This window comes from Pseudorhodoplanes sp., from assembly GCA_032027085.1.
Lineage (GTDB): Bacteria > Pseudomonadota > Alphaproteobacteria > Rhizobiales > Xanthobacteraceae > Pseudorhodoplanes.
On record JAVSMS010000001.1, the window covers coordinates 2,442,501 to 2,900,276 of the forward strand.

Here is a 457,776-nt window from a genome sequence, read left to right on the forward strand (position 1 = left end):
TCGTGAAATGCAGGTCGGCCGCCTATAGTTTTGCCTACGCGCCCGGCGGCATGATGCTGACCATCTGTTCCGGGATTTCAGCGTGCCGCTCGTCGCGCGTCATAGGGGCAGGACGTAAAGCGTTGCGTCGGTCGGCCCGCAGCTACACGAATTTCCCGTTGTTGCTGAAGCGCAGATGGCGCAGCCGCCCTCGGCTCCGTATTCGGGTCAGGCGGCTTGAGTGTGCCGGTCGCAGGACCGAACAGGAACTGATTGACAACGTCGGCCCCGAGGCTTGGCAAGAACGCGCGACGGTCGGTCAAGAACCCGGCGCTTGTGGATTTCACCCTTGTCCAAAAAATTTTTTTTGGCTGCAAAATCTCGCCTCTCAAAAGAAAGCGTCCGACAGCGTTTTCGCTGCTGCAGCACGCTCGTATGGAAAGCACTGTAGTGCTTTCTTCTGCCTTTGTTTTTTCAATTCTCCACGTTTTTCATTCGAGCCAAAATGTTTGCGACGCAACATAACTTTGCGGCACAGTCCGTATTGTTTGTCGAATCCATTATTATGAATAATTGCACTTCCGTTTTCCGCTGGACCTGTTCTAGGCTTGCCCACCCTCGGGGGTGCAGGCGTCTAATCACCGCGTTGAAGATGTCGGGCAAGTCGCGTTCAGTCGCAAAGTCGGCTCAAGACCGGCACGGACCTAATGACTCAAGGGAGAAACGCTTATGAAGCGATCATTACTGAATTTCGGATTTGGCGCGGCAGGCTTGGTCGGGGCTGCTGCTTGCGCCCTCGCACCGGTCTCCGCGCAGGCTGCCTGGGAGCCGACCCGGCCGGTTGAATTCATTATTCCAGCGGGTACCGGTGGCGGCGCTGACCAGATGGCTCGCGCCATTCAGGGCATCGTCACCAAGCACAATCTGATGAAGCAGCCGATGGTGGTCATCAACAAGGCGGGTGGCGCCGGCGGTGAAGGCTTCCTCGATGTCAAGGCGTCGCGCGGCAATCCGCACAAGATCATCATCACCTTGTCCAATCTGTTCACCACACCGCTCGCCACCGGCATCCCGTTCAACTGGAAGGATCTGACACCGGTCGCGATGCTGGCGCTCGACGAGTTCGTGCTCTGGGTCAATGCCGAGAAGCCCTACAAATCCGTCAAGGAATATGTCGATGCAGTGAAGAAGGCGCCTCCCGGCTCGATGAAGATGGGCGGCACCGGATCCAAGCAGGAAGACCAGATCATCACCGTCGCGCTTGAAAAGGCGACGGGTACCAAGTTCACCTACATCCCGTATCGCGGCGGCGGCGAAGTCGCGGTGCAGCTCGTCGGTGGACACGTCGATTCCACGGTCAACAATCCGATCGAAGGCGTCGCCCAGTGGCGCGGCGGCAAGGTGCGCCCGCTCTGCGTGTTCGATGGCAAGCCGCTCGCGTACAAGGACGCGATCGCGGACGGAAAGACCTGGGCCGACATTCCGACCTGCAAGTCGCAGGGCATCGACATGGAATACCTGATGTTGCGCGGCATCTTCACCGTGCCGGGCGCGACCAAGGATCAGGTGCAATACTATGTCGACCTGTTGAAGAAGGTGCGTGAGACGCCGGAGTGGAAAGATCTCATGAAGAACGGCGCCTTCAACACGACCTTCATGTCGGGCGATGACTATGCCAAGTGGGTCGCGAAAGAAGAAGCGCGTCACCAGCAACTGATGAAAGAAGCCGGCTTCCTGGCCGGTCAATAATCAGACAAAGGCTCTGTGAGCCGGCGGACTCGTCCGCCGGCTCACAGCCTGCGCTTCTAGAGGGAAGATATGTCCAACGCACAAGGTCAATCCGGGGGTCCGGCACACGATTATGTCGAAATCGGCGTTGCCATCGCGACGGCGCTCTTCGGCATCATCGTCATTATCGGCAGCATGCAGGTGGGAATCGGCTGGGGCCTGGAAGGTCCGAAAGCGGGATTTCTTCCCTTCTATTTCGGCCTCCTCATTGTCGCGAGCAGCCTGATCAATCTTTGGAACTCCTATCGGGAGGCCGACTACAAGGCGGTGTTTGCCACCTGGGGCCAGCTTTACAGCGTGATGTCCGTCGTGGTGCCGACGGCCTTCTACGTTGTGGCGGTGCCCTATATCGGCATCTATGTCGCATCGATCCTGCTCATCGCGTTCTTCATGCGCTGGATCGGAAAATACGGCTGGGGAATGGTCGCCGCCCTCTCCATCGGCGTGCCGCTCGTTTGCTTCATCGTCTTCGAACGCTATTTCCTCGTGTCGCTGCCGAAAGGACCGATCGAGGAATGGCTCGGCTTCTGATTTGAAACAAGCGCGTCACCGGTCTGGGTTCTGAGGATTCTCAAATGGACGAGTTAGTCAGCCTTTTTCACGGGTTTGCGACTGTCGCGCAGCCTTTCAACATTCTGGTGATGATCGTCGGCATCATGCTCGGCATCGTCATCGGCGTGCTCCCCGGCCTTGGCGGCGCGAATGGCGTGGCCATTCTGCTGCCGTTGACCTTCAGCATGTCGCCGACCTCGGCGATCATCATGCTGACCTGTATCTATTGGGGCGCGCTGTTCGGCGGCGCCATCACCTCGATCCTGTTCAACATTCCAGGCGAGCCATGGTCGGTGGCGACGACGTTCGACGGCCATCCGATGGCGCAGAAAGGTCAAGCCGGCGAGGCGCTGACCGCGGCATTCACCTCGTCCTTCGTGGGCGCGCTTTTCGCCGTCATCATGATCACGCTGGTGGCGCCGCTGGTCGCGAGATTCGCCCTGCAATTCGGGCCAGCCGAGAAATTCGCCGTCTACTTCCTGGCTTTCGCCAGTTTCGTGGGCCTGAGCAAGGAGCCGCCGTTCAAGACCGTGGTGTCGATGATGATCGGTTTTGCGCTCGCCGCAGTGGGACTCGATGCCGTCACCGGCCAGTTGCGGCTGACCTTCGGCATGACCGAATTGCTCAACGGGTTCGATTTCCTGATCGCCGTGATCGGACTCTTCGGCATCGGCGAGATCCTCCTCACGATGGAGGAAGGACTAAACTTCCGCGGCAATGCGGCCAAGATCAACCTCAAGGTCGTGATCCAGACCTGGAAGGAACTGCCGAAATACTGGTGGACGTCGCTGCGCTCCTGCGTCATCGGCTGCTGGATGGGCGTCACGCCGGCCGGCGCCACCCCGGCGTCCTTCATGAGCTATGGCATTGCCAAGCGCATGTCGAAGAAGGGCAAGAATTTCGGCAATGGTGAAATCGAAGGTGTCGTCGCACCGGAAACCGCGGCTCACGCCGCCGGCACTTCCGCGCTGCTGCCGATGCTGTCGCTCGGCGTGCCGGGATCGCCGACCGCCGCGGTCCTGTTGGGCGGCCTCCTGATCTGGGGCCTGCAGCCCGGTCCGATGCTGTTTGTCGAGCAGAAGGAATTCGTCTGGGGCCTGATCGCTTCGATGTATCTCGGCAATCTCGTCGGCCTTGTCATCGTGCTGACCTGCGTGCCGGTGCTGGCGGCCATTCTGCGGATTCCGTTCAGCATCATCGCGCCGGTGATCCTGGTGCTCTGCGCGATCGGCGCCTACACGGTGAACAACAACCCGTTCGATATCGTGATGATGCTGGTCTTCGGCGTCATCGGATATCTGCTGAAGAAGTGCAATTACCCACTGGCCCCGCTGGTCCTCGCCCTCGTCCTCGGGAAGATGGCCGAGGAAGCCTTCCGGCAGGCGCTCCTGTCCTCGCAGGGCAATCTGGGCGTGTTCTTCTCCAACGGCCTCGTCAGTTCGATCATGGTTCTGGGCCTTATTGCCCTGTTCTGGTCGGTGATTCAGAACAGCTTCAGCCGCCTGATGGCGAAACCAGCCTGAGGCCGGGAAAAATGGGGTCCGCCGGGTATGACCTGGCGGACTCCGACATTTTCAGAGAGCCAAGATTTGCAGTGGCGTGAAGTCTGGAATATTGTATGCCAGATACCGTAATGGTGCTTCCATGAGCCAGAACGAAACCACACCTCCGAACGTAGCCTCACGGCGCAAGCCCGCCGCGGTCAGTGACGACGCACCGCGTCTGGCGATCCAGCCGATCGACACCTCGTTCAGCTTCAAGAACAAGGCGTATGCGGCGCTGAAAAACGTCATCGTCTCGATGGATATCTATCGCAGCCGCAACGACATCCGGCTCGACGAGCGCCAACTGGCGCAGGACTTCGGCGTCAGCCGCACCCCGGTGCGCGAGGCGATGGCGCAGCTCGAGCGCGAGGGCTTCGTCCGCTCGATCCCGCGCCGCGGCGTCTATGTCGTGCGCAAGACCAAGGAAGAGGTCATCGAACTGATCACCGCCTGGGCGGCGCTGGAAAGCATGGCCGCCCGCCTCATCACCGAGAACGCCAAGGACGAGGATATCGCCTCGTTGCGCAAGATGTTCGCGACCTTCGAGGGCGGACAGTTGCGGGCGCATCTCGACGAGTATTCCGAGGTCAATATTGAATTCCATCAGACCATTGTTCGCATGAGTGGCAATCAGGTGCTGATCGATCTGGCGGAAAATCTGTTCACGCATATGCGGATGATCCGCCGCAAGACGATCACCGAAAAGAATCGCGCCGACAAGTCGATCCGCGACCACATGAACATCATCGAAGCGCTGGAAGCGCGCGACACCGCGCGCGCCGAAACGCTGGTGCGCGATCATGCGCTCGGCCTGGCCGACCATGTGGCGCGCTACGCCGATTATCTCGATTAACGACAGGTTGGTTAGGGAGGAGTCCCATGTCTGGTGCTGCAGTAAAAACAAAGCCGGAAACGGCGGAGGACACGCAGCAGGAATTGACCGATGGCTTTCATCTCGTCATCGACGCACTGAAGCTCAACGGCCTCAACACGATCTATGACGTGCCGGGAATTCCGATTTCGGATTTCCTCCGCATGGCGCAGGCGGAAGGGCTGCGCGTGATCTCGTTCCGGCACGAGCAGAACGCCGGCAATGCCGCCGCGATCGCCGGCTTCCTCAACAAGAAGCCGGGCGTCTGCTTGACGGTGTCCGCTCCGGGCTTCCTGAATGGGCTGACGGCGCTGGCCAATGCCACGACCAATTGCTGGCCGATGATCTTGATCTCTGGCTCGTCCGAGCGCGAGATCGTCGACCTGCAGCAGGGCGACTATGAAGAGATGGACCAACTGGCCATCGCCAAGCCGCTCTGCAAGGCCGCTTTCCGCATCCTTCACGCGCAGGACATCGGCATCGGCGTGGCGCGCGCGATCCGCGCCGCAGTCTCCGGGCGTCCGGGCGGCGTCTATCTCGATCTGCCGGCCAAGCTATTCTCTCAGGTCATGAATGCGGAAGCCGGGAAAAAGTCGCTGGTGAAGGTGATCGATCCTGCGCCGGCGCAGATCCCGGCGCCGGCCGCGGTCAAGCGCGCGCTCGATGTGCTGAAGAGCGCCAACCGTCCACTGATCATTCTCGGCAAGGGCGCAGCTTATGCTCAGGCCGATGACGCGATCCGCACTCTGGTCGAAAAGAGCGGCATTCCGTTCCTGCCGATGAGCATGGCCAAGGGCCTTCTGCCCGACACGCATCCGCAATGCGCCGGTGCAGCGCGCTCGACCGTGCTGAAGGAGAGCGATGTCGTGATGCTGATCGGCGCGCGTCTCAACTGGCTCTTGTCGCACGGCAAGGGGAAGACCTGGGGCGAGGCCCCGAAGAAGTTCATCCAGATCGACATCGAGCCCAGGGAAATGGACTCAAATGTCGAGATCGCCGCTCCGGTGGTTGGCGATATCGGTTCCTGCGTCGAGGCCCTCCTGAATGGGATGGGCGGGGCCTGGCCAACGCCGCCGGCCGACTGGATCAATGCCGTCAAGACGAAGAAGGAAGACAACATCGCCAAGATGGCGCCGCGGCTGATGAACAACAATTCGCCGATGGATTTCTACGGCGCCCTCGGTGCTCTGCGCAACGTCATCAAGGAAAGGCCGAACGCCATTCTCGTCAACGAGGGCGCCAACACGCTCGATCTCGCGCGCGGCGCCATCGACATGTATCAGCCGCGCAAGCGTCTCGATGTCGGCACCTGGGGCGTCATGGGCATCGGAATGGGCTTTGCGATCGCCGCCGCAGTGGAGACCGGCAAGCCGGTGCTCGCGCTTGAAGGCGATTCGGCATTCGGGTTCTCCGGAATGGAGGTGGAGACGATCTGCCGCTACAAGCTGCCGGTCTGCGTTGTCGTCTTCAACAATAACGGCATCTATCGCGGCACCGACGTCAATCCCACGGGTGGCGCGGACGCGGCGCCGATGGTTTTCGTCAAGGACGCGCGCTACGACAAGCTGATGGAAGCTTTCGGCGGCGTCGGCGTCCATGTGACGACCCCCGATGAGCTCTACCGCGCTGTCAGCGAGGCTATGGATTCCGGCAAGCCGACACTCGTCAACGCGGTGATCGATCCGGCGGCCGGAAGCGAAAGCGGCCGCATCGGCAACCTCAATCCGCAAAGCGTGCTGAAGAAGAAATGAACTGGCGCGAATTGCGCTGGGTCCGGTACGACACTGAGATTTAGGAGAATTCGGAATGGCCAAGAAGGTCGCGAAGAAGTCCAAGGCAGGTAAATCGGCGAAATCCCGTGCAAAGCCTGCTGCGAAGAAGGCGGTCGCGAAGCGCTCGTCGAAGGTGGTCAAGCTGAAGACCGCAAAGAACGGAAAGACCGCCAAGTCGGCGATGCCGGCGCCCTCCAAGAAACCGTTCGGTCAGGCGGGCAAGGCGCTGGATGGCGTGCGCATTCTGGACTTCACCCATGTTCAGTCGGGACCGACCTGCACGCAGTTGCTCGCCTGGTTCGGCGCCGATGTGATCAAGATCGAGCGCCCGGGCGTGGGCGACATCACCCGCGGCCAGCTTGTGGATGTAAAGGGCGCCGATTCGCTCTACTTCACCATGCTCAATCACAACAAGCGCTCGATCACGATCGACTCCAAGCATCCGGAAGGAAAGCGGGTGCTGAACGAGCTCATCAAGAAGTGTGACGTGCTGGTTGAGAATTTCGCGCCGGGCGCGCTCGACCGCATGGGCCTGACCTGGGAGCACATCCACAAGCTCAACCCGCGCATGATCGTCGCGTCGGTCAAAGGCTTCGGCCCCGGCCGCTACGAGGACTGCAAGGTCTACGAGAACGTCGCGCAATGCGCCGGCGGCTCGGCCTCGACCACCGGCTTCCGCGACGGCCCGCCGCTTGTCACCGGCGCGCAGATCGGCGATAGCGGCACCGGCCTGCATCTTGCGCTCGGCATCGTCGCCGCGCTTTATCAGCGCAACCGCACCGGCCGCGGGCAGAAGGTGCTCGCCGCCATGCAGGACGGCGTGCTCAACCTCTGCCGCGTCAAGCTGCGCGACCAGCAGCGCCTGAAAGCCGGCCCGCTCACCGAATACAGCCAGTACGGCGAGGGCGTGCCGTTCGGCGATGCGGTGCCGCGCGCCGGCAATGACTCGGGTGGCGGCCAGCCGGGCTGGATTTTGAAGTGCAAAGGTTGGGAGACCGATCCGAACGCCTACATCTATTTCATCACGCAGGCGCCGGTCTGGGGCGCCATCTGCGATCTGATCGGCGAGCCGACCTGGAAGACGGATCCGGAATATGCAACGCCGAAGGCGCGGCTGCCGAAGCTGAAGCAGATCTTCGCGCGCATCGAAGAGTGGACGATGACCAAGACCAAGTTCGAGGTCATGGAAGCTTGCAATGCCGTCGACATCCCGGTCGGACCGATTCTGTCGATGAAGGAAATCGCCGAGGACGAGTCGCTGCGCAAGACCGGCACCATCGTCGAGGTTGATCATCCGACGCGCGGCAAGTATCTGACCGTCGGCAATCCGATCAAACTGTCGGACTCGATTTCGGAAGTGAAGCGCTCGCCGCTGCTCGGCGAACACACCGACGAAATCCTGACCAAGGTGCTGGGCTTCGACAAGAAGGAAGTCGCCAAGATCAAGAATTCCGGCGCGCTGTCGGCGCCCGCGAAGGAAGACAAGGCGGCGTAGTTCATTTTCCCTCTCCCCGCTTGCGGGGAGAGGGTGCCGAGCGCCGCCAGGCGCGAGGCGGGTGAGGGGGCGTCACCCATCGCATGACGATGACGCCCCCTCACCCGACTTCCTCGCTGACGCTCGGAAGTTGATCTCTCCCCGCGAGCGGGGAGAAGTGAAAAAGAGAAGACGCGGGAGAGACCAGAAATATGCGTATTGTCGTTCACGGTCAGCAGGCCTTCGGCAAGGCGGTGCTGGAAGCGCTGCTCAAGCGCGGTGACAATGTCATTGCCGTTTACGTCGCGCCGGAAAAGCCGGGGCAGAAGGCCGATCCGCTGAAGGATGCCGCCATTGCGGCCGGATTGCCGGTTTACCAGCCGGATTCCTACAAGAAGCCGGAAGTGTGGGAGCAATTCAAGTCGCTGAAACCCGACCTGCAGGTGATGGCTTTCGTCACCCTGTTCGTACCGGAGGAATTCCTCAACATCCCGACGCATGGGTCGATCCAGTATCATCCCTCGCTGCTGCCGGCCTATCGCGGCGCCAGCGCCATCAACTGGCCGATCATCAAGGGCGAGAAGGAGACCGGGCTGTCGATCTTCTGGCCGGATAACGGCCTCGATACCGGCGACATCCTGATCCAGAAGAAGACGCCGATCAGCGACAAGGACACGCTCGGCACCGTCTATTTCGACCGTCTGTTCCCGATGGGCGTCGAGGCCATGCTGGAATCGGTCGATCTGGTGAAGGCCGGCAAGGCCCCGCGCATCAAACAGGATGAATCGAAGGCGACTTATGAAGGTCTGTGCCGCGCAGACAATGCGCATATCGACTGGGGCAAACCCTGGGAGCAGATCGACCGCCTGATCCGCGGCTGCAACCCCGCGCCCGGCGCCTGGACCACGCTCAACGGCGCCAAACTGAAAATCTTCGACGCCACGCCGCTGCCGGCGCGCGATCCGAAAGGCATCGGCGGCAAGCTCGGTGAAGTCGTCGTGGTGGACGCCGATAGCTTCACTGTCGTCTGCGCCGACGGCCGCTTCAAGGTCACGCGCGTGCAGGCCGACGGGCCGAAGGTCGGCGCCGGCGAATGGGCCGCGGCCGCCAAGCTCGAAAAGGGCGCGCGGTTCTCCTGACCCGTTTTCCTGATCATGAATTCACAACATCTCACTTCGGAAACGCTCCATGCCTGCCTCACAGCACCAGTCGCCCAAATCCGATATTGAAATCTCTCAGGCCGCAAAAATGCGGCTCATCGTCGATGTCGCCAAGGACAGGCTGGGCATCGACGCCAAGAACCTCGAGCCCTATGGCCATTACAAGGCCAAGGTATCGATGGATTACATTAAATCGCTGGGCGACAAGAAGGACGGCAAGCTCATTCTGGTGTCGGCGATCTCGCCGACCCCGGCCGGCGAGGGCAAGACGACGACGACGGTCGGGCTCACCGACGCGCTGAATCATATCGGCAAGAAGGCCATGTGCGCGCTTCGCGAGCCTTCGCTCGGACCGTCTTTCGGCATGAAGGGCGGAGCGGCCGGCGGCGGCTACGCGCAGGTCGTGCCAATGGAGGATATCAATCTTCACTTCACCGGCGATTTCCACGCGATCACTGCCGCGCACAATCTGCTGGCGGCGCTGATCGACAACCATATCTACTGGGGCAACGCGCTCGGCATCGACAGCCGCCGTGTGACCTGGCGACGCGTCATGGACATGAACGACCGTGCGCTGCGCGAGATCGTATGCTCGCTCGGCGGTGTCGCCAATGGATATCCGCGCGAGGCCGGCTTTGACATCACGGTCGCCTCGGAAGTGATGGCGATCTTCTGCCTCGCCAAGGACCTCGACGACCTGAAGGCCCGGCTCGGCAATATCATTGTCGCCTATACACGCGACCGCAAGCCGATCCGCGCCAAGGACCTGAACGCGCACGGCGCCATGACCGCTCTGCTGAAGGAAGCAATTGCGCCGAACCTGGTACAGACGCTGGAAGGCACGCCCGCCTTCATTCATGGTGGTCCGTTCGCCAATATCGCGCATGGCTGCAACTCGGTCGTGGCGACAACCACGGCGCTGAAACTCGCCGATTATGTGGTGACCGAGGCCGGCTTCGGCGCCGATCTCGGCGGCGAAAAGTTCCTCGACATCAAGTGCCGCAAGGCCGGGCTGAAACCGGATTGCGTGGTCATCGTCGCCACCATCCGCGCGCTCAAGATGCATGGCGGGGTGAAGAAGGAAGATCTCAAGAAAGAGAATCTGAAGGCGCTGGAAGCGGGCATGGCCAATCTCGAGCGCCACATTGAAAACGTCAAAAAATTCGGCCTGCCGGCGGTGGTCTCGATCAACCGGTTTTCGGCCGATACCGACGCCGAAATCATGGTGGTCAAGAACAAGTGCAAGGCACTCGGCGTCGAGGCGCTGATGGCCGATCACTGGGCCATGGGCGGCGAAGGCGCGGCTGATGTGGCACGGGCCGTCGTGAAAGTTTGTGAGGGCAAGGCCAATCTCAAGCTGCTCTATCCGGACGACATGCCCCTGTTCGAAAAGATCCGCACGATCGCCAAGGAAATCTACCGCGCCGACGATGCCACCGCCGATAAATCGGTGAAGGATCAGCTGAAACAGTGGGAAGAGATGGGTTTCGGCAATCTGCCGGTCTGCATCGCCAAGACGCAGTATTCCTTCTCGACCAATCCAGACTCCAAGGGCGCGCCGACCGGCTTCAACATCCCGGTGCGCGAGGTGCGCCTCGCAGCCGGCGCGGAATTCATCGTAGCGATCTGCGGTGAGATCATGACCATGCCGGGCCTGCCCAAGGTGCCATCGGCGGACTCAATCGACGTCAAGGACGGCAAGATCGTCGGGCTGTTCTGACGAACCAACTTTTCCTGCAGGCCCTCTCCGTTCGCGCGGAGAGGGCTTTTTTATCAGGCTTTGTTCATCGCTGCCGCAACGCGGCGCGCCTCGGCGACCAGCGCTGCGGTCTGTGGCGTCATCGGCTCACGCATCGGCACAACCAGCCCGATGGTGTGCACGGCTTCAGGTCCCACGATGGGAATGGCGCGGATCGTGTCGGTGAGGCCAAGCGTTTCGGCCAGCTTCGCCGGCATCACGCTGGCCCAGCGCCCAGTCCGGATATGGGCGAACAGCACGATGACGGAATTCGATTCCAGCGTCGGCTGCGGGTCTCCGCCGGCATTGCGCAGCAGGTTTTCGATGATGCGCCGGTTTTGCATGTCCGGCGTCAAAAGGCAGAGAGGCACCTGCGCAACCTCGGCCCAGGTGACGCTGTCGCGATCGCCAAGCGGTGCGTCAGGCGCAGTAAGAAGCTGGTAGCGCTCCTGATAAAGCGGCACCGTATTCACGCGCCCGAGCGGTTCGTTGTCGAGATATGTGATGCCAGCGTCGATCTCCAGATTTTCCAGAAGCGTCAGGATCTGGATGGAGGTCTGCGAGAGAATGGTGAAGCGCACGTCGGGATGCTTGGCGCGATAGGGCGTCGTGATGGCGGCGACCATTGCAAGCGTCGTCGGAATGGCGGCGATTTTCAGCCTGCCGGTCAGACCATGGCGGAGCGCGGAGATTTCCTGCCGCATGGCGCGGCTGTCGCCGACAATGCGACGCGCCCAGTCGAGCGTGCGTTCGCCTTCCGGGGTGAACCCGATGAAGCGCGATCCGCGTTGGACCAGCAGCACGCCGAGCATTTCCTCGAGCTGTTTGATGCCGGCGGAGAGCGTGGGCTGAGTTACGCCGGAAGCCTCTGCGGCGCGACCAAAGTGCCGCTCGCGGGCCAGCGCCATGAGATATTCGAGCTGTTGGATCAATGACTTAGTTCCTTTATTCCACCATAGGCCCTTCGATAGATTTTTTCAATCGTCGCATTGAGACTTGGGGATTGTTCTAAACTGACTGTGCCGCGATGCTGGTATTATGAATACACACGTCACGCCACCTCACTCGAAGGCGGCTCTGAACGGAGGGGGTGGTCGCAGACGCGCCCGCCAGACTCCCAAGGGTCGTCAGGTCGATCTGCAGGCGCTTGAGGAAATCCAGGCCCTGCTGACGGACCGTCCGCGCCGCCGCGATCTCCTGATCGAGCATCTGCATCTGATCCAGGACAGATACGGCCATCTCTCTGCCGCGCATCTGAATGCGCTCGCCGCTGAGATGAAGATGGCGCAGGCGGAAGTGTACGAGGTTGCGACCTTCTACGCGCATTTCGATGTCGTGAAGGAAGGCGAAACGCCGCCGCCGGCCATCACCGTGCGGGTGTGCGATTCTCTTTCCTGCGCCATGGCGGGCGCGGAGCGACTGCTCGAAAAGCTGCCGGCGATTCTCGGCAAGGATGTGTGCGTCGTGCGCGCCCCTTGCATGGGCGCCTGCGAGCGTGCGCCCGTTGCTGCCGTCGGTCATGTGCAGACCTTCAACGCCACGACCGAAAGCGTTGCAAATGCTGTGAAGGGCGACACGCACGCGCATGCCGCAAAGCCCGAAGTGTCGTTCGAGCAATATCGCGCCAGCGGTGGTTACACGCTGCTGAGCGGATGCCTTGCAGGCAAACGCACGCGCGAGGATACCATCAAGGCAGTTGATGATGCAGGCCTGCGCGGTCTTGGCGGCGCCGGTTTTCCTACCGGCCGCAAGTGGACTTTGGTGCGGGCAGAGCCAGCGCCGCGCCTGATGGCGGTGAACGGCGACGAAGGCGAGCCCGGCACCTTCAAGGATCGCTATTATCTCGCGCGCGATCCGCATCGCTTCATCGAAGGCATGCTGCTCGCTGCCTGGGTCGTCGAAGCGGCGCACGTCTATTTTTATCTGCGCGACGAATATCCCGAATTACGGCTGATGCTGATCGAGGAGATCGCCAAGGCGGAAGCGGCTGGTCTCTCGCCGCACACCAAGTTGCATCTGCGGCGCGGCGCCGGCGCTTACATCTGCGGCGAAGAATCGGCGATGATCGAATCGATCGAAGGCAAACGCGGCCTGCCACGGCACCGTCCGCCCTATGTGGCGCAAGTCGGCATTTTCGGCCGACCGACGCTGGTTCAGAATGTCGAGACGCTTTACTGGGTGCGTGACATCGTTGAGCGCGGAGCAGAGTGGTTCACATCGCAGGGGCGCAACGAGCGCAAGGGCTTCCGCTCGTTCTCGGTTTCCGGCCGCGTGAAAAATCCGGGTGTGAAGGTCGCGCCCGCCGGGATCACGATGCAAGAATTGATCGACGAATATTGCGGCGGCATGGCAGATGGTCACACATTCAAGGCCTATCTTCCGGGCGGCGCGTCCGGCGGTATCTTGCCGGCATCGATGGCCGATATCCCGCTCGATTTTGGAACCCTGGAAATGCACGGCTGCTTCGTCGGGTCGCACGCGGTTGTGGTGCTCTCCGACAAGGACGATATGAAGGCCGTCGCGCTCAACCTGATGAAATTCTTCGAGGATGAGAGCTGCGGCCAATGCACGCCCTGCCGCGTTGGCACCGAGAAGGCGGTCAAGCTCATGCAGCAGGGGCCCTGGAACGAAGCGCTGCTGGAAGAGCTTTCCAATGCGATGCGCGATGCGTCGATCTGCGGCCTCGGCCAGGCCGCGCCGAACCCGCTGGTAAGCGTGCTGAAGCGTTTTCCGGACGATCTGAAAAAGCCGCTGCAGAACTGGTGACGCGATGAATGAACAGAAAATGCCGGTCGGCTATGGTCACGACAAGAAGGGCGCCGCCGGTGGCAATACCCGAAATGACGGCCGCGTGCATGTCGTTCACGCGACGCCCGAGCACGAGGAAAAATGCTTGACCTTCAAGTTGGATGGTCGCGAAGTTCACGCGCGCGAGGGCGAGACCATCTGGCAGGTTGCCAAGCGCGAAGGCATCGATATCCCGCATTTGTGCTATTCGCCGGAGCCCGGCTACCGTGCCGACGGTAATTGTCGCGCCTGCATGGTCGAGATCGAGGGAGAGCGCGTGCTGGCGGCGAGCTGCATCCGCAAGCCGAGCCAAGGCATGAAGGTGAATGTCTCGAACCATCGTGCCGAGCGCGCGCGCAAGATGGTGTTCGATCTGCTGGTGTCCGATCAGCCCAAGCGCGAAGAGGCGCATGATCCAGACTCCAAGTTCTGGTCCTGGGCCGACAAGATGGGTATCGAGACCGGCCGTTTTCCTGAGCGGGAGAAGCCGGAAACCGACCGCAGCCATCCGGCGATGGCGGTCAATCTCGACGCCTGCATCCACTGCAATCTCTGCGTCCGCGCTTGTCGCGAAGTGCAGGTCAACGACGTGATCGGGATGGCCGGGCGCGGCCACAGCGAGAAGATCGTCTTCGACTTCGATGATCCGATGGGCAATTCAACCTGCGTCGGCTGCGGCGAGTGCGTGCAGGCTTGCCCGACCGGCGCCCTGATGCCGGCGACCATGGTGGACGCGAACAACGTCTACAAGGGCAAGCCCGACCGCACCGTGGATTCGGTCTGCCCCTATTGCGGCGTCGGCTGCCAGATCACCTATCAGATCAAGGACGACAAAATCGTCGCCGTCACCGGCCGCAACGGTCCGGCCAACGAAAACCGGCTCTGCGTGAAAGGTCGCTTCGGTTTCGACTATGTCCACAACAAGCAGCGCCTCTTGAAGCCGTTGATCCGCAAGGACGGCGCGCCGAAAGTGCCGCACGAATTCATTGACCCGTCGAATCCGTATACGCATTTCCGCGAGGCGACCTGGGACGAGGCGCTGGACCGCGCCGCCAGCGGTCTTGTGAAGATCCGCGACCGCGACGGGCCGCAGGCGCTGGCTGGTTTCGGCTCCGCCAAAGGTTCGAACGAAGAGGCCTATCTGTTTCAGAAGCTGGTGCGTACCGGCTTCGGCACCAATAACGTCGATCACTGCACGAGGCTTTGCCACGCCTCGTCGGTCGCGGCGCTTCTGGAAGGCGTCGGCTCCGCGGCGGTGACCGCGACTTTCAACGAGTGCAGGAACTCCGAAGTCATCATTGTCATCGGCGCCAACCCGACGGAGAACCATCCCGTTGCGGCTACCTTCTTCAAGCAGGCGGCCAAACGCGGCACCAAGCTGGTCATCATGGACCCGCGCGGCACGGCGATGAAGCGTCACGCCTGGAAGATGATGCAGTTCAAGAACGGCACCGACGTCGCGATGCTCAACGCGATGCTGAACGTGATCGTGGAGGAAAAGCTCTACGACCAACAATATATCCAGACCTATGTCGAGGGCTTTGAGGCCTGGAAAGAGAATATCAAGGACTTCACGCCGGAGGAGATGGAGCCGATCTGCGGCATCCCGGCGGAGACCTTGCGCGACGTCGCGCGCGCGTATGCGCGCGCCGAAAGCTCGATCATCTTCTGGGGCATGGGCGTCTCGCAGCACACCCACGGCACCGACAATGCGCGCTGCCTGATCGCGCTCGCGCTGATTACCGGGCAGATCGGACGCCCCGGCACCGGCCTGCATCCTTTGCGTGGCCAGAACAACGTGCAGGGCGCCTCCGACGCCGGCCTCATTCCGATGTTCTTCCCCGATTACAGGTCGGTGGAGAATCCGGAGATCCGCGCGCAGTATGAGAAGGCCTGGGGCGTGAAGCTCGATCCCAAGCGCGGCAAGACCGTGGTCGAGATTATGGACGCGATCCACGCAAACGAGATCAAGGGCATGTATATCGAGGGCGAAAACCCGGCGATGTCCGACCCCGATCTCAACCACGCGCGCGAGGCTTTGGCGCATCTCGAACATCTCGTGGTGCAGGATCTCTTCCTCACCGAGACCGCGGTTTATGCCGACGTGATTCTGCCGGCGTCAGGCTGGCCGGAGAAGGACGGCACCGTCACCAACACGAACCGTCAGGTGCAGGTGGGCCGGCAGGCCATCCCGCTGCCGGGCGAGGTGCGGCAGGACCTCTGGATCATTCAGGACATCGCCAAGCGCATGGGTCTGAATTGGAACTACAAGAGCGTGAGCGAGGTCTATACCGAGATGGCCTCGATGATGCCGGCGCTCGACAACATCTCCTGGGAACGCCTGATGCGCGAGGATGCGGTCACCTATCCGTCCGACGCGCCGGACAAGCCGGGCCGCGACGTCGTGTTCGACAAGGGCTTCCCGCGTCCGGGCGGCTTCGCCAAGCTCGTCGCCGCGAAGCTGACACCGCCGGACGAAACGCCGGACCACGAATATCCCTACATCCTCTCGACCGGCCGCCAGCTCGAACACTGGCACACCGGGTCGATGACACGCCGCGCCGAAGTGCTTGATGCAATAGAGCCGAATGCCATCGCGCAGGTCTCGCGCGGCACCATCGCCAGGCTCGGCATCCAGCCGGGCGACATGATCCGCGTCACCACGCGCCGCGGCGCGGTCGAGTTGCAGTCGCGGCAGGATGATGCGGTGCCGGACGGCGTCGTGTTCATCCCCTTCGCCTATGTCGAAGCGGCAGCGAACCTCTTGACCAACCCGGCGCTCGACCCGTTCGGGAAGATCCCCGAGTTCAAGTATTGCGCGGCAAAGGTGGAAGCCGTGCCGGTCCGGGAAGCGGCGGAGTAATGCGCTTCACGTCTTCCGAGAGTACTGCGAGCCGTCAGGCTGGTTATCCAGCCTGACGCAACTTCTCAAGCTCCGCTTCCAGTTCGGCGATCTTTCTATCGCGCTCGGTCAGCGCTGCCGCCACATCGGCTGCATCGAAGCGCTGCGGAATGTGTTGCGGGCAATTCGTATCCCAGGCTGAGATTGTGAACAGGATCGCCTGCTCCGGCCTTGCCCTGTAGTCCGGTGGCATCAGCCGCGCCACGAGGGCGGCGTCATTCTCCACTACGCGTGCGCGGCCCCAGATCTTGATGCGCTGCCGGTGCGCGTAGTCGATCAGAAACAAATAGGCTTTGGGATTGTCGGCGAGATTGCCCGCGGTGATATATTGCCGGTTGCCGGAAAAATCTGCGAAGCCCAGTGTTGCCTCATCGAGCACGTGCAAAAAGCCGGCCGGACCGCCGCGATGCTGGATGTAGGGTTGTCCTTCGGCATTTGCGGTCGCCAGGAAAATGCTGGTCTGCGATTCAATGAACGCTTTCAACTCGGACGTAATGAGACTCTGCCATCCGCCCCGCTCTTCCATGCGCGCATAAGAGTGGCGCGATCCCTTTCGGTTCTGGATCGCCTTCACGGTCGGAGTGAAGGCGACATCGCTGGACGGGCGTTTGAGCGTCGTCATGTGACGTTGCCGCTGCTATTTCCAATCAACACTATCAGCCGGTTGCGATGCAGCCGGGCGGTGTCGATGGTGGGAGAGGTCGGGAGGCGGGACATGGGAATCTCCTGGCGCTTGGTCTTGTGCCACCGCGCAGGGATTTATGCCCTTTCACAATATGGATATAGTACGCTTTTCCAGTAATCATCCTCTCGTTTTTTGGAAATATAATGGATCGCCTGGACGCAATGGAGATGGTGCTGGCCGTGGTCGAGGCCGGAAGCCTGTCCGGGGCCGCGCGGCGCACCGGCACGCCGCTTGCTACCGTCAGCCGCAAGATTTCCGAGCTTGAGGCGCATCTGAAGACGCGGCTATTCAACCGCAGCAGTCGCCGCATCGTACTGACTGACGCCGGACGGACGTATGTCGCGGCTTGCGAGCGAATTCTCGAGGACGTCGGCGAGGCGGAGCGCGCGGCGGCCGGAGAATACAGTGTGCCGCGCGGCGATCTGGTGATCACGGCGCCGATTGTTTTCGGACGGCTGCACGTCCTCCCGGTGGTTGCGGAGTTTCTCGCCGCCTATCCCGAGATCGACATACGCCTGGCGTTGTCTGATCGCGTCGCGGCGCTGCTGGACGATCACATCGATGTCGGTCTTCGGATTGGCGCCTTGCCGGACAGCAGCCTCATTGCGCTCCGGATCGGAATGATCCGGCAGATCGTCTGCGGCAGCCCCGACTATTTTTCCGCGCATGGCGTGCCTCGCAAACCTGAAGCTCTCGCCGCGCACCGCTGCATCGCGTTTGAAGGATTGACCCCGGGCGGCGCCTGGATATTCCGCAACGGCGGCGCGCTGACGTCCATTCCGGTGCGGGCGCGTCTCTCGGTCAATACGGCAGAGGCCGCGATCGACGCCGCGTTGTCGGGACTTGGAATGACGCGCGTGCTCTCTTATCAAGTTGCAGGCGCGCTGAAGGCCGGTTCGCTTCGAGCCGTGCTGACGCGCTATGAACCGGAGCCATGGCCCGTCAGTCTCGTCTATCTGGGACAAGGCCGTCTGCCGCTCAAGCTGCGGGCTTTTCTCGATTTCGCGGCGCCACGGCTGAAGCGCAGGCTGACGCGGATGTGAATCAATCCGCCTTGGCGGGGACGGCGAAATCACCCCGCCTTCTTATCCTTCAAGTAGGGCTCCACCGGTCCCTTCAGCTTAATGGTCAGCGGATTGCCGAACCGGTCCTTGGCGTTGCCCGCCGCAACGCGAATCCAGCCCTCGCTGACGCAATATTCCTCGACATTGGTCTTTTCCTTGCCCGCGAAGCGGATGCCGATATCCCGCTTCAGAAGCTCTTCATTGTAGTAGGGGCTGTTCGGATCGACCGAGAGGCGGTCGGGAAGCGTGTCGCTCATGGCATCCAATTCCGGGTGAACGATTCGACGTGGAAACGTTACGGACGCAAGGGGTCGCAGACAACTGCGACCCTCGTGAGGCGGCGCGAAAATAGAAAAGGCTCCCGCACATTCATGCGGGAGCCTTGGCTGAAAAATCAGCGATTAAGCGCGGCGCTTCTTGACCTTGTAGCCAACATACTTGCCGTTCACGCAGCCTGACGGCTGGCTGTAGAACGGGCTGAACAGCGCGCGAAAACCCTTGCACGGCTGCGTCGCAGCGTCGATCAGCACAACCGTGCCCACGCCCGCGACAAAGCCGGTGGTGGCGGCACCGGCGGCCGAAGCCGGCAGGCTCGCCGCGAACGAACCGCTGAACCAGCTGTTGTACAGGCCGACGCCGACGACGGTGCCGACAGCAGCGCCTGCAAGCCACGGATAGGCCGGCGCATGCTTGGTCTTGGCGGACGCCGGCGTCGTCATAGCGAGCGCCGCAACGGCGGAAAGGATCATTACAATTTTACGCATTTCTATCGTTTCTCCAGATAACGCATCGCCCCCATGGCCGAACGGCCACAGGGGCGCAGGCCCGCTTGAAATCAGAAATGATCCTGTCGCGCCAGCCGCTGCAAAGGTTAACCATCGGGCATCGTTAATCGCGCTTCGTCGCACGATCGCGAAAGGCGCAATTCGCAGCAGGAAAAAGGCCCCGCGTGGCGCGAGGCCTTTACCTTGTTGCATCTTGGCGTGCGAGCTCAGTAGCGCCGACGTGGCGCCGGTCGCTCAACGACGCGCGTGCGGTCGCCGCGATAGCCCACATACTGGCCATTCACACAGCCGGACTGGCCGGGTGCATAAGCGAACGGACTGAGCAATGCGCGGAAACCGGCGCAGGGCTGGGTGGCCGCGTCAATCAACACGACTGTGCCGACGCCTGCGACACCGCCGACTGCTGCGGCGCCTGCAGCGGAGGCCGGCAAGCTCGCAGCCAGTGAACCGCTGAACCAGCCTTCCGCGAGACCCAGGCCGACGACGGTGCCGGCGGCGGCGCCCGCAACCCACGGCCAACCCGGATAATATCCCGTGCGGTCGTAGGCCGGTTGTGCCGAAGCCGGAGCGGCAAACGCGATCACGGACAGTGCGGACAATGCAAATAAAGTTTTACGCATGCGAGGACTCCTTTTTGTTCTGCTCCTCCGACCCACGCGTATGAACGCGAGCGGTCGCCATGCGTTCCGCAGGGCGCCCATTTCTGCCCGCCCGATCAGTGGCTTCATCGTGGCAAGGACTTGGCGAGACGGTGGAACGGACCGCTGGTCTGCGGCCGAGGTGATCAGCCCAGCGTGAACGCCTCATGCACGGCGCTCTGGAAAGCGCCGCCCATGACCGGACCGCCGCCGGCGACATGAATGAAATCGCCGATCACCGCAGCACCCAGTCCGTGTCTTGGTGTTTTCATGGGCTCGTAGGATTCCCACGAATCGGCCGCGGGATCATAGGCCTCGTTTTGACCATAGACGCGGTTGGTGCCTTCGCCGCCCATCACGAAAATCTTGCCGCGATAGAAGACTGCGCCGTGACCGGAGCGCGCGGTCGGCAGCGGTGCACGCGGCGACCATTTGTCTTCCTTCGCGTCATAGACGTGATGCAGGTTGGAATTGGTATGGAAGGAATCCACCCGCCCGCCGATCACATGAATCAAGCCGTTCACCGCCAGCGCTCCGGTATGGTCGCGCCCCGTCGGCATCGGCGCCCGCGCGCTCCATTGATCGATGCGTGGATCGTACACGAGATGCCAATCGACCGATTTCTTGGTCGCGAAGGTGTCGCCGACAGCGCCGCCGATCGCATGCAGCATGCCGTTCAGCTCAACGCAGGCAATGGCCGCGAACGGCTTCGGCAGCGGTGCGATGGGACGCCAGCTTTCTCCGTCCAGCACATAGCAGAGACCGTCCGGCTTGCGGTTCTGCTCGACGAAGCCGCCGATGGCGAACAGCTTGCCGCCGACGACGGCGACGCCGACGTGATTGGCGCCGCGCGGCAATTGCGGCGCGTCGAACCATTTGTCGGCGGCGGGGTCGTAGACATGATGGTAGGGACGGTCGACCCGCTGCTCGCCATAGCCGCCGACCAGATGCAGCCGGTTGTTCAGCACCGTGGCCCAGGCCATCTCGCTGCGCGGGATCGGCAGCGGCGCCTTGTCGACCCACATGCCTTGCTGTCGTGCGGGCGGGGCGGGCGAATCGAACACATGCTGTGTCTTCATCACTTCTTGCGGCGCAGTCTTGATCTTCGGGTCGCTGAGATTGGAATAGACTGGATCATGACCCGCGTGCTGCGCCAGAGCAGGGGAGGCAAGGCTGGCGCCCAGACTGGCGACGAAGGTCCGGCGTGAAATCATCCTAACGCTCCTTGCGGCGGTCCCCGATTTACCAACCATGCCGTCAGCGGCTTATTCCAGGCGGTCAGGCCGGCTCAGCTTGGCAGCGTCGCCGCTCTATGACATGAAGCGGAGACAAGGTTGAGAGGTATCCGCGATGACCATCGGAACAGCCGAAAATGGCCGTTTTTCGAGCGCCAAGCTGGCCGGCGCCCTGCGCCATGACTGGACGCGCGCCGAGGTGCGGGGGCTCTTCGACCTGCCATTTCCGGATCTGATCTATCAGGCGCAGACGGTGCACCGTGCCTATTTCGACCCGACCGAGATCCAGGTCTCCACGCTGTTGTCGATCAAGACCGGCGGCTGCCCCGAGGATTGCGCCTATTGTCCGCAGAGCGCGAAATTCGACACCGGCGTGAAAGCCGAGAAGCTGATGGACGTCGACGCGGTGCTCAGCGAAGCGCGCGCGGCGAAGGAGGCCGGCGCCAGTCGCTTCTGCATGGGCGCCGCCTGGCGTTCGCCCAAGGACCGCGACCTCGACAAGGTCTGCGCCATGATCGAAGGCGTGCGGGCGATGGGGCTGGAGACCTGCGTCACGCTCGGCATGCTGACGGGCCCGCAGGCGAAGCGTCTGAAGGAATCCGGCCTCGATTACTACAACCACAACCTCGACACCTCGCCGGAATATTACGGCAACATCATCACCACGCGCACCTATCAGGATCGACTCGACACGCTCGAGCATGTGCGTGACGCCGGCATTCATGTCTGCTGCGGCGGCATTGTCGGCATGGGCGAGAGCACCGACGATCGCGTCGGCATGATCGCGACGCTGGCGAGCCTTCCGGTGCATCCGGAGAGCGTGCCGATCAACATGCTGGTGCAGGTGGAGGGCACGCCGCTCTCGACCGGAGAAAAGTTCGACGCCATCGAATTCGTGCGCACCATTGCCGCGGCGCGCATTACCATGCCGCGCTCGCTGGTGCGGCTCTCGGCCGGGCGCGAGGACATGAGCGACGAGATGCAGGCGCTCTGCTTTCTCGCCGGCGCCAATTCAATCTTTTACGGCCCGAAACTGCTGACGACGCCCAATCCCGCCGCCGACCTCGACAAACAGCTGATGAATCGCCTCGGCCTGCGGCCGATGGAGTAGGCCTCTGTGCCTGACTGGTACGAGACCGGTCTGCCGCACGTCTGGCTGCCTTACGCGCAGATGAAGACGGCGCCGGCGCCCTTGCCGGTGAAACGCACTCAGGGCACACGCATCTTTCTTAAAGACGGTCGCGAGCTGGTCGACGGCATCGCGTCCTGGTGGACGGCTTGCCACGGCTACAATCATCCGCATATCCGCGAAGCGGTGCAGCGGCAGCTTGCGATCATGCCGCATGTGATGTTCGGCGGCCTGGTGCATGAGCAGGCGCTGACGCTGGCGAAGCGCCTTTCCGGCATGCTGCCAGGCGATCTGGAACGGGTCTTCTTCACCGAGTCGGGTTCGGTGTCGGTCGAAGTCGCGCTGAAAATCGCGACGCAATACTGGCTCAACCGCGGGCAACGCCGACGCCGGCAATTCGTGCATTTCCGGCATGGCTATCACGGCGACACATTCGGCACGATGGCAGTCACCGATCCCGACGAGGGAATGCACGAGATTTTCCGGGGTTTGCTGATCGGGCATGTCATTGGGGATTTGCCGCGTAGCGACGCAAGCGAAACCGCGCTGGTCCGGCTGCTGGAGCGGCATGCCGAAGATCTGGCCGGAATTATCATCGAGCCGCTCATGCAGGGCGCGGGCGGCATGCGCTTTCATGAGCCTGAGGTGCTTTTGCGCCTGCGTGCGCTCGCCGATCGCTACGATCTGCTGCTGATCTTCGACGAAATCTTCACCGGCTTCGGGCGCACGGGCGCGATGTTCGCGTGCGAAAGCGCGGGCGTTGCGCCGGATATCATCACCCTGTCGAAAGCATTGACCGGCGGAACTTTGCCGCTGGCCGCGACAATTGCGTCTCGCAAGGTGTTCGATGCCTTCTGGTCGAACGACCCGCGGCAGGCGTTGATGCATGGGCCGACCTACATGGCCAATGCGCTGGCTTGCGCGGCAGCGAACGCCTCGCTCGATCTGTTTGCGGATGGAGCGCGATTGCAGAATGTCGAAAAAATCGAGGCAGGGCTGAAGGCGGGGCTCGAGGTGTGTCGCGATCTGCGGGGGGTGCTGGATGTGCGAGTGAGCGGCGCGGTGGGTGTGGTCGAGCTCGATCGGATTGATGATTTGAACGGCTTGCGCCGCGCTTTTGTGGAAAAGGGCGCGTTCATCCGGCCGATCGGAAATGTGATTTATCTCACGCCGGCGTTGTCGATGGAGGCGGATGACGTGGCGTTCCTGACGCGGACGGTTGTCGAGGTGTTGCGAAGTCGCGGCTGATCTTGTTGGTATTATCGCCCGCGAAGGGGCTATGCGGTACACACACCTCGCGCCGTGCTTACTGGATGCCCAGCTTACGCGGGGCATGACAACGGAAAGGTTGGCCTAAAGCAACCCGCAGCTATCTGCGATAAAGCCAAACGCCGCGTCCGCATCGGCGGCGCTCATTTTCCGCGGCAGCGCCACGATTCCGACATCACGGGCGAAGCGCGAGATTGTACCCGCGGTCTCGTCGAGATTGACGCTCGAACCCTCAGTCTCGCTGACCACGATCATCGCCAGCTTGCAGCCATGCTGTCGCAGCACGGCGGCGGCGCTCAATGTGTGACTGATGCTGCCAAGGTAGCTGCCGGCGACGAGCAGGACCGGAAGGTCAATGGCCTTCATCCAGTCGAGCACCGTGTGGCTGCGGTCAAGCGGCACCATGATCCCGCCGGCGCCTTCGATGATCGTCGCATCATTTGCTGCGGTGAGCGCGGATCGCGAAAAATCGACCAGTGCGTCGAAATCGATCGCCCTGTTTTCCCTCGCCGCCGCCATGTCGGGAGAGAGCGGCTCGGCAAAGCGCCAGGGCGAAATGCGTTCGACCTGCGCTTCGTTTGCCGGCAGGCCGAGCGCCGCCAGCAAAATGCCGGTGTCGCTCTGGTCCACATGTGCCGGATCGAAGCCGCTGATCACCGGCTTGAACGCTTCCACCGTGCGGCCTTCGGCGCGCAGGTAGCGGATCAGGCCGGCCGAAACAAAAGTCTTGCCGATGCCGGTGCCGGTGGAGGTGACAAAGAGACCGGCCATGGGTCAGGTCAGAACCCGCTCGCGCACGACCGAAGCGAGGCGCTCGATATCGCGGTCCTCGTGTGCCGCACTGAAGGTGAAGCGCAGCCGCGCGGTGCCCGCAGGAACGGTCGGCGGCCGAATGCCGACGACTAGAAAGCCTTGGTCTTCCAGCAGCCTCGCCGAGGCCATCGTCCGCTCCTCGTCGCCGATCAGAAGCGGCACGATTGGGCTTGTCGCCTGCGGCAGATTGGTGAGCGCGGTGAAGCTTTTCGCCTTTTGCAGCGGCAACGCCGCATAACCGGGATCGTTTTCGATCAAATCGAGCGCGGCGATCGAGGCGGCGACGGCGGCCGGCGGGAGCCCGGTCGAGTAGATCAATGTCCGGGCGCGGTTCTGCATCAGGTCGATGACCGGCTGCGACGCGCACAGGTAGCCGCCGTAGCTGCCGATCGCCTTGGACAGCGTGCCCATCTGGAGGGGGACATGCGGCGGCTCCGCATGCGCGAATGTGCTGCCGCGCCCGTGTCCGAGCACGCCGATGCCATGTGCATCGTCGGTCATCAGCCAGGCGTCATATTGCTGGGCCAGCCTGGCAAGCTCGTGCAGCGGCGCGAGATCGCCGTCCATCGAGAAGACGCCTTCGGTGGCCAGCAAGGCATGCTGATGCGATTTGCGGTGTGCGGCCAGCAAGGCTCGTGCGTGATCGACATTGTTGTGGCGGAACAGTCGGATCTCCGCGCCCGACAGCGAGGCGCCGGTGCGGATGCAGGAATGCGCCAGCTCGTCGACGACGATCAGATCGCCCTTGCCGAGCAAGGCGGGAATGATTCCAGTATTGGCAAGATAGCCGGAGCCGAAGACGCAGGCGGCTTCCGTGCCCTTCAGGCGGGCCAGCCGCGCTTCCAGTTTGGCGTAGAGCGGATGGCTGCCGGTGATGAGGCGCGAGGCGCCTGCGCCTGCACCGTAGCGGTCGATGGCGTCCTTGGCGGCCTGTTTGATCGCCGGATGCTGCGTGAAATTGAGGTAGTCGTTGCTGCAGAAGGAGAGGAGCCGGCGGCCGCCGCGCGTCACCCACACACCATCGTCGGGCTCGGTTTCCGCAATGGCACGGCGCAAATTCTGCGCGGCGCGCTGCTGCAGCCGGTCTTGAGCGAACTGGTCGAGAGAACGCATCCCAAATCCATAATCCCAATGCGGCGGCACCATAGCGTCCGGCCGGGCAAAGTCACCCCTTCTGCAGCATCCGACAGGTCTTTGACCGATGGACTGTTTCCGGTCTATCCCGGACCACCGTGGATGCGGGGGAGGCGATGGGCTATCTGCTGGTTTTTCTGGGCGGCGGGCTTGGCGCCGCATTACGGCATGGGGTGAATCTGGCCTCCGCTGGCCTCCTGGGCACCCGGTTTCCCTACGCGACGTTGTTCGCCAATGTCTCCGGCTCGTTCGTCATGGGGCTGATCGCCGGTTATTTCGCCTTCAAGGATGGCGGCAGCCAGCACTGGAAGCTGTTCCTGACCACCGGCGTGTTGGGCGGCTACACCACGTTCTCGACCTTCTCGCTGGAGGCGGCGGTCCTCTATGAGCGCGGCGAGATCGGACTGGCTGCACTCTATGTCATTGCGTCCGTCGTTCTCGCTATTGGCGGTCTGTTCGCAGGCTTGCTTCTCGTGCGGCATTTCTCCTGATCGTCGTCAGGTTCCGCTCCCAAGATGGGCGACACATACGCTCGACCGCCTTGAACCGGCCTCTCTCCTGGGGCACATCTGCGCGTCATGGCGGTTGCAGATCCACTCTTGCTGCTGGCGACGGTTCCGGTCATTCCGGTTCTTACCATCGACTCTGCCGAACAGGCCGTCCCGTTGGCGCGGGCCCTGTGCGATGGCGGCCTGCCCGCGATCGAGGTGACGTTGCGCACGCCTGCTGCGCTTGAGGCGATCAAGGCTATTGCGGCCAAGGTGCCGGACGCCGTTGTCGGCGCGGGCACCTTGAGAGAGGAAACGGATATCGCCGCATCGATCAAGGCAGGCGCCCGTTTTCTCGTGACGCCCGGCACGACCGGTTTGCTGGCCGCGGCACTCGCTGATGCGCAGGTGCCGGCCTTGCCAGGCTGCGCGACGGTATCCGAGGCGCTGGCGCTGTCGGCGCTCGGGTTCAAGGCGCTGAAATTCTTTCCCGCCGAAGCGTGTGGCGGTGCGGCCTGGTTGAAATCGGTCGCTGCGCCGTTGCCGGATATTCGATTCTGCCCGACCGGCGGCATCGACATGAGCAACGCCGCCGATTACCTCGCTTTGCCGAATGTATTCGCGGTTGGCGGTTCCTGGGTCGCGCCGCGCGATGTGATTGCCCAGGGCGACTTTCCCCGTATTGCGGCGCTGGCGCGCAACGCGGTCGACCTGCTTTCGTGAACGACGAGACCGCCGAACCGCCGCAATCGCGACGCACGACCTTCGACTGGTCGGCGGCGGTGATCCTTCTGATCATCAGCGCAGCCGCGGCCTATGTTTATCTGCGCGATGGTCGTGATCGCTTCTACGACGTGGCGTGGCACGATCTCGGTCTCTTCGGCAGCATGCTGCCGAAGGTTTTGGCGGGATGCCTGATCGCAACGTTCCTCACCGTCCTTTTGCCGCGGGAGGTGATCAGCCGCTGGGTTGGCACCGAATCCGGCCTCAAGGGAATTCTGATCGCGACTTTTGCCGGCATCATTCTTCCCGGAGGGCCGTTCGCCATCTTTCCGATTGCCGGCGCCTTCATCGCGGTCGGCGCGGATGTCAGCGCTGCTGTCACGCTGATCACAAGCTGGACGCTTCTCGGTATCAATCGCGCCGTGGTGTGGGAAATGCCATTTTTCGGCATTGAGTTTGTCGGCTGGCGCATGCTGGCGGCTTTGCCGCTGCCCGTCATTGTCGGGCTGTCCGTGCGCTTCATCGTGCAGGCAATTTCGAAAGACCGGCAGGCATGATGGACTTCGCGATCACGATGGCGCTTTGGTTGATTGTGGCGGCGCTGGCGATTGCAGCGTCAAGGCGCCACGGCCTGTTGGTGCGCGGCGCCGCGCGGCAGGGTGGCGCCGAATTCCTGCGTCTGTTGCCGCGGATCATGATCGGCGTGATGGGCTCGGGCTATATCGCTGCGGCCTTGCCGCAGGATGTCGTCGGGCAATGGCTTGGCGATTCGTCCGGGTTGTTGGGCATCGCCATCGCCGCCATTGCCGGCGCGCTGACGCCCGGCGGGCCCGTCGTCGGTTTCGCGCTTGGCGCCGCAGCTTTGAAAGGCGGAGCGGGGGCGCCGCAGGTGATCGCCTATTCGACCGCCTGGGCCCTGTTCGCGTTTCCGCGCCTGTTCATGTACGAATTGCCGATCCTGCCTGCGCGCGTGGTCTGGTTGCGCGTCGTGGCGTCGCTCCCGGTTCCCTTTGTTGCGGCGTTCGCCGCAATGCTGATCGGGAAGCCTTAGTCAAGAAATGAAATGATGAATCAATGCACGGCTTGCGGCGCGCGCGGCATGATGGCGCCGCGATGCTTGATTTTTTCCGCGGCCAGCCGATGCCCGGCAATCGCAGCCTCGCGCGGTTTTTCTCCGGCGAGCCGTGCGGCGATATAACCGGCATTGAAACCGTCTCCGGCCGCCGTCGTGTCAGTCGGCACGACCACATCCGGAACTGGCACGAAGTCCTGGTCGCCGCCTGACGACACCACCGCGCTGTTCGGGCCGTTTTTCACCACCACTTCGGCGATGCCGAAAGCCTGCAACCTGCCGATGGTCGCCTCCGGCGAGGCATCGCCCCAGAGCAGCGCCTCGTCGTCGAAGGTCGGCAGCGCGATATCGACGCGCTTGAGTGCTTCCATAAACACGGTGCGCGTGCGCTGGATGTCGCCCTTCCATCCGCGCGGCCGATAATTGCCGTCGAAGGCGACCTTGGCGCCATTTTGCCGCGCCATTTCCAGAATAGCGAGGAAGCGGCCGAGCGCCGCATTGGAATAGATCGACAGCGTGATGCCGGAGAAATAGATCAGCCGCGCATTCAGGAGGCTCTCGGCGATCCTGTTCCATTCCGGAAATTCGAACAGCTCGCGCGCCGGCGAGGACTCGCGCCAATAATGGAAGCTGCGTTCGCCCGCCGCGTCGGTCTCGATCATGTAGAGGCCGGGGAGGCGGTTCGGGATGCGCAGGATCAGATCGGTCGCCACGCCTTCGGCGGCGGCGAGCGCCGCGATGGCGTCGGAATAGCGGTCGTCGCCGAGGGCGGTGGCGTAAGCGACCTCATGGCCCTGCCTGGCCAGATAGACCGCGGTGTTGAAGGTGTCGCCGCCGCAGCCCTGGCTGAAACGGCCGTCGCTGCCGCGTGCCATCTCGATCATGACCTCGCCGACCGAGACGATGCGGGTGCGGGGCTGGCTCATGCAATGGACCCGGAAGCTGGAGGGCGGGAGCCGGTCTGGCGGGGCGCAAGATGGCCGTGTCCGCGAGACTTGGCAATGAATCGCGGCCACGATGGGGCTTTTCGAGCGGAAAGTCTGCCTGATTTGCGGGATTTCTCCGGCCGGTAGGCAAGAACGGCTCTTGGCAGCGGGCTTTGTTATACTATAACAGAACAAGCTCTTCCGACGATCAGAACCATGGCTGCACACCATCATCACCACGCCCCGGGACATGCTCATCCGCCGGCCGTTCTCTCGCCCTCGATGCTGCGCCTGTCGGCGTTTCATCGTCTGGCCGGCGCGGCGATCCTGGTGGCGCTGATCTGGGCCGCGGTCATTTGGGCGATGACATGACCGTGCGATGACCGCTCAGCTCCGCTTCAACAACGTCACGCTTGGCTACGACCGACACCCGGCCGTGCATCATCTTGACGGCGAGGTGACGCCCGGCGCGCTGATCGCTGTCGTCGGTCCGAACGGGGCCGGCAAGTCAACGCTGTTCAAGGGCATTGTCGGCGCGATCAGACCGCTGTCCGGCCGTATCGAGCGCAACGGTCTGCCCGATAACGACATCGCCTATCTCCCACAGGCGGCTGAGATCGACCGCAGCTTCCCGATCACGGTTTTCGATCTGGTGGCGATGGGGCTGTGGCAGAAGAAGGGGGCGTTCGGCGGCATCGGCGCTGGCGACCGCGAGCGCATCGAAGCCGCGATCCGCACGGTTGGGCTGACCGGTTTTGAGCAGCGCGCGATCGGCACGCTGTCCGGCGGGCAGATGCAGCGCATGCTGTTCGCGCGGCTGCTCTTGCAGGATGCGCGCGTCGTCGTGCTGGACGAGCCGTTCACCGCCATCGACGCCAGGACCAGCGCCGACCTGCTCGCGCTGGTGAAGCATTGGCATGGTGAAGGCCGCACCGTGCTCGCCGCTCTGCATGATATCGATCTGGTGAAGGCGAATTTCCCGGAAACGCTGTTGCTCGCGCGCGAGAAGGTGGCGTGGGGCACGACGCCGGAGGTGCTGACCGCGGACAACCTCCTGAAAGCGCGGCGCATGTGCGAGGCCTTCGACGAGGAGGCGCACGAATGCGCGGCGTAGATGGATTGAGAATGAGCTGCCACGTACTTCGTTCATTTCCGCGCAAGCGGGAATCCAGGGGGTCTTGCGCCGGGTCCCCGCTTTGGCGGGGACGCGCGGATTAAGCCTATGCTCCAAGACCTCTTCATCTCCCCATTTACCGAATTCGAGTTCATGCGCCGCGCCTTGGTTGGCGCCTGTACGCTGGCGGTGGGTGCCGCGCCGATTGGTGTCTTCCTGATGCTGCGGCGCATGTCGCTGGTCGGAGACGCCATGGCGCACGCCATCCTGCCGGGTGCGGCGGTCGGTTTCCTGCTGTCGGGGTTGAATATCTTCGCCATGACGGCCGGCGGGCTGATTGCTGGTTTTGTCGTCGCGGTGCTGGCAGGACTTGTCGCACGCAGCACCGAATTGAAGGAGGACGCCTCACTTGCGGTGTTCTTCCTGATCTCGCTCGCGATCGGCGTCACCATCGTCTCCATGCGCGGCACCAATGTCGATCTCCTTCATTTCCTGTTCGGCTCGGTTCTGGCGCTCGACAATCCGACGATGATGCTCATCGCCATCAACACGACAGTCACTTTGTTTGCGCTGGCGATAGTGTTCCGGCCGCTGGTGATCGAATGCGTGGATCCCAATTATCTGCGCTCGGTAAGCGGCATCGGCGCCGCCGTGCATCTCGTTTTTCTGGCGCTTGTGGTGATCAATCTGGTGTCAGGCTTTCACGCACTCGGCACGCTGCTCGCGGTCGGCATCATGATGTTGCCCGCCGCCATCGGCCGCTTCTGGGCGCGCGACATCACCCTGATGATCGCGGTCGCCGTGCTGAGCGGACTGATCGCAAGCTATGCCGGATTGCTGCTGTCCTTCCATAGCGGCGTGCCGGCGGGACCTGCGGTGATCCTTGTTGCAGCCTCCCTTTATGTGCTGTCGGTTTTGTTCGGGCGGGTCGGCGGAGTGGTACGGCAAATGATGCCGCGCCGTCATCTTGAGGCCTGAACATGCTGGTTCGACGCATCGTTGTTGCTGTAACGCTCCTGACAAGTCTTGCTGCGCCTGCGCTTGCGCAGGAGCGATTGAAAACTGTCGCCACCTTCTCGATCCTCGCCGACTTCGTGAAGAAGGTCGGCGGCGACAAGGTTGATGTTGTTAGCCTGGTGGCGCCGGACGGTGACGCGCATGTCTATGCGCCGACGCCGGCGGACGCGAAGAAGCTCGCCGATGCGCAGATCGTTTTCACCAATGGCCTCGGCTTTGAGGGCTGGATCACGCGGCTGGTCAAATCCTCCGCCACGAAAGCCGACATAGTGGTCGCAACCAGGGGCCTCAAGCCGCTGAAAGCCGCGGGAGGGCATGGCCACGACCATGATGGCGACCCGCATGCCTGGCAGTCGGTGGCCAATGCCAAAACCTACGTCGCCAATATCCGCGATGCGCTTGTCGCGAAGGATCCGGCGAACAAGGCCGTGTATGAGGCGAATGCCGCCGCCTATCTCGGCAAGCTCGACCAGCTCGACACGGACGTGCGGGAGGCCATCGCCCGCATCCCGGCCGAGCGGCGCCGCATCATCACGACGCATGACGCCTTCGGCTATTTCCGCGCCGCCTATGGCGTCGACTTCGTCGCTCCGCAGGGTGTCTCGACTGATTCGGAGGCCTCAGCCAGGGACGTCGCCAAGATCATCACCCAGATTAAGAAGCAGAAAATCCCGGCGGTCTTTCTGGAGAATGTCAGCGATCCGCGGCTGCTGAAGCGGATCGCCGATGAGACCGGGGCCAGGCTGGGGGGCACCCTCTATTCCGACGCCCTGACCGGCGAAAAGGGCCCGGCCCCCACTTACATCGATATGATCAGGCACAATATAAGGACGCTCAGCGCGGCTTTGATGTCATAGCTGCCAATCCGCCCCCTCGAAGGATGGGGCGGCCCCCAATAGTCTCGGCCTCATCCCTCGAGACGGCCTTCGGCCGCTCCTCCAAGATGAGGTCTCAGGTTGGAGCGTCCATGTCCGAAGCCAAGTCCGAAAAAACCCCAGTCACCGTCCTCACCGGCTATCTCGGCGCCGGTAAAACCACCTTGCTCAACCGCATTCTGTCGGAACCGCATGGCAAGAAATTCGCCGTGATCGTCAACGAATTCGGCGAAATCGGCATCGATAACGACCTCGTGGTCAATGCCGATGAGGAAGTGTTCGAGATGAACAACGGCTGCGTCTGCTGCACGGTGCGCGGTGACCTGATCCGCATCATCGAAGGCTTGATGCGACGCAAGGGCAAGTTCGACGCCATCATCGTCGAGACCACCGGTCTCGCCGATCCCGCGCCGGTGGCGCAGACCTTCTTCGTCGACGAAGAGGTCGGCAAGAAGACCCGGCTCGACGCGGTGGTGACGGTTGCCGACGCTAAATGGCTGAAGGATCGTCTCAAGGATGCGCCGGAAGCCAAGAACCAGATCGCCTTCGCCGACGTGATCCTGCTCAACAAGACCGACTTGGTGAGCAAGGAAGACCTGGAAGAGGTCGAGGCGCGCATCCGCGGCATCAATCCCTATGCAAAGCTGCATCGTACCGAGCGCGCGAAGATTGCGCTGGACGAAGTGCTCGGCCGCAACGCCTTCGATCTCGACCGCATCCTCGATATCGAGCCGGATTTCCTGCGCGGCGACGACGGACATCATCATGATCACGACGATCATCATCACCATCATGATCACGCGCATGACGGCCATCATCATCACGACCTGAAGCATTATCACGACGAGGAGATGCAGTCGCTCGCGCTGCGGACCGACCGGCCGCTCGATCCGGAGAAGTTCTTCCCCTGGATTCAGAATCTGGTGGCGACCGACGGCCCGGCGATCCTGCGCTCCAAGGGCATTCTAGCCTTCAACGATGATCCCGACCGTTTCGTCTTTCAGGGTGTGCACATGATCCTCGACGGCGATCACCAGCGCCCCTGGCAGGACGGCGAGAAGCGCGAAAGCCGCATCATCTTCATCGGCAAGAACCTGCCCGAGCAGAAAATCCGCGAGGGGTTTGAGAGCTGCGTGAAATAGGTCTCGGTCGTCCCGGCCGAACACGCAAGCTTGACTGCGTGCGAGAGCCGGGGCCCATAACCCCGATGTCTGTTATCTTGCCCAAACTTTGAATTTTGGTGGTTATGGGTCCCGGATAGCCTTCGCTTCGCTCAGGTTTTTGGGACGACCGGAGAAATAACGTTGACAGAGTCCCGATCCGACATCCCCTCCATCACCGATAAAACCCCACCCCTGAAAGCCGGCGAGTCCGTTGTCGGTGTGCATTTCCTCGGGGACCGCGCCGTGTTCGTCACCGGCGAAGAAGCGCTGCTGTTTGTCGCGCCGGATGGCGGCGAACAGCGTGTTGCCATGCATGCCGGCGGCATCCTCGCCTCGGCCGGCAACGGCGAGCGTGTCGTCACCGGCGGTGATGATGGCAAGGTCATTGCGACCAACGCCGCCGGCGAAACGCGCATCATCGCGTCAGACGAAAAGAAGCGCTGGATCGATCACGTCGCCCTTGGCCCCGACGGGGCCGTCGCCTGGTCGGTCGGCAAAACCGCCTTCGTGCAAAACAGGAAGGGCGAGGGGCGCAGCCTCGACCTAGCCTCAACCGCCGGCGGTCTCGCGTTCATGCCCAAAGGCTTCCGCCTCGCCATCGCGCATTACAATGGCGCGACACTCTGGTTTCCGAATGTGCAGGGCAAGCCCGAGACGCTGGACTGGAAAGGCTCGCATCTTGGCATCACCGTCAGTCCGGACGGCAAGTTCATCATCACCCCGATGCAGGAGCCGATGCTGCATGGCTGGCGGCTGATGGACGGCAAGCACATGCGCATGTCGGGCTACGCCGCGCGCGTGCGCTCGATGGAATGGACGGCGGGCGGCGATTTTCTTGCCACCGGCGGCGCCGACCAGCTCATCCTCTGGCCGTTCCAGACCAAGGACGGCCCGATGGGCAAGCAGCCCACCCTGTACGCGCCGCATTCGGCGCGGCTCAACATCGTCGCCTGTCATCCGAAGCAGCCGGTGGTTGCGTGCGGTTATGCCGATGGCCTGGTGCTGCTGGTGCGCGTCGCCGACGGCGCCGAAATATTGGCGAAGCGGCCCGGCGACGCGCCGATCTCCGCGCTCGGCTGGAGCAATGCCGGAACACGACTGGCGTTTGGGTGTGAAGACGGCGAGGCGGGTATCGTCGATTTGACGTGAAATCGGCGGGAATTCGTAGGGCGGGTTACGCGCCGAGGCAAGTTGGCGGATTACGCTTCGCTAAATCAGCCCTACGAACTCCGCCGAAAGCAAAACGGGCGGCCGTGTGGCCGCCCGTTCCAGGTCTGCGCTTCCCGCGCTCAGATCACATATTGCCGCAGCGGCGGAAAGCCGTTGAAGCCGACCGATGAATACATTGTCGTGTAGGCCCCGGTGGCTTCGATCAGCACCTTGTCGCCGATGGCGAGTGACACCGGCAGCGGGTAGGGGTTCTTCTCGTAGAGCACATCGACCGAATCGCAGGTGGGTCCCGCCAGCACACAAGGGGCCATCTCGTCGCGGTCACGCTTGGTCCGGATCGGATAGCGGATCGATTCGTCGATGGTCTCGGCGAGACCGTGGAACTTGCCGATGTCGAGATAGACCCAGCGCACCTCATCCTCTGGCGAGCGCTTGGCGATCAGCACCACTTCCGCTTCGATCATGCCGGCATTGCCGACGAGGCCGCGGCCCGGCTCGATAATGGTTTCCGGGATGCGGTTGCCGAAATGGCGCCGCAGCGCGCGGAAGATGGCGCGACCATAGGATTCGAGCTTCGGCGTCTTGCGCAGATATTTCGCCGGGAAGCCGCCGCCGAGATTGACCAGCGACAGGTTGATGCCACGCTCGGAGCAGGTGCGGAACACCGCCGCGGCCGAGGCGAGCGCAGCGTCCCAGGCCTGCACATTCTGCTGCTGCGAGCCGACATGGAAGGAAATGCCGTAGGCGACGAGGCCCTGCCGGTGCGCCAGCTCCAGAATGTCGGCGGCGAATTCCGGCTCGCAGCCGAATTTGCGCGACAGCGGCCATTCGGCACCGGTGCCGTCGCAACGGATGCGGCAGATCACCTTGCTGCCGGGCGCCGCGCGCGCGACCTTCCCCACCTCCGCCTCGCAATCGATCGCGAAGAGGGTGATGCCGAGCTGGAAGGCCGCCGCGATCTCGCTCTCCTTCTTGATCGGGTTGCCGTAGGAGATGCGGTCGGGCGTTGCGCCGGCGGCCAGCACGTCGCGCGTCTCCTGGATCGAGGCGACGTCAAAGGAGGAGCCGAGCTCGACCAGAAGCCTGAGCACTTCCGGTGCCGGATTGGCCTTCACTGCATAGAACACCTTGGTGTCGGGCAGGGCGTTGGCGAAGGCGAGATAGTTCTCGCGCACGATGTCGGTGTCGAGGACGAGACATGGTCCGTCCTCACGGCGGTTCTTCAGAAATTCGCGGATGCGTGCGGTCATCGACCGGTTCCCCTCAACCAGCATGCGCGGCGAGAGCCGCTGCAAATGGACCTTTGATGATGCGTGCCGGCGGCCGCTGGAACGGCGTCCTTCAACATCACCGCGATAACTCTGCCTTGGTCCGGATGGGGAGATCCCGCTCCGCACGGCCGGCAATGACTGACAAGCCTTTTTAGTGCTCCGGCATTTGCGCCAGCGTTCCAAAAAAGCCCGCTCCGTCGTTGCTTTAAGACGCGTCCCCCGTTGAGAGCGGGGTGGGCCGGTTTCGCCTCCGGCTGCCGGTCACTCGTGCAAGGAGGAAGCGTTGCTATCTCCTTGGCGGCTGTCCGGCCTCTTGTCCGGATACCTACCGACCGACACACGTCCACAGGCACGTGCGAATTTGGGCAGGCGAAAAATAAATCGAATCGACTCGTGCAGCAAGTTTTTTTGACTCACCGAACGAGAAGGCGAGCGTCGCTCGCGCGGCGCTCGCCTTCTTCCGGTCACGATCTCTTAACGCATCTTAACGATTGCTTGCTGCCGCGATGCGCGCGATACGCCGGCCCTGGGGTAACGCATTCCCCGCGGCTTGGCTCGCATCGTCGGCCAATTGTCCCGCAGCACACCGAACAGCCAGGCGATCCCATCATCCATCATCGCTGCTTTCGAGGCGACGGCCTGCAGCGGGTCACCACCGAGAGGAATCGGCGGCTCGGTCACAGTCAGGTCGAACCGCTTCGCATGAAGCGACACAAAGTGTCTCGGGATTGCCATGATGAGGTCCGTCTCCGCGATCACCGCAAGTGCCAGCATGAAGTTCGGAACGGTCAAGGCGATGCGCCGGCTGAATCCACGCTCGGCAAGCAGCCCGTCCACGAAACCGTAGCTGTCGCCGCTTTGGGATACGAGCAGATGCTGCGCGGCGCAGAATGTCTCCAGGCTGGGCGACCTTGCGAAAGGATGACGGGGGCGCGAGGCGATAACGAAGTCCTCGTCATACAGCGTATGCGAGACGAAGCGCGCCGGAATCCCGGAGAACGGCGCGATGGCGATATCGAGCGCGCGCGCGTCCAGTTCGGTAAAGGCATTCATCCAGACATGGCCCCGCGTCGGGCTGCCGGCTGACGGTAAGAGCTGGCGCAACCTGATATCGATATTGGGAGCCATCCGGCGCAGCACCGGCAACAGCTGCGGCAGGACGACAGCATCCGGAGCGCCGATCGTGAAGGTGCGGCGCGATCTGGCAGGATCGAAGGGCTCCACGGTCGCAACGATCCGACTTACGCGTGTCAGGATATCGGCGATCGGCGCGGCGAGCTGTGTCGCGCGCTCGGTGGGCACGACGCCCTTTGGCGCGCGCAGAAACAGCGGGTCTTTGAACATCTGGCGGAGTCGCCCGAGACCGTGACTAACGGCCGACGGCGTGAGGTTCAGCCGCCGTGCGGCGCGGCCGACATGCGCCTCCTCCATGACTGCCTGGAACAACACCAGCAGGTTGAGGTCATTCCGCGAGATGTTAATTTCGTTCAGCATTATACTGAAATCATATCATTGGATTCATCATGGTCCAGCGCCCATTTTCGCGCATGCAGCGGTTCGCGCGGTGCGGCCGCCACAACCATGTTGGAGATTCGAAGAATGTTGCGATTGTTCAACAAAGACGCAGGCACAGATGCTGCGACGCGCGAAAGCTTCGCGGAACTCAACTCTTTCGATGCCGGCGGTGGACTGCGGCAGCGGGCGCAACGAACGCCCCTGCTGTCGTTGTCGGAGGCGGCGGCAGTGATCCGGTTCTGGATCGAGGCCGGACGCGAGGAGTGGTTCGGTCAGCGCCCGGAATTTGACCAGAGGTTCCGCGAGCGGTTCTTGTCCCTGCATGAGCGGGTCGCGCGTGCGGACACTGCAAGCCCGGATTCGGCCGACGAGTCGCTTGCGCTGTTGCTGCTGCTCGATCAATTTCCCCGAAACGCATTTCGCGGCACCCCGCGCATGTACGCGACCGATGCGCTCGCCTGCCGTATCGCGGACGCAGCGCTGCGCGCGGGGCATGATCAGAATTTCGAGACCGATCTCAGGCCATTCTTCTATCTGCCGTTCGCCCATTCCGAAATCCTGGCGGATCAGGAACGCTCGGTCGCGCTCGCGGCATCGCTGCCGGAGCCGGTCCCGTCCCATGCCCGGCGGCATCGCGACATCATCCGCCGCTTCGGCCGCTTCCCGCATCGCAATCCGATCCTCGGTCGGGCGATGCGGTCGGAGGAGCAGCAATTTCTCGATGAAGGCGGCTTCGCCGGGTGACGTGCGCGTAGAAACAGCCATGGCCGGGCGCGACCCGGCCATGGCTCCAATATGGAGAACGCGTTGCCGGGCCACGCCGCTCGCGGCCAGCAATGACGTCGTGCTATCGCACCAGCACGTTCCGGAATTGCCACGGGTCGCTCTCGTCGATGTCTTCCGGAAAGAGTCCGGGACGATCGGTGAGCGGCGTCCAGTCGGTGTAAACGCCGACCACGGGGCCGAGATAGGGCCGCTGCACCTCGAGGCAGCGGCGGAAATCCATCTCGTCGGCCTCGATGATGCCGGCATTCGGATTTTCCAGCGCCCAGACCATGCCCGTCATCACCGCCGAGGTCACCTGCAGGCCGGTTGCGTTCTGATACGGCGCCAGTTCCCGCGTCTCGTCGATCGAGAGCTGCGAGCCGTACCAATAGGCGTTCTTCTTGTGGCCGTAGACCAGCACGCCGAGCTCGTCGATGCCATCCACGATCTCGTTTTCGTCGAGAATGTGGAACGTATCCTGCCGCTTGCCGGCCTGGCCGAACATCTCGTGCAGCGACAGCACCGCGTCGTTGCAGGGATGATAGGCGTAGTGGCAGGTCGGCCGGTACACGACCTTGCCGCCCTCACGCAGCGTGAAATAGTCCGCAATCGAAATTGACTCGTTGTGGGTGACCAGGAACGCGCGCTGCGCCTGCGCCGTCGGCGTCCAGGAGCGCACGCGCGTGTCGGCGCCCGGCTGCAGCAGATAGATCGCCGAGCCGCAGCCGCTCTTGTGATGATGGCCGTTCGCCGGCATCCATTTTTCATGCGTGCCGAAGCCGAGCTCGGACGGCTGCAGGCCTTCGCCGGTAAAGCCCTCCACCGACCAGGTGTTGACGAAGACATTCTGCGGCTTCGGCTTCTTGGCGCGCTGGGTGTCGCGCTCGGCGATATGGATGCCTTTCACGCCGAGCTGCTGTGCCAGCCGGCCCCATTCCTCGCGGCTCGCCGGCTCCTTCACCTTCAGGCCGGTGTCGCGGGCGATGTCGAGCAGCGCCTGCTTCACGAACCAGGACACCATGCCGGGATTGGCGCCGCAGCAGGACACGGCGGTGGTGCCGCCCGGCTTCTTGCGGCGCGCCTCGAGAATGGTCTCGCGCAGGGCATAGTTGGAGCGCGCTTCCGGCCCCTTCTGCGGATCGAAATAGAAGCCGGCCCAGGGCTCGACCACGGTGTCGATGTAGAGCGCGCCGATCTCCCGGCACAGCTCCATGATATCGAGCGAGGAGGTATCGACTGAAACGTTGACGCAGAAGCCCTGGCCGCCGCCCTTGGTCAGAAGGGGCGTGAGCAGCTCGCGGTAATTGTTTTTGGTCACTGCCTCGTGGACGAAGCGGATGCCGCGCTGGTCGAGCAGGCTTCGATCCTTGTCCTCGGGGTCGATGACCACGAAGCGCGCCTTGTCGAAGGCAAAATGCCGCTCGATCAGCGGCAGCAAGCCTTTGCCGATCGAACCAAATCCGATCATGACGACGGGGCCATCGATCTTGGCGTGCACAGGCCAGGTGGTCATCTTTCTTTGCTCCCAGGACTCTTCAGGCGTGTTCGGGATGGGCGAAAGGCGGGGCCATCGCGGAAGACGCTCCGCGATAGCCCCAAAGTGAAGGGCTGGCAAACTCAGGCTGCGCGCGGTGTGCGCCTGTTGACAGCCTTCCGCTCCGCCGCGATGTCGGGCTTCGCTGCCGGACGACCGGTCGCGCCGATCAGGCCGCGGGCGCCGGCAAGGGCGCCGGCCGTCAGCTCGAGGCCGAGCAGCCGGTGCTGCTCATACGCACCTGGCATCCGCAGCGATCCGGTCTTCTCCGCCGAGAAGCCGAAGCGGCCATAGTAAGGCGCGTCGCCGACAAGCAGGATCGCGTCATGGCCGCGCATGCGCGCCGCACTGATCGCGTGTTTCATCAGCCTGGCGCCAAGGCCCTTGCCCTGGTGCGCCGGATCGACCGCCAGCGGGCCGAGCAGCAATGCCCGCTGTCCGGGTCCGGCCGACACATTCCAGAGGCGAACGGTGCCGACGATCGTGTCGCGCTCGGTCGCGACGAAGGACAGGCCGTCCGCCGGCAGTCGGCCCTCGCGCAGGCGCGCCGAGGTCTTGGTGAAGCGCGCGGATCCGTAGGCGCGGTCGAGCAATGCTTCGCGCGCGGCAATATCGGAGACGCGTTCCTTGCGGATGGCGATCATCGGTCCACTCCGTCCTGGACCGTCACCTGAGGCGCGCACGCAGCGCGCCTCGAAGGGTGACAGCCAGGTCCTTGACGTTTTGGCCGTCGCCCTTCGAGGGCCTCGCCGCGCGAGGCCCGCAGGATGACGGATGAATGCCGTTAAGAGAAAAGGGGAGCCGGCTTCGGCCGGCTCCCGGCGATGTCAGATGTGATACGTCTTCAGCGGCGGGAAGCCGTTGAAGGCGACCGATGAGTAGGTGGCCGTATAGGCGCCGGTGCCCTCGATCAGCAGCTTGTCGCCGATCTCCAGGCTCACCGGCAGCAGATACGGCTGCTTCTCGTAGAGCACGTCCGCCGAGTCGCAGGTCGGGCCGGCGAGGATGCACGGCGACATCTCCGCATCGTCGCGTGGCGTCCTGATCGGATAGCGGATCGACTCGTCCATCGTCTCGGCGAGGCCGCCGAACTTGCCGATGTCGAGATAGACCCAACGCACCTCGTCCTCCTCGCTCTTCTTGGAGACGAGGACGACTTCGGTCTCGATCACGCCGGCATTGCCGACCATGCCGCGGCCCGGCTCGATGATGGTCTCCGGGATGCGGTTGCCGAAATGCTTGCGCAGCGCGCGGAAGATCGCCGAGCCGTAGGTCTTCACCGTCGGCACGTTCTTCAGGTACCTGGTCGGGAAGCCGCCGCCAAGATTGACCATCGACAGGTTGATGCCGCGCTCGCCGCACTCCTTGAACACGGCGGCCGCCTGCGCCAGCGCACGGTCCCAGGCATGCTGGTTGCGCTGCTGCGAACCGACATGGAAGGAAATGCCGTAGGCGGCAAGGCCCAGCCGGTGCGCGTGCTCCAGCACGTCCGCGGCCATGGCCGGCTCGCAGCCGAACTTGCGCGACAGCGGCCATTCCGCGCCGGCGCCGTCGCACAGGATGCGGCAGAACACCTTCGCCTCAGGCGCCGCGCGGGCGACCTTCTCGACCTCGGCCTTGCAGTCGACCGCGAACAGGCGCACGCCGAGCGCAAAGGCGCGCGCGATATCGCGCTCCTTCTTGATGGTGTTGCCATAGGAGATGCGGTCGGCCGTCGCGCCGGCCGCGAGCACCATCTCGATCTCGGCGACCGAGGCGGTGTCGAAGCACGAGCCCATCGAGGCCAGCAAGGACAGCACTTCCGGCGCCGGGTTCGCCTTCACGGCGTAGAACACGCGGCTGTCCGGCAGCGCCTTGGCGAAGGCGTTGTAATTGTCGCGCACGACGTCGAGGTCGACGACAAGGCACGGCCCGTCATCCCGGCGCTGGCGCAGGAACTCGCGAATGCGGTCGGTCATCTCGCTCTCCAAAACGGCACAAGGGGACGGCTGCGCCGTCCGCGATGAGCGCCGGTCCGCGATGGACGCCGCCGCGCGATGGAAGCGCGACAAGCGCCGGGCTCGCGACCCGACTGGCTGCCTTGGATTGGAAAGGGAGGATCCCGTTCCGCACACCTGGCAATGAAGGACAAGCCTCTTCGGCTACAGGTCCGGCTTTTGGACAGCCGGGAGTTACCTAGAAGCCCGCTCCGTCGTTGCTTTAAGACGCGTCCCCCGTTGAGAGCGGGGATCGCCGGTTTCGCCTCCGGCTGCCGGTCGCTGATGCAAGGAAGGCAGGTCCCTTCCTTAGGCGGCTATCCGGCCTCTTGTCCGGACGCCCACCGACCGACACACGTCCACAGGCACGTGCGAATTTGGGCGAGGTGCAGATAAGAAAAGTGCACTTCGAATGCAAGCATTGATTTGCCTGCACACAGAAAATCTCTCGCCGGACGTAAACGTTTGGAAAGAATTGCAGCGCCGCTCACCCGGTGAACGGCTCGACCTTCTTGGCGTTGCGCACGAACTGCACCATGACGAACAGCCCGATCAGGAAGAAGATGCCCTGCAGCGCGCGCGCGACATACTCGCCAAGCTGGAACAGGTTGGAGATCGCCCAGCCGGCGGCAAAGGCGACGCCGAACACCTCGGCGGCGATCAGGATCGCCGCGCTGATCACGGTCAGCACGTTCAGCCAGTGGATGCGGCGGCTTCGAGCCATGGGGTTCTCCTTCAAGCGGGCGGCAATGTCGTCGAAAGGGCGGGTCTGATCAAGTCTGGATTTATGGGGCCGAAAGTCCCATTTCAGGCTCAATTCACCCTCCTCCTGCATGGAATCCCCGCATGACACAGGCGCCCGACACCAATCCGCTGCTCAAGCCATGGCCGGGGCCGGACGGCGTGCCGCCCTTTGCGGCGATTCGGCCGGAGCATTTTGTCCCTGCCTTCGAGCAGGCGATGGCACAGCACCGGGCCGAGATCGACGCCATTGCCGGCCAGAGCGCCGCGCCGGACTTCGACAACACCATACGGGTATTGGAAGACAGCGGCCGGATGCTGGATCGTGTCTCCGCCGTCTTCTTCAATCTGGCGGGCGCCCATACCAGCGACGCCATCATGCAGATCGAGCGCGAGATGGCGCCGAAGCTCGCCGCGCATCACAACGCCATCAACCTCAACGAGGCGCTGTTTCGCCGGGTCGAGGCGGTGTGGACCAAGCGCGCCGGCTTGACGCTCACGCCGGAGCAGGCGCGCGTGCTGGAACGCCACCGCACCGCTTTCCGTCGGGCCGGCGCGCATCTGGAGCCGGCAACAAAGAAACGCCTCGCGCAGATCGGCGAGCGGCTCGCGGAACTCGCCACCGCCTTCGGCCAGAATGTGCTGGCCGACGAGCAGGATTACCGGCTGGTGCTGGAGGCGCCGGACGACCTTGCAGGCCTGCCCGATTTTGTGGCCGCGGCGGCGCGCGAAGCGGCAGAGGAAAGAGGCCTGCCCGACAAGCACGTGATCACGCTTTCGCGCTCCAGCGTCGAGCCATTCCTGCAGTTCTCCGCGCGCCGCGATTTGCGGGAGAAGCTGTTCAAGGACTGGACCGCGCGCGGCGACAAGGGCGGCGCGACCGACAACAAGGCGATCATCGCAGAGATGGTAAAGCTGCGGGCCGAACGCGCGAAGTTGCTCGGCTATCCGACCTTCGCGCATTACCGGCTCGACGACTGCATGGCGAAGATGCCGGCGGCCGTGCGCGACCTGCTCGGCGAGGTCTGGCCGCGCGCCCGCGCCCGTGCGCTGGCGGATCGCGACGCCATGCAGCAGCTCGCTCAGGAGGAGGGCGGCAATTTCCGTCTCGCGCCCTGGGACTGGCGCTACTACGCTGAGAAGCTGCGCAAGAAGCTGCATGACGTCGATGAGGCGACGATCAAGTCCTACCTGCAGCTCGACAGGATCATCGAAGCCGCCTTTGACACCGCGCATCGCCTGTTCGGTCTGAATTTCAAGGAGCGCCGCGACGTGCCGGTCTGGCACCCCGACGTGCGCGTGTGGGATGTCACCGCGGCCGATGGCCGTGCGGTCGGTCTGTTCTTCGGCGATTATTTCGCGCGTCCCTCGAAACATTCCGGCGCCTGGATGACGACGTTGCGCGACCAGGAGAAGCTGAACGGCGACGTGCGGCCGCTAGTGGTCAATGTAATGAATTTCAACAAGGCGGCGGACGGCGAGCCGACGCTCCTTTCCTTCGACGATGCGCGTACGCTGTTCCATGAATTCGGGCATGGCCTGCACGGTCTGCTCTCGGATGTGACTTATCCGAGTGTGTCCGGCACCAGCGTGCTGCGCGATTTCGTCGAACTGCCCTCGCAGCTTTACGAGCACTGGCTGGAGCGGCCGGAGGTGCTGCGGCGCTTCGCCGTGCATCACAAGACCGGCGAGCCGATCCCGGAGGCGCTGCTGCAGAAGGTGCTCGATGCGCGCGCCTTCGATCAGGGCTGCGCGACGGTGGAGTATGTCTCCTCGGCAATCGTCGATCTCGATTTCCATTCTCTGGAAAGCGGCGACGTGCCCGATGTTGTTGCCTTCGAGAAGGCCGCGCTGGATCGCATCGGCATGCCCGACGAGATCGTGATGCGGCACCGGCCGTCGCATTTTCAGCACGTGTTCTCGGGCGACGGCTATTCCTCGGCCTACTACTGCTACATGTGGGCGGAGGTGCTGGACGCCGACGCCTTCCGCGCCTTCGAGGAAGCGGGCGACATCTTCGACCCGGAAACCGCGAAGCGGCTGCGCGACAATATCTATGCCGCCGGCGGCGCCCGCGATCCGGAGGCCGCCTATATCGCCTTCCGCGGAAAGATGCCGACGCCGGACGCCTTGCTGCAGCGGCGCGGGCTGCTCGATGCGGTGCCGGCAGGGGAGGCTTAGCCTCGTTCGTCATGGCCGGGCTTGTCCCGAGCATCCACGTCTTTTATCCATGGCGCTCCCGTAAAGACGTGGATGCCCGCGACAAGCGCGGGCATAACGGAAACACATAATGCCTCTCCACTCCGCCGGATTTCGCCGCGGCGTTTGCGCCGCGCCCCATCATGCCGCCGCCGAAGCGGGCCGCCATGTGCTGGCGGAGGGCGGCAATGCGCTCGAGGCGATGGTGGCGATGGCGGCGACCATCGCGGCGGTCTATCCGCACATGAATCATGTCGGCGGCGACGGCTTCTGGCTCCTTCGCGAGCCGTCGGGGCGCGTGCGCGCGCTGATGGCGCCGGGGCCGGCGGGCGCGAAGGCGACGCCGGCCTTCTATCGCGAGCGCGGGCATGACACGATCCCGCCGCGCGGGCCGCTCGCAGCCCTCACCGTGCCGGGCGCGATCGGCGGCTGGATGATCGCGCTCGAAGCGGCCGCCGCGCGGGGTGGCAAGATGCCGCTCGACGTGCTGCTCGCGAACGCAATCGGTCATGCGCGCAATGGCTACACCGTCACGCGCAGCCAGGCGGCGCTCACCAGCGAGAAGCTTTCCGAGCTGAAAGACGTGCCCGGCTTCGCCGACGCGTTCCTGGTCGACGGCAAGCCGCCGGAGCAGGGCACGACCATGAAGCAGCCGGCCTTCGCGGCCATGCTCGATCATCTGGCGAATGCCGGGCTCGACGATTTCTATCGCGGCGACGTCGGACGCGAGATCGCCGCCGACCTGGAGCGCATCGGCTCGCCGGTGACGCGCGCCGATCTCGAGCGCTACAAGGCCTATGTCGCGGAGCCGCTGTCGGTTACGCTGAAGGCCGCCACGCTCTACAATGCGCCGCCGCCGACGCAAGGGCTGGCCTCGTTGATCATTTTGGCACTGTTGGAGCGGCTGCGCGTTACCGAAGCCGAGAGCTTCGATTTTGTGCATGGCCTCGTCGAATCCACCAAGCGCGCGTTCCGCGTCCGCGACCGCGTGATCACCGATCCGAGCAAACTGAAAGAGCCGCTGGAAAAATATCTGGAGGAGATGTTTCTCGACCGGGAAGCACAGCGAATAGATCGCAAGAAGGCCGCGCCCTGGCCCGCTCCTGCGGACAAGGGCGACACCATCTGGATGGGCACCGCCGATTCATCCGGCCTTGTCGTCTCCTATATCCAGTCGATCTACTGGGAATTCGGCTCCGGCTGCGTGCTGCCGGCGACCGGCGTCTTGTTGCAGAATCGCGGCGCCAGCTTCAGCCTCGACAAGAACGCCGCAAATCCGCTTGAACCCGGCCGCTTGCCGTTCCACACGCTCAATCCGGCGCTTGCCGTGCTCAAGGATGGCCGCGTCATGGCCTATGGCACCATGGGCGGCGACGGCCAGCCGCAGACGCAAGCCATGCTGTTCGCCCGTCACGCGCTGTTCCGCCAGCCGCTCGATCAGGCCATCGACGCGCCGCGCTGGCTGCTCGGCCGCACCTGGGGCTCGGCGCATACCAATCTGCGCTTGGAGCAGCGCTTCGACGGCAATCTGATCGACCGCCTGCTGTCAGCCGGCCATGACGTTGAGGTCATGAACGATGCCTATTCCGACACGATGGGCCATGCCGGGGCGGTGGTCCTGCATCCCAATGGCACGCTGGAGGGTGGGCACGATCCGCGTGCCGACGCCGGCGTTGCCGGAATTTGATGTCATAAAGGACGTTCGGCCTCTATTCCGCCGCACTCCGTGATATCGTCCGCCTCATCCGAATTTCACCGGCAGCTTTTATGACCCGTGTGCTGAAAGCCCTGTTTGCTGCGGCTTTGACGCTCGCTTGCGGCGCGACCGCGGCGAACGCGCATCCGCATGTCTTCGTCACCGTCAGGAGCGAGATCGTGCATGACAGCGAGGGCAAGGTGACCGGAATCCGTCACGCCTGGACCTTCGACGACATGTTCTCGACCTATGCGACGCAGGGACTGGAGCAGAAGCAAAAGGGTGTCTTTACCCGCGAGGAACTGGCGCCGCTCGCGGAGGTGAATGTCACCTCGATGAAGGAGTTCGATTTCTTCACCGAAGGCAAGCTCAACGGCCAGAAGATCGAGTTCGCCGACCCGAAGGATTACTGGCTCGATTACACCAACCAGGAGCTGACGCTGAACTTCACCTTGCCGCTGAAGACGCCGGTCGCGGTCAAGGATCTCAATCTCGATATCTACGATCCGGTCTATTTCGTCTCATTCGAACTCGCCGAGAAAGATCCGATCACCCTCGTCGCCGCGCCGGCGGGCTGCAAGCTGAATGTCGCCAAGCCGAACGACACTGGCGGCGCCAAGAATCTCGGCGAGAGTTTTTTCAACAACATGGATCCGAAGAATCCATTCGGCACGCAATTCGCCAACAAGATTTCCGTGAAATGCCAGTGACGCCGGTGCGGAAGCGATTTGGGTTGCTGCTCGCTGTGTCGGCGGCGATCGTCGTCGGTGGTGCGGCCCTTGTCGATGCGGCGCTGGCGCAATCGGCTCCCTTCGGCGTGCCGCGGCCGCAGACACCGGCAGCGGCGCCGGACGGGATTGTCGGCTGGCTGCTGGCCAAGCAGGCGGAGTTCTATCGCGCGCTGTCGGGCATGATCCGCGCGGCCAAGGCGGACGGCAGCGCGGTGTGGGGATTGTTCGGGCTGTCTTTTCTCTACGGCATCTTCCATGCCGCCGGTCCCGGTCACGGCAAGGCGGTGATCTCGTCCTACGTCGTCGCCAACGACGAGACCTGGCGGCGCGGCGTCATTCTGTCCTTTGCCTCGGCTTTCCTGCAGGCGCTGGTGGCGGTGGCGTTGGTCGGGGTGGCCGCGATCCTGCTTGGCGCGACGGCGCGCGTGATGAGCGATGTGGTCCGCTATATCGAAATCATCAGCTATTCCCTGATCACGCTGCTGGGCCTGCGACTGCTCTGGGTCAAGGGCCGCGCCGCCATTGCGTCATTCCGCGAACTGCAGGCCGAGCACGAGCATTTCCAGCATGCACATGCACATGCACATGAACATGGACATGGACATGGACATGGACATGGACATTCTCACCATCATCATGGCCATGCCCATCACGCGCACGACCATGAGCACGACGCGCATTGTGGTCACGCGCACGGCCCGGAGCCGAAGGATCTCGCCGGTCCGGGCGGCTGGCAGCGCGGGTTAACAGCGATCGTCGCGGTGGGCCTGCGGCCCTGCTCGGGCGCAATATTGGTGCTGGTCTTTGCGCTAGCGCAAGGTCTCTTCTGGGCCGGCGTCGGCGCGACCTTCATGATGGGGCTCGGCACTGCCATCACCGTCGCCGCCATCGCCACCATTGCCGTCGGCGCACAGGGCTGGGCGCGCCATCTGGCCTCCTCGCAGCCCGGCAGCGGCACATTGGCGATGCGCGGCCTGGAAGTGGCAGCGGCCCTGTTCGTATTCCTCTTCGGCCTGGCGCTGCTGACCGGCTATATGGTCAACGAGCGAATGTTCCCGGCGTAAATTTATTATTGTCACGCCTCACCCGATCTCGGATTTATCCGAGATCGGTATATTCAGCAAAGTCGGGTAAACCCGACTTTGCGTAGCGGGGCATCCAATAATCACTGAAAGCGAGATGTTTACTGGATTGCCCGGCGAAGCTTGTCATCCGGCCGCGCTTCGCGCGGACCGGGTGGCGGGCGATGACAGATGCAAAGCCTGAGGGGGCAGTATGAAAGCCGACAAACTTTTCGATCTCACGGGGGAAGTAGCGCTCGTCACCGGCGCGTCCAGCGGGCTTGGCCTGCGCTTCGCCGAAGTGCTTGCGGCCAATGGCGCCAGGGTGGTGCTGGTGGCGCGGCGTGCCGAGCGCCTTGCCGACGTGAAAGAGAAGATCGAGAAGGCCGGCGGCAAGGCCATCGCGGTGGAAGCCGACGTGCTCGATCGCGGCGGCATGAAAAAAGCCTTCGACGCCGCCGAGAAAGCTTTCGGCACCGTCACTATTCTTCTCAACAATGCCGGCATTGCGCATACCGACCGCGCCATCGATCTGTCGGAAGACACCTGGAAGCAGGTCCTGGCCATCGATCTCGACGCGGTCTTTTTCTGGTCGCAGGAAGCGGCCCGCCGCATGATCGCAGCGAGCAAGAAGGGCTCGATTGTCAACATTGCTTCGGTGGTCGGCTTCAACGTGTCGAAAGGCATCGTCGCCTATGCGGTCGCCAAGGCCGGTGTTGTGCAGGTCACCAAGGCGCTCGGTTTGGAGTGGGCCGGCAAAGGCATTCGCATCAACGGCATTGCGCCCGGCTGGTTCACCACCGACATCAACCGGGAGTTCCTCGCCAGCGAGCGCGGGCAGGCGATCCGCCGGGAAATTCCCATGGAGCGGTTCGGCGAAGACGGCGATCTCGACGGGGCGTTGCTGCTGCTGGTATCGCAGGCGGGCCGTTTCATGACCGGCGAAACCATCCTTGTGGATGGTGGGCAGTCGGTTGCCTTGCGCGGCTAATCAGTGTGCAATGCGCCAAATTTCGTGCCGCGGCGTGCTGCTGCAATTTCCTTCTGCGCAAGCGGACCCACACGAAATTGACTTGGGCGCGAGAAGTGTCAGCATTGCTGACACATAGACAGCAGACTACATAAATTATATGGGCCGGCCCAGAGTTTCAGCCGTCGGAATTTTCGTTCCTGCGTTGTCCTGGGCCGAGGAGAGGCAAGGAAATGACCCTGCGGCAGGTCAGCCTGGATGATAAATATGATTTGAGCCGGCGGCAGATCTTCGTCACCGGCTATCAGGCAATCATTCGTCTCTGCCTGATGCAGAAGGAGCGCGACCGGCGTGTCGGCCTCAATACGGCAGGTTATATCACCGGCTATCGCGGCTCGCCGCTCGGCGGCCTCGACCTGCAGTTCATCCGCGCGCAGAAATTCCTCGCGCCCAATGACATCAAGTTTCAGGCCGGCCTGAACGAGGACCTCGCGGCCACCGCCCTGTGGGGCACGCAGCAGGCGGAACTGCGCGGCGAGGGCAGGTGCGATGGCGTGTTCGGAATGTGGTACGGCAAGGGACCGGGCGTCGACCGCACCGGTGACGCGTTCCGCCATGCCAACCTCGCCGGCACTTCCAAACATGGCGGTGTACTCGCGCTGATGGGCGACGATCACACGGCCGAATCCTCCACGACGGCGCATCAGTCGGAATTCCATTTCGTCGACGTGATGATTCCCATCCTCAGTCCGGCGGGCGTCCAGGAATTCCTCGACTACGGTCTCTATGGCTGGGCGATGTCGCGTTTCTGCGGCACCTGGGTCGCGCTCAAATGCATGCATGAGACCGTCGAATCGACGGCGGTGGTCGACGGCAGCCTCGACCGCATCAACATCGTCATGCCGACCGATTTTGTGCCGCCTGAAGGCGGCCTGAACATCCGCCTGCGCGACACATTCCTCGGCCAGGAAGCACGGCTGCACGACTACAAACGCGATGCCATGCTGGCCTTCGTGCGCGCGAACAAGCTGAACAAGATCATCACCTCGGGCGGGCCGAACGCCAGGATCGGCATCATCACCACCGGCAAATCCTATCTCGACGTGCGGCAAGCCTTCGACGAGCTCGGCATCGATGAAGTGGCTTGCAACAATCTTGGCATTCGGCTGTTCAAGATCGCCTGTCCTTGGCCTATCCCGAAAGACGAATTGGTCGAGTTTGCGAAAGGTCTCGATCTCATCATTGTCGTCGAAGAGAAACGCTCGCTCATCGAAGTGCAGGTGCGCGAGGAGCTTTACGGCACCGCCAACCAGCCGACCTGCATTGGCAAGAAGGATGAACGCGGCAACTGGCTGTTCCCAGTCAAAGGTGCGCTTGATCCGAACGAGGTCGCAATCTGCATCGGCGAACGTCTGCTCGCCTACGGTCCCAATGACGCGATTGCGACGCGCGTCTCGCGCCTGAAACAGGCGCAGCATGCGCTGGCGGAAATCCAGGAGGTCGCGGCGCGGACGCCGTATTTCTGCTCCGGCTGCCCGCACAACACCTCGACGGTGGTGCCGGACGGCATGCGCGCCTATGCCGGCATCGGCTGCCATTTCATGGCGCAGTGGATGGACCGCTCGACGCTCGGCTTCACCCAGATGGGCGGCGAGGGCGCCAACTGGATCGGCGAAGCGCCCTTCTCCAAGCGCGATCACGTCTTCCAGAATCTCGGCGACGGCACCTACAACCATTCCGGCTATCTTGCGATACGCGCCGCCATCGCCTCCGGCGTGAACATCACCTACAAGATTCTTTACAACGACGCGGTCGCCATGACCGGCGGTCAGGCGAATGAAGGCGGCCTCAACGTGCCGCAAATCGCGCAGCAGGTCGCGGCCGAAGGCGTCAAGCGCATTGCCGTCGTTAGCGACGAACCACAGAAATATCCGAGCGGCATCGACTGGCCGCGCGGCGTTACCTTCCATCACCGCGACGACCTGAACGAGGTGCAGAAGGAGCTCGCCGCGATTCCCGGCACCACCATTCTGATCTACGACCAAACCTGCGCCGCCGAGAAGCGACGCCGGCGGAAACGCGGCACCTTTCCCGATCCTGACAAGCGCATCCTGATCAACGAACTGGTCTGCGAAGGCTGCGGCGATTGCGGGTTGAAATCGAACTGCGTGTCGGTGCAGCCGCTGGAAACCGAGTGGGGCCGCAAGCGCACCATCGACCAGTCGAGCTGCAACAAGGATTATTCCTGCATCAAGGGTTTCTGCCCGTCCTTCGTGACGGTGCATGGGGCCAAGCTGAAGCGCGGCGAGGCAGTGGCCGAAGGCGACCATCTGCCCGCTCTGCCGGAGCCTGGATTGCCGCAGATCGGCACACCCTATGGCATTATTGTCACTGGCGTTGGCGGCACTGGCATCGTGACCATCGGTGGTGTGCTCGGCATGGCCGCGCATCTCGAAGGCAAGGGCGTCGGCATCATCGACATGGCCGGTCTCGCGCAGAAGGGCGGTGCGGTCTACAGCCACATCCGCATCTCGAACAAGCCCGATGAAATCCACGCCATCCGCATGGCGGCGGGCGGCGCCGACCTGGTACTGGGTGGCGACATCGTCGTTGCCGGCAACAAGAAGGTGCTGGCTGCCGTCAAGCACGGGTCCACCAGGATCGTCGCCAATCTCGCCGAATTCCTGCCGGGCGATTTCACCCGCAATGCCGACTTCTCGCTGCCTATGGAACGGCTGAAGCGCGCCATTCAGGCGGCGGCGGGCCGTGAGAATGTGTCATTCGTCGATGCCGGACGCCTTGCGACGGCTTTGCTCGGCAATTCGATCGCGGCCAATATTTTCCTCGTCGGCTATGCCTATCAGCTCGGCGCGTTGCCGCTCTCGGCGGAAGCGATCGAGAAGGCGATCGAGATGAATGGCGAAGCGGTGGCGATGAACCAGGCCGCTTTCCGCTGGGGCCGCCGTGCCGCGCTTGATCTCGCCGCCGTCGAGAAACTGGCGCCGCTCGCCGCGGCGCAGGATGACAACCGCCGCCTGTCGCAATCCTTCGAGGAGACCGTGCAGCGCCGTGTTGCCTTCCTCACCGATTATCAGAACGCGGCTTATGCCGGGCGCTACCGCAAGCGGGTGGAGCAGGTGCGGGCCGCCGAGCAATCGAAAACGCCGGGCAAGCAGGGGCTGGCCGAGGCCGTTGCGCATTATCTGTTCAAGCTGATGGCCTACAAGGACGAGTACGAGGTCGCGCGTCTCTATACCGACGGCACTTTCCTGAAGCAGGTCGACCAGACATTCGCTGGCGACAATCTGCGCTTTGAATTCCATCTGGCGCCGCCGCTCCTCGCCAAGATCGACAAAACCACCGGCGAGCCGAGGAAGATGAGCTTCGGCCCCTGGGTGCTAAAGGCGTTTGGCGTGCTCAAGCGCTTCAAGTTCCTGCGCGGCACGCCGCTTGATATCTTCGGCTATAGCGAAGAGCGCCGCACCGAGCGCAAGCTGATCGCCGATTACGAGGCGATGCTTGATGAAATTCTGCAAAAGCTGACGCCGGAGAATCATCCCCTCGGAGTCGGACTTGCCGCGATCCCTGAAAAGATCCGCGGCTTTGGCCATGTCAAGGCGCGGCATCTGAAGGCTGCGAAGGCCGATGAGGCCGCCTTGCTCGACCAGTTCCGCGCAACCTCCTCGCCGATGCTCAAGGCTGCGGAATGACGCAGGCTGTGTCGAGCGGGCGGGCTGCGTGATTTCGGCTGAACATCTTCGGCAGGTGGCGTTCTGGTCGCACGACCTGAACGCAGACGAGATTGAACGCGCCCGCAAGGGCATCATCGAGAAATCCTACGCCGCTGGCGCCTATATCTGTCATCGTGGAGACCGGCTGGATTCATGGACCGGCGTCGCGCGCGGTCTCATCAAGCTGAGCACGGTGTCAAAGACCGGCAAGGCCGTGACGCTCGCCGGCTTGCGCGAAGGCGGATGGTTCGGCGAGGGCACGCTACTCAAGAACGAGCCGCGGCAATATGATCTCGTCGCTTTGCGTGACACCACCATGGCGATCATGAACAACGCCACGTTCTTCTGGCTGTTCGAGCATTCCGCCGCCTTCAACCGCTTTCTGGTGCGGCAATTCAACGAGCGTCTCGGTCAGTTCATCGCGCTGGTGGAATACGACCGGATGCTCGATGCCACCGCCCGCGTCGCTCGCAACATCGCCTGGCTGTTCAATCCGGTCCTGTACCACAGCCCGGGATTGCATCTGAACATCTCGCAGGAGGAGATCGGCTCCCTGTCCGGCGTCTCGCGGCAGGCGGCGAATCAAAGCCTGAAAACCCTGGAAGGGGAGGGCCTGCTCAAGCTCGAGCATGGCGGGATTACCATCCTCAATCTCGAGGGGTTGAGCCATTACGGTGAATGAAATGCGGTCAAAGAGGCCCTGCGGCGAAACGCCGTTAGGAGCCAGACCCGCTCAAATATTCGTGCGAAACGGGACGGCCGCCATCTGTACCCAACAATCCCGGGTCTTGTCTGTCAAGACGCCACTTGCGGAAAGATAGTTTCGTAGCAAACTAGCTTGGACAGGCAGTCGCGCCGCAAGGCGACGGCCGCTCAAGAAGCGCGGCTAACGCGCAGGGGAAACCGGGAGGAGACTGCGCCGTGGCGATTGAGGCCGCTGCTGCCGAAGCGGACACATTTCCGAAGCTCCTGATTCACAATGCGCGCGTGCGCGGCGCCCGCCCCGCCTTGCGCCACAAGGATCTCGGCATCTGGCAGACCTGGACCTGGATGCAGGTCCTGGACGAGGTGCGCGCCTTGTCCGTGGGCTTGCGCGAATTGGGGCTCAAGCGCGGTGACAAGCTCGCCATCGTCGGAGCGAATCGGCCGCGGCTGTATTGGGCGATGTGCGCGGCGCAGGCGCTCGGCGCCATCCCGGTTCCGCTCTATGCCGATTCGGTTGCCGAGGAGATGGCCTATGTCCTTGATCACGCCGAAGTCACGATCGCGGTGGTTCAGGACCAGGAGCAGGTCGACAAGCTGCTCTCGATTTCCGATCGCGTTCCGAAGCTGTCGCACATTATCTATGACGAAACCCGCGGCCTGCGCGATTATGACCATTCCCGCCTGACCTCGATCGACGAGGTGCAGAAAAAGGGACGCAAGGAGCTGGTCGAGCTCTGGGCGCAGAAGCAGTGGGACGAGGGGGTGGCGCAGGGCCGCGGCAGCGATCTCGCCATTATTCTTTATACGTCAGGCACGACCGGCCGCCCGAAAGGCGTGATGCTGACACACGACAACGTCCTGATCTCGGCGCGCAACGGCAACCTCTACGATCAGCTCGACGAGAACGAAGAGGTGATCGCCTATCTGCCACTGGCCTGGGTTGGCGATCACATCTTCTCTTATGCGCAGTCCTATGTCGCGGGCTTCTGCGTCAATTGCCCGGAAGCCGGCGAGACCGTGGTGGAAGACCGCCGCGAGATCGGCACCACCTACGCCTTCGCGCCGCCGCGCATCTACGAAAATCTCCTGACGTTGACCATGGTGCGCATGGAAGACGCCGGCAAGCTGAAGCGGCGCATGTTCCACTATTTCATCGATTTCGCCCGCAAATGGGGCGAGAAGATTCTGAACAGGGAGCGCGTGCCGCTGCATGTGCGGTTGATTTATTGGCTCGGCGAGTTTCTGGTCTATGGGCCGCTGAAGAACCGCTACGGATTGTCGCGCATCCGCGTCGCTTACACGGCCGGCGAGGCGATCGGTCCGGAAATATTCCGCTTCTACCGGTCGCTCGGCATCAACCTGAAACAGCTTTACGGATCAACCGAAGCGTCGGTCTATATCACCGCGCAGCCGGACGGTGAGATTTATGCCGACACCGTCGGCAAGCCGAATATCGATGTCGAAATCAAGATCGCAGAGAACGGCGAGGTGATGTTCAAGTCGCCGGGCGTATTCCAAGGCTATTACAAGGATCCGGAAAAGACCGCCGAGACCAAGACCCCGGATGGCTGGGTGCACACGGGCGATGCCGGTTTTATTGATCCCAAGAGCGGGCATCTGAAGATCATCGATCGCGCCAAGGATGTCGGCCGGCTGAAGGACGGTACGCTGTTCGCGCCGAAATACATCGAGAACAAGCTCAAATTCTATCCCAACATCAAGGAAGCGGTAGCTTACGGCGACCAGCGCGACATGGTCTGCGTGATGATCAACATTGATCTCGTCGCGGTCGGAAGCTGGGCCGAGCGCAACAACGTGGTCTACGGCTCCTATCAGGAATTGGCCGGTCATCCGCGCGTCTACGAGATGATCGAGAAGCATGTCGCCGAGGTGAACCGGTCGCTCGCGGAAGAGGGTGCGATGGCTGGCGCGCAAATCCGCCGCTTCCTCATCCTGCACAAGGAGCTTGATGCCGACGACGGTGAACTGACCCGCACGCAGAAGGTGCGGCGCGGCTTCATCGCGGAGCGCTACGCGCCGCTGGTGACGGCCTTGTATGACGGGTCGAAGGAAGCCGACATCAGAACGGAAGTCACCTTCGAGGACGGCCGCAAGGGCGTCATCGCCGCGCGGGTGAAAATCCGCGACATGCAGACCGTACCTGCGATGGAGAAGGCGGCATGACCCTGATTCCGTCATTGCGGAACGCGAGCGGCTCGTTCGCTTACCTCCCCCTGAAAGGGGGAGGTCCGTCGGCGTACCCGACCGGGAAACGCCTGGGGCTCCGTGCATGAGAGCTCCGAGCGAAAAGGACGTGGCGGCCGGCGATGTGCTCCTCGCCATCGACAACGTGTCGCTGTCGTTCGGCGGCATCAAGGCGATCCGCGACGTTTCCTTCGACATCCGCAAGGGAGAAATCCGCGCCATCATCGGCCCGAACGGTGCCGGCAAGACCTCGATGCTGAATGTGATCAACGGCTTCTACACGCCGCAGCAGGGTCGCATCCGCTTCAAGGGCAAGACGCGATCCAAGATGCGCCCCTATGACGCCGCGCGCGGCGGTATCGCGCGCACTTTCCAGAATGTCGCGTTGTTCCGTGGCATGACCGCGCTCGACAACATCATGGCCGGCCGCACCCTGAAGATGCATCGCGGCCTGTTCTGGCAGATGTTGCGTTTCGGACCTGCCCTGCGTGAAGAGGTCGAACATCGCCGCGTGGTCGAGGAGATCATCGACTTTCTGCATATCGAGCATATCCGCAAGGTGCCGGTCGGCCGGCTGCCTTACGGCCTGCAGAAGCGGGTCGAACTCGGTCGCGCGCTGGCAATGGAACCGGACCTGCTTCTCCTCGACGAGCCGATGGCCGGCATGAATCTCGAGGAGAAGGAAGACATGTCACGCTTTATTCTCGACGTGAACCAGCATTTTGGCACCACCATAGCGCTGATCGAACATGACATGGGCGTGGTGATGGACCTGTCTGACCGCGTCATTGTGCTCGACTACGGGCGCAAGATCGCCGACGGCACGCCGGACGCGGTGAAAAAGGATCAGGGCGTGATCGACGCCTATCTCGGCGTGGCGCATTGATCATGGTCAGGACATCTCACACACGCGCGCTTTCCTGGCCTCCCCCTTGTGGGCAGGGTCGCTCGCCAAGCAATGCGAGGCGAGCGGGGTCCCGCATTGGATTGCGGCGATTACCCCACTCCCTAACCCTCCCTCACAAGGGGGGAGGGAACAGTCACAATGTGTGGAGGCGCCGCCGCTGATGGACATCCTCTACAACATCTTCGTCGATCCTTTCATGCAGATGGGGAAGGCGCCCGACCTCCTGATCCAGACCTTGTGGGAAGGTCTCGTTGCCGGCGTGCTTTATGCGCTGATCGCGCTCGGCTTTGTGCTGATCTTCAAGGCCTCCGGCGTGTTCAACTTCGCGCAGGGCATCATGATGGTGTTCGCTGCACTCACGCTGGTCGGTCTTCACGAAAAGGGCGTGCCGGCTTTCATCGCGCTGGCGCTAACAATCGTCGTGATGTTCGTGCTCGCCGTCGGTATCGAACGGCTTGTGTTACGGCCGCTGGTGAACCAGCCCGACATCATCCTGTTCATGGCAACGTTCGGGCTGACTTACTTCCTGATCGGGCTTGGCGAGATCATATTCGGCGGCGAGCCGAAGGTGATGATCACCAACGAGCTTCTTCTGCCGAAGGGCTCCTATGAATGGAAGGTGTTCGGCGGCTTCGTCTCGTTCCAGAAGATCGATATCGCCGCGGCCGTCATCGCCTCGTTGATGGTTGCGGTACTTGCCGTCTTCTTCCAGAAGACGCGCATCGGACGCGCGCTGCGGGCGGTGGCTGACAGCCACAAGGCGGCGCTCTCCGTTGGCATCTCGCTGGAACAGATCTGGGTGATCGTCTGGTTCACCGCCGGCATCGTAGCGCTTGCCACCGGCATCATGTGGGGTGCGCGTTCGGACGTCTCCTTCGCGCTGCAGATCCTGGCGCTGAAGGCCTTGCCGGTGCTGATTCTCGGCGGTTTCACATCCATTCCAGGTGCCATTGTCGGCGGCGTCATCATTGGCGTCGGCGAGAAGATCGGCGAATTCTACTGGGGACCGCTGCTTGGCTCCGGCATTGAAAGCTGGCTCGCTTACGCCATCGCGCTCGTCTTCCTGCTGTTCCGTCCGCAAGGACTGTTCGGCGAGCGGATCATTGAGAGAATTTGAGGATGAGCCGCGTTAACACCTCCTCCGTCATGGCCGGGCTTGTCCCGACCATCCCGATGCGAGGCGCACATTGCCTGCGAAAGCGGGATGCCCGCGACAAGCGCGGGCATGACGACTGAAAGTGTGGTGACGAAATGTTTTACCGCGAAGCCGGCCAGTACAAGACCAACTACGCCGCCGACATGGCACTGTTTCCGATCCGGCAGGACCGGATTGGCATCGCGCTCATTCTGCTGATCGCCTTCGTGGTCATCCCGCTCACCACGTCCAGCTTCACGCTCTCGGCGGTGATGATCCCGATGCTGATCTTCTCGCTGGCGGCGATCGGGCTCAATCTGCTCACCGGCTATACCGGTCTGATCTCGCTCGGCACCGCCGGCTTCATGGGTGTGGGCGCTTACGCATGCTACAAGCTCGCCACCTGGTTCCCGGACGTGAACATCATCCTGCTCATTCTTCTGTCCGGTCTTGCCGCCGCGGCGGTCGGCGCCGTGTTCGGGCTGCCGTCCTTGCGCATCAAGGGCTTTTATCTCGCGGTGGCGACGCTGGCCGCGCAATTCTTCCTGTCCTGGTGCTTTGTCCGCCTGCCGTGGCTGGTTAATTACAACGTCTCGAACGCCATTGAAGTGCCCACCCGCTACGTGTTCGACACAGCGGTGACTGGGCCGAACGCAACGCCGGTGGTGCGGTATCTGGTCGTGCTGACCATTGTCGTGGCCATGACATGGATCGCCTCCAACATCCTCCGCGGGCGCATCGGGCGAAGCTGGATGGCGGTGCGGGATATGGACATCGCCGCCGAATTGATCGGCATCCGCCTTTATCGCACCAAGCTGCTCGCCTTCGCGATCTCGTCCTATTATTGCGGGGTGGCCGGCGCGCTGATGGTGTTTCTCTGGCTCGGCGCGGCGGAAGCCGACTCCTTCAACATCAACCAGTCCTTCATCATCCTGTTCATGGTGATCATCGGCGGGCTGGGCAGCCTGATCGGCTCCTTCTTCGGCGCCGCCCTGATCTGGGTGCTGCCGATCATCCTGCGCGCCGCACCCGCGGCGCTCGGCATCTCGATCCACGCCGCGACCGTCGAGCATCTGCAATTCATGATCGTCGGCGCGCTGATCATCTTCTTCCTGGTCGTCGAGCCGCATGGTCTCGCCCGGCTCTGGCAGATCGGAAAACAGAAATTGCGAGTGTGGCCTTTCCCGTATTGAGGGTGCACACTCGACCTCAATTTCCCGGCCCGGGTATTACCTGGCCGGGGAGGCCCCCGGAGGGGCGACAAGAAATGCCGGCGATATAGCGCCGGCGACAAAGGGAGAAACGCAATGCGCCTGAAATATCTCGTTCTTGGCGCGGCCTTGGGAAGTCTTGTGGGTGTTTCCGCCTTGACTTCAAAGGCCGAAGCGCAGGACAGCATCTATGTGCCGCTGATGACCTACCGCACCGGGCCGTTTGCCGGTTCCGGCATCCCGATCGCCAACGGCATGCATGACTATCTCGCCATGCTCAACGAACGTGATGGCGGCATTGGCGGTGTCAAGCTCACGATCGAGGAATGCGAAACCGGCTACGACACCAAGAAGGGTGTCGAATGCTACGAGCAAGTGAAAGCCAAGAAGCCGGTCATGGTGAATCCGTATTCCACCGGCATCACGCTGCAGCTTATCCCGAAGGCCGCGGTCGACAAGATTCCGGTGCTGTCGATGGCCTACGGCCTGTCGGCGTCGGCGGTCGGCAACGAGTTCCCGTGGATATTCAATCCGCCGGCGACCTACTGGGACGGCCTCTCGATGATGTTCCGCTATATCGGCGGCAAGGAAGGCGGGCTCGACAAGCTCAAGGGCAAGACCATCGGCTACATCTTCTTCGACGGCGGTTATGGCCGCGAGCCGATCCCGCTGCTTGAGCAGTTCGCGAAGGATTACGGCTTCACCGTGAAGCTCTATCCGGTGCCGGCGACGGAAATGCAGAACCAGTCGGCGCAATGGCTGAATGTGCGGCGCGACCGTCCGAATTGGATGATCATGTGGGGCTGGGGCGCCATGAACCCAACGGCTGTGCGCGAGGCCACCCGCATCAACTATCCGATGGACAAGTTCATCGGCATCTGGTGGTCGGGCGGCGAAGATGACGCGCGCGGCGGCGGCGCTGAAGCCAAGGGCTATCTGACCCTGAACTTCAATGGTGTCGGTGCGAATTATCCTGCGCTTCAGGACATCAAGAAGCTGGTCGTCGACAAGGGCAGGAGCCAGGTGACCGCCGACAAGTTCGCGGAGAATTTGTATAACCGCGGCGTCTATAATTCGGTGCTCATCGCGGAAGCGATCCGCAACGCGCAGAAGGTCACCGGCAAGAAGGCCGTGACCGGCGAAGATGTGCGGCGCGGACTGGAATCGCTGAAGATCTCGGCGGCGCGCTGGAAGGAGCTCGGGCTTCCCGAATTCGGTGCGCCGATCGACGGAGTGACCTGCACCGACCATAACGGCCATCATGCCGCCTACATGCAGCAATGGGACGGCACCAAGTGGGTGAAGGTCTCGGACTGGATTCTGCCCATGAAGGAAAAGGTGCGTCCGCTGCTGGAAGCGGCTGCGAAGGACTATGTGTCCAAGAACCAGCCCTGGCCGAAACGCACCGAGCCCTGCGACAAGTCGTCGTGAGGTTCTGACCCTCCCCTTTTGTGGGGAGGGTCGCCCGCTTGAGCGAAGCGGGCGGGGTGGGGTCGACGATCCACGACAACCCACCCCAGCTCGCTTCGCTCCGCAGCCGATGCTCCGCATCGGCATTCTGGACTTAAGAACGGCGGCTGGAGGCCGCCTCTGCCCTCCCCACAATGGGGAGGGTGAAAGGAAGTGCCCATGTCCACCGCCGCGCAGACAACGCCACAACCCGCCGCCGCCCCGGCCACCATCCTCTCCGTCAACAACGTCGAGGTTATCTACGACCACGTGATCCTGGTCTTGAAGGGCGTCTCTCTCGAAGTGCCGAAAGGCGGCATCGTGGCGCTGCTCGGCGCCAATGGCGCCGGCAAGACCACGACCCTGAAAGCGATCTCCAATCTTCTGCATTCCGAGCGCGGCGAAGTGACCAAGGGCTCGATCGTGTTCGACGGCGAGGAGGTGCAGGATTTGTCGCCGAACCAGCTCGTGAGGCGCGGCTGCGTACAGGTTATGGAAGGCCGCCATTGCTTCGGCCATCTCACCGTCGAGGAAAACCTCCTCACCGGCGCCTTCACGCGCCGCGACGGCAATGCCGCGATCCGCGCCGATCTGGAGCGCATCTATCAGTATTTCCCGCGCCTGCAGGAACGCCGCGACGCCATGGCCGGCTACACCTCCGGCGGCGAGCAGCAGATGTGCGCCATCGGCCGCGCCATGATGGCGCGCCCGAAGATGATCCTGCTCGACGAGCCCTCGATGGGGCTGGCGCCGCAGATCGTGGAGGAGATTTTCGAGATCGTGCAGAGCCTGAACGAAAAGGAAGGCGTGTCCTTCCTGCTCGCCGAGCAGAATACCTTCATGGCGCTGAAATTCGCGCGCTACGGCTACATTCTGGAAAACGGCCGTGTGGTGATGGACGGGGATGCAAAGTCGCTCGCCGAGAACGAGGACGTCAAGGAGTTCTATCTCGGCATCGCCGAGGGCAAGCGCAAATCCTTCCGCGAGGGCAAGCATTACAAGCGGCGCAAGCGGTGGCTGGCGTGAGCGTGCGTGCAATGTCATGAGCGAGCATTACGACTCCCTCGAAACCCGCGATCCGGCGCAGCGCGAGCAGGATGACTTCACCAACCTGCCGAACGCGCTCACGCGCGCGCTCCGCGCCAAGGGATGGAAGCAGCAACTTGGAGGAGTCGATGCGAAGTCGGTCGCGTCCCGCGCCGCGCTCGCCAAGCTTCCCATCCTGCGCAAATCCGATCTCGTCGCCCTGCACAGGCAGACCCCGCCCTTCGGCGGCTTCAACGTCACCGAGCCCGGCAGGCTCGTGCATTTGATGATGTCGCCCGGCCCGATCTTCGAGCCGGAAGGCCATGAAGACGATTACGCGGGCGTCGCGCGCGCGATGTTCGCCGCCGGATTTCGATCCGGCCACATCGTGCATAACTGCTTTTCGTATCACCTGACACCAGGCGCCTGGATGTTCGAATCCGGCTGCCGCGCGCTCGGCTGCGCCGTCATTCCTGGCGGCACCGGCAATACCGAGCAGCAGGTCGAGGCGATCGCGCATCTGAAGCCGGACGGCTATGTCGGCACGCCGGACTTCCTGAAGGTCCTGCTCGACGCTGCGCAGGCGTCCGGCAAGAACGCCTCCTCGCTCAAGCGCGGTCTGGTCTCCGGCGCCGCCTTTCCCGCCTCGCTGCGGCAGGAATTGTCGGACCGCGGCGTCGAGGTGCTGCAATGCTACGCCATCGCCGAGACCGGGGTGATCGCCTACGAGACGCCCGCGCGCGAGGGTCTGGTGGTGAACGAGAACCTGATCGTGGAGATCGTGCGCCCCGGCACCGGCGATCCGGTGCCGGAAGGCGAGGTCGGCGAAGTGGTCGTCACCTCCTTCGATCCGCATTACCCGATGATCCGTCTCGCCACCGGCGATCTGTCCGCCGTCATGCCCGGCCGCTCGCCCTGCGGGCGCACCAATATGCGGATCAAGGGCTGGATGGGCCGCGCCGACCAGACGACCAAGGTGAAGGGCATGTTCGTGCGCCCGGAGCAGATCGCCGAAGTGGCGAAGCGCCATCCCGAACTCGGGCGGCTGCGGCTTGTGGTCTCGCGCCAGGGCGAGCAGGACAGCATGACCCTGCAGGCGGAATGCGCGGCGCCCGCGGGCGGCCTCTCCGACGCTGTCGCCGCCAGCCTGCAATCAGTTACCAAGCTCAAGGGCGCGGTGGCACTGGTAGCGCCCGGCAGCCTCGCTAATGACGGCAAGGTCATTGCGGATGAGCGGCCGATCGGCTGAACTCCGCATATGCCGGATGTGTTGAAAGCGCGCGACGCCAAAGACGTCGAGGAAACCGTTGCCTGGGCTCTGGCCGAGGGCAAGCGGCTGGACGTCATCGGACAGGGGTCCAAGCGCGACATTGGCCGCCCCGGCCAGACCGACACAACGCTCGATGTCTCCGCACTTTCCGGCGTGACGCTTTACGAGCCCGAGGAACTGGTGCTGTCGGCGCGTGCCGGCACCCCGATCGCCGAGATCGAAAAGCTGGTCGCGTCGAAGGGCCAGGAACTGGCCTTCGAGCCGCTCGATTTCGGATACACCCTGGGGCTGCCGCAAGGCCTGGGCACGATCGGCGGCGTCCTCGCCGCCAATCTCTCAGGCCCCCGCCGCATCAAGGTCGGCGCCGCCCGCGATCATTTTCTCGGCTTTACGGCGGTGTCGGGCCGTGGCGAGACGTTCAAATCGGGCGGCCGGGTAGTGAAGAACGTTACCGGCTACGATCTTTGCAAATTGCTGGCTGGGTCCTTCGGCACATTGGCGGTGATGACCGATGTCACCATCAAGACGCTGCCACGCGCCGAGGCGGAAACCACGGTCATGGTACTCGGCCTGGGCGACCAGCGCGCCTGCCAGGTGATGGCGGAGGCGATGGGCTCCTCCTGCGAGGTGTCGGGCGCAGCGCATCTGCCATCGCACATCTCGTCGCATTTTGATGGCCTGCATGCGCTGACGCAGCCCGCCACCGTCTTCCGCCTTGAAGGCGTCGGCCCCTCCATCGCGCATCGCAAGGATGTACTGGCGGCGATGATCGGGTCTCACGGGCCGGTCGAAATGCTCGATGAGGTGGCTTCGCACGCGCTCTGGCGCTGCATCCGTGATGCCGCGCCTTTTGGTCATGGCTTGGAAGCCGATCGCGTGCTCTGGCGCGTATCCGTACCGCCCGCCCGCGGTTTTGAGCTGGCGGAGATGGTCTCCACCGGTGCCCAGATGTTCTACGACTGGGCCGGCGGGCTGGTATGGATCGGCATGCCGCATGCGGAGGATGCCGGCGCGCTGCAATTGCGCGATGCCGTGGCGATCCTGGGCGGGCACGCGACGCTGATCCGTGCGCCGGCGGCGGTACGGGCCGCGCTGGACGTCTTCGAGCCGCAGGACTCCAGCGTCGCCGCCTTAACCAAAAGAGTAAAGGACAGCTTCGACCCAAAGGGTATTCTCAATCCGGGACGGATGTGGGCGGGGGTGTGATGCAAACAGTCTTGACCATGCCAGGCGCGCTAGCCGCTGCGTACCTCTCCCTCAAAGGGGGAGGCCGAAGTCGGAAACATCCGACTTCGACAGGGAGCGAATGCAGAGTCAGTGCGCGGCTTCGATAGATGCAAACCAATTTCTCGCTCGCCCAGCTCGCCGATGCGCATATCGCCGAATCCAACAAGATCCTGCGCTCCTGCGTGCATTGCGGCTTCTGCACGGCGACCTGTCCGACCTATGTGCTCCTGGGCGATGAACTCGATTCCCCGCGCGGGCGCATCTATCTGATCAAGGACATGCTGGAGCAGGACCGACCGGCGAGCGCCGATGTGGTCAAGCATATCGACCGTTGCCTGTCGTGCCTGTCCTGCATGACCACCTGTCCGTCGGGCGTGCATTACATGCATCTTGTCGACCACGCCCGTGTCCATATCGAGAAGACGTACAAGCGCCCGCTGCGCGAGCGCCTGCTGCGCGCGCTTCTGGCCCGGGTGCTGCCAAATCCCTCCCTGTTCCGTCCGGCATTGCTGCTCGGCTGGCTGGCGCGGCCGCTGGCGCCGTTGTTCGAAGCCGCCGGTCTGGCGCCGTTCGCGGCCATGCTGCGGCTCGCCCGGCCCCCGCGCCTTTCCGGTCTGGGGCGCGGTCGGATCTTTGCAGCGGCAGGCCCGCGCAAGGGCCGCGTCGCCCTGTTGTCCGGCTGCGCCAATGACACGCTCGATCCGACGATCAACGCGGCGACTGTGCGCATTCTCAACCGGCATGGGATCGAGGTCGTCATTCCGCGGGGCGAGGGTTGCTGCGGTTCGCTGGTTCATCATATGGGGCGGGAGGAGGAAGCTCTGGGGCGCGCGCGCGCCAATGTCGACGCCTGGGTGTCCGAAATCGAAGGCGAGGGGCTTGATGCAATCATCATCAATGCCTCCGGGTGCGGAACCACCGTGAAAGACTATGGCTTCATGCTGCGGACCGACGAGGTCTATGCCACCAAGGCCGCACGGGTCTCTGCACTTGCGCGCGATATCTGCGAATATCTGGCGACGATTCCGCTATCCCGGCCTGTGCATCACGGCCTGGTCGTCGCCTATCATGCCGCCTGTTCACTGCAGCACGGCCAAAGAATCGTTCGTCAGCCCAAGGATTTGCTTTCCAAACTGGGCTTCGTGGTCAAAGATGTGCCGGAGGGACATTTGTGCTGCGGATCGGCAGGCACTTACAATATCGTTCACGCCGACATTGCACGGAGACTTCGGGATCGTAAGATCGCACGGATCGAACAACTGAGGCCGGACGTGATTGCGGCGGGCAATATCGGGTGCATGACGCAAATCGCGACGGGCACGGCGATACCGGTGGTTCATCCTGTCGAATTGCTGGATTGGTCGACAGGAGGGCCGAAGCCCGTGAAGCTGAGGGAGCTTGATCGCGGCGAACGTGATCAAAATGCGGCGGCTGACGAGCGGTCGACGAAGTCGGAGCCGGCCGTTTTGCAGTCGTGATGAATAGGGGTCTCATTTCGGAGGTTGGTCATGGCAAAGAAAGCGAAGAAGGCGAAGAAAGCGAAACGAGCGAAGGGCCGGAAGAAGGCGAGGGCAATGGTCGCCGCCCGCAGGAAAAAATCCGCGTCAAGAAAGAGCGCGAAAAAGGCGAAGAAAAAGGTTGCCAGGAAAGCGGCCAGGAAGACGGCCAAATCCGCTGCAAAAAAAACGGCGAAAAAGAAAGCCGCAAAGAAATCTGCAAAGAAATCTGCAAGGAAAACGAGCAAGCCGAAAGCAGCGGCACCGAAGCCCGCTCCGGCGCCGGAGCCCGCACCCGCTTCCTCTGAGCCAGACACCGGCGGTTCGTCGGGATTCGGCTCGGGCGGTTTCGGATCGTCGTTCGGGAGCGGCTACCGGCCTTTCGGGTCGGGCAGCGGCGGAAGCGATAACGAATGACAGCAACGGGAAACGACAAGTAGTGGCAAGAAAGCCAGTTGCGCGACGCGCCAAAGCTGGCCGGAAAACGCGAGCCCGGACGGCAAGGCGCCGGGCTAAGGTTGCAACACCCGGCCGCTCCGCCAAGACGTCCAGGTCCAAATCTGCGAAGCGCAGGGCCGTGCCGAAAGGCACGGTTCGCGCGTCCGGGCGCGCCAAAGGGCGGGTGAAGGCGCGCGCAACGGTGCGTCGACGGAAACCGGCAGGTTTGCTCGGTAGGCTGAAACGCGCTGCTGCTCGCAAGATCGTGGGTGGCGCGCCCAGGACGCCGTCGGGCGTGCGCGGCGTCAGGATCAAGGGCGAGATGAAGCCCCGCTATGATGAGATCCTGACTCCGCCTGCGCTGGCATTCCTCGCCGACCTGCACCGCAATTTCGAAGCGCGGCGGCAGATATTGATGCGGGCGCGCGCCGAGCAGCAGAAGCGTTTCGATGCCGGCGAGTTGCCGGACTTCCTGCCGGAAACCAAATGGGTCCGCGACAGCGCCTGGAGGATCGCTTCGATCCCGGCTGATCTTCTGGACCGGCGTGTGGAAATCACCGGCCCGGTCGACCGCAAGATGGTGATCAACGCGCTCAATTCCGGCGCCAATGTCTATCTCGCCGATTTCGAGGACGCCAATTCGCCGACCTGGGACAACAATCTCGAAGGCCAGCTCAACCTGAAGGACCGCTGGGACGGCAAGCTCGATTTCGTCGATCCGGAAACGGGCAAGGCCTATGAACTCGGCACGAAGCTCGCCGTGATGGTGCCGCGTCCGCGCGGCTGGCATCTGCTTGAAGCGCACCTGACCGTCGACGGCAAGCCGATCGCCGGTGCGCTGTTCGATTTCGGCCTGTATCTCTTCCACAACCATGCGGCGTTGCGTGCGGCGGGTACCGGGCCATATTTCTATCTCCCGAAGCTCGAGACACACCAGGAAGCGCGGCTGTGGAATGACGTCTTCGTCTTTGCGCAGCAGAGGCTCGGCATTCCGAACGGCACCATTAAGGCGACGGTGCTGATCGAGACGTTGCCGGCGGCCTTCGAGATGGACGAAATCCTCTGGGAGATGCGCGATCACATCACTGGCCTTAACGCCGGGCGCTGGGATTACATCTTCTCCTTCGTGAAGAAATTCGCCAAGAACAAGAATTACATCCTGCCCGACCGCAGCCAGGTGGTGATGGGCAAAGCCTTCCTCGGCAATTATGCGACGCTTCTGGTGCAGACTTGCCATCGTCGCGGCGCCTTCGCCATGGGTGGCATGGCGGCGCAGATTCCGGTCAAGAACGATGAGAAGGCCAATCAGGAAGCGTTCGCGAAAGTGAAAGCCGACAAGGAGCGCGAGGTGCGCGAAGGCCATGACGGCACCTGGGTCGCGCATCCTGCGCTGGTGCCGGTGGCAAAAGAAGTGTTCGATCGGCTGATGCCGCAGCCGAACCAACTCAACAAGATCCCGGATGCGCCGATCACGCGCGATATGCTGCTGCAAGTGCATGAAGGCACGAAGACCGAGGCGGGGTTTCGCCTCAACATTCGCGTCGGCGTGCAGTACATCGCGGCGTGGCTCGGCGGGCGCGGCGCGGCGCCGATCTACAATCTCATGGAAGATGCGGCGACCGCCGAGATTTCGCGCGCGCAGATCTGGCAGTGGCTGCGCTATGGCGCGACGCTCGACACCGGCCAGAAAGTCACGTCGGCTTTCTTCAAAAAGGCGCTGAAAGAGGAAATGCAGCGGGTGAAGAAGGAGATCGGCGCCAAGGCCTATGCGTCGGCACGTTTTCCGGAGGCGATCAAGCTGTTCAGCGAATTGTCGCTATCAAAGAAGTTCGCCGAGTTCCTGACCATGCCGGCCTATGAGAAGATCAAATAGCCGCTCGATCGCTGTTGAATCGTGATCGCCGGGCTTGTTGCCCAAGTCGAGCATACGCGACTTGGGCGACAGTAAGTCCGCAACTCAGGTGAACCGAAGTTGCGTATGCCATCTGCATCTCGACCCTACGAAGGCTTGTCGGCAGTCCTCACCCAAACCTCACCCTCGCCCGCTCTTTCGCCTTTTCCGCCTCCGCAACGCGGTCGCGCACGGGCGCCGTCGTGTGCAGCGACGTCAGCAGTCGACGTGCCGCGCCAGCGACCTCCTCGACGGCGCGATCGAAGGCCGCGGCGTTTGCCTGCGACGGCTTGTTGAAGCCGGAGAGCTTGCGCACGAATTGCAGCGCCGAAGCACGGATTTCCTCTTCGGTGGCGGGGGGCTCGAAGTTGAAGAGCGTCTTGATGTTGCGACACATCGCTTGTCTCCCGTATTACGCCGCGCTCGACGTCGCCGGCACCGCCTGATCGAACGTGTTGCTCAGCGCGCCGATGCCGTCGATGGCGATCTCGATCACATTGTGCGCCTCGCGCATCGTGCCGGCGCCGAGCGAGGTACCGCAGGCGATGACGTCGCCCGGCACCAGCGTCATGTCGCGCGAGATCGCCGCCACGAGCTTGTGCGGCGGGAAGAACATGTCGGCGACCGGATAATTCTGCCGCTCCTGGCCGTTCAGGATGGTGCGCACATGCAATTGCATCGGATCGAGTCCGGTCGCGATCACCGGCCCGAACACGCCGAAGGTGTCGAAGCTTTTGCAACGCGTCCATTGCTCGAACGAGGAATCCTTGCGCAAGAGATCGACCGCAGTGACGTCGTTCACGCAGGTATAGCCGAAGATGTATTGGCCGGCGTCCGCCTCGCCGATGTTGAAGCATCTCTTGCCGATGACGACGCCCAGCTCGCCTTCATAGATGATCTTGCCGTCATAGGTCGGCGGGCGGCGGATGGGCTGATGCGCGGGCCAATAGCTGCTGGGGGCCTTCAGGAAATACAGCGGCTCCTCCGGCCGTGTGAAGCTGTTCTTGGCGGCGAGTGCGTGAAAGTTGTTCCACAGGCAAATCATTTTGCTGGGATCGCAGGGCGTCCGCAGCGTCACATCCGCCAGTCTGACCGTCTCGCCCGTCGGTGTTGCCCCTGCGAACATGTCCCCGGCATGGACGGAGATGACCCCCTCCGCCAAGATTCCGAACCCCGTGCGGCCGTTGTGCTCAAATCTGAGCCACTTGGACATTGCGATCTCCCGGATGGCCCTTGGTTTCTTGATTTTCGGCGCTGCCGTCTGGAGCCGCCGCTACGACGTATGTTCACAAGGCGATTTTTCCACTGTCTTGGGGAAATAGACGTGACTTCCGCGCAACACATGAAGGGATTGTGACGGTTGAATCGGGATAACGTCGCTTTTGGACCAGAATCGCTCAAAAAGGCAGCAGGTGCCGCTTTTTTCGCGTTGTCCGCAAATTCTGCGCTGGGTGTGATGGCGCACTGCAACGAAGCAGTGGGTGGCGGTTCGGAGTTTTGGCAAGTCTCGAATACAGGCCGAACTCCTCACCGAAGGGTCAAGAAGGGGCTAGCTATGAAGAAGTTTGCACTGCCGGCGATGTTCGCTCTTGCCGTGTCGGCCGGTCCGGCGCTTGCCGCCGATATCGTCAAGCCGGTTTACAAGGCGGCGCCGCCGGTGGTCGTCACGCCATGGGACGTCGCTTTTGGCGGCGTGATCATGTCCGACTACAATTTCCGCGGTATTTCGCAATCAAATAACGGCGCGTCGGTCGGCGCCTATATCGAAGGCCAGTATAATACCGGCTCCTACGGCACCTGGTATGTCGCTGTGTCCGGCTATTCAATCGACTGGCCGAGCAGCCCGGCTTACGGCTTCACCGATCCGTCGGCGGAGATCGATTTCTACGGCGGCTGGCGCAACGCCTGGGGACCGCTCTCCCTCGATCTCGGCGCCTGGTATTATTACTATCCGAAAGAGCTGTTCAACGGCTTCACCAACAACAGCGATTTCTGGGAAATCTACGCGAAGGTTGGTTACGCCATCACTCCCGACCTCGGCGTGGGCGTCAACCTGTTCTATACACCCGACCTGTTGAACTACAGCGAGACCTTCAACACGCTCGCCAATCTCGGCCTTGGCGCGCCGGGCGATGCCGAAGCCTTCTATCTGTCGGGTACCTTCAAGTGGGTGACGCCGTGGAAGTACGGCGATCTCGGCCTCTATTTCTCCGGCGAACTCGGTCATTGGTTCATCGACGATGCACCGTTCAAGGCAGCTGGCTATGTCGATCCAAGCTACACCTACTACAACATCGGTGCGGCCTTCACCTACAAGGCCCTGACGCTTGATCTGCGCTATCACGGCACCGACCAGGACGCTCTGGATTGCGCCTCATTCCTGGTTTCGGCTGTGGGCAATCCGTCGAACAAGTGGTGCGGTGACCGGTTCATCGTGTCGGGCAAGTTCGACACGACACTGAATGCGCTGAAGTAAGCTTGAGTTGAACCTCCCGGAGGCGGGCGGCAGTCGCAAGGCTGCCGCCCGTTTCTTTTGCGCGACTGCCGGGCCTGGCATTACCATTGCAGAGCAGTTGCGAGGAGGTCTGCAATGGCAAGGCATCGTCCGGAGACGTTGGACCGCAAATCCTTGATCATGATCGCGGCCGGTGCCGTCGGCGGCGGGGTCGCCATTGCGATCATGGAATTACTGTCGGCCCAGCTCACCTATCCGCTGGCGTCTATTCCCTTCGCTACATCCATCGTGCTGGTCATGGGTTCGCCGGAGGCCAAGCCCGCACAGCCGCGCGCTCTGGTCGGCGGCCATCTGCTGTCCGCGCTCGCAGGCCTGATGGTCGTGAAAGCGGTGGGCCCGGGGCCCTTTGCGGCGGCCTCTGCGGTCTGTCTGGCGATGGCCGCGATGCATCTGAGCCGGACTTTTCATCCGCCCGCCGGCATCAACCCGCTGCTGATCGCGCTCGGCGATTTGCCTTGGACGTTTTTGCTGGTGCCGGTGGCGGCCGGTGCGCTGCTGCTTCTCGCCTTCGCCTATGTCTGGCACAACGGCACGCGCCGCGGTTCCTGGCCGCAGGAGACCTGGTCGGAGGCGTTCATGGCGTCGCCACTTCCGCCTCCCGCAGCCGGTGCCGCGATTCGTCGGGTGCCAGCTTCAGGTGCCGCTGATGGAACGCCGACAATGTCGAACGATGGCCGATCGAAATGATTGCCGTGTTTGCGAGCTCCTTCTGCAGCAGCTTGTAAAGCGCTGCTTCCGACGCTTCGTCGAGCGAAGCGGTAGCCTCGTCGAGGAACAGGAAATCTGGTTTTTGCAGCAAGGCGCGGGCGATGCCGAGTCGCTGCTGCTCGCCCAGCGACAGCAGCCGGTTCCAGTGTGCATCCTCGTGCAGCCGCACGATCAAAGCCGGCAGGCCGACGGCGCGCAATGCGTCCGCCAGCTGCGCGTCAGTGAAAGCCTCTGGCGCGGCCGGATACGCGATCGCAGAGGCGAGCGGGCCGACCGGAAAATACGGGCGTTGCGGCAGGATCATGACCCGCGCGTTGTCGGGTATGCGGATGTCGCCGCGACCGAACGGCCACAGGCCGGCGATGGCGCGGAAGAGTGTCGATTTTCCGGAACCTGACGGGCCGGTGACCAATGTATGCTTGCCTTCAAAGCGCGCAGCGTCGGCGGAAACCAGCGGCTTTCCATTCGGCAGGTCAAGATGAAGATCATCAAGCGCGATGCCGTCCTTGCCGCGTCCCGCTTTCATGGCGAGGGTGGACGCTGCCACCACCTTTTGGGTCTGATCGATCGAACGGTCAAAGCCCGCCAGGCGTTCGACCACTGCCGCCCATTCGGCGAGCTGCCGGTAGACATCGATGAAAACCGACAGCGAGGTCTGCACGCTGCTGAATGCATTTGCCGTCTGCATCAGGCCGCCAAGCTGCATCGCGCCGGAAAAATAAGCCGGACTCACGACGACATAAGGAAAGATGATGGAGATCTGCGAATAGCCGGCGGTCAGGAAGGTCAGCTTCTTCAGCCGCGACATGATCTGCATCCAGTTGGTCACGACGCGGCCGAAGCGGTCTAGCAGGCGGTCGGTTTCCGTGTCTTCGCCGCGCAGCAGCGCGATCTGTTCGGAATTTTCCCGCACCCGCACCAGATTGAAGCGAAAGTCGGCCTCATAACGCTGCTGCTGGAAATTGAGTCCGGCCAGCGGCCAGCCGATCCAGTGCGTCAACGCCGTTCCGACAAAGGCATAGATGAGCGCCGCCCAGACCAGATAGCCCGGAATGGCCCAAACCGCGCCGCCGATGGTCAGCGGCGCTGTTTCCGACAGCGACCACAGAATGGCGATGAACGAGAGCAGAGTGACAACGGCGCCGAGCACCTTGATGACGATATACAGCGTGCGTTCGATGAAGAGGTTGACGTCCTCGGCGATGCGCTGATCGGGATTGTCGGCCGGATCGCCGAGCAGTTGCATCCGGTAATGGGTGGAGTTGGCGAGCCAGCGATCGAGATAATCCTTGGTCATCCAGCGGCGCCAGCGGATCTGAAGCCACTGGTTGAGATAGAGCTGGTAGACCGCAAGCACGATATAAATTGCGGCCAGGGCGCAAAAGAACAGAAGCTCGCTGACGAAGGTGTCCCAGTTGCGATCCTGCAGCGCGTTGTAGAAACGGGCGTTCCACTGGTTGATCAACACATTGATCGCGACAATGGCCAGTTCGATGCCGATGACCATCGCCAGCAGCAGCCGGCCGGTCCAGCGGTCCTCGGACCGGAAATAGGGGAGCGCGAGCCGCCAGATGGCCGCGAGCAACGTGGTTAACCCGGTCACGGCTGTCTCCTTGCGCTATTAGACGAAAGACGGGTCAGACGGCCCACGCAGCATCCAGCGAAGATGAAACCCGCGACCTGGGGACCCCTGCCCATCGCCCAATACCGGATGGCCTCAAATTTAGTCCGAAAAATCTTTGGCCATTGCTGGCATGCGACGTTGCGAGGCTTGTGGAATTTCGGCAACCCGTCCAAACTATTGGATGGGACCGCTGGAATACGGTATACGCCCGGCGGTTAATAACGAAAAGTGCACTCAAGTGCCGTTGGAAAAACTGGTCGCTAGGGAGGACCTCATGACCGAGAAGTCTGAAAAGGCAAAGACAAACCGTCGTAAATTTTTGGTGGCGGCCGGCGCCGCCGGTGCAGCGACCATTGCAATGCCGCAGGTCTCGCGCGCGCAGACCGTGACGCTCAGAATGCAGACCTCTTGGCCGGCGACCGACATCTTCACCGACATGGCCAACCAATACATCACCCGCGTCAACGAGATGGCGGGCGGCCGACTGAAGGTCGACCTGCTGCACGGCGGCGCGGTGGTCCATCCATTCCAGGTGCTCGACGGCGTGCACGGCGGCCAGATCGACGCGGCCCACACGGTGACCGTGTACTGGTACGGCAAGCACAAAGCCGCCTCGCTGTTTGGCACCGGCCCGGTGTTCGGCTTCAACGCCAACGAAGGTCTCGGCTGGATCCACAACGGCGGCGGCAAGGAACTCTTCGAGGAGCTGCAAACCAAGATCATGAAGCTCAACGTCAAGAGCTTCTTCTCCATGCCGATGCCGACCCAGCCGCTCGGCTGGTTCAAGAAGCCGGTCACCAGCGCCAACGACCTGAAGGGCCTCAAGTACCGCACCGTCGGTCTTGCGGCCGATTTGAACCAGGCCATGGGACTCGCGGTCGCCCAGCTTCCCGGCGGCGAAATCGTGCCGGCCATGGAGCGCGGCGTGATCGACGCCTTCGAGTTCAACAACCCGACCTCGGACCGCCGCTTCGGCGCGCAGAACGTGGCGAAGAACTACATGCTCGGCAGCCACCATCAGGCGACCGAATACTTCGAGATCATGTTCAACCGCACCAAGTTCAACGGCCTGCCCAAGGAACACCAGGCGATTCTGCAATACGCTGCAGAAGCCGCGTCCTCAGCCAGCGAGTGGATGGCGATGCGCCAGTACTCGGACGACCTGCAGGAACTGATCAACAAGGACAAGGTCAACGTGCTGCGCACGCCGCAAAGCGTGTTCGACGCGCAGATCAAGGCCTGGGACGGCCTGATCGCAACGTTGGGCAAGGACGAGTTCATGAAGCGTGTCATGGACTCGCAGAAGGCCTGGGTGCGCAAGGTCGTGTTCTACAACATGATGAATGCGACCGACTACAAGGGCGCCTTCAACCATCACTTCCCGGGCGTGCTGAAGCTCTAGGCCGAAACGGCGCTTGCGAGTCATTTGCGCTCGCGATAATGGGGAGGGCGGCGTGAAATGCGCCGCCCTACCTTCTTGGGGAAGTGTGGCGGCTTGGGCGAATGCGCCAGGCCGACCGGCTTGGGGGGACAGCGGCTTGCGTATGGGCGCCAGGCCGCGCGGGGCAAATTATGCAGCGTTATTGTCTTTTCATCGACTCGCTCAGCATGTGGATCGGTAAGGCGTTCGGCTGGCTGATCCTGGTTTTGACCTTGGGTGTCAGCTACGAAGTGTTCGTGCGCTACGTGCTGCGCGCGCCGACCACCTGGGCATTCGACTTCAGCTACATCACCTATGGCGCTATGTTCCTGATGGCGGGCGCCTACACGCTGTCGCGCAACGGCCACGTGCGCGCCGACGTCATGTACCGGTTCTGGAAGCCGCGCACGCAGGCTTCCATGGACCTGCTACTTTATATCATTTTCTTCATGCCGGCCGTGTTGGCATTCATCTATTCCGGCTGGAACTACGCCGAGATGTCGGTGCGGTTTCGCGAGGTCAGCATTTTCAGTCCGGCCGGCATACCCGTGTTTCCGCTCAAGGCGCTCACCCCGATCACCGGCGTGCTGCTGTTGCTGCAAGGTAGCGCCGAGATCATCCGCTGCATCACCTGCATCCGGGAGGGGGCGTGGCCGCAGCGTCTGCATGACGTCGAGGAGACCGAAAGCATCATCATGCAGGAGCAGCGGCTTCACGCAGAGCAAGACGGCGGCCAGTCGCCGGCGGGTCAGAAAGGGGCTTGAGTATGACTGACCCGCAAGTTGGCATGTTGATGCTGGGACTTTTCATCTTCATCATCATGCTGGGATTTCCCATCGCCTTTACGCTGATGGCGATGGGCGTGGGCTTTGGCTATTACGCCTACTTCACGCCCGGCCAGGACTTTTTCCAGAACCGCATCTTCACCCTGCTGGTGCAGAAAGCATTCGAGGTGATGTCGAGCGACGTGCTCACCGCGGTCCCGTTATTTCTCTTCATGGGATACGTGGTCGAGCGCGCCAACATTCTCGACCGCCTGTTTCATTCACTGCAAGTCTCGATGAAGAACGTTCCCGGCGCGCTGGCCGTGGCCACGCTGCTGACCTGCGCCATGTTCGCGACCGCGACCGGCATCGTCGGCGCGGTGGTAACGCTCATGGGTCTGCTGGCGTTTCCAGCCATGCTGCGCGCGGGCTACGACGTGAAGCTCTCGGCTGGCGTGGTCTGCGCCGGCGGCTGTCTCGGCATCCTGATCCCGCCTTCAATCCTGCTCATCGTCTATGCGGCGACCGCCGGCGTGTCCGCAGTCAAGCTCTATGCCGCGGCATTCATTCCCGGCTTCCTGCTGGCCGGTTTCTATGTCCTCTACGTGATCGTCCGCGCCACGATCAATCCGGCGCTGGCGCCAAAGTTGCCCAAGGAACAGACCGATATCCCCACCCGCGAGGTCATGTGGGCGCTGGCGACGTCGTTTCTCCCCCTTGCGCTCCTGATCGTATCGGTGCTCGGCGCCATCTTGTTCGGTTTGGCGACGCCTTCGGAAGCGGCCGGTGCCGGCGCGCTCGCGAGTCTCGTTCTCGCGGGCGCATATGGCGCGCTCAATTTCACGATGCTTCGGGATTCGGTCTATCTCACCGCCCGGGCCACGGCGATGGTCTGCTACCTGTTCATCGGCTCGTGGACATTCTCCGCGGTGTTCGCGGTGCTCGGTGGCCAGCAGGTCGTGGAGAATTTCTTTCTGTCGCTCAATTTGTCGCAGACCGGCTTCCTGATGCTGACGCAGTTCCTGATCTTCCTGCTCGGCTGGCCGCTCGAATGGACCGAAATCATCATCATTTTCGTGCCGATCTTCCTGCCGCTGTTGCCCAAATTCGGCGTCGATCCGATCTTCTTCGGCATCCTGGTGGCGCTGAACACCCAGACCGCGTTCAACACGCCACCGGTCGCCATGGCCGCCTTCTATCTCAAGGGCGTGGCGCCGGCATGGGTGAAACTGGCCGACATTTTCGCCGGCGCGCTGCCGTTCGTGTTCATGGTTTTCATGGTGATGGTCCTGGTCTACGTCTTCCCGGGGCTTGCGCTGTGGCTGCCGGAATACCTCTACGCTCCATGATGAGTTGCAACTGGAGACACATCGAGAGGCGCCGCAGATGAGCCTATGCGCACTCGGCTTGAGCGAGGCGGCAACCGAGATCCGCGAAGGGCGCATCAGCTCGGTCGAGCTGGTGACGGCGTGCCTCGACCGCATCGCCGAAGTCGAACCCGACGTGCAGGCCTGGGCGTTTCTGGATCGCGACCATGCGCTGCAACAGGCCAAGGCGCTCGACGAGCGTCGCGCGCTCGGACAGGCGGTCGGTCCGCTGCACGGCGTGCCGATCGGCGTCAAGGACATCTTCGATACCGGCGATATGCCGACGGAGCTGGGCTCGCCACTGTGGGCCGGCCGGACGCCTCGCGACGACGCCGTCGCGGTCTCGCGCCTTCGCTCGGCCGGCGCAGTGATCATGGGCAAGACCGTCACGACGGAATATGCCTATTTTCATCCCGGCAAGACGCGCAATCCCCACGACAAGGAGCGCACCCCCGGCGGCTCGTCGAGCGGCTCGGCGGCCGCGGTCGCGGCGCTGATGGTGCCGGGCGCCATCGGTTCGCAGACCAACGGCTCGGTGATCCGTCCTGCCGCCTATTGCGGGGTGATTGGCTTCAAGCCTACCCACGGGGTCATTCCGCGAACCGGCGCGCTGCTGCTCTCCCGCGCGCTCGATCACGTCGGGGTTTTTGCGCGCTCGGTCGAGGACGCCGCGCTGCTGGCCGAGTTGATGGCCGGGTTTGACGACGAGGATCCGGACACCCGGCCGATTGCACGCCCACCACTGGCCTCCGTCGCGGTATCGGAGCCGCCGTTGCCGCCGCGCTTCGCCTTTGTACGCTCCGCGGTGTGGGATCGGGCCGAACCGGCCACCCATGAGGCGTTCGCCGAGTTGGTTGACGTACTTGGTGATGCCGTGGTGGAGGTCGATCTCGGGGAACGCTTCGGCCGGGCGATCGGCTGGCAGAAGACAGTGATGGAAGTCGAGATGGCGCACAACTTCCATCGCGACTACGAAACCGGCAGGGACCGGCTGAGTGATCCGTTGCGCCAGTTGATTGAGCGCGGGCGCAAATATCCGGCGATTGAATACACCGCCGGGCTCGCCGGCAGCGCGGCGCTCAATGCCGCGCTGGATTCCGTGTTCGACGAATATGATGCGATCCTCACGCCGGCGACGCTGGGCGAGGCGCCGCGCGGCGACGCCACTGGCGATCCGATCTTCTGTACCACCTGGAGCTATCTGGGAACGCCGGCCGTGTCCTTGCCGTTGCTACGCGGCGAGGCCGGCCTGCCGCTAGGCGTGCAACTGGTCGGCCGCCGCGGCAACGATGCAAGACTCTTGCGCACAGCACACTGGCTGGTCAAAACTCTCGCTCGGCAGCTGAAGGATGAAACCTCATGACGAACCTCATCACCGGCATCATCGGCATCGTCATGGTGATGACGTTTCTCGGGATTCTCCTGGTGTGGGTCCCCGCGCCACCGCTGATCATCATCTGCGTCGGCGTCATGGCCCTCCTGGTCCATGACTTCATCAGGACGATTCGGGGGGGCTATTTCGGCTGACGGGTTGAGTCCGGCGGAAAAGTCGGAACCTCCGAAAATAACGGCTCGGTGCTTTCTGCCCGGCCGCCACGACAAGGGAGCGGTTCGAGCGAACTGCTCCCTCTGCATTTGGGGAATCTTTGTACCGCGCTCATCCGGCCGGCGGCGCGCCGAGGTGCTCCTTGAAGAACGCAATTGTCCGATCCCACGCCAGATCAGCCGCCTGCTTGTTGTAGCGCGCCGCGCCGGTATCGTTGTTGAAGGCGTGCTGCGTGCCGGGATAGCGGTGGGTCTCGAACGTCTTGCCGTTGGCCTTGAGCGCGGCCTCAAAGGCCGCGATGCCGGCATTCACCCCCTCGTCGTGCTCGGCATAATGCAGCAGCAGCGGCGCCTTGACCTTGGCGACCAGTTCGGCCGGAATCTGCCGCCCGTAATAGGCGACGCCGGCGTCGAGCTGCGGGCTCGCCGCCGCCAGCCGGTTCACCATGCCCCCTCCGAAGCAGAAACCGACCGCGCCGACCCGTCCGCGCGATTCCGGATGCGTCTTGAGGAACGGCAGTGCCGCGACCAGAGCGGCGACGGCGTCATCAGGATTCATCCTGGCGTGCAGCGCGCGCGCCTCGTCCTCGCTCGGCGGCGTGCCGCCGACCAGCGAGAGGAGATCGACCACGAAGGCGAGAAACCCTTCCAGCGCGAGGCGGCGGGCGATGTCCTTCAGATGCGGATTAAGTCCGCGATTTTCATGGATCACCAGCACCGCGGGCCGCTGCGCTTTGCTTTTCATGCGCGCGAGGTAGCCGTTGATCGTGCCCTTCGGCGATTCATAGCTGACACGGTTGATCGCGAGGCGGCTGTCGTCCGGCGCCACGATGGCAGCGCTGGCATAATCATTCTGCAGAAGCGGAATGAGGGCCGCGGCCGCGGTTGCCGATCCGGCGAGTTCCTTGAGAGCGTCAAGAAAATCGCGGCGGGTCACCTCGCCATGCGTGAAGCGGTCATAGAGATTGATGATGCGCTGATCCATGTGACTCGTCCGCATTTTCGCGACGCGAAAACACCGCAGGCGCAACATTATTCCCGCAGGCAAAGGACGCACGCAACCGCCGCGACGCATTGCAGAGTTGGATTGCTTCTGCCTAAGATATCGGCACTTCCCTCAAGTGGGTGGGGGGAGACAGTCGACATAGCCGCATCTGGCGGACCAGCAATGCTGGCCCGTTCCTTGCTTTGAAATGGCGCTTCAACTGTTCAGCGGGAGAGTGTCATGCGACGTCGCGACTTCACAAAACTGGCAATGGGCGGAGCGGCTGCGACAGTGGCCGCCCCTGCAGTGGTCCGCGCCCAAACCACCTTCAACTGGAAAATGACGAGCTTCTACGGGCCGAATGCCTTCTTCTATTCGACCGGCCCGGGCAGCGCGAAGGATCTCTGCAAGCGCATCGAGGACATGTCGGGCGGGCGCATCAAGATCCAGTTCTACGGCGCCGGCGAATTGATTCCGGCCGCGGAAGGCTTCGATGCCGTGTCGTCCGGCACGGTCGAGATGAACTACGCCAATTCCTATTTCTGGACCGGCAAGAGTTTCGCCGCGCAGTACTTCACGGCGGTGCCGTTTGGACTGAACTTCCAGGGCTTCAACGGCTGGATGTTCGACGGCGGCGGGCTCCAGCTCTGGCGCGAGGTCTATGATCGCTTCAATCTGGTGCCCTTCGTCTGCGGCAATACCGGCGTGCAGATGACAGGATGGTTCCGAAAACCGATCGAGAAACCCGAGGACCTTAACGGTCTCAAGATGCGCATTCCCGGCCTTGCCGCGCGCGTCTACAAGGAAGTCGGCGTCGATGCGCGGCTGATCGCGCCCGGCGAGATATTTCCTGCGCTCGAACGCGGCGTGATCGATGCCGCCGAATTCGTCGGGCCCTATCTCGACCGGCAACTCGGCCTGCACAAGGTCGCGAAATATTACTACACGACCGGCTGGCACGAGATGGCCACCGCCAGCGAACTCACCGTCAACAAGGCAAAATGGAATTCGTTGCCGCCCGATCTCAAGGCGGTCGTCGAGAATGCGTGCCTCGCCTGCAACACGGTCAGCGAAGCGTGGTGCCAGAAGAACAACGCCGAGGCGATGGAAGATCTTGTCAAGAACGAGGGTGTGATCGCGCAGCCGCTGCCGGATTCGGTGGTCAAGGCGTTACGTGCGGCCACCGACAAGATCCTCGACGAGGCGGTGAAACGCGATCCGGTCACCAAGAAGGTCCACGAATCCTACATGGCCTATAAAGCCAAATACGACGCCTGGGCTGACCTGAGCGAGACCGTCTATCACACCAAGATCCGGAAGGCGTGACTTGAACGCCGCGGAAAAGCTGGCCGGCGGAATCGATGTATTGGTCGATTTCGTCGGTCGCCTCACCTCATGGGTGACGTTTTTTCTCGCGCTCGTGATGGGCGCGAATGTCCTGCTGCGCTACGGCTTCTCCATCGGCTTCATCTGGTCGCAGGAGCTCGAATGGCATCTGTTCGTGCCGATTTGCCTGTTCGGAATGTCCTACGCGCTGCTGCACGGCGAACATGTGCGCGTCGACATCGTCTACGCCGGGCTGCGGCCGCGCACCAAGCTTGTGATCGACGTTATCGCCCACTCGTTGTCGATCGTTTTTTGCGTCGTGGTGATCTGGCTCTCGATCCCTTACGTCCAGCAATCCTGGAGTATCGGTGAAGGGACGGCCAATCCGGGCGGCATCGACTATCGCTATATCGTCAAGGCGATCATCCCGATCGGCTTTGCACTTCTGCTGCTGCAGTCGCTCTCGCAAGCGATCAGAAGCACGATCGCTCTGCGGAGGCCATGATGCCGTACGTCGAGATCCTCGCGATCGTGATGCTGGTGACGTTCTTTCTGATGCTCGTCGCCGGCATCCCGGTCGGCATCACCTTGGCGATTTCCGGTCTGGTCTTCGGCTATCTTGGCTTCGGCAGCCTGCTGTTCAACCTCCTGCCTAGTCGCATTTTCGGGGCGGTGACCAACTCGACGCTGCTGGCGATCCCGCTCTTCGTCTTCATGGGCATGATGCTCGAGCGTTCCAAGCTCGCCGAGGAACTGATGGACGTGATCGGCCACATGGCCGGTGCGCTGCGCGGCGGACTCGGGATCGGCATCATCCTGGTCGGCGTTCTGCTCGGCGCGACCACCGGCATTGTCGGCGCTACCGTGGTGACGCTCGGGCTGCTGACTCTGCCGGGCATGCTGAAGCGCGGCTACGACAAGGGCCTTGCCTGCGGGGTGATCTGTGCGTCTGGAACGCTCGGTCAGATCATTCCGCCGAGCCTTATTCTCATCCTGCTCGCCGATATTCTCAACCAGTCGGTCGGTACGCTGTTTGCGGCTGCCATGATTCCCGGCCTGATGCTGTCGGGTATCTATGTCCTCTACATCCTCGCGCTCGGCATCGTCCGGCCGGACATGGTTCCGGCCCTGTCGGCGGAGGAACGCGCGTCGGTTTCCCGCAAGGAGTTGATGGCGAAACTGTTCCGGGTGGTGGCGCCGCCGGTCGGGCTGGTTGCGGCCGTGCTCGGCTCCATCATCGCCGGCATCGCCGCGCCGTCCGAGGCCGCCTCCATGGGCGCGCTCGGTTCGATCGTGGTCGCCGCGATCGCCCGCAAGCTGTCATGGCGTGTCCTGCGCGAGACCGCTCAGGCCACCACCAAGATCACCGCCATGGTGATGTTCATCCTGATCTGTGCGCAGGCCTTTGCGCTCGCGTTTCGGGGGCTGCATGGCGAGAAGCTGGTCGAGGACATGTTCGCGTTCCTTCCCGGCGGCATCAACGCCGACATCTGGTTCCTGATGCTGATTATCTTTGTGCTCGGCTTCTTCATCGAATGGATCGAGATTTCCTACATTGCCGTGCCGTTGTTCCTGCCGGTTTTTCTGCAGGCCAACGTCGATCTGGTGTGGCTTGCGACCCTGATCTGCGTGAACCTGCAGACCTCGTTCCTGACGCCGCCTTTCGGCTGGTCGCTGTTCTTCCTGCGCGGCGTGGCGCCGCCGGAGGTGACGACGATGGACATCTATCGCGGCGTCGTCCCCTTCATTCTCATGCAGGCCGCGGCGGTGGCGCTGGTGTTCTTTTTCCCGGGGATCGCAACCTGGTTGCCGAAGGCGATTGGGTGGTGAGGTCGCTGTGGATGATAGGTTGGCGGTCATTCCAGCCACATAGGCTGAGCTTGCCGCTGAATTCCGGGTTCGTGAGCGTTGCGCCTGCCCCGGATTGACGCCAAAATTGCATTTTCCGGGAATCGAATGCCCCACATCACCCGCCGCGATTTCCTCAACGGTGTTGCCCTGACGGTCGCATCCGGCCTGACGCCGGCGGCGCAACTGGCTGCGGTGCCTCTGCGCTATCCGCCGGCGCTGACCGGCCTGCGCGGGCACCACGACGGCTCGTTTGAGGCCGCGCACAGGATGCGCGACGGCGAGACGCCGCCGCTCGACGATCTCGCCATTGAAGAGCGGTACGATCTGGTTGTTGTCGGGGCCGGTATCAGCGGGCTGTCGGCGGCGTGGTTCTATCGAAAAAGGAATCCGCAAGCACGCATCCTCATCCTCGACAATCACGATGATTTCGGCGGCCACGCCAAGCGCAACGAATTCACCATCGATCGCCGGCTGCTGCTGAGCTACGGCGGCAGCGAGTCGCTGCAGTCGCCGAAGGCGCTTTACAGCGGCGTGGCGAAGGGATTGCTCAAGGATCTTGGCGTCGACATTGCCCGCTTCGAGACGGCCTTCGAGCGCAAGCTCTATCCCTCGCTCGGCCTGTCGCGTGGCGTCTTCTTTAGCAGGGAAGCCTTTGGTCGCGACGTGCTGGTGACCGGCGATCCCGCCAGCATGGTCGCTGACGACCTGACGCCCGATCTGCTGAATGCCAAGCCGCTGAAGGACTTCATCGCCGGCTTTCCGCTGTCGGACGCGGACAAGGCGAAGCTTCTGTCATTGTATGACACCAGGCTTGACCCGCTTCCCGGCAAGAGCGCGGAGGAGAAGATCGCAATCTTGGACAAGACCAGCTATCGCGACTATTTGGTCAAGGTCTGCGGCTGCAGCGAGCGGATCGCCAATTGCTGGCATGGCCGCTCTCTCGACTTCACCGCGCTGGCGAGTGACCTGATCCCGGCCTCGTTCGCGCGTGAAATGGGATTTCCCGGTTTCGCCGGGCTTGGTCTGCCGGAAGAATCAAGCCCGGAACGCGACGAGCCCTATATCTATCATTTCCCTGACGGCAACGCGTCGCTGGCGCGGCTTCTGGTGCGCGCGCTGATCCCGGGAGTGGCAAGTGGCAAGACCATGGAAGACATCGTGCTGGCGCGCTTCAGCTATGATCGTCTCGATCGCGCAGACCAGAAAGTCCGTGTTCGCCTCGACAGCACCTGCGTCAATGTGAAGAACATGGGAGACGCGGTCAGCCTCGTTTATCTGCGCGACGGCAAGGCGCATCGCGTGCAGGCGCGGCACGCCGTGCTCGCGTGCTTCAACATGGCGATCCCCTATATGATGCCCGAACTGCCGGAAGCTCAGCGCAACGCGCTGTTGCGCAATGTCAAGGCGCCGCTGGTCTATACCAAAGTGCTCATTCGCGACTGGCAGGCCTTCGCGAAACTCGGCGTGCACGAGATCTCCGCGCCGATGTCGTTCCACTGCCGCATCAAGCTCGATTATCCGGTCAGCCTTGGCGGCTACAAGCATCCGCGCAAGCCGTCAGAGCCGATGTGTCTGCACATGGTGCATGTGCCGAACGAATCCAATCCCGGCATGGAGGCGCGCGACATGTTCCGGATCGGACGCATGAAGCTACTCGACATGACCTTCGCCGATTTCGAGAAACACATTCGCGACGACCTCGAGCGCATACTCGGGCCGGGCGGGTTTTCCAGCCGCCGCGACATCGCCGCCATCACCGTGAACCGCTGGTCGCATGGCTATTCCTATGGCGCCAATTCGCTGTTCGACGAGGACGACCATGAGGCGACGGTAAGGAAGGCGCGCAAGCCCTTCGGGCGGGTCGCCATCGCCAATTCCGATTCGGATTGGCACGCCTACGCGCATACGGCGATCGATCAGGCCGAACGGGCGGTAAGGGAAGTGATGGAGCCGCGGGTCACCTCCCCCTGAGGAGGTATTCGAGTTTACCAAATTCTCTCTACTTCTCACCGTGCGCCGTCACCAGGGCATGCACGTTGGCGTCGAACAGCGCGATGTAATCATCGGTGTTCGGCAGCATGCCGACCGAGCCGGCAAGTTCCACCACCTTGGCGCCGGTTTGCCTGGCGATGCGGTTGACATGGCGCTCCGGCTGTCCCGCCTCGCTGATGATCAGCTTGATCTTCTTTTCCTTCATCAGCTTGGTCACATCGCGCATGTGCCAGCGCTTGGGATGCGCGCGGTCGCGCAGCACGATGAAGTCGACGATGTTCAGTCCGAACCGGTCGGCGAAAAAGCCCCAGTCATCCCAGAAGGCCACGATCGGCTCGCCGCGCAGCGGCGCAAGCCGGCTGGTCCATTCGCTGAGTTTTGAGTTCAGCCGGTCGAGAAAGGCGCGGCGGTTGTTTTCGTAATATTGCCTGTTGGCGGGATCGAGCGTCGAGAATGTCTTCAGGATCTCGGCGGTGATCGTGTCGGCGGTCTTCGGGTCGAGCCAGTAATGCAGGTTGGGGCTGCCGCGGGAAGCGCGGCGCGTCTGCGCGAAGCCGGCCGATATGCCGAGCGGATCATTGGCAATGGCGATCGACGCATCGATATGGCCGCCTTCGCCGCGCTCGATTCCGGTGCGGCCGTTCTTCTTCGCGGCCCGCGCCAGCAGCTTGTCGAACCACGGATCGATGCCGGACCCGGCCCGCACCACGGCGCGGGCGCCTTTCAGAATGGCGATGTCCTGCAGGCGCGGCTGATAATCCTCGACGCGCTCGCCGGGCGGCACCAGGCTCGAGACGATGACACGCTCGGCGCCGACCGCTTTCACCAGGCTGCGCAGATCGGCGGATGTTGTCACCACCCGCAGGCGGTCCTGCGCCCAGCTTGCCGAGGCAAATCCGCAGAGAAAAATGAAGAGAAATGCAAGTCTTTTCATGATCCCACCCCGCAGGCCAGTATACGGGCCCGCCGCCCATTGATCCACCGTCAACGCCGCACGATGCGCCCGTCCTGAGGGAACTGCCGAATATGTCCTGCCGCCGTCACACCACTGCAAAGCTTTCCATTTTTTGTCTCGGTCTGACTGCGCTGATGTTCATGGCCCCCGTCACATCCACGCCGGCCGCGGCGCAGGCGCGGTCCTTTCCTTTCGATCATGAGCTGCGCTTCGACGCCGATCCCGTGCGTGGCTCCAGGCGCGTGCCGGGTCTGCTGATATCCTCGAACGGCGAGGTGGAGATCGACCTGTGGTGCGTGAGCGGCACGGGACGGGTCGTCATCGCCGACAGCAACATTACCATTGTGCCGACCGGCATGCGTGACAATCAATGTCCGCCCGATCGCCTGCTAATGGACAAGCAACTTCTCGATCAGCTCATGCAAGTGACGAGCTGGCGCTGGGAGGGGCAATTGCTGGTGCTCGTCGGCCCGCAGTCACTGCGCTACCGGCCGACGTCGAATTGAGATTTACCAGTCGCGATCGCGGTCGACGGAAGAACAATCTCCAAGTATCAGTCAATATATCGCCGCCCAAAACAAAAAGCCCCGGACGAGCCGGGGCCTTTCGCGGTCTGAATTTTTAAGCGGCTTAGAAGCCCATACCGCCCATTCCACCCATGCCGCCGCCGCCCGGCATTGCCGGCGCCGGCTCCTTCGGCAGTTCGGCGACCATCGCTTCGGTGGTGATCAGCAGGCCGGCGACGGAGGCTGCGTCCTGCAGCGCGCAGCGCACGACCTTGGCCGGATCGATGATGCCCTTCTGCACCAGATCGACATAAACGTCGTTCTGGGCATCGAAACCGTAGGTCTCGGACTTTTCATCCAGGATCTTGCCGACCACGATCGAGCCTTCCATGCCGGCATTCTCGGCGATCTGCCGCACCGGCGCTTCCAGCGCCTTCAGCACGATGTTGATGCCGGCCTGGATGTCGGAATTCTCGTTGTGGATGCGGCCGATCGCCTTCTTGGCGCGCAGCAGGGCCGTGCCGCCGCCCGGCACAATGCCTTCCTCCACGGCGGCGCGGGTGGCGTTGAGCGCATCCTCGACGCGGTCCTTCTTCTCCTTCACCTCGATCTCGGTGGCGCCGCCCACGCGGATCACCGCGACGCCGCCGGCGAGCTTGGCCAGGCGCTCCTGCAGCTTTTCCTTGTCATAGTCGGACGTCGTTTCCTCGACCTGCGCCTTAATCTGGTTGACGCGGTCTTCGATGTCCTTCTTCTTGCCCGCGCCGTTCACGATCGTGGTCTTTTCTTTTTCGATCAAGACCTTCTTGGCGCGGCCCAGCATGTTGAGCGTCACGTTTTCCAGCTTCATGCCGAGATCGTCGGAGATGAGCTGCCCGCCGGTCAGGATCGCGATGTCCTCCAGCATGGCCTTGCGGCGGTCGCCGAAGCCCGGCGCCTTGACGGCGGCGACCTTCAGGCCGCCACGCAGGCGGTTCACCACCAGCGCCGCCAGCGCCTCGCCCTCAACGTCCTCGGCGATGATCACCAGCGGCTTGCCCGACTGCACCACGGCCTCAAGCAGCGGCAACATAGCCTGCAGGCCGGAGAGCTTCTTCTCGTGCAGGAGGATGTAGGCATCCTCCATCTCGGCGACCATCTTCTCGGCATTGGTGATGAAATAGGGTGAGAGGTAGCCACGGTCGAACTGCATGCCCTCGACGATATCGACCTCGGTGTCGAGCGCCTTGGCTTCCTCGACGGTGATGACGCCTTCGTTGCCAACCTTCTGCATCGCCTGGGCGATCATCTTGCCGATGGTCTGGTCGCCATTCGCCGAAATTGTACCAACCTGAGCAACTTCAGAAGAAGAAGCGACCGGCTTGGCGCGCTTCTCGATGTCCTTGACGACCGCGGTGACAGCGAGATCGACGCCGCGCTTGAGATCCATCGGGTTCATGCCGGCGGCAACCGCCTTGGCGCCCTCGCGGACGATGGCCTGGGCCAGCACGGTCGCGGTGGTGGTGCCATCGCCGGCGCGCTCATTGGTCTTCGAGGCGACCTCGCGCACCATCTGCGCGCCCATATTCTCGAACTTGTCCTCGAGTTCGATGTCCTTGGCGACCGTCACACCGTCCTTGGTGATGCGCGGCGCGCCGAACGACTTGTCGAGCACGACATTGCGGCCCTTGGGGCCGAGCGTGACTTTTACCGCATTGGCGAGAATATCGACGCCGCGCAGCATCTTCTCGCGCGCCTCGCCGGAAAACTTGACGTCCTTGGCAGCCATGTAAATTGCTCCGTTTTCTTGATCCTCACCTTGACGAGCCCACGCAGCGGGCGAAGGTTGAGGCCGATGAATGTCAGCGCCTCATCCTTCGAGACGCGACCTAAAGGCCGCTCCTCAGGATGAGGAGCGAGGCTTCAGCCAATCACGCCCATGATGTCGGACTCCTTCATGATCAGGAGTTCTTCGCCGTTCAGCTTCACTTCCGTGCCCGACCATTTGCCGAACAGCACGCGGTTGCCGGGCTTCACGTCGAGCGGAATGAGCTTGCCGGTCTCGTCGCGGCCGCCCGGGCCGACGGCGACGATTTCGCCTTCCTGCGGCTTTTCCTTGGCGGTATCGGGAATGATGATCCCGCCTTTGGTCTTCTCGTCGGCTTCCAGACGGCGCACGACGACGCGGTCATGCAGGGGGCGGAAACTGGTCTTGGCCATGGGCTCCTCGTCGGCGCTTACGCGCGATGCGGTACGGAAATTGTTGGCTTTTCAGTTTTCTTGGCACTCGGATAAGCTGAGTGCCAAGGCTGCCGTCGAGATACGGAAGCGGGCAGGGGGAGTCAAGCTTGCGGCGGGATTACCGTTTCGCGGCATCCATCAGCGCCGCTTCAGCCTGGTCGAAGATCGAGGGCGAATGTCCTGATTTGACGTCGGCGCCGCGGCCTGCGGCCACCTTCGGCTTGGCGGCTTGCTCGACCGTACGCACGGCGCGGCGGCTCGCATTCTCGATGCGTTCGAGATTTTCCAGCCGCGGCGGTTCGGGCTGCCAGACGCGGCCGGTGCGGGGGAGGGCGCGGCCGGCCTCGAACAGCTTCTTCATTTCCTCCGGCTGGAAATTCAACGGATCTTTGGTTTCCTCGACATCGTCGGGAATGTAGGTCAGATGGAAATTTGCGCCCGCGCGCTGCACGGTGACGTAAATCTGATAGATCTGCTTGTACATCAGGCCGCGCAACAATTCAGTGATCGAGCGCTTGGCGATGCCCGTCAGGTTGGCGGTCACCGCGCCGGCGTGGTCGGAGGATCGCAACCGCAGCGATCCGTTTACAAGAACATAGACGTTCTTGCGCTTGTAGGGGCCGTTCAGCATGAACGTGCGAAGCAGCACTGGCGCTTTCACTCCGCCGTCGACATGCATCTGCATGCCCTTGCCGGTCGCCGCCGGGATCATCACCGGCTTGAAGAAACCAGGCACCGCCGCGGAAGCGAGCAGAATATCGCGATAAAGTTCGAGACGCTCCGGCTTGTCGCTGGCTGCGATGGCGCCCATGTTCCAGACCGACACCGTGCCGGAATCTAGATTGGTGGTGGCGACGAAAAGGCGGCGTCCCTTGTTGTGCTCGGCGGCCACGGCATCCAGCGTTTCCTCGGTGATGGCCTGGGCGATGCGGGCACGCAGCGGCGCCGTATCGTTCAGGCTGTCGCCGAACAGGCCGTCCAGTCGCGTCGTGAACACGTCGGTGGTCCGCATGGTCGTATAGAGTTCGGCGAGCTTCTGATCGAAGCGCGGACCGATGAAGACGAAGCTCGACATCAGCGCGCCGGTTGAGACGCCGGTCACGATGTCGAATTGCGGCCGGGTGCCTGCTTCGGTCCAACCGATCATCAGGCCGGCGCCGAAGGCGCCGTCGGCGCCGCCGCCGGACAAGGCGATGACATTGAGATCCTGCTTGGCGACCTGGGCGCGTTCCGCGGGCGTCAGAACCCGCGTGCGATTGTCGAACAAAGCCACCGCGCCCCAATGCGTGCTGGTGCGGGCTTCCTCGGACAGGTTGCGTTCAACGGGAAGGCAACCCGGCAGCAGAAGCGCCGCCGCAAAGGCAGCGATCATGGTTGACCGACAAAACAACTGGAACCCCCGCCGAAATGCCGACTAAAGTACCTTTTGCAACAACCGCCCGCAATGATGGAAAAATTAACCATATTTCTTGGCTAATTTACGCAAAAGCCGCGGCCGGAGGATCAGGCCTTTGTGATGGCAGGGGAAACCGCCGCTTGCATGAAATCGCGCGGGCACGCAGAGTAGGGGTTCGGGCGGAGGTGAGGTTGGGGTCATGGCAGTTGCGTCAGCGTTTTCAGTGAGGCCGATTGTCGTGGCCATATCTGGCCTGCTTCTCGCCGCCTGCGCGAGCCAGGGACCGGGCCCGACGGCCATGGCTCCGGCCGTGACGCCGGATATTCCGCCAGCGATAAAGCCGCAGGAAATCGCCGGCCGCTGGGGATTGGCGGCCTATCACAAGCCGGACGACCGCCCGCGCACCGAAGCGGCGGCCCGGAGCGGCTGCAAGCAGCCCTATGTGATCGGCCTCGGTTCCAGCGGGGGCGTGATCATGCACATGCCCGACACCGCCCAACCCCAGGAATTGCGGGTCAAAGGCGCCCCCGGCAATAAGACCTTTATCGGGCCGGAGGGCGAGCCGGGCGGCATCCAGGATCGCGAAATCACCTCTTTCGACGGGCGCGTCATGACGATCCGCTTCCTCGATCCGGAAGTCGCCGGCCGTTACGGCACGCAAGTTTATGTGCGTTGTGCACCCCGCGCATAACAACAGGCAAGATTTCAACCCCGTAATTGATTAGCTTCGCGCAAAAGCGGACGGGGGCTCGATAGATGCGTTGGTTTCACGCCTTGATGCCGAAAGAGGATCGCTTCTTCGATCTGTTTTCGGCGCATGCCAAAGTTCTTGTTGCCGGCTCGCAGGCCCTCCGGGCCATGCTCGAGGGCGGCGACGCGGTCGACCCCAATTTCCAACTCGTCATGGATCGCGAGCACGACGCCGACAACATCACGCGCGACGTGCTGATCGCGGTGCGGCGCAGCTTCATCACGCCCTTCGACCGCGGCAACGTGAAAGATCTGATCGCCTCGATGGACAATGCCATCGACCAGATGCAGAAGACGGCAAAGTCGGTCCGGATCTTCGACATCCGCACGTTCACGCCGCAAATGAAAGAGATGGCGGACGTCATCATCAAATGCGCTTTGCTCGTCGATGAAGCGATGCCCTGCCTGCGCTCGATCAGCGCCGAAGCAGCGCGTCTCGGCCGGATCACCGAGGAGATATCGCGCCTGGAAGGAATCGCCGACGATCTGCATGACGGGGGCCTGAGAGAACTCTACCAGACGCACGGCTCGTCGAACCCGATGGCATTCATCACCGGCAACGAGGTTTATGACCATCTGGAAAAAGTGGTGGATCGGTTCGACGACGTCGCCAACGTGATCCACGGTACGATGCTTGAGCACGTCTGAGCGCATGACATGGAATTTGTCGCGCTCACTGTCCCGCTGCTCATCGCGCTGATCCTCGTTGCGCTGGCATTCGATTTTCTCAACGGGTTGCACGACGCCGCCAATTCGATCGCAACGATCGTGTCCACGCGCGTCTTGCGGCCGCAATATGCTGTTGCTTGGGCTGCCTTCTTCAATTTCATCGCCTTCCTGTTTTTCGGTCTGCACGTTGCGCAGACGGTCGGCACGGGCATTGTGTCGGCGAGTGTCGTCGATCCCAGTGTAATCTTTGCGGCGCTGACCGGGGCGATCTCCTGGAATGTCATCACCTGGCTGTTTGGGTTGCCGTCAAGTTCCTCGCATGCGCTGATCGGCGGCTTGGTGGGCGGGGGCCTTGCCAAAGCGGGAATTGCGTCGATTGTCTGGTGGGGTCTGGCGAAGACAAGCGTGGCGATCGTTTTGTCGCCGTTCACGGGCTTTGTTCTTGCCTTGCTGCTGACGTTGTTCGTGTCATGGCTTTTTGTCCGCGCCACGCCTTACAAGGTCGACATCATCTTTCGGTATCTGCAATTCGTCTCCGCCTCGCTCTATTCGCTGGGTCATGGCGGCAACGACGCGCAAAAGACGATGGGAATCATCGCTGCTCTGCTGTTCTCGCAGGGTTATCTGGGCGCCGAATTCTATGTGCCGTTCTGGGTGGTGATCACCTGCCAGGCGGCGATGGGGCTCGGCACCCTGTTAGGCGGATGGCGGATCGTCCGCACCATGGGCTCGAAGATCACCCGGCTGACGCCGGTGCAGGGCTTTTGCGCGGAAACCGGGGGCGCCATCACGCTGTTCGCAGCGACTTATCTTGGAATTCCCGTCTCGACCACGCACACGATCACCGGGGCGATCATCGGCGTCGGCGCGGCCCGCAAGGTCTCAGCCGTCCGCTGGGGCATTGCCGGCAACATCGTCATCGCCTGGATCATCACCATCCCGGCAACCGCGCTGATCTCGGCCCTGACCTATCTGCTCATCGAATTCTTCAGTTGATCGCAGGCCTGCTGACGATTTCCGGCATGGCCGAAATCTGCACCGTCTGTGCTAGACTTCAATTCAAACTTGCTCATGCCTCATCCCCGCGAATTTATTTTTGGTCCGTGGCGCGCCGTGTCTGTGCTCGGCGTCACGCAGATTCTGGCTTGGGGAATCCTGTTTTATCCACCGGTTTTGACCATGCCGCTGATCGCCGCCGAGCGCGGCTGGTCGCTCGCTTTCGCGATGGCCGGCTTTTCCCTGGCTCTGCTGGTGTCCGGATTTGTGGCGCCGACAATCGGTGGACTGATCGATCGCTTCGGCGGTCATGTGGTCATGGCGGCCGGATCACTCGTGGGCGCGTCGGGTCTCGTGCTGTTGGTGCATGCCAGCAATCCTGTCCTCTACATGGCGGTCTGGGTCCTGCTGGGCGTTGCCATCTCCGCCAACCTCTACGATCCCGCTTTTGCGACCCTGGGCCGTATTTTCGGCGTGGCCGCGCGCCGGCCGATCACGGCCCTTACCTTCGCCGGCGGTTTTGCGTCGACGGTGAGCTGGCCGGCGACACAGATGCTTTTGAGCATGACGGACTGGCGCACGACCTATCTGGCCTATGCCGGCGTGCTGGCATTCGTCGCCGCTCCGCTGCACGCATTTCTGCTGCCGCGCAGCCGCGTGGCGGCGGTGCCCGCCGCCGCGGACAAGGCGGCGCCGCCAAAAGCCGTGTTGCCATCCGACGGGATAGCGTTCGTGCTGGTTGCGGCAGGCTTCGCAATCTACGCCTTTGTGCCGTCCGGCCTCGCGGCTCATCTGCTCGCGATGTTCGGACGCGCCGGCATTGATGCATCAACGGCGGTCCTGATCGGCGCGCTCTTTGGCCCTGCGCAGGTCGCAGCGCGTCTGTGTGAATTTATCTTTGCCGGCAACAAGCATCCGCTCGCGGTCGCGCGCTTCGCGCTCACGCTTCTGGTTGCGAGCTTTGGGCTTGCGGCGCTTTTCGGCTTTTCCGTTCCCGTCGCTATTGCGTTTGCCGTGATGTTCGGTGCGGCGAATGGCCTGATGACGATCGCACGAGGCGCTGTTCCGCTCGCACTCTTTGGCTCGGCCGGATATGGTCGCGTGCTCGGGCGGATTGCGAAACCGTTTCAGATCATGCAGGCGATTGCGCCGGTCATCCTGGCATTTGTGATCGAACGCGGATCAGATCTTTGGGGGCTGGCTTTGACGGCGGCCTGCGCATTGGTCGCCTTGGCCTGCCTCCTTGCCATTCGACGGCCCGGCAACGGCAAGTCGGAGTGACAGCGTCAGTGAAAGAGCTTGTCGATCTCTGCCTGTGACGTGTGACCCGCATCGCCATCGAGCTTTGGGCCGCTGAGCAGCCCTTCGGAGCTGACCGAGGATGACTGTACGGCTTCAGAGTTGAAGCGCTCGATCACGCTCCAGATTTCCGTCATCCGCGCCAGATGATCCTCGACCATGTTCAGGGTCGCCACGACCTTGCTGATGCGTTGACCGGTCAGATCCTGAAAATTGCAGGCCTCGAAAATTCCGGTCACGCGATCCTGGATGTCCTGCGCCAGATCCTTCTCGTAGTTGTTTTTCAGCAGCGCGGACAGGTTTCTTGCTGCTTCATCGATAAATTCGGCGGATTTGAGAATCTGGTTGGTGGCCTGTTCCGTGCCGTCGATCACGGCTTCAAGCTCGCTGGTCACGCGGGTGATGCGGCTGTCGTCAAATCCCTGTTCCTGCAGCGTGACGATTTCTTCCTTGGTCTGCTTGATCGCTTCGCCAATGACGTCGAGCTCGATTTTCAGCTTGCGCGCTTCCGATACCGGAATCTGCATCGCAGGTTCCGCAGGCTGATCGCTCTTCCCCAGCCGGGCAATCTCGGTGCGCAACGCTTTCAGCTCTTCAAGAATCTCGGCATTGGCCACGGTGGCGCTTTCAGCGGAATGGCTTTCAGGCGACGCAGCGCCCATCAATTCTTCGATACGGAATACCTTGCGCTGTTCTGCCATGGCCGACCCTGCGGTTGTTCTTGCATCGGATTTTGCTGGTGTTCTAGCGCAAACGGCTTAATGCGCGGTTCATCGGCCGGACCATACGGCTTTGCACCTCATTAACCATGCTGCGCAGCTCTTCACTGAAAATAAACGCTAACCCAACGTAAACCGCGCCGAGCATGCGGCAATCCGGCGTCAGGTCGTCAGCCTTTACCAATCAGATGAGTTTTTACCATGTACTCGGCTGCGAAGCGGAGAGTGTGTTTAGCGCTCTTCGTCGGCGGTCTAGTGAAGAGTACGTCGATGCAGCGAATGATGAGTCTGGCGCTCCTGGTGAGCGCGCTTGGCCTGTCGGTGGCGATGGCCCAGCCTATGCCAATTTCACCAACGTCCAGCATGCAGGCGCCGGCGCCGCAGATGGTGCCTGTGCGCTACGGAACCGAACCCGATCTCGGCGGCGGCTTTATCGAATTTCTGTTTGGCGGCGGCAATCAGGATCGCGCGCCGCGCTACCAGCAGGCGCCGGCCTATCAGCAGACGGCGCCCGGCTATGGATCGGTGAGCCGTGAGCCGAATGGCTATCCGCATTATCAGGGCTATCAGAACGAGCCGCTGTTGCAGCCTGCACCGCCCGCAATGTACGTGCATCGCGGCCCCGCAGCAGCGGAGCCCGCGCAGCCCACGATCGATCCGCGCTTCCTCAAACAGGTTGTTCCTTATAACGGCAACGAAAAGCCGGGCACGATTATCGTCGATACGCCGAGCAAGTATCTCTACCTCGTGCAGCCGGATGGCAAGGCTTTGCGCTACGGCATCGGTGTTGGCCGTCCGGGTTTCACCTGGTCGGGTGTGAAAACAGTCTCGCAGAAGCGCGAATGGCCAGACTGGCGTCCACCGGAAGAAATGCTGAAGCGCCGCCCTGATCTGCCGACCTATATGGCCGGCGGCCCGAATAATCCGCTCGGCGCCCGCGCGCTTTATCTCGGCTCCTCGCTGTATCGCATTCATGGCTCCAATGAACCCTGGACGATCGGTCAGTCGGTTTCGTCCGGCTGCATCCGCATGCGCAACGAGGATGTGATCGATCTTTTTGAGCGGGTGAAAGTGGGCACCAAGGTCGTGGTGATCTAAAAATCACTCACCCGCGCAAAGGCCGCCAGGCGAATGGTGGCCTTTTGCGCTTTACTTGAATCCGCTCAACCGAAATCGCTGTCGCCGATATCGAAATCCATATCGGCATCTTCGTCGTCGAAATCGGCTGCTGCTGAATCGAAAGCCTGCTGATCGTTTTGGGCATCCGCGCGCTCGGCGTTGCGGCCGACATCGCTCACGCCGGCGTCTCGGGCGAGATCGCTGGAAGACGCCTTGTCGCTTCCCCAAGGGGATGCACTGTCAGACGAGCTGTCGGCGAGACCCTGACGCGACCCGCCTGTTATCGAGCGGATGCTGTCGAGCAGAAGCGAGCCGCCGATCACGCCGGCGGCTGCGGCCGCCGCAGTGCCCAGAAACGAACCCCCTTGCTGCGGCGCCTGTTGCTGCACCGGCGATTCCGGTCGTGCGTTGCCAAAACCGGGCGGCACTCCCATCGGCGCCTCTTGCGGACGGACCCGCGGCACGGATCCACGCGGCGCTTCCTTGCCGAACAAGGCATCGCGCATGCTGTCGAGGAAACCGCCCTGCGCTTCGCCGCCGGCTTCCAGCTCCCGGATGCGGGCATCGGCCTTGCGCAAGGCTTCATCCTGCACCAGGACGGTTTGCACGAGCGCATAGACCGCGTTCGGCGCCTGTTGCAGGCTCTGGCCGATCAGCGCTTCAGCGTCCCGATCGCGCGGCCGGCTTTCCAGGCTGGCAAGCTTGTCGAACAGCTCAGTGACACGCTGGGCTTCCTGCGGTGTCATCGGATGTCTCCTTTAGTCCCGTGAGGACAGACGCGCATGTAGGTAGGCGCGAACGGCTGGCCAGAGGGCTACGCCAATTTGCGTGCTAAATGATGGCGAGCGTCACGCCTTTGGCGCTCAGGACGCCTGGAAAAGCCTCGCCCACGAAATATTTGTACTCCGCTTCGCGCAGCGTGGTGAGCGGGTCGAGTCGCTGCAACTCCTCGTCCACGTGGCCGGGATGGCACATGACAACGCTGCCGCTGGGCAGGCCCTCGAGAAAGGCCGGGAAGAGTGCCGCGAAATCGGGCTTGGCATCAAAATCATAGGTGCCGGCAAAGGCCGGGTTGACCTTCACATTGAGCTTCTTCGCGCGTTTGCGAAAGGTGCGGCTGAGATGGTCAAGCAACCATGCTTTGCGGTCCTTTGCGCCCGCAACTCCCGGGAACCGCCCACATTGGCGTATCCAGGCATTCGGCACGCGATCCCTGGCTACATTCAGCACGGCGTCTCGCACTTGTGGAAATAAATGCACGTGCTGATGGCCGTCGATGAAATCCGGCAAGCGACCAAACGCCGCTTCAAACGCCTTGATCTGGGCGGCGACCTCGACGGCGATTCTTTCCGGCCTCAGCATGCGCAACATTGCCGCGCGCAAGGTCGATGTCAGCGGCAGGAACACGCCCTTGTGCAGCGGAGCAAAGCCCTCGCTCAGCGGCTTGAACGGCCCCGTCAGCGTGACATGCAGACCGATCGCCACCCGCTGCGTTCCGGCGTTCAGAATGGCGAGCGAAAGCGCTTCCGAGCGTTTAAAAGTCGGAGCCACAACCATGACCGACGTCGCGTTGAGGCGCCCTTGCAGCACCAGATCGCGAATGGCGGCGTTGACCGAAGGTGAGATGCCGTAATCGTCGGCGCACAGCCAGATCCGCCGCAGGTTTGAATCGGCCGGCGCGGCGGTAGGCGGTGCAACCATTATTTCGCCGGACACGGCTCAACCCCAACTTGTCGCCATCGTCATTTCAAGCCTGCATTGTCGCTTTGTCGCGACTTTGCGACCTGCGGTTCATCCTGATCGGCGGATTTGATGATATGCTCGGCGATGAAATAGACCGGCCGCGCCTTCTGCTCGGACAGGATCTTGCCGACATATTCGCCGAGGATTCCGATCATGATGAGTTGGACGCCGCCAAGGACCATGACGCCGACAATCACCGACGGATAGCCGGGCACCGATTTTCCATAGACCAGCGTCTCGTAGAGAATCATCGCGCCGAACAAGAGCGCAACGGTCGCCATCGCCATCCCAAGCAAACTGGCGAAGCGCAGCGGAGCAACCGAGAACGACGTCAGACCTTCGATTGACAGACCGATCAACGAGGCAAAATTCCAGCTTGTTTGCCCGTGTGCGCGTTCTTCGGGTTCGTAGTCGACCCGCAATTGCCTGAAGCCGATCCAGCTTGCGAGCCCCTTGAAGAAACGATTGCGCTCCGGCATCTGCCGCAAGGCATTGGCGGCGCGCGGCGACAGCAAGCGGAAATCGCCGGCATCCTCCGGTATCTTGTGACGTGCGCGCCAGTTGATCAGCGAATAGAATGTTTTCACGCCGAGCCGCCGCAGGAAAGGTTCTGACTCGCGATGCGCCTTGGCCGTATAGACCACGTCATAGCCATCCTCGAGCCAATGCCCGACAAGCGTATCGATCAATGTCGGCGGATGCTGTCCGTCGCCGTCCATGAACAAGACAGCTTCATTGCGCGCATGCTGCAGGCCGGCCATCAGGGCGGCTTCCTTGCCGAAATTGCGTGACAGGGAAATGACCTGCACGTCGAGCGACCGGGCAGGGAGTGAGCGGGCCACCTCGTAGGTCGTGTCCTTCGAACCGTCATCGATGTAAATGACTTCGCATTGTAATCCGCGCTTGCGAAACAAAGCCTGTGCTGCGGCGCTCAACTGCGCGTGGAATTGCAGCAGACCTTTCGCTTCGTTGAAGCAGGGCACGACAATAGACAGCCGCGTGCCGCCAGCACGTGTGGCCTTCTTCGCTCGTGGTTGCCGGCCGCCGGCCGCCGTCATGATCTCTCCTCATTCCCCTCCCGATGGGCTCGATCTATAGCCTACCCGTCCGGCGCTGTCCCGCGGCGAGGCGCCCGAGACCTGGTCCTGAGGAGTCGGCGTCAATGAAGAGAGGGCTGGCGTGCGGGCCGGAACATGTTAACGAAGCCACGATGACAGATGCACCCCGGTCCTCCCGCGCTTTTGCCCGCGTCTTTGCGCCCTTCAGGCAACAGGCCATGATGCTGAAAGCCGTCAGCTTTGCGTCGATCGGCGTGGTCAACGCTGCGGTGAACTACCTTATTTTCTGGCTCGTGCTGCGCCTGCTGGGCGCTGTACCCGCCCTGGCGGGCTCCGTCCAGTCGGTTGCTGCTTTTTGCGGCTGCGCATCGGCGGAGAATACGGGGATCATCATTGCCAATGTGATCGCCTGGTCGATCGCGGTCTCAGGCTCCTATGTCATGAACTCGCTGATCACCTTCGCGGCCGAATCCGGCCGCAAACTGACCTGGCGTGCTTATGCAACCTTCGCCGTTTCCGGCGTGCTCGGCCTGATCGCCGACACCACGACGCTGCTGATTGCGAAGGAGTTTCTGCCGATCATGCTGGCGAAGCTGGTCGCCATTGGTGCCGGCTTCGTGGTCAATTTCTCGATGTCGCATTTCGTGGTGTTCCGGCCGCGCGGGACGAAAACCAGAGAATCGACCGAGAGCTAAAGTCCCGCTTTCAGTTTCTCGAACAGCGGATTCTCGAGCGAGAAAACATAATCGATATCCGCTACGGAAATTGCCGAAGCGCCTTTCTCGCGCAGGAAGTCGGCGAGCGCATAGACCTGGTCCGGCGGACAATGCAGTGTGACCATTCCTGACGAGGTCGGGCCGCCGAAGGGCGAGGACACGCCGAACTTTTCTTTGGCCGTGGCCAGCACGGTGTCATCGCAGCCTTTGAAACGAGTGCGCACCTCCCGCACCGCGCGCGCACGGTCGTGTGCAGCAATGCGGTCGAGAACGCGGCGGACTGTGGGTAATTGACCATTGCTCCAATCCGCATTGCGCGAGGCGACCAGGTTGGCCTGCGAACGCAGCATGGTGCCGTCCTCGACCACCTTCAGGCCATTGGCGGCGAGCGTGGCGCCAGTCGTGGTGATGTCGACGATCAATTCGGCCGATCCGGCGGCAGGTGCGCCTTCGGTGGCGCCGAGGCTTTCCACGATGCGATAATCGGCGATGCCATGCGCGGCGAAGAATGCGCGCGTCAGGTTCACATACTTGGTCGCCACTCGCATCTTGGTGCCGCGGCGCAGACGGAATGCGGTTGCGACATCGTCGAGATCGGCCATGTTGCGCACATCGATCCAGGCCTGCGGAACCGCTACCACCACATTGGCGAACCCGAAGCCCAGCCCCTGCAGCAGGATGACGCGATCTTCCGGCTTCGGCATCATTTCGCGGACGAGATCCTCGCCGGTGATTCCGAGATGCGCGCTGCCTTGCGCCAGCGACGAGGTGATCTCGGAGGCGGAGAGATAGGCGATCTCGACACTCTCGAAATTGGCGATGGCGCCGCGATAATCACGGACGCCGCGTGGCTTCACCAGCATCATGCCGGCGCGCGCGAAGAATGCTTCGGCATTCTCCTGCAGGCGGCCTTTCGCCGGAACAGCGATGACGAGCGGTGCGCTCATGCCCGGCCTCTGCACGCCGTCAGGCGCCCGACCCACGCGCCAAGGCCCACAGCCGGAATCTGGGTCTTGCTCCCGAGCCGTGTCAGCAGATCGTCGTAACGTCCGCCGGTGACGAGCGGCGGCTCCACGCGCCCGGCAGGATCATGCAGTCTGAATTCAAAGCCGGTGTAATAGTCGAAACCGATGCTGAATGCGGTCGCGAAACGGATCGAGGAGACTTCAATCCCGCGCGCGGCGATGAAACCGGCCCGACTTTCGAACAGATCGAGCGCAGAAGCGATATCGACCTTGGCGTCGGCCGCAAGCGCGCGCAGATCGGCCGCGGCTTCGTCCGGGTCGCCGGCAATAGCCAGGAATCGTTCGATCAGGATGCGGGTTTCCTGTGGCAGTGAGGCGGAAGCGCCGAGTGCGGCCTGTTCCAGGAACCGGTCGGCGATCTCGCCCACCGATCGCCCGCCGACTGCCGTGATGCCGGCGATGGAGAGAAGATCGGTGACCAGCGCATGCGCGGCTTTCGGATCGGAGCCTGCGAGCGCGGCAAGCACGCCCTGATATTCAGGCCGTTTGTTCATGGCTCCGAGCGTCAGACGATCAAGATCCTGCGCGAGCGAGGTCTTGCGGTTGAAATCCTTGATCAGCCGCCGCTTCCAGGCCGGAGCGAGATCGAGGGCGCCGACCAGCGCGGAGAACAGCCCGACGTCGCCCATGCGGATATCCGGCCTGGCAAGGCCATGTTGCGCCGTAGCCTCAAGGCCGAGCGACAGTATTTCGGCATCGGCTGCGGCGGTGTCGCGCCGGCCGAACGATTCGATGCCGATCTGCAGCAATTCGCCGGGCCCGTTTTCAAGCTGTCGGAAGATCGGACCGAGATAACAGAAATTGGCGGGCGCGCCGGCGGTTGCGGAGGCGAGATAATCGCGCGACACGGCGATGGTGAAGTCCGGGCGAAGGCAGTATTCGCGTCCCTCCGCGTCGGAAGTCAGATAGATGCTCTTGCGGATGTCCTCGCCTGACAAATCGAGAAACGGCTCGGCCGGTTGCAGGATGGCAGGGGCGACGCGACCATAGCCGGCCCGCTCATAGGTGGAGACGAGCATCTCCGCCTGCGGGTCGTGTCTGGTGTCGAATGTGGCCGTTTGGGGCATGCGCTCGCGCTACGTCGATTTCCGTCAAATCGGGGGCCGTTTAGCACGGCTTCTTTAAGGATTCGACGATGTTTCGGCCGGTGGTCTCGATCTACGCGCGGATATCCGTTCGGCCGCCTCGTAACGTTAACGCTCGGCAAAGGCCTGTTAACGCGGTGGAAAGTCGGGAACTCACGGAAAGATAAGGATTTCCGGGCAGGCTCGGGGCGCAATCCGGAGTGAGGGCTCATGCCGCAACCTGTGTCGCCCAGCACTGTGCAGGCCTTCTATCAGGCCTACGCGACGCGCGATGCCGAGCGCCTCGCACCACTCATCGCCGATGACGTGAAATGGACGATCATCGGGCCGTCGCAGATTCTGCCGTTTTGCGGCGAGCACCATGGCAAGCCGGCGGTGCTAAAATTGTTTACAGGTGAATTCGCCGCGACCATCCAGTTTCGCAGCATCGAGCCCGAGGTGCTCTTGGTCGACGGCGATCTCGCTGCAACCTATCTCAAGCTGTCCGGCTACCTGCACCGGACTGGACGCGTCATCACCTATCATTGCGGACAATTCGTCCGCTTCAGGGATGGGAAAGTCGTCTGCTTCCGCTCCATCATTGACAGTTTCGACGCGGCCGAACAGGTACTCGGACATCACATTGATCCGATGCATGAGCCGGCTCAACACGCGATCAATACTGAAACGGCCATTGTCGAGGTCTGAGCAATGGCCATCTCCCGCGATTATGTCCTGGATTTCGTCAGGGCCCGCGAGAATTGCGACGCGGAAAGACTAGCGGCATTTCTCGATGACGATGTGGATTGGCTGCTATCGGGCCCGGTTGATTTCCTGCCGCATTGCGGGCACCGCAAGGGCAAGGCGGCCGTCATCGACATGGTCTGCCGGATCGCAACCGATACCTTCGAAACCCGAAATTTCGAGATGAAGCATCTGCTGGTTCAGGGCGACTATGCCGCGACGCTCAGCCGCTTTCATGCAACGCAAGCCATCACCAAGCGCACCATCAGCTATAGTGGCGCTCACTTCATGCGCTTTCGTAACGACAAGCTGCTCTGGTTTCGAGGACTGATCGACAGCCTGAGCGCGACCGAGCAAGTCGTGGGGCACGAATTAAATCTCGATTACACTCCAGAACTTATTTCCATCGCGCCGGACGGCGAGCTGGTTGAAATCTGAATTGCCCCTTTTCTGTTGCTTTCCGAGCGCCGATGGCTGCACGCACTGGCGCCGCGTGGCGCAGCGTGAAATGTTGTAGCATCGCCTTCAAGGAGACTTGCATGCATCACCGTTTGTTTCTTCTTGCTCTGAGTGTCTGCACCGCCGCCCCAACCATGGCCGCCGAAATGCCGCCGCGCAAGCCGGGTCTGTGGGAAATGCGCATGAGCATGGACGGCGTGAAGATGCCGCCGCAACTGGCGCAGCATTGCATCGATGCCGAGACCGACAAGCTGATGAGCGACATGGGCAACGGCATGCAGAAGGAGATGTGCGAGAAGCACGAGATGAGCAAGAACGGCGACACGCTAGTCGTCGATTCGGTCTGCAATATCGGCGGCGTGAACACGACGACCCGTGCGGAAATCACCGGCGATTTCAACAGCGCTTACACGGTGAAGGTTCATTCTAGGCGCGCAGATTCTCCGGCGGCGAAAAAGATGCCGGGACCGGCCGAGATGAACATGACCATCGCGGCGAATTGGACCGGCGAATGCAAGAAGGGCCAGAAGCCGGGCGACATGATCATGCCGGGCGGCGTGAAGCTGAATGTCCGCGACATGCAGAAGATGCAGGCAGGGCAGGGGACGCCGGCTGCAACGCAGAAGAAGCCGTAGCAGTTATTGGTCATCGCCGGGCTTGACCCGACGATCCATCCTTTTTGCGAACATGATGGATGCGCGGGTCGAGCCCACGCATGACGATGTGTCTACTTCACCCCGTGCCGCGCGAGCACCTCGCGCACGGCCTCGACCAGCTTCTCTTCCTTCACCGCGAACTGCGCCGGCCGCGTTTCGCGCCATTCCTGGTTCGAGGCGATGGCGGCTGCGGCTTTCGCACCCTCAATCAGGTCCTTGATCTGCACCTCGCCTTTCGCCTTTTCGTCACCGCCCTGGATGATGGCGCAGGGTGAGTTGCGGCGGTCGGCGTATTTCAGCTGATTGCCGAAATTCTTCGGGTTGCCGAGATAGAGCTCGGCGCGAATGCCAGCATTGCGCAGCGTCGCCACCATCTTCTGGTAGTCGGCAATGCGGTCGCGGTCGAACACGGTGACAACCACGGGGCCGTGCTCGGCCTTGGAGTCCAGCTTGCCGATCAGCGTCAGCGCCGCCTGCAGGCGCGAGACGCCGATGGAAAAACCGGTTGCCGGTACCGGTTCGCCGCGGAAGCGCGACACGAGCCCGTCATAGCGCCCACCGCCGCCAACAGAACCGAAACGCACCGGCCGGCCTTTCTCGTCCTTCGTTTCGATCAGCAGCTCAACTTCGTAGACGGGTCCGGTATAATATTCGAGGCCGCGCACGACATCAGGAGCGATACGAATTCGTTTCGAGCCGTACCCGGCTGCGCGCCCAACGGCGATAATTTGTCGAAGTTCAGAAATCGCTTCGCGACCTGTCGTCGATCTTTCAAACAACTGGTTCCAATGATCGAGAAGTCGTTCGTTATCGAAATAGACTCGCTTTCCGTCGAGCGCCGGATTGGCGAGATGCAGGCTGCTTGCATCGATCCAATCATTATCATCGCGCAATTCGTCGGAGTCTTTGCTAGGTAAGGAGTAGATAGTGTTTTGCGCTGGGGTGACGAATCTCAGCAAGGCGTCGATCACGAGGGGGAGCAATCCTGCGCCCTTGGTAAAATCGCCACTCTCGTCTTTTCGACCTTCGCCAAGCAGGGCTCGGACCCCGTCGTCGCCAATCCGATCACGCTTATCGATCGCGCGAAGAATAGTGAGGCGCCTCGCTGCGTTCTCATCGCCGGTAATCCCCATCTCTTCCATTATGCCATCAAGAATCTTGCGGCTATTCACCTTTACGACATATTCGCCGCGCTCGAACCCAAGCCGCTCCATCGTATCCGCAGCCATCATGCAGATTTCAGCGTCAGCGGCGGGCGAGGCAGAGCCGACCGTATCGGCATCGAACTGCATGAATTGCCGGAAGCGGCCAGGTCCTGGCTTTTCATTACGGAACACCCAGCCGAAGCGATAGCTGCGATAGGGCTTCGGCAGGGTATCGAAATTCTCCGCCACATAACGGGCGAGTGGGGCGGTGAGATCGTAGCGCAGCGACAGCCACTGCTCGTCGTCGTCTTGGAACGAGAACACGCCTTCGTTCGGCCGGTCCTGGTCGGGCAGGAACTTGCCGAGCGCGTCGGTATATTCGATCGCCGGCGTCTCCACCGGCTCGAAGCCGTAAAGCTCGTAGACCTCGCGAATAGTGTCGGTCATGCGTCGCGTGGCCGCGATCTCGGCCGGTCCGCGGTCGGACAGGCCGCGCGGCAGCCGCGCTTTCAGCTTCTGGGGCTTCGCCATTATCGTCTAAAGTCCATGGTAGGGATTGGCGCGGTGGTAGCAGCCGGGCCATATAGCGGCAAGCACCCTGCCCGAACATGAGGAGCGCAGCATGTCCCGCGCGTCGACCCAGACCGTCGCCACGGCCATCCCCAACGATCTCGAAAGCTTCTGGATGCCGTTCACGGCCAACCGCGCTTTCAAGGGCCGGCCGCGCATGGTCGCCCGCGCCAAGGACATGCACTATTACACGCCCGAAGGCCGCGCAGTCCTCGACAGCGCCGCCGGGCTTTGGTGCACCAATGCCGGGCACAACCGCGACCCGATCGTGCACGCAATCCAGCAGCAGGCCGCCGAGCTCGATTTCGCGCCGACCTTCCAGTTCGGCCATCCGCGCGCCTTCGAACTGGCGAGCCGTATTGCCGCGCTTGCGCCGGGCGATCTCGACCATGTGTTCTTCTGTAATTCCGGCTCGGAGGCGGCCGACACCGCGCTCAAGATCGCGCTCGCCTACTGGAATGCGAAGGGGCAGGCGCAACGGGTGCGTTTGATCGGGCGCGAACGCGGCTATCATGGCGTCGGCTTTGGCGGCATGGCAGTCGGCGGGCTTGGCAACAACCGCAAGCAGTTCGGCGCGCTGCTGGCCGCCGTCGATCATCTGCCGCACACTTACAGCCGCGAGCAGCAGGCCTTCTCGAGAGGCGAGCCGGAATGGGGTGCGCATCTCGCCGACGATCTCGAACGCCTTGTCGCGCTGCACAGCGATTCGACGATCGCCGCCGTGATCGTTGAGCCGATGGCGGGCTCGACTGCTGTGCTTCCAGCGCCCAAGGGATATCTGCAGCGGCTGCGCGCGATCTGCGACAAATACGGCATCCTCCTCATCTTCGACGAGGTGATCACCGGCTTCGGTCGTCTCGGCCATGCCTTCGCCGCGGAACGCTATGGCGTTGTTCCGGACATGATTACGTTTGCCAAGGGCGTGACCTCCGGATCGGCGCCGATGGGCGGCGTGATCGTGCGCAAGGGAATCCACGACGCTTTCATGAACGGACCTGAGCATGTCGTCGAACTGTTCCACGGCTACACCTATTCGGCGCATCCGATTGCCGTCGCAGCCGGGCTGGCGACGCTGGAACTGTATCGTCAGGAAAAACTGTTCGAGCGTGCGAAGAAGCTCGAGCCGGTCTGGTACGATGCGGCCATGAGTCTGAAAGGCTTGCCGAACGTGCTCGACATCCGCTGCGTAGGATTGACGGTCGGCATCGATCTCGCGTCCAAGCCCGATGCTGTCGGCAAGCGCGGATATGAGGCGATGGAGCGCGGCTTCCATGATGAGAGCATCATGTTCCGCATTGTCGGCGATGCGATTGCCGCCTCGCCACCGCTGATCGTGAGCGAAGCTCAGATCGGCGAGATTTTTGAGAAGATCGGGAAGGTCATTAAATCGCTGAGTTAGAATTTCCGTCATGCCCCGACTTGTACCGGGCATCCAAGCCTTGCGTGACCCTATCAAAGACGTGGATGGCAGGGACAAGCCCGACCATGACGATTCAATAGCTCACTCCGCCGGCTGCTTCAGCGGCGTGATCGTGCCGCGTTCGCGGTCGGCTTCCGTCTCGGCGATGATGTAGGTCGGCCGTCCGCGCGCTTCGCGCAGGATGCGGCCGATATATTCGCCGATGATGCCGAGCACCAGCAATTGCGCGGCGCCGAGAATAGCGAGGGTTGCCATCATTGACGTCCAGCCGGTCACCGTCCCTTCCACGAAGAAATAACTGGCGACCGTATAGACAAGTAGCAGAAATCCCATTGCCGCCAGACCGAGCGCGAGCCAGATGGCAAGCCGAAGCGGGCGCACGCTGTGCGCGGCGATACCTGTGACGGCGAGATCGATCATGCGCTTCAGCGTGTACTTGCTGTCGCCATGGATGCGGGCGCCGCGCGAGAAGGCGATCGAGGTCATCGGGAACCCAAGCCATCGCACCAGCGCGCGCAGGAAGACATCCTGATCCTGCAATCCGTTGACAGTGTCGACGACCGAGCGGTCGAGCAGCATGAAATCGGCGCTTCCGGGCTCAATGCTGACGTCTCCGATGGCGTCCAGCACGCGATAATAGAGTCGCGAGGTGATTCGTTTGAGCGCCGGCAAATCGGCTTCGCCATCGTCGCGGCGGGTTACAACAATCTTCGCGCCTTCGCGCCAGGCTGCGAGCAGTTGGGGAATGAGTTCCGGCGGATGCTCGAAGTCGCAATCCATCAGGATGACTGCGCGCCCGCGCGCATGCCGCAAGCCTGCGCGCAACGCGGCCTGGTGGCCGAAATTGCGGGTGAAGGAGAGATAGCGGACGGATGGCTCTGTGGCCGCCGCCGTGCGGATTGCGGCGAGCGTGCCGTCGCCCGATCCGTCATCGACAAAGATGATTTCGCAGCGGCCGAACGGTCGCAGCAACTCGGCCAGCGCCGTGGCCATGGGACCGATATTGCCAGCCTCGTTGTGGGCGGGCAGTACGACCGAGATGTCCGGAAAGTTCGGCATCACCTATCCATGCGCGCGCTCGGCCATTGACGGCAGCGGGCTTGCGGGGCACTCATCGCCTCGCGCAACAAGGCAAATCTTGGCCCATAAGCCAAGCGCATTCAACGGGGAGGGTTTATGGGGGCAATCGGGGCAAAAACCGCCGATTTGCTGACTGCCACGATTGACGTCGCGCGCCGACAGCCCGGCCGGGTGCTGGCGGCTGTGCTGGCCGCTCATCTGGTCATCTGGACCCTGCTGCCGATCCCGCTGAGCCCCAATCTGCAACTTGACCTCGCCGAGGCGCTGGCCTTGGGCAAGGAATGGCAGATCGGCTACTGGAAGCATCCGCCGCTGCCGTGGTGGGCGGCCGATCTCATCTATCAGATCACCGGCACGATCTATTCGGTCTATCTGCTCGGCCCGCTCGCCGTCGTGATCTGTATGCTCGGCGTCTATTTCCTCGCCCGCGATATCGTCGGGCCGGTCCAGGCGCTGATCCCTGTCCTCGCGCTGGAAGGAATCCACTATTACAATTTTTCCGCGGTGAAATTCGCGCATGACCAGATGCAATTGCCGATCTGGGCCTGGGCCGGATTTTTCCTGTATCGCGCGCTGGTGCGCGGGCAGGCGCTGTATTGGATCGGCGCCGGCGCAATGGTGGCGCTGGCCTTCTGGACCAAATATTCCGCATTCGTTTTCGGACTGAGCCTTGCGCTTTTCCTGCTGCTCGATCCGAGCGCGCGCCGCGCGTGGCGCACACCCGGGCCGTATCTGATGGCGCTGGCTTTCGGCGTGGTGATCGCGCCGCATGTCGCCTGGCTTCTGGATCATCTAACGCAAAGCCCACTCATCTACGCTGAACTGCGCGCGCGCCAGGCGGAGCGTTGGTATCAATTCATCACGTTTCCGCTGCGCTGGATCGGCGGGCAGTTTTTCTTCGTGCTGCCGGCGCTGGTGATGCTGGGATTCGCTTACGGACCGCGACCGATTGTTCAACAGGCGGACGGCGCGCTCGCCTTCGCACGACGCTATGTGACGATGCTTGCTTTCGGTCCGTTCCTCATCGTCACCATGGCTTCGATTCTGGGCGGCCGATTGGCCGTCTTGCTGTGGGGCTATCCGCTCTGGTCGTTTTTGCCCTTGGCGGCGACGGTCTGGTTCGGTCCGGTTGTGGATACGGCGCGGCTGAAAGCTTTCGCGGCGGCTTGTGCCGTGATCTTTGTGGCGATGCCGGTCTTGTACTGGGCGGTTCCGGTCATTGAGCCGCTGTTCCGGGAACGGACCATGGCCATTCATTTTCCGGGACGGATGGCGGCAGATATCCTCACCAGAACCTGGCACGAGAAGACCGGATCCCCGCTCGTTTACGTGACGGGTGACGAGCATGCGGCCAACAGCATCGCGGTTTATTCGCCTGATCGACCCCATGTGATCGTTTACGGAATTCTGCAAGGTCCATCGGCCCGGAGCCCTTGGGCGCAGCTTGCCGACGTCAAGCGACGCGGAGCATTGGTGGTCTGGGAGGAGGGGGCCGGCGGTGAGTCGTTTTTTCCGGCATGGCGGGCAAATTTGCCGGGCTTCGACGAGAACGCGTCGTCGGTCCTCGAACTTCCGCTGCTCTCACGCCACCCAAGGATCATCCGGCTGCGCTATGTGATGATCCCGCCTCGGGAATAATGCTGCACAGCTCTGACCCGGCGCGGCACCAAGTTCGCTTGCGCTGCACGATGCCGTAAGAGACAGTAGCCCGGTTCAGACCGAATCACTGAGAGGCGTCGACGGGCTTCTACATGCTGCGCATCACTGCCATTTTTGTCGCGGTCTGCATTGTTCTGATCGCGGCCTCGCTGGGTGTCGTCGTCTATCTACTGCTGGGCCTGTCGGTCGTGGAATCCGGAATTGTGGCGCTGGCGACGCTGACGGCGCTCGCGCTTTACAACGGCCTGTCGACCAGAGTCCGGGACCGAACCGATATTGGTGAACAGATTGCCGATCTGTCGCGAGGGACGGCCGACCTCGCCAAACAGGTCGCCGAACTCGGCCGCAGGGTGGTCGCCCTGGAAAGCGAAAATTCCGCAGCCCCCAAGCCGCGCGGAGCCGCCGACCCGCTGGTGGTCGAACTGGGCGAACTCGGCAGTCTGATGAAGCAGTTGGCGGAAACCGTCGCCGCTCATGACAGCAAGCTGGCCGCGATGACAGTCCCGCCGGCCGTGTCGAGCCTGCCTTCCACTGTTGCCGGGCAAGCCATGCCGCTTGCCGCGCCGCAGCCGGCCGACGCGCCGGTGCTGGTTATGCAAACGGCCGGTGGCACTCCGGTAGCCGATCGTTTGCCATTGGTGCCTACGGCGGTGCCTGAAACCAAGCCCGCTGTCCCGACCCAAGTCACGAGCGGCTTTTTCAAGGGCAAGACCGAGGACGAGATTGTTGCGGTGATCCGCGGCGCCATCGACGCCAACCGTATCGATCTGTATCTGCAGCCGACCCTCACCCTGCCGCAGCGCAAGGTCCGCTATTACGAAGCGATGACGCGGCTGCGCACCGACGACGGCACCCTCATTCTGCCCGGGGATTTTCTGGAGGTTGCCGAGCGCGCCGGGCTCATGCCCAAGATCGACAACCTGCTGCTGTTCCGGTGCGTGCAGGTGTTGCGGCGCCTGCTAATGAAAAACCGCGAAATCGGGCTGTTCTGCAATATTTCCACAACCACCCTCAACGATCTCGTTGTCTTTCCGCAATTCTCGCAGTTTCTGGAAGCAAATCGGGCGCTGACACCGTCGCTGATGCTGGAATTCACGCAAGACGCCTTCCGCGCCATGGGCGCGCTGGAGAGCGAAGGACTGGCCTCCTTGCGCGAACTGGGGTTCCGTTTCTCGATGGATCAAGTGAGGGACCTGCAATTCGGCCCGCGCGATCTGTCCGAGCGGGGAATCAAATTCGTGAAGGTTCCGGCGGCTTTGCTGCTCAACCGCGTGCCCGAATCCGCCGATATCCACACCGCAGACCTGTCCGATCTGCTCGGCCGTCACGGCATCAGCCTTGTCGCGGAGCGCATTGAGGCCGAATCGGTCGTAGTGGATCTGCTCGATTACGATGTGCGCTTCGGGCAGGGCTTCCTGTTCTCGCCGCCGCGTCCGGTGCGGGCCGAGGCGCTGCAAGGCGTGGCTGACCGCAACGACGTGGTGGCGCGCGACAGCATCCCCGATCCGCGCGAGATCGCGCCGGGCCTTCTCGGCGCCCGTGCGATGGGCTAAACGGGCCGCTTCGTCGGCATTCCGGAATATCCCCGCGTGACCCTCCTGATCGACCGCTTATCGCCACTGGCGCCGCACTATGATGTCATCCTCTCTGATGTCTGGGGCGTGATTCACAATGGCGTCGCTGCTTTTCCGCCGGCCTGTGACGCATTGGCCGCGTTTCGGAAGGCGGGCGGCACGGTCATCCTTGTCACCAACGCGCCGCGCCCGCATGAAGCGGTCATCCGCCAGCTCGATCGGCTGCATGTTCCGCGTGAAGTCTACGACAACATCGTCTCGTCGGGCGATGTGACCCGCAGCGTGATTGCACAACGTCCGGGACAGAGCGTGTTTCATCTCGGGCCGGAGCGGGATCATGCGATCTTCGAAGGTTTCGATCTGCGCTTCGCCGATGTCGAAACTGCCGATTACGTCGTCTGCTCCGGCCTGTTCAACGACGAGACCGAAACGCCGGACGATTATCGCGAGATGCTCGCTGTGATGCGGAAGCGCAATCTGTTCATGGTCTGCGGCAATCCCGATATTGTGGTCGAGCGCGGACATGAACTCATCTATTGCGCGGGCGCCATTGCCGACCTGTATGCGGCCATGGGCGGCGATGTGCTCTACGCCGGCAAGCCCTATGCGCCGATCTACGAGATGGCGTTGCGCAAGGCCGAATCCATACGCAGCGAGACAACGCCGCTGTCGCGGGTTTTGGCGATCGGCGATTCGGTGCGAACCGATTTCACCGGGGCGACGCGGCAGGGGATCGATTGCCTGTTCGTGACCGCGGGCATTCATGCCGAAGAATTCGGCGGCCGCGATGTGCCGGATGAAGAGGCGGTGAAGACGATTTTTGACGAAACCGGCAGTTTGCCGAGAGCGGTGACGCACCGCCTCGCCTGGTAAGAGTCGGGCGCTACAGAAAAACGGCGTCGATCTTCGCCTTCAGGGTCTGCGCGTTGAACGGCTTGACGATATAATTGTTCACGCCCGCCTGTTTCGCCGCGATCACATTCTCGGTCTTGGATTCGGCGGTGATCATGATGAACGGCGTCGCCGCCGTTTCGGGATTGGCGCGCACTTCCCGGAGCAGCTCGTAGCCGCTCATCGGCGCCATGTTCCAGTCGGAAATGATCAGACCGTATTGACGCTCGCGCAGCCGCTTCAGGGCGGCGGCGCCGTCATTGGCGTCATCAATCTCGGTGAAACCGAGCTGTTTCAAGAGATTGCGGATGATCCGGGTCATGGTCTGATAGTCATCGACCACGAGAATGGGCATCGACAGATCGACAGCCATGGGCTTCGGCTCGCTACAGAAAGGACGTCGTCTGGTGCGGCTCGCAGGGCAATTTTCGGCGCGCACGGGACCATGCGGCGGTGCGTAATGTGGCAAAACGGCCTGAAGATCAGGTTAACTGCCTGGAAACGCGCAAAATTCGTTGCTGCTTCGCCCAAAGAGTCATTGCGATTTTTTTGCAGTGCAGCGACTATTCTGCGGCAAGCTATTGAGAATCCAACTCCATGCCGCCTGCCGCTGCGAAGCCGCCCGTCGACCCCCGTCTGATGCGGGTTCTCTTTTTCGAGGACCTGCGGGTCGGGATGCGAGAGGTGCTGATGAAGACGGTGATGGAAACCGACGTCATCGGCTTTGCGGAATTGTCCGGCGACAACAATCCGATCCACCTCTGCGACCACTATGCCGCCACTACCCGCTTCGGGCAGCGCATCGCGCATGGGCTCTACACGGCGAGCCTGATCTCGGCGGTGCTCGGCACCCGGCTGCCGGGGCCGGGGGCGGTGTATCGTTCGCAGACGCTCAATTTCCAGGGGCCGGTGAAGATCGGCGACGTCGTCACCATCATAGTCGAGGTCATTGAACTGGTGCCGGAGGGCCGCAAGGTGCGTCTGCATTGCGAGGCCTCGGTGGACGGCAAGACCGTGCTGGATGGCGAGGCGATCGTCTCGGTGCCGGCGCGCAATGCGGTGCCGCGCTGAGGTTTTTGACGTGCGGACCTGGTGCTTGACTTGAAGCCTGTGGCAGCCGACACGGTGCGCGAACCCGACGCCAGCCGCATGCCTGACACTCCCCGCAAGCCTTTCATCGTTGTGCGCGACGCAGAGAACGCCGCCGCCTTGCGCGGCGCGGTGGTCGCCATTGGGAATTTCGACGGCGTGCATCGCGGCCATCGCGCCGTGATCGGCGCCGCCCTCCGCAGGGCGCAGGACCTGTCGCGCCCGGCCGCCGTGCTGACGCTGGAACCGCATCCGCGCGTTTTCTTCCGGCCGCAGGAGCCTCTGTTCCGTCTGAGCGACGAGAGGCAGAAGCTGCGCCTCTTGGCGGCGACCGGCGCCGACGGCGCCATCGTGCTGACCTTCAACGCGGCGCTTGCCGGTTTGCCGGCCGAAGATTTCGTGGCGAAGATTCTGGTCGAGCGCTTTGCGGTCAGCGGGGCCACGGTCGGGTTCGATTTTCATTTCGGCAAGAATCGGCAGGGCTCTCCCGCGTTCTTGAAAGAGGAAGGCGCTCGGCGCGGCTTTCCGGTGGAGATCGTGCCGCCGCTGGAAGACGAGGGCAGGCCGGTCTCGTCCGGCACCGTGCGGGCGGCACTGGCCGCGGGCCGCGTGGTCGAAGCAGCGGAACTGCTCGGCTATCCGTGGTTTGCGTCCGGCGAGGTCATCCACGGCGACAAGCGCGGGCGCGATCTCGGCTACCCGACCGCCAATATCAGGCTTGATCCCGCTTGCGGCCTGAAGCACGGCATCTATGCGGTGCGTGTCGCTGTCGGCGGCAAACGCCATGACGGAGTGGCGAGCTTCGGCCGACGCCCGATGTTCGACAACGGCGCGCCGCTGCTGGAGGTGTTCGTGTTCGACTTCGAGGGCGACCTCTACGGCAGGCATCTCGACGTGGCCTTCATCGGCTGGATCCGCGCGGAAGAGAAATTCGAGACGCTCGAGGCGCTGGTGGCGCAGATGGACCTCGATTCGCAGCGCGCGCGCGAGGCGCTGGCGCGGGCGGGAGACGTGTTTCCGATGTTGGGGGAGATCCCGGTTTGAGGTTGTTCCCGCGAACGCGGGGACGACGGTAGACAGGCAGTTCCATTCAGCCAACGCTCCGCTCCTTCCCGCGGCGCGAACCGCGCCCGGGCTGTGAGAGAGGGGGACGGCGCGCCGAGAGGCGCAGGCCAGTCCTGATCGTGCTGCGCTCCTTGCGAAGCACAGCCGCCTCTCGGCGCACCGTCGGCGGCGTTCTGATGGGGCCCGACAGCGCGGGACTGTTCCCCACCAACCCCGGGCCGCGCTTCCCGGACCGTGCACACCTGGCCGGTCCGACTTAAGCAGGCCTGCTGCGCCCCGGTCTTATTGCCGGAGGGGCGGAGCCCCGGGGCCACCCGGGAGCCGGCTCCACGTTAGAGCCGGCCCGCAGGGCGCCGCATCCCGCTCCGTCCTCAAGAACGTCTCCGGAAGACGCCCCTCGATGAGCGGGATGATCAGAATATAATCCTATTTGCGGAGAAAGGCCAATCACGAATTGTGACAATAATCCTAGTTTCGTGAATTCCCGGGTCGTCCCGGCCAGGCGCGCGGTAGCGGCTGTAGCCCGCATAAAGCGCAGCGGAATGCGGGCTTGATCCGGCGACGGTCTTTCCGCACCCGGACTTCGCTTCGCTCCATCCGGGCTACAGGGATGCTTTCTGCGGGACTTGTGCCTTGCAGCTCGCTTTCGCGGGGGCGACCCAACAGAGGAACACTTGCGCCCTGCGGCTCGCCTGCTAGGTAGACGCGCCATGAGCAAGCCCGAACGCGATTATTCCGAGACCCTGTTTCTGCCGCAGACCGATTTCCCGATGCGGGCCGGTCTGCCCGAGCGCGAGCCGCAATTGCTGGCGCGCTGGCAGAAGCAGAACCTGTTTCACCGCTTGCGCGAGACGGCGAAGGGCCGCCCGAAATTCGTCCTGCATGACGGTCCGCCCTATGCCAACGGCAACATCCATATCGGGCACGCGGTCAACAAAATCCTCAAGGACGTGGTGACGCGCAGCCAGCAGATGCTCGGCTTCGATTCCAACTACGTGCCGGGATGGGACTGTCATGGCCTGCCGATCGAATGGAAGATCGAAGAGGAGTATCGCGCCAAAGGCAAAAACAAGGACACGGTGCCGATCAACGAATTCCGCCGCGAGTGCCGCGCCTTCGCGCAGAAGTGGATCGAGGTGCAGCGCGAGGAGTTCAAGCGGCTCGGCGTCGAGGGCGACTGGGACAATTACTATTCGACCATGAGCTTCCCGGCGGAAGCGCAGATCGCGCGCGAGCTGATGAAGTTCGTTCAGAACGGCACGCTCTATCGCGGCTCAAAGCCGGTGATGTGGTCAGTGGTGGAGAAGACCGCACTCGCCGAAGCAGAGGTCGAGTACGAGGACTACACCTCCGACATGGTATGGGTAAAGTTTCCGGTGCGCTTCGCGCATGCGCGCGACGAGAAGGCGTTCAAACGCCTTGAAAAGGATTTCAGCAATGCGTCGGTCGTGATCTGGACCACCACGCCCTGGACGCTGCCCGGCAACCGAGCGATCAGCTATTCCTCGAAGATCGCCTACGGTCTCTACAGGATTACCGAGGCGCCCGCCGATAACTGGGCCAAGACCGGCGATCTCCTGATCCTCGCGGATTCACTTGCCGCCGATGTCTTCAAGCAGGCGCGCGTCACGGCATTCGACAAGGTGCGGAACGTCACCGCCGCCGAGCTTGCGGCGATCGGTTGCGTGCATCCATTGAAAGGTGCCAACGGCGGATACGAGTTCACCGTTCCGCTGCTTGATGGCGATCATGTCACCTCGGATACGGGTACCGGCTTCGTGCACACAGCCCCGGGTCATGGCCGCGAGGACTTCGACATCTGGATGGCGAATGCGCGCGCGCTGGAAGCGCGCGGGATCTCGTCAGCCATTCCCTATACGGTCGACGAGAACGGCGCCTTCACCGAACAGGCGCCGGGGTTCACCGGCAAACGCGTGCTCAACGACAAGGGCGAGAAGGGCGACGCCAACGAGACGGTGATCAAGGCTCTGGCCGAGGCCGGCAACATCATCGCGCGCGGCCGCCTCAAGCACCAGTATCCGCATTCCTGGCGCTCGAAGAAGCCGGTGATCTATCGCAACACGCCGCAATGGTTCATTGCGATGGACAAGGATATTGCCGACAGCAAAGGCGGCGTGAAGCAGGGCGACACGCTGCGCCACCGCGCGCTTGACGCCATCAAGGTGACGCGCTGGGTGCCGGCCGCCGGCGAGAACCGCATCACCGGCATGATCGAGAGCCGCCCCGACTGGGTGATCTCGCGCCAGCGCGCCTGGGGCGTGCCGATCACCGTGTTCGTGCGCGAGAAGGGTGACGGCTCGGTCGAGATTCTGAAGGACGAGGCGGTGAACAACCGCATCGCCTCCGCCTTCGAGCTGGAAGGCGCTGACGCCTGGTACGAGGCGAACGCGACCGAACGTTTTCTTGGTCCGCGCGCGAAGGAAGGCTGGAAGAAGGTCGACGACATTCTCGATGTGTGGTTCGATTCCGGCTCGACGCATGCCTTCGTGCTGGAAGACCCGAAGCATTTTCCGGGGCTCGCCAGCATCCGCCGCAGGAAGGACGGCGGCGACGACACGGTCATGTATCTGGAAGGCTCCGACCAGCATCGCGGCTGGTTCCATTCCTCGCTGCTGGAAAGCTGCGGCACGCGCGGGGTTGCGCCTTATGACGTCGTGCTCACGCACGGCTTCGCGCTCGACGAGAACGGCCGCAAGATGTCGAAGTCGCTCGGCAATGTGGTGGCGCCGCAGGACGTGATGAAGCAGGCGGGCGCCGATATTCTCCGGATGTGGGTGTGCGCCACCGACTATGCCGACGACCTGCGCATCGGCCCGGAAATCCTGAAGACCAATGTCGAGACCTACCGCAAGCTGCGCAATACCTTGCGCTGGATGCTCGGCAATCTCGCGCATTTCAAGGAAGAGGATCGCGTCGCTTTCGAGAAGATGCCGGAACTTGAGCGGCTGATGCTGCATCGCCTCGCCGAGCTCGACGCGCAGGTGCGGCAGGCTTACGCGGGTTTCGATTACAAACGCATCTTCGCTTTGCTCAACGCGTTCATGACCTCGGACCTGTCGGCTTTCTATTTCGACATCCGCAAGGACACCCTCTATTGCGATCCGATCTCTTCTCAGAAGCGCAAGGCGGCGCTTACCGTCATCGACCATCTGTTCCGCTGCACGGTGACGTGGCTCGCGCCGATGCTGTGCTTCACAGCGGAGGAATGCTGGCTCTCGCGCTATGGAGACACGGCGCCGTCGGTGCATCTGCAGCTTTTTTCCGATGTGCCGGCCGCGTGGCGCGATGACAGGCTCGCCGATAAGTGGCGCAAGATTCGCAATGTGCGGCGCGTGGTCACCGGCGCGCTAGAGCTCGAGCGCGCGCAGAAGCGTATCGGCTCCTCGCTCGAGGCGGCGCCGATCGTGCATGTCGCGGACACGGATCTGTTCGGCGCGATCGTCGATGCCGATCTTGCGGAAATCTGCATCACCTCCGCGGCGACCCTGGTGGAAGGGGAGGGGCCGGCCGACGCCTTCCGTCTGGACGATGTGACGGGCGTCTCGGTGCTGCCGCGCCGCGCGGAAGGCAGGAAATGCGCGCGCTCCTGGAAAATTTCCGAAAGTGTCGGCGAAGACCCGGATTATCCCGACGTGACGCCGCGTGACGCGAAAGCCTTGCGCGAATGGGACGCGCTGCGGCGGGCAGCGGAGTAGGCTTACGGCGTAGTCACGAATTCAGAGTCGTCCCCGCGCAAGCGGGGACCCATACGCTCAGCTTCGCCGATAGGCGACGGCATTTCGGTGTGGTACTTTTCATATTATTTCGACAGTGGATATGGGTCCCCCGTTCGCGGGGACGACCAGCAGGCAATTGCGATGCCATACCACGTTTACATTCTCGCAAGCCGGCCACACGGCACATTGTATATCGGCGTGACCAATAATTTGGAGCGAGCATCGAACAGCACCGGATGGGTCTCGGCTCGCAATTCGTCAAGCAGTACGGCGTGACAAGGCTCGTCCATGTTGAAACTTTCGATGATCCTGAATCGGCCATCGTCCGTGAGAAGCGGCTGAAGAAATGGAATCGCGAGTGGAAGATTCAGTTGATCGAAGAGAACAATCCGCATTGGGCGGATCGTGCGAAATTGCTGACGTAATGCCTTTCCGCATGTCGTCCCCGCGAACGCGGGGACCCATAGCCTCAGTGTCAGTTTGTTGCAGCCAAGAACTGCCGATCGCGAGAGGCGAGGATTTGCCTTCGTCTGCTTCTGTGGTTATGGGTCCCCGCTTGCGCGGGGACGACCACAATCAATGGCTTCCGGACCATCCAAACCCTCTTTCCTCTGGGGTCCCCTGAGCCGCGACGGCTTCACCGTCGCCGTGATCACCCTGCTGCTCGACCAGGCACTGAAGCTCTGGCTGCTGTTCGGCTATGACCTCGCCGGCAAGGGACGGGTGCGGGTGCTGCCGTTTTTCGACCTGGTGCTGACCTGGAACCGCGGCATCAGCTACGGGCTGTTCCAGCAGGACACTGCGCGCGGCCGGTTTCTCCTTCTCGCCATCACCATCGGGGCCATGATCGTTCTCTGGCTCTGGCTGGCGCGGGCCGGGAACCGCCTCGTGGCCCTGTCGCTGGGTCTGATCATCGGCGGGGCGCTGGGCAATGCCATCGACCGGCTGGCCTATGGGGCGGTGGCGGATTTCGCCCTGTTTCACGTCACTACGGCCAATTTTACCTTTAGCTGGTACGTCTTTAACCTCGCTGACGCGGCCATCGTTGCCGGGGTGGCGGGACTTCTGTATGACTCCCTCCTTGGTGACCGCGCCGCAAAAGCGCCCTGATTTCTGCGGATAGCAGGACCGGGTCGGCGGCCTTGCATGCGGGTGGAGCTCTCTGTGCTGAAGACGATTTCGGCCTCTGCGGACAATCATGCGATTTTCAGGCGACTGTCGCGCGCGGTTCTGGTCTGCGCCGTCGCCGCGGCCTGTGTCTTTGCCGCCGGTCAGGCGCGGGCCGAAGACGACGAGGACGACGAGCCCTTTGAAACCAAGATTATGAAGTCCATCCTCGGCATCAACGACAAGGATTCCATCGATTACCGCGAGCGCGCTCCCTTGGTGGTGCCGCCGACGATGAATCTGGTGCCGCCGGAGCAGGCCAAGATCGATAATCCGGCCTGGCCGAAGGACGCCGACGTCCAGGAGAAGAAAAAACGTAAAGCCGCGGCCAAGCAGCCGCGCCGCGATCCGGAGCTGGAAGCGCGACCGCTGACTCCCGCCGAACTCAATCCATCCGGTGCGGTCGCCCGTCGCGGCGCCGGTGCGGACCCAAATGGCGCGGAAAATCCCGAGCTTGAAGGCCAGCGCAAGCTGAGGCCGAACGAACTCGGCTACAAGGGCGGCCTGTTCAATTCCATCTTCCGGGACAACAGCAAGCCGGAAACCGCTGTGTTCAGTGGCGAGCCGGCGCGCTCGGCGCTGACCGATCCGCCGCCCGGCTATATGACGCCTTCGCCCAACCATCCTTACGGTCTTGGAGCGAAGAAAGAGGCGCCGAAGCCCTATAAGCTCGAAGACCGGGGCACCGGCAACTATTAACGCGATTTAACGCGGCGATGCGCCCGTTCTGCGTTGTTTGCCCGGTTCACGTCGCTATATCGCCAGTGGTTGTATCGCCCATATGTTTACCGCAAAGCGGCAACCGCGCCGCATGAGTCATCCGACATGAAGAGCCTCAACAGATCAGGCGCGGCGATCCTGCTCGCTTGCGCAGCCATCGCTTTTGCTCTGCTGCCGCATCGCCCGGCCGCGGCGGCGCCGAACGTGTCGCATTTCAAGCTCGCCAACGGGCTGCAGGTGGTGGTGATCCCGGACCGCCGCGCGCCGGTGGTCACGCACATGATCTGGTATCGGGTCGGCGCCGCCGACGAGCCGCCGGGCAAATCCGGCATCGCGCATTTCCTCGAACACCTGATGTTCAAGGGCACGGCGAAGAACCCGGCCGGCCGCTTCTCGCAGGTCGTTGCCACCATTGGCGGTCAGGAAAACGCGTTCACCTCCAGCGACTATACCGGCTATTACCAGCGCGTCGCCCGCGACAAGCTGAAGGAGATGATGGAATTCGAAGCCGACCGCATGACCGGCCTCGTGCTCACCGACGAGGTGGTGCTGCCGGAACGCGACGTTGTGCTGGAAGAGCAGAATACGCGTGTCGCCAATAATCCAGCCTCCAAGCTCGGCGAGGAAGTGCAGGCGGCGCTCTATCTCAATCATCCCTATGGCCGGCCGGTGATCGGCTGGCGTCCGGAAATCGAGAAGCTCAACCGCGCCGACGCGCTTGAGTTCTACAAGAAATACTACACGCCCAACAACGCCATCCTCGTCGTTGCAGGCGACGTGACTGCCGACGAGGTCAAGAAGCTCGCGGAGGAAACCTATGGCAGGATTCCGCGCGTTGCCGAGGTGCCGGAGCGCAAGCGGCCGCAGGAGCCCGAGCAGCGCGCCGTGCGTACGGTGACGCTCGCCGATCCCCGCGTCGCGCAGCCGAGTCTGCAACGCAGCTATCTGGTGCCGTCGTCCAACTCGGCGAAGCAGGGCGAATCCGAGGCGCTGGAAATCCTCGCGCATATCCTCGGCTCGGGAAACAACAGCCGGCTCTATCGCAAGCTGGTGGTGGAGAGCCCGGTCGCGATCAGTGTCGGTGCCTGGTACCAAGGCATGGCGCTCGACGACACGCGCTTCGGCGTCTATGGCACGCCGCAGCAGAACGTGACGCTGCAGCAATTCGATGTCGCGATCGACCAGGTGATTGCGGAGATCGCCGCCAACGGCGTGACCGCCGACGAACTTGAGACCGCGCGCACCAAGCTGATCGCCGATGTCGTATATGCGCAGGACAGTCAGGCGACCCTGGCGCGCTGGTACGGCTCGGCGCTGACGGCAGGCGCCACTGTCGAGGAAGTCACGACCTGGCCCGACCGCATCGCCAAGGTGACCGCAGACGACGTGCGCAATGCGGCCAAGACCTGGCTAGACAAGAAGCGTTCGGTCACCGGTTATCTCATCAAGGATCCCGCGCCGCAGGAGAAGCGCTCATGATATCTTTTGCCCGGCGGGTCTTGCTGCTTGCCGCCGCCGTTACTGTGCTGTCGCTGACGACCCCGGCGCAGGCAGCGATGAAGATCGAGCGCGTCGTTTCCCCCGGCGGCATCGAGGCCTGGCTGGTAAGCGATCCGTCGGTGCCGCTGATCGCGATGAATTTCGCCTTCCGCGGCGGCGCCAATCAGGATCCGACCGGAAAACCCGGCGTCGCCTACATGACGTCCGGCATGATGGACGAGGGCGCCGGCGATCTCGACGCCAAGGCTTTCCAGAGCCGGGCCGAGCGCAACGCCGTCGAACTCAGCTTCACGACGCATCGCGACGAAATGCGCGGCTCGCTCAAGGTGTTGACGGCCCGCAAGGACGAAGGCTTCGACCTGCTGCGGCTCGCCGTGACGTCGCCGCGCTTCGATCAGGACGCGATCGAGCGGGTGCGTGCGCAAATATTGGCGGTACTGCGCCGCGAGACCACCAATCCGAATGATATCGGCAGCCGGTTGTGGTGGCGCACCGCTTTTCCGGAACATCCATACGGCAGGCCGACCAACGGCACGCTAGAATCCGTGCCGACGATCGCGCAGCAGGACCTGCGCGACTACACCAAGCGCGTCTTCGCGCGCGACCGCCTGAAGATTGCGGTGGTCGGCGACATCGACGCCAAGACGCTGGGGCCGGTGCTTGACCGCATCTTTGGCGCGCTGCCCGAGAAAGCCGAATTGCAGGCAGTGCCGTCCGCAAAGATGGACGCGGTCGGCAAGAAGATTTTCGTTCCGCTGGATGTGCCGCAGGCGGTGGTGAATTTCGGCGGCGTCGGAATCCCGCGCCAGGATCCGGATTTCATTCCGGCCTATATTGTCAACCACATCCTCGGCGGCGGCTCCTTCTCCTCGCGGCTCTATCGCGAGGTGCGCGAGAAGCGGGGCCTGGCCTATTCGGTTTATTCGTATCTTCTGCCGCTCGACGTTGCCGCCCTATTCATGGGCGGCACGCAGACGCGCGCCGACAAGGCGGATGAGACGGTCAAGCTGATCGAATCGGAAATTCGCCGGCTCTCCGAAAGTGGCCCGACGGCGGAGGAACTGCAGAAATCGAAATCCTATCTCAAGGGCGCTTATGCCCTGAATTTCGACACCTCGACCAAGATCGCCAACCTTCTGGTGCAGATCCAGCTCGACGATCTCGGCATCGACTATATCGAGCGCCGCAACGGGCTGATCGAGGCGGTGACGCTGGACGACGTCAAGCGCGTGGCCAAGCGGCTGCTGGATGGCGGAATCCTGGTGACCGTGGTCGGGCGCCCGCAGGGCGAGAAAGGCGCCCAGCAGGGCGGGTAGATTTTGTTTTCCCTCTCCCCGTTTACGGGAAGAGGGTGGTCCGAGCGTAGCGAGGACCGGGTGAGGGGCCTTGGACTGGTCATGCTTCACCCGGCTCACGGTAAGCGCCGTTCGCCACCCTCTCACAGCGAACTCGAATGTTTTCGAGTTCGCTTATTTGTATATGCGGCCGAAGTCGGAAACATCCGACTTCGGCTAAGCGGGGAGAGGGTTTAAGGAAGGGGCGATGCCGATTCTCCAATCCATCACACATGCGACCGAAGCTTCGGTCGGCAACCACGGCCTCGCCGAATCCGACTTGCGCGAGACGCTGAAACGCAGCGAAGCCGCGCTCGCGTGGCTGCGCGCCCGGCACGAGGATGGCGGCTTGCGTCTGCTCAGGCTGCCGGCGGAGCGGAGCGACCTTGCGCAGATCACGGAAGCCGCCGGCAAACTGAAAGCGAGCGCAACCGACATCGTGTTTCTCGGCACCGGCGGCTCGAGCCTCGGCGGGCAGACGCTGGCGCAGCTCGCCGGCTATGCGGTGCCGGGCGTCGGCGCGTTGCGCAGCGCGCCGCGGCTGCATTTCATGGACAATCTCGATCCGCTGTCATTTGGCGGCTTGCTGGCGAGGCTGCCGCTGGCCACGACACGTTTCGTTGCGATTTCCAAATCCGGCGGCACCGGCGAGACGCTGATGCAGACCGCGGCGGCGCTGTCCGCCTGCAAGGATGCCGGGCTGACCGACAAGATCCCGCAACTCTTTCTGGGTCTGAGCGAGCCGGCGAAGCCCGGCAAGAAAAACGGCCTGCGCGCGCTGCTCGGCGCTTTCAATGTGCCGTTCCTCGATCACGACACCGGGGTCGGCGGGCGCTTCTCGGTGCTGACCAATGTCGGCCTGCTCCCCGCGGCGGTGCTGGGCCTCGACATTGCCGCGATCCGCGAGGGCGCGGCGGCGGCGCTGGCGCCAGTGCTGGCGAAAAAGACGCCGCAGGACGTGCCGGCGGCACTCGGCGCGGCCTTGTCGGTCGCATTGGCGCAGACGCGCGGCAAGACCATCTCCGCCGTCATGGGCTATGCCGACAGGCTGGAGAAATTCGCCAAGTGGTACGTGCAGCTCTGGGCCGAGAGTCTCGGCAAGGACGGCAAGGGCACGACGCCGCTCGCCGCGCTCGGCCCGGTCGACCAGCACAGCCAGTTGCAATTGTTCATCGCCGGTCCCCGCGACAAGTTCTTCACGGTGATCACGACCGGCGCGGCGGGCAAGGGTCCGAAGATCGCGCCTGATCTGGCGCAGCTCGCCGGCGAGCCGGATTTCGGCGGCAAAAGCATCGGCGACCTGGTCGCCGCCCAGGGCCGCGCCACGGCCGAGACGCTGGCGAAAAATGGCTGCCCGGTGCGCACCTTTCATCTCGATGCAATTGACGAACGCAGCCTCGGCGAATTGCTGATGCATTTCATGTTGGAGACGATCATCGCCGCACAGCTTCTCGGTGTTGACGCCTTCGATCAGCCGGCGGTGGAAGAGGGCAAGGTGCTGGCGAAACAATATCTCGCCGGGAAGGCCTGATGCCGTCGTCCCCGCGCCCGATCTCGGGTTCACCCGAGATCGGATTTTTCATTTCACAAGTCGGCTAAAGCCGACTTGTGATCGGGGACCCATATCGCAGAGCTGTGGCTATGGGTTCCCGCTTTCGCGGGAACGACCGGAAAACATGATGCGAGAAGCTGATCAGATCATTGGAGTGTATGAGCGGCACGCGCAAGCCTATGACAAGGTGCGTGGGCGCAGCCTGTTCGAGAAATCCTGGCTTGATCGTTTTCTCGCGCTGGTCCCAAAGGGTGGCTCGGTGCTCGATCTCGGCTGCGGCATGGGCGAGCCGATCGCGCGCTACATCATTGAGAGCGGCCGTGCCGTGATCGGTGTCGATTCCTCGTCCAGACTGATCGAGCTCTGCAAGGCGCGCTATGCCGCGCAGACCTGGCGCGTCGCCGACATGCGCACGCTCTCGCTCGGCATGCGCTTCGATGGCCTGCTCGCGTGGGACAGCTTCTTTCATCTGCCGCCCGACGAGCAGCGCGCTATGTTCGGAGTCTTCGCCGCGCACGCCGCGCCGCGCGCCGCGCTGATGTTCACCAGCGGGCCGGCGCATGGCGTCGCCATCGGCAAGTTCGAGGGCGAGCCGCTCTATCATGCCAGCCTCGATCCGGACGAGTACCGGACCTTGCTGCGCGACAACGGCTTCGGCGTCGTCGCGCATGTCGCGGACGATCCCGCCTGCGGCGGCCACACCGTCTGGCTGGCGCAAAACGGCTAGCTCTTTGCCTGCCGGTCGTGGCGGGTTACATCTTCCGCATGATCCGCGTCACCGACCATATCAGCCTCAACGACGACGAGTTGCAGGAAAGCTTCGTACGCTCCTCGGGACCGGGCGGGCAGAATGTCAACAAGCTTTCCACCGCCGTGCAATTGCGGTTTGACGTGCGGCGTTCGCCGTCATTGCCGAATGACGTTGCGATCCGCCTGATGCGGCTCGCCGGCAGCCGTCTGACGAAAGATGGCGTGCTGGTGCTGATCGCGCAGAACGCCCGCACGCAGGAGCGCAACCGCGCCGAGGCGCGCGAGCGGCTGTTTGACCTTATCCGCCAGGCGGCGGTGAAGCCGGTGCCGCGCCGCGCCACCAAGCCGACCAGGGCGTCCAAGCTGAAGCGCGTGGAGGGCAAGAAAATCCGCTCCAACATCAAGAAGATGCGGGGCAAGGCGTTTGAGGATTAATCTCAACTTCTTGTCGCCCCCGCGCAAGCGGGGGCCCATATTGCAGAGCCGTGGGTATGGGTCCCCGCTTTCGCGGGGACGACCCCGTTGAGAGTACTTGCCGTCCGAATCTCGTAAGTTCACACCATGCCCGTCCGTCAGCTTTCCGAATCCCTGATCAACCGCATCGCCGCCGGCGAGGTGGTGGAGCGCCCGGCCAGCGCCGTGAAGGAACTGGTCGAGAATGCGCTTGATGCCGGCGCGCGCAAGATCGAGATCGTGATCGACGGCGGGGGGCGGCGGCTCATTCGCGTCAGCGACGACGGCGAGGGGATGACCCGCGCCGATCTCGCCTTGTCGGTCGAACGGCACGCGACCTCAAAGCTCTGGGACGAAGATTTGCTGGCGATCGATACCCTCGGCTTCCGCGGCGAGGCGTTGCCGTCGATCGGGTCGGTCGCGAGGCTCACGATCACGACGCGCCATGTCGGCGAGCCGCATGGCTGGACATTGAGTGTCGACGCGGGCGTGAAATCGGAGATCGCGCCTGCTGCGCTGAATAGCGGCACGCGTGTCGAGGTGCGCGATTTGTTTTATGCAACACCGGCGCGGCTGAAATTCATGAAGTCGGACCGTGCGGAAGGCGAAGCGGTGCGCGAAGTCGTGCGCCGTCTCGCCATGAGCCGGCCGGATGTCGCCTTCACTCTGGCGAGCGAGGAGCGCGCCGCCGTAACCTGGCCGGCGGCGTTGCCCGGCGCGGCGGGACGGCTGGCGCGGCTCGGCGATGTGCTGGGTGCGGATTTCCGCGCCAATGCGGTGGAAGTGCAGGGCGGGCGCGAAGGCTTGCGCATCGCAGGGTACGCGGCGTTGCCGACCTTCACCCGCGCCAATGCGCTCGGACAATATCTGTTCGTCAACGACCGGCCGGTGCGCGACAAGCTCTTGCTTGGCGCCGTGCGCGCGGCCTATGCCGATTATCTGCCGCGCGACCGGCATCCGGTGCTGGCGCTGTTCGTCACCCTCGAGCCGCGCGAGGTCGACGTGAACGTGCATCCGGCGAAAACCGAAGTGCGCTTCCGCGATGCCGGCCTGGTCCGGTCGAGCATCGTCGTTGCCTTGCGCGAGGCGCTGGCGCGCAACGGGCAGCGATCGGCCTCGACCGGAGGTGAGGCGACGGCGGCGGCGTTTCGTTCGGGAGTCGGCTCGTTCGCTGCTCCGCCGCGCCGTGGTGGTTGGGACTGGCGACGCTCGCCGGCCATGCCCGTGGTGGCGCCGCGGTTTGAGACCCTGCCACCTGCCTCCGGCTTTGCCGAAGCAGCGCAGGCGGCATTCGACGTGGTGACGCCCTCCGCCGATGCGCGGGCCGCTTTTGTCGACGCCGCGCCTGACCTGCTCGACAAGCCGCTCGGCGCGGCGCGCGCGCAGATCCACGAGACCTATATCGTGGCGCAGACCCGCGACGGACTTGTGCTGGTGGATCAGCATGCCGCGCATGAGCGGCTGGTCTATGAGCGGCTGAAGGCGGCGGTCGAGCGTGACGGTGTGGCGCGGCAGATCCTGCTCATTCCGGAAGTGGTCGAACTGGACGAGAGCGATGTCGAACGGCTGCTGGCACGCACCGGCGAGCTCGCGCGTTTTGGCCTGGTCATCGAATCCTTCGGACCCGGTGCGGTGGCGGTGCGCGAAACCCCGTCGTTGCTGGGAGAAATCGACGCCGGCGCATTGCTGCGCGATCTCTCAGAGCACATGGCGGAATGGGACGATCACCTGCCGCTCGAGCGCCGCCTGATGCATATGGCTGCGACCATGGCCTGCTACGGCTCGGTGCGCGCGGGGCGGCGGCTCAAGCCGGAGGAAATGAACGCGCTCTTGCGTGAGATGGAGGCGACGCCGAATTCCGGCCAGTGCAATCACGGCCGGCCGACCTATGTGGAGTTGAAGCTGAGCGATATCGAGAGGTTGTTTGGGCGGCGCTAAAAACGCATCGTCTCTACACTGTAGTCCCCCGCGAAAGCGGGAACCCATACGCCTCAGGCTATCGACAGGTTGGGGAACATGAGTTCCGGGTCTCCCTCGCTGACGCTCGATCGCCCGGGACGACGCCTCAGGTATTTCGCAAAAACACAAACTCCGTGTCATCGTAATCGCGCCGTTCGATCTCTTCGAATCCCTGCGGCGCCTTGAACGCGGCGTCTTTTGCTTCCTCCACGACAATCAACGCATCCTGTGTCAGCCAGCCGCCGTCGCGCGCGGACGCCAGCGCCTTCTCGGCGAGCCCCTTGCCATAGGGCGGATCGAGGAAGACCAACGAGAACGGATCATTCGGATGCACGTCGCCGAGCCGCGTGGCATCGCGACGGAAGATGCGGGTGACGCCGGCCGCGCCAAGCGTCTCCACATTCTGCCGGATCAGCGCGCGCGCCTCGGCGCCGTCGTCGACGAACAGAACAAGCGCCGCGCCGCGCGACAGGGCTTCAAGCCCGAGCGCACCGCTGCCGGCAAAGAGATCGAGCACGCGCGCGCCCGAGACCGGGTCGCCATAGGCATGCGCAAGAATGTTGAACAATGATTCGCGCAGCCGGTCGGCGGTCGGCCGGATGCCCTGCGATTTCGGCGCGGCGAGGGTGCGCCCGCGATGCTGTCCGCCGACAATGCGCATCAGCGGTCCCGCTTGCCTTTGGTGCGGGAGGATGGACGGCGCTTGTTGCGCCGTTTTTCAGGCCGCTCTCCGCTTGCCTGAGGTGCGAGGCGCGAAGCGCCGAGCCTGGAAGGGCGGCGGCCCTCTTTTGGAATGCCTCGACCGCCATCCTTCGAGGCCGGCTTCGCGGCCGCCTCGGGATGACGCTGCAAGGCAGACTTCGTCACCTTGTTGTCCGAGTCGGCGTCGCGCAGCACCATCATCGGCCCCGCGAAATCCGCGCCGGCCGCGGCCGCGATGCGCTCGCCGAGTTGCTCGCGCAGATGCCGCGTGCGGATTTCCTCGACTGCGCCTTCGGGAAGATCGCCGAGCTGGAACGGGCCGTAGGAGACGCGGATCAGCCGGTTCACCTTCAGCCCGAGATGCTCCAGCACATTGCGCACCTCGCGGTTCTTGCCCTCACGGATCGCAAAAGTGAGCCAGACATTCGCCCCCTGCTCGCGGTCGAGTGTCGCCTCGATCGCGCCATAGCGGATGCCGTTGACCGTCACGCCCTTGCGTAGCGCGTCGAGTTGCGGCTGCGTCACCTTGCCGTTGGCGCGCACGCGGTAGCGGCGCAACCAGCCAGTCTCGGGCAGTTCCAGCACGCGAGCCAGGCCGCCGTCATTGGTCAGCAGCAGCAGCCCTTCGGTGTTGAGATCGAGCCGGCCGACGCTGATCAGGCGCGGCAGGCCCTTCGGCAGTTTCTCAAAAATGGTCGGCCGCTTTTCAGGATCGGCGTGCGTGGTCACGAGGCCGCGCGGCTTGTGATAGAGAAACAGGCGTGTGCGCTCCCGCTGCGGCAGCGGCTTGCCGTCGACGCTGATCCTGTCGGAGGCAGTCACGTTGAGAGCGGGCGAGGAAATCGCCGCGCCGTTGACCGCGACACGGCCTTCCGCGATCCAGCTTTCGGCCTCACGCCGCGAGCACAGACCGGCACGCGCCATCACCTTGGCAATGCGCTCGCCGGCATGCGGGTTGGATGGAGACAGTGCCCGATTCTTGGGGAATCTTTTGGCCATGGCCTTTATCATTGGTCATGGCCGGGCTTGTCCCGGCCATCCACGTCTTGACGCTGTACCGTGTATAAAGACGTGGATGCCCGGAACAAGTCCGGGCATGACGTTTTCGTGGAGATCGCCCGCCTTATGTCCGCTCCCTCATACATGGACATCGCCCTCGACGAAGCTCGTGCCGCTGCGGCACGCGGCGAAGTGCCGGTCGGCTGCGTCATCGTGCGGAGCGGCGAGGTGATCGCGCGTGCGGGCAACCGCACATTGGCTGACCGTGATCCCACCGCGCATGCCGAATTGCTGGCACTCCGGCAGGCCGCGGCGAAGCTCGGCAGTGAACGGCTCATCGACTGCGATCTCCATGTCACGCTTGAACCATGCACCATGTGCACGGCGGCGATGTCCTTCGCGCGCATCCGGCGGCTTTACTACGGCGCACGCGACCCGAAAGGCGGAGCGGTGGAGAGCGGGGTGCGGTTCTTTTCGTCGACGACGTGTCATCACCGGCCGGAAATTTATGGCGGGATCGGGGAAAGCGAGGCGGCTGCGTTGCTGAGGGAGTTTTTCAAGGAGAGGCGGTAGTGCTTTCACCTCTCCCCGCACCGAACTCGGGTTTACCCGAGTTCGGTCATCATATTTTAGCCGAAGTCGGAAACATCCGACTTCGGCAGCGGGGAGGGAACTATGCCATCTCCGCAAATTCCCACGCCTTCACCGCCAGCGGGCGCACCATCTGCGCCTTCGCGGGCGCGTTGTCGCTGGTGGCGGTGCCGTCCCGGACGCGGCCGACAATGCCCTGCAGGATCGCGGCGAGGCGGAAGAAGTTGTAGGCGAGATAATGCGGCAGATGCGGACGCGGATCGAAACCGGTGCGTGCTGCGTAGGAATCGACGTAATCAGACAGCGAGGGAATGCCCAGCGCGGCGAGATCCTGCCCGACCAGCGAGGCGGTGCCTGCCGCCGAATCCGAATGCGGCATGTGCCATTGCATCAGGTGATAGGAAAAATCGGCCAGCGGATCGCCAAGCGTGGACAATTCCCAATCGAGCACGGCAATGATTTTCGGCTGGCGCTGATCGACAATCGTGTTGTCGAGCCGATAGTCGCCATGCACGATGCGTACAGCCTGCTGCGGCGGCACGTGGAGCGGCAGCCAGTCGATGAGACGATCCATTTCCGGAATCGTTTCGGTCTCCGACGCGCGATACTGCTTCGACCAGCGGTCAACCTGTCGCGCCACATAATTCTCTCCCTTGCCGAAGTCGGCGAGCCCGATGGCGGCAGGATCGAAGCTGTGCAGTTGCGCCAGCGTCGCATTCATGTGGTCATAAACCGCGGCCCGCTCGGCCGGGTGTGAGTCTGGCATCGACGGTTCCCAGAACACGCGGCCGTCGACAAAGCCCATCACGTAAAAAGCCGTGCCGGCGACGCTTTCATCGGCGCAATAGAGAATGGGCTCTGCAACCGGGAAGCCCTGCCTGTGCAGCGCACTGATGACGCGAAATTCGCGGTCGACCGCGTGCGCGGAGGGCAGCAACTTGCCCGGCGGCTTGCGGCGCAGCACGTAACGGCGCTCTGCCGTCTCGAGCAGATAGGTCGGGTTGGATTGGCCGCCCTTGAACTGGCGAACCGCCTGCAGGCAGGCAAAGTCCGGAACGCTTGCGGCCAGATAATCCTGCAGCCGCGCGGCATCGAACTTCAACGCCTCCGCGACGTCGCGGGTGCCGGAGAATGCCGCCTGTCGGTCGATCGGCGGCATGGCGGTCAGGGCCGGAAGAATTCGAGCAGGGCGGTGGCGGTCGCCTCGGGATTTTCCTCGGCGAGGAAATGGCCCGAGTCGATGGGCTTGCCGGACACCTCTTTGGCCCAGTTGCGCCAGATGCTGAGCGGCGTGTTTTCGCTGGGGATGCCGGCGGCGCCCCACAGCGCCAGCATCGGCGCGGCGATCTTGTTGCGGGCCGCATGATCGATCTCGTCATGGGCGAGATCGGTCGATTCGCCGGCGCGGTAATCCTCACAGGTCGCATGAATGCGCAGCGGATCGGAGAAGAAGGCACGGTAATGCGCCAGTGCGCGCGAATCGAACGCCGAGAGGTCCTTGGCTTTCGTCCAGCTTGCCATTTTCCAGTCGAGAAATTCGACCGGCGCCTTGCTGATCAGCATTTCCGGCAGCGGATATTTCTGTGCCAGGAACTGCCAGTGCCAGACCTTGAAGGCGAGCGTGTGATCCATGCGGTGCCACATCTCGAAGGTCGGGATGATATCGAGCGTGGAGAGCTTGATCAGCCGCCCGGGATGATCGAGCGCCAGGCGATAGGCGACACGTCCGCCGCGGTCATGCCCCGCAAGATGGAACCGGACGTGGCCCAGCTTTTCCATGATCTCGATCATGACATTCGCCATCGAGCGCTTGTCGTAGGGTGCGTGTCCCTTGCCGGATTTCGGCGCCACCGACCAGCCATAGCCGGGGAGATCGGGAATGATCAGCTTGAAGCGTTCGGCCAGTTTCGGCGCAACGCGATGCCACATCACATTCGTTTGCGCGTAGCCATGCAGCAAGAGAAGCGGCGCGCCCTCGCCGCCGGAGCGCGCGAACATTTTGCCGATCGAGGTATCGATCCAGTGCGATTCAAAACCGGGAAAGAGATCGGCGGGGTCGGACATACGCTTGTTCTTTCATGCTCTGGCCGATGGGAGAGGGCCTGGTCATAGCGCCGCCCATTGTCCACGAATGCCGTGTCGGCATCAATTCATGCCGACGTTGTATGATCTTATGGACGCCAGGCGGGGACGATATCGGTCCGGGCGAAATCGTCGCCTTTGAACAGAAGAGGTTCGTCCGCAATGTCGCCGAATCCAACAGCTCCGCAGCATGCTTGCTTGTCCTCATGAAAGGCGATTGCGATGAGAGCGGAGGTATCGACTACCATCAGTCGAAAATGCCGAATTCATTGTAGCCAATGATCTCATCGGCAGTTCGATTGTCGAGGGTTGGCATGGCATCGAACTTTACCAGCAACTCCTTGAGCTTTCGCTTCTGTTCGGCGACTTGTTCATCCGACAGCGGCAATCGCCGGAGCTTTTCGGCGACAGCATTCTTGACGGTCTCGGTAAGCGTCTCGCCAGTCCGCTCTGCGAGCTGTCGCACCAGCCGATCGGTCGCAGGATCTTTAATGAGGATCGCCATGGCAGAAAAATATATATCCGATATCGACCCCACGTACATATTTGTAAGGTATTGAAATTAAATCATTTCCCGTTCAATCGCCCGCCGGCCGATGTCACGCCGGCAGAAGCCCTCCGGCCAGTCGATCCTGTCCACGGCTTCGTAGGCGCGCTCCTGCGCTTCGCTGACGGTCTTGCCGAGGCCGCAGACATTCAGCACGCGTCCGCCGGCCGCGAGAATGGCATCGCCTTCGGCCCTGGTGCCGGCGTGGAAAATCTCGACGCCCTCAATGGCGGCGGCCTCCGCGAGCCCCTTGATGAGCGTGCCCTTCCTGTAATCGCCGGGATAACCCTTGGAGGCCATCACCACGGTCAGCGCCGAATCCGGATACCAGCGCAGATCGAAATTCTTCAGCACGCCGTCGCGCGCAGCCACCAGCGCCGGCACCAGATCGGACATCAGGCGCAGCATCAGCACCTGGGTTTCCGGATCGCCGAAACGGCAATTGTATTCGATCAGCTTCGGGCCATCTCTTGTGATCATCAATCCCGCGAACAGAACACCCTTGTAGGGTGCGCCCATCGCGCTCATCGCGCGCATGGTCGGCATCACGATCTCGTCCATGGTGCGCTTCGTCATCTCGTCGGTCATCACCGGCGCCGGGGAATAGGCGCCCATGCCGCCTGTATTCGGACCCTGATCGTTGTCGAAGGCGCGCTTGTGATCCTGCGCGGAGGCAAGGGGAATGGCGGTGGTGCCGTCGCAGAGCGCGAAGAAAGAGGCTTCCTCGCCGCTGAGGAATTCCTCGACGACAACCTCTGCGCCCGCGGCACCGAGCGAGCCGGCAAACATCAAGTCAATGGCGTCGAGCGCTTCATCGACCGTCTGCGCAACGACGACTCCCTTGCCGGCGGCGAGACCATCCGCTTTCACCACGATGGGAGCACCCTGCGCGCGCACATAGTCCTTCGCCAGTTCAGCCGATGTGAAGCGCTCATAGGCCGCAGTCGGAATATTGTTCGCTTTGCACAAATCCTTCGTGAAGCCTTTTGAGCCTTCGAGCTGCGCGGCCTTTTTGCTCGGGCCGAACGCCTTGATGCCGGCCGCTTCCAGATCGTCGACAATTCCTGCGCAAAGGGGCGCCTCGGGACCAACCACAACGAAGTTGATCGCGTTCTGCTTGCAGAAAGCGATCACTGCCGCATGATCGCCGATATCGAGCGGCACAATCTCGGCTTCCTGCGCGATCCCGGCATTGCCAGGCGCGCAATAGAGCTTCTTGAGCAGCGGGCTCACCGCTATTTTCCACGCCAGCGCATGTTCGCGGCCACCTGAGCCGAGAAGGAGAATATTCATCTATTCGGTATCCCGTCATGCATCGGCCGGAGCCACGCGTCAGGTTCTTTCGCGTGATGCATCGCCGGGTCAAGTCCGGCGATGACGGACAAATGTTTGCGCGCAGGCCGCATTTGGGCTTGATATGGCCTGCTGTGAGAGGCCGCAAGCGAATCGCATGATATGACAGAACCAGCCCTTCTCAATGTTGTGGAATGGACCGTCTCGGAGGTCTCCGCTGCGCTGAAGCGCACGGTGGAGGACAATTTCAGCCATGTGCGGGTGCGGGGCGAGATTTCCGGTTATCGCGGCCCGCATTCCTCGGGGCACGTCTATTTTGCGCTGAAGGACGAGGGGGCCCGCATCGACGCGGTGATCTGGAAGGGCGTCTTCACCAGATTGCGCATAAAACCGGAGGAGGGCCTCGAAGTCATCGTCACCGGGCGCATCACCACCTATCCAGGACGCTCGAATTACCAGATCGTGATCGAGACGCTGGAGCCCTCCGGGCTCGGCGCGCTGATGGCGCTGCTGGAAGAGCGCAAGAAGAAGCTTGCCGCCGAAGGCCTGTTCGATGAGGCGCGCAAGCAGCTCTTGCCTTATCTGCCGCGCGTGATCGGCGTGGTGACCTCACCCACCGGTGCGGTGATCCGCGACATCCTGCATCGTCTGGAAGATCGCTGTTCCTGCCATGTGCTGGTCTGGCCGGTGCGTGTGCAAGGCGAGACATCGGCGCAGGAGGTTGCAAACGCGATTCGCGGGTTCAATGCCTTGCCGGAGGACGGCGCGGTGCCGCGCCCGGATGTCATCATCGTCGCGCGTGGCGGCGGCTCGCTGGAAGACCTGTGGTCGTTCAACGAAGAGATCGTGGTGCGTGCGGCGGCCGAGAGCATGATCCCGCTGATCTCCGCGGTCGGCCACGAGACCGACATCACGCTGATCGATTTCGCATCCGACAAGCGCGCGCCGACGCCGACCGCCGCCGCCGAGATGGCGGTGCCGGTGCGGTCCGAATTGCTGTCGCGGATCGCGACGCAGGTGCGCCGCCTCGGCGCCTGCTGGGCACGCGGACAGGAGGCACGGCGCGCGGAATTGCGTGCCGCCGCGCGCGCGTTGCCGACACTCGACACTCTGCTCGCGGTGCCGCGCCAGCGCCTGGATACGGCGAGCGACCGACTACCGCGCGCCTTGCGCGCCAATGCGCAGATCCATCATACGCAATTGTCGCGCATCGCCGCACGACTGTCGCCGCAATTGCTGCGTGCCCGCATCGCGCGCTGCAAGGATGTCGTTGCGGCCTTCGGTCAACGCGGCGGTCGTGCTGCCCAGGTCTATCTCGCCCGCCGCCGTGACCGGCTGGCCTCCTGCGGTCAATTGCTGACGGCGTATTCGTATCGCGAGGTGCTGAAGCGCGGCTTCGCCCTGGTGCGTGGTGCAGACGGGCTGCCGCTGCATGCCGCCGCGGCAATCGGCCCCGGCATGCGCCTCGACATCGAATTCGCCGACGGACATGTGACTGCGACGGCAGAGGGCGCGTCTGCAACCGCTCCCTCAGCCGCCCCCGCCACTCCGCCAAAGCCGCGCGGCAAGACCGGCAGCGGCCAAGGCGGCGCATCGGGACAGGGCAATCTGTTCGGCTAGCGCAATGTTATTTGCGCCGTTGTTCAAAGCCACCCCGCCGGGTTTCCGGAACCTGTTGCCACGCCGGCGCAAGCCATTATGTTGACCTAAACCGGACTATGGTGCCGGTTATGCCGGAATTCCCGCCAGGAGACTGAAACTTGCTCAACCGAATGGATCGTCCCCAGCCGATGGCCGGCGAGGCCGAGGTGAAGTTCCTTGATGGCGATTTCCGGATCGTGAAGCCAGGCGCCTTCGTGCGCTGTGCGCAAACCGGGGTGCCGATTCCGCTGGAAGAATTGAAATACTGGAGCGTGGATCGGCAGGAGGCCTATGCCTCGCCGGACGCCGTGTTCCAGCGGCAATTCCCCGACCGCGCCAAATAATCAGCGGGACGCCGCGAGGCTCTTGCGGATCGAAGACCGCAGCGCGTCTTCGTTCTCGATCACCAGCGACACGGGAAGGTCCTTCGCGCGCATGCGCAAGGTCGCGAGCGCGCCTTCACCGCCGATCAGCCGCGCCATGTCCTTTTCGGTGGTCAGCAGGGCGAGTTTCCCGGCCTCGGCGCGGGCGAGCAGCCGTTCGGCGTCGGCTTGCGTATAGACGTGGTGATCGGGGAAGCTCTCCTCCGCCATCGCCTCGATGCCGGTTTCCGCAAGCGTCGAAAAGAATTTCTCCGGGTCGCCGATACCGGCAAAGGCCAGCACCTTCTTGCGGCCGATCGCCTTCACCGCTTCTGCTTTCGGCTCCAGCCGCGCATGAAACAGCGGCCGATCATGCGCGCGCGCCATGGCCGCAACCTGCGCAGCGGTCGTTCCACGGCCGATCAGCAGAATGGCATTGACGCAAGCGAGTTGCGCGCGCAGCGGCGCGCGCAGGGGACCGGCGGGAAACACGCTGGCATTGCCGAGACCGCGGCGGGCGTCGACAACGGCGATGGAGAAATCCTTCTTGAGTGACGGATTCTGCAGGCCGTCATCCATGACAATGACGGTCGCGCCTTCGTCTTTTGCGAGCGCGGCGCCGGCGGGGCGGTCATGCGCGACAATGACCGGGGCATGCCTTGCCAGCAGCAGCGGCTCGTCGCCGACATCGGTGGCACGATGCGCCGTCGCGTCCACACGCACAGGCCCGGTGAGATTGCCACCATAGCCGCGCGTCAGCACAAAAGGTCTTTCGCCGCCCGCGGCCAGCCACCGGGCCAGCGCGATGACGGTCGGCGTCTTGCCGGTACCGCCGAGCGTGAAATTGCCGATGCAGATGACGGGAATGCCGGCGGCTTGCCCCGGCCGTCGCATGCGGTTCGCGGCAATGCATCCGTAGACGAAAGCTGCGGGCCATAGCAGGCGGGAGACAAGACCGGGCTTTTCCCACCAGTATGACGGATCACGCATCGCCAGGCCGGTGTTCGAGCCGCAATTGCAGCAGATAAGGTTCGAGCTCGGCCATCGTGCGTTTCAGCGCTCCGCCCAGACGCTCCACCGTTTTCTGACCGGCAACGGAGGTCTCCTTGCGCGCCGCGCTGTCGGTCAGCCAATAGCCAAGGCGATCCGTGAGCTGATCGATATTTTCCACTTCGGCGGCGCCGCGCGCGGCATCCAGCGCGGCGTAGATTTCGGTGAAATTCCAAACGTGCGGGCCGTGCACGATAGCGGCGCCGAGTTTCACCGCCTCGATCGGATTCTGCCCGCCATGCTCCACCAGCGAGCCGCCCATATAGACGATCGGCGCGACGCGGTAGATCAGGCCGAGTTCGCCCATCGTGTCGGCGATGTAGATGTCGGTCTGCGCATCGGGGAGGACGCCATGCGAGCGCAGCATCGCGCGCAGTTGCGCGGCGACGGCGAAATCGAGAATGCCGCGGCCGCGCTCTGGATGACGCGGAACGATGATGGTGAGCAACCCGGCAAAGCGCTGACGCAGACGCCGATGCGCGTCGATCAGCAGGATTTCCTCGCCGGGATGGGTCGAGGCGGCGACGATGACCGCGCGATTGCCGATCGCGGCCTTCAACCCCTGGAGATTAGCCTCGTCGGCCGGCGGCGCCGGGACGTCGAGCTTGAGATTGCCGGTGACGTGCACATTGCGCGCGCCGAGCTCCTGAAACCGGTCGCCGTCAAGCGCGGATTGCGCAAGGCACAGATCGAACTTGCCGAGCAGGCTGATGGCGGTTTTCGGCACCGAGCGCCAGCCCTTGAAGGATTGTTCGGACATGCGTCCATTGACCAACACCAGCGGAACGCGACCTTTGCTGGCGGCCAGGATCAGATTGGGCCAGAGATCAGATTCCACGAACAGCCCGAGATTGGGGCGCCAATAATCGAGAAACCGGAAGACAAAACGCGGCGCATCGAGCGGGATGAATTGATGCAGGACCCCTGAGGGCAATCGCTCTTCCGCGACATTGGCGGAGGTGAGTGTGCCGGTGGTCACCAGCACGTTCAGGTCCTGCGCGCGCAATTGTTCGATCAGCGACAATACGGCCAGCAATTCGCCGACGCTGGCGCCATGGATCCAGACCAGCGATCCCTCGGGGCGCGGCAAGGTCGGCTCGCCGAGGCGCTCCACCATGCGCTCCGGATGCTCCTTGCCGCGTTTCAGCCGCCGTCCCAGCAGCACCGGCGCCAGCGGCGTCGCCGCCGCCATGGCCCGGCGGTAAAGGCGTAAACCCAGTGGCAGGCGTTCAGCCACGGCGTTGCTCTTCGGCGGTGCGATCGACGATCGCATAGGCGCGCGCCGTCGCCGCATTGAGCTTATCCTCGACGGCCTTGCGCGCCAGTTCCAGTGCTGCATCGTCGGCATCCGCCGCGACGCGGATGGGTTCGCCGACGACGCCGGCCATGCGGCTGAACGGAAGATTGATCGCCGAGCGATCCCAGTTGTTCAGCTCGATGCGGCGGCTGGAGGCGATGGCGACCGGATAAATCGGACGACCTGAATCGCGCGCCAGCCGCACAATGCCAGGTCCGGCGACGCGCGAAATCTTCGGGACGTCGGCTGTCAGCGCCACGTTGTACCCCTCGTCCAAAGCCTGCAGCATCTGCCGATAGGCCCCGACGCCCCCCTTGCGATGGAATTCGCGGCCATGATCGCCCGAACCGCGAATGGTCTCAACACCCAGCCATTCGGCTGCGATGGCATTCATTTCTCCGTCCCGGTGGCGTGAAATCAGGGTTTTGGCGCGATAGCCCTCCTTCTTGATGAAGGGAGCCATGAAATGCTGGCCATGCCACATTGCCAGAATGATCGGCAGATCCGGCCCGGCCCGCTCATAAATGTCGCCGGGCTCGGTCACCAGCGAACTGGTCAGGTGCACGAGCCGCAGATATTCGGCGGCGAGCACACCAACCGTTTTCTGCACCCAGGGTGCACGCGCGATCCTGCGTGAAGACAACATCCGGGGTTCCGACGAGGCGTTAGCGGGCGACTTTTCCCGCCGCCGCCCGGTTGGTCGCGTCAGGGTCGAGCAGGCGGTGCAGGTGGACAATGAAGTAGCGCATCTGGGCGTTGTCCACGGTCTGCTGGGCCTTGGCTCTCCAGGCGCTGTAGGCCGATGCGTAGTTTGGAAAGATGCCAACCACGTCGAGCTTGGTGAGATCCTTGAACTCGACGTCGTCGATCCGGGCCAGTTCGCCGCCGAAGACGAGGTGAAGGAGCTGCTTGTTCAGTGTCTGCTCGGACATCAAATCTGCCTTAGCCAAAACTGTTGCGATGGCGCCGCACCACGTCCAGCATTGCTGCGTGGCGGGCCGGTCCTGCCGCGATGACGGCGCCATGCACGGGGTCGTGCAGGTTGTAGACCAGCTTTTCGCCGCTCAGGGTGGTCATTTCGCCGCCGGCTTCGTGCACCAAAAGGTCGGCCGCCGCAAGGTCCCAATCATGGGCATTGACAGAGGCCATCGCCGCGTCGATGCGCCCCTCGGCGACGCGCGTCAGGCGCAGAGCCAGCGAGTGGATTTTCGGTTCCCGGATGATATCGGCCTGAGCCGCGAGGTTCTGCAGATAGCGGGCCGGACCCGCCACGGCGGCGCCTGCGAGCGTGCCGCCGTCGCGAACACGCACCGATTCGCCGTTGCGGGTCGTGCCATGTCCGGCCGCCGCGAGGAACAGATGATCATCCACGGGCACATAGACGCCGGCCACGACCGGCCGTCCATGCTCGACCAGCGCCGCGCAGATCGACCAGTCGGGCAGTCCGGCCAGATAGGCGCGTGTGCCGTCGATCGGATCGGCGATGTAAAGCGCGTGCCCTTCCAGGCGGGATTTGTCGTCCTGGCTTTCCTCGGAGAGCCAGCCGATGTCCGGACGCGAGAGCTTTTCGCGCAGCAATGCATCGACCGCCATGTCGGCTTCACTGACCGGAGAGTTGTGACCCTTGGTCCAGCTCTTGATCTGTCCGCGAAAGGTCTTCAACGCGACAGCGCCGGCCTCGCGCAAAACCGCGCCGAGACGCTGGGCCTCCTCGAGATTGTTCAGAGCGTCAGTGGCCGGCAATGGTCAGCCCTTCCACCCGCAATGTCGGCGCGTTGGTGCCGTAGCGGAATTCCAGATCGTTTGCCGGTGTCAGCGAGGCAAACATCTCGAACAGATGGCCGGCGATGGTCACTTCGCTCACGGGATAAGCAAGCGCGCCATTCTCGATCCAGAAGCCGGATGCGCCGCGGCTGTAATCGCCGGTCACAAGATTGGTGCCCATGCCGATCAAGTCGGTCACGTAAAATCCGGTTCCGGTTTCCGCGATCAGCGCTTCCGGCGCGAGCGGACCAGGCTCGAGGTGCAGATTGGTCGGGCTTGGCGACGGCGGTGAGGAGACGCCGCGCGAGGCATGTCCTGTGGTGACAAGGCCGAGCTCGCGCGCGGTGGCGCTGTCGAGCAGCCAGGATTGCAGCACGCCCTGCTCCACCAGCGCCAGCGGCTGCACCGCGACGCCTTCGCCGTCGAAGGGATGCGAGCGCAACCCGCGCTTGCGCAAGGGATCGTCGACGATGCGGATATTTTCGGGAAACAGCTTCTCGCCGCGCTTGTCCTTGAGAAAACTGGTCTTGCGGGCAACCGAGGAGCCGTTGGCCGCGCTGGCGAGGTGACTGACCAACGAGCCGGCGACGCGCGGGTCGAAGATAACGGCTGCGCTTTGCGTCTTCACCTTGCGCGGATTAAGCCGCTTGACGGCACGATCGCCGGCACGGCGTCCGATGATCGCAGGTGCGTCAAGGTCGGCGGCGTGCAAAGCGGAGCTGAAATCATAGTCGCGCTCCATGCCGGTGCCTTCGCCGGCAATCGCCATCACCGACAATCCGCGGCGAGAGGCAAGATAGGCGCCTTGAAATCCGTGGCTGGTCACAAGCACCATGCCGCCGATGCCGAACGTCGCAGACGCGCCGCCCGATTTTGACACGCCGTTCACGGCCAGCGCGGCGGCCTCCGCTTCGCGTGCGCTTTGCTCAAGCGCGCTCACGGCCGGCACTTGCGGATCAACCAGATCGAGATCGGGAAAATTCCGCGCCAGCCGGTCGCTGTCGGCAAGGCCGGCATAATCGTCTTCCGGGGCGGCGCGCGCCATCGCCACCGCGCGTTCGGCCAGAGTCTGCGCATTGATGCCGGCAATATCATTGGTCGAAATCGTCGCCTGTCGCTTGCCGACAAAGACGCGCAAGCCGACATCGTCGCTTTCCGCGCGCTCGGATTCCTCCAGCGCGCCGTCGCGCACCTCCACCGATTGCGACACCGACCGCACCGCGACCGCATCGGCTGCGCTTGCGCCGGCCGCCTTTGCCGCCTTGACAAGGTTTTCGGCGATGTCGGTCAACGCCGACTGGTCGAGAAGATCGGACATGGAGAACTCGTCGGGTGGTATGATGCGCGGGGATCGGGGCGACATTGCGCATGCGGAGCAATATCCCGTCAATCATGCTTCGCAACGCCGCGTCAATCATGTGAACGGAAGGGCTCGCAGGAATATCTGATTAACCAGCCTTTTTAAGGGGTTTCCGACGCACGTCTGGCACTCTTGGGGACATAACGGACGAAAAAAGTCCGCGGGGGAGTCTATTCGAGGCGTCAAATGGAGACCGGCGGGACCACACCTGCCGGGTCGAGCCGCAACTTGTTGCGGCTCGACCCCTTCGCCTTACCAGTCAGTTTTCCGGCGTATGATGCCGGAGCCGACGGCGAGATGCGGCAGGTGGAACTTGATCGCGAGCGGGTTGTCATGCGTCGTGCGGTCCGGGGCATCCCGATGGCCGTGGGCGTGCCGGTCTGCGAATTCCGTGGACTGACCTTGCGCGTGGTGTCGTTCGGAGATGGCGGTCCGAAGGCCATCGCCATTGTGCTCGAACATCAGGATGCGTCACTCTCGCTCCCGCTTCACGTGGCGGAGAAGAGCGAAGACATCGTCGTCATCTGCAAGGCGTGGAGCCGGGTGCTGCGTCTTCCGCTGCTGACCGATCTACATCCGCGGCGGCCGCGCAGGCGCATTGTCCGGCTGGGCGCGCTTGCGATCGGGAAAGCCGCGCAACGCCGCCGCCGACGTGCCGCGATCAGGCAGCGCCGACCTTCCATTCTGCTGCGGCGCAAACCGGGGTGTTCGTCGGAAGAACCGATGCGTCATTGCGGCGAGCGCGAGATCATTGCGCGGAACTGACACGCCAAGACCAAGCATGAACAACAAGCAATTCTTGGTCGTTGTCGGCACGCTGATCGTAATTCTTACCGGCTTTCTGTTGCTTGAAAAATATCGGGAGTGCTTTGAGCGCGGCTATACAGATTGCCCGATGCGCGCCCATCGCATGACGCAGCAGCGAGTTTTGAAGGGGGTGGATCCTCAATAAAAATTTAGAATCGCCGTGTCAGCGATCATCGCGGCGAACAGGATCAATCCGGCGTCACGGTTCGACTTGAAGAGTTTCAAGCACAGGGCGGGATCGGAAATATCCAGCCGCCAGACCTGCCATGCCAGATGCACGGCGAAGACGGCAAGGCCGAGCGCGAACACCAGGTCCGCACCCGCCATCCAGCCGGCGATTCCGATCAGCACCACGGCCGCCGCGTAAAAGATCGTCAGTATCGGTTTGGTGTTCTCGGCGAAGAGGATTGCCGTCGATTTGATTCCGATCAGCGCATCGTCCTCGCGGTCCTGATGCGCGTAGATGGTGTCATAGGCGATCACCCAGCAGATCGATCCGGCATAGAGAATGAAAGCGGGTGCCTCGAGTTTGCCGAACACGGCCGGCCAGCCCATCAGCGCGCCCCAGGAGAAGGCGAGGCCCAACCCGATTTGCGGCCAGTAGGTGACGCGTTTCAGGAAGGGATACACGACGACGGTCAGAAGCGAAGCAAAGCCGGCTGCGACAGTGAACCAGTTGAACTGCAGCAGCACGGCGAGGCCGATCAGCGCCTGCAGCACAAGAAATGCGAACGCCTGTTTCGGCGTCACCTGTCCGGAGGGGATGGGGCGCGACCGTGTGCGCTCCACGCGTCCGTCGAGATCGCGATCGACCAGATCATTCCAGGTGCAGCCGGCACCACGCATGGCGAAGGCGCCGATGAAGAACAGGACGACATGCCAGGGATTGGGATAGGGAGCACCGGCGTGAATGGCGGCGAGCCCTGCTGACCACCAGCACGGCATCAGCAACAGCCAGGACCCGATCGGGCGATCAAGGCGCGCGAGTCTCAGATAGGGCCGCGTCCAGGCCGGCGCGAGATTGTCGACCCAGTTGCCGGTCGCGTCGGCGACACGTCCGGTGATGTCGCTCATCGTGCGATCGCGTTGCCCGTCAGGGTGTTGAAAGTGCCGCCGCCCTTCTGCGTCTGCGGGCTGGACGTATCGGGCAGCCGCGAGGTGCCGAGCGCGTCGCTCAGGCTGGGTGCCCGCGGCGCTGCAGGTCCGGCATTGGCGCTGCAGATCTTGTTGCGCATTTCGACTGTCTTGGAATGATTGGCCTTCATGTTCTTCGCGGCGTCGGGCGGAATGCCGCAGGCGGAGCCGTTATCGGTGATGTATTTCACCATCTTGGCTTCGGCGGCGGCGAAATTCTTGAAGGCATTGCAAAGTTCGGGCTGCGATTTCTTCGCAGCCGCTGTTTTGATCGCGCCCGCGCGCTTTTCCGCATCCTGACGCAGCGGCAGGAATTCGGCATTGCAGTCACGCCGCGGAGCTGCACTGCCGCCCCAAGGTGAGCCCGCACCTGGTGCGGCGGCCCGCGGGGCTGTCCCGGCCCCGCCGGGAGCAGCCGTCCAAGGGGAGGGCCCGCTCGACGTCATCGGCTGGGTCGGAGACGACGGCCAAGGCGAAGCGGTGGCAGGCGTCGAGGGCTGGGTGGGCGAATTGGGCCAAGGCGAAGCCTGCTGTGCCCCGGCGAAACCGGTAGGCGCAAGCAGCACCGCAGCGAGCGAAAGGGCGCGCGCCCAAATCATCAGCTTCTCCCAAAACCCGTCGCGAATTCCGGCTGTTCGACAATCTGCCCGGCCGCCGATAAGAACCCCTCAAATCCGGCGATAAGGCGGCAGATGCCAATACCTTTGCCTTATAGCCGGATATCCAGTCTACCGGAATCGGCGCTCCGATGGAGGCGGCGATCCGCCACGGGGGCGCCCAGGCATGGCCCGCTACGATTTCCGCACACCCCGGCTGTTTGTCGAGGCAGCCCTTGCCACCAATGCCGCCGTTCCACTCGATTCCGCCCAGACGAATTACCTGTACAATGTCCTGCGCCTGTCACCCGGTGCCGGCGTTCTGGTTTTCAATGGCCGCGACGGAGAATGGCGGGCGGAACTGGAACGCACCGGCAAGAAGGCGGCCGCGCTGCGGATCATGGCGCAGGCACGGGCGCAGGAACCGGCCACCGACTTGCATTACCTTTTCGCGCCGCTCAAGCATGCGCGGCTCGATTACATGGTGCAGAAGGCGGTGGAACTCGGCGTGTCGAGGCTGCAGCCGGTCACTACGCGCCACACGCAAATGTCGCGAGTCAACCTTGAGCGCATGCGAGCCAACGCCATTGAGGCGGCGGAACAATGCGGCATCCTGACCATTCCGGAGGTGGCAGCGCCGCTCTCTCTTGAACGTTTGTTGCCGGAGATGGATGCCGACCGTCTTGTGATCTTCTGCGACGAAGATGCGGAGACCCGGGATCCGGTTCAGGCGCTGTCGGCCTTCCGAAAGAATAGGCCGGTGCCGCTCGCGGTGCTGGTAGGACCGGAGGGCGGCTTTGCAGAGGAGGAGCGTGCATTGCTGCTGCGGCGTAACAATGTGCTTCGTCTCGCGCTTGGACCGCGCATCCTGCGCGCCGACACCGCGGCTGTCGCCGCGCTTGCCATTGTTCAGACGGTGCTCGGCGACTGGCGCTGAGCGGCCAGCGCCGGGTGCAGGATCAGCGCCAGCGGGATGGTGATCAGCACGATGAATGCAACAAGCGCAACCGCGCCCATCAGCCCCAGCGCGTCGCCGGCAAATCCGTAAAACACCGGCGCAATCGCGCCGGCCCCAATCGTGCCGGTGTAGAAAATTCCGAAGGCGCGTGCGTGTTTTGATGGTGCAACCAGATCTGGCACCGATCCATAGAGAACCGATGAGGTTCCGTTCAACGCAATGCCGGTCAGCGGCAGAAGGATCATCGCTGCTTCCAGCGGAAGCGGCAGGATCGCCAGGATGAGAATGGCGGTGAGCGCCTCGGTCAGGCAGACCGTTGCGGTTGTCCCGATGCGCGCGCCGATGAAAGCGCAGACCAGTTTTCCCGCGGCGCCTCCGGCAAAGACCAGCGTCAGCGCAACGCCGATGATGGGGAGGCTTGCGCCTTTTGCCGTCAGGATGAACGGCAGAAAGGTGAGAAATCCCATGCGCGTTGCGCTGTCGATGACGCCGATCGAAAGCAGCATCGGAAATGCAAATTGCCTCGCGCGCGGATTGGTCGCGGGGGAGCTGGCTTTCCGGTCGATGGCAGGCGCAATCGCGTAACGCGGCATGAACAGGATGATGACGAGTGCCGCAACGCATCCCAACGCACCGAGGATGCCGAGCGCCGGCCGCCAGGGCATCAGCGTGATCATGGCGGCGGCCAGAGCCGGAACCGTCATCTTGCCGATGTCGCCGGCGAAATTGTAGCCGCCGAGCGCCTTGAGAGATCGTGGCCCGGCAAAGGCACGCGCAACCAGCGCGGAGGCGATTGGGTGCTGCGTTGCGGCGCCGACGCCCCCGATCAGCAGCGCCGCCACCAGCATGACGAAGCTGGCGCTCAAACCGGCAAGGCAATAGCCAAGACCGGCAAGTGCGGTGCCGGCTGCGAGAACCGGTACCGCGCCGACACGCTCTGCCAGAAAGCTCGCGGGAATCTGCAGCCCCGCCATGGTGCCCGCGAAGACGCCGCGCAGGATGCCGACGGCGGCGTAGGTCAATCCGAATTCGGCCTGCCAGATCGGCAGCATGACGAAGATGAGGTCGGTATAGCCATCGTGCAAAGCATGCGCGCCGGACGCGACAGAGAGCGTGCGGCGCTCCTCGCGCTTCGTCTCCGTTCGTTCCGGTGCGACGGCTCTCATGTCGCGGCTGCACTCTTGGCCCGCATGCGCCGCCCGACAAAGGCGGTGCTGGTGAAGGAGAGCACCATCTCGCCATGCTGGTTGGTGCCGGAATTGAGAAAGCTGACGAGGCCCCATTCCGGCCGACTGATTGACGCGCGCTTCTCCACGACTTCGGTCGCGTAAGAAATCACGTCGCTGGCATAGACCGGCTTGAACCAGCGCAACTCGCGGAAGCCGGGAGATGGTCCGAGTTTGGGAATGGGCTCACCGCGCTCAGCGAGGACTTCAGCCTCGCGGCGTCGATGTTGCACCATCAGCCGCATCCAGGTCGACGCGGTGTGCCAGCCCGAGGCGCACAGCGCGCCGAAATGCGAGTGCTTCGCCGCCTCTTCGTCGACGTGAAAAGGCTGTGGATCATAGGCTCGCGCGAATGCCTTGATCTCGTCGGCGGTAAAGCGATGCGTGCCGATTTCGGCGCGGTCGCCGATCGACAGATCCTCATAGAATCTCAGCATGCCGCCTGGTCCGGTGGTTCACGCAACGCCATAAGCAGCGGGCTCTTCATGGTCATCACCTTCTGGCCCTTGCCGGTGAAAACCTCGAACAGCATCGACACGATTCCCATGTCGGGCCGGCTTTTCGAGACGCGGGCGTCCAGCACTGTCGTCCGCACGGTCAAGGCATCGCCGGGCCGGACCGGCGCGAGCCATTTCACCTCGTCGATGGCATTGGCACCCATCGAACCGGAATTGAGAATGAAACCGTCGGCAATCATGCGCATCATCAGGCAGCAGGTGTGCCAGCCGGAGGCCGAAAGCCCGCCCAACATCGTATGCCGTGCCGCTTCCTCATCCAGATGCATGGGTTGCGGATCAAATTCGGTGGCAAACGAAAGGATTTCCTCGCGGCTCACGACGCGGGGGCCGTATTCAGCGACGGCGCCCGGCTTGAAATCTTCGAACCAGATTTTGGACACTTCAGGCGTAGAAACGGTGGACATCCCCACTTGGGTATCGGTCGGCCATGATCCCGTCAACTTGCGGGGTGATGGCCATGGCGCGCGTATGCAAAAGGGTGAGGGGCGGCCATTTGACCCGCCGAACGATGAGAGACATCACATGTTCAGCTTCGGCGATCTGTTCAACTGGGACCGCTTCATCACGCCGTCCATCATCCGGATCTTCTACTGGCTGGCGGTCGGCCTGATTGTGTTGGCGGGCCTGTCCGGGGTGTTTTCGGCACTGACGATGATGGCCGTGAACATCTTCGCCGGGCTGGCAGCTTTGTTTGCGGCGCTCCTGTTCGTGCTGGTCGGGATCATGGCGGCGCGGATCACCACCGAATTCGTCCTGATCGTGTTCCGCATCAACGAGAATCTCGACGCCATCCGCCAGCGCGGCGGAATGTAACCAGCACTACGTCGCAAACCGAAAATGCATCACGTCGCCATCGGCGACGACATAATCCTTGCCTTCCAGCCGCAACTTGCCTGCGTCGCGTGCGCCGGCTTCTCCGCCCAGGCCTATATAATCATCATAGGCGATGGTCTCGGCGCGGATGAAACCGCGTTCGAAATCGGTGTGAATGACGCCGGCGGCCTGCGGCGCCTTGGTGCCTTTGGTAATGGTCCAGGCGCGCGCTTCCTTCGGGCCGACCGTGAAATAGGTCACGAGATGCAGAAGGTCGTAGCCGGCGCGGATCAACCGGTCGAGGCCGGCCTCCTTCAGGCCGACGGCTTCGAGATAGTCGGCGCGCTCGTCACGCGAGAGCACGGCGATCTCGGATTCGATCTTGGCGGAAATCACGACCGACACCGCGCCTTCTTCCTTGGCGCGTGCTTCCACCTTGCGCGAGAAGTCGTTGCCGGTTGCGGCTGACGCCTCCTCGACATTGCAGACGTAAAGTACAGGCTTCGCCGTCATCAGGCCGAGCATGGCGAAGGCCTTTTCTTCCTCCGGTTTGCGTTCGACCAGCCGCGCCGGCTTGCCTTCGCGCAGCAAGGGAAGGGTGCGGTTCACCAGATCGAGAAGCTCCCTGGCTTCCTTGTCGTTGCCGCGCGCCTTCTTTTCCAGCGCGTCGACGCGGCGCTCGAGACTGTCCAGATCGGCGAGCATCAGTTCCGTTTCGATGGTCTCGATGTCGGCGATCGGATCGATCTTGCCTTCGACATGGGTGATGTCCGAGTCCTCGAAGCAGCGCACCACATGCGCGATGGCATCGACCTCGCGGATATTGGCGAGGAACTGATTGCCGAGGCCTTCGCCTTTCGAGGCGCCGCGCACAAGGCCGGCGATGTCGACGAAGGTGAGGCGCGTCGGAATGATCTGTTGCGACCCGGCGATGGCCGCGAGCTTGTCGAGCCGCGGATCGGGCACCGCCACTTCGCCGACATTCGGCTCGATGGTGCAGAACGGATAATTCGCCGCCTGCGCCGCCGCCGTCTCGGTGAGTGCATTGAAGAGCGTCGATTTGCCGACATTCGGCAGACCGACGATGCCGCATTTGAATCCCATAACGTCTGTCCGTGCTATTCGCGGGCCGCGCTCTTCGCGTCGTCTGCCGCGTCCTTGTCAAAGCCTTTCGCCGCCATGGCGAGATGAATCTTGTTCTGGAAACTGGAATCCTCGCCGCGCGCCAGCAATTCCGCATTGTCGGCAATGGCGCCGCACATCGTCTCGACCCAGTCGCGTTCGCTCTTGGCGAAATCGGACAGGACATACGAATGCACAATGTCCTTGTTGCCAGGATGGCCGATGCCCATGCGTGCGCGCTTGTAGTCGTTGCCCATATATGCCGTGATGGAACGCAGGCCATTATGGCCAGCATTGCCGCCGCCCACCTTGATGCGCAGCTTGCCCGGCGGCAGATCAAGCTCGTCGTGGAACACGACGATGTCGCCGAGCCCGACCTTGTAGAATTTCGCCGCTTCCGCGACGGCGCGGCCGGATTCATTCATGAAGGTGCCGGGCAGCAGCAGCAGCGCGCGTTCGGAGCCGATATTTCCTTCGGCCGCCACGCCCTGAAAACGCCGACGCCACGGCCCGATGCCGTGGCGTTTGGCGATGGCCTCGACGGCCATAAAGCCGATATTGTGCCGGTTGCCTGCATGGCGGGCGCCCGGATTGCCGAGCCCGACAAGGAGAAGCATGGAATGTCGACGGCGCATTTACGCGCCGCCGCCTCACTTCTTCTCGGCAGCCTTGTCGCCGCCTGCGGCGGCGGCAGGGGCAGCGGCCTTGTCGCCAGCGGCAGGCGCAGCAGCACCCGCAGCGGGCGCGGCAGCGGCGGCAGCAGCGGCCTCGGCAGCAGCGCGGGTTTCTTCCGCGTAGCCGGACGGCGGCACAATGGTCACCAGCGTGATGTCTTCGGTGCCGATCGGCTTGACGCCTTCCGGCAAATGCACATCGCTCAGATGCTTCGAGTAGTTGATCTCAAGGCCCGACACGTCGACCTCGATCGCCTGCGGAATCCTGTCGGGCGGGCAGCGCACCGGCAGCGTATGTGCAACGATGTTGACGGCCCCGCCGCGCTTCACACCCGGCGACTGTTCGGCGCCGATGACGTGGATCGGAATATTGACGCGGATGAGCTGGCCTTCGGCCAACCGCATGAAGTCGACATGGATCGGAACATCTTTCACCGGATCGAGCTGATAGTCGCGCGGAATGACGCGGTGCTTCTTGCCATCCACCTCGATGTCATAAAGGGTGGTGAGGAAGCGCCCGTGATAGATGCGCGTGCGGATTTCAGCGTGGTCCAGCGAGATGTTCAGCGGCGGCTGATTGGCGCCGTAGATCACGGCTGGAGTGCGGCCTGCGCGACGTTCTGCCCGAGCGGCCCCCTTGCCGGCCTTCGGACGCGCGGTCGCCTTCAATTCCCTGACGGTCGACATAGCGATAAGTCCTTCTTTGATCGTGCGAATTTTCGGAAAACGCCGCGGCACGCCTCCAGGGGTGCGGAAGGCCACGGTTGCGCGGGCTTATAGCGGCCCGATCTCGTTCTGACAAGGAAAGGGCCGAAAATGGCGCCATAACCCGCTGTCAGGCGGCAAACGGCCCGTTCAGACGGTGTCGGTTGCCGAGGAGTCCTTGGGCGCCTCTTTGGGCGATTTCTTGCCCCGGCCTTCGGCCTTCGCCTCAAGGGCCTCGATCCGGGCCTTCAGCGCCTCGTTTTCCTCACGAGCGAGGCGCGCCATATCCTTGACCGCCTCGAACTCCTCCCGCTTGACGAGATCCATGTCCCGCATCCAGCGCTCGGCCTGGGTCTTGAACAGGGTGTCGAATTCCCGCCGCACGCCCTGTGCCACGCCTGCGGCGTCATTCATCAACCGCGCGATTTCATCGAAAAACCGACTGCTGGTCTGGGTCATCCTCGTCTCCGCGCCGCCTCGCTGTCGCCCTGGCCAGATATGGCCTGCCGCTGTCGCGCCCGCAAGCGTGGGCTGCCGGTATGGTATCCGCACCTTGACTTCCAGGCTTGCGACCCCGCAAACCGGCTGATCGAAAGCGGGCGGATATGCCATTTCTGACGCTGCCATTTCCCGACATCGACCCGGTGCTGATCAGCATCGGACCGTTCGCGATCCGCTGGTATGCGCTTGCCTATATCGGCGGCATCCTGCTCGGCTGGGTGTATGCGCGCTGGATGATCCGCAAGACTGCTCTCTGGGCCGGCGGCAAGCCGCCGATGACGGTGACCGACTTTGACGACTTCATCGTCTGGGTGACGCTCGGCATCATCCTCGGCGGCCGCACCGGCTACGTCCTGTTCTACAATCCCGCTTACTTTGCCGCGCATCCGTCCGAGATTTTCCAGCTCTGGAACGGCGGCATGTCGTTTCATGGCGGATTTGCCGGTTGCGTGCTGGCGGTGGTGCTGTTCGCCTGGCGACGCAAGATTTCCATTCTCTCGCTCGGCGATCTGACATGCGCCGCCGGTCCGATCGGATTGTTCCTTGGCCGCATCGCCAATTTCGTCAATGGCGAATTGTGGGGCCGGACAACAGACGTTGCGTGGGCCTTTGTCTTTCCGCATGCTGGTCCATTGCCGCGCCATCCAAGTCAGCTCTATGAGGCGACGCTGGAAGGGCTCGTGCTGTTCATCGTGCTGGCCTTGTTCGTGCGCGGCGGCGCGCTGAAACGGCCAGGCCTGATCGTCGGTATCTTTGCCATCGGCTATGCGCTGGCGCGCTCCTTCTGTGAATTGTTTCGCGAACCGGACGCGCAACTCGGCTTCCTGTGGGGCGGACTGACCATGGGCATGCTGCTGTCCATTCCGCTGCTGCTGGCGGGGATCGCCTTCGTGGTTTACGCTTTGCGCCGCTCACGCACGGAATACGCATGACCGACGTCGCCATTTCTCCGATCGAGACTGAATTGCGCCGGCTGATTTCCGTCGCCGGCCCGATGCCGGTCTGGAAATTCATGTCGCTGTGCCTCGGCCATCCGCAGCATGGATATTACGTGACGCAGGATCCCTTCGGCGCGGGCGGCGACTTCATCACGGCGCCGGAGATCAGCCAGATTTTCGGCGAGCTGATCGGCGTGTGGTCGTTGTCGGTCTGGCGCATGATGGGATCGCCGGAGAATGTGCGGCTGGTCGAACTCGGGCCGGGTCGCGGCACCATGATGAAGGACGCGTTGCGTGCGCTGCGCGTCGCGCCCGAATTCCGCAACGCGATTTCGCTGCATCTGGTGGAAGCCAGTCCGGTGCTGGAAAGCATCCAGCGAGACATGCTCGACTCGCAGGAGGTTCCGGTTCTGTGGCACCGGACCTTCGAGGATGTGCCGGATGGTCCATTGATCATCCTGGCCAACGAATTCATCGATGCCTTGCCCGTGCATCAGGCGGTGAAGCAGGCGGATGGATGGCACGAGCGCGTGGTTGGTCTCGACAGCGCCGGGCATTTCGCCTTCGGGATTGCGCCGGACCGCATTCCGCATTTCGAGCGAGTGCTGCCGAAGAGCGCGCGCGATGCGGAGGTCGGCGCCATCTATGAATGGCGTCCGGATGCTTTTGCCTTCGATGTCGCCCGCAAGGTGCGTCATCAGGGGGCGGCGCTGATCATCGATTATGGCCACAGTGAAAGCGGCGTCGGCGACACCTTGCAGGCCATCGGCCGGCATCAATATGCCGACGTCCTGAAAACGCCGGGCCGCGTCGACATCACGGCGCATGTCGATTTCCAGGCTTTCGGGCTCGCCGCGGAGAGCATGGGCGCGAGCGTGCAGGGACCTCTGACGCAAGGTGAATTCCTGCGCCGCATCGGCATCGAGTTGCGCGCGCAGGGGCTCAAGGCCAGCGCGTCGCCGCAGCAGGCGGCCGATATCGATTCGGCGGTGGCGAGACTGACGCAGACCGGCCCCACCGGCATGGGCGAGTTGTTCAAGGTGATGGCGATCGCCGATCCCCGGCTTGGAAAGCTGCCGGGTTTTGAGGCGTGAGGCGATGCTCACGGCGCCGTCCCTCTCATCCTTGCGCGGCATCCGCCACGCATTCTTCACGCGCGAGGGCGGCGTCTCGCAGGGTGTTTATGCGAGCCTGAACGGCGGCGTTGGTTCAAGCGACGATGCCGCGCATGTTGCGGAAAATCGCAGGCGCATGGCGCGCTCTCTCAACGTCGACGGCGACCAGCTTGCCACCGTCCATCAAATTCATTCGCCGGATGTGGTCGTTGCCGAGACAGTGTGGAGCGTGGAGACGCGTCCGCGCGCCGATGCCATCGTCACGCGAACGCCCGGCCTCGCGATCGGCGTCACGACGGCCGATTGCGGACCGGTTCTGTTTGCCGAGCCGAAGGCGCAGGTGATCGGCGCGGCGCATGCCGGGTGGCGTGGTGCGCTGACCGGGGTGCTCGACGCCACGATTGCCGTGATGGAGCAGTTCGGCGCCAATCGCGACCGCATTCATGTCGCACTGGGACCGATGATCCGGCAAGGCAATTACGAGGTCGGTCCGGAATTTGTGCAGACTTTCTGCGAACAGGACCCGGCCAATAGCCGCTTCTTTCAGGACGCGGAGCGGGAAGGGCACGCGTTGTTCGATCTGGCCGGCTATATCGCCGCGCGGTTGCGGCGGGCGGGGATCTACCGGATCGATGATATCGGCTTTTGCACCTATGCAGAGCCCGACCGGTTCTATAGCTATCGCCGTTCCGTGCATCGGGGCGAGCCGGATTATGGCCGCCATATCAACGCGATCGTCCTGCGCGACTGACGTTCGCTGCGCCGCGCCCTCGCGGCTGGACCGGACGGCAAAATACCGCTACCCCTAATCCCGCCGATCAAAGGACCAGAGAGTCCGGACCTTGGCACGGGGGTTTCATGCAGCGTGGTGCGGCAGGCGTCTTGGCGCGCGGCTTGGCAATCGGCGTTCTCGCCGTTTGGGTTTCGGCTTGCGTGACCGATGGTCAGCGCACCGGAACGGTGCAGACCGGTCAGCGTCCCAGCGTCGCCTTTGAGTCCATCGACGGGGCTCCGCCGGCGGTTTTCCAGAAGCTCGTGCAAAAGCTGAATGACGAGGCCAACGCCCGGCATGTGCCGGTGGTGACGCGCGAAGGTTATGCTCCATATCGTATCCGCGGATATGTCGCAGCGAGCGTCGTAAAAAAACAGACCGTGGTGTCGTGGGTGTGGGACGTCTATGACGGCGAGACGCGCCGCGCCGCCCGGCTGACCGGCGAGGAAAAGGCGGGCCCCGCGGGCAGTGACGCATGGAATGCCGCCAACAACGACGCGGTTTTGGCACGTGTGGCGCGCAGCGGGATGGAGCAACTCGCCGCATTTCTCGGAGGGCCCGCGGCCCCTGCGGCCGCGCCAGCTCCGACGCCGGCCGGACCTGCGGAAGACCGTCAGCTGACCGTTGCGGCGGCCGACGATGTCCGCCCGGAAACGCTTGGCATTTTCCGGCTTTCCGCCGCGTCTCAGGGTCAGGATGTGGCCGCCACCGGGGCCATCCCCGCTGAATCTCGGGCGCCCTTGCCGCCGCGCCGGCCAAGCGGCGCACCGCAGCAGGTGGCCGCCGCCCGAGCCTTCTGAAGGCGTGGGACAGCCTTCCAAAAAGCTTAAGGATACGGTCTTTCGTATATTGCGCTTGCCGCGCGCGGCTTGTTATCACGACGCCGCCTGTGATCGATCCCGCGTCTCCCAGGGCGGGCTTACGCGGGCAGGGCAAGCGACCCAATCCATCAGCCCGATCCCTTTGTAGAGTGACCAGCGAGGAGACGATGGCCAAGAACGGGGCAATCAAGCTCGTCGCCGGCAATTCCAATCCCGTGCTTGCGTCCGAGATCGCCGATTATCTGCGCACGCCGATGACCAAGGCGGTGGTCCGGCGTTTCGCAGACATGGAAATCTTCGTCGAGATTCAGGAGAATGTTCGCGGCGCGGATGTGTTCGTGATCCAGTCGACGTCGTTTCCCGCCAACGATCATCTGATGGAATTGCTGATCATTATAGATGCCCTGCGCCGCGCCTCCGCGCGCCGCATCACGGCGGTGATTCCGTATTTCGGTTACTCGCGGCAAGACCGCAAACCCGGACCGCGCACGCCGATCTCGGCCAAGCTCGTCGCCAACCTGATCACGCATGCCGGCGCCAATCGCGTCATGACGCTTGATCTGCATGCCGGACAGATCCAGGGCTTCTTCGATATTCCGACCGACAACCTATACGCATCGCCGGTCATGGTGCGCGACATCAAGGAGCGCTTCGACCTGAAGAAGCTGATGGTAGTGTCCCCCGACGTCGGCGGTGTGGTGCGAGCGCGCGGTCTTGCCAAGCGCATCAATGCACCGCTCGCCATCATCGACAAGCGGCGGGAACGCGCCGGCGAGTCGGAAGTGATGAACGTCATCGGCGAGCCGAAGGGCCATGTCTGCATTCTGGTGGACGACATCGTGGATTCCGGCGGCACGCTGGTGAACGCCGCGGACGCGCTGCTGGCGCAGGGCGCGAGCGAGGTCTACGCCTATATCAGTCACGGGGTTCTCTCGGGCGGCGCCGTGGCGCGCGTGACCAAGTCACGGCTGAAGGAACTGGTTATCACCGACTCCATTCAGGCCACCAAGGACGTCAAGGACGCGCACAATATCCGCGTGCTGCCGATCGCCCAGTTGATCGGCGAAGCGATCGGCCGCACCGCGTCGGAAGAGTCGGTGTCGAGCCTGTTCGACTGACCTCCCCGGTCGTTACCGCGAAGGCAGGGAACCTATAGCCACCGTCTTCTCAGCAGGCTGAGTAGCTTTGCCGCGTGCAACATGCACGTTCGCGATTATGGGCGCCCCCTATGCGGGGCGATCAGGAAGGATGCATCCCCGAGTCAACTTGTCGCAGTGTCCTTTGTGGACGGCGAGTCTTGCCGCGTTGCGCGGATTCCAAGAATCCACGACTTGTTCTCACAAGCTGAATTCACACTTTGTTGCGCGGAATCGGTGCGGGTATAGTCGGTGTGCAAGTGATTCGTTTTCCAGCGGTCAACCCGCTGGTTGCGTTCCGTCCTGCGTCACAAAGCAGCGTCCCTGAGTAAGACATCCCCCGTCGGGGAAGTAGTTTGCCTCGTCCGCCAGTTGCGGCACGGGGCATGGCGGGCCTCGCAAGCGGCGGATGACCACATCATGTCCCTGACTGAACTTTCCGATTCCCTTCGTCTCAATCCTCTCGATGCCGTCGAGCGCCTTGCCGCAGTCAATGACTGGAGCTTCGAGCGTTCCGGCGACGACGAGATCAATATTCTCATCAAGGGCCGCTGGAGTGACTACCAGGTCTCGTTCACCTGGATGGACGAGCTGGAGGCGCTGCATCTCGCCTGCGCTTTCGATCTGAAAGTGCCGGAGCGGCGTTGCGCCGAGGTGCAGAAGCTGATCGCGCATATGAACGAGCAGATGTGGATCGGCCATTTCGATCTTTGGCCCAATGACGGTCTGGTGATGTTCCGTCACGCGCTGGTGCTGGCAGGCGGCATTGAGGCGTCCGGCGAGCAATGCCAGGCTGTGCTCAGCACTGCGCTGGACGCTTGCGAGCGCTATTTTCCGGCTTTTCAGTTCGTGCTCTGGGCCGGCAAGCCCGCGCGTGAGGCGCTGGACGCGGCGATGTTCGAGACCTCAGGCGAGGCGTAGTATTTCTCTCTGGTTGTTCCCCGCACTCGACCTCGGGATTAGCCGAGATCGTATCCTTAGTGCGCAAGTCGGCTAGAGCCGACTTGCGATGGGGAACCCGTAAACACAATGCGCAACGTTTCGCGCAGTCATGCCATAATTCCATCTTGGTTACTTGGATCGTCCGCTTCCTGCCGGCGATGGCACTGAGAGTAATGCTATGACAACACCTAACACCTCCCTCAAAGGCATCGGCCCGGTTGCACTGGTGGGTGCCGGGAAGATGGGCGGCGCCATGCTGGAAGGCTGGCTGGCGCTCGGGCTGGAATCGGCACAGGCCCTGGTGATCGACCCGGCTCCCTCACCGGAGATTTCGGTGCTCGCGGGGCGCGGCGTTGTGATCAATCCACCGCGGCATCCCACGCCGAAAGCGCAGGTGGTCGTTGTTGCCGTGAAGCCGCAGGTGGCGACGATGGTGCTGCCGAACGTCGCGCCGCTTGTCGGCGACGACACGGTGATCGTGTCGGTCATGGCCGGCAAGACGCTGGCTTTTCTGGAAGCGGCGCTGCCCGGCGCAGCAATTGTGCGCGCCATGCCGAACACGCCGGCAGCCATCGGACGCGGCATCACCGTCGCCGTGGCCAACAAGAAGGTGACGACGGCGCAAAAAAAGCTCGCGCACGATCTGCTGGCAGCGACTGGCGCGGTGGAATGGATCGATGACGAGGCGCTGATGGATGCGGTGACGGCGGTCTCCGGTTCCGGCCCCGCCTATATCTTCCACCTGACGGAAGCGCTGGCCAAGGCCGGCGTCGTCGCCGGTCTGCCGCCGCAACTCGCCGAGACGCTGGCGCGCGCGACGGTTGCGGGCTCCGGCGAATTGCTGCACCGCTCGCCGCATCATCCGGCCATCCTGCGGCAGAATGTGACCTCGCCGGGCGGCACCACCGCCGCGGCGCTCAATGTGCTGATGGCGCCGGATGGGCTCGAGGCTCTGATGACAAGGGCGGTTGAGGCCGCCACGAAACGGTCGCGCGAGCTCGCAGGATAGGCCGCGAGACGCCTTGGAACGGCCGGGTCCAGTTCCTACGTCATAAACGAGCGGCAAAGCGACAGGAGGTTGTCATGTCCGACACTGCCAGCACCAGTCCACAATCGGCGCGTGACCGTATTGTCGATGCGTTACTGGCACTGCTCGCCGAACGATCGCTGGAACAGATTTCACTTGGCGATATCGCGCGGCGCGCGGGCGTGACGCTGGCGGAATTGCGCAATGAATTTAACTCCGTGATCGCCATTCTTGGCGCGCATATGAAGGACATCGACACCAAGGTCTTGTCGTCCGATCTCTCCGACATGACGGACGAAACGCCGCGCGAGAAATTGTTCGACATTTTGATGCGGAGGCTCGAAGCATTGACGCCGCACAAGGAGGCGGTGCGTTCGCTGCTGCGATCGGCCGCCCGCAATCCAGCGCTGGCAATGGCGCTCAACGGCTTTGCCGTGCGCTCGCTGGAGTTCATGCTGACGGCGGCGGATATCGATACCGCCGGCACCAAAGGCGTCGTCCGCGCGCAAGGGCTGGCATTGCTCTACGGCCGCGTCCTCTGGATCTGGCTCGACGACGAGGATCCTGGTCTCGCCCGGACAATGGCGGCGCTCGACCGTGAATTGGCGCGCGGCCAGCGCTGGGCTGGATTCATCGACGACATGTGCGTCATTCCGGAAGCTTTGTGTCGCGGCGCCGGCCGCTGGCGCTCGCGTCGCCGCCGTGGGCCGGACGAGACGGTTGCTGCCTGATCAGACGGGCACGCGCACTGTCGCGCGCAATCCGCCGAGGGGAGAATCGCCCAGCATGATGTCGCCGCCATGCGAGCGCGCGATGTCGCGGGCGATGGCGAGACCCAGACCGGTGCCGCCTTCGTCCTGATTGCGGGCGTTGTCCAGACGCAAGAACGGCTTGAACACCTCATCGCGCATGCCGGTGGGAATGCCGGGCCCGTCGTCATCGATCGTGACCGTGAGCCAACGGTGGTCGCGATGGCCGGTGATGGCGATCGTGTTGGCATGGCGGGCGGCGTTCGACACCAGATTGGCGAGACAGCGTTTGAACGCCGCCGATTTTACCGTGACTACGGGCTGCCCGTGAAATTCCACGGTCACCGTGTGGCCCGTGCGCTCGGCATCGGTCTTCAGTTCCTCAAGGAAGTCGGCCATGTCGGTCGGTATCGCCGCCTCGCCCATGTCACCGCGTGCAAAGGCGAGATAGGCCTCGAGCATGCGGCCCATCTCGTCCACGTCCTTCTTCATCGCCTCGATCTCGGGGGTGTCGCCGAGCAAGGCAAGTTCGAGCTTGAAGCGCGTGAGGATCGTGCGCAGGTCATGCGAGACGCCGGCGAGCATCGCCGTTCGCTGCTCGATCGCGCGCTCGACGCGCAGCTTCATCTCGATGAAGGCGACCGCCGCACGCCGTACCTCGCGCGCTCCGCGCGGCCGGAAATTTGGCATGTCGCGGCCCTTGCCGAAGGCCTCCGCCGCATCGGCCAGCCGCAGGATCGGCCGGATCTGGTTGCGCAGGAACAGGATGGCGACGGTGAGCAGTACCAGCGAGGTGCCGACCATCCACATCAAGAAGATTCCAGAATTCGAGGCATAGGCTGCGTTGCGCGGCGCGATCACGCGCATCACCGCATTGTCGAGCTTGACGCGGATTTCCACCAGCGCCGAGCGGCCGACCGTGTCGATCCAGAACGGTCGCTTGATCTGCTTGCGCAACTCCATCGACAAAGCCTGATCGAGCAACGAAAAGAATGGTTTGGGGCCGGGCTGCGGCATTTCCCCGACGGGCAGGAAATCAATGACCAGACCGAGCTTCTCCTGTGAGATGCGCTTGATCTGGGTGAACTCGGCATCCTGCGGATAGGTGTGATAGATTTCGATGAGCGCGGCGATGTCGGCGACCACGCTCGCCGACAGTTTCTGCGTCACCGAATTCCAGTGCCGCTCCATGAAGACGAAGGCGACGACCGATTGCAGGATCACCATCGGCGCGATGATGATCAGTAGCGCACGGGCATAAAGGCCCGTCGGCATGAAGCGTTTGATGCTGAGGCCGAGCTTGTCCCAGGCATAGCCGATCCGGTTCGCCGCCGAGCGCAGGGTGGCGAGACCGGAATCGAGCGTGGTCATGTCGACACCACGAGCTTGTAACCGATGCCGCGCACCGTCTGCAGCAGCAGAGGGTTGGCGGGGTCGCGCTCGATCTTGCGCCGCAGCCGGTTGACCTGAACGTCGACCGCGCGTTCGTTGGCGGCCGCGTCATTGCCCGCCAGCGCAAGGCGCGGAACAGTTTCGCCGGGGCTCGCCGACAGCACCGTCAGCATTTCGCGTTCGCGGTCCGTGAGCCGGACGATATCCTCCCCGCGGCGCAATTCGCCGCGTGCAATGTGGAACACGAATTCGCCAAAGCGTACCGATTCCGGCGCCGGGGGCGCGGCTGGCTGCGCGCGTTTGAGGATATTGCCGATGCGCAGCGATAGTTCGCGCGGCTCGAAAGGCTTTGCGACATAATCGTCAGCGCCGATCTCGAGACCTTCGATCCGCATCGCGCTCTCGTCGCGCGCGGTCAGCATCAGAATCGGCACTTCCGATGTCTGGCGCAATGACTTGGCGAGATCGAAGCCGGATTCGCCGGGCATCATCACGTCGAGAATGAGCAGATCAAAATGCAATCCCTGAAGCTTTGCGCGCGCGTCCGCGGCGTTGTCGGCCGTGGTGACGCGATAGCCTTCAGATGCAAGAAAGCGGGAGAGCAGATCGCGGATACGCCGATCGTCGTCGACGATCAGAAGGTGTGGCGCATCATCCGCCGGCGTGGAAGGTGCAAGGCGCGCAGCCTGCATGCGGCTCACCGTATCAGGTTTTCGGGCTTCGGTTCTGGTCGGCGCGGGCGATGAGCTTCTGCACGCTGTCGCGGTCCTCCGCATCGATCATCGCCATCAGGAAGCGGCAGGCCGTCTCGCGCGCGCCGGAATCGAGTTCGCCGAGCGCGCGGGCGATCCGTTCGGTCTGCAGGCCCGCCAGTTTCATGGCCAGCGCTTCGCCTTTTGGCGTGGCATAAAGAAGGCGCTGCCGGCGGTCATTGGCGCCTTCTTTCTGCACCACGTAGCCCTGGTCGATGAGCTGCTTGAGCACGCGGCCGAGCGATTGCTTGGTGATGTTCAGGATGTTCAGCAAATCGGCGACTTTCATGCCGGGATTGCGGTTGACGAAATGCAGCACGCGGTGATGCGCGCGCCCGAACCCGAATTTGGCAAGAACATCGTCGGGATCGCTGACGAAATCACGATAGGCGAAGAACAATAATTCGATGATGTCCCATAGCGGAGTGGCGCCTTCGCGAAGGCTCTGGTCCTTGGGCGAACGGTCGCGAACCGAGGAAATGGTCATTGGTCGTCCGAATGGCCGGCAAATTACGTCAGCTATATTGACATATTTTCCGCAGATTGATACCCAGAGCAGCGCTTGAAAGAAAGGATCGTTCCCGCGTTGGGTGGGGTACGATTGTTGCGCCGGTTCCCGAAGCGCGTTCTCATGGACCGGCCGGGAAAAGATATCGGGACTTGGCCCGCGAGGCAAAAGCGGGTTCGCTGGCGGTCTTAAAGGCCCCCGCGGCCATCGCCCGAGGGAGGAGTGCTATGGCAGTGCCTTTTCATGAGCTTCCGGGTCAGATTTGGTTCGACGGCAAATTGATGCCGGGTCCCGACGCCAAAATTCATGTCCTGACCCATGGGTTGCATTATGCAAGCTGCGTATTCGAGGGCGAGCGCGCCTATGGCGGGCGCATCTTCAAGAGCACGGAGCATTCCGAGCGTCTGAAGAACTCGGCGAATATCCTGGATTTTGAAATTCCGTTTTCTGTCGCGGAAATCGATGCCGCGAAACAGCTCGTGCTCGACAAGAACGGCATCAAGGACGCCTATGTGCGCCCGATCGCCTGGCGCGGATCCGAGCAATTGGGTGTGTCGGCGCAGAGCAACGCCATTCATCTTGCCATCGCAACCTGGGAATGGCCGAGCTATTTCGACCCAGCTCAGCGACTGAAGGGCATCAAGCTCGATCTTGCCGATTACCGGCGTCCCGATCCGAGGACCGCGCCGTGCCTCGCCAAGGCCGCAGGGCTCTATATGATCTGCACCGTCTCAAAACATCGCGCCGAACGCAAAGGATTTGCGGACGCGATGATGCTGGACTGGGAAGGCCGCGTCGCTGAATGCACCGGTGCCAATATCTTCTTGGTCAAGGACGGCAAGATCCACACGCCGATCGCCGATTGTTTCCTTGACGGCATTACCCGCCGCACGGTCATCGATATCGCCAAGCGACGCGGCTTCGAAGTGATCGAGCGCCGCATCATGCCGGAAGAATTGTCGAGCTTTTCCGAGTGCTTCATCACCGGCACGGCGGCGGAAGTCACTGCGGTTGCGCAGATCGCCAATTGGAATTTCAATCCGGGCGGCATCACCAAGCAATTGATGGACGATTACACCGCTGAAGTGAATCCGAAATCGGCAGCGGCGTAATTACCAATGCGTCGTCCCGGCCATTTGCAAAGCAAATGAGCCGGGGCCGTTAGCCGAATCTCGTTGCTTGTTTAAGTCCCGGATCACGCTCTTTCGAATGCGTTCGGGACAACGATTCAATCCCTCAGCACCACCAGCCGATCCGTTCCGCTCTCCGCGCCCCAGACTTCGCCCGGACGGCCAAGCATCTGGCGCACCGAGGCGCCTGAGCGATTACTAGGGAAGCTCTCGAATTTTTCGGTCTTTGGATCGAAGCGCACAATAGCATTGGCGGAAAAATCAGTCAGCCAGACATGATCCTTATCGTCGACATAGACTGAATAAGCTCCGAATTTTGCATTCGGAAGCTTCCATGTCGACCAGCTCTTCGCCATCGGGTCATAGCGGCCGACTTCTCCCGTGTGCCAGAAGCTGACCCACAGCATGCCTTTCGAGTCGGGCCAGATGCGGCGCGGGCCGAGGCCTTTGCGGGGCGGTTCGACGATGTTGATTTCGCCCGTCACGACGTCGATCTTGGCCAGATGATCGCCGGCAAGCGAGGCATACCAGACATCGCCGGACGGCGTCGTCGTGATCCCGTAAGGGCCGCGTCCGCGCGGCGATTTCCAGGCGTCGGTTTTCCCGTTCGCGGGGTTGATGCGGCCATAGACGCCGTTCTGCCCGGTAAACCAGTAAATGCCCTTGTTGTCGAAGGTGCCGGTGTTCAGATTGGCGTCGGCAAATTCCTTGGGCAGCGGGAAGACTGTTACCTCTTTCGTTTTCGGATCGACACGGACATTGGCGTTGAGCCCGCCATCGGTGACCCAGGCGGCGCCGTCGGGGCCGACGATCACGCCATGCGGCCGCGATCCCTTGCCAAGCGGAACGCGTTCGATCTTGCCCGTCTTTGGATCGAGGCGGCCCACTTCACCGCTTTGCTGGCCGGTATACCAGACCGTGCCGTCGGGCGCGGGCGCCACATCATGCGGATGCGAGCCTTTAGGGACGTCGAAATATCTCACCTGCGCCGCAAGCGCAGGCGCGTGCAACGCCAGAAGGCAGATCGCAATCAAAGCCGCTCGGCGCATGCGTTTTTCCGGCCCTGTCCTCTAAAACAATCAGCCGCGGCTCTTATTCAGCCGGCTGATCTGCGGTTTCAAACGCCCTTCGATAGCGCTCGGGCAGATGATCGGCGATCGTGGGCGGCAGGATATATCGCTGGTACCAGCCAAGCCATCCTTTGCGCGCCGAGACCGGAAAATTTCCGGTGAGCAAATCTTGCCAGCGCTGCCGATAGCCGTTCCGCAGGGTGTTTGCGAATAGCGGATCGTCGCTGTCTACGGCCGAGACCGCCAAGCCTGCAGTGAAGCAGGCGCCACGCGGGCAGGCAATCATGCGGCCGGCATGGCGGAAGCCGAATCTGCTGGGCGGGACGGTCGGAATAATGTCGAGGCCGTGGATCAGCCGGAAAGTCCGCTCGCCGAGACCGCTGGCATTGTAGGCTTCGGCAAAGGCCGCGGCGCCGACGCGCGGGGCGCCGAAGGTGTAAACGCCGCTCGCCATGACATCCATGTCGCGCAAGGCGCGCGCCGCGGCGGTCACGGCGAGAGCGCCGCCGAGACTATGCCCCGTGAAGTAAAGGGGAGTCTTCCGGTCGATGTCGGCAAGGGCGATGGCCAATTCCGGCCATACCGCGTCGATCGCTCTGCGAAATCCATGATGCATGTCGCGCGACCGCGGGCCGAGATGGAAATTGGTCAGCCAATTGGCGAGCGCCAACGGATCAGTCCCGGCAAAGGCGACAAAGGTTGCGCCGTGTCCGCGGGCGACAATGCCGTGCGTCGAGGTGAATGGAAAACCGTCGAGACGCTCTTTGGAAATCAATGCCTGCCGCTGCAAATTCCAACGGTGCAGCACCGGCGTCACCTTCTGGCGCGCATCGCGCACTTCATAGGCGAGCTGCGCCATCCACATCAGCGCGCGCGCAGTTTCAATGCTGAAAGCCGCACGCGGCGAAAATCGTGCGAAGGCGTCCTCGCAATACGCATCCAGCGGAATTTCGACCAGAAAACTCACAGCTCTGACCTGCCGCCGTTACTCCGCCGCCGCGTCGCTGCGGGTCTGCCAGCGCGCGGCCGCCGTGTCATCGCTGTCCTTGGCCTCGACCCAGTTGGTGCCGGCAGGGCGCTCTTCCAGTTTCCAGAATGGCGCGCGCGTCTTCAGATAATCCATCAGGAAATCGGCCGCCGCGAAAGCCGCCTGCCGGTGCGCCGAGGCGGTGACGACCAGAACGATATTGTCGCCGGGCAGCATGCGTCCGTAGCGATGAATGACGGTGACGCCAAGCAGCGGCCAGCGTGCCTTGGCGTCTTCGACGTGACGCGCGATTTCATCCTCGGCCATGCCCGGATAATGCTCCAGCGTCATCGCCGACACATCGTGCCCGCCTTCGTGATCCCGGCAGATGCCGGTGAAGGTGACGACGGCGCCGATATCGGTGCGTCCGCGTGACAATGCCGCGGCCTCGGCGGCCACGTCGAAATCCTCGCGCTGCAGGCGGATGGTGGTGGTCATAAAGTATATTCTATCGCCTTGGCTCTTCACCGTCATGCCCGCGCTCGTCGCGGGCATCCACGCCTTGTAAAGAGCAGGAGGTGGATGGCCGGGACAAGCCCGGCCATGCCGAGACAAAAAGTCATCCTCCCGTCATTGGCGGGAAGAATGCGATCTCGCGCGCCCCGGAAATGGCCGCGTCCGGCTTCACATGCATCCGGTCGATGGCGGCGCGGATGACTTTCGGCTTTTCGAAGGCGTAGGCATATTCCTCGCCGCGCTGGGAGAGCCAATTCACCAACTCGGCCACGGTGGTGACGTCGGCGGGCGGCGCAATGTCTTCCTCCGCCTTGCCGACACGCTCACGCACCCACGCGAAATACAGAACCTTCACAGCCTATTCCTCAATCAGATGCCGCAGACCGGCGCGGAAATAATCCCAGCCGGTATAGAGCGTCAGCAGCGCCGATATCCAGAGCAGGACAAGACCGATACTTGTCGTGATCGGCAGCAATTCATCGCCCGAGCGCCAGCGCCATTCCAGGATCGATTGCGGCAAGGCGAGGTCGACGGCTTCGCCGCCGAGCAGAAATCCAATGGCGACAAGCTGCAGGGCGGTTTTCCATTTCGCGAGCTGCGTCACCGGCACGCTGACACGCAATTCCGCCAGATATTCGCGCAGACCGGAGACCAGGATTTCACGGCAGAGAATGATGATGGCCGCGAACAGCGACCAGCCCTTGATCGTGTCATCGGCAGCCAACATCAGCAGGCAGGACGATACCAGGAGCTTGTCGGCGATCGGATCGAGCATGCGCCCGAGCTTAGATTGCTGGCCCCAGGACCGCGCGAAATAGCCGTCGAAGAAATCAGTCACGCCGGCGGCGATGAAAATGAACAAGGCCGCCAGTCGCAGCCATAAGCCGCCCTGCAGGATCGCCTGCCAATACATGCAGGCAACGACCAGCGGCACCGCAGCGATGCGGGCGTAGGTCAGCAAGTTCGGCAGCGACAGGGTGTGCGCCGAAACCCGGCCTGTAGTGACTGAATTCATAGATGCAACGAACACCCATGACGCCGCCCCGTCAACCGGGCGAATCGTCGGTGCGGCATTTGTCCCTGCCCTTTCGCCGCCAGTGGCAGGGGGGTCGGAGCGTTGCCGGCATTCAACTCGGACGTTCGTGAAAATAATTGTAAATTCGCTGCGCCGTATCGGAATTGATGCCGGGAACCTTGATTAGGTCGGAAAGTGACGCCCGCTCGATCGCTTTCAGGGTTCCGAAATGGTGCAGCAATGCGCGCTTGCGGGTGGGGCCGATCCCCGGAATCTCCTGCAATCCCGATTCCCGGATGTCCTTTTTACGGCGCTGCCGGTGCGATCCCACCGCGAAGCGATGCGCCTCGTCGCGCAGCCGTTCGACGAAATAGAGCAGGGGATCGCGCGGCGGAAGACGAAACGGCGTCCGCCCAGGAATGAAAAAGGTTTCGCGTCCGGAATCGCGATCCATGCCCTTGGCGATACCGACCAGCGGAACATTGGTCGCGCCAAGTCCAGACAAAATGTCGCGCGCCGCATTGAGTTGGCCAAGCCCGCCATCGATCAGCACCAGATCCGGCCAGGGCGACTCGCCGGATGCGGTCTCGGCCGCATTCTCCCCGATCAGCCGCTTGAACCTTCGTTCCAACACTTGCCGCATCATAGCGAAATCGTCGCCGGGCGTCAGTTCAGACGAACGGATATTGAATTTGCGATACTGGTTCTTCTGGAATCCGTCCGGACCGGCGACGATCATCGCGCCGACGGCATTGCTGCCCTGGATGTGGCTGTTGTCATAGACCTCGATGCGGCGCGGCGGTGCGGGCAGTCCGAATGTTTCCGCCATCGCGGTCAGCAGTTTCTGCTGCGAGGATGTCTCCGCCAGCTTGCGCGCCAGCGCCTCGCGCGCATTGGCAAGCGCGTGATCGACCAGATCCTTGCGCTCGCCGCGCTTCGGCCAACTGACATCCACCTTGTGGCCGCTCTTGGTAGTGAAAGCCTCGGCCAGAAGATCGCAATCCGCGATATCCTCCGAGACAAGAATGAGCCGCGGGCACGGCTTGTCGTCATAAAACTGCGTGATGAAAGAGCCGAGAACCTCGGAAGATGACAGGGAACGGTCGGCTTTCGGGTAATAGGCGCGGTTGCCCCAGTTCTGGCCGGTGCGGAAGAAAAAGACCTGCACGCAATTGAAGCCGCCGGCCTGGTGGATGGCGAAAACGTCTGCTTCTTCAATGCCGCGCGGGTTGATCCCCTGCTGCGACTGGATCGCGGAAAAGGCGGCGAGGCGGTCGCGATAGACGGCAGCGCGCTCGAAATCGAGTTGCTCCGACGCTTTCTGCATCTCCTTCGCGAGCTCTTCCTTCACTTTCCGGCTTCTTCCGGACAGAAATTCGCGCGCTTCCCGCACATACTCGGCGTAGTCCTGCGGGCTGACCTCATTCGTGCACGGGGCCGAGCAGCGCTTGATCTGATGCAGCAGGCAAGGCCGGGTGCGGCTCTCGAACACCGCGTCCGAACAGGAACGGATGAGGAAGGCGCGCTGCAGCGCCGTGATGGTGCGGTTCACCGCCCAGACCGAGGCGAACGGCCCGTAATAATCTCCCGGCCGCGTGCGCGCGCCCCGATGCTTCAGTATCTGCGGCGCCGGATGATCCTTGGTGATCAGGATGTAAGGGAACGACTTGTCGTCGCGCAGCAGCACGTTGAAGCGCGGACGCAGCCGCTTGATCAGGTTGGCTTCCAGCAGCAGCGCTTCGGTTTCGGTGCGGGTGGAGACGAATTCCATCGCCGCGGTCGCCGCGATCATGCGGGTGATGCGTGTGTCGTGCCCTGTCGGCCGCGTATAGGCGATGATGCGCTTCCTGATGCTCTTGGCCTTGCCGACATAGAGCACCTCGCCATTCGCATCGATCATGCGGTAGACGCCGGGTCCTGACGGCGCGTGGCGGGTATGTTCGAGAATGGCGGCGCGGCCGGCCGCGAGCGATCCGGCCTTCGCCTCGCTCAAGTCGATCTCGGTGCCGGACGTTGCGTCTTCGGCCTCCGGCAGGCTCGACTCGTCCTCGTCCTCCGGGAGCTCGATCTCGGGCTCGATATCTGTCTTTCGGCCATTCATGGGATGGCAGCTACATGTCGACGTATCGGCTTTGATGCAAGTCCGGCGGCGGCGGACGCCGCCGGGGGCGTCCTGTGCCGCAAATTTTGCGCGCTATGCAGTATAGTCAACGTATTCTTAAGGAATTGGCCAAGAGTAAACGAGCCATTAGCAATAGCTTTCGTAATTCTAACCGATTCATGAACGCTTAACTTAAACATTGCGATAAATCCTACGCATGAAAACGTCGGTTTTTGGCCCTGCAGGTGGCGCATTGGCGCTGTTCTGGAGGGGCCGCCGCGATGTTGTGAGGTCTGCGTGCCGGAACCTGTGGCGTGCGAGGAGTGAGTGTGATGAGGAAGACGATGATCTGGGCCGGCCTCGCATGGGGCTTTGTCACGGCCCTGACCACCGGCGCTGCCACCGCGGCCGATCTGAACGGCGGCTATTACAAGGCGCCTTATGCGCCGCCGCCCCCCTATAGCTGGGTCGGTCCCTATATCGGCGCCAATCTCGGCTTCCAGTGGGGCGAGATCACCGGCAACCCAACCGAGCCGACTGGCATCGCCGGCGGTCTGCAGGCCGGCTACAATTGGCAAATGGGCCAGTTCGTCTATGGCGCGGAAGCCGACATTCAGGCCTCGGGCGCCGACGACACCTTCGCGCCGTGGAAATTTTCCAACCCGTGGTTCGGCACCCTGCGCGCGCGCGGCGGCGTCGCCATGAACAACATCCTGCTCTATGTCACCGGCGGCTTTGCCTATGGCAAAGTCGAGGGCGAGGCCTTCGGCATCTCCGAGAACAAGATGCAATACGGCTATACGCTCGGTGCCGGCATGGAAGTCGGCCTCACGCCGAACTGGACCGCAAAGGTCGAATATCTCTGGATCGATCTGGCTGATCGCTACTATTCCGCGACCGGGGTGGAGAACGGCCTCGAAACCAGCCTGTTGCGTTTCGGCGTCAATTATCGCTTCTGAGTTTACGCTTCTGAGTTCTTCGCCACACGTCGGACTTGGTAAAAGCCCCGGACCGCAAGATCCGGGGCTTTTGTTTTGCAGGCGAGATTGTTCAAAACCTTTGCCGTCATCCCGAGGTGCGAGCGATCGAAGAAAGCGAGCCTCGACGGATAGCGGCCGATCATCCTTTGAGGCTCGCTGTTTTCGCAGCTCGCACCTCAGGATGACGGAGATCGAGCGCTTTCCGGCGAAGCGGAAGTCGGTTCAGATTGAAGTGTAACGGAAAACGCGCGTATTGGATTCAGCCTGGTGCGACCTTCGTCGCAGCAAATGCCGGCACCTGCACCGCGAAACTATCCAGCCATTGCACCAGCGCCGAATAGTTTTCGCGCCAGCGCCTTTCGAAACGCAAGTCCTGATACCCAAGCGCGCAAGCGAGCGTGATCTGTCCGACATCGGGCAATGCGTCGATGCGTGGCGGATTTTTCTCAAGCACGTCCATTGCGCGCATGACCTTCTCGGTCTGGTAATCGAGCCAGGGCTGATGCCAGATCGCCTCCGGCCGATAACGTTTTTCATAAACCTGCAGCAGCAACGCATCGAGAATTCCGTCGCAGAGCGCCTGCAGGCGCAAAGCCGCGAAGCGCGCCTTGGAATCGCGCGGAAGAATTTTGCCGCCGCCGGCGAGATGATCCAGATATTCGAGGATGACGCGGGAATCGAACAAGGCGGCGCCGTCTTCCAGCATCAATGTCGGAATCTTGCCGAGCGGATTTTGCGTGCGCAGCGGACCTTCCGCCTTGCTGGTGTCGGTGACCTCGATCGTGATCTTGTCGGACAGCCCGAGCAGAGCGGCAGCAATCTTGATCTTGCGCCCGAATGGCGAGGCGGGCGCGCTAAGTAGAATCATCATGTCTTGCACTCACAGAAACGGCGCTCATGGACGTGCGCACAAAAGAAAGGGCGCGGCTGCTTGCGCTGCCGCGCCCGCTTCATCCCAGATCGCTGCGGTCAATCCGTGGCGCCGGCGTCAGCCGGTGATGACGAGATTGACGGCCTTCGGTCCCTTGCCCTTCTTATCAGGCTCGACATCGAAGGTGATGCGTTGACCCTCCGTCAGTGACTTCAAGCCAGCTTGCTCGACTGCGGTGATGTGAACGAACACATCGCGTCCGCCATCGTCCGGCTTGATAAAGCCGTAGCCGCGCTCGCCGTTGAAAAACTTGACGGTTCCTGCTTGAGCCATTGAGGAACTCCCCTTCCCGCAATTGCTAAGCCGCCTGCCCCCACGGCGCGGCGGCTCGGCTTACATTCACAGTCGGGGAAAGCGTCAGCCTTTCACAGCCTCAGTCACTCCGCCGGCCCCCCTGAAGGAGGCGGAACGTCAGCCAGTAACATAAGTCAACACCAACGCAGGCTTGCTGGAAAGGGGTTCTGACGCAGAAGCTAGCGAGTTTGTGATGGGAGCGGCGCAACGATCGTGCTGCCTGCTCCGCCAGCGAAGATCGTCGCCAGGACGGGCAGGAGGATGCTCACCTCCCGCGCCAGCGTCCAGGGCGGATTGATCGCGATCATACCGGTGCCGCGAAGGCGCGCGGTTTCTGTGGGCGCTGCAACAATTAGTTCCATCCGCAACATTTTCTCGATGCCGTGCTGCAGCAATTTCTTGAGAAAGCCGGTGACGTCTTTCGGATCTTTGACAGGATACCAAGCGAGATAGGTGCCGGTCGGCCATTTGCGCCAGGCCTCGCCCAGGGCGGCGGCGAGGCGGGCATATTCATTCGGCTCCTCGAAAGGCGGATCGATCAGCACCAGGCCGCGCCGCTCCTTCGGCGGGATATAGGCCGTGAGCGCCGTCCAGCCGTCGATCTCGATCACCTTGCAGCGGTTGTCGCCGCCGAGGGCGCGATTGAGCGCGGCGATGGCGGACGGCTCGAGTTCGCAGGCGATCAGCCGGTCGTTGCGGCGCAGCCATGTTCGCAACAAGGCCGGAGAGCCGGGATAGGTTTTCAGCCGCCCGGGATTGAAGCTTTTCACCGCGTCGAGATAGGGCGCGATCAGATCGCGCGCGGCCGGATCGAATTGGGCGTCGACCACGCGGGCAATGCCGTCCCGCCATTCGCCGCTGCGGCTTGCCTCCTCGCCATGCAGATCGTAAAGCCCGCCGCCGGCATGCGTGTCGATGATGCGGATCGGCGCGTCTTTCTGCTGCAGATAGCCGACGATCCGGGCCAACACCGCGTGCTTGACCACATCGGCAAAATTTCCGGCGTGAAAGGCGTGGCGGTAATTCATGACATCGACGGCGTAGTGCGGCGGGTGATTAAAACCCGGTTAACCCTGTCGCTGCGGGATTGCGAGCGGATTGTGCGGATTTATCGGTAAAATTACTGCCTTGCATTTAGCGGCAAAGTCAGGACCGGCTCTTAAGTTTGCGAGCGTGCGCTTTTCCGGAGCGCCGCGATCCGGCCGCAGACGCGGCGAGCAAACAGGGCGACGACCATGCTGCGAGGCGCGATTGCCGCGGTCCTGATCTACGCTTACGGCCATCCGGGCCTTGAAGCGGCGCGTCCGGCCGCGCTCGACGCGGCGCTGCAGGGCTTCCACCGCGACGTCAACGCTATTTTCATCGACAGCTATCGCGCAGTTGCCAGATTCGACGATGACCGCGCCGTCGCCGTGGTGAAGGGCTACGTGACGCATCTGGAAGCGCAGGCGCGTGGTAAGGACTAAGGATTAGAGCATGATCCGTTCAGCCTGAATCGGATCATGCTCCAGATTCGTCTATTTGATCGCGGTTTCTACTGCGAACCGGTTTCCACTTCGCCGGAAACGCTCCAGCTGCTGCGCGTCTCGGCGATCTTGCGCGACGCGATCAGCCGCCGCGCGCCGGCGGCATCACCAGCTTGTCACGACGGCAGGCACGGCGATCCACATCGCCGCAATCCCGGAAGCGCAAATCCTTGGTCATGCAGATGCGTACCTCGCTCAGGCGGCGCTGGTCGCAGGTGACGGCAATCGCTGCGCGCGACAGGCCGGGGTTGGCGGCGACAAAGGCCTGCTCCACTTCGTCCGGCGTGACGGTGAGATTGGACTCCACGTCGTGGAATTGCGGCGGGATGATTGTGATCTCGCGCGCCTTGCGCACATTGTCGAAATAAACCTGCGCGTTGAGACCGGAGCAGGTGCCGTGCCGATCCCATTGGTTAAACACCAGCCGCGGCGACGGCATGATGTCGAGCATGGAATCGACTATGCCGCGGTTGAGCCGCGGGGCCGGCACCTGGCAGTCGCGCGGAAAGTCGGTCTCGCGCTGCGGCCACAGACCGTGCACCACGAAGGAATAGGGGCGGGCGGCACATTGCTGCTGCGGCACCCGTTCGGGATTGCGCTCGCGCGCGGCCTCGCAGAAGGACGGCGACCAGGACAGGGCAAGGACATAGAAATCGAAATGGCCGGGCTGGTTGCGGCTGGATGCGCCTTGCGCTGAAGGGCGGTCGCCGGCGCGCTGCGCCGACTGGCCCTGCGGCGGCCGGTCCTGCGAAAAGGCTGAAATCGTCAGGATGAGCGTGACGGCGGCAGCCGCCGCCAGACGGTAGGCAACGTGAACATAAGCAGTGTGGAACATGGGATGCCCCCTCAACGCGCGTTGCAACGTCGAGAGCTTACCCGCATAGGTAGAACAAGACAAGAACAAAACAAAAATGAAGCGGGATCAAAAATCAGGGCTGCGCCATCCGGCAGACCGGGCTGTTGGCCCAGTTGCGGTCGAGTCCGACCACGCACCAATCCACGCCCCAGGTTGCGCCGATCATGCCCTGGTCTTCGGCGATGAAATAATGCACCGGCCGCCAGACGCCGTCGGATGCCTGTACCCGCCCGGAGCAGAAGCGGCGCGGGATGGTGTCGTGTGACCACGGCCGGAAGCCGGTCTCACGGATGCGGTCGAAGGCGACAAGCTGCAGCCCGGACTGCCAGAATCGCCGCTCCTTGGCAGCGAAACGGCTCTGGATCTCGCCCAGTGCTATCGGGTCTTCACAGGCCGGCAGCCGGCCTGAATAGCGCGGCCCGCTCAGCCAAAAATTCATTTCGAACCAGTTGGCGGCCCGCGCGGGAACGGTCTCCATGCAGACCGTAACCAGCCCCGCCATCAGCAAAAGCGCGATGCGCGAATGACGAGCGAACATGTGCAAAATCCCCGTGCCTCGCAGGGACCGTGCCGCGCGCCGTGGCCGCGGTCAAGGCCGCGCGGCAGAAACCCCGGCGGTGCGCCGGAGCGGCCACACCTCCGGGTGCAGCCGCCTGTGCACAGTTTTTTCGCGGCGGACTCCGCAAGCGATTCCGGGGCGCTGGCGCCGCGCTTTGCAGGCCCTAAGCTGATCCAGGGTGATTCGCGCGCCATGCGCGGATCGGCAGGGGTCGACGGCATGGTGGCGCAGGCCATCCGACTTGCTCCGGTGCAGGGCAGTTTCGGGCTGCAGGCGGCGAGCCGCCTCATGCTGAATGTGGTCGCGCCCTGGATCCAGGACCTCGGATTGCTGATCGAAGTCATCGAAGCGACGCGGCCCGCCGGCGCCAATGCCGAGTGGCAGCCGCGCGCCGTGCTGCGGCTGCCCTATGCGCAGAAATCCTGCCGCGTGCAGGACGCTGTCGGTGCGCCGGCGCTGATGGCGCTCGCCGACACGGCGATGATGTTCGCCTGCGCGGCGGCCTGGAACGGCTATCGTCCGATGCGCGCGATCGATCACATGATGCAATTCGTGCGTCCGGCCAAATGCGACGTGCTGGCGGAAGCGCGCATTGCCGGGGTCGGACCGACGACGATCTTCGCGCGCGTGACGCTGATCAGCACCGCCGACGATCAGCCGGTCGGCATGGTGGCGGGCAGTTACGCCATCGTCTGATTCAAGAAGACATCCGATTCAGGCGGAACTTGCAGCGCCGCTTCGTAAGAAAGCGAAACCTCTTGTGATCCTCGTCCCGCTGCATCGCGGAACGGCGGACCTTGGCGGCGCGTTTTTTTCGATGTCACCGTTTGGAGAGCCACATGAGACATGCAATCGGATTTCCCGCCATTCCCGCCGTGATGGCCCTGTTGTGCACAGGTTTGGTGCCCGCGACAGCGCAGACGATCATTCAGGAATCCACGCAGGCGCCAAGCACAAGCGTGGAGCGCACCATCGTGCGCGAAAGCATCGCGCCGGCGCGCAAGGCGAAAAGCGATTGGAAGGCAACACCGGGCCGCAAGGCGACGACGAGGGCAACGACGACCAGAGCCGCGCCGCGCGGTACCGTTCGCACCACGACGCATGAGCGCATCGTGACAAGCCCGGCGCCTGTTCGCGAGCGCATTGTGGCGCCGGCGCCGCGCCGGGTCGTGACGGATGCGCCGCTTGAACTGACCGAAGCCGAACGCGCGTTTGTCTACCGCACCATTGTTGACCGTCCGGTGCAACGCAATGTCGTGGTCACCGAGCCGGCGCGACGCGCTCCGGTTGTCAGCGAGCGGATCGTGATGCGAGCGCCCGAGCCGCTGGTGACGATCGATGATGACGGCGACGATATCGTGGTGCCGCCGGCGAGCCGGCGCGTTGTGACTGAAACTACCGGCGTCGCCGTGCCGGCCGAGCGGGTTGAACTCGTGGTGGGTGCGCGCGTTCCGCGCAACGTGCCGCTCTATGACATCCCGGCCTCCGCCGTGGCGGCAGCTCCGACGATCGGGCAATACCGTTATGCGCTGATCGAGGATCGCGTCTATCTGGTTGATCCGGATGACGGTGTGGTCATGACCGAGCTTTACCGCTAGGGCCTGGCGGATTCGGCGACCGAACTTTTCGCGTGGCCTTGCGTTGGGTTCCGTCATTCGCTGGCGGGGCAGAACGGAGCGACCCATGCGATTACTTCGCAATTCCGCCATCACGGTCATGCTGGCGGGGATAATGCTGGCGGGAGTGACTGTCGCGTCAGCGCAGAGCGGAGCAACCACCGGCGTGGCGCCGGCCGATCGGCCAGCGCTCGCCGGCCAAGTGGTGCCGTCGCCGCAAGACGCGGCGGTGCATAATACGGCTGCTGCCGAGCGGGACCGGCTGCCGATCCTCGCGCATACCTTCAATTTCACGGACGAGCAGAAGCAGCAGATCCGCGACGCGCTGGCGGCGGAAAAGGGAGGCGGTTCCTCGAATGTCACGCCGACGGCGGGAACGGAGATTCCCGATGCGCGGGCGGTCAAGCCCGTCCCCGAAAACCTCGCGCAGAAAATCCCGCAGATGAAGCGCTACAATTACGTCAAGCTTGGCGACAAGATTGCCATCGTCGATCCGCATTTGCCGGTTGTGGTCGCGGTGATCGAGTAGAGTGGAATGTTTGGGGAGAGAGAAACTTGCGTTTGCTTCTGACAGCAGCCGTCGTGGCGATGTCGGTGATGACGGCACAGGCCCAGTCCGCAGGCGTTCCCGGCGAAGCGGCACCGGGCGTGAAGGGCATCGGCCTGACGCCGGTGCAGAAAAAACTGATCTACGAAAACACATCGGGTGAGCGGCAGCAGCGGGTGCCGGAGGATCAGGTATCGCTCGGCGCGCCGATTCCGGACTCGCTGATGCTCAACGAGATGCCGGTGCACGTGAAGGACGAGATCGGCGTCCTGCGCGATTTCAAATTCGCGGTTGTGCAGGGTGCGCGGTCGGTGCTGATCGTCGATCCCGCCAAGCGCAGGATCGTCGACATCGTCACCCGCGACGAGGGGATGAAATAGCGCCAGCCGGCGAGGCGATGAAATAGCGCCAGCCGGCGAGGCGATGAAATAGCGCAGCTCACCAGGTTCGCTTGAACCCGGCAGTCAGGCTCTTGTTGGTGTCGCCTTCCAGCGTTTCGCTGACTGTCCCGGTGATGCTGACACCGCCGAGCAATTTCTGTTCGGCGCGGAGCGAATTCAGCCAGACATCGTCGACGCTCGACTTGCGGCTGCCGGCGCCGAAGCTTGTGCCGGTGGCGAGAAAGTTCAGCTTTGCCAGGCGCTCGGTGTCGAACACATTGAGGGGCTCGCCGCCGGAAAGATCGTTAGGCAGCGGCTGGCTGCGCAAATGCGTCACCGCGAACCCGCTTTCCATCGTGACCGACAGGTCGTCATTGAGCGGCAAGGATTTGCTGAAGCGCGTGCCCAGTTTGCCCTGGTCCTGAACCGGATCGAAACGCGCGTCGATCGAGGTCTTGTCCCAGCCGATGGGAAGATTGAGCCCGGGCGCCGTCGTGTTCACCCAGGCGACGCCGTTCGACTGACTTGCCGATGTTCCCGCGATCAGACGGTCCGGCGTCATCAGCGGTGACGGCGCCGGAGCAAGTCCGAAGTCGACGCCGACCTTGGTGTCCCAGGCGGTCGGCAACCGGCGGTTCACGGTGACGGCGGTCGAACCGTCGCGGTTTTCCCTGCGGTTCCATTTGGTCAGGCTCTGCTGGGCCGTCGGCACGATGGTGATCGTCCTGCCGTGAGACGGCGTTCCGACGAGCGAACTCGCATCCGTGTTGAGCACGCTCCAGTCGATTGTCGGGTCGAGCTTGCTCAGATCGAGCGGTTCGGTTTCCGGCGGCGGTGCGTCCGACTGCGCATAGGCGGCACCTGATAGAGCGGTGAGCGCCACTGCACAGACAAGCACCAGGCGTCTGTCAACCGGGAAAGACATCTCGCAATTTCTCCGCCGACCGAGGTTCGGCTGTGCCTTGAGGGAAGGGCGGGATACCTGCACGCCGAGATGGCGTTTGTTTGACGAAGTCCTTAACGGACTTGCTGCGTGCCTAACCGGGCCTTGCTGCGCGGAAGCGCTCGCAGAAAATGCCGGCAGCGTTGGCGGCTGCCGGCATTATCGTGCGCAGATGCTCCGGCACTTACCAGGTCAGGCTTTCCAGCGACATGCGGCTGAACGGAGCCGCCTGGCGCGGCGAGGTCACCGCCTCGGCGCGTGCGCGGCGGGCTTCCCTGGAGACGGAATTTTGCGCCGACCATCCGCGGGAAGTTTGTGCCGACCATTCGTAATTGCGCATCGCTTCGATGCGGCTGGAATCATAGGTCTGGGCGGTTGCCGACGCCATGCCGATGATGGCGAAGGACGCGGCAAAGAATGCGGACTTGATGAGCGACATGGTCTGTTCCTCTGTTGCAAGAACGTCTCCCGATGAGGCGTCTCGCAGACAGGTTCGGGTCTGAGACCGAATTGTTTCGCAGGTGCCTTTCAATCGCCGGTGAGAATTTTTCACGCCGGCGTCACGCGCGCGTGAGGATCAGGCGGACATCAGGCGGAAGGTAAGCAGCAGCACAACCGCGAGGATCGCCGCGCCAATCAGCAGGAATGAGGGAGACAGAATGGGGCGGCTCGTCGACATCGGCGCTGCGCCCTCGCCTTGTTGAAAATTCACCATTCCAAAAGTCCTACACAACACAACATCGCGTTCGTGACCGAAGCAGAAAGCTTCGAGGCCGGTCGTGTAGACGAAAATACCATCGCGGTTATGGTATAAAAATACCTGTATGCCAGCTATGCACTGCGGATTGACGCCTCAATCCCAATGGGTGCCACCCCAAAATCCGAATGGGCGTCGCCCAAGAATCCAAAAGGGCGCCGCCCGAACCGAACGGCGCCCGATACTTGTCAGCTCGCGTCAGACGGCACGATGAGTGCGCCCGGCTTCCACTGCGCCAAGCTCTCGCTGATGATCTTCATCGACATCATAGCCGATTGGCTCAACCCGGCATAACCGGTGAGTTCACGTTGCACGCGCTCGCCTTCGCGGCGGAGCATGTCGCGCATATTGCTCAACTCGCTCATGACCCGATCGATTTCCGCAACCGTCTGTCCGGACACGCGCTCGATCAGGAGATTGACGTTTTCAACGGCCGGATCGCCGGTTTCCTCGCGCGGACGGCGCCGTCCGGTGACGTCGCGGCGAATGAATTCGCGAATCTGTCCTTCGAATTCCGGCGACGATTGCGCGATGTCACCCAGCCTTTCCGGAACCGGACGGTCGGAAGCCGGTCGGTCGGTGGTTGGCCGGTCAGACACAGGCCGGTCAGACGCAGGCCGGTCAGGTCGAAGTGCGGTCATGCTTACGCTCCTTCCATGATGCGCCGCGTGGCTGGCAGGCGGCTGTCCCCAAGGAGAGCGATTGCGGCACGGGATGTTGTCGGACGAACGGCCCGAATGCGGCGATTTTGGCCCGCGATACCGCCACAATCTCCAGCGTTAACTCCCGCCTAATATTTGCGCGGCGCTGCAGCGTATCCGCGCGCCGCAAGCCACAGCTTCCCCCGCAGTGGCGCCGGAACAACCGCGCTCGCCGCCGGATTAAGTTCTCACAAGTTCAGAGAAAACCGTGGAGTTGCACCATGACACACGTTGATTCGCGAGGGGTGGCAACGACGGCCAAACTCGCCAGCCATCCGATTCATCCCATGCTGGTTCCATTTCCGATCGCGCTGTTCATCGCAACTTTTGCCTGTGATCTGGCCTATTGGTTCACAGGTGGAGTCTTCTGGGCGCAAGCGGCGATCTGGGCGCTGGGTGCCGCGATTCTCACCGCCGCACTCGCGGCGGGGGCAGGCCTCACCGATTTCCTGGGCAATCGCCGGATCAGGGCGATGAGCGATGCATGGCAGCACATGATTGGCAATGTGATTGTGGTTGTTCTGGCCTTGATCAGTTTCTTGATCCGCTACAGTTATGGCGCGGCGGAAGGCGTGATGCCGTGGGGTCTCTTGCTCTCTGCCGTCATCGCGGCGCTTCTGCTCTTTACCGGCTGGAAGGGCGGAGAACTTGTTTATCATCACCGGATTGGCATGCATCCGGAGGCGCCGGCCGAACCGGCTTCGGGGGCGGGAACATCAGGCCGGCTGCACGCGTGAGGAATTTCATCGGAGATTCTGACTAGCCTCTGAAACTTTGCGCTGCTCATGCAGATCAGCGGATCTGCATTACGCCGCGCGCGTGAGATCGAACGGCCGCCCCATTGCCTGTTCGGCCACATCGAAGCTGTCGAATATCGCCTTGAGCGAGACCAGCCGGCGCTCGCGGAATGTTGCAAATTTGGCAAGGCGCAGGCTCAGCACACGGCCGGTGCTCAGGTCGAGCGCGCTGATCCTGATCAGCGCGGCGGCATTGTCGCCATCGCCGAGCAGGCCTTCATGTTCACATCGGCGCAACTGCAGAACCGACATGAGCTCGCGCAACATCGCGAGCACCGCAGCCTTGCCTTTGCGCTGCCCAAAAAAAGGAAACAGGTCGACAGGACCGAACACCATCCATTCGATTTCGTCGTCCAGAAAGGGCGCAAGGCGCCCGGGATCGCGCGACGTCATGGCGTCGCAAAAGGCGTGGACAAAGCCACGCGCGGCTTCTTGAGACATACCTGACTCCGGGAAATGATTTTCGGACGGCCCTATGCCCCCGGACATCGTTGTCCCGGATGTGCCGCCGCACCGCGAATTTGTGAAGCGCCTACAACAAATGCGTGCGAATTTGAATCAAAATTGCTGCATAGCAATAATTCCATGCTGCATAGCAGCAAGACCGCGGCGGAAACCGGTTTGCGGTGGCGGCGTTAACTCGCAGACCTGGAGGTCCCCGATGATTATCGATCCGTTAACGCTGGCGCTTGCCGGTCATCTGGTCATCGCCGTTGCGGACAATGTGCCGGCCCTCAATGTTGAGCCGAGCTGCCGGGGCTCGGCGCAGGTCGCAGTCCCGAAGGCCGACGGTCAGCTGCCGACGATGCAGGAGATCCGCAAAACCTGCCTGACCAAGGAGCACGAGGCCCGCGACAAGCTGAAAGAGGACTGGTCGAAATTCACCAGCGAGCACCGCGCCAGCTGCGTCCGCTCGACCTCGGCCGGCGGCATTCCGAGCTACATCGAGTTGCTGACCTGTCTGGAAATCGCCGATCAGGCGCGCAAGCTGCCGGACGAGCCGCTGCGCGGCACGACCGGCGTCGGCAGCGGCATGAGCCGGTAGCGCTTCATTTTTGGTGTAGGGCAATCGCATCAGGTTTGACCGCACCGCGACTGCGACCTCACCCTGAAACGTCGGCGCGAAGCGCCGGTGGGGTCGGCGTGATTTCTTCTTGCCCCTCAGTCGTGCGCCGCGTGCAGTGCCCCCCATCCGATTTGCTTTCGCAAATCGACCCCCTTTCAGGAGGAGGTAACCCGAATTTGCTGCACCGCTGAGCGATATACGATGGCCTCGTGCAGGCTGGCGAGGGGGAACGAAATTGGAAATGCCGGCAGGTCTGGCCTGCCGGCATTCTCTGAAACAGGCTTAGTTCGAGGTGAAGCGCTCGAGCGATTCACGGCTGAACGGCGCCTTTTCCTTCACGATCACGGTCGAGCCATGCGCGGTGCGCGCGTCCTGGCTGATCACCGGCTTGCTGACCGGGGCCGTATAGGTCTGCGCATTGGCGGACACCGCGACGAGCGTGAGGGCAGCAGCGGTCAAGGCAGTCTTGATGATCGACATCGTATTTCTCTCCATGTGTGATGATGCGCCCCGAACGGGGTGCGAGCCCTTTGGTCGCCGCCCCGGCGAAAATGGTTCACAGATGAACAGACGGTTAGCTAAACATTTGTTTATCAACGTGAAATTCCTGTAACACACGTCGCTGCCGCAATTCCTCGCGTAGGATTCTCCTGAGTGGGAGGGCCCACCAACGTGAGGAGACGACATGCGTAAACTGGCTTTCATCGTCGCTGCGATCGGCGCGCTGGCTGTCACCGCGCCCGCCTATGCAGCAGGCTCAGCGTCAGGAAGCGTTCCGATGGAGCGGGTGGTGCCCGCTTCTTCCAAGCAGGCGGACGAGTTCAGCTCTTATCGCCGGCACTGGCGCGGTCACCGGCACTGGCGCGGCGATCGTTACTGGCGCGGCCATCGCCACTGGTATGGGCCGCGCTTCTACGGCCCCCGCTGCCGCTCGGTCTGGCGGCCCCATCGCGGCTGGGTGCGCATTTGCCGCTGGTAAACGGCGCGTTCACGACAATCGCAGGAATGGCCCCGGAAACGGGGCCATTTTGCTATGCAGGGGCCCGGAAAGGCGGCGAAAACCCCGCTTTTGCGGCCAGAAACCGGCCTTTGGGCCTCGCTTTTGACGCGATGCCACCCCATATAAGAGCGGTATCCGGGAGGGCTGAGAGGGCCGCGCGAGGCGGCCTTTTGTTGTTTTCGCAGGCGTCGCGTGTGTGAGCTTGCACGAAGAAGGAGAATTCGAATGTCGCAGCAGACCGCCGCCGTCCAGCGTCCCGCCGCTTCGCGCCGAACCGCTGATTTCAATTACAACGCCCCCGCTGAATTATTCCCCAGCCGCAGCCGCCGCACCCGCGGCCCGGTCGCCTACAAGCGCTTCAACAGCGCCGCCGAGGCCCTGCGCTATGCCATCGAGGTGTTGCCGGCGAGCGGCCTTCTCGGCGCGACGCTGGAGGTGAACGAGGTCCGTTTCGGCCACCTGGAAATCCGCGCGCTCTATGACGACGCGGCCTATCCGCTGCAGCGCCGCGCGCAGGCGAGTTGAAATCCTCCGCCTCTGCGCCCGCTCGTCCCGGCGGGCGCAACCCGGCAGGTTCCTGGCCGTCAGTTCTTCTTCTCGAACGTGTTGCTCGCAGAATGTCCCTGCGACGAGTTCAGGTTCTGTGCGGCCTTGTAGGCTGAAACGTGCTTCGGCTTGTCCTTGTCGGCTTTCGGCTTCTTCTTTTCCTTGCCGGGCCGGTCGTGGCTTTTCCCCATGACATCCTCCTGTCATCTCCCGGTGCGGGCCGCACCTTGGTGAGGGATGACCGAGACTAGCAGCGTTTCACCGTTTCGGCACCCGGGCGACGCCCCCGCATCCTAGGCGCTGCCTTCACATTTCGATAAGCTTGCTGCGACAAACTCCCGGCCAACCCGGAGACACGTTATGGCCATGCCCGTCCTGCCTATTTTGCTGCTGCCATTGGCGGTAGCGGTGTCCGACACGCTGCCGAATTTCAATGTCGAGCCGAGCTGCCGCGGCGGACTGACCGATCCCAAGGACAATGCGCGCTTCCAGCAATGCCTGAAGGAAGAGGCGGCGGCGAAGACCACGCTCGCCGCCGGCTGGACGAAATTCCCGGCCGCCGACCGCGAGACCTGCAGCGCCACCGCACGCATGGGCACGCCGAGCTATGTGGAGATGCTCACCTGCCTGGAGATGGATGCCGATCTGCGGAAGATGAAGTACAAGCCGAAATAGCTGCTCGTCATTGCCGGGCATCGCCGTCGACGACGGCGTCGTGACGCCCTTGTGACCCGGCCATCCATCATCTTTGCGAAAAACGATGGATGCGCGGGTCAAGCCCGCGCATGACGCAGGAGCAAGGCGGGCGCTGACCCGCTGCATTCGCTCCGCATCAATTTCCACGAGGTGCGTTCCGTGTCCCCAGACATCCTCAAGGATCTCGCGCCCACCGGCACGCTGCGCGCGGCCATCAATTACGGCAACGGCGTGCTGGCGCAGCGCGGCGCCCATGAGCAGGACGCGAAGGGTGTGTCCGCCGATCTCGCGCGCGAACTGGCGAAGCGTCTCCGCGTGCCGGTGACCTTCGTCGGCTTCGACGGGGCGGGCAAGGTCTTCGAAACGCTGAAGGCGCCCGACAGCGATCCGAGAACATGGGACGTCGCCTTTCTCGCCATCGAGCCGGTGCGCGCCGCCGAGATCGCCTTCACCGCGCCCTATGTGATCATCGAAGGCACCTACATGGTGAAGGCGGATTCGCCGATGCAGAGCGTCGGCGATGTCGACCGGGCCGGCATCCGCATCGCGGTGGGACCGAATTCGGCTTACGATCTCTATCTCACCCGCACGCTGAAGAATGCGCAGCTCGTGCGCGCGGAGAGCGGCGGCGGGCGCGCGATGATCGATCTGTTCCTGCGCGAGAAGCTCGACGCCGCCGCCGGCGTGCGCCAGCCGCTCGAGGATTACGCGAAGACCGATCCCGATGTGCGGGTGATGAGCGATCGCTTCATGGATATCCGTCAGGCCATGGGCACGCCGCAGGGCCGTCCCGCCGGCGCGCAATATCTGAAAGGCTTCGTCGAGGAGATGAAAGCGTCCGGTTTCGTCGCCGATGCGCTCGCGCGCAGCAACCAGCAGGCCAGCGTCGCGCCGGCGGAGTAATTCCCTCTCCCCGCTTGCGGGGAGAGGGTGGCGAGCAGCGAAGCTGCGAGCCGGGTGAGGGGGCGTATCCAAGTCACGAGCTGTTGAGGCGCCCCCTCACCCGACTTCCTCGCTTTCGCTCGGAAGTCGACCTCTCCCCGCAAGCGGGGAGAGGTGAAGCGCGTCAATTCTTCTCGCAAATCTTCGCCAGCTGCTCGCGCAGCTCGGGCGTGTCCTTGTGTCCGTGCACCGCGACCGCGTGCTGCACGGCCGCGTCGAGCAGTTCCTTCTCGGTGTCGGCGGAGATCGCGACCGAGCAATTCATGTCGCTCGGATATTTGCGGCAGTCGATGGAGACGCGTGACATCTATTGCCTCCCGTCATGCTCTGGAAGATTCGGCGATGTTGCGCCCGTGCGTCCGGCGCGGCAACGCCGCCGCAATCACGCCTGTGCGATTGCGCGTTGGCGCGCGAGCCGCATCCATGCGGCCTTGCCGCGCAGTTCCTCCCTGAATATCCATTCAGTTCCAAGCACTTAAGCAAATGTGATCGCGAACCTTCGGCGCCCCCGGGCGTTGCCACCCGGATGGAAAAGGAAGGAGGCGACTCATGAGGAAACTACTCATCGGCTTGACCGCGGCTGCCGCGCTTGGCGTGGCCGCGCCTGCAAGCGCTCAGGTTTATTTGGGCGCCGGCCCCGGCGGCGTCGAGGTCGGCGTGGGCGGCGCGCGCCATTACGACCGCGATTATCGTTACGGCCATCGCTATCGTCCGGGTTATCGCGCCTACGCGTATGACGACGATTGCCGCACCATCAGGTCGCGCACCGTGACGCCGAGCGGCCGCGTGATCGTCAAGACGCGCCGCGTCTGTGATTAGTCGGGCGACTGATTGAAGGTGACGTGACTGCAGAACGGCTCCGCGCAAGCGGGGCCGTTTTGTTTGTGCCGACTCTTACCCTCTCCAGTCGACATCGGATGTTTCCGACTTCGACCACGTGATCATTGCGAAAATCGCGCTGACGCGATTTCGCAGGGGAGGGTGAAAATGCGCGTCTCAGCACCCCTTCACCTGCCAGCCCTGGCCGCCGCGCAATGACTTCGCGACGCGCGTCACCAGCGCGTCGAACTCCTGCTTTCGCGCTGCCGGATAGTCGATGGCGACGCCGTTCCACACCTGGTCGCGGCAGGTGAGGATCGCCCGGCGATAGAAGATGCGCTCGCCGCGGGTGCCCGACACCGTGATCGTGCGTTTCCTGCGCTGCCTGTAGGTGATGGTCTCGCCGTCCTTCGGCGTCTCGTAAATCTTCATCGCCTCGTCGATGCTGTCGAGCACATGCAGCGAGCCATAGATCGTGATGGTGGCGCTCCCGTCCGGCGACGTGAACACGCGCCCGTCGTCATTCTCCGGCGCCGGTCCCATGCTCCAGTCGCGCGGCACCTCAGCCCGCGTGCCGAAGCGCGGGTTGCTGTAGACGCGCCAATCCTGCGCCAGCGCGGAGGTGGCGAGGATCAGCGCGAGGGCGGCGGGGAAGAGGCGGGGCATGGGTTTAAGATTCTAAGGGACGTTCATTGGGTCGCGTGGGAAGGCGCCACGTTCACTCTCCCTGGAGCGGCGTGGGGCGCTGGTCTGCAGAAGTTTGCAGGTCGCGATACTCTGTGGCCAATCGACTAGCGATGTAGCCCTTTGCGCGAGCCTCCGTCTTGAAGCTGGCAACCTCATCGCAGTCTGGTGCATGTTCCGCTGACTTCGGTGACCACAGCACGACAAAAGATTTGCCTCGACGCTCGATAATCCCCGTCAGTTCATCGCTTTTGTGGGGCGACATGTGACGAGCGCCGCAATGCGGGCAGTCGTCGTCGCACATGCAGGACCATTCGTCGGTCCAGTCGCGACCGCAGCACGCGCATTTATAATGGTTGAGAAACCACGCCATTTGCTCCTCCGCAACTGGAGCCGTAGGCCAGCAAATCATATTGCAGCATTTCAATCTGAGGACCGCAAGCGATAGGTGCCGCGACCCACAAAATCGAGATACCCTTTGTCGCGAAGAAACTGAAGCTGCTGCCGGATTTTCGGTTTGACGTTCTGATTGTTTGGATAAATGCCGCTCAGTCTTGCTTCGAAGGCGTAGACATCGTCGAGGTCAAATTCGCGCTTGCCGATCATCTCCACGCATTTCATCACTTCGAGCAGCCAGCCTTTGGCGACAGGCGTTTCGTCGCGCAGGAAAAGCGTCCGCTGCCACTGCGACAGGACGTGACCCTTTTCGACCGGCTGGCTGTTGCGAACAAAGAAAATCTTGCCGGAATCCGGAATCTGGCTGAGCAAGATGTTACAGCCAATCCAGCCTGCGCGCCGGGCGGTGTCTGCCAACGGCTTTCGCTTCTCCAGAATTTCGGGAACGAAGAAGTGCTTGGGAACGACGAATAGGTCGACAACGCCCATTGTTTTCAGGCTGTAGTTCATGAACAGGAAATTGGGATTGTTGCTGGCAACGATCCGTTCGCGCATCGTGCGATAGGCGCCGTCGAGAGCCTTGGCGCCAAACTTTGTTTTTTGGCTTTTGAGTTCGAATTCTTCCTTGCAGGCTGAGCAGAGAAAATCCGCCACAGGCCGGTTATTTGGAAATTTGTCGAGCCTCAGGCTGCCGCAATTTGGGCAGTAAAGGGATTTCTCGACCCATTTCTCCGTCCAGAAACGAGCGCTCTGTGAGCCGCTGATGTAGGGAGATTGAGACTCCTCAAAGCCTAACTTCATTCTGAAATTACCTAAGCTGCGATGCAGCTTTTAATTCTTGCGAAAAACAATGCGCTTTCTGGTCAAATCGGTGCCTTCAGTTTGCCAGCCGGCATCGAGCCAGGAATGCGCCTGGATGTGCGAGCGGCTGTTTGACCACCATGCTTGATGCTCGTAGGCGCTTCGCGGAAGTCGGTCTCTAATAACCGCCTCGACATCGCGAAATGATGCTATCCACGTGCGGGCGCGAACGCTTTGCAGATGATCGCGCAACGGATCGTATTTGCCCAACGTCCCCTCCCCAGAAGAGAGGCCAGCTTAAGGCAAAAAGCATCTTAACGGCCCCTTTTCTTCCACCCGCCGCGCTGGCCCGGCTTGCCGGCCGTTGAGCGAGGTCCTTCGCTTTTTCCGCCCGGAATGGATTCGACGCTCGGTCCCATGGAATCCAGATTGGGCTTGCGCGGGCCTTTGCGGCCCGGGCGGTCGGGCAGCACCTCGTGATAGGTGGCGATGCCCATTTCATCGAGCGAGGGTTTGTGCGGGCGGGTGTGTGAAGCGCCGCGCCCGCGGCCTTGCCCCTCACCCCGACCCTCTCCCCGCAAGCGGGGAGAGGGAGAAGCGGCATTCCGCGTTGTCGGATTGTCGTTCACCGCCAGCTCGGTCTCGCGCAGGCGCTTGAGCTCGTCGCGCAGGCGCGCGGCTTCCTCGAATTCGAGATCGGCGGCGGCGGCGCGCATGCGCGCCTCGAGATCGGCCAGCACCGTCTCGAAATTGTGCCCGATGGTCGCCGCCTCGGCGAATTCGCCGACGCCGTCGCCGGCCGAGATCAGCACATGGTCGCGCTCATAGACGCTGTCGAGAATGTCGGCGATGTTCTTCTTGATCGAGGCCGGCGTGATGCCGTTCTCCTTGTTGTAGGCCTCCTGCTTCTCTCTCCGGCGATTGGTCTCCGCCATCGCGCGCTGCATCGAGCCGGTGACCTGGTCGGCATAGAGGATGACGCGGCCGTCGACATTGCGCGCGGCGCGGCCGATGGTCTGGATGAGCGAGGTCTCGCTGCGCAGGAAGCCTTCCTTGTCGGCGTCGAGGATCGCGACCAGCGCGCATTCGGGAATGTCGAGGCCCTCGCGCAACAGGTTGATGCCGACAAGGGCATCGAACGCGCCGAGCCGCAGGTCGCGGATGATCTCGATGCGCTCGATGGTGTCGATGTCCGAATGCATGTAGCGCACGCGGATGCCCTGCTCGTGCAGATATTCGGTGAGGTCTTCCGCCATGCGCTTGGTGAGCACGGTGATCAGCGCGCGATAGCCCTTCTGCGCGGTGGCGCGCACCTCGCCGACGAGATCGTCCACCTGCGTGCGCGCGGGGCGCACATCGACCGGCGGGTCGATCAGGCCGGTGGGGCGGATCACCTGCTCGGCGAAGACGCCGCCCGATTGCTCCAGCTCCCAGGAGCTCGGCGTCGCGGAGACCGCGACGGTCTGCGGGCGCATGGCGTCCCATTCCTCGAAGCGTAGCGGGCGGTTGTCCATGCAGGAGGGCAGGCGGAAGCCGTATTCGGCCAGCGTCGCCTTGCGGCGGAAGTCGCCGCGATACATGGCGCCGATCTGCGGGATAGTGACGTGGCTCTCGTCGCAGAAGATGATGGCGTTGTCGGGCACATATTCGAACAAGGTGGGCGGCGGCTCGCCCGGCTTGCGGCCGGTGAGATAGCGCGAATAATTCTCGATGCCGGCGCAGGAGCCGGTGGCCTCCATCATTTCGAGGTCGAACAAGGTGCGCTGCTCGAGGCGCTGCGCTTCCAGCAGGCGCCCGGCATTGGTGAGCTGCTCCAGCCGCCATTTCAGCTCGGCCTTGATGCTCTGCATCGCCTGGATCAGCGTCGGGCGCGGCGTCACATAGTGCGAATTGGCGTAGATCTTCACGAATTTCAGCTCGTCGGTGTCGCGGCCGGTGAGCGGATCGAACTCGACGATCTTCTCCACCTCGTCGCCGAACAGCGACACCCGCCAGGCGCGGTCCTCATAGTGCGCCGGGAAGATGTCGATGGTGTCGCCGCGCACGCGGAAGGTGCCGCGCGAGAAATCGGCGAGGCTGCGCTTGTATTGCAGCGCGACGAGGTCGGCGATGAGCTGGCGCTGGTCGATGCGGTCGCCCTTCGTCACCGAGAAGGTCATGGCCGAATAGGTCTCGACCGAGCCGATACCGTAGATGCAGGACACCGAGGCGACGATGATCACGTCGTCGCGTTCGAGCAGCGCGCGCGTCGCCGAATGGCGCATGCGGTCGATCTGCTCGTTGATGGAGCTGTCCTTTTCTATGTAGGTGTCGGTGCGCGGGACATAGGCCTCGGGCTGGTAATAGTCGTAGTAGCTGACGAAATACTCGACCGCGTTGTCGGGGAAGAAGCTCCTGAACTCGCCATAGAGCTGCGCGGCCAGCGTCTTGTTCGGCGCGAGGATGAGGGCGGGGCGCTGCGTCGCCTCGATCACCTTGGCCATGGTGTAGGTCTTGCCGGAGCCGGTGACGCCGAGCAGCACCTGCGTGCGCTCGTTGCGGTTGATGCCTTCAACCAGGTCCCTGATCGCGAACGGCTGATCGCCTTTCGGCTCGTATTCGGACTTGATGATGAATTTGACGCCGCCTTCGGATTTCTCCGGCCGTTCGGGGCGATGCGGCGCCCAGGCGATGCCGCCCTGGAATTCCTCGCGGCCCTCGCGCAGCAGCTTTTCCAGCGCGGCGCTGGAGGCGGCGGCACCGGTGACGCCGCGGCCAAGCTCGACCTCGTCGTCCTTCTTCTCGGCGCGAGCGCCGACCCTGGAGCCGGGCAGAGCGGCGTCATCGTCGACCTCGAGCCCGAGCTCCTTCGCCAGCACCGGATCGAGGCCGCTGATCGGCGAGCTCTCGAAGGGTGAGCGTGCGACATAGCCGGACTGCGCCTTCTCCTTGAAGCCTTGCGGGGTGGAGGCGCGGGCGGTGTGCTCCGCCGCCCGGTCGGCCCGGCGGTCGAAGGAATTGTCCGGCGGAGGCTGCAGGTTCAGGCTTCTGCCGGTTCCCGAGCCGATGCCCGCCCGGCCCTTGGCGATGCCGGGATTGAGCAGTGCGTCGAGTGCGGGATCGGGCGCCGGCGCTTCCGGCCGGTGCGCCTTGGCGCGCGTCGGTCTTGCGTAATCCTTGGGCTTTTTCGGGGGGATTTTCGCCATCGCGCGAATATGGGGGGAGTCGTCGAAGGGGGAAAGAGACGGAGGTCCCGAAAGAAAGACAGGGAACCTGTGGTTATTGCAAAAATGCCGCTACAACCGGAGACTGCGCCGGGGAATCATCTATACATCTCACCGTACCAGGGTGCAGGTCATCTGCGCCCGGTCCTTCCAGCCAGTGCGCATCCCTGACAAGGCTGTCTATGTCTCACCCTGCATCCGATTCACGTCATCCCCGCGGCGACGACGCGGAGATGTTCGATCTCGCTCCCGTCTCGCTCTGGCTCGAGGATTACAGCGCGCTCAAGGCCCTGTTCGAAAACTGGCGCGCCGCCGGGGTCAGCGATCTGCGCGCCTATCTGCGCACCGATCCGGCGCGGGTGAAGGCCTGTTCCGAGTGCATCCGGGTGATCAAGGTGAACCGCAAGACGCTCTCCCTGTTCGGGGCGGACGATCTTGCGCATCTGGTGAGCAATCTCGGCAGTATCTTCCGCGATGACATGCTCACCACCCACATCGAGGAACTGGTGCAGCTCTGGCAGGGCCAGACGCATTTCGCCAGCAACACCGTCAATTATACGCTGTCCGGCGAGCGTCTCGACATCCAACTTCGCGGCGCCATCGTGCCGGGGCACGAGACAAGCTGGGATCGCGTGCTGGTGTCGATCGAGGACGTCACCGAGCGCGAGGAGGCGCGGCGCGATCTGATCGACAGCGAGAATTATGCGCGCGGCCTGTTCGCGCATTCGCCGGTCTCGCTCTGGGTCGAAGATTTCAGCGCCGTCAAGCGGCTGATCGATGAAGTGCGCATGCAGGGCATCGAGGATTTCCGCGTCTTCACCGACGTGCACGAGGAATTCGTCGCCCGCTGCATGAGCGAAATCCGCGTCCTTGATGTCAATGCGCGCACGCTCGAACTGTTCGGCGCCACCGACAAGGAGCATCTGCTCAACAATCTGCGCGAGGTGTTCCGCGACGACATGGAAGGGCCGTTCCGCGAACAGCTCATCGATCTCTGGGAGGGCAAGCTGTTCCAGCAGCGCGAGGTGGTGAATTACGCGCTCGACGGCAACAAGCTCAACCTGCTGCTGCAATTCTCGGTGATTCCGGGCCGCGAGCACGACTGGTCGCTGGTGCAGGTGGCGCTGACCGACATCACCGCGCGCAAGAAGGCCGAGGCCTATCTGGAATATCTCGGCACCCATGACGTGCTGACCAAGCTCTACAATCGCTCCTTCTACACCGACGAGATGAACCGGCTGGAGCGCAAGGGCCCGTATCCGGTCACGATCATCATGGCCGACCTCAACGGCCTGAAGGTAGCCAACGACGAACTCGGACACGCCGCCGGCGACGCGCTGTTGCGGCGGGCGGGCGAGGTGTTCAACTCCCTCGTCGACAAGCCGCACACCGCCTCGCGCATCGGCGGCGACGAATTCGCCGTGCTGCTGCCGGGCATGGACGCTGCGGCCGGCGAGACGATCCTGGGATCGCTCAATGACCTGATCGACATCAACAACCAGTTCTATCCGGATGTGCCGCTCAGTCTGTCGGTCGGCATCGCCACCAGCCGGCCCGGCGAGAGGCTGGAAGCCGTGGTGAAGCGCGCCGACCTGTTCATGCTCGACGCCAAGCGCGAACATTACGCCGATACGACGCACGACCGTCGGCGCCCGGACAATCCTCCGTCAGCGCAGACGGCACCATCCTCGCCAACGGAGCATTGAGGCCCGTCACTTCCGCGCGGCGCTAATTTCCACATATGGCTCCGGCCAGAAGTTGCGGATGTCTTCAGGCATGGACTGCCGCACGTCCTCGATTTCTCCCGGCGTGATCTTGTCGGTCAGGAGCCGCAGCACTTCCGACACCTGCTGGTTCGGGTGCTCCAGCGGGTCCTTCATGAAATGCCGGGCGACATGCGCGAGGAAATCGTCCTTGCTGCGCTTTTTGACCGGCGTTCCGGCCGGATGCCATTGCTCGTAAAAGGCGCCGCGCAGGAGGCCGGGCAGTTGCGCTCCTAGATTGGCGGCCTCATTGACCGGCAGCCAGTCGCGCACCGCATGCAGTACCGCCTTGAGCAGGCGATAGCTGCGAGCCTTGTTGTTCCATTCCAGCCGCGCGTCCAGATCGTTGATCCAGATGTGAGTGAGCTGGACGGTGTGGTCGAGACTCTCGAGTCCGCTCATGATCCATACTCCGCATTTTCGTATACAGCATCGCGCGCAGGGCGCCGGCGCCTTGACCTGAATCAACGTCAGAATATCCGTGTCGAAAGGATCAAATTAAAATTGTAGTCCGGAGCGCGGCAGATCGAGCGCGCCGGCTGCCGCGCGGTTGACGGGTTCGAGTGCGCCGCGGACATTGATTTTAATCAACCGCTGCCGCCGCAACCGAGCATTAGCCGCAGCCGATAGCGGTCTCTCCGCTGCGTTATTTTGCCCGGGGGCGCCGTGACACCGCCTGCGCGCGCAGACCGCGAACAAGCTCTTCCAGATAGGGCAGCAGCTCGAACAAAAGAACGGCCAGCAACACGCCCGCGATATAAAGCACGGGCAGCGGCTCGGGCTTCAGCGCCAGGGTCCACCTGGCGGGTTCGTCTCCCAATCCCCACAGCGCGAGAAATTGCGGCCAGTGCAGCACGATGATCATCAATAGCCCCATCAGCGGCAGCATCTCGAGGAAGCTATGCACATGCTGCTCGAACGGCGTGACCTCGCGCTTGTCCGCGGCATAGGACACATCCCAGAGCGAGGTGGCTTCGTGCAGCAGGAATGCGACGATCATGATCGCGATGATGAGGGCGTTGATCTCCAGAAAAAGCGCCGCCAGCACCGGCACCGCCATCTCGGCGAACAGCAAGAGATGAATGACAGATTCCTTCGGACCGCTGGTGGTGGCGATACTGGTCGCGCGATGACACAGCCAGTCGGCAAAGCCGGCCACGAGCCACAGCGGCAGAACGAAATACATCAGCATTGCACGCGTGATTTCGTCAGCCATCAGTCCACTCGGGGCAAAGGGGCGACAACAGGGCCGCGGTGCTGATTGTGACAGGCGCATCAGCGGCTGCCGGCACGTCCAGAGCAAATAAGCTGACACCGAGCGCCAGCATGGCCTGAATGATAAGGGCGGCGACAACGCCGCCCGCAATCGCGGACCATGTCCATAACGCGGCCGCCCGAGTTGTTTCTGCATCGCGTGCCATGGGAACCTCCAGCGCATCGAGGGCGCAACGCCAAGTCGGCATCCCGCGCCGAAGTTCCTTAAGCGGCGAGCGTGCGGGACACTTTGTGGTGCGGACCGTTCAGCGCTGGACGCAGCAACAATTAAAAAGACTTCTGCATATCGCTTTGGCCGCGATGTTTCCGCATTGCCGTTGATATTGATCAATCATCTCTATTGCCGGCGGGATAGCATTTCAGCTCTCCCGCAGTGAGCCCGACCATGCTGGACCAGCCCGATCCGGATTTCGCCAAACAGCGCGAGCAGATGATCGAGAAGGCCATTCGCGCCCGCGGGGTGCGCTCCAAGCTCGTGCTCGACGCCATGGCCAGCGTGCCGCGCGAATCCTTCCTTCCCGCACATTTGCGCGAATTTGCCTACGAGGACAGTCCGCTGCCGATCGAGCAGGAGCAGACCATCTCCCAGCCTTACATCGTGGCCTTCATGATCGAGGCGCTGGGGCTGGAAGGAGGCGAGCGTGTTCTCGAGATCGGCGCGGGTTCGGGCTATGCGGCGGCGGTGCTGTCGAAAATCGCCGGCGAGGTCTACACGGTGGAGCGCATCGGCCAGCTCGCGGAAAAGGCCGCCGCGACGCTCGCTGATCTTGGTTGCGACAATGTGCGGGTCCTGCACGGCGACGGCACCAAGGGATGGCCGGAGCACATGCCCTATGACGGCATCGTGGTGGCGGCCGGCGGCCCGAAAGTTCCCGACGCGCTCAAACTGCAGCTCAAGGTGGGCGGCCGGCTGGTCATTCCGGTGGGATCCGATCCCAACGTGCAGGAGCTGGTGCGGATCACCCGCGTCTCGGAACAGGATTTCAAGCGCGAAGATCTCGCCGACGTGCGCTTCGTGCCGCTGGTCGGCGAAGAAGGCTGGGCGCCGCCACGCGCCGCGCCGGCTGCCAAGGGACCCTTTGTCCGGATCGGGCGCGAGACCCTGGCGCAGCAGATCGGCAATGCCTGCGAGCGCATGCCATCGGTTGATACGGCGTCGCTCGAGCCGCTGCTGAAACGGATTGGCGATGCCCGGGTGGTTCTGCTGGGCGAGGCCACGCATGGCACCGCCGAATTCTACCGGATGCGCGAGCGGATCACGCGCGAACTGATTCAGAAGAAGGGCTTCCGCTTTGTCGCCATCGAGGGCGACTGGCCGGATGCCGCCCGCATCGACCATTATGTGCGGCACATGGAATATCCGCCGTCCGAGTGGACCGCCTTCACCCGTTTCCCGGCCTGGATGTGGCGCAACAACGAAGTGCGCGCATTCGTCGACTGGCTGCGCGCGCACAATGCGCCCGAAAAGCCGGAGCGGCGGGTGGCCTTTCACGGGCTCGACCTCTATTCGTTGTACGATTCCATCCGCGCGGTCTTGAAATATCTGGACGAGGTCGATCCGCCGACTGCGAAGGTCGCGCGCCAGCGATATGGATGTCTGACGCCGTGGCAGACTGATCCCGCAACCTACGGGCACGCGGCGTTGACCGGGAAATACGAACCCTGCGAACCGGCGGTGACCGAGGTGCTGACCGGCCTGATGAGCAAACGCAGCGAATATGCGCTTCATGACGGCGAGCGTTTCATGGACGCCATGCAGAACGCGCGCCTGATCGCCAATGCCGAACGCTATTATCGCATCATGTATTATGGTTCGCGCGCGTCGTGGAATCTGCGCGACAAGCACATGTTCGAGACCTTGAAGACCCTGCTGGCGTTTTACGGCCGCGACAGCAGGGCGGTGGTGTGGGCGCACAATTCACATATCGGCAACGCGGCCGCGACCGAAATGACCTCGCGCGGCGAGCACAATCTTGGCCAGCTCTGCCGCGAGGAATTCGGTGACAAGGCCTATCTCGTCGGCTTCGGCACGCATGGCGGACAGGTTGCGGCGGCATCCGAATGGAACGGGCCGATGGAAATCAAGACCATCCTCCCGTCGCTGCGGCAGAGCTATGAGCATCACTGTCACGAGAGCGGAGTGCCCTCGTTCTTTCTGAATTTGCGGGGAGCGCCGCGCGAACTGAGGACCGCCTTGCGCAAGCCGCGGCTGCAGCGCGCAATCGGGGTGATCTACCGGCCGGAAACCGAACGTGCGAGCCACTATTTCCAGGCGGTGCTGCCGGACCAGTTCGATGAGTATATCTGGTTCAACCAGACCGCCCCGGTGACGCCGTTCGCGACGCACGAACTCGAAGATATGCCGGACACTTATCCGTTCGGGCTTTGACCCCAGGCGTGGACATGATGCCGGTTCAATGCAAAGCCCGCAGCATGGAAATGCTGCGGGCTTGGTCTTTACGTTCCGATATGAGCGGACCTATGCCGCCGCCTTCTTGCGGTTGGCCTCGATGCGGGCGTCGACCAGCGCCACCTGCGCGTCGATCGCGGCGTTGCTCAGCCCCTTCTGCCGGGCGATGAGCTGCACCAGCTTGTCGGCGCGCTCGATGTTCGGCGCCCCGTTCTGCAACGCGCGGGCGGCCGAGGCCGGACGCGACAGGCTCTGTGCCGCGGCGGCGTATTTCTCGAACGGCACGAGGTCGTTCGGGTTGGCGCCAAGCCGCACCACGAGGTCGTTGACGAAGTTGTAGACCGAACGCGAGGTCTCGATGTCGCTGTGCACCGCTTCCTGCGCGGTGCGCATGCCGTCCGGGGTGACGCAGCGGTAATTGCCGGCGAGCAGCATCGCCCATTTCGCCAGCGGTACGAACAGCGAATCATGCACCCGCAGCTTCACCGGCAATTCGATCTGGCCCTCCGGTGTGTCAAAGCGCACCGCGTCGATGTCCTTCTCAAGCTGGCGCAGGATGGCGGTCGAGGCGTCGCTRTCGAACTTCGCCACCTTGAAATTGGTCGGCAGCGTCACCTGCAGCACATTGACGTTCTCCTCCGGCGGACGGATCGCCTGCGGGTCGGGGCTGCACAAGGTGAGACAGCCGGGCTCGAAATTGTCCCACACCGTCGGATCGGTATAGGCCGCCTTCAGCGTCTCGGCGTCGAGGCCSGGAATGCGCTTCATGTAGGGCAGCGGCGGCATGTTCATGATCGACATGCAGGGCACCCGCGATTTTGCGACCGCATCCAGCAACTCCCGCACCCCCGGCGAGCGGTATTGCGGCTCCTGCATGGCGAGCCCGATCAGGTCGTAGTCCTTCGGATTGACGCCGGCGGCGCCCCCGGCGGTCACCTTGCCGGGCAGCTTGCGGGAATCGATCTCGACCGCCTCCTTGCGCCCCTTCACCGGCATGCGCACCCGAAACCCCTCGGCGTTGATCAGCTCGGCCTCCGCCGGCAGGCAGATCAGATGCACGGAATGGCCGCCGAACAGAATCTTGGAAGCAAGCAGCGAGCCATACGACGCGCCCATGATCATGATGTTGTAAGCCATTGCCACTCCTCCCGAGTTTCTGAAGGTGAAAAGCCTGTCAAAGCCGCTTTCACCAGAGGCGAACCCTATTCAGTCGATTGCGCCAGCGCAATCCAATGGGTGCAAATCAAGGCTTCGCGATGGGTGTATCGCCACGCGCCTGGTCAATACTGACGCAACTGATGCGGACGGCGCTCAGCGCCGCTTCCATTCCTTTTCCGGCACCTTGGCGCCGGCGCGGCGCACGCTCTTGATCCGCAGCGGCGTCTGCCCGGATTTCGCGGCGATCTCGCGGTCCTGTTGCTCGATGATGTATTGCGCAGGCTTGTCGCCTTCGAGACCACCAAGCGCGTCGGCCGGCACGCGGCGGTTCGAGCGCTGGCTGCCGTCTTCGTAGAAGACGTCGAACAGAACGAATTCAGTCCGCTTGGTGGGCTTGCGTGCCATGCACTTTCCTTGATGACAGGCGCGCAAACGGCGGATGGTTCCGCGTTATTCCGCCGCCTGCAGGCCGGGGGCATCGATGAAGCCGCCGGACTGCCGCCGCCAGAGCGCGGAATAGTGTCCGTCTGCGGCCAGCAATTCCTCATGCGTGCCTTGTTCGACAATACGGCCCTTGTCAAGGATCACGAGGCGATCCATGCGCGCGATGGTGGAGAGCCGGTGCGCGATGGCGATCACGGTCTTCCCCTGCATGAGATTATCGAGACTGGACTGAATCGCCGCTTCGACTTCGGAATCCAGCGCCGAGGTCGCCTCATCCAGCACCAAGATCGGTGCGTTCTTCAAAATCACGCGCGCAATCGCAACGCGCTGGCGCTGCCCGCCGGACAGCTTCACGCCGCGCTCACCCACTTGCGCGTCATAGCCGCTCCGGTGCTTCCAGTCCTCCAGACCGACGATGAAGTCATGCGCCTGCGCGAGCTTCGCCGCGGCGACAATATCCGCCTCGCTCGCAGACGGGCGGCCATAGCGGATGTTGTCGCGGATCGAGCGATGCAGCAGCGAGGTATCCTGCGTGACCACGGAAATCTGCGTGCGCAGGGATTCCTGCGTCACGTCGGCAATGTCCTGCCCGTCAATCAGGATGCGCCCGCCTTCGAGGTCGAAAAAGCGCAGCAGCAAATTGACCAGCGTCGACTTGCCGGCGCCGGAGCGGCCGACAAGGCCGATCTTCTCGCCGGGCTCGACCGTCAGTGACAGGTTGTCGATCAGTCCTTTCTCGCTGCCATAGCCGAAGCGAATGTCGTCAAAGACGATCTCGCCGCGCGACACCTTCAATTCCTTCGCGTCGGGCTTGTCGGGCAGGCCGAGCGGACGCGCGATGGCGCGCATGCCTTCCTGCACCACGCCGATATTTTCGAAAATGTCGGTCACCTGAAAAGCAACCCAGCCGGCGATGTTGACGATCTGCCACGCGAGCGGCAGCGCCATCGCCACCGTGCCGATCTCGACCTTGCCCTGCGTCCAGAACCAGATCGAAAGGCCCGACACCGACGTCACCAGCAATGCGTTCAGCGTCGACAGGCAGAGGCTGAACAGCGTGTTGAGCCGCAGCGAGGCGTGGAACAGGCCGGTATGCGTTTCCACCGACTGACGCACATAGGCGTCTTCCTCACGCGCACGGGCAAACAGCTTCAGTGTCAGGATATTGGTGTAGGTGTCGACAATGCGCCCGGTCATGATCGAGCGCGCTTCCGACACTTCGGTCGAGCGGTCGCGCATGCGCGGCACGAAGACGCGCAGCAGCACGGCATAGGCGGCGAACCAGACCAGCACCGGCAATGCGAGCCAGCCGTCGGCGGAGGCCAGCAGCAGCATGGCGCTGGTTCCATATACCAGGATGTACCAGACCGCCGTGATCATGGAGACCAGGCTCTCGCGCAAGGCGGGGCCGGTCTGCATCACCTTGTTGGCGATGCGGCCGGCGAAATCGTTCTGGAAGAAGGCCCAGCTCTGCCGCACCACATGCCAGTGGTTCTGCCAGCGGATCATGTTGGCGACATTGGCGGCGATCGCCTGGTTGGCGACGATGTTCTGCGCGGTGATGGCAAGCGGGCGCGCGATCAGCAGGATCGCCGCCATGCCCAGCAGGATGTGCCAGGAGTCAGCGAACAGCCTGTCGGGCTGGCTCGATGTCACCAGCGTCACCACGCGGCCGATGAAGACCGGGATGGTGGCGTCGAGCAGGGCGACGATGAAACCGGCAATGAACAGCAGCGCCAAGAGGCCCTTGGCCTGGCGCGCGAAGTGCCAGTAGAAGGCCGGCAAGGTCGCCGGCGGCTCCGGCTTGGCGGGCGGCGCGGTCGGCGCCAGCGCCTTTTCGAACCAGGTGAACATGACGAGCCTTCGGACGTCCCAGCCCACGATGTTTTCAGCGAAATGGCCGAAAACATCGTGCGCCAGGCTCATAAGTTAGCGCTCGATCGGACGCAAAACCGGTTCCCACTTTTACTGGTGCTGGTGCGGACGCCAAAAGGCGGCGCAAAACGCCGCCCTGCAGATCCGTTTCGTGATCGAATGTCCCTATTTAACCGGTCATCTTGACCAGACAATGGCGCGCTTACAATTTGCGGTGGCCGAGGCGGCGGCGAGTGCAAGCGTTTTGGCAAAGCGCATGATCTTTCCTCCCGTGCTGGCTCTCTGATGGGCCAAGCTCGGCGCATTTAATCGACCTGCAAAGGATTGTGCGATTCTCTTTTGCGATCTGGTTGCGTGCAGGGCGGTAGTGTTTCGCATTTCGAAAATAAAAACGGCGGCTCGTTTCGGAGCCGCTGTTTCCGTTGAACGGATCGACTGTCAGCGATGCTGCACCACGATCTTGGTGCCCACCGGCACGCGCCCATACAGGTCGACCACGTCGTCATTCACCAGCCGGAAACATCCCGACGACACGGCGTGACCGATGGTTTCCGGCGCGTTGGTGCCGTGGATGCGATAGACGGTGGCGCCGATATACATGGCGCGCGCACCCATAGGATTGCCGGGCCCGCCCGCCATCCAGCGCGGCAGATAGGGCTGGCGCGCGATCATTTCCTCCGGCGGCGTCCAGTCCGGCCATTCCGCCTTGCGGGTGATTCTGTGAATACCGCCCCATTGGAATCCGTCGCGGCCGACGCCGACCCCATAACGCATGGCGCGGTTGTTGCCCATCACGAGATAGAGGAACCGGTCCTGGGTGTTGACGATGATGGTACCCGGCGCCTCGTGCGTGCGGTAAAAGACCGGCTGCGGGCGATATACATTATCGACCTGCGCGGCGCGGGCGGTATTGTCGATCCCGGGGTCGACATCGCGGATGGTTGGATTGGGAATGTCGGCCATCGGACGCAACTGAGCATTTCCGACAGCAGGAAGCACACAGAGTGCGGCGGTGGCCGCGAGTGTCAGCCATTGGCGAAAAAGCATGAAATCCCCGACGTGGTGCAATCCGGCGCTGAGTCTGCCAAGATTTTCAGCCTGAATTCAATACATTCGGGCCGCATAACTGGAATGTGAGGCGGAAAAGCGACACATCGCGGTCACGTCGCCGCCCTGGCGCGCAGGCAATTGCGGCACAGGCAGTCGCCGGCGGCCGGTAATGGCAGCCGGACCGGCTCGGCATCGCACCAGCAGCCACCGCCGAGGCTGCAGGTGAAAGTCTCTCCGCAACCGGCGCAGATCAGGCTGCGCGGCAGGGTCTTCCGGGTATCCGGTTCATTTTGATCTGGCATTGCCACCGATCATGTGCCCCGTCCCCAAAGGCCGCAATAGGGGCGCCCATGGGCGACGGGATCGGTAGCGATCACGCCCTCCCTGGTGACAATGAACATCGCCTGATGATTGCCTTTGCGGAAGATATAGACGTTATCGGTGCCCTCACCTTGGTGGTTTCGGTCTGCGGACGCTGTTGCTGCTGGGCGGCGGCCAATTGCATTCCGCCGACAGAATCGCCGCCGCCAGTGTCGTGCCCTCCAGAAATATTGTTCTATGCGTATCTGCAAATGCAAACATCCGGCGGAGCTTTCGCGCCACCGAACTCGAACATCGCCAATCTGCAGACTATTCCGTCGCCTCGCGCATCCTGGGATGCGGAGCCGATCTATCCCAAGGCCTGCTTTTGCCGGCTCGTTGCCGCTCCCTCGACCTCGGTCATCGCCGCTTCCACAGCCTCGATGACTGCTTCCGTTTCCGGCCAATGAGCGCTGGGCCTGCGGTGCCGGACATATCGCAGCGGCGGCAGGACAAAGCGGACATTGCGGTTGATGGGCCCGGCAAGAAACGGATCGGTGAAAGTGTAGATTCCGACCGAGGGCTTGCCGAGCGCCGCCGCGATATGCAGCAACCCGGAATCATTGCCAATGAAGATATCAGCGGCCGCGACCCGATAGGTCGATGTCAGCAACGAGCTTTCCGTGGCGACCTGCACATCGCCGCCCGCAAGCTCGCGTAATCGCTCGGCGAGGGGACGTTCAAATGCAGCGCCGAGCACCCAGACGGCGTAGCCGCGGCGCACAAGCCAGCGCGCCAGCGTCGCGTATTGCTCGATCGGCCAATTCTTCAATTCGTCTGTCGATCCGGGCGCAATGGCCGCGATCAGTCTGCCGGCATCCGGCAGATTGTGGATCCGGCGAAAATCCGCGAGCATTGCCGGAGAAATGTCGATGCGCGGTTCGGGCCACTCACGCGGCCGTTTCTCGCCGCGATCGAGCGCAAGCGCTGCAAGCTGGTCCACCATGCGCCGGTTTCTGTATTCGAAGATACGGGGCCGGTTGATGACAAGGAAACGTGCCTCGCCCCACCAGCCGACGCGTTCGGGAATGCCTGCAAAGAATGGCGCAATGGCCGGCTTCCACGAGCGCGAGAGGATATAGGCCTTGCGATAGCCGCGGGATCGCAGCGTTTTGGCGAATTCCATCCGCCGCATGAAGTGCAGACGCGAATGTCCGCCAAACGGTTCGGCAATGCCTTCACGCACGCCGGGCATCAGAAAGGCGATGTCCGTCGCCGGCGATTGCCCCACCATGTCGATCGGGCAGCCGGGATTGCGTTCACGGATCAACTGGACCGCGGTGTGACTGCGAACGAAATCGCCGATGCCCGGAAAGGAAATCACCACGATCGGCGCGTCGTCCGATTCGTCGTTTGCAACTCTTTTGACGTCTGGCAGCAACGATATTCCTTCCAAGCTCGTCGAATCGCACTCCCGGACGAACCTTATTCCGGCACCATTGGCAACGGCACTGCCAAATTTTGGCCAGACAGGGTTACTGATCGCCGGAGCCGACAAAACCTGTGATCTTCCAGCCAGCGGCGTCCTTTACGTAGCAGAGCTGGTCATTGCCAAGCGGCGCAATGGCGTCCGCCGACACGAAGCCGGTCTTGCCAGAGGGTGTCACCACCTTGATCAGGGGGATCTGGCCCGACGGGGGGTCGTCGTTTTCGTCCGGGAGAATGCGCATGAAATGCAGGCCGAGCTTTTCTGAAACCGGCGCTTTTGCGTTATTGGAGGACCGCACCTCGACGCCGTCAGCCAGCGGATAGCCCCATTCACCCGGATCGGTCTGGGTAGTCTTGGCGAGTTGTTCCAGCGCCTTTTCGTCGAAAGTCGGGTCGGCCGGCGTACAGACAACGCCCTGCTTTCCGGGGAACGGAGCGGCGGTCGGATCTCCGGCATAGCCGAGCAGAAGGTCCCAGCCCTCCGCGTCCTTGCCTGCAAGTCCGGTGGCGGCGGCGAGATTGTCGATGCCCGGTTTCGTCTTGTCGGCCTTGTCGCCGTCCTCCGCTTCCCAGAAGAAACCTTGCGTCACCACCAGCTTCGCCAGGGCAGCGCGATCCTTCTTCTGTGCGATGTCGGCAAGCTGTTTGCGGAAGGCCTCGAAACTCGCATCGTTGAACGGCCCCGGCAATTGCACCGCCACCGGCTTGTAGGCCTTGGCGGGAGCGACCGCGGGGGCCTGTTGCTGGGGCTTGGCCTGCGCCAATTGCAGGCTTTGCGCGGACGCCGCAACCGGCGCGAACAGGGCGATGGCAATTGTCACGGATAAAAGCGAGCGCATAGGGGTCTCCGGGAAAACGGGCGCGTGCTGCCTTAGTGGCAGATTGCGACGGCCTTGCGGCGCTGGACATGCCGCGACGGTCAATGGATATGAATGCTGGCACCCTCGGGGGTTGGGGCTCTTGCCATGGATCGCGGCGAGACGCCATTCCGTTCATCTCCGGCATTTTTGAAACCGATTGGCAGATCATGACCGCGACGCTGTTTTCTCCCTACCTCACGCCATTTCTTCTTCTCATCGGCTCCAATGTCTTCATGACCTTCGCCTGGTACGGACATTTGCGGTTCAAGGCTGCGCCGCTTCTGCTCGTCATTGTCGCGAGCTGGGGGATCGCCTTCATCGAATATTGCATGGCGGTGCCCGCCAACCGCTTCGGCAGCGCCGTCTACAGCGCCGCCGAACTCAAGACCATGCAGGAGGTGATCACACTCGCGGTGTTTGCGGTCTTTTCCGTTCTCTATCTGAAGGAGCCGCTCGGCTGGAACCATGCACTTGGCTTCAGTTTGATCGCGCTCGGTGCCTTCTTCGTCTTCCAGAAATGGTGAGGCTCACTTCGCCGGCGTGACGCGCAGAATGCGACCGGCGGAATTGTCGGTGAGAAGCCACAGCGCCCCGTCCGGTCCCGCACGTACGTCGCGGATGCGTTCGTTGAGATTGCGCAACAGCCGCTCCTCGTGCACGACACGCTCGCCGTTCAATTCAAGCCGCACCAGGATTCGGGTGGCGAGCCCGCCGATGAACACATTGCCCTTCCATTTTGGAAACAGCTCGCCCTGATAGAACGTCATGCCGGACGGCGCGATCACCGGCGTCCATTGAATGATCGGCTGCTCCATGCCGGGCTTTTGCGTGGCCTCGTGGATTTTCGCGCCGGAATAGTCGATGCCATAGCCGATCACCGGCCAGCCGTAATTCTTGCCGGCTTCCGGAATGTTGATCTCGTCGCCCCCGCGCGGCCCATGTTCGTGCATCCAGAACTTGCCGGAGGCCGGATTGAGCGCCGCGCCCTGCGAGTTGCGGTGACCGTAGCTCCAGATTTCCGGCCTGGCGCCCTGCTTGCCGACGAAGGGATTGTTTTTCGGCACCGAACCGTCCGGCGCGATGCGGATCACCTTGCCGAGATGCGTGCCGAGATTCTGCGCCTGATCGCGCGGGCCGAAATGGTCACCGGTGGTCAGAAACAGGTTGCCGTCCGGCATCTGCACGATGCGGCAGCCGAAATGATTGCCGCTCGATGGCGGCCCTTCCTGCCGGAAGATGCGCTGGACCTTGTCGAGCCTCGGGGTTTCGCCCGCATCGAGCTCGGCGCGCGCGAGTGCGGTTTGCGCGCCGCCGCTCACAGGATCGGAATAGCAGAAATAGATGGTGCGGTTCCGCGCGAAGTCGCGGTCGACAATGACATCGAGGAGCCCGCCCTGGCCCGACGCCGCCACCTTCGGCACGCCCGCCAGCGGCAGCGAAAGCTTGCCGTCGGGCGAGACCAGCCGCATCCGCCCCGGACGTTCGGTCACCAGCAGGCGCCCGTCGGGAAGAAATGTGAGCGCCCAGGGGTTCACAAGGCCGGTGGCGATCGTTTCCACCTGGATGTTGCCGGCTTCGCTTTTGAAAACGGGCGTCTGCGCCGATACGGGATTGCCTGCAACATTGGCTGCAAGAACAAGGCCGGCAAGGCCGGCTGTCAGACGCGCATGCATCGGCAATCTCCGTCGAAGGCTTGGCTCCTAACGGTAAGAACGTCTGAACAGTTCCGGTAGTCCCTTCAGTCGCGTCGCCTTTCGCGCCGCGTCACCACGGCGGTGATGCCGCCCATGCCCGCGACGAGCAAGGCGAAGAATGTCGTCACCGCCAACGCTCCGTCGCGGCCATCGACGATCGCGCCCAAGGTATCGGCGCGCGCCATTCCGAAGGAGACGGCGGTGAGCGCGACGGCGAGGCACACCACCAACACGACGGTCATCAGCAATTCGGTGAACGCAACGCGGCGCGCCATCAGACGGCGAATATTGCGCACAGGATGCTGGAATCCGATCCCGGCGATCCGATTCCTCATGGTCTTCAAGCTCCGAAAACGAATCAGGTCTTGAAGGCATTATCGTAGGGGAAGCAGGCCAGCTTCCGGCCGGAAAGCGGCAAAGCTTTTGAGGGATCGTGGCGATCCGAAGGCTTTTGGTTAATAAACGGTTAAATCGTCACTCCGCCGCGGTCTTCAGCAAGATCGGCGTCCAGTCCATGCCGATATGCCCGGGCTCAGCCGCCACACGCGCCAGCCACACCCGCAAGGCCGGGAACGGTGACAGGTCGAAGTCGCATTGCTCGGCCAGATGCGTATACGCATAGAGCGCGATATCCGCGATCGAATAGCGGTCGCCCGCAATGTAGCGGCGAGTGCTGAGATGTTTGTCCAGCAGATTGAGCGAACGCTGACCTTCCTCCATCCAGTCATCGAGCGCATGGCGCTGCAGGTCGCGTCCCCCGCGCACCAGACAGAGCCAGAAATAGGCAGCGCCGATATTCGGGACGATGGCGTGCTGTTCGAAGAACAGCCATTGCAGCACGCAGGCCCTTTGCACCGGGTCCTCGCCGAGAAGCGGGTGACCTTCCGCCAGGAACCACAGGATGGCGTTTGATTCGGCGAGATAGCGGCCGGGTGCAGTCTCCAGCAGCGGGATCTGACCGTTTGGGTTCTTTGCCAGAAAATCGGGCGTGTGCGTCTCGCCCTTGAGAATGTCGATTTCGACATTCTCATAAGGGATGTCGAGCTGGGCGAGCGCGAGGCGCACCTTGTAGCAATTGCCCGAGCGCTGCATCGAGTAAAGTCTGTGCATGCGCATCTCCAACAGAGATTCGGCGTCGCCGGTCCGAATGAGGTGGATTGTGACGCGGCGGACAAGAGAAGGGAAGGGCGGCAATTGCAAGGCGGCGATGGGGCGATGCGAAAAGAAAGACGGATTTGCGCGTCACATCTTCTTGAATCGGAAAACTGTTCTCTTTTGCATTGCAACCGAAGTCCGTTTTACAGCCGCTCCATTTTGTTTTTTCAAATTCGGGTAAAGCGTCATTCGCCTGTCATTTGGAGCGGCCATTGGCCTGTCCCCGGGAGGCGGGGCAGGCATCCCGGCCATCAATCAAAGGAATGGGCGCATCAGCGTTTCTGGCTTGCCCCTGCGGGCAGGGCGTTTTACCAACGGCCCGGTTTTTTGCCTGGTCGCGCGTCCTGACGCGCTCCTACCGGAGATACTGAAAAATGGCCTTCCTCGCGGACTCGCTCAAGCGCATCAAGCCCTCTGCCACCATCGCCGTGACGGACAAAGCGCGGGCGCTGAAAGCGGCGGGCCGCGACGTGATCGGGCTGGGCGCCGGGGAGCCGGATTTCGACACGCCGGACAACATCAAGCAGGCCGCGATCCGCGCCATCGAAAGCGGCAAGGCCGCGAAATACACCAATGTCGACGGCATCCCGGAACTGAAGGACGCCATCGTCAAGAAATTCAAGCGTGAGAACGGACTCGACTACAAGCCCTCGCAAATCAGCGTCGGCACCGGCGGCAAGCAGGTGCTGTTCAACGCGCTGATGGCGACCCTCAATCCCGGCGACGAGGTGATCATCCCGGCGCCGTATTGGGTGAGCTATCCGGAAATCGTGTCGCTGCTGGAAGGCGTGCCGGTGGCGATCGAGACCAGGATGGAAACCGGGTTCAAGGTGACGTCGGAACAGCTTGAAAAGGCGATCACACCGAAGACCAAGTGGCTGATTTTCAACTCGCCGTCGAATCCCTCCGGTGGCGCCTATACGCGCGCCGAGCTCAAGGCGCTCACCGACGTGCTGGTGAAGCATCCGCATGTGCATGTGCTCACAGACGACATGTACGAACATCTCGTCTATGACGATTTCGTCTTCACTACTCCGGCACAGGTCGAGCCGTCGCTCTATGACCGCACGCTAACGCTGAACGGCGTGTCGAAGGCCTATTGCATGACCGGTTGGCGTATCGGCTATGCTGGCGGGTCGGAGCCATTGATCAAGGCGATGGCGATGCTGCAGTCGCAGTCGACCTCGAACCCGTCGGCGGTTTCGCAATGGGCGTCGGTGGAGGCGCTGAACGGGCCGCAGGATTTCATCGCGAAGCACAACAAGATTTTCAAGGAGCGCCGCGATCTCGTGGTCTCGATGCTCAATCAGGCGAATGGCATCAAATGCCCGACGCCGGAAGGCGCCTTCTATGTTTATCCGTCCTGCGCCGGCGCCATCGGCAAGACAGCATCGACCGGCAAGAAGCTCGAAACCGACCAGGATTTCGTGACCGAGTTGCTGGAGGCCGAGGGCGTCGCGGTGGTGCAGGGTTCGGCCTTCGGCCTGGGCCCGGCCTTCCGCATCTCCTACGCCACCAAGACGGAAGACCTGGAAGAGGCCTGCAAGCGTATCCAGCGCTTTTGCGGAAATTTGAAGTAAGCGGCTTGCTTCTCCCCGTTTACGAGGAGAAGACGGGTGAGGGGGCATCTCCAATGGCACGTGCCTTTGAGATGCCCCCTCACCCGTTTTGCTTCGCTTCGCTCGCAAATCGACCTTTCCCCGCGCGCGGGGAGAAGTGAAACAAAACGCGGAAATTTGAAGCAAAGTCTTATCGCATCGGTGACGATCGCCCTCTAGGGTGCGCACCATGCGCGCGCTGCCGCAGCGACGCCAGGATCTCAGTAACGGGATAGTCTCATGCGCTTTCTTTCGACATTTGCCGGACTGGCGCTGCTCGCGCTGTCGTCCGTTCCTTCTTCCGCGCAGCAGGTGCAGGCCGGTGTGCTGGAATGCACCGGCGGGGAGACCGTCGGTTTTGTCATCGGCTCGGTCACCGACTTGAATTGCATTTATCGTCCGGATGTCGGGCCGCGGCAGGCCTACCGGGCCACGATCCGTCGCGCCGGCGTCGATCTCGGCGCCACCGCGGTGTCGAGCCTTGTCTGGGGCGTGTTCGCGCCGACGCAGCAGATCGGCCTCGGCGACCTTTCCGGCAATTACGGCGGTGTCACCGCCGGAGCTACCGTCGGCGCCGGCCTCGGTGCCAATGTGCTTTATGGCGGCTCCAATAATTCCTTCGCCTTGCAGCCCCTCAGTGTCGGCGGTCAGGTCGGGCTGAATGTGTTCGCCGGCATTGCGGGGATGGAGCTGAGATTTGGGCGTTGAACTCGATCCGTCATCCTGAGCTGCGCGCACTTCAGGGTGACGGTTCGTTCACTTGAATACAATCCGCCCCTCGACTCCCGTCTTCACCGTGCCGATCTTCTTCAGATACACCATCACCTCGTTCGCCAGCAGCGGGCCGTCGGAATAGGGCAGCAGCGTCTTGGCGTCGCGGAACATGGTGTAGCCGTCGCTGCCGCGCGCGAGGAAATCATTGGTGACGAGCTTGTACTTCTTGCTCTCGTCGAGCGGCGTGCCTCCGACCTGCACCGACAGCACGCGTTGCCCCGCGGGTTTCGACAGATCGGCCTCGAAGCGCATGCCGGAAACCTGCGGGAAGCGACCGGCCGCATCCGGCAGGCGGCTGATTCCGTTTTCCAGCGCCGCGCGCAAGGCCTTGCCGCTGATGTCCAGGACCGCAACGTGATTGCCGAACGGGAATTCCGCCAGGATGTCGCGCCGCGTGATCGCTGACCCGGGCGCATAAACCTTTTCGCCGCGTATGCCGCCGCCGTTGGTGAGCGCGACATCGGAGTCCGTCGTCGTGCGGATGGCGTCGGCGAACAGATTGCCGATGGCGGCTTCGCCCGTGCGCATCGTCGCCGTGCGGCTGTCGAGCTGCACAGCCGTCGTCGCGATCTGCACATCGAGCTCTTTGGAGAGCTCGGCTTCGTAACCGCGCACCATCGCGAGCACGGCCGGATCGGGTTCGACATCGGCGGTATCCACGACGCGGAATTTCGGGTGCCAGGACGTGATGCGGCGGCCCTCGGCCATGCCCGTTCGGATCGTCACATCAATCATCGTGACGTAATGCGCGTCATGGCTCGATTCCACGATCGCGGTGCGGCCGTCATAGTCGAGGAACAGGTCGTGGTCGTGCCCGGTGAGGACGAGATCGGCGGCGTGGCTGGTGAACAGGTCCACATCCTGGTTGCGCGGCGCGTGCACGACAGCGACGGTGAAGTCGGCGCCTTCCGAGCGCAAAGCCTTGGTCTGCTCCCGTACCGAAGCGACCAGCGGCGAGAAGCGGACGTCGCCGGAATTGGACACCTGCGGCGTTTCCGTCAGCGCCGCGCCGGTCAGGCCGATGCGCACGCCGTCGATCTCGAGAATGGCACGGTCCTTGAAGCCGGGGAGCATCGATCCATCGCCGTTTCGCATGTTGGATGCGAAAAGCGGAAATTTCGCCTCCCTCATCCGCTGCAGGAATACGTCCTTGCCGAAATCGAATTCGTGATTGCCGGGCACGAAGATGTCCGGCGGAATCATGTTCAGCAGCTGGACGATGTGATAGCCGCGGTCGATGCCGGACATCAGCGACGGCGAGAGCGTGTCGCCGGCATGGGCGAAGATCACGCGGCCGCCCGACTTCGCGGCCTTCTCGCGTTCGGCCTTGACGATGGCGGCGAGGCGCGGAAAGCCGCCGCGTTTCTTGCCGTCCGGACCTTCCTCCTCGTTCATGAGGTAGATGTCATTGACTAAAATAAACGTGATCCAGGCGGTCTCGGCCCGGGCGAGGCGCGGCAAACCCGCGAGCAGTGCGAGGCAGGACGAGCCGAGCAGAAACAGGCGGCGGGTAAGCGGCATTTTAGCGATTGATTTCCGTTAGTCTTGTGTGGCTTAGCATGGCCGCAAACGAAAGGGGTCATGCCCTTTGAGGGTGTGCGAACCATGAATAGACTCGAAAAGCCGTTTCAGCCAGATGCCAGCCATCTGCCGAAGGATCATCCGCCGGTGCAGTGGGGCCGCATCGGCGTGCTGCTGGTCAATCTCGGCACCCCCGACGCCACCGACTTCTGGTCGATGCGGCGTTATCTCAAGGAGTTTCTCTCCGACAAGCGCGTGATCGAGGAAAACACGCTGGTCTGGAAGCTGGTCTTCAACGGCATCATTCTGACCACGCGACCGCGAGCCAAGGGGCGCGACTACGACACGATCTGGAACCGCGAGAAGAACGAAGGGCCGCTCAAGACCATCACTCGCTCGCAATCGGATAAGCTGGCCGCGATGCTCGGCAATGGACGCATCGTCGTCGACTGGGCGATGCGATATGGTAATCCATCCATCGCCTCGCGCATCGAGGTGCTGGCGGCGCAAGGCTGCGAGAGGCTTTTGATCGCGCCGCTCTATCCGCAATACGCGGCGGCGACGACGGCGACGGTGTGCGATGAAGCTTTCCGCCAGCTGATGCGCATGCGCTGGCAGCCCACACTGCGTGTTGCGCCGCCCTACCATGACGATCCGGTCTACATCGACGCCGTCGTCTCGTCACTGCGGACGGAGCTGGCAAAGTTGCCGTTTCAGCCCGAGGTCATCCTTGCGTCGTATCACGGCATTCCGAAGGAGTATTTCGACAAGGGTGATCCGTACCATTGCCATTGCGCCAAGACGACGCGGCTGATGCGGGAAGCGCTTGGCATGGACGAGCGCAAGTTGCTGATGACCTTCCAGTCACGGTTCGGCCGCGCCGAATGGCTGCAGCCCTACACCGACAAGACGGTGGAGGCGCTGGCGAAGAGCGGCGTAAGAAGCCTTGCCATCATCACTCCTGGCTTTTCAGTCGACTGCCTGGAGACGCTGGAGGAGATCGCCGTCGAAAACGGCGACATCTTCAGAGCGAATGGCGGGCAGAATTTCGCGGCGATCCCCTGCCTGAATGATTCCGATCTCGGCATGGCGGTGATCCGACATCTTGTCGAGCGTGAGCTGCTGGGCTGGCTTTAGCCCAAATGCTGTCATCGCCGGCGAAAGCGGCGATCCAGTAGCACAAGATCTCCAGTTTACTGGATGCCCCGCTTTCGCGGGGCATGATAATGACGCTTAACTCTGCAGAAGCGGCCGGCCGCCCAGCACGACAACTTTGGTGTCTATCGGCACGCGCCGGTACAGATCGATGATGTCATGATTCAGAAAGCGCACGCATCCTGATGACACCATCTGGCCGATCGACCAGGGCTCGTTGGTGCCGTGCAGGCGATAAAGCGTGTCGCGGCCATTGCGATAGAGATAAAGTGCGCGGGCGCCGAGCGGATTGTGCGGCCCGCCTTCCAGCCCGTCCGCATAGGGGCCGTAGCGCTCCGGCTCACGTCGGACCATGTTCGCGGTTGGCGTCCAGCGCGGCCATTCGGCCTTGCGCGCGATCACCGCGTCGCCCTGAAAGTTGAACGCCTCGGTCCTGCCGACGCCGACGCCGTAGCGGATCGCGCGGCCGCGTTCCGTCACCAGATAGGCGTAACGCCGGTACGGATCGACGACGATGGTGCCGGGCTGGTGGGGCGTGGTGTATCTCACCTCGCGGCGCCAGAAGCGCGGGTCGACGTCATTGAGATCAACTGGAGGGAGCGGAAACGGCTCCGAGTCGATCGGACCATACATCGCCGCATAATAGGGATCGATCGGAACGCCCTGCACCAGCGGGGGTTCGGAGCGGGTAACGCAACCGGCGGCGATCATCGGAACGCCCAAAACAAAGGCTCGCCTGCTAATCACTTATCTCTGCCTTTCGGTTCTTGAAGCGAGGGCGCTCCGAGGATGCAGAGGAGTCTGCAGCCGTGGACGGAGCGGATTGGATCGCTGAGGGAATGTCTGGTTGCTACGAAGCGCGGCACAAAGCCCATCAAGCTCCTGTTAACCAGTTTCAACCTCCCATTAACCATAAGCCTTTTAACTCCATTAACCATTTTCGCCGGCCGCGAGGCCGGTTGCTGTCGGTTGGTCCGCGGGACTCAAGGCGGATATTGGGAGTTCAAAGGTGGCGGGATTGCGCCGGCACGGTCTGGGAATACCGCTCGGGGCCGGCATTGTTTGCGCAATGCTGATCTGCGGTGCTCGGATAGCGATTGCGCAGGCCCTGCCGCAGGAGCGCGGCATCCAGGCTGACCCTGCCGATTCTCGTTTGTTCCGGCCGTTGATCGATGGCGACCCGAATAATCCGCAGCGCTTCGGTCGTCCGCAATATGGCTACTCGGCCGGCTTCGGCGCCGGCACGACCGGGTTCGATTCTACCAACATGCGCAGCAAGCGGCGCGTGCAGCAAGACAACCGGCGTCGCAGAGCAGTCGAGGCGGTGACCGCGCAGCCGGTGGTTGCGCGGGTGCCCGATCTGACTGTCGCACCGATGTTCCGCCCGGTTCCGACAAGCGTGGCGACGAGCCGAGCGCTCAGCCGCAGCGCCGGCTCGCCGGAGATCGTCGGCACGACGCCGCGCCCGGTGCGAAAGGTTTACGTGGAGGAAGATCCGTTCGGTCCTGTCGGGATCCGCGCGGGATCTCTGATCCTGCGCCCGGCGATCGAAGTCTATGCCGGGCACGACAGCAATCCGCCGCTCTCACCCAATCCGGCCGGTTCCGCCTTCCAGACCGTCGCGCCGGAACTGCAGGTGAAGTCGGACTGGTCGCGGCACGAATTCACCGCCGATCTGAAAGGCAAATACACCTGGTACAATAAGCTGGAGAATTTCAACAAGCCGGATGTCGATCTCAACGCCAAGACCCGCATCGATATCAGCAAGCAGACGCGCGCCAATCTGGAAGGCCGCTACAAGCTGCTCGCAGATTCGCCGAGCGATCCCAATCTGCCACTGGGTATCGCCAAGCCGCCGATCTATTATCAGACTGGCGCGACCGCGGGGCTCGCGCATCAATTCAACCGGCTGGAAATTTCGGCCAAGGGCCTGTTCGATCGTACGGCCTATGACGAGGCGGAGCTGAACGATGGTTCGATCATCAGTCTGCAAGACCGCAATTACGATCAATATACCGGCCTGCTGCGCGCCGGATATGAAGTCTATCCAGGGGTCACGCCCTTTGTGGAAGGGGGTATCGACCGGCGCATCCACGATCTGCAATATGATTTTTCGGGAATACAGCGCGACTCCGACGGCAAGGTCATCCGCGCCGGCTCGACCTTCGAACTGACGCGGCATCTCGTCGGTGAAGCCTCGATCGGCTGGCTGCAGCGCGACTACAAGGATCCGACCCTCGGACAAATTCATGGCCTGATCTACGACGCGTCGCTCATCTACTACGCGACGCCGCTGACCACGCTGAAGCTGACTGCGAACTCACGGGTGGATGAATCGGTATTGCCCGGCGTCTCGGGTGCATTCACGCGGGAGGTCGGATTGCAGATCGATCACAGTTTCCGGCGCTGGCTGATCGGCACGCTGAAGTTCGGCTACGGCCGGGACGACTACGAAGGTTCACCGCGCGTCGATGATCGCTATTCGGTATCGACCGCGCTGGTCTACAAGTTCACCCGCGAAGTGCACCTGAAAGGCGAATTCCGGCGCGAATGGCTACGCTCGAATGTCGAGGGCGTCGACTACACGGCCAATATCGCGATGGTCGGGCTCCGCTTCCAGCGGTGATCTTGTCCCTGCGAGCGCGGGGAGAGACAAGAGATCATTTCTCGCCAAGCAGTTTTTTCAGTTCAGAGCGGAATTCTTGCGCGATGTCGTCGCGTTCGAGCGCATAGGCAACATTGGCGGTGAGAAATCCGATCTTCGATCCGCAATCGTGCGAGCGGCCTTCGAATTTCAGCGCATGGAATGGCTGCTTCTTCGCGAGCGCGATCATGGCGTCGGTGAGCTGGATTTCGCCGCCGGCGCCGGTCTGCTGGTTTTCCAGGATATCGAAAATCTCCGGCTGCAGAATGTAGCGGCCGGTGATGCTGAGATTGGAGGGGGCGTCCTCGCGCTTCGGCTTTTCCACCATCCGGATGATCGGCATGGAATTGCCGCTCCCCTTGCCGACGCCGACGATGCCGTACATATGCACACGCTCCATCGGCACTTCCTCGACCGCGATGATGTTGGCCTTTGTTTTCAACTTTGCGTAGGCGTCGATCATCTGCGCGAGGCAGCCGCGTTTGCTCTGCACCAGCACGTCCGGCAGGACGACCGCGAAAGGCTCGTCGCCGACGATGTCGCGTGCGCACCAGACTGCGTGACCCAGTCCGAGCGGCGATTGCTGGCGTGTGAAACTCGTCTGTCCCGGACCCGGCATGTCGTCGTCGAGCAGCTTGAGCTCTTTCTTCTTGCCGCGCTCCTTGAGCGTCACCTCCAGTTCGAATTGCCGGTCGAAATGATCCTCGATCACCGATTTATTGCGGCCCGTGACGAAAATGAGGTGTTCGATCCCGGCCTCGCGCGCCTCGTCCACCACATGCTGGATCAGCGGCCGGTCGACGACCGTGAGCATCTCCTTCGGCATCGCCTTGGTGGCGGGCAGGAAACGGGTGCCGAGGCCGGCGACGGGGAAAATAGCTTTACGAATGGGTTTCATGCGGAAAAACAGGTCTCGGTCAGGGAACAGGAGAGGTGCGATATTATGGCGTTGCAGGTTAAAATCATTCCGACATCCTTGCTGCCACGGGATTGTGGGCGCCCTTAATAATCTTGCAATCATATCCGTTCCCCATAGGGCGGGATCATGACCAACTGCGTGGCCTGATGTGACGGGGAGCGGGTGAGGGGATGAGTCGATTGCGTCAGTGGGAATCGCAGGTCGCGCCGGCCCTGGCCGGCTTGCTGCTTGTCGCAGGCTGCGCGCCGATCGCCGCCGACTCCAATCCAGTCGCGACAGCGTCGGTCGGTCGTTCCGCCTTTGCGCCGGACGCCTCCGGCTGGAGCGGCCAGTCGGGCGCGTCCGGGCATCCGGCGATGGCCGCCGACGCCATCCAGAACGCGGCGGCGAATTTCGATCGCTGCATCGAAAGTCTTTATCCGACAGCGGCCAAGCGCGGCGTCTCGCGCGCGACTTATGATGCGCATACGCGCGGTCTGCGACCCGAACTCAAGATCATGGACCTGATGGATTCGCAGCCGGAATTCACCAGGGCGGTGTGGGAGTATGTCGACCTCCTGGTGAGCGAAGACCGCATCCAGCGTGGCCGCGAAATCCTTGCCGAACATCGCGCCGCGTTCGACGCGGCCGAGCGCACCTATGGTGTCGACCGCTACATCCTTGCCGCGATCTGGGGCATCGAATCCAAATATTCCACCATGGGCGGCGACCGCCCCGTCGTGCGCTCAACCGCGACATTGTCCTGCGTGGGACGGCGGCAGGATTACTTCCGCAATGAGTTTGTTGCCGCGCTCGAATTGCTGGAACGTGGCGATGTGAGACCGGAACAACTCAAGGGTTCCTGGGCCGGCGCGTTCGGTCCGACGCAATTCATGCCTACGGTGTACAAGAATCACGCTGTTGACGCCGACGGCGATGGCCGCCGTGACATGATCAACTCGGTTCCGGATATGCTCGCCTCCACTGCCAATTTCTTCCGGCGCAACGGCTGGGAACGTGGGCAGAGCTGGGGCTACGAAGTCATTGTGCCAAAGAGTTTCAATTTTCTGCTCGCTGACCGTTCGAAGCAGATGACCTTCGCGGAGTGGGAAAGGCTCGGCATCCGCCGCGTCGGCGACAAGCCATTCCCGCGCCACGGCGACCGCGCCTATCTCTTCGTGCCTGCGGGCGCGCAGGGCCCCGGCTTTCTGATGCTGCATAATTTCCGTGTCATCATGCGCTACAATCAGGCCGAGGCTTATGCGCTCGCAATCGGCCATCTTGCCGACCGGTTGCGCGGCGGCGAGCCTTTTGTGCAGGCTTGGCCGCGGCATGAACGCGTGCTTTCGCTCAGCGAGCGCGCGGAGATGCAGCAGCTTCTGGCGCAGCGCGGTTACAATGCCGGCGAGCCGGACGGCCGTTTCGGCAGCAAAACCCGCGCGGCTATCCGTGACTATCAGGCCGCCGCCGGGCTGACCCCCGACGGGTTCGCCACCCAAACGGTGCTAATGCGGCTGCGCGGGCAATCGGCCACCGCACGATAGGCGCCGTACCGCCTTTTTCCGCCATTTTTGAACGTTACTTGACCCTGAGGCGTTGTAAGGCGCATGTCTTGCGGCAAGGCAGGTCCGGAATGCGGGCGACATACGCAAAATCGCGAAAAAGGGGTTGGGCGGTTTCTGCGGCGGCGATTGCCGGTCTGGCGGCCGTTGCGGTCCTGATTGCGCCGGCCTCCGCACAGTTCTTTGAGGATCGTTATCCGTTCCAGCAGCGCCGGTTCCTGGACTTCGTTCCTGATGAGAAGCCCGTCGACTATTCGCGTGCGCCGGCGCAGAAGAAGACCGACACCCAGCCCACGACCAAGATTGTGGTTTTCGGCGATTCACTCGCGGACTGGCTGGCCTATGGTCTGGAAGACGCGCTGTCGGAAACGCCGGAGATCGGCATTGTCCGCAAGCATCGCGCCTTCTCCGGCCTGATCCGCTATGAGAGCCGCAGCGACGCCGAATGGCCGCAGGTGGCGCGCGAAGCCATCGCCGCGGAGAAGCCGCAGGCCATCGTGGTGCTGCTCGGCGTGCAGGATCGCCAGGCGATCCGCGAGAAAGCGCCGCCGCCCGCCAAGCCGGGCGCGCCCGCCCAGCCGCAGACCGGGAACGCCAATCAGCAAAATCAGGATTCGCAGGATTCCGAGCAGACGCCGGTAATCGCCGCTCCCGAATTGCAGCGCGGCCGCACGTCCGGCACGCATGAATACCGCTCGGAGCGCTGGGAGCAACTCTACAGCAAGAAGATCGACGACATGATCGCGGTGCTGAAGACCGCAAACGTGCCGGTGCTGTGGGTTGGTCTGCCGTCGATCCGCGGCACGCGCTCGACCAGCGATGCGCAATATTTGAATGAACTCTATCGCGCGGCGGCCGATCGCGCCGGCATCATCTATGTCGATGTCTGGGACGGCTTTGTCGACGAGCAGGGACGCTACGCCACGCGCGGTCCGGACGTGGAAGGTCAGATCCGTGCCCTGCGCACGGGCGACGGCGTGCATTTCACCAAATACGGCGCGCGCAAGATCGCGCATTATGTCGAGCGCGAATTGCGCCGCGTTCTCACCGCGCCGATGCCGGTGGCGCTGACCACGCCCGCCGATGCGCAGCCCCAGGTGCAGAAACCGGCACCTGGCACCCCTGGCGGGACTGGCACGCCTGCCGCGCGCCCGCTCGCCGGCCCAGTCCTGTATCTGGCGTCGCCGCCCCATGAAGAAGAACTTCTTGGCAGCCCGACTGCACGCCCCAAAGCCGACGAGATGGCAACGCGTGTGCTGGTCAAAGGCGAAGCCTCGGATGCCGCAGCGGGCCGCGCCGACGATTTTTCCTGGCCGCCTCGCGTGCCGAATCTTGTCCTGACAGAGCCGCTGCCGCCCAGCGGCGCGCCGATTTATGCGTCAAGACCGCTGCCGAAGCCGGCCGAGCCGAAGGTCGCCGAGCCAAAGCCGGCGGGCGGCACCCGCGTCGCGGGGCAACCGGTGCTGCAGGGACAGATACAACCGCAGCGGCCGCAAGGCGCGCCGCCTCCCTTCTGGCGCCGGCCGCCTCCGGCCTGGCAAGACCGTCCGCGCGGCGGATTCTTCGGATTATTCGGCGGCCGCTGGTAATCAGCGCGGCAGCGTGCTCGATCCCATCAGGAACGTGTCGATGGAATTGGCGCACTGGCGTCCCTCGCGGATCGCCCAGACGACGAGCGACTGTCCGCGCCGTATGTCGCCGGCGGCGAACACTTTCGGGATCGAGGTCTTGTAATCGCTGGTCGCTGCCCGCGCATTGCCGCGCACATCAAGCGCGACATTCAGCGACTTCAGCAGTCCCTCATGCACCGGATGGACGAAGCCCATGGCGAGCAGCACCAGATCGGCTTCGATCTCGAATTCGGTGCCGACAATCGGCTTGAACTTGTCATCGATGCTGACGCAATGCAGCGTCTTCACTTTGCCGTTCTCTCCGGTGAATTTCTGCGTCATCACCGAGAACTTGCGGCTCGCGCCTTCCGCATGGCTTGATGAGGTGCGCAGCTTGAGCGGCCAGTTCGGCCACGTCAGGCCCTTGTTTTCCTTCAGCGGCGGCTCCGGCATGATCTCGAAATTGACCACCGAAACCGCGCCTTGGCGGATCGACGTGCCGATGCAGTCGGAGCCGGTGTCGCCGCCGCCAATCACGACGACTTTCTTGCCGGTGGCGAGGATTGGCGTGACGTCGCCCAGCGATTCGCCGGAGACGCGGCGATTTTGCTGCGTCAGGAAATCCATGGCGACATGGATGCCATCAAGCTCGCGGCCGGGGATGGTCAGATCGCGAGGTGCTTCCGCGCCACCGGTGAGCGCCACCGCGTCGTAATCCGCCAGCAGCTTTTCCGCCGGCAGGTTCACGCCGACATGCGTATTGTAATGGAAGGCGACGCCTTCGCCCAGCATCTGATCGATGCGGAGATCGATGACGTCCTTCTCCATCTTGAAGTCGGGGATGCCGTAGCGGAGCAGGCCGCCGGCCTTGGCAGACTTCTCGTAGACATGCACCTCGTGCCCGGCGCGCGCGAGCTGCTGCGCGCAGGCAAGCCCGGCGGGGCCGGAGCCGACCACGGCGACTTTCTTGCCGGTTTTCTCTGGTGCGAGAACAGGCTTGATCCAGCCGCTTTCGTGCGCCTTATCGGCGATCGCGCATTCGATGGATTTGATGGTAACCGGGTTGTCGTTGATATTGAGGGTGCAGGATGCCTCGCACGGCGCCGGGCAGATGCGGCCGGTCACTTCCGGGAAATTGTTGGTCGAATACAGGTTGCGCGCGGCTTCTTCCCAGTCGCCTTTGTAGACGAGGTCGTTCCAGTCGGGGATCTGGTTATTGACCGGGCAGCCTGGCGTGCCGGGCTCGACTGAGCCGGTGCCGTGGCAATAGGGGATGCCGCAGTCCATGCACCGCGCGGCCTGATCGCGCAGTTCCTGTTCGGACAGCGGGATGACGAATTCACGCCAGGTCTTGATCCGCTCCTCGACCGGAGCGTAGTCGCGATCCTCGCGTTCGATTTCGAGAAAACCAGTGATCTTACCCATGATGGTGCTCAGGCGCTGACAGCCAGCTTAAGTTCTTCTTCTTGCAGCGCCGCAAGTTCCTTGAGCGCACGGCGATATTCGACCGGCATCACTTTGCGGAATTTGCCGCGATAGCGTGCCCAACCGGCGAGGATGTCCTGCGCGCGGGTCGAGCCGGTGAAGCGGACATGCTGACCAATGAGGTAGCGGAGACGCTCGGCGTCGAACTGCGTCATGTCGGTAAGAATGTCGATGCGGCCGCTGGTCTCGAGATCGTTGCGGTGATGATAGATGCGGTCGTTGATCTCTTCCTCGGCCGGAATCGGCTCGAGCTCGATCATGGCGAGGTTGCAGCGCTTCTCGAAGGTGCCATCCTCGTCCAGCACATAGGCGATGCCGCCGGACATGCCGGCGCCGAAATTGCGGCCCGTGCGGCCGAGCACGACCACGATGCCGCCGGTCATGTATTCGCAGGCATGATCGCCAGTGCCTTCAACCACGGCGGTGGCGCCGGAATTGCGAACGGCAAAGCGTTCGCCGGCGATACCGCGGAAATAGCACTCGCCCGCGATCGCGCCGTACAGCACGGTGTTGCCGACGATGATGGATTCTTCCGGCACAATTCCGGCGTCCGCCGTCGGCTTCACGATGATGCGGCCGCCGGAGAGGCCCTTGCCCACATAATCATTGCCTTCGCCGTGCAGCTCGAAGGTGATGCCCTTGGCGAGCCACGCCCCGAACGCCTGACCGGATGTGCCGGTGAGGGTGACGTGGATCGTATCCTCGGGCAGACCTTCATGGCCATAGCGCTTCGCGACTTCGCCGGACAGCATTGCGCCGGCGGAGCGGTTGATGTTCTGGATCTCGGTCCTGATTTTCACGGGCGCTCCGCGATCGAGCGCAGGCGTTGCTTCCCGTATCAGTTTGCGATCAAGCACGGCTTCGAGTCTATGATCCTGCTTCTCGCAGTGATAGATCGCGACATCGTCAGACGCCACCGGCTTGGTGAACAGCTTCGAGAAGTCGAGTCCTTTGGCCTTCCAGTGTTCGATCGCCGCGCGCTGGTCGAGCATCTGCATCTGGCCGACCATCTCGTCGAAGGTGCGATAGCCCATTTCGGCCATCAGTTCGCGCACTTCTTCCGCGACGAAGAAGAAATAATTGACGACATGTTCCGGCTGACCGGTGAAGCGCTTGCGCAGCACCGGATCCTGCGTGGCGATGCCGGTCGGGCAGGTGTTGAGATGGCACTTGCGCATCATGATGCAGCCGGCCGCGATCAACGGGGCCGTCGCAAAACCGAATTCATCGGCTCCGAGCAGCGCGCCCACCACGACGTCGCGGCCAGTGCGGATGCCACCGTCCACCTGCACCGCGATGCGGCCGCGCAGGCGATTCGCGACAAGAGTCTGGTGTGTTTCGGCGAGGCCGATTTCCCACGGCGAACCCGCATGCTTGAGCGAGGTGAGGGGGCTGGCGCCGGTGCCGCCTTCGAAGCCCGAAATCGTTACGTGATCGGCGCGCGCCTTTGCCACGCCGGCGGCGACGGTGCCGACTCCGACTTCGGAGACGAGCTTCACCGACACATCGCCTGACGGATTGACGTTCTTCAGGTCGTAGATGAGCTGCGCCAAATCCTCGATCGAATAGATGTCGTGGTGCGGCGGCGGCGAGATCAGGCCGACGCCCGGCGTGGAATGGCGGACCTTGGCGATGATGCGATCGACCTTGTGACCGGGCAACTGGCCGCCTTCGCCCGGCTTGGCGCCCTGGGCCATCTTGATCTGCATCATGTCCGAGTTGACGAGATACTCGGTGGTGACGCCGAAGCGCCCCGACGCCACCTGCTTGATCGCCGAGCGCATTGAATCGCCGTTCGGCAACGGTTTGAAGCGGTCGGCCTCCTCGCCGCCTTCGCCGGTATTCGACTTGCCGCCGATCCGGTTCATGGCCAGGGCCAGCGTGGTATGCGCCTCGCGCGAGATCGAGCCGAAGGACATGGCTCCGGTCGCGAAACGCTTGACGATGTTCTTAACCGGTTCGACTTCATCGAGCGGCACGGGCTTGCGCCCATCTTCTTCCGCGCCCTTGATCCGGAACAGGCCACGGATGGTGACGAACTTGTCGGATTGTTCGTTCAGGATTTTCGAGAAAGCGCGATATTTCTCCTGAGAGTTGCCGCGCACAGCGTGCTGCAAGGTCGCGACGGTCGCCGCGGTCCATGCATGGTCCTCGCCGCGCGTGCGGAACTGGTATTCGCCGCCGACATCCAATGCGTTCTTGTAAATCTCGGCGTTGCCGAAGGCGTCACGGTGCCGCCGTACGGCTTCCTCGGCGATTTCCTTGAGACCGACACCCTCGATGCGGGTGGCGGTGCCGGTGAAATAAGTCGCGACGAAATCCGCCTTCAGCCCTACGGCGTCGAAAATCTGCGCGCCGCAATAGGACTGATAGGTCGAGATGCCCATCTTGGACATGACCTTGAGCAGGCCCTTGCCGACTGCCTTGATGTAGCGCTTGACGATTTCCTTCTCGTCGAGCTTCTGCGGCAATTGATCCTTGGCCGCAACGAGAGTCTCGAAAGCGAGATAAGGATTGATCGCTTCGGCACCGTAGCCGGCAAGGCAGGCGAAGTGGTGCACTTCCCGCGGCTCTCCGGACTCGACGACAAGGCCGACCGACGTGCGCAGGCCCTCGCGGATCAGGTGATGGTGCACGGCTGCACAGGCGAGCAGCGAAGGGATCGGAACCCGGTCCGCGCTGGTCATGCGGTCGGACAGGATGATGATGTTGAAGCCCTCGCGCACCGCCTTTTCAGCGTCAGCCTTGAGCTGCTTCAACGTTGGCTCGAGGCCCGTCGCACCCCGGTTGGCCGGGAACGTGGCGTCGAGCGTGACCGACTTGAACTGATTGTCGTTCATGTCCGAGATCGCGCGAATCTTTTCCAGATCGGCGTCGCTCAGGATCGGCTGGCGCACTTCCAGACGCTTGGTCCTGGAGGTGCCTTCGATGTCGAACAGATTCGGCCGCGGTCCAATGATGGAAACAAGGCTCATGACGATTTCCTCGCGGATCGGATCGATCGGCGGGTTCGTCACCTGCGCGAAATTCTGCTTAAAATAGGTGAAGAGCAGCTTCGCCCTGTTCGACAACGCCGAGATTGGCGTGTCGTTGCCCATGGAACCGACCGCTTCCTCGCCGGTAGTGCCCATCGGCGCCATCAAGAGCTTGATGTCTTCCTGCGTGTAGCCGAAGGCCTGCTGGCGATCGAGCAGCGCAAGGTATGAGACCGGCGCGTGGTCGGCGGCAGCTGGCAGGTCTTCCAAAACGATCTGCGTATGCTCAAGCCATTCCTTGTAGGGATGGCTCTTTGCGATCTCCGCCTTCAGTTCCTCGTCGGGAATGAGCCGGCCCTTTTCGAGGTCGACGAGCAGCATCTTGCCAGGCTGCAGGCGCCACTTCTTGACGATGTCCTTTTCCGGAATCGCCAGCACGCCCATTTCCGACGCCATGATAATTCGGTCGTCGCGGGTGAGCATGTAGCGCGCCGGGCGTAGGCCGTTGCGGTCGAGGGTGGCGCCGATCTGCGTGCCGTCGGTGAAAACAATGGCCGCGGGGCCGTCCCACGGCTCCATCAGCGCGGCGTTATATTCGTAGAAGGCGCGGCGTTCCTCATCCATGAGCGGATTTCCCGCCCAAGCTTCCGGAATCATCATCATCATCGCGTGCGAGAGCGAATAGCCGCCCTGCACCAGAAATTCGAGCGCGTTGTCGAAGCAGGCGGTGTCAGACTGGCCTTCATAGGAGATCGGCCAGAGCTTGTTGATGTCGTCGCCGAACAGCGGCGAGGATACCGATGCCTGCCGCGCCGCCATCCAGTTGACGTTGCCGCGCAGCGTGTTGATCTCGCCGTTATGTGCGATCATCCGGTAGGGATGCGCCAGCGACCAGGTCGGGAAGGTGTTGGTCGAGAAGCGCTGGTGCACCAGCGCCAGCGCGGATTCGAAATCTTCCTCGTGCAGATCCGGATAGTAGGACCCCAGCTGGTCGGCGAGGAACATCCCCTTGTAAATGACGGTGCGGCAGGACAGCGACACCGGATAGTAACCGGACAGGCGACGTTCTCTCCGCTGATAGACCGCGTTCGAGATCGCCTTGCGCATGATGTAGAGACGGCGCTCGAAGTCTTCTTCCGTCTTGATGCCCGCACCGCGCGCGACAAATACCTGCGCATGGAAGGGTTCCGTCGGCTTCACCGATTCGCCGAGCGAGGCGTTATCAGTCGGCACCTCGCGCCAGCCGAGCACTTTCATGCCTTCCTGCGCCGCGACCTCTTCATAGAGTGCGCGAATCGTGTCGCGCCATTCCTTGTCGCGCGGCAGGAACAGATAGCCCACTGCATACTCGCCGGGCGCCGGCAGGGTGATGCCGATGTCCTTTGCCTTACGGGCGAAAAACTTGTGCGGGATTTGCACCAGGATGCCGGCGCCGTCGCCCATGCGCGGGTCGGCCCCGGTCGCGCCGCGATGCTCGAGATTGAGCAGGATGCTGAGCGCATCTTCGACGATCTGGTGTGATTTGCGGCCCTTGATATCGGCGATGAACCCGACGCCGCAGGAGTCTTTATCGTTTTTGGGGTCATACAGACCGGTTGCCGGCGGCAAACCGGGATCGGCGGAATCAACGAAATCCGCCGCTGAGAATGGTTTGATTTTATATGGCCTCTTGAACCCAGCAGTCATCATCTTCCACCCAGCGGTTATTCACCGCATTCGCCGCGCCGGGACGGCGCTGCGCCTTGCTAAGAACTCTGCTCGGAACGGCAGCCGTCGCCGGCGCGCATCCGCGCCATTGCTGGGCTGCAGGGGTCCGGGCGGCCGATGCCGAGCCGCACCGCTTCGCCCCTGGCTGACGGACGTGGCTCGTCCACCGTCGCCGCGACCTGCAAACTGGGACAGCATTGCTGTCCTATCACGAACTTGCCAAATTTCCCTCCGGCACACAAGGCCGGAATGACAGGCGCGTGATTGGTCGATATTTGTCGCGCCACCGCTGTATTGAAACAAGCAGAATCTGGCCCACCCGGTTCTAATCTCCCTTGTCCTTGCCAGGATGGCTCAAAGCGGGTCTTTGGAAGGCCGGGAGGAGGATCGGGGACACTTATGAATTTCGCGAGCGACAATACCGCCGGCGTTGCGCCGCGCATTCTGGATGCGATCGGCCGCGCCAGCGAAGGTTTTGCCCTCGGCTATGGGAATGATGATCTCACCCGCCGGGTCGAGCGGCGCTTCAGCGACTTGTTTGAGCGCGAGGTGGCGGCATTTCTGGTGCCGACCGGAACCGCAGCCAATGCGCTGGCGCTGGCGCATGTCACCCCGCCCTGGCGCGGCGTCCTCTGCCATGCCAGTTCCCACATTGTTACCGACGAATGCGGCGCGCCCGAATTCTTTGGCGGCGGCCTCAAGCTGCTCGAATTGCCGGGCGAAGCCTGCAAGCTCTCCCCCGAGACCGTGAAGGCCGCGATCGAGCGCTATTCCGGCCATGTGCCGCATCAGGTCAATGCTGCCGCCCTCTCGCTCACCCAGGCGACCGAAGGCGGAACCATTTACCGCGTCGATGAACTGGCGGGGGTGGCCGGCGTCGCGCGTGCCGGTGGACTATGTGTGCATATGGACGGCGCGCGCTTCGGCAATGCGCTCGCAAGGATGAACGTCTCGCCTGCCGAAGCTACCTGGAGAGCAGGTATCGATGTGCTGTCCTTCGGGGCCACCAAGGGCGGCGCCATGGGTGCGGAAGCTGTCATCTTTTTCGATCCGAAACAGGCGGAGGCGATGGCCGAGCGGCGCAAACGCGGCGGACATCTGTTGTCCAAGCACCGGTTTCTGGCCGCCCAGTTTGATGCGTTTCTCGCGGATGATTACTGGCTGACGCTCGCCCGCCATGCCAATGCGATGGCGGACAGGCTGGCGGACGGCTTGCGCAAATCCGGTCTGCAGATCGTCTGGCCGGTTGAGGCGAATCTTGTCTTCGCGTTGTTGCCTGAACAACTCGACAGGAAATTGAAGGCGGCCGGCGCGGCCTATTACGTGCGGCGCGCCGACATGCTGCCTCCCGACGTGCGCGAGAATGGCGCCGTGCTGGCGCGCATGGTCACGTCCTTCGCAACCACAGAGAACGAGATCGAGAATTTCATCCACCTGATTCAAAACGGCTGAAATTCCGCCGCAGCGCCGCCCCAATCCAATCCGACTCTTGCACCGCCGCCGGGGAAGTGAGCGGCTTGCGCGGGAGGGCGCATCGTGAAGTCAGCATCCATCGTTATCGCAGTGATGCTCGGCGTGTCGGGCGTGGCGCCTGCCGCGGCCGAGCCGACGCGGCTGGCGCAGGTGCGCGCCGCCGATATCGTTCCGCCTTATGAAGTCTTCACAATCATCCGCTCGATGGGCATGCGGCCGCTTGGCCGTCCGCATTACCGCGGCCGTTTCTATGTCGTGCATGCGGTTGATCCGCGTGGCGTGGACGTTCGCGTCGTCGTGGACGCTCACGCGGCGCGTGTGGTTTCAGTCCGTCCGCTCGATCGACAGGCGGCAAGAGACTATGACGGCCCACCCGTTTACCGTCGATATGACCCCGGTCCGCCGCCCGTTTCGGGGCCGCGTGTGATCGAAGCCGAGCCGCGTTATGTGCCGCCGCGCGCCGTGCCGTCCGATCCGCGCTACGGCGCGCCGCGGGTTTCGCCTGATGATGATTATTTCGACGAAGGGGCCGACGAACTGGACGCCGATGATTGGGGTGAAACCGGATCGTTGCCGCCGCGCGATGCGCCGCGAATTGGAGCGCCGAGAACCTTGCCTGCGTCGCCGCTGACGCGCAGCGCAGCGGTCACGCCGCCGAGAACGCCGTTGCCGCGCCCGCGGCCGGCGCGACCGGCCAGTGAAGCTGCGTCTGCACCTGACAAAAAGCAGACATCAGCCGTCGCAGCAGAGACGGTGCAGCCCAATGCCGCGCCTGACGCAAAATCCGACGCCGCCAAGCCGGCCGACGCAAATGGCGAGACGGGCAAAGGGGAAACGGCGAAGTCCGAAGCGCCGGCAACCGAAGCTCCAAAATCCGCCATCAGGATCATCGAGATAAAGAAGCCCGAACCGCGCATCTGACATGTTGCGCCAGTTGGTTTGATTGAGCCGTACCAACAACAAGAAACGCGAAAACGCCCCGGCCAAGGCCGGGGCGTTTTCATATGGTCTCACTTACTGAGGAGGCGTTTCACGCTGCAACTGCAGGCGGACATTGATGTCCGGATCCTGGCCTACATACTGGCCGTTCTCATAGACAACAACCGCATTGGGACGCGCGATGTATCCGCGCTCCGCACGCGGCGCGTAGGCGAATGCCGACCGCGCAGCCTGATTGGGAGATTGCGTGTTCCGATATTGCGCGGCATAGATCGCCTCAGGCGCCGGATTGCTGCGATACAAATCCACGTCGAACCGCCCATCGGCGAAAGCGGCGGAAGCAGAGCCAGCGATGAGAAGAGCGGCAACAACCGCTTTTGAAGTTTTCAACATAACTCATCTCCTTTTTCTTGCCGGCGATGAATGATCGTCGGTCGCCGGGATTTAGGGTGCGATGCAAAATATGCTCGTGCGCAAAGCGCTACTTTAGTTGGAATGTTGCGACACGCTTTCGTGAGCGTGTGTTGTCATCGACATCACGAACGCGTAGCAACAGTGATGCAGAAAAATCTCACGCAAGATGATGTGACGCGCGATGACACGATTTGAAGCAATTTCTTCTGCGCGACATGCGGATGAGAGAACATGTTTTTGGCGCGTCGATTGCAAATCTCAATTGAGAATCATTTCAGAAAATGTGTCGCGCAAAAATAAAAGCGCCCCGGAAAATCCGGGGCGCTCCCTTCTTGAAACCGCGCCTTAGGCGGCCTGCTTGGTCTCGACAGTCTTGCCTTCGATGGCCTTGCCGCCATTGATCGGAATCTGGCGGGGCTTCTTGGCTTCCGGGATCTCGCGGACGAGATCAACATGCAGGAGCCCGTTCTCAAGAGCCGCGCCCTTGACCTGGACGAAATCGGCAAGCTGGAAGACGCGCTCGAAGGCGCGGGCGGCAATGCCCTGATACAGGACTTCGCCGGTTTTCTGCTCCGACTTGCTCTGCTTTTCGCCTTTGATGGTCAGGGTGTTTTCCTTCAGCTCGATGTTGAGCTCGTTCTCGCCGAAGCCGGCCACCGCAACGGTGACGCGATAGTCGTTCTCACCGGTCCGCTCGATATTGTAGGGCGGATAACCCGGGGCGCTGTCAAACCCGCCCTGATCGAGAAGGTTGAACAGGCGATCGAAGCCGACGGTGGAACGGTAGAAGGGAGTCAGATCGAAAGTACGCATCGTATGTCCTCCTTTGAGCGACATCGGAATGAGGTCCACCCAGAGGGGCCGGACCGGGGTTATGCGCAACCTTTTGGTCTGCGCCATTATCATTTAGGAAGCCGGCGGGAGAGGTCAAGGGGTTCGAAATTCAAATAAATCAATTAGTTAAGCGGCATGTCTCGCCCCCTGCCACGCCCGGCCGCGGAATTGAGCCGGTGTCTGAGCCTGCTATAAGGCCTGATCCTGCCGCCGCAGCTTTTTCATGAAACTTGTTTCAATCCCAGCCAATCCGGTCCCTGACGATGTCGTCACTGGTGTCCTCAAGACACCGGACAATATCGAATTGCGGTTCGCCCGCTGGGCGCCGCCGCCCGGCCGCAAGGGCACGGTCTGCATCTTTCACGGCCGCACGGAATTCATCGAAAAGTATTTCGAGACCGTGCGTGAATTGCGCAGCCGCGGCTTTGCCGTGGCGACGATCGATTTTCGCGGGCAGGGATTGTCGCAGCGCCAATTGTCCGATCCACGCAAAGGACATGTTGAGGATTTTCGCGACTATGAAATCGATCTCGAAACATTCATGAAGCAGGTCGTGCTGCCGGATTGTCCGCCGCCCTATTATGCGCTCGGTCATTCGACAGGCTCAGCGGTGCTGCTTGGCATCGGCGCGAAAGGCTATCGCTGGTTCGATCGCATGGTGCTCTGTGCACCGTTGCTCGAATTGTCGACACAGACCTTCGCGCGCTATTCGGCACCTGTGGTCCAATTCCTCAAGGGCATTGGCCTCGGACACTCCTACATTCCCGGCGGCGACAGCAAGATTCTTGCGCTGCGTCCATTCATCGAAAATCCCGTCACCTCCGATCCGGTACGTTACGCAAGAACGGTGGCCGTGCTTGAAGCGGAATCTGCTCTTGGTGTTGGTTCGCCAACAGTCGGGTGGGCCTATGCAGCGTTCGAGGCGATGCGCAGGTTTGATAATCCTGCCTATACCGCGAAAATCCACCAGCCGATCCTGATGATCGCTGCCGGACGCGACGTGATCGTGTCGACGCCCAAGATCGAGTCCTATGCGACGCGCCTGCGCGCCGGATCGCATCTGATCATTGCCGGCGCCAAGCACGAGATCATTCAGGAGCAGGACCGCTATCGCGCGCAGTTCTGGGCGGCCTTCGACGCTTTCGTGCCCGGCACGCCGCCTTATTGATTCAACAGTTTGATCGCAGCCTCATGCGCGCGCCTGTCGCCGGCGGCGATGATGCGGCCGCCGGCTTCCGCGGGACCGCCATCCCAAGAGGTGACGATGCCGCCGGCGCCGCGAATGATCGGAATCAGCGGGACGATATCGTGCGCCTTCAATTCGGTCTCGATGACGAGATCGACATGTCCTGCCGCCAGCATGCAATAGGCGTAGCAATCGCCGCCATAACGCGAGAGCCGCGCGCCGTGCTCCACGCTCCGGAAAATCGCGCGATCTTCTTCGTTCATCAACAGAGGGCTGGTGGTGAACAGGATCGCCTCCGCGAGCGACGCGCAGGGCCGTACATGCAGGTCGCGCTTGCCCGCCGGCCCGCGATAATGCGCGGCTAGGCTATCGCCCGTGAAACGTTCGCGCAGGAACGGCTGATGCATCATGCCGAAGATCGGCTCTCCCAAACGGGTGAGCGCGATCAGCGTGCCCCAGACCGGCATGCCGGCGATGAAGGATTTTGTGCCGTCGATCGGATCGAGCACCCAGACATATTCTGCGTCGCCGCGATCGTTGCCGAATTCCTCTCCAATGATTCCGTGTTCCGGAAAATGCTGCCGGATCAGCGCGCGCATGGCCTGTTCGGCGGCGCGATCGGCGGCGGTGACGGGATCGAAGCGCCCGCCGGCATTCTTGTCATCTACGCCCAGTGTGGTGCGGAAAAAAGGCAGGATGGTATCGCCCGAGACGGTCGCAAGTTGGTCGACGAAAGCTGCGAAGTCGATGGCGGTCATGCCGGCGGGCCGTCGGAGCGCGTCCAGGCGCGCGATGAGATCAAGGAACTCACACCTATCCAAGAGTCGCATATCGGGCAACTGCGCCGACGGCTTGCTGCAGGGCCTGTGCCATGCAACGAAGGTTTTCAGCAGGTCAGGAAAGCCGGGTTTATGACCACGCAGAGCGAGCCCATCGCCAGGGCGACGATCCCCGTGCGCGCGACCATCATTCTGGTCGGCACGCTCGGGTCGATCTACATGGTCAGCCAGTTTCTGCGCAACTCGGTCGCCGTCATCGCGCCCAATCTCGCGCTCGAACTCGATCTCAGCGCATCCGAGATCGGGCTGCTGGCCAGCGCCTTCTTCTTTTCCTTCGCCGCGGCGCAAATTCCACTCGGCATCGCGCTCGACCGCTATGGACCGAAAGCCTGCATGCTGGCCTGCGGCGGTATCGCGGCTGCCGGCGCGGTGATGTTTGCGCTTGCGACCTCGCCCGGCGGGTTGACTGCGGCCCGCGTGCTGATGGGGCTTGGCTCCTCATGCTATCTCATGGCGCCGCTGGCGCTGTATGCGAGCCGTTACGCGCCGCACCAGTTCGCGTCGCTGACCGGAATTCAGATGGGTCTCGGCAGCATCGGCACCTTGATCGCGACAGCGCCATTTGCGTTCGCGGTTGCCGCGGTCGGGTGGCGGGCAACCTTTATCGGCATCGCCCTCTTGATGGTGCTGGTGACAGTTTGCGTCATGGCCGTGGTGCGCGAGGACGGCCGGTCGCCGCGCTTCGAGCCGAAGAAGGAACGGCTTTCCGAGAGTCTGTCAGGGCTGATGGCCGCCATCCGCACGCCGTCGGTGGTACAGATCTTCGGCCTGCACCTTGTCACGCATGCAAGCTTCGTTCTGGTGGTCGGTCTGTGGGGCGGTCCTTATCTGACGCATATCTACGGCTACAATCTGACGGAACGCGGCAACATGCTGTTTGCGGCTGCGGTGGCGCAGGTTGCCGCGGCGTTCTTGTGGGGGCCGACCGACCGGCTCTTCCGCAGCTACAAAAAGCCGGTGCTGCTCGGCGCCTGCTCGACAGCGGCGGTGCTTGCGATGGTCGCCATTTTTGGCGTGCTGCCGCCCGGCGGGCTGCTGCTTTGGTTCGTGCTGGTCGGGGCGCTGTCCGCCTATACGCCGGTGATGATCGCGCATGGCAAGTCGCTGTTTCCGCCGCATCTGGTGGGGCGGGGAATGACGCTGCTCAATATGGGAACAATGGGCGGCGTGTTTATCGCCCAGGTCATCAGTGGCTTCCTGATCGACCTGTTTCCGGTCAAGGACGGCGCCTACGCGCTCGAGGCCTACCGGCTTGTTTTCGGGCTGCAGGCGGCGGTGGTGATCCTTGCTGCGGCGATCTACCTGTTCGGGGTGCGCGATCCCTGGCGCGAACAGCATGACGTGACGCGCGTCTGAAACCCGCGTTCCGATCATTGAAACGAATCGTGCCGGAAAAATCACACCCTGTAAAACTGCATAGCGGATAGGTAAGTATTGCTGACTTACCAACTTGCATTTTGTGCGTCGCGGTGCAATATTGCTGCAGCGCGGCAACGTGCTCCGCACGTTCCCGCCGCCCTCCTTGGGCGTTTCCTCCCTAGACTTGGGCCGCTTGTTTACTCAAGCGGCCCTTTTTTCTTGGGGTTTTTGACGCCTTCGTTAGCTCAAGCCTGCTGCTCTGGCCGGACCGGTCCAAAGTGGGGTCTGGGGCCGCCGAAGAATCAATGGCAGAGCCGCGCATTTTCTGGCGATGCATCTCGCGGGATGCTGCTATGCACCAATGGTAAGCCGGGCTATTCGGCGGCTGACCGGTAGGGCCGCAGCTCCTCCAGCGGGATTTCGGCCAGCCGGTCGGACAGGAATTCAAGGTCCGCGGCCAGCCGGTCAAACGACGCACTGCGGGCGAAGCTGCGCTCGTCCATATACAGCGCCCGGTTGATCTCAAGCTGGATGGCATGCAGGCCGGCGCTGGGATTGCCGTAATGCTCGGTGATGAAGCCGCCGGCATAGGGCTTGTTGCGGCTGACGGTGTAGCCTTGGCCGCGCAAGGTCGCCTCCACAACCTCCATGACGGTGCCGACGCAGCTCGTGCCGTAACGGTCCCCCAGCACGACATCCGCGCGCGGCCGGTCGTCACGGCCGGTCGCTGACGGCATTGAATGGCAGTCGATCAGGATGGCGGCGCCGAAGTCCTGGTGGACGCGCGAGACCAGCTTCCGGAGCCCCCGGTGATACGGCTTGTAGAGGCTTTCGATCCGCTGCAGGGCGTCATCCACCGAAATCCGCTGGTCGTAGATCTCCTGCGCATCACCGACCACCCGCGCCACGGTGCCAAGCCCGCCCGCCACGCGCATTGAGCGGGTATTGGCGAAAGACGGCAACCGGCCATTGAACATGCGCGGGTCGAGTTCATACGGCTCCCGGTTCACGTCTACGTAACAGCGCGGAAAATGCGCCCGCATCAGCGGATAGCCGCGCTCAACGACGCCCACAAACAACTGATCGACAAAGCTGTCTTCCGAGCGCCGCAGCACCGTCATGTCGAGGCGCGATGCAGCCAGAAAATCCGGCGGATAAACGTTCCCGCTATGCGGTGAATTGAACACGACCGGCCCGCGCCAATGCGCCGGCTCAAGGATGTCAAAGGGCGGGTCGAGCTCGTCGTAGAGCGCCATCTGGCCGTTTCCGGGCGAACAAAGACTTGAAGAACTATCGGTTTGTGGCTTGGATTTGTCCATGCCGGGTGGCGCCCGCAAATTGGCGGTTTTCACCCGATATTTACCCGCGCCCGGGTTAATGGGCGGACGGGTTTTCCAGAACCGACAGGCCTGCTGGTCAAGGTCTCTCGTTGCAAGAGACAGGGCCGGACGGACCATGCTGTAACGAGACGTTAGCGCGCGTGTGAGATGATTGTCCGATGAGCGACGAAAACGCCAAAATCCTGCTTGCCGAAGACGACACCGACATGCGCCGCTTTCTGGTCAAGGCGCTGCAGAATGCCGGTTTCAATGTGGCGTCCTACGATAACGGCCTGTCCGCCTATCATCGCCTGCGCGAAGAACCGTTCGAACTGCTTCTGACCGATATCGTCATGCCGGAAATGGACGGCATCGAACTGGCGCGCCGCGCCTCCGAACTCGATCCCGACATCAAGATCATGTTCATCACCGGTTTTGCGGCGGTGGCCTTGAACGCAGATTCGGCTGCGCCCAAGCATGCCAAGGTGCTGTCGAAGCCGGTGCATCTGCGCGATCTGGTCACCGAAGTGCAGAAGATGCTGGCCGCCTGAGGCGGTCTTTCTACGCAACGGCGCTTGAGCCGGTATCTGCCGGCTCCTAGACTGACGCATCGCTTCTGGGAGAGCGCCATGCGTGCCGTCCTGCGTTCTTGCCTTGCCCTTACCGTGGCGAGCGTGTTGTTCTTTACCCCGTCACACCACAGCCATTCGCAGCCCGCACCGGCCAACGCATCAAACCAGGCCGACATCTATCTGCTGCGCGGCTTGTTCAACATCTATTCGCTCGGGATGGATTCTCTGGCGGCCAAGCTGCGCGCGCAGGGGTATGCGCCGACCGTCACCACCTGGGACAGCGCGCCAGCCATTGCCGAACAAATCATTTCCAGGCATCAGCGCGGCGATGCGCGCGCGCTGGTGCTGATCGGACATTCGCTGGGCTCCAACGCCGTCATTCAAATAGCCAATCTTCTGGCGCAGCAGAATATCCCGGTCGGACTCGCGGTGACATTCGACGTGACCGAGCCTCTGGTCGTGCCCGGCAATGTCACGCGCTTCATCAATTTCTATCAGCGCAACGGTTTCGGAAAGGTGGCCAGTCCGGCGCCTGGGTTCAAAGGCGAATTCAGCAATCTCGATCTGTCCGGCGACAGCAATCTCAATCACGTCAATATCGACGAATCTCCGCAGCTGCAGAGCTTCGTGGTGAACCGCGTGTATGAATTGACGCACGCGCATCTCGGCGCGGTGAAGGCGAAGCGGCGGCCCAAGCGGTCCTGATTTTGCTCAGGCTGCCGGGCGCCGGCGGGCGGGTGGCATCGCTGGCGCCTTGCCGTGCAGACAGGCTTGCGCCCGTGGTCGTCACCTTCACCAGAGGGCTCGCCGTGCTGGAACGGGCCGGATACAGCCGCAAGCAGTTGAAAGACGCTGCAATGACCTTCGTCGATGCCCTATGGCCTGCGAGGTGATCGAGCGCACTATTTCCGGCGCAGCAGCCGACGCCGTTTCAGATCGCGGACGATCGCCTGCGCGGCATTGTGTCCTGGCGCGCCGGTGACGCCGCCGCCGGGATGGGTGCCGGAGCCGCACAGATAGAGCCGCTTGAGCGGGCTGCGATAGTCGGCATAGCCGAGCATGGGGCGGGCGGAGAAAATCTGGTCGAGCGTCATGGCGCCGTGGAAGATATCGCCGCCGATGAGGCCGAAGGTGCGTTCGAGATCAAGCGGGGTGAGCGACGTGCGCGCGATCACGCTTTGCTTGAAGCCGGGCGCGAAACGGTCGACGGTCGCGATCATCACATCCGCAACCTCGTCGCGATGATCGTCCCAGGAGCGGCCATCGGGCAGCTGCGGTGCGACGTGCTGGCAAAACAGGCTGGCGACATGCGCGCCGTCCGGCGCCAGTGAATCGTCCAGCGTGGACGGAATCAGCATTTCCACGATCGGCTGTCTGCTCCAGCCGGTTTCGCGCGCGTCGTGAAAGGCGCGGTCCATATAGGCAAGCGAGGGCGCGAGAATGATACCGGCGGTGTGATGATCGCCAGGCTGATGGCCGGGCAGGGCGGTGAAGCTCGGCAGTTTCTCGAGCGCGACATTCATGCGGAAGGTGCCGGAGCCGCATTTCCAGCGCATCATGCGGGCGAGGAAGTCCGCCGGCACGGCCTCCTGTGGCACCATCCTGTCGTAGAGCAGCTTCGGATTCACGTTCGCGGCCACCGCCCGGGCCCGCAATGCGCGCCCATCCCCGAGCACGACGCCCGCCGCGCGGCCCTTTTCTACGATGACTTCGCGTACATCGGCGCCGGTCTCGATTTCCACGCCGTGGCTGCGCGCGGATTTCGCCATCGCCTGGGTGATCGCGCCCATGCCGCCGAGTGCGTGACCCCAGACGCCCTTCTTGCCGTTCACCTCGCCGAAGCAGTGGTGCAGCAGCACGTAGGCGGAGCCGGGCGTGTAGGGACTGGCATAATTGCCGACCACGCCGTCGAAGCCGAACACGGCCTTCACCGGCTCGGATTCGAACCAGCCGTCGAGATAGTCGCCGGCGGATTTGGCGAAGAGATCGAGCAAAGCACGCTGGCGTTCGATCGACAGGCGGCGAAGCCTCCGGCCAATGCGGACAAGCTTGAGCAATTCGCCCAAGGATCGCCGGCCGAATCCGCGCACGACATTGGGCGGCGCCTGCAACACGAGGCCGCGCAGGATGTTGGCGATTGTCTCCAGTTCTTCACTGTAGGCGTCGTACCGCTCGGCGTCCTTGCTGCTGAATTTGGCGATCTCCGATTTCGTCCGGCCCTCGCCGGTGAGCAGATAGCGGCCATCCTCGGTCGGCAGGAAATTAAGTGCGCGACGCTCCACAATCTTCAGGCCGTGCCGGTGCAGATCAAGATCTTCGATCACTTTCGGATTGAGCAGCGAGACGGTATAGGCGGCAACCGAGTTACGGAAGCCGGGATGGAATTCTTCCGTCACCGCGGCGCCGCCGACGACATCGCGGCGCTCCAGCACCTTCACTTTCAGCCCGGCCATGCCGAGATAGGCGGCGCAGGTGAGGCCATTATGGCCGGCGCCGATGATCACGACATCAAAAGGATCTGGCATTTGCGAGCGCTCACCAATTGAGTCTTCCGGGGCGGCGCATTCGCACCGGCCCCGGATCCCGCAAGCGGCTTAGCAGATCAAGCGTTCAATTATCGAGAGTCATTTGTGCCGATGCTCAGACCCGCTTACGGCCTGTGACCATCGATTTCACCAGATTTTCGCTATGCTCGAAACTGGCGACGATTACCCCAAGCACATGCACGATCACGAGCCCGAGAGTGAGGTTGGCGCAAACTTCGTGAACCTCCTCAATCCACTTGGCACCCCAGAAGGCATCTGTCGTCATCGCGTAGCCAGTTACGCAGGTTCCCCCTAGCATGGCGAGAAGCGCGACGACCATGGCACCGCCGGCAGGATTGTGCCCGAGGTAGCGTGGTGCCCGGAGCATGGCAATGTCGCGCAAATAGGCGAGAATGTCGCGCGGCGGCCGGACGAAGCTTGAAAATCGCGCGTGTTGCGGTCCGACGAAGCCCCAGGCAAGGCGGAGTGCGATAAGACCTACAATGACATAGCCGGCGGCGATGTGAAGGCGCTCGATCTCATCGCCGGTCGCGTAGGCCACCAGAAACAGTATCGCGAGCGACCAGTGAAAAACCCGGATGAAGGGGTCCCAGACCTTGACCGTCGCCGGCGGCGTCGCGCCGCCGGCTTCGATCGTTTCGTTGATCATGCTCATGGTTGTCAGAGCTGGCCAACGATCTGGCCGCTGGTCGGATCGACAAACAGCTCGACGCGATTGCCGGTCTTGTCGATGGTATAGAGTTCGCCACAGGCTTTCTTCAGCTTGGCCTTCTGCACCTTGTAACCTTGCGCTTCCACCTTGGCCTGCAGTTGCTGCAAGGGCAGCCACTGGCTTTCCGGAGCGGCGGTGCAGGGGCGCCCCAGGCTGCCGGCCTGGGCGGCGGTGGCGGCGCCGAGAACTGCCGCCAGGGCGGTGAGGATGACGATCTTGCGCATGGGGGTCTCCCGAAATTTGCCCGGCTGCACCATGCAGCGGGCGATGGCGGGAGATTGCCCAAACGGCGCTGACGGCTGTCTGTTGATCCATGTCAGCAAACTGTCAGGTCGGCTGTGGCAATTTTAAACGACAATTCCAAACAGAACTATTGGTAGAGCCGCGATGTCTTGGCGTTACTTGGAACTGTGCTCGCTCGCCCTGACGGCAGTATTGCTGGCGGCAGGGCCGGCGGCCGCGCGCGATCACGATGCGGTTCGCCGCGCCGTCGAGACCGGCGAAATCCGCTCGCTCAGCGACATTCTCGATCATCTCCGCGGCAAGCTGCCGGGCGAGATCGTCGGCGTCGAGGTCGACCGCAAGGATGCCCGCTGGTTCTACGAATTCCGTGCCGTGGATGGCAAAGGGCGCGTCTTTGAAGTCTATGTCGACGCGCGCAGCGGCGAGATCGAGCGCGTGAAGGAGAAATGATGCGCGTGCTGCTCGTTGAGGACGACCGGCGGATTGCGGCGGATGTCGCCAGCGCGCTCGAAGCCTCAGGTTACGTCGTCGACACCGTCAGCGATGGAGAGGAGGCGTGGTTCCGCGGCGACACTGAGGACTACGGTGCCGTCATTCTCGATCTCGGGCTGCCCGGCATGGACGGTCTGGCGGTCCTCAAGCGGTGGCGCGCGAATGGACGGCGCATGCCTGTCCTCATCCTGACGGCGCGCGGAAGCTGGGCCGAGCGGGTTGATGGAATCGATGCCGGCGCCGACGACTATCTGCCGAAACCATTTCGCATGGAGGAATTGCTGGCGCGGCTGCGTTCGATCGTGCGCCGATCCGCCGGACATGCGTCGTCGGTGATTGCAACGGGAGACATCACGCTCGACGAGCGGCAGATGAAGGTGAGCCTGCGCGGTGTGCCGATCGCGCTGTCTCCTCTCGAGTACCGTCTGGTCGCCTACCTCCTTCACCACCGCGGTCGCGTCGTCTCGCAGCATGAGCTGGACGAGAATGTCTACGGGCACGGCGAGGAGCATGATTCGAATGCGCTCGAAGTTCTGGTCGGCCGTGTGCGCAGGAAGCTGGGGAGCAACATCATCGAGACGCGCCGCGGATTTGGCTACATGGTGCCGGAGGCGCGAGAATGAGCTGGGGGTCGCTGCGACTGCGCCTTGTGGCCGGTGGCATCGCCGCGATCCTGCTCGCGCTCACCATCGCCGGTGCCGGGCTGACTTTGCTGTTCGAGCGCCATGTCACCCGCACACTTGCCGACGACCTCGACGTTCATCTCAAACAATTGCTCGCCGGCATCGACGTAAACGCCAACGAGCAGCTTGAGATCACGCGTCCGCCGGTCGATCCGCGCTTTGCCAACCCGCTCTCCGGATTGTATTGGCAAGTCTCTGATGAACGTGGCGACATGCTGCGCTCGCGGTCGCTGTGGGATACGACGATGGCATTGCCCCTCGACGATCCCGGGCCGGGCGAAGTGCATCACCACGAGACCGCCGGCCCCGGCGGCAGCCGCATGTTGGTTGCGGAGCGGGTGATCAAACTTGTGATCAGCGGGCGGGAGGTGCGCGTCCGCGTTGCGGTGGCGGCCGATCTCGCGCGGATTTCGACCGCCGCTGCGGCTTTCGCAAAAGACCTGATCGTCGCCCTCGCCGTGCTTGGAGTCGTGCTCGCGGCCGCCACCTCGATTCAGGTCGGCCTCGGTCTGCGGCCGCTCGATCTCTTGCGCCGTGGAATAGCCGACATCAGGGCGGGGCGCAGCCGTCATCTGCCGGCGGCGGTGCCGGCGGAGGTGCGGCCACTTGTCGAGGAGGTCAATGCGCTGCTCGACGCTCAGGAACGGGAGATGGAGAGCTCACGCAGCCGTGCCGCCGATCTTGCGCATGGACTGAAGACCCCGCTCGCGGCGCTCGTCACCGACGCCGCCCGCTTGCACGCGCGCGGCGAGCACGCGATCGCGGAAGATATCGAGGCGGTCGGCGATGCGATGAGCCGCCATGTTGACCGCGAACTGGCCCGCGCGCGCGTCTCCATTGGTCTGCGGCGCGGCCTGCGCGAGGTCACCGAGCTGGCGCCGCTTGTGCGCTCGCTGGCCGAGACTCTGGCGCGCACGCCTGCGGGCATGCGGATCGCGTTCGAACTGCAAATCCCTGAGGACATGCGCGTTCCCTTCGAGCGGACCGATCTCGCGGAAGTGCTCGGTAATGTACTGGAAAATGCAGCGCGCCATGCCGCCACACGCGTCCGGATCGCCGCCAATATGGATCAAGACAACCCCTCGATCACCATCGAGGACGATGGCGAGGGAATCGCGCCGGCCCTGTTGCCGCGCGTGCTGGAACGCGGCGTGCGGCTCGACCAGCGCGGGAAAGGCGCGGGTCTCGGGCTTGCCATCGTTCAGGATGTTCTTGACGCTTACGGGTGGCGGCTCGATCTGACGCGCTCCGAACTCGGCGGCCTCAAGGCGACGATTACACGGAAAGCCGCACCAGGCCCGCGCGCGGCAACGTCCACCGCCCCGGTCCCCGCCTCGCTAACCGGCACCTGACAATTCGCTGACGCGTGCCGTCAGCGGCCCGACTGACATTCCGGCGTATGAAACCGGACAAGCGGCGATCGCCGCTCAGCAACGGGAGAAAGACAATGCGTAAGTTTGCAATCCTGGCGGCGGCCGCCGCACTCGCCATCGCAGCCGGACAGGCGTCAGCCGGCGAGGACAAGCACGCCGGCGAGTCCGATCTGCGAAGGCCGGCGATATCGATCGAGGCGATGAAACAGAAAATCAGCGCTCTCGGTTACGACGTCCGACGCATCAAGGTCGACGACGGGCTTTTCAAGGTGTGGCTCGTTGAGCGCCAGTTTGGCGGCGAAGTGAAGGCGAAGTTCAGCGCACAGAGCGGCGAGCTTACCAAGGCGCGGCTCGCACACTGACGCGATTGGGCTCACTGACTATTGCGGCGGCGGGGCGTATATCACTCCGCTGCTGCAAGTTGCCGCTTCTTGCGTACGAAGCCGAGCAGCGGAATGCCGGCGAGCAGCACAGCGATGCCGACGAGCGCGCCATAGCCGGTATAGACCAGGCTCGCGTAGAGCAGATAGGCGCAGACGGCGCAGAAGAGGAGCGGCACCACGGGATAGAGAGGCACCTGGAAGGGGCGCTCGCGTTGCGGATCGCGCCGGCGCAGCACGAACAGCGACAGGCCGACCAGCAGCAGGAAAAACCAGAAGACTGGTGCAGTATATTCCACCATGGCGGAAAAGCCTTCACGCGTCGTGGCGCCGAAAAGCACCAGGGCGAAGGCGATGATGCTTTGCGCGATGATCGCGTTGCGCGGATTGTTGCCTTTGGTGTTCCACAGCCGCAGCCGCTTGAGCTGCAAATCCTCGCCCAACGCATGATAGAGTCGCGCGCCGGTGAAGATCGAGGCGTTCATCGTCGATAAGGCGGCGCAGACCACGATCAGGCTGAGAATGATGGCGCCGGCCGGACCAAAGCCGACGCGCATGACCTCGGCGGCCACGGCGCTGCTCTTGCGCAGCCCGTCGAGACCCAGAACATGCAGATAGGCAAGGTTGATCAGCACATAGAGCACGGTGACGACGGCGGTGCCGATCAACAGAATGCGGATCATGTCGCGCTTTACATTGCGCAGATCCGCGGACAGATAGGCCGCCTCGTTCCAGCCGCCATAGGTAAGCAGGATGAAGACCATGGCGAGGCCGACGGCGCCGATCTCGGGCGCCGACGATGCGGAGGCGGAGGCCACGCCGCCGCCATAGAGGAAGCCGACCACGGCGATGGCGGCCAGCGCTGCCGCTTCCAGGATCGTGAAGATGTTCTGCGCGGTCTTGCTCTGATAGGTGCCCGCCAGATTGATCAGCGTGAGAAAGAGCAGGGCAGCCGCGGCATAGATCGCCGGGCCATAATCGCCAAGCGCGTGCAACTGCTGGGCATAATCGCCGAGCACGAAAGCGACGGCAGCGATGGCGCCGGTCTGGATGACCGTGGTGCGGGCCCAGGCGAACAGGAAACCGACCGGCTGGCCATAGGCCTTGCTAAGAAACGTGTATTCACCGCCGGTCGATGGATAGGCCGCGGCAAGCTCGGCATAGACCAGCGCGCCGATCAGTGTCATCAGCCCGCCGACTGCCCAGACCGCGATAAAGACGGTTTCGCTGCCCACATTGAGCGCCACCAGTTGCGGTGTCTTGAAGATGCCGATGCCGATGATGATGCCGACCATCATCAGCGCGCCGTCGGTGACCGAAAGGCTGGCGCGCGGAGCGCTGGATTGTTGTGTGCTCATTATATCGAGGCGCTCCTGAAAGGGGCTGGCGGGTCGATTCGATCGCCCGAGATTGTCACGGCCGGGTCTGTCCCGGCCAGCGCGATGAGGAGGACCGCGTCCCAGGCGGAACCCGCGGGACACGCCCGCGGGTCACTACAGCAACGCGTTACGTGAAAGGGCAAACGCCGTCACGCCTTGCTGGCCTTCCAACCCGCGCCCTCGATCACATTGCCGTTCACCTTGCCGCGATAGGTTTTGCCATCGACGGTGAAGGTCAGTTCGGTGCCCTTGAGACGGCCGCCGGTCACCTGCACTTGCTTGCCGTTGATCTCCGCCTTGCCGCCGACCATCTGGTATTGCTGGGTGAGGCTGAGCGTCATTTTCGGCTCGCCCTCGATCACCCATTTGCCTTCCACCTTGGCCGGCACAATCCAGAAGAAAATCTGTTTGCCGGAGACGACGTCCCTCTGATCCGGCTCCCAATCGCCCATGTCGAAGGCGTGCGAGACGATGCGCGTGCCAGGCTTCATGGTGTCGAGAATCTTCGGGCGCAGGCGCAGATTGATGTCGGTGAGGAGATACATCGCCATCACGTCGGCCTTGCTCAGGTCTTCCTCGAACAGGTTGGCGATCTTGAACTCGACCTTGTCGGTAACGCCGGCCTTTTTGGCGTTCTCGTTGGCTTCCTTGATGCGCACCGGATTGATGTCGACGCCGTAGCCGCGGGCGCCGCGCTTGGCCGCCGACACCACCATGCGGCCGTCGCCGCAGCCGAAATCGATCATGAAATCGCCGGGCTTCACCTCGGCCATGTCCAGCATGCGGTCGACGACGTCTTGCGGGGTCGGAACATAAATGACGTCCAGCTTGGGCTCTTCCGCCAGTGCGGCGGAAGTCAGCAGGCCGGCGCCGAGGGCCAGCGCATAAAAAGCAGGGCGAAGTGATACAAGACCGGAAATCATTATGGCGCTCCCAATTGATGATGCATTCCCATTCAGGCGTTTCCAGGCGGCAATTTCGGGCTGGCCTTATTCGGAACGGTTTTGGCAGCCTCAATTCCTACACCAGCAGGCTCGCTTCTATCCCACGTGCCATTCTGGAAGTTTTTGCGGCGGTCCGCGGATGGGAGGCCCGGTTCAGCCTCGGCTTGCCACTGGGGAGGGGAAAATATATAGGGGGCGCCTCACATCTGGCGACGATGGGCGCGTAGCTCAGCGGAAGAGCACTACCTTGACATGGTAGGGGTCACAGGTTCGATCCCTGTCGCGCCCACCATCGTTTCCGGGCCTTTTTCGATGTGCCCCGGACCGGGATTCCGGTCCATCCCAAGCACATCCCAAGCAGTGACGTTTCGAGCGATTCGCGCGGTTTGGCTCTCCGATCCAGCGCACATTCCCGCTGTGCCAGACAGTCCAATCGTCGCGGTTGTCGTCGTCACCATGCTCACCAGGATGCCTTAAGCTGCGCCCGCGTCAACAGGCGAGGCTGACCGCCGCTGCTCCCCCGTTACTCCGAAGGTAACGCTCTGCATCGCGCAGGCCTTGCGCCCCGCGACATCGATTTGCTGCCGGTCGCGCACCGAACGCGCCCCGGGCACCCGCCAAATCGCTTACCAAACCCACATTTTCCGTATCAGTATCAAAAACTCAAGAAATCTGATTGCATTCCGCCCGGTCTTAAGCCATATAATTGGCCCAATTAGGCTTCCACATGGCAAAACAACGGCACCACAACACGCCCCGATCTAGCGCCAAGGGCAAAGGTCCAAGGCGCGCCGCGCCGACCAGCGATTGGCTCAGCTTCATCCGTCCGCATTTCGATCTATACCGCACATTGCCGTGGGGTAAGCAGAAGGAATTCATCGACAGACTCGCGCGCGAGGAGGGGCAAAGCGCCAATACGCTGCGCCGCTATATCGCGGCTGCCGAGTTCCTTGAAGGTTTCGGAATCACTCGCTTCCCCGCAAATATCGAGCGGCTGCCGGTGGCGGCCGTGGAGGCCATCGGCCGGATCAGCCGAAAGGATCCCGCCCGCGGCCGGGCCTTGCTTGACGATCTCCTGAGCGGGATTGGAACGATCCGTGGTCTGAAAAAGCAACTTGCGGCGATGCCCAGAGCATCAACACTCTCAAGGAAGCCCTTGGCCGCAAGACGCGTCGTCTCGCGGACGCAACTCCATGCCGACATCGAAAGCCTGGTTGCAGTTGTGCCAGAGTTGCGCGACTGCATCCCATCAGAATTGATCCTAGTGCCTTTCAACGATTGGGTTGGCCCGGCAAACGTCTTTTCCAAACAGACCTTGCCACGCGCGTTCGTTCCGCTGCTCGCCGACCATGCGGCTGTTGTATTCGATGAGGCGGCTCTGGTCTGGGCAGCCTCGCCGGCAATGGTAATACAGGCCTTCCTGAGGAATATTGCCGCGGCGACAGCGATGTTTGACTTGGTGGTAGTGTATTGCGACGCCCTGCAGTCCGAGGTTGCACGGGTCGTTGCCACCATGCGTCACGACTGCCGCAGGCGTATGTTGGTGAAGCAGGGTGCCCTGGATTGCTGACCGGCGCAGTCATTGTCCAAGCTGTGACGTTCAGTATAGGGCTATCCGCAACGGCTCCATAAAACCCGGATGCGGCCGAGCGGATTCCACATAGGGCGTCTCCCCTATCAGTTTGCCGCCCTTGGGAGGCCCGCGCCGCGTGCATTTTTTGCGGATCGGGAGAGACCTGTCTTGATGGCAATCAGCATGCGCCCAGCAATAAGAAAAAGTCGGTCGCGCAGAGCGATGGAATTGAAACGCTGTGTCGAAAGCGATCATGGTGGACTGATCCACGACGGTTTTGCCCCGCACTGTTCGCAGCAATGTGGAAGTCATTGCTGCGATTACTTGCGCGCTAGATCCGACTGACGCTAGCCCCGGGCGGTTCAGTCCGGATTTCACTCTTCACTATGAGGCAAGCTTTCCCGATTCGACCCCAAGGCTTCCGCTGCGTGGCTCGCGCCGAAAGCGGTGCTGGCGAGGGGCTGCCATCAATTAGCTAACTTGGGTCAATAACATAAATTTACATTGCGTGCGATGAACTGAAATTTTGTTTTACATCAAATCCGTTATCGCAATTCACGTTAGTAAAGCGCCTTTGGCGTTTTACAGAACTGCATCTGTCGAGCAATTTTGGAATGAAGCAGAAGTGGCCGTGTGCTACCTGTCCGGTACGTAATCTGGGTTTTGGCGGCGCCTTACTGGGTCAGCATTCATCGGAGCAGGGCCTGACCGAAAAGCCGAGCTGGCAGGAATTCCGTAGTCTGCGTGCCGGAGAAAATATCGTCATCCGCGGCAGCGTCTCAGACTATGTCTATGTCCTCTGCCGCGGTTGGGCATTTCGATATCACAGATTACCGAATGGTCGCCGGCAGATCCTGCAGGTCCTGCTCGACGGGGATCTGTTTTCTGCCGTCACCGCATTCGAAGAGAAACTGCATTTCTCCGCGCAGGCATTGACCGAGGTGCGCATCAGCCGGTTCCACCGCGCGGCGGTTGCGGACAGGCTCGCGGCTGACCCCAAGCTTTATGCTGCATTGGCCAAGAGCTGCATCGAACAGGGCAATGATGTGGACGAACTGATTACCGTGCTCGGCCAACGCACAGCGGAACAGCGGCTCGCCTATCTGTTCCTTCATTTCATCAGGCGTCTGCTGGCCCGTGTTCCGACGCTCAAGCAATTTCCATTTCCGTTGCGTCAGCAGCATATAGCCGACATGATTGGTCTCACGCCGGTTCACGTAAGCCGCGTGATGAGGACCTTTCGCGAGCGCGAATTGATTGATCTGTCCGGCGGAGTCCTGACTGTTCTCGACGCCGACGAACTAGAGCGCATCGGCTCCTTACGATGACAGAGAGTCGGCGAAGGCGCCGACAGTTGCGTTTGCGTTTTACGCCTGCTGGCCCGCAGAGCATTTGCTTAAAACATAACCCAAGTTATCTCTGGTGCTAACTATCATTTTACCATGCGGTTCGTAGCCTCTGCGCGTCCGACGCCGTCAAGCGCCGGAAATGACGAGCGCCCGCGCTCGCGGTGAAGGAGGAATGGGAGGAGCTCTAAGACGGGGACGCGGCGGTTGTCATTATCATTGCCCGTCCTCGAGTCCACGCGTCTTGTTACAATGGCGTCGAATTGCCTGCCAAATGCAGGCGCGGATCGGCGCAGGAATATGAACTTATCGGAATGTTCGCCGTGCCTTCGGGGGACAGCAATGAGGACTGAGCATCATGGCAATTGCGCGCGCTGCGACGGGTTTTCGTGGAGTGAGTCTGATCACTGACCGCAAGATCAGCACCAAGCTGATATCGGGCTTCGCCGCYCTCTGTCTCATTCTGGCGCTGGCCGTCGGATACACGATCTACGTGGTGGGCGGCGTGTCGCAGACGGTGGACCGCATGGTCAACCTACGGGCGCCCGTCGCGATGGAAAGCAGCGAGATGGTCGGCAATCTCTATTCCACCCTTGCTACGCTGCGCGGCTATCTCCTGACCGGCAATCAACAGGGCAAGGCCGACCGCGCTGCGATGTGGAAGGAACTGGATTCCTCAGCCCATGCATTCGGGCAGAAAGTGGAACAGTTCACGAATCCCGAGAACAAGCGCAAATGGGCCGAGGCCAAGAACCTGCTGGAAGAATTCCGCTCGGCACAGGAGAAGGCCGAAGCGATTTCCGGCACCGCCGACGCGTTCCCGGCGACCAAGCTTCTGGTAACGGAAGCGGCGCCGCGCGCTGCCACCATGTTCGTCGAGATCAGCAAGATGATCGATGAAGAGGACCGGCAGGAGGCGACGCCGGCCCGCAAGCGGCTGCTCAAGACGATGGCCGATGTGCGCGGCAATTTTGCCGCCGCCACCGCTCAGTTGCGCATGTTTATCGTGACCGGCGATGCGCCGGTGAAGGAGCAGTTCACGCAGATCTGGCAGGCTTTCGAGAAGCATCTCGCCGCGCTTGACGCTCAGAGGGCTTTTTTCACCGGGTCGCAAAAAACGTCGTTCGAGTCTTTCATGAAGGCGCATGGCGAGTTTGTCGCGCTTGCCGACAGGATGGTCGCCATCCGCGAATCGGCGGGATGGAACGCGCCGGTGCAGGTTCTGAATACGGAAGCGATTCCGCGCGTTGTGCGGATACTTGATCTTCTCGACGGCCCGAAGGGAGCCGACGGGACGCGCTCCGGCGGCATCAAGAGCAACCAGAAGATAATGCTCGCTGAGGAATCCGGTGCGGCGCTTTCCGGCATGGACGGCCTGGTGAAGACAGAATGGGTCCTGCTCGGGCTTGGCCTGCTGACGGCGGCACTGATCGCCTGGCTCACCGCGCGCTCGATCGCGACGCCGATCAAGCGGCTGACCGCAGGCATGCGGGAGCTTGCCGGCGGCAATTTCGACGTGGTGTTGCCCGGCGTCGGCCGCAAAGACGAGATCGGCGACATTGCTGGGGCGGTCGACGAGTTCAAGATCAGGCTGGAAGAGAAGATGCGTCTCGATGCGGAGAAGGAGCAGGAAATTGCCCGCCGCGAACAGGCGGAGCGGGACGAGCGCTCCCGCAAAGACGCCGAGATGGCGCGCATGGTCGCCAGGGTCGTGTCCGCGCTCGGCGACGGGCTGGAGAATCTGGCGCGCGGCAATCTGACCTACCGGCTCACAGAGGAGTTTGCAGCCGACTACAAGAAGGTGCAGGACGACTTCAACTCGGCGATCGGGCAGTTGCAGGAGACGGTCCGCAGCATCGCCACATCCTCGGCGGAAATCTCCAGCGCCGCCGCTGAAATCTCCACCAGCACCACTGACCTCTCCCAGCGCACCGAGGAACAGGCGGCGAGCCTGGAACAGACCTCAGCTTCAATGGAGGAAATCGCGGCCACAGTGAAAAAGAATGCCGAGAATGCGCAGCACGCCAATCAGCTGGCGCAGGGCACGCAGGCTATTGCCAATCGCGGCGGCGAAGTGGTGACGCAAGCGGTTACGGCCATGGCGCGCATTGAGGAATCCTCGCGGCAGATCGCCGATATCATTTCTGTCATCGAYGAGATCGCGCGCCAGACCAATCTGTTGGCCTTGAATGCGGCCGTCGAAGCCGCGCGCGCCGGTGAGGCGGGCCGCGGTTTTGCCGTCGTCGCGTCCGAAGTGCGCACACTGGCACAACGCTCCTCGCAGGCGGCCAAGGACATCAAGGACCTGATCATCAACTCATCGGGACAGGTGCAGGAAGGCGTTGAACTCGTGGGTCGGGCAGGCGCGGCGCTCAACGAGATTGTTGAGTCGATCAGGAACGTCGCCGCTATCGTTGCCGACATTGCCAACGCCAGCATGGAACAGGCCTCAGGCTTTGAACAGATCAACAAGGCGCTGAGCCAGATGGACGAGGTGACGCAGCAGAACTCGGCTCTGGTCGAGGAGAATGCCGCCACCGCAAAAACACTTGAGAACCAGCAATCGGTCATGAACGAGCAGGTGCGTTATTTTAAGTTTGCCGACGATGTCAGCCGACATGAGGTTGGCTCGCCGGCGGACAGCAGGCCTTCGATCAGTTCTGAACAAGCCGTCATGTCGGAGCGCAATGTCAGGCGGCGAAGCCAGCCGGCTGGTCACGTGCACGGGGCCCTTGCGCTCGCAACTGACGAGGAGACCTGGCCGCGTCATTAGCAGACCTGCGGAGGCGATGGCGCAGGCTGTCGCCTCCACCATTGCAGAAGGTTATTGCTCTTATTCCGGCACTTGGCCGTGCAGGCCATGTCGTTAATCACACAATTTGCTTCGGGCATTGATGCATACCGAGACAGCAGCGCAAAAGCCAAGCCATTCCAAGCCGAGTACTCGGCTTGTGTTCATTCGTGCATTGGCCTTGCTCACCGTCGGCATTGCCGCGGTGAAAATCCTGCAAGCGTCGCTATCAAACTGGGGCGCCGTTGGCGCGCCCTATCAGACGGCAACGCTGATCGACAATATTCTGATGCCGGTAGTCATAGCCACGATATCGGCCCTGACGGTCTGGGTCAATCTTGCATCCCATTCCCCGGTCAAGCGCCGCTACGCATTCATTGCCGGCCTCATTGCAGGATGCGTTGTCGCCGCATGGGAACTGATCCTGCAACAATCGGTCGGCGCGCTAAACGTCACGCTTGGCACGACGAGCAGCTTGGTCTTTTCGATCCTGTCGCTCTCTGGCGCCGCAATTCCGCCTGTCGGCTGGATGCTGTGGTTGGCCTTGAATGCAGAACAAACGCTGGCGATACCTGATAAGGCACATGGCGCCGTCGAATCAGAGTTCCGTCCGCATGTGCTGGTACTGGCTGGAATGGCTGCATTGCTCGGCTTTTTTGCCGTCGCCGGCCTGACAGCAACGCTGATCTGGTCGCAGGAACGATCAAAGATCGAGCGCAACGCGGACCTGATCAATCTGTCAGGTCGGCAACGGATGCTCAGCCAGCAGATAGCGCGCTACGCYGCGCTGATCGAACGCCAGCCGCATGATTATATYGAGGRRATGGAAAGCGTCCTGTCTCACATGAGACTCGATGCCGCGCGGCTGGACGCACTGATTTCTTCGCTGCCCGCAGTCGGRAAGGYCGATTCGGAGCCCATGGCGCAGACCCTGCGTGCCATGAGCAATGTGCGGCGTGCTCTCTGGCGAGCGTCGGAACAATATCTGGCCCAGATCGCCGGCCGGGATGCGCTGCAGAGTTCGGACGCTCACCGGGTCCAGTCGATCGCCGACGAATTAACGGATGTCATGGAGCGTGTCGTATCCATCTTGGGCGCGAGCGCCAACAAGCACATGCTGGAGACGACTCAGAAAGTCACACGGTTCGGCATTCTYCTYATYATCATGCTTGTAATCGGGACGCTGAATRTTGTGCTGCCAGTCGCCTGGGTCGTGTATCATCAGCATCGGCGCCTGGACGCCCACGCGCGGAYGCTGGTCGCAACGCGTGAAGAAGCGCAACGCACGCTCAGCCAGCTTCTCGCCTATGAGGCTGCTCTGTCAAAGAAAGCCATCATCTCCGTAACTGACCTCCGCGGCAAGATTCTGAAGGTCAACGACATGTTTTGCGAGGTCAGYGGGTACAGYCGCGACGAGTTGATCGGCCARAACCATCGYATCATAAACTCAGGACATCATYCGCCGGAGTTCTTCCGRGAAATGTGGCGCACCATCAGAAGCGGARAATTGTGGACTAGTGATSTATGTAAYCGYGCCAAAGACGGRASGCTATATTGGGTYGATACRACCATCGTTCCGATATTGGATAGACATGACCGGATCAATCAGTATCTGTCCGTCCGCTACGACATCACAGCGCGCAGRTATGARCGGGAGGCGCTGAGRGAGAGCGAGATACATTTGAAGCGGGCGCAGGCGGTCGCGAAGGTGGGGAGTTGGAGCCTGGACCTCACCACAAGCCGGCTGCGCTGGTCGGATGAGACCTACCGGATATTCGGTSTGCCRGTGGGTACGSCGCTCAATTATGACCTATTCCTGGCGMAAGTGCATCCTGACGAYCGAGRTCGTGTYRACCACGCSTGGCAACAGGCGCTGAAGGGKRAGGACTATRATGTCGAGCACCGGGTCACTGTCGATGGTGAGCTCCGGTATGTGCGCGAGAAGGCTGATATTGARTTTGACSMGAATRGACGAGCATTACGYGCCGTTGGAACGGTRCACGAYATTACAGAGCAAAAGTCCGCCGAACTCAGGCTGCTCTGGCAAGCCCAATATGACACGCTGACCGAGCTGCCGAACCGAAGATTGTTCCAGGACCGGCTTGAGCACTCGCTGAATRGCAGAATGCGGGATGGCAGGACCGGCGCAGTCCTGATGGTKGATCTCGATCACTTCAAGAATGTGAACGATAGCCTGGGTCACAAGGCCGGCGACGATATYCTCATTGCCGCCGCCCAAAGGCTCAAGGAGTGCGTTAGGCATGAGGATACGGTCGCACGTTTCGGCGGAGATGAGTTTCTCGTGCTGCTGGACGATATTGGGCCTGAACACGCAAGTCTCGTAGCGGAAAAGATCCAGAAAGCGCTTGTGCGGCCGTTTGAGGTGGAGCAGCGCGAGCTGCATCTTGGGAGCAGCATCGGAATTTGCATATTCCCGAGCGACGGCAAAACGGTTGATGAAATTCTCCTATTTGCTGATGCGGCAATGTATGCGGCCAAGCATGCGGGCCGGAAAGCGGTATGCTTCTATTCGTCCGCCATCAATGAGAAGCTGCAGGAAAAGGTTTCCCTTGTTGAGGAATTGCATACCGCGCTGGTTGAGAACCAGCTCGGACTGGTGTTTCAGCCGATCATCGACCTCAGGTCGAACGTGCTTGGGAAATGTGAGGCGCTCATAAGGTGGCATCATCCCAGCAAAGGGGTCCTCAATCCCGGACAATTCATTCCGGTCGCAGAAACTTACGGCCTCATGCCCGAAATCGAAGGATGGGTCATTAAAAATGTGGTTCTCCAGTCAGACCTGTGGAGATGCGAAGGCATCGAGGTTCAGATCTCGGTGAACATTTCCGCCCATTACCTGCGGTCCGATCAGCAGGTCGCATCCCTCATAGATCTTCTGCAAAAGCATCGGGCTGACAATACCAAATTCATACTGGAGATAACCGAGTCCCATCTGATGCACGACGAGGGCGCCCAGTTTGCCCGTGTGGCCCGTCTGGTCGAGGCCGGAGCGGAGATCGCAATCGATGATTTCGGAACGGGATATTCTTCACTGAGCTATCTGACGCGTCTTCCCGCAAAATATCTCAAGCTCGACAGGTCATTTATCACAAATCTCAACTCATCTCTCCAGCAGCGGCTGGTTCGGTCAGTGATCAGTATCGCCCACGATGTGGGAATGCACGTTGTTGCGGAAGGAGTGGAAACAAAAGATCAATTGGATTTGCTGCTTGAATATGAATGCGATTATGCTCAGGGTTATCTTTTTGCCAAGCCCCTTAGCGCGGCGGACTTCTCCCAGCACTTCAAATCCTTCGCGGGCGGCTTGATCCAGCGGCGCCTGGCGAGATTGGCCTGAGCCGAGGACACGGCCACCCAATCACGCGAACATCAACGCGCGGATGTCTGTGCGCGGATCTCTTCGGCGGCGCGTTTTAAGGGAACGAGTACCGCTCTTTGGCCGTTGCCTCGAGCGTTCCAAAAATCAGACTGTACATGAAAAGGAAGGACTCATTCTTTTTCCGCGCGATGCGACCCGATCGGAGGGGCGACTCGACACTGCCCACGCGCAGATGCATCATGATCATGATGGTCACGGCGAACATTTGCGACAATGAGCCAGGGTCACCGACGGCTTCAACTTCCCGAAGGTGCGTGCCGCTCATGGCAGGCGCTTTATGCGGGAACAGCTAAGCTGACCAGCGACCTGATGGAGCATATCCACTTGGAGAACAACATTTTGTTCCAAGATATGAGGCGCCGCGCACGCAAGGATGAATGCCGGTTGGTGAGAGTATTGGCTGGTCCCCGGCTTGCCGCAGGTTCTTTAGTTGCGCATGGTCTTTGAAGCCGGACGCAGTGAAACGGCGCGGCCGGCAGATATTTACAGCCACTCGGTCGACATGGGCTGGCGTCGCATTGCGGTACCAGTCCCACATCTTTCTAAGACTCAATTGAACTTCGCATTGGCCGTCGCACCGGCAGGATTCGTAATTTGAACGACGCCCTTCGGATTCTCTGGAACTTTGGCAGCGGCATCTCCTTTCAGCCGATTATCTTCGGCAGGTGAGAGCGGAACACGATGGCTTTTGCCATCGACCACGAGGATCGCGACGCCTTTGTAGCCGTCGACGCGGACCGGCTTGTCGTCATGGCCGACCAGGAACGCCTCGACAGTTGTTCCCTTCGTCACAAGCTCAACATGATAGTTTCCCGCTTGAACAATGCGTCCGCCGTGCCTCGCTTTGGGGTCGTGGGCTTCGGCCGCCAACGGAACGATCGTCGCCGCAAACGCGAGGACAGCAAGTGATTTCGCTCTGAACATCAATGTCTCCTTGTTGAACTAGAAGGATTGCACGGGGTTGGCCTCGGCTGCCGGGCCCGCCTGTCTCTTGGCGGCGCCTGCACGGAGGCGCTCGATCGGCTTGCGGCCGAGCCACAGAATGAGGAGCGGCGTGACAAACGCATCGAGCAGTGTTGCGCTGATCAGCCCACCGAAAATCGTCACAGCCACCGGATAGAGGATTTCCTTTCCGGGGCTGGCCGGATCGACCAGCAGGGGAATCAACGCGACGCCTGCCGCCAGCGCGGTCATAAGGACCGGCGTCATGCGTTCGAGGCAGCCGCGCGTGATCAGGTCCCGCCCGAAAGGCGTGCCTTCGTTGAGAGCAAGATTGATGATGTGGCTGATCTTGAGAATGCCATTGCGGGAGGCGATGCCGGTGAGCGTGATGAAGCCGATCATGCTGGCGACCGAGAGCGGCTGGCCGGCCAGCCACAGCGCCGCGACTGAGCCAATCAACGCGAGCGGAACGCTGCCCATGATGATCAGAGCCAGGATCGCGGAGCGGTAGCGGCTGTAGAGGATCGCAAATATCAGCGACAGTGACACCAGGGAAAGCAGACCGATGCTGCGCGCGGCCTGTTCCTGCGCCTGGAATGTGCCTTCCAGGCTCGCAAACATGCCTTCGGGCAATCGGGTATCGCGCAGGATCTGCCGGATCGCCGCGACGATAGCGGCCTGGTCCGTCGTGCCGTCACTGTTGGCGAGCACGACGATGCGGCGGCGGCCATTCTCGCGAAGGATCTGGTTGGGGCCCTCGGTCTCCCTGATGTCTGCGATTTGCCGCGCCGGAATCCAGCCGCGCGGCGTTTCAAGCAGGAGGTCGCCAAGCCCCTGCGCTGTCCGCAAGCTGTCGGGCAGCCGCATGACTACATCGAACCGGCGAAAACTGTCGATGACGCGCGAGACTACGCGACCATTCGATAGCCTGCTCAGTTGATCGACCACGGCCGCAGGCTGCACGCCGTAAAGTGCCGCGCGTCCGTAATCGATGCGGATTTCGAGCTGCGGAATGCGCACCTGCTTTTCAACCTGAAGATCGGTCACGCCGGGAATACGGGAAATCATTTCCCGCAGCTCCTCGGCTTTGCTGCGCATGGCATCGAGGTCATCGCCGAAAACCTTGAGTGCGAGTTCCGAGCGGATGCCGGACAGCATGTGGTCGAGCCGATGGGAGATCGGTTGGCCGACATTGATCGAGAGGGGCAGCACCGAAAGACGGCTGCGGATGTCGGCAACAATCTCGCTCTTGCTTCGCTGCGATGACCGCAGGTCGATTTCAAGTTCGGAGACATGAATGCCTTCGGCGTGCTCGTCGAGTTCGGCGCGCCCGGTGCGACGCCCGACCGACTTGACCTCGGGAATGCTGAGGATGATGCGCTCGGCGATGGTGCCCACCCGGTTTGATTCGGACAGCGAGACGCCGGGATTGAACGTCATCAGGACCGTGAAAGTGCCTTCGTTGAAGGGCGGCAGGAACGTGCGCGGCAGTGCCAGTGCCGCCAGGGTGGCGCCGGTGACCAGGATGACAGTAGCGACAAGAATGCCACGCGATTGCCCATAGGCCGCCGCCAGCGCCGCCCCATACCAGCGCTTGAGGTTACCAACGAGCGGGCTTTCATGTTCTGCCAGGCGCTTGAGGCCGGGCAGCATGTAATAGGCCATGACCGGCGTCAGCGTGATCGAAACCGCGAGACTTGCAAGAATGGAGATGATGTAGGCCTGACCAAGCGGCGCGAACAGTTTGCCTTCAATGCCCGACAGCGCGAACAACGGGACGAATACGAGAACGATAATAGCGGTGGCGTAGACAATGCCGGAACGCACCTCCTGCGAGGCGCTGACCACCACATCGAAAGTCGAACGCGGATTGCCGAGCGCCCGGTTCTCTCGCAGCCGCCGGAAGATGTTCTCAACGTCGACCACGGCATCATCCACGAGTTCACCGATTGCAATGGCAATGCCACCCAGCGTCATGGTGTTGATCGACAGGCCCGCGAAATAGAAGACAACCGCCGTGGCGCAGAGCGACATCGGAATGGCGGTGAGCGAGATGGCCGTGGTGCGCCAATTCAGCAGGAATGCAAACAGTACGATCGAAACGACTGCGGCTGCCTCGATTAGCACCGTCTGCACGTTGCGGATCGAGGACTCGATGAAATTCGCCTGCCGGAAGATCAGATTGTCCGCCTTGATGCCGAGCGGCAGGCTGTTGTTAAGATCTTTCAGCGCCTCTTCGATCTTGCCCGTGAGCTCGATGGTGTCGACATGGGGCTGCTTCTCGATAGCGACGACCACGGACGGCTTGCCCATATAGCCGCTGTCTCCGCGCTTGAGACGCGCCGCGAATTCGACGGTCGCCACCTGATGCAGAAAGATCGGGCGGGTCTCGACCGTGGCCACGACGATATTGCGCAGATCGTCGAGGCTGGTGGTGCGGCCGATATTGCGGATCAGATACTCGCGCGAGTTCAGATCGGTGAAGCCGCCGCCGGCATTGGTACCGAACTGGGCCAGCGCTTTCTCGATCTGCTCATAGCTGACGCCGAGCGCGCGGAGGGCGGGGGGCTGCGGCGAGACGCGATACTGCCGGACCTCACCGCCCATCGGGATGACCTGCGCCACACCGGGGATGCTCATCAGCCGCGGACGGATGGTGAAGTCGGCGGCCTCGCGCAACTCCATGGGTGTCGCGTGGTCGCTGGTGACCGCCACCATGATAATCTGTCCCATCAGCGAACTGATCGGGCCCATCATTGGCGTGACATTGGCGGGCAGCTGCTCGCGAATGAGGTTGAGCCGCTCGGCCACAAGCTGGCGGTTGCGGAATACGTCGGCGTCCCAGTCGAATTCGACATATACGACGGAAAGACCGACGCCCGACACCGATCGCACACGGGTCACGCCGGGCACACCGTTCATCTGCGTCTCGATCGGGAAGGTCACCAGCAACTCGACTTCCGGCGGGGCAAGGCCTTCCGCCTCGGTCATGATGGTCACGGTCTGACGATTGAGATCGGGGAACACGTCGACCGCCAGGCGGGTCAGGCTGAACGCGCCCATGATCATCAGCGCCGCGCTCAGGGCGAGCACCAGCATGCGGTTGCGCAATGATTGCGTGACGAGGAATGTGAACATGGTGCGAGCGCTCAGCGGACGTGATCGAGGAGTTCTGCGCCCTGAACTACAATGCGCTTGCCAGGCTTGAGCCCCGCGAGGATCAACACACGATCGCCGTCAAGCGGCTCGGTTCGCACCGGACGCGACACGAATCTTTCGGCAGAGGGTTGTTCATAGACATGCTCCTGCCCGTTGGCGGTCCGGACGACGGCGGTGCGCGGCACGGCAATGCCGCTCCTGTGCTTGCCGTTTGCGGCAAACACGGTGACGAACAGTCCCGGCCGAATGCCGCTGGTGTCGCCTTCGATGGCGAAATGGATGGGGATCGCTTGACTGCGGTCTGCAAAGCCGGCGCCGCGAAAGGCAAGCTGCAGGGTCTTGCCGTCCGCTGTCGTCGCCGTCGCTGATTGCAACCCGTTCAACGCGTCATAGCTCAGCGCCTCGACCCACAATTTCTGCGGATCGACGATCTGGAAGATCACCGCATTGGTCTGCGCGATCTGTCCGGCGACCGGCGTGCCTTCCGCGATAACGCCGGACACCGGCGCCACGAGGGCCTCCGGCTCTCGCCGCACCCGATCAAGCGATACGCGCCGGTCCTTCAAGCCCTGAAGTTCAAGACGCGTGTCATCGAGCTGCGTGCGGGAAACGGCGCCGCTGGCAGCGAGCTGCTCGTAGCGCGCGAGCCGGCGTTCCACGATGGCGATCTGCTGATCGAGTTCGCCCTGGCGCTGGCGCATGTCGGAAACGTCAATGGTTTGGACAGGTGGTGTGACGTAGCCAAGGATGTCGCCAGCCTTGACCACAGCGCCAAGTCGGGGAAAGCCGCCGGGCGGTGGCGACAAGCGGCCGCCCAGTGCGGTCTGCACGTAGCCGCTGGCACTCGGGTCCGGAATGATGCGACCTGGGAGCTCGACCGCACGCTGGAAGCTGCCGGTCCCCGAGACCAGCGTGCGCAGCCCGAAGATGCGCTGGACGAATTTGGGAACGAAAAGCCCGCCGTCAGGCTGCCGCTGTGCGCGTTCGCTTTGTCCGGCGCTGACCGCTGGCGATGCCTGCACTCCGTCATCGTGCCCTTCGTGCGACAGGCCTTTGTCGAGGAAAAGGGGTGTCGCGGCGGCAACTGCCAGCGGGATCAGCAGCACGCGTCGCCCATACCTCCGGCGACCCAGCGCAAACCCTGCGGCCAGGCCGATCCCGAGTGTGACCGGCATAAGTGGTGCGAGCATCTTGCCCACATACGCCTTGGTACCCGACCAGTCCGTGGCATCGCCCCGCTCGCCGGCGTCTGCATCGCCGGGGATGTCAAGGCTGACCGAAAACACATCGATATCGTCACCGGCGGTGACGCTGAGCGCGATATCGGCACGACCGGATTTGGGCAGCCATGGCGCGTCCAGGCTGTAGGTGCCGTCAGGCTGGGCGAGGGCCGGAACCGGTCCGTTGGGTGTTTCAACCTCGATTTTGGCATCGGCGACGGGCTCGTTTGTCGCGAACCTGTCGAGGTAGAGCGTCAACCGGTCCTTGTTGGCGACAACGACCAGCTGAAGGGCGGACGATGAGGCTTCGCCGCGCGGCAAGACATTCGTCGGCAAAGGTGCGGCCTGGTCGCCATGATCGTGCCCTTCATGCGCGTTGACGAAGCCGGTGCCCAGGAACAGTGCCAGCGCAGTGACGCGCAGCCCGAGTGAAAGTGCGGAAAACATGTCGGTGATCCCTCCATCCGTGAACGGGGCCGGACACGGCGACCATCTCGCTTGCGAGACGGCGCCTTGGCGCGACCAACGATTCAGGACAGGGATCTGGGAGGCCGCCTCAATCCGTTGGCGGGAGCGCTCGTCACGGGCGGCGCCATGTAAGCACCGTAGGCAACGCTGCCGGCGGCAGGCCAGGCATCGCCGACCATTGGTTGGATGACGGCTGCACACGACGTACAATGACTGGCGGTGCAGCATCCGCGGTCACCGCAGTCTGGCATCGTTAACGAATCGCTGACGGGAATCGAATCGCTGGCGCTTATCGCCGCCGCCTGCGAGTACTCCGCGGCGGAGCGTTGTGTGACGGCCTGCTCATGCGATTGGGGCGTGCTGACAACAGGGTGATGCACATGTGCCTGGTGACTATGGCCAGCATGCGCATGGGCAACAGACGGCACGCTCGCGGCCAGAAGTGCCACAAAGCCGAACAGCCAGAAAACTGCTCCAACGCGCTTCATAAGGTTGCGGGCGCCAAGATCGTTGAGGCCAATTCAGCAGACGATCTAGGTCGATTTACGGCACAAGGCAATACCTCAAGTATCGGATCGTAAATCGCTTTCCGGTGCAGCCGATCCTTTCAGTCGCAAATCCATACAAGCCCTGAATCGGGCCCGTCCCTCAGCCGTTTAGTCTAGAACTTCGGATTTCGACGACAATCTCTCACGATACTTTAGGAAATTCCCGTTTTCTTGAAGTCACGCGGCGGAGACCGGCGTCGAAGATCGCCCGTGATTTACCTGTCAGCCGAATGAGATGCTGTCATTTTGAAGCCTAGTTCAGATGAAAGCCGTTCAGTGAACTGCTTGAGCATCAAAGCAGGTTTGCTCGTCCAACCGACATCGAGCGTCTCCTGCTGACCGAGCACACCCACGACAAGCGAAAGCTTACCCATGTGATTGAAAACCGGTGCGGCAAGCACGTGAATGCCAGGAATGAGATCGCCTTTGACGAAGGCCATCTGCCGACGGCGGACTTCGGCCAGCGGCAGAAGATGCTTTGACAGCCGCATCTGCTGGGGTGTTGCCTTTAGTTCACGTTCGAGGACAGGCGCCGTCAGTTGCTCGGGCATGAAGGCTTCAAAGATCTGTCCCGCAGCCGATCGGCGTAATGGCAGGATCGAGCCGGCACGTACGTTCAAAGTGATGGGCCGTCGGCTTTCCTGAATGGCTATCACCGTTGGACCGACGTCACCCCAGATCGACACCACGATCGTTTCATTCACCTCGTCAGCAAATGCCGGGATTTCGCGCAGTGCAAGACGAACCGGATCGAGTCCCCGCAGACCGGCAAGGCCGAGCGCGATCGACAATGAACCGATGCCGTACGCGCCACTTGCATCGTCCTGGTAGAGAAGCCCGCCTCGTGTAAGGCTCGTCAGATACCGATGCACCTTGCCACGATGCATTTTTGTTGCCGTGGAAATTTCGCGCAGATGCATCAGTCCGCCGCGATCAGCGAACGCGCGCAGAATTGTTGCAGCGATCTCAACTGATTGAATTCCCAGGCGATCGTCGTCGGCGTCTTTCAAGTCGGCATCCTCTTGGGGTCTCTTGGCGGGCTGCTTTGGCACGTTTTGCCTGCGTTCTTGGTGAATAACCAGATTGGACGGGCTAGCAGCTGCTCGCTGTTGACATCTGCTGGTGCGTCATATTAAGTAATACAGGTTACAAAATATAAGACAAAAAGAATCTTAGGGAAGGATGGGTGTCATGTCGGACGTCGAATCTCAGCGTCAGGAAATCTACAATTCGGTAAGCAAGCTGAACGCCTATCCGTTCTGGCTCATCCAGGGCGATATGGAGCCACGCGAGCCGCGAGTGCGCGAAAAAGCGCATGTCTGGCGTTTCAAAGATTTCAAACCGCTGATCCAGAAGGCGGGCCCCATCGTGCCCCACGAACTCGCAGACCGCCGCGCCTTCGTTCTGCACAATCCGGGCTACGACATGACGAAGCCCTATACGACCAATACTCAATATATTGCCTATAGCTTCTATCTGCCGGGCGAGGTGTTTGAGCCGCATGTGCATACGCCCTCGGCGAGCCGCATGCTGCTGCAAAGTGACGGCAAGGGATATACGACGGTCGAAGGCGAAAAATGTTATCTCGACCGCGGTGATCTGGTGATTACGCCGAGTGGGTCGTGGCACGACCACGGCAACGAAGGCGAGATTCCAATGATCTGGGTTGATATGCTTGATATTCCGGTACCGGTGCTGTTCAACGCGGCGAAATTTGGCTTCGACTACAAAGAAAACGGCAAAAAGGTTGATCGTCAGTCGGCAACGCGCTCCCACCTCTATTCGAAGCGGCATTTCAGCTTTGGTGGCGTGCGGCCCCGCTTCGCGCAGACCGAGGTCGGCAACCGAACAAGCTCTCCGCAACTTCATTGGAAATATGCCGATGTCCGCGCCGCGCTGAATGCCGTGCGCGACGAGCCAGGCGATCCCTATGATGGCGTCATAGTCGATTATGTCGACGTGATGACTGGTGGTCCGATCCAGAAGACGCAGAACTTTTCCATGCAGCTTCTGCGCCCCGGCGAGCACACGATGTCTCATCGCCATTCAAACGGCGGCGTCTATGTCTGTATCGAAGGCAGCGGTCAGACCATCATTAACGGCGAGGAATTCGCTTGGGCCGAAAATGACGTGTTTTGCGTGCCGTCGATGCACTGGCACAAGCATGTGAACGATAGCGACAAGAACGATGCCGTTCTCTATTGCGTCTCCGATGCGCCGGCGCTCGAAAAGCTCGGCCTCCTGTGGGAGGAGCGAAAGACGGCCACCGGCGAGATCGTTGCAATCGGCAACGCACTTCCCAGCTGATTTGGGTGCCGGCGTATGCCTGCGCCGGACGCGCTCTTTCGCGCAGGTCACAGCTCCGGCGTGCATTTTTTCACCGACATTGAGGTACCTCGATGAAAGATTCCACTGTCACTATTCCTGTTTCCGGCGGCCACATGAGCGGTTATCTCGTGGTCCCAGAGGCGGGGCACGGCCCCGGCATCGTGCTGTTACAGGAAATCTTCGGGGTGAACAGGGCTATGCGTGAAAAGGCAAACAAGCTTGCCGCGCATGGCTATGTGGTGATGGTGCCCGACCTGTTTTGGCGGCAGAGCCCGAATGTGCAACTGCACTACGACGATGCCGGCAGGGCTGAGGGTTTCAAGCTGCTGCAGGGTTTCGACCATGCCAAGGGGATCGAGGACATCAAAGCCGCATTCGACGCCTTGAAGAGCCGTCCGGAATGCCGGGGTGCGCCCGCTTTTGTCGGCTTCTGCATTGGTGGAAAACTGGCGGTTATGGCGGGCGCTGCTGAGCCGTCCGCATCCGCGGTCGTGTCATTCTATGGGGTGGCGCTTGAGAACAATCTCGATCAGTTGCGCGCATTGCAAATGCCAACGCAGCTTCATTTCGGCGACCAAGACACGCACATCCCATTTGAAAAGATTGAGACCATTTTGTCGGGCGTGGCCGGCCGGAAGAACATCAACGTCTACATCTACAAGGGTGGGCAGCACGGATTTTTCAATCATCATCGCGCCGAAGTTTTCGATGAGAAAGCATCGGCGGTGGCCTTAAACCGGGTGCTCGAAATTCTTCCGGCTGCATAGCAAATAGCAGGCAGTCACGAAACACAAACAAACAAAACTAGGGTGGGCGCAATGACGGACGAGCGGAAAATAACGCTTGATGATGTAATTGATGACTCCAGTGCACCGGGTATCCGGGTCGTTGTTTTCGCGATCTGCTTTTGCATTGCAATGCTGGACGGCTTCGATACCCAGGCCATCGGCTTCGTTGCGCCGGTGATTTCGCAGGCTTGGCAGCTTGCGCCCGATAGCATGGGTGTCGTGTTCGCGGCCGGACTGTTTGGCCTTACAATCGGAGCTCTGATGTTCGGGCCAATCGCCGATATATATGGCCGTAAGGGAATTCTGCTGATCTCTGTTGTCATCTTTGGCAGTTTCGCACTGGCGACAGCCTGGGCGCAGACCTATCACCAGCTTCTCTTGTTCCGCTTCCTGACCGGGATTGGACTGGGGGGAGCAATGCCCAACGTCATCGCGTTAACATCGGAATATTTTCCGAAGCGTAACCGTACGACGATGGTGACCCTCATGTTCATCGGGTTTCCGATCGGCGCCGTCGTCGGCGGCCTTGCGGGCGGAAAGCTGATCAGCTTGTTCGGCTGGCAGTCGATCTTCTATGTCGGCGGCATCGCACCACTGCTGATGTTGCCGATCATTCTTTTGCTACTGCCGGAATCGGTACGCTACCTTGCCAAAAAAGACAGGTCGTCTGCTCAGTTTGCGTCGATCCTCACTCGCTTTAATTACAGGCCCAAAGTCGACGCCGCGCAAATCGATATTCTGGAGAAGGACTCTGCGCAGGTCTCCCCAGTCAGGGTGCTGTTCACCGAAGGACGCGCACTGGCTACTGCCCTACTGTGGATAATATTCTTCGTGAATCTCTTGATCCTGTACTTCCTGGTCAACTGGCTGCCTACCGTAATGACGACTGCCGGTGTTTCGTTGGAACGCGCCATCGTTGCAATCGCCGTTCTCAACCTCGGCGGCGTAATCGGGGGCTTTGTGCTCAGCCGGTTTTGCGACAAGGTCGGACCGTTTGCGGTGCTTGCTCTTTCCTATATGCTTGCAGCAGTCTTCGTGGCGCTTATCGGCCAGGCGGTCACCTCAATCCCACTGTCGCTGGCTACCATCTTCTTTGCAGGCTTCTTCGTGATCGGCGCGCAATTTTGCGCCAACGCAGTCGCGGCTCAGTTCTATCCGACGGCAGGCCGGTCGGCTGGCGTTGGCTGGGCGCTGGGCGTGGGCCGGATCGGCTCGATCGTCGGACCGATGATCGGCGGCACAATGATCGCTGCTGGCCTGACCATTGACCGCCTGCTGTTGTTCAGTGGTCTGCCGGCGATCATTGCAGCCGTGTGCGTCCTGGCGTTGCCCTTTGTCGGCGCTGCAAGAACGGCGCCCGCTACGGTGCGTCCGTCGGAAGCCTGAGGGTGCGTCGATGAAACTGTGCCGGTTTAACGGAACCAAGCTTGGCGTCATCGAGGCCGATCGCGTGTATGACATCACCGCCGTTCTCGACACGCTGCCTAGATTGCGCTGGCCGCTACTCCCCGGCGACCACATCATCCGCCATATCGGCGCGATCTCGCGCTATGCGGCAGAAGCCGTGTCGGGCAGCCATAGCGTGCCGCTTGCATCAGTCCATCTCGATAGCCCGGTGGCCAATCCCAACAAGGTGATCGCCGCCCCGTTGAACTACGCGATGCATGTCAGCGAGGTGAATAGGGACGAGGCGATCCACCACAACACCTTCAACACGAGCTTTGACGGTTATCGCACGCCGATCGATAAGCTCGGGTTGTTTCTCAAGGCCAATTCATCGGTCTGCGGCATGTCGGATGGCGTTCGGCTCTCTCATCCGACCCGGAGAAACGACCACGAGATTGAACTGGTCGTCGTTATAGGCTCGGAAGCAAAGGATGTGAGCCCGAGCGAGAGTATGAAGCACGTTGCTGGCTATTGCATCGGACTCGACATGACCGTGCGTGGGCCCGAGGACCGGAGCTTCCGTAAATCGCCGGACCGCTACACCGTGCTGGGACCTTACCTTGTGACAGGGGATGAGATCGAAAGTCCCGATGACCTTCCATTCTGGATCAAGGTCAACGATGAGACGCGTCAGCAATCCTCAACGCGCAATCTTCTTGTCGGTATTCCAGAGTTGATCAGTCTGGCGTCCCGTTGGTACACCCTGTATCCAGGGGACATCATCATGACCGGAACGCCGGACGGCGTCGCGCCCGTCAATTCCGGCGATGTGATGGAGGCCTGGATCGATCGGATTGGCACGATGCGGGTTAGCGTTTCCTAGATGCGTGCGAGCCGCGGCGTGGTGCACCATGGCGACAATCTCCTCGGTTGCGGTCAAACTTGTTGAGCTGCGTTTCGACAAGCCTCGCGGTGGATCGCGGGTCACAGGGGTTGATATCGTCACCGCAGATATCGCGGATAGCGACGGCGCCGCAGGATTTGGATTCAGCTATGTGATAGGCGGTGGGGCAGGCGGTCTTATCGCCGGCATTGCCCAAGGTCTGGCTGACCGCTTCCTGATCGGTAGACGGGTTGCCGATCCCACTTCGCACTGGGCGGAAATCGACAAGAGCTTCAACCGCACTGGCGGGGGCCCCAACGTCATCGCGCTTGCCGCGCTTGATGTTGCGAACTGGGATCTGAAGGCCCGGCGTGAAGGTGTTCCGCTGGTTCGTGCCCTTGGCGGGAATCTGGGCGCGGTGCCGGTTTATGCCAGCGGCGGCTTCAGTCCGGATGGTGAGATCGGGGCCTCTGTCAATCTTGCGCAGCACTATGCGGCACTGGGTTTCAGAGGCGTGAAACCGCGAGTCAATGCCAATGAGCGAGATGCGGCGGTGATCGAAGCTGTTCGCAAAGCAGTCGGCGATGACATTGCCATCATGGTCGACGCTAATGAGAAGGGTACGGCGGAAACCGCGGCGCGACTCCTTTCCTGTGCGGCAGATTTTGGCGTCGCCTTTGTGGAGGAGCCACTGCCTTCGGGAGACCCGTTGGGCTATCGCTCACTTGGCGCGCTTGAAAGCCGCGCCCCGATCTCCACCGGGGAGCACTTGCAAGGCATCGACAGGTTTGCTGTTGCCATCGCCGATGGCTATTGCAGCTATGTGCAGCCCGATCTCGCAATGGCGGGCGGGCTGACCCCATGCCGCGAGGTTGCGCGTCTTGCGGCCAAGGCGGGCATAGTCGTGGCGCCACACTTCCTGCCAGGCCTGTTTGTGCATCTCAACGGCTCGTTCGGTGGTGCCTTGTTGCTCGAAGAATTCCCGCTCATCGAAGAGGCGTTTGAGGGGTGGCCGCGGATAGATGACCAAGGGATGATTATCACCGTGAATGAGCCCGGCCACGGTCTAAGGATCAAGCAATGAGCTTGGTGGGTCACCTAGTTTTTTGGTGAATCGTACTCGTCGGTTCGAGTCTCTCTTGCCCGCCCTCAACTGGAATCCTTTCCATTTGAGTAGAGCCTTGGCCGGGTCTGGCGTGATTTCCAGTGGCGGCGGGCGCATCGTCCAGCTCAGTCCATGAGGAAGGCTGGGTCTCAAGGACAGCCCTTAGCTGCATCTGACATTTGTGCGGGTGCGCAGGCGTTATAACGGCAGGAATTGTATTGACCTTCATCAATGGAGCGGACTTGTCGGAGTGACAATTTGGAGCCCTCGCTTTTCCAAACGGGGACCTTCATGACTCAGGCAGACGCAGGACCGGCTTCGGCCAAGTCGTCAAATCAAGTCTCTTGGGTTCGGTCAAACTGGGGGCTTCTGTTTGCGGTTGCGGCGCTGATCGTTGTGGCGATGATGCCGACTCCTGAGGGGTTGTCGATCGCCGGGCACCGTATGCTGGCCATATTGGCCTTTGCCGTCATCGTGTGGATGACGGAGGCTCTCGATTACGCCGTCTCAGCAACCGTGATCGCGGCGCTGATGGCTTTCATGCTGGGCCTGGCGCCGGACGTGGCAAACCCCAAGATTCTGCTGGGAACGAGCCGTGCCCTGGGGCTTGCTTTCAGCGGCTTTGCCAATACGGCGCTGGCTCTTGTGTCCGCCGCGCTTTTCCTTGCGGCCGCCATGACCGCCACCGGGTTGGACAAGCGCATTGCCTTGGTCATCCTTTCGCGCGTCGGCACAGAGACGCGTCACGTCGTGATGGGATCGATCGTAGTCGGCTTTGTCATGGCCTTCCTGGTGCCATCGACAACCGCGCGCGTTGCCTGCCTCGTTCCGATCATGCTCGGCATCATCGCCGCCTTCGGCGTCAACAAGAAAGGCGCATTTGCCGGCATGCTGATGATCACGACGGTACAGACCGCCAGCATTTGGAATGTCGGCATCAAGACCGCCGCGGCCCAAAACATGGTTGCTGTCGGCTTCATTGAACGCACGTTGCACGCTTCCATCACCTGGCTCGAATGGTTCATTGCCGCCGGTCCTTTCGGTATCCTGATGACGGTGGCGCTCTATTTCGTGATGACGCGGATGATGCCGCCCGAGGTGAAGGAGGTGCCCGGCGGGCGGGACTCAATTCGAAAATCGCTGGCCGAACTTGGCCCGATGAAAGCGTCCGAAAAGAAGCTGCTCGCCATTTCGCTGACCTTGCTCGCATTCTGGGCGACCGAGGGTGTGCTGCATCGGTTCGATACCTCGTCAACGACCGTTGCGGCGGTCGCGCTGATGTTTCTGCCGGGCATCGGGATCATGACCTGGAAGGACGCACAGCCCAGGATTCCGTGGGGCACGATCGTGCTCTTCGGAATTGGCATCAGCGTCGGCACGGCCCTGCTGCAAACCAAGGGGGCATCTTGGCTGGCCGACCTTGTCGTGACCCAGTTCGGGCTGAAGAACGCCACCGCGCTGTTCATCCTTGGCGTGATGAGCCTGTTCCTGATCGTTATTCATCTTGGATTCGCAAGCGCCACGGCGCTTGCTTCTGCCATGATTCCGATCGTGATTGCCGTGCTGCAAAGCGTTGCAACGGCGGGAATAAATATTGTCGGCATGACCATGGTGCTGCAATTCGTGGTGAGTTTCGGCTTCATTCTGGTCGTCAACGCGCCTCAGAACATGGTGGCCTACGGCACCGAAACCTTCGAAGCGAAGGACTTCGTGCGCACGGGCCTGGTGCTTACCATTGCGGCTTTTGCGCTGGTCATGCTGCTCGGCGCGACCTACTGGCGCTGGCTTGGTTACGTTTAGGGCTTTGCGACGCCGGCGTGAAAAAGCTGCGAAAATGGAAGTGTTAATTTGGTGACATCGTGCTCGGTGTTTGATGACGCTCGGTATTGATGAATTGTATCGAGCGGCAGGTCGCGCCCAGGTTGATTCGATTGCGCGCGCAGCGACGGGCAAAAGCTTGATTTTTGTCAAGACTGTGCAGGATATCGCTTGTTCGGGTATACTTTTAAGTAACAAGTAAGAAACGCAACTAAACGGGCGCGTTTTCTGTTTTGCGTACTTTGAGATACCGCAAAGCATTCTGCCCTTACTCCTGATGATTTGTGTGCGTTGCGAAATAACGTCGGCACAGGCAGGGGTTTTCCATGCAAGCCAAGGCGAAAACGGCACCGGACGGTCAAGGCACCGCTCTTTGGATGTCAACCATTGCGTTCACCGTGTGTTTTGCGGTCTGGACCATCTTCTCGATCATAGGCATCCAGATCAAAAAGGATCTCGGTCTCAACGAAACCCAATTCGGTCTTCTCGTCGGTACGCCGATCCTCACCGGGTCGCTGATCCGCATCTTTCTCGGCATCTGGACCGATCAGTATGGCGGGCGCTTGGTCTACACCTTGACCATGCTGGCGGCGGCGGTTGCGACCTTCCTGCTCACTTACGCGACAACCTATCCGCAGATGCTGGTCGCGGCACTCGGCGTCGGCATTGCCGGCGGCTCGTTCGCAGTCGGCGTTGCTTATGTGTCGCGCTGGTATCCGGTCGATAAGCAGGGGACTGCGCTCGGCATCTTCGGCGCCGGAAATGTCGGCGCCGCCGTCACAAAGTTTCTGGCGCCGTTTGTGCTGATTGCCTATGGCTGGCAGGCCGTGGCGCAAGTCTGGGCGGCCGCGATTGCGATCATGGCGATCATTTTCTGGCTGACGACGAAGGACGATCCCGTCCTGGTGGAGCGACGCGCCCGGAGCGAGAAGCCGAAAAGCACCTGGCTCGAGCTCGAGCCGCTCAAGAATGTGCAGGTCTGGCGTTTCTCGCTGTATTATTTTTTCGTCTTCGGCGCCTTCGTTGCGCTGGCGCTCTGGCTGCCGCGCTATCTCATCGGCGTCTACGGCCTTGATATCGCGACCGCCGGCATGATCGGCGCCGCTTATTCCGTCCCGGCCAGCATTTTCCGTGCCTATGGTGGTCATCTCTCCGACAAGTATGGCGCACGCCGCGTCATGTACTGGACCTTTATGGTCTCGGTGGCTGCAACCTTCGTCCTCAGCTACCCGCCAACTGAATATGTCGTAAAAGGCATCCGCGGCCCGATCGCGTTCCACATGGAGATCGGGCTCGGTGTTTTCATTGCGCTGACCTTCGTGCTCGGCTTTTTCATGAGCCTCGGCAAGGCTGCGGTCTACAAGCATATCCCTGTCTATTATCCGAACAATGTCGGCTCGGTCGGCGGCCTCGTCGGCATGATCGGCGGGCTTGGCGGTTTCGTGCTGCCGATCGCCTTTGGCGCCCTCAACGATCTCACCGGCGTATGGACAAGCTGCTTCATGCTGCTGTTCGTGCTGTCGACCATGGCGCTTGTATGGATGCATCTCGCCATCCGGCGCATGGAGCGCGCAGCGACCGAGACCGAACTCGAACGTCTGCCCGAACTGCCTGAAATGCAGCCGATCCATGAACCGAAGCATGTCGGCCAGCTCGGGCCGCACTTGCTCGAGGATTGGCGACCGGAAGATCCCACGTTCTGGGCCGAGAAAGGCCGCGCAATTGCCCGCCGCAATCTTTGGATTTCGATCCCCGCCTTGCTGCTTGCGTTCGCGGTCTGGATGGTCTGGTCGGTGGTCGTCGCCAAACTGCCGGCGGTCGGCTTCAAGTTTACGACCGACCAATTGTTCTGGCTCGCGGCGATGCCGGGTCTCTCCGGCGCGACCTTGCGTATCTTTTATTCCTTCATGCCGCCGATCTTTGGCGGTCGGTTATGGACCTCGGTTTCGACTTGGTCGTTGATGATCCCGGCGGTTGGTATCGGTCTTGCCGTGCAGAATCCGGACACGCCTTACATCATCTTCCTCGTGCTTTCGCTCCTGTGCGGCTTCGGCGGCGGCAATTTCGCCTCGTCGATGGCCAATATCAGCTTCTTCTTCCCGAAATCGGAGAAGGGCAATGCGCTTGCGCTGAACGCCGGCCTCGGCAATCTCGGCGTCAGCGTGGTGCAGTTTGTCATCCCGCTGGTGATCACCGCCGGGGTGTTCGGCTGGCTCGGCGGCGATCCGCAGACGGCGGCCGACGCCACCGGCACCACCAAGCTGTGGCTGCAGAATGCGGGATTCGTCTGGGTGCCGTTCATCGCCGCGTCCGCTTTCGCGGCGTGGTTCGGGATGAACGACATTTCCGCGATGAAGGCCTCGTTTGCCGATCAGGCGGTGATCTTCCAGCGCAAGCATAACTGGATCATGTGCTTGCTCTATACCGGCACCTTCGGTTCCTTCATCGGCTATTCGGCGGGTTTCCCGCTACTGGCCAAGACCCAGTTCCCGCAGGTCGATTCGCTGAAACTCGTGTTTCTCGGACCGCTCGTGGGCGCGCTGTCGCGCTCGGCTACAGGCTGGCTGTCGGATCGCTATGGCGGCGGGCGCGTCACCTTCTGGGTTTTCCTCCTGATGATTGCCGCGGTCGGGGGCGTGCTCTACTTCCTCGGCATCAAGGATCAGCCCTACGCCTTCACCGGCTTCTTCGTGATGTTCATGATTCTCTTCTTCGCGACGGGCGTGGGCAATGCCTCAACCTTCCAGATGATTCCCGCCATCATGCGTGCTGAAATGCCGCGCCTGGAGCCGCAAATGAGCGCGGTTGACCGGAACAGGCAGGCCGACATGGAATCGGCGGCCATCATTGGATTTACGTCCGCCGTGGCGGCCTATGGCGCATTCTTCATTCCAAAGAGCTATGGCTCCTCGATTGCGCTGACCGGGGGGCCGGAAGCCGCGCTCTGGGGCTTTATGGGCTTCTATGTCACATGCGTTTTGGCAACGTGGTTCTATTACACGCGGCGGGGTGGCCTGCTTCGCGATATCGAACGCGGCGGCAAGCTGCCCGCGGTCACGCAGCCGGCACAGTGAGAGGATGCGATAATGAGTCACTTTCTGGATCGCCTGACTTTCTTCAATCGTGTCGTCGACGATTTCTCCGATGGCCACGGCATCGTGACGCGCGAAGACCGGCGCTGGGAGGACGGCTATCGTAAGCGCTGGCAGCACGACAAAATCGTGCGCTCCACGCATGGCGCGAATTGCACTGGCTCGTGCTCCTGGAAAATCTACGTGAAGGGAGGCATCGTCACCTGGGAAACGCAGCAGACCGACTATCCGCGTACGCGCCCCGAGCTTCCCAATCACGAGCCGCGCGGCTGCTCGCGCGGCGCCAGCTATTCCTGGTATCTGTATTCCGGCAATCGCGTGAAGTATCCGCTTGTGCGCTCGCGCCTGCTCAAGCTGTGGCGCGAGGCACGGGCGATGCGCACGCCGGTCGCGGCTTGGGCCTCGATCGTGGAGGACCCGAAAAAGCGCGCGGCCTATACCACCAAGCGTGGTCTTGGTGGCTTTGTGCGCGCCACTTGGGACGAGGTGACTGAGATCGTCGCCTCGGCCAATGCCTACACCGCCAAGAAGCACGGACCCGACCGCGTCATCGGTTTCTCGCCGATTCCGGCCATGTCCATGGTCTCCTACGCAGCGGGCTCGCGTTATCTGTCGCTGCTCGGCGGCGTCTGCATGTCGTTCTATGACTGGTATTGCGACTTGCCGCCGTCTTCTCCACAGACCTGGGGCGAGCAGACCGACGTGCCTGAAAGCGCGGATTGGTATAACTCCGGCTTCCTGATCCTCTGGGGCTCCAACGTTCCGCAGACCCGTACGCCGGACGCGCATTTCTACACCGAGGCGCGCTATCGCGGCGCCAAGAGCGTTGTGATCACGCCGGATTATTCGGAAGCATCGAAATTTGCCGACCTATGGATTTCGGTGAAGCAGGGCACCGACGCCGCGCTGGCCATGGCGATGGGGCACGTGATCCTGCGCGAATTCTACATTGACCGTCAGGCGCAGTATTTCGAGGACTATGTCCGCCAATATACCGACATGCCGATGCTTGTGCGTCTCGACAAGAAGGACGGCGAGTTGGTTCCGGGGCGCATGCTGCGCGCCTCCGATTTCGCCGGCGGCCTCGGCGAGACCAACAATCCGGAATGGAAAACCGTCGCCTTCGACGAAACTTCGGAAAGTATCGTTGTGCCGCGCGGCTCGGTCGGCTTCCGTTGGGGCGAGAAAGGCAAGTGGAATCTGGAGGAGAAGGATTCCGAAGGACGTGACACCAGCCTTCGCATGTCTCTGGAAAGCGCGCATGATGAGATCGTCGATGTGGCTTTCCCATATTTCGGCAATCTCGATCACGAACATTTCGTCGGCGACGCGCACCCCAGTGTGCTGGAGCGACGCGTTCCGGTGAAGAAGGTGAAGCTCTCCGACGGCGAAGCGCTGGTGGCGACCGTGTTTGACCTGTTTGTCGCGAATTACGGCGTCGATCGCGGCTTCGGCGGCGGCCATGTCGCCAAATCCTACGACGAGAATGTACCTTATACGCCGGCCTGGGCGGAAAAGATCACCGGCGTACCGCGCGACCAGATCATCACCGTGGCGCGCGAATTTGCGCTGAATGCCGAGAAGACCAAGGGCCGTTCGATGGTGATCATCGGCGCCGCGATGAACCACTGGTACCACTCGGACATGAATTACCGTGGCGTCATCAACATGCTGGTGATGTGCGGTTGCATCGGTCAGTCGGGTGGCGGCTGGTCTCATTATGTCGGGCAGGAGAAGCTGCGGCCACAATCGGGGTGGCTTCCCCTGGCATTCGCGCTCGACTGGGGCCGGCCGCCGCGCCAACAGAACTCAACCTCATTCTTTTATGCGCATACCGACCAGTGGCGTTATGAGACCGTGGGCGTCGAGGAAATCCTGTCGCCGACCGCGCCTCCGGGGCCATGGGACGGTGCGCTGATCGACTATAATGTGCGCGCCGAACGCATGGGCTGGCTGCCATCGGCGCCGCAGCTCCGGCAGAATCCGCTCGCGATTGCGAAAAAAGCGGAAGCGGCTGGGCTCGATGCCAAGGACTATGTCGCCAAGGCGCTGAAATCCGGCGAATTGCAAATGGCCTGCGAGGATCCGGATCATCCGGACAACTGGCCGCGCAACATGTTCGTCTGGCGCTCCAATCTGCTTGGCTCCTCGGGCAAGGGCCACGAATATTTCCTCAAGCATCTGCTCGGCACGACGCATGGCGTGCAGGGCAAGGATCTGGGCGAGAGCGGTCGGAAAAAGCCGCAGGATGTGGTCTGGCATGATGACGCGCCGATCGGGAAACTCGATCTGCTGGTCACGCTTGATTTCCGCATGTCCACGACCTGCGTCTATTCCGATATCGTTCTGCCGACCGCGACCTGGTACGAGAAGAACGATCTCAACACCTCCGACATGCATCCCTTCATTCACCCGCTCACTGCGGCGGTGGACCCGGTATGGGAGGCGAGGAGCGACTGGGAAATCTACAAGTCCATCGCCAAGGCGTTTTCACGCGTCGCGCCGGAAGTGCTCGGCGCGGAGAAAGATGTGGTGATGACGCCGATCATGCATGACAGCCCGGCCGAAATTGCGCAGGCGCTGGATGTGAAGGACTGGAAGAAGGGCGAGGTCGAGCCGATCCCCGGCAAGACCATGCCGGCGGTCACGGTGGTCGAGCGCGACTATCCGAATCTCTACAAGCGCTTCACCTCCCTCGGCCCGCTGATGTCGAAGCTCGGCAACGGCGGCAAGGGCATGGCCTGGAACACCGAGCATGAAGTTGACTTCCTCAAGAAGCTGAACGGCGTCGTAACTGAGGAAGGCGCGACCAAGGGGCTTGCCCGGATCAACACCGACATCGACGCGACGGAGGTCATTCTCACGCTGGCGCCCGAAACCAACGGCGAGGTCGCGGTCAAGGCATGGGATTCATTGTCCAAGACCACCGGCCGCGACCACACTCATCTCGCCATTCCGAAGGAGGACGAGAAGATCCGCTTCCGCGACGTGGTCGCGCAGCCGCGCAAGATCATCTCATCACCGGTCTGGTCCGGGCTGGAGAGTGAGAAGGTCTGCTACAATGCCTGCTACACCAATGTCCACGAACTGATCCCATGGCGGACCTTGTCCGGGCGCCAGCAGCTCTATCAGGATCATCTGTGGATGCGAGCCTTTGGCGAGGCGCTCTGCGTGTATAGGCCGCCGGTTGATCTGAAGGCAGTCAAGCCGGTGATCGACCTGAAGCGGAACGGCGAAAAGCAGATCGTTCTCAACTTCATTACGCCGCATCAGAAATGGGGCATCCACTCCACCTATACCGACAATCTGCTGATGCTCACCTTGTCGCGCGGCGGTCCGATTGTGTGGATCAGCGAGGTTGACGCCAAGGCGGCCGGCATTGTCGATAACGACTGGATCGAAGCCTACAATGCCAACGGTGCATTGGTCGCGCGCGCCGTGGTTTCTCAACGTGTCAAGCAAGGCATGTGCCTGATGTATCACGCGCAAGAGAAGATCGTGAATGTGCCAGGATCGGAAATGACTGGCCAGCGCGGCGGCATCCATAATTCTGTGACACGCGCGGTGGTGAAACCGACGCACATGATCGGCGGCTACGCCCAGCTGTCCTATGGCTTCAACTATTACGGTACGATCGGCACGAACCGAGACGAATTCGTGATCGTGCGCAAGATGAGCAAGGTCGACTGGCTCGACACGCCGACCGCCGATCAGCCCGAGCCGCTGGCCGTCGCCCGCAATCTGGAGGCTGCAGAATGAAAATCCGCGCTCAAATCGCGATGGTGCTCAATCTCGACAAGTGCATCGGGTGCCACACCTGTTCGGTGACGTGCAAGAACGTATGGACCAACCGCGAAGGCATGGAATACGCATGGTTCAACAACGTCGAGACCAAGCCCGGCATTGGCTATCCAAAGGACTGGGAAAACCAGGACCGCTGGAACGGTGGCTGGGTGCGCAAGCGCAACGGCAAGATCGAGCCGAAGATCGGCTCAAAATGGCGGGTGCTGGCGAAGATCTTCGCCAATCCCGATCTGCCGGAAATCGACGACTATTACGAGCCCTTTACCTTCGATTACGAACATCTGCAAAAGGCGCCGGAAATGCCGGCGTTTCCAACCGCGCGTCCGCGCTCGCTGGTGACCGGCGAACGCATGGAGAAGATCGAATGGGGCCCGAACTGGGAGGAAATCCTCGGCGGCGAATTCGCCAAGCGTTCGCGGGACTACAATTTTGAGGGTGTGCAGAAGGATATCTACGGCCAGTTCGAAAACACCTTCATGATGTATCTGCCGCGGCTGTGCGAGCATTGCCTCAACCCGGCCTGCGTTGCCGCTTGTCCGTCCGGCGCCATTTACAAGCGAGAGGAGGATGGCATCGTCCTGATCGACCAGGACAAGTGCCGCGGCTGGCGCATGTGCGTCTCGGGCTGCCCCTACAAGAAGATTTATTACAACTGGCAGAGCGGAAAATCCGAAAAATGCATCTTCTGCTTCCCGCGCATCGAAGCGGGTCAGCCGACCGTGTGCTCGGAAACCTGCGTCGGCCGCATCCGCTATCTCGGTGTTGTGCTTTATGATGCCGACCGCATTGAAGAGGCGGCGAGCGTTCCCAACGAGCAGGACCTCTATGAGGCGCAACTGTCGGTGTTCCTCGATCCCAACGATCCGCGGGTGATCGAGCAGGCGCGGGCGGACGGCATTCCCGACGCCTGGCTGGAAGGCGCGCGGCGCTCGCCGATCTGGAAGATGGCGATGGAATGGAAAGTCGCCTTCCCGCTGCATCCGGAATACCGCACGCTGCCGATGGTCTGGTATGTGCCGCCGCTGTCGCCGATCCAGTCGGCGGCTGCCGCCGGCAAGATCGGGCATGACGGCGAGATGCCGGATGTGCGTTCGCTGCGCATCCCGCTCAAATATCTCGCCAACCTGCTCACGGCAGGGAAGGAGGAGCCGGTCGCGCTCGGTCTTGAACGCATGCTCGCCATGCGGGCCTACATGCGGGCGAAAACGGTCGACGGCGTGCTCGACGAGAACATCGCCAAGCGCGTCGGCCTCACCGGCCAGAATATCGAGGACATGTACCAGATCATGGCGATCGCCAATTACGAGGACCGCTTCGTGATCCCGACTGCGCATCGCGAACTGGGCGAGGACGCCTACGATCTGCGCGGCTCCTGCGGCTTCTCGTTCGGGAACGGGTGCTCCGGCGGCACCAGTGAGGTCAATCTGTTTGGCACGCCGAAATCTCGCGCCAAAACCCCCATGGAGGTGGCGTGATGACCAGAACCTTCAAGGTTTTATCGGCGCTGCTCAGCTATCCGACCGCTGAACTGCAGCAGGCCGCGGGTGAGATGAAAACCGTCCTCGCAGCGGAGAAGCTCCTGCCGGCGGCTGTCCTGCGTGCGGTGCTGACTTTGCTCGACGAGATCGAAAGCCGCGATCTCTACGACCTGCAGGAGCGTTATGTGCTGCTGTTCGACCGCACCCGGTCGCTTTCACTGCATCTGTTCGAGCACGTGCACGGCGAGAGCCGTGATCGCGGCCAGGCGATGATCGATCTGCAGAATCTCTATGCCGAAAAAGGCCTCGAGATCGGCACCTCGGAACTGCCGGATTTCGTGCCGCTGTTCCTTGAATTCCTGTCGACGCGGCCGCGCGCCGAAGCCTATGATCTGCTGGGTCAGCCAGTCCATATCCTGGCGGCGCTTGCTGAACGGCTGCGCAAGCGGGATTCATCTTATGAATCCGTCTTCCGCGCGCTGGTCTCGCTGGCCAAGGCCAAGCCGAAAGGCGAGGACGTCGCCGCCATTCTCAGCGAGCCAGATCCGGACGCCGACGATTTCGCTGCGCTTGACGCCGCTTGGGAAGACGCGCCGGTGCAATTCGGTCCAAACGCCGGTGGTGGCTGCAAGGACGGCCTGATCGCGCGCGTCCGCGCCGGCCTTCGTCCGGCTCCGGGCATGCCAGAAACTTCACGACCTGTTCTGCCGACACGCTGAGGAGACGATCCATGCGCGACGCCATCAACTACATCGTCTTCGGCTGGTATCCCTATCTATGCCTGACCGTCTTTATCGTTGGAAGCTGGCTCCGCTTCGACCGCGAGCAATATACGTGGAAGACCGGCTCCAGCCAGCTGTTGCGCCGGCGGCAATTGATGTGGGGCTCCAATTTGTTCCATGTCGGAATTCTGGTGATCTTTTTCGGACATTTCGTCGGATTGTTGACGCCGATCTGGGTGTTCGATTTTATGGGTATATCGCATACCGCCAAACAATGGATGGCGATCGTCATTGGCGGCGTGGCCGGCATTATGTGCTTTGTGGGCATCACGTTGCTGGTGCACCGCCGGCTATTCGATTCACGCATTCGCAGCACCTCGTCATTCGGCGACACCGCGATCCTGCTGCTGCTCTATGCCCAGTTGATCGTCGGACTTGCGACCATTCCAGTGTCTCTCAACCATCTCGACGGGCATGAAATGGTGAAATTCATGACCTGGGCGCAGGGAATATTGACGTTGCAGCCGGGCGTCTCCGCGCTCATTGCCGATGTCCATCCGGTCTTCAGGCTGCACCTGTTCCTGGGCATGACCATCTTCCTGGTCTTTCCCTTCACAAGGCTGGTGCATGTCTGGAGCGCGCCGATCTGGTATCTTGGGCGGCGCGGCTACCAAGTGGTGCGCAGCACGCGTGCAGCGCCGCAGAATGTCCCGGTTCATCGCGGCGGAAAAATGCAAGTGATTCAGGCGCGTTCGCCATCGCCGAGCCCGGCGCCCGCGGAGTAAGCGTCATGAGTTGTTCGGTCCGCGACGCACTACTGCCGAAAACGGACCTCGTCGTCGTGAACGGTGTCGTCATCGCGCGCGACGCGATCGCGCGCGAAAGCCAGAATCATCCTTCGGCGTCGCCGATCAAAGCTTGGCAGGCGGCAGCGCATGCGCTGGTGGTGCGGGAATTGCTGTTGCAGGAGGCGCGGCGGATCGGCGTTGCGGCTGTTCCGCTCGATGATGGCGAGGGGAGGCGAGAGACTGAGGAGGAATCCCTGATCCGCGCCCTGATCGAGCAAGAGGTTGCGACGCCGGTGGCGGACACTGGGACCTGCCGGCGCTATTACGAGCAGAATCGTCGCCGGTTCCGTTCAGCTGACCTGTTCGAGGCGGCGCATATCCTGATCCCGGCGGAGCGGACTGACACGCAAGGCTACGCGTCGGCCCGCGCGCTCGCAGCCAACCTGATTGCGCAATTGCGCGAACGACCGGAGCAATTTGCCGATCTGGCACGGGCGCATTCGGCTTGTTCGTCGGCGGCGCAAGGCGGCAATCTGGGGCAGATCTCGGCCGGGCAAATCACTCCGGAATTCGAGCAGGCGCTGCTCGCGCTCCCCCCCGGCGCCTTGACGCAGGTGCCGGTTGAGACCCGCTACGGCTTTCATGTCATCCGGCTTGACCGGCGCATTGATGGCCAGGACCTGCCGTTCGAGATGGTGGCGGACCGCATCGCGGATTATCTCGCCGACAGCGTGCACCACCGCGCTATCGCGCAATATATCGCCCGGCTGGTATCCGCCGCGACGGTGACCGGCATCGATATGCCAGGTGCGGCCGAGCACCGGGTCAATTGAGGCAGTACGATGCTGTTGGGTGATCTGATTGCACGTTTTGATGATGAAGCTGTCGTGGCCGAGGCCCTTCTGTCGCTTGATGATCTGCATTTGACGGCGCGCATTCGCGAAGCCGCTACGCAGGAGGGGATCACTGCCGGCGAGTTTGCAAGTGCCGCTGTGCAGCAGTTTTCCTCGGCCGCGAGTGACGAGGAATGGGTCACGGTGATCGGCCAGATGGGGCAATCAACCGAACCCGGACTGGTGTTGCTGCGCCGGTCGCTGATCTGGGCGTTGGCATTGAAGCCCGCGGGACGCGCATGATCGCGTTCGCTAGTGACACGCCGCGCCAGCCGGCCGAATGGCAATGATCATCGCGATCCCCGCTTCCGTCTCGCCTGAATGCGGCTGCGAATTGCCGGCACAGCAGCGGCTCGTTTCGATCGCAGAGGCGCTTGCGGCGATTGTGGACGGTGTCGGACCGGTCTCTGGCATAGAGATTCTGCCGGTAGCGCAGGCGCGAGGCCGTGTCATCGCTACGCCGGTTGCGAGCGAGATGCCGCTGCCGCGTTTCGACAACTCGGCCATGGATGGTTATGCAATCCATGGCGACGATATATCCCGCGCCGCGCCGTTGCGCCTGACGGACCGGATTGCGGCGGGGCATAGGGAGGTTGCGGCACTGGCCGCCGGCACGACGGTGCAGATTCTGACCGGTGCACCTGTCCCGGCCGGCGTGGCCGCCGTCGTGCCGCATGAACAGACACGACGCGCCGGCAACGACGTTATTATCGAATCTCCAATTGCACTTGGCGACAACATCCGCCGGGCAGGCGAAGATATGGTGGCGGGGCAGCCGCTCCTGCAGGCGGGGACTCGGCTCGATCCGCGGCACATCGCATTGCTGCTGGCAGCTGGGCTCATCCATGTTCCGGTGACACCGCGCGTGCGGCTCGGCTTACTGTCAACCGGCGACGAATTGGTTTCGGCTGGAGAGGCACTTGGGGCGCATCATATCGTCGATACCAACCGGCCGTTGCTCTCGGCATTGCTCGCAGTGCCCGACGTCGAGTTGCACGATTTCGGGATTGTCGAGGATTCCCGGAAGGCTGCGTCTGAGCGAATCCGGGATGCCGCCGCCAAAACAGACCTGCTGATCACGACCGGCGGCATTTGCGGCAGCGATGCCGATCATATCGCTCCGGCCATTTGCGCGGCTGGCGGCACCTGTCGCCAGCTAAAGGTCGCGCTGCGTCCCGGCAAACCCATCGGAATCGGCCGTCTGCATGCGACGCGTATCATGTGCCTGCCGGGAAATCCGCTGTCAGCCTTGGTGACGGCGGTTCTGTTTCTGCGGCCTCTGCTGCGGGCGCTCGCAGGCGAACAGCCGAAAGAGCTTTCCGGCATTGCCGCTGTCGCGGGCGAAGTCTTTCGCCACAGCCCAGGCCGAACGGAATTCGTCCCGGTGATCGTGACGTCGTCGATCGACGCGTGGGGCCGCCCGCGGGTAGCGTCGCTGCCGCGCGGATCACATCGTCTGCTGTCGCTGGTGAAGGCGGACGGCCTTGCCGAACTGCCCGAGAACTCCGGCGACATATTGCCGGGCGAGACCGTGAAGTTTCATCCGTTCATCAGCGGGTTCGCCCTGTAGACGGAGTCTGCTGCGTCGTAACGACAAATGCTGCATAAAAAAGACCGCATGCCGACAGTTCGATGTTGGCACACGGTCCTAGGGCACCCGGCGACTAGGGAGAGGTCTTGTGCCAGGTGTCGTCAATCGCAGGCAGAGTCTTCATTGCGGAGCGGTGGCAGGAGCCACGCGGCACAGCAAGGCGCGCAACTGATAAGTGCCCATGGCGGGGTCGTAGGGCGGCTGATTGTCGGTGAGCAGGTTCACATTCGACTGCCAAACGCCGTATTCCGGCCCCGGCTGATCCGGAAACCACCACGCGTGCTGGGCGCTGACGACACGGGGATCGATTCCTTTGGTCAGCTTCACCTTTTGTCGCATGCGGCCACGCCGGGTTTCGATCCACATCCAGCCGCCGTTGACGATTCCATACTTGGCGGCGGTCTCGGGATGGATTTCGGCGATCGGATCGCGATGCGCCTTTCGCAGCTTGTCGATCTGGCGATGTTCTGAATTGAAGTAATGCGGAATGCGTCCGCCGGTGGTCAGGACCAGCGGAAATTCCTTGGCGACCTCCGGTGCGCTGATCGGAGTTTCCGGCGCTTCGACATAATAGGGCAGGGGTGAATAGCCGAACTGTTCCAGGCGCGTTGAGTAGAGCTCGATCTTTCCAGTCGGCGTGCGGAATCCGCCTTGCTCGAATTTGCGGTATTTGATCGGAATATTGACGAAGCCGCGTTGTTTCAATTCGTCGAACGTGATGCCAAGGCCGCCGGCGGCGAGCTGGGCATCCAGCACCTCCTCGACCGACTCGGTGCAGACCGGCAACTTCATCCTGCGCGCCAGTTCGACGAAGATCTCCTCGTCGGACTTGCACTCATGCGTGCGCACCGCTTTCTGATTGGCCAGTACGACATTCGCGGCGATCGTCGGCAGACCAGCGATCTGGTTAATCTCAGGCCAGGAGGCCGCCGGAAGCACGATGTCGGCGAGCTCCGCCGTCGGCGTCATGAACAGATCGGCGCAGATCATGAAGTCGAGCTTCATTAGCGCTTCATAGGCAGTCGAGGCGTTGGCGAAGGTGGTCAGCGTGTTGTTTCCGAAGACCAGGAAGGCTCTTACCCGATATGGCTTGCCGTCACGCATCGCCTCGATGAGCGTTGGAATATGTGCTGCCGGCAGGTCGGCGCCTTCTCCCCCGAGGAGCTTGAAGCGATCGCCGCCAAGCCGTTTGGCGCTGGCTTCAGGTGTAAGGTTTTCGATCAGGCTCGGAAAGCGCCCGAGCCCGTGCATGCCGAATACCCACCCGCCGGGCACATCGATATTGCCGGTAAGTACGGGCAGCATCGAGGTGGCGCGGATCGTCTGGATGCATTTCGGTGTGTGTTCGAGTGCACAACCCCATTCGAGCATTCCCGGCCGTGCCTGCCCGAACATCCGCGCGGCGGCGCGGATCTTGTCTGCCGGCACCCAGGTGATCGGCTCGGCCCATTCAGGCGTATGTTGCTTAACGCATTCGGCCAGTTGCTCGAAGCCGTGGGTCCATTGACGGACGAAGGGCTCGTCATACAGCCGCTCGCCGATGATGACGTGGAGCATGGCGAGCGCCAGCGCGTCGTCGGCGCCGGGGCGGACCTGCAGCCATAGCTTGGCGCGCTTGGCGAGTTCGGTCTCGCGCGGATCGATGACGATGATGTTCGGGTCGTGCGCCAGCGCTTCGCGCACGGTAAAGCGTGTCTCGCCATCGGGGCCGGAATTGAGCGGATTGTGACCCCAGAACATGATGCATTTGGGCGGCACGTTGCCGGTGTAGTCGCAAACCGGCAAGTCGCCCATGGTGAGGATGGTGGTATTGACGCGCGGGTGGAAGCACTGCGCGAAGCCCGGCTCACACCAGTTAGGCGTGCCCAGTGCGTGACCGAAGCGGGACACCCAGCGGATGTGATGACGTCCGGTGCCGGTGCCAAGCGCAATCGATTCCGGGCCGGACTCTTCGCGGATCGCAAGCAGCTTTTCGCTGATCTCGTTCAGCGCCTCGTCCCAGGAGATGCGTTGCCAGCGGCCGGAGCCGCGCTCGCCGAGACGGCGCATCGGGTATTTCAGACGATCGGGGTGATAGACCAGATCCTTCGTCACCGTTCCGATCGGGCAAAGGCGGCCATGATTGAGCGGCGAGTCAGGATCGCCTTCGACCTTCACCAGCACGCCGTCCTGCACATGCATCAGCACGCCGCAGCCGCCATGACATGAGCGGCACACGCTCTTGAGGACGGTCGTGGACGAGTTTGTGCCGGTGATGTGCGGTTGGTGAATGTTCATTCTGCTCTCCGGGCGCATGGTCGCGCTGGTTTGGAAAAATTCTACCAAGGAGAGCGATCGCCAAGTTATGCAGAATGAGAAAGGACCGATAGTATTTGGCGATCAGGCTGGGCCCTGCGCCCGTGCGCGGGCGGCCGCGGTGCGTGCGGCAACACGATCAAGCAACGCGATCATGTCCTCGATTTCGGACCGCTCAAAGCCTTGCGTGATGAACACGATCTTGCTGCGGCGGTCGGCGTCGGGCCAGCGGTCGAGCCAGGCCAGATTGTGCAGCAGATGCTGGGCGCCCTGAATGACCGCGGGCCGCTCGGGCTCTTCGGCGACATGAATGATGCCCTTCACCCGCAGAAGGCTTGGCCCCAGATTCTGCTGAAGTGAATCGAGCAGGAGCCGCAACGCCTCGCGCGCGATCGGCTGCTCCCGCACAAAGCAGAACGAAGCAATGTCGCGGTCATGCGGGTGGTGATCGTGATCGTGGTCATCGTCCGGGCCGTGCGCATGATCGAAGTGCGCATGCGGTGCATAGGCGGCTTCATTGAGCCAGGAGCGCACGTCGGCGGAAGCAGAGTCCGGATCGAATCCGGTCCTTTGGAGCAGCGCGACGGCGTCGAAGTCGGGCGCGTCACTCCAAGTGATGCGCGCCCCCGGATTCAGCCGGCGCAACCGCCCCACAAGCTCCGTCGCGACCGTCTTCGCCTGGTCGGCGGCGAGCAGATCGCGTTTGGTGATCAGGATGTGATCGGCGAGCGCAACCTGGCGCACCGCCTCGATATGGGTATCGAGGGTCCCGGGACCGTTCACCGCGTCCACGATGGCGATAACCGCGCCTACGCGATAGAGACCAGCCAAGGTCGGGTCAGACAGGAAGGCCTGCAGCACCGGCGCCGGGTCGGCGAGGCCAGAGGTCTCGATGACGAGGCGATCGAAATTCGGAATCTCGCCGGCTTCACGTGCGTGGTAAAGTCGGTTGAGTGTCGCGACCAGATCGCCGAACACGGTGCAGCACAGGCAGCCGTTCTCCAGCACCATGATGGTGTCGTCGCTGCGTGTGACCAGCGCATGATCGAGGCCGACCTCGCCGAATTCGTTGATCACCACGGCGGTGTGGGTCATGCCCGGGTCGCGCAGCGCGCGGTTGAGCAGCGTCGTCTTCCCGCTGCCAAGAAAGCCGGTAAGGATCGTGACCGGAGTATGCGGCATCGTGCCTCGCAATTGGCCCTATGCCCGCACCCGCACTGGGCATGCACCCTCTAATCTTACATAGAGAAGTGGGAGGCCGGGACAAGCCCAGCCCCGCACACGACGCCGTGCAACGGGCGTCAAAACACCTCGCAGCCGGGTAGGCCGCAGGAGATCAGGCGATCGGACGGGAAGTTGGTGATGATTTCGCAACCGTCCTTGGTCACCACGACCTCTTCCTCGATGCGGGCGGCGCCGGAGCCATCCTCGGCGCCTTTCCAGGTCTCGAGCGCGAACACCATGCCTTCCTTGAGCGGGGTGTTCTGGCCGGTATAGCGCTTGGAGATGATCGGCCGCTCCCATAGCGAAAGCCCGACCCCGTGCCCGTATTGCAGAAGAAAAGCTTCGGCCTCGTCGCGATAACCGAAGTCGCGGGCGTCCGGCCAGACCTGCGCGACTTGGTCGGGCGTCACGCCGGGCCGGATCATGTCGATCGACGCGCTGATCCATTTCGACGCGGTCTCGTAAGCGTCGATCTGATGCTTGTTCGGCTCCCCACAAATGAATGTGCGATAATAGCAGGTGCGGTAGCCGTTGAACGAATGCATGATGTCGAGGAACACCATGTCGCCCGGCTGGATGATGCGGTCGGAGAAGGTGTGGGAATGCGGCCGTCCGCGCGGGCCCGATACCGAATTGACGCATTCGACACGCTCGGAGCCCATGCGGAACAGCCGATCGTGTGCGATCGCCACCAACTCGTTCTCGCGCGTGCCTGGCCTGATGGCCCTTGCGATATCGACATAGGTGGCGTCGACCATGGCGCAGGCCATTTTCAGCAGTTCGATCTCGTCAGCGGTCTTGACCTCGCGCGCGTCGAGCATCGCCTGCTGCCCGTCGACCACCTCGATGCCTTCCTTTTCGAGTGCCCGCAGCATCGGCAATTCCATGATGTCGATGCCGATCGGTTCCTTCTCGATGCCGAAATGGACCAGCGCCTTCTTGATCTGCTTGGCGAAGTCGCCCTGCACGTTCATCTGCAGGGGTAATCCGCCCTGCATGGTGGAGATCGGGGCCGCAACATTGTCGGCGATCCAGGGCGACGACAAACGCTTGGCGGGGGGCGCCGGATCCCACAGGAACGGCGCGCCTTCGACCGGGCACAGTGCGTAGCGCATGAACTTGTCGCGCGCCCATTCGCCGATATGGGTTCCGGTGATGTAACGGATATTGTCGAAATTGAAGGCGATGACGCCGCCCAGGCCCGCGTGGCGGATGGCACTTTGTGCGCGCTTGAGGCGCTCCTTCACCAGCCGGTCGTAGTCGATGCCCTTTTCCCAGTCCTTGGCGATCATTCCCCAGGATGCGGTTGCCTGCGGTCGATTGTACTTCATGCATCATCCTCGCAATTGTCTCGCCCGCGGGATCAGCGGCTTCGACTGTGTCATTAGAAGCAAACGGGCTGAACTCTGGCCAGTTTATTCAGTCTGCGATCGCCCTGTAATGCAGAGTGAGAAAACACTGATAGTTTAATGCGATCATTGCCATAAAAACTTGTCGGACTTGAACCGAATCGCGCGATCGATATCCGCCAACCAAGCGGTGCTCGACAGCGCGCATCTTCGATCGGCTAGAATATTCAGAGACCTAAAGAACAAGCCACACTCCGCAGAGCCTGAGCAGCCATCCCGAGAGAGACGGCTGCTCGTCCTCGCCGCCGGCTCTCCGGGCGGGCATTGTTTTTCCAGCGGAAATTCAGTTTACCCACCGCGTTTTGGCACCGCGCCCAGCATTCTTAGCACTGGCGCCCGATCGCCAGTATCGATCATTTTTCCAAAAATCTGCATCAGTTTTTGATCGGTCCGAACTGTAAAATTGATCGATGACAAGCCGCAAGGCGATCGCAGATGCCATCATTTCCTTAAAGTTGCCGACGCTCATGCGTGCGCTGGGCGGCAGAAGCAACTGATGGTTGTTGGGCTCGCCTGCGAACGCTAGGCGGGTTTGGGAAGTGTCAAAATTCAAGGAGGGATCATGAGCTTCATAGGAATGTCCGGCGCGAGACTGACACGCCGCGCAGTCGTCATTGGTGCGGCGATGACGCTGGGGCTTGCCGCCACTCCTGCGGTCTCGCAGACAATCAAGATTGGCATGATCCTGACTTACTCGGGGCGCGATGCCGCGCTCGGCGAGCAGATTGATCGCGCCGTCAACCTGTACGTCAAGCTGCACGAGAAAGACCTGCCGCCCGGCGTCAAGGTTGAACTGATCAAGCGTGACGATACCGGCGTCAATCCTGACCTTGCCAAGCGGCTTGCGCAGGAGCTTGTGCTTCGCGATCAGGTGCAGATTCTGACCGGCGGACAATGGACGCCGAACGCGATGGCGGTTGCCGCGCTGACCAAGCAGGCGAAGGTGCCCTTCGTCACCATGACCGCGGGCGGCAGCGCGGTGACATTGCAATCGCCTTACGTCGTGCGGACCGGCTGGACGCTGTGGCAGACCAGCTATCCGTTGGGCGTGTGGGCGGCGAAGCAAGGCTGGAAGAATGCCTACACGGTGGTGAGCGACTTTGCTCCCGGGCATGACGGCGAGGCTGCTTTCATCAAGGGCTTTACCGAAGGCGGCGGCACGATCGCCGGCTCGGTGCGCATCGCGCTGAAGACAACCGACTATCTGCCGTATTTCCAGAAGGTGAAAGACGCAAATCCGGACGTCGTTTATGTGTTCAATCCCGGTGGTCCGCAGGCCACTGCCTTCATGAAGGCGTTCGACGACGTCGGCATCGTCAAGTCGAAGATCAAGCTGATCGGCCCGGCCGACATCACCTACGATGAGGAATTACCGAATATGGGCCGCAGCGCCCTCGGTGTGGTCACGCTCGGTCAGTATTCGCCGGCGGCGACGCGCAAGAGCAATCTCGAATTCGTTGCCGCCTGGAAAAAGGAATACGGTGCCGATTCGGTTCCCACCTTCTTCGGCATGGCGGGCTGGGACGGCATGCGCGCGATCTTCGATGCCATTAAAGCGCAGAAGGGCAAGATCGACCCCGATGCGACTATGAAATTCCTGCGGAGCTGGTCGAGTCCGGACAGTCCGCGCGGGCCGATCCGGCTCGATGAGGCGGGTGATCTGGTGCAGAACCTGTATCTGCGCCGGGTGGAGGAGAAGAACGGGGTTCTCGTCAACATTGAGTTCGAAACGGTCGGCCAGTTTGGCGATCCGTGGAAGACCTTCAACAAGAAATAGGAACAAGCGTACGCAGACAACGCCGGGCTCAACACCGTGACAACACTCATCACAATTCTCTTCTTCGGCATCGCCTACGGCATGATCTTGTATCTGATCTCCGTCGGCCTGTCGGTGACGATGGGTCTGATGGGCTTTGTCAATCTTGCGCACGGCGTCTTCGCCATGCTGGGCGGCTACGCCACCGTGACCTTCATGAACCGGCTTGGCGTGCCGTTCCTGCTCTCGCTGGCGATCGGTTGCATCCTCGTTGCCGCGCTCGGCTTCGTGCTGGAGCGGACGCTGTATCGCCGCTTCTATGGCCGCTCGGAACTGGACCAGGTGCTGTTTTCGTTCGGACTGATACTGGTCGCGGTTGCGCTCGTGCGCATCGCGTGGGGGCCGCTCGCCCAGCCGATCCAGTTGCCGAACTATCTGAAAGGTCAGGTGACGATCCTTGATCTGGCCTTGCCAACCTATCGGCTGGCATTGGTCGGATTCGGCGCAACGGTGATCGCCGGGCTTTGGTTCGTGTTTGACCGTACCCTGTTCGGGGCGCGCATCCGCGCTGCGGTCGATGATCGCGCCATGGCGCAATCGATCGGCATCAATACAAGTCGGCTGTTTGCTGCTGCTTTCGGTCTCGGGACCGGCCTGGCTGCGCTGGGCGGTGGTCTGGGTGCCGATGTGCTCGCCATTGCTCCGGCCTATCCGCTCCAGTACATCGTTTACTTTCTGATCGTGGTCGCCGTCGGCGGCCTTGGCAACATCAAGGGACCTTTTGTGGCGGCGCTGGCCATTGGACTGTCGGACACTGCTTGCAAGTATTTTGTGCCGGAAGTCGGATCGATCTTCATCTTTGTCTTTGTCTTTGCCCTTCTCGTTTGGCGGCCGAACGGCATCATGGAACGCCGCAGGGGCGCATCATGACAATGGTTTCTGCATCGCCGGTCACTGGTCCGGCCGTGCCTGCGGCTCTTACCCAGCCATTGAAACTGCTGCCATGGCTGGCCGTGGCGGCACTTCCACTGGCGCTGCCGGGATACGAGCCGCTGGTGACCCAGGTTTTCGTGATGATCCTGTTCGCATTGTCGCTCGATCTGCTGGTGGGCTATGCGGGCATTGTCACTCTTGGTCATGCCGGGTTGTTCGGCGTCGGGGGCTATACGGCCGGCATTCTTTCGGTGCACGGCTTTACCGATCCGATTTTGACCGCGCTCTGCGCAATGGCTCTGGCGGCCGTCACCGGCCTGATATTCGGCGTCGCCATTCTTCGCACCAAGGGACTGACGCTGCTGATGCTGACAATGGCGTCGGCCTTCCTGCTGTACGAGATCGCCAACATGGCAACCGGTCTGACCGGCGGCGAAGACGGGCTGCAGGGCGTCTCCTTTGCACCGGTGCTCGGTCTGTTCGAGTTCGACTTCCGTGGCAAGACTGCGTTCTTCTACAGTCTGGCCGCGCTGTTTCTGGTCTTCGTCTTTGTGCGGGCGCTGATCAATTCGCCGTTCGGCTGGTCGCTGCGTGGCATCCGCGAAAATGATGCGCGCATGGCGGCGATCGGCTGTCCGATCATGCGTCGGCGACTCATCGTCTATGTGATCTCGGCGGCGCTGGCCGGCCTGGCAGGCGCCTTGCAAGCGCAGAGCACCCAGTTCGTTGCGCTGTATTCGCTCAGCTTCGAACTGTCGGGCAATATCCTGATTATGTTGATCCTCGGCGGTTCGGGCCGTCTCTATGGCGCCTTTATCGGCGTGCCTGTCTTCATGGTCGCCCAGGATTTGCTGGCGAAGCAGGACCCTGCGAACTGGTTCCTCGGTCAAGGCATCGTTCTCATCGCCCTGGTGTTGTTGGCGCCGGGGGGCATTCTTGGCATCGCCGAGCGCGTTGTCGAAACCATGAAGCGGCGCAGGAACCCATGATGGACACTGCGACGCTGGAAACCCGCGGCCTCAACCGCTCGTTCGGCTCAAACCCGGTCATCGCGAACGTGAACTTCACGCTTCGGCCCGGCGAGCGTCGGGCGCTGATAGGCCCCAACGGCGCGGGCAAGACGACATTCGTCAATCTTCTCACCGGGCGCCTGCGACCCTCGTCCGGCACGGTGCTGCTTAACGGCGCCGACATCACCGCTTTGGATGAAGCGAGCCGTATCCGTCTCGGCATCGGCCGGACATTTCAGATCACCTCGCTATTCCCCAAGATGACCGTTCGTGAAAACGTGTTTCTCGCGGTCGCCGAATCCGAGGGTATCGCCGGCAATCTGTTGCGCTCCGTGTTCAAGTATCGCCAGCAGCTTGTCCACGTCGACGAATTGGTCCACCGCGTCGGTTTGAGCGATGTCGCTCATGTGCCGGCACAGCTATTGCCTTATGGCCGTCAACGACTGCTTGAGATCGCCATCGCGCTGGCGCTGCGTCCCAAAGTCCTTCTGCTTGATGAGCCCGCCGCCGGAATCCCGACCGCGGAAAGCCACGTCATTCTCGACATCATCGCGACTCTGCCAAAGGAAATAGCGGTGCTGTTGATCGATCATGACATGGATCTGGTGTTCCGTTTCGCCCAACAGATTTCGGTTCTGGTGCAAGGCTCCATCCTGGTGGAAGGGGCGCCTGGCGATATCGCCGCTGACCCGCGCGTACGCGAAGTTTATCTTGGAGACAGCAAACATGGCCGCTCTGCTGCGGCTTGACCGGGTGACAGCCGGATTCGGTCAGACCGTCATTGTCGAGGACGTCTCGTTTGCGCTGGAGCCGGGCGGGGTGCTGGCGGTGCTCGGGCGCAACGGCGTCGGAAAGACCACGTTGATGAAGACGATCGCAGGGCAGACGCGATTGCACGCCGGGAGCATTGAATTTCGCGGGCGGGAAGTTGGCTCGCTCGCCAGCTATTATCGTGCGCGCGGCGGCATCGGATACGTGCCGCAGACGCGCGATATATTTCGCTCGCTGACGGTGGAAGAGAATCTGCTCATCGCCGCGCAACCCGGACCGTGGCATCTCGAACGCGTGTACGAGCTGTTTCCGAACCTGAAGTCGCGCCGCCGCAATGGCGGTCTCGAGATATCCGGCGGCGAGCAACAGATGCTGAGCATCGGTCGGGCGCTTATGGGCAATCCCCGGCTTCTGCTTTTGGACGAGCCGATGGAAGGCCTTGCGCCGGTGATCGTGGAGAGGCTGTTCGAGGTTTTCGAGCTGCTGCGGGATACTGGAGAGTTCGGCATCATCCTTGTGGAGCAATATGTGAATGTTGCCCTCAGCTTTGCACCGCGCACCATTGTGCTGGATCGCGGGCGGATCATGTACGATGGAGCTTCAGCCGAGCTTTCCGCTGATACCGACAGAATGGCCGCGTATTTTGGTGCGTCGGGACAAGGCGAGGAAGGGCGGGAAAATGTCATCAACCCAGAGCACACGAGTGACGGCGGGGTTATGAAAAATCCTGCGCGCGCTCCTGCGTGAAAGTGGCAGGGTCCTGGCAGGACTCTGATGGCGTGAGGTCTCGAAAACTGTTTCGGGGTGATCCGAATGAAATTAATTCAACTCCGGAATTTCATTGCTGTCATTGAAGCCGGCACGTTCCGTCAGGCCGCCAAGAACCTGCGTCTCTCGCAATCCTCTATTAGCAAGAGCCTGCAGCAATTGGAGGACGAGATCGGCGTCGTGATCCTGCATCGTGGAGCCCGCGGGGTTGTACCGACCGCTGCGGGCGAGGCACTGCTGGCGCGCGCCAGGATCATCGAAGCGGAGCTGCGTCATGCGCGCACCGATGTACAGATGATCCAGGGCGCCCAGATCGGCGAAATCCGCGTGGCTGCCTCGCCCACCGTTGCCATGGGCCTGCTGCCGCGGGCAGTGGCCAAGTTCCAGAGCGCGCGTCCACGAGTGAGCTTTCGCATTTCGGAAGCTGTTTACCCGGACATGCTGCCGGCGATCCGTAGCGGCGAGGTCGATGTTGCCATCAGCCTGGTGCCTTCGCGGCCGCGTGACGAGACAATAAGTTTTGTCAATCTGGTCAAGGAACGACTAGTGCCGGTGGTTCGCGCCAATCATCCCTTGGTCGGCGCGCGCGACCTCAAGCTTGCGGACCTGCTTGACCTTGACTGGATCATTTACGGTCGGAGCCATACTGGGCTCGACGTTTTCGAAAAGACCTTCACATCCAACCGCCTCGCACCACCCAAGAGCACGATCGAGTGCACGTCCTTTGCCTGTGCGCGCGCTCTTGTCGAGAATGGCGACTACGTGACGTTGATGCCATCACAGCTCTTTCTCGACGACCGCAAGCCCTCGTCGATCGCGCTGCTGGAGCTCGATACGCCGATGCCGCCCTGGCAGGTTGCCGTGATATCCCGGGCAAAGCACGAATTGTCGGCCGCTTGTGTCGCGTTCCTTGACGAAATCGAGCGCGTCGCCACCGGAGCCGTCGTTTCCCAGAAGGTCGCTGCAAGTGCGGTGAGAGGGTGACAGTGATCGCCAGAATCGATCAAACTTCGAGCAATCTGCATCATTTTTTGATCAGGTCGGCAGATATAATTCGTTCTAATTTGATGCGGCTTGACAGGACGTATGACGCCGTCACCGCGCCAAGAAGGTGCGCATGATGCTTTCGAAGCTGAAATTCCCGATTCTTCTGTTTGGCATGTCGGTGATGCTCAAATTCACCGCGTGGAAGTATCCCGTTTTCGCCGCGCTACTGAAGGAGCGCAACCTGGTGGCGCAAATCAGGGCGCGGGACGAGGAGATCGGACGCTGGATCGCCTTTCGTGACGGCAAGGTCAGTTCGGGAAGAGGCATGCATGCCGCCCCAGACGTAACGCTGTCGTTCAAGACCGCGGCGCTCGGCGTCTCCCTTTTGACGCCGCCGATCAATTGGCTCGACCAGATCAATGCGCAAAAGGACTTCATGCTCACGGTCGATGGGCCTGAAGATCTGACCAACTGGTTCGCGCAGACTCTGATGATGATGCAGACCGTCGGCTGGAAGTTCGGCATCCAGCTTTCCGACGGTACCATGCGCTATTGCAACATGGCGAACGGCGGGCCGCTTTTTGTCTACGTCAAGGACGGCAAGATTATCCGCACCACGCCGATCGATTTTGATGAGGATGATACGCAGCCTTGGACCATCACGGCGCGTGGCATGGAGTTCACGCCGCCGCGGAAGACGACGTTGGCGCCGCACGGTCAAAACAGCAAATCAATGATCTATTCGCCTGATCGCCTGCTTTATCCGATGAAACGGGTCGATTTCGATCCGAAGGGCGCGCGCAATCCGCAAAACCGCGGTAAGTCCGGTTACGTGCGGGTTAGCTGGGAAGAGGCGCTTGACATCGTCGCCGGCGAAATCCAGCGCGTGAAGCATGACCACGGTCCCGGCGCGATGGCCGTTTCACACGGCTCGCATCACACCTGGGGTCACATCGGCTATTATCTCAGCGCGCTGTATCGGTTTGCCAACGCCGTCGGCCACACTCCGGTGCACCACAATCCCGATAGCTGGGAAGGCTGGTACTGGGGCGCCTCGCATCATTGGGGCTACACCATGCGTGTCGGCCAGAGCGAGACCTACGGCACCGTCGAGGATCTTCTACAAAACTGCGAAATGGTTGTGTTCTGGTCGGCCGATCCGGAAACCAACAGCGGTTCCTACGGCGCCCAGGAAGGCACGGTGCGCCGGCAGTGGTTGAAGAAGCTCGGTATCAAGGTCGTCCACATCGACCCTCATTACAACTCGTCGGCGCAATTCCTGCCGGGAAAATGGATCTGCCCGAAGCCGACGACGTCGCCGGCGCTGGCTCTGGCCATTGCCTATGTCTGGATCAAGGAAGGCCTCTACGACAAGGAATACGTCGCCACGCGCACCGTCGGCTTTGACGCCTGGAAGGCCTATGTCATGGGCGAGACAGACGGCATTCCGAAGACGCCGGAATGGCAGGAGAAGGAAACCGGCGTTCCGGCCAAGGACGTGCGGGCGCTGGCGCGCGAATGGGGAACCAAGCGAACCTATCTCGGCTGTGGCGGCTGGGGCAACGGTCATGGCGGCGCCTGCCGCAACCAGACCGGCATTCAGTGGGCGCGCACCATGGTGTGCCTGATCGCCATGCAGGGTTTGGGCAAGCCCGGCGTCAACATGGGCAATCTGCAATGGGGCGCCCCGGTCGATCTCAACTTCTTCTTCCCGGGATATGCCGACGGCGGCATGTCGGGCGACATCGAGAAGACCGCGATGGCCGTCGAGCTGTTCCAGCGCATGCCGCAGCTGCCGACCATGAACACGCCGCAGCAGAAAATCCCGCGCATCTATCTGCCGGAAGCGATTCTTGAAGGCAAAGCCGAGGGCGGATACGCTTGGAATGGTAAATCGATCGAAGCGCAATTCAGCAAGGTCAACTACCCGGCGCCAGGGCACGCGCCGGTGCGCATGCTGTTCAAGTATGGCGGATCGCTAATCTCGACCATGAACAACACGCACCGTCACGTGAAGATGTTCCAGTCATCAAATCTGGAATTCATCGTCAGCCAGGCGATCTGGTTTGAGGGCGACACCAAGTTCGCGGACATCATTCTGCCCGCCTGCACCAATTTCGAGCGTGTGGACATCAGTGAATGGGCCGGACTTGGCGGCTATGGCCATCACGGCCAGCAGCAGCTCAATCATCGTGTCATTATCTTCCAGGCGCCGGCCATCGCACCGCTCGGGGAGTCCAAATCGGACTTCTGGATCTTCAACGAGATCTGCAAACGGCTTGGGCTTGCCAATTACTTCTCCGAAGGCGTCAATGAGATCGATTGGGTAAAGCGCCTGTTCGATGCGTCGGACCTGCCGAAGAAGATTTCGTGGAAAAAGTTCATTAAGCGCGGCTACTATGTCGTGCCGACCGAAAAGGAGAAGCTGCGCACGCCGGTGTCGTTCCGCTGGTTTTGGGAAGGCCGTAAGAAGGACGTGCCGGAGCCGCATCCGTTGCCGTCCGATTATTCAGTCGAGTTCCTCAAGGGGCTGCAGACGCAGTCGGGCAAGCTCGAGTTCGAGTGCAACAGCCTCAAGCGCGCGAAAGATCCCGAGCGGCCGCCGGTCGTTGAATACGTCCCGTCATGGGAGGGCCCGCAATCAGGCGAACTGTTCCGCAAGTATCCGATTCAACTGCTGACGCCGCACAGCAAGTACAGCTTTCACACCCAGGGGGACGGCAAGGACAGCTTCCTGCTGAACATTCCCGATCACCGGGTGAAGGTGAAGGACTGGTACTATTGGGTCGTACGCATGAACGCGGAGGACGCGGCAGAGCGCGGAATCAAGCTGCATGATCTGGTCAAGGTCTATAATGACCGTGGCGCGGTGATTTGCGCAGCGGTGCCGACTCAGCGCCTGCCGCGCGGCGTCGCCAGCAGCTACGAGGCCTCGGCGCTGTACGATCCCATGGGCGAGCCAGGCCGGTCGGTCGATCGCGGCGGTGCCGTCAACTTGTTGATGCCGCACCGGTCGCAGACCAAGTCCACGCATTCGCTCGCCGGCGCGCAGGGCCTGGTTCAAATCGAGCCGTGGGACGGCAGTACCGATTATATCTCGGAGGCGTTTGCCGAGGCGAAAAAGACCGCACGAGGCCAATCGGCCCGCGCCGAGAGCCTCGTTCCGGCAAAGTGAGACATTTGTGGTCGCGGCGAGGAGTTGCGGTCGAACGAAAGGAGAAGCATCCAATGGCCTATATCTTCAAAGAAGATGAGCTGCCCGCATTGATTGACGCCAAGAAGGCGCGCGAACGAATTTTCTTCGTCAACAAGGACCTCGCCAAGATCGACGACATGCTCGCGGGCGTCATGCACTACAAAAAAGACGCGGCCTCGCCGCTGCATCTGCATGAGAATTGCGAACATTTCTACTTCATCATCACCGGGAAGGCGACGGTGGAATCGGATGAAGGAGTTCGTCCAGTCGGTGCCGGCGACATGATCTTCATTCCGGCCGAAGAGAAGCATCGCCTGCGTGCCACTGAGCCGCTGTTCTATTTCGAGTTCCAGGCGCCGAACCGTTTCAAGACCACAATTCTTGAGGGCACGGGAGACGATCTGCGCTGGGAGCACAAGGACGGCAAGGTCTGGATGCAGAGCTGAGGCCTAGGGAATCATCGAGGGAATTACCATGTCACTGACATTTATCGATACCAACAAGCTGCCGAAGGAAGCAATGGCCGGCAAAGGCGAAGTCACCGAAGTGCTGAACGAGGCACTGTGCGGCGCCAAGAATGTGCAAGGCTCGCTGCGTTGGCTCAAGGGCGCGGACAGCTTTACGGCGGATGCCGCCGACAAGCACCAGTTGATCTACGTGATGGACGGTAAGGGCAGCATCCGGCTCAACAACAAGGATTATGACATCGAGAAGGGCGGCGGCATCTATCTCGGACCCACCGAAGCCGCAACTTTCCAGGCGGCAGCGGGGACGTCGCTGAAGTTGTTTCATTTAATGGTACCACAGATCCCGAAGTGACAGTGGTGATCACGAAGCCGCAACGCCTCTGGCGCGCTTGAATGCTGCGAGTTGACGATGAAAAAATGGAACATGATCATCGACGTTGCTGAGTGCACCAACTGCAATCTGTGCACGCTCGCGGCGATGGACGAATATGTTGGTAACGAGTTCCCCGGCTATTCGGCGGCGATGCCCAAGCACGGCCACAAGTGGATCAACATTCTGCAGAAGGAACGCGGGCAGGTGCCGATGATCGACGTCGCCTATGTTCCGACGATGTGCAATCATTGTGACGACGCGCCCTGCATGAAAGCCGACAAGACCGGTGCGATCCGCAAGCGGGAAGACGGGATTGTGCTGATCGACCCTGAAAAGGCGAAGGGACAGAAGCAACTGGTCGATGCCTGCCCCTATGGTCACATCTGGTGGAACGAAGAACTGAAGCTGCCGCAAATCTGGACGTTCGACGCCCATCTGATTGACCAAGGTTGGAAGCAGACCCGCGGCCACCAATCATGCCCGACCGGTGCCATGCGCGCGGTCAATATCGAAGACGCGGAGATGCAGCGCCTTGAGCGCGAAGAGCAACTCGAAGTGATGCAGCCTGAATTGGGCACCAAGCCGCGGGTATATTACAAGAACCTATGGCGCTATTCGAAATGCTTCATCGGGGGCACCGTTTCGACCAAGACCGGCGACGGCGTCGTGGATTGCGTCGAAGGCGCGACGGTGCGGCTGCAGAAAGACAACCGGGTTATTTCGGAAACCACCACCGATAATTTCGGCGACTTCAAGTTTGATCAGTTGGATGAAAACTCGGGCACCTACTTGGTGGAGATCACGGCAAAAGGCGGGGGCAAGAAAACCGTCGAGATTGTCCTCGGCGCCAGCATTAATCTGGGCGAGATACGTCTGTAGCTGGCGTCAGCGGGGATGGGACTGACGCCATCACCAAAGTTCCCACACGGGATGGCACCAGCACACTATTAGGTTGAGCAACGTGACGGCTGCGAGCCTGCATCAGAATGATTTTCTACTGTAACGCGATGCAAGCTTCGGTTCGAGCCTCCAACGGATCGCCATCCGACGGAGGGTCACACCATCCGCCGCTCACCCAAGCTCGGTGCGTGCAATCTCGTTAAGCAGTGCGATTTTTTTGGCGTCGGGCGCGCGTTCCCATTCGGTGCCTTTTTGCACGAGCTGTTTCAGCTTTGCGAAGGCGCGGTCGGCAACCTCGACCGGCAACGGAGCTTCATCATAGGAGGAGACGAAGCGTTCGGCGAGCATCGCCAGCAGATGCAGCAGAGCGGCGTTCTGCTGCTGCTCCTTTGCAAGCTGCAAGACCTTGCTTTGGAACGCGTTATAGGTCTTCAGGCCGTTATGCTGGGTCGACAGCCAGGTGTGCAATTCTTTCAATTCTTCCTCCTGCGGAATTTCGGCCTTGCCGGAAATGGACATCGGTGCCCGAAGATCCGGTCGATATGCGATTGGATATCCGGCTTGTCAGAGTTCGGCGGCGGCGATCGTGTTGAGAAAGGCGAGCTTGTCCGATGCCGGGCCGGCGATCGATTTCTGCGCTTCCTCGGTATAGGCAACAAGCTGCGAATAGGCGCGCGCGGCAACGTCGGCCGGCAGTGGCGCTCCATTGTAGGAAGAGACGAAGTGACCCGCGAGTGTGCTCAGGAGGGCATAATGCGCGGCATTGGCCTGATCGGCTTCGCCAAGGGCAAGGGTGCGCTGCTGATAGCCGCTGAATGTGCGGATCCCGCTATTTTGTTGCTTCAGCCAATGCAGCAGCTCGTCCATGGTCGCTCTCACAGTCGGTGGAAATAACGTCCTGAAGGCATTCAAAAAAGATGGAAATTTCCTTCGCCGGACTGTATCAAAAATGAGACGAACCGCAAGATCGTTTCATCATGGCGAGCAAATTCCACGAAATCGGGCAGCGACTCCGCGCCTATCGGCTAGGAAAGGGATTGACCGCCAACGAAATCGCCAAACGCATTGGTGTCTCGCGCGCGGCGGTCTACCGGTTGGAAAAGGGCGAACTGGTCAAGATCGAGACCATCGAAAAGCTCTCCGAATTGCTCGATGTCTCGCTGCCCTCGCTGATGGGGGTTGAGGTCGAGTATTACAACAACGCTATCGCTTTCTTCGAGCGTATGCGGCAGCTTGAGGAGAGCGCGACCTATGTACTAGGCAATTTCTCGCCGATCTCGTTTCTCCTGCTGTCGGACCATTATATCGATCACCTGCGGGTCATGCTCAACGAGTCGCTGCGCGACATAGACCCACGTGCGGGCGGGCCGGATGGCCATATCGAAAAGCTTCTCGGGATCCTGCGCGAGCGCCGCGCGGCGGCAAAGAAGCGCCGCACGCCGGTGGTCAGCATCGTCGGCTCGCGCGACGTGGAACGCTTCCTCAGGCTCGGCCTGATCGGACGTTTTGACCTTCCGCCCGCGGTCGCAGCAGAGCGGCGGCGTGCCGCACGCGAGGAGATCGAGCGATTCATTCATTTGATGCAGAATGCGCCGATCGGTGTGCAGGTCGGCGTCGTCGTCGACATGCCGCCGACCCAAACCTTCCAGGTGTTCGAGATCGATGAGGCGCCGGCGGTCACGCTGAGCCCCTACCGGCTCGGCGATCAGCCAAACATATCGTCCGGCATCGCGATGGCGACCTCCGCACCGGAAGCCGTGCGTCTTTTCAAGAACACGATCACCGGATTGTGGGATGTCGCGCATAAGGGCGAGGCCGGCGCACGCATCCTGCAATCACTGCTCGATAAAACGCCGCGTTGATTGTGTCGCAGGCAGGTCCGCCTGCGGGTTCCGTGCGCCCGAAATGACAGGAAATTCAGAGAGGCGGATACGGATTGGTCGCCCCGCCGGCGCGATCGGATGCCGCCGATTAGGCAAATACCGCGATTGACAGGTTTTCTGGCGCAATCTAAATTTTGAGACAGTCCGGCGTGTGCAGGGAGATAGGCTATGGCTTCACGGCGTCACTTTCTGAAAATCACCGGCGGGGCGCTTGCCGCCGCCGCATCCAACTCAAGCGTGTCATGGGCCCAGTCGGCGAAATATACCGCCAAGATCGGGCACCTCGAAGCCCCGACCCAGCCGCGTCACCGGGGCCTGGAAAAGGTGGCGGCCCTGGTCAAGGACCGCACCAAGGGTGAGGTCGAATTCAAGCTGTTTCCGGCGTCTCAGCTCGGCAACGCGCGCCAGATGATTGAGGGCACGCAGTTCGGCTCGCTCGAATGCAACGTCATGCCGGCTGCCTTCCTCGGCGGATTCAATCCCGTGGTGTCGGTGTTCGACATCCCGTTCCTGCTGCCGAACGACCCGGCCAAGGCGAACGCGCTGCGCACGGGGCCGTTCGGGCAGTATGTCCTCGACTCGTTCACGAGCCGGGGGCTCGTGGCGATTGCTCTGTGGTCGAACGGCCGCAAGAGCCTGACCTCCAACAAGCCGATCAACTCGCCGCAGGCCTTCACCGGGCAGAAGTTCCGCGTCATGGATTCGCGTATCCTGATCGAGCAGTTCAGCGCGGTCGGCGCGAGCGCCATAGCGATCCCGTTCGGTGAGCTTTACACGGCGTTGCAGACCGGCGTTGTCGACGGCGAGGAGAATCCGCTCGACACGATCTCCACCATGAAATTCCACGAAGTCCAGAAGCACCTTGTTGTCTCCGAGCACGGCGCGATGGAGGACGTGGTGCTGTTTAATCCGACCTGGTGGAAGAGCCTGCCCGAAGGTCATCGCAAGATTATCACCGACACCTTTGTCGAAATCCGCCCTGAAGTGGAGAAGATGAAGGCGGAGGCGCAGGTAAAGGCGCTTGAGATCATCAAGGCTGCGGGCAAGACGGAGATCAGCAAACTCAGCGACGCTGACCGCAAAGCCTGGCAGTCCGCGATGGTGCCGAAGGCGGAAGCGGCCTATATCGCGCGCGCTGGTGCCGAAGGCCAGAAGGCGATCGATCTCTACAGATCGGAGCTAAAGAAGCTCGGCGCCTGACGAAAATAGGCGCGCCGGCCGGGTGTCCGGCGCGCCATATCGTTTCGGCGGCCAACGGTGTGGCTGTCCGTTAAGACACCTCAATGAGGATTGCCATGCTTGTCCGCGCGATGAATGCGATTCGCGTCATTGAAAGGACATTCATCGCGATTGTTTTGATCGCGATGTCACTCCTGTATTTCGTGAACATCGCCGTGCGGTTCTTCAGCCCGAGGCTTGCCACTGAGCTCGCTTGGATTGACGAGGCCACCTTGTTCGGACTGGCATGGCTCGTATTCGTCGGTCTTGGACTCGCGTTGGAGCGGCGGCGGCATATCGCGATGACAGCGCTCCTGGACAAGATGTCGGCGCCTGCAGCACGTGTCGTAGGGGTTGCAATTAATCTTGCCGGACTCGCCTTTTGCCTGATCTTCACCAAGTTCAGCTTCGATCTGGCTGTCTTTATCTTCAACAGCGGCCAGATCAGCCCGACGCTGGGCACCACCATGCTGTGGCTCTATGCGCCGCTGCCGATCGGGTTTGCACTTCTGTCGCTGCGCTATCTGCTGGAGCTCGTCGGCCTCCAGAGCCGGTTCCTCATCCGCGACGTGATTGCGGATCATTGATGGGCGCCGCGCGATGACCGTTATCCTGCTCTGTGTCCTGGCGGCCGTCCTCTTGGCACTCGGTTTCGAGATGTTCCTCGTCATGGGCATCCCGAGCCTTCTCGCCTGGTATTTCCTGTTTCCGACCATCCCGCCGATAGCGCTGGCGCAGAAACTTCTTGGCGGCGTGAACGTGTCCACGCTGCTGGCGATCCCGTTCTTCATTTTCGCCGCCGACATCATGGCGCGCGGCACCATTGCCAAACGCCTGACCGATCTGGTCAAGACCAATCTCGGCCATATCCGCGGCGGCATCGGCCACACGACGGTGGTTTCCTGCATGGGGTTCGGCGCGATTTGCGGTTCGGCACCCGCCACGGTCGCGGCTCTTGGCCGGCTCTTGCACCCCGAACTACTCAAGGCGCGTTATCCGGAAAAATTCTCGCTCGGGCTGATCGCCTCCAGCGCCGAATGCGCGTTGCTCATTCCGCCGAGCATTACGCTCATCATTTACGGTTGGCTTACCGGAACATCGATCGCCGACCTGTTCGCTGCGGGTCTCATTGTCGGCATCGTGCTCGGCGCAGCCTTCATGATTTATGTGCAGATCGTGACATGGCGCACCGGCGCCGGCTCGTTTCCGCGTGCGTCGCGCAGCGAACGCCTGCTTGCGCTGCGCGACGGGCTGGTGGCACTCGGCATGCCGGTGATCATCCTCGGCGGCATCTATGGCGGCATTTTCACGGCAACGGAAGCGGCTGCCGTCGCCGTGGTCTACGCGCTCCTTGTTGAAATGGTCATCTACCGCTCGTTCGGCCTTAAGGTTCTTGGGGAAATTGCCGAAAGCTCGGCGATCACCGTCGTTGTCATTTTCATTTTGCTGGCGATGGGGTCGATGCTGTCCTTCCTGATCACGCTGGCACAGGTGCCGAGTTTCTTCACGCAATTGTTTGCCGCGTGGAACGTGAACTGGATCGTCTTCTTCCTGATCGTCAATGTCGTGCTGCTGATCGCCGGTATGTTCATCGATCCGAACTCGATCCTGCTGGTCTTGGTGCCGACATTTTTCCCGGTGGCGACCGCGCTCGGCATCGACCCGGTACATTTCGGCATCGTCGTATGCTTGAATATCTGCATCGGAATGATTACGCCGCCATTCGGGCTCGATCTGTTTGTCGCGTCCTCAACGCTTCGTCGACCGGTCGAACTGATCATTAGCGGCATTTGGCCGTTCATTCTCACGAATATTCTTGTGCTGTTGCTCATCACCTATGTGCCGCAGATCTCGACGGGCATTCTGGCCGTTATCCGCTGACGAAGGTGAGTGTATCGTGGAAGCGTTATTGGATACCCGAAGTCACGTACCATCCGCTTTGCAGCGGACGGCCGACGATGTCGTTGCCAGCGTGACGGCACATGAATGGGCCAATAGCGAATACAAGCATCTCATCCTCGACGCGCCGGAGCCGGCACCGCAGGCTCGGGCCGGACAGTTTTTCCATCTGGAATGCCCGCAGGTGGGAGCAGATCACCCGTTCTTCCGGCGCCCGATGAGCGTCTACAAGGCCGATCCGCGGAAAGGGCAAGTCGAGTTCCTCTACAAGGTGACGGGTGCTGGCACGCGCGGCCTGGCGACGCTCCGCCCCGGTGACACGTTGCGCATGCTTGGGCCGCTAGGCGTCGGCTTCACGCTTGATGAGAACTGGAAGAACATCGTCGTGCTCGGCCGCGGTGTGGGCCTTGCGACGCTGGCGCCGCTGGCCGAGATGGCGGCGGCCGATGGAGTCGGCGTGACCGCAATTTTCAGCGCCCGCGGCCCCGCCCAGGTCATGTCGGTCGAGCGCTTCGCGAAAACAGGTGCCCGTATCGAGACCGTGCTGGACAGCGACGGCTCGAGCGATGTGAAGAATGTCGAACGGTTGCTGCGCCAGATCGCAGACGAGGGGAACGCGGACGCGTTCTACACCTGCGGCTCCAACCGCCTGATGCTTCTGATGCAGCGGCTCGGCCGAGAACTCGGTATTCCGGGGGAGGTCGCGCTGGAGCAGCAGATGGCTTGCGGCATCGGCATGTGCTTCTGCTGCGTCCGCAATTTCCGCTCCGGCAATGAGGTCGTGAGCCGCCGGGTCTGCTGGGACGGGCCGGTGTTCCGTCTTGACGAGGCGATGTCATGGTAGACCTTCGCGTCACGATCGGTTCGCTCACGCTCGGCAACCCGGTGATGCCGGCGTCGGGCACGTTCGCCGACGGTCTCGCGCAGATCGTGCCATTCGACAGGCTGGGCGCGCTGGTGACCAAGACCATCACCGCCGAATTGCGCGGCGGCAATCCGACTCCCCGCGTCGCCGAGCTCGACCAGGCAATGCTCAATTCCATCGGCATTCCGAGCAGCGGCGTTGATTATTTCGTGCAGAAATCGCTGCCCTTCTACCGCAAGTTCAAGAGCCCGCTGGTAGTGAGTATTTCCGCGCCCTCGGCCGACGCCTTTGCCGAACTTGCAGCGCGCTTCGAGCTGCCGGGTGTCGCCGCAATCGAGGCGAACATCTCCTGTCCGAACATCGAGGAAGACGGCAAGGCGTTCGCAATGAATCCGCGCTCGACCGATATGGCTGTGCGCAAGCTGCGCAAGGCCACGCGTCTGCCCTTGTGGGTGAAGCTGACCCCCAACACGAGCGACGTCGCCGCGGTGGCGCGCGCAGCGGAAAACGCCGGCGCCGATGCGCTCGTCGTCGCGAACACCATCCTCGCCATGTCGATCGACATCGAGACCTTCAAGCCGCGACTCGGCAACATTATGGGCGGGATGTCGGGGCCCGCAATCAAGCCGATCGTCGTGCGCATGACCTATCAATGCGCGAAGGCCGTGCGCATCCCCGTCATCGGTTGCGGGGGCATTTCGACCGCGGCAGACGCCGTCGAATACATGTTGGCCGGTGCGACCGCAGTGCAGGTCGGCACCGCCACGTTCCTGCGTCCCTCCGCGATGACCGACGTGATCGACGGTTTGACGGCGTTCTGCCAACGCAAGGGGATCGCTCGCGTTTCCGATTTGATCGGTGCCGTTGGCGATGCCGAAATGGCGGTCGACGATCTGGAGGCTGTGCCGTGACCGTCGCCGCTGTCGCTTCTCCCAATCTCGGCAATATGGCTCTGCGCGATCACGCCGAATATTTGTTCGACGAACTGGTGCGCATCAGCCATGACGGCGTCGGCATCACGCGCGAATGCTTTGCCGAGGGGGAAATTCGCGCGATCGAATTGATGAAAAAGGCGGCGGAAGCCGAAGGGCTGACCACAGAGGTTGATGCCGCGGGCAGCCTGATCATCTCTGATCCCGCCGACGACCAGAGCAGGCCTGCCATCTATGTCGGCTCGCACATCGATTCCGTCCCGCAGGGCGGCAATTTCGACGGTGCGGCAGGAGTGATCGCCGGACTTCTGTGTATGATTCGCCGGCGGCGCGAGAATGCCCGCGGCGACGATCCCGTCCGTGTCATCATCTTGCGCGGGGAGGAGAGCGCCTTCTATGCACGGGCGAATATCGGCTCGCGCGCTTTGTTCGGCCTGTTGACGACGAAAGACCTCGACACTAAGGCGCGCGGCAACGGTAAGACCTTGCGCGAAGCGATGACGAGCGCGGGCATCAACGTCGATCCGATCGAGGCCGGTGAGCGGCTGTTCGATTCTGCGGTCGCACGCGCCTATCTCGAGGTGCATATCGAGCAGGGGCCGGTGATGATCGCGCGCGAACTGCCGACCGCGATCGTGACCGGCATCCGCGGGAATATCAGGCATCGCAAGATAACCTGCATTGGTGAGGCAGGTCATTCGGGCGCGGTGCCGCGCTGGCTGCGGCGCGACGCGGTGTTTGCGGCCTCCGACCTGATCGCGCGGCTTGACGAGCACTGGATGCGGCTCCTCGAGCGTGGACTTGACCTTGTCATCACGGTCGGGATTGTAGGCACCAATCCGAACGAACACGCCATGAGCCGGATTCCGGGCGAAGTGAATTTTAGCTTCGAGGTGCGCAGCCAGAGCCACGATACGCTCGAGGCGTTCTACGAGCTGTTCCGGTCGGAGTGCCGCGCAGTTTCGGACCAAAGACGCGTGAGGTTCGAGTTCGACGACCGCATCTATACCGAGCCGGCGACGATGGATCCGGCGATCGTGAAGGCGCTGAGCAAAGCCTCGGAAAAGCTCGGCCTGCCAACTGAGCTGATCGCAAGCGGAGCTGGGCATGACGCACAGGTTTTTGCGAATGGCGGCGTGCCCTCCGGCATGATCTTCATCCGCAACGCCAACGGATCGCACAATCCGAATGAGGCGATGGATATCGACGACTTCCTCAAGAGCGTCGATATCCTCTACACTGCCGTTTCGGAGACGCTCTGAATGGACCAGATCACCATCCGCCGGCCTGACGACTGGCACGTACATTTCCGCTCCGGCGCGATGCTGAAAACGGTGGTCCCGTTCACCGCCCGCCAGTTTGGCCGCGCCATTGTGATGCCGAATCTCGTGCCGCCGGTGACGACAGCAAAGATGGCGGCGGCGTATCGGAACGAGATCAAGGCGGCGGTGCCGCCGGGCGTCGATTTCACGCCGCTGATGACTTGCTATCTCACCGACAGCACCGACCCGGTCGATCTTGTCACCGGGCACCGTGAAGGAATTTTCACAGCGGCGAAGCTTTATCCCGCGCATGCGACGACCAATTCCCAGCACGGGGTCACCGACATCACGAAAATCCATCGTGTGCTCGGAGCAATGGAGGAGCATGGCATTCCGTTGCTGACGCATGGCGAAGTGACTGACGCCGCGATCGATGTGTTCGACCGCGAGAAAGTGTTTATCGAGCGGGTGCTGGAACCGGTGCTGGAAAAATTCCCTGGCCTGAAGGTCGTGATGGAGCACATCACGACCTCGCAGGGTGCCGAAATCGTCCGCCGGAACAAGGCGCGTATGGGTGCCACAATCACGCCACAGCATTTGCTGTTCAATCGCAACGCGCTGTTCCAGGGCGGCTTGCGACCGCACATGTATTGCCTGCCGATCCTCAAGCGCGAGGAACATCGCCGCGCTCTGCGCGGGGCGGCGACCGGAGGCGAGACCTGTTTCTTCCTCGGAACCGACACCGCCCCGCATCTGCGCCATCTGAAGGAGGCCGATTGCGGTTGCGCCGGCGTGTTCAGCGCGCCGGTCGCGATCGAGGCCTATCTGCATGTTTTCTCTGAAGAAAACGCTCTCGACCGGTTCGAGGGTTTCGCCTCGCTGCATGGCCCGGCTTTCTACGGGCTGCCGCCGAACGAAAAGAGGGTCACTTTCGTCCGCAAATCCGCCGACGTGCCGAAAAAATTCGCGGTGTCGGAGGAGGGCGAATTGATCTGTTTATTCGGCGGCGGGCAGGTTGACTGGTCGGCGGTCTGAGAGGATAAGGGTTCGGTCGCGTAAGCCTTATGGCCGCCGTCGGGGGAAAACCGACGGCGATTTGCTACGCGCGGCCTCCGTGAGACGACACAGGAGTGCCCACTCGATGAATACCTTCTCGCCCCCTACGGACAAGACGGTAATCGCGCATCAGACAGCGAAGATGATGCTCGAAATTCAGGCGATCCACTTCAATGCGGATTCGCCGTTCGTTTTCACCTCCGGTTGGGCGAGCCCGGTTTACGTCGATTGCCGCAAGATCATTTCCTATCCCAGGCTGCGCTCCGCACTGATCGATTTCGCCGCAAGCAATATCCTCACCGAAGTGGGTTACGAGTCGATCGACTATATCGCCGGCGGCGAGACGGCTGGCATTCCCTTCGCGGCCTGGATCGCCGACCGCCTGATGCTGCCGATGCAATATATCCGCAAGCAGGCGAAAGGCTTCGGGCGCAACGCGCAGATCGAGGGCGAGGTGCTGACCGGCGCCCGTACGCTCCTGGTCGAGGATCTCGCGACCGACGGCCGCTCCAAGATCAATTTCTGCAACGCGCTGCGCAAGGCTGGGGCTAAGGTCGACCACTGCTTCGTCGTATTCTACTACGATATTTTCCCTATGAGCCGTGAGAACCTGAAAGATCTCAACGTCACGCTGCATTATCTCGCGACCTGGTGGGACGTACTTGAGGTCGCCAAGCGCAGCGGGCATTTCGACGCCGGCGTGCTGCGTGAAGTGGAGAATTTCCTGCATGAGCCGGCGAAATGGTCGGCGGCGCATGGAGGAATTGCCGAGTTCGCGCCGCTCACGGTCCCGCCCGGATCGAGTGCCGTCGGCATCCCTGCAAACGGGCCCCAGACCGGCAAGTCCTCGCCGATCCCGCACGTCGCGTAACGTCTGATCGGCGTCGGCCAAATCCATTACGCTATTGCTTGCTCTCCGGCTGCGCAGTCGCGCCATACATCACATTTGCCGCGTCGGATTCGAACTCGAACCATTTTTTTGCCAGCACCTTTCTCATCAGCGTCTGATCGATATAGGGCATGATCAGCGCGTTGAAGGCGCGCTCATTGGTGAGATATTCGTAGCGGCAATTGGCCGAGCGGCTGCGCGGCATCATGTTGCGGCTGACGGCGTCCGCAAACAGCACGGGATCGAAGCCATAAGCGAGGCACCACCTGTTGAAATGGCGTTGCGCCGGCAGGGAATGCGACGCTGCCAAGAGCCGCAATTCCGGCGCCTCGTTCTGGATTTTCAGCGCCTCGCCGCCGCTGATGAAGGAGGCGCCGAGAATCAGCCGCCGCGCATCCTCCTTGTTGAATTTCAGCATGACGTAGGTCGCAAAATAATCGGCAACATCCTCTTCGCCGCCAAAGAATGGAATCTCCAGGATTTGCAGCACCGCGTGCCCGACTTCGTGCAGAAACACATCGACGGTCGGACCGATCAGCGCGTCGCGCGGCGTCAAACCGTGGCGCTCCTCGGTCGGCGCAAATTTCATGATGAACTCGAAATATTCGTAGCAGACGATGATGTCGTCACCCCAGAAGGTCGCATTGGCCCAGCTGATGGGTTTTCAGGACGCGCCCTTTCGCTGGCGGCGCGTCCTGCACTGACGCGGGATGCGCGATGCAGAGCAAAGCAAGACACGCAAGCGCTCCAGCAATTATCTGCTTCCGGGTCGGCATGAATGCTCCAGCATTTGCACGACGCAACAATATCATACATTTGCCTGTATTCCGAATGGCAGCCTTGCGGCGCGAACGCGCTTCGCCAATCTGCATTGCAAGGCCACGCAAGGCCCATAGAATGGATATGCAGAGTTGAGTGGAGGATTGAACATATTGGTGGCGCAACCCGCGGCGGGCGCGGCGCAGCGGTCGGGGCGGCCATCGGTATCGGTGCGGGGGCGCTGATCGGCGGGCAGATGGAGCGCCGCCGTGGCAATTACTACTTGTACAATGGCCGCTGCTGGGTTCGCTTCCGCAATGGTGAATTCCATCCGGTTTCACATCGTTATTGCCGCTAGGTTGCGACAGGCGCGCGTCTTCGCGCCGCATAAGAAAGATTGGCGATGTCGGAGAAGCAGCCGATGTCTCCGCTGATTGATCCGCGCCGCGGAGACGTCGAAGACGATGCATTGAGCACCAAGCGGCGCTCGGTTCTCGCTATCGCCGGCAGCCTGCTGGCGGAGATCAGCCTGCCCAAACTGGTGCTGGCATGGCTGTTGCTGATCATTTTTCCAGGCGTGCTGCTCGGGCTTGCGCCGCTGATGGCGACAGGCTGGCTGGCGGCGCTGTCCCGGCAGATGGCGTCTCCGTTCAGTGGAATCTGGCCACTCCTTGTACTCATCGTGATCGCTGCCATCGGCTGGCTGGGTGGACGGCCGTTATTTCGTGCGGCCGAGCGCGGATTCTGGTCGTTGAATTCACTTGCGGTGCAGCCGGGCTATGCGTTCTGCCGAGAGAGCCTGCGGCACCTCGGCGAGCTGTTGATTCCAGGCGCCGATGCCGGGTTGCGCGGGCGCCTGCGCTCGGCGGCAGCGGCCGGGTCAGGTCTGATCCTGTGTGTGGTCGCCTTGGGATTTGTATCGCTTGCCTGGCCGACGTCGCGCTGGCTGGGTGATGTCGCGGATCTCGTCTCGCCGCTGCGACTCATTGTTCCTGCGCTTGCGAATAGCGTCGTATTTATTGGTAGCTATCTGGCGGCAGTGTCGCTGGTCTGGGGCTTTGCCGACGCAACCATGGAGCAGCCGCGCGATCTCGCGGCCTTTGACCAGCCGCAACCGGCCGGCCGATCGTGGCGCATTGTCCATCTTTCCGATCTGCATGTCGTCGGCGAACGCTTCGGCTGTCGCATCGAAAGCGGCCGGTCCGGCGCGCGTGGCAATGAACGGCTGCAGCGGGTGCTGGCCCGGCTTGCGGACATTCACGCGCAACAACCGTTCGATTTGATCCTCATCACCGGCGACATCACCGATGCCGGCCGGTCCGCAGAATGGGCGGAATTCTTCGCGGCGCTCGATAAACATCCGCAATTGCGAGCGCGATCGCTGATACTGCCGGGTAATCACGATCTTAATGTCGTGGATCGTACCAATCCGGCGCGGCTCGACCTTCCGACCAGCCCCGGAAAGCGTCTTCGGCAGATGCGCGCTCTGTCGGCGATGGCTGCATTGCAAGGCGAAAGGATGCGTGTCATCGATCCCGCGACCCAGAGGCAGGGCGGCACGCTCGCCGAAGCGCTGGCGCCGCACCGGTCTGATATCGCGGAATTTGCCGATACAGGCACGCTTCGCCAGTCCTTCCGCCTGGAGCAGGTATGGAGCGATATTTTTCCGATGTTGCTGCCGCCGGATACCGAGGATGGGCTGGGCGTCCTCCTGCTCAATTCCAATGCGGAGGCGCATTTTTCCTTCACCAACGCGCTCGGGCTCATCTCGGCGGCACAGGCCAAGGCTGTCACCGCGATGGCCCGGCAATTCCCGCGTGGTCTCTGGATCGTCGCGTGGCATCACCACCTCGTCGAATATCCGAAGCCCGCCAAAGCTTTTTCGGAGCGGATCGGGACAGCGCTGATCAACGGAAGCTGGTTTGTACGGCAATTGCAGGCCCTGGGCGGCGACCGCATCGTCGTCATGCACGGGCATCGTCACATCGATTGGGTTGGTGATTGCGGCGGCGTTCGGATCGTTTCGGCGCCGTCCCCGGTGATGGAAGCAACCGATGACATGCCGACCTGTTTCTATATCCACACGCTCGCGAGTGATCCGCGGGGCAGGCTTTTGCTGCTTGCGCCTGAACAGATCGAAATTGCGGGCTCTGATGGAACTGCCGACTAGGCCTTTTTCTCCACCTCCGGCTTTTTGCCGGGCGCCCCTAGCAGATCGGCCAGCCAGCGGGTTGACGGATGCAGCGCACAGAATGTCAGTACCGCAATCGCGATCGGCACGCCAATGAAAGCACCGAAGAAGCCCCAGAGATAGGTCCAGAAGAAGACTGAGAACAGGACCAGGAAGGGCGACATGGCGAGCGCGTTGCCGGCGACGCGCGGTTCTATATAGCTGCCGATGACGAACTGGATGACGTTCAGGCAGGCGAAGACGACAAAGGCCGCCTGCCAGGATTCAAACTGCGCAAGTGCATACAGGGTCGGAAACACGGTAGCGATGAAGGGGCCGATGAACGGAATATAGTTTAGCGTGAAGGCGATGACGCCCCATTCGGCGGCGAGCTGCAGGCCCGACAAAGCCGCCAGCGCCCAGACCATCGTGCCGGTCGCCAGGCTCATGATCGTCCGGATCAGCATGTAGCGGCGAAATTTGGCGGCTATGGTTGCGCTGCCGTCGAGGAGAATGCGCGCGGGCATGCGGTCATGCATGGCTTCCAGCTTCCGCCGCACGTCATCCACTTCGAGCAGACCAAGGATGACATAGACAATCACCACCAGCCAGAATGTGACAGTGGTGTTCAGCCGCGCCGTAATGCCCTGCATGGTGCGGATCAGCCAGCGCATGTCAAAATGCTCCGCCCACATCCCGGCGATGACGATGCCATGCGCTTCAAGCCACGCCGTCATCTGCCCGTAGAGACTTTGAAAGCGCCCGGCTTCGGCGACCACCGTCCGGCCGATCCGGCCGAAGCCCCAACTGACCAGCGAGGCAAAAACCACGAACACGGTCACCGTCACCGCGATAACGATGGCCAGCGCCAGCAATTGCGGAAGATGCGATTGCAGGCGGCGCTGCATCGGCCAGACGATGGCAATAATGAAAATCGCGCACGCCACGGGCGCGAAGACGGAGCTGGCGACGCTGAGGGCTGCGAAAACCGTGATGATCGCAAGGATTCCGATCATCACGCGGACCCAACGATCTTTTGTCATGCGGCTCCAAATACTTGGTACGTCGCGGAGGATCGAAAGCGAGGCATAATGGCGCGAGCCGCAAGTGAATCGCAAGTGAGCGTTACGACATAAGCTCATTGAATTGCAGGAAGGTATTTTCGTTGCAGCCCGGTTCGCTCAAGCTTGGCTCACCGCTTCGTGAAATGCGTTGCAAATGTCTGGCTATGCAGTTGCTCAGGAGGGACCTAGAGTTCAGGCGTGCAGAAAACAGGGAGCGAGACAATGGCTGCCATTGATCGTCGAAGCCTGCTCAGAGATGTCCTGCCCGGCGCAATTGTTACGGCGGCCGGCGTCACCGCCATCGCAGGAATCGGATTGAGTCTTGCACCGCAGAATGTCGCTGAAGCTGCGCCGCTCACCATGGACAAGATCAATGCGCTGAGGGGCGGCGAGCCGGCGGAGAAGGCGCAGGTCGTGATCGTCGGGCCACGTCGTCGTCGCTGGCACCGTCGTCGTTGGGTTTGCTGGTGGCGCCGCGGCCGTCGGGTATGCGGTTGGCGTTACTGGTAAGAGACCGGATTCCGTTGCAGCCGTCATTCAGAAGCTGCCAAACATTGCGCCGAGTGCGATCACCGCGATCAGCGCCAGCACAGGTCCGACGATCACCGTCATGACGATCGGACCATAACTGTCGCGGTGCGTCGTGCCGCAGACGCTCAAAAGCGTCACAATCGCCCCGTTATGGGGAAGCGCATCCAGCGTGCCCGAGGCCATTACCGCCACGCGATGCATCAGGGCCGGGTCAATCCCGTGCCGAGCCGCAAGTTGCAAATAGGTTTCTCCCAAAGCATCGAGCGCGATGGCCATGCCGCCGGACGCGGAGCCGGTGAGGGCGGCCAGCAGATTGACTGATACGGCAAGAGAAATGAGCGGCCCTCCTTCGATCGACATCACCCAATCGCGTACCGTTTCAAAGGCCGGAAGCCCGGCCACCACCGAGCCGAAACCGACCAGGCTTGCGACGCTGATGAGCGGCACAACGGACGCATTGGCGCCGGCATCGATTGTTTCCCGCAGCGCGGTGAGGCGCTGCCAATTGAGCGCGATCAAGATCACGATGCCCGCAGCGAGTGCGATGAGCACAGACCATACGCCGCCGACAGCGGCGAGGGACGTTGCGCCCCAACGTTCTTCTGCAAGAAAGGACGCATCGAGCCGCGGCAGCACTAGGATTGACACGACAATATTGACGCATAGGACAACGGCGAGAGGTAATGCGGCGACACCTACCGACGGCGCGTCCATGCTGCGGTGGCCGTGATCAATTTCGGCGACGTCGAACTCGAATGACGTCATCGTCTGTTCGCGCAACACACTGACCGCGCACAAAGGTTGGGCGGCAGAAGTGAAGGTTTCGCCTTTGCGCTTGGCGGCAGCCTCCGCGCGGCCCAGCCACCACAGTCCGAAGCCCAGCATGACTGCAGCGGCGATGAGCCCGAGCCCGGGCGCGGCAAACAGCGTAGTACCAAAATGCGGCATCGGAATTGCGTTCTGCAATGCGGGCGAACCGGGCAACGCCGACATCGTGAAGGTGAAGGTGCCCAGACCGACAGCGGCCGGCATCAGCCGGCGCGGAATATTCGCGGCCTCATACAGGCCTTGCGCCATGGGCACAATAACGAACAATGCGACGAACAGGTTGACACCGCCATAGGTGACAAGCGCCCCAACGATGACAACCGCGAGGGTGGCATGTGCCGGTCCGAAATTGGTCCGTATGGAATCGGCGATTGCCCGGATTGAGCCGCTATCGTCCATCAGCTTGCCGAAAATTGCGCCAAGCAGAAACAATGGCAAAAACTGTGCAACGAAACCGGACGCGCCGGACATGAAGGTTTGCGTCCAGTTCGCAAGCAGCGGCGCGCCGGAAATCCCTGCGGCCAACAGCGCCGCAATAGGCGCCAAAATCAGAACGCTCCATCCGCGAAAGGCAAGCCAAATCAGCAACGTCAGGCCGAACAGAATGCCAATGAGATCCATGTTCGCCGATCTCTTTTCAAGATGAAAAAGAACTTTCAATAAAAACATTCAATCGAGCGCCACGTTAAAAGCTAGCGTGAGGCTCATCGACCGTACTGTGCAACGCACAACGGTATATTCAAAGTGTCTCGGAACAAGCGCTATTTTTTGTAAATGCGATGCTTCATTGCGCCTCCCGCGCGGTTACTAAACACCTCTGCCGCGTTCCCTTTCGGGTCGCCTTTCATGCACTCGCCGCGGGCATGCATGCGTTGATGTACTTGAGACTGAGAATCCTTCTTGACAGCCTTTTCGTTCCGGCAGCTAATTGGAACTCAAATTTTGTTGCGACGGTACCGGCGTTGCTTTGTGCAACAGAGGCGGAGCGTCGAAGATGATTGCTTGGACCGAGTTGGTTTCGCTGAGTTGTTTGCGGATTGTCGATTTTTTTGGTCTGCGCGCTGGCTGTCCGCACCGACGACGACAATACCATTCGATTTCAAGTGAATGGAATCGTCGACGAGCTCATCGCGAATTCTAACGAATGCTGGGCCGCTTCTTAAGCGGCCGCTGTAGAATTCTCTCGGAAAGGAAGGCTCGCCGATGAACAGGCTCGACTTGCCTCCCAGGGATCGCCCCTATGTTTCGACCGGGCACCTGCCGCCGGTTGAAGAGGTCCAGAAGCTGCTGGATGAGGCCTATGCGCGCTTCAAATCCAACAGCGATGGACAGAATTCGCAGGTCTATCCTGCGCTTGCCAGAGTGCCGAGCAATCTGTTCGGCATTTGCGTCGTCGGCACCAGCGGCCGGGTCTACGCCGCCGGCGATATCGATTACGAATTTTCGATCATGAGCGTGTCAAAGCCGTTCCTGTTCGCGCTGATCTGCGAGCTGATCGGCCCCGAGAAGGCGCGTGAGCAGCTCGGCGCCAATGCCACCGGCTTTGCCTTCAATTCGGTTGCGGGCATTGAGCGCGCCCTGGACGGCCGCACCAACCCAATGGTGAATGCCGGAGCCATCGCCACCACCAGTCTGGTCCCGGGCGCGACGCATGCCGAGAAATGGAAATTCATCCATGACGGCCTGTCGCAATTTGCCGGCCGCAAGCTGCCGATGAACGAGGAGGTTCTCCAGTCCGCGCTGGAAACCAATTTCCGCAACCGCAGCATCGCGCAGTTCCTGCAGAGCGTCGGCAGAATCTACTGCGAGCCGATGGAGGCGGTGGATCTTTACACGCGGCAATGCTCGCTGAATGTCAGCGCCAGGGACCTCGCGGTCATGGGCGCGACGCTCGCCGATGGCGGCGTCAATCCGGTGACAAAAGAGCGCGTAGTGGACCCAATGGTCTGCCACTACGCGCTGGCGGTGATGACGACGGCGGGCCTCTACGAAACCTCCGGCGACTGGCTCTACGACATCGGCCTGCCCGGCAAGAGTGGCATCGGTGGCGGCATTGTCACTGTCTCCCCTGGCAAGGGCGGCGTTGGCACCTTTGCGCCGCCGCTCGATGCAGCCGGCAACAGCGTGAAGGGCCAGCTTGTCGCGAAATATCTGTCGCAACGGCTGGGAATGGATTTGTTCGTCTCGCAACCTGAGGAATGAATTCACAGCGCATTGCCGCGGCCTCAACGTGGCATGACGTCGGCCAAACAGGGAAGGAACGGCCATGACGACAATATCGGCAACCGCGCAGCCACATAGTGAAGCACGCGACTCCTGGGTGCCGATGATCGCCATCGCGCTCGGCCAGATGATCATGTCCTTCAACGTCGCCTCGCTGCCAGTGGCATTGAGTGGCATGGTGAAGAGCTTCAACGTTCCGCCGACCACCGTCGCCACCGGCATCGTGGCCTATTCCATGCTCGTTGCCGGCTTCGTCATGCTCGGTGCAAAGCTGGTCCAGCGTTTTGGGGCCGCGCTCGTGTTCCGCGCGGCTGTCGTTGTGTTCGGCATCGGCCAGGCGTTGATGACCGTCAGTCCAACCGCAACGCTGATGATCACGGCGCAAGCCATCATCGGCGCGGCCGCTTCCGTCATCGTGCCGGCCTTGGTGGCGCTCATCGCCGAAAACTACCACGGGCGTCAGCAGGCAACGGCGGTGGGTGCGCTGGGTTCCGCGCGCGCCGGCGCCGGAGTGCTGGCTTTCGTGATCGGCGGCGTGCTGGGCACATTCATCGGCTGGCGTCCGGCCTTTGGCATTTTGATTGCCGTTTCGGCTATTGTTTTCCTCCTCAGCTTCCGTCTCAAGAAGGTCGACGGCAGGCCGGATGTACAGATCGACATGGTCGGTGTGCTTCTGGCGGCGTCCGCCATCGTCCTCATCAGCTTCGGTTTCAATAACCTGAATCGGTGGGGGCTCGGAGTTGCCACGGACAATGCGCCGTTCAACCTGCTTGGGTTGTCTCCAGCGCCGATCTTTATCGTGGTCGGCATCGTGGTCGGTCAGGCGTCCCTGATGTGGACACACCGCCGTCAGGAAGCAGGGAAGACGCCGCTCCTGGCACTCGATGTAATCGATTCACCAAAAGAGCGGGCAGCAGTGTATGCGCTGTTTGTTGTCGTGGCATTGGAGGCAGCGCTTAATTTCACCGTGCCGCTCTACATCCAGATCGTGCAGGGGCGCTCGCCGATTGCTACGGCAGTGGCCATGATGCCGTTCAACCTCACGGTGTTCTTCACAGCGATGTTGGTTGTCAGAGTCTATTCGAATCTGACGCCGCGGCAGATCGGCCGCTATGGGTTCATTCTCTGCACCTTGGGACTCTTGTGGATCGCCTTTGTCGTGCGCAATGACTGGAGCGAGGTGCCCGTCCTGTTGGGCCTCGTTACGTTTGGCATCGGGCAAGGCGCATTGGTGACATTGCTGTTCAACGTGCTGGTCACCGCTTCGCCCAAGGAGCTTGCCGGCGATGTCGGTTCGCTGCGCGGCACGACGCAAAATCTCGCCGCAGCTGTTGGAACGGCCGTGGCCGGTGCGCTGGCTGTCGGGTTGCTGACCACGATCATGCTCGGCAACATTGCGGCCGCCCCGAAGCTGACGCCCGAACTGCAGGCGCAGGTGGATCTCGACAACATCAACTTCGTCAGCAATGACCGCTTGCAGACCGTGCTGGCCGGCACCACGGCCTCTCCGGCCCAGGTCGCCGAAGCCGTGCGCGTCAACACGGAATCGCGTCTGTTGGCGCTGAAGATCGCGCTTCTCATCCTGGCGGGTCTGTCAATGCTTGCAATTTTTCCGGCCAGCCAACTGCCGAACTACATCCCGGGAGAGATACCGGCCAATCCGCCGCCAGCCCGAAAATAGGGGAGGAACGAGGTCGCGCTCGATGATGGGCATGAAAGCGGGCCACACTTTGCCTGCGCACAGACGCTGGATGGGATTGCCATTGCGTTTGGCGCAAATGATACCGATGGCGAGTTTGGTGGTGTTGGCCTCGTGCAGACCTGAAGCCGACACGAGCGCCCCCGAGGCGCGTCCAGTGCGGACCGTCACCGCCGCGAAGCAGGAAGCCGGCACGCCGGTCATCATGACCGGCCGCATCGAGGCGCAGGATCAGGCTGCGATCGGCTTTCGCATATCCGGGCGCATGATCGAGCGTCCAGTGAATGTCGGCGACCGTATCGAGGCCGGACAGATCATCGGTCGCCTTGAGCCGCAGAACGAGGAGAACGCCTTGCGCGCGGCCAAGGCCAATCTGGTCGCCGCGCAGGCGGCGTTGACGCAGGCACGCAACCATTTCGAACGGCAGGAGACGCTGTTCGGACAGGGATGGACGACGGCGGCTTTGTTCGATCAGGCCAAGAAGGCAGCCACGACTGCACAGTCGCAAGTGGATGCGGCCGAGGCGCAACTTAAAAGCGCGCATGACCTCGTCAGCTTCACCGAATTGAAGGCGGACGCGCCGGGCGTGGTGACAAGCGTCGGCGCCGAATCAGGCGAGGTGGTGCAGGCGGGCCAGATGATCATCCGCGTCGCCCGTCAGGACGGACGGGACGCCGTGTTCGACGTACCGGCGCAGATGCTGCGCTCCGCGCCGGCGGATCCACTGATCACCGTCGTTCTCACCGATGCGCCGTCTGTGAAGGCGACGGGGCGCATCCGCGAGGTGGCGCCGCAGGCTGATCCGGTGACGCGGACATTTACCGTCCGGGTTGGGCTCACCGATCCGCCGAATGCGATGCGGCTCGGCGCGACCGTGACCGGGACACTGCAGATGGACGCTGTGCCGCTGATCGAGCTGCCGGCATCTGCGCTGACTAGGTTCAGCCGGCAGCCCGCAGTCTGGGTCATCGATCCGTCCAATCTCACGGCTTCCATCCGCAATGTTGACGTGGCTCGGTTTGATCCGGCGACGGTCGCTGTGTCGCAGGGCCTTGATGTCGGGGAGATCGTGGTGACGGCAGGCGTGCAGGCGCTGCATCCAGGTCAGAAAGTGCGCGTGCTCGGAACGGGGCGCTGATGCGATTTAATCTCTCGGAATGGGCGCTCAATCACCGATCTCTGGTCGCCTATCTGATGATTGTCGCGGTACTGGCGGGCATATTGTCGTATTTTCGGCTGGGACGGAACGAGGATCCGAGTTTCATCATCAAGACCATGGTGGTGCAGGCGGCCTGGCCCGGCGCCACCATCGACGACACGCTCAATCAAGTCACCGAGCGGCTTGAACGAACGCTGCAGGAAACGCCGTATCTCGATTTTATCCGCAGTTTCACGACGGCGGGCGTCACCACAATCTTTGTAAATCTGAAGGGCGATGCCAATGCGCGGCAGGTCGCCGACACTTGGTATCATGTCCGTAAAAGCATCGGCGACATGCGCCACACGCTGCCGGCCGGCATTGTCGGGCCCGGCTTCAATGACGAGTTCGGCGACACGTTCGGCATCATCTATGGCTTCACCGCCGACGGCTTCACGCACCGCGAGCTGCGCGACTATGTCGAAAGCGCACGCTCGAAGCTGCTGCAGTTGCCGGATGTCTCCAAGATCGAAATTCTGGGCGCACAGGATGAGCGGATCTTTGTCGAATTCTCTGTGAAGGAGCTCGCCAATCTAGGCGTGAATCGCGCCGCGCTGGTGGCCGCGCTGCAGACGCAGAACATCGTCAGGCCGGCGGGCATCATCCAGACCGGCGATGAGACCTTATCGTTGCACGTCTCCGGCGCGTTCCGCTCCGAGCAGGATATCCTGAACATCAATTTCGCCGCCGGCGACCGGATGCTGCGACTCGCTGACATTGCGCAGGTCCGCCGCCGCTATGCCGATCCGCCGCAGCCGCTCTTCCGGGTCAATGGCGAGCCGGCCATCGGGCTTGCCATTGCGATGCGCGACGGCGGCGACATTCTTGCGCTTGGCCAGAACATCAAGCGTTCAATGAGGCAGTTCACCGACGACCTGCCACTCGGCATCGAGCCGAAAATGGTCGCCGATCAGGCGGTGACGGTGAAGGGTGCAATCGCGGAATTTATGACGTCGCTGTGGCAGGCGATCGCCATCATCCTTGTCGTCAGTTTCATCAGCCTCGGCGTGCGGCCGGGGCTGATCATCGCCGTGTCGATTCCGCTGACACTCGCCGTGGTCTTCTCGGTCATGGAATTGACCAATATCGACATGCAGCGCATCTCGCTCGGTGCGCTGATCATCGCGCTCGCGCTGATGGTCGATGACGCCATGACCGTAACCGACGCGATACTGACGCGCCTGGCACAGGGCGAGGACAAGGTGCAGGCCGGCACCTTCGCCTTCCGAACCTATGCTTTCGCCATGCTCGCAGGCACGCTTGTCACCATTGCCGGCTTTGTTCCGGTTGGTTTCGCGGCCAGCGCCGCCGGCGAATATACCTTCACCCTTTTTGCCGTCGTCGCCATCGCGCTGGTCGTGTCCTGGTTTGTGGCGGTGATCTTTGCGCCCCTGCTCGGCGTACTCATTCTGAAGCCGCCGGCCGCAGCGCAGGATGCCGGGCCCGGCTGGGTCATCCGCACCTATCAGCGCTTTCTGACATTTGCGGTGAAGGTGAGGTGGCTGACAATCGCCGTCACGCTGGCCCTGTTCGTGGGCTCCATTCTTGCGCTGCCGCTCATTCCAAACCAATTCTTTCCCTCGTCCGATCGGCCGGAACTGCTGGTCGATCTCAGGTTGCCGCAAAATGCGTCGATCTATGCGACGGAAGACGTTGCCCAGCGTTTCGATGCGGCGGCGCTCAAAAGCGATCCGGATGTTGAACGCTGGAGCACTTATGTCGGAAGGGGCGCAATCCGCTTCTATTTGCCGCTGGACGTGCAACTCCCGAGTAACTTCTTTGCCCAGGCCGTGGTGGTCGCAAAGGATCTTCAAGCGCGAGAGCGGCTGCGGACCAGACTGGAAGAACGGTTAGCCGCGGAGTTTCCGAGTCTTGTGAGCCGTGTCTCGCCGCTGGAGCTTGGACCGCCGGTCGGCTGGCCGGTGCAGTACCGCGTCAGTGGACCCGATATTGCGGAGGTGCGGGAGATCGCAATCAAGCTCGCGCGCGTCGTGTCCGGCAATAAGCAGATCGGCCAGATCACATTCGATTGGATTGAGCCGGCCAGGGAAGTGCGCATCCGCATCGATCAGGATCAGGCGCGACTGCTGGGAATAAGCTCACAAGCGCTTGCCGATGTCCTCAACACGGTGACGTCGGGAACCTCCATCTCTCACGTGCGCGACGACATTTACCTGATCGATGTAGTTCTGCGCGCAACCGACGAGCAGCGCGTATCGCTGCAGACGCTGCGTACCCTGCCGGTGGCGCTGCCGAATGGGCGCACGGTTCCGCTCAGCCAGTTCGCGACATTCGAATATGCGCAGGATTTTCCCATGGTGTGGCGGCGTGATCGGGTACCGACGCTGACCGTACAGGCCGATGTCGTTTCAGGGGTCTTGCCGGCGACCGCCATCAACGCGCTCACGCCCGCGGTCGAGGAACTGCGCAAAGGCTTGCCACCATCCTACGGGATTGCGGTCGGCGGCACGGTCGAGGACGCAGCCGAGTCGCAAGCCTCGGTCCTCGCCGTCGCGCCGCTGATGCTGTTCATCATGGTAACAGTGCTGATGTTCCAGCTTCAGAGTTTCCAGCGCCTGTTCCTGGTGCTCAGTGTGGCGCCGCTCGGCTTGATCGGTGTGGTCGGAGCATTGTTGATCTTCAACCGACCGCTCGGATTTGTCGCCATCCTCGGCATCCTGGCGTTGTTCGGCATGATTATCAAGAACGCGGTGATTTTGATCGGACAGATCGAGGCTGAACGCGCGGCAGGCAAGGATGTGCGGCAGGCGGCGATCGATGCCAGCACCTCGCGCTTCCGGCCCATCATGCTGACTGCCGTATCGACAGTGCTGGGCATGATTCCGATTGCGCCGACCGTGTTCTGGGGACCGATGGCGTTTGCGATCATGGGCGGATTGCTGGTCGCTACCATCCTGACATTGGTCTTCCTGCCGACGCTTTACATCGCGTGGTTTGGATTGATGGAGGCGCGCGCGTCGAAGGACGTAACGTATCAACCCGCGCAACGCTGATCTGGGATTGAACAGTGTTTTATAAACTGAACGATAGCCAAGAGGGCAAGCGCTTTGCTAACTCATTCGCGTGATTGGCTGGTGCGCGTCAAATCCGCAAAGCGCTGAGTCTCATTTCCGATCGTCTCGTCGATCGAGCTTGCGGGAGGCCAGAGGCAAGCCCAATCGTTGGCGCGTCGGGGAGGGGGCGAGTGCGGGCGCGAGTTTTCGAAAAGCATTGAGAATTGCGCGCGACTTGCGATCGACGTCTGGATCCGAGCGAAGCAAGGCCGCAAATTTTGAAGCTTCTTCCTTAATCATAGCCTCCAAACGTTTGAGCAAAGTGTGAAGTTCCGTTCACGGGGCGATTGTGTGGCGGCGCAAGATGAGGCGAGTGGAGGTATGTGGAACCCACCCGGATGCTGCATTGCGGCTATGAAATTGCTGGCACCCGATCCGGGACGGGGATTAGAGTAACATTTCAAGTCGAAAGTCAGGCGATGAGACCTCTGCGGCACAGGCGTGTGGAGGCGTGTGATGGGACAAAGCACTCCAATTTTCCGATCCGATGCGATCGAACCCGAGGTTCTCGAATCACTCGGCGATTCCTATGACCGGGTTTTAGAAATCCTGCTTTGTACGGGAGAACTGCGCGAACCGTCCGAAGCTGTTTCGGAACTTCTGGCCCAGCGGATTATCGAACTCGCGCAACGCGGCGAACGCGATCCTCGGCGCCTGACGATCGACGCGCTTAAATTCGTTCGCTCCAGCCGCGCTTTGCTTTTTGAAAAGCGCTGACGCCGGAAGCCGCCGTTAGCTGACGCCGGCAGCGGCGGTTAATTGCCGGTTGGGCCTATGTCCGGCGCTCCGGGTTTGTCCGCGGATGGCGCTGTGCCCGTCGTGCCAGTGTTAGCGGGGCGATTGGCGTCCGAGGCGACATTGTCGTCATCCGCCATATTCGCAAACGCGATAACGGCGACCACGATCGCGGCGGCGATGGCCAGGCCCGTCCACAGGGTCGCATTGCGGCCCATCGTCTCCGCCTCGCGCATATGCTCCTTGCGCCGTTTTTCATCCCGGTTCTGGATCTTCTGCGGCTGGCGTGACATGGCGGCCTCCGTCAAGCCTTCAACAGATCGCATCCGGATCGCGTCCCGGCAAAAATTCACGGAAATGCTTTTTGGGCTTGCAGACAGCTAGGCTGTATGGCCGGGGTCGTCATTTTGCGGCGTCTTCTTTTCCCGCTCCGGCGTAATCCGGAACGGGAATGGTTGTCCCGGAACTCCGCGCGGGCCCAGCTTTTCCTGCTGCATGTCGTCCTCCGTGCGAAGATCGTCATCGTCCTGAATGATCGGTTCTCTGGCCATCTCGCACCTGTTGCTCCCGGACCGGCTATCTGTTGCCCTCGCCTGGAGGGCGGTCGAGGCTGCTTATCAACAGGGAGCGGCCCTGCCGGTTCCAAATCCGGCAGGGCCGCGTGGTCAAGCGGGCGCCGCCCCCTGAGAAAGCGCCAAGGGGCACCGCTGATGTGGCCGAGGGCACCTTCTGATTGATTTTGTGAGGCGGCTTGCCGAAATCTCGGGAACAGGGTGAAGGATCGCGAATTTAGCTCCCATGCAGTTCGCCGCGCACCACTACCGACCCGTGTCAAGGACCCTGGAAGAAACGCCAGAAGGCGTGTGGTTTGCCATGACCGGCCAGCAGGACAGGCGCATCCGCTGCCTGGTCGAGCGCTCGGCATGGCAGGCAAGAACCATGGTCGAGCAACCGATGGCTGACGCGGTTCGGGAGAACTGGAACGCGATCACCGCGCTGGCGTCTCAGAAGTTGCTGCTGGCCGAACCCGCGCCGCCGCTCGAACTTCACCTGACAGCAGACGACCTGTTCAACATTCCCTGGCGGGAACGTGAGGACAGATGAGGTCGCGGGCTTCCTGAGGGGGCTGATCTCTCGTCGGTGAAAGGCCGCTCATCGTTCATGGTTTGTAAACTTCAGCTCAGAAGCTAGTCTTCGCTTGCGGACAAATCACCGCTGGGTTGGGGGCGATGCATGAAGCTGCCGTTGTCGGGTGGATGCCAATGCGGAAATGTCCGCTACGAGGTGAGGGCAGAGCCGCTGTCTGTATATGTGTGCCACTGCACGGAGTGCCAGCGGCAGTCCGGCAGCGCCTTCGCCATGTCGATGATCGTGCCGCGACCGGCGCTTGTCGTTTTATCGGGCAATCCACAACGATGGTCGCGAACGACCGAGCGCGGCAATGTGCTGGATGGGGATTTTTGTCCAACCTGCGGGACGCGCCTGGCCCATTATCCGCACATCAATGAGCGGGTCGCGATCTTGAAGCCCGGCACACTCGACGACACGCGATGGCTGCTTCCGGTCGGCCATATCTGGACGCGCAGCGCGCAGCCTTGGGTGCATATCCCGCAAGACAGCGTCATTTTCGAAGAGCACCCGGATGTTGGACGGCTGATCGAAGCGTGGCGAATGCGACGCACGCCGTAGCATGTGCAAGCCGTCGCCGGGCCTCAGGGATCGGTGCAACTGATCCGCTCAGTCACCAGGGACGCCTGTGACGCTTTTTCCAGCCGCGCCGGCCGGCGCATTTCCACCAGGAAATAGAGCCCGAGTCGCGCGCCCGCAACGATCGAAACTGTCGCCAGCACCGATCCGATGGACAATGTTGACAGGCCGGTGACGCCCTGGCCGACCGAGCAGCCAAGCGCCGTGACGCCGCCGACGCCCATCATGAAGGCGCCGAGGAGACGGCGTTTCATGTCATCGGCACTGGCCGAGATTTCCCATTTGAAGGTGCCGCTCAGCTTGGCGGCAATGAACGCGCCGGTCACCACCCCGATGACGGCGCCGACCGGAAAGTCCGGCTGCAGGGCCGTCGCGAGCATGAAATAATAGAGCGTTTCGCCGAGCGAACCGACGAAGGTGAACGATTCAACGCGGCGGGAATCGAAATCATCAAAGCCGATGATGCCGGTCGCCCACCAGCCCGACACGATGATGACGCCGACGGCGGCGCCGGTGACGGCAAAGCGAAGATTGGATCGAAATCCGGTCTGGATAAGCGCGCCAATGACGATCAGGACGCCGACCGCAATGGCAGCCAGCGCGACGCCGGCCCCGGTCAGGCCGGCGATTTCCGGCAGACGCTGGGAAAATCCGTTCGGCAATTGAAGCGTGAACGGCTCCGTCACGGCGATCCGTCCGACGCCGGTCAGCCCCCGCATGGTCATCATGGCGGTGACGCCGATGACCAGAAAGCTCACCAGCGCCTTGAGGTCACCGCCGCCCAGCTGCCGCAGCGTGCCGAGGCCGCAGGTGCCGTTCAGCGCCATGCCGATTCCGAACAGCAATCCGCCGAGGATCAGCGCACCCCATTCGAGCCTGGTGCTGAGGTAGATCGAGCGCGACAGATCGAGGCCGCCCCAAAGTTCGAGCGCATGCACGCCGGCAATGGCGACGCCGATGGCAACGACCCAGCTCAGCAGGCGGCGGTTGTCATTCGCATAGGCGGCATCCTCAATGGCGCCCAGTGTGCAGAAGCGGCCGCGCCGGGCGACGAAGCCGAGCGCCACTCCCAGGCCGAAGCCCAGCAGCAGGCGAAGAACGGAGAGGGGAAAGTCTTCCATATCAGCTATCCCGGATCGGCCGTGCGCTCAGCGCCTGCGCCGTGGTTCACAAAAGGCGTCATGCAAAGCTTCGATCACCTGCCGCACTTCCGGCCGCGAGAGCGAATAGAAGATGTTTTTTCCGTCCCGGCGCGCCTCCACCAGCCTGTCGGCCCGCAGGCGCGCCAATTGCTGGGACACAGCCGGTTGACGCAGCGACAGGGTCTGCTCGATCTCGGTGACGGATTTCTCACCCTCGACCAGCAGGCAAAGAATCACGAGCCGCGCCTCATGTGAGAGGGCCTTGAGAAATTCGCTGGCTTCCCGGGCATTCTCGAGGAGCGTATCGATGTCAGGCGCCGCTTTTTTTGGCCGGCGCGAGATCGCTGCAACGCTCATTTGGGTGCTCCCCATTCATTCAGAATAAGGAATATTTAGCGCAGAGGGAGTAAAATGTTCTTCCAAGTTTAGAATTGATGTTGGAGCATTAATCTCTCCAGCAATCCCCAGAAGAAATCTTCTCCCGGATAGCCCTCGATGCGTCCCAGCTCGCGGCCGTCGTTAACCAGCACAAAGGTCGGCGTGAAACGGACCGGGCTCTTCAGCTCAATGGCTGGCTGATTGCGGCTGCCGACCTCAACATGGCGCAGGGGGGCGCGCTTGCCGACATCCGTCTTCTGGTAGATCGGGCCGATGGCGCGATCCCAGGCGGCGCAATAGGGGCAGCCGGGACTGCGGTACATGATGAGTTCTGCCGCCTGCGCGAGGGATGTATGCGCGGACAGGAAAAGCAGCGCGGCACAGAGGAAGCGGATCATGATGTGGACAAATCCGTTTAACGCGCCGTTAGACGGCGCCGGAAATATATACTAGAAAATGAATATGTTGACAGGCTAGGAAAGATGCCGCTCGAAGTTGGATTGCTGGCGAGTTTTGCCGCGGGTCTGATCTCATTCCTGTCCCCCTGCATTCTGCCGCTGATTCCCGCCTATCTGGGCTTTCTTGCCGGCACGTCGCTGGTGAATGCGCCGGCCGATGGGCGCAACGTGCGGCTCGTTGCGCGCGCCGCAGCTTTCGTGCTGGGGTTCACATGTGTTTTCATTGCACTCGGGGCAAGTGCATCGGCGGCGGGGCAGCTTGTCTCGGATCATCTGACGGTGCTCACGCAGCTTGCAGGCGTCGTCATTGTGGTGTTGGGCCTGCACGTGACGGGTGTTTTCCGCTGGAGCCCGCTGTTGCGCGAGTTGCGTTTCGACATGTCATCGAGCCCGGCCGGGCTTTTGGGCGCATTCGCGGTCGGTCTGGCCTTCGGATTCGGCTGGACGCCATGCGTTGGTCCGGTGTTGGCCTCCATTCTTCTGATGTCGGGAACGAGCGCAACGGTCGGGCAGGGAACGGCGCTGCTTGCAGCCTATGCCGCGGGCATCGGCGTTCCGTTCCTGCTGGCGGCGGCCTTCAGCGGGCCGGTCCTGCGCGCGCTCGGCGGTTTCAAACGCGTGCTGCCGGTTGTCGGAAAAGTGATGGGTATCGCGTTGATCGCGACCGGACTGCTGGTGTTCTTTGGCCTGATGCCCGCAGTCGGCAACTGGCTGCTGGACATATTTCCCGCGCTGGGCCGGATCGGTTGACCTGCGAAGAAACGAATGCGATCGGATGAAGACATGAAGAATGGCTCTTTGCTTTCGCGCCGCATGTTTGCGGCCGGCCTTGTCGGCGCGTCCGTCGCGCTTGTGGGGCGGCCTGCACAGAGCGCCGCCGTGCTCACCGAGGACGGGCTTTATAGCCAGCCCTGGTTCCTGCAGAGTCTTCTTGAACTTCAGGATGATCTTACGGCCGCGACCGAAGCGCGCAAGCGCTTTGCGATCATGTGGGAACTGCGCGGTTGTCCTTATTGCAAGGACACCCATCTGATCAATTTCGCGCGGCCGGACATCGAAGGATATGTCAAGGAGCGCTTCGACATCCTGCAGCTCAACATTATCGGCGACCGCGAAGTGACCGACTTTGACGGCGAAAAGCTGTCGGAAAAGCGACTCGCGGAGAAATACGGCGTCCGCTTCACGCCAACTTTCCAGTTTTTTCCAGAAGCGGTTGCGGGTCTCGCAGGCAGGAAGCCGCGCGACCGCGAAGTCGCGCGCGCGCAAGGCTACCTGGCCCCTGCGCAATTTCGGGCGATGTTCCGCTTTGTCGTCGAACGCGCCTATGAAAAGACCAGTTTGATAGACTTCCTCAAGGCGAATAGCTGAACGCTATCCGACTTTCAGATAGGCGAAGCCCTTGCTCTGCAATTCGGCGACCGTGGCGACGCCTGACGGAACGAATTTCAGGAAGGCATCCTTGCGCGTCTTGGCGGGATCGATCTTCTGCCGGGTATAGGTGATCTGACAGAGATAGGCCTCGACCTCGAATTTGGTCAGGCCGACAAACCGCTTGTAGATGTCCGGGTCGATCTTGTCGTTTGCCCAGGTGGTGCCGGACAGGTCCTCAAGAAAGAATTTGATGCCGGCGCCATGCGCGACGATCACGATCTTGATCCGCATCGGATCGAATTCGTAGACCGACAGGTGGTTGTTGATATTGGTCAGCATCTGCGAGAAGCGCGCAGGATCGCCGAAGTCGCAGTGATAGAGACAGGCGACGTCGGTTTCCTTCTTGAGTGAGGCGAGATCGAGCTTTCCCGGGTTGGCGAAGGCGCGCGAAGCGCCGAGCGTCGCACCGGACAGGGCAAGCGCCCCGAGGAAGCCACGTCGGCTGGTGCTGGTCATGACGACTCTCCTGAGAGCGGAACCCTGCCGCCAAGCGGCAGGGTTCATTCGTCTCCAATATACGCCACCGGCCCGCCGAGGGAGATCACTCTCCCTTGTTCACCGGGCTGTCCGGGCTCATCAGCAGCGCGACGGCGTCCTTGATCTGATCAATGGTCAGGACCTTGTTGGCGCCGAAACGAGGCATGTTCGAGCAGGGTTGGGCGACATGCGAGTTGTAGATTTTCTCGTAGGTCGCCTTGATCGCCTCCGGCTTGAATTCGCGCAGCTTGCCGTATTCCAACAGGCTCGGGCCGAGCGTGCCGTAGCTCACTTCCTTCTTTGTCAGCTGATGGCAGGCGTAGCAATTGCCGCCATTGGCGCGGCGCGGCGGATAATCGGTGAAACGCAGGCCGTAGCCGCTCTGCGCCAGCGCCTCTCCCTTTTTCCAGTCGCCCACATAGTTGCCATCGGCGGGATATTCGATGCTCGCTTTTTCCCGCGCAACGATTGCGTCGGCGGTTTTCTTGTCGGGGTTGTTCCGCGCCGCCGAGCACTGCTTCATGGTTTCGTCTTGCGTGAGCCGCGGCGCCCAGTCCTCGGGCGCAGCAGGGAAGGCAGCCTTGATCGCGGCATCGACCTTGGCGGGATCAACTCGCGTCTTTTGTTGCGCCTGTGCGGCAGCAATGCCGGTCAGCGCCACGGCGCCGATCAGGAGTGCAAGTTTCTTCATGGTCCCGTCCCCCCGTTCAGCGTTTCAGCGCGGGTGCGGAGATTTCTCCGCCTTCCGCATTCTTTGTCAGATAGGCAATGAGCGCGACGCTGACGTCGGAAGCGAGCTCAAGCTGCGGCATCCTCATCTGCCAATAGCAGTCATACATGCGGTGCTGCATGGTCATCACATGCGTCGATGAAACGCGATAGGCCGGCCATTCGCCGACGACCTTGCTCGCTTCCTTTGGATTCTCCAGATAAGGCAGCCCCTGCAGACGAATACGCAATCCTTCCGCCGCGTGGCAAGTCGCGCATGAGAAGTCGAACGGGCCGGACCGGCGGTGGAAGAGGGCATCGCCCAGCGCGACCACTTCCTTTTCCTGCGGCTTGTCGAGCTTGGCGGCAAACCTCAGTCCGTTCGATTTGCTGGCGACATAAGTCGCCATGGCGCCGAGCTCTTTCACTGGCTGGCCGCCGCCGGGATGCGGCCTCTTCACCAGATCTGCGCGGTTGAATCCCTGCAATTGCTCCATGCACCACAGGATGCGCGCCTCGACGTCCATCACCTTCTGCGCGTCGGCAAAGTAACGCGGCAGCTCCGCGAATGCGCCGTCGACCACGCCGGGTCCTTTGCCGAGATCGCATTTCTGGAGCGAGACATTCTTCGGCCCGCGCGGCGTTGACCACAATGTCTCACCGCGATCGGCGTCGAGAAGTCCGGGATTGCTCCAGGGATCTTCCTTCAGCATCTGGCGATATTTCTCGATTGCTTTCTCGGTGTCGGCGTCTTGCGCATTCGCGATCAATGCCCCGGAAACGAATGCCCCGAACGCCGCAGCAAACAGGATGTGTGCGGTTCTCACTCTCTGGTCCCTCCGCTTGAAAAAGAATCTTCTCTTTCTGTGCCAACTTTTAGTCGGACGTTGTTGTGCGATGCATCACGATGGTGAAAGTTCATCTTTTGATTTCCCATACAAAACATAGCTTTATTGGCATGGGAAGATGAGATTTGCACTCTCTCTAAATTGGGTTGCGGGACGGTGCGGGATACATTAGACAGTTATCAATAACTGAATATGTCTTGCGAGAAACGCAGGCGAAGAGGAAGCGCATTCATGCGATTGGGCCCAGATTCCCGATCAAGGACGTCTATTGGGGCTAGCCAATTGGCTGCGTTCTCACTTATGGATAAGGCAAGCCGCGCCATGCGGCTTGGATGGGCCGTGTGGGCAGGAGAGTTGACATGAAGCTAAGTTTTGACCGTCGTCAGGTTCTGACGATCGGCGTTGGTGCAGCGGCCGCAGCGGCTTTTGGTCTGCCTGTGGTGCCGGCTTATGCAAAGAACGACTCCGACGAGGTGATCGCAAAATTCACCGGCGGCAAGAAACCGACGGATGGCAAGGTGAAGCTTGATCTTCCGGAAATCGCCGAGAACGGCAACACCGTGCCGATGACCGTCTCCGTCGACAGCCCGATGACAGAGCAGTCGTATGTGACCGACGTTCTGGTCGTGACTGACGAAAATCCGCGCGCCGGCGTCGCTATGTTCCATTTTTCGCCTGCTAGCGGAGTGGCTGAAGCCAATACCCGCATCCGGCTGGCGGCTACGCAGAATGTTATCGCCGTGGCGAAGATGAACGACGGATCGTTCTTCACGGCCAAGAAGCTGGTGAAGGTGACGATAGGCGGATGCGGCGGCTGAGACGCGACGCATCTAAAACCCGTATCCGTTAGGAGTGAATATCAATGGCCGTCAAACCCCGCATCAAGCTGGACAAGAAGGAAGCGAAGAAGGGAGACCTGGTTGAAGTGAAGGCCCTGGTTTCGCACGTCATGGAAAGCGGTCAACGCAAGGACAGCGCCGGCAAGACCATTCCGCGCAAGATTTTGAACAAGTTCGTCTGCACGGTGAACGGCAAGGAAGTCTTTTCTGCCGATTTCGAACCGGCGATTTCCGCCAACCCCTACATCCAGTTCAAGTTCAAGGCGCAGGAATCGGGGCCGGTGGTTCTGACCTGGGTTGACGATGACGGTTCCAAACTCGTCGGCGAGGAAAAGATAACCGTCAACTGACGGCCGGTTTCGCTCGCATCCTGTTGTCGTTCGAAGAAGGTTGGCCACGATCCGCCGGATGCGTGGGAGGAAAGATGCTGTCCAGACGTGATTTCCTGCAGGTTGCCGCGGCGACGGCGGCTTTTTTGCCGGGTGGTTGGTCACAGGCCTTTGCGCAACAAAAGCTGACCCAGGACGAGTTGCTGCGGTTCGATCCGGTCGGGAATGTCACGCTTGTACATGTCACCGACATTCACGGCCAGTTGGTGCCGGTGCTTTTCCGGGAGCCATCGACCAATCTCGGCGTCGGCGAAGCGCAGGGGCTGGTGCCGCATCTCACCGGCAAGGCGCTTCTTGATCATTACAAGATCGCGCCGGGGTCGGCACACGCCTATGCGCTGGCGTCGGAGGACTTCACCGCCCTGGCAAAAAGCTACGGCAAGCTCGGCGGCCTCGACCGCATCGCAACAATTCTCAACGCCATTCGCGCCGAGCGCGGCGACCGCGTGGTGTTTCTCGATGGCGGCGACACCTGGCAGAACAGCTACACCTCGCTGGTCACCACGGGCCAGGATATGGTCGATTGCATGAAGCTGCTCAGACCCGACGCCATGACCGGGCATTGGGAATTCACCCTGGGCACCGAGCGCGTCAAGGAGATCACCGATCAGCTGGGATTCAAATTCCTGGCGCAGAACGTCCGGGACACCGAATGGAATGAGCCGGCCTTCGAGGCCATGACGATGCTCGAACGCGGCGGTGTGAAAATCGCCGTGATCGGGCAGGCCTTTCCCTACACTCCGATCGCCAATCCCCGCTGGATGATTCCGACCTGGTCATTCGGCATTCGCGAAGACGAATTGCGCGCCAACGTTGAGAAGGCGCGCAGGGAGGGGGCAGGACTTGTTGTTCTGCTGTCGCATAACGGCTTCGACGTCGATCGTAAGCTCGCTGCGCGCGTGAAGGGCATCGACGTCATTCTGACCGGTCATACCCACGACGCATTGCCGGACGTGGTCAAGGTCGGCAAGACGCTTCTGATTGCATCCGGCTGCCACGGCAAATTCGTGTCGCGGCTCGACCTCGATGTGCGCGGCGGCGAGGTGAAAGGCTATCGCTACAAGCTGATCCCGGTCTTCTCCGACGTCATCGTACCGGAGTCGCAAATGGCGGCGGCCATCCAGAAGGTTCGCGCCCCGCATGAAAAGATGCTGAGCGAGCGTATCGGCAAGGCGGAGTCCTTGTTGTACCGGCGCGGCAATTTCAACGGCACGCTAGACGACGTCATCTGCGACGCGCTGCTCGCCGAGCGCGATGCGGAAATCGCACTTTCGCCCGGTTTCCGTTGGGGCACATCGATCCTGCCGGGGCAGGACATCACCGTTGAGGACATCTACAACGCCACCGCCATCACCTATCCGGCCACCTATCGCATGAGCATGACGGGTGCCCGGCTGAAGGAAATTCTCGAGGATGTGGCGGACAATCTGTTCAATCCCGATCCCTATTACCAACAGGGCGGCGACATGGTCCGCGTCGGCGGCCTGTCCTACACCATCGATCCGGGGAAGAGCATCGGGAACCGGCTCTCGGATATGAAGTCGGTGCGAACCGGCAAACCCTTGGAAGCGGACAAGAATTACACCGTTGCTGGCTGGGCCAGTGTGAATGAGGGAACCGAAGGCCCGCCGATCTGGGAGGTGGTCGTGAGCCATATCCGAAAGCAGCGCGTGATCGCGCCGCAAGGCAGTGGAAATATTCAGGTGATCGGCGGCTAAAAAAATTTTGCCAAACACATGCAAAAAATCGCATAATTGAATGGTTGCATAAGCAAGAACAAGAACTCAGGGAGCCGATGATGCGTGAGCAGGAACCTTCACAAGGCGGCAAGTCGCAGTCACGGCGCGCCTTCCTCAAGGCAGGGCTTGCCACCGGCGGTACGGTCGCTTTCGGGTCATCTGCACTTGCCGGAAAGACCGGCGATCCCGCCAATCAGCCGCCGAATGTTCCTGAGTGGACGCACAGCCTGGGCGAGGGCGTCGCCGTGCGTCCCTATGGCAAACCCTCGAAGCACGAAGCCCATGTGATTCGTCGCGATGTCGAATGGCTCACGGCCTCGCGCGAGAGCTCTGTCAGCTTCACGCCGATCCATGAACTCGATGGCATCATCACGCCAAACGGGCTTGGCTTTGAGCGCCATCACTCGGGTATCGCCGAGGTTGACCCGGCCGACTATCGCCTCATCCTGCATGGACTGGTCGACAAGCCGCTGATCTTTACGCTCGACGACCTGAAGCGCATTCCGCGCGTCAGCCGTCCGTATTTCTGCGAATGCGCGGCCAACTCCGGCATGGAATGGCGCGGCGCCCAGCTTAATGGCTGTCAATACACGCACGGCATGGTCCATTGCGTAATGTATACCGGCGTTCCGCTGAAGACGCTGCTTGCGGAAGCCGGCCTCAAGCCCAACGCCAGATGGCTTCTCCTCGAGGGCGGAGATTCAGCGGCGATGACGCGCTCGCTGCCGCTGCAAAAGGCGCTGGATGATGTTCTCATTGCCTACCGCATGAACGGAGAGATGCTTTATCCCGAGCATGGTTATCCGGCCCGGGCGGTGATCCCGGGCTGGGAAGCAAACATGTGGGTCAAGTGGCTGCGCCGCATCGAGGTGGGCGACCAGCCCTGGCATCACCGCGAAGAGACATCGAAATACACAGACCTTTTGGAGAACGGGAAGGCGCGGCGCTTCACATTCGTGATGGATGCCAAATCGATCATCACCAACCCCAGCCCGCAGGCGCCGCTTAATCACAAGTCCGGATTCACCGTCCTGTCGGGAATCGCCTGGTCAGGCCGTGGCAAGATCGCGCGCGTCGATGTTTCGCTTGACGGCGGACGCAATTGGCGCCCGGCGCGAATTGACGGACCTGTGTGGGACAAGGCGCTGAGTCGTTTCTATTACGAGTTTGATTGGGACGGCCGGGAGCTTCTGCTGCAATCGCGCGCCATGGATGAGACCGGCTATGTGCAGCCGGCCAAAAGCGAATTGCGCAAGATCCGCGGCGTCAATTCAATTTATCACAACAACGGAATACAGACCTGGTATCTGCACAAGAACGGAGAGGTCGAGAATGTCGAAATTTCCTGATCTCTCCGCTGCCATTCTGCTGGCCTCACTGATCGCCGGGGTGACAGTTGCTGATGCGGGGGAGAAGACAACCGGCGTCGCAGCCCAGCAGAACTCGCCTAAGAAGATTGGTATCGGCCGCGAAGCGACCGCTGCGGAAATCGCCGGGTGGAATATCAGCGTTCGGCCGGACGGCCAGGGGCTGCCGGTTGGCCGGGGAACAGTGAAAAAGGGTGAAACCCTTTATGTCGAGCGCTGCGCAGCCTGTCATGGTGAGTTCGGCGAAAGTGCCGGCCGCTGGCCGATCCTGGCGGGCGGCGCGGGGACACTGGCGAGCCATGATCCGGTGAAGTCGATTGGCTCCTACTGGCCCTATGCAACAACGGTGATCGATTATATTCGCCGGGCGATGCCGTTTGGCGCAGCGCAAACACTGTCGAATGACGATCTGTACGCCATCACCGCCTATGTCCTGTATTTGAATGACGTCATCCAGGACGAGAATTTTGAGCTCAGCGACAAGAACTTTATAACCGTCAAACTTCCCAATCAGCCCAATTTCATCGATGATGATCGCGAGACAGCCGAAAAGGCGTTCTGGCGGAAAGATCCATGTATGAAGGACTGCTTGCCGGGAGAGCCCAGGATCACCGGACGCGCGCGGACCATCGACGTGACGCCGGAAGCCGGGAAAGGCCCGAAAGTTGAATAATGCGGATGGTCAGGGCGCAACATCTAGCCGCTGCTGCCACTGTCATGGCGCTTGCTATGCCGCTCATGACAACTTTCGTTCTCAGTGAACCGACAAAGGGCGACAAGGCCCTTGGGGAATATCTCTCGTCGGAATGCGTCACCTGCCATCAACTGAGCGGTCAGTTTAAAGGCATACCGCCCATCGTGGGCTGGCCGGAGGCGAACTTCATCGAGATCATGAAGGAGTATCGACACAAGAAAAGACCGAACCCGGTGATGCAAATGATCGCCGCACGGCTTTCGGAAGAAGAAATTGCTTCGCTTGCCCTGTATTTTGGAAGCCTCAAACCGGCGCATTAGGCTATCCAAGGTAGGCAAGTAGGGGTTCCCAAGAGGAGGAAAAATTAATGTCAACCAGTCGCAGGCAGTTTCTCAGCGGGGTCAGTTCGTGCGCGGTCGCGGCCGGCCTGTCCCGCCCGGCCATAGCGCAAGCCAAGCCGCGGCTTGTGGTGGTCGGTGGCGGGCCGGGCGGCGCGACCATTGCGAAATATGTCGCTCGCGATTCCAAAGGGGCGATCAACGTTACGCTGATCGAACCCGCGAAGGAGTTCATCACCTGCTTCCATTCCAATCTTTATCTGGGGGATTTCAGGCCGCTTGAATCCATCACCCATTCCTATTCGGGTCTGGCCAAATACGGCGTCAATGTCGTTCACGAAGCAGCCGCAACAATCAACCGCAACAGCAAGACGGTCCGCCTGGCAAGCGGTGCGACGTTGCCCTATGACCGGCTTGTGGTCGCGCCTGGCATCGACATCAAATTCGACTCTGTTCCGGGATATTCGGAAGCGGCGAGCGAGATCATGCCGCATGCCTGGAAAGCAGGCCCGCAGACCAAGCTACTCAAGAAGCAACTCGACTCGTTGAAAGACGGCGACCTGATTGTGATGGTCGCGCCGCCCAATCCCTATCGCTGTCCGCCCGGACCGTATGAGCGCGCATCCATGATGGCGCATGTGCTCAAGGGCAAGGGGCACAAGAATACGAGGATCGTCATCCTCGATCCGAAAACAAATTTTTCCAAGCAGGCCCTGTTCGCGCAAGGCTGGGAAAAACACTATCCCGGCATGGTCGAATGGCAGGATCCAAAGATGCATGGCGGCATCAAGTCCGTCGATCCCAAGAGCATGACGGTGACAACCGATCTTGCCGAATACAAGGCGCAGCTCGTGAACGTTATTCCGGCGCAAACGGCAGGCAAGATCGCGCTGAACGCTGGCCTTGCCGACAAGAGCGGCTTCTGCCCGATCAATCCCGACAATATGAAGTCCACCCTCGATGAAAATATTTATGTCGTCGGCGATGCTTGTATTGCGGGTGACATGCCCAAATCTGCCTTCTCCGCGAACAGCCAGGCCAAGGTCGCAGCCCTGATGATCCGCGGAGAACTCTCGGGCGCCAAGACGTTCCCGGCGCGCTATGTCAACACCTGCTGGAGCATGATCGAGACGGACGATACGGTGAAAGTCGGCGGTCGTTACGAGCCCAAGAACGGCAAGATTGCGGCGGTCGAAACCTTCATTTCCCAGACCGGCGAAACCGAGATGGTGCGCAAACAGACGCAGGAGGAGAATATGGGCTGGTATGCCGGCATTAGCGCCGATATTTTTTCCTGATGCAGGGAAAAGCCGGTCCAGTGCCTGACGGAATTTCGCCGCTCCCAAGGTCGCGGCCAAACCGCCGCGACTTTATCGCCGGCTTCGGGGCGGCACTGGCGGCACCGGTGGCAGTGGCGGCGCCGGTGGCGCTGGTACCGGCACTGGCGCCACGTGCGTCTCTCGCCGCCGCGCCAGCGCATCGCAAGCTCGGATCGGTCGAGATCATGATCATCAGCGACGGTACCTTGTCGGTGCCGTTGTCATTTTCGCTTCCGGAGACGCCGGGCGCGGAGGCTGCAAGCCTGCTTGCCGCGCATGGGTTGCCGGCAGACGGGAAGGTCCAGACCAATGTGACACTGGTCAGAACCGGCGATCAGGTTGTGCTGATCGATGCCGGCTCAGGCCCGAAGTTCCAGCAGACCGCAGGCAAATTGTCTGAAAATCTGGAAGCCGCCGGAATCAGCCCGGAGAAGGTCACAAAGGTCGTGTTCACGCACGGCCATGCCGATCATCTCTGGGGCGCCATCGACGATTTCGACGATGGGGAGCGGTTTCCCAATGCGACCTATGTGATCTCCGCTCCCGAATGGGACTTCTGGACCCATCCGGACACCCCCACGAAAGTTCCCGATTGGCTGAAAGGCATGGCCATCGGCAGTGCGCGCATCCTCAAGCTGATCGAAAAGAAGGTCGAACGCCGCAAGGACGGCGAGGCGGTCGCGCCGGGCTTGACTTTTGTTGCGACACCCGGCCACACGCCGGGCCATATGGCGGTGATGGTAGAAAGTGGTAAAGAGCGTCTGCTGGTCGGTGGCGACGTATTCAGCAACAACGCTGTGTCGTTTGCCAGGCCCGAGTGGCGCGTCGGGAGCGATTTCGACCGCGATTTGGGCGCGCAGACGCGCTGGCGTATGCTGGGTCAGCTGGCGTCCGATCGCATTCCGCTGATCGGGTTCCATCTGACGTGGCCCGGCCAGGGCATGGTTGAACGGAGCGGCACCGCTTTTCGTTTTATTCCCACCTGAAACAACCCTCCAAGAGAGAGCAGACGATGAAGCAAACACTTGTTGCCATGATTTTGCTTGCTGGATTAACCGCTACAGCGCAGGCCCAGGATGCTGCGGCCGGAGAAAAGGTCTTTGCGGTGTGCCGCGCCTGCCATCAGGTTGGAGAAACCGCAAAGAATGTCGTCGGCCCGAAGCTCAACGGTCTGATCGGTCGCAAGTCCGGATCAGTTGAGGGCTACAATTACAGCGAGGCCAACAAGAAATCAGGCATCACCTGGGACGAGGCGACATTCGCCGAATATATCAAGGATCCCAAGGCCAAAATTCCTGGCACCAAGATGGTCTATGCGGGGCTGAAGGATGAGAAAAAGATCAAGGATTTGACCGCTTTTCTGAAGCAGTTCGACGCCAGCGGAAAGAAACAGTAGTAAGCGTCTGAAGCTGGATCGGGTTTCACCCGCCTGCCATCCTGTGCAATAGTTTCTGAGATTGCATAAAGATGGTGCCGGGTGATGCTCGACAAGTCCGCCTATGTGCCTTACGGCCTTGATCCGATCGAAAAGGGCTCACGCGACGAAATTGCTGCGCTGCAAATCGAGCGTCTGAAACAGACGCTGCGGCAGGCCTACGACAATGTGCCGGCCTACAGGGCAAAGTTCGACCGGCATGGTGTGCATCCGGACGACTTCCGGCAGCTCGACGATCTGCGGAAATTTCCGTTCACCACCAAGCAGGATCTGCGCGAGAACTACCCCTTCGGCATGTTTGCCGTGCCGCGAGACAAGATCGTACGCATCCATGCGTCGTCCGGAACGACCGGCAAGCCGACGGTCGTCGGTTATACGCAGAGCGATATCAACACCTGGGCCGACCTGATGGCGCGTTCCATCCGCGCCTCGGGCGGGCGACCCGGCATGAAGGTGCATGTCTCCTACGGCTATGGCCTTTTCACCGGCGGGCTCGGCGCGCATTACGGTGCGGAGCGGCTTGGCTGCACGGTGATCCCGGTCTCCGGCGGCATGACCGAACGGCAGGTGCAGCTCATCCAGGATTTCGAGCCTGACATCATCATGGTTACGCCCTCTTACATGCTGGCGATCCTTGATGAATACCGCGCCAAGGGTGTCGACCCGGTGGCGAGTTCGCTGCAAATCGGGATCTTCGGGGCCGAGCCGTGGACGAACTCTATGCGTCGCGAAATTGAAACGGCGTTCGACATGGATGCCGTCGATATCTTCGGTATTTCCGAGGTGATGGGACCTGGCGTCGCCAATGAATGCGTGGAGACGAAAGACGGCCTGCATATCTGGGAAGACCATTTCTTTCCCGAAGTCATCGATCCGGCGACGGGCGAGGTGCTGCCCGATGGCGAATATGGCGAGATCGTTTTCACCTCGCTCACCAAAGAGGGCATGCCGGTGATCCGCTATCGCACCCGCGATCTGACGCGGCTTCTGCCGGGAACTGCGCGCAGCATGCGGAGGATGGAAAAAATCACCGGCCGGTCGGACGACATGATGATTGTGCGCGGCGTCAATGTCTTCCCGACGCAGATTGAGGAGCAACTTCTACGCTGTGAGGGCTTGAGCCCGCATTACCAGATCGAATTGCGGCGCGACCAGCGACTGGATGTCATGCGGCTGCTGGTGGAGGCGCGGCCTGCTCACGCCGATGAGGCTAGGCGCAACGCCCAGGCGGCGCTTCTTGCCGCCCATATCAAGAACAATATCGGCGTGACCGCCGAGGTGGTTGTCAGCGATCCGGGAAAAGTCGAGCGGTCGGTCGGAAAGGCCCGCCGTATTGTCGATCTGCGGCCCAGGGATTGAGACACGGATGCAACAGGAAAGCGCAGTTCTTGCCAGCGCAGGCCTCCCCGGAGACATCGCCGATGCTTGGCGTAACGCCCAGCCCGCAATCAGCGGTGATTTCGCGAGGGACGCCAGGGCTTTCTCCGCGTTCTGGCTGGAAGGCGCCGAATTGCGCGCCAAATTGCCGGAAAAGTCGCGACGCAACGCGGCACAGGCGGCAGCCAGCAAGCTGATTTTCGAAGCCGAGCGGACCGCGCGGGAGCAGTTTCTAGCGGCGCACGTCGAGAGCGTCTATGGCAAGCTGACGCACGACTACCGGAATTTCGTGCGCGCCGAGAAACTGGTTTACGACGCCGCCAAGAGCTTTCCCGGCCTGACGCCGGCGCGTGAGGTGGTCGCGCGCGACGACCGCAAGATGCTGAGCGAAAAGGACGGTTTCGAGATCGATCAGGGCATTTTCCTGTCGCGTGTGCTGGGCCATCCCGTCGCCGGCTGGCATTTGCTGCATGCCATGCTGCTACCGCGCGCCGAAACGACCGAACATTTGCAGCATTTCCTGAAACGCGGCGAGATCGATCTTGGCGCGGCGCGGGTGTCGCGCATGGGCAAGGCGTCGGTTCTGGAAATGCACAATCCGCGCTTTCTCAATGCGATGGACGATTCCACTAGTGATCCGATTGAGATCGCAACCGATCTCGCCATTCTCGATCCGGAGACCATGATCGCTGTGCTGCGGGGAGGGGTCGTGGAGAACCCCAAGTATGCAGGCAAAAGGCTGTTCTCCGCCGGCATCAACCTCACTTTGCTGTATCAGGGCAAGATATCGTTCTTGTTTTACATCAGGCACTTGCTCGGATTTGAGAACAAATGGCTGCGCGGCCTAGCGAAACCGGATTTCTCGCCGGACGAACGCGTCGGGCAGACGATCGAGAAGCCCTGGATCGCGGCGGTGGACGGCTTCGCCATTGGCGGTGGCTGCCAGCATCTTCTGGTGATGGATTATATCCTTGCCGCGTCAGATGCTTACATGACTCTGCCGGCGCGCAAGGAGGGCATCATTCCGGGCGCGTCGAACATGCGGCTGCCGCGCTTTGTCGGCGACCGCATCGCGCGGCAGGCGATCATGTATGGGCGCAGGCTCGACTGCGACAGCCCGGAAGGCCGCTTGATATGCGACGAAATTGCCCCGCCAGATCAAATGGATGCGGCGCTGGCGCGGGTGGTGGAGGGGCTGACCAGCGCGGGCGTGGTGAGCGCCGTGGCGAACCGGCGCGGATTCCGCGTGCCACAGGAACCCATTGATATGTTTCTGAATTATGCGTCGGTTTACGCGCGGGAACAGGCCTATTGCCATTTCAGCCCGGCGCTGATCGCCAATCTCGAGCGGAACTGGAACGCGCAAAGCCGCAAGGTGTGAGCCGCGGCGTAACGCACTGTCCGCGCTGGGAAATAAGCGCCATCGCCAGCAATGTTTCACATGAAAAAATTCCTATTGACCCGCTCTTGCGTAGCCGGGGCGGTGCGCCGTTCATGCTCATAGAAACCGCGATCCTCGGTCGCGAGCACGGCGTGAGCACGTGGTCCTCGCAATCCTCGCTCGATCCTCGTAATCCTCGCTCGCGATCCTGCGGACTACGGCTCACACCCCCAGATACGTATCGCGCACGCGCGGGTCGCGGGCGAGATCACGCGCCATCCCGTCGAGCACGATGCGGCCGGTCTCCAGCACATAGGCGCGGTCGGCGATGGCGAGAGCGGCGGCGACATTCTGCTCCACCAGGAGAATGGTGACGCCGTCTTTGCGCAGCGACGATAGCGTCGCCAGAATCTGCTCGACCAGTACCGGGGCAAGGCCCATCGACGGTTCGTCCAGCAACAGCAGGCGCGGATTGCTCATCAGCGCGCGGCCGATCGCCAGCATCTGCTGCTGGCCGCCGGACAAGCCGCCCGCCAGCTGCGCGCGCCTTTCGGCAAGCACGGGGAATAATGAATAGACACGCTCAAGATCGCGGGCGATATGCGCGTCGCGGCGGGCAAAGGCGCCGAGCCTAAGATTGTCCGCGATCGACAGCGGGGTGAACACCTGCCGGCCTTCCGGCACCTGGGCGATGCCGCGCACCACGCGCACATGCGCGGGCATGTGATTGATGGTTTCGCCTTCAAAGATGACCGAGCCCGACGCAATCGGCTGCACGCCGGAAATCGCGCGCAACAGCGTTGTCTTGCCGGCACCGTTGTTGCCGACCAAGGTGACGATCTCGCCGGCCACGACGTTGATCGACACGCCGTGCAGCGCCTCAATCCGGTCGTAGCGGCTGACGAGCCTGTCAATCCTGAGCACGATGCGCCTCCGCGGTGCCGAGATAGGCGGCGATCACCGCCTCGTTGGCGCGCACCTCCGCGGCCTTGCCTTCGGTGAGCGTGCGGCCCTGATCCAGCACATGAATGCGGCTGGAAATCTTCATCACCAGCTTCATGTTATGCTCGACGAGCACGACGGTTACGCCGGATGCCGCAATCTTTTGAATGAGCAGGTCGAGATCGTCGGCCTCGGCCGTGTTGCAGCCGGCGGCCGGCTCGTCGAGCAGCAATATTTTCGGCTCCGTCGCCAGCGCCCGCGCGATTTCAAGCCGGCGCAAGCCGCCATAGGGCAGGGTGCCGGCGATGCGTGATGCCGCAGACGACAGGCCGACAAAATCCAGAAGCTCTTGCGCCTTCTCGCGGGTGATCTCGTTCTGCCGCCGCACCGAGGGCAGAGGAAAGAGATGCGCCAGCGTGTTGTGGCTTTCATGCAGATGCCGCCCGACCATGACGTTTTCCAGCGCGGTCATGCGAAAGAAGATCTGCAGGTTCTGGAAGGTGCGCGACAGGCCGTGTCTGGCGAGAAGATGTGGCTCTAGGGCGGTGACATCTTCACCGCGCAGAGACACCCGGCCGCGTTTCGGGACATAGACCCCGGAAATGATGTTGAACAGGGTGGTCTTGCCGGCGCCGTTGGGGCCGATGATCGCGAAGATTTCCCCTTCCTCGACGGAGAACGACACGCCGTCGACGGCTTTGACGCCGCCAAAGGTGATCCCGATGTCGTGGACGCTGAGCAGGGTCATGATGACGGCAGCCTGCGCATGATCAGCCGGGCGAGCGAGGGCACGATCCCCGCCGGCAGGAAGATCATGAACACGATCATGATAAGGCCGAGCGCGATGTGCTCGTAATCGTGGAACACGGTCAGCAATTGCGGCAGCACGACGAGAACCGCGGCGCCGACAAGACTGCCGAGGATGGAGCCGAGCCCGCCGAGCACCGCCATGGTGACGAATTCGATGGAGCGCAGGAAGCCGGCGGTTGCGGGCGTCACCAGCGCGTCGAACAGCGCGAGATAGGCGCCGGCGACGGCGGCATAGACCGCCGAGATCACAAAGACGATCAGCTTGTAGCGGGCGACATCGATCCCCAGCACGCGCGACGCCACTTCGCTGTCATGGATGGCGCGCAAGGCGCGGCCGGTCGGGCTGTTGATGATGTTGACGGCGATCCAGGAGGCGATGACCAGCGTCACGCCCGATAGCCAGTACCAGCTCTGCGATCCGCGCACGCGCCAGCCGAACAGCTCAAGGCGCTGCACCGGCATGCCGTCGGGACCGCCGGTGAAACGCGCTTCATTGGTGAAGACCATCGCGATCAGCAGGCCCATGCCGAGCGTTGCGACGGCGAGATAATGACCGCGCAGTTTCAGAATTGGCCGTCCGATGAGAAAAGCGAGACCACCCGCGGCGAGGGGGCCGATCAGCAGCGCGGCCCAGGACGGAATGCCGAAATGCGCCGGTCCGACCGCGACGGCATAGGCGCCGATGCCGAAAAAGCCGGCATGACCGAGGCTGACCTGGCCGGCAAAGCCCATCAGCAGATTGAGACCGACGACCGCGAGCGCAAAGATGAAGACCAAAGCGGCGATGCGCAGATGGAAGGTCGAGGGTACAAGGAACGGGATGATCGCAACGAGAAGCGCCGTGAGGATGACAACGCTGTGACCGCTTTTAAGGAGGCGCCGCATCGTCACACCCGCTCGACGCCGGCGCGGCCGAACAGTCCCTGCGGCATCGCGAACAACACGCCGAGGATGACGAGGAAGGCGATGGCGTCCTTGTATTGCGAGGAAATATAGCCGGCGCCGAATGCTTCCAGCAGGCCGACGATCAGGCCGCCGACCACGGCGCCGAGCGGGTTGCCCATGCCGCCCAGCATGGCGGCGGCAAAGCCTTTCAGCGCCAGCAGGGTGCCGACGTCATAATTCGTCAGGGTGATCGGCGTGACCAGAATGCCGCCGACGGCGCCGATGGCGGCCGACAGCCCGAAGGACAGCGCCAGCACCGAGGAGATGTTGATGCCGACGAGCCGCGCCGCAATGCGGTTGGCCGCGGCTGCGACCATGGCCTTGCCGATCAATGTCCGCTCCATGAACAGCCACAGCAGCACGACAATGATGCCGGTGCCGATGAGCACCACCACGCTCTGCGGCAGCAGGGCGGCGCCGCCAATCTGCCATGGGCCGCCGCCGATGAAGGGTGGAAGGCTGTGGAAATTCTTGTCGAACACCACGGCGGCGAGACCGCGCAGCAGAATTGAGGCGCCAATGGTGATGATAATGAGCGTGACAGCGGATGCGCCGCGCGCCGGCTCGATCGCCAATCGGTGCAGCAAAAGACCGACGGCGACGGCGACGACGACCGCGAGCAGGGCGGCGAGCGGCAGCGGCACGCCGGCGGCCGCCGCGAAGACCGTGATCATGCCGCCCAGCATGACGAATTCGCCCTGGGCGAAGTTGATCACGTCGGAGGCGTTGTAGATCAGCGTGAAGCCGACCGCGACCAGCGCATAGATGGCGCCGACTGTGAGACCGGAAAACACGAATTGCAGGAATTCGGCCACTTTACCCTCCCCTGGAGGGGGCGGACAGTCGCATCTGGACCACGCGTTCCATGGGTCACCTCCCCCTGAAAGGGGGAGGTCGGCGCGTCAGCGCCGGGTGGGGGTCGGAAACGCGCGGGCTGTGCCAACGCGGACGATACTGCACCGGCGCTGAGCTTAGCTCGCCGATCTTCGCAGCGATGACTTCCAGTACACCGTTCAGGTTTTCGGTGACATCCGAATTCCAAAAGCGGAGGACTGTCACGCCCCTTTGCTTCAGCCAATCGTCGCGTTCGCGGTCGCGTATTCCCATTTGGGTATGTTGGCCTCCGTCGAGCTCAACAGCGAGGGCCAAAGCAGGGCAGTAAAAATCTAGAATGTAGCGCCCGGCTGGATGCTGTCGGCGAAAATGCGTGTTGCATATCTGGCCGTTTCTCAGCCGCTGCCACAGGCGCATCTCCACATCAGTTCCGTCGCGACGCAATTTTCGGGCAAGGCCCGTTTTGTCGAGCGTGCGATTGAAGCGGGACATATGATGACCCCCACCCGGCGAGCTTACGCTCGCCGACCTCCCCCTTGCAGGGGGAGGTTAGCCGAGTCCGTCGCGAAACTCACGGCCCGGCCGCGATCAGTGTCGTGTAACTCACGACCCGGCCGCGACCAGCGTCCAGTCGCCGTTCTTGATCTCCAGCATGCGGAAGGCCGAGAGATCGAGACCCAGGTGGTCGGTGGGCGACATGTTGACGACACCGCCGGTGCCCATGAAGTTCCTGGTCTTCTCGATCTCGTCGCGGACTTTCGCCTTGTCGGCGCTCTTGGCGCGCTTCATCGCGTCCACCAGGATCATCAAGCCATCATACATATGGCCGCCGAAGGTCGAGACCGGCTGGCCGGTCTTGGCTTCGTAGGTCTTCTTGTAGTCGACCACGACTTTCTTCTGCGGATCGTTGTCGGGCAGCTTTTCCGCGACCAGCAAGGCGGCAGCCGGCAGACGCACTCCGTCGGCGGCAGGGCCCGCCAGCTCGATGAACTGCTTCGAGCCGACGCCATGGCTCTGATAGAGCGGGTAGGGAATGCCGAGCTGACGATAATTGCGCGTCACGATCGCCGGGCCCTGGCCGAAGCCGGGATTGACCACGGCCTGCACGCCGGCCTTGCCCTTGATGTTGGTCAGCTGCGGCGTCATGTCGTTGTCGCGCGGCTGATAGGTTTCCTCGTGCACGACCTCGATGCCGTATTTCTTGGTCACGGTCATGCACTGGCTATGCATCGATTTGCCAAAGGCATCCGCGCCGGAGATCATGGCGATCTTGGTCAGGTTGCGCTTCTTGAGATCCTCGAAAATCTTCTCGCAGGCCATGAGGTCGGTGTGGGGGGTCTTGAAGATCCATTTCTTGACCGGATGCACTGCCTGCACCGCGCCGGCGAAATTGATCAGCGGAATCTCCGCGTCTTCGGCGAGCGGAATGATCGCCATGGTGGTCGCGGTGGTGGAGCCCGCGAGCAGGGCATCGACCTTATCCTGCTCGATCAGGCGGGTGCCGAAGGTGCGGGCCTGGTTGGGATCGCTGGCATCATCATAGACGAACAGCTTGATCTGCTGGCCGTTGACGCCGCCCTTGGCGTTGATGTCGGCGACATACATTTCCAGGGTCTTCTTCTCGGGATCACCCAGGAACGAGGCGGGGCCGGTGACGGACAGCACGGCGCCGATCTTGATTTCGGCCTGCGCGGAACTTGCTGCAATGCAAAAGGCAGCAGCCGCAAACAGCCTGGATAGCGAACGTTTCATTGAAATCCTCCCATCTTTTGACCGGACCGTTCTGTGACGGCTTTGCGGTCATGCTTCCATGATTGGCAGTTCTGATCAACGTCTCGTTAGGGGTGAGCCTTCACGCCGCGGCGGATTGGCCGATGCGCCGGGCGACGCGTGGCATCACTTCCTCCGCCATCAGCCGCATCGAGTCATGCACCTTCGCTTCGGCGAGGAAGCCGAAATTCTGCAGGGTCATGATATGCGTGACGCCCATCCGATAGAGCTCGACGATCTTGTCGACGACGGTATCGACCGAGCCGAACAGGCCGAGCTCGCTGCGCATGATGTCGTCATAGGTCTGCCGCTTCGCGTAGAGGCGGGTGGCGACATAGAGATCGAAGGCGTCGGCGGCGTTCTTCCGGCAGGCCTCGTCGCTCTCGGCGACATGGGTGTGGAAGGCGAAGATGTTGTCATAGGGCTGCGGCGGGACGCTGCTCTCGCTGCGGCCCTTCTTGAACTCGCCGACAAAGGCGGTCATGTCAGCGAAACGGTCGAGCGAAGCATAGGGCACGCAGACGATATTGTTGCCCTGCTTGCCGACATGATAGGCGGCCTCGCGCGCCAGGATCGCGACATAGATCGGGATCGCGGGCTGCACCGGCACGACGTTGAGCTGCACATCCTTGACGGTGTGATACACGCCCTCATAACTGAAGCGCTTCCCCGACAGAGCCAGTTTCAGGACAGCGAGATTTTCGTCGAAACGCGTGCGCTTTTCCGCCGGCGCCACGGCGTAGCCCTCAAATTCGTGTTTCAGATATCCGGAACCGACGCCGAGAATGGCGCGGCCGTTCGAGAGCACGTCCACCATCGCGTAGCTCTCGGCGACGGTGAGCGGATGGTGGAAGGTGAGGACGGAGATGGCTGGGCCGAGCCGCAATGTCCTCGTGCGCTGCGCAAGCGCCGACAGCATTACCGCCGGGTTCGGCACCGTGCCGTATTCGTGAAAGTGATGCTCGGCGACGAAGAAGGCGTCATAGCCGAGCTGGTCCGCGAGTTCGCCCTGGCGCAGCACCTGTGCGTAAAGTTCGGTAACGGTGCGGGCGCGATCAGGGTAATGGTCCTGCACCGAGAAATAGGACAAACGCATCGGAGGTTGCGTGTCAGCCGCGCCGGCGCCCATGGCATTTCCTCTTTTTCTATATTATGCAATTTATTTCATAAATTAGAATAGTGCCGACCAGCCTTGTCAAGCGGCGGCGCGGGCCGGGATGGGCGGGCAATGATCAAGAAGCAGCAGCAGGGGATCCAGTCGGTCGAAATCGGCGCGCGCGTCCTGAAGGCGCTGGCGGCGATGCCTGCTGATGCGAGTTTGAAGAGTATCGCGGAAGCGAGCGGCATGGCCGCGTCGACTGCGCATCGCTATCTCGTCAGCCTTGGGCGCGCGGGTCTCGTCGAGCAGGACCCGGTGAGCGGACAATATGGCCTGGGAATCGGCGCGCTGGAGATCGGATTGACCGCGCTCGGCCGCATCGACGCCGTCAAGATCGGAACCGCGGCGCTGACCAAGCTGCGCAGCGAGGTCGACGCCAATGCGCTGCTTGCGGTGTGGGGCACGCATGGCGCGACCGTGATCCGCTTTGTCGAAGCAAGCCAGCCGGTGACGGTCTCCGTGCGCGTCGGCTCAGTCATGCCGCTGCTGACATCGGCGACCGGCCGCGCCTTTCTCGCCTGGCGCGACGATGAGCGCGTTCGAAAACTTGCATCGGAAGAGCAGGCGCGGCGCTCGAAGCAGAAACTTGAATCAATCGATGCCGATGCGATCCGCAACGAGACGCGCAAGCGCGGACTGGCGCGCGTCGAAGGTCATCTGATGGCCGGCATTTCCGGACTGGCGGCGCCGATCCTCGCGCATGACGGCCATGCTGTGATGGTGTTGACCGCGTTCGGCATGCAGCCCGTGTTCGATGCACGCTGGAACGGACACGTGGCGGAGACATTGCGCAGCATCGCTGCCGAAGCAAGCCGTCGCCTGGGGCCGCCGGTCTGACGAACTGCCTTGCGCGAATCTGCAGAGACATTCCAGCGCGTGCATGTGAGCGCGCTAGTGCGCCTGTATCATTGTGGCGCAATGGTGCGATGCTGCAGTCGCCTGCGTTCACTGGTATCAACATGATGCACATGCCAGCATCATGGTAGTGGCGCACGTTGGATCATGATGCGTGTTGAGCGCGCGCATGATGTTTAATTTTTTCGCAATCGGTACTCAGGTGACTTATCGCGCGATGTAAGTTCCAGATTCTCACTAACAGCGAAGAATCTGCATTGCTGTGCCAAACCTTCGACAAATTCGGACGGCTGAATTTCATTCGGGATGGATGAACGAACGCGCGATCGTCGAATGACACATGACGGTCGCATGTGATCGGTAGCCTCTTCGAGTTACGTCTCGCCAGGTGTGAGTTGCAAACGCGGGTTGCCTTAAGCGAGATGACGGGGATCATGCGGCGACAATGATCAGGGGACAGTTTGTGAGCGCGATCGCTATCATCGGATTGGTCGCCGGCGGATGCGATGGGCCGAGAGGAACAGTCTCGGCGGCAGACGCCATGGCGAGCGCGCAACAGGCATCTGTGTACCGGCTCTCGCCGGGCGACAAGGTCAAGGTGACGGTCTTCAACGAGCCGGACCTGACGGGGGAATTTCAGGTCAATGATTCCGGCAATGTCGCTTTCCCGCTGGCGGGTGAAGTTCCCGCTGCGGGACAGAGCGTCGACGAGTTTAAGGGGTCGCTGACCAGGACGCTCAACGGGCGCTATGTGAAGAACCCGCGCGTGGCGGTGGAGGTGGTGACTTATCGGCCATTCAATGTGGTCGGCGAAGTGCGCAATGCGGGACAATATCCGTATCGGCCGGGCATGACGGTGCAGGACGCCGTCGCCATGGCCGGAGGCTACACCTATCGCGCCAACACGCGCACGCTCTATGTGCGTCGCGCCGACGCCAGCGGCGAGCGCACGGTGCGAACGGACGGCGAGCGCGTCACGGTTCTGCCGGGCGACAATATCCGGGTGCCGGAACGCTACTTCTAAGAAATTGAAGGGGACGAAATGCGCTGCACGATCAAGTCGAGTTGCGAGGCTTAAAGCGCGCGGGAGCTACGGCGCTTTCGCCTGCGGATGCCGTCACCGGCATCGCTTGATTTCACGATGAACAGAATTGGACGCGGACGTTGTCATGTCCGCGAACGATGGATGCTGTTCTCAATCGGAGACTGGATGTTCGCCACGAGGAAAAACGAAACGCACGAACGGAACGGAGAGACGCGCACCGCATTAGCACACGCTCGGAACTGAAGCGCAGAAACAAAGCGCAACAAGAAAGAGACCGCGGCCGGGGAAACGCAAGGAGCACAGGATCGCTTGTCTTGGTGCCAGTGGTAATGACGAGGGGTCTGCATTCGTTGTTGGTGGAGTCGCTGCTTGCGAATTGGGTGGATCGTGGTTGTAGGATTAACAGTGACCAGCACGGCCGGCTTCGGTGAGGAGGCGCTGCCGGACTATGAGCTGTCGCGGCTGCCGGTGCGGGACCGGCCGCATCCCGAATATGACGCGATCGGCTATCGGCTCGGCGACATCTTCTTCTATCCGCAACTGCTGGCGACCGCGCGTTACGATTCCAATGTCTATGCCAGCGAAACAAATGCGCAGGCCGATTGGTCGGCAATTCTGTCGCCTCAGCTCACCGTCGTCTATGGCCGCGGCACACCGGGAGCGCAATTCAGTCCCTCGCGCTTTTCCTACAAGCTCGATCTCGGCGCCGACATCTATCGCTATCGCGAGCTGAAGGGCGAAAACCGGGTCGATGGCGGAGCAAGGCTCGCCACCAACTGGGAAATCACCCACGACCTGGAACTCGATACAAAATTCGAGGCGGCGCGTAAGCATATCGAGCGCGGCGAATCCGGGTCGCCGATCACAGCCGCGGAGCCGGTGCCCTATAACGATCTGCGCGGCGAGGCCACGCTGACGAAGACGCTGGGGCGCTTTGGGGTGGCGCTGAATGCCGGCATCAGGAACCTCACCTACGAGAATGTCGATTCCTTCGACGGCACCGTGCTCGACCAGAGCGGGCGCGACGGGACGATCTACTCGACCTATATCAAGCCATTCTACGAATTCTCTCCCGGTTACCGCGCGTTCGTTCGCATGGGAGGAAACCGGCGGGATTATGCCGCGACCGGCACCGAGAACCGGAATTCGGACGGCTACGACGTGCGCGGCGGTCTGGATTTCGTCATCACGCCGCTGATCTCCGGCAGCGCCGAGGTCGGCTACATGTCGCAATCCTATGAAAACCCGCTCATTGCACCGGTTGACGGATTTTCGTTCAAGGGCGAGTTGGTCTGGCTCGCCACGGCGCTGATCACCGTCAAGGCGGCAGCCGAGCGCTCCATCGCGGAAACACTCACGCCGGGGTTCGGGCCGCGGCTTGATACGGCCTTCAAGGCGCAGATCGATTATGAGCTGCTGCGCAACGTCATTGTCTTTGGCAGCGCGTCATTCAAGAACGAGGATTTTCAGGATTCTCCGCGCAATGACGAGGTGATTCGTCTGTCCACCGGAGTGGACTACGCCATGAACCGGCATCTGCGGGTCGGCGCGCGCTACGATTTCATCAGCCGCGATTCCTCGCTGCCTGTCTTCAGCTTCGACAAACATGTGGTGATGTTCAATGTTACAGCGCAACATTGACCATTATTCCGTCGTCAGCCGGCCCGCACTGGTGCGGGCGCAGCCGCGCCGTCACGAGGCCGAAACTGATGCGGTCATCGAGATTATCCGCTGCCTACGTCGGAATGCGAAGCTGATCATCGCGACGACGGTGATCGGAACTGCGATCGCGATCGCGGCTATTCTCACCATCACCCCGCAATACCGGGCGACGGTCGCCGTCCTGGTCGATCCGCGCCAGACCAAGCTGCTGCAGGATGCGGAAGTGGTCGGACGTCCCGGCACCGATAACGGCGCCATCGAGAGCGAAGTGGAGCTGCTGCAATCCGATGCGCTGACCCGGGAGGTGGCCGAGAAGCTCAATCTGCGCAGCGACGATGAATTCGGCGCGCCGGACGGCTTTCTGGCACGGCTGAAATCAGTAGTAATGCTGCCCTTTCGCACGGTGTTCGGGTCGCACAGTTCAGGCGATCCGCTCGCCGGCGTCATCGACCGGCTGCAGAAAGCGACCAGCGCCAAGCGCCGCGGGCTGACCTATGTGATCGAGCTGAATGCCTGGTCGCGCGAAGCCGACAAGTCGGCGAAGATCGCCAATACATTTGCCGAGCTCTATCTGGCGGACCAGATCGCCGCAAAAGCCGATGTGACGAAGCGCGCCAGCGAATGGCTCAACGGGCGCGTGGAGGAAATGCGCGGGCGGCTGGCCGCCTCCGAAAAGGCGCTGGAGGCCTACAAGGCGGAGGCTGGGCTGTTCGATCCCGGCGGCGAAAACCTGTCGGACCGGCAGATCGGCCAACTCACCGACCAACTGGTCGACGCCCGCGCCAAGGCCGCCGCCGCCCGCTCCAAATATGAACAGCTCAGGCAGGTCACGCCGGAGCGCCTGCGCTCGGCGGCCGCCTCGGTCGACGTGCTGCAGTCATCGGTGGTGTCCAATCTGCGCGGACAATATGCCGACGCGGCACGCCAGCAGGCCGAGCGGGAAGCGCGTTACGGATCGGGGCATCCCGCGGTGACGACCGGCCGTGCGCAGGTGGCCGATCTGGAGCGGCAGATCACCGCGGAAATCAGCCGGATCGTGACCAGCGCGAAGAGCGAATATGAAATCGCGAAAGCGCGCCAGGAATCGCTGGAAGCGAGTCTCGACGAGCTGAAGGAGCGGGCGGCGCAATACAATCAGGCGAGCGTGCGCCTGCGCGAACTCGACCGCGATGTGCAGGCCAACCGCGATCTGTTCCAATCCTTCCTCGCCCGCGCGAAACAGACGTCCGAACTCAGCATGCAAATTCCGGATTCGCGCGTGGTGTCGCCGGCGCGGGTGCCGACCGCGGCGAGCTATCCGAAGAAGGGGCTGGTTCTTGGCCTCGGCCTGTTCGGCAGTCTCGGGTTGGGGATTGCCTTGGCACTGGCGCGCGACGCCTTTGGCCGCGGCTTCCGCCGCCCAGTCGAGCTTGAGCGCGAATTTGGATTGCAGCCACTGGCGTCGATCCCGCGCGTGATGGCGGAGCCCAGCCGGCCGCAGCGGCCGCTGCTGACGGGATTCAATTTGCGCAACCTGCGGGCCAGAAGGCTGGATGACGCGAACGAATGGGGTGTCGACGGCTTGCTGGGCGACGTGGTGATCGAACAGCCGGAATCCGCATTCTCGGAAAGCATCCGCACGCTTTATCTCAGCCTGAAACAGCAGGCCTCCGACCGCCAGATCGGGGTGGTGCTGGTGACCTCGGCGCTTCCGGGTGAAGGCAAGTCGACGGTCGCGCTCAACCTCGCGCGCACGGCGGCGCAGGCCAGCGACAATGTGCTGCTGATCGACGGCGATCTGCGCCGCCCGGCGCTTGCACGTGCACTGAATTTGCCCGGCGATATCGGCCTTGCCGATCTTCTGGCCGGCCGCAGCGATCTCAAATCGGCGGTGAAGCACGAGCCGCGCACCAATCTCTATGCCATTGCCGGCGGGCGGGGCGTGTCCGGCGCCAACGCGCTGTCGCTGCTGACATCGCTGCGGATGAAGCGGCTGGTCGATCATGCGCGCGACATCTTCGATCTCGTGGTCGTCGATGCATCGCCGCTCTTGCCGGTCGCGGACGCGCGGTTGCTGCTGGAGCAGGCCGACGGCGCGGTCATGGTCGTCGCCTCCGAGCGCACGAGTCGCGACGCGGTGACAGCCGCCCTGCAGGAGAATCCGGAGCTTGCCGACAAGATCGTCGGCGTTGTGCTGAACGGCGCCGCCGACGAGTTCGACCGCTATTACGGGGACCAGACGGTCTCGATCAACATCAAGTCCTAGGCAGGTGGCATGCACATCGATCGACGCTTGAATTCCAAGGTGACGACGGCGACCCGCTTTTCGGCCGATTACGACTGGGCGGAGCCGCCGGCGTCGCGTGAATGGACCCGGCGCTTGTCGGCCCGCAACCTGTGGCGGGCGGCGACGGCGCAGCAATCGCCTTTCGCATTTCTGGCGCCGCTGGCGAAGCTGCAGCAGGCGCTGACGCTGAACGCGCGCACCCTTCCGATATTCGCCGCCGTCGCCGAGTTCATCATTCTCGCCGCCGTCACCTTCGAAGCGGGCGCGGTCTATCACTATGCAATGTTCGACCATCTGCCCTGGCCGGTCTTTTATCTCCTCGCCGTCCTCGGGCTGGTCGGCGGCTTTGTCCTGCAATGCAGCCTGGCGCGCGATCACTCCATCAAGCGGCTGCCGGATGCGCGCGAACAGCTTCGTTCGGTGTTCAAGCACTGGAATATCGCGTTTTCCGTCTTTGTCGTCGTCCTGTTCATGATCCAGGCGACGGATTTTTATTCGCGCGGTTCCATCATTTCGCAATATCTCGCGGGGCTTGCTGCCGCGATCTTCCTGCGGCTCGCCATGTCGCGCATCGTCGATCATTGGCTTACGCGCGGCGTGATCCGCGGGCGCAAGGTGGTGGCGATCGGCCTTGCCGCCAACATGAAGGATTTTCTGGAAAGGGTGCGGCAGGACGGCCCCGGCGCCGAGATCGTGGATACGATCGCGCTGGCGCCGGATCTGCCGCACGACGAGGACGAGGTTCTGCGCCGCCTGGAGACGTTGGCGCGGCGCGTTCAGATCGACGAGATCGTGATCGCGCTGCCGTGGCGGCAGCATGAGCGCGTCCGCGCCTTGGTCGAGCGGCTGTCGACCATCCCGGCCACCATTCATCTGGCGCCTGACCCGAGCTGGGTCTGGATCCGCGAGCCGGTTCTGGCGCGGGTGGGGCGGACGCATACGCTGCGCCTGTCGCGCGCGCCGCTGACCCAGAAGGATCGCGGCCTCAAGCGGATTTTCGATATCCTGGTGGCGAGCGGCCTCTTGCTCGCTGCGACGCCGCTGCTGGCGCTGATCGCCGTCGCCATCAAGATCGATTCGCCGGGGCCGGTGCTGTTCCGGCAGCGGCGCAACGGCTTCAACCAGCGCGAATTCCGGGTGTTCAAGTTCCGCACCATGACCACGCTCGATGACGGCGACGTGGTGCGGCAGGCGCAGGTCAATGACAGCCGCGTCACCCGCGTCGGCCGCTTACTCCGCCGCACCAATCTCGACGAGGTGCCGCAACTCATCAACGTGATCCTCGGCGACATGTCGCTGGTCGGTCCGCGCCCGCACGCCGTCGCGCACAACAACGAATACGAGGAGCGTATCCGCCTCTATGCCCGCCGCCACAACGTCAAGCCCGGCATCACCGGCTGGGCGCAGGTGAACGGTCTGCGCGGAGAAACCTCCACCATCGACAAGATGGTGCGGCGGGTCGAGCACGACCTTTATTACATCGATCATTGGTCGGTGATGTTTGATCTCAAGATCATGCTGATGACGTTGTTTTCGCCGAGGTCCTATCGCAATGCGTATTAAATCGCCTCACGCCGTTCTCAGGATCAATGCCGTTTCGCACGCCGCCGGCGAGCGCGACCGCGATGGGTATGTGCCGGTCGCCGTGCGGGAGCCCAAGCGCGGTCTGTTGCGGGCCATCCTGCTGCAGATCCGCCGCGTGCTGATCCGCCTGCGCTGGCTTTATTTCGTCAAGGTCTGGAAGATGAGCATCGATCCGACCGCGCATTTTTCGCTGCGCGTCGAGCTCGATCGTACGCATCCCTCGGGCATTCACATCGGCCGGGAGAGCTATGTCGCCTTCGGCGCCGTGATCCTGACCCATGACATGACCCGCGGCCTTTACGCCGACACGCGCGTCGGCGAGCGGTGCTTCATCGGCGCCTACAGCATCCTGATGCCAGGCGTCAGCATCGGCGACAACTCGATCGTCGGCGCCGGCAGCGTGGTCACGCGCGATGTGCCGCCCGGCTGCATCGTCGCAGGAAATCCGGCGCGCATCGTGCGCAGCGGCATCAAGACCTATCGCTTCGGATGTCTGTGGGATTGGGAAACGATGTCGCCGGACAGTCCGGCGCGCGGCGATCCATAGCGTCAATTCTGGGGTTCAGGGGCAGGCCAATCTGTGAACGGGACCGGCAAGAACGCCGTCCGCCCGAACGGGAGAGGCTTGCCCGGTTGAATATGGAAGTTCAGTCGAGGAGGACGGCAGGAATGCGAGCGGAATTTCTCGGGATTCCCATCGATGTGTTGACATTCGAGGAGACGGTCTCGGCGGCGATCGACGCCATGCTGACGCGCAAGACGACGCATCACGTCGCCATGAACGTCGCCAAGCTGGTAAAGGCGCGGCACGATCCGGAGCTTTATCGCGACGTCAGCGAAAGCAATATTGTCGGCATCGACGGCATGGGCATCGTCTGGGGCGCGCGGGCGCTCGGCATTTCCGTGCCGCACCGGGTGCCGGGCGTGGACCTGATGGAGCGCCTGCTCGCGATCTGCGCCGCGCATGATTTCCGGCCCTATTTCCTCGGCGCGCGCCGGAGCGTGCTGGATCGCGCGGTGGTGAATGCGCTGCATCGCTGGCCGGGCCTGACCTTTGCCGGCTATCGCGACGGCTATTTCACGCCCGAGAACGAGGCGCAGGTGGTCGAGGACATTCGCTTCTGCGCGCCGGATTGCCTCTTCATCGGCATGCCGACGCCGCGCAAGGAACGTTTTCTGCATCAATACCGCGACGCGCTGGGCGTGCCGTTCATCATGGGCGTCGGCGGCGGTATCGATGTTCTCGCCGGGCATGTCCGGCGCGCGCCGCAGGGCGTGCAGCGGGCGGGCCTGGAATGGCTGTACCGCACCTGGCAGGAGCCGCGGCGGATGTGGTGGCGCTATGCTTCCACCAACGCGGTATTCGCCGGCCTGCTCGGCAAAGCGATGATCGCGCGCGCCATGGGGCGCGGCGGCGTTGCCAATCATGTGCGGGGAGGCCACGCATGAATATTCTCGTAGCCTTCGGTACGCGCCCGGAAGCGATCAAGCTGTTTCCGGTGATCCATGCGCTGAAACGCGATCCCGATTTCAACGTTACGGTCTGCGTCACCGCGCAGCACCGGCAAATCCTGGATCAGGTGCTGCAGATCGCCAATATCGCGCCCGATCTTGATCTCGACATCATGCAGCCGAACCAGTCGCTGCCGCAGATGACTTCGCGCATTCTCAAGGGATTCGATGAGGTGCTGCAGGAGGTCGCACCAGATCGCGTGATGGTGCAGGGCGACACCACGACGGCGATGGCGGCGGCGCTGTCGGCCTTCTACCACAAAATCCCGGTCGATCATGTGGAGGCGGGATTACGCTCGGGCGACATCTATTCGCCCTGGCCAGAAGAGGTGAATCGCAAGGTGGTCGGCTCGATCGCGGCGTTGCATTTCGCGCCGACCGAGCGGGCGGCGGAGGCGCTGGCGAACGAGAATGTGCCGCGCGAGCGGATTTTCGTTACCGGCAACACCGTCATCGATGCGTTGTTGCAGACGCAACAGCGGATCGAGGTGTTTTCCGATTTGTGCGAGCGCATCGACGATGAAGTGCTGGATGGCGGACGCAAGGGGCGCCTCGTACTGGTGACCGCGCACCGGCGCGAGAATTTCGACGGCGGCATGGAGCGCATCGCCGCCGCCCTGCTGCAGATCGTGGAACGTGAGGATGTGACGGTGATCTTCCCCGTGCATCCCAATCCGAATGTGCTGGCGCCGATGCGCGCCATGCTCGGCGATCATCCGCGCATCCGGCTGCTGCCACCACAGGATTACGTGCCCTTCGTGCGACTGTTGTCGCGTTGCGACGTGGTGCTCACCGATTCCGGCGGCGTGCAGGAAGAGGCGCCGGCGCTTGGCAAGCCGGTGCTGGTGATGCGCAACACGACGGAGCGGCCGGAGGGCGTGGAGGCTGGAACAGCGCTGCTCGTCGGCACAGATCCCAAGCTGATTGCGCGCGAGACGCTGCGGCTGCTCGATGATCACGCGCATTATCAGCGGATGAGCCGCGCGCACAACCCGTTCGGCGATGGCCGCGCCAGCCAGCGCATCATCCGCATTCTTTCCAAGGAAACCCTGATCAAGAGCAATCCGGAGTTGAAACATGCATCCTGAAGTCTCCTCGGTCTGTGTGCTGGGTCTCGGCTATATCGGATTGCCGACGGCGGCGTTGATCGCGAGCCGCGGCATCCGCGTGGTCGGCGTCGATACCAACCCCGCGGTGGTGGCGACGGTCGGCGACGGCCGTATCCACATCGCCGAAGCCGATCTCGACGGGTTGGTGCAGAAATGCGTCGTATCCGGCCGGCTGGTGCCGCGCAGCGAGCCGGAGCGCGCGGATGTGTTCCTGATCGCGGTGCCGACGCCGCTCTCCGGCAACAAGAAGCCGGTCGTCGATCACGTGTTCAGCGCGGTGCGCTCGATCGCCCCGTATCTGACGCCGGGCAGCCTGGTGATCCTGGAATCCACATGTCCTATCGGAACGACCGAGCAGATCTGCGACATTCTCGCCAAACTGCGGCCCGAACTGACCTTCCCCGATGTGAACGATCCCGGAGCCGAGGCGGATGTCTGCATCGCCTATTGCCCGGAACGGGTCTTGCCGGGGCGCATCCTGATCGAACTGGTGCAGAACGACCGCTGCGTCGGCGGCCTGACGCCGCGTTGCGCCAACCGCGCTCGGCAATTCTATGAATTGTTCGTGCGAGGAACCTGCATCGAGACGCATGCGCGCACGGCGGAAATGGTCAAGCTTACCGAGAACGCCTATCGCGACACTAATATCGCCTTCGCCAACGAGCTGTCGGTGATTTGCGATCATGTGGACGTCAATGTCTGGGATGTGATCGAACTCGCCAACCGGCATCCGCGCGTCAATATCCTCAAGCCCGGTCCCGGCGTCGGCGGCCATTGCATCGCGGTCGATCCGTGGTTCATCGTCGATGCCGCGCCGCATGACGCGCGGCTGATCCGCATGTCGCGTGAGGTCAATGACGGCAAGGCGCGTTACGTCACTGAACAGGCCAAGCAGTTGATCGAAGCGTATCCGGATCGGTCGGTGGCCTGCCTTGGGCTTGCCTTCAAGGCCAATGTCGACGATCTGCGCGAGAGCCCGGCACTGGAAATTGCCGAGAATCTGGCCGCGACCTATCGCGGCAGGATTTCCGTCGTGGAGCCGTTCATTGACGGGCTGCCATCCTCCTTGTCCGAGCACGGCGTGCGCAAGATCGATCTGGACCATGCCTTGAAGGAGGCCGGAATTCTGATCGTACTGGTCGATCATGAAGCGTTCCGGCGCGTCTCCTCGCATCAGCGCAACGGGGCAGTCATCTACGACACGCGGGGGATCTGGCGTCGATGAAAATAGAATCGGCTGTAGTTCAGGATCCGGATGGATCGCCGGCGGTCGTGCCGAGCGTGCCGCTGCCGGAAAGCGCGCCCAACACGGCAGGGGCGGAGGTGCAGGGCATTGTCCGGCTGCACAAGGTGTCGCGCCGGCTGCTGGATCTGCGGTTTCGCCGTTTGTCGCGGCTCATCGAACAGGTGATCCGGTTCGTTTACGCCGCGCGCATCCCGGCGGAAGCGGACATCGATCCGAGCGTGCATTTCAGTCACAACGCCCTGGCCGTCGTGATCACCAAGGAGGCGACTATCGGTCCGCGCTGCCAGATCGGAATGCATGTCCTGCTCGGCAGCAACTGGCCGCGGAAAGGTGGTCCGCGTCTCGAGCAGGATGTGGTCGTCATGTGCGGCGCGAAGATCCTTGGGCCGGTCACGATCGGGCGCGGCAGCGTGATCGGCGCCAATGCAGTTGTGCTGAAGGACGTGCCGCCGCATGCGCTGGTGGCAGGGGTGCCTGGTGTGATTAAGAGAACAGGCATCCGCATCGAGGATTACAGGATACCGGTCGGAATTCCGGATTGAGAAGGTGCCCCTTCATTGTCATGCCCCGCAAAAGCGGCGCATGACAAAGGTAACTAGGCGGCGACACCGGCGAGCAGACTGCAATATTGCGCAGCGATCGCGGGCGACCGCAGATGCTCGAACGCGCCCTCCTGCTGCAACCGCGCGATTGTCGCCTTGAGCGGCCGCTCGTTGGCGACAAGAAAGCGCAGACCGCGTGCGACGTCCTCGACGGATTCCGGATTGGCCCTGTAGCCAATGGGGTGATCCCCGAACAGCCCGTCGATGCCGCGATCCTGCGACCACAGGATCGGCAGGCCGGCCAGCACCGCCTCGACATGCACCATCCCGTAGGTTTCGCGGCGCGGCGCCATGACGAAGGCGGTGTAACCGTTCATCAGATGCTGCACCTGATTGTGAGGAGCCTGGCCCATCAGACGCACGATCTTGATCGCGCCGGCTCTCCGCAGAATTTCGGACACGGCATTGATGGAGGCATCGCGTCCCGTCCCGTAAATATCGAGGGTCAGGCCCGGAATATCGCCGGCGGCCTCGACCGCCGCTTTTGCCAAAATATCGAGACCTTTACGCTTCCAGCTATCGAGGTGGAACACGCTGACCAGGCGCGGCGAATAGCTTGGTTCGGGCCGGATGACTTTGTCGCCGGCGGTGATCACCGGCAGAACCGGCATCTTGTCTTTCGGCTGATTGAGGACGCGGGAAAAATAGTCGGCGGTCCACGGCGCCGCCGGCAGCATCAATTCGGCATTCGCCGCGATCTCGCGATAACGCCGGCGCAGGCCGGGCTTGTATTCAAAAATCTTGATGTCGGTATCCCCCCACAAACTGCAGATGAAGGGGCGGCGGGCATTCTCGGCGACGTCGGCCGCGACCAGCCCTTCAACGGAAAATTTGTGGCCATGAATGAGATCCGGCGCGATCCCGCGTTTCTGCAGGTCTTGGGCAATGGCGCCGGCAACCGGCTTGAGGAAGCGCGCCAGCCCCAAACCATAGGGCGGTGCTCCATAGGTGATCGCCGCGTGGCCATCGCCGAAATGGGTCAGCGCAACGCCACGATGCCAAGGCACGCGATTGAGCGAATAGACGACGTGCCGGAATCCGGGGCTGGCCGTCAGCAGATTGGCGACGGCCCTGGTCTTCCCGGGCACCAGCGGATCAGGAAAATCGGCGCTGATATGAATAATCGTCTTCATAGTCTTGAATCCCAGATCCGGTCGGCAGCGATACCGCGATGGCAAAAGCGAGGGAGCAGACATTCGCAAGCGTGGTGAAGCCGCTGGATTCGGTGATGCCGTTGAGCAGCACGAAGGCCACCATGGCGAAGGTGACGCGGTCCCTGTAGATGATCGCCCGCAGAATCACGCCCATCACGGTGAGCGTGAAGAGAATGACTCCGACCCAGCCTGTGGTGAGCAGGAGCTGCAGCATCAGGTTATGCGCGTGGGATGTTGTGAAGCCGATTTCGTTCACGTATTGCGGCAGCACGAAAACAGAGCTCGCATAGCCGTAACCCATCCAGGGCTGCGCTTCGACGAGCTTGAGGACGCCGTACCAGATGTCGGTGCGGCCAGTGAATGACGTCACTTCGCCGACATCGCCGCTGCGCGACACCGCCTTCAGCAAAGTCTCCTGACCGAAGGGCAGAATGACAGCGAGCAGGAGAATGGCGACCGAGATCAAGAACAGCCCGGCATAGAGGCGCCGCCAGGTGAATGTATAAGTAGCGAGCAGGATGATGACGACCACGGCCAGCGGCGCGCGGGAATTGGTCATCAGCAACGCGGCGCCGCACAGTAGCACGGAGAGCGGAACGATGAGCCGGCTGATCCGGTGCAGATCGCGTGCGTAGAGGCCGGTCACCACCAGACCGAAGGCGGCGAGCAGCGCCATATTATTGGCGCTGCCGGCGATGCCGGCGAGGCGGGGGCTGACGAAGCGCTCCTCGTTGACCCAGTAGACATAGTGACCGAATTCAGGAAGCGTGTAATAGACGACGATCGACACCCCGCAGAACAGGATCATCGACAGAAGCATGGTGGCGAAAACGGTGACAGGATCGAATTTGGAGAAGGTATAAGCCGAGAAAACAACGCAGGCGAAAATGGTGAAGGCGGACGCGGCCGTATAAGCCGGGTTGGGAGACACCAGCGTCGTTGCGAACAGCCAAGCCAGGAAGAAAGCGCAGGGCAAGTTGACCGGATTACGCAAGAGGCCGATCCAGCGCCGGGCGTGCAGGAGCGCGATGGCTGCGACCATGATCCAGACGCCGATCTTGATAAGGACCTGGAAATCGACGTCCTTGTCCTGATAGTCGCGGACGCGGAACACGGCCTGCATCAGGAAGGTCGCACAGAACAGAAGGGTCAATGTGGCCGTGCGGCTGCCATGCAGGATACCCCAGAGCAGCACGACGCCGCTGGCCACAAGGGGCGCGGCGGCGATTGCGATCACGGCCGACGGTTCGAAGGCCAGCGTCGCGGTGAAGAAGGCAAGCCCTAGCAAGGCAACGAGCAGAGTTTCGCGCCCGATCATGGTCATGGCCGGGTCCCCCGCAGGAGGCGAATGAACGTGCCGCTCACGGCCAGGAACCAGCCAAGCGCGCAGGCGAGAATGGCGCCGGTCTCAAAATAGGCGATGATCAGCGGAAGGCTGGCGGCAATCGCAACAATCGAAGCAATTCCCCGCAACTGGAAATAGCGCAGGAAATCTCGCCGTGCATAGACGAGCGACTCCAGCGGCATCGCGACGCTCAACAACACGTAAGCCGGAATCCAGGCGAGCAGGGCGGGGACGAAATCGGCGAATTTCGGCCCATAGGTGAGCGCAAGCAGACGATCGGCGAACAATCCGGCCATCGCGCAGAAAGCGATGGCCACACAGGCATACAGCGCGGCCAGTGTGATGGTGACGGCAAAGGTTTCGCGCGTGTAAGGCTGCTTCGCCACGTCCGAGAACATCGATTTATCGGCGATGTCGAGGCCGCGCAGGATGATCTGCAGCGGCTGCAGCAGACTGCGGGCGGCGACAAAGGCGGCGGCATGAATGGGCGCCGCCAATGCGCCCAACAGCAGCAGCGGCACGTGGTTGTAGCCGGTATAAGTCAGCGTCGCCGCCGCCGACCAGCCGCCGTAGCGCGCAATGTCGAGCCGCAGCAGGCGGGCGCCCTTGCGCCAGGCTGGCCGTCCGGCGACGGCGATCAGCGACAAAGCATGCAGGATCATCGCGCCGCCAAGAACGAACAGCAGCGTTTCATAGTCAAGACGATGCGCCAGCGCGCCGCCGGCGAGGAGAAGCGAAACCAGCGCGTACCAGCCGGCGCTGGCCAGGAGAAACCATGGCTTGCCGATCTTGATTAGAAAGGCCCTTGAAAATTCCAGCTCGATGTAAACGACGAGGCAGACCACGCTGGCCGCGGTGATCATGTGGCCGTAGCGGCTGACGCCGAGAAGAGACGCACCGCCGATGGCCGCTGCGCCCGCCACCAGAACCGCCAGTAGCATGATGAATTGTTCGGCCAATACCGCCTGGTGACGCTGACGGATCCGCTCATGCGGCCGCAGCATCAGCGGAATGGTGACGGCGTGCCGCTGCAGGGCCTGCACCATCAATCCGATCGAGAGCCCGATGCCGTAGGAGGCGAATTCCTCTGCTGAGAAAGCGCGGCCGATCGCAATCGTCAGCCCGAAATTCGTTAGGGATACGACGACCTGGTCGCCGACGGCGGCGAGCCGCGCGACCGACATCCGAGAACGCTCGCGCAGAGCGGCCGCGGTGGCCTGCATTTTTGTCACCGCGGTGCTCATTATGCGTTCACCGTCACGGCGCGGTCACTGACCCGTTTGACGGCCGGTCATTCGCCGGCTTGCGGCACAGAAAGATCTTTTCGCCGCGCGAGAGACCGTGCCGGGAGACGAAAGGCTCGACGGCGGTATATTCATCCACCTTGAAGCCTGGAAGGCCGAGCCGCAGCCGCGCGTCGCTGCCGAAGAAGCGGGCGTGATCGTGCTGGCCGAAATAAAGCAGGCGCTCGTCGGGCTCGGATTTTGTGGGATCCTCGAATGTCTCCGACCAGCCTTCCACGATCGGGAACATGGCGATCAGCAGCCCGCCCGGCTTGATCACGCGGTAGAGCTCTGCAATGGCCGCGCGATCGTCGACATGCTCGAGCACGTGCAGGCAAATCACGACATCGAAGGCGTTGTCTTCGATCGTCAATGCTTCGATATTCTCCCTGCGGTCGACGCCTTCGGCGAAAAGATCGGCGGTAACATAAGACTTTGGCGATTGCTCGAGAACGAGCTTGCGCACGGCGATCTCCGGCGCGAAATGCAGGACAGTCTTACCGGCGAAGAAGTTGTGGTCGCGGTCGGCGAGATAGAGCAGACGATGCCGTTCCAGCGAACCGCATTGCGGACAATAGACGTCGCAGACATACGGATAGCCGTAGCCCAGAAACTTGCCGTGGTAACCACAAAGCGGGCATTCGCGCGGGAACTTGCCAAACGCGTTCCGGACTGATCGCGACAGAAATCGCAACGAGCGAATATAAGTTCGCAGCATCAATGGCCCTCCGCCACCATGTTGTGGGGCAAATCTGTTGGAAGAGTGTGGTATCGTGAGGATCGGCGGCTTGCGTGGCGAAAGTGCGACAAAGTTCGGCTGATCCGATGACTGCGATTCATTTGAATGCGGATTCGAAAAAGACAGCTGCCTGACATGAAGCTGTCCTACTTCATTGCTAACAAAACCTCTCCGCAGTCGGCGACAAGGTTGGTTCAATGACACCATCGCATTCGATGTTGGCATCAGCGTACCGTTTTCGTCCGTGCATCGTTCTTCTTGTCATGGTCATGACGGCGACAAGCGCGTCGGCCTTGGAGATGCGTCGCGCCGTCAACGTTGCGCAATGGTTCACATGGCCGCGCTATGAGGCGCCGCCCGCGACCGGGATCATGTGGCCGCCCTACAAGGAGACTCCGCGGCCATTGGACAGCGGCGACTTGCAGGCGCTGAAACAGGCCGGATTCGATACGGTGCGTTTGCCGGTCGATCCCGCGCCGTTTTTCGTGTTTGAAGGCGAGCGGCGCGAGACCGTGTATCGCATGCTGTTCGAGGCGATCGGACGCATTCAGGCGGCGGAGCTGAATGTCATCGTCGATCTGCATCCGAACAGCCGGCATCCGGTCTGGGGGCAGCATGCCGTGGTCAAAGGCGTCGACGCACCGGCCTTTGTGCAATTGTCCGGCGTGGTCGAGGAGATGGCGCGCCGGCTGTCGCGTCACAATGTACATAAAGTGGCGCTGGAGCTGATCAACGAACCGCGCCTGAAATGCAAAGGCGAGGAACAGTCGCACTGGGAAACACTGCTCGTGCATCTTGTGCAGCGCGCCCGCAAGGCGGCGCCCGATCTCACGCTGGTGGTGACCGGCTCCTGTATCTCAACGCTCGACGGCCTGATTGCGCTGGAGCCGAAAAAGCTGGGCGACAAGAATCTGATTTACACCTTCCATTATTATGAGCCGTTTAGCTTCACGCATCAGGGCGCGGCCTTCATTCCCTGGCCGGACAAATATCTTGACGAAGTGCCGTGGCCGGCGAATGCCCGGCCGATCGACGCATCGATGCAGAAGATCGAGGACCATGTCGCGCGCGCGAAGAATCTTGATGCGGCGGCTCGCATCAAGGCGGCGCTCGGGGCGCAGATCAATCTCAAGAAATTCCATGCCAGCGGCGCCGGCCGCCAACTGATCGAAGACCGCTTCGCGCTGGTTTCAAAATGGGCGAAGCACAATGGCATCCCGCCGTCGCGGATTCTGATCGGGGAGTTTGGCGTGCTGCGCAAGAACGGCGACGCACCCGGGGCGCTTTGCGAAGACCGGATTCGCTGGCTCACCGATGTGCGGCAGACAGCGGACCAGTTCGGCTTTAGCTGGGCCTATTTCAGCTACGACGGACCATTCGCGCTGGTGCGGGACGATCGCAACCGGGAACTGGATGCATCGGTGCTTGGCGCGCTCGGCCTGACGTCACGCAAAGGCGGCTGCGTGAACTGATTATTTTTTTCGATACGCGAAACGCATATCACAACGCAGTGAACAAAAACGGCTGTCGCAGGGTCGCGAAATCAACGCAATTCGTGATGCCATTTTTTGCATATGTTTCCGAGGCCAGTTAGGAAAATGATCCTCGTGCATTCGTAAGTTCCTGCGCGACAACGTATTTATGGCCCATAATCATCTATGCAATTGACGTAACCATTAAAAAGACAAAGAATTATCGAAAATGTGCAGATGGGTGGCTGGACTTGGAGGACGCGAAAACTTGACCGATGATCACAGGCCATCCGGTCTGTGAGATAAATCACAGAGTAGAGTTGTTCCATCAGGTAAGTCCGCGTCTAAGAAGGGACTACCATGAGATGCGTAGCGTATAGTTTGTCAGTAGCCGGGCGGCCAGGGTGCAATGCCTCTGTTCGCTCTTCGGGAACAGCGCAAGCTTTTTTCGCCGCAATCTCTCTTCGCCTTTTTCCTGACAAGTTTCGTTATGGGCTGCCGCGCGCCTTGGATGCGTCGTCTGCGCCGCAGCGCTCATCACCCGCAAATTTTGTGCGCTTTCGCTCCTGCGCGCCGGGCCGGCCGCGGGAGCCGGAAGCCTACTTGCCGGAATTTTCGACGGCTTGGTCGACATGAAACTTGGGACTCGCATGAGAAGGCTTAGGAGGACCATTCGGTAGTGAATGCTCTCGCCGCAGTTAATAGCGAGGTGGAAACATAACCGGTCAGGCGAAGAACCCGGCCGGTAACTGCGAAACGGGAGTGCCTGGGAGGCTACGACATGACGACGCGCATGCACGGCACGTCGCGGGTGACGGCGAGCAACCTTATCCCGCGAGGGAAGACGCAAGACCTCGACAAGTTGCCGAGGATCGAAGAGGCAGACGGTCCGTCCCTCAAAAGCACGGACACCGGAACGATCGTGATCATCGATCAGCGCGTGCTGATCCGGGATTGTTTGGTCCGCTGCCTGAAGACGGCCAACAAGGATTGCCTCGTCCTGGCCTTTGCCAGCGTTATGGACTGGCTGGCCGGGGCGGCAGACCATCCGGCGCCGGCGGTGATCGTACTCTGCGTGCAGGACCGCAAACCCGTCGACGCGCAGATCGGGACCGAGCTGTCGGTTCTGGCGGGCCGCGGCATAGATGTCCCGGTCGTCATCATCTCCGATGCCGAGGATATGAACCACGTGGTCGCCGCGCTGGAGAATGGCGCCCGCGGCTATATCCCGACAAGCGTCACCCTTGATGTCGCGGTCGAAGCCATGCGTCTTGTGGAGGCGGGCGGCACCTTCGCGCCGGCCAGCACGATGATGTCGTGGAAGCGAACGGAAGAAGCTCAGCCGGTGCAGAACGGCCACGCCAAGAATCTGTTCACGGCGCGCCAGGCCGCCGTCCTTGCCGTCCTTCGGCAGGGCAAGGCCAACAAGCGCATCGCCTATGAGCTGAACATGCGGGAAGGCACCGTGAAGGTGCATATCCGCAATATCATGAAGAAACTGAAGGCAAAGAACCGCACTGAAGTTGCAATCCTTGCGCATGAAATGTTTGCGGATACCGCCGAAGGCTAGGCCGACCCGGCTTGCATTCAAGAGCGCGCCGACTGGACCCCTCTGCGGGGCCGATGGCTTCATTGAGCTGAGTGCCGCGCTCACGTCACAACCAGATCAAGCCCCGCTTTCTGCAGGCCGTCATGTCTGAAAACACGGCACTGGCGCAGCCTTGCTCCCAATCGGCCTCATCCTGAGGAGCATTGCGAAGGAATGCGTCATCGCAAGCCTGCCTTGGCCGGCTTGCGATGGTCTCAATCCGATTTCGGATAAACCCGAGATCGGTGGATGGCCGTCCCGCTTCGAGCCTCTTCTGCGAACGCATCTCAGGGCCTGACCCAAAATGTAGCCAATGAAATCAGGCCTTGCCGTTGAGCGTCATGCCCGCACCCCGGTCCGGCCGAAAGCCGGCCGGAATGTAAACTTGTCGCGGACACCCACGCCTCAATGTCATGCCGCAAGAAAGCCGTGGGTGGCCGGGACGGGCCCGACCGTGACGAAAAAATAGAATCTGCCTCCCAACGCGTGTCCCAAAAAAGTGCGACCGGCTCCGGGGGAGAGCCGGTCGCGCAATCTCGGTCACGGGGATGGGGGCAAGGAGACGACCGAGATTGCTGTCTCGAATGACTGGTGCGAGGGCGCGATCCTATGAAACTCCCTTGTTCTGTCTCCGCATCATCACAGCTCCCGGAATGCGCGAGCCATGCTGTCGCGGATCGGCTTGGTCAGATATTCGAAGAACGTCCGCTCCACCGTCGTGATGAACACGTCCGCCGGCATGCCGGGTGTCGGCGTGAATCCCTGCAGGGCGGATGCCTGAAGGGCGTCGAGCTTCACGCGCGCGACATAGATGTCGCTCGGCGTCTGCTGGGCGCCTTTTTTCTCATCCGGCAAGGCGTCCGCCGACACATAGATGACTTCTCCCGCAATCATCGGCGTGATCCGCTGGCTGAGCGCGGTCAGGCGAACCATGGCGTGCTGACCGCGCTTGACGCTGTCGATATCCTGCGGACGGACGCGCACTTCGATGATCAGCTCCGCATCGAGGGGGAGAATTTCCATGATGTTCTTGCCGGCCTCGATGACGCCGCCCGGCGTGTGATATCTGAGCTTGACCACGACGCCCCTGACCGGCGCGGTGATCTTGACCCGGTCGAGGACGCTCTTGGCCGCGCGAATGCGCTCACGCACGTCGTTGAGTTCGGAGCGCACTTCGTGCAGTTGCTCGACCGCGGTCTTGATCGCGGTTTTCCTGACGCCGGCGATCTGCTCATTGGCGCGCGCAATGCGTTCCCTCGCGTCGCCCATTTCACCCTGCAGCCGGCCGACTTCACCCTGCAGATTGGCGTAGGCGCGCTGCAGCACCAGCAGCTCCGGCTTGCGCACGAACCCGCTTTTCAGCAGGTGGTTCTTCGCCTCGATTTCCTCGCTCAGCAATTTGAGCTGTTCATGGACGCCGGCGACCTGGATCTTGCTGCCGTTGATGCGCTCGTTCAGGGCGTTGATGCCATCCCTGATGGTCGCGATCTCGCTGTCGAGCGCCCGTCGGCGCGCCTCGAAGGTGAGGCGCTGGTTCTCGACGATCATCTTCGCATCCGGATCGTCCGACATGGTGAGAATCTCGGGCGGGAAAGAGGCCTCGGACTGCTCACGCATCTCGGCTTGCAGGCGTGCATCCATGGCGACCAGCCGGATGTGGCGCAACTGCAGCCGGCGCAACTCCGCCCGGGGAGCGGTCTCGTCGAGATGAACGAGAGTCTGGCCGGGCTCGACCCGGTCGCCCTCGCGCACGGCGATCTCGCGTATGACGCCGCCTTCGAGATGCTGGATGATCTTGTTCTGCCCGGTCGCAACAAACATGCCGGAGGTGACCACGGCGCCGGCGATGGGAGCGGTGCCGCCCCAAACGCCGAAGCCGAGCACAGAGACGCCGAGCACGACAACGCCGAACAGCGTCGGCGTCCGCGCCGACCGGGGGATATCCGCGTACCAGGGCCGTCCCTTTATCGTACCAGGAGCCATCAGGAATTCTCCCTGCGATCCCTTATCCCTCGATGATTGGCATGCCGTCGTCGACGGGCGGCTTGGGTCCATTGATCGGCTTCTGACCCGCGATCAGCGGCAGAAGGTCGTCGCGCTTGCCGAAGGCCTGCACCGCGCCGTTGGTCAGGATCATGATCTTGTCGACGCTCTTCAGCAGCGACGGGCGTTGTGTGATCGTGACGATGGTCAGCGATTTTTCCTTGGCGCGCAGCAAGGCCCGGGCGAGCGCCTGCTCGCCGCGTGAATCGAGGTTGGAGTTCGGCTCGTCGAGCACGATGAGCCGCGGATTGCCGAAGAAGGCGCGCGCGAGGCCGATGCGTTGCTTCTGGCCGCCCGACAGCGGGCTGCCGTCCATGGCCACCATGGTTTCGTACCCTTGCGCAAATTCCGAAATCATCTCGTGCACGTCGGCCATTTCGGCGGCATCGAAGATCGCTTCGTCGGTGGCATCCTCACGCATGCGCGCGATATTGGCCTTGATCGACGCGGGAAAGAGCTGCACGTCCTGCGGCAGATAGCCGACATTCTCGCCGAATTGCCGCGGATCCCAGTTGCGCAGGTCCATCATGTCGAGGCGCACATTGCCCGCGGTCGGAGCGATCGAGCCGACCAGCATCCGCGCCAGCGTCGACTTTCCGGTTCCCGATGCGCCGATGATCGCAAGCGATTCGCCGGGCTCGAGCTGGAAGGTCACGCCGTTGAGAATGACTTTCTTGTTGGGCGGCGGAACATAGAGAATGCGCTCGACGCTGAGCCGGCCTTCCGGCCGCGGCAAGCGGAGCCGGTCATAGTTCAGCGGCGAGTTTTGCAGCAAGTTCTTGATGCGGGCATAGGCGGTGCGGGCCTGAACAAAGTTGCGCCAGCCTTCGATCGTGCCCTCCAGCGGCGCCAATGCGCGGCTGCCGACGATCGACGCGGCAATGATCATGCCGCCGGTCAAGTGGCTCTCGAGTGCGAGTACCGCACCCCAGGCGAGGATCAGGATCTGCGTCGTCAGGCGCAGAAACTTCGAGATCCCGGTCATGAAGATGTTGCGGTCGTGGCCCTGAACCTGCGCCTTCAAGGACTCCGCGGTTTCACGTCCCCAGAACACGACGCCTTCGGGGATCATGCCCATGGCATTCATCACCTGGGCATTGCGCGCCATCGCTTCCGCCTGCAGGTTGGCGCGCGTGGAATAGGCGTTGGCGCGGGCGAAGGAGACAGCCGTGACTTTCTGGTTGATCAGGGCGACCGCGACCAGTCCCACGCCAGCCGTGGTGACGATAAAGCCGAGATGCGGGTGGATCAGGAAGACAACGAGGAGATAGACGGGAGAGACCGGCGTATCGAACATCGTCAGGATCACCGGCCCGGTGATGAATGCGCGCAGTTGCTGCAGATCGGCCAGTGTCTGGAAGTCGCGGCTCGATCCGCCCTGGGCGGATTTGGCGGCCGCGCTGAGCACCGGCGCGCCGAGCTTGCTCTCGGTCTCGACGGCGATCCGCATCAGGATGAAGCGCCGCATCATGTCGAGCAGGACGTGAGCGGCGATGGCGCCGGCCACGATGGCGGTCAGCATGATCAGCGTATCGGTACTGCGGCTGGTCAGCACGCGGTCGGACACATTGAAGAGATAGATCGGGATCGCCAGGATCAGGAGATTCACCGCGATCGAGAAAATACCGACCGTCACCAGATTGCGCCGGCAGACCGCGAGACCCGAGCGCAACACCTCGCGGAAATCCTTGTCGCCGGAGCGCTGTTCCAGTGGCGGCGAGCCGCCGCCGCTGCCGCCGCTGCCGTTGGACTTGCGAACAGGCGTGTTGCCATTGCCGCCGGCCTTCGCTGCGGGCGGCGGCGCATCTGCGGCGTCGCGCGCGCTCGGGGGCATTTCAGCGGCAGGCGCCGTAGTTGTCGGCGTTGCAACGGCCTCCATCGCGGGTTCCGACTGCGCGGCAGGTGGCGCGTCTTGCGGGGCAGGGCTGACGTCTTCAGCCTCGGCTGCATCCTCGGTTGCGTCGTCGGCAGTCATCGGGGCCGCATCAAGGGGCTGCAAAGTCCTGGCTGCGTCGATCGGTGCGTCCCAGATATTGGATTGTTTGAGCTCGCGAAGCCGTTCCGAAATCGACAGCGGACGATCGCTCAACGCCTTTCGACTGTTTGTTTCGGGCGCGGTGTCGGAGCGGGGCGCATGACCGTCGGCCTGTTCCGGCTGCTTTTCCGGCGTGGATGGCGCGGCGTGGCCATTCACGCTGTGCAATGAGCCGTTTGCTTTCCGCCAACGCATGCCCCGTATCTCCCAGTCGCCATCCGTCACGTGGTCAGGTCAGGATGCTCCCCATCGGATCGCCGTTCAGATCGGTATTGCCGGTTTCCGGCAACTCCGTTTCGGGTGTCTGATCGGTGTCGTCGCCGGTAAAGGCGATGACCTCATTGACCAGCGTGTTGGGATCGGCGTGGACAATCTTGTCGTTATTGTCCGTCACCAGATCGCCCTGGATGAGGATCGTGTCCTGATAGACCTCACCGGCGACAAGCGAGTTGTTAGCGCCGACATCGACGATCGCGGCGTCGTTGGTGAGGGCGTTGCTGCCGGTCGAGGCGGCCTGAGTGAAGGTTTCTCCGTCCTCCGGGTTGGCAAGCCCGAAATACTGGATCGCCGTATCGACATCGGCGATCACATTCACCTGCCAGATGGCGTTGATGTCGTAATAGTCGCCGGTGACATAGAGAACGTCGAGCACGCCGGAGCCGTTGCCCGGCACCAGCCAGCCCAGCGACGGATCGAGCGATGTCGATCTAGAGGCGAGGGCTTCGAGAATGACATCCAGCTCGTCTCCGGGAACGGCAAAGAAATTGTCGCCATAGCCGACGATCACGGCGTTGTTCAGGAGCTCGTTTTCACCGCTGGAGGCGGACTGCGAGGTGCCGTCACCGGCCTCTTCGTTGGCTGCGATCTTCAGAATGTCCTGGTCCAGCAGCACATTGTACTGGAAAATCAGATTGGCGGCGTGGAAATCGCCGCAGACCACGATGAGGTCGTATTTCACCTCGCCGTTGAAGAGCTGGAACAGGTTAAGCTGTTCGTTTTCGCCGAGATATGCCTCATAGTGCGTGTATTGCGTGTCTTGCACGGCGACATCGTTGTCCTGCAGGACATTCTTCTGATACACGACATTGATGTCGTAGAAATCGCTGTCGACGACGGTGATGTTCCATTGCAATCCGGCGTGAAGGACCGGCGTTTGCGGGAAGATGCCGTCATTCTGGATGAACTCGGCGATATTGTCCGCGGTGTTGTTGCCGCCGATGATCGGCGCATAACTCTCGCCGCCCGCGACACGAACATTGTCATCGTCGACATAGGCGTTGGTCTGGACGATGGCGTTGGTCTTGAAATAGTCGCCCAGCACGATCATCGTGTTGCTGGCTTCCTTGATATCGACGATCAGCGCGGCATTCGTCGCCTCATTGGCGCCGAGCTCGGCCCACTGGCCCTTGAGGGTGGGATCGAGAGCAGCGGGCTCATCTTCAGCCACCGGCTCGTCCTCCGGCGCTTCCAGCAATTCGCCGTTGACGTAATAGCCCGGATCGACCGAATGCTCGCTGTCGCCGCCGTCTTCCTTGATGGCGGCATCCCGTGTGGCCAGGAATTCCGCGGCAGCTTCCGATCCTGAAATGGGGAGGGCGAGATCGTCCGGGGTTTGACCTTCCGCCTTTTCGATCAGCTTTTCCAGTTTTGCATCGATATCGAAATCATGCAGATTGCTGACCGCAGAATCCTCAAGCGCCCCGAGCAGATCATCGTCCTGCATGGTGTTGAGCTGCAGAACGTCGAGCATCTGCTGGTCGCCGCCGTCACGGTAGGTCAGGTTGATTTTCAGATTGAAATCGGCGCTGCCGGCGACGACGGGCTTGGCTAGCGAGGGGAACTTGATGGATGGGTCATCAACGTCCTCTTCGCCTTGGCGGAGCGGCTTCAGCGGGCGCAGGAAGGACGCGTGAATCTCAAATGGCGTGGCGGGGTCCGAAAGCGCGAACGGGCTGTCGGGAATTCTCTCGGTCTTGATCTCCTCCAGATCGGGGCGGACGACATTGTCTCTCAGGTCAACGACGTATTCGTCCGGCCGAACCGTGATGGCGCCGTCTTCATAGATGATGCGGTCTTGGGCGGTCTCGGTGATGAGCTGGAGATAGCCTGCGAAGTGGTAAACGATCTCGGTCACGCCGCCGGGGACCATGAGAGCCTCCCTTTTTCTGTGACGTCAGGGGCCGCATCACCCCCGCAGATCATTATCGAGTTTGAGGTTGTCTCATTCGGGTTGAAGAAAAAAACCCGCGCGGGGTGTGCCGCGCGGGGCCAAGCGTCAGTTAGAAGTCGCCGTCGGTGAGATTGTCACCGGCGTTCTGAAGCTCGATGCTGTTGAACTGGATATTGGCGCCCAGCACAATGTTCTGGGTGAAGGCTTCGACGCTGGCGATGCCGTCTGCTGTTGCCTGCAGGCCGTCGCCGACCGTGTTGCCGTCGTCCATGCGGATTTCGATCTTCGGGTCGTCGAACTTGTTGTCGCCGCCCTCGGCCTTCTGCTCAACGTCGAACTTGCCGTCATTCTTGACTTCGGCACTCCACAGGAAGTCCTTGTCAACCAGGTTGTTCACCTGATCGATATTGAACTGGCTGCCGTCGCCGTTCAGGGTCTGGTACACCACATCCGGCATCACCACGCTGCCGTCGATGTCCTTGATCTCGTCGATGTCGATGACATCGTTGTCGTAAGGACGATCGAAGGCGGAGAGATCGAGATCAACCTTGACGTCGACTTCCACGTCAACCTTGTTCTCAACCGTATTCTCGACCTTATTTTCGATATCGTTGTCGACGTCGTTGTCAACCTTGTTGTCCAGTTCGTTGTCGACGTCGTTCTTTACTTCGTTCTTGTTCTCGTTTTCGTTTTCGTTTTTGCTCTCGTTCTCGTTCTTGTTTTCATTCTCGTTATCGCTTTCGACCTTGGAGTCGATCGACTGGACTGCGAACTGGTACTGACCCTGGCCTTGACCCTGGCCTTGGCCCTGTCCCTGAAGCTGGGCTTGAAGCTCGGCTTGTCCCTGAAGCTGGCCTTGAAGCTCGCCTTGGGCTTGTCCTTGAAGCGACATAACAATGTCTCCTGCTGGCATCAGGAGCATCGCTTTCATTCGTGATCGCTGATCTTCTGCGTCTGCGACCACTCACTCTTTCGATGCAACTGATGATTTCAGTTGAGTGGGTGGATGCGACCGGCCTGATAACAGGAGCCCGCAACGCAAGGAGCCTGTTGCTCAAGCTGCGGCCGGAAGAATTGTCACGATGAGTTTGTCTGGTGCGGCGCCTCCCTCTGCTACACGGGCCATCGGCCACCTTTCCCCGTCTGGAACCACTGTTGCGGTCCAAATATGTCAGGATGCTTGCGGGTGAGAGGCTTGCGCATCGGCAGCAAACTGCCTAGAGGCGCATTGGGGCAGGGTATCCCCCATTGGCGGTAGACGCGTCTGACCAAAACGGAGGCGTGGAACAGAGACGCGGCGCGGGGCTACCTCCTTGGAGGCGATACTTGCAACGCGATTGGAAGAGGTGAGCGCTTACGGGTTCGCGTGCAGAACACTGACGGGGTGGGCCGGAGATGGCGCGAGTTCAAAAAGGCGAGCCATCGCGTCGCGATGATGCGGATCAAGCGCGACGACGTGCCGATAGCTTTGCACGGCTTTCTCGGTTTCGCGCTGCATATGAAATGCGAGGCCGAGACCGTAATGTGCTACGACCAACTCAGGGTGCATCTTGAGCGCCTGCTGATAGCAATGCACGGCAAACGCGACGGCGCCGGCTTCCCTGAACTTGTCGCCGAGCTTTGCGTTCAGCGCTGCGTAATGCGGCTGTGTCTCCCGCGGCAATCGGCCGAGCATGTGCAGCGTATTCGCCTTGCTCACTTCCGCCTCGAGATAGCCAGGCTGCAGGCTGACCGCTTTTTCAAAAGCGTTGATCGCCTCCTCGTAATGGCCGGCCTTGAAGAGGACATTGCCCAGCTTGTTGTGCGCAAGGGCCAGATTCGGATGCCGTGTGATGACCTCCCGGTAGGCGTCGGCAGCTTCGGAAAACCGGCGCCGCGCCTCAAGCGAATGGCCCAGTCTGAGCCATGCTTTTTCGGAGTCAGGCTTGATGGCGACGAGCGACTTGAAAATCCGTTTCGCTGTGCCGTGGCTTCCCGTCGAGGCCTTGAGCTGACCGAGGCGATACAACGCATCTTCGCATTTCGGATCGGTCTCAATGATCTGGCGGTAGGCCTGCTCGGCGCGTGCGAAATGGCCGGATTTGTGCAGCCGCGTCGCGCGCTCCAGCGCTTCGGGAATGGTTCTGGTATCCAGTTTGTCGCCGGGATTACGGCCGTTCTTGGTGCTAAGAATTGCGCAGAAGATGCGGCGCTCTTGCACCCCAAAGGAGTATTTGTACGCTTCGTTTCCCCTGAGGAAATCGTATGTGGTAAAGCCGTTTTCGATCGCGTATTGGATGCTGTGCGCGTGCAGGACGATGCCTGGGGACGGCTTGCCAAACGTCTCGTCGCGACCGCCCATAAAAGCCAGCAGTGATCGTTTCGCCGGATCAATGAATGTCGCCTGCGCACCAACCGGTGTGTCTCCGTTCCACATGATTGGAAGGAAGAGCGAGCCGCCTGCGAAGGCTCGTGTCAACGCCTGGAAGTTAGAGCGTAGAATTGTCTGCAATCTGTCGCCCTTGCGTTTGCCCCATTGTACGGTCCACAGGCGGAGCAATATCTTCACATCCCTTTCAATGGTGGTCGCGTCGGCGTGCGTGATGCGAAGGTCGCCGGTCTCGCCGACGCGCTTCATGAAACGCTTGACCGTACGGCGCGTCTCCGAACCGAGATTGTTGTTCAGATAGGTCTCCCAGTTATCCGGCAACGTCACCAGTGGACATATGCAGTTGTTGATGTTTTCGGGTTTGTTGATCCGCTCCTGCCGCTTGATGACAAACTTCGTGTCTGGAAAATGGTTGAGAAACAGACGAAGCCGCTCGTCGGTGGTCCGGATATTGTCGAGATTGACGCGCGCCCAGGGCGATTTGCCGACATATTTGGCGAGGGCCGGAATGGCGAGCTTGTCGAATTCCGGCATGCAGATGAAGCCGGTATAGTCGGCCTGATAATTTCCAGCCATGTAGATTTCGTTGTGGAAGCCGCCCTGTTTTCTTTCCCTGAGCCGGACTCTGAGCGGCAGAAAGGCGACATGGTGCTCCGCGCCGGGGGGCTTCGCCGCCAGGATGAACCACGAGCCTGTCAGCACGGGAAGCCATTGCGATAGCCACGTCCAGGAGAGAAAAAAATGTGCGTCCGGATCGTTGTCGTAAACGCGATCCCACTCGGCGCGCAGCTCGGCGAAGGCCTGCAGATTGTCGATGACGCGGATCTGCATGACGCCTCCTAGCGACCGCGCCATCTTTGCGGCACCCGAGCCAACGGCTTGCACAACCTGATCCGGTGCATGCTATCTCCTGGTGAAAAGACTTTACTCGAAATTGTTCGCGCGCCGAGACGGGGTGCGATACCTCAAAGTGACTACGTCGGAGGAGGTAGGTTTGCCGCAAAGCGTAGGCCGTTGCGACCGGGGCGGAAAAACTAGGCCTGGGGCGGTGAGGTTTCAGGCGCGGGAATGCTTGTCTGGCGGATTTGCTGCAGATGCTTTTGCAGACGCGGCAGAAACTGCCAGATATCCCGGTTGAGCTTCTTCAATTCCTGGGTCGCCGCCGTCATCTCCTTGATCCGCCGCTCGTCCATAGGGCGGATTTCGCCGAATTGCAGGCGTTTCTTCGTTTCCACGATCTTGATGGAATGCGTGTGCGTGATCTCGCCGCGGCCATCCACCATGTACATGCAATGGTTGAACTCGTTGCGAATGCGGGTGCATTCGTTGAACCGCTCAATCAGGTCGCTGAGGGCCTTGTCCAGCGCGCGGTCCCGAAGCTGGACCTTTGCGAGACGCTGGATCAGATCGAGCCGGGCTCTGGTGGTGTTCAGCGTCGCAAAAACGATGGCCGCCGAGGTTTGATCGGTCCTGAGCAGCAGCATCAGCAGGTAGATGAAAAGGCTTTCGTTGTTGGACCAGCTGAAGACGAGGTTGCCGATCAAAGCCAGAATCGACGTGCGGTGATCCGCAGATTTGGGGGCGACGGCCTCGATCGCTTCGAAATCGGGCATCGGAGGAAGCTGACCGGACATTCCACATCCCCTTCCGCTGCTTGGGTCGGCCCCCGATCTGACATATGCTGACCAGCAGTCGCTGAAACAGCAGCCGGAGGAAGGGCCGGCGGTCGGCACCGGCTGGTTGGTCGCTGCCGCCATCGTCTAGCAAAACCGTTTTTTTAACAAGGCCCGGCTGCCGACGTGAAAGCGCCTTCGTGCGTTGGAATGCGGGTCTTCGGACCGCGCCTTTCCAGAACGGAGCAGGCGAGATGTGGCCATTATTGTTGGGGCTCTGGAAAGCCCGCTGCGGTCGCAAGGCCGCGGTCGCCGCCATCGCGCCTTTGGTCGCGCGCAGCCGGCAGCGCCTGTCGGACATCCCGGATACGGCCTGGCTCGATCCCTATCTTGTGGGCTTCATGATGATGTTCATCACGCTGGTCGCGCGGCGAGAGGTCAACGCGCTGGACACGCAAGCGCTCGGTCTCGTTCAATGCAGCGCCTGGGGCGAGATCACGGGGATGAAACCCGATCTGATCGGCGAGGAGACCCTACACCTTTGTACGACGGGGGACAGGGACTTTGAGCGCGGTTGCCGGGATGCGATCGCGATCGATCTGGAGCTGTACAGAAATGTCGCCGAACTGAATGCAGATCTCGGCTTCGGAAGCCCATATGACGGATTCGGCTTCGACATGAGCGAAAGACGTGAATCCGACGGCGTCATGCCGTTATGGGAGCATTATTTTGACGAGCGCGTCATGACGCATGCCGCCGCACACGGCGGGCTCGCGGGACGCACCATCGATATGGTTCGTGCCGCAACGTAATGCGGCTTTCGCTCAACTCCGCAGCGGCAGCTCGCCGGCCCAGGCGCGGGCGATCAGATCGCGGATGGCGTCGCGCTCGATCGGGCGCGGATTCCAGTAGGGATCTTTGACGGCGATATCGGCGGCGCGGTCAATGCCGTCTTCCGGCATGCCGAGGGATTTCAGACTGCGCGGCGCGCCAAGCTTGCCCGAAAGTTCAAAGAGGTCGGTGGCCGCATCCGTCCCGCCCAGTGCCCGTACCAGCCGCTCCGCCGCCTCTGGCGCGACGGCCGCGTTATAGGCGAAGGCATGTGGCAGCACGACCGTGTGCGTTTCGGCATGCGGCAGGTCGAAGGAGCCGCCGAGCACATGGCACAGCTTGTGATGCAGCGCCATGCCGACAGATCCGAGACACATGCCGCAAAGCCAGGCGCCGTAAAGCGCTTCCGAACGCGCATCGTGATCTTTCGGGTTTGCGACAATGACCGGCAGCGCGCGTGCCAGCGCGCGCACGGCATCTTCCGCCATGAGCGACATGACGGGATTGCGGTCCTGTGCGTAGAGCGCTTCTACCGCATGCGCGATGGCGTTCATGCCGGAGGTCGCCGACATCTTCGGAGGCAGGGTCAATGTCAGATCGACATCGTAGATCACGACTTCCGGCAGAACCTTGAGCGTGCGCTGCGTGGTCTTGGCGCCGTCCCTGGTCTCGCCGATGATCGGCGTCATTTCCGAACCGGCATAGGTGGTCGGGATGGCGAACTGGACGAGATCGGTGCGCAGGGCGATGGCCTTCCCGAGCCCGATCGTCGAGCCGCCGCCGACCGCGACTGTGCAATCGGCCTTGACCTCGTCCACAATCCGCAGCGCCCGCTCGGTGATATCGACCGGCGTATGCATGGCGGCTTCGGTGAAGGTACCGACCGCAAGCGCGCCGAGCGAGTGAGCGAGCTCCTGCGCGGAAGCCTTCTGCTCCGGGGTGCCGAGCACCAGCGCGCGCGTGCATTTCGCGCGCTCAATTTCTGACCTGAGCTGGCTGCGCGTGCCGCTGCCGAACAGCACGCGGGCGGGGAGGCCGTTGTAAACGAAGGATTGCATACGCTATCTCGTCATTGTCTGCGAACGGACTGAGCGCATCAGTAGTGCGGGGGCGGCGGCTCGGGCAGGCCGGCAGCATTGCGGCTGTTTTCAAGCTCCTGAACGCGGTCGCGAAGCTGCTCGATCTGCCGCTTGAGCAGATCGATCTGCGTCCATTGCTCGGTGGCGACCGTGTTGAGATCCTCGATCACCTGGTCCTGATGCGCAGCGCGCATCTCCAACGCCTCGATCCGAGTCATCAGCCTCGCAATGTCACTCATCGGCATCACCGCTAGTGCGGCCATTTCGCGATCGCTCAACAAGGCCGTGCCCAAGCGCTTCGCGTTCGTCGAAGACGAAGCATTCGCCATTCCACCGGCTGTGTTCGGCCGGGACATCCTCCAGATATTTCAGAATGCCGCCCTTCAGATGATAGACTTCGGAAAAGCCGCTCGCGAGGAGATAGGAGCTTGCTTTCTCGCAGCGGATGCCGCCGGTGCAGAACATCGCGATCCTCCGGTGCCGAGCCGGATCCAGCTTGGTATCCGCGAAATCGCGGAACTCGCTGAAGCGGCGGATGTTCGGATCGATCGCGCCCTGGAACGTCCCCATGTCCACCTCGAACCGATTGCGGGTGTCGATCAGAACAACATCCGGCGCGTCGAGCAGGGCATTCCAGGCCCCCGCATCCACATAGGTGCCGACGGCGCGGCTCGGGTCGGCGCGCCGATCCCCGAACGTGACGATCTCCTTCTTGAGGCGAACTTTCAGCCGCCGGAACGGCATCTCGGCTGCGGTCGAGAATTTCAGCTCCAGATTGTCGAGACGTGCACCGAACACTGCGCCGTGCTGCAGCTCGTGCACCAGTGCATCAATCGCGCTCGCCGTGCCGGCGAGCGTTCCATTGATTCCCTCCGGCGCCAGCAACAGCGTGCCTTTCAGCCCGAGCCGCTCGCAGAGTGCGCGCAGGGGCGGACGCAGATCGCGGAAATCCGGCAAGGCGATAAACTGATAAAGCGCTGCGACCTTATAGGTCATGGCCATGTGCGATCCATGAGCGTCATGATGTCTCGGTGATGGCCTTGATCTTGTCGAGCCCGCCCACCTTGGGCGCGAGCGAGGCCCAGACCCCGCGCGCGCCGTTCTCCCAGGCCGCACGGTCCTCGATGGCAACTGTCTTGCCGCCGGCTGAGGCGGCTTTCTGCATCGAGACCTTCTCGTCCTCGACGATAAGCTGGTCGAAATAGAGCGCGCCTTCTGCAGCGGCGGCCGCGAACACCGTCCTCTCGTCGTCCTTCAATGATTTCCAGAACGGCGCGGAGAAATAGACCACGCCGGTCGCCCAGATGTGCCCGGTCTCGATCAGATAGGGCACGACTTCGTACAGTTTGAACCCCGCATAGGCCGACTTGGTGAGGTCCATCATGTCGACCACGCCGGTCTGCAACGCGTTGTATGTCTCCGGAATCGGAATCGGCGTCGGGTTGGCGCCAAAGGCCTTCCACAATTCCGTATGCAGCGGGCTCTGGATCACGCGAATGCGCTTGCCGGCAAGTTGCGACGGCCTGGTCAGCGGTTCCTTGGCAAGGAGATGCCGCGCGCCGTAATTGATGAAGCCTTGGACCATGAAATTCTGCGCGGCGAATTTGGCCTTCAGACCCGTGCCGATCGGTCCATCAAGGACGCGCCGCACATGTCCGGCGTCGCGGAACACGAAGGGGGCGTCGAGCACCTGCGATTCCGGCACCCAGCTCGACAGCGCCGACACCGTGGACAGGCTGGCCCGGATGGAGCCGAGGCGAATGCCTTCGGCGACCTCCTTCTCGCCGCCTAGAGCCGCGTTCTGCACGATCCGGAAATCGAAGCGGCCGGGCAGCCTGGCATCGACGATCTCCCTGATTTTCAGCCAGATTTTGGTTTCCGGCTTGTCGGCGCCGAACAGCGACGCGACGGTGAAGGTCGTGGCGGCGCGGGCCGTGCGCGCCGGGGCGAGGAAAGGCGCCGCGACGCCTGCGGCGAGCAGGCTCGAAAATGCGCGGCGGTTCAATGTGCGGCTCATCTATTCTCCGTCAATTCAATCCGTGGTTCTAGATCCGGGACGGCGCCGCCCATAACGCCGAGGCAATGCAAAGCACAGCCAGGGCCGCAAGCAAAGCCAGCAGCAGTGGAATCGCCTCGCGGAACACCTGCGCCGGCCGCGCTCCCGAAACGCCGCTTGCGACATAGACCAGAATGCCCAGCGGCGGGGTGAGCCCGTGGATCATGAGGTTCACCACCAGGATGACGCCGAACTGGATCGGATCGATCCCGGCCATGGTTGCAGCCGGCAAGAGAAGCGGCGCCAGCAGCAGGATGGCGGCGCCGATATCGAGCACGAGCCCGGCAATCAGCAGGACGATATTGGCGAGCAGCATCACCGCAAACGGTCCGCCACCGAATGAGGTGATCAGGGATGTCACCAGGTCGGACACCCGGTCGACGGCCAAGAGGAAGGCGAAGGGCGTGGCTGTGCCGATCAAAAATCCGATCGCGGCCGCTTCTACGGCCGAGTTGCGGAACGCCTCGGCCATCGAGCGGCCGCCGATGCTACCCATGACAAGGCAGACGATAAGCGCATAGGCGACGGCGAGAGCCGACGCCTCGGTCGTGGTCACGATGCCGAAGCGGATGCCGACCACCACGATCACGCCGAGACCGATGGTGGGCAGGGACGACATGAATGCGCGCGCCCGTTCCGGTCCGGATGCGCGTTCCCGCAGCGGCTTGTCGCTGCGGGACGTGAGGTAAAGGCCGATGCCGAGAGCGAGGGCCAGCACGGCCCCGGCAACAAAGCCGCCGACCAGAAGCGAGCCGACCGACAGGTTGGTCGCCGTCGCCAGAATAAGGAAGGCGATCGACGGAGGGATGATGTTGTCCAGCATCGCCGTCGAGGCGACGATCGCTGCCGCCCGCGGCAGCCGATAGCCATGCGCAACCAGCGCCGGCACCATGACCTTGGCGCCGAAGGCAGCATTGGCGATCGAGGAACCCGACGCGCCGGAAAACATCACGCTCGACACCAGCGTGGTCTGCGCCAGTCCGCCGCGCAAATGTCCGACCAGCGTGGCGGCGAAGCGGACCAGACGGTCCGCCAATCCACCGACTGTGAGAATCTCGCCGGCCAGGAGGAAGAAGGGAATGGCCAGCAGCAGGAATTTGCTGATGCCGACGACGGTGTTCTGAACCAGTGCCGGCTCCGGCAGCAATGCGCCGAACGGCGTCGCGAGCGACACCCCGACCAGCAGGGCATGCGGCAGCGGCGCACCCAGAACGAGCCCGATGGCCGCCGCAATTCCGGCCGCAAGGCTGGGCGCGGATAGCGTGACAGCCTGCAGATGATGCGCGGCGAGATAGAGGGCGATGCCGACGGCGAGGATTGCAAGCGCGCGCGCGACGCCGTCTTCGACAAGGGTGCGGCCGAACAAGATGAACACCATCAATCCGCCGCCGGTCACAATCGCGGCGAAGCGCAGCCATTCCGGCAGGCCCAGCACGGTCGAGGTGCCGCCGATGGCTGCAACAACATCGGCGCCGCCAAGCGCGAGAATGAGGCCGGCATCGATCGCAATACCGTCGGCGATGAGGCGGGCGATCTTTTGCAGATTCACCGGCAACATCTGGACAATGACGTCCAGCCGCATCGCCAGGGGACCGGTGATCGCAATCGGGGCGCCGACCGCGACCAGCAGGATATTGAGCCAGATGGCCAGTTCTTCGGACCAGATCAGCCCGCTGCCGAAGACATACCGCAGCGTCACCGATGTCATCACCAGGATGAAAAGGACAGCCAGGATGCCGGCGCCAAGCCATTGCAGCGCGCCCGACAGGCGGTCGAGCACAGACGCAAAGAGGCGCGTGCAGATCTGGCTCGTGGCGGGCAGGATGCTGATCTTCATCGGTGTCATTGTGCCGAAACTTCACGGCAGGGGCGAGACGGGAGTCGGATGCAGAATGTGGTTGCGCCTCCGGAGAGCATGGCAGGATGCCTTTTCACGAACAGCCTGCGAAGTGGGATCGGCTTCCCTTATCCCGATCGCGCCGGATGTACAGCAGGTGACTGGTGGATGTCCTTGAGTGAGACATTGATACATTGCCGCAGGAACAGGAACGTCGTGGCAAAGAAGTCCTGCATGGCGTCGAGCAGCGACTGATGAATGATGATTTGTTCGCCTTCACCGCTTCGCTTCAAGAAGCCGAGGGCTTCGGCGTCCCGCAGCAATTTGAGAACGTGCGGACGCGACACGCCAAAGCGCCGCGACAAGGCGGAAATGGATATCGCCACCGGCTGCGCCGGTAGCGAAGCGGCGTCCGGACGCGTTGCCAGAAGCAGATTGAACAGGATCATCATCCCGGCGTTGCGCTCCGCCAAGGGATAGAGAACGGGGGATGTGTCGAGGATACGGAAGCCGGTGCGGAAGGTTTCGCCGAATTGGCGAGCCATGGCGGCGGTGAAATCCTCACGCTGCAAATGCGCCAGACCTTCGGTGCCTTCCGGCATCAGCAGCGACATCGCACGAAAGTGGCAGGCGATCCGCTCGCATTGCGAATGGAGCATGCGCTCGGTTGGCACCAGCCGGCGGGTACGCCGGTCGGCCTCGCTTTCCGCCGGCGTCAGATATCCGGCATAGCGCATGAGGAGGAGCATGGCCGCGGCGCGGCCGGCGCTGCACAGCCCCGTTTCAACGCAGAGCGATTTCATCCTGGAGGCGGTGAGGCCGCTGGATGGATCATTGGGATGACGCGAATAATGCAGGTAGAGCGCAAGAATGCCGAAAACGACGCGGCCGCGGTCGTTCATCACCTGATTGAGCAACCGGTTGCCCTGGTAAATGCCGATGATGTTGTTCATCGCGAGCCGCACGGCCTCGGAGAATTTCGGGTGCACCCGCAAGGCGGCAACCGCGTCCGCGGAGGGCAGCGCCTCGGGATTTGGACGCGTTCGATCGACGCCGAGGCCTTGGCTGAAACCAGAAAGGTTCATTGCTGCAGTCGTCATTCCATTTGCCGGCGGGCATAAATGAAAACGCGCCCGAAGTCATAAAATTACGACCAGTTTTCTTCATTGCGCAGGGCTCTGCGCAAGCCTCAGGCGGTGCGCAGTTTGAGGTCCGCGTGTGCGCGAATCCCGCGTTGGGCGACTCTTCTCTGACGCACAACAAGGTGAAGCCGGATCGAGCGGGCGCCGCCCGCAATTCGGGACCCTTTTGCACGTGCCGGAATTGGTGAGCCAAGCCGGTCGGATCAGAATCCCGTTGAGCTGGCCCCTTCGCTCTGGTATTATGTATGCCAGAAGTCCGTTGAAGGCATTCTGGCCTCCCAAAACGGCACCGGGCGCCGACCGCCCCAACAACAAGACATCGCGATAAGGAGGGCTAACGCCATGGAACTTCACGAGTTTCAAGCGAAAGAGCTGCTGTCCCGCTACGCGCTTGGTTGTCCGCCGGGACAGATCGCCACCACCCCTGAGGAAGCGGAAAGGGTGGCCGCGTCGCTCGGCGCACCGGACCTCTTCGTCAAGGCGCAAATCCATGCCGGCAGCCGCTTCAAGGCCGGCGGGGTGCGCAAGGTGCGCTCCGCCGCCGAGGCGAAAGCCGCTGCAAAGGACCTCCTGGGGCAGACGCTCGTCACCGAGCAGACCGGGCCGCGCGGACGAACAGTCTCGCGCGTCCTCGTCGAGGCCGGTGTGCGGGGCGCGCGCGAGCTTTATCTCGCTATGATCGTCGACGGTTCGTCCGGCTCGCTCATGGTGATGGGTGGCGAGGGTGGCACCGACGTAGAGGAACGCAGCGCGCAGGGTCAGCCGCCGCTCGAAACACTGCTGCTCGGCACGCGCGGGGAAGTCCTGTCCGGTGATGTCGCCGATTTCTGCCGGAGGCTCGGCCTTACCGGTGTGGCGGCCGGCAATTGCGCCGATGTCGTCGGCAAGATTCACCGCGCCTTCATCGAACTCGATGCCAGCATGATCGAACTCAATCCGCTGATTGTCACCACGAGCGGCGAACTGATCGCACTCGATGCCAAAGTCATCCTCGACGACAATGCCATGTTCCGGCATCCCGATCTCGAAGCTTTGCGCGAGCCGGCCGATGCCGACGACGTGGAACTGAAGGCGCAGCGCCACCAGGTCAACTTCGTGCAGCTCAATGGCGATATCGGCGTCGTGGTGAACGGCGCAGGTCTCGGGCTCGCGACTCTTGATCTCGTGCGCGCGGCCGGCGGCGTGCCGGCGAATTTCATGGATATCCGCACCACGGCGAAGAGTCTCGATATCGCGCAAGGCATCGGCCTCGTGCTCGACAATCCGCGTGCCAAGGTTCTGCTGATCAATGTCTATGGCGGCGGCATGCAGCCCTGCGACACCATCATCGAAGGGCTCGGCATCGCCATCAAGCGCAAGGGCAAGTCGCTGCCCATCGTGCTGCGCCTCACCGGCAACAACGAAGATCTGGCGCGGCTACGCCTCGCCAATTTCAATCTGAACGCCATCGAATGCGGCGACATGTGGCAGGCCGCCACGCGTGCCGTGTCCATCGCAGCGGGGAGGGCATGATGTCTGTTCTCGTCGATCAGAATACGAAAGTGCTGTGCCAGGGCATGACCGGCTGGGCCGGCACTTATCACACCAACCGCATGATCCAGTACGGCACCAATGTCGTCGTTGGCGTCACGCCCGGCAAGGGCGGCAAGTCGCATATCGATGTGCCGGTGTTCAACACAGTCGCCGAAGCGATGCGAGAGACCGGCGCCAATGCCAGTTGCGTCTTCGTACCGCCGGCCCATGCCGCGGCGGCGATGATCGAGAGCATCGAAGCCGGGATGCCGCTGATCGTGGTGGTGACCGAACGCATCCCGCCGCTCGACATGGTGCGCGTGCGCGAGGCGCTAAAAGGCTCGAACACGCGATTGGTCGGCCCCAATTCGCAAGGCGTGCTGGCGCCGGGCGTCTGCCAGATTGGCGTCATGGCGACCGATCGGGCGCGGCCCGGCCATATCGGCGTCGTGTCGCGTTCGGCGTCGCTGACCAGCGAGGTGGTGGCGCAGCTCACCGCCGCGGGGCTCGGTCAGTCGACCACGATCGGGATCGGCGGCGATGCGGTGCACGGCATGGGCTTCGTCGAATGCCTCGATCTCTTCTTCGCCGATCCGCAGACGGATGCCGTTGTCATGATCGGCGAGATCGGCGGCAACGAGGAGCAGGATGCTGCGCGCTATCTGCGTGCTGGCGGACTGAAGAAGCCTGTGGTCGCGCTTGTCGCCGGCCAATATGCGCCGCCGCAGCGCCGCATGGGGCATGCCGGCACGCTGACCTTGCTGGGCAGGGGGGATGCCGGCAACAAGATCGCCGATCTTGAAGCAGTCGGCGTCATCATCGCGCCCAGTTCGCATCTCGTGGGCGCGACGATGCGCGATGCGCTGACCAAACGTGCGGCGTGAGCTTTCATGCTCCGTTCATTTCCGCCAAGCGGGAATGAACGGAGAAAGCCTCCTACCGCGGCGGCACCTTCCCGCCGATGGATGCGGTGATGTCCTGCGCCGCGCGCGCGACCTGCGGCCCAAATTCAGCGGCACGTTCTGGCGTGACACGGACAGTGGGGCCGGACACGGAGATGGCGGCAATCGCCTCGCAATATTCGTTGAAGATCGGCGCTGCTACGCAGCGCATGCCGAGATTGCGTTCCTCATCGTCGACCGCCCAGCCACGGCGGCGAATCTCGGCCAGTTGCCTGAACAGATCTGCTGGCGCCACCAGCGTGTGCTCATTGAACTTCGCAAGCCCGCGCTTGTGCAGAATCTGCTTCACCCGCTCTTCCGGCATTTGCGCCAGCAGCGCCTTGCCGACGCCAGACGCGTGAATGGCAGCGCGGGAGCCGGCGCGGAAAAACGCTCGCAGCGCGACATGACTTTCAACTTGCGAAATGAAGACCACTTCGCCGTTGTCTTCGATTCCAAGATTCACCGTTTCGCCGGTGCGTTCCATCAGACCGTGCATGACGAGGCGCCCGATGCCGGCAAGCCTGCGGTTGCGCAGAAAGGCCGTGCCGACCTCGAAGGCGCCAACGCCGATCAGCCACAACCCCCGCTGCTCGTCGTGCTGCACGAAGCGATGCGCTTGCAGGCTGGCAAGGATGCGATGCGCGGTCGAAGGCGCGAGGCCGACGCGCTGCGCGAGATCGCTCAACGTCAGGCCGTCCGCCGCCGCGATGACCGACAGGACCGCAAGCCCGCGATCGATCGCCTGAACGGATGCACCGCTGTCCGGCGCCGGTTTGAAGGCGCGCGGCCGCCCGCGCAGTTTCTTCGGCTCGCTCCGAGGCATGTCCATCATCCTGGAAAATCGTTTCATAAATTGGCTCTATCAACCGTTTGCAAAAATATAAGCCACTGATTTTGAGTTACAAAACATATTTTTCCGTATCATGGAAATGTTTTCTGGAAAAATTGACTCCTGTGATCACCCCTTGTCACCATGCGTCCAACGCCAATGAGCGTCGGGGTGAGTGACATGGCCAGGATGAGAGCGATCGATGCGGCGGTGCGAGTGCTGGAAAGGGAGGGCGTGACCCAGGCCTTCGGAGTGCCGGGCGCAGCGATCAATCCCCTCTACTCGGCGCTGAAGGCGCGCGGCTCGATCGCGCATATTCTGGCGCGGCATGTCGAGGGCGCCTCGCACATGGCCGAGGGCTACACCCGCGCCAAGGCCGGCAATATCGGCGTCTGCATTGGCACATCCGGGCCAGCCGGCACCGACATGATCACCGGTCTCTATTCCGCGCAGGCCGATTCCATCCCAATCCTCTGCATCACCGGCCAGGCGCCGCGCGCGCGCCTCTACAAGGAAGACTTCCAAGCGGTCGATATCGAGTCGATCGCAAAGCCTGTCACCAAATGGTCGGTGACCGTGCGCGAGCCGGCGCTCGTTCCGAGAGTCTTCCAACAGGCCTTCCACATCATGCGGTCCGGCCGGCCCGGGCCGGTGCTGATCGATCTGCCGCTCGACGTGCAGCTTGCGGAGATCGAATTCGACGACGAGACCTACGAGCCGCTGCCGGTCTACAAGCCCGCCGCGTCGCGCCGCCAGATCGAGAAGGCGATGGAAATGCTGAATGAAGCGGACCGGCCGCTGATTGTCGCCGGCGGCGGCATCATCAATGCGGATGCATCCGATCTTCTGGTGGCGTTCGCCGAAGCGACTGGCATTCCCGTGGTCCCGACGCTGATGGGATGGGGCGCCATTCCTGACGAGCACCCGCTGATGGCCGGCATGGTCGGGCTGCAGACCAGCCACCGTTACGGCAACGCCACGCTGCTCGCGTCGGACTTCGTGCTCGGCATCGGCAATCGCTGGGCCAACCGCCATACCGGTTCGATCGAGGTCTACACCAAAGGCCGCAAGTTCGTGCATGTCGATATCGAGCCGACGCAGATCGGTCGCGTCTTCATGCCGGATTATGGAATCGTCTCCGATGCAGGGGCCGCGCTCGCGCTTTTCGTCGATGTCGCCGAAGAATGGGCGCGGGAAGGGCGTTTGCGCAGCCGCCGCGCCTGGGCGGGCGAATGTCTGCGGCGCAAGGAGACCATGCTGCGCAAGACGCATTTCGATCAGGTGCCGCTGAAGCCGCAGCGTGTCTATGAGGAGATGAACAAGGCCTTCGGCGACAACGTCTGCTACGTGACTACGATCGGCCTGTCGCAGATCGCCGGCGCGCAATTCCTCAAAGTCGGCCAGCCGCGTAACTGGATCAATTGCGGTCAGGCAGGGCCGCTCGGCTGGACGTTGCCGGCGGCGCTCGGCGTGCGCGCGGCGCGGCCGGATTGCGAGATCGTCGCATTGTCTGGCGACTACGATTTCCAGTTCCTGATCGAGGAGCTTGCGGTCGGCGCCCAGTTCAAGCTGCCCTATATCCATGTTGTCGTGAACAATTCCTATCTCGGCCTGATCCGGCAGGCGCAGCGCAATTTCAACATCGACTATCAGGTGGATCTCGCCTTCGAGAACATCAACGTGCCGGACCTGAACGGTTATGGCGTCGATCATGTGGCGGTGGCGGAAGGACTCGGCTGCAAGGCGATCCGCGTGCGCAGCCCGAATGAATTCCAGCATGCCTTCAGTCAGGCGCGCGACTGGACGCTGGAGCATCGCGTGCCGGTGGTGGTCGAGGTCATTCTTGAGCGGGTCACCAACATCGCGATGGGGACCGAGATCGACAACATTGTCGAGTTCGAGGAGGTGCTCGATCTGGAGGTTGCCAAGGCGCGGCAACTGGAGCCAGCGGAGTGAAGCATGAACCTGCCATCCCCGTCGTCCCCGCGCTCGATCTCGGGTCTACCCGAGATCGGATTGTCCCTGATCACAAGTCGCTACAGGCGACTTGTGATCAGGGGCCCATGAACACCTCGATGGCCATGTGCCTATGGGTTCCCGCTTTTCGCGGGGACGACTGCGGATCATCGTAACGAGATCTCATCACACCGGACTTTCAGGAACACACGCCATGCCGAAATTCGCCGCCAATCTGACCATGATGTTCAACGAGGTGAATTTCCTCGACCGCTTCGAGGCCGCAGCCAAGGCCGGGTTCACCGGCGTCGAATATCTGTTTCCTTATGACTTTGCTGCGAAAGACATTCTGCTGCGGCTCAAGACCTACGGGTTGAGTCAAATCCTGCACAATCTGCCGGCCGGCAACTGGGCGAGGGGCGAGCGCGGCATTGCGATCTTTCCGGAGCGCGTGTCTGAATTCCGCGACGGCGTTGGGCGCGCCATCGACTATGCCGGCACGCTCGGCTGCCGCCAGCTGAATTGCCTCGTCGGCATCGCGCCGCAGGGCGCCAATCGCAAATTGCTGCAGGCGACGCTGATCGCCAATCTGTCTTACGCTGCAAGTGCGCTGAAGGCGGCCGGCATCAAGCTGCTGATCGAGCCGATCAATACGCGCGACATTCCCGGCTTCTATCTCAACCGCACTGCCGATGCCGCCGCGATCATTGACGAGATCGGCTCCGACAACATCTTCATTCAGTACGACATCTATCATATGCAGATCATGGAGGGCGATCTCGCGCGCACCATCGAGACGCATCTGCCGCGTATTGCGCATGTCCAGCTCGCTGACAATCCGGGGCGCAACGAGCCCGGCACCGGCGAAATCAACTACGACTTCCTGTTCCGGCACCTGGACAAGCTCGGCTACCAGGGCTGGATCGGCTGCGAATACAAGCCGTCGGCGACGACGATCGGCGGGCTCGGCTGGTTCGCGCCCTTTTTGTCGCGCACCGCACCTTTGCGCACGGCGCGCAGCGCCTGATTCAAACGAGCAACGGGGGAACAACATGACGACCATCGGATTCATTGGGCTCGGCATCATGGGGGCGCCGATGGCGGGCCATCTGCTCGCTGCAGGACACCGCCTGATCACCTCCACGATGTTCGAGCCGGCGCCGAAGGCGCTGGTGGAGAAGGGGCTGGTCTGCGCGCCGACGCCGCGCGCGGTCGCGGCGCAGGCCGATGTCGTCATCCTCATGCTGCCGGATACGCCGCAGGTCGCGGACGTTCTTTTCAACGTGAATGGTGTGTCCTCCGGCCTCAATCCCGGAAAGATTGTCGTCGATATGAGCTCGATCTCGCCCATCGAGACGAAGGTCTTTGCCCAGCGCATTTCCGAGCAGGGCTGCGATTATCTGGACGCGCCGGTATCCGGCGGCGAAGTCGGCGCGAAAGCCGGAAGCCTTACCATCATGGTCGGCGGCTCCCCGAAGGCCTTCGACAAGGTGAAGCCGCTGTTCGAGCTGATGGGCAAGAACATCACACTGGTCGGCGAGGCCGGGGCCGGCCAGGTCACGAAGGTTGCCAACCAGATCATCGTCGCGCTGACCATCGAGGCGGTCGGCGAAGCCCTGCTATTTTCCTCCAAGGCGGGTGTCGATCCCGCGAAAGTGCGGCAGGCGCTGATGGGCGGCTTCGCCTCCTCGCGCATCCTGGAGGTGCATGGCGAGCGGATGATCAAGCGCACCTTCGCGCCGGGCTTCCGCATTGCCTTGCACCAGAAGGACCTCAAGCTGGCGCTGGAGGGCGCCCGGGCGCTCGGCATCTCGCTGCCCAACACCGCGACCGCCCAGGAACTCTTCAACGCTTGCGCCGCACATGGCGGGGCGGATTGGGATCACTCGGCTTTGGTCAAGGCGCTGGAGATGCTCGCCGGCTACGAGATGGCGGTGAAGGCGGCAGAAGCCGCGTAAGGGGGAATGGTCGGAGGACGCGTGATGAGAATTTGCATCTATGGAGCCGGTGCCATCGGCGGGTATCTGGCGGTGCTGCTGAAGCAGGGCGGCGCCGATGTCTCGCTGGTCGCGCGCGGCGCGCACCTCGACGCGATCAAGGCCAATGGTCTCACGCTTCTCATCGGCGACGACGAGAAGAGAGAGCGAATGCCGGCGACCAGCGATCCGCGCGACCTCGGCCGGCAGGACTATGTCATCGTCGCACTCAAGGCGCACCAGGCTTGGGAAGCCGCCGAGCAATTGCAGCCCTTGCTCGGTGCCGACACCGCGGTGGTCACCGCGCAGAACGGCGTGCCCTGGTGGTACTTTTATGGGCTCGACGATGTCTATTCGCATCTGCGGCTGCAGAGCGTCGATCCCGGCAACAGGCAATGGAATGCGATCGGGCCTGAGCGTGTCATTGGCTGCACGGTCTATCCCGCGACGGAAATTTCTGCGCCGGGTGTGATCAGGCACATCTATGGCAACCAGTTCGGACTGGGTGAGCCCAACCGCCAATCCAGCGCACGCCTGAGCCGGCTTGCGGACGCATACGCCGCTGGCGGCCTGAAACCGCGCATCTATGACGATATCCGCGACGATATCTGGCTCAAGCTCTGGGGCAACCTCTGCTTCAATCCGATCTCGGCGCTGACGCATGCGACGCTCGACGTGATCGCGACCGATCCCGGCACGCGGGCGCTGTCGCGCAACATGATGCTGGAGGCGCGGGAGATAGCCAGCCATTTCGGCGCGCATTTCCGGGTCGATGTCGATCGCCGTATTGATGGTGCTGCGAAGGTCGGCGCACACCGAACTTCGATGCTGCAGGATCTCGACAAGAAGCGTCCGCTTGAAATCGACGCGCTGCTGAAGGCCGTCCAGGAGATGGGACGTATGGCGCGCATCGAAACGCCGTTCATCGACAGTGTGCTGGCTCTGGTCCAGCAAATGGGGCGCGCGAACGGTGTCTATCCCACCTTTCCGGAACGGCCTGCTGCCGGGACTCCCGATACTGTCAGTGCGACTGAGACCCAGACGCGCGCGGCATCAAATTCCTCCCTGATGCCCGCACTTTGATCGATTCCGGCGCGCGATCAGCAAAAGTGGGAACCGGTTTTGCGTCCGATCGCGCGCCAATTCTACAGTTTGGCGCATGACCAGAGGAAGCGGAGTCGCTTCGTCTGATCATGTGCTATGCGCCGCAGATCGCCGGCAGCAGGTCCACTCCGGCGGCATTGACGATGCTGCCGGAGGTCACGAGGCCGGTTGCGCTCTGGATGTGTGGATGCAGGAACTGGTCCTCGTCCAGCACAGGCACGTGTTGCCGCAACAGCTTGATGACCGCCTGCAGCGGCGTGCTGGTCATCAACGGCTCATGGAAATGGCAACCTTGCGCCGCCGCCATCAGCTCGATCGCGATAATTGCCGCGACATTGTCCGTCATTGGCAACAGACGCCGCGCGGCATGCGCCGCCATGGAGACGTGATCCTCCTGATTGGCCGAAGTCGGAATTGAATCGACGCTGGCGGGCATCGCGCGCTGCTTGTTTTCTGAGACGAGCGCTGCCGCGGTCACCTGCGGAATCATGAAGCCTGAATTCAGCCCCGGCTTCGGCGTCAGAAAGGCGGGGAGGCCGGACAGGGCGGGGTCGACCAGCATCGCGATGCGGCGCTCGGCGAGCGATCCGATCTCGCACAGCGCGATGGCGATCATGTCGGCGGCGAAGCCGACCGGTTCGGCGTGGAAATTGCCGCCGGACAAGGCGGCCGGGCCATCGGTGAAGATCAGCGGATTGTCGGTGACGCTGTTCGATTCGATCTGCAGCGTGGTGGCGGCGTTGTGCAGCAGGTCAAGGCAGGCGCCCATCACCTGCGGCTGACAGCGTAGGCAATAGGGGTCCTGCACCCGGTCGTCGTTGACAAGATGCGAGGCGCGGATGGCGCTGCCGGAGAGCAGGGCGCGCAAGGCGGCGGCAGCCGCGATCTGTCCCGGATGCCGGCGCAGGTCGTGGATGCGCGGATCGAACGGCGTGTCGGAGCCGCGCGCGGCATCGGTCGACAATGCGCCGGTCACCAGCGCCGACCGCAGCAGGTTTTCCGCCTCGAACAGGCCGGCCAGCGCATAGGCGGTGGAGAATTGCGTGCCGTTGAGCAGCGCGAGGCCTTCCTTGGCGCCCAGCCCGACCGGTGCCAGGCCGGCCTGTGCCAGCGCTTCGGCCGCCGGCAGCCGGCCCTTTGGCCCGCTGATGAATCCGACGCCGATCAGGGCGGCGCTCAAATGCGCGAGCGGCGCGAGGTCGCCGGACGCGCCGACTGAGCCTTGGCAGGGGATGTCTGGAATGAGGTTCTTGTCGAGCAGCGCCTGCAGCAGCCGTAACGTCGCCGGCCGGATGCCGGAAGCGGCCTGGCCGAGGCTGGCGAGCTTCAGGGAGATCATCAACCGCACAATGGCAGCCGGCATCGGCGCGCCGACGCCGGCGGCGTGCGACAGCACGATGTTGCGTTGCAGGGCGGCGAGATCGTCGGTGCCGATCCGGACCTGGGCGAGCTTGCCGAAGCCGGTATTGATGCCGTAGACGGCCGCTCCGCCCGCGATAATGGCGTCGACTGCCGAAGCATTGGCGGCGACCGCCGGAAAGCAGGCGTCATCAAGAACCGCGCCGGCGCCCCGATAAATCGCGCGCCAGCCGGCGAGCGAAACGCGGCCGGGCGTGAGAACAAGCTGTTGTGCCATGTCGCACAGTCTGGTGCGCGCGGACATGGAAATCCAGCGTCGTATGGCCAGATTGACCTTGGGCTTTCGCCCATGCTTGCATGAGACAAAGCCGGCATCCCGGCAGTGACTTTCTGGAGGGGATCATGAGAATACGCGTTATCGCTGCGGCGGCAGCAGTGGCACTTGCGGCGGCACCGGCATTTGTGGCGGGACCGGCACAGGCGCAGACCAAGGTTGCCATCGCCATTTCCGGCTGGACCGGTTTTGCGCCGCTGACGCTCGCCAAGGAAGCCGGCATTTTCGCCAAGAACGGCCTTGACGTCACGATCAAGAAGATCCCGCAGGCCAGCCGGCATCTCGCTATCGCATCCGGCGACGTACAATGCGCTGCCACCACGGTTGAAACCTGGATCGTCTGGAATGCCAACGGCGTCGCCACAACGCAATTGTTCCAGCTTGACAAGTCCTACGGCGCCGACGGCATGGTGGTGCGCAACAACGTCAATTCGATCAAGGATGTGAAGGGCAAGACCGTCGCGGCCTCGGCGCCCGGCACCGCGCCCTATTTCACGCTCGCTTGGTTCCTCAAGAAGAACGGCCTGAGCGTGAAGGATGTCACCGTGGTCAACATGGAGCCGGGGCCGGCGGCGCAGGCCTTCATCGCCGGGCAGAACGACGCCGCCATGACCTACGAGCCGTATCTGTCGGCGGTGCGCGCCAAACCGGAAGCGGGCAAAATCATCGCCACCACGCTCGATTATCCGATGATCATGGATACGTTCGGCTGCACGCCGAAATTCATCGCCGATAACGAAGCGGCGGTGAAGGCGCTGACCAAGAGCTATTTCGAGGCCGTGGACATGATCGCCAAGGATCAGAAGAAGGCCTACGAGATCATGGGCGCCGACGTGAAGCAGTCGGGCGAGCAGTTCGGTAATTCCGCCAAATATTTGCGCTGGCAGGATCAGGCCGCGAATAAGAAATTCTTCGCGGGCGAACATGCGCAGTTCTCGAAGGAGGCTGCCGATCTGTTGCTGGAAATCGGCGTGATCAAGAAGATTCCGGATCTCTCCAAGCTCGCAGATCCGCGGTTCGTTCAATAAGCGCCTTGCACGCTACGCTTCATGTCATGGCCGGGCTTGTCCCGGCCATCCACGTCTTGAATGAGGATCGACACTAAGACGTGGATGCCCGCGACAAGCGCGGGCATGACGTCGGAGAGGCATGTTTTCTTAGAACGATGCGCCCGCTTGCCCCCATTTCCAATCCGCTGCGCATCGCGCTCGGCATTTCTTTTTTTGTGCTGTTCTTCGCCGGCTGGGCCTTTGCCACCTTCGGCGGCTTCGTGTCGGCGACCTTTCTGGCCAATCCGGTGACGATGCTGGAAGACGGCTGGCTGCTGCTCACCCGGCACAATTTTTCGTTCGATATCGGCGTCACCGTGTGGCGCGTGGTCGGCGGCTTTATACTCGCCGCGCTTGTGGCCGTGCCGCTTGGCATTTTGATGGGCGCCTACAAGCCGATCGAGGCCTTCCTTGAGCCTTTCGTCTCGTTCGCACGCTATCTGCCGGCATCGGCTTTCATTCCGCTGCTGATCCTGTGGGCCGGCATCGGCGAATTGCAGAAGCTGCTGGTGATCTTCATCGGCTCGGTGTTTCAGATCATCCTGATGGTGGCGGTGACGGTGAGCTCGGTGCGCCGTGATCTTGTCGAGGCCGCGCTCACGCTCGGCGCCAAGGACCAGGGCATTTTGGGGCGCGTGCTCATTCCGTCCTCTGCGCCCGACATCGCCGAGATATTGCGGCTTGTGCTCGGCTGGGCGTGGACCTACGTGATCGTCGCCGAACTGATCGGCTCGTCCTCCGGCATCGGCCACATGATCATCGACAGCCAGGCGTTGCTTGCGACCGGCCAGATGATTTTTGGCATTATCGTGATCGGCGTCATCGGACTGATTTCCGACTATCTGTTCAAGGCCGCGAACAGGCGGATGTTCCCCTGGAGCCTGGCATGACGGCGCAAATCGTTTTCGTCATCCCGGCCTTTTGTGGAGCAAAAGCGCCGGGATCGCGCGCCGCATGTCGTGGTTCACGGACCCGTGTCGCGCTTGCGTGCGCTCCGGACGACAGACAAGAAACGGCCGGCGCATGAGCAAGCTTCTGATCGACAATGTCTCGCGCATATTCCCCGCGATGCGGGGCGGAACGCCGACGAGGGCGCTGCAGCCGATCAACATGACCATTGGCGAGAATGCTTTCGTCACCATTCTCGGACCCTCCGGCTGCGGAAAATCGACCTTGCTGCGGATGGTGGCCGGTCTCGATACCCCGACCGCCGGCCAGATTCTGCTCGACGGCATGCCGGTGACACGGCCCGGCGCCGAACGCGGCATGGTGTTCCAGTCCTACACGCTGTTTCCCTGGCTGACGATCGCGGAGAATGTCGCCTTCGGCCTGCGCGAAAAGGGAATGCCGCAGCGCGAGCGGTCCGAGATCGTGAAGCAATGGCTTGAGCGCGTCGGGCTGACCAGCTTCGCCAACCACTATCCCAAGCAGTTGTCCGGCGGAATGCAGCAGCGTACGGCGATTGCGCGCGCGCTCGCCAATGATCCGGCGATCCTTCTGCTCGACGAGCCGTTCGGCGCGCTCGACAACCAGACCCGCGCCTTGATGCAGGAATTGCTGCTCGGCATCTGGGAGCGCGAGCGCAAGACCGTCCTCTTCGTCACCCACGACATCGAGGAGGCGATCTTTCTCGCCTCGCGCGTTGTGGTGATGTCGGCGCGGCCGGGCCGCATCAAGGCCGACATTCCGATCGATCTCGGCTACCCGCGGCATTACACAGTCAAGACCAGTCCGGAATTTTCCGCCATCAAGGCGCGGCTGACCGAGGAGATCCGCGCCGAAGCAGTGCTGGCGGCGGGAGTGTAGATCCATCCTGAGGCGGCGGCCGCAGGCCGCCCTAGAAGGATGACGGGCAACGACTCCCGGGCCGTCGCCGCAGATCTCGGGTAATCCGAGATCGGACTTCAATAATGCGGCTTCGCCGCGCAATCTCAGGGTGACCGAGAGTTTCAGGAGATTTTCGCCAAGGCTGCGCGATAGCGCTTCTCAATAGTCTCGCGCCGGTGATGCCGGCCATTCTCGACAATTTGCGCGCCATCCACAAACACATCCTTCACCGCGCTGCGTCCCGCAACGAAAACCCACGCGTCGAGCCACACATCATCTTTTGCTGCGGCCAGATCGGGATGATGGCCGTCGAGCACAACAATGTCCGCGCGCTTTCCGGGCCCAATCGCTCCCGTCTCGCGCTGCAGCGCCTGCGCACCGCCGATGAGGGCCTGCGTGAACAGGCGGCGTCCCGTCGATTCACCTTCGATAGTAGTCATCACATTACGGCCGCGATGCAGCAGCCGCTGACTGTATTCGAGCTGCCGCAGTTCGACGGCTGCGTCGATGTCGATATTGGAATCGGTGCCAATTCCAAAACGGCCATCACTCGCGAGAAAATCTTGCCCGTTGAAAAAGCCGTCGCCGAGCGAAGCTTCGGTCAGCGGACACAATCCCGCCACCGCGCCGGATTGCGCCAGCCTGCGCGTTTCATCCTTGGTCATGTGCGTGGAATGGATCAGGCACCAGCGGTGGTTCACGTGCATTTCGTCGAGCAGCCATTGCACAGGCCGCTTGCCCGACCATGCCATGCAATCCTCGACCTCCCTGGTCTGCTCGGCGGCATGAATGTGGATCGGTCCATCCGAAGTCGCGGCGACGACCGCACGCAAGGTGTCCGGCGTCACCGCCCGCAGCGAGTGCGGCGCAATGCCGACGCGCGCGGAGGGCAATGCCCCGACGGCTGCGCGCGCGCGTTCGGCCAGCTTGAGGAAGCGGTCGGGATCATTGAGAAAACGCCGCTGCCCCGGCACCGCAGGCGCGCCGCCGAAGCCGCCATACATATAAAACGAGGGCAGGAGTGTCAGGCCGATGCCGGTGATGCCCGCCGCCGTCGCGATGCGCACGGCCATTTCGCCGAGATCGGCGTAAGGCGTGCCGTCCGGTGCGTGATGCAGGTAGTGGAATTCGGCAACCGAAGTGAAGCCGCGCTCCAGCATCTCCATGTAGGAGAAAGCGGAAATGACCTCGATATCCTCCGGTGAAAGCTGCCCGAGAAAACGATACATGACCTCGCGCCAGGTCCAGAAACTGTCATGCGCCGGTCCGCGCCGCTCGGCGAGCCCGGCCATGGCGCGCTGAAAGGTGTGGCAATGCAGGTTGGGCAGCCCGGGCAGGGCGATGCCGGAAACGCGGCGGCTGCCATCCGCTGCTGCGTTGGCCTGTACGGCGGAAATGATGCCATTTATGACCGTCACGCGGACGTCGCGGACCCATCCGGTCGGCAGGAAGGCGTGTTCAAAAAACAGCGAGGTGTTCGCTGCCGCTGGTTGCTGTGCCATCAGATATCGCGTCCCGCAGAGAGCTCTATGTAAAGACAATTTCGGCGGCGGTTACAATTATGTATAGACGAGACCAGTCCATCTTCATGCGCCGGAATGCGGCGAACCAACATGCGATTTGACACGATCTGGCTCGATGCGCGACTCGCGACTCTGAGGACCGATTTGCCCGGCCTCGGCGTGATCAAGGACGGCGCGGTCGCGACGAAGGAAGGCCGCATCGCGTTTGCCGGGCCGCAAGCCAATTTGCCGGCGGACTGGGACGCCGAACGGCGCATTCCGCTCGACGGTCGCTGGATCACGCCCGGCCTTGTCGATTGCCACACGCATCTCGTCCATGGCGGCAACCGCGCGCACGAATTCGAGATGCGGCTGGTAGGCGCAAGCTATGAAGAGATTGCGCGGGCCGGCGGCGGCATTCTGTCCACGGTCAAGGCGACGCGTGCCGCCAGCGAAGATGAATTGCTGGCCAGCGCGCTGACGCGCCTCGATCGCCTGATCGCGGAGGGCGTGACCACGATCGAGGTGAAGTCCGGTTATGGACTTGATCAGGAAACGGAAGCGCGGATGCTGCGCACCGCGCGGCGGCTGGCCAGGGAGCGAAAGATCGATGTCGCGACGTCCTTCCTCGGTGCGCACGCCCTGCCGTTGGAGTTTGCCGACCAGGACGAGTATATCGATTTTGTCTGCAGCATGATCCCGGCGCTGAAGCAGGAAGGGCTGGTCGATGCCGTTGACGCCTTCTGCGAGGGCATCGCCTTCTCGCCGCAACAGACCGCGCGCGTATTCGATGCGGCGAAAGCGGCCGGCCTGCCGGTCAAGCTGCACGCCGATCAGTTGTCCAACTTGCATGGCGCGGCGCTCGCCGCGCAATACGGCGGGTTGTCGGCCGACCATCTGGAATATACGGACGAGGCGGCCACCGCCGAGATGGCCAAGGCAGGCACGGTCGCAGTGCTGCTGCCCGGTGCGGCCTATATGCTGCGCGAGAAACAGTTTCCTCCGGTCGATCTGTTTCGCAAACATCAGGTTCCGATCGCGGTCGCGACCGATTGTAATCCCGGCACGTCGCCGATCACGTCATTACTCACGGTCATGAACATGGCGGCAACCTTGTTCCGCATGACCATCGACGAGATCATCGCCGGCGTGACGCGCGAGGCCGCGCGTGCGCTCGGAAAATTGCCGGAGATCGGCACGCTTGAAACCGGGAAGTATTGCAATCTCGCCATCTGGGAAATTGAGCGGCCGGCGGAGCTGGTCTACCGGATGGGGTTCAATCCGCTGGTGCAGCGCATCTGGAGAGGACAATGAACTGGATTACCGTGCGGCGCGGCGCCTCGCCGCTGATCGTGTCGCTGCCGCATACCGGCACCACCATCCCGAAGGAATATCAGGACGATCTCGTTTCGATCTGGCTCGCACGCAAGGACGCCGACTGGTGGATCGACCGGCTTTACGATTTTGCCGCCAGCCTCAACGCCACTATCATTCATACGTCGATTTCGCGCACTGTCATCGACGTCAACCGCGATCCGTCCGGTGTCTCGCTGTATCCGGGTCAGGCCACGACGGAACTATGCCCGACCACGACTTTCGATGGCGAGCCTCTCTATAAGGAGAAAGGGCCTGATGAAACCGGCATTGCGGAGCGCCGCCGGCAATACTTCACACCCTATCATGATGCGCTGACCGGAGAGATCGCGCGTCTGCGCGCGATCCATGATCACGTCGTTCTTTACGATTGTCATTCCATCCGGTCGGTCATTCCGCGCCTGTTCGAAGGCACGCTGCCGGACATGAATATCGGCACCAATTCCGGGCAGAGCTGCGATCCGCAATTGACTGAGACCATTGCCGAGCTCGCCTCTGCCTCGTCCTTCAGCCATGTCGTGAATGGCCGCTTCAAGGGCGGCTGGATCACGCGGCACTACGGCAGGCCGGGCGAGGGCGTGCATGCCGTGCAGATGGAACTGGCCTGTCGTTCCTATATGCGCGAGCCGATGGGACCGCTGGAGGAGAATGACTGGCCGGCGCCTTACGAGGCGGCTTTTGCCGAGCCGATGCGCAATCTGCTGCTGCGCATTCTTCGCGCTTGCGTGCAATTCGCGGAAGCGCGCAACAAGGTGAAGGTGAGCTCATGAGAAGAATCGACAATGCGCGGGTGATCCGCGCCCCGCACGGGCCGGAATTGTCAGCAAAGAGCTGGCTAACGGAAGCGCCTTTGCGCATGCTGATGAACAATCTTGATCCGGACGTCGCCGAAAAGCCGCACGAACTCGTGGTCTATGGCGGCATCGGCCGCGCCGCGCGCGACTGGGACAGTTTTGATCGCATCGTGAATGCGTTGCGCACGCTGGAAACGGACGAGACGCTGATCGTGCAGTCCGGCAAGCCGGTCGGCGTTTTCCGCACGCACGCCGATGCACCGCGCGTGCTGATCGCGAATTCCAATCTCGTGCCGCATTGGGGGACGTGGGACCACTTCCACGAGCTCGATCGCAAAGGCCTGATGATGTACGGCCAGATGACGGCCGGGTCGTGGATTTACATCGGCTCGCAGGGCATCGTGCAGGGCACCTACGAGACGTTCGTCGAGGTCGGCCGCCGACACTATGGCGGCGATCTTTCCGGCAAATGGATTCTCACCGCGGGTCTGGGCGGCATGGGCGGCGCGCAGCCTCTGGCCGCGACCATGGCGGGTGCGTCGCTGCTCGCGGTCGAATGTCAGCCGAGCCGCATCGAGATGCGGCTGCGCACCGGCTATCTCGATGTGCAGGCGAAGGACCTCGATGAGGCGCTGGCCATTATCGACAAGGCCTGCAGGGAGAAGAAGCCGATCTCGGTTGGCGTGCTCGGGAATGCCGCCGAGGTGTTTCCCGACCTCGTCCGCCGCGGCGTGAGACCGGACGTGGTCACCGATCAGACCTCGGCGCATGATCCGCTCAACGGATATCTTCCGAAGGGATGGACGCTGGAACAATGGGAGAAAGAGCGTTCTTCGGATCCGAAGAAGGTGGAAAAAGCCGCGAAGAGGTCGATGGTCGAGCATGTGTCCGCGATGCTCGACTTCCACCGCATGGGCATCCCCACGCTCGACTACGGCAACAACATCAGACAGATGGCGAAGGAAGAGGGGCTTGAGCACGCCTTCGACTTTCCCGGCTTCGTGCCGGCCTACATCAGACCTTTATTTTGCAGAGGAATCGGGCCTTTCCGCTGGGCCGCTTTGTCCGGCGACCCGGAGGATATTTTCCGCACCGATCAGCGCGTCAAGGAGCTGCTGCCGGACAACAAACATCTGCATCACTGGCTCGACATGGCCCGCACCCGCATCAAGTTTCAGGGATTGCCTGCGCGTATCTGCTGGGTCGGATTGGGAGACCGGCATCGCCTCGGACTTGCCTTCAACGAGATGGTGGCGAAGGGCGAACTGAAGGCGCCCATCGTCATCGGCCGTGATCATCTTGATTCCGGCTCTGTTGCGTCCCCCAATCGCGAAACCGAAGCGATGAAGGACGGCTCCGATGCGGTGTCGGACTGGCCGCTGCTCAATGCGCTGATCAATTGCGCCAGCGGGGCCACCTGGGTGTCGCTGCATCACGGCGGCGGCGTCGGCATCGGCTATTCCCAGCATGCCGGCATGGTGATCGTCGCCGACGGCACGCCGGAAGCGGCAAAGCGGCTCGAACGCGTGCTCTGGAACGATCCTGCGTCAGGCGTGATGCGCCATGCCGATGCCGGCTACGACATCGCGATTGATTGCGCCAAGGAACACAAGCTCAAGCTGCCAAGTCTGGGGTGATTGAATAACGATGAAGGGTGGGCTGAATGACGTGGGCACGGCGCTGCGCACCTTGCCCACGCAAAATTCCTCCACAATCAACTCGCCAGCGTCACTGCCACCCGCATCTCCCCGACCTGATCGATCCAGCAATCCATGGTGTCGCCGGGTGCGACCGGGCCGACACCTTCCGGCGTGCCGGTCATGATGATGTCGCCGGGATAGAGGCGGTAGGCCTGCGAGGCATAGGAGATGAGCTTTGCCAGCCCGAAGATCAGGTATTTCGTGTTCGACGCCTGCCTGGTCTCGCCGTTCACCTTGATCCAGAAATCAAGATTGTTCGGATCGTTCACTTCCTCGGGCGTCGTCAGCCAGGGGCCGAGCACGCTGAAGGTGTCATAGGACTTGCGCCAGCTCCGGTCTTCGGTGCCGCGGATCACCATGTCGAGCGACACAGAATAGCCCGCAACGTAGTCGAGCGCGCGTGCTTCCGGAATGCGATAGCCCTCCTTGCCGATGACGATCGCCAGTTCAATCTCGTGATCCATCCGCCGTTCCAGCGCGGGCAGGCGCACGGCATCGCCCGGGCCAATCAGTGACGTGTTGGACTTCAGGAACAGGCCGTAATGATCGATAGTCTTGATGTCGGTGCCGAAATTGATGCCGGCATCAGCGCGCGCTTCCTCGACGTGTTTCATGTAGTTAACCGGCGCGGCGATGATCTTGCTCGGGTTGGCGACTGGGCTCTCCAGCTTCACCGCGTCGAGTTTCCTGCGCGGCGCCGTCGCCGCCAGTGTTTCGGCGCGGCTGCGGACTTTGGGGAGATTGGCAATGAGGAGGTCGCCATGGGGTATCGGCCATCGCTGTGACGGCAGCAAATCGAGGGCGTCTGATACATCCGCAATCTCATGCTCCAAGACAATGCCAATGCGATTTTCATCGAAACGACAGAGACGCATGCTTGCTATCCTCACTCTGAATCGGCTCAACGGATGGCCGCCGCCTCCCACACCGAATTGATCATCGACGTGTTCAAAAGAAAAGCGCGCGCCTTGTCCCGGTCGGCCGCCGTCGCCCGCAGATCCGCCAGCGATGCCTTGCGCACGGTCTGGTCCTTTTCCGCCAGCAGACGCTTGTTGCGGATGCTCATGGCCTGCACAGCTTTGATATTGATCGGGCGCCGCTGACGGTCATAGAGATCGAACAGCGCATTGTACTCGGCCCGATTGTGATGAATCTCGATCAGTTTCTCGCCCAGATTCATCGCGTCATGGATGCTACCATTCAGCCCGAAGCCGCCGAGCGGATTGTTGATATGCGCGGCATCGCCCGCAAGCGCCACGCGTCCCGCACAGAAGCGCCCGGCCACGCGTTGATGCACCCGATAGGTCGACGCATATTTCAGCGCGAAGTCATCGGCCTTCGGCAGAACATGTTCGAGAATGATCTTCAGCCGCGACTGGATGGCGCCGGATGCTAACACGCTTGCTTCGGACATGTCCGGATCGGTGCCATAGGCAATGCGCCAGAGGCCGGGGGGACCATCGTCCGGCACAAGAAACACTGCGGCCCAGTGTTCCGGATCGGCGACATAGCCCGCGCCGGCAAAACCGAGCGTGCCCAGATTAAATGTCGTGCTGGCCACCAAAAAGCGTTCGGGCCAGGTGAAACCTTCGAAATCGATCTTGACGGACTGGCGGACAACGCTCCTGGCGCCATCGCATCCGACAACGAAGGAGCCGCGACAGGTCTTGCCGCCGGCCTGCACAGTTACACCGTTGCCGTCCTGTGAGACGCTTTCGACCGGTGCGTTGAACTCAATGCTGACTGAGGACGTCGCTGTCCGAATTCGATCCAATAGCAGCGGCGTCAGCCGATGCTGCTCCAGATGCAGGCGATAGGGAAAGCGCGTGACGTCCGCCAAGAGCGACAGATCGAAGTCGGCCACCACGCCCTCGATTCGGTCGCGGATCTGCCAGACCGGCACCTTGATGCCGCGCCCCAGCATGTCTTGTTCCAGTCCAAGCGAGGCGAGCATTTCGACTGTCGGCGGGTGAAAGGAGCCGGCGCGCAAATCATGCGTCAGTGCGGGCTCGGCTTCGAGGACACGGCACGGAACGCCGACGAGTCCCAGCTTGAGCGCCAGGGTCAAGCCGGTTGGACCCGCTCCTGCAATGAGGATCGGATCTGACGCAGAGGTCGGCATTCGGGTCCCACCAAATGATTTGGGTCCCTAATAGTCTCGATCTGATGAGGGCTCAAGCGGCGCATTTGCGGCCTGCGATGCTGCAGAATCCCCCGCCAAACCGACATCCCGGGCGAGATCAGCTTTCATGCCGGGGTCGCAACCCACATAAGCCGCCCTCGGCATTGTCCCGAATCGTGGGCGGTTGCATTCTTTGGATGAAGAAACGCTCCATACACGGCTTCGTTGAAATCCGATGGAAAGCACCATGCCCAGCCCCCGCGCTCCTGCCTCCAAGCGTTCTGCCCCACGCAAAATGCAGAAAGAGCCGAAACCGGCCAGGATAGCCGGCAAACTCGCGGCGGCTGGAGCAAAATCGGCCCGGCTTGGCCGGCTTTCCGACCAGGTCGGCTATCTGTTGCGGCGCGCCAGCAACGTCTTCAGCGCGCATTGGGCGCTTCAGTTCAGGGACGAGGGGGTGACGATCACGCCGCTTCAGTGCGGCATGCTGATTCTGATCGATGAAAATCCCGGGCTGACCCAGATCGAGCTCGCGCGTTTGCTCAACGTGGAAGGCTCGACGCTGTGGCAATTGGTTGACCGGCTGCTCAAGCTCGGTTTCATCCGCCGCCGCCGTGTGCCGGACGACCGCCGGGCTTTCGCCATTCATCTGTCATCCGGCGGTCGCCGGACCTTGCAACATTTCGAAGAGGGCCTGCGGCTGCATCAGCGCGCCCTGCTGGCCTGTCTGTCGGACAAGGAACAGGGCGCGCTGTCCGCCATGTTGCTGCGGGTGATCGAAGCGGGTGACCGGCTGAACGTCGCGGAAACGCCGCTTCGGGTATCTTCCGGAAAAGAGAATGCCTGAGCAAGCGTTTGGCGGGATTTGATTATAGGGTCATGATAGAATGACTTGGGGTTCCAACGCGTCAGAGGCCTCATGCGCAGATTCATGCATCGATTTATTGCTGTCTTAGCTGGTTTGGTTTTCGCAAATGCTGGGCAGGCGCTGGCACAGCAGCCGGCGCCGAGCACGAGTTTTGCGGACTCGCTGACGATGCTGGCGACGGCCTGCGGCAAGGACATTGACACGAATTGTGCGGGCGTGAATCTCGGCAACAACCGGCTAAAGAATTGTCTGAGCCGCAATCAGGCGACGCTGACGCCCGCTTGCCGCGATACTTATGGCAAGGTCTTCAGTCTGATCGACAAGCGGACGCGGTCGCGCAATGCGCTGCTGAAACACTGCGAGGCGGATGCAAAGAAGCTGTGTGCCGCCGCGCAAAAGGAAGACGGCGCAACGATTGAATGTCTCTTGTTGGCAAAGCGTCTCGGGTGGCGATGCAGCCAGGCCATGTCCGAAGCAAATTTCCGCTAAGGCCCCGCATGACCGCAAGAGAGATCCGGCTGATGCAACACCTCGCATTTCCACTATTGCTCCTGACCATTAGCTTGTGTTGGCCGGCGCCGTCCTTTGCGCAGACGAAACTGACGGCGGACGATTTTGTAGATGCCTTGCGCGTCGCCGCCACGCCGATCGACATCGATGTGAAGGAGATTCACGAACGAGCGCTGGAGCGGATCAAGAAATCCGGCCAAAAGCCGCAGGACCGGCCCGCTCTGGTGGAGGAGCTGAACAAGCAACCGCAACTGATCCTGGATATTCAGTTCAATACCGATTCCGCCATCGTGCGCCCGGAATCCTTCCAGACGCTCGGCCGGCTCGCCGACGCGCTGTATCATCCTTATCTGCTGGACCGGAAAATTCTTGTGGTCGATCACATCGAGGCGACCGGCAAGCGTCAGAACAATCTGGAGCTCAGCCAAAAGCGTGCGAATGCGATCCGGGAGGCGCTTGTGACCACGTTCAGGATTTCCCCGCAACGTGTTCTCGCGCTGGGGCTGGGCGAAGAGCAATTGCAGGATCGCGCCAAGGCCGGCGCCGGCGCCAACCGGCGCGTGCAAGTCATTGTGATCGGAAAGCGATGAGAGGTTCTCGCGATCCGGCTCTGTTGAAGTATAATTTTCGCGATTTCAGTTCGCTTTAGGCCGAAGCTGGCGGAGATCGGTTAACTCTGCGGCAATTCAAATCTCCGTTCGGCGCCTCGGCTGTGACAGGGCTGTTTTCGGTCCGGACAGTTCCGGGTCCATATTGTCCGGGCCAATATTAAAGGAGGTAAAAATGTCGGTCAGTTCGGCGACTACCTCGATTACCCCACGTCCGATGCTGCATGCGCTTGCCAAGGGTTGGTGGCTGGTGTTGCTGCGTGGCCTTCTGTCCATCGTGTTCGGCGTGCTGGCCTTCGTATGGCCGGCGATCACTCTCTTCACGCTGGTTCTGCTATACGGCGCTTTTGCCCTGGTCGATGGCGTTGTGGCGCTGATCGGCGCTTTCACCGGACGGCTGAAGCCGATGCCGACCTGGTGGCTGGTTCTGGTCGGTCTGGCGGGCATTGCCGCCGGCGTCGTCACGTTCCTCTGGCCCGGCATCACCGCCATTGTGCTGGTCATGTTCATCGGCGCATGGGCGGTCGTGCATGGCATTTTCGAGATCATCGGCGCCATCCAGTTACGCAAGGAAATCGACAATGAGTGGTGGCTCATTCTCGGCGGCGTCTTGTCGGTGATCTTCGGTCTGATTGTCTTGATCGCACCGGGCGCGGGCGCGCTTGGCCTGATTTGGGCGATTGCCGCTTATTCGATCGCGTTCGGGATCACCTGGGTGATGCTTGCCTTCCGGCTGAGAAAGCATCAGCAATAATTGCGGCCCGGTTAGAGGCCCAGATGGAAGATGTCGTCTTCCATCTGGGCATCGCCGTCGTGACTCATATCATTGAAGATGTCTCTCTCGACCGATTCGCCCGACCCACTGATATTGCCGGCAAAGTCGCGATAGCCGGGAGGCGGTGAAATCGGCTTCACCATGTCGCGATAGGAATTCATCGCGTCCTGATTTCCGATCAGAGCGCATTTGCAATAGGTCGGATCGGCGTAAATGTAATAGGGCGCGCCGTTTTTCATCCGGCGGACGAATCTATGCGGCGGCAGCGTTTTCAACCGCTCCATCCTTCGCGGCGTGTTGGCTTCTCGCATCACAAAGCCCGCCGCCTCAAGCTTCATCCCAATCGCTTCCTGGGCTTCGACGGGGATGGTGGACAGCGCAGCGGCGGTTGCGGCGAAGAGTGTTGAACGCCAAATCTTCAAAACGATCTGCATGAGAGCCACCATGAGCGATGCGACGTGTCATTATAGTCTGTCGCCCTTGTTCGTTGGATAGTCCTAACGGTCGGTCTCGGCATTGGGGATGGTGCGCCAGGGCAAATTCTGCAAACGATTGCCAATGCCGGAAAGGCCTGCGATAATGCGGCAATGGGCGGTTGCCTGATCCAGCAGCCGAGAGGTGGAGCATCCTGTGCGCGACAAAAACAAGCGTGTCACATTGAAACACGTCGCCAAAGCTGTCGGCGTCAATGTGTCGACCGTGTCACGCGCGCTGGACCCGGCATCCACGCACAATGTGTCGCCGGAACTCGCCGAGCAGATTCGCGACGCCAGCCGCAAGCTGGGCTACAAGCCGAATGCGGCCGCCTACACGCTCAAGACCAACAGGACCCGCACGATCGGCGTTGTCGTTCCCGACCTGTCCGATCCCGTCTTTCCTCCGATCATTCGCGGGATCGAAGACGGTCTTGGTCTGCATGAATATGTTTCCATCGTAGCGAATACCGACAACGATGCCCGCCGCGAAGAGCGCGTGCTGGAAACATTAAATTCGCGCGGCGTAGATGGCTTCATTCTCGCCACTACCAAGCGGCGCGATGCGCTGATCTCGCGACTGACCGAGGGCAAGCCGATCGTCACCATTATCCGCCAGGTCGACGACGCGCGATTTTCGTCGGTGGTGCACGACGAGGACGAGGGGATCAGGCAATTGCTCACGCATCTTGCGTCGCTGGGGCATCGCGACATCGCCCACATTGCCGGCCCGCAGGAGGTCTCCACCGGATTCATGCGCTACAGCGCCTTTGAGCGTTATCGCAAATTGCTGGATATCAATCGCGCCGAAGGTCTCGTTGTTTTTGCCAGGACTTTCAGCGAGGAGGAGGGCGAGCGCTGCGCCGAGGAATTACTGGCTGCCGGCCGTGACTTCACCGCCGTCGTGTGCGCCAATGATCAACTAGCGATCGGCGCGATCGCCGCATTGCATCGCCTCGGCCTGTCATGTCCGGGCGACATATCGGTAACAGGCTTCAATGATATTCCTTTAGTCGATCGGTTGCAGCCGCCGCTCACGACCGTGCGGGTGCAGCATCAGAAGATGGGCCACGAATCCGCTTTGCTGATGGTAGAGGCGCTGAAAACGCCGGAAAAATTGCGCAAGGCGGAGCATCTGGTCCTCCCGATCGAATTGGTCGTGCGGGCCTCGACCACAGCACTGCGACCGACAGTTCAGGTGCGCACCGATATGCGCAAGCGCAATGCACAGCGTAGCGATTGATTGTAGAGTAATAATTTCTGGAAGAGGCTGGCGCCGATTGACTCTCGCATCAAGGAAGTGCAAACGTTTGCCAAATTTGCAGACGGACAGACAAGGAGGCCATCATGGATCAGGCTATCCGCAAGATCAGCGCAGAAGACATCAATCCGCGCCACAACTGGGGCCGGGCGCTGCCGTCGCTTGGCATCATGGGCGTCGATTTCGAAGAGCGGGTCGACTACCGCCGGCTGCACAGATACCGGCTTGGGCGCGCGCAGCAGGCGCTGGAGAATTCCGATCTCGGCGCGCTGCTCGTCTTTGACGTCAACAATATCCGCTATATCACCTCGACCAAGATCGGCGAGTGGGAGCGCGACAAGCTGTCACGCTGGGCGCTGCTGACCCGCAGCGGCGATCCCATCCTCTGGGATTTCGGTTCGGCTGCCGTCCATCACAAGCTTTACGCGCCTTGGCTAAAGCCGGAAAACTGCAAGGCCGGTCTCGTCGGCTTGCGTGGCACCGTGCATCCCGATTTCGGCCTGATGAGGCGTCACGCCGAGGAACTCGCCGCCCTGCTGCGCGAGGCGGGCGTCGCCGACATGCCGATCGGGGTCGACATCATCGAGCCGCCGATGATGTTCGAACTGCAGAAGGCCGGTCTCAAGATCAAGGACGGCCAGCAGGTCATGCTGGAAGCGCGCGAAATCAAGTCGGCCGACGAGATCGCGCTGCTCAACCGCGCTGCGGCGATGGTGGACGGCGCCTATGATCTTATCAACGAGAAGCTGCGCCCGGGCGTACGTGAGAATGACATCGTCGCCGAGGTCAACAAGTTCCTCTATACGCACGGCTCCGATGACGTAGAAGCCATCAATGCGATCTCCGGAGAGCGTTGCAATCCGCATCCGCACAATTTCACTGACCGGCTGATCCGACCCGGCGACCAGGCCTTCTTCGATATCCTGCAGTCCTTCATGGGCTATCGCACCTGCTACTACCGAACCTTCAATGTCGTGCGCGCGACCGATTCACAGCGCGACGCCTATAAAAAGGCGCGCGAGTGGCTGGATAATGCGATGATGCGGATCAAGCCGGGCGCGTCCACCGCGCATATCTGCGAAGCGTTCCCGGAGGCTCCGGAATTTGGCTTCCCCGACGAAATGGCAGCTTTCGGTCTGCAATTTGCGCATGGCCTCGGCCTCGCGCTGCATGAGCGACCGATCATTTCGCGCGTGGTTTCGATGGATCACCCAACCGAAATCAAGGAAGGCATGGTGTTTGCGATAGAAACCTATTGCCCGGCAACCGACGGATATTCCGGCGCGCGCATTGAGGAGGAGGTTGTGGTGACCGACAAAGGCTGCAAGGTGATCTCGCTGTTCCCGGCCGAGGATTTACCGATTGCGAGTCGTTACTGAGCCTGTCCTCCGGCGCGTCGCGCCCTCGTGTGTCTTTCTATAGGAGTGGTTGATGTCAAATCAAAAGCTCGGCTGGATCGGTGTCGGCCGCATGGGCTATCAGATGGCGGAGCGCCTGCTCAAGGCGGGTCACGATGTGTCGATCTGGAATCGCACCAAGGCCAAAGCCGAGCCGCTGGCCAAGCTCGGCGGTAAGATCGTGGACAACCCGGTCGATCTCGCCGGCGTGGACATCCTGTTTGCGATCGTGTCCGCCGGTCCGGACCTCGAAGAGGTGTATTTCGGCAAGAACGGCATCGTGACCAATGCCAAGAGCAAGTTGCCGAAGATCTTCGTCGACTGCTCGACCATTGCGGTTGAGGATTCGGTTCGCATCCGCGAGCGTTTGAAAGAGAAGGGCGTTGACTTCGTTGCCGCACCTGTCTCCGGCAATGCGCATGTCATCAGGGCTGGCAAACTGTCGTCAGTGGTCTCCGGTCCGGAGCCCTCGGCCAAGGCGGTCATGCCCTTGGTCCAGGTCTTTGCTCCGAAGGGCGTCTCTTACGTGGGCGACGGCGAGCTCGCGCGCATCTGCAAGATTGCCCACAACGTCATGCTCGGCGTGGTGATCGAGAACCTGATCGAGATCACGCTGCTCGCCAACAAGATGGGCGTGCCGCGCCATGCCTTCCTTTCGTTCATGAATAATGGCGTGATGGGTTCGATGTTCACCGCCTACAAGTCGCCGGCTCTGGTCAACCTCGACTGGAGCACGACCTTCACCCCGGAATTGCTGCGCAAGGACCTTGATCTCGGGCTTGAGCTGGGCCGTGAATGGGACGTGCCCATGCCGGTGACGGCCGCCACTCGCGAAGTGTTGCAACAGCACATCGGCAAGGCGCTCTCTCAGCCCAATGCGAAGGAGATTCTGGCCCAGGATTTCGCCAAAATGGCCGAGACCATGGCCGAACTTGCCGGCATGAAGCTTGTGAGCGAAAACAAGAACGTTCCCACCGGCCTCGAAAGCTGATCGTCCCCTTTCCGCGACCCGCACGAGTTCATCATGAAGCCATCAAAGCAATCGACCAGTGGCGGTCTGAATGACGACATCGGCGAGACCAAGCGTCTCGCCTTGTATCGCTCGCAGGTTCGCCTGCGCGAGGCGGAGCAGCGGGCGTTCGACCTGTTCCTGCAGAACCTGGTGAAGGGGACGAGCCATTTGTCGCTCGGGCAGGAGGCGATTGCCGCCGGTTTCGCCGAGGCGATGCAAAAGGGCGACCTGTCCTTCTGCACCTATCGCGGCCATGCGCATACACTGGCGCGCGGCGTGCCGGTGGAGAAGGTGCTGGGCGAACTTATGCAGCGCGACAACGGTCTGATGCGCGGCAAGGGCGGCTCCATGCACCTCACCTCCGAGGAGCATGGGGTGATGGGCTCCTACGCCATCATCGGTGCGCATCTGCCGATTGCCTGCGGTGCCGCCTGGCGGGCGCAATACAAGGGGCACAAGGACGTGTCGGTCTGCTTCTTCGGCGACGGCACAACCAATATCGGCGCCTTCCACGAGGCGCTGAATTTCGCGGTGGTGTGGAAGCTGCCGGTGGTCTTCGTCTGCGAAAACAATCTCTACATGGAATACACGCCGATCAGCGAAGTGACGGCGGTGCCGCATCCCGCCGCCGACCGTGCGGCCGCTTACGGCCTCGAGCGCATCATCATCGACGGCAACGACGCCGATGTCGTCTACCGCACGGCGCAGGCAGCTTTCGCCAAGGCGCGCGCCGGGGAGGGACCGACGCTCATCGAATGCCTGACCTATCGCCACAGCGGCCATTCGCGCGCCGATCCGGCGAAATATCGTCCCGAAGGCGAGCTGGAGAAATGGAAAGAGCGCGATCCGGTCATTGTTTATCGTGAACGCCTGAAACAGTTCGGCGTCAGCGAGGACACGATTGCCGGGATCGACGCCGAAGTTCGCCGTGAAGTCGACGACGCGACCGAGGCCTGCAAGGCGGCGCCGATGCCGCAACTCGATATCCTGACCACCGACGTTTATGCCGATGGAGGCTGGGCATGGCGGAACTGACCTACCGCGAGGCTGTGGCGCGCGGCATCGCCCAAGAAATGAGCCGTGATCCCGACGTCGTCTTCCTCGGCGAGGACGTGGCGAAAGCCGGCGGCGTGTTCAAGGCGACCGTCGGGCTTTACGAGCAGTTCGGTCCGCTGCGCGTGCGCGACACCCCGATCTCGGAACAGGCTATTCTCGGCGCAGCTATGGGGGCGGCGATGACCGGCCTCAAGCCCATCGCCGAAATCATGTTTTCGGACTTCATTGCGGTCTGTTTCGACTATATCGCCAACGAATTTCCGAAGAGCCGCTACATGTCGAACGGGCAGACCAAATGCCCGCTCGTCGTGCGCACCGGCAACGGCGCGGGCTCGCGCTTTGGCGCCCAGCACAGCCAGAGCGTCGAGAATTGGTGCATGATGATCCCGGGGTTGAAAGTTGTCGCGCCGTCGACGCCGCGCGACGTGATCGGCCTGTTGGCGGCCGCCGTGCGCGATCCTGACCCAGTGATCTTCTTCGAGCACAAGTCGCTCTATGCCGTGAAAGGCGAAGTGCCCGACGGCGAGATCGTCGATACGCTCGGCACCGCGAAAATCGTGCGTCCCGGCAAGGACGCGACCATTCTTGCGCTCGCCCTGATGGTACCGCGGGCGCTGGCTGCCGCCGAGAAACTTCAGAGTGAGCACGGCATTGATGTGGAGGTCATCGACGTGCGCTCGCTGGTGCCGCTCGATACGCAGACGATCCTGAATTCGGTCGGCCGCACGCATCGGCTGTTCACGGTCGAGGAGAATCCGCGGCTGTGCGGCTGGGGCGCCGAGATCGTGTCGATCGTGGCTGACGAGGCCTTCTATGATCTCGACGGCCCGCCGGTGCGCATTACCACGCCGCATATCCCGCTGCCGGCCGCCGACATCCTGGAGGACGTCGTGCTGCCGACAGTCGATCGTATCGCCGAGACGGTGAAACGATCGCTGAATAGCTAGTTTTTCTGGTCATTCCGGGGCGCGAACGAAGCTCTCGAACCCGGAAACCAGCAACAGGTTCTGAGTTTGCATCTGGATTGCAGATTCCGCGCGGTGCGCCGCCCCGGAATGACGGAGTAAGAGGAAGACGCCATGTACGACAACCTGCTTGCAAACGTCCCGACCGACCTCTGGATCGGCGGTCAATGGCGCAAGTCCTCGAACGGCGAGCGTTTCGACGTTATCGATCCGGCGACCGAGAACACGATCGCGTCCGTCGCCAGCGCCACGGTCGAGGATGCCAAGGCCGCCGTCGATGCGGCCGCGGCCGCGGGCCCGGCCTGGGCCGCGAAAAAGCCGCGCGAGCGCGCGGAAATCCTGCGCAAGGCCTATGACCTGATCATGCGCGACGCTGAGCGGCTCGCTAAATTGATCACGCTGGAGAACGGCAAAGCGCTGCCGGATTCGCGCGGCGAGGTGGCCTATTCCGCCGAGTTCTTCCGCTGGTTCGCGGAAGAAGCGGTGCGCAATATCGGCCAGCTCTCGACCGCGCCATCGTCCGGTGCGCGCATTCTGGTGCAACACAAGCCGGCGGGCGTCGCCGTGCTGGTGACGCCGTGGAATTTCCCGGCGGCGATGGCGACTCGCAAGATCGGTCCGGCGCTCGCAGCCGGCTGCACGGTGGTTCTCAAGCCTGCCTCCGACACCCCGCTCACCATGCTGGCGCTGATGCCGATCCTGGAAGAGGCGGGTGTTCCGGCCGGCGTCGTCAACGTCATTCCCTCGCGCTCGTCGGGTAAGGTGGTCGGCACCATGCTGCACGATATGCGCGTACGTGTCGTATCCTTCACCGGTTCGACCGAAGTCGGCCGCAAGCTGCTGCAAGAAGCCGCCGACAATATTGTGCGACCTGCGATGGAACTGGGCGGCAACGCGCCGTTCCTGGTGTTCGAGGACGCCGATATCGATGCCGCGATCGAAGGCGCGATGATCGCCAAAATGCGCAACATGGGCGAGGCATGCACCGCCGCCAATCGCTTCTATGTGCACGAGAAGGTGCACGACGAGTTCGCCCAGAAGCTCACCGCCAAGATGGCCGACCTCAAGATGGGCAACGGCCTCGATGAGGGCGTGATGCTCGGGCCGCTCGTCAACCAGGAAGGCCGCGACAAGGTGATCGAGCTGGTCGACGATGCTGTAGCGAAGGGCGCGAAAGTGCTCACCGGCGGCAAGACGCCGGAGGGCAAGGGTTTTTTCTATCCGGCGACGGTCATCACCAATGTCTCCGACGACGCCAAGATGCTGAACGAGGAAATCTTCGGCCCGGTCGCGTCGATCCAGACCTTCAAGTCGGAGCACGAGGCAATCAAGCGCGCCAATGACACCGAATATGGCCTCGTGGCTTATCTCTATACGAAGGACCTGACACGCGGCCTGCGCGTTTCGGAGAAGCTCGATTTCGGCATGATAGGCCTCAATCGCGGTCTCGTCTCCGATCCGGCGGCGCCGTTCGGCGGCATGAAGCAGTCGGGCCTTGGCCGCGAGGGTGGGCATGAAGGTTTGATGGAATTCCTCGAGACGCAATATGTCTCGGTGAACTGGTAAGAAAGCGTCGGAGCGGGGAGCAGCATGGACGTCCTGATGCCGCAGCTTGGTGAAACCGTCACCGAGGGAAAGATCAGCACCTGGTTCAAGACTGTCGGCGACGCGGTGAAGCCGGGCGACAATCTGTTCGAGATCGAGACCGACAAGGTGTCGATGGAAGTGCCCGCGATCGAAGCAGGCTTCATCACGGAAATCCGCGTCGCGAAGGGCGAGGTGGCGGCGGTCGGCACCGTTGTGGCTGTGATCGGCGGCAGCGCCGGTGCCACCGCGAGTGCGCCGGCTGCGGCTTCGGCCAAGGCTGTTGCTCCGATTGCCGCGCAGTCTGCGACGTCGCCCGTTGCCGCATCAACCTTCCAGCCAACCAAACCCGCGGCTCCGATGGATCCCTATCGTGAAGTGCGCACGCCCGAGCGCAACTACGGACCAGCGCGGCTGGGCGGCGTGTCGGTGACGCCGCTGGCGCGGCGACTTGCCGCCGAAAACGGCATCGATCTGTCGCGGATCAAGGGGTCCGGACCGCATGGCCGTATCGTTGCCGACGACATCAAGAATGCCGCACCGCAGGCGCGCGGCGGCGGTCAGATTGCGGCCGGCCTGAGCCTGTCCGAGGTGAGGGCGGTCTATGCCGACGCGGCTTACACGGAAGTCCCGCTCGATGGCATGCGCAAGACCATCGCGACGCGCCTCACGCAATCGAAGCAGACGGTGCCGCATTTCTATCTGACCGCGGATGTCGGAATCGACGCGCTTCTGAACCTGCGCCAGGACGCAAACGCCGCGGCGCCGGTGAAGGACGGCGCGCCGGCATACCGCATCTCGGTGAATGACTTCATTATCAAGGCGCTGGCGCTGGCCTTGCAGCGCGTGCCGGCCGCCAATGCGGTCTGGGCCGAGGACCGCATCTTGCGCTTCGCGCATTCCGACATCGGCGTTGCCGTGGCGCTTGAGGATGGGCTGCTCACGCCCGTCATCCGCAACGCCGATACCAAATCACTCGGTGCGATCTCCAACGAAATGCGCGACCTCGCCGCGCGCGCTCGCGACAGGAAGTTGAAGCCCTCTGAATATCAGGGCGGGGTGTCGGCGGTGTCCAATCTTGGTATGTATGGCGTGCGCGAATTTGCCGCCATCATCAACCCGCCGCAATCCACAATCCTCGCCGTCGGCGAAGCGCGGCGCGCTCCGGTGGAAGCAGCGGATGGCTTGGTGAAATTCCAGAGCCAGATGAGCATCACCTTGTCTTGCGACCATCGCGTGGTGGATGGCGCGGTGGGGGCCGAGGTGCTGAAGGCGATCAAGGGTTACCTGGAAAACCCCGTCACCATGCTGGTGTAAGGCCTGAGCCGTTCCTCGGCAGGGACGTATTTTGTGCGCTTAGTGTTGTTCCGTCATCCTGAGGTGCAGGACGGCAAAGCCGGCGAGCACCTCAGGGCGACGGCGATAGACGGTAACGTCTACCGCAACACATCGCGCCGGGCCAGCAACGTCTCGATATCCGCGATTGCGTAATCGACAGCCCGCTCCGCAGTGTTAATGCGCAGATCGGGATTGGAGGGAGCTTCGTAATCCGAGCCGACGCCGGTGAATGAGGCGAGAGCGCCGGACCGCGCTTTTCTGTAATGCCCTTTCGGGTCACGGCTCTCGCAGACATCGAGCGGCGCTGCGACGTGGATTTCATAGAAATCCGGTCCGACAATCTGCCGGGCGCGCGCACGATCCTCGGCTTGCGGGGAGACGGCGGCGACTATCGCGATGATGCCGCTCTTCGACAGATGTGCCGCGACTTCCGCCAAACGCCGCACATTCTCGGCGCGATCCGCACGCGAAAAGCCGAGATCGGAATTGAGACCGGTGCGCAGCGTGTCGCCGTCGAGCAAGATCGGCATGCCACCGCGCGCGAACAGCCGCCGCTCCGGCGCCCGGGCGAGCGTAGACTTGCCGGAGGCCGGCAGACCGGTGAACCAGATCACTGCGCCGCGATGGCCGAAGCGCTCAGCAGTCTCGCCGCCTGCGACGGCGGAGGGCACCGGTATGATATCGGCTTGCGCCGGTATTTGCGGTTTTGCCTCATCGGTCGCGAGCAGGATTCCGCCGCCGCCGATATGACCCGCCGTTTCCAGCACAATGCGGCCGGTACGCGGGTTCAGATCATGGATGTCCCCGGCCAGCGGCTGCGCGAGGGTGATTTCGATTTCGCCGACATGATTCTGCGCAATCGCGTCGGCGCCCTGCGCCGACAATTGTCCGGGATCGATGGCTTTGGCGATGGCGGTGACCTGTCCGCGCACTTCGGCCGTGCCGATGCGGACGGTGAGGTTCGATCCGGATTCGAGCGGCGCCTGCTGCAGCCAGAAGACGCGCGCCTGTAGACGCTGCACCGCCTTGGCGGGCGTGGAGGCGGGCGAAATGACATGCCCGCGGTCGACAAAGATTTCGCTGTCGAGGGTGATGCCGACCGACTGCCCCGCGCTTGCCGTTTGCGAGGCCGCTGACCTGTCGGGCGCAGGCCAAGCCTCGATGGCGCGGATGCGCGCACGTTGTCCTGTCGGAGCAACGACAATGTCATCACCGACGCATATGCGCCCGGTCTCTACACGGCCGGCGATGATCCGCCGGTCGTCGAATTTGTAGACCGCCTGCACCGGCAGACGCAGGGGAAGTTCCGCGTCCGGTCGCGCCGGCGCAAAACTGTCGAGCACCTCCAGCACCGCGGGTCCGGAATACCAGGCTGTGGAAGAGGTGTGCTTTGCAACGCCGTCGCCGTTGCGTGCCGAGATCGGGATCACGGCGGTCGGCATGAGACCGAGCTGGTGCAACTGGCCGACGATTTCGGTTTTGATTGTCGCAAACCGCGCCGGATCGAAATTGACGCGATCCATCTTGTTGATGACAACAGCGATCTGGCGAACCCCGAGCAGTTGCAGCAGGTGGCAATGCCGGCGCGTCTGCTCGCGCACGCCTTCGCTGGTGTCGATCAGCAGCAAGGCGGCGTCCGCTTGCGACGCGCCGGTGATCATGTTGCGGAGAAATTCGGTGTGTCCGGGCGTGTCGATCAGAACGATATCGCGCGAGGCGGTGCGGAAACGGATCTGGCTGGTGTCGATGGTGATGCCCTGATCGCGCTCGGTCTGCAATGCGTCGAGCAGAAACGCCCATTCGAACGACATGCCGCGGCGAGCGCTCACCGCCTTCAATTGCTCCATCTTGCCGTCCGGCAGGCTGCCGGTCTCATGCAGCAGGCGGCCGATCAACGTCGACTTGCCGTGGTCGACATGGCCGACAATCACGATGCGCACGAGCGGGCGCGGGCGAAGCGGCTGAGGGGAGGCGACGAGAGGCGAGACGGGAGCATTCATGGTGCCACGCGCTGGCTAGGGATGGTCACGACGGTCAGAGATATCCCGAGAGGCGCAGACGCTCGAACGCGTCCTCGGATTCATGATCCATGGCGCGCCCGGATCGCTCCGGCACCTTGGTGGCATCGAGTTCGGTAATGATCTCGTCGATGGTCGATGCGTGGGAAGACACAGGAAAGGTGATGTCGGCGTCCCCGAGAGAGCGGTAGCGTTTGCCGTTCTGCGAGAAATAGAGCGGGATGACCGGAATCTGTTCGCGGCGCGTATAGGCCCAGATATCGGCTTCCGTCCAATGCAGGATCGGATGCACGCGCAAATGCGCGCCCGCCGGCAGGCGGGGGTTGAACTGATCCCAGAATTCCAACGGCTGGCTGCGCACGTCCCATTGGCCTTCGACGCCGCGCGGCGAGAAAATGCGTTCCTTGGCCCGCGTCGGCTCCTCATCACGGCGAATGCCGGCGATCAATCCATCGAAACCATGTTTCGCTAACGCGAGCTTCAGGCCTTCGGTCTTGCGCGCCGCGGATCTCGCGGCCGGAGGGAGCGAGTTATCGACAGCCTCGATGGGTGGGCAGGGCTCGGTGAGCAGTTTCAAATTCCATTCCGCGCTGTAGCGGTCGCGGAAGGTATACATCTCAGGAAACTTCTTGCCGGTATCGACATGCAGCACGGGAAACGGCACGCGGCCAAAGAACGCCTTGCGCGCGAGCCAGATCATCACGTTGGAATCCTTGCCCAGCGACCACAGCAAGGCGAGATGTTTCAGGCGCGCGAAGGCTTCGCGAAAAATGTAGATGCTCTGCGCTTCCAGTTCGTCGAGACGATCCATGAGTGCTATTCCGTACCGGTTGCGTGCGTCGACCAGGGACGCCGCGCGCACATGCGCAGCCGTGGCAATCCGGCGAGAAAAAAAATCGTCTCGATTTCAGCGGGAAAGGTCATTGGACATTCCAAAACGCGTTTCATCTGCAGTAGAAAATTTTTCTATCCAAGTCCTATTTTTTCGTTTTATATGGAAAAAAATCTCGTCAATCGGATATTTTCCCAATGCATTTTCAGTTGGATGACGAGTCGCCCGGCGATGAAAATCTGCGGACGGACACCGCGCGCGCCGATGCGAACCGTAATCGCGAGGCGCGCGATCGTCTCGCCGCCGAACTGAACGAAGCTCTGCAATCAGCATCGCCGAGGCAGATCATTCGTGCGGCGCAATCGGCCGTGCCGAAAGGCCGGCTCGCAGTCACGTCATCCTTCGGCGCGGAATCGGCGCTGCTGCTCAAATGCGTCGCCGATGTCGATGCTGCAATTCCGGTGCTGTTTCTCGACACCGGCTGGCTGTTTGAGGAAACGCTAACCTATCGCGACACTTTGGTGGCGCGACTGGGACTCTCCGACATACGAGTCCTGAAACCGAATTCGCTTGCCGTTGCGGAACGCGATGCCGAGCGCGATCTCTGGTTTCGCGATCCCGATGCCTGCTGTTCGCTGCGCAAGGTCGAGCCCTTGTCACGCGCGCTTGTGTCATTCGACGGCTGGATCAATGGGCGCAAGCGCTTTCACGGTCACGCGCGCAGTCAGATTCCAGTGGTGGAAAGCGACGGACTAAGGCTGAAATTCAACCCGCTGGCACATGTCACGCAGGAGGAGGTGCAGCAATCCTTCACGCAGTTCGATCTTCCGCGTCATCCGCTGGAGCAGGCCGGCTACGCCTCGATCGGATGCATGCCCTGCACGAGCCGGGTGAGCGCCGGCCAATCGGTCAGGGACGGACGCTGGCAGAGGCGGGGCAAAACTGAATGCGGGATTCATCAGGCGCCAGAAAGCTCGAAAGGCTAAAGCCCCCAAGTGTTGCAAGAGTCAACCTCGTCTGTAACCGCTCAATAATTTTCGTCATGCCCGCGTCACCCGATCCGGCCGAAGGCCGGCCCGCGTGACTGTGACCACCGCCGCCTCGTAATAGGAATTGACGCTGCCGTCGCAGTCTTCGACCTTCAGCAGCAGATTCTTCGGCAGGCGGAAGGGCGCAAGAAATTCGCTCAAGCGCTCCAGCCCGGCTGCTGCTTCAGCTTTTCATAAATCGGTTGATGCGCCGGATTGGCCGGGCGAACGTATTCGCCCGTGCACCCGATTCTGGCTCGTCTCTTGCTCGGGCTGCGCCGCCGGCAGGCCGGGCAGCAGCGGGCCATGAGGATGGCCAATTGGCGTAAATCTATCATGGGTCCCGATTCCGAAGTTCGCGAGAGTTTGCTGCCAGCTCTGGAGCGAACGTCGGAATCGAAGGACACTAGCAAATGTTTGATTCTGGTGTGGCTTGGTTCGGAAAATCGCTCACAGAACACGCCGCAAGAACCGAGCGAATTTCCGAACCACCACACGAGGCCTAGGAAGATCGCCGCATGCAGTGCTACGTCTATGTGCTCGCCAGTCATGGCCGCGGCGGCATCAAGACCTATGTCGGGTGGACGCTCGATCTCGCCCGCCGTATGACCCAGCACAATTCCGGTCGGGGAGCACGATCAACCCGCGGCCGCGTCTGGGTGCTCCTGCATTCGGAGTGTTTCGAGACGCGGACAGCGGCCATGAGCCGCGAATGGCACTTGAAACGCGATCGCGCCTTTCGCAGGCAATTGTCGCAGAAATTTGCCGAGACTCTATCGGGCCTGGGTCAGCTGGCAGCAGATGGTGCAGGTCAGCGCTCGGCGAAGGCCTTTTCGATCACGAAATGACCGGGTTCGACGTAGCTGCCTTCGGTGAAGCCGCGCCGGTCCAGCAGCGGACGCAGATCCGCCAGCATCGCCGGGCTGCCGCAGAGCATCACCCTGTCTTCGGCGAGGTTCAGCGGCGGCTGGCCAATATCGGCAAATAGCCGGCCGCTGTCGATCAGGTGGGTGATGCGCCCGCGATTGCGGAACGGCTCGCGGGTGACTGTCGGGTAATACGTGAGCTGCTCGCGCACGTAGTCGCCGAAGAATTCATGCTCCGAGAGATCGGCGATGATAGTTTCGCCATAGGCCAGCTCCGCGATCTGGCGGCAGCCATGCACCAGGACGATCTGCTCGAAGCGGCTATAGGTGTCGGGATCCTTGATGATGCTGACAAAGGGCGCGAGCCCGGTTCCCGTCGACAGCAGCAAGAGGCGACGGCCCGGCAGCAGATTGTCTTGGACCAGCGTGCCGGTTGCCTTGCGGCCGACCAGTATGATGTCGCCTTCTTTCAGATGCTGCAGTTTCGAGGTGAGCGGGCCATTCGGGACCTTGATCGAGAAGAATTCCAGATTGTCCTCATGATGCGCGCTCGCCATGCTGTAGGCGCGCAAGAGCGGTCGTCCGTTCACCTCCAGTCCGATCATAGCGAACTGGCCGCTCACGAAGCGGAAGGAGGGATCGCGCGTGGCGGTGAATGAGAAGAGACTGTCGGTCCAATGCCTGACGGAGAGGACCGTTTCCTTGTTGAGATTGCTCAAAAGAGATGTCCGGGATGCTTCAGTGAGGTCGGGTGGCGAGGCGCCAAATTAGGGTGATTTGCGGCTTTTTGAATGCCAAATATTTCCCCCATTCAGCAATTCCATTCTCGCAATGCCGTTATGCGCGCAGGTTTCTTTCCGGGACGCCCGTTTGCAGGCGCTTGGCGGATACCTCGCATGGTTCAGCAGGTGCCAGTGGGGTCTCGTCCTGCGGCATGTCCGGCCTGCGGCCGAACAACCAAGCCGCGCCGCCGATCAGGCCGAGCGCAAGGCTGAGCAGCGCAAAGGCGACGCTGGCGCCAAAGGCGACGGCCAGCGGAACCCCCACCGTGCCGAAGGCGATGATGGCCGCACCCTCGCGCACGCCCCAGCCGCCGATCGAGATCGGCAGCATCGCGATTTCGAGCACCGCCGGCACCAGAAGCGCCGCCAGCAATGCGGAGGTCGTGTCGACATGCCAGCCGAGAAACAGAACGAAGAAGACAAGCGAGTTGCAGAGCGCGCTGAGCAGGCTGACGCCGGCGGCAAGCCAGAGACGCGGATGAGGGCGCAAGAGATGTTGTCCCGCGGTCACCGCCTGGGCGATGAAGCCTGCAATCTTTGCGGCGCGATGTCCGGTGATGCGGCCTGCAATCCTGAGGACATGGTGGCGAAAATATCCGAACAGCAACACCGTAACCGTGCCCGCCACGCCGGCAAAGGCGAGCAGCGCCAGAATCAGCCGGACTGCATCGTTGTCGATGCGCGCGAAGAGCCACGGCAGGCTGGCGAGCAGGAGAACGTGATTGACGATGATGCCGGTAACGCGATCAAGAGCAACGGCGGCGCCGGCCTTTTCAAGATCAAGGCCGGATTTGCGGACACGCCAGACACGCAGCGCATCGCTGCCGAGAAATGACACAAAGGTCTGGCCGAAGAAGATGCTTTCGATGCTGATGCGGATCGCGTGCGGCGCCGAGATGCTATGCTCGAAGGTTGAAACAATCAGCGCGAGCCTGAGGCCGGTGAAGACCGCCTGCAGGACGATGACGACAAAGGCGGCAAGAATGGCGGCCGGCGCCAGCGCGGAGAAGGCTTTCGCGATGGCGTGAAAATCGAGCTTCCAGGCAATGGCGCCCAGAATTGTGAGCGTGAACGCGAGCTTGAGGCCCCACAGGGTGTATCTGGTCATAGGTGGGGACGATCTTGCTCTGGAGGGATGATTGGGAAAGGAATGGGCAAGCCGATCGCTCACGGGAGCCGGACGCCATGGGTAAATAATCCAGTCGGATTAGGCAAGCGGGAGGCGGACCGCGTGATAAGGTCCGATTCCGATTGCCGCGGCGCCTCGGTTCCAATACCGGATCCCTCTTGAAGTTCAGGAATTCGTTCAATGGAGCGCTTGCGAAACACCACTGCGTGATCCCGGGTCCGATGCTTCGCAGCGTCCCGTAAGACCATTAAGCTTTTCAATTCAGCCTGAGCCGCACGTGAACCTTCTTCAAAACCTTGCCGACAATCTCGTCCGTCCGATCCAGTCCTTCCGCCCGCGCTATCTGCCGGTGGTGATGGTCTATTTCGCCTATGGCGCGCTCGGGCTGACCGATGTCACGCGCGACATGTGGGTGAAGGAGAAGCTGACGCTCAGCCCGGCCGAGCTCGCCGGCATCGGCGTGTGGCTAACGCTGCCCTGGAGCATCAAGATGGTGTTTGGGCAACTGGTCGACAGCGTTCCGCTCTTCGGCTCGCAGCGCAAATCCTACATCATGCTCGGCGCCGCGTTCACGACCGCGGGCCTGATCGTCCTGGCCGGCGCAGCCGGCGGCTGGCTCGCTTTCCTCGGGCTCGAGCAGCTCTTTGTTCTGGGCGCAATCCTGATCGTGATCGGCACGGTCATCCAGGATGTGGTCGCTGATGCGATGTCGACCGAGGTGGTGCCGCGCGCCGACGAGAAGGGGACGCCGCGTCCGGAGGACGAGATCAAGGCCGAGCTCGGCATGGTGCAGGTGCTGGGGCGGCTCGCATTGTCCGGCGGCATTCTTGCAGTCGCGGGCCTCTCGGGCTGGCTTGCCACGTTGTTCGACCGCGAGACGGTGTTCCTATTCGGACTTGTTGTGCCGGCGGTTTCACTGACCAGCGTGTTCCTCGTGCAGGAAACCGGCGAGCGGCGCCCGCTCGACTGGCGCATCCTCGGCGCCGGCCTTGCTTTCGGCGCGGTGGTGGTGGCGCTGGCGGTTGGCGGCTTGCCCTATGGGCAGGAGCTGATCTTCGTCCTGTCGATGACAGTGATCTGCACCATGCTGGTCTGGGTCACGCGCGATCTCGACCACAAGTCGCGCATGGCGATCTTATATACGACACTGATCATCTTCGCGTTTCGCGCGACGCCGGCGGTTGGCGATGGTTATTTCTGGTGGACGCTCGACGTGCTGAAATTCGACGAGGCCTTCTACGGCACCTTGCGGCAGACAGGCGCGCTGCTCGGGCTTGTCGTGCTGTGGGTGTTCTCAAAGCAGATCACCGAATATCCGGTGAAATGGACGTTGCTCTGGCTCGCCGTTTTGGGGGCGCTGCTGGCGCTGCCGAATGTCGGTCTTTACTACGGCCTCGCTGAATGGACGGAAGCGCGTTTCGGCTTCGGTGCGCGCACCATCGCCATGATCGATGCGGCGACGGCGTCGCCCTTCGTGCAGCTCAGCATGGTGCCGCTGCTGACGCTGATCGCCTTCTATGCGCCGCCGGGACGGCGCGCGACCTGGTTCGCGCTGATGGCTTCGCTGATGAATCTGGCGCTGGTGGCGGGACAGTTGCAGACCAAATATTTCAATCAATTGTTCACCATTCAGCGCGGCGATTATGGCGAGCTCGGCGTCCTGCTGATCGTGGTCCTGGTCATGGGCTTGATGATCCCGGTCGGCGCCATCCTGCTGTTTGGTCGCCGCATCTGACGTCTGCTCAGGGCCTGGGGTCAAAAAGTGACAGGGGCGGCGCATTCCCATTGCCTGGGATACGAGGTAGAAAACTCGCCCTGCACGACGAATCAGCCCACATTCACTGTCCGGGACCGACATGACGGGCGCACAGAAGCTCTCGCCGCCGACTGACGACCGTTCCTGGTACAGCACCGTGGGCGGCAAGCTTGTCGCTGCCTTTATCCTGGCCGCCGCCCTGACCGTGATCGCCACGCTGGTGGCGCTCGTGCAGTTTCACAACATCAATGCAGTGATGAGCCGGCTGACCGGCGCCAGCCTGCCGGCCGTCAAATATTCGCTGGCGGTCGAAACCAACGCCAAGGCCATCGCAGCCGGCGGGGCGCGGCTCGCTGCGGCCACAAGCGAGTTGCAGCGATTCACCGGCATGTCCGAGGCCACGGAAAAAATCGGCAATCTGTGGGGCGCGCTGTCGCAATTGCGCGCGGTGTCCGGCGACACCGCCGGCATGATGCGGCTGCAGACGCTGATCGCGGGGATTGACGAGCGGCTGGGACAGCTCGATCGCATCATCCGAGACAAGATTTACACCGTGTCGGCGCGCGACAAGCTGTCCGCCCAGATTCCGGTTGCGACCGAAGCGCTGGTGCAAAACCTTACGCCGTTTGCGCGGCAGGGTGCGACGGCGAAATCCGCGCTCGAATTGCAATCCGACATTTATCGCGCGGCGGACCTCCTGCATCGGGCGCTGTCGATCGGCAAGGCCGTGACGCTCAAGACATTACAGCAGCAATTCGAAACCGTGCGGTTGCGCATATTGAACGTCTCCGATGCGCTGCAGTCGGAAGCGGAAGTGGACCAGAATGCGCGCACGGCCGTTCGACAGTCGGTGCAGGTGTTGCTCGCATTGGGCCGGCCGAATGTCGGTCTGTTCCACTTGCGTGCAACCGAAATCGACCAGCAGCAAAGCGCCGATGACCTGCAATTGGCGTTGCAGAAACTCGCCTCCGACCTCGAGACAGAGGTCAATACGCTGGTCGCGGCGGCGGAAATGGAGGCGTCGGATGCAACGGCCCTCACGGCCGCGGCGCTCGAAGACAGTCGTTATTGGCTGATCGCTTTGTCTTGTGTGAGCCTGCTGGCGGCGATCCTGATCGTCTGGCTCTTCGTTGTCCGCTACATCGTGGCGCGCTTGCAAACATTGACGGCGAGCATGATGGCGGTTGCCGGCGGCAAGCTTGATGCCGATATTCCACCGGCCGGAGCCGATGAGCTCGGCGACATGAGCCGCGCGCTCGTCATTTTCCGTGAGAATGCCCGCGACATTCACAGGGCGAGGGAGGAGGCGGAGAAGGCGCGCTACGAGGCGGAGGCGGCGTCGCGCACGAAGTCCTCTTTCCTTGCAAATATGAGCCATGAACTGCGCACGCCGCTCAATGCGATCATCGGCTATAGCGAAATCCTGCGCGAGGACGCGGTCGACCGCGGCGATGATGCGAGCGAGGCGGATCTGATCAAGATCGAGGCCGCGGGCAAGCATCTGCTCGGGCTCATCAATGACATTCTTGATCTGTCCAAGATCGAGGCAGGCCGCATGGATCTGCATTTCGAGGACGTCGACCTGAAGAAGCTGGTGACCGATGTCAGCGCGCTGGTGGCGCCGCTGATGAGCAAGAACGGCAACGCCCTGCAAATCAACGTGCCTGCGAATATCGGCAGCATGCGGGTTGATCTGGTCAAGCTGAAGCAGAGCCTGATCAATCTCCTCAGCAACGCGGCAAAGTTTACCAAGGATGGAAGGGTGGGGCTGACGCTCGCCCGCGCGGCCGGCGCGGATGGCAAGCCGGTCTTCACCTTTGCGGTCCGTGATTCGGGCATCGGCATGACGGAAGAGCAGATCGGCCGACTGTTCCAGGCGTTCACGCAGGCCGACACCACGACCACGCGCAATTACGGCGGCACCGGCCTCGGCCTGACCATCACCAAGCATTTCTGCACCATGCTCGGCGGCAGCATCGACGTGACCAGCAAGCCGGGCGAGGGGTCCGTATTCACGATCACATTGCCGGAAGGCGGAAAATCCGAAACGCCAACCGCGGCGATCGATCACGGGCCAGCCATGAGCGGGTCCGCCGTCGGCCGTAAAATCCTGATCGTCGACGACGATCCTGCCGTCCACGATGTCCTGCGCATCACGCTGTCAAAGGAAGGCTATCGCCTGCTGCATGCCTATGACGGCACCGAGGCGCTTGATCTTGTCCGCAAGCATCACCCCGATGTCATCACCCTTGACGTGATGATGCCCCGCGTCGATGGCTGGAGCGTCTTGAGCGAACTCAAATCCGATCCCGATCTCGCGCGCATTCCGGTCATCATGTTGACCATCGTCGACGAGCGCACCATGGGCTATTCGCTCGGCGCCTCCGAATACATGACGAAGCCTGTCGATCGCACGCGACTGGTCGAGCTGGTGCGCCGCTTCACCGCACAGACAGAAAAGGACATCGTTCTGGTGGTTGATGACGATGCGGATGTGCGCAGCATCGTCAAGACGACGGTCGAGAAGACCGGATTGAAAACGGCCGATGCGGTGAACGGGCAGGCGGCGCTGGACTGGCTTGCCGCGCATCAGAGCCCCTCATTGATTCTGCTCGACCTGATGATGCCGGTGATGGACGGCTTCGAGTTTCTGGAACGCGTGCGGAAAAATCCCGCGACTGCGCATGTGCCGATCGTGGTGCTGACGGCGAAGGATCTGACCGAAGACGAGCGCCGTCTGATCAACGAACGGACCCTGCTGGTTCTGACCAAAGGGGCGCAGCCGCTGTCGTCGCTCGGCAGTGCTTTGTCGGCCATCGCCCGGCAGGCGATGGAAAGTGCGCAATGAAGGAGAGGCAAAGGCATGCCCAAGATTTTGCTGGTCGAGGATAACGAGATGAACCGGGACATGCTGTCCCGGCGCCTGCTGCGCAACGGCTTCGATGTGATCATGGCCGTGAACGGGCAGGAGGGCATTGACCTTGCCGCGAGCCAGACGCCTGACCTCATCCTGATGGATATGAGTTTGCCGGTGCTGGACGGCTGGGACGCCACCCGTCAGCTCAAGGCCAATCCGGCGACGGCCGGCATTCCTGTCATCGCCTTGACCGCGCATGCGATGGAAAGCGATCGCGAAAAGGCGCTGGCGGCTGGCTGCGACGATTTCGATACCAAGCCGATCGAGCTGCCGCGCCTGCTCGGAAAGATGAAAGCCCTGCTGCCAGGCTGAAACCCATGAGAAGCACGCCGCGAGAGGGTGATGGGAAGGAGGTAGCGCGGCTCCACAACGCGCTGCGTGTGCATCTGCGCCAGGAGTTCGTCGCGCCCGCGGCCGCCATTGTGGGCTTCACCGATATTCTGCTGGAGGACTCAGAGCGTCTGGGGCTGAGCGACTACCAGGCCGATCTCGAGCGGATCAGAACTGCCGGCGCCTCCTTGCAGGGCTTTCTTAATCAGGTGCTCGGACAGACCGAGAATCCCGCTGATATCGACGCCTATCGCGCGCGCCTGCGCCATGATCTGCGCACGCCGATCAATGCCGTCAAAGGCTATGGCGAGATGATCCTGGAGGATGCGAGCGAGGGCGGCCACGAAGCGCTGCTGCCCGACCTTCAGAGATTGCTCGCCTGCGCCGAGGATCTGCTGACGCGCGTGGACGCGCTGGTCGCCTATACTGGGCAGACCGACCCGACCTCGGCCATGGCGATGGACGGCGCGGCGCGTGTCATGGAGGCGATCAAGTCGACGGGACCGGCGCCCGCTGTGAAGGCCATCAGCGGATGCATCCTCGTCGTCGATGACAATGACTCCAATCGCGATCTGCTGGCGCGGCAATTGACGCGCGATGGTCACGCCGTCGAGGTGGCTGCTTCCGCCGCCGAGGCTTTTGCCCGCCTGCAGGAGCGGAGCTTTGATCTCATTCTGCTCGATGTCCTGATGCCCGACGTCAGTGGATACGAGACGCTCATCCGGCTCAAGGGCGAGGCCGCGACCTGCGAAATCCCGGTGATCATGATTTCGGCGCTGGATGAGCTTGACTCCATCGTGCGCTGTATCGAGGCGGGTGCCGTCGATTATCTGCCGAAGCCGTTCGCGCCGCCGTTGCTGCGGGCGCGCATACGCGCCTCGCTGGAAAATAAGTTCCTGAACGACCGCGAACGCCAGATGATGCAGGAAATCCGCGACGCCAAGGAGCGCAACGAGGCTTTGCTGCTCAGCATTCTGCCGAAAGCGGTGGTCGACCGCATCAATGACGGCGCCAACATGGTCGCCGATCACATCTCGGAAGCGACGATCCTGTTCGCCGATCTCGTGGACTTCACGCCGTTCTCGGCTGGACTGCCGGCGGCGGAGGTGGTCGGTTTTCTGAATCTGATTTTCTCCGAATTCGACCGGCTGGCGGAGCGGTTCGGCGCGGAGAAGATCAAGACCATCGGCGACGCCTATATGGTGGCGGTGGGCATTCCCGAGCCGCGCGAGGATCATGCCGAGACCTGCGCACGCATGGCATTGGCAATGCGCGAGACGCTGGAGACCATCAAGGTGGAAACCGGCGCGCCGGTGCGGCTGCGGATCGGCCTGCATTGCGGTCCGGCGGTGGCCGGTGTCATCGGCGAGCGCAAATTCGCTTACGACGTCTGGGGCAGCACCGTAAATATTGCGAGCCGTATGGAATCGCATGGCCTGCCCGGGCGCATCCATGTCTCGAAGACGGTGGCACAGCGTCTCGACGGCAAGTTCATGCTGTCGCCGCGCGGCCCGCTCGAGGTGAAGGGCGCCGGCCTGATGGAAACGTTCTTTCTGGACGCCGAAGGCGAGCCGGGCTCCAACCTCACGTAAGGTTTCTTTATGTGAGTCTTGGCAGAAGCCTGACATTGCGGTTCTTCATCATCCGTCGCAACATCTCACTGAGATATTCGTCATCCTTGGTGCTGAAGCCTTTGACGGCCGCGCGATATTCGGTCACCGCGTGCGGCATCATCTTCTCGTAAGCCTTGAGGCCTTTCGCCGTGATTGAAATTTCGACCACGCGGGAATCCTTTTTTGCATTCCTGCGTTCGAGAAAACCCCGGCGCTTCAGGCCGGCGACAAGCCGGCTCACGGTCGGCTGCGGTAGCACCGCGGCTTCCGTGAGCTGCGTGATGCTGATGCCGTTATGCGCCGCCAGCACGGCGAGAATCCGCCAGTCCTGGAAGCTGTAGCCATGCTTGCGCAGCGTTTCGCTCAGATTCTGATTCATCCGCGCGATCAGCCGGTTCATCAGATAGGGCGGCAAATCATCGAGATGCGGATGTGTCTTCATCATCCCCCCAGGATGCGGGGCAGCCATGTCGCGATCGGCGGAAACAGCAGGATCAGCGCCAGCACCAGCACTCCGAAAACGACATAGGGTATGGCGGCCCAGTAGATCTGAGCCATGTTCACCGAGGAGGGTGCCACGCTCTTCATCGTGAAAAGCAGAAGTCCGAAGGGCGGCGTCAGCAGACCGAGCTGCATGCAGATAAGGAAAATGATGCCGAACCAGATCGGGTCGATGCCAAGCTGCTGCACCAGCGGCATGAAGAAGGGCAGCGTGATGAGCATCATGCTCACCTGATCGACGAAGCAGCCGAGGAACAAGAGGATCAGAATCATGCCGATGATCACTGTCATCGGCGGCAGGCCCTGGCCGGTGATCAGGCCGAGAATGCCATTGACCACGCCAGAGAAACTCAGGACCTGCGCGAAGGTTGTGGCGCCGATGATGATGAATAGGATGGTGCCGGAGATGGCCACCGTGCCCAGCAGCGCCTGCATCAGGTTGTTGAAGGTCAACCTGCCATAGGCGAGCGCCGCGACAATGGTGCCGGCGGCGCCGATGGCGGCCGCTTCCGTCGGCGTCGCCCAGCCCGCCGCCATGGCGCCCACCACGAGGCCGAAGATGAACAGCAGCGGCAGCACATAGGTGAGGAAGGGCAGCCAGCGTTCGGCGAAGCTCGGGGTTTTTTCAAGCGTCTCGGCCGGCGCCAGTGCAGGATCGATGACGGCGCGGGAAATGATGTAGCCGACGAACAGCGCGCTGAGCATCAGCCCCGGGATCACGCCGCCGATCAAAAGCCCGGTGATGGAAATGCCGGCAAGGCTACCAAGCAGCACGGTCAAGGCTGAGGGCGGGATCAGCATGTCGACACCGCCGATGCCCATGATCGGTCCCATCGCCATTTTCGGATGATAGCCGCGCGCCAGCATGGTCGGCAGCATCAGGCTGCCGAGCAGGGCGGTGGTGGCGATGGTGGAGCCGGAAATCGCGGAGAACACCGTGCCGGCGACGATGGCGATCACCGACAACCGGCCCGGCACGCGGCGGATCAGCACGGCGAAGGCGTCGATCGCCTTCATCGCCACGCCGCTGTGGAACAGCACTTCGCCCATCAGCACGAAGAACGGGATCGGCGTCAGCGCGAAGATGGTGATGGACTGCACCGCATTGCGCGAAAACTGGATCAGCCCGACCTGGCCGCCGAGGAAAATGGCGGCCCCGACAATATTGATGGCGAGAAAGGCGAAGGCGACAGGCAGGCCAAGCGCCATCAGCGCGACCAAGCCACCGAACAACAGAATGCTGGCCTCGATCCAGGGCATTGGCTACGCGACCGAAGTCGCCTCCTGCCGGAGGTCGCGCACCCTGAGGATGCGGTGGAAGCGGAAGATGAATTCGATGGCGATCAGACCGAAGGTCGCCGGCATCGGCGCCAGCAGCCACCATTCGGGGAAGACGAGGTTCTTGATAGTGATGGAGCCGAGCTGCCAGGCTTCCGATGTCATCAGGAATCCGTAATAGACCATGCCGAGGCAGACCACGAAGCCGAATACGTCGCCGGCCGCTTCCATCAGCCAGGCGAGGCGCCGCGGAATCGCACTCAGCACGAGGTCGAGGCGGACGTGTTGGCCGCGCCGCAGCAGCCACGGGCCGGTCAACAGCGTCATCATATAGAGGGCGTATTCCGAGACTTCGTTGGCCCACACGAAGCCGCGCACGGTAATGTTGCGCAAAAGGATATCGGCGGTGACCAGGACCACCATGCCGAACAGGATCAGCGCCGCGATCACCGCGAGCCCGTCGAGGAGCCGCCCGAAAGCTGCCGACAATCTGGTCACGGATTTCTCGTTTGGATCGCCGGCGCAGGCTCGGCTGCGCCGGCGCTAGGATGTCAGTTTCCGGAGAGCTGGCGCAATTTCTTGCCGGATTCCGGCGACTTCGCGATCACTGATTGCCAGCCGACATCGTTGGCCCGCTGCACGAATTTCTTCGACTCTTCAGGCCCGAAGTCGATTGTCTGGATGCTGGCCTTGGCCTGCTTCTCGCGCTCGGCCTTGATGGCTGCCACATTCTCGCTGTCCAGGCCCTCAAGCCATAGTGCGGCGTCGCTCAGCACTTTGCGCTGCTTGTCGTTGAGGCCTTTCCAGACGTCGAGATTGACCAGCACGTTCACTTCGACGCTGTAGAAGCCTGGATCCACGCGGAACTTGGTCACCTTCTCCCAGCCCAGATCGAAAATGCCGGTGATCGGCCAGCCATAGCCCTCGACGACGCCGCGTTCGAGCGCGGTGTAGACTTCGCCGGGCGGGGTGGTGATCGGCGTGCCGCCCATGGCTTGCACGATATCGCGGTAGACAGGTGTGACGCGGATTTTCAGACCGGTGAAATCGAGTTTGTCGATCTTCTTGTTCAGATAGATGTGAAACGGCACGTTATGAAACTGACGCGCGAGGTAATAGGCGTTCAGTTTCTGGTTATGCAACTGGTTGAGATACTCCCAGGTGCCGTTCTTGCGCTGCTCGCTCATCGGCGTCGAGATCAGCTTCAGCGCATCCGCTTCCGGCAGCAGGTTCGTGTAGAACGCCCCCGTCACGTTGGCGATGTCGACGACCTTGGATCGCACCGCATTGCCGACTTCGAACGGCGGCATCGCACGCGGTCCGCCGATATAATTGATCTGAATGATGCCCTTGCCGTCCTTGTTCACCTTCTCGATGAAGCGCTCGAAATTTCTCGAGAACTGGGTGCCCTCTGCGAAAGACGTAACCGCGCGGAGGGTCACTTCTTGGGCTGATGCCGCGGTTGCAGACAAGGCGAAGGCCGTCAGGCCGGTCAGCAAAAGATTACGCATGCAGTTTCTCCCCTGGATCGCGTGGAATTGCACAAAACGTGCCGGCACCGTTCTTCGATATATTCTTTTGAATATAATTGCCGGGCGCGGGGCCGGAGTCAAATTACTTCAAGCATGAAGTAATAGTGCGACGTTGGAAAGGGCGCCTCAGGCCGCACCGCAGCGCGGCATCGCCGAAGCCGATGCGGGCAAAGCCATTCGCGCTGCAATAGCCGCGAAAGATGACCTCTCGTCGCCGTCTTCCAGAGGGCCGCGGTTTCGCGGCCCGGCATGGACAACCGCTCCATCGCCTTGGTGCTAAGACCGAACGGCGGGATCTGTATCCCGCCATTGGCGATCTCGACGTAAAGAGCGCCGCTTCGGATCGTGCGTATCATCGACGCTGGTCGTTACGGATCTCACCCAAGCGGATATCGACCATCCGCGGTTGATGCGATTATCCGGGTTCGTCTGCCCGGTATTCGTCCCGTCGCCATCCCGGTGGATGATGGCGTCTTTCCCGCTCTTCAGGACGCTTCTGGCGGGAATCCGGCCATATTCATTCGGGCCGGGGAACCGAAGGGCCGCCATGCGGGCCGGGCGGACCTGCGGTTCCCACAATCGAGCGATTTTTAACCTTCTGTCAGCAAGTATCATGTCGAAACGCGAGGCCCGACCATGGCCAAAAGGTGCAACGGACGGTTTCTCGGCTATAGAAGGCGTTGTTTGATTCGGGCCGCCGTCCTTGCCTGATCCGGAGTGCTACGAATGCCCCTTGCAGCAGCCCTGAAAGTCCTTGTCGTGGACGATCAGACCAGCGTGCGGCAAATGACCAAGCTCGCGCTGCAGGAAATCGGCTGTCGCCATGTCCACGAGGCCGAGAACGGCGCAGTTGCATTCAAGCAGGCCACAATTCAGCCGCTCGATCTGATCATTTCCGACTTCAACATGCCGGAAATGGACGGTCTCGGCCTGCTGCGGGCCGTGCGCGGGCATCAGGCGATCCGCAAGCTGCCCTTCATTCTCTTGACCGGCCGCGGCGACCGCGAACTGGTGATAAAGGCGGCGCAGGCCGGGGTGAACAATTATCTGGTGAAGCCGTTCACGCCGCAGGTACTCAAAGAAAAGATCGAGCAAGTACTGGGCAAGCTGACGTAACCTCGTCTCCGTCTTCCTGAGGTGCAAGCGAGCAAGGCTCGCGAGCCTCGAGGGATGACGGGAATTTCTGGCCGTCGCTTCGCGACGGCCCCTCGGGGCGACGGAGATAGCTTAAGGCACGCCGCTTCGATTCTGATCGCGCTCACCGGTGCGCCACGCCGATCAGTTTTTCGAGCTTCATCGGATCGCGCTGCAATTCCCCGCTGGCGCCGTCGAAGACGATGCGGCCGCGATCCATGACGATGGTGCGCGGCGAAATCTGCAGCGCCACGCGCGTATTCTGTTCCACCAGCAGCAGCGCCAGGCCTTCGGCCTGCGCCAGCTGCTTCACGGCGCGGGTGAGTTCTTCCACGATCACGGGCGCGAGTCCCTCCGACGGCTCGTCCATCAACAGCACCGCTGGATTGCCGACGAGCGCGCGGGCGATCGCCAGCATCTGCTGCTCGCCGCCGGAGAGTTGGTTGCCGTAATTCGTCTGCCGCTCCTCAAGGCGCGGGAACAGCTTGTAAACTGCCTCGATGGTCCAGCGGCCTGGACGCACCGCAACTTCCAAGTTTTCGCGCAAAGTCAGTGACGGAAAGATCTCACGCTCCTGCGGCACATAGCCAAGGCCTGCCCAGTTGCGCTTGTAGGGAACAAGGCCGCCGACATCCTTGCCCTGTAGCTTGATGCTGCCGCCATGCAGAGTGGTATGACCCATCACCGTCGCCAGCAGCGTGGTCTTTCCGACGCCGTTGCGGCCGATGATCGACAGGCTTTCACCTTCCTTTAGCGACAGGTTGATGTTTTCCAGAACAACCGTCTGGCCATAGCCCGCCGAAACGTCGTCGAGTTGCAGCGCGGTGGAAACGGTCACGGCATCACCTCGTGATGGTCCTGGCCGAGATACACGGCGCGCACCTGCTCATCCTTGGCGATCTGCTGCGGCGTTCCCCTGGTGAGGATCGCGCCCGCGACCAGCACTGTGATCTCTTTGGCGAAACGGAAGACCACATCCATGTCGTGCTCGATGATGAGCACGGCGATGTCGCGGTCGAGACGATCGATCACGTCAAGGATGAGATGGCTTTCCGAGGAGGGTACGCCTGCTGCCGGCTCGTCCAGCAGCAGCAGGCGCGGCTTCTGCGCCAGCGCGATGGCGATTTCGACCAGCCGCTGGCGGCCATAGGGTAATTCGTTGACATGCTTGTCGGCGTCGTCGGCGAGTCCCAGCGAGGCGAGATGCTCGAGCGCTTCGGCAATGACCGCACGCTCGGCGCCGGCCGGACGCCAGAGCTCGCTGCTGACCCGCATCCGCTCGGCAATAGCGAGATAGACATTTTCCAGAACGCTCAATCCGCGGAAGAGCTGGTTGATCTGGAAGGTCCGCGCCATGCCCTTGCGCGTACGCGCGGCCTGCGAGAGTGAAGTGATGTCCTCGCCGTTCAGAAGGATCTGTCCCGACGTCCCTTGCAGCACGCCGGTGATGAGATTGACCAATGTGGTCTTGCCGGCGCCGTTGGGGCCGATCAGGGCGTGCCGCGCGCCCTTCTCGATCGCCAGGTTGATGTTGCGCGAAACCTGGATGGCACCGAAATTCTTGTTCAAGTCGCGGATTTCGAGGACGGGGGCCATCACGAGGTCCTCTTCTTCGAAATATAGCGGCCGATATCCTCGAACAGGCCGAGCAGCCCGCGACGTGCGAACAGCACCGCCATGACCAGCAGCAGGCCGACGCCGAACTGCCAGAATTCTGGACTCCATTTCGCCAGATAATCTTCCAGCACCATGTAAATCACCGCGCCGACAAAGGCGCCATAGAGCCTGCCGGTGCCGCCGAGGATGAGAATTACCATCACCGCGGCGGAACGGTCGAATTCGAACACGCCGAGCGTGACATAGGCGTTTGTCTGCGCGTTCAGGGCGCCGGCAACACCGGCGATGGCCGCGGCAATCGTATAGGCGACGACAAGATGCCGGTGCACCGGCGCGCCGATGGCGTGCATGCGGCGTACATTCTCGCGGATGCCGGTCAGCGCTTCGCCGAACGGCGAATAAACGATTCGCCGCACGATCATGAAGATGATGAAGAGAACGACGAGCGCGTAGATGTAGTTCGTCTTGCCGTAGAGGTCATATTCGAAAACGCCGAACAGCGGCGCGATCACCATGCCCGGCAGGCCGTCATAACCGCCGGTGATATCGGAGCGCAGATTGCCGAGCTCCATCAGCAGCACGCCGGTCGCGAGTGTCAGCATCAGCAGCGTGAAGCCCCGATAGCGCAGCAGGACCCATCCCGAGAGGAAGCCGGCGATACCGGCGACGGCTGCGGCCGCAAACAGGCTGGAGATCGGTTCGTTCCAGCCGGCGCGGATGACGAGGAGGCCGACCGTATAGGCGCCGAGACCGAAAAAGGCGGCGTGTCCGAGCGTGACGATTCCCGCATAACCGAGGATCAGATCAAGCGACAGTGCGAACAGCACCATGATCAGGACTTGCGAGCCAAATGTCAGGCGGTCGGGCAGAAGGAAAAAGGCCGCGATTGCCAGAATCCAGGGCAGGGCCTCCGCCAGTTTGAAGCGATGGCGGTTCAGCAGGAAATCGACGTGACGCCCTAAGAGGAAGGTCGAATCCGTCGGCTTGCTCATGGGCGTCTTATTCTCGGCCATAGAGACCTGCCGGTTTGATCAGCAGCACCGCCATGGCGATGGCATAGATGAAGAAGCCGCCCGCTTCGGCATAGAGATATTTGCCGGTGGTGTCGAAGATGCCGAGCACCAGGGCGGCCACCAGCGTGCCCTTCACGCTGCCGAGGCCGCCGACCGACACCACCAGCAGGAAGAGCACGAGATAGACCAGCGCGAAGGTCGGCGTCAGTCCGAGCAGATGGATCGAAAGCCCGCCGCCGAGCGCGGCGAGGCCCGAGCCGATCGCGAAGGTGAGGGTGAACAGCAGATCCACATTGATGCCGACCGACTGCGCCATGCGGCGATTGTCGACGGCCGCGCGAATCTTGGCACCCAGAGTAGTGCGCTCGAAGCCGTACCACAGCGCGATCACGAGCAGGAAGCCGACGACGATGAGAAAGGCGCGATAGGTCGGCACGGTTCGCAGGCCGATATCGATATGCCCGGCAAGCCAATGCGGCAGCACGACGTGCTGGGGGATCGGACCGAAGAGATAGGTGATGCCGGCAATGGCCATGAAGGCGAGGCCGATGGTGAGCAGCACCTGGTCGAGTTCGCCGGCCTTGTAGAGCCGCGAATACAATGTGCGTTCGAAGACGACGCTGATCGCGCCGATGACCAGGAAAGTGATTACGAGTGCACCGAGGAACGGAACACCGAAATAGCGCGTGGCCGTTAGCACCACATATCCGCCGGCCATGGCGAAGGCGCCGTGCGCCAGGTTCACGAAGCCCATCAAACCCATGGTGACCGACAGTCCCACGGACACGATGAACAGGAACATCGCGTATGCGAGTCCGTCCACCAGAATATTTGCGATCTGCCCGATCACGTCCCCGATCCCGCTTTGTTTCTTTTTATATAGAGTCGCCGCGGAAGATGATCCGCGGCGACAAATTTCGCAGACGGCTATTTGTTACAGCGGCTCAGTTGCCGCCGCAACGGCCCACCTTCAGCTCCTTGCACTGATCCTTGACCTGCTTGACCGTGCCGAGCACCTTCAGTCCGAGCGAGCCGTCAGCCTTCTTGACGACCTGCATGGCGTGCTCGTCCTGCACGATATCGCGCGTCGCGGGGTCAATCGAAATCTGACCACGCGGACCATTGCCCTTGTAGTTCTTCAGGGTCTCGACAACCTTCTCGCCGTTGCTGAAGTCGCCCTTCAGCTTCTTGATGGTGTCGAAGATCGCCGCCATCGTGTCCCAGCCCTGCGCGGACATGAAGTCGGGGATGAAGTTCTTGCCGTATTCGGCTTCCCACGCCTTCACGAATTCCTTGTTGGCGGGATTGTCGAGGTCCTTCGAATAGTGACCCATCACGATGGCGCCGATGGCCTCGTCGCCCATCTGCGGCAGCTTGTTGTCGGGCGCGACGTCCATCGGACCGATCAACTTGATGCCGGCCTGCTTCAGTCCGACTTCACCGTAATACTTCACCACTGCCGAGGCATGCGAGCCGGACGGAATGAACACATAGAAGCAGTCGGGCTTGGCGTCCTTCACACGGGTGAAGAACGGAGTCATGTCCGGCACCTGCGCCGGATTGCCCATCGGAATCGACTCGATGATCTTGCCGCCGTTTTTCTCGAAGCCGGTCTTGAAGGCTTCGGTCGAGTCTTTGCCGGGTGGGAAGTCGGTGTAGCCCATCGCTGCTGTTTTGCAGCCTAGATCCTTCGCCGCATACTGGCCCATCGGATAGGCCGGGTGCCACATGCTGAAGGAGAAGCGAACGATGTAAGGCGACAGGCCGGGAATCCACGCGGTGCCGGCATTAGCGATGGCAAGCGGCTTCTTCGCCTGGGTCAGCACCGGCGCAATGGCAATGGCCGATGGAGAGAACACAACGCCCGCAAGAATGTCGACCTTGTCGCGCGTGATCAGTTCGGTCGCGACGGTCTTCGCATTCGCGCCGGAAGGCGGGCCTTCATCGCGCTTGATGAGCTCGACCTTGTAAGGAGCGATGTCCTTGGCGTGTAGCTTGACGTAAAGATCGAACGCCTTGTCGATCTGCGTGCCGAGATCCGCATTGACGCCCGAATAGGGCAGCATCACGCCAATCTTGACGGTTTGCGCCTGCGCTGCGCTGCTCATCACAAGCGCAAGAGCAGCGAGGCCGGCTAAGTGAAATCGCTTCATCTACTTCTCCTCCCAAGAGAATGCTGTATCGCATGGCGATACGATGCTGGGACTCGGCGATCCGTGAGATGGGGCTGGGTCCCAACAGCCGCGCCGTTTTTATGCCATTTCGGTGGTATTGGCGAGGCTGTTATACGTCGCACCCTGCGGTCGTCGAAAATGATTGCGCAATTAGTTACGTTGCATTGATCATTGTCCGCATCATGCGCCGTCGTTCGCAATGCGAACGTCCTTCGCGTTCCTCATGCCGCGGTTGATTCCGCGTCCTTCACGTGTTGTCCGGACCTTATGAGCGCATGACACATTTGCGAAATTTATATTTCTGATGTCCTCCATTTTCTGCATGAATGTTCGAAAGGCAGCGGTGGGGCAACAAGCCGGGAGGAAGCGACGTGAAGAGCCTGGAAAAAGGTTATGACGGCATCATCATTGGCGCTGGGCAGCATGGCCTGGTGCTGGGGTCGTATCTCGCCAAGGCCGGGCTCAAGATTTTGCTGGTCGACCGGCGGCTCACCTATGGCGGCGGATTGTGCACCCGCGAAGTGACGCAGCCGGGCTTCTATCACAATCTGCATTCCATCAATCATTTCCACATCAGCGAGACGCCCTGGTTCAAGGACCTGAGGCTTGGCGACAAAGTCACCTACATCACGCCGCCTTATGAGTTCGGGCAGGCGCATCGCGACGGCACCGCTTTGGTGCTCGGCCGCGATCTGGAGGAGACCGTCGCCAGCATCGCGCGCTTCTCAAAGAAGGATGCGCAAACCTTCCGCGAATGGAATCGCAAGGCCGAGGAGATGACGGCGAAGATTCTCCTGCCGGAACGCTATGCCGAGCCACTGTCGAAATCAGAACGCGAGGATTTGCTGTCGCGCATCGCGCTTGGCCGCGAATTTCTCGAAGTCTGCAACCGCCAGCCGCTCGATGTCGTCGAGGAGCTGTTCGAAAATGAGCGTGTGCGGCTGCTGTTTCTGTTCAAGGTGTCGCTATTTGGTACCTGGCTGACCGACACTATGTCGAAGACCAGTCCGATGGGCTCGGTGATCCGCGCCTTCGATCTGCAAAGCGGCTATCAGCTCTGCCAGGGCGGCTCATTCAATCTGGCGCGCGGATTGATGGAGACGTTCATCGCGGCGGGCGGCACCTATCAGCCGCAGGTGGCGATCGATCGGATCATCGTGGAAGGCGGGCGGGCGACAGGCATCGCGTTGACAGATGGCCGCACGGTGCGGGCGACGCAGTTCGTCGCCTCGACCATCGATGTGCATCAGACGCTGGAGAATCTTCTCGGCCGCGAGCAATTGCCAAAGGCTTTCGCCGACAAGCTCAACAAGTTCCAGTACACCGCCTGGACGCTTTACGGGCTGCATCTTGCTTTGCATGAAAGCCCGCGCTTTGCAGCGGAAGCATTCGATCCCAACATCAACATCGCGCTGAAATGGAGCATCGGCGCCGAGACGATGGAGGATCTGTTCGAAGCGCATAAGGACGTGCAGGCCGGCCGTATCCCGAAGCTCGTGCAATTCGGCTCCGGGCCGCTCAGCGCGCTCGATCCGACCCAAGCGCCGCCCGGCAAGCACACGACCTACGCCTGGCACGTGATGCCGCTTCTGGAAGACATGCCGGAAAAGGATTACGAGCCGTTCAAAGAGGAGTTTGCTGAGAAGATCATGGAGGTTTGGGCGCACTATTGCCCGAACATGACGGCGAAGAATGTCATCGGTCAGTATGTGTACACGGCGCGCGAATACATTGCGGAACTGCCCAATATGCGCGGCGGCGATATCTTCATGGGCGCCTTCAATGCCGAGCAGGTGATGTACAATCACTTCGGCTACCGCACGCCGATCCCGAACCTGTATTACGCCGGCTCCGGCGCGCATCCAGGCGGCGCCATATCAGGGGGCCCGAGTTACATCGCCGCCGGCATCATTGCGCGCGATCTCGGCCTCAAGCCGTGGTGGACGCCATGCGACGCGCGCATGGCGCTGGAAAGTTTTGCGTCATCGGAAGCGGCCTGACGTTTTCGATCGAATTTCGCTGCTCTGGCGAGGAGCGGGCAAGAGAAGCAGGAAGAAGACATATGAAAGACGTCGTTTTCCCAACGCTGGCCGGCCGCGTCGCCATCATCACCGGTGCCGGGCAGGGGATCGGCCGCACCTTCGCGAAAGCTTTCGCCAAGGCAGGTGCGATCCCGATCATTGCCGAACGCAACATGAAAACGGCGCAGGCGGTGGCCGAGGAGATCCTTGCCGATCAAGGGCAAGCGCTCGCGATTGAAACCGACGTCGCAGATCCCGCTTCGATCAAAAGCATGGCCGCCGCAGTTGATGAGCGGTTCCAGCGTATCGATATCCTGATCAACAATGCAGGGATCTTTTCCACGCTTGAGATGCGGCCTTTTGATCAGATTCCGCTTGAAGAATGGGAGCAGGTCTTGAGGGTCAACGTCACCGGCCCGTTCCTGTGCACGTGCGCGGTGCTGCCGGCCATGCGTCGCGCCAAATGGGGCCGCATCATCAACATTGCCTCGGCTGCCGTTCCTCTCGGTCGGCCGAACTATATGCACTACATCGCCTCGAAATCCGCCCTACAGGGCATGACCTATTCGATGGCGCGGGAACTCGGGAAGGATGGTATTTCTGTCAATTCGCTGCTGCCCGGCGCGACCTTCACCGAGATCGAGCGTAAGACGGTCACCCCCGAGCAGAAGGAGCGAATTGTCGGCATGCAATGCATTCCTCGCCCCGAGACGCCAAACGATCTCGTTGGCACGGTGCTGTTTCTCGCCTCCGACCTGACCGGCTTCCTGACGGGCCAGTCGATTGTGGTCGACGGCGGCGCCACCCATCGCTGAAGCACATTTTCTTTTGAAAACAGTGTGTTCGGGGGAGTTGCGGTTCCCGATTGCGGAGCTATTCGAAATGCGCATGGTAGACCATGTTGCATTGCGGTACTTTTTCTATTGCATTGCAAAATTATTTTGTATATCAGCATGCATAACAATGGTTTAGCGGACGCCGGACCCCCGATTGCGCCGGCAGATTGAGGAGAATTCAGATGGCCACTCGTTTAGCACCGGCACCGGGTTTGTCAGGTCTTTGGGGTGAGGCTTTGCGTCAGACCGGATTGAAGGCGATCGCGTATGTCAGGCTTCTGGCGGAAGCTTTCGCCGAGGCGAAGGCCGAAGCCCGCGCTGCGCAAGCCCGGTACGGCTTCATTTCGGAATAACGCGCCAGGCCGGCTTAGCCGGCGACGGCCCAAAGGAATTTGCACGGCCCGCATTTGGATGTGGGCCGTGTTGCATTGAAGGCATGGAGAGCATGCCGGCGGCCGGTTTCGTTTGGCAGCCGGCAGGGTTGATGCTCTAAGGCAGACTGAGCCGTGAGGGTCGGCCGCCGGGCGGCCCATGTCGTATCGGTTGCCTGCATGTCTTATCGCTTCATCGGAAAATCGCTCTCCCGCACCGAAGACGTCCGTCTGATCCAGGGGCTCGGCCGCTACACAGGCGACCTCGTCCCGCCTGGGCATTGCCGTCTCTATGTGCTGCGCTCCCCTTATGCCGCCGCGCGCATCCGCGGCTTCGACACCGCGGCAGCCGAGCAAAGTGAAGGCGTCCATCTGGTGCTGACCGGTCACGATCCCCGCATTCTGGCGCTCGGCCCGATGCCGTCCAAAGTGAAACGGCAAGCGCCCGACGGAAAACCGAATTTCGAACCGCCTTACCGCGCCCTCAACGCGCTGGCGCAGTTTGTCGGCGATGGCGTGGTCGCGGTCTTCGCCGATACGCTCGATCAGGCGAAAGACGCGGCGGAAAAAATCGAAATTGACTGGGTGCCGCGGCCGGCGGTGACGGATACGCGGCGCGCAGCCGAGCCTGGTATGCCGCAAGTCTGGGAGCAATCGCCCAACAACATCTGCTTCACCTTCGAAGCGGGCAACAAGGGCGCGGTCGCGGCGGCGATGGAGAAGGCCGCACACAAGGTCAGCCTCAGCTTCAATGTCAACCGCATCACAGCCGTGCCCATGGAATCGCGCATCGCCATTGGTGCCTACGATCCAACAGACGACCTCTACACTCTGCAATGCGGCGTGCAGAACCCGCATGCCGTGCGTGCCGATCTTGCCGACGGTGTCCTGAAGGTGCCAGGCAATAAGGTGCGCGTGATCGCCCCCGATGTCGGCGGTGCCTTCGGCCTGAAGGAATCACCCTTCGCCGAGTATGTGCTGACGCTGATCGGATCGAAGATCATCGGCCGGCCGGTCTTCTGGATGGCGGATCGCAGCGAGAGCTTTGCCTGCGACTATCACGCGCGCGACAATGTCTCGACAGTCACGCTCGGCCTTGATCGCGACGGCACATTCATTGCGCTGGACATCGAGACTATTGCGAATATCGGCGCCTATATCGCCACTATGGGGCTGCATTCGCCGACCAACAATCTGGGCGGATTGTCGGGCGTCTATCGCACGCCCCACATTCACGCACAGGTGACCGGTGTGTTCACCAATACGCCGCCGACCGCGCCATATCGCGGGGCGGGGCGGCCGGAAGCCACCTATGCGATCGAGCGCGTGATCGATGTCGCCGCGCAGCGGTTGGGATTCGATCGGGTGGAGTTGCGGCGCCGCAATCTGATCGCGCCGAACGAGATGCCTTACAATACCGGCTTCATCTTCACATATGATTCCGGCGAGTTCGAAAAGAACATGGATATCGCGCTCGCCGTGACGCGATTTGCCGATTTTCCCAAGCGTCGCAAGGAAGCATTAAAACGCGGGAAACTGGCGGGGATCGCCGTAGTCAATGCCATCGAGATTTCGGCAGGCCCGGTCGGTGCGCCGCTCACCGAAAGTGCAGAAATCCGTTTCGATGCGACCGGCAGCGTCACCGTGGTGCTCGGCTTGCATTCGCACGGGCAGGGGCACGAAATCACTTTTAAGCAAATCGTGGCCGATATCCTGGGGCTCGGTCTTGACGATATTTCGGTGCGCTATGGCGATACCGATCGCATCGAGCACGGCACCGGCACCTTCGGCAGCCGCTCCGTCATCGCCGGCAGCGTGTCGCTGATCAGATCGGCAGATCGCCTTGTCGAGCGCGGTAAGAGGATCGCCGCCGTGCATTTCGAGGCCGATCCCGGCGATATCGTGTTCGAAGGCGGCCAGTTTTCCGTGGCCGGCACCGACAAGTGCGTCACACTCAAGGAAGTCGCGCGTCTCTCCTATACATTACGCGACGAGAGCCTTGGCGGCGATTTCGGCCTGGCGGAAAAGGTCGTCGCCGCGCCGTCCGCGCCGACATTTCCCAACGGCTGCCATGTTTGCGAAGTGGAGATCGATCCCGAAACCGGCCGCTGCAGCGTCGTTCGGTACTGCGTGGTCGATGACGTTGGCCGCATCGTCAATCCCAAGCTGGTCAAGGGTCAAATTCACGGCGGCGTGGCGCAGGGCGTCGGGCAGATCCTGCGTGAGAACATCGCCTATGACGACGATGGCCAACTCCTGACCGGCTCCTTCATGGATTACGGGATGCCGCGCGCATCCGATTTTCCCGACATCATTTGCGAAAGCAACGAAGTGCTGACGCCGACCAACCCGCTCGGCGTCAAGGGCGCAGGTGAGGCTGGCACGGTCGGCGCCTTGCCCGCGGTAGTGAACGCGATCGTCGACGCGTTGTCTCCATGCGGCGTCGAGCACATTGACATGCCGGTGACGTCTGAAAAAATCTGGCGCGCAATCCAGGACTCGCAAAAAGAGCGGTGAACGGCGATTGCGGCAGGGCTGGATGTTTCGGATCATTTCGCACGGGATGGCTCTCACTGGTCTCGCGCTTGCCCTGAGCGCGTGCGGCGGCGTGCACAATCAGCCAAGGGAAGCGGCCGAGCCCAATGTCGTGCCCGTCAATTACAAGCCTGAAATTCTGGCGTTCCTTCGCACCTATCTGAACGATCCCACCCACATTCGTGGAGCGTTCGTGTCCGAACCGGCGCTGATGCAGATCGGCGGCGTTCAGCGCTACGTCGCTTGCGCGAAATTCAACGCCAGGAAATCGAGCGGCGAATATGAAGGCAGCAAGGAACGGCTCGTAATTTTTCTCGCCGGACGCCTCGATACCATGCTGCCGGCCAAAGGCGATCAGTGCGGCAAGGCCGTCTACCATCCCTTCCCCGAGCTCGAGCGCCTGTCGCGCTGACGCCGCCCGGCTACACCACGAACAATCTGATTGCCGAGGCGGCGGCCAGGGCGCCGCCAAACGTCATCAGGATGTGTTCGAGCGCCACACGCGCCGGCTTTTGCGGTTCAGGCGCGGCGGCGAACGCTTCTTTTGCTTCGGAAGAAAAGTCCTCGGCGCTCACCGCGGGAGGGGCATCGAACTCGTCCGTGATGTCGGGCCGTCCAAGATAATTCGCGATCGTCGACGTCAGCAGCGAGGTCGGCGACGCGGCACGGTCGAGATCGTTCAGTTCCTCTGCCGACACCACCGGCTCTTCGTTGCTCTCGCGTGTCGTCCTCACCACCAAGACTGGCAACGGCGTATCGTCGGACCGGTTGTCAGACGCGGCTTCAGCCCGCTTGTCCGAATCGGTCTCTGTTTCTGCTGCAACGGCTTCCTCGACCGGCGCCTTCTTGGGGGCGCGCGATCGCTTCTTGCGCCGGCTCTCCTTGACGACGGCGCGCGCTGAATCCTTTTGCTTGGTGAGTTGCAGCGGCTTGCCCGCAGCGACGACCGTCTTTTGCGGGCACCGGCTATCCGTACATGCAAGAGATGGTGTGATGTGCAAAGTTCCCATCGCGAATGCCGCAAGAGCGGCCGCGATGACGCCGTACGCTTTCATGGATCACCCTCCCTATAGGGGAAGGAAATTCAGATTCCTTCGCTTTGGCTGGCCGTTGACATTTCCGGGGAATTTTCGGGGCGACAGGCTCAAAAAACTCACAGTCACGCGGCCGTCATCCGTCTGTAATACGAACCCCTTAGTCAGACTCCGTGCTCGTCTCTTTGGCGGGCCCCGTTCGTCAAGTTCCCTTGCGGCCCTTTTCCGCGTGAGGAAAAGGGCCGTTTTTTTGGTTGTCGCGTTTGCTTAATTTGTCGCGATATTCAGAGGTCTGCCCGAGGCCGTCTTCTTCTTCGCATCCGATTTCTTGCTGCCCCTGTCCCTCGCGGCCACCTTCTCACGGCCGCCTTTCTTGCCGCCCCTGTCGCCGGCGGCAACCTTCGCGCGGTTCCCTTTCTTGCCGGCCAGCTTCTTGCTTGTGGCGGCTTTGCTCCCTTTCGAGCTTTTGGCCATTTTTGCTGCTTTCTTGGCCGCCTGCCTGGCAGCGGCCTTGGCCGCCGCTTCGGCTTTTGCCTCGATCAGCTTGGCGATCGCCGGGTCCACCGTAACGTCGATCTTCCGCGGATGGGCCTGATGCGACAGCCCGGCCAGGCCGCCGCATGGCGCCCGCGCTGGTAGATTGTAGGACACCTCAATCTGGCGCGGTTCCATCCATTTTTCGATCTCATGCCCGGTGACGATTCGAACATAGTTCCGGGTTTCCTCCGGCAGGCCGCTGCGGCCGGCGAGCCAGTTCATAACCCTACCGGGACCCCCGTTATAGGCAGCCGCAGCAAGGCCAAGATTACCAAATTGCTCGCGCAGCATGTGAAGGAAGCGTGCAGAAGCGGGAAGAGCCGAGAACGGGTCGAATGGATCCGATAAACCGATCCAGGACGCCGTTTTCGGCATGAATTGCGCGACGCCCATGGCGCCGGCGCGGCTCACGACCCACTGGCCGAATTTGCTTTCCTGCCAGATCAGCCGCGCAAAGAAGCCGACTGGCAATTCGCTGGCGATGGCCGCCGACCTCATAGCCACGCACATGTCCTCGATCGGAACCGGCGGCGCACCCCGACCCGTTGTAGTTGCGGATGCTTCAGAAGTTGAGTCCGGCTCATCGCTGGCCGAATTGGCGGAACCCTCGACGTCCGGCATGCTCTCCGGCTGATTTTCAGCGGGCTTGGCAGAAGCCGCAGATGTGGCTGCCGCCACAGGTTCCATCTTCAGCGATGCAAACGTGTACGGCGTCACGGCGCGATCAGATGACGTGATTTGCCGGAGTTCCCAGTCCGAAAAGAGAATTCCGCCGCGACCATGCTCGTCAGCCCAGGTGACGAAAGTGAACAGGGCAAGCAAAAAAGGCAGGCGCAGGTGACGCATCCCGTGACTCGTCCGAACGCGTTCCGGCGTGAGTTCACGCGCCGCCGCGATTTGTGTTGTGGTAAAAAAGTGAAGTCCCCTTCCGCATGCGCTCATGCTTGGCGAAGCGGACAGTTTTGTGAAATTCCTGCGGCAGTGGAGAGGTGATATCGCGGCTCCGGAACATGCGATTGAAAAATTTCATATCCCTTTTATGAAAATTGATTGCGCTCAGCGCGCGCCAATTCGCTTCTCCTCAAGAGGCTTGCGCCCAACCATTTCCGGATACTCGGAAATCGGGCCGGGGCGGCCGATCAGATAGCCCTGCATTTCATCGCAGCGCTCGTGGCGAAGGATCGCCAGTTGTTCCTGGTTTTCCACACCTTCCGCAACAACGAGGAGGTTCAATTTCTGCCCCAACCCGAGCACGGCACGCACAATGGCGGCGGACTGATTGTTGCGCTCCATATTTGAAATGAATGTCTGATCGATCTTGATCTTGTCGAAGGGGAACGACTGAAGATAGGACAGCGATGAATAGCCGGTTCCAAAGTCGTCCATCGCGATCTGCACGCCGAGCGCCTTTAGCCGGCGCAGGATCGATACCGCGTGCGAATAATCGTCCATAAGCGCGCCTTCTGTGATTTCCAGCACCAGGCGTTCTGGCGCAAGCCCGGTTTCAAGCAAGACCGAGTGCACCAGACCCACCAGATCTCCGTGCCGAAACTGCACGGGCGACAGATTGATCGCGATCTGCAGCGGCTTCGGCCAGGAGGCGGCCTCCCGGCAGCCCTCCCGCAACACCCACTCGCCGATGGGGACAATCATTCCGTTCTCTTCCGCCAAAGGAATGAACGTGTCGGGAGGCACAAATCCGCGCGCTGGATGGTTCCATCGCAGCAGCACTTCGAAACCGACAATCTGGCCGGTCACGCGCGCTTGCGGCTGATAGTAAAGCATCAATTCGTGTTTCTCAGCCGCAACCGCCAGGTTGTTCTGCAAGGCGCGGCGGTCGCGCAGCAACCGATCCATCTCCGCCTCGTAGAAGCGAACAATGCCACGCCCTTCCGATTTGGCGCGATAGAGCGCAGCATCGGCATTGCGCAGCAGCGTTGCGACATCGGCACCGTCGTCAGGATAAATCGCAATCCCGATGCTGATGCCCGGTCGGAATTGTCGCCCCTCATAGTCGATCTCTTCGGTCATCGCCGCGATGAGCCGGTGCGCCATCTGCTTCGCTGCATCCGGCTGCATGCCGCTGACGACAATCGGAAATTCGTCGCCGCCCAGGCGCGAGAGAAAAGCGTCGCCGGCAATGATTTTGAGACGGCGAGAAATTTCGAGCAGGACGGTGTCGCCGGCAGCGTGCCCGAACAGATCGTTGACCTCCTTGAAGCGGTCGAGGTCGGTGCAAAGGAGAGCGAATTTCTCGCCGCGCGCCTTCGCAGATTCGATCGCCTCCGTGAGCTTCGCGTTGAACGCCGCGCGATTGGGTAGGTCCGTCAGCGGATCATGATGAGCGAGGTGGATGATGCGCTGTTCGCCCCGTTTGCGCTCCGTCACATCTTCCAAAATGGTGAGAAGGAATTCTGGCGTTCCGTCTGCACTGGGAATCGCGGCACGCTTTGAGGTGACGAAGCGGTGACCGGATTTCGGTGTGTATATGGAATAGTCCTCGACCGTCAGGCGCCCGCGTTCCAGCGCCTCGCGGTCGCGCGCCGCAACAACAGTCGCCACTTCCTCGGGCAGGATATCGAAGGCAGTCTTGCCGATGATCTCGTCTCTCGGAACATCGTAAAACCTTTCGCTGGCGCGGTTTGCCAGGATGTAGCGCCCGTCCTTCGCGTTCTTGACAACCAGTGTCTCCGGCACGTTCTCGACGACAATGTTGAGGAAGTTCCGCGTCCGCTGCAGTTCCTTCTCGGCACGCCGCTGCACGGTCACGTCCTGGTGTGTGGCAACCCAGCCGCCATCACCGGTCGGCTTGTTGGTCAGGCAGAATGTGCGGCCGTCCGGCAGTTCGGTGAAGGTCACCATCGGCTCGCCGGTGGCGAGCATGCGCATAACCTGACCCAGATAATCTTCGATATTGCCGAAAAAGGTCCCGGTCTTTATGCGATGTTCGATAATCGTGCGTAGCGTGACGCCCTCCCGGACGATCGCCGCCGACAGGCCGTACATCTCGATATACGGCCTGTTGCAGATCACCATGCGCGTGTCGGCGTCGAACATCGCGAGGCCCTGCAGCATGTTGTTGAGGGCGGAATCAATGCGGCGATTGGCGGCCTGCAGTTCATTTGTTTTTTCGGCCAGCCGTGACTCGCGCTCGGCCAGCGATTCCTCGGAACGCAGCAGGCGGCGATATTGCTTGTTCAGGGCCGATAGCAAGAGCAAGGAACACAGAACCGCCAAAGCCGTTCCGATCCCGATCAACATGGCGCGATGGCGCCAGTTTGCCAAAGCATCATGCTCAGAGATGGCAACGTTGATGGCGAGGGGGAAGCCTTGCACCGGCTTTGTCGCGACAAGGCGCGCGATACCGTCGAAATGACCCTCGCTGCGATAAGAGCCGCCACCCTCGCTGATCACACGATACCAGTCAGAGCCAGCCGGAATCCGGCGTCCGGTCATGCCCTGGATATCCGGATGACGTACGATCACGGTACCGTCTCTGCGAAGAAACAGAAGCGTCTGGCTTCGGGTCGACGTGATGGAGTTATAGATGTGCTGGAAATAGCTGAGCTTGAGTCCAAGCAACACGACGCCCAGAAACTCGCCCCCTGGTCCGTGAATGCGTTTGGTCATAAACACGGTTCGGTCGCCGGTCAGGCGATTTACGAGCGTACTGCTGACATGCAGTTCGCTGCTGGAATTATTTTGATGATATTTGAAATAGTCCCGGTCTGAGAGGTCGATATCCGGCGCGGGCCATTGCCGCACTGTATTGGCGACCTTGCCGTACTTGTCGACCAAAGCAACGACATCGAGATGCACAAGGCGTGCCTGGCGCTCGACCAGAAAGTTCCACGTTGCCTCGCTCCGCATATCGTTGTTGCGAGTTGCATCATCGATTTGTTCGTCGCGGGAAAAGCGTTCTTGGATATCGGTCGCTATGAGGTCAACCGACCGAACAGACCGGGCTGTCTGTTGTGCAAGGATGGTTGCAATATTCGAGGTTTCGACATAGGCCTCCCGCAAGACATCGCTACGCAGCGCCCATACCGTCAAACCAATCGCGACGACGCCGAGCCCTACTAGGCCGAGCGCACTTGCGATCAGGTTGCGAAAGGTCATGCGTTTGACGAGAGCAAGCATGGTTACGAAGTCGATCTCGACGGGCCCATCTTCGCGAGCCTACGAGACCGGCATTTCACAACATCTAAACTGGAAACCGCAGTGAGCGCTTGCTGAAGTTGCCGTTAACATCGGCTTTAAATTTTGATCGATCCGCGTTCGCCAAGGCGCAAATTCGGCGTTGTGAAGGCGGCAGGGCCAATCAAAGATGAATGGCGGCCAGACGCCTGCGCAGATAATGAGCGTCAGAGAGGCGGCTAGTGCTCCTCAGCCGGCGCCTTCCTGCGGACTGTCAGGCTTTCGATCGCTGCCCGGATCGGGCCAAAAGGCCCGAACTTGTGCTGCAATTCGCTAAACCCGTCTACATAAGGTCCGTAAGGCGTATCTATGGGTTTCCGCAGTAGATCGGGAAAATCCTTGTCGAGGCCGGCACGGTGCGGTCGCCGCTGCGATATCATGTAGGCAGCAACATCCCAGGCGTCCGCCTGAGTCAGTCGCGGCTGCGTATAACTCGTGCCGTTCGGCATATTGAAGTGAATGAAATTGGCGGCGTTGGTGAGCCGCGCCATGCCGGCGCCGTCATTGAAGCTGTCCGCTCCCCAAAGCGGTGGCACCATGTAGCCGAATTCTGGCAGCGACGGGTTGCGCAGGACTCCCAGACCATCGGCACCATGGCACGACGCGCAAGCGCGCGTGTAAACGGTTTTTCCGCGCACGGGATCGGCTGCGCGTTTAAGAAATGGCATTTTACCGGCGCCGAGGCCGCTCAGCTTTTCCCCCGGCTGCACGCCGGCCGACAGAAACTTGATGTACGCGGCGAGGGCCTGCATTTCGGTCGAGTCACTCGGCAATGGCTTGCCGTTCATGCTGCGCGTCATGCAGGAATTGATGCGATCCTCGATGCTGATCGCGCCGCCGGATCGCGCGCTGTATTGAGGGAATTCATCCCACAGGCCCCAGACCGGAATGCCGAATTTCTTCGTCCCGGCATTCAGATGACAATTGCTGCAGGCGAGATTGTTGCCAGCGTAACGCTTGGCCGGATCGGCGACGGCAGGCCCGATATGCGCGTAAGTGGCCGTGACCAGATCGCGGCCACGCCGCACCAGGCGGCCGTGCTCGTCGTCGGGGAGGGCACCAACTTCCGGTACCGACCAGATCGGATCGGGCAGATTATGCTGCTGCGCAGAAGCGCGGTCAGCAGGAGCAAGGCATGCGATCAGAACGAGAGTCGCCGTGAGTGTTGCGCGCAACATGTACGGGACACTACGTTCTGATCGTTAATTCCCGCTTATGGCATCGGGATGTCGCCGACATCCTTAGGCACTTTATATCCCTTCTGCACGGCGGGGAGCTTCGCGATCTCGAGGTACCAGCGTTTCACATTCGGATATTTGTTTAGGTCGATGGTCTGCCATTCGAAGCGCGAGATCCACGGCCAGATGGCGATGTCGGCGATGGAATAGTCGTCGGCGACGAAGGCACGTCCCTCGAGTCGCCGGTCCAGCACGCCGTAAAGCCTGTGGGCTTCCTTCAGGTAACGCTCCTCCGCGTAAGGCGCCTTGCCCTTGTTGTATTTCACGAAGTGATGCACCTGACCGAGCATCGGTCCGGGTCCGCCCATCTGCCACATCAGCCATTCGATGGCGCGGTACCTTTTCTCGCCATCCTTGGCGAGCAGCTTGCCGGTTTTGTCGGCGAGGTAGATCAGGATAGCGCCTGACTCCATCAGCGAGATGCCGGTGTCGGTGTCGACGATGGCCGGGATGCGATTGTTGGGCGCAATCTTCAGGAAGTCAGGCGCGAACTGCTCGTCCTTGCCGATATCGATGGCATGCGCCTTGTAGGGCAAACCCATTTCCTCAAGGGCGATGGAGACCTTGCGGCCGTTGGGCGTGGTCCAGGTGTAGAGGTCGATCACTGTTTCAGTCCTGTTAAGAGGGCAGCGGGGCGGGGCAGCGGGCGAGCGGAAGCGGGCACGTTAGCTATCACAAGATGTGCCATTGCTCCACGTTATGGCGCGCAAGGGTGGCGTGTGGCCAAGGCAACCCGTCTTGCGTCCGAATGCCACAGAATATGGCCGGAACCGGAACACCCCCCAAGATATGGAATCAAAAAGCACTGCCGAGGGCCTGACTGGGCCTCGCGACGGCCATCGGCGACTGATGGAGGTCGCAATGGAATGGAAAAACGAACGCATCTGTGACGTTCTGAACCTGCTTTTGGGAGTGTTCCTGCTGTTTTCACCCTGGCTCTTCGGTTTTGCGGCCGGAGCTGAAACCCAGAACGCTGTCATCTGCGGGATCATCATCGCGGTCCTCTCGCTGGCGGCGCTGGCAGCGTTCGCGGAATGGGAGGAATGGCTCAATCTGATCGTGGGACTCTGGACGTTCGTATCGCCCTGGGTTCTCGGATTTGCCGGTACAAATACAAGAGCAATGGCAGTTCACCTCGTGGTCGGCGCGATCGTCGCGCTGATCGCCGCCATTGAAGTGTGGATGCTGCACCGCTCGCCGCCGCATCTGACGGCCAGAGGCTGAAAAGTCCGGGATGAAAACCTCGCCGGGAGCCTCCCGGCGAGGTCTTGATGGCATTCAATTGCGCCGCGACAGGCTGCGTCGCGGCAGCCACTGCTTACGCAAAGCGTGTTCGACGATATTGCTGGTGCCGGGACCTAGGCATCGGAGAAAGCGCATTTTGAGTCTGTCGTGCCTGAACGGCGCTGCGATATCGACCGGCGATCCCCGTGCACCGGCAAAAACCATTGATAACAATAGGGAAACTGTCCTCAAGTTTAAGGCTTTGGGAATTCCGTCTGTAAATGTATGGAAAAGCCGGGGCCACAACCCCGCTTTGATAACGCTCAACTTTAGTCACATCCATTTGAACCGGAACCGCGTACCCCGCGACCAAACCATGAGCCGACCGTCCTGATGCAGCAGACAGCCGACGAAGTGCTGATCCAAAGGATCGCGGGCGGAGACAGGCTTGCCATGCAGGTGCTGTTCGCGCGGCACCATGTACGGGTTTACCGGTTCGTCCTCCGTCTCGTGCGTAACGAGGCGACGGCGGAGGATCTGATCAGCGAGGTCTTCCTCGATGTCTGGCGTCAGGCCGGACGCTTCGAGGGACGGAGTGCCGTCTCGACTTGGCTGCTCGCGATAGCGCGGTTCAAGGCGCTGTCGGCGCTCCGGAAAAAACCGGAGGCGGAACTGGATGATGAGATGGCGGAAGCGATCGAGGACGTGTCCGACACGCCCGAGACCGCGATGCAGAAGAAGGATACGAGCGACGTTCTGAGGAAATGCATTCAGACGCTTTCCCCGGAACATCGGGAGATCATCGATCTGGTCTACTACCACGAGAAATCCGTCGAGGAAGTGGCGCAAATCGTTGGAATTCCCGAGAACACCGTTAAGACGCGCATGTTCTACGCGCGGAAAAAACTGGCGGAGCAACTCAAAGCGGCGGGAATCGAAAGAGGTTGGCCATGATGACGAACGAAAAGCTCTCAGAGCGTGAAGAGATCGAGTCTCTTTTGCCATGGTTTGCCGCCGGCACCTTGTCGCGCCGCGACGCCGAGCGCGTGGAGCGCGCTTTGGCCAACGATGCCGAGCTTGCGCGTCAATTCGAGATGGTGCGCGAGGAACTGGGCGAAACCATTCGGATCAATGAATCACTGGGCGCACCGTCTGCGCGCGCGCTGAAATCCCTGTTCCAAAAGATCGACGCCGAGGCGCCGGTTCAGCGCCAGAGCGCTGTGACGGTCGGCTTCATGAACCGCGTCACCGAATTCGTCGCAAGCTTCTCGCCGCGCACCCTGGCCTATGCCGGCGCGGCGGCGGTCCTTGCCATTGTGCTGCAGGCGGCGGTGATCACGACCTCGCTGGTCAATCAGCCCGCCAGCGAAGGTTTCCGCACCGTCGCGGTCGAGCGCGGCGCTCCGACCGAGCAGGGCGCCTTCGTACTGGTGCGCTTCAATCCGCAGGCGACCGCAGCCGACATTACGGCTTTCCTGGAGGCCAACAAGGCGTCCATCGTGTCGGGCCCGGCTGCGGGCACAGGCATGTACCGGGTCAAGGTCTCGATGACGAATCTGCCGAAAGAGCAACTGGGCGACATCGTCCGGCGCTTGCAGCAGGACAAGACCGTCGGTCTGGCAGCGCCCGCCCAGTAAAGTAAAGTCGTGAGCGCGGCGGACGCCTTAAATCGGGCGTCTTGCAGGCCTCAGTTTGGGGCGCGTCATGGAGGCATTGACCATGCGATCGCACAAGACAGTTTTTAAGCGATACTTTTTCCTGGCGCTTGGCGCCGCCGCATGTGCCACGGTGATATTGCCCGAGATCGCCGCTGCGCAAAGTTACAGTACCGGCGGCATGCGGGCGCCTAGCGTCAATATGGGGTCGGTCGGACCGCGCGCGCCTGAATTCCGGATGCCGCGCACGTATTCGACGCAAAGTTTCAGCACCCCCGAGAGCAAGCCGAGACAGAAGCCCAAGACGCGATCGCTCAAGCCCGATGAGAGCAAGGCACCCGAGCCGGCCGCACAAACGGCGCAGCGTAGATCGGGCGGCACGCCGCCGGCGAACGAACGCCGCTTCGTGCCAAACGAAGTGGTGATCGAAGTCGACGGCCGGCCATCCACCCAGGCGGTGGATGCGTTGGCGCAGCGACACCGTCTAACGCGCGTTGAGTCGCAGACGTTCGAATTGACCGGAACAACGATGTTCCGCTGGACAATTCCCGACGGCCGTTCCGTGCGCCAGGTCATTCGCGGCCTTGAGGCCGACCGCAGCGTCCGCTCGGTGCAGCCGAACTATCAATATCAATTGCAGCAGACCGCGCATGCCTATGGCGATCCTGCCCAATACGCGCTCGGCAAGCTGCGTCTGGCGGAAGCCCATAACCTCACCAAAGGCGACCGCATTCTGGTTGCCGTTATCGATTCCGGAATCGATGCGTCGCATCCGGAACTCGCCGGTGTAATCGCCGATTCTTTCAACTCTGTTGGCGGCGGCGGGGAGCCGCATACGCACGGGACCGGCATTGCCGGAACGATTGCCGCACATTCCCGGCTGATGGGCGTGGCGCCGCGCGCGAAGATTCTGGCAGTGCGCGCCTTCGACCCTTCGGGAAGCGGCGCGCAAGGTACAACGTTCAGCATTCTGCGCGGCCTTGAATGGGCCGTGACCAAGGGTGCGCGCGTCATCAATATGAGTTTCGCTGGTCCGCAGGATCCCGCGCTTTCGCGCGCGCTCGCCGGCGCCCACAAGAAGGGCGTGGCGCTGATTGCCGCGGCGGGCAATGCCGGACCGAAATCGCCGCCGCTCTATCCGGCCGCCGATCCTAACGTCATTGCGGTGACCGCGACCGACGCCGAGGACAAGCTGTTCCGGGCCGCCAACCGCGGCAATCATGTCGCGGTGTCGGCGCCGGGCGTGGACATTCTCGTTCCCTCGCCGGGAGCCGGTTATCAGGTGACGTCGGGAACGTCATTCGCCTCAGCGCATGTCAGCGGCATTGCGGCCCTGGTGCTTGAACGCGATCCCGGGCTGTCGCCGGACGGCTTGCGGCGTGTGCTGCTGTCCTCCGCGAAAGATCTTGGTCCGAAGGGCCGCGACAAGGATTTCGGCATGGGACTGGCCGATGCCTATCGGGCAGTGGTGTCGGCCGACGGCAAGAATGAGGCGATCTCATCGAACGACGCCGACGCCCGATAACCGACTTGCGCAATTGCGGGCAAATGCTGCGATTACTTTTTTCCGGGCTTGCCGTTCTTGCGATCAGCGCGAGCGCGAATGCGGCCTCGATCTCCGTGGCCGACGGTGATTCCTTTCGCCTGAACGGAGAGCGCTATCGCCTGCAGGATATCGATGCGCCCGAATTGCACCAGATGTGCAAGGACGGAGCCGGCCGCGCATGGGCATGTGGACGAGAGGCGCGCGATCAATTGCGCAAATTGCTGAATCAGCAGGCGGTCAAATGCGAAAAAACCAACCGGGATCGCTTTGGCCGTTTCGTGGCAGTTTGCCGCGTCGGCGGGCGCGACATTGGTGAGACAATGATCCGCAACGGCTGGGCAACCGCCTACAAGGGCAGGAGACAGACCAGCCGCTATGTGACCGCCGAGAATGAAGCGCGGGCCGCCCGCCGCGGCCTGTGGGCGGGCTCGTTCCAGGCGCCGCGGCAATGGCGTGACGGACATCCGCGGGACGAGGGTGGGGAAATCCTTTCGCGTGAAGCGCAGATCTGGTTGCGCGCGAAGGCAGACGCCATGGCAGCCTGGCTGCGCGGGCTTTGGCGGCCGGCAAGCTCCGGCGAACAAGCTAAATAGCTGTCTCCATTACATTATCATTCGTTGAACCTGCTCCTCTGGTGCCGCGACCAATGCGCATGGGGCCGCGAATGGCTCATCGATGCCAAGGGAGATACAAATGACCATCCGTTCGAAAATTGCTGCCGTTGCGATTGCGGCCCTGACGCTGACCGGCGCGTTCGTCGCGACCAGCCAGGAAGCGCAAGCCGGTTCGAAATTCGGTCTGGGCCTTGCGGTCGGGGTCGGCGCGGGTGCGCTGCTTGCCTCCGGCGCCTATGCCGGCGGGTATTACGGCCACGGCTACTACGCTCCAGTCCGCTGTCATTGGGTGAAGCGTTACGACGCTTACGGCTACTACATCGGCAAAGTCCGGGTTTGCCACTAAGCGCCGCCGGAACGCGGTCGGCGCTCGCGCCCCTTCCACCCAGCGCCGATCTGCTTGGCCCGCCCGGCAATGTCCCCGCCGGGCGGGTCTTTAACAAATGTGTGACGGCGTCATGTGCAGTTTATGCCGCCGGACCAAGAGTGGGAGCTCCGAAATAGTCTATGATGCGCCGGCCGCGTCGGCGTTATCGAAGGAGGGTTCGATGGTCCGCATGCTTCTTTGGTCAGCGCTCCTCGCCGCAAGCTTTGGGTTGACGTCGAGCGCAAGCGCGCAAATGTCCAAGGACGACATCGTCAAGTCCCTCAAGCCGGCACAGGGACTGACCCGTTCGCTGACGCGCACACGCAAAATCGAAGTCATTCCGGGCAAGGAAGCCGAGGTCCTCGATCAGAACAAGGATCTGCCCAAAATCAATCTCGCCATCGAATTCGAATACAATTCGGATCGGCCGACGCCGGCCGGCATGCAGCAACTGGGTGTCCTGGGCGACGCGTTAAGCGATCCCAGCCTCAAGTCTTTCCGCTTCATGCTGGCCGGTCACACCGATGCCCGCGGATCGGACAGCTACAATCAGGGTCTGTCGGAACGTCGCGCGCTTGCGGTGCAGCGCTTTCTCGCGCGTTCGGCGCAGATCGAGCCGGCGCGGCTGTCGACGGTCGGCTTTGGACGTACGCGGTTGCTGCCGAACATAAATCCTGACGATCCGCGCAACCGGCGCGTCGAAGTCGTCAATCTCTTGAACTGATCACGTTGGCTTGAGTGTCTTCGAACGCGCGCGGCAACGCTTGCGACCAATGGCTGACACGGCGGATATCGCCCTGAGTCGAAGAATGATTTTCACGGGAGAACCCCTATGAGCGGTCGTAAACAGGTGAGGGTGCATGGGTTGACGGTCGCGGCGGCGATCGGCTTCGCGCTCACGGCCATGCCGGCGTGGGCTGCGACCGAAGTGGCGCCGCCCAACGATCCGGTCGAGAAGGCGGCTTTCGATGTACTCGACAAACATTGCGCCCGTTGTCACCAGGACGGCAAGCTGACATCGCGCGAACGCCCAGCCAAGAATTTCGGCAACATCCTCAAGCTCGACGAGATCGCGTCAAACCCCAACTATATCCTTCCGGGCAATCCCTTCGGATCCAAACTGTTCAAGCAGATCACCGACAAGGAAATGCCCTATGACGTCAATTATGAAGGCGACAGCCGCTATTCCAATGTTTCGGAGGATGAGCTGAAATCGCTCGAAACCTGGATCCAGCAGCTCGGGACCAAATCCGCCGCAGCCTGCGAGGCGCGCAAATTCGTCAATCATGAGGACATCATCGGCCTGATGGCGTCCGATCTCGACAAGCAGCCGCGCGCCCGTAAGAAAGGTACGCGCTATCTGACGTTGACGCATCTGAAGAATGCCTGCGCCGGCGATGATGCAATGAAAGTTTTCCGGCAGGGCGCCATCAAGCTAGTCAACAGCCTGAGCCGCTCATCGGATGTCGTACGTCTTGAAACGGTCGATCCGGACGAGACCGTCATCCGCATCAACATCGACGATCTTGGCTGGGAGGCGAGCGACTGGGACATTGTGCTCGCCACTTATCCTTACAACACCCAGCCGGAGACAGAACTCACCAGCGTGCTCAAGAGCGCAACCGGCACACAGATGCCCTATGTGCGAGCGGACTGGTTTGCCTTCGCGGCCTCGCAGCCGCCGCTCTATGACAAGCTGCTGAAGCTGCCGAAGACCTTCCAGGCGCTGGCGAAGGAGCAGGGCGTGGATGTCGAAGGCAACATCAGGAAATTCATCGCCCAGCGTTCCGGCTTCCAGAAGTCAGGTGTCAGCCAGAACAACCGCCTGATCGAGCGCCATCCCTCGCGCAGCGGCTATTTCTGGACGTCCTATGATTTCGCCGGCAACAAGGCGCGGCAAAGCCTGTTCGAGAATCCGCTCGGTCCGACCGGCCGCAATGCCTTCCAGCATGACGGCGGCGAGACCATTTACAGCCTGCCCAACGGCTTCCAGGCCTATTACCTGAACACGGCCAAGGGCGATCAGCTCGACAAGGGCCCGACCACGATCGTGCGCGATCTGTCTCGCAAGGACCTAGCAGTCACTAACGGCATCTCCTGCATGGGCTGCCATGACCAGGGCATGCGCAAGGCGAAGGACGACATTCGCAACGTCGTGCTCGCGGGCCGCAGCTTCCCGAAGGACGTGCGCGATCAGGTCGAAGCGCTGTATCCGCCGACGGAGAAGATGGATCAACTCATCGAGAATGACGGCAAGCGCTTCGCCGACGCAATGTTCCGCGCCGGCCTCGAGCCCACACTCAAGCTGAACGGCGTCGAGATGATCAATGCGCTGGCCAAGCGCTATGAGGATGATGTCGACATCAATCTGGCGGCGGCCGAATTCGGAATGACGAAGGACGAATTCAAGAGCGCTTCCGGTGATGCCGACCGCAAGTTCAAGGCGCTGATCCGCCGGCTGGAGCAGGGCTCGGTTCCCCGCGACCAGTTCGAGGCGACTTATCGCGATCTTGCCAAGAGCATCACTGACGACGAAGAGGTGACGATCGCCGCTGCCGCCGCAGCCGGGATCAAGGCCGCGGCCAAGCCCGCCGCCGGCATTGGCGCCGAGCTGTCGCTGATTTCCGATCGGGACAGCTACACGCAGGGCGATACGCCGGTTTTCACCGTCGTGTCGACCAAAGATTGTTTCCTCACCCTCAGCAATCTTGATGAGAAGGGAACGCTGACGGTTCTTCTGCCGAACAAGTTCCAGCAGAACAATCGGGTGAAGGCCGGTCAGGAAGTGCAATTCCCGGGACCGAGGGCGCCGTTCCAGTACCGGATGGCCGATAAAGGTGTGGAGACGGTAATCGCGACCTGCAGCGAAGGCAGCAATGTCGACGGCATCAAGCACGACTTTGGCAAGGCAAACCTGACCACGGTGCAGAACTATACCCGTTCGCTGGCCCGCGCCATCGCAGTTGAGGGCAAGCCGCTGGCGGTTGATGTGAAGAAGTCAGGCGGTGCCCCCGTTTCGGTGCAGACCGCCAAGGCGCCGCCGGCGAAACGTGAGGTCAGCCGCGCTGCGATCAGGATCGACGTGCGGTAGATCGATCCCAACGATTTGCCACTGAAAGGGTGAAACCTGGAGAGCGGAAACGCTGTCCAGGTTTCTTAACATTTGATGCCTGCGGCTGAGCAGGTTGAGATCGGCCACGATGCCGCGGATGACGCGGGCGGCTTGTGCTGGCTTGGCAGAAAGTCGAACGTGACGCGTCGACGTTTCAGGTTCCATGGTCCTGTGGTAATCGCCGCGCCTGACTGGCAAAATTTGCTTTCCGACGGGGTCCGGGCGGGGAGCGGCCGAGGCTCGCGGGTGCATATTTTTGCTCTGGACGACAGGCGCGAAAAATGCCGAAGATGCAGGTTCGATGGGGGAAGCGTATCGATGCGTGAGGAAGTAATCCTCGAAACAGAGGAGCTTACCAAGGAATTCGCGGGATTTGTCGCGGTCAACAGCGTCAATCTGCGCGTCACGCGCGGGACGATCCACGCCCTGATCGGACCAAACGGCGCCGGCAAGACCACCTGTTTCAACCTGCTGACCAAATTTCTCAATCCCACGCGCGGACGTATCTCGTTCAAGGGCCGCGACATTACGGCCTTGCAACCGGCAGACATTGCCCGGCTCGGAATGGTGCGGTCCTTTCAGATCTCCGCGGTGTTTCCGCATCTCACGGTGCTGGAAAACGTGCGCGTGGCGTTGCAGCGGCAGCGGGGCGGCTCCTTCGATTTTTGGCGGTCCCGCTCTGTTCTGGACACGTTCAATCCGCGCGCCATCCAATTGATCGATGATGTGGGGCTCGCAGATTTCACCTACACGACCGCGGTCGAGTTGCCTTACGGGCGCAAGCGCGCACTGGAAATTGCCACGACCCTGGCGCTTGATCCGGAGATGCTGCTGCTCGACGAGCCGATGGCCGGCATGGGGCATGAGGATATCGATCGCATTGCCGCACTGATCAAGCGCGTCTCCGCCGATCGTACGGTGCTGATGGTGGAGCACAATCTGAGCGTGGTGGCCAATCTGTCCGACCACATCACCGTACTGACGCGCGGCCGCATCCTGGCTGAGGGCGACTACGAGACTGTTTCAAGCAATCCGGAAGTGCGGGAAGCATATATGGGGACGGGCCATGCTTGATCCGCGCCACGCTCTCCTGTCGGTCGAAAACCTGCAAGCTTGGTACGGCGAGTCGCATATCCTTCACGGTGTGACCTTCGACGTGTTTCCGGGCGAGGTCGTCACGCTGCTGGGGCGCAATGGCGCCGGCAAGACGACGACACTGAAATCCATCATGGGAATTGTCGCGCGCCGCTCCGGCTCGGTGCGGTTTGAGGGCGATGAGCTGATCAAGAAGCCCTCGAACGCGATTGCGCGTGCGGGAATCGCATTCTGCCCGGAAGAGCGCGGCATCTTCGCCAGCCTCAATGTTGAGGAAAATCTGCTGTTGCCGCCGGAGGTGAAGCCCGGCGGATTGCCGCTCGACCGCATTTTCGAGCTGTTTCCGAACCTGAAGGAACGGCTTGGGTCCAGCCAGGGGACGAAATTGTCCGGTGGCGAACAGCAGATGCTGGCGATTGCCCGCATTCTGCGCACCGGCGCCCGGCTGCTGCTGCTTGACGAGCCGACCGAAGGCTTGGCCCCGGTCATCATCCAGCAGATCGGCAAGACCATCCGCACGCTGAAAGAGCAGGGGTTCACGATCCTTTTGGTGGAGCAGAACTTCCGCTTCGCGCAGACTGTCGCAGATCGCTACTATGTCATGGAGCACGGCAAAATTATCGATAAACTTCTCAATTCAGAGGTCGAGGCCAATCTCGAAAAGCTGCACGAGTATCTTGGAGTCTGATACAGCGCGCATGCCGCGTCAGTATAACAAGGAGGAATGACAATGAAGCGTCTTATCGGCTTGGCCGCTCTGGCCGTCGCGCTCGGTTGCGCGCCGGCGCAGGCGCAATGGTCTGACGGTGTCATCAAGATCGGCGTCATGAACGACATGTCCGGCACCTATGCCGACCTGAGCGGGCCCGGATCGGTTCTGGCTGCGCGCATGGCGGTTGAGGATTTCGGGGCGGCCAAGAAGGGCATGAAGGTCGAGATTCTCGGCGCCGATCACCAGAACAAGCCCGATATCGGCTCCAACGTGGTCCGCACCTGGATTGACGTCGACAAGGTGGATGTGATCGTGGACGTGCCGACTTCCTCGGTGGCACTCGCTGTCAATGAAATCGTCCGCGACAAGAACAAGGTGTTTCTGGTGTCCGGCGCGGCCGCGTCGGACCTGACCGGCGGCAAATGCTCGCCCAACACCATCCATTGGACCTACGATACCTGGTCGCTTGCTAACGGGACCGGCAATGCCATTGTGAAGACCGGTGGCAACACCTGGTTCTTCCTCACCGCCGACTATGCCTTCGGTCATGCGCTCGAGCGCGATACCGCAGCCGTGGTCGAGAAGAACGGTGGCAAGGTGGTCGGCAAGGTACGCCACCCGTTCCCCGGCACCGACTTCTCCTCCTTCCTGCTGCAGGCGCAAACCTCGAAGGCGAAGATAATCGGGCTTGCCAATGCCGGCAGCGACACCATCAACTCGATCAAGCAGGCGGCCGAATTCGGCATCGTGCAGGGCGGCCAGAATCTCGCCGCGTTGCTCGCCTTCATCACCGATGTGCATGCGCTCGGGCTGAAGACGGCGCAGGGCCTGATCATGACGGAAGCCTGGTACTGGGATCTCAACGATAACAACCGCGAATTCGCCAAGAAATTCGCTGCCCAGAACAAGGGATCTTTTCCGACAATGGTGCATGCCGGCGTCTATTCGGCGGTAACCCATTATCTGAAGGCGCTGGAAGCGCTGAAGAGCGACGCCGACGGCAAGGCGGTGGTCGCCAAGATGAAAGAAATGCCGACCGAAGATAAGCTCTTCGGCAAGGGTGAAGTCCGCGCCGACGGCCGCAAAATTCATCCGATGTATCTTTTCGAGGTAAAGAAACCCGAAGAGTCCAAGGGGCCGTGGGACTACTACAAGTTGCGCGCCACCATTCCGGCGAACGAAGCGTTCCGTCCGCTCAAGGACGGTGGCTGCCCGCTGGTGAAGAGCTGACAGAGAGGGAACGGGCGAGGCGGGCCTCGGCCCGTCTCGCCTCACTTCGCGGCAGATCATGATCGAAATCTTCGGCATCCCCTCGCAAGCTTTGTTCGGCCAGCTGTTGCTTGGGCTGATCAACGGTTCATTCTATGCGTTGCTGAGTCTGGGGCTCGCCGTCATTTTCGGTCTGCTCAACATCATCAACTTCACGCATGGCGCCCAGTACATGATGGGCGCCTTCGCGGCGTTCTTTCTGCTGAACTATCTCGGCTTGAATTACTGGGTCGCGCTGGTCCTGGCGCCGCTGATCGTGGCCGCGACGGGTGTGGTGATCGAGCGGCTGTTTCTGCGCCATCTCTATCATCTCGATCACCTCTACGGCTTGTTGCTGACGTTCGGATTGGCCCTGATCATTCAGGGGCTGTTCCGCAACCAGTTCGGATCGTCCGGAATGCCGTATCCGATTCCGGATTCGCTGCGTGGCGGGCAAAATCTCGGCTTCATGTTCCTGCCGAATTACCGGGCTTGGGTGGTCGTCTGCTCGCTCGTCGTATGCTTTGCAACCTGGTTCGTGATCGAGCGCACCAGGCTCGGCGCCTACCTCCGGGCAGCGACCGAGAATCCGGCACTGGTGCGCGCCTTCGGCATCAACGTGCCACGCATGATCACACTCACCTATGCCTTCGGTGTCGGTCTTGCCGCGCTTGCCGGCGTGATGGCAGCGCCGATCTACAACGTCAATCCGCTGATGGGCGCTGACCTGATCATCGTCGTGTTTGCCGTGGTGGTGATCGGCGGCATGGGTTCGATCATGGGTGCCATCATCACTGGTTTCACGCTTGGCATCGTCGAGGGACTGACAAAGGTTTTTTTCCCGGAGGCCTCCAACACCGTGATCTTTGTGATCATGGTGATCGTGTTGCTGATCCGTCCGGCGGGACTGTTCGGAAGGACAGCGTGACATGAAGCAGGACGTCATCAAGACTGCACCTGCAAAATCGCGCAGCGAGATGATCGGCTTTGTGCTGATGGTCGTCGTACTGCTGGCGGCGCCGCTGTTCGTCTATCCGGTGCTGCTGATGAAGGTGCTCTGCTTTGCGCTGTTTGCCTGCGCCTTCAATCTGCTGATCGGTTATGTAGGGCTTCTGTCCTTCGGGCACGCACTGTATTTCGGCTGGGCGAGCTATGTCAGTGCCTATGCCGCCAAGACCTGGGGCTTCACCCCGGAACTGGCGATTGTGGCCGGCACCTTGGTCGGCGCCGGGCTCGGTCTGGTCGCCGGCGTTGTCGCGATTCGCCGTCAGGGCATCTATTTCGCCATGATCACGCTGGCGCTGGCGCAGATGATGTACTTCTTCGCCGTGCAGGCACCTTTCACCGGGGGTGAAGACGGTATCCAGGCGGTGCCGCGCGGGCATCTGTTCGGGCTGATTGATTTGTCCGACCGGAACGCGATGTATCTTTCCGTGGTGGCCATATTTCTCGGCGGCTTCCTTTTGATCTACCGAATCATTCATTCGCCGTTCGGAGAGGTGCTGAAGGCTATCCGCGAGAATGAAGCGCGCGCCATTTCCCTCGGTTACAAGACCGACCGTTACAAGTTGCTGGCCTTTGTGCTGTCGACGGCGCTGGCCGGAACCGCGGGCGCGACCAAGGCAATTGTATTGCAACTCGCCTCGCTTACCGATGTTCACTGGACCATGTCGGGAGAAGTTGTGCTGATGACGCTGGTAGGCGGTCTCGGTACTGTCTTCGGTCCGGTGGTCGGTGCCTTTGTCATCATCGTCATGCAGAACGAGCTCGCCCAGTTCGGTCAGTGGGTGCAGGTGATCCAGGGCGGAATTTTTGTGATCTGCGTGCTTTTGTTCCGGCGCGGCATCGTCGGTGAAATCGCGGCCCTGCTGCGCATTCGCCTCTAGCGCGATCAGCAAGTGGATACGGGTTTTTTGCGTCCGATTGCCCGCTAACGTGTTGTTCTGCGGCGCAGGGGCGGGGAGGCCACGCCTGCGCCGCGTGCACCGGTTTGCTTACCAGCGATCGCGCCAGTGCCAGAAGCGTCGCGCGCCTGGAGACGAGGCGTTGATCTTGAGTTTCTGCTCGTCATTCAGCGAATTGTAGAAATCATCGAAGGCCGGCCGCACGGTCTTGATCGCCTGCAGCATCGCCTCCATCCGCTTCTCCATGAACTCCAGGCGTGCCGTTGGCGTTGCCGGGAAATCGGTGGGGCAGGTGCTGCGCATGGCTTCGGCGGCCTTGGCGGATGCAGCCTTGTACTCATCAAGCTTCTTTTGCTGCGCTTCGTCCGGCTTGATCGCCTGCTCAATCGCGTTGATCCGCCACGCTGAGAATCCGGCCATTCCGGGACTGCACATGCGGCTATACATGCCGCGGCCGCGCATCATGCCCGGCCCCATCATCATGCCCGGGCCAAATCCCCAATCCATCATCCCGGGACCGCGGCCGGGCCCCGGTTGCGCGGCTGCCGGCGCGAGCGACAAAAACGCGGTTACGGCGAAGGCGCCCAACACGACGCGCGCCGAGCGATGTCTGCAATTCGTCATCGGACTATCCTTTCTGAATAGAGGCCGCTGCAAGTCGCGAGCGAGTGATAGCAGTTTCCCGTCTGGCGGCGGAAAGGGCGTTGAGTTATGTCAACAGACCGACTGCTGTCAGTCGCCTGAATGCCCCGCCAATCATGTCCGAAATCCTCCCAGGTGTCCGTCATGACCTGCGCCCTTTTCTCACCGATCCGGCTGGCCGGTCTCGAATTGCCCAATCGCATCGTTGTCTCGCCCATGTGCCAGTACAGCGCCGATGACGGCTCGGCGACCGACTGGCATCTGGCGCATCTCGCCATGCTGGCGAACTCCGGCGCCGGGTTGATTGTGGTGGAATCCACTGCGGTCGAGCGCGACGGGCGGATCACCCATGGTTGTCTCGGCCTTTATTCCGACGCCAACGAAGCGGCGTTAAAAAGCGTCATCGACCGCGTGCGCCGGATCAGCGCCGGCAAATTCGGGATCCAGCTCGGCCATGCCGGCCGCAAGGGCTCCTCGCAGCGGCCATGGGAAGGCGGAAATGCACTTGGGCCAAATGATGCGCCCTGGGAAACGATTGCGCCATCGGCCATTCCATTTGGCCCTAACTGGCATCTCCCGCGCGCGGCGACAGAGGTGGACATCGATCGCGTGACTGCGAGCTTTGTCCAGGCGGCGCGGCGCGCCGTCCGTATCGGCTTCGATTCTATCGAACTGCATTTCGCCCATGGCTATCTGATGCACGAATTCTTTTCGCCGCTGTCCAATACGCGTACCGACGGCTATGGCGGTTCGCTGGAAAACCGCATGCGGCTGCTGCGCGACGTAACGCGGCAGGTGAGGGCAGTGGTGCCGAAACGCATTCCGCTCGGCGCCCGCATCACCGGCGACGATTGGCGCGAGGGTGGGGTGACACGGCAGGATGCCGTCGCACTCGCGAAAGCCCTCAAGGAGGACGGGCTCGACTTTGTCGACATTTCCTCCGGAGGTCTTGCCGCCGATATCCGCAATCCGTCCGAGCCAGGTTACAACACGCCGATATCCGAGCTGGTCAAGCGCGAAAGCGGGCTTCCCGTGCGTGTGGTCGGGCTTGTCATCGTCCCCAGACAGGCGGAGGACATCATCGCCGGCGGCAAGTCCGACATGGTGGCGCTTGCCCGCGCCGTGCTCGACGATCCGCATTGGCCCTGGCATGCCGCCCAGGAACTGGGGGCGGATGTCGTGCGACCGCCGCAATATCTGCGCGCCGGACCGAAACTGTGGCCGGGCGCGCAGTTGCGCGTCGCACGCTAGTCGCGGATGGACGCATTCGTCTTTTTGGCTGTCCTGTTCGCTGCCGCCTGTCACGCGGCCTGGAACGCCGTCATCAAGGTGGGACCCGATCCGCTGCCGGCGACCACGCTGATCACCTCCGGAGCGGGTGTCATTGCGGTCGCGTTGCTGCCATTCACCGGCGTGCCGCCGGCGGCCGCATGGCCTTGGGTAATCGCCTCGATTGCCATCCATCTATTCTATTTCATCGGCCTGAGCGAAGCCTATCGCACCGGCGATCTGGGTCAGGTCTACCCGTTGGCGCGCGGCGCGGCGCCGCTGATGACGGCCTTGGGCAGCGCTCTATTGATTGGCGAACAGGTGAATGCGACCGGATGGGCCGGAATTCTGGCGCTGGTGTGCGGCGTGGTGCTGCTCTCGGCGCGCGGTGGGGGCGACCTTTCGAAAATGGACCGCCGGGCGCTGGGCTTTGCGCTCTTTACCGCTGTGACCATCTGCGCCTATTCGCTGGTCGACGGCATCGGTGCCCGCATCGCCGGCGATCCACACCCCTATACGCTGGCGATGTTTGCCGGCAATGGCATGGCGATGCTGC

425 protein-coding genes, 1 tRNA gene and 3 pseudogenes (1 of these 429 cut by a window edge) are annotated in these 457,776 nt (G+C 61.9%); 251 read left to right on the plus strand and 178 right to left on the minus strand.

Going from position 1 to position 457,776, the window contains the following annotated elements:
* The first annotated feature begins 708 nt into the window (after positions 1-708).
* From RO009_11790 to RO009_11825, 8 genes are all read left to right on the plus strand, one after another.
* On the plus strand, positions 709-1,728 hold the full coding sequence (locus RO009_11790) for a tripartite tricarboxylate transporter substrate binding protein (GenBank protein MDT3685706.1): 1,020 nt from the start codon (positions 709-711) through the stop codon (positions 1,726-1,728).
* A gap of 69 nt (positions 1,729-1,797) precedes the next feature.
* Positions 1,798-2,298 carry a tripartite tricarboxylate transporter TctB family protein gene (locus RO009_11795; protein MDT3685707.1) on the plus strand — a complete coding sequence of 167 codons (501 nt, stop codon included), beginning with the start codon at positions 1,798-1,800 and terminating at the stop codon, positions 2,296-2,298.
* A 44-nt stretch (positions 2,299-2,342) separates the two neighbouring features.
* Positions 2,343-3,842 carry a tripartite tricarboxylate transporter permease gene (locus RO009_11800; protein MDT3685708.1) on the plus strand — a complete coding sequence of 500 codons (1,500 nt, stop codon included), beginning with the start codon at positions 2,343-2,345 and terminating at the stop codon, positions 3,840-3,842.
* A gap of 121 nt (positions 3,843-3,963) precedes the next feature.
* Positions 3,964-4,716, plus strand: coding sequence for a GntR family transcriptional regulator (locus RO009_11805; GenBank protein MDT3685709.1), 753 nt, complete (start codon positions 3,964-3,966; stop codon positions 4,714-4,716).
* Positions 4,717-4,742: 26 nt separating this feature from the next.
* Complete coding sequence (gene oxc, locus RO009_11810) at positions 4,743-6,485, plus strand: oxalyl-CoA decarboxylase (GenBank protein ID MDT3685710.1); 1,743 nt, start codon at positions 4,743-4,745, stop codon at positions 6,483-6,485.
* A 202-nt stretch (positions 6,486-6,687) separates the two neighbouring features.
* Positions 6,688-8,001, plus strand: a complete 1,314-nt coding sequence (gene frc / locus RO009_11815) for a formyl-CoA transferase (GenBank protein MDT3685711.1) — start codon at positions 6,688-6,690, stop codon at positions 7,999-8,001.
* 191 nt (positions 8,002-8,192) lie between these two features.
* Complete coding sequence (locus RO009_11820) at positions 8,193-9,119, plus strand: methionyl-tRNA formyltransferase (GenBank protein ID MDT3685712.1); 927 nt, start codon at positions 8,193-8,195, stop codon at positions 9,117-9,119.
* Positions 9,120-9,168: 49 nt separating this feature from the next.
* A complete protein-coding gene (locus RO009_11825; GenBank protein ID MDT3685713.1) occupies positions 9,169-10,860 on the plus strand; it encodes a formate--tetrahydrofolate ligase in 1,692 nt (563 codons plus the stop codon).
* Between the two features lie 53 nt (positions 10,861-10,913).
* Here RO009_11825 and RO009_11830 read toward each other — a convergent pair whose 3' ends face one another.
* Positions 10,914-11,810, minus strand: coding sequence for a LysR family transcriptional regulator (locus RO009_11830; GenBank protein MDT3685714.1), 897 nt, complete (start codon positions 11,808-11,810; stop codon positions 10,914-10,916).
* A gap of 106 nt (positions 11,811-11,916) precedes the next feature.
* On the opposite strand from RO009_11830, the gene RO009_11835 reads away from it, so the two are divergent.
* Together RO009_11835 and fdhF are read left to right on the plus strand one after the other, a co-directional pair.
* Complete coding sequence (locus tag RO009_11835) at positions 11,917-13,644, plus strand: NAD(P)H-dependent oxidoreductase subunit E (GenBank protein ID MDT3685715.1); 1,728 nt, start codon at positions 11,917-11,919, stop codon at positions 13,642-13,644.
* Between the two features lie 4 nt (positions 13,645-13,648).
* Entirely contained in the window at positions 13,649-16,528 is a 2,880-nt protein-coding gene (gene fdhF / locus RO009_11840; GenBank protein MDT3685716.1) for a formate dehydrogenase subunit alpha, read from the plus strand.
* Between the two features lie 43 nt (positions 16,529-16,571).
* On the opposite strand, the gene RO009_11845 is transcribed toward fdhF, so the two are convergent.
* Entirely contained in the window at positions 16,572-17,189 is a 618-nt protein-coding gene (locus RO009_11845) for a pyridoxamine 5'-phosphate oxidase family protein (protein MDT3685717.1), read from the minus strand.
* 206 nt (positions 17,190-17,395) lie between these two features.
* On the opposite strand from RO009_11845, the gene RO009_11850 reads away from it, so the two are divergent.
* Positions 17,396-18,295 carry a LysR family transcriptional regulator gene (locus RO009_11850; GenBank protein MDT3685718.1) on the plus strand — a complete coding sequence of 300 codons (900 nt, stop codon included), beginning with the start codon at positions 17,396-17,398 and terminating at the stop codon, positions 18,293-18,295.
* 29 nt (positions 18,296-18,324) lie between these two features.
* Here the strand turns inward: RO009_11850 and RO009_11855 are convergent, their stop codons facing one another.
* The 4 genes from RO009_11855 to RO009_11870 all read right to left on the minus strand — a co-directional run bounded on the left by RO009_11855 (position 18,325) and on the right by RO009_11870 (position 20,953).
* Positions 18,325-18,573: a DUF3297 family protein gene (locus tag RO009_11855; GenBank protein MDT3685719.1), complete on the minus strand. Its 249-nt coding sequence runs from the start codon at positions 18,571-18,573 to the stop codon at positions 18,325-18,327.
* Positions 18,574-18,717: 144 nt separating this feature from the next.
* Positions 18,718-19,080 (minus strand): hypothetical protein, encoded by a 363-nt coding sequence (locus tag RO009_11860; protein ID MDT3685720.1) that lies wholly within the window; start codon positions 19,078-19,080, stop codon positions 18,718-18,720.
* A 227-nt stretch (positions 19,081-19,307) separates the two neighbouring features.
* Positions 19,308-19,721 (minus strand): hypothetical protein, encoded by a 414-nt coding sequence (locus tag RO009_11865; protein MDT3685721.1) that lies wholly within the window; start codon positions 19,719-19,721, stop codon positions 19,308-19,310.
* Positions 19,722-19,885: 164 nt separating this feature from the next.
* The gene (locus RO009_11870) at positions 19,886-20,953 is read right to left on the minus strand and encodes a galactose oxidase (GenBank protein ID MDT3685722.1); all 1,068 of its coding nucleotides are present in this window, start codon (positions 20,951-20,953) and stop codon (positions 19,886-19,888) included.
* A 136-nt stretch (positions 20,954-21,089) separates the two neighbouring features.
* On the opposite strand from RO009_11870, the gene bioB reads away from it, so the two are divergent.
* The gene (gene bioB, locus RO009_11875) at positions 21,090-22,085 is read left to right on the plus strand and encodes a biotin synthase BioB (protein ID MDT3685723.1); all 996 of its coding nucleotides are present in this window, start codon (positions 21,090-21,092) and stop codon (positions 22,083-22,085) included.
* A 6-nt stretch (positions 22,086-22,091) separates the two neighbouring features.
* Positions 22,092-23,351, plus strand: coding sequence for an adenosylmethionine--8-amino-7-oxononanoate transaminase (locus RO009_11880; GenBank protein ID MDT3685724.1), 1,260 nt, complete (start codon positions 22,092-22,094; stop codon positions 23,349-23,351).
* Positions 23,352-23,456: 105 nt separating this feature from the next.
* Here RO009_11880 and bioD read toward each other — a convergent pair whose 3' ends face one another.
* Positions 23,457-24,143, minus strand: coding sequence for a dethiobiotin synthase (gene bioD / locus RO009_11885; protein MDT3685725.1), 687 nt, complete (start codon positions 24,141-24,143; stop codon positions 23,457-23,459).
* Positions 24,144-24,146: 3 nt separating this feature from the next.
* Entirely contained in the window at positions 24,147-25,298 is a 1,152-nt protein-coding gene (gene bioF / locus RO009_11890; protein ID MDT3685726.1) for an 8-amino-7-oxononanoate synthase, read from the minus strand.
* A 137-nt stretch (positions 25,299-25,435) separates the two neighbouring features.
* Between bioF and crcB the strand changes: the two genes are divergently transcribed.
* The 4 genes from crcB to RO009_11910 all read left to right on the plus strand — a co-directional run bounded on the left by crcB (position 25,436) and on the right by RO009_11910 (position 27,581).
* Positions 25,436-25,810 carry a fluoride efflux transporter CrcB gene (crcB, locus tag RO009_11895; protein MDT3685727.1) on the plus strand — a complete coding sequence of 125 codons (375 nt, stop codon included), beginning with the start codon at positions 25,436-25,438 and terminating at the stop codon, positions 25,808-25,810.
* Between the two features lie 87 nt (positions 25,811-25,897).
* Positions 25,898-26,530, plus strand: coding sequence for a bifunctional 4-hydroxy-2-oxoglutarate aldolase/2-dehydro-3-deoxy-phosphogluconate aldolase (gene eda, locus RO009_11900; GenBank protein ID MDT3685728.1), 633 nt, complete (start codon positions 25,898-25,900; stop codon positions 26,528-26,530).
* Positions 26,527-27,087: a permease gene (locus RO009_11905; GenBank protein MDT3685729.1), complete on the plus strand. Its 561-nt coding sequence runs from the start codon at positions 26,527-26,529 to the stop codon at positions 27,085-27,087. The genes eda and RO009_11905 overlap by 4 nt, the downstream gene beginning before the upstream one ends.
* Entirely contained in the window at positions 27,084-27,581 is a 498-nt protein-coding gene (locus tag RO009_11910; protein ID MDT3685730.1) for a hypothetical protein, read from the plus strand. Before RO009_11905 ends, RO009_11910 begins: the two co-directional genes overlap by 4 nt.
* Before the next feature lie 20 nt (positions 27,582-27,601).
* Here the strand turns inward: RO009_11910 and RO009_11915 are convergent, their stop codons facing one another.
* Entirely contained in the window at positions 27,602-28,528 is a 927-nt protein-coding gene (locus RO009_11915; GenBank protein ID MDT3685731.1) for a sugar kinase, read from the minus strand.
* Positions 28,529-28,744: 216 nt separating this feature from the next.
* Between RO009_11915 and RO009_11920 the strand changes: the two genes are divergently transcribed.
* The 6 genes from RO009_11920 (at position 28,745) to RO009_11945 (ending at position 33,846) form a co-directional block, all read left to right on the plus strand.
* Positions 28,745-28,900: a hypothetical protein gene (locus RO009_11920; GenBank protein MDT3685732.1), complete on the plus strand. Its 156-nt coding sequence runs from the start codon at positions 28,745-28,747 to the stop codon at positions 28,898-28,900.
* 7 nt (positions 28,901-28,907) lie between these two features.
* Entirely contained in the window at positions 28,908-29,642 is a 735-nt protein-coding gene (gene aztA / locus RO009_11925) for a zinc ABC transporter ATP-binding protein AztA (protein MDT3685733.1), read from the plus strand.
* 108 nt (positions 29,643-29,750) lie between these two features.
* On the plus strand, positions 29,751-30,620 hold the full coding sequence (locus RO009_11930; protein MDT3685734.1) for a metal ABC transporter permease: 870 nt from the start codon (positions 29,751-29,753) through the stop codon (positions 30,618-30,620).
* Between the two features lie 2 nt (positions 30,621-30,622).
* On the plus strand, positions 30,623-31,516 hold the full coding sequence (locus RO009_11935; GenBank protein ID MDT3685735.1) for a metal ABC transporter substrate-binding protein: 894 nt from the start codon (positions 30,623-30,625) through the stop codon (positions 31,514-31,516).
* A gap of 110 nt (positions 31,517-31,626) precedes the next feature.
* Complete coding sequence (locus tag RO009_11940) at positions 31,627-32,676, plus strand: GTP-binding protein (GenBank protein ID MDT3685736.1); 1,050 nt, start codon at positions 31,627-31,629, stop codon at positions 32,674-32,676.
* 162 nt (positions 32,677-32,838) lie between these two features.
* Positions 32,839-33,846 carry a WD40 repeat domain-containing protein gene (locus RO009_11945; GenBank protein MDT3685737.1) on the plus strand — a complete coding sequence of 336 codons (1,008 nt, stop codon included), beginning with the start codon at positions 32,839-32,841 and terminating at the stop codon, positions 33,844-33,846.
* Positions 33,847-33,986: 140 nt separating this feature from the next.
* Here RO009_11945 and RO009_11950 read toward each other — a convergent pair whose 3' ends face one another.
* Together RO009_11950 and RO009_11955 are read right to left on the minus strand one after the other, a co-directional pair.
* Positions 33,987-35,117, minus strand: a complete 1,131-nt coding sequence (locus tag RO009_11950) for a type III PLP-dependent enzyme (GenBank protein ID MDT3685738.1) — start codon at positions 35,115-35,117, stop codon at positions 33,987-33,989.
* A 495-nt stretch (positions 35,118-35,612) separates the two neighbouring features.
* Positions 35,613-36,632 carry a LysR family transcriptional regulator gene (locus RO009_11955; protein MDT3685739.1) on the minus strand — a complete coding sequence of 340 codons (1,020 nt, stop codon included), beginning with the start codon at positions 36,630-36,632 and terminating at the stop codon, positions 35,613-35,615.
* Between the two features lie 105 nt (positions 36,633-36,737).
* Between RO009_11955 and RO009_11960 the strand changes: the two genes are divergently transcribed.
* Positions 36,738-37,397: a DUF924 family protein gene (locus RO009_11960; GenBank protein ID MDT3685740.1), complete on the plus strand. Its 660-nt coding sequence runs from the start codon at positions 36,738-36,740 to the stop codon at positions 37,395-37,397.
* A gap of 103 nt (positions 37,398-37,500) precedes the next feature.
* Here the strand turns inward: RO009_11960 and RO009_11965 are convergent, their stop codons facing one another.
* From RO009_11965 to RO009_11980, 4 genes are all read right to left on the minus strand, one after another.
* The gene (locus RO009_11965) at positions 37,501-38,931 is read right to left on the minus strand and encodes a homospermidine synthase (GenBank protein ID MDT3685741.1); all 1,431 of its coding nucleotides are present in this window, start codon (positions 38,929-38,931) and stop codon (positions 37,501-37,503) included.
* Positions 38,932-39,035: 104 nt separating this feature from the next.
* A complete protein-coding gene (locus tag RO009_11970) occupies positions 39,036-39,596 on the minus strand; it encodes an N-acetyltransferase (protein ID MDT3685742.1) in 561 nt (186 codons plus the stop codon).
* Positions 39,597-39,779: 183 nt separating this feature from the next.
* The gene (locus RO009_11975) at positions 39,780-40,910 is read right to left on the minus strand and encodes a type III PLP-dependent enzyme (GenBank protein MDT3685743.1); all 1,131 of its coding nucleotides are present in this window, start codon (positions 40,908-40,910) and stop codon (positions 39,780-39,782) included.
* 505 nt (positions 40,911-41,415) lie between these two features.
* The gene (locus RO009_11980; GenBank protein MDT3685744.1) at positions 41,416-41,652 is read right to left on the minus strand and encodes a hypothetical protein; all 237 of its coding nucleotides are present in this window, start codon (positions 41,650-41,652) and stop codon (positions 41,416-41,418) included.
* 122 nt (positions 41,653-41,774) lie between these two features.
* On the opposite strand from RO009_11980, the gene RO009_11985 reads away from it, so the two are divergent.
* The 18 genes from RO009_11985 (at position 41,775) to aceB (ending at position 66,999) form a co-directional block, all read left to right on the plus strand.
* On the plus strand, positions 41,775-43,850 hold the full coding sequence (locus RO009_11985) for a M3 family metallopeptidase (GenBank protein ID MDT3685745.1): 2,076 nt from the start codon (positions 41,775-41,777) through the stop codon (positions 43,848-43,850).
* A gap of 109 nt (positions 43,851-43,959) precedes the next feature.
* Complete coding sequence (locus RO009_11990; protein ID MDT3685746.1) at positions 43,960-45,555, plus strand: gamma-glutamyltransferase; 1,596 nt, start codon at positions 43,960-43,962, stop codon at positions 45,553-45,555.
* Positions 45,556-45,635: 80 nt separating this feature from the next.
* Positions 45,636-46,274, plus strand: a complete 639-nt coding sequence (locus tag RO009_11995; protein ID MDT3685747.1) for a DUF1007 family protein — start codon at positions 45,636-45,638, stop codon at positions 46,272-46,274.
* On the plus strand, positions 46,265-47,359 hold the full coding sequence (locus RO009_12000) for a nickel/cobalt transporter (protein ID MDT3685748.1): 1,095 nt from the start codon (positions 46,265-46,267) through the stop codon (positions 47,357-47,359). Before RO009_11995 ends, RO009_12000 begins: the two co-directional genes overlap by 10 nt.
* A 211-nt stretch (positions 47,360-47,570) precedes the next feature.
* Positions 47,571-48,347: a glucose 1-dehydrogenase gene (locus RO009_12005; protein ID MDT3685749.1), complete on the plus strand. Its 777-nt coding sequence runs from the start codon at positions 47,571-47,573 to the stop codon at positions 48,345-48,347.
* Between the two features lie 212 nt (positions 48,348-48,559).
* Positions 48,560-52,036 carry an indolepyruvate ferredoxin oxidoreductase family protein gene (locus tag RO009_12010; GenBank protein MDT3685750.1) on the plus strand — a complete coding sequence of 1,159 codons (3,477 nt, stop codon included), beginning with the start codon at positions 48,560-48,562 and terminating at the stop codon, positions 52,034-52,036.
* Between the two features lie 28 nt (positions 52,037-52,064).
* Positions 52,065-52,739 (plus strand): Crp/Fnr family transcriptional regulator, encoded by a 675-nt coding sequence (locus tag RO009_12015; protein ID MDT3685751.1) that lies wholly within the window; start codon positions 52,065-52,067, stop codon positions 52,737-52,739.
* 239 nt (positions 52,740-52,978) lie between these two features.
* Positions 52,979-54,946, plus strand: a complete 1,968-nt coding sequence (locus RO009_12020; protein MDT3685752.1) for an AMP-binding protein — start codon at positions 52,979-52,981, stop codon at positions 54,944-54,946.
* A gap of 106 nt (positions 54,947-55,052) precedes the next feature.
* Positions 55,053-55,853 (plus strand): ABC transporter ATP-binding protein, encoded by an 801-nt coding sequence (locus RO009_12025; GenBank protein ID MDT3685753.1) that lies wholly within the window; start codon positions 55,053-55,055, stop codon positions 55,851-55,853.
* A 181-nt stretch (positions 55,854-56,034) separates the two neighbouring features.
* Entirely contained in the window at positions 56,035-56,991 is a 957-nt protein-coding gene (locus RO009_12030; GenBank protein ID MDT3685754.1) for a branched-chain amino acid ABC transporter permease, read from the plus strand.
* A 134-nt stretch (positions 56,992-57,125) separates the two neighbouring features.
* Entirely contained in the window at positions 57,126-58,202 is a 1,077-nt protein-coding gene (locus RO009_12035; protein ID MDT3685755.1) for a branched-chain amino acid ABC transporter permease, read from the plus strand.
* Between the two features lie 114 nt (positions 58,203-58,316).
* Positions 58,317-59,651: an ABC transporter substrate-binding protein gene (locus RO009_12040; protein MDT3685756.1), complete on the plus strand. Its 1,335-nt coding sequence runs from the start codon at positions 58,317-58,319 to the stop codon at positions 59,649-59,651.
* A 198-nt stretch (positions 59,652-59,849) separates the two neighbouring features.
* Positions 59,850-60,695, plus strand: a complete 846-nt coding sequence (locus RO009_12045; GenBank protein ID MDT3685757.1) for an ABC transporter ATP-binding protein — start codon at positions 59,850-59,852, stop codon at positions 60,693-60,695.
* 16 nt (positions 60,696-60,711) lie between these two features.
* Positions 60,712-61,944: an AMP-binding protein gene (locus tag RO009_12050; protein MDT3685758.1), complete on the plus strand. Its 1,233-nt coding sequence runs from the start codon at positions 60,712-60,714 to the stop codon at positions 61,942-61,944.
* 9 nt (positions 61,945-61,953) lie between these two features.
* A complete protein-coding gene (glcE, locus tag RO009_12055) occupies positions 61,954-63,171 on the plus strand; it encodes a glycolate oxidase subunit GlcE (GenBank protein ID MDT3685759.1) in 1,218 nt (405 codons plus the stop codon).
* A 128-nt stretch (positions 63,172-63,299) separates the two neighbouring features.
* A complete protein-coding gene (gene glcF, locus RO009_12060; GenBank protein ID MDT3685760.1) occupies positions 63,300-64,670 on the plus strand; it encodes a glycolate oxidase subunit GlcF in 1,371 nt (456 codons plus the stop codon).
* A complete protein-coding gene (locus tag RO009_12065) occupies positions 64,670-64,996 on the plus strand; it encodes a hypothetical protein (protein ID MDT3685761.1) in 327 nt (108 codons plus the stop codon). Before glcF ends, RO009_12065 begins: the two co-directional genes overlap by 1 nt.
* Positions 64,997-65,265: 269 nt before the next feature.
* Positions 65,266-66,999: a malate synthase A gene (aceB, locus tag RO009_12070; protein MDT3685762.1), complete on the plus strand. Its 1,734-nt coding sequence runs from the start codon at positions 65,266-65,268 to the stop codon at positions 66,997-66,999.
* Between the two features lie 148 nt (positions 67,000-67,147).
* On the opposite strand, the gene RO009_12075 is transcribed toward aceB, so the two are convergent.
* Both RO009_12075 and RO009_12080 read right to left on the minus strand, forming a co-directional pair.
* Positions 67,148-67,414, minus strand: coding sequence for a DUF2277 domain-containing protein (locus RO009_12075; GenBank protein MDT3685763.1), 267 nt, complete (start codon positions 67,412-67,414; stop codon positions 67,148-67,150).
* Positions 67,415-67,429: 15 nt separating this feature from the next.
* Positions 67,430-68,230 carry a fumarylacetoacetate hydrolase family protein gene (locus RO009_12080; GenBank protein ID MDT3685764.1) on the minus strand — a complete coding sequence of 267 codons (801 nt, stop codon included), beginning with the start codon at positions 68,228-68,230 and terminating at the stop codon, positions 67,430-67,432.
* A 342-nt stretch (positions 68,231-68,572) separates the two neighbouring features.
* On the opposite strand from RO009_12080, the gene RO009_12085 reads away from it, so the two are divergent.
* Both RO009_12085 and RO009_12090 read left to right on the plus strand, forming a co-directional pair.
* Positions 68,573-69,493, plus strand: a complete 921-nt coding sequence (locus RO009_12085; protein MDT3685765.1) for a TorF family putative porin — start codon at positions 68,573-68,575, stop codon at positions 69,491-69,493.
* Positions 69,494-69,607: 114 nt separating this feature from the next.
* Entirely contained in the window at positions 69,608-70,219 is a 612-nt protein-coding gene (locus RO009_12090; GenBank protein ID MDT3685766.1) for an HPP family protein, read from the plus strand.
* On the opposite strand, the gene RO009_12095 is transcribed toward RO009_12090, so the two are convergent.
* Complete coding sequence (locus RO009_12095; protein ID MDT3685767.1) at positions 70,107-71,843, minus strand: ABC transporter ATP-binding protein/permease; 1,737 nt, start codon at positions 71,841-71,843, stop codon at positions 70,107-70,109. The genes RO009_12090 and RO009_12095 overlap by 113 nt on opposite strands.
* Before the next feature lie 295 nt (positions 71,844-72,138).
* On the opposite strand from RO009_12095, the gene RO009_12100 reads away from it, so the two are divergent.
* The 5 genes from RO009_12100 to RO009_12120 all read left to right on the plus strand — a co-directional run bounded on the left by RO009_12100 (position 72,139) and on the right by RO009_12120 (position 76,942).
* Positions 72,139-73,266, plus strand: a complete 1,128-nt coding sequence (locus RO009_12100; protein MDT3685768.1) for a TRAP transporter substrate-binding protein — start codon at positions 72,139-72,141, stop codon at positions 73,264-73,266.
* A gap of 101 nt (positions 73,267-73,367) precedes the next feature.
* On the plus strand, positions 73,368-74,048 hold the full coding sequence (locus tag RO009_12105; protein MDT3685769.1) for a TRAP transporter small permease subunit: 681 nt from the start codon (positions 73,368-73,370) through the stop codon (positions 74,046-74,048).
* Between the two features lie 2 nt (positions 74,049-74,050).
* Positions 74,051-75,397, plus strand: a complete 1,347-nt coding sequence (locus tag RO009_12110) for a TRAP transporter large permease subunit (protein MDT3685770.1) — start codon at positions 74,051-74,053, stop codon at positions 75,395-75,397.
* A gap of 58 nt (positions 75,398-75,455) precedes the next feature.
* Positions 75,456-76,778 carry an amidase gene (locus tag RO009_12115; GenBank protein MDT3685771.1) on the plus strand — a complete coding sequence of 441 codons (1,323 nt, stop codon included), beginning with the start codon at positions 75,456-75,458 and terminating at the stop codon, positions 76,776-76,778.
* Complete coding sequence (locus RO009_12120; protein ID MDT3685772.1) at positions 76,775-76,942, plus strand: hypothetical protein; 168 nt, start codon at positions 76,775-76,777, stop codon at positions 76,940-76,942. The genes RO009_12115 and RO009_12120 overlap by 4 nt, the downstream gene beginning before the upstream one ends.
* Before the next feature lie 130 nt (positions 76,943-77,072).
* On the opposite strand, the gene RO009_12125 is transcribed toward RO009_12120, so the two are convergent.
* Positions 77,073-77,945: a dienelactone hydrolase family protein gene (locus tag RO009_12125; GenBank protein ID MDT3685773.1), complete on the minus strand. Its 873-nt coding sequence runs from the start codon at positions 77,943-77,945 to the stop codon at positions 77,073-77,075.
* 240 nt (positions 77,946-78,185) lie between these two features.
* Here RO009_12125 and RO009_12130 point away from each other — a divergent pair, with 240 nt between their 5' ends.
* The 4 genes from RO009_12130 to RO009_12145 all read left to right on the plus strand — a co-directional run bounded on the left by RO009_12130 (position 78,186) and on the right by RO009_12145 (position 83,093).
* Complete coding sequence (locus RO009_12130) at positions 78,186-79,271, plus strand: TRAP transporter substrate-binding protein (protein ID MDT3685774.1); 1,086 nt, start codon at positions 78,186-78,188, stop codon at positions 79,269-79,271.
* Between the two features lies 1 nt (position 79,272).
* Positions 79,273-79,776, plus strand: coding sequence for a TRAP transporter small permease subunit (locus tag RO009_12135; GenBank protein MDT3685775.1), 504 nt, complete (start codon positions 79,273-79,275; stop codon positions 79,774-79,776).
* Positions 79,776-81,101, plus strand: a complete 1,326-nt coding sequence (locus RO009_12140; GenBank protein ID MDT3685776.1) for a TRAP transporter large permease subunit — start codon at positions 79,776-79,778, stop codon at positions 81,099-81,101. Before RO009_12135 ends, RO009_12140 begins: the two co-directional genes overlap by 1 nt.
* A 126-nt stretch (positions 81,102-81,227) precedes the next feature.
* Entirely contained in the window at positions 81,228-83,093 is a 1,866-nt protein-coding gene (locus tag RO009_12145) for an NAD(P)-binding protein (GenBank protein MDT3685777.1), read from the plus strand.
* A gap of 28 nt (positions 83,094-83,121) precedes the next feature.
* Here RO009_12145 and RO009_12150 read toward each other — a convergent pair whose 3' ends face one another.
* A complete protein-coding gene (locus RO009_12150; GenBank protein ID MDT3685778.1) occupies positions 83,122-84,048 on the minus strand; it encodes a metal ABC transporter substrate-binding protein in 927 nt (308 codons plus the stop codon).
* 161 nt (positions 84,049-84,209) lie between these two features.
* On the opposite strand from RO009_12150, the gene RO009_12155 reads away from it, so the two are divergent.
* Positions 84,210-84,575, plus strand: coding sequence for an META domain-containing protein (locus tag RO009_12155; GenBank protein ID MDT3685779.1), 366 nt, complete (start codon positions 84,210-84,212; stop codon positions 84,573-84,575).
* A gap of 124 nt (positions 84,576-84,699) precedes the next feature.
* Here RO009_12155 and groL read toward each other — a convergent pair whose 3' ends face one another.
* The 3 genes from groL to RO009_12170 all read right to left on the minus strand — a co-directional run bounded on the left by groL (position 84,700) and on the right by RO009_12170 (position 88,167).
* Entirely contained in the window at positions 84,700-86,343 is a 1,644-nt protein-coding gene (gene groL / locus RO009_12160; GenBank protein MDT3685780.1) for a chaperonin GroEL, read from the minus strand.
* 134 nt (positions 86,344-86,477) lie between these two features.
* On the minus strand, positions 86,478-86,774 hold the full coding sequence (locus RO009_12165) for a co-chaperone GroES (GenBank protein MDT3685781.1): 297 nt from the start codon (positions 86,772-86,774) through the stop codon (positions 86,478-86,480).
* Between the two features lie 139 nt (positions 86,775-86,913).
* Positions 86,914-88,167, minus strand: coding sequence for a patatin-like phospholipase family protein (locus RO009_12170; GenBank protein ID MDT3685782.1), 1,254 nt, complete (start codon positions 88,165-88,167; stop codon positions 86,914-86,916).
* Positions 88,168-88,390: 223 nt separating this feature from the next.
* On the opposite strand from RO009_12170, the gene RO009_12175 reads away from it, so the two are divergent.
* The 4 genes from RO009_12175 (at position 88,391) to RO009_12190 (ending at position 91,887) form a co-directional block, all read left to right on the plus strand.
* Positions 88,391-88,882 (plus strand): hypothetical protein, encoded by a 492-nt coding sequence (locus RO009_12175; GenBank protein MDT3685783.1) that lies wholly within the window; start codon positions 88,391-88,393, stop codon positions 88,880-88,882.
* A gap of 65 nt (positions 88,883-88,947) precedes the next feature.
* Positions 88,948-89,589, plus strand: coding sequence for a DUF47 domain-containing protein (locus RO009_12180; GenBank protein ID MDT3685784.1), 642 nt, complete (start codon positions 88,948-88,950; stop codon positions 89,587-89,589).
* Between the two features lie 9 nt (positions 89,590-89,598).
* On the plus strand, positions 89,599-90,606 hold the full coding sequence (locus tag RO009_12185) for an anion permease (GenBank protein ID MDT3685785.1): 1,008 nt from the start codon (positions 89,599-89,601) through the stop codon (positions 90,604-90,606).
* 117 nt (positions 90,607-90,723) lie between these two features.
* Positions 90,724-91,887 (plus strand): MFS transporter, encoded by a 1,164-nt coding sequence (locus tag RO009_12190; GenBank protein ID MDT3685786.1) that lies wholly within the window; start codon positions 90,724-90,726, stop codon positions 91,885-91,887.
* Positions 91,888-91,892: 5 nt separating this feature from the next.
* On the opposite strand, the gene RO009_12195 is transcribed toward RO009_12190, so the two are convergent.
* A complete protein-coding gene (locus tag RO009_12195; GenBank protein MDT3685787.1) occupies positions 91,893-92,606 on the minus strand; it encodes a protein phosphatase CheZ in 714 nt (237 codons plus the stop codon).
* Between the two features lie 288 nt (positions 92,607-92,894).
* Between RO009_12195 and RO009_12200 the strand changes: the two genes are divergently transcribed.
* On the plus strand, positions 92,895-93,722 hold the full coding sequence (locus RO009_12200) for a L,D-transpeptidase (protein MDT3685788.1): 828 nt from the start codon (positions 92,895-92,897) through the stop codon (positions 93,720-93,722).
* 65 nt (positions 93,723-93,787) lie between these two features.
* On the opposite strand, the gene RO009_12205 is transcribed toward RO009_12200, so the two are convergent.
* From RO009_12205 to RO009_12215, 3 genes are all read right to left on the minus strand, one after another.
* Positions 93,788-94,489 (minus strand): DUF2076 domain-containing protein, encoded by a 702-nt coding sequence (locus RO009_12205; GenBank protein MDT3685789.1) that lies wholly within the window; start codon positions 94,487-94,489, stop codon positions 93,788-93,790.
* Positions 94,490-94,574: 85 nt separating this feature from the next.
* Positions 94,575-95,444, minus strand: a complete 870-nt coding sequence (locus RO009_12210; GenBank protein MDT3685790.1) for a ChbG/HpnK family deacetylase — start codon at positions 95,442-95,444, stop codon at positions 94,575-94,577.
* Positions 95,445-95,485: 41 nt separating this feature from the next.
* On the minus strand, positions 95,486-96,544 hold the full coding sequence (locus tag RO009_12215) for a glycosyltransferase family 2 protein (protein MDT3685791.1): 1,059 nt from the start codon (positions 96,542-96,544) through the stop codon (positions 95,486-95,488).
* 152 nt (positions 96,545-96,696) lie between these two features.
* Here RO009_12215 and RO009_12220 point away from each other — a divergent pair, with 152 nt between their 5' ends.
* Positions 96,697-97,239: a GtrA family protein gene (locus tag RO009_12220; protein ID MDT3685792.1), complete on the plus strand. Its 543-nt coding sequence runs from the start codon at positions 96,697-96,699 to the stop codon at positions 97,237-97,239.
* On the opposite strand, the gene hisG is transcribed toward RO009_12220, so the two are convergent.
* Together hisG and RO009_12230 are read right to left on the minus strand one after the other, a co-directional pair.
* Entirely contained in the window at positions 97,236-98,207 is a 972-nt protein-coding gene (gene hisG / locus RO009_12225) for an ATP phosphoribosyltransferase (protein ID MDT3685793.1), read from the minus strand. The two genes, RO009_12220 and hisG, sit on opposite strands and share 4 nt — an antisense overlap.
* Positions 98,204-99,352 carry an ATP phosphoribosyltransferase regulatory subunit gene (locus RO009_12230; GenBank protein ID MDT3685794.1) on the minus strand — a complete coding sequence of 383 codons (1,149 nt, stop codon included), beginning with the start codon at positions 99,350-99,352 and terminating at the stop codon, positions 98,204-98,206. The genes hisG and RO009_12230 overlap by 4 nt, the downstream gene beginning before the upstream one ends.
* Positions 99,353-99,580: 228 nt before the next feature.
* On the opposite strand from RO009_12230, the gene RO009_12235 reads away from it, so the two are divergent.
* The 3 genes from RO009_12235 to RO009_12245 all read left to right on the plus strand — a co-directional run bounded on the left by RO009_12235 (position 99,581) and on the right by RO009_12245 (position 101,187).
* The gene (locus RO009_12235) at positions 99,581-100,057 is read left to right on the plus strand and encodes a nuclear transport factor 2 family protein (protein ID MDT3685795.1); all 477 of its coding nucleotides are present in this window, start codon (positions 99,581-99,583) and stop codon (positions 100,055-100,057) included.
* Between the two features lie 3 nt (positions 100,058-100,060).
* Positions 100,061-100,531, plus strand: a complete 471-nt coding sequence (locus tag RO009_12240; protein MDT3685796.1) for a nuclear transport factor 2 family protein — start codon at positions 100,061-100,063, stop codon at positions 100,529-100,531.
* A gap of 101 nt (positions 100,532-100,632) precedes the next feature.
* Positions 100,633-101,187, plus strand: a complete 555-nt coding sequence (locus RO009_12245) for a DUF3617 family protein (GenBank protein MDT3685797.1) — start codon at positions 100,633-100,635, stop codon at positions 101,185-101,187.
* A gap of 92 nt (positions 101,188-101,279) precedes the next feature.
* Here the strand turns inward: RO009_12245 and hisS are convergent, their stop codons facing one another.
* Entirely contained in the window at positions 101,280-102,884 is a 1,605-nt protein-coding gene (gene hisS, locus RO009_12250; protein ID MDT3685798.1) for a histidine--tRNA ligase, read from the minus strand.
* Between the two features lie 91 nt (positions 102,885-102,975).
* Between hisS and RO009_12255 the strand changes: the two genes are divergently transcribed.
* Positions 102,976-104,322: an aspartate aminotransferase family protein gene (locus RO009_12255; protein ID MDT3685799.1), complete on the plus strand. Its 1,347-nt coding sequence runs from the start codon at positions 102,976-102,978 to the stop codon at positions 104,320-104,322.
* Between the two features lie 102 nt (positions 104,323-104,424).
* Here RO009_12255 and RO009_12260 read toward each other — a convergent pair whose 3' ends face one another.
* Positions 104,425-105,402 carry a glycosyltransferase family 2 protein gene (locus RO009_12260; GenBank protein MDT3685800.1) on the minus strand — a complete coding sequence of 326 codons (978 nt, stop codon included), beginning with the start codon at positions 105,400-105,402 and terminating at the stop codon, positions 104,425-104,427.
* 117 nt (positions 105,403-105,519) lie between these two features.
* On the opposite strand from RO009_12260, the gene RO009_12265 reads away from it, so the two are divergent.
* The 3 genes from RO009_12265 to RO009_12275 all read left to right on the plus strand — a co-directional run bounded on the left by RO009_12265 (position 105,520) and on the right by RO009_12275 (position 109,529).
* The gene (locus RO009_12265; protein MDT3685801.1) at positions 105,520-107,061 is read left to right on the plus strand and encodes a glycosyltransferase family 39 protein; all 1,542 of its coding nucleotides are present in this window, start codon (positions 105,520-105,522) and stop codon (positions 107,059-107,061) included.
* A gap of 113 nt (positions 107,062-107,174) precedes the next feature.
* On the plus strand, positions 107,175-108,635 hold the full coding sequence (locus tag RO009_12270) for an EAL domain-containing protein (protein MDT3685802.1): 1,461 nt from the start codon (positions 107,175-107,177) through the stop codon (positions 108,633-108,635).
* Between the two features lie 36 nt (positions 108,636-108,671).
* Positions 108,672-109,529 (plus strand): TIGR01459 family HAD-type hydrolase, encoded by an 858-nt coding sequence (locus tag RO009_12275; GenBank protein ID MDT3685803.1) that lies wholly within the window; start codon positions 108,672-108,674, stop codon positions 109,527-109,529.
* A 10-nt stretch (positions 109,530-109,539) separates the two neighbouring features.
* Here RO009_12275 and RO009_12280 read toward each other — a convergent pair whose 3' ends face one another.
* Entirely contained in the window at positions 109,540-109,920 is a 381-nt protein-coding gene (locus RO009_12280) for a response regulator (GenBank protein MDT3685804.1), read from the minus strand.
* Between the two features lie 224 nt (positions 109,921-110,144).
* Here RO009_12280 and RO009_12285 point away from each other — a divergent pair, with 224 nt between their 5' ends.
* The 12 genes and pseudogenes from RO009_12285 to mutL all read left to right on the plus strand — a co-directional run bounded on the left by RO009_12285 (position 110,145) and on the right by mutL (position 124,852).
* Positions 110,145-110,618 carry a MaoC family dehydratase gene (locus RO009_12285; GenBank protein MDT3685805.1) on the plus strand — a complete coding sequence of 158 codons (474 nt, stop codon included), beginning with the start codon at positions 110,145-110,147 and terminating at the stop codon, positions 110,616-110,618.
* 78 nt (positions 110,619-110,696) lie between these two features.
* Positions 110,697-111,680 carry a bifunctional riboflavin kinase/FAD synthetase gene (locus RO009_12290; protein MDT3685806.1) on the plus strand — a complete coding sequence of 328 codons (984 nt, stop codon included), beginning with the start codon at positions 110,697-110,699 and terminating at the stop codon, positions 111,678-111,680.
* Positions 111,681-112,411: 731 nt separating this feature from the next.
* Entirely contained in the window at positions 112,412-115,417 is a 3,006-nt protein-coding gene (gene ileS, locus RO009_12295) for an isoleucine--tRNA ligase (protein ID MDT3685807.1), read from the plus strand.
* A gap of 162 nt (positions 115,418-115,579) precedes the next feature.
* Positions 115,580-115,863 (plus strand): annotated as a pseudogene (locus tag RO009_12300) (GIY-YIG nuclease family protein).
* A gap of 154 nt (positions 115,864-116,017) precedes the next feature.
* Positions 116,018-116,548: a signal peptidase II gene (lspA, locus tag RO009_12305; GenBank protein MDT3685808.1), complete on the plus strand. Its 531-nt coding sequence runs from the start codon at positions 116,018-116,020 to the stop codon at positions 116,546-116,548.
* Between the two features lie 36 nt (positions 116,549-116,584).
* Positions 116,585-117,304 carry a hypothetical protein gene (locus tag RO009_12310; protein MDT3685809.1) on the plus strand — a complete coding sequence of 240 codons (720 nt, stop codon included), beginning with the start codon at positions 116,585-116,587 and terminating at the stop codon, positions 117,302-117,304.
* 126 nt (positions 117,305-117,430) lie between these two features.
* Positions 117,431-118,804 (plus strand): pitrilysin family protein, encoded by a 1,374-nt coding sequence (locus tag RO009_12315; protein MDT3685810.1) that lies wholly within the window; start codon positions 117,431-117,433, stop codon positions 118,802-118,804.
* Positions 118,801-120,141 carry a pitrilysin family protein gene (locus tag RO009_12320; GenBank protein ID MDT3685811.1) on the plus strand — a complete coding sequence of 447 codons (1,341 nt, stop codon included), beginning with the start codon at positions 118,801-118,803 and terminating at the stop codon, positions 120,139-120,141. Before RO009_12315 ends, RO009_12320 begins: the two co-directional genes overlap by 4 nt.
* A gap of 226 nt (positions 120,142-120,367) precedes the next feature.
* On the plus strand, positions 120,368-121,690 hold the full coding sequence (locus tag RO009_12325; GenBank protein MDT3685812.1) for a glucose-6-phosphate isomerase: 1,323 nt from the start codon (positions 120,368-120,370) through the stop codon (positions 121,688-121,690).
* Between the two features lie 145 nt (positions 121,691-121,835).
* On the plus strand, positions 121,836-122,438 hold the full coding sequence (locus RO009_12330; protein MDT3685813.1) for a class I SAM-dependent methyltransferase: 603 nt from the start codon (positions 121,836-121,838) through the stop codon (positions 122,436-122,438).
* 38 nt (positions 122,439-122,476) lie between these two features.
* Positions 122,477-122,896: an alternative ribosome rescue aminoacyl-tRNA hydrolase ArfB gene (gene arfB / locus RO009_12335; protein MDT3685814.1), complete on the plus strand. Its 420-nt coding sequence runs from the start codon at positions 122,477-122,479 to the stop codon at positions 122,894-122,896.
* A gap of 126 nt (positions 122,897-123,022) precedes the next feature.
* Positions 123,023-124,852, plus strand: a complete 1,830-nt coding sequence (gene mutL / locus RO009_12340; protein MDT3685815.1) for a DNA mismatch repair endonuclease MutL — start codon at positions 123,023-123,025, stop codon at positions 124,850-124,852.
* A 127-nt stretch (positions 124,853-124,979) separates the two neighbouring features.
* Here mutL and rsmD read toward each other — a convergent pair whose 3' ends face one another.
* Positions 124,980-125,534, minus strand: a complete 555-nt coding sequence (gene rsmD / locus RO009_12345; GenBank protein ID MDT3685816.1) for a 16S rRNA (guanine(966)-N(2))-methyltransferase RsmD — start codon at positions 125,532-125,534, stop codon at positions 124,980-124,982.
* 248 nt (positions 125,535-125,782) lie between these two features.
* Positions 125,783-126,523: pseudogene (locus RO009_12350) on the minus strand (pseudouridine synthase).
* 177 nt (positions 126,524-126,700) lie between these two features.
* Here RO009_12350 and RO009_12355 point away from each other — a divergent pair.
* The gene (locus tag RO009_12355) at positions 126,701-127,147 is read left to right on the plus strand and encodes a nucleoside deaminase (protein MDT3685817.1); all 447 of its coding nucleotides are present in this window, start codon (positions 126,701-126,703) and stop codon (positions 127,145-127,147) included.
* 100 nt (positions 127,148-127,247) lie between these two features.
* On the opposite strand, the gene RO009_12360 is transcribed toward RO009_12355, so the two are convergent.
* The 4 genes from RO009_12360 to purD form a co-directional block, all read right to left on the minus strand.
* A complete protein-coding gene (locus tag RO009_12360) occupies positions 127,248-128,324 on the minus strand; it encodes a phosphotransferase family protein (protein ID MDT3685818.1) in 1,077 nt (358 codons plus the stop codon).
* Between the two features lie 5 nt (positions 128,325-128,329).
* Entirely contained in the window at positions 128,330-129,229 is a 900-nt protein-coding gene (locus RO009_12365; protein MDT3685819.1) for an alpha/beta hydrolase, read from the minus strand.
* A 265-nt stretch (positions 129,230-129,494) separates the two neighbouring features.
* Complete coding sequence (locus tag RO009_12370; GenBank protein ID MDT3685820.1) at positions 129,495-129,752, minus strand: type II toxin-antitoxin system VapB family antitoxin; 258 nt, start codon at positions 129,750-129,752, stop codon at positions 129,495-129,497.
* A 57-nt stretch (positions 129,753-129,809) separates the two neighbouring features.
* The gene (gene purD, locus RO009_12375; protein MDT3685821.1) at positions 129,810-131,087 is read right to left on the minus strand and encodes a phosphoribosylamine--glycine ligase; all 1,278 of its coding nucleotides are present in this window, start codon (positions 131,085-131,087) and stop codon (positions 129,810-129,812) included.
* Between the two features lie 162 nt (positions 131,088-131,249).
* Here purD and xseA point away from each other — a divergent pair, with 162 nt between their 5' ends.
* Positions 131,250-132,707, plus strand: coding sequence for an exodeoxyribonuclease VII large subunit (gene xseA, locus RO009_12380; protein ID MDT3685822.1), 1,458 nt, complete (start codon positions 131,250-131,252; stop codon positions 132,705-132,707).
* A 152-nt stretch (positions 132,708-132,859) separates the two neighbouring features.
* Complete coding sequence (locus tag RO009_12385) at positions 132,860-133,072, plus strand: DUF2093 domain-containing protein (protein ID MDT3685823.1); 213 nt, start codon at positions 132,860-132,862, stop codon at positions 133,070-133,072.
* Here RO009_12385 and lpxK read toward each other — a convergent pair whose 3' ends face one another.
* The 6 genes from lpxK to RO009_12415 are packed head-to-tail and all read right to left on the minus strand — an operon-like array spanning position 133,073 to position 138,564.
* Positions 133,073-134,080 carry a tetraacyldisaccharide 4'-kinase gene (gene lpxK, locus RO009_12390; GenBank protein MDT3685824.1) on the minus strand — a complete coding sequence of 336 codons (1,008 nt, stop codon included), beginning with the start codon at positions 134,078-134,080 and terminating at the stop codon, positions 133,073-133,075.
* Complete coding sequence (locus tag RO009_12395) at positions 134,073-135,377, minus strand: 3-deoxy-D-manno-octulosonic acid transferase (GenBank protein ID MDT3685825.1); 1,305 nt, start codon at positions 135,375-135,377, stop codon at positions 134,073-134,075. The genes lpxK and RO009_12395 overlap by 8 nt, the downstream gene beginning before the upstream one ends.
* Positions 135,370-136,083, minus strand: a complete 714-nt coding sequence (locus RO009_12400) for a lysophospholipid acyltransferase family protein (protein MDT3685826.1) — start codon at positions 136,081-136,083, stop codon at positions 135,370-135,372. Before RO009_12400 ends, RO009_12395 begins: the two co-directional genes overlap by 8 nt.
* Positions 136,084-136,102: 19 nt before the next feature.
* A complete protein-coding gene (locus tag RO009_12405) occupies positions 136,103-136,369 on the minus strand; it encodes a DUF4170 domain-containing protein (protein MDT3685827.1) in 267 nt (88 codons plus the stop codon).
* Positions 136,370-136,379: 10 nt separating this feature from the next.
* Positions 136,380-137,180, minus strand: coding sequence for a 3'(2'),5'-bisphosphate nucleotidase CysQ (locus RO009_12410; GenBank protein MDT3685828.1), 801 nt, complete (start codon positions 137,178-137,180; stop codon positions 136,380-136,382).
* The gene (locus RO009_12415; GenBank protein MDT3685829.1) at positions 137,167-138,564 is read right to left on the minus strand and encodes a TldD/PmbA family protein; all 1,398 of its coding nucleotides are present in this window, start codon (positions 138,562-138,564) and stop codon (positions 137,167-137,169) included. Before RO009_12415 ends, RO009_12410 begins: the two co-directional genes overlap by 14 nt.
* 183 nt (positions 138,565-138,747) lie before the next feature.
* Here RO009_12415 and RO009_12420 point away from each other — a divergent pair, with 183 nt between their 5' ends.
* Positions 138,748-139,326 (plus strand): DUF6101 family protein, encoded by a 579-nt coding sequence (locus tag RO009_12420; protein MDT3685830.1) that lies wholly within the window; start codon positions 138,748-138,750, stop codon positions 139,324-139,326.
* A gap of 16 nt (positions 139,327-139,342) precedes the next feature.
* Positions 139,343-139,513 carry a hypothetical protein gene (locus RO009_12425; GenBank protein MDT3685831.1) on the plus strand — a complete coding sequence of 57 codons (171 nt, stop codon included), beginning with the start codon at positions 139,343-139,345 and terminating at the stop codon, positions 139,511-139,513.
* Here RO009_12425 and ubiA read toward each other — a convergent pair.
* A complete protein-coding gene (gene ubiA, locus RO009_12430; protein ID MDT3685832.1) occupies positions 139,507-140,442 on the minus strand; it encodes a 4-hydroxybenzoate octaprenyltransferase in 936 nt (311 codons plus the stop codon). The two genes, RO009_12425 and ubiA, sit on opposite strands and share 7 nt — an antisense overlap.
* Entirely contained in the window at positions 140,439-141,101 is a 663-nt protein-coding gene (locus tag RO009_12435) for a hypothetical protein (GenBank protein ID MDT3685833.1), read from the minus strand. The genes ubiA and RO009_12435 overlap by 4 nt, the downstream gene beginning before the upstream one ends.
* Positions 141,102-141,285: 184 nt before the next feature.
* Between RO009_12435 and RO009_12440 the strand changes: the two genes are divergently transcribed.
* On the plus strand, positions 141,286-142,035 hold the full coding sequence (locus RO009_12440; GenBank protein ID MDT3685834.1) for a 16S rRNA (uracil(1498)-N(3))-methyltransferase: 750 nt from the start codon (positions 141,286-141,288) through the stop codon (positions 142,033-142,035).
* Here the strand turns inward: RO009_12440 and RO009_12445 are convergent.
* From RO009_12445 to RO009_12455, 3 genes are read right to left on the minus strand one after another with little or no spacing between them, the layout of a single operon-like run.
* Positions 142,008-143,222 carry an MFS transporter gene (locus RO009_12445; protein MDT3685835.1) on the minus strand — a complete coding sequence of 405 codons (1,215 nt, stop codon included), beginning with the start codon at positions 143,220-143,222 and terminating at the stop codon, positions 142,008-142,010. The genes RO009_12440 and RO009_12445 overlap by 28 nt on opposite strands.
* Positions 143,219-143,719 carry a MaoC family dehydratase gene (locus RO009_12450; protein MDT3685836.1) on the minus strand — a complete coding sequence of 167 codons (501 nt, stop codon included), beginning with the start codon at positions 143,717-143,719 and terminating at the stop codon, positions 143,219-143,221. The genes RO009_12445 and RO009_12450 overlap by 4 nt, the downstream gene beginning before the upstream one ends.
* Positions 143,713-144,204 (minus strand): MaoC family dehydratase, encoded by a 492-nt coding sequence (locus tag RO009_12455; GenBank protein ID MDT3685837.1) that lies wholly within the window; start codon positions 144,202-144,204, stop codon positions 143,713-143,715. The genes RO009_12450 and RO009_12455 overlap by 7 nt, the downstream gene beginning before the upstream one ends.
* Positions 144,205-144,322: 118 nt before the next feature.
* Between RO009_12455 and RO009_12460 the strand changes: the two genes are divergently transcribed.
* The gene (locus RO009_12460; GenBank protein ID MDT3685838.1) at positions 144,323-144,613 is read left to right on the plus strand and encodes a DUF4282 domain-containing protein; all 291 of its coding nucleotides are present in this window, start codon (positions 144,323-144,325) and stop codon (positions 144,611-144,613) included.
* 6 nt (positions 144,614-144,619) lie between these two features.
* Here the strand turns inward: RO009_12460 and ychF are convergent, their stop codons facing one another.
* The 4 genes from ychF to RO009_12480 all read right to left on the minus strand — a co-directional run bounded on the left by ychF (position 144,620) and on the right by RO009_12480 (position 147,573).
* Positions 144,620-145,717 carry a redox-regulated ATPase YchF gene (gene ychF, locus RO009_12465; GenBank protein ID MDT3685839.1) on the minus strand — a complete coding sequence of 366 codons (1,098 nt, stop codon included), beginning with the start codon at positions 145,715-145,717 and terminating at the stop codon, positions 144,620-144,622.
* Between the two features lie 14 nt (positions 145,718-145,731).
* Complete coding sequence (gene pth / locus RO009_12470; GenBank protein ID MDT3685840.1) at positions 145,732-146,352, minus strand: aminoacyl-tRNA hydrolase; 621 nt, start codon at positions 146,350-146,352, stop codon at positions 145,732-145,734.
* Between the two features lie 33 nt (positions 146,353-146,385).
* The gene (locus RO009_12475) at positions 146,386-147,096 is read right to left on the minus strand and encodes a 50S ribosomal protein L25/general stress protein Ctc (protein ID MDT3685841.1); all 711 of its coding nucleotides are present in this window, start codon (positions 147,094-147,096) and stop codon (positions 146,386-146,388) included.
* A 168-nt stretch (positions 147,097-147,264) separates the two neighbouring features.
* A complete protein-coding gene (locus RO009_12480; GenBank protein ID MDT3685842.1) occupies positions 147,265-147,573 on the minus strand; it encodes an accessory factor UbiK family protein in 309 nt (102 codons plus the stop codon).
* Between the two features lie 146 nt (positions 147,574-147,719).
* Here RO009_12480 and lgt point away from each other — a divergent pair, with 146 nt between their 5' ends.
* From lgt to RO009_12520, 8 genes are all read left to right on the plus strand, one after another.
* Entirely contained in the window at positions 147,720-148,547 is an 828-nt protein-coding gene (lgt, locus tag RO009_12485; GenBank protein ID MDT3685843.1) for a prolipoprotein diacylglyceryl transferase, read from the plus strand.
* Positions 148,544-149,647, plus strand: coding sequence for an SAM-dependent methyltransferase (locus RO009_12490; GenBank protein MDT3685844.1), 1,104 nt, complete (start codon positions 148,544-148,546; stop codon positions 149,645-149,647). Before lgt ends, RO009_12490 begins: the two co-directional genes overlap by 4 nt.
* A gap of 4 nt (positions 149,648-149,651) precedes the next feature.
* Positions 149,652-150,419 carry a peptidoglycan editing factor PgeF gene (gene pgeF, locus RO009_12495; GenBank protein ID MDT3685845.1) on the plus strand — a complete coding sequence of 256 codons (768 nt, stop codon included), beginning with the start codon at positions 149,652-149,654 and terminating at the stop codon, positions 150,417-150,419.
* A 107-nt stretch (positions 150,420-150,526) separates the two neighbouring features.
* Positions 150,527-151,240 (plus strand): hypothetical protein, encoded by a 714-nt coding sequence (locus RO009_12500; GenBank protein ID MDT3685846.1) that lies wholly within the window; start codon positions 150,527-150,529, stop codon positions 151,238-151,240.
* A gap of 188 nt (positions 151,241-151,428) precedes the next feature.
* Positions 151,429-152,379, plus strand: a complete 951-nt coding sequence (locus RO009_12505) for a ribose-phosphate pyrophosphokinase (GenBank protein MDT3685847.1) — start codon at positions 151,429-151,431, stop codon at positions 152,377-152,379.
* 438 nt (positions 152,380-152,817) lie between these two features.
* Entirely contained in the window at positions 152,818-153,318 is a 501-nt protein-coding gene (locus RO009_12510) for a YbjN domain-containing protein (GenBank protein MDT3685848.1), read from the plus strand.
* Positions 153,319-153,517: 199 nt separating this feature from the next.
* Positions 153,518-154,348, plus strand: coding sequence for a pyrroline-5-carboxylate reductase (proC, locus tag RO009_12515; GenBank protein MDT3685849.1), 831 nt, complete (start codon positions 153,518-153,520; stop codon positions 154,346-154,348).
* Positions 154,349-154,422: 74 nt separating this feature from the next.
* Entirely contained in the window at positions 154,423-155,097 is a 675-nt protein-coding gene (locus RO009_12520; protein MDT3685850.1) for a TetR/AcrR family transcriptional regulator, read from the plus strand.
* Here the strand turns inward: RO009_12520 and RO009_12525 are convergent, their stop codons facing one another.
* From RO009_12525 to RO009_12535, 3 genes are read right to left on the minus strand one after another with little or no spacing between them, the layout of a single operon-like run.
* Positions 155,098-156,486, minus strand: a complete 1,389-nt coding sequence (locus RO009_12525; GenBank protein MDT3685851.1) for an ATP-binding protein — start codon at positions 156,484-156,486, stop codon at positions 155,098-155,100.
* Complete coding sequence (locus RO009_12530; protein MDT3685852.1) at positions 156,483-157,199, minus strand: response regulator transcription factor; 717 nt, start codon at positions 157,197-157,199, stop codon at positions 156,483-156,485. Before RO009_12530 ends, RO009_12525 begins: the two co-directional genes overlap by 4 nt.
* A 13-nt stretch (positions 157,200-157,212) precedes the next feature.
* On the minus strand, positions 157,213-157,746 hold the full coding sequence (locus tag RO009_12535) for a MarR family transcriptional regulator (GenBank protein ID MDT3685853.1): 534 nt from the start codon (positions 157,744-157,746) through the stop codon (positions 157,213-157,215).
* A 248-nt stretch (positions 157,747-157,994) separates the two neighbouring features.
* Here RO009_12535 and RO009_12540 point away from each other — a divergent pair, with 248 nt between their 5' ends.
* Positions 157,995-158,879, plus strand: a complete 885-nt coding sequence (locus tag RO009_12540; GenBank protein MDT3685854.1) for a branched-chain amino acid aminotransferase — start codon at positions 157,995-157,997, stop codon at positions 158,877-158,879.
* 116 nt (positions 158,880-158,995) lie between these two features.
* Here the strand turns inward: RO009_12540 and RO009_12545 are convergent, their stop codons facing one another.
* The 6 genes from RO009_12545 to uvrC all read right to left on the minus strand — a co-directional run bounded on the left by RO009_12545 (position 158,996) and on the right by uvrC (position 164,566).
* Positions 158,996-159,946 carry a lyase gene (locus RO009_12545; protein MDT3685855.1) on the minus strand — a complete coding sequence of 317 codons (951 nt, stop codon included), beginning with the start codon at positions 159,944-159,946 and terminating at the stop codon, positions 158,996-158,998.
* 43 nt (positions 159,947-159,989) lie between these two features.
* On the minus strand, positions 159,990-160,934 hold the full coding sequence (locus RO009_12550) for a lipase family protein (protein MDT3685856.1): 945 nt from the start codon (positions 160,932-160,934) through the stop codon (positions 159,990-159,992).
* An 18-nt stretch (positions 160,935-160,952) separates the two neighbouring features.
* A complete protein-coding gene (gene moaE, locus RO009_12555; GenBank protein ID MDT3685857.1) occupies positions 160,953-161,432 on the minus strand; it encodes a molybdopterin synthase catalytic subunit MoaE in 480 nt (159 codons plus the stop codon).
* Positions 161,433-161,553: 121 nt separating this feature from the next.
* Positions 161,554-161,805, minus strand: coding sequence for a molybdopterin converting factor subunit 1 (gene moaD, locus RO009_12560; protein MDT3685858.1), 252 nt, complete (start codon positions 161,803-161,805; stop codon positions 161,554-161,556).
* A 3-nt stretch (positions 161,806-161,808) separates the two neighbouring features.
* A complete protein-coding gene (gene pgsA, locus RO009_12565) occupies positions 161,809-162,465 on the minus strand; it encodes a CDP-diacylglycerol--glycerol-3-phosphate 3-phosphatidyltransferase (protein ID MDT3685859.1) in 657 nt (218 codons plus the stop codon).
* A gap of 112 nt (positions 162,466-162,577) precedes the next feature.
* Positions 162,578-164,566 carry an excinuclease ABC subunit UvrC gene (uvrC, locus tag RO009_12570; protein MDT3685860.1) on the minus strand — a complete coding sequence of 663 codons (1,989 nt, stop codon included), beginning with the start codon at positions 164,564-164,566 and terminating at the stop codon, positions 162,578-162,580.
* Between the two features lie 332 nt (positions 164,567-164,898).
* On the opposite strand from uvrC, the gene RO009_12575 reads away from it, so the two are divergent.
* Positions 164,899-165,525, plus strand: coding sequence for a porin family protein (locus tag RO009_12575; GenBank protein ID MDT3685861.1), 627 nt, complete (start codon positions 164,899-164,901; stop codon positions 165,523-165,525).
* Between the two features lie 280 nt (positions 165,526-165,805).
* Here RO009_12575 and RO009_12580 read toward each other — a convergent pair whose 3' ends face one another.
* From RO009_12580 to rlmJ, 3 genes are all read right to left on the minus strand, one after another.
* On the minus strand, positions 165,806-166,417 hold the full coding sequence (locus RO009_12580; protein ID MDT3685862.1) for a glutathione S-transferase family protein: 612 nt from the start codon (positions 166,415-166,417) through the stop codon (positions 165,806-165,808).
* Between the two features lie 117 nt (positions 166,418-166,534).
* A complete protein-coding gene (locus tag RO009_12585) occupies positions 166,535-166,750 on the minus strand; it encodes a cold-shock protein (GenBank protein MDT3685863.1) in 216 nt (71 codons plus the stop codon).
* A 200-nt stretch (positions 166,751-166,950) separates the two neighbouring features.
* Entirely contained in the window at positions 166,951-167,799 is an 849-nt protein-coding gene (gene rlmJ / locus RO009_12590; protein ID MDT3685864.1) for a 23S rRNA (adenine(2030)-N(6))-methyltransferase RlmJ, read from the minus strand.
* 207 nt (positions 167,800-168,006) lie between these two features.
* Here rlmJ and RO009_12595 point away from each other — a divergent pair, with 207 nt between their 5' ends.
* Positions 168,007-168,237 (plus strand): hypothetical protein, encoded by a 231-nt coding sequence (locus RO009_12595; GenBank protein ID MDT3685865.1) that lies wholly within the window; start codon positions 168,007-168,009, stop codon positions 168,235-168,237.
* A gap of 142 nt (positions 168,238-168,379) precedes the next feature.
* Here RO009_12595 and RO009_12600 read toward each other — a convergent pair whose 3' ends face one another.
* Both RO009_12600 and RO009_12605 read right to left on the minus strand, forming a co-directional pair.
* On the minus strand, positions 168,380-169,132 hold the full coding sequence (locus tag RO009_12600) for a ribonuclease T2 (GenBank protein ID MDT3685866.1): 753 nt from the start codon (positions 169,130-169,132) through the stop codon (positions 168,380-168,382).
* 94 nt (positions 169,133-169,226) lie between these two features.
* Positions 169,227-169,691: a hypothetical protein gene (locus RO009_12605; GenBank protein MDT3685867.1), complete on the minus strand. Its 465-nt coding sequence runs from the start codon at positions 169,689-169,691 to the stop codon at positions 169,227-169,229.
* Between the two features lie 117 nt (positions 169,692-169,808).
* Here RO009_12605 and RO009_12610 point away from each other — a divergent pair, with 117 nt between their 5' ends.
* From RO009_12610 to RO009_12625, 4 genes are all read left to right on the plus strand, one after another.
* Positions 169,809-170,408, plus strand: a complete 600-nt coding sequence (locus RO009_12610; protein ID MDT3685868.1) for a PaaI family thioesterase — start codon at positions 169,809-169,811, stop codon at positions 170,406-170,408.
* A 143-nt stretch (positions 170,409-170,551) separates the two neighbouring features.
* Positions 170,552-171,310 (plus strand): DUF1236 domain-containing protein, encoded by a 759-nt coding sequence (locus RO009_12615; GenBank protein ID MDT3685869.1) that lies wholly within the window; start codon positions 170,552-170,554, stop codon positions 171,308-171,310.
* 85 nt (positions 171,311-171,395) lie between these two features.
* Positions 171,396-171,857, plus strand: coding sequence for a hypothetical protein (locus RO009_12620; protein MDT3685870.1), 462 nt, complete (start codon positions 171,396-171,398; stop codon positions 171,855-171,857).
* Positions 171,858-171,883: 26 nt separating this feature from the next.
* Positions 171,884-172,255 (plus strand): DUF1236 domain-containing protein, encoded by a 372-nt coding sequence (locus RO009_12625; protein MDT3685871.1) that lies wholly within the window; start codon positions 171,884-171,886, stop codon positions 172,253-172,255.
* A gap of 58 nt (positions 172,256-172,313) precedes the next feature.
* On the opposite strand, the gene RO009_12630 is transcribed toward RO009_12625, so the two are convergent.
* The 4 genes from RO009_12630 to RO009_12645 form a co-directional block, all read right to left on the minus strand.
* Positions 172,314-173,180: a hypothetical protein gene (locus tag RO009_12630; protein MDT3685872.1), complete on the minus strand. Its 867-nt coding sequence runs from the start codon at positions 173,178-173,180 to the stop codon at positions 172,314-172,316.
* Between the two features lie 202 nt (positions 173,181-173,382).
* Positions 173,383-173,637 (minus strand): hypothetical protein, encoded by a 255-nt coding sequence (locus tag RO009_12635; protein ID MDT3685873.1) that lies wholly within the window; start codon positions 173,635-173,637, stop codon positions 173,383-173,385.
* Positions 173,638-173,775: 138 nt separating this feature from the next.
* Entirely contained in the window at positions 173,776-173,913 is a 138-nt protein-coding gene (locus tag RO009_12640; protein ID MDT3685874.1) for a hypothetical protein, read from the minus strand.
* Between the two features lie 230 nt (positions 173,914-174,143).
* Positions 174,144-174,596, minus strand: coding sequence for a hypothetical protein (locus RO009_12645; GenBank protein MDT3685875.1), 453 nt, complete (start codon positions 174,594-174,596; stop codon positions 174,144-174,146).
* 281 nt (positions 174,597-174,877) lie between these two features.
* On the opposite strand from RO009_12645, the gene RO009_12650 reads away from it, so the two are divergent.
* The gene (locus RO009_12650) at positions 174,878-175,393 is read left to right on the plus strand and encodes a DUF2231 domain-containing protein (GenBank protein ID MDT3685876.1); all 516 of its coding nucleotides are present in this window, start codon (positions 174,878-174,880) and stop codon (positions 175,391-175,393) included.
* Between the two features lie 69 nt (positions 175,394-175,462).
* Here RO009_12650 and RO009_12655 read toward each other — a convergent pair whose 3' ends face one another.
* Positions 175,463-175,894 carry a nuclear transport factor 2 family protein gene (locus RO009_12655; protein MDT3685877.1) on the minus strand — a complete coding sequence of 144 codons (432 nt, stop codon included), beginning with the start codon at positions 175,892-175,894 and terminating at the stop codon, positions 175,463-175,465.
* Positions 175,895-176,114: 220 nt separating this feature from the next.
* Here RO009_12655 and RO009_12660 point away from each other — a divergent pair, with 220 nt between their 5' ends.
* Positions 176,115-176,498, plus strand: coding sequence for a hypothetical protein (locus RO009_12660; GenBank protein ID MDT3685878.1), 384 nt, complete (start codon positions 176,115-176,117; stop codon positions 176,496-176,498).
* Between the two features lie 303 nt (positions 176,499-176,801).
* Here the strand turns inward: RO009_12660 and RO009_12665 are convergent, their stop codons facing one another.
* Positions 176,802-176,999 (minus strand): hypothetical protein, encoded by a 198-nt coding sequence (locus RO009_12665; protein MDT3685879.1) that lies wholly within the window; start codon positions 176,997-176,999, stop codon positions 176,802-176,804.
* Between the two features lie 205 nt (positions 177,000-177,204).
* Here RO009_12665 and RO009_12670 point away from each other — a divergent pair, with 205 nt between their 5' ends.
* Together RO009_12670 and RO009_12675 are read left to right on the plus strand one after the other, a co-directional pair.
* Positions 177,205-177,498, plus strand: coding sequence for a hypothetical protein (locus RO009_12670; protein ID MDT3685880.1), 294 nt, complete (start codon positions 177,205-177,207; stop codon positions 177,496-177,498).
* A 246-nt stretch (positions 177,499-177,744) separates the two neighbouring features.
* Complete coding sequence (locus RO009_12675) at positions 177,745-178,044, plus strand: hypothetical protein (protein MDT3685881.1); 300 nt, start codon at positions 177,745-177,747, stop codon at positions 178,042-178,044.
* A gap of 59 nt (positions 178,045-178,103) precedes the next feature.
* Here the strand turns inward: RO009_12675 and RO009_12680 are convergent, their stop codons facing one another.
* Positions 178,104-178,256, minus strand: a complete 153-nt coding sequence (locus RO009_12680; GenBank protein ID MDT3685882.1) for a hypothetical protein — start codon at positions 178,254-178,256, stop codon at positions 178,104-178,106.
* A 169-nt stretch (positions 178,257-178,425) separates the two neighbouring features.
* Between RO009_12680 and RO009_12685 the strand changes: the two genes are divergently transcribed.
* Both RO009_12685 and RO009_12690 read left to right on the plus strand, forming a co-directional pair.
* The gene (locus RO009_12685; GenBank protein MDT3685883.1) at positions 178,426-178,740 is read left to right on the plus strand and encodes a hypothetical protein; all 315 of its coding nucleotides are present in this window, start codon (positions 178,426-178,428) and stop codon (positions 178,738-178,740) included.
* A 180-nt stretch (positions 178,741-178,920) separates the two neighbouring features.
* Positions 178,921-179,664 carry an ABC transporter substrate-binding protein gene (locus RO009_12690; GenBank protein ID MDT3685884.1) on the plus strand — a complete coding sequence of 248 codons (744 nt, stop codon included), beginning with the start codon at positions 178,921-178,923 and terminating at the stop codon, positions 179,662-179,664.
* Positions 179,665-179,827: 163 nt separating this feature from the next.
* On the opposite strand, the gene RO009_12695 is transcribed toward RO009_12690, so the two are convergent.
* The gene (locus tag RO009_12695; protein MDT3685885.1) at positions 179,828-180,010 is read right to left on the minus strand and encodes a DUF1059 domain-containing protein; all 183 of its coding nucleotides are present in this window, start codon (positions 180,008-180,010) and stop codon (positions 179,828-179,830) included.
* 242 nt (positions 180,011-180,252) lie between these two features.
* Here RO009_12695 and RO009_12700 point away from each other — a divergent pair, with 242 nt between their 5' ends.
* Complete coding sequence (locus RO009_12700; GenBank protein ID MDT3685886.1) at positions 180,253-180,522, plus strand: hypothetical protein; 270 nt, start codon at positions 180,253-180,255, stop codon at positions 180,520-180,522.
* 177 nt (positions 180,523-180,699) lie between these two features.
* Here RO009_12700 and RO009_12705 read toward each other — a convergent pair whose 3' ends face one another.
* Genes RO009_12705 through uvrB form a run of 5 tightly spaced genes read right to left on the minus strand, consistent with a single transcriptional unit; the run spans position 180,700 to position 185,588 of the window.
* Positions 180,700-181,188, minus strand: a complete 489-nt coding sequence (locus RO009_12705) for a hypothetical protein (protein MDT3685887.1) — start codon at positions 181,186-181,188, stop codon at positions 180,700-180,702.
* Between the two features lie 52 nt (positions 181,189-181,240).
* Positions 181,241-181,579: a hypothetical protein gene (locus RO009_12710; protein MDT3685888.1), complete on the minus strand. Its 339-nt coding sequence runs from the start codon at positions 181,577-181,579 to the stop codon at positions 181,241-181,243.
* 50 nt (positions 181,580-181,629) lie between these two features.
* Positions 181,630-182,403 (minus strand): DpnI domain-containing protein, encoded by a 774-nt coding sequence (locus RO009_12715; GenBank protein ID MDT3685889.1) that lies wholly within the window; start codon positions 182,401-182,403, stop codon positions 181,630-181,632.
* A gap of 30 nt (positions 182,404-182,433) precedes the next feature.
* Entirely contained in the window at positions 182,434-182,673 is a 240-nt protein-coding gene (locus RO009_12720) for a hypothetical protein (protein MDT3685890.1), read from the minus strand.
* A 44-nt stretch (positions 182,674-182,717) separates the two neighbouring features.
* Complete coding sequence (uvrB, locus tag RO009_12725; protein MDT3685891.1) at positions 182,718-185,588, minus strand: excinuclease ABC subunit UvrB; 2,871 nt, start codon at positions 185,586-185,588, stop codon at positions 182,718-182,720.
* A gap of 200 nt (positions 185,589-185,788) precedes the next feature.
* Between uvrB and RO009_12730 the strand changes: the two genes are divergently transcribed.
* Positions 185,789-187,312 (plus strand): sensor domain-containing diguanylate cyclase, encoded by a 1,524-nt coding sequence (locus RO009_12730; protein MDT3685892.1) that lies wholly within the window; start codon positions 185,789-185,791, stop codon positions 187,310-187,312.
* Positions 187,313-187,318: 6 nt separating this feature from the next.
* Here the strand turns inward: RO009_12730 and RO009_12735 are convergent, their stop codons facing one another.
* The 3 genes from RO009_12735 to RO009_12745 form a co-directional block, all read right to left on the minus strand.
* Positions 187,319-187,771 carry a DUF2267 domain-containing protein gene (locus RO009_12735; protein MDT3685893.1) on the minus strand — a complete coding sequence of 151 codons (453 nt, stop codon included), beginning with the start codon at positions 187,769-187,771 and terminating at the stop codon, positions 187,319-187,321.
* Positions 187,772-188,015: 244 nt separating this feature from the next.
* The gene (locus tag RO009_12740) at positions 188,016-188,585 is read right to left on the minus strand and encodes a diguanylate cyclase (protein ID MDT3685894.1); all 570 of its coding nucleotides are present in this window, start codon (positions 188,583-188,585) and stop codon (positions 188,016-188,018) included.
* The gene (locus RO009_12745; GenBank protein ID MDT3685895.1) at positions 188,578-188,790 is read right to left on the minus strand and encodes a hypothetical protein; all 213 of its coding nucleotides are present in this window, start codon (positions 188,788-188,790) and stop codon (positions 188,578-188,580) included. The genes RO009_12740 and RO009_12745 overlap by 8 nt, the downstream gene beginning before the upstream one ends.
* A 239-nt stretch (positions 188,791-189,029) precedes the next feature.
* Here RO009_12745 and RO009_12750 point away from each other — a divergent pair, with 239 nt between their 5' ends.
* Positions 189,030-191,033, plus strand: a complete 2,004-nt coding sequence (locus RO009_12750) for a protein-L-isoaspartate(D-aspartate) O-methyltransferase (protein MDT3685896.1) — start codon at positions 189,030-189,032, stop codon at positions 191,031-191,033.
* 90 nt (positions 191,034-191,123) lie between these two features.
* Here the strand turns inward: RO009_12750 and RO009_12755 are convergent, their stop codons facing one another.
* The 7 genes from RO009_12755 to RO009_12785 all read right to left on the minus strand — a co-directional run bounded on the left by RO009_12755 (position 191,124) and on the right by RO009_12785 (position 198,208).
* Complete coding sequence (locus RO009_12755) at positions 191,124-192,191, minus strand: hypothetical protein (GenBank protein ID MDT3685897.1); 1,068 nt, start codon at positions 192,189-192,191, stop codon at positions 191,124-191,126.
* 174 nt (positions 192,192-192,365) lie between these two features.
* Complete coding sequence (locus RO009_12760) at positions 192,366-192,617, minus strand: hypothetical protein (GenBank protein MDT3685898.1); 252 nt, start codon at positions 192,615-192,617, stop codon at positions 192,366-192,368.
* Positions 192,618-192,662: 45 nt separating this feature from the next.
* On the minus strand, positions 192,663-194,582 hold the full coding sequence (locus tag RO009_12765; protein MDT3685899.1) for an ABC transporter ATP-binding protein: 1,920 nt from the start codon (positions 194,580-194,582) through the stop codon (positions 192,663-192,665).
* A gap of 387 nt (positions 194,583-194,969) precedes the next feature.
* Positions 194,970-195,578 (minus strand): L,D-transpeptidase, encoded by a 609-nt coding sequence (locus tag RO009_12770; protein MDT3685900.1) that lies wholly within the window; start codon positions 195,576-195,578, stop codon positions 194,970-194,972.
* Between the two features lie 113 nt (positions 195,579-195,691).
* Entirely contained in the window at positions 195,692-195,883 is a 192-nt protein-coding gene (locus RO009_12775) for a hypothetical protein (protein MDT3685901.1), read from the minus strand.
* Positions 195,884-196,251: 368 nt separating this feature from the next.
* Positions 196,252-197,322 (minus strand): lipopolysaccharide heptosyltransferase II, encoded by a 1,071-nt coding sequence (waaF, locus tag RO009_12780; GenBank protein ID MDT3685902.1) that lies wholly within the window; start codon positions 197,320-197,322, stop codon positions 196,252-196,254.
* A gap of 94 nt (positions 197,323-197,416) precedes the next feature.
* A complete protein-coding gene (locus tag RO009_12785) occupies positions 197,417-198,208 on the minus strand; it encodes a hypothetical protein (protein MDT3685903.1) in 792 nt (263 codons plus the stop codon).
* A 188-nt stretch (positions 198,209-198,396) separates the two neighbouring features.
* Here RO009_12785 and RO009_12790 point away from each other — a divergent pair, with 188 nt between their 5' ends.
* Positions 198,397-198,753 (plus strand): DMT family protein, encoded by a 357-nt coding sequence (locus RO009_12790; GenBank protein ID MDT3685904.1) that lies wholly within the window; start codon positions 198,397-198,399, stop codon positions 198,751-198,753.
* A gap of 3 nt (positions 198,754-198,756) precedes the next feature.
* Here the strand turns inward: RO009_12790 and RO009_12795 are convergent, their stop codons facing one another.
* The 3 genes from RO009_12795 to RO009_12805 form a co-directional block, all read right to left on the minus strand.
* Positions 198,757-199,902, minus strand: coding sequence for a PQQ-dependent sugar dehydrogenase (locus tag RO009_12795; GenBank protein MDT3685905.1), 1,146 nt, complete (start codon positions 199,900-199,902; stop codon positions 198,757-198,759).
* Between the two features lie 65 nt (positions 199,903-199,967).
* Positions 199,968-200,258, minus strand: coding sequence for a hypothetical protein (locus tag RO009_12800; GenBank protein ID MDT3685906.1), 291 nt, complete (start codon positions 200,256-200,258; stop codon positions 199,968-199,970).
* 139 nt (positions 200,259-200,397) lie between these two features.
* Entirely contained in the window at positions 200,398-201,033 is a 636-nt protein-coding gene (locus RO009_12805) for a glutathione S-transferase family protein (protein MDT3685907.1), read from the minus strand.
* Positions 201,034-201,452: 419 nt separating this feature from the next.
* Here RO009_12805 and RO009_12810 point away from each other — a divergent pair, with 419 nt between their 5' ends.
* Positions 201,453-202,658 (plus strand): pyridoxal phosphate-dependent aminotransferase, encoded by a 1,206-nt coding sequence (locus RO009_12810; GenBank protein MDT3685908.1) that lies wholly within the window; start codon positions 201,453-201,455, stop codon positions 202,656-202,658.
* A gap of 258 nt (positions 202,659-202,916) precedes the next feature.
* The gene (locus RO009_12815; GenBank protein ID MDT3685909.1) at positions 202,917-203,384 is read left to right on the plus strand and encodes a DUF992 domain-containing protein; all 468 of its coding nucleotides are present in this window, start codon (positions 202,917-202,919) and stop codon (positions 203,382-203,384) included.
* A 48-nt stretch (positions 203,385-203,432) separates the two neighbouring features.
* Here the strand turns inward: RO009_12815 and RO009_12820 are convergent, their stop codons facing one another.
* Positions 203,433-204,971: a bifunctional UDP-sugar hydrolase/5'-nucleotidase gene (locus tag RO009_12820; protein MDT3685910.1), complete on the minus strand. Its 1,539-nt coding sequence runs from the start codon at positions 204,969-204,971 to the stop codon at positions 203,433-203,435.
* A gap of 84 nt (positions 204,972-205,055) precedes the next feature.
* Between RO009_12820 and hemH the strand changes: the two genes are divergently transcribed.
* Positions 205,056-206,108, plus strand: a complete 1,053-nt coding sequence (gene hemH / locus RO009_12825; GenBank protein MDT3685911.1) for a ferrochelatase — start codon at positions 205,056-205,058, stop codon at positions 206,106-206,108.
* Positions 206,109-206,204: 96 nt separating this feature from the next.
* Here hemH and RO009_12830 read toward each other — a convergent pair whose 3' ends face one another.
* Positions 206,205-206,837 carry a L,D-transpeptidase gene (locus RO009_12830; GenBank protein MDT3685912.1) on the minus strand — a complete coding sequence of 211 codons (633 nt, stop codon included), beginning with the start codon at positions 206,835-206,837 and terminating at the stop codon, positions 206,205-206,207.
* 298 nt (positions 206,838-207,135) lie between these two features.
* Between RO009_12830 and RO009_12835 the strand changes: the two genes are divergently transcribed.
* Positions 207,136-208,752, plus strand: coding sequence for an outer membrane beta-barrel protein (locus RO009_12835; protein MDT3685913.1), 1,617 nt, complete (start codon positions 207,136-207,138; stop codon positions 208,750-208,752).
* Positions 208,753-208,786: 34 nt separating this feature from the next.
* On the opposite strand, the gene galU is transcribed toward RO009_12835, so the two are convergent.
* A complete protein-coding gene (galU, locus tag RO009_12840) occupies positions 208,787-209,668 on the minus strand; it encodes a UTP--glucose-1-phosphate uridylyltransferase GalU (protein ID MDT3685914.1) in 882 nt (293 codons plus the stop codon).
* 191 nt (positions 209,669-209,859) lie between these two features.
* Between galU and RO009_12845 the strand changes: the two genes are divergently transcribed.
* Together RO009_12845 and RO009_12850 are read left to right on the plus strand one after the other, a co-directional pair.
* Positions 209,860-211,212 (plus strand): lytic murein transglycosylase, encoded by a 1,353-nt coding sequence (locus RO009_12845; GenBank protein MDT3685915.1) that lies wholly within the window; start codon positions 209,860-209,862, stop codon positions 211,210-211,212.
* An 89-nt stretch (positions 211,213-211,301) separates the two neighbouring features.
* On the plus strand, positions 211,302-212,819 hold the full coding sequence (locus RO009_12850; protein ID MDT3685916.1) for an SGNH family hydrolase: 1,518 nt from the start codon (positions 211,302-211,304) through the stop codon (positions 212,817-212,819).
* Here RO009_12850 and RO009_12855 read toward each other — a convergent pair whose 3' ends face one another.
* Together RO009_12855 and gltB are read right to left on the minus strand one after the other, a co-directional pair.
* Positions 212,820-214,265, minus strand: coding sequence for a glutamate synthase subunit beta (locus tag RO009_12855; protein ID MDT3685917.1), 1,446 nt, complete (start codon positions 214,263-214,265; stop codon positions 212,820-212,822).
* An 8-nt stretch (positions 214,266-214,273) separates the two neighbouring features.
* Positions 214,274-218,986, minus strand: a complete 4,713-nt coding sequence (gene gltB / locus RO009_12860; protein ID MDT3685918.1) for a glutamate synthase large subunit — start codon at positions 218,984-218,986, stop codon at positions 214,274-214,276.
* Between the two features lie 420 nt (positions 218,987-219,406).
* Between gltB and RO009_12865 the strand changes: the two genes are divergently transcribed.
* Both RO009_12865 and RO009_12870 read left to right on the plus strand, forming a co-directional pair.
* Positions 219,407-220,459, plus strand: coding sequence for a low specificity L-threonine aldolase (locus RO009_12865; protein ID MDT3685919.1), 1,053 nt, complete (start codon positions 219,407-219,409; stop codon positions 220,457-220,459).
* A gap of 84 nt (positions 220,460-220,543) precedes the next feature.
* Positions 220,544-221,401, plus strand: a complete 858-nt coding sequence (locus RO009_12870) for a hypothetical protein (GenBank protein MDT3685920.1) — start codon at positions 220,544-220,546, stop codon at positions 221,399-221,401.
* Positions 221,402-221,494: 93 nt separating this feature from the next.
* Here RO009_12870 and RO009_12875 read toward each other — a convergent pair whose 3' ends face one another.
* Positions 221,495-221,812, minus strand: coding sequence for a hypothetical protein (locus RO009_12875; protein ID MDT3685921.1), 318 nt, complete (start codon positions 221,810-221,812; stop codon positions 221,495-221,497).
* A gap of 366 nt (positions 221,813-222,178) precedes the next feature.
* The gene (locus tag RO009_12880; GenBank protein ID MDT3685922.1) at positions 222,179-222,646 is read right to left on the minus strand and encodes an Hsp20 family protein; all 468 of its coding nucleotides are present in this window, start codon (positions 222,644-222,646) and stop codon (positions 222,179-222,181) included.
* 244 nt (positions 222,647-222,890) lie between these two features.
* Here RO009_12880 and RO009_12885 point away from each other — a divergent pair, with 244 nt between their 5' ends.
* Positions 222,891-223,835 carry an alpha/beta hydrolase gene (locus RO009_12885; protein MDT3685923.1) on the plus strand — a complete coding sequence of 315 codons (945 nt, stop codon included), beginning with the start codon at positions 222,891-222,893 and terminating at the stop codon, positions 223,833-223,835.
* On the opposite strand, the gene hisN is transcribed toward RO009_12885, so the two are convergent.
* Positions 223,829-224,611: a histidinol-phosphatase gene (hisN, locus tag RO009_12890; protein ID MDT3685924.1), complete on the minus strand. Its 783-nt coding sequence runs from the start codon at positions 224,609-224,611 to the stop codon at positions 223,829-223,831. The two genes, RO009_12885 and hisN, sit on opposite strands and share 7 nt — an antisense overlap.
* A 153-nt stretch (positions 224,612-224,764) precedes the next feature.
* Here hisN and RO009_12895 point away from each other — a divergent pair, with 153 nt between their 5' ends.
* Positions 224,765-226,048, plus strand: a complete 1,284-nt coding sequence (locus RO009_12895) for an MFS transporter (GenBank protein ID MDT3685925.1) — start codon at positions 224,765-224,767, stop codon at positions 226,046-226,048.
* A gap of 377 nt (positions 226,049-226,425) precedes the next feature.
* Here RO009_12895 and RO009_12900 read toward each other — a convergent pair whose 3' ends face one another.
* Positions 226,426-227,307, minus strand: coding sequence for an N-formylglutamate amidohydrolase (locus RO009_12900; GenBank protein MDT3685926.1), 882 nt, complete (start codon positions 227,305-227,307; stop codon positions 226,426-226,428).
* Positions 227,308-227,549: 242 nt separating this feature from the next.
* Between RO009_12900 and RO009_12905 the strand changes: the two genes are divergently transcribed.
* Together RO009_12905 and RO009_12910 are read left to right on the plus strand one after the other, a co-directional pair.
* Positions 227,550-227,921 (plus strand): response regulator, encoded by a 372-nt coding sequence (locus RO009_12905; GenBank protein MDT3685927.1) that lies wholly within the window; start codon positions 227,550-227,552, stop codon positions 227,919-227,921.
* 78 nt (positions 227,922-227,999) lie between these two features.
* On the plus strand, positions 228,000-228,647 hold the full coding sequence (locus RO009_12910; protein MDT3685928.1) for an alpha/beta hydrolase: 648 nt from the start codon (positions 228,000-228,002) through the stop codon (positions 228,645-228,647).
* Positions 228,648-228,844: 197 nt separating this feature from the next.
* Here RO009_12910 and RO009_12915 read toward each other — a convergent pair whose 3' ends face one another.
* The 3 genes from RO009_12915 to RO009_12925 all read right to left on the minus strand — a co-directional run bounded on the left by RO009_12915 (position 228,845) and on the right by RO009_12925 (position 231,424).
* Positions 228,845-230,467 carry an NAD(P)/FAD-dependent oxidoreductase gene (locus RO009_12915; protein ID MDT3685929.1) on the minus strand — a complete coding sequence of 541 codons (1,623 nt, stop codon included), beginning with the start codon at positions 230,465-230,467 and terminating at the stop codon, positions 228,845-228,847.
* Between the two features lie 115 nt (positions 230,468-230,582).
* The gene (locus RO009_12920) at positions 230,583-231,143 is read right to left on the minus strand and encodes a cytochrome b/b6 domain-containing protein (GenBank protein MDT3685930.1); all 561 of its coding nucleotides are present in this window, start codon (positions 231,141-231,143) and stop codon (positions 230,583-230,585) included.
* Positions 231,144-231,148: 5 nt separating this feature from the next.
* Positions 231,149-231,424, minus strand: a complete 276-nt coding sequence (locus RO009_12925; GenBank protein ID MDT3685931.1) for a PepSY domain-containing protein — start codon at positions 231,422-231,424, stop codon at positions 231,149-231,151.
* A gap of 163 nt (positions 231,425-231,587) precedes the next feature.
* Here RO009_12925 and RO009_12930 point away from each other — a divergent pair, with 163 nt between their 5' ends.
* From RO009_12930 to RO009_12945, 4 genes are all read left to right on the plus strand, one after another.
* Positions 231,588-231,893, plus strand: coding sequence for a PepSY domain-containing protein (locus RO009_12930; protein MDT3685932.1), 306 nt, complete (start codon positions 231,588-231,590; stop codon positions 231,891-231,893).
* The gene (locus RO009_12935) at positions 231,893-232,558 is read left to right on the plus strand and encodes a response regulator transcription factor (protein MDT3685933.1); all 666 of its coding nucleotides are present in this window, start codon (positions 231,893-231,895) and stop codon (positions 232,556-232,558) included. Before RO009_12930 ends, RO009_12935 begins: the two co-directional genes overlap by 1 nt.
* Positions 232,555-233,970 carry a HAMP domain-containing sensor histidine kinase gene (locus RO009_12940; GenBank protein MDT3685934.1) on the plus strand — a complete coding sequence of 472 codons (1,416 nt, stop codon included), beginning with the start codon at positions 232,555-232,557 and terminating at the stop codon, positions 233,968-233,970. The genes RO009_12935 and RO009_12940 overlap by 4 nt, the downstream gene beginning before the upstream one ends.
* Before the next feature lie 95 nt (positions 233,971-234,065).
* On the plus strand, positions 234,066-234,353 hold the full coding sequence (locus tag RO009_12945; protein MDT3685935.1) for a PepSY domain-containing protein: 288 nt from the start codon (positions 234,066-234,068) through the stop codon (positions 234,351-234,353).
* A gap of 41 nt (positions 234,354-234,394) precedes the next feature.
* Here the strand turns inward: RO009_12945 and RO009_12950 are convergent, their stop codons facing one another.
* Together RO009_12950 and RO009_12955 are read right to left on the minus strand one after the other, a co-directional pair.
* Positions 234,395-235,729: an amino acid permease gene (locus tag RO009_12950; protein MDT3685936.1), complete on the minus strand. Its 1,335-nt coding sequence runs from the start codon at positions 235,727-235,729 to the stop codon at positions 234,395-234,397.
* A 170-nt stretch (positions 235,730-235,899) separates the two neighbouring features.
* Positions 235,900-236,673 carry a 50S ribosomal protein L11 methyltransferase gene (locus RO009_12955; protein ID MDT3685937.1) on the minus strand — a complete coding sequence of 258 codons (774 nt, stop codon included), beginning with the start codon at positions 236,671-236,673 and terminating at the stop codon, positions 235,900-235,902.
* 238 nt (positions 236,674-236,911) lie between these two features.
* On the opposite strand from RO009_12955, the gene RO009_12960 reads away from it, so the two are divergent.
* The 5 genes from RO009_12960 (at position 236,912) to RO009_12980 (ending at position 245,762) form a co-directional block, all read left to right on the plus strand.
* A tRNA-Val gene (locus tag RO009_12960) sits at positions 236,912-236,986 on the plus strand.
* Positions 236,987-237,421: 435 nt separating this feature from the next.
* A complete protein-coding gene (locus RO009_12965) occupies positions 237,422-238,264 on the plus strand; it encodes a hypothetical protein (protein MDT3685938.1) in 843 nt (280 codons plus the stop codon).
* Positions 238,265-238,881: 617 nt separating this feature from the next.
* Positions 238,882-239,595, plus strand: a complete 714-nt coding sequence (locus RO009_12970; protein ID MDT3685939.1) for a Crp/Fnr family transcriptional regulator — start codon at positions 238,882-238,884, stop codon at positions 239,593-239,595.
* A gap of 376 nt (positions 239,596-239,971) precedes the next feature.
* Positions 239,972-242,386 (plus strand): methyl-accepting chemotaxis protein, encoded by a 2,415-nt coding sequence (locus RO009_12975; protein MDT3685940.1) that lies wholly within the window; start codon positions 239,972-239,974, stop codon positions 242,384-242,386.
* 121 nt (positions 242,387-242,507) lie between these two features.
* Positions 242,508-245,762 carry an EAL domain-containing protein gene (locus RO009_12980; protein MDT3685941.1) on the plus strand — a complete coding sequence of 1,085 codons (3,255 nt, stop codon included), beginning with the start codon at positions 242,508-242,510 and terminating at the stop codon, positions 245,760-245,762.
* Between the two features lie 76 nt (positions 245,763-245,838).
* Here the strand turns inward: RO009_12980 and RO009_12985 are convergent, their stop codons facing one another.
* The 5 genes from RO009_12985 to RO009_13005 all read right to left on the minus strand — a co-directional run bounded on the left by RO009_12985 (position 245,839) and on the right by RO009_13005 (position 253,151).
* Positions 245,839-246,069, minus strand: coding sequence for a hypothetical protein (locus RO009_12985; GenBank protein ID MDT3685942.1), 231 nt, complete (start codon positions 246,067-246,069; stop codon positions 245,839-245,841).
* Between the two features lie 284 nt (positions 246,070-246,353).
* A complete protein-coding gene (locus RO009_12990) occupies positions 246,354-246,728 on the minus strand; it encodes a hypothetical protein (protein MDT3685943.1) in 375 nt (124 codons plus the stop codon).
* A gap of 18 nt (positions 246,729-246,746) precedes the next feature.
* Complete coding sequence (locus RO009_12995) at positions 246,747-249,884, minus strand: efflux RND transporter permease subunit (protein MDT3685944.1); 3,138 nt, start codon at positions 249,882-249,884, stop codon at positions 246,747-246,749.
* Positions 249,885-249,895: 11 nt separating this feature from the next.
* The gene (locus RO009_13000; GenBank protein MDT3685945.1) at positions 249,896-251,572 is read right to left on the minus strand and encodes an HlyD family efflux transporter periplasmic adaptor subunit; all 1,677 of its coding nucleotides are present in this window, start codon (positions 251,570-251,572) and stop codon (positions 249,896-249,898) included.
* A 784-nt stretch (positions 251,573-252,356) separates the two neighbouring features.
* Positions 252,357-253,151: an IclR family transcriptional regulator gene (locus RO009_13005; protein MDT3685946.1), complete on the minus strand. Its 795-nt coding sequence runs from the start codon at positions 253,149-253,151 to the stop codon at positions 252,357-252,359.
* Between the two features lie 181 nt (positions 253,152-253,332).
* On the opposite strand from RO009_13005, the gene RO009_13010 reads away from it, so the two are divergent.
* The 14 genes from RO009_13010 (at position 253,333) to RO009_13075 (ending at position 272,796) form a co-directional block, all read left to right on the plus strand.
* On the plus strand, positions 253,333-254,448 hold the full coding sequence (locus RO009_13010; protein ID MDT3685947.1) for a cupin domain-containing protein: 1,116 nt from the start codon (positions 253,333-253,335) through the stop codon (positions 254,446-254,448).
* Between the two features lie 92 nt (positions 254,449-254,540).
* Complete coding sequence (locus RO009_13015; protein ID MDT3685948.1) at positions 254,541-255,236, plus strand: dienelactone hydrolase family protein; 696 nt, start codon at positions 254,541-254,543, stop codon at positions 255,234-255,236.
* A 51-nt stretch (positions 255,237-255,287) separates the two neighbouring features.
* Entirely contained in the window at positions 255,288-256,643 is a 1,356-nt protein-coding gene (locus tag RO009_13020) for an MFS transporter (GenBank protein MDT3685949.1), read from the plus strand.
* Positions 256,644-256,653: 10 nt separating this feature from the next.
* Positions 256,654-257,526: a fumarylacetoacetate hydrolase family protein gene (locus tag RO009_13025; protein ID MDT3685950.1), complete on the plus strand. Its 873-nt coding sequence runs from the start codon at positions 256,654-256,656 to the stop codon at positions 257,524-257,526.
* A gap of 28 nt (positions 257,527-257,554) precedes the next feature.
* Positions 257,555-258,610, plus strand: a complete 1,056-nt coding sequence (locus RO009_13030) for a mandelate racemase/muconate lactonizing enzyme family protein (GenBank protein MDT3685951.1) — start codon at positions 257,555-257,557, stop codon at positions 258,608-258,610.
* Positions 258,611-258,922: 312 nt separating this feature from the next.
* The gene (locus RO009_13035) at positions 258,923-260,431 is read left to right on the plus strand and encodes a DASS family sodium-coupled anion symporter (GenBank protein ID MDT3685952.1); all 1,509 of its coding nucleotides are present in this window, start codon (positions 258,923-258,925) and stop codon (positions 260,429-260,431) included.
* 344 nt (positions 260,432-260,775) lie between these two features.
* Entirely contained in the window at positions 260,776-263,523 is a 2,748-nt protein-coding gene (locus RO009_13040; protein ID MDT3685953.1) for an MFS transporter, read from the plus strand.
* 12 nt (positions 263,524-263,535) lie between these two features.
* On the plus strand, positions 263,536-267,300 hold the full coding sequence (locus tag RO009_13045; protein MDT3685954.1) for a nitrate reductase subunit alpha: 3,765 nt from the start codon (positions 263,536-263,538) through the stop codon (positions 267,298-267,300).
* Positions 267,297-268,820 carry a nitrate reductase subunit beta gene (gene narH / locus RO009_13050; GenBank protein MDT3685955.1) on the plus strand — a complete coding sequence of 508 codons (1,524 nt, stop codon included), beginning with the start codon at positions 267,297-267,299 and terminating at the stop codon, positions 268,818-268,820. The genes RO009_13045 and narH overlap by 4 nt, the downstream gene beginning before the upstream one ends.
* Positions 268,820-269,542 (plus strand): nitrate reductase molybdenum cofactor assembly chaperone, encoded by a 723-nt coding sequence (narJ, locus tag RO009_13055; protein MDT3685956.1) that lies wholly within the window; start codon positions 268,820-268,822, stop codon positions 269,540-269,542. The genes narH and narJ overlap by 1 nt, the downstream gene beginning before the upstream one ends.
* Positions 269,543-269,553: 11 nt before the next feature.
* On the plus strand, positions 269,554-270,330 hold the full coding sequence (gene narI, locus RO009_13060; GenBank protein ID MDT3685957.1) for a respiratory nitrate reductase subunit gamma: 777 nt from the start codon (positions 269,554-269,556) through the stop codon (positions 270,328-270,330).
* A 5-nt stretch (positions 270,331-270,335) separates the two neighbouring features.
* Positions 270,336-271,166: a peptidylprolyl isomerase gene (locus tag RO009_13065; GenBank protein ID MDT3685958.1), complete on the plus strand. Its 831-nt coding sequence runs from the start codon at positions 270,336-270,338 to the stop codon at positions 271,164-271,166.
* A 9-nt stretch (positions 271,167-271,175) separates the two neighbouring features.
* Positions 271,176-271,469: a hypothetical protein gene (locus tag RO009_13070; protein MDT3685959.1), complete on the plus strand. Its 294-nt coding sequence runs from the start codon at positions 271,176-271,178 to the stop codon at positions 271,467-271,469.
* Between the two features lie 43 nt (positions 271,470-271,512).
* A complete protein-coding gene (locus tag RO009_13075) occupies positions 271,513-272,796 on the plus strand; it encodes a molybdopterin molybdotransferase MoeA (protein ID MDT3685960.1) in 1,284 nt (427 codons plus the stop codon).
* A 141-nt stretch (positions 272,797-272,937) separates the two neighbouring features.
* On the opposite strand, the gene RO009_13080 is transcribed toward RO009_13075, so the two are convergent.
* From RO009_13080 to RO009_13095, 4 genes are all read right to left on the minus strand, one after another.
* The gene (locus tag RO009_13080) at positions 272,938-275,094 is read right to left on the minus strand and encodes a molybdopterin-dependent oxidoreductase (GenBank protein ID MDT3685961.1); all 2,157 of its coding nucleotides are present in this window, start codon (positions 275,092-275,094) and stop codon (positions 272,938-272,940) included.
* Between the two features lie 102 nt (positions 275,095-275,196).
* Positions 275,197-276,294, minus strand: a complete 1,098-nt coding sequence (locus RO009_13085; GenBank protein MDT3685962.1) for a GTP-binding protein — start codon at positions 276,292-276,294, stop codon at positions 275,197-275,199.
* Positions 276,295-276,413: 119 nt separating this feature from the next.
* Positions 276,414-277,667 carry a Xaa-Pro peptidase family protein gene (locus tag RO009_13090; GenBank protein MDT3685963.1) on the minus strand — a complete coding sequence of 418 codons (1,254 nt, stop codon included), beginning with the start codon at positions 277,665-277,667 and terminating at the stop codon, positions 276,414-276,416.
* A 361-nt stretch (positions 277,668-278,028) separates the two neighbouring features.
* On the minus strand, positions 278,029-278,298 hold the full coding sequence (locus RO009_13095; GenBank protein ID MDT3685964.1) for a hypothetical protein: 270 nt from the start codon (positions 278,296-278,298) through the stop codon (positions 278,029-278,031).
* A 9-nt stretch (positions 278,299-278,307) separates the two neighbouring features.
* Here RO009_13095 and RO009_13100 point away from each other — a divergent pair, with 9 nt between their 5' ends.
* The 10 genes and pseudogenes from RO009_13100 (at position 278,308) to RO009_13145 (ending at position 288,885) form a co-directional block, all read left to right on the plus strand.
* Entirely contained in the window at positions 278,308-279,522 is a 1,215-nt protein-coding gene (locus tag RO009_13100) for an ABC transporter substrate-binding protein (GenBank protein ID MDT3685965.1), read from the plus strand.
* Positions 279,523-279,558: 36 nt separating this feature from the next.
* Entirely contained in the window at positions 279,559-280,431 is an 873-nt protein-coding gene (locus RO009_13105) for a branched-chain amino acid ABC transporter permease (GenBank protein ID MDT3685966.1), read from the plus strand.
* Positions 280,428-281,423 (plus strand): branched-chain amino acid ABC transporter permease, encoded by a 996-nt coding sequence (locus RO009_13110; GenBank protein MDT3685967.1) that lies wholly within the window; start codon positions 280,428-280,430, stop codon positions 281,421-281,423. Before RO009_13105 ends, RO009_13110 begins: the two co-directional genes overlap by 4 nt.
* A complete protein-coding gene (locus tag RO009_13115; protein ID MDT3685968.1) occupies positions 281,420-282,193 on the plus strand; it encodes an ABC transporter ATP-binding protein in 774 nt (257 codons plus the stop codon). Before RO009_13110 ends, RO009_13115 begins: the two co-directional genes overlap by 4 nt.
* Positions 282,171-282,830 (plus strand): annotated as a pseudogene (locus tag RO009_13120) (ABC transporter ATP-binding protein). The gene RO009_13115 and the pseudogene RO009_13120 overlap by 23 nt, the downstream one beginning before the upstream one ends.
* A 198-nt stretch (positions 282,831-283,028) precedes the next feature.
* The gene (locus RO009_13125; protein ID MDT3685969.1) at positions 283,029-283,967 is read left to right on the plus strand and encodes a LysR family transcriptional regulator; all 939 of its coding nucleotides are present in this window, start codon (positions 283,029-283,031) and stop codon (positions 283,965-283,967) included.
* A gap of 133 nt (positions 283,968-284,100) precedes the next feature.
* The gene (locus RO009_13130) at positions 284,101-287,145 is read left to right on the plus strand and encodes a molybdopterin-dependent oxidoreductase (GenBank protein MDT3685970.1); all 3,045 of its coding nucleotides are present in this window, start codon (positions 284,101-284,103) and stop codon (positions 287,143-287,145) included.
* Between the two features lie 53 nt (positions 287,146-287,198).
* Entirely contained in the window at positions 287,199-287,612 is a 414-nt protein-coding gene (locus tag RO009_13135) for a cupin domain-containing protein (GenBank protein ID MDT3685971.1), read from the plus strand.
* A 28-nt stretch (positions 287,613-287,640) separates the two neighbouring features.
* Positions 287,641-287,985 carry an AraC family ligand binding domain-containing protein gene (locus tag RO009_13140; GenBank protein MDT3685972.1) on the plus strand — a complete coding sequence of 115 codons (345 nt, stop codon included), beginning with the start codon at positions 287,641-287,643 and terminating at the stop codon, positions 287,983-287,985.
* A gap of 57 nt (positions 287,986-288,042) precedes the next feature.
* Complete coding sequence (locus RO009_13145; GenBank protein MDT3685973.1) at positions 288,043-288,885, plus strand: 4Fe-4S dicluster domain-containing protein; 843 nt, start codon at positions 288,043-288,045, stop codon at positions 288,883-288,885.
* A 192-nt stretch (positions 288,886-289,077) separates the two neighbouring features.
* Here RO009_13145 and RO009_13150 read toward each other — a convergent pair whose 3' ends face one another.
* Positions 289,078-289,425 carry a hypothetical protein gene (locus RO009_13150; GenBank protein ID MDT3685974.1) on the minus strand — a complete coding sequence of 116 codons (348 nt, stop codon included), beginning with the start codon at positions 289,423-289,425 and terminating at the stop codon, positions 289,078-289,080.
* A gap of 45 nt (positions 289,426-289,470) precedes the next feature.
* Entirely contained in the window at positions 289,471-289,773 is a 303-nt protein-coding gene (locus tag RO009_13155; protein MDT3685975.1) for a hypothetical protein, read from the minus strand.
* A gap of 110 nt (positions 289,774-289,883) precedes the next feature.
* Between RO009_13155 and RO009_13160 the strand changes: the two genes are divergently transcribed.
* The 9 genes from RO009_13160 to RO009_13200 all read left to right on the plus strand — a co-directional run bounded on the left by RO009_13160 (position 289,884) and on the right by RO009_13200 (position 298,892).
* On the plus strand, positions 289,884-290,768 hold the full coding sequence (locus RO009_13160; protein ID MDT3685976.1) for a helix-turn-helix transcriptional regulator: 885 nt from the start codon (positions 289,884-289,886) through the stop codon (positions 290,766-290,768).
* A 189-nt stretch (positions 290,769-290,957) separates the two neighbouring features.
* A complete protein-coding gene (locus tag RO009_13165; protein MDT3685977.1) occupies positions 290,958-291,989 on the plus strand; it encodes a TRAP transporter substrate-binding protein in 1,032 nt (343 codons plus the stop codon).
* Between the two features lie 83 nt (positions 291,990-292,072).
* On the plus strand, positions 292,073-292,594 hold the full coding sequence (locus RO009_13170) for a TRAP transporter small permease subunit (GenBank protein ID MDT3685978.1): 522 nt from the start codon (positions 292,073-292,075) through the stop codon (positions 292,592-292,594).
* Between the two features lie 13 nt (positions 292,595-292,607).
* On the plus strand, positions 292,608-293,888 hold the full coding sequence (locus tag RO009_13175) for a TRAP transporter large permease (GenBank protein ID MDT3685979.1): 1,281 nt from the start codon (positions 292,608-292,610) through the stop codon (positions 293,886-293,888).
* 16 nt (positions 293,889-293,904) lie between these two features.
* Entirely contained in the window at positions 293,905-294,750 is an 846-nt protein-coding gene (locus RO009_13180) for a dihydroorotate dehydrogenase electron transfer subunit (GenBank protein MDT3685980.1), read from the plus strand.
* Positions 294,744-295,682 carry a dihydroorotate dehydrogenase gene (locus RO009_13185; protein MDT3685981.1) on the plus strand — a complete coding sequence of 313 codons (939 nt, stop codon included), beginning with the start codon at positions 294,744-294,746 and terminating at the stop codon, positions 295,680-295,682. Before RO009_13180 ends, RO009_13185 begins: the two co-directional genes overlap by 7 nt.
* A complete protein-coding gene (locus RO009_13190) occupies positions 295,679-296,965 on the plus strand; it encodes a Zn-dependent hydrolase (protein MDT3685982.1) in 1,287 nt (428 codons plus the stop codon). Before RO009_13185 ends, RO009_13190 begins: the two co-directional genes overlap by 4 nt.
* The gene (gene pyrC, locus RO009_13195; GenBank protein MDT3685983.1) at positions 296,966-298,000 is read left to right on the plus strand and encodes a dihydroorotase; all 1,035 of its coding nucleotides are present in this window, start codon (positions 296,966-296,968) and stop codon (positions 297,998-298,000) included.
* Positions 298,001-298,106: 106 nt separating this feature from the next.
* Positions 298,107-298,892 carry an orotate phosphoribosyltransferase gene (locus RO009_13200; GenBank protein MDT3685984.1) on the plus strand — a complete coding sequence of 262 codons (786 nt, stop codon included), beginning with the start codon at positions 298,107-298,109 and terminating at the stop codon, positions 298,890-298,892.
* 31 nt (positions 298,893-298,923) lie between these two features.
* Here the strand turns inward: RO009_13200 and RO009_13205 are convergent, their stop codons facing one another.
* Complete coding sequence (locus RO009_13205) at positions 298,924-299,568, minus strand: DUF4344 domain-containing metallopeptidase (protein ID MDT3685985.1); 645 nt, start codon at positions 299,566-299,568, stop codon at positions 298,924-298,926.
* A 120-nt stretch (positions 299,569-299,688) separates the two neighbouring features.
* Between RO009_13205 and RO009_13210 the strand changes: the two genes are divergently transcribed.
* Positions 299,689-300,027 (plus strand): glycine zipper domain-containing protein, encoded by a 339-nt coding sequence (locus tag RO009_13210; GenBank protein MDT3685986.1) that lies wholly within the window; start codon positions 299,689-299,691, stop codon positions 300,025-300,027.
* A gap of 63 nt (positions 300,028-300,090) precedes the next feature.
* Positions 300,091-301,839: a metallophosphoesterase gene (locus RO009_13215; GenBank protein ID MDT3685987.1), complete on the plus strand. Its 1,749-nt coding sequence runs from the start codon at positions 300,091-300,093 to the stop codon at positions 301,837-301,839.
* On the opposite strand, the gene RO009_13220 is transcribed toward RO009_13215, so the two are convergent.
* Entirely contained in the window at positions 301,836-302,882 is a 1,047-nt protein-coding gene (locus RO009_13220) for an AI-2E family transporter (GenBank protein ID MDT3685988.1), read from the minus strand. The genes RO009_13215 and RO009_13220 overlap by 4 nt on opposite strands.
* 243 nt (positions 302,883-303,125) lie before the next feature.
* Here RO009_13220 and RO009_13225 point away from each other — a divergent pair, with 243 nt between their 5' ends.
* Complete coding sequence (locus RO009_13225; GenBank protein MDT3685989.1) at positions 303,126-303,413, plus strand: hypothetical protein; 288 nt, start codon at positions 303,126-303,128, stop codon at positions 303,411-303,413.
* Positions 303,414-303,440: 27 nt separating this feature from the next.
* Here the strand turns inward: RO009_13225 and RO009_13230 are convergent, their stop codons facing one another.
* Entirely contained in the window at positions 303,441-304,883 is a 1,443-nt protein-coding gene (locus RO009_13230) for a GntP family permease (GenBank protein ID MDT3685990.1), read from the minus strand.
* A gap of 582 nt (positions 304,884-305,465) precedes the next feature.
* On the opposite strand from RO009_13230, the gene glsA reads away from it, so the two are divergent.
* From glsA to RO009_13255, 5 genes are all read left to right on the plus strand, one after another.
* Positions 305,466-306,464 (plus strand): glutaminase A, encoded by a 999-nt coding sequence (gene glsA / locus RO009_13235; GenBank protein ID MDT3685991.1) that lies wholly within the window; start codon positions 305,466-305,468, stop codon positions 306,462-306,464.
* A 64-nt stretch (positions 306,465-306,528) separates the two neighbouring features.
* Positions 306,529-308,166 carry an MFS transporter gene (locus RO009_13240; GenBank protein MDT3685992.1) on the plus strand — a complete coding sequence of 546 codons (1,638 nt, stop codon included), beginning with the start codon at positions 306,529-306,531 and terminating at the stop codon, positions 308,164-308,166.
* Between the two features lie 175 nt (positions 308,167-308,341).
* The gene (locus tag RO009_13245; protein MDT3685993.1) at positions 308,342-309,322 is read left to right on the plus strand and encodes an efflux RND transporter periplasmic adaptor subunit; all 981 of its coding nucleotides are present in this window, start codon (positions 308,342-308,344) and stop codon (positions 309,320-309,322) included.
* The gene (locus RO009_13250) at positions 309,322-312,396 is read left to right on the plus strand and encodes an efflux RND transporter permease subunit (protein ID MDT3685994.1); all 3,075 of its coding nucleotides are present in this window, start codon (positions 309,322-309,324) and stop codon (positions 312,394-312,396) included. Before RO009_13245 ends, RO009_13250 begins: the two co-directional genes overlap by 1 nt.
* 516 nt (positions 312,397-312,912) lie before the next feature.
* Positions 312,913-313,173 (plus strand): hypothetical protein, encoded by a 261-nt coding sequence (locus RO009_13255; GenBank protein MDT3685995.1) that lies wholly within the window; start codon positions 312,913-312,915, stop codon positions 313,171-313,173.
* Between the two features lie 38 nt (positions 313,174-313,211).
* Here the strand turns inward: RO009_13255 and RO009_13260 are convergent, their stop codons facing one another.
* Both RO009_13260 and RO009_13265 read right to left on the minus strand, forming a co-directional pair.
* Complete coding sequence (locus RO009_13260) at positions 313,212-313,484, minus strand: hypothetical protein (GenBank protein ID MDT3685996.1); 273 nt, start codon at positions 313,482-313,484, stop codon at positions 313,212-313,214.
* An 87-nt stretch (positions 313,485-313,571) separates the two neighbouring features.
* Positions 313,572-313,742: a hypothetical protein gene (locus RO009_13265; GenBank protein ID MDT3685997.1), complete on the minus strand. Its 171-nt coding sequence runs from the start codon at positions 313,740-313,742 to the stop codon at positions 313,572-313,574.
* A 247-nt stretch (positions 313,743-313,989) separates the two neighbouring features.
* Between RO009_13265 and RO009_13270 the strand changes: the two genes are divergently transcribed.
* Both RO009_13270 and RO009_13275 read left to right on the plus strand, forming a co-directional pair.
* On the plus strand, positions 313,990-314,295 hold the full coding sequence (locus tag RO009_13270) for a hypothetical protein (protein MDT3685998.1): 306 nt from the start codon (positions 313,990-313,992) through the stop codon (positions 314,293-314,295).
* A 129-nt stretch (positions 314,296-314,424) separates the two neighbouring features.
* Positions 314,425-314,880, plus strand: coding sequence for a GFA family protein (locus RO009_13275; protein MDT3685999.1), 456 nt, complete (start codon positions 314,425-314,427; stop codon positions 314,878-314,880).
* A 23-nt stretch (positions 314,881-314,903) separates the two neighbouring features.
* Here the strand turns inward: RO009_13275 and RO009_13280 are convergent, their stop codons facing one another.
* The 3 genes from RO009_13280 to RO009_13290 all read right to left on the minus strand — a co-directional run bounded on the left by RO009_13280 (position 314,904) and on the right by RO009_13290 (position 316,816).
* Complete coding sequence (locus RO009_13280) at positions 314,904-316,019, minus strand: YeeE/YedE family protein (protein MDT3686000.1); 1,116 nt, start codon at positions 316,017-316,019, stop codon at positions 314,904-314,906.
* Between the two features lie 27 nt (positions 316,020-316,046).
* Entirely contained in the window at positions 316,047-316,397 is a 351-nt protein-coding gene (locus RO009_13285) for a metalloregulator ArsR/SmtB family transcription factor (protein MDT3686001.1), read from the minus strand.
* 68 nt (positions 316,398-316,465) lie between these two features.
* The gene (locus RO009_13290; GenBank protein ID MDT3686002.1) at positions 316,466-316,816 is read right to left on the minus strand and encodes a thioredoxin family protein; all 351 of its coding nucleotides are present in this window, start codon (positions 316,814-316,816) and stop codon (positions 316,466-316,468) included.
* Positions 316,817-316,900: 84 nt separating this feature from the next.
* Between RO009_13290 and RO009_13295 the strand changes: the two genes are divergently transcribed.
* Positions 316,901-317,626 (plus strand): cytochrome c biogenesis protein CcdA, encoded by a 726-nt coding sequence (locus RO009_13295; GenBank protein ID MDT3686003.1) that lies wholly within the window; start codon positions 316,901-316,903, stop codon positions 317,624-317,626.
* Between the two features lie 33 nt (positions 317,627-317,659).
* The gene (locus RO009_13300) at positions 317,660-318,244 is read left to right on the plus strand and encodes a thioredoxin family protein (protein MDT3686004.1); all 585 of its coding nucleotides are present in this window, start codon (positions 317,660-317,662) and stop codon (positions 318,242-318,244) included.
* A 3-nt stretch (positions 318,245-318,247) separates the two neighbouring features.
* Here the strand turns inward: RO009_13300 and RO009_13305 are convergent, their stop codons facing one another.
* The 3 genes from RO009_13305 to soxA form a co-directional block, all read right to left on the minus strand.
* The gene (locus RO009_13305; protein ID MDT3686005.1) at positions 318,248-318,763 is read right to left on the minus strand and encodes a DsrE family protein; all 516 of its coding nucleotides are present in this window, start codon (positions 318,761-318,763) and stop codon (positions 318,248-318,250) included.
* An 85-nt stretch (positions 318,764-318,848) separates the two neighbouring features.
* Complete coding sequence (gene soxX, locus RO009_13310; GenBank protein MDT3686006.1) at positions 318,849-319,475, minus strand: sulfur oxidation c-type cytochrome SoxX; 627 nt, start codon at positions 319,473-319,475, stop codon at positions 318,849-318,851.
* Between the two features lie 16 nt (positions 319,476-319,491).
* Positions 319,492-320,319, minus strand: coding sequence for a sulfur oxidation c-type cytochrome SoxA (gene soxA, locus RO009_13315; GenBank protein MDT3686007.1), 828 nt, complete (start codon positions 320,317-320,319; stop codon positions 319,492-319,494).
* Positions 320,320-320,699: 380 nt separating this feature from the next.
* Between soxA and soxY the strand changes: the two genes are divergently transcribed.
* The 11 genes from soxY (at position 320,700) to RO009_13370 (ending at position 331,218) form a co-directional block, all read left to right on the plus strand.
* Complete coding sequence (gene soxY, locus RO009_13320) at positions 320,700-321,158, plus strand: thiosulfate oxidation carrier protein SoxY (GenBank protein ID MDT3686008.1); 459 nt, start codon at positions 320,700-320,702, stop codon at positions 321,156-321,158.
* Between the two features lie 44 nt (positions 321,159-321,202).
* Positions 321,203-321,529 (plus strand): thiosulfate oxidation carrier complex protein SoxZ, encoded by a 327-nt coding sequence (soxZ, locus tag RO009_13325; GenBank protein MDT3686009.1) that lies wholly within the window; start codon positions 321,203-321,205, stop codon positions 321,527-321,529.
* A gap of 74 nt (positions 321,530-321,603) precedes the next feature.
* Positions 321,604-323,286, plus strand: a complete 1,683-nt coding sequence (gene soxB, locus RO009_13330; GenBank protein MDT3686010.1) for a thiosulfohydrolase SoxB — start codon at positions 321,604-321,606, stop codon at positions 323,284-323,286.
* 77 nt (positions 323,287-323,363) lie between these two features.
* Positions 323,364-324,656 carry a sulfite dehydrogenase gene (gene soxC / locus RO009_13335; protein MDT3686011.1) on the plus strand — a complete coding sequence of 431 codons (1,293 nt, stop codon included), beginning with the start codon at positions 323,364-323,366 and terminating at the stop codon, positions 324,654-324,656.
* The gene (locus RO009_13340) at positions 324,640-325,347 is read left to right on the plus strand and encodes a cytochrome c (GenBank protein MDT3686012.1); all 708 of its coding nucleotides are present in this window, start codon (positions 324,640-324,642) and stop codon (positions 325,345-325,347) included. The genes soxC and RO009_13340 overlap by 17 nt, the downstream gene beginning before the upstream one ends.
* Positions 325,347-325,688 (plus strand): hypothetical protein, encoded by a 342-nt coding sequence (locus RO009_13345; GenBank protein MDT3686013.1) that lies wholly within the window; start codon positions 325,347-325,349, stop codon positions 325,686-325,688. The genes RO009_13340 and RO009_13345 overlap by 1 nt, the downstream gene beginning before the upstream one ends.
* A 47-nt stretch (positions 325,689-325,735) precedes the next feature.
* On the plus strand, positions 325,736-327,004 hold the full coding sequence (locus RO009_13350; protein ID MDT3686014.1) for an FCSD flavin-binding domain-containing protein: 1,269 nt from the start codon (positions 325,736-325,738) through the stop codon (positions 327,002-327,004).
* Positions 327,005-327,210: 206 nt separating this feature from the next.
* On the plus strand, positions 327,211-328,011 hold the full coding sequence (locus RO009_13355) for an MBL fold metallo-hydrolase (GenBank protein ID MDT3686015.1): 801 nt from the start codon (positions 327,211-327,213) through the stop codon (positions 328,009-328,011).
* A gap of 26 nt (positions 328,012-328,037) precedes the next feature.
* Positions 328,038-328,421, plus strand: a complete 384-nt coding sequence (locus RO009_13360) for a cytochrome c family protein (GenBank protein MDT3686016.1) — start codon at positions 328,038-328,040, stop codon at positions 328,419-328,421.
* 84 nt (positions 328,422-328,505) lie between these two features.
* Positions 328,506-329,819 carry a phenylacetate--CoA ligase PaaK gene (paaK, locus tag RO009_13365; GenBank protein MDT3686017.1) on the plus strand — a complete coding sequence of 438 codons (1,314 nt, stop codon included), beginning with the start codon at positions 328,506-328,508 and terminating at the stop codon, positions 329,817-329,819.
* 7 nt (positions 329,820-329,826) lie between these two features.
* A complete protein-coding gene (locus RO009_13370) occupies positions 329,827-331,218 on the plus strand; it encodes an enoyl-CoA hydratase/isomerase family protein (protein ID MDT3686018.1) in 1,392 nt (463 codons plus the stop codon).
* Positions 331,219-331,440: 222 nt separating this feature from the next.
* Here RO009_13370 and RO009_13375 read toward each other — a convergent pair whose 3' ends face one another.
* The 7 genes from RO009_13375 to RO009_13405 all read right to left on the minus strand — a co-directional run bounded on the left by RO009_13375 (position 331,441) and on the right by RO009_13405 (position 337,648).
* Positions 331,441-332,142, minus strand: a complete 702-nt coding sequence (locus tag RO009_13375; GenBank protein ID MDT3686019.1) for an ABC transporter ATP-binding protein — start codon at positions 332,140-332,142, stop codon at positions 331,441-331,443.
* Positions 332,129-332,908 (minus strand): ABC transporter ATP-binding protein, encoded by a 780-nt coding sequence (locus RO009_13380; GenBank protein MDT3686020.1) that lies wholly within the window; start codon positions 332,906-332,908, stop codon positions 332,129-332,131. The genes RO009_13375 and RO009_13380 overlap by 14 nt, the downstream gene beginning before the upstream one ends.
* Positions 332,905-333,855 carry a branched-chain amino acid ABC transporter permease gene (locus RO009_13385; protein MDT3686021.1) on the minus strand — a complete coding sequence of 317 codons (951 nt, stop codon included), beginning with the start codon at positions 333,853-333,855 and terminating at the stop codon, positions 332,905-332,907. The genes RO009_13380 and RO009_13385 overlap by 4 nt, the downstream gene beginning before the upstream one ends.
* 2 nt (positions 333,856-333,857) lie before the next feature.
* Positions 333,858-334,730, minus strand: coding sequence for a branched-chain amino acid ABC transporter permease (locus RO009_13390; GenBank protein ID MDT3686022.1), 873 nt, complete (start codon positions 334,728-334,730; stop codon positions 333,858-333,860).
* Positions 334,731-334,785: 55 nt separating this feature from the next.
* Positions 334,786-335,241 carry an endonuclease domain-containing protein gene (locus RO009_13395; GenBank protein MDT3686023.1) on the minus strand — a complete coding sequence of 152 codons (456 nt, stop codon included), beginning with the start codon at positions 335,239-335,241 and terminating at the stop codon, positions 334,786-334,788.
* 111 nt (positions 335,242-335,352) lie between these two features.
* Complete coding sequence (locus RO009_13400; protein ID MDT3686024.1) at positions 335,353-336,501, minus strand: ABC transporter substrate-binding protein; 1,149 nt, start codon at positions 336,499-336,501, stop codon at positions 335,353-335,355.
* 100 nt (positions 336,502-336,601) lie between these two features.
* A complete protein-coding gene (locus tag RO009_13405; GenBank protein ID MDT3686025.1) occupies positions 336,602-337,648 on the minus strand; it encodes an LLM class flavin-dependent oxidoreductase in 1,047 nt (348 codons plus the stop codon).
* 99 nt (positions 337,649-337,747) lie between these two features.
* Between RO009_13405 and RO009_13410 the strand changes: the two genes are divergently transcribed.
* The 10 genes from RO009_13410 (at position 337,748) to RO009_13455 (ending at position 349,499) form a co-directional block, all read left to right on the plus strand.
* The gene (locus tag RO009_13410; protein MDT3686026.1) at positions 337,748-338,515 is read left to right on the plus strand and encodes an IclR family transcriptional regulator; all 768 of its coding nucleotides are present in this window, start codon (positions 337,748-337,750) and stop codon (positions 338,513-338,515) included.
* Positions 338,516-338,996: 481 nt separating this feature from the next.
* Positions 338,997-339,557, plus strand: a complete 561-nt coding sequence (locus RO009_13415; protein ID MDT3686027.1) for a polysaccharide biosynthesis/export family protein — start codon at positions 338,997-338,999, stop codon at positions 339,555-339,557.
* Positions 339,558-339,983: 426 nt separating this feature from the next.
* Positions 339,984-341,219, plus strand: coding sequence for an outer membrane beta-barrel protein (locus RO009_13420; GenBank protein ID MDT3686028.1), 1,236 nt, complete (start codon positions 339,984-339,986; stop codon positions 341,217-341,219).
* Complete coding sequence (locus RO009_13425; protein ID MDT3686029.1) at positions 341,200-343,485, plus strand: polysaccharide biosynthesis tyrosine autokinase; 2,286 nt, start codon at positions 341,200-341,202, stop codon at positions 343,483-343,485. Before RO009_13420 ends, RO009_13425 begins: the two co-directional genes overlap by 20 nt.
* 9 nt (positions 343,486-343,494) lie before the next feature.
* Positions 343,495-345,069: an undecaprenyl-phosphate glucose phosphotransferase gene (locus RO009_13430; protein ID MDT3686030.1), complete on the plus strand. Its 1,575-nt coding sequence runs from the start codon at positions 343,495-343,497 to the stop codon at positions 345,067-345,069.
* Complete coding sequence (locus RO009_13435) at positions 345,059-345,637, plus strand: acyltransferase (GenBank protein ID MDT3686031.1); 579 nt, start codon at positions 345,059-345,061, stop codon at positions 345,635-345,637. Before RO009_13430 ends, RO009_13435 begins: the two co-directional genes overlap by 11 nt.
* 122 nt (positions 345,638-345,759) lie before the next feature.
* Positions 345,760-346,539 (plus strand): WecB/TagA/CpsF family glycosyltransferase, encoded by a 780-nt coding sequence (locus RO009_13440; protein MDT3686032.1) that lies wholly within the window; start codon positions 345,760-345,762, stop codon positions 346,537-346,539.
* Positions 346,536-347,690 carry a UDP-N-acetylglucosamine 2-epimerase (non-hydrolyzing) gene (gene wecB, locus RO009_13445; GenBank protein ID MDT3686033.1) on the plus strand — a complete coding sequence of 385 codons (1,155 nt, stop codon included), beginning with the start codon at positions 346,536-346,538 and terminating at the stop codon, positions 347,688-347,690. The genes RO009_13440 and wecB overlap by 4 nt, the downstream gene beginning before the upstream one ends.
* Positions 347,680-348,936: a UDP-N-acetyl-D-mannosamine dehydrogenase gene (gene wecC, locus RO009_13450; protein ID MDT3686034.1), complete on the plus strand. Its 1,257-nt coding sequence runs from the start codon at positions 347,680-347,682 to the stop codon at positions 348,934-348,936. The genes wecB and wecC overlap by 11 nt, the downstream gene beginning before the upstream one ends.
* Positions 348,933-349,499 (plus strand): hypothetical protein, encoded by a 567-nt coding sequence (locus RO009_13455; protein MDT3686035.1) that lies wholly within the window; start codon positions 348,933-348,935, stop codon positions 349,497-349,499. Before wecC ends, RO009_13455 begins: the two co-directional genes overlap by 4 nt.
* Before the next feature lie 53 nt (positions 349,500-349,552).
* Here RO009_13455 and RO009_13460 read toward each other — a convergent pair whose 3' ends face one another.
* Genes RO009_13460 through RO009_13475 form a run of 4 tightly spaced genes read right to left on the minus strand, consistent with a single transcriptional unit; the run spans position 349,553 to position 354,059 of the window.
* Positions 349,553-350,692: a glycosyltransferase gene (locus tag RO009_13460; protein MDT3686036.1), complete on the minus strand. Its 1,140-nt coding sequence runs from the start codon at positions 350,690-350,692 to the stop codon at positions 349,553-349,555.
* A complete protein-coding gene (locus tag RO009_13465; GenBank protein MDT3686037.1) occupies positions 350,655-352,037 on the minus strand; it encodes an O-antigen ligase family protein in 1,383 nt (460 codons plus the stop codon). The genes RO009_13460 and RO009_13465 overlap by 38 nt, the downstream gene beginning before the upstream one ends.
* Complete coding sequence (locus RO009_13470; protein ID MDT3686038.1) at positions 352,034-353,281, minus strand: hypothetical protein; 1,248 nt, start codon at positions 353,279-353,281, stop codon at positions 352,034-352,036. Before RO009_13470 ends, RO009_13465 begins: the two co-directional genes overlap by 4 nt.
* A gap of 34 nt (positions 353,282-353,315) precedes the next feature.
* The gene (locus RO009_13475) at positions 353,316-354,059 is read right to left on the minus strand and encodes a class I SAM-dependent methyltransferase (protein ID MDT3686039.1); all 744 of its coding nucleotides are present in this window, start codon (positions 354,057-354,059) and stop codon (positions 353,316-353,318) included.
* Between the two features lie 320 nt (positions 354,060-354,379).
* Between RO009_13475 and RO009_13480 the strand changes: the two genes are divergently transcribed.
* Both RO009_13480 and RO009_13485 read left to right on the plus strand, forming a co-directional pair.
* Positions 354,380-355,552, plus strand: coding sequence for a cellulase family glycosylhydrolase (locus tag RO009_13480; protein MDT3686040.1), 1,173 nt, complete (start codon positions 354,380-354,382; stop codon positions 355,550-355,552).
* A 781-nt stretch (positions 355,553-356,333) separates the two neighbouring features.
* Positions 356,334-357,122, plus strand: a complete 789-nt coding sequence (locus RO009_13485; protein MDT3686041.1) for a response regulator transcription factor — start codon at positions 356,334-356,336, stop codon at positions 357,120-357,122.
* A gap of 657 nt (positions 357,123-357,779) precedes the next feature.
* On the opposite strand, the gene RO009_13490 is transcribed toward RO009_13485, so the two are convergent.
* The 6 genes from RO009_13490 to RO009_13515 form a co-directional block, all read right to left on the minus strand.
* Positions 357,780-359,123, minus strand: coding sequence for an HlyD family type I secretion periplasmic adaptor subunit (locus RO009_13490; GenBank protein MDT3686042.1), 1,344 nt, complete (start codon positions 359,121-359,123; stop codon positions 357,780-357,782).
* A gap of 22 nt (positions 359,124-359,145) precedes the next feature.
* Complete coding sequence (locus RO009_13495; protein ID MDT3686043.1) at positions 359,146-361,413, minus strand: type I secretion system permease/ATPase; 2,268 nt, start codon at positions 361,411-361,413, stop codon at positions 359,146-359,148.
* A 34-nt stretch (positions 361,414-361,447) separates the two neighbouring features.
* Positions 361,448-363,367: a hypothetical protein gene (locus RO009_13500; protein MDT3686044.1), complete on the minus strand. Its 1,920-nt coding sequence runs from the start codon at positions 363,365-363,367 to the stop codon at positions 361,448-361,450.
* A 130-nt stretch (positions 363,368-363,497) separates the two neighbouring features.
* Positions 363,498-364,280 (minus strand): hypothetical protein, encoded by a 783-nt coding sequence (locus RO009_13505; protein ID MDT3686045.1) that lies wholly within the window; start codon positions 364,278-364,280, stop codon positions 363,498-363,500.
* 462 nt (positions 364,281-364,742) lie between these two features.
* Positions 364,743-366,587 (minus strand): GNAT family N-acetyltransferase, encoded by a 1,845-nt coding sequence (locus RO009_13510; protein MDT3686046.1) that lies wholly within the window; start codon positions 366,585-366,587, stop codon positions 364,743-364,745.
* Between the two features lie 203 nt (positions 366,588-366,790).
* Positions 366,791-367,513 carry a hypothetical protein gene (locus RO009_13515; protein MDT3686047.1) on the minus strand — a complete coding sequence of 241 codons (723 nt, stop codon included), beginning with the start codon at positions 367,511-367,513 and terminating at the stop codon, positions 366,791-366,793.
* A gap of 110 nt (positions 367,514-367,623) precedes the next feature.
* On the opposite strand from RO009_13515, the gene RO009_13520 reads away from it, so the two are divergent.
* Positions 367,624-368,181, plus strand: coding sequence for a hypothetical protein (locus RO009_13520; protein ID MDT3686048.1), 558 nt, complete (start codon positions 367,624-367,626; stop codon positions 368,179-368,181).
* A gap of 12 nt (positions 368,182-368,193) precedes the next feature.
* Here RO009_13520 and RO009_13525 read toward each other — a convergent pair whose 3' ends face one another.
* The 6 genes from RO009_13525 to RO009_13550 form a co-directional block, all read right to left on the minus strand.
* Positions 368,194-369,258 carry a maleylacetate reductase gene (locus tag RO009_13525; protein MDT3686049.1) on the minus strand — a complete coding sequence of 355 codons (1,065 nt, stop codon included), beginning with the start codon at positions 369,256-369,258 and terminating at the stop codon, positions 368,194-368,196.
* A 38-nt stretch (positions 369,259-369,296) separates the two neighbouring features.
* Positions 369,297-369,518, minus strand: a complete 222-nt coding sequence (locus RO009_13530; GenBank protein ID MDT3686050.1) for a SlyX family protein — start codon at positions 369,516-369,518, stop codon at positions 369,297-369,299.
* Positions 369,511-370,275, minus strand: coding sequence for a rhodanese-related sulfurtransferase (locus RO009_13535; protein ID MDT3686051.1), 765 nt, complete (start codon positions 370,273-370,275; stop codon positions 369,511-369,513). Before RO009_13535 ends, RO009_13530 begins: the two co-directional genes overlap by 8 nt.
* A 22-nt stretch (positions 370,276-370,297) precedes the next feature.
* Complete coding sequence (locus RO009_13540; protein MDT3686052.1) at positions 370,298-371,296, minus strand: TRAP transporter substrate-binding protein; 999 nt, start codon at positions 371,294-371,296, stop codon at positions 370,298-370,300.
* A 28-nt stretch (positions 371,297-371,324) separates the two neighbouring features.
* Positions 371,325-373,181, minus strand: a complete 1,857-nt coding sequence (locus tag RO009_13545; GenBank protein MDT3686053.1) for a TRAP transporter large permease subunit — start codon at positions 373,179-373,181, stop codon at positions 371,325-371,327.
* A 119-nt stretch (positions 373,182-373,300) separates the two neighbouring features.
* Positions 373,301-374,272 carry a hypothetical protein gene (locus tag RO009_13550; GenBank protein ID MDT3686054.1) on the minus strand — a complete coding sequence of 324 codons (972 nt, stop codon included), beginning with the start codon at positions 374,270-374,272 and terminating at the stop codon, positions 373,301-373,303.
* 366 nt (positions 374,273-374,638) lie between these two features.
* Between RO009_13550 and sucC the strand changes: the two genes are divergently transcribed.
* Both sucC and sucD read left to right on the plus strand, forming a co-directional pair.
* A complete protein-coding gene (sucC, locus tag RO009_13555; protein ID MDT3686055.1) occupies positions 374,639-375,826 on the plus strand; it encodes an ADP-forming succinate--CoA ligase subunit beta in 1,188 nt (395 codons plus the stop codon).
* Complete coding sequence (gene sucD / locus RO009_13560) at positions 375,826-376,710, plus strand: succinate--CoA ligase subunit alpha (GenBank protein ID MDT3686056.1); 885 nt, start codon at positions 375,826-375,828, stop codon at positions 376,708-376,710. Before sucC ends, sucD begins: the two co-directional genes overlap by 1 nt.
* A 52-nt stretch (positions 376,711-376,762) precedes the next feature.
* Here the strand turns inward: sucD and RO009_13565 are convergent, their stop codons facing one another.
* A complete protein-coding gene (locus RO009_13565) occupies positions 376,763-377,593 on the minus strand; it encodes an IclR family transcriptional regulator (GenBank protein ID MDT3686057.1) in 831 nt (276 codons plus the stop codon).
* A 186-nt stretch (positions 377,594-377,779) separates the two neighbouring features.
* On the opposite strand from RO009_13565, the gene gcl reads away from it, so the two are divergent.
* The 4 genes from gcl to RO009_13585 all read left to right on the plus strand — a co-directional run bounded on the left by gcl (position 377,780) and on the right by RO009_13585 (position 382,614).
* Complete coding sequence (gene gcl / locus RO009_13570; protein ID MDT3686058.1) at positions 377,780-379,555, plus strand: glyoxylate carboligase; 1,776 nt, start codon at positions 377,780-377,782, stop codon at positions 379,553-379,555.
* Between the two features lie 214 nt (positions 379,556-379,769).
* Positions 379,770-380,582 carry a hydroxypyruvate isomerase gene (hyi, locus tag RO009_13575; GenBank protein MDT3686059.1) on the plus strand — a complete coding sequence of 271 codons (813 nt, stop codon included), beginning with the start codon at positions 379,770-379,772 and terminating at the stop codon, positions 380,580-380,582.
* A 25-nt stretch (positions 380,583-380,607) separates the two neighbouring features.
* The gene (locus RO009_13580) at positions 380,608-381,513 is read left to right on the plus strand and encodes a 2-hydroxy-3-oxopropionate reductase (protein ID MDT3686060.1); all 906 of its coding nucleotides are present in this window, start codon (positions 380,608-380,610) and stop codon (positions 381,511-381,513) included.
* Between the two features lie 24 nt (positions 381,514-381,537).
* Positions 381,538-382,614 (plus strand): 2-dehydropantoate 2-reductase, encoded by a 1,077-nt coding sequence (locus RO009_13585; GenBank protein MDT3686061.1) that lies wholly within the window; start codon positions 381,538-381,540, stop codon positions 382,612-382,614.
* Positions 382,615-382,729: 115 nt separating this feature from the next.
* Here the strand turns inward: RO009_13585 and hutH are convergent, their stop codons facing one another.
* Positions 382,730-384,271 carry a histidine ammonia-lyase gene (hutH, locus tag RO009_13590; GenBank protein MDT3686062.1) on the minus strand — a complete coding sequence of 514 codons (1,542 nt, stop codon included), beginning with the start codon at positions 384,269-384,271 and terminating at the stop codon, positions 382,730-382,732.
* Between the two features lie 125 nt (positions 384,272-384,396).
* Here hutH and RO009_13595 point away from each other — a divergent pair, with 125 nt between their 5' ends.
* The 3 genes from RO009_13595 (at position 384,397) to RO009_13605 (ending at position 387,183) form a co-directional block, all read left to right on the plus strand.
* Positions 384,397-385,356: an ABC transporter substrate-binding protein gene (locus RO009_13595; GenBank protein ID MDT3686063.1), complete on the plus strand. Its 960-nt coding sequence runs from the start codon at positions 384,397-384,399 to the stop codon at positions 385,354-385,356.
* Positions 385,357-385,493: 137 nt separating this feature from the next.
* Positions 385,494-386,267 (plus strand): ABC transporter permease, encoded by a 774-nt coding sequence (locus RO009_13600; GenBank protein MDT3686064.1) that lies wholly within the window; start codon positions 385,494-385,496, stop codon positions 386,265-386,267.
* Between the two features lie 133 nt (positions 386,268-386,400).
* Positions 386,401-387,183 (plus strand): ABC transporter ATP-binding protein, encoded by a 783-nt coding sequence (locus RO009_13605; protein ID MDT3686065.1) that lies wholly within the window; start codon positions 386,401-386,403, stop codon positions 387,181-387,183.
* Positions 387,184-387,326: 143 nt separating this feature from the next.
* Here RO009_13605 and RO009_13610 read toward each other — a convergent pair whose 3' ends face one another.
* The gene (locus RO009_13610) at positions 387,327-388,706 is read right to left on the minus strand and encodes a formimidoylglutamate deiminase (protein ID MDT3686066.1); all 1,380 of its coding nucleotides are present in this window, start codon (positions 388,704-388,706) and stop codon (positions 387,327-387,329) included.
* 111 nt (positions 388,707-388,817) lie between these two features.
* Here RO009_13610 and hutI point away from each other — a divergent pair, with 111 nt between their 5' ends.
* From hutI to hutU, 3 genes are read left to right on the plus strand one after another with little or no spacing between them, the layout of a single operon-like run.
* Positions 388,818-390,020: an imidazolonepropionase gene (gene hutI, locus RO009_13615; GenBank protein MDT3686067.1), complete on the plus strand. Its 1,203-nt coding sequence runs from the start codon at positions 388,818-388,820 to the stop codon at positions 390,018-390,020.
* Positions 390,017-390,850, plus strand: a complete 834-nt coding sequence (gene hutG / locus RO009_13620) for an N-formylglutamate deformylase (GenBank protein MDT3686068.1) — start codon at positions 390,017-390,019, stop codon at positions 390,848-390,850. The genes hutI and hutG overlap by 4 nt, the downstream gene beginning before the upstream one ends.
* Positions 390,847-392,511, plus strand: coding sequence for a urocanate hydratase (gene hutU / locus RO009_13625; protein MDT3686069.1), 1,665 nt, complete (start codon positions 390,847-390,849; stop codon positions 392,509-392,511). Before hutG ends, hutU begins: the two co-directional genes overlap by 4 nt.
* A 77-nt stretch (positions 392,512-392,588) precedes the next feature.
* Here the strand turns inward: hutU and RO009_13630 are convergent, their stop codons facing one another.
* Both RO009_13630 and RO009_13635 read right to left on the minus strand, forming a co-directional pair.
* A complete protein-coding gene (locus tag RO009_13630) occupies positions 392,589-393,449 on the minus strand; it encodes a fumarylacetoacetate hydrolase family protein (GenBank protein MDT3686070.1) in 861 nt (286 codons plus the stop codon).
* Positions 393,450-393,475: 26 nt separating this feature from the next.
* Positions 393,476-394,696, minus strand: coding sequence for an FAD-dependent monooxygenase (locus RO009_13635; GenBank protein MDT3686071.1), 1,221 nt, complete (start codon positions 394,694-394,696; stop codon positions 393,476-393,478).
* A 247-nt stretch (positions 394,697-394,943) separates the two neighbouring features.
* On the opposite strand from RO009_13635, the gene RO009_13640 reads away from it, so the two are divergent.
* From RO009_13640 to RO009_13655, 4 genes are all read left to right on the plus strand, one after another.
* Complete coding sequence (locus tag RO009_13640) at positions 394,944-395,543, plus strand: MarR family transcriptional regulator (protein MDT3686072.1); 600 nt, start codon at positions 394,944-394,946, stop codon at positions 395,541-395,543.
* A gap of 84 nt (positions 395,544-395,627) precedes the next feature.
* A complete protein-coding gene (locus tag RO009_13645; GenBank protein MDT3686073.1) occupies positions 395,628-396,053 on the plus strand; it encodes a cysteine rich repeat-containing protein in 426 nt (141 codons plus the stop codon).
* Positions 396,054-396,061: 8 nt separating this feature from the next.
* Positions 396,062-396,664, plus strand: a complete 603-nt coding sequence (locus RO009_13650; GenBank protein MDT3686074.1) for an OmpA family protein — start codon at positions 396,062-396,064, stop codon at positions 396,662-396,664.
* 193 nt (positions 396,665-396,857) lie between these two features.
* The gene (locus RO009_13655; GenBank protein MDT3686075.1) at positions 396,858-397,436 is read left to right on the plus strand and encodes an HdeD family acid-resistance protein; all 579 of its coding nucleotides are present in this window, start codon (positions 396,858-396,860) and stop codon (positions 397,434-397,436) included.
* Positions 397,437-397,447: 11 nt separating this feature from the next.
* Here the strand turns inward: RO009_13655 and RO009_13660 are convergent, their stop codons facing one another.
* Positions 397,448-397,891 carry a hypothetical protein gene (locus tag RO009_13660; protein MDT3686076.1) on the minus strand — a complete coding sequence of 148 codons (444 nt, stop codon included), beginning with the start codon at positions 397,889-397,891 and terminating at the stop codon, positions 397,448-397,450.
* 196 nt (positions 397,892-398,087) lie between these two features.
* On the opposite strand from RO009_13660, the gene RO009_13665 reads away from it, so the two are divergent.
* The 7 genes from RO009_13665 (at position 398,088) to RO009_13695 (ending at position 406,522) form a co-directional block, all read left to right on the plus strand.
* On the plus strand, positions 398,088-399,173 hold the full coding sequence (locus RO009_13665) for a LacI family DNA-binding transcriptional regulator (GenBank protein ID MDT3686077.1): 1,086 nt from the start codon (positions 398,088-398,090) through the stop codon (positions 399,171-399,173).
* Between the two features lie 104 nt (positions 399,174-399,277).
* Complete coding sequence (locus RO009_13670) at positions 399,278-400,570, plus strand: Xaa-Pro peptidase family protein (GenBank protein ID MDT3686078.1); 1,293 nt, start codon at positions 399,278-399,280, stop codon at positions 400,568-400,570.
* A 52-nt stretch (positions 400,571-400,622) separates the two neighbouring features.
* Positions 400,623-401,579, plus strand: coding sequence for an NAD(P)-dependent oxidoreductase (locus tag RO009_13675; protein ID MDT3686079.1), 957 nt, complete (start codon positions 400,623-400,625; stop codon positions 401,577-401,579).
* Positions 401,580-401,612: 33 nt separating this feature from the next.
* Positions 401,613-402,635 (plus strand): thiamine pyrophosphate-dependent dehydrogenase E1 component subunit alpha, encoded by a 1,023-nt coding sequence (locus RO009_13680; protein ID MDT3686080.1) that lies wholly within the window; start codon positions 401,613-401,615, stop codon positions 402,633-402,635.
* Positions 402,623-403,603 (plus strand): alpha-ketoacid dehydrogenase subunit beta, encoded by a 981-nt coding sequence (locus RO009_13685; protein MDT3686081.1) that lies wholly within the window; start codon positions 402,623-402,625, stop codon positions 403,601-403,603. Before RO009_13680 ends, RO009_13685 begins: the two co-directional genes overlap by 13 nt.
* Before the next feature lie 132 nt (positions 403,604-403,735).
* Positions 403,736-405,187, plus strand: a complete 1,452-nt coding sequence (locus RO009_13690) for an NAD-dependent succinate-semialdehyde dehydrogenase (GenBank protein ID MDT3686082.1) — start codon at positions 403,736-403,738, stop codon at positions 405,185-405,187.
* Between the two features lie 24 nt (positions 405,188-405,211).
* On the plus strand, positions 405,212-406,522 hold the full coding sequence (locus RO009_13695; GenBank protein ID MDT3686083.1) for a pyruvate dehydrogenase complex dihydrolipoamide acetyltransferase: 1,311 nt from the start codon (positions 405,212-405,214) through the stop codon (positions 406,520-406,522).
* Positions 406,523-406,641: 119 nt separating this feature from the next.
* Here the strand turns inward: RO009_13695 and cysC are convergent, their stop codons facing one another.
* Positions 406,642-408,543, minus strand: a complete 1,902-nt coding sequence (cysC, locus tag RO009_13700) for an adenylyl-sulfate kinase (GenBank protein ID MDT3686084.1) — start codon at positions 408,541-408,543, stop codon at positions 406,642-406,644.
* A gap of 34 nt (positions 408,544-408,577) precedes the next feature.
* On the minus strand, positions 408,578-409,372 hold the full coding sequence (gene cysD / locus RO009_13705; protein MDT3686085.1) for a sulfate adenylyltransferase subunit CysD: 795 nt from the start codon (positions 409,370-409,372) through the stop codon (positions 408,578-408,580).
* A gap of 218 nt (positions 409,373-409,590) precedes the next feature.
* Between cysD and RO009_13710 the strand changes: the two genes are divergently transcribed.
* Positions 409,591-410,379 (plus strand): phosphoadenylyl-sulfate reductase, encoded by a 789-nt coding sequence (locus tag RO009_13710; GenBank protein MDT3686086.1) that lies wholly within the window; start codon positions 409,591-409,593, stop codon positions 410,377-410,379.
* A 54-nt stretch (positions 410,380-410,433) separates the two neighbouring features.
* Here the strand turns inward: RO009_13710 and RO009_13715 are convergent, their stop codons facing one another.
* Positions 410,434-410,583 (minus strand): hypothetical protein, encoded by a 150-nt coding sequence (locus RO009_13715; protein MDT3686087.1) that lies wholly within the window; start codon positions 410,581-410,583, stop codon positions 410,434-410,436.
* 356 nt (positions 410,584-410,939) lie between these two features.
* On the opposite strand from RO009_13715, the gene RO009_13720 reads away from it, so the two are divergent.
* On the plus strand, positions 410,940-411,269 hold the full coding sequence (locus RO009_13720) for a GIY-YIG nuclease family protein (protein MDT3686088.1): 330 nt from the start codon (positions 410,940-410,942) through the stop codon (positions 411,267-411,269).
* Here RO009_13720 and RO009_13725 read toward each other — a convergent pair.
* Positions 411,233-412,006, minus strand: a complete 774-nt coding sequence (locus tag RO009_13725) for a ferredoxin--NADP reductase (protein MDT3686089.1) — start codon at positions 412,004-412,006, stop codon at positions 411,233-411,235. The two genes, RO009_13720 and RO009_13725, sit on opposite strands and share 37 nt — an antisense overlap.
* Before the next feature lie 118 nt (positions 412,007-412,124).
* Positions 412,125-413,177 carry a lysylphosphatidylglycerol synthase transmembrane domain-containing protein gene (locus tag RO009_13730; protein ID MDT3686090.1) on the minus strand — a complete coding sequence of 351 codons (1,053 nt, stop codon included), beginning with the start codon at positions 413,175-413,177 and terminating at the stop codon, positions 412,125-412,127.
* Positions 413,178-413,475: 298 nt separating this feature from the next.
* Between RO009_13730 and RO009_13735 the strand changes: the two genes are divergently transcribed.
* From RO009_13735 to RO009_13750, 4 genes are all read left to right on the plus strand, one after another.
* Positions 413,476-414,933 (plus strand): hypothetical protein, encoded by a 1,458-nt coding sequence (locus RO009_13735; protein MDT3686091.1) that lies wholly within the window; start codon positions 413,476-413,478, stop codon positions 414,931-414,933.
* Positions 414,934-415,054: 121 nt separating this feature from the next.
* On the plus strand, positions 415,055-417,802 hold the full coding sequence (locus RO009_13740) for a response regulator (protein MDT3686092.1): 2,748 nt from the start codon (positions 415,055-415,057) through the stop codon (positions 417,800-417,802).
* 15 nt (positions 417,803-417,817) lie between these two features.
* Positions 417,818-418,183 (plus strand): response regulator, encoded by a 366-nt coding sequence (locus RO009_13745; GenBank protein ID MDT3686093.1) that lies wholly within the window; start codon positions 417,818-417,820, stop codon positions 418,181-418,183.
* Positions 418,184-418,188: 5 nt separating this feature from the next.
* Entirely contained in the window at positions 418,189-419,793 is a 1,605-nt protein-coding gene (locus RO009_13750) for an adenylate/guanylate cyclase domain-containing protein (protein ID MDT3686094.1), read from the plus strand.
* Between the two features lie 7 nt (positions 419,794-419,800).
* On the opposite strand, the gene RO009_13755 is transcribed toward RO009_13750, so the two are convergent.
* The 4 genes from RO009_13755 to dctP are packed head-to-tail and all read right to left on the minus strand — an operon-like array spanning position 419,801 to position 423,104.
* Complete coding sequence (locus tag RO009_13755; protein ID MDT3686095.1) at positions 419,801-420,256, minus strand: MarR family transcriptional regulator; 456 nt, start codon at positions 420,254-420,256, stop codon at positions 419,801-419,803.
* A complete protein-coding gene (locus RO009_13760) occupies positions 420,256-421,575 on the minus strand; it encodes a TRAP transporter large permease (protein MDT3686096.1) in 1,320 nt (439 codons plus the stop codon). Before RO009_13760 ends, RO009_13755 begins: the two co-directional genes overlap by 1 nt.
* 3 nt (positions 421,576-421,578) lie before the next feature.
* Positions 421,579-422,091 (minus strand): TRAP transporter small permease, encoded by a 513-nt coding sequence (locus RO009_13765; GenBank protein MDT3686097.1) that lies wholly within the window; start codon positions 422,089-422,091, stop codon positions 421,579-421,581.
* Positions 422,092-422,144: 53 nt separating this feature from the next.
* A complete protein-coding gene (gene dctP / locus RO009_13770) occupies positions 422,145-423,104 on the minus strand; it encodes a TRAP transporter substrate-binding protein DctP (GenBank protein ID MDT3686098.1) in 960 nt (319 codons plus the stop codon).
* A gap of 747 nt (positions 423,105-423,851) precedes the next feature.
* Here dctP and RO009_13775 point away from each other — a divergent pair.
* Positions 423,852-424,241, plus strand: a complete 390-nt coding sequence (locus RO009_13775; protein MDT3686099.1) for a response regulator — start codon at positions 423,852-423,854, stop codon at positions 424,239-424,241.
* 142 nt (positions 424,242-424,383) lie between these two features.
* Here RO009_13775 and RO009_13780 read toward each other — a convergent pair whose 3' ends face one another.
* From RO009_13780 to RO009_13800, 5 genes are all read right to left on the minus strand, one after another.
* The gene (locus RO009_13780) at positions 424,384-425,097 is read right to left on the minus strand and encodes an ABC transporter ATP-binding protein (GenBank protein MDT3686100.1); all 714 of its coding nucleotides are present in this window, start codon (positions 425,095-425,097) and stop codon (positions 424,384-424,386) included.
* Positions 425,094-425,855, minus strand: a complete 762-nt coding sequence (locus RO009_13785) for an ABC transporter ATP-binding protein (GenBank protein ID MDT3686101.1) — start codon at positions 425,853-425,855, stop codon at positions 425,094-425,096. The genes RO009_13780 and RO009_13785 overlap by 4 nt, the downstream gene beginning before the upstream one ends.
* The gene (locus tag RO009_13790) at positions 425,855-426,868 is read right to left on the minus strand and encodes a branched-chain amino acid ABC transporter permease (protein ID MDT3686102.1); all 1,014 of its coding nucleotides are present in this window, start codon (positions 426,866-426,868) and stop codon (positions 425,855-425,857) included. The genes RO009_13785 and RO009_13790 overlap by 1 nt, the downstream gene beginning before the upstream one ends.
* Before the next feature lie 7 nt (positions 426,869-426,875).
* Entirely contained in the window at positions 426,876-427,739 is an 864-nt protein-coding gene (locus RO009_13795; protein MDT3686103.1) for a branched-chain amino acid ABC transporter permease, read from the minus strand.
* 94 nt (positions 427,740-427,833) lie between these two features.
* Positions 427,834-429,042, minus strand: coding sequence for an ABC transporter substrate-binding protein (locus RO009_13800; protein ID MDT3686104.1), 1,209 nt, complete (start codon positions 429,040-429,042; stop codon positions 427,834-427,836).
* Positions 429,043-429,434: 392 nt separating this feature from the next.
* Between RO009_13800 and RO009_13805 the strand changes: the two genes are divergently transcribed.
* The 5 genes from RO009_13805 (at position 429,435) to RO009_13825 (ending at position 435,238) form a co-directional block, all read left to right on the plus strand.
* Positions 429,435-431,063: an NAD(P)/FAD-dependent oxidoreductase gene (locus RO009_13805; GenBank protein MDT3686105.1), complete on the plus strand. Its 1,629-nt coding sequence runs from the start codon at positions 429,435-429,437 to the stop codon at positions 431,061-431,063.
* Between the two features lie 62 nt (positions 431,064-431,125).
* Positions 431,126-431,899 carry a glucose 1-dehydrogenase gene (locus RO009_13810; GenBank protein MDT3686106.1) on the plus strand — a complete coding sequence of 258 codons (774 nt, stop codon included), beginning with the start codon at positions 431,126-431,128 and terminating at the stop codon, positions 431,897-431,899.
* A gap of 203 nt (positions 431,900-432,102) precedes the next feature.
* A complete protein-coding gene (locus RO009_13815; protein ID MDT3686107.1) occupies positions 432,103-432,273 on the plus strand; it encodes a hypothetical protein in 171 nt (56 codons plus the stop codon).
* A 198-nt stretch (positions 432,274-432,471) separates the two neighbouring features.
* On the plus strand, positions 432,472-434,808 hold the full coding sequence (locus RO009_13820) for a xanthine dehydrogenase family protein molybdopterin-binding subunit (GenBank protein MDT3686108.1): 2,337 nt from the start codon (positions 432,472-432,474) through the stop codon (positions 434,806-434,808).
* Positions 434,809-434,830: 22 nt separating this feature from the next.
* Positions 434,831-435,238 (plus strand): hypothetical protein, encoded by a 408-nt coding sequence (locus tag RO009_13825; GenBank protein MDT3686109.1) that lies wholly within the window; start codon positions 434,831-434,833, stop codon positions 435,236-435,238.
* A 10-nt stretch (positions 435,239-435,248) separates the two neighbouring features.
* Here RO009_13825 and RO009_13830 read toward each other — a convergent pair whose 3' ends face one another.
* From RO009_13830 to RO009_13850, 5 genes are all read right to left on the minus strand, one after another.
* Positions 435,249-435,881, minus strand: coding sequence for a hypothetical protein (locus tag RO009_13830; GenBank protein ID MDT3686110.1), 633 nt, complete (start codon positions 435,879-435,881; stop codon positions 435,249-435,251).
* 246 nt (positions 435,882-436,127) lie between these two features.
* Entirely contained in the window at positions 436,128-437,339 is a 1,212-nt protein-coding gene (locus RO009_13835) for a lytic transglycosylase domain-containing protein (protein MDT3686111.1), read from the minus strand.
* A 114-nt stretch (positions 437,340-437,453) separates the two neighbouring features.
* The gene (locus RO009_13840) at positions 437,454-440,537 is read right to left on the minus strand and encodes an EAL domain-containing protein (protein ID MDT3686112.1); all 3,084 of its coding nucleotides are present in this window, start codon (positions 440,535-440,537) and stop codon (positions 437,454-437,456) included.
* A gap of 236 nt (positions 440,538-440,773) precedes the next feature.
* Positions 440,774-441,772, minus strand: coding sequence for a c-type cytochrome (locus RO009_13845; protein MDT3686113.1), 999 nt, complete (start codon positions 441,770-441,772; stop codon positions 440,774-440,776).
* A 35-nt stretch (positions 441,773-441,807) separates the two neighbouring features.
* Positions 441,808-442,437 carry a glutathione S-transferase N-terminal domain-containing protein gene (locus RO009_13850; protein ID MDT3686114.1) on the minus strand — a complete coding sequence of 210 codons (630 nt, stop codon included), beginning with the start codon at positions 442,435-442,437 and terminating at the stop codon, positions 441,808-441,810.
* Positions 442,438-442,693: 256 nt separating this feature from the next.
* Here RO009_13850 and RO009_13855 point away from each other — a divergent pair, with 256 nt between their 5' ends.
* The 13 genes from RO009_13855 (at position 442,694) to RO009_13915 (ending at position 455,291) form a co-directional block, all read left to right on the plus strand.
* Positions 442,694-443,056, plus strand: coding sequence for an SPW repeat protein (locus RO009_13855; GenBank protein ID MDT3686115.1), 363 nt, complete (start codon positions 442,694-442,696; stop codon positions 443,054-443,056).
* A gap of 393 nt (positions 443,057-443,449) precedes the next feature.
* On the plus strand, positions 443,450-444,010 hold the full coding sequence (locus tag RO009_13860; GenBank protein MDT3686116.1) for a sigma-70 family RNA polymerase sigma factor: 561 nt from the start codon (positions 443,450-443,452) through the stop codon (positions 444,008-444,010).
* Positions 444,007-444,693: a hypothetical protein gene (locus RO009_13865; protein ID MDT3686117.1), complete on the plus strand. Its 687-nt coding sequence runs from the start codon at positions 444,007-444,009 to the stop codon at positions 444,691-444,693. The genes RO009_13860 and RO009_13865 overlap by 4 nt, the downstream gene beginning before the upstream one ends.
* Positions 444,694-444,775: 82 nt before the next feature.
* The gene (locus tag RO009_13870) at positions 444,776-446,236 is read left to right on the plus strand and encodes a S8 family serine peptidase (GenBank protein ID MDT3686118.1); all 1,461 of its coding nucleotides are present in this window, start codon (positions 444,776-444,778) and stop codon (positions 446,234-446,236) included.
* Between the two features lie 23 nt (positions 446,237-446,259).
* Positions 446,260-446,850, plus strand: coding sequence for a thermonuclease family protein (locus RO009_13875; GenBank protein ID MDT3686119.1), 591 nt, complete (start codon positions 446,260-446,262; stop codon positions 446,848-446,850).
* Positions 446,851-446,950: 100 nt separating this feature from the next.
* Positions 446,951-447,217 carry a hypothetical protein gene (locus tag RO009_13880; protein ID MDT3686120.1) on the plus strand — a complete coding sequence of 89 codons (267 nt, stop codon included), beginning with the start codon at positions 446,951-446,953 and terminating at the stop codon, positions 447,215-447,217.
* Between the two features lie 202 nt (positions 447,218-447,419).
* Positions 447,420-447,962, plus strand: a complete 543-nt coding sequence (locus RO009_13885; protein ID MDT3686121.1) for an OmpA family protein — start codon at positions 447,420-447,422, stop codon at positions 447,960-447,962.
* Between the two features lie 108 nt (positions 447,963-448,070).
* Entirely contained in the window at positions 448,071-450,329 is a 2,259-nt protein-coding gene (locus RO009_13890; protein MDT3686122.1) for a DUF4384 domain-containing protein, read from the plus strand.
* Between the two features lie 339 nt (positions 450,330-450,668).
* Complete coding sequence (locus tag RO009_13895; GenBank protein ID MDT3686123.1) at positions 450,669-451,424, plus strand: ABC transporter ATP-binding protein; 756 nt, start codon at positions 450,669-450,671, stop codon at positions 451,422-451,424.
* Complete coding sequence (locus RO009_13900) at positions 451,417-452,133, plus strand: ABC transporter ATP-binding protein (GenBank protein ID MDT3686124.1); 717 nt, start codon at positions 451,417-451,419, stop codon at positions 452,131-452,133. The genes RO009_13895 and RO009_13900 overlap by 8 nt, the downstream gene beginning before the upstream one ends.
* 36 nt (positions 452,134-452,169) lie before the next feature.
* Entirely contained in the window at positions 452,170-453,387 is a 1,218-nt protein-coding gene (locus RO009_13905) for an ABC transporter substrate-binding protein (protein MDT3686125.1), read from the plus strand.
* Positions 453,388-453,445: 58 nt separating this feature from the next.
* Positions 453,446-454,333: a branched-chain amino acid ABC transporter permease gene (locus RO009_13910; protein ID MDT3686126.1), complete on the plus strand. Its 888-nt coding sequence runs from the start codon at positions 453,446-453,448 to the stop codon at positions 454,331-454,333.
* A 1-nt stretch (position 454,334) separates the two neighbouring features.
* Positions 454,335-455,291: a branched-chain amino acid ABC transporter permease gene (locus tag RO009_13915; GenBank protein ID MDT3686127.1), complete on the plus strand. Its 957-nt coding sequence runs from the start codon at positions 454,335-454,337 to the stop codon at positions 455,289-455,291.
* Positions 455,292-455,399: 108 nt separating this feature from the next.
* Here RO009_13915 and RO009_13920 read toward each other — a convergent pair whose 3' ends face one another.
* A complete protein-coding gene (locus tag RO009_13920) occupies positions 455,400-455,933 on the minus strand; it encodes a Spy/CpxP family protein refolding chaperone (protein MDT3686128.1) in 534 nt (177 codons plus the stop codon).
* Between the two features lie 162 nt (positions 455,934-456,095).
* Here RO009_13920 and RO009_13925 point away from each other — a divergent pair, with 162 nt between their 5' ends.
* Together RO009_13925 and RO009_13930 are read left to right on the plus strand one after the other, a co-directional pair.
* Entirely contained in the window at positions 456,096-457,202 is a 1,107-nt protein-coding gene (locus tag RO009_13925; GenBank protein MDT3686129.1) for an NADH:flavin oxidoreductase/NADH oxidase, read from the plus strand.
* 6 nt (positions 457,203-457,208) lie between these two features.
* Positions 457,209-457,776, plus strand: the 5' portion of a protein-coding gene (locus RO009_13930; GenBank protein MDT3686130.1) for a DMT family transporter. 278 nt of this gene lie beyond the right edge of the window; the window shows 568 of its 846 coding nt (coding positions 1-568); its start codon is at positions 457,209-457,211; its stop codon lies beyond the right edge, outside the window.

Bases quoted from the DNA above. Each gene is read 5' to 3' on its own strand.
- RO009_12255 (MDT3685799.1), top strand. From the start codon at position 102,976: ATGTCCCGCGCGTCGACCCAGACCGTCGCCACGGCCATCCCCAACGAT.
- RO009_13230 (MDT3685990.1), bottom strand. From the start codon at position 304,883: ATGGATCTCATTGGCATTCTGTTCGGCCTGACGTTGCTGATTTGGCTT.
- RO009_12120 (MDT3685772.1), top strand. From the start codon at position 76,775: ATGACGAACCTCATCACCGGCATCATCGGCATCGTCATGGTGATGACG.
- RO009_12125 (MDT3685773.1), bottom strand. From the start codon at position 77,945: ATGGATCAGCGCATCATCAATCTCTATGACCGCTTCACGCATGGCGAG.
- RO009_12910 (MDT3685928.1), top strand. From the start codon at position 228,000: ATGCGTGCCGTCCTGCGTTCTTGCCTTGCCCTTACCGTGGCGAGCGTG.
- RO009_12790 (MDT3685904.1), top strand. From the start codon at position 198,397: ATGACCGCGACGCTGTTTTCTCCCTACCTCACGCCATTTCTTCTTCTC.
- RO009_13565 (MDT3686057.1), bottom strand. From the start codon at position 377,593: ATGCCTCGGAGCGAGCCGAAGAAACTGCGCGGGCGGCCGCGCGCCTTC.
- soxC (MDT3686011.1), top strand. From the start codon at position 323,364: ATGATGCGTGAGCAGGAACCTTCACAAGGCGGCAAGTCGCAGTCACGG.
- RO009_12665 (MDT3685879.1), bottom strand. From the start codon at position 176,999: ATGTCGATCATCAAGACTGCCTTGACCGCTGCTGCCCTCACGCTCGTC.
- RO009_11985 (MDT3685745.1), top strand. From the start codon at position 41,775: ATGACACAGGCGCCCGACACCAATCCGCTGCTCAAGCCATGGCCGGGG.
- RO009_12170 (MDT3685782.1), bottom strand. From the start codon at position 88,167: ATGATCGCTGCCTTTGCGGCGGCGCTTCTGCTGCCGGGTTGCCTTCCC.
- RO009_13175 (MDT3685979.1), top strand. From the start codon at position 292,608: ATGACCGTTATCCTGCTCTGTGTCCTGGCGGCCGTCCTCTTGGCACTC.
- RO009_13140 (MDT3685972.1), top strand. From the start codon at position 287,641: ATGTCACTGACATTTATCGATACCAACAAGCTGCCGAAGGAAGCAATG.
- RO009_12930 (MDT3685932.1), top strand. From the start codon at position 231,588: ATGTCTTGGCGTTACTTGGAACTGTGCTCGCTCGCCCTGACGGCAGTA.
- RO009_12460 (MDT3685838.1), top strand. From the start codon at position 144,323: ATGTTCAGCTTCGGCGATCTGTTCAACTGGGACCGCTTCATCACGCCG.
- RO009_13165 (MDT3685977.1), top strand. From the start codon at position 290,958: ATGGCTTCACGGCGTCACTTTCTGAAAATCACCGGCGGGGCGCTTGCC.
- RO009_12585 (MDT3685863.1), bottom strand. From the start codon at position 166,750: ATGGCTCAAGCAGGAACCGTCAAGTTTTTCAACGGCGAGCGCGGCTAC.
- RO009_11960 (MDT3685740.1), top strand. From the start codon at position 36,738: ATGTTGCGATTGTTCAACAAAGACGCAGGCACAGATGCTGCGACGCGC.
- narI (MDT3685957.1), top strand. From the start codon at position 269,554: ATGCGCGACGCCATCAACTACATCGTCTTCGGCTGGTATCCCTATCTA.
- gcl (MDT3686058.1), top strand. From the start codon at position 377,780: ATGGCCAGGATGAGAGCGATCGATGCGGCGGTGCGAGTGCTGGAAAGG.
- RO009_12770 (MDT3685900.1), bottom strand. From the start codon at position 195,578: ATGCTTTTTCGCCAATGGCTGACACTCGCGGCCACCGCCGCACTCTGT.
- RO009_11950 (MDT3685738.1), bottom strand. From the start codon at position 35,117: ATGACCGCACGCATCCGCGAATTTCTGAAGAACCGCCGTGAGGACGGA.
- RO009_12185 (MDT3685785.1), top strand. From the start codon at position 89,599: ATGGAATTTGTCGCGCTCACTGTCCCGCTGCTCATCGCGCTGATCCTC.
- RO009_13865 (MDT3686117.1), top strand. From the start codon at position 444,007: ATGATGACGAACGAAAAGCTCTCAGAGCGTGAAGAGATCGAGTCTCTT.
- RO009_13275 (MDT3685999.1), top strand. From the start codon at position 314,425: ATGAAGCTGCCGTTGTCGGGTGGATGCCAATGCGGAAATGTCCGCTAC.
- RO009_13655 (MDT3686075.1), top strand. From the start codon at position 396,858: ATGTCGGTCAGTTCGGCGACTACCTCGATTACCCCACGTCCGATGCTG.
- purD (MDT3685821.1), bottom strand. From the start codon at position 131,087: ATGAATATTCTCCTTCTCGGCTCAGGTGGCCGCGAACATGCGCTGGCG.
- gltB (MDT3685918.1), bottom strand. From the start codon at position 218,986: ATGACTGCTGGGTTCAAGAGGCCATATAAAATCAAACCATTCTCAGCG.
- RO009_12000 (MDT3685748.1), top strand. From the start codon at position 46,265: ATGCCAGTGACGCCGGTGCGGAAGCGATTTGGGTTGCTGCTCGCTGTG.
- RO009_13305 (MDT3686005.1), bottom strand. From the start codon at position 318,763: ATGACCAGCACCAGCCGACGTGGCTTCCTCGGGGCGCTTGCCCTGTCC.
- RO009_12995 (MDT3685944.1), bottom strand. From the start codon at position 249,884: ATGTTCACATTCCTCGTCACGCAATCATTGCGCAACCGCATGCTGGTG.
- pth (MDT3685840.1), bottom strand. From the start codon at position 146,352: ATGCTTCTCCTTGTCGGGCTCGGCAATCCGGGCGCCCGCCATGCAGGC.
- RO009_12750 (MDT3685896.1), top strand. From the start codon at position 189,030: ATGCTGGACCAGCCCGATCCGGATTTCGCCAAACAGCGCGAGCAGATG.
- RO009_13870 (MDT3686118.1), top strand. From the start codon at position 444,776: ATGCGATCGCACAAGACAGTTTTTAAGCGATACTTTTTCCTGGCGCTT.
- RO009_11845 (MDT3685717.1), bottom strand. From the start codon at position 17,189: ATGACGACGCTCAAACGCCCGTCCAGCGATGTCGCCTTCACTCCGACC.
- RO009_13820 (MDT3686108.1), top strand. From the start codon at position 432,472: ATGTCTTATCGCTTCATCGGAAAATCGCTCTCCCGCACCGAAGACGTC.
- RO009_12655 (MDT3685877.1), bottom strand. From the start codon at position 175,894: ATGTCTCAAGAAGCCGCGCGTGGCTTTGTCCACGCCTTTTGCGACGCC.
- RO009_12175 (MDT3685783.1), top strand. From the start codon at position 88,391: ATGGCAGTTGCGTCAGCGTTTTCAGTGAGGCCGATTGTCGTGGCCATA.
- RO009_12865 (MDT3685919.1), top strand. From the start codon at position 219,407: ATGAATTTCGCGAGCGACAATACCGCCGGCGTTGCGCCGCGCATTCTG.
- RO009_13720 (MDT3686088.1), top strand. From the start codon at position 410,940: ATGCAGTGCTACGTCTATGTGCTCGCCAGTCATGGCCGCGGCGGCATC.
- RO009_12210 (MDT3685790.1), bottom strand. From the start codon at position 95,444: ATGGTTGCACCGCCTACCGCCGCGCCGGCCGATTCAAACCTGCGGCGG.
- RO009_12695 (MDT3685885.1), bottom strand. From the start codon at position 180,010: ATGTCACGCGTCTCCATCGACTGCCGCAAATATCCGAGCGACATGAAT.
- RO009_13535 (MDT3686051.1), bottom strand. From the start codon at position 370,275: ATGACCTATAAGGTCGCAGCGCTTTATCAGTTTATCGCCTTGCCGGAT.
- RO009_13785 (MDT3686101.1), bottom strand. From the start codon at position 425,855: ATGGCCCCCGTCCTCGAAATCCGCGACTTGAACAAGAATTTCGGTGCC.
- RO009_12315 (MDT3685810.1), top strand. From the start codon at position 117,431: ATGAAGAGCCTCAACAGATCAGGCGCGGCGATCCTGCTCGCTTGCGCA.
- RO009_13085 (MDT3685962.1), bottom strand. From the start codon at position 276,294: ATGCCGCATACTCCGGTCACGATCCTTACCGGCTTTCTTGGCAGCGGG.
- RO009_12505 (MDT3685847.1), top strand. From the start codon at position 151,429: ATGGCCAAGAACGGGGCAATCAAGCTCGTCGCCGGCAATTCCAATCCC.
- RO009_13640 (MDT3686072.1), top strand. From the start codon at position 394,944: ATGCCCAGCCCCCGCGCTCCTGCCTCCAAGCGTTCTGCCCCACGCAAA.
- RO009_13610 (MDT3686066.1), bottom strand. From the start codon at position 388,706: ATGGCACAGCAACCAGCGGCAGCGAACACCTCGCTGTTTTTTGAACAC.
- frc (MDT3685711.1), top strand. From the start codon at position 6,688: ATGCCGGCGCCCTCCAAGAAACCGTTCGGTCAGGCGGGCAAGGCGCTG.
- RO009_13170 (MDT3685978.1), top strand. From the start codon at position 292,073: ATGAGGATTGCCATGCTTGTCCGCGCGATGAATGCGATTCGCGTCATT.
- RO009_12420 (MDT3685830.1), top strand. From the start codon at position 138,748: ATGGAGACCGGCGGGACCACACCTGCCGGGTCGAGCCGCAACTTGTTG.
- RO009_13035 (MDT3685952.1), top strand. From the start codon at position 258,923: ATGACTCAGGCAGACGCAGGACCGGCTTCGGCCAAGTCGTCAAATCAA.
- RO009_13660 (MDT3686076.1), bottom strand. From the start codon at position 397,891: ATGCAGATCGTTTTGAAGATTTGGCGTTCAACACTCTTCGCCGCAACC.
- glcF (MDT3685760.1), top strand. From the start codon at position 63,300: ATGCAAACCAATTTCTCGCTCGCCCAGCTCGCCGATGCGCATATCGCC.
- narJ (MDT3685956.1), top strand. From the start codon at position 268,820: ATGACCAGAACCTTCAAGGTTTTATCGGCGCTGCTCAGCTATCCGACC.
- RO009_13775 (MDT3686099.1), top strand. From the start codon at position 423,852: ATGCCCCTTGCAGCAGCCCTGAAAGTCCTTGTCGTGGACGATCAGACC.
- RO009_13925 (MDT3686129.1), top strand. From the start codon at position 456,096: ATGACCTGCGCCCTTTTCTCACCGATCCGGCTGGCCGGTCTCGAATTG.
- RO009_12310 (MDT3685809.1), top strand. From the start codon at position 116,585: ATGCGGGTGGAGCTCTCTGTGCTGAAGACGATTTCGGCCTCTGCGGAC.
- RO009_13400 (MDT3686024.1), bottom strand. From the start codon at position 336,501: ATGAAACGTTCGCTATCCAGGCTGTTTGCGGCTGCTGCCTTTTGCATT.
- RO009_13300 (MDT3686004.1), top strand. From the start codon at position 317,660: ATGAAGAATGGCTCTTTGCTTTCGCGCCGCATGTTTGCGGCCGGCCTT.
- glcE (MDT3685759.1), top strand. From the start codon at position 61,954: ATGCCGGATGTGTTGAAAGCGCGCGACGCCAAAGACGTCGAGGAAACC.
- RO009_12260 (MDT3685800.1), bottom strand. From the start codon at position 105,402: ATGCCGAACTTTCCGGACATCTCGGTCGTACTGCCCGCCCACAACGAG.
- RO009_13290 (MDT3686002.1), bottom strand. From the start codon at position 316,816: ATGATCCGCTTCCTCTGTGCCGCGCTGCTTTTCCTGTCCGCGCATACA.
- RO009_12280 (MDT3685804.1), bottom strand. From the start codon at position 109,920: ATGGCTGTCGATCTGTCGATGCCCATTCTCGTGGTCGATGACTATCAG.
- crcB (MDT3685727.1), top strand. From the start codon at position 25,436: ATGGGCTATCTGCTGGTTTTTCTGGGCGGCGGGCTTGGCGCCGCATTA.
- RO009_11855 (MDT3685719.1), bottom strand. From the start codon at position 18,573: ATGAGCGACACGCTTCCCGACCGCCTCTCGGTCGATCCGAACAGCCCC.
- RO009_13150 (MDT3685974.1), bottom strand. From the start codon at position 289,425: ATGTCCATTTCCGGCAAGGCCGAAATTCCGCAGGAGGAAGAATTGAAA.
- RO009_13115 (MDT3685968.1), top strand. From the start codon at position 281,420: ATGATGGACACTGCGACGCTGGAAACCCGCGGCCTCAACCGCTCGTTC.
- RO009_11990 (MDT3685746.1), top strand. From the start codon at position 43,960: ATGCCTCTCCACTCCGCCGGATTTCGCCGCGGCGTTTGCGCCGCGCCC.
- RO009_11865 (MDT3685721.1), bottom strand. From the start codon at position 19,721: ATGCGTAAAACTTTATTTGCATTGTCCGCACTGTCCGTGATCGCGTTT.
- RO009_12455 (MDT3685837.1), bottom strand. From the start codon at position 144,204: ATGTCCACCGTTTCTACGCCTGAAGTGTCCAAAATCTGGTTCGAAGAT.
- cysD (MDT3686085.1), bottom strand. From the start codon at position 409,372: ATGGATCGTCTCGACGAACTGGAAGCGCAGAGCATCTACATTTTTCGC.
- RO009_11930 (MDT3685734.1), top strand. From the start codon at position 29,751: ATGCTCCAAGACCTCTTCATCTCCCCATTTACCGAATTCGAGTTCATG.
- RO009_12510 (MDT3685848.1), top strand. From the start codon at position 152,818: ATGTCCCTGACTGAACTTTCCGATTCCCTTCGTCTCAATCCTCTCGAT.
- RO009_12370 (MDT3685820.1), bottom strand. From the start codon at position 129,752: ATGGCGATCCTCATTAAAGATCCTGCGACCGATCGGCTGGTGCGACAG.
- RO009_12235 (MDT3685795.1), top strand. From the start codon at position 99,581: ATGCCGCAACCTGTGTCGCCCAGCACTGTGCAGGCCTTCTATCAGGCC.
- soxY (MDT3686008.1), top strand. From the start codon at position 320,700: ATGAAGCTAAGTTTTGACCGTCGTCAGGTTCTGACGATCGGCGTTGGT.
- RO009_12635 (MDT3685873.1), bottom strand. From the start codon at position 173,637: ATGTCGCTCATCAAGTCCGCATTCTTTGCCGCGTCCTTCGCCATCATC.
- RO009_13495 (MDT3686043.1), bottom strand. From the start codon at position 361,413: ATGCGTTGGCGGAAAGCAAACGGCTCATTGCACAGCGTGAATGGCCAC.
- RO009_12815 (MDT3685909.1), top strand. From the start codon at position 202,917: ATGCGCTTTCTTTCGACATTTGCCGGACTGGCGCTGCTCGCGCTGTCG.
- RO009_13550 (MDT3686054.1), bottom strand. From the start codon at position 374,272: ATGACGACTGCAGCAATGAACCTTTCTGGTTTCAGCCAAGGCCTCGGC.
- hutG (MDT3686068.1), top strand. From the start codon at position 390,017: ATGAACTGGATTACCGTGCGGCGCGGCGCCTCGCCGCTGATCGTGTCG.
- RO009_12925 (MDT3685931.1), bottom strand. From the start codon at position 231,424: ATGCGCAAGATCGTCATCCTCACCGCCCTGGCGGCAGTTCTCGGCGCC.
- RO009_12080 (MDT3685764.1), bottom strand. From the start codon at position 68,230: ATGTCCAAGTGGCTCAGATTTGAGCACAACGGCCGCACGGGGTTCGGA.
- RO009_12900 (MDT3685926.1), bottom strand. From the start codon at position 227,307: ATGGCGCTCTACGACGAGCTCGACCCGCCCTTTGACATCCTTGAGCCG.
- RO009_13250 (MDT3685994.1), top strand. From the start codon at position 309,322: ATGCGATTTAATCTCTCGGAATGGGCGCTCAATCACCGATCTCTGGTC.
- RO009_12240 (MDT3685796.1), top strand. From the start codon at position 100,061: ATGGCCATCTCCCGCGATTATGTCCTGGATTTCGTCAGGGCCCGCGAG.
- hyi (MDT3686059.1), top strand. From the start codon at position 379,770: ATGCCGAAATTCGCCGCCAATCTGACCATGATGTTCAACGAGGTGAAT.
- RO009_12425 (MDT3685831.1), top strand. From the start codon at position 139,343: ATGAACAACAAGCAATTCTTGGTCGTTGTCGGCACGCTGATCGTAATT.
- RO009_12830 (MDT3685912.1), bottom strand. From the start codon at position 206,837: ATGATCGCCGCCGGTTGCGTTACCCGCTCCGAACCCCCGCTGGTGCAG.
- hutI (MDT3686067.1), top strand. From the start codon at position 388,818: ATGCGATTTGACACGATCTGGCTCGATGCGCGACTCGCGACTCTGAGG.
- RO009_13585 (MDT3686061.1), top strand. From the start codon at position 381,538: ATGAGAATTTGCATCTATGGAGCCGGTGCCATCGGCGGGTATCTGGCG.
- hutU (MDT3686069.1), top strand. From the start codon at position 390,847: ATGAGAAGAATCGACAATGCGCGGGTGATCCGCGCCCCGCACGGGCCG.
- RO009_12820 (MDT3685910.1), bottom strand. From the start codon at position 204,971: ATGCCGCTTACCCGCCGCCTGTTTCTGCTCGGCTCGTCCTGCCTCGCA.
- RO009_13285 (MDT3686001.1), bottom strand. From the start codon at position 316,397: ATGAGCGTTGCAGCGATCTCGCGCCGGCCAAAAAAAGCGGCGCCTGAC.
- RO009_13255 (MDT3685995.1), top strand. From the start codon at position 312,913: ATGGGACAAAGCACTCCAATTTTCCGATCCGATGCGATCGAACCCGAG.
- RO009_12920 (MDT3685930.1), bottom strand. From the start codon at position 231,143: ATGAGCATGATCAACGAAACGATCGAAGCCGGCGGCGCGACGCCGCCG.
- RO009_13895 (MDT3686123.1), top strand. From the start codon at position 450,669: ATGCGTGAGGAAGTAATCCTCGAAACAGAGGAGCTTACCAAGGAATTC.
- RO009_12100 (MDT3685768.1), top strand. From the start codon at position 72,139: ATGACCGAGAAGTCTGAAAAGGCAAAGACAAACCGTCGTAAATTTTTG.
- RO009_12195 (MDT3685787.1), bottom strand. From the start codon at position 92,606: ATGGCAGAACAGCGCAAGGTATTCCGTATCGAAGAATTGATGGGCGCT.
- RO009_12805 (MDT3685907.1), bottom strand. From the start codon at position 201,033: ATGCACAGACTTTACTCGATGCAGCGCTCGGGCAATTGCTACAAGGTG.
- lpxK (MDT3685824.1), bottom strand. From the start codon at position 134,080: ATGCGTGATCCGTCATACTGGTGGGAAAAGCCCGGTCTTGTCTCCCGC.
- RO009_12845 (MDT3685915.1), top strand. From the start codon at position 209,860: ATGAGTCGATTGCGTCAGTGGGAATCGCAGGTCGCGCCGGCCCTGGCC.
- RO009_13040 (MDT3685953.1), top strand. From the start codon at position 260,776: ATGCAAGCCAAGGCGAAAACGGCACCGGACGGTCAAGGCACCGCTCTT.
- RO009_13695 (MDT3686083.1), top strand. From the start codon at position 405,212: ATGGACGTCCTGATGCCGCAGCTTGGTGAAACCGTCACCGAGGGAAAG.
- RO009_13515 (MDT3686047.1), bottom strand. From the start codon at position 367,513: ATGGCGGCAGCGACCAACCAGCCGGTGCCGACCGCCGGCCCTTCCTCC.
- RO009_13340 (MDT3686012.1), top strand. From the start codon at position 324,640: ATGTCGAAATTTCCTGATCTCTCCGCTGCCATTCTGCTGGCCTCACTG.
- RO009_12480 (MDT3685842.1), bottom strand. From the start codon at position 147,573: ATGACCCAGACCAGCAGTCGGTTTTTCGATGAAATCGCGCGGTTGATG.
- RO009_13760 (MDT3686096.1), bottom strand. From the start codon at position 421,575: ATGCCCTGGATCGAGGCCAGCATTCTGTTGTTCGGTGGCTTGGTCGCG.
- RO009_12215 (MDT3685791.1), bottom strand. From the start codon at position 96,544: ATGACGGCGGCCGGCGGCCGGCAACCACGAGCGAAGAAGGCCACACGT.
- RO009_13675 (MDT3686079.1), top strand. From the start codon at position 400,623: ATGTCAAATCAAAAGCTCGGCTGGATCGGTGTCGGCCGCATGGGCTAT.
- RO009_13790 (MDT3686102.1), bottom strand. From the start codon at position 426,868: ATGAGCAAGCCGACGGATTCGACCTTCCTCTTAGGGCGTCACGTCGAT.
- RO009_13920 (MDT3686128.1), bottom strand. From the start codon at position 455,933: ATGACGAATTGCAGACATCGCTCGGCGCGCGTCGTGTTGGGCGCCTTC.
- xseA (MDT3685822.1), top strand. From the start codon at position 131,250: ATGACAGAACCAGCCCTTCTCAATGTTGTGGAATGGACCGTCTCGGAG.
- RO009_13295 (MDT3686003.1), top strand. From the start codon at position 316,901: ATGCCGCTCGAAGTTGGATTGCTGGCGAGTTTTGCCGCGGGTCTGATC.
- RO009_12660 (MDT3685878.1), top strand. From the start codon at position 176,115: ATGATTATCGATCCGTTAACGCTGGCGCTTGCCGGTCATCTGGTCATC.
- RO009_12715 (MDT3685889.1), bottom strand. From the start codon at position 182,403: ATGAAGTTAGGCTTTGAGGAGTCTCAATCTCCCTACATCAGCGGCTCA.
- RO009_13265 (MDT3685997.1), bottom strand. From the start codon at position 313,742: ATGGCCAGAGAACCGATCATTCAGGACGATGACGATCTTCGCACGGAG.
- RO009_12145 (MDT3685777.1), top strand. From the start codon at position 81,228: ATGCCCCACATCACCCGCCGCGATTTCCTCAACGGTGTTGCCCTGACG.
- RO009_13425 (MDT3686029.1), top strand. From the start codon at position 341,200: ATGTTACAGCGCAACATTGACCATTATTCCGTCGTCAGCCGGCCCGCA.
- RO009_13630 (MDT3686070.1), bottom strand. From the start codon at position 393,449: ATGCGTCTCTGTCGTTTCGATGAAAATCGCATTGGCATTGTCTTGGAG.
- RO009_13885 (MDT3686121.1), top strand. From the start codon at position 447,420: ATGGTCCGCATGCTTCTTTGGTCAGCGCTCCTCGCCGCAAGCTTTGGG.
- RO009_13750 (MDT3686094.1), top strand. From the start codon at position 418,189: ATGAGAAGCACGCCGCGAGAGGGTGATGGGAAGGAGGTAGCGCGGCTC.
- RO009_12105 (MDT3685769.1), top strand. From the start codon at position 73,368: ATGCGCCAGGCCGACCGGCTTGGGGGGACAGCGGCTTGCGTATGGGCG.
- eda (MDT3685728.1), top strand. From the start codon at position 25,898: ATGGCGGTTGCAGATCCACTCTTGCTGCTGGCGACGGTTCCGGTCATT.
- RO009_13525 (MDT3686049.1), bottom strand. From the start codon at position 369,258: ATGCAATCCTTCGTTTACAACGGCCTCCCCGCCCGCGTGCTGTTCGGC.
- RO009_12005 (MDT3685749.1), top strand. From the start codon at position 47,571: ATGAAAGCCGACAAACTTTTCGATCTCACGGGGGAAGTAGCGCTCGTC.
- cysC (MDT3686084.1), bottom strand. From the start codon at position 408,543: ATGAATGCTCCCGTCTCGCCTCTCGTCGCCTCCCCTCAGCCGCTTCGC.
- lspA (MDT3685808.1), top strand. From the start codon at position 116,018: ATGGCTTCCGGACCATCCAAACCCTCTTTCCTCTGGGGTCCCCTGAGC.
- RO009_12440 (MDT3685834.1), top strand. From the start codon at position 141,286: ATGGCCCGCTACGATTTCCGCACACCCCGGCTGTTTGTCGAGGCAGCC.
- RO009_13345 (MDT3686013.1), top strand. From the start codon at position 325,347: ATGCGGATGGTCAGGGCGCAACATCTAGCCGCTGCTGCCACTGTCATG.
- RO009_13225 (MDT3685989.1), top strand. From the start codon at position 303,126: ATGGCTGCCATTGATCGTCGAAGCCTGCTCAGAGATGTCCTGCCCGGC.
- bioF (MDT3685726.1), bottom strand. From the start codon at position 25,298: ATGCGTTCTCTCGACCAGTTCGCTCAAGACCGGCTGCAGCAGCGCGCC.
- uvrB (MDT3685891.1), bottom strand. From the start codon at position 185,588: ATGGCGAAAATCCCCCCGAAAAAGCCCAAGGATTACGCAAGACCGACG.
- RO009_13405 (MDT3686025.1), bottom strand. From the start codon at position 337,648: ATGGGCGCCGGCGCGGCTGACACGCAACCTCCGATGCGTTTGTCCTAT.
- wecC (MDT3686034.1), top strand. From the start codon at position 347,680: ATGCATCCTGAAGTCTCCTCGGTCTGTGTGCTGGGTCTCGGCTATATC.
- ubiA (MDT3685832.1), bottom strand. From the start codon at position 140,442: ATGAGCGACATCACCGGACGTGTCGCCGACGCGACCGGCAACTGGGTC.
- RO009_13680 (MDT3686080.1), top strand. From the start codon at position 401,613: ATGAAGCCATCAAAGCAATCGACCAGTGGCGGTCTGAATGACGACATC.
- lgt (MDT3685843.1), top strand. From the start codon at position 147,720: ATGCCATTTCTGACGCTGCCATTTCCCGACATCGACCCGGTGCTGATC.
- RO009_12855 (MDT3685917.1), bottom strand. From the start codon at position 214,265: ATGGGTAAGATCACTGGTTTTCTCGAAATCGAACGCGAGGATCGCGAC.
- RO009_13635 (MDT3686071.1), bottom strand. From the start codon at position 394,696: ATGCCGACCTCTGCGTCAGATCCGATCCTCATTGCAGGAGCGGGTCCA.
- RO009_12025 (MDT3685753.1), top strand. From the start codon at position 55,053: ATGAGAGCTCCGAGCGAAAAGGACGTGGCGGCCGGCGATGTGCTCCTC.
- RO009_12035 (MDT3685755.1), top strand. From the start codon at position 57,126: ATGTTTTACCGCGAAGCCGGCCAGTACAAGACCAACTACGCCGCCGAC.
- pyrC (MDT3685983.1), top strand. From the start codon at position 296,966: ATGGACCAGATCACCATCCGCCGGCCTGACGACTGGCACGTACATTTC.
- RO009_12760 (MDT3685898.1), bottom strand. From the start codon at position 192,617: ATGGCACGCAAGCCCACCAAGCGGACTGAATTCGTTCTGTTCGACGTC.
- RO009_12650 (MDT3685876.1), top strand. From the start codon at position 174,878: ATGACACACGTTGATTCGCGAGGGGTGGCAACGACGGCCAAACTCGCC.
- RO009_12685 (MDT3685883.1), top strand. From the start codon at position 178,426: ATGGCCATGCCCGTCCTGCCTATTTTGCTGCTGCCATTGGCGGTAGCG.
- RO009_12775 (MDT3685901.1), bottom strand. From the start codon at position 195,883: ATGCCAGATCAAAATGAACCGGATACCCGGAAGACCCTGCCGCGCAGC.
- RO009_12040 (MDT3685756.1), top strand. From the start codon at position 58,317: ATGCGCCTGAAATATCTCGTTCTTGGCGCGGCCTTGGGAAGTCTTGTG.
- moaE (MDT3685857.1), bottom strand. From the start codon at position 161,432: ATGACCACCACCATCCGCCTGCAGCGCGAGGATTTCGACGTGGCCGCC.
- RO009_13185 (MDT3685981.1), top strand. From the start codon at position 294,744: ATGGTAGACCTTCGCGTCACGATCGGTTCGCTCACGCTCGGCAACCCG.
- RO009_11975 (MDT3685743.1), bottom strand. From the start codon at position 40,910: ATGACCGACCGCATTCGCGAGTTCCTGCGCCAGCGCCGGGATGACGGG.
- RO009_13810 (MDT3686106.1), top strand. From the start codon at position 431,126: ATGAAAGACGTCGTTTTCCCAACGCTGGCCGGCCGCGTCGCCATCATC.
- RO009_11790 (MDT3685706.1), top strand. From the start codon at position 709: ATGAAGCGATCATTACTGAATTTCGGATTTGGCGCGGCAGGCTTGGTC.
- RO009_12180 (MDT3685784.1), top strand. From the start codon at position 88,948: ATGCGTTGGTTTCACGCCTTGATGCCGAAAGAGGATCGCTTCTTCGAT.
- RO009_12400 (MDT3685826.1), bottom strand. From the start codon at position 136,083: ATGTTGTCTTCACGCAGGATCGCGCGTGCACCCTGGGTGCAGAAAACG.
- RO009_12985 (MDT3685942.1), bottom strand. From the start codon at position 246,069: ATGAGCGGCACGCACCTTCGGGAAGTTGAAGCCGTCGGTGACCCTGGC.
- RO009_11920 (MDT3685732.1), top strand. From the start codon at position 28,745: ATGGCTGCACACCATCATCACCACGCCCCGGGACATGCTCATCCGCCG.
- RO009_12230 (MDT3685794.1), bottom strand. From the start codon at position 99,352: ATGCCCCAAACGGCCACATTCGACACCAGACACGACCCGCAGGCGGAG.
- RO009_13835 (MDT3686111.1), bottom strand. From the start codon at position 437,339: ATGAGCGCATGCGGAAGGGGACTTCACTTTTTTACCACAACACAAATC.
- RO009_13025 (MDT3685950.1), top strand. From the start codon at position 256,654: ATGAAACTGTGCCGGTTTAACGGAACCAAGCTTGGCGTCATCGAGGCC.
- RO009_12965 (MDT3685938.1), top strand. From the start codon at position 237,422: ATGGCAAAACAACGGCACCACAACACGCCCCGATCTAGCGCCAAGGGC.
- RO009_13860 (MDT3686116.1), top strand. From the start codon at position 443,450: ATGCAGCAGACAGCCGACGAAGTGCTGATCCAAAGGATCGCGGGCGGA.
- RO009_12545 (MDT3685855.1), bottom strand. From the start codon at position 159,946: ATGCGCCGAGCGGCTTTGATTGCGATCTGCCTTCTGGCGTTGCACGCG.
- RO009_13155 (MDT3685975.1), bottom strand. From the start codon at position 289,773: ATGGACGAGCTGCTGCATTGGCTGAAGCAACAAAATAGCGGGATCCGC.
- hisG (MDT3685793.1), bottom strand. From the start codon at position 98,207: ATGAGCGCACCGCTCGTCATCGCTGTTCCGGCGAAAGGCCGCCTGCAG.
- RO009_13815 (MDT3686107.1), top strand. From the start codon at position 432,103: ATGGCCACTCGTTTAGCACCGGCACCGGGTTTGTCAGGTCTTTGGGGT.
- RO009_13470 (MDT3686038.1), bottom strand. From the start codon at position 353,281: ATGCAGGCCACCGCGGCCGCTCTGCGCGAGCGTTCTCGGATGTCGGTC.
- RO009_13475 (MDT3686039.1), bottom strand. From the start codon at position 354,059: ATGCTGCGAACTTATATTCGCTCGTTGCGATTTCTGTCGCGATCAGTC.
- RO009_12740 (MDT3685894.1), bottom strand. From the start codon at position 188,585: ATGGCTGACGAAATCACGCGTGCAATGCTGATGTATTTCGTTCTGCCG.
- RO009_13200 (MDT3685984.1), top strand. From the start codon at position 298,107: ATGAATACCTTCTCGCCCCCTACGGACAAGACGGTAATCGCGCATCAG.
- RO009_12450 (MDT3685836.1), bottom strand. From the start codon at position 143,719: ATGCTGAGATTCTATGAGGATCTGTCGATCGGCGACCGCGCCGAAATC.
- RO009_12155 (MDT3685779.1), top strand. From the start codon at position 84,210: ATGGCCCCCGTCACATCCACGCCGGCCGCGGCGCAGGCGCGGTCCTTT.
- RO009_12640 (MDT3685874.1), bottom strand. From the start codon at position 173,913: ATGGTGAATTTTCAACAAGGCGAGGGCGCAGCGCCGATGTCGACGAGC.
- RO009_13915 (MDT3686127.1), top strand. From the start codon at position 454,335: ATGAAGCAGGACGTCATCAAGACTGCACCTGCAAAATCGCGCAGCGAG.
- RO009_13740 (MDT3686092.1), top strand. From the start codon at position 415,055: ATGACGGGCGCACAGAAGCTCTCGCCGCCGACTGACGACCGTTCCTGG.
- RO009_12290 (MDT3685806.1), top strand. From the start codon at position 110,697: ATGCCTGACACTCCCCGCAAGCCTTTCATCGTTGTGCGCGACGCAGAG.
- RO009_12620 (MDT3685870.1), top strand. From the start codon at position 171,396: ATGCGATTACTTCGCAATTCCGCCATCACGGTCATGCTGGCGGGGATA.
- RO009_12325 (MDT3685812.1), top strand. From the start codon at position 120,368: ATGCCGATTCTCCAATCCATCACACATGCGACCGAAGCTTCGGTCGGC.
- RO009_12065 (MDT3685761.1), top strand. From the start codon at position 64,670: ATGAATAGGGGTCTCATTTCGGAGGTTGGTCATGGCAAAGAAAGCGAA.
- RO009_13755 (MDT3686095.1), bottom strand. From the start codon at position 420,256: ATGAAGACACATCCGCATCTCGATGATTTGCCGCCCTATCTGATGAAC.
- hisN (MDT3685924.1), bottom strand. From the start codon at position 224,611: ATGACCGCCATCGACTTCGCAGCTTTCGTCGACCAACTTGCGACCGTC.
- RO009_12795 (MDT3685905.1), bottom strand. From the start codon at position 199,902: ATGCATGCGCGTCTGACAGCCGGCCTTGCCGGCCTTGTTCTTGCAGCC.
- bioD (MDT3685725.1), bottom strand. From the start codon at position 24,143: ATGGCCGGTCTCTTTGTCACCTCCACCGGCACCGGCATCGGCAAGACT.
- RO009_13270 (MDT3685998.1), top strand. From the start codon at position 313,990: ATGCAGTTCGCCGCGCACCACTACCGACCCGTGTCAAGGACCCTGGAA.
- narH (MDT3685955.1), top strand. From the start codon at position 267,297: ATGAAAATCCGCGCTCAAATCGCGATGGTGCTCAATCTCGACAAGTGC.
- RO009_12600 (MDT3685866.1), bottom strand. From the start codon at position 169,132: ATGTTCCACACTGCTTATGTTCACGTTGCCTACCGTCTGGCGGCGGCT.
- RO009_13260 (MDT3685996.1), bottom strand. From the start codon at position 313,484: ATGTCACGCCAGCCGCAGAAGATCCAGAACCGGGATGAAAAACGGCGC.
- RO009_13605 (MDT3686065.1), top strand. From the start codon at position 386,401: ATGAGCAAGCTTCTGATCGACAATGTCTCGCGCATATTCCCCGCGATG.
- RO009_12990 (MDT3685943.1), bottom strand. From the start codon at position 246,728: ATGTTCAGAGCGAAATCACTTGCTGTCCTCGCGTTTGCGGCGACGATC.
- RO009_13540 (MDT3686052.1), bottom strand. From the start codon at position 371,296: ATGAGCCGCACATTGAACCGCCGCGCATTTTCGAGCCTGCTCGCCGCA.
- RO009_13220 (MDT3685988.1), bottom strand. From the start codon at position 302,882: ATGACAAAAGATCGTTGGGTCCGCGTGATGATCGGAATCCTTGCGATC.
- dctP (MDT3686098.1), bottom strand. From the start codon at position 423,104: ATGCGTAATCTTTTGCTGACCGGCCTGACGGCCTTCGCCTTGTCTGCA.
- glsA (MDT3685991.1), top strand. From the start codon at position 305,466: ATGAACAGGCTCGACTTGCCTCCCAGGGATCGCCCCTATGTTTCGACC.
- bioB (MDT3685723.1), top strand. From the start codon at position 21,090: ATGACCATCGGAACAGCCGAAAATGGCCGTTTTTCGAGCGCCAAGCTG.
- RO009_13900 (MDT3686124.1), top strand. From the start codon at position 451,417: ATGCTTGATCCGCGCCACGCTCTCCTGTCGGTCGAAAACCTGCAAGCT.
- RO009_13490 (MDT3686042.1), bottom strand. From the start codon at position 359,123: ATGGCTCCTGGTACGATAAAGGGACGGCCCTGGTACGCGGATATCCCC.
- RO009_12630 (MDT3685872.1), bottom strand. From the start codon at position 173,180: ATGTCTTTCCCGGTTGACAGACGCCTGGTGCTTGTCTGTGCAGTGGCG.
- RO009_13510 (MDT3686046.1), bottom strand. From the start codon at position 366,587: ATGCAGATCCGCGTCATCGACAATCTGCAGGCCTTCGCCGAGCTGCGC.
- RO009_12580 (MDT3685862.1), bottom strand. From the start codon at position 166,417: ATGATGATTCTACTTAGCGCGCCCGCCTCGCCATTCGGGCGCAAGATC.
- RO009_13580 (MDT3686060.1), top strand. From the start codon at position 380,608: ATGACGACCATCGGATTCATTGGGCTCGGCATCATGGGGGCGCCGATG.
- RO009_11795 (MDT3685707.1), top strand. From the start codon at position 1,798: ATGTCCAACGCACAAGGTCAATCCGGGGGTCCGGCACACGATTATGTC.
- RO009_12130 (MDT3685774.1), top strand. From the start codon at position 78,186: ATGCGACGTCGCGACTTCACAAAACTGGCAATGGGCGGAGCGGCTGCG.
- RO009_12885 (MDT3685923.1), top strand. From the start codon at position 222,891: ATGAAACTTGTTTCAATCCCAGCCAATCCGGTCCCTGACGATGTCGTC.
- RO009_11800 (MDT3685708.1), top strand. From the start codon at position 2,343: ATGGACGAGTTAGTCAGCCTTTTTCACGGGTTTGCGACTGTCGCGCAG.
- RO009_13690 (MDT3686082.1), top strand. From the start codon at position 403,736: ATGTACGACAACCTGCTTGCAAACGTCCCGACCGACCTCTGGATCGGC.
- fdhF (MDT3685716.1), top strand. From the start codon at position 13,649: ATGAATGAACAGAAAATGCCGGTCGGCTATGGTCACGACAAGAAGGGC.
- RO009_13015 (MDT3685948.1), top strand. From the start codon at position 254,541: ATGAAAGATTCCACTGTCACTATTCCTGTTTCCGGCGGCCACATGAGC.
- RO009_13360 (MDT3686016.1), top strand. From the start codon at position 328,038: ATGAAGCAAACACTTGTTGCCATGATTTTGCTTGCTGGATTAACCGCT.
- RO009_12615 (MDT3685869.1), top strand. From the start codon at position 170,552: ATGAGACATGCAATCGGATTTCCCGCCATTCCCGCCGTGATGGCCCTG.
- RO009_12880 (MDT3685922.1), bottom strand. From the start codon at position 222,646: ATGCGTACTTTCGATCTGACTCCCTTCTACCGTTCCACCGTCGGCTTC.
- RO009_12270 (MDT3685802.1), top strand. From the start codon at position 107,175: ATGCTGCGCATCACTGCCATTTTTGTCGCGGTCTGCATTGTTCTGATC.
- RO009_13010 (MDT3685947.1), top strand. From the start codon at position 253,333: ATGTCGGACGTCGAATCTCAGCGTCAGGAAATCTACAATTCGGTAAGC.
- RO009_13905 (MDT3686125.1), top strand. From the start codon at position 452,170: ATGACAATGAAGCGTCTTATCGGCTTGGCCGCTCTGGCCGTCGCGCTC.
- RO009_12730 (MDT3685892.1), top strand. From the start codon at position 185,789: ATGTCTCACCCTGCATCCGATTCACGTCATCCCCGCGGCGACGACGCG.
- RO009_12800 (MDT3685906.1), bottom strand. From the start codon at position 200,258: ATGAGGAATCGGATCGCCGGGATCGGATTCCAGCATCCTGTGCGCAAT.
- RO009_12955 (MDT3685937.1), bottom strand. From the start codon at position 236,673: ATGATTTCCGGTCTTGTATCACTTCGCCCTGCTTTTTATGCGCTGGCC.
- galU (MDT3685914.1), bottom strand. From the start codon at position 209,668: ATGAAACCCATTCGTAAAGCTATTTTCCCCGTCGCCGGCCTCGGCACC.
- RO009_13710 (MDT3686086.1), top strand. From the start codon at position 409,591: ATGCATTTTCAGTTGGATGACGAGTCGCCCGGCGATGAAAATCTGCGG.
- RO009_13730 (MDT3686090.1), bottom strand. From the start codon at position 413,177: ATGACCAGATACACCCTGTGGGGCCTCAAGCTCGCGTTCACGCTCACA.
- RO009_12915 (MDT3685929.1), bottom strand. From the start codon at position 230,467: ATGCCAGATCCTTTTGATGTCGTGATCATCGGCGCCGGCCATAATGGC.
- RO009_12045 (MDT3685757.1), top strand. From the start codon at position 59,850: ATGTCCACCGCCGCGCAGACAACGCCACAACCCGCCGCCGCCCCGGCC.
- RO009_12220 (MDT3685792.1), top strand. From the start codon at position 96,697: ATGACAGATGCACCCCGGTCCTCCCGCGCTTTTGCCCGCGTCTTTGCG.
- RO009_13485 (MDT3686041.1), top strand. From the start codon at position 356,334: ATGACGACGCGCATGCACGGCACGTCGCGGGTGACGGCGAGCAACCTT.
- RO009_13480 (MDT3686040.1), top strand. From the start codon at position 354,380: ATGCGTCGCGCCGTCAACGTTGCGCAATGGTTCACATGGCCGCGCTAT.
- RO009_11915 (MDT3685731.1), bottom strand. From the start codon at position 28,528: ATGAGCCAGCCCCGCACCCGCATCGTCTCGGTCGGCGAGGTCATGATC.
- RO009_11870 (MDT3685722.1), bottom strand. From the start codon at position 20,953: ATGATTTCACGCCGGACCTTCGTCGCCAGTCTGGGCGCCAGCCTTGCC.
- RO009_11935 (MDT3685735.1), top strand. From the start codon at position 30,623: ATGCTGGTTCGACGCATCGTTGTTGCTGTAACGCTCCTGACAAGTCTT.
- RO009_11805 (MDT3685709.1), top strand. From the start codon at position 3,964: ATGAGCCAGAACGAAACCACACCTCCGAACGTAGCCTCACGGCGCAAG.
- RO009_12090 (MDT3685766.1), top strand. From the start codon at position 69,608: ATGGCAAGGCATCGTCCGGAGACGTTGGACCGCAAATCCTTGATCATG.
- oxc (MDT3685710.1), top strand. From the start codon at position 4,743: ATGTCTGGTGCTGCAGTAAAAACAAAGCCGGAAACGGCGGAGGACACG.
- sucD (MDT3686056.1), top strand. From the start codon at position 375,826: ATGTCTGTTCTCGTCGATCAGAATACGAAAGTGCTGTGCCAGGGCATG.
- RO009_12110 (MDT3685770.1), top strand. From the start codon at position 74,051: ATGACTGACCCGCAAGTTGGCATGTTGATGCTGGGACTTTTCATCTTC.
- RO009_13045 (MDT3685954.1), top strand. From the start codon at position 263,536: ATGAGTCACTTTCTGGATCGCCTGACTTTCTTCAATCGTGTCGTCGAC.
- uvrC (MDT3685860.1), bottom strand. From the start codon at position 164,566: ATGAATGGCCGAAAGACAGATATCGAGCCCGAGATCGAGCTCCCGGAG.
- paaK (MDT3686017.1), top strand. From the start codon at position 328,506: ATGCTCGACAAGTCCGCCTATGTGCCTTACGGCCTTGATCCGATCGAA.
- RO009_13075 (MDT3685960.1), top strand. From the start codon at position 271,513: ATGATCATCGCGATCCCCGCTTCCGTCTCGCCTGAATGCGGCTGCGAA.
- RO009_13910 (MDT3686126.1), top strand. From the start codon at position 453,446: ATGATCGAAATCTTCGGCATCCCCTCGCAAGCTTTGTTCGGCCAGCTG.
- RO009_12970 (MDT3685939.1), top strand. From the start codon at position 238,882: ATGAAGCAGAAGTGGCCGTGTGCTACCTGTCCGGTACGTAATCTGGGT.
- RO009_11955 (MDT3685739.1), bottom strand. From the start codon at position 36,632: ATGCTGAACGAAATTAACATCTCGCGGAATGACCTCAACCTGCTGGTG.
- RO009_12940 (MDT3685934.1), top strand. From the start codon at position 232,555: ATGAGCTGGGGGTCGCTGCGACTGCGCCTTGTGGCCGGTGGCATCGCC.
- RO009_12320 (MDT3685811.1), top strand. From the start codon at position 118,801: ATGATATCTTTTGCCCGGCGGGTCTTGCTGCTTGCCGCCGCCGTTACT.
- RO009_12680 (MDT3685882.1), bottom strand. From the start codon at position 178,256: ATGGGGAAAAGCCACGACCGGCCCGGCAAGGAAAAGAAGAAGCCGAAA.
- RO009_13600 (MDT3686064.1), top strand. From the start codon at position 385,494: ATGCGCCCGCTTGCCCCCATTTCCAATCCGCTGCGCATCGCGCTCGGC.
- RO009_12285 (MDT3685805.1), top strand. From the start codon at position 110,145: ATGCCGCCTGCCGCTGCGAAGCCGCCCGTCGACCCCCGTCTGATGCGG.
- RO009_13505 (MDT3686045.1), bottom strand. From the start codon at position 364,280: ATGTCGCTTCAAGGACAAGCCCAAGGCGAGCTTCAAGGCCAGCTTCAG.
- RO009_12165 (MDT3685781.1), bottom strand. From the start codon at position 86,774: ATGGCCAAGACCAGTTTCCGCCCCCTGCATGACCGCGTCGTCGTGCGC.
- RO009_12435 (MDT3685833.1), bottom strand. From the start codon at position 141,101: ATGATTTGGGCGCGCGCCCTTTCGCTCGCTGCGGTGCTGCTTGCGCCT.
- RO009_12895 (MDT3685925.1), top strand. From the start codon at position 224,765: ATGACCACGCAGAGCGAGCCCATCGCCAGGGCGACGATCCCCGTGCGC.
- RO009_12030 (MDT3685754.1), top strand. From the start codon at position 56,035: ATGGACATCCTCTACAACATCTTCGTCGATCCTTTCATGCAGATGGGG.
- RO009_12330 (MDT3685813.1), top strand. From the start codon at position 121,836: ATGATGCGAGAAGCTGATCAGATCATTGGAGTGTATGAGCGGCACGCG.
- rlmJ (MDT3685864.1), bottom strand. From the start codon at position 167,799: ATGAATTACCGCCACGCCTTTCACGCCGGAAATTTTGCCGATGTGGTC.
- RO009_11860 (MDT3685720.1), bottom strand. From the start codon at position 19,080: ATGCGTAAAATTGTAATGATCCTTTCCGCCGTTGCGGCGCTCGCTATG.
- RO009_13670 (MDT3686078.1), top strand. From the start codon at position 399,278: ATGGATCAGGCTATCCGCAAGATCAGCGCAGAAGACATCAATCCGCGC.
- RO009_13110 (MDT3685967.1), top strand. From the start codon at position 280,428: ATGACAATGGTTTCTGCATCGCCGGTCACTGGTCCGGCCGTGCCTGCG.
- RO009_12355 (MDT3685817.1), top strand. From the start codon at position 126,701: ATGTCCGCTCCCTCATACATGGACATCGCCCTCGACGAAGCTCGTGCC.
- ileS (MDT3685807.1), top strand. From the start codon at position 112,412: ATGAGCAAGCCCGAACGCGATTATTCCGAGACCCTGTTTCTGCCGCAG.
- soxB (MDT3686010.1), top strand. From the start codon at position 321,604: ATGCTGTCCAGACGTGATTTCCTGCAGGTTGCCGCGGCGACGGCGGCT.
- RO009_12415 (MDT3685829.1), bottom strand. From the start codon at position 138,564: ATGTCGCCCCGATCCCCGCGCATCATACCACCCGACGAGTTCTCCATG.
- RO009_12710 (MDT3685888.1), bottom strand. From the start codon at position 181,579: ATGGCGTGGTTTCTCAACCATTATAAATGCGCGTGCTGCGGTCGCGAC.
- RO009_12575 (MDT3685861.1), top strand. From the start codon at position 164,899: ATGAGGAAGACGATGATCTGGGCCGGCCTCGCATGGGGCTTTGTCACG.
- RO009_13435 (MDT3686031.1), top strand. From the start codon at position 345,059: ATGCGTATTAAATCGCCTCACGCCGTTCTCAGGATCAATGCCGTTTCG.
- RO009_12405 (MDT3685827.1), bottom strand. From the start codon at position 136,369: ATGTCCGAGCAGACACTGAACAAGCAGCTCCTTCACCTCGTCTTCGGC.
- RO009_11980 (MDT3685744.1), bottom strand. From the start codon at position 41,652: ATGGCTCGAAGCCGCCGCATCCACTGGCTGAACGTGCTGACCGTGATC.
- RO009_13090 (MDT3685963.1), bottom strand. From the start codon at position 277,667: ATGAAGTACAATCGACCGCAGGCAACCGCATCCTGGGGAATGATCGCC.
- RO009_13845 (MDT3686113.1), bottom strand. From the start codon at position 441,772: ATGTTGCGCGCAACACTCACGGCGACTCTCGTTCTGATCGCATGCCTT.
- RO009_13210 (MDT3685986.1), top strand. From the start codon at position 299,689: ATGCTCCAGCATTTGCACGACGCAACAATATCATACATTTGCCTGTAT.
- RO009_12535 (MDT3685853.1), bottom strand. From the start codon at position 157,746: ATGACCATTTCCTCGGTTCGCGACCGTTCGCCCAAGGACCAGAGCCTT.
- RO009_12850 (MDT3685916.1), top strand. From the start codon at position 211,302: ATGCGGGCGACATACGCAAAATCGCGAAAAAGGGGTTGGGCGGTTTCT.
- RO009_11850 (MDT3685718.1), top strand. From the start codon at position 17,396: ATGGATCGCCTGGACGCAATGGAGATGGTGCTGGCCGTGGTCGAGGCC.
- RO009_12265 (MDT3685801.1), top strand. From the start codon at position 105,520: ATGGGGGCAATCGGGGCAAAAACCGCCGATTTGCTGACTGCCACGATT.
- RO009_12475 (MDT3685841.1), bottom strand. From the start codon at position 147,096: ATGTCGACCGTCAGGGAATTGAAGGCGACCGCGCGTCCGAAGGCCGGC.
- RO009_13440 (MDT3686032.1), top strand. From the start codon at position 345,760: ATGCGAGCGGAATTTCTCGGGATTCCCATCGATGTGTTGACATTCGAG.
- soxZ (MDT3686009.1), top strand. From the start codon at position 321,203: ATGGCCGTCAAACCCCGCATCAAGCTGGACAAGAAGGAAGCGAAGAAG.
- hemH (MDT3685911.1), top strand. From the start codon at position 205,056: ATGAATAGACTCGAAAAGCCGTTTCAGCCAGATGCCAGCCATCTGCCG.
- RO009_12525 (MDT3685851.1), bottom strand. From the start codon at position 156,486: ATGACCACGCTCGATTCCGGTCTCGCCACCCTGCGCTCGGCGGCGAAC.
- RO009_12945 (MDT3685935.1), top strand. From the start codon at position 234,066: ATGCGTAAGTTTGCAATCCTGGCGGCGGCCGCCGCACTCGCCATCGCA.
- RO009_12200 (MDT3685788.1), top strand. From the start codon at position 92,895: ATGCAGCGAATGATGAGTCTGGCGCTCCTGGTGAGCGCGCTTGGCCTG.
- RO009_13240 (MDT3685992.1), top strand. From the start codon at position 306,529: ATGACGACAATATCGGCAACCGCGCAGCCACATAGTGAAGCACGCGAC.
- RO009_11970 (MDT3685742.1), bottom strand. From the start codon at position 39,596: ATGATCGCCATCCGCAAGGAACGCGTCTCCGATATTGCCGCGCGCGAA.
- RO009_11825 (MDT3685713.1), top strand. From the start codon at position 9,169: ATGCCTGCCTCACAGCACCAGTCGCCCAAATCCGATATTGAAATCTCT.
- RO009_12075 (MDT3685763.1), bottom strand. From the start codon at position 67,414: ATGTGTCGCAACATCAAGACGCTCTTCAACTTCGAGCCCCCCGCCACC.
- RO009_12360 (MDT3685818.1), bottom strand. From the start codon at position 128,324: ATGCCGCCGATCGACCGACAGGCGGCATTCTCCGGCACCCGCGACGTC.
- RO009_12500 (MDT3685846.1), top strand. From the start codon at position 150,527: ATGCAGCGTGGTGCGGCAGGCGTCTTGGCGCGCGGCTTGGCAATCGGC.
- RO009_13130 (MDT3685970.1), top strand. From the start codon at position 284,101: ATGATGCTTTCGAAGCTGAAATTCCCGATTCTTCTGTTTGGCATGTCG.
- RO009_13430 (MDT3686030.1), top strand. From the start codon at position 343,495: ATGCACATCGATCGACGCTTGAATTCCAAGGTGACGACGGCGACCCGC.
- RO009_13455 (MDT3686035.1), top strand. From the start codon at position 348,933: ATGAAAATAGAATCGGCTGTAGTTCAGGATCCGGATGGATCGCCGGCG.
- RO009_12735 (MDT3685893.1), bottom strand. From the start codon at position 187,771: ATGAGCGGACTCGAGAGTCTCGACCACACCGTCCAGCTCACTCACATC.
- RO009_13215 (MDT3685987.1), top strand. From the start codon at position 300,091: ATGTCTCCGCTGATTGATCCGCGCCGCGGAGACGTCGAAGACGATGCA.
- RO009_12385 (MDT3685823.1), top strand. From the start codon at position 132,860: ATGGATCGTCCCCAGCCGATGGCCGGCGAGGCCGAGGTGAAGTTCCTT.
- RO009_13875 (MDT3686119.1), top strand. From the start codon at position 446,260: ATGCTGCGATTACTTTTTTCCGGGCTTGCCGTTCTTGCGATCAGCGCG.
- mutL (MDT3685815.1), top strand. From the start codon at position 123,023: ATGCCCGTCCGTCAGCTTTCCGAATCCCTGATCAACCGCATCGCCGCC.
- RO009_13410 (MDT3686026.1), top strand. From the start codon at position 337,748: ATGATCAAGAAGCAGCAGCAGGGGATCCAGTCGGTCGAAATCGGCGCG.
- RO009_13030 (MDT3685951.1), top strand. From the start codon at position 257,555: ATGGCGACAATCTCCTCGGTTGCGGTCAAACTTGTTGAGCTGCGTTTC.
- soxX (MDT3686006.1), bottom strand. From the start codon at position 319,475: ATGAAGAAACTTGCACTCCTGATCGGCGCCGTGGCGCTGACCGGCATT.
- RO009_13160 (MDT3685976.1), top strand. From the start codon at position 289,884: ATGGCGAGCAAATTCCACGAAATCGGGCAGCGACTCCGCGCCTATCGG.
- RO009_13065 (MDT3685958.1), top strand. From the start codon at position 270,336: ATGAGTTGTTCGGTCCGCGACGCACTACTGCCGAAAACGGACCTCGTC.
- pgeF (MDT3685845.1), top strand. From the start codon at position 149,652: ATGCTCACGGCGCCGTCCCTCTCATCCTTGCGCGGCATCCGCCACGCA.
- RO009_12530 (MDT3685852.1), bottom strand. From the start codon at position 157,199: ATGCAGGCTGCGCGCCTTGCACCTTCCACGCCGGCGGATGATGCGCCA.
- RO009_12150 (MDT3685778.1), bottom strand. From the start codon at position 84,048: ATGAAAAGACTTGCATTTCTCTTCATTTTTCTCTGCGGATTTGCCTCG.
- RO009_12705 (MDT3685887.1), bottom strand. From the start codon at position 181,188: ATGCCCCGCCTCTTCCCCGCCGCCCTCGCGCTGATCCTCGCCACCTCC.
- RO009_13020 (MDT3685949.1), top strand. From the start codon at position 255,288: ATGACGGACGAGCGGAAAATAACGCTTGATGATGTAATTGATGACTCC.
- RO009_12700 (MDT3685886.1), top strand. From the start codon at position 180,253: ATGAGGAAACTACTCATCGGCTTGACCGCGGCTGCCGCGCTTGGCGTG.
- RO009_13135 (MDT3685971.1), top strand. From the start codon at position 287,199: ATGGCCTATATCTTCAAAGAAGATGAGCTGCCCGCATTGATTGACGCC.
- wecB (MDT3686033.1), top strand. From the start codon at position 346,536: ATGAATATTCTCGTAGCCTTCGGTACGCGCCCGGAAGCGATCAAGCTG.
- RO009_12050 (MDT3685758.1), top strand. From the start codon at position 60,712: ATGAGCGAGCATTACGACTCCCTCGAAACCCGCGATCCGGCGCAGCGC.
- groL (MDT3685780.1), bottom strand. From the start codon at position 86,343: ATGGCTGCCAAGGACGTCAAGTTTTCCGGCGAGGCGCGCGAGAAGATG.
- RO009_13890 (MDT3686122.1), top strand. From the start codon at position 448,071: ATGAGCGGTCGTAAACAGGTGAGGGTGCATGGGTTGACGGTCGCGGCG.
- RO009_12935 (MDT3685933.1), top strand. From the start codon at position 231,893: ATGCGCGTGCTGCTCGTTGAGGACGACCGGCGGATTGCGGCGGATGTC.
- RO009_12540 (MDT3685854.1), top strand. From the start codon at position 157,995: ATGGCAGTGCCTTTTCATGAGCTTCCGGGTCAGATTTGGTTCGACGGC.
- RO009_12595 (MDT3685865.1), top strand. From the start codon at position 168,007: ATGCTGCGAGGCGCGATTGCCGCGGTCCTGATCTACGCTTACGGCCAT.
- RO009_12365 (MDT3685819.1), bottom strand. From the start codon at position 129,229: ATGTCCGACCCCGCCGATCTCTTTCCCGGTTTTGAATCGCACTGGATC.
- RO009_12875 (MDT3685921.1), bottom strand. From the start codon at position 221,812: ATGTTGAAAACTTCAAAAGCGGTTGTTGCCGCTCTTCTCATCGCTGGC.
- RO009_12745 (MDT3685895.1), bottom strand. From the start codon at position 188,790: ATGGCACGCGATGCAGAAACAACTCGGGCGGCCGCGTTATGGACATGG.
- RO009_13830 (MDT3686110.1), bottom strand. From the start codon at position 435,881: ATGAAAGCGTACGGCGTCATCGCGGCCGCTCTTGCGGCATTCGCGATG.
- RO009_13380 (MDT3686020.1), bottom strand. From the start codon at position 332,908: ATGACCCTGCTCAGCGTCCACGACATCGGGATCACCTTTGGCGGCGTC.
- RO009_11965 (MDT3685741.1), bottom strand. From the start codon at position 38,931: ATGACCACCTGGCCTGTGCACGCCAAGATCGATGGCCCCGTCGTCATG.
- RO009_13500 (MDT3686044.1), bottom strand. From the start codon at position 363,367: ATGGTCCCCGGCGGCGTGACCGAGATCGTTTACCACTTCGCAGGCTAT.
- RO009_13800 (MDT3686104.1), bottom strand. From the start codon at position 429,042: ATGAAGCGATTTCACTTAGCCGGCCTCGCTGCTCTTGCGCTTGTGATG.
- rsmD (MDT3685816.1), bottom strand. From the start codon at position 125,534: ATGCGCATTGTCGGCGGACAGCATCGCGGGCGCACCCTCGCCGCGCCG.
- RO009_13840 (MDT3686112.1), bottom strand. From the start codon at position 440,537: ATGCTTGCTCTCGTCAAACGCATGACCTTTCGCAACCTGATCGCAAGT.
- RO009_13880 (MDT3686120.1), top strand. From the start codon at position 446,951: ATGACCATCCGTTCGAAAATTGCTGCCGTTGCGATTGCGGCCCTGACG.
- RO009_13530 (MDT3686050.1), bottom strand. From the start codon at position 369,518: ATGAGTGACATTGCGAGGCTGATGACTCGGATCGAGGCGTTGGAGATG.
- RO009_12675 (MDT3685881.1), top strand. From the start codon at position 177,745: ATGTCGCAGCAGACCGCCGCCGTCCAGCGTCCCGCCGCTTCGCGCCGA.
- RO009_13685 (MDT3686081.1), top strand. From the start codon at position 402,623: ATGGCGGAACTGACCTACCGCGAGGCTGTGGCGCGCGGCATCGCCCAA.
- RO009_12810 (MDT3685908.1), top strand. From the start codon at position 201,453: ATGGCCTTCCTCGCGGACTCGCTCAAGCGCATCAAGCCCTCTGCCACC.
- RO009_12645 (MDT3685875.1), bottom strand. From the start codon at position 174,596: ATGACCGCACTTCGACCTGACCGGCCTGCGTCTGACCGGCCTGTGTCT.
- RO009_13855 (MDT3686115.1), top strand. From the start codon at position 442,694: ATGGAATGGAAAAACGAACGCATCTGTGACGTTCTGAACCTGCTTTTG.
- RO009_11940 (MDT3685736.1), top strand. From the start codon at position 31,627: ATGTCCGAAGCCAAGTCCGAAAAAACCCCAGTCACCGTCCTCACCGGC.
- RO009_13000 (MDT3685945.1), bottom strand. From the start codon at position 251,572: ATGTTTTCCGCACTTTCACTCGGGCTGCGCGTCACTGCGCTGGCACTG.
- RO009_13280 (MDT3686000.1), bottom strand. From the start codon at position 316,019: ATGGAAGACTTTCCCCTCTCCGTTCTTCGCCTGCTGCTGGGCTTCGGC.
- RO009_13745 (MDT3686093.1), top strand. From the start codon at position 417,818: ATGCCCAAGATTTTGCTGGTCGAGGATAACGAGATGAACCGGGACATG.
- RO009_12490 (MDT3685844.1), top strand. From the start codon at position 148,544: ATGACCGACGTCGCCATTTCTCCGATCGAGACTGAATTGCGCCGGCTG.
- RO009_13100 (MDT3685965.1), top strand. From the start codon at position 278,308: ATGAGCTTCATAGGAATGTCCGGCGCGAGACTGACACGCCGCGCAGTC.
- RO009_12140 (MDT3685776.1), top strand. From the start codon at position 79,776: ATGCCGTACGTCGAGATCCTCGCGATCGTGATGCTGGTGACGTTCTTT.
- RO009_13125 (MDT3685969.1), top strand. From the start codon at position 283,029: ATGAAATTAATTCAACTCCGGAATTTCATTGCTGTCATTGAAGCCGGC.
- RO009_11835 (MDT3685715.1), top strand. From the start codon at position 11,917: ATGAATACACACGTCACGCCACCTCACTCGAAGGCGGCTCTGAACGGA.
- RO009_12520 (MDT3685850.1), top strand. From the start codon at position 154,423: ATGTCCGACACTGCCAGCACCAGTCCACAATCGGCGCGTGACCGTATT.
- RO009_13650 (MDT3686074.1), top strand. From the start codon at position 396,062: ATGACCGCAAGAGAGATCCGGCTGATGCAACACCTCGCATTTCCACTA.
- RO009_11820 (MDT3685712.1), top strand. From the start codon at position 8,193: ATGCGTATTGTCGTTCACGGTCAGCAGGCCTTCGGCAAGGCGGTGCTG.
- RO009_12950 (MDT3685936.1), bottom strand. From the start codon at position 235,729: ATGAGCACACAACAATCCAGCGCTCCGCGCGCCAGCCTTTCGGTCACC.
- RO009_11995 (MDT3685747.1), top strand. From the start codon at position 45,636: ATGACCCGTGTGCTGAAAGCCCTGTTTGCTGCGGCTTTGACGCTCGCT.
- arfB (MDT3685814.1), top strand. From the start codon at position 122,477: ATGATCCGCGTCACCGACCATATCAGCCTCAACGACGACGAGTTGCAG.
- RO009_11910 (MDT3685730.1), top strand. From the start codon at position 27,084: ATGATGGACTTCGCGATCACGATGGCGCTTTGGTTGATTGTGGCGGCG.
- RO009_13825 (MDT3686109.1), top strand. From the start codon at position 434,831: ATGTTTCGGATCATTTCGCACGGGATGGCTCTCACTGGTCTCGCGCTT.
- RO009_12905 (MDT3685927.1), top strand. From the start codon at position 227,550: ATGAGCGACGAAAACGCCAAAATCCTGCTTGCCGAAGACGACACCGAC.
- RO009_13545 (MDT3686053.1), bottom strand. From the start codon at position 373,181: ATGACACCGATGAAGATCAGCATCCTGCCCGCCACGAGCCAGATCTGC.
- RO009_12765 (MDT3685899.1), bottom strand. From the start codon at position 194,582: ATGAGCCTGGCGCACGATGTTTTCGGCCATTTCGCTGAAAACATCGTG.
- RO009_13370 (MDT3686018.1), top strand. From the start codon at position 329,827: ATGCAACAGGAAAGCGCAGTTCTTGCCAGCGCAGGCCTCCCCGGAGAC.
- hutH (MDT3686062.1), bottom strand. From the start codon at position 384,271: ATGGCACAACAGCTTGTTCTCACGCCCGGCCGCGTTTCGCTCGCCGGC.
- RO009_13465 (MDT3686037.1), bottom strand. From the start codon at position 352,037: ATGACCATGATCGGGCGCGAAACTCTGCTCGTTGCCTTGCTAGGGCTT.
- RO009_13070 (MDT3685959.1), top strand. From the start codon at position 271,176: ATGCTGTTGGGTGATCTGATTGCACGTTTTGATGATGAAGCTGTCGTG.
- hisS (MDT3685798.1), bottom strand. From the start codon at position 102,884: ATGGCGAAGCCCCAGAAGCTGAAAGCGCGGCTGCCGCGCGGCCTGTCC.
- RO009_13080 (MDT3685961.1), bottom strand. From the start codon at position 275,094: ATGAACATTCACCAACCGCACATCACCGGCACAAACTCGTCCACGACC.
- RO009_12785 (MDT3685903.1), bottom strand. From the start codon at position 198,208: ATGCGCTCGCTTTTATCCGTGACAATTGCCATCGCCCTGTTCGCGCCG.
- RO009_12445 (MDT3685835.1), bottom strand. From the start codon at position 143,222: ATGAGAGCCGTCGCACCGGAACGAACGGAGACGAAGCGCGAGGAGCGC.
- RO009_13355 (MDT3686015.1), top strand. From the start codon at position 327,211: ATGATCATCAGCGACGGTACCTTGTCGGTGCCGTTGTCATTTTCGCTT.
- RO009_13520 (MDT3686048.1), top strand. From the start codon at position 367,624: ATGTGGCCATTATTGTTGGGGCTCTGGAAAGCCCGCTGCGGTCGCAAG.
- RO009_12205 (MDT3685789.1), bottom strand. From the start codon at position 94,489: ATGACACCGCAGGAAGCCCAGCGTGTCACTGAGCTGTTCGACAAGCTT.
- RO009_13385 (MDT3686021.1), bottom strand. From the start codon at position 333,855: ATGCGGCGCCTCCTTAAAAGCGGTCACAGCGTTGTCATCCTCACGGCG.
- pgsA (MDT3685859.1), bottom strand. From the start codon at position 162,465: ATGAATTCAGTCACTACAGGCCGGGTTTCGGCGCACACCCTGTCGCTG.
- RO009_12245 (MDT3685797.1), top strand. From the start codon at position 100,633: ATGCATCACCGTTTGTTTCTTCTTGCTCTGAGTGTCTGCACCGCCGCC.
- RO009_13595 (MDT3686063.1), top strand. From the start codon at position 384,397: ATGAGAATACGCGTTATCGCTGCGGCGGCAGCAGTGGCACTTGCGGCG.
- RO009_12605 (MDT3685867.1), bottom strand. From the start codon at position 169,691: ATGTTCGCTCGTCATTCGCGCATCGCGCTTTTGCTGATGGCGGGGCTG.
- RO009_13395 (MDT3686023.1), bottom strand. From the start codon at position 335,241: ATGTCCCGCTTCAATCGCACGCTCGACAAAACGGGCCTTGCCCGAAAA.
- RO009_13145 (MDT3685973.1), top strand. From the start codon at position 288,043: ATGAAAAAATGGAACATGATCATCGACGTTGCTGAGTGCACCAACTGC.
- RO009_13460 (MDT3686036.1), bottom strand. From the start codon at position 350,692: ATGAAGACGATTATTCATATCAGCGCCGATTTTCCTGATCCGCTGGTG.
- ychF (MDT3685839.1), bottom strand. From the start codon at position 145,717: ATGGGATTCAAATGCGGCATCGTCGGTCTGCCGAATGTCGGCAAATCG.
- RO009_13350 (MDT3686014.1), top strand. From the start codon at position 325,736: ATGTCAACCAGTCGCAGGCAGTTTCTCAGCGGGGTCAGTTCGTGCGCG.
- RO009_12085 (MDT3685765.1), top strand. From the start codon at position 68,573: ATGAAGAAGTTTGCACTGCCGGCGATGTTCGCTCTTGCCGTGTCGGCC.
- RO009_12670 (MDT3685880.1), top strand. From the start codon at position 177,205: ATGCGTAAACTGGCTTTCATCGTCGCTGCGATCGGCGCGCTGGCTGTC.
- aztA (MDT3685733.1), top strand. From the start codon at position 28,908: ATGACCGCTCAGCTCCGCTTCAACAACGTCACGCTTGGCTACGACCGA.
- RO009_13645 (MDT3686073.1), top strand. From the start codon at position 395,628: ATGCATCGATTTATTGCTGTCTTAGCTGGTTTGGTTTTCGCAAATGCT.
- RO009_12010 (MDT3685750.1), top strand. From the start codon at position 48,560: ATGACCCTGCGGCAGGTCAGCCTGGATGATAAATATGATTTGAGCCGG.
- proC (MDT3685849.1), top strand. From the start codon at position 153,518: ATGACAACACCTAACACCTCCCTCAAAGGCATCGGCCCGGTTGCACTG.